General features: G+C 51.0%; 456 protein-coding genes, 9 tRNA genes and 2 pseudogenes (2 of these 467 only partly in view). 277 read left to right on the plus strand and 190 right to left on the minus strand.

Features of this window, described 5'->3' with window-relative positions:
* The 7 genes in view from INP79_RS03030 to INP79_RS03060 are tightly spaced (at most 37 nt apart) and all read right to left on the minus strand, a layout consistent with a single transcriptional unit that may run on beyond the window.
* Nucleotides 1–307 carry the start of a DUF692 domain-containing protein gene (locus tag INP79_RS03030; protein ID WP_194752869.1) on the minus strand. It extends 572 nt beyond the left edge of the window, so 307 of the gene's 879 nt are visible here — the first part of the coding sequence; the start codon lies at nt 305–307; its stop codon lies beyond the left edge, outside the window.
* 17 nt (nt 308–324) lie between these two features.
* Nucleotides 325–639: a hypothetical protein gene (locus INP79_RS03035; RefSeq protein WP_194752870.1), complete on the minus strand. Its 315-nt coding sequence runs from the start codon at nt 637–639 to the stop codon at nt 325–327.
* A gap of 37 nt (nt 640–676) precedes the next feature.
* Nucleotides 677–925: a zf-HC2 domain-containing protein gene (locus tag INP79_RS03040; protein ID WP_194752871.1), complete on the minus strand. Its 249-nt coding sequence runs from the start codon at nt 923–925 to the stop codon at nt 677–679.
* Between the two features lie 26 nt (nt 926–951).
* Nucleotides 952–1494 carry a sigma-70 family RNA polymerase sigma factor gene (locus tag INP79_RS03045; RefSeq protein WP_194752872.1) on the minus strand — a complete coding sequence of 181 codons (543 nt, stop codon included), beginning with the start codon at nt 1492–1494 and terminating at the stop codon, nt 952–954.
* Between the two features lie 20 nt (nt 1495–1514).
* Nucleotides 1515–1964, minus strand: a complete 450-nt coding sequence (locus tag INP79_RS03050) for a DUF1841 family protein (protein WP_194752873.1) — start codon at nt 1962–1964, stop codon at nt 1515–1517.
* Between the two features lie 2 nt (nt 1965–1966).
* Nucleotides 1967–2626 (minus strand): endonuclease III, encoded by a 660-nt coding sequence (gene nth / locus INP79_RS03055; protein WP_194752874.1) that lies wholly within the window; start codon nt 2624–2626, stop codon nt 1967–1969.
* 29 nt (nt 2627–2655) lie between these two features.
* Nucleotides 2656–3318, minus strand: a complete 663-nt coding sequence (locus INP79_RS03060) for an RnfABCDGE type electron transport complex subunit B (RefSeq protein WP_194752875.1) — start codon at nt 3316–3318, stop codon at nt 2656–2658.
* Here INP79_RS03060 and INP79_RS03065 point away from each other — a divergent pair.
* Genes INP79_RS03065 through INP79_RS03080 form a run of 4 tightly spaced genes read left to right on the plus strand, consistent with a single transcriptional unit; the run spans nt 3317 to nt 6445 of the window.
* Nucleotides 3317–3478, plus strand: coding sequence for a hypothetical protein (locus tag INP79_RS03065; RefSeq protein ID WP_194752876.1), 162 nt, complete (start codon nt 3317–3319; stop codon nt 3476–3478). The genes INP79_RS03060 and INP79_RS03065 overlap by 2 nt on opposite strands.
* Before the next feature lie 12 nt (nt 3479–3490).
* On the plus strand, nt 3491–4369 hold the full coding sequence (gene dapA, locus INP79_RS03070; RefSeq protein WP_194752877.1) for a 4-hydroxy-tetrahydrodipicolinate synthase: 879 nt from the start codon (nt 3491–3493) through the stop codon (nt 4367–4369).
* Nucleotides 4370–4408: 39 nt separating this feature from the next.
* The gene (gene bamC / locus INP79_RS03075; RefSeq protein ID WP_194752878.1) at nt 4409–5665 is read left to right on the plus strand and encodes an outer membrane protein assembly factor BamC; all 1257 of its coding nucleotides are present in this window, start codon (nt 4409–4411) and stop codon (nt 5663–5665) included.
* 12 nt (nt 5666–5677) lie between these two features.
* Complete coding sequence (locus INP79_RS03080) at nt 5678–6445, plus strand: MBL fold metallo-hydrolase (protein ID WP_194752879.1); 768 nt, start codon at nt 5678–5680, stop codon at nt 6443–6445.
* A 7-nt stretch (nt 6446–6452) separates the two neighbouring features.
* Here the strand turns inward: INP79_RS03080 and INP79_RS03085 are convergent, their stop codons facing one another.
* From INP79_RS03085 to yajC, 11 genes are all read right to left on the minus strand, one after another.
* A complete protein-coding gene (locus INP79_RS03085) occupies nt 6453–6785 on the minus strand; it encodes a P-II family nitrogen regulator (protein ID WP_194752880.1) in 333 nt (110 codons plus the stop codon).
* Between the two features lie 38 nt (nt 6786–6823).
* Nucleotides 6824–9925, minus strand: a complete 3102-nt coding sequence (locus tag INP79_RS03090) for an efflux RND transporter permease subunit (RefSeq protein ID WP_194752881.1) — start codon at nt 9923–9925, stop codon at nt 6824–6826.
* A 3-nt stretch (nt 9926–9928) separates the two neighbouring features.
* Nucleotides 9929–11080 carry an efflux RND transporter periplasmic adaptor subunit gene (locus INP79_RS03095; RefSeq protein ID WP_194752882.1) on the minus strand — a complete coding sequence of 384 codons (1152 nt, stop codon included), beginning with the start codon at nt 11078–11080 and terminating at the stop codon, nt 9929–9931.
* Between the two features lie 10 nt (nt 11081–11090).
* Nucleotides 11091–12341: a TolC family protein gene (locus INP79_RS03100; protein WP_228519691.1), complete on the minus strand. Its 1251-nt coding sequence runs from the start codon at nt 12339–12341 to the stop codon at nt 11091–11093.
* 106 nt (nt 12342–12447) lie between these two features.
* The gene (locus INP79_RS03105) at nt 12448–12783 is read right to left on the minus strand and encodes a hypothetical protein (RefSeq protein WP_194752883.1); all 336 of its coding nucleotides are present in this window, start codon (nt 12781–12783) and stop codon (nt 12448–12450) included.
* Nucleotides 12784–12990: 207 nt separating this feature from the next.
* Complete coding sequence (clpA, locus tag INP79_RS03110) at nt 12991–15246, minus strand: ATP-dependent Clp protease ATP-binding subunit ClpA (protein WP_194752884.1); 2256 nt, start codon at nt 15244–15246, stop codon at nt 12991–12993.
* 327 nt (nt 15247–15573) lie between these two features.
* Nucleotides 15574–15885 carry an ATP-dependent Clp protease adapter ClpS gene (clpS, locus tag INP79_RS03115; protein WP_194752885.1) on the minus strand — a complete coding sequence of 104 codons (312 nt, stop codon included), beginning with the start codon at nt 15883–15885 and terminating at the stop codon, nt 15574–15576.
* 82 nt (nt 15886–15967) lie between these two features.
* Nucleotides 15968–17239 carry an HlyC/CorC family transporter gene (locus tag INP79_RS03120; RefSeq protein WP_194752886.1) on the minus strand — a complete coding sequence of 424 codons (1272 nt, stop codon included), beginning with the start codon at nt 17237–17239 and terminating at the stop codon, nt 15968–15970.
* Between the two features lie 98 nt (nt 17240–17337).
* Nucleotides 17338–18282, minus strand: coding sequence for a protein translocase subunit SecF (secF, locus tag INP79_RS03125; protein ID WP_194752887.1), 945 nt, complete (start codon nt 18280–18282; stop codon nt 17338–17340).
* 38 nt (nt 18283–18320) lie between these two features.
* Entirely contained in the window at nt 18321–20150 is a 1830-nt protein-coding gene (gene secD, locus INP79_RS03130; protein WP_194740475.1) for a protein translocase subunit SecD, read from the minus strand.
* 48 nt (nt 20151–20198) lie between these two features.
* On the minus strand, nt 20199–20513 hold the full coding sequence (gene yajC, locus INP79_RS03135) for a preprotein translocase subunit YajC (protein ID WP_194740476.1): 315 nt from the start codon (nt 20511–20513) through the stop codon (nt 20199–20201).
* Between the two features lie 191 nt (nt 20514–20704).
* Here yajC and INP79_RS03140 point away from each other — a divergent pair, with 191 nt between their 5' ends.
* Complete coding sequence (locus INP79_RS03140; protein ID WP_228519692.1) at nt 20705–21352, plus strand: hypothetical protein; 648 nt, start codon at nt 20705–20707, stop codon at nt 21350–21352.
* An 805-nt stretch (nt 21353–22157) separates the two neighbouring features.
* Here the strand turns inward: INP79_RS03140 and INP79_RS03145 are convergent.
* Nucleotides 22158–23348, minus strand: a complete 1191-nt coding sequence (locus INP79_RS03145; protein WP_194752889.1) for a tRNA guanosine transglycosylase — start codon at nt 23346–23348, stop codon at nt 22158–22160.
* Between the two features lie 157 nt (nt 23349–23505).
* Here INP79_RS03145 and pssA point away from each other — a divergent pair, with 157 nt between their 5' ends.
* From pssA to INP79_RS03165, 4 genes are all read left to right on the plus strand, one after another.
* A complete protein-coding gene (gene pssA / locus INP79_RS03150) occupies nt 23506–24294 on the plus strand; it encodes a CDP-diacylglycerol--serine O-phosphatidyltransferase (RefSeq protein WP_194752890.1) in 789 nt (262 codons plus the stop codon).
* Nucleotides 24295–24420: 126 nt separating this feature from the next.
* Entirely contained in the window at nt 24421–25950 is a 1530-nt protein-coding gene (locus INP79_RS03155; protein ID WP_194740479.1) for a 2-isopropylmalate synthase, read from the plus strand.
* A gap of 93 nt (nt 25951–26043) precedes the next feature.
* Nucleotides 26044–26937 (plus strand): drug/metabolite exporter YedA, encoded by an 894-nt coding sequence (gene yedA, locus INP79_RS03160; protein WP_194752891.1) that lies wholly within the window; start codon nt 26044–26046, stop codon nt 26935–26937.
* 26 nt (nt 26938–26963) lie between these two features.
* Nucleotides 26964–27632: an HAD family phosphatase gene (locus INP79_RS03165; protein WP_194752892.1), complete on the plus strand. Its 669-nt coding sequence runs from the start codon at nt 26964–26966 to the stop codon at nt 27630–27632.
* A gap of 5 nt (nt 27633–27637) precedes the next feature.
* On the opposite strand, the gene INP79_RS03170 is transcribed toward INP79_RS03165, so the two are convergent.
* Together INP79_RS03170 and INP79_RS03175 are read right to left on the minus strand one after the other, a co-directional pair.
* Nucleotides 27638–28729 (minus strand): porin, encoded by a 1092-nt coding sequence (locus INP79_RS03170; protein WP_228519693.1) that lies wholly within the window; start codon nt 28727–28729, stop codon nt 27638–27640.
* 133 nt (nt 28730–28862) lie between these two features.
* A complete protein-coding gene (locus INP79_RS03175; RefSeq protein WP_194752894.1) occupies nt 28863–29696 on the minus strand; it encodes an inner membrane protein YpjD in 834 nt (277 codons plus the stop codon).
* A gap of 141 nt (nt 29697–29837) precedes the next feature.
* Here INP79_RS03175 and ffh point away from each other — a divergent pair, with 141 nt between their 5' ends.
* Nucleotides 29838–31199, plus strand: a complete 1362-nt coding sequence (gene ffh, locus INP79_RS03180; RefSeq protein ID WP_194752895.1) for a signal recognition particle protein — start codon at nt 29838–29840, stop codon at nt 31197–31199.
* A 138-nt stretch (nt 31200–31337) separates the two neighbouring features.
* Nucleotides 31338–31413 (plus strand) — tRNA-Lys (locus INP79_RS03185).
* A 328-nt stretch (nt 31414–31741) separates the two neighbouring features.
* On the opposite strand, the gene INP79_RS03190 is transcribed toward INP79_RS03185, so the two are convergent.
* Entirely contained in the window at nt 31742–33025 is a 1284-nt protein-coding gene (locus INP79_RS03190; protein WP_194752896.1) for an HNH endonuclease signature motif containing protein, read from the minus strand.
* A gap of 107 nt (nt 33026–33132) precedes the next feature.
* On the opposite strand from INP79_RS03190, the gene INP79_RS03195 reads away from it, so the two are divergent.
* The 10 genes from INP79_RS03195 (at nt 33133) to INP79_RS03240 (ending at nt 43522) form a co-directional block, all read left to right on the plus strand.
* On the plus strand, nt 33133–33834 hold the full coding sequence (locus INP79_RS03195) for a DUF4145 domain-containing protein (protein ID WP_194752897.1): 702 nt from the start codon (nt 33133–33135) through the stop codon (nt 33832–33834).
* A 510-nt stretch (nt 33835–34344) separates the two neighbouring features.
* Nucleotides 34345–34680: a hypothetical protein gene (locus INP79_RS03200; protein WP_194752898.1), complete on the plus strand. Its 336-nt coding sequence runs from the start codon at nt 34345–34347 to the stop codon at nt 34678–34680.
* 762 nt (nt 34681–35442) lie between these two features.
* Nucleotides 35443–36051: a PEP-CTERM sorting domain-containing protein gene (locus tag INP79_RS03205; RefSeq protein WP_228519694.1), complete on the plus strand. Its 609-nt coding sequence runs from the start codon at nt 35443–35445 to the stop codon at nt 36049–36051.
* Between the two features lie 232 nt (nt 36052–36283).
* On the plus strand, nt 36284–37429 hold the full coding sequence (locus INP79_RS15575) for a GGDEF domain-containing protein (protein WP_194752899.1): 1146 nt from the start codon (nt 36284–36286) through the stop codon (nt 37427–37429).
* Between the two features lie 120 nt (nt 37430–37549).
* Complete coding sequence (locus INP79_RS03215; RefSeq protein WP_194752900.1) at nt 37550–38365, plus strand: HD-GYP domain-containing protein; 816 nt, start codon at nt 37550–37552, stop codon at nt 38363–38365.
* Between the two features lie 145 nt (nt 38366–38510).
* On the plus strand, nt 38511–41141 hold the full coding sequence (locus tag INP79_RS03220; protein WP_194752901.1) for a bifunctional diguanylate cyclase/phosphodiesterase: 2631 nt from the start codon (nt 38511–38513) through the stop codon (nt 41139–41141).
* A gap of 188 nt (nt 41142–41329) precedes the next feature.
* On the plus strand, nt 41330–42592 hold the full coding sequence (locus tag INP79_RS03225; RefSeq protein ID WP_228519695.1) for a nidogen-like domain-containing protein: 1263 nt from the start codon (nt 41330–41332) through the stop codon (nt 42590–42592).
* 165 nt (nt 42593–42757) lie between these two features.
* On the plus strand, nt 42758–42970 hold the full coding sequence (locus INP79_RS03230) for a hypothetical protein (RefSeq protein WP_228519696.1): 213 nt from the start codon (nt 42758–42760) through the stop codon (nt 42968–42970).
* Between the two features lie 13 nt (nt 42971–42983).
* A complete protein-coding gene (locus tag INP79_RS03235; RefSeq protein WP_194752902.1) occupies nt 42984–43253 on the plus strand; it encodes a hypothetical protein in 270 nt (89 codons plus the stop codon).
* A 41-nt stretch (nt 43254–43294) separates the two neighbouring features.
* Nucleotides 43295–43522, plus strand: coding sequence for a hypothetical protein (locus INP79_RS03240; RefSeq protein ID WP_228519697.1), 228 nt, complete (start codon nt 43295–43297; stop codon nt 43520–43522).
* Nucleotides 43523–43571: 49 nt separating this feature from the next.
* Here the strand turns inward: INP79_RS03240 and ppk2 are convergent, their stop codons facing one another.
* Entirely contained in the window at nt 43572–44546 is a 975-nt protein-coding gene (gene ppk2 / locus INP79_RS03245; protein WP_194752903.1) for a polyphosphate kinase 2, read from the minus strand.
* Nucleotides 44547–44699: 153 nt separating this feature from the next.
* Between ppk2 and INP79_RS03250 the strand changes: the two genes are divergently transcribed.
* Entirely contained in the window at nt 44700–46322 is a 1623-nt protein-coding gene (locus tag INP79_RS03250; RefSeq protein ID WP_194752904.1) for an inorganic phosphate transporter, read from the plus strand.
* A 150-nt stretch (nt 46323–46472) separates the two neighbouring features.
* On the opposite strand, the gene INP79_RS03255 is transcribed toward INP79_RS03250, so the two are convergent.
* Nucleotides 46473–46910, minus strand: a complete 438-nt coding sequence (locus tag INP79_RS03255; protein ID WP_194752905.1) for a MarR family winged helix-turn-helix transcriptional regulator — start codon at nt 46908–46910, stop codon at nt 46473–46475.
* Between the two features lie 280 nt (nt 46911–47190).
* On the opposite strand from INP79_RS03255, the gene INP79_RS03260 reads away from it, so the two are divergent.
* Nucleotides 47191–48582 (plus strand): 3'-5' exonuclease family protein, encoded by a 1392-nt coding sequence (locus INP79_RS03260; RefSeq protein ID WP_194752906.1) that lies wholly within the window; start codon nt 47191–47193, stop codon nt 48580–48582.
* Between the two features lie 46 nt (nt 48583–48628).
* Here INP79_RS03260 and ccoG read toward each other — a convergent pair whose 3' ends face one another.
* On the minus strand, nt 48629–50038 hold the full coding sequence (gene ccoG / locus INP79_RS03265; RefSeq protein ID WP_194752907.1) for a cytochrome c oxidase accessory protein CcoG: 1410 nt from the start codon (nt 50036–50038) through the stop codon (nt 48629–48631).
* Between the two features lie 101 nt (nt 50039–50139).
* Nucleotides 50140–51549: a PLP-dependent aminotransferase family protein gene (locus INP79_RS03270; protein ID WP_194752908.1), complete on the minus strand. Its 1410-nt coding sequence runs from the start codon at nt 51547–51549 to the stop codon at nt 50140–50142.
* 115 nt (nt 51550–51664) lie between these two features.
* Between INP79_RS03270 and INP79_RS03275 the strand changes: the two genes are divergently transcribed.
* The 7 genes from INP79_RS03275 (at nt 51665) to INP79_RS03305 (ending at nt 56826) form a co-directional block, all read left to right on the plus strand.
* A complete protein-coding gene (locus INP79_RS03275) occupies nt 51665–52009 on the plus strand; it encodes a hypothetical protein (protein WP_194752909.1) in 345 nt (114 codons plus the stop codon).
* Nucleotides 52010–52144: 135 nt separating this feature from the next.
* Entirely contained in the window at nt 52145–52459 is a 315-nt protein-coding gene (rplU, locus tag INP79_RS03280) for a 50S ribosomal protein L21 (protein WP_019881452.1), read from the plus strand.
* Nucleotides 52460–52506: 47 nt separating this feature from the next.
* Nucleotides 52507–52764 (plus strand): 50S ribosomal protein L27, encoded by a 258-nt coding sequence (gene rpmA, locus INP79_RS03285; protein ID WP_019881453.1) that lies wholly within the window; start codon nt 52507–52509, stop codon nt 52762–52764.
* A 206-nt stretch (nt 52765–52970) separates the two neighbouring features.
* A complete protein-coding gene (cgtA, locus tag INP79_RS03290; RefSeq protein ID WP_194752910.1) occupies nt 52971–54023 on the plus strand; it encodes an Obg family GTPase CgtA in 1053 nt (350 codons plus the stop codon).
* A gap of 5 nt (nt 54024–54028) precedes the next feature.
* Nucleotides 54029–55150 carry a glutamate 5-kinase gene (gene proB, locus INP79_RS03295; RefSeq protein ID WP_194752911.1) on the plus strand — a complete coding sequence of 374 codons (1122 nt, stop codon included), beginning with the start codon at nt 54029–54031 and terminating at the stop codon, nt 55148–55150.
* Between the two features lie 36 nt (nt 55151–55186).
* Nucleotides 55187–55681, plus strand: coding sequence for a 5-(carboxyamino)imidazole ribonucleotide mutase (purE, locus tag INP79_RS03300; protein ID WP_194752912.1), 495 nt, complete (start codon nt 55187–55189; stop codon nt 55679–55681).
* Nucleotides 55678–56826, plus strand: coding sequence for a 5-(carboxyamino)imidazole ribonucleotide synthase (locus INP79_RS03305; RefSeq protein ID WP_194752913.1), 1149 nt, complete (start codon nt 55678–55680; stop codon nt 56824–56826). The genes purE and INP79_RS03305 overlap by 4 nt, the downstream gene beginning before the upstream one ends.
* A gap of 127 nt (nt 56827–56953) precedes the next feature.
* Here INP79_RS03305 and rpsT read toward each other — a convergent pair whose 3' ends face one another.
* Nucleotides 56954–57325 carry a 30S ribosomal protein S20 gene (gene rpsT, locus INP79_RS03310; protein WP_019881458.1) on the minus strand — a complete coding sequence of 124 codons (372 nt, stop codon included), beginning with the start codon at nt 57323–57325 and terminating at the stop codon, nt 56954–56956.
* A 207-nt stretch (nt 57326–57532) separates the two neighbouring features.
* Here rpsT and murJ point away from each other — a divergent pair, with 207 nt between their 5' ends.
* Genes murJ through INP79_RS03335 form a run of 5 tightly spaced genes read left to right on the plus strand, consistent with a single transcriptional unit; the run spans nt 57533 to nt 63705 of the window.
* A complete protein-coding gene (gene murJ / locus INP79_RS03315; protein ID WP_194753830.1) occupies nt 57533–59077 on the plus strand; it encodes a murein biosynthesis integral membrane protein MurJ in 1545 nt (514 codons plus the stop codon).
* A complete protein-coding gene (locus tag INP79_RS03320) occupies nt 59077–59970 on the plus strand; it encodes a bifunctional riboflavin kinase/FAD synthetase (protein ID WP_194752914.1) in 894 nt (297 codons plus the stop codon). Before murJ ends, INP79_RS03320 begins: the two co-directional genes overlap by 1 nt.
* 52 nt (nt 59971–60022) lie before the next feature.
* Entirely contained in the window at nt 60023–62878 is a 2856-nt protein-coding gene (gene ileS, locus INP79_RS03325; protein WP_194752915.1) for an isoleucine--tRNA ligase, read from the plus strand.
* Nucleotides 62871–63362 carry a signal peptidase II gene (gene lspA, locus INP79_RS03330; protein WP_194752916.1) on the plus strand — a complete coding sequence of 164 codons (492 nt, stop codon included), beginning with the start codon at nt 62871–62873 and terminating at the stop codon, nt 63360–63362. The genes ileS and lspA overlap by 8 nt, the downstream gene beginning before the upstream one ends.
* A 25-nt stretch (nt 63363–63387) precedes the next feature.
* Entirely contained in the window at nt 63388–63705 is a 318-nt protein-coding gene (locus INP79_RS03335) for a DUF1905 domain-containing protein (RefSeq protein WP_194752917.1), read from the plus strand.
* On the opposite strand, the gene INP79_RS03340 is transcribed toward INP79_RS03335, so the two are convergent.
* Together INP79_RS03340 and INP79_RS03345 are read right to left on the minus strand one after the other, a co-directional pair.
* Entirely contained in the window at nt 63677–66010 is a 2334-nt protein-coding gene (locus INP79_RS03340) for a bifunctional diguanylate cyclase/phosphodiesterase (protein WP_228519698.1), read from the minus strand. The genes INP79_RS03335 and INP79_RS03340 overlap by 29 nt on opposite strands.
* 47 nt (nt 66011–66057) lie before the next feature.
* Nucleotides 66058–66954: a DUF808 domain-containing protein gene (locus INP79_RS03345; protein WP_194752918.1), complete on the minus strand. Its 897-nt coding sequence runs from the start codon at nt 66952–66954 to the stop codon at nt 66058–66060.
* Between the two features lie 62 nt (nt 66955–67016).
* On the opposite strand from INP79_RS03345, the gene INP79_RS03350 reads away from it, so the two are divergent.
* The 5 genes from INP79_RS03350 to INP79_RS03370 all read left to right on the plus strand — a co-directional run bounded on the left by INP79_RS03350 (nt 67017) and on the right by INP79_RS03370 (nt 71916).
* Nucleotides 67017–67451, plus strand: coding sequence for a DUF2946 domain-containing protein (locus tag INP79_RS03350; RefSeq protein ID WP_228519699.1), 435 nt, complete (start codon nt 67017–67019; stop codon nt 67449–67451).
* Between the two features lie 63 nt (nt 67452–67514).
* Complete coding sequence (locus tag INP79_RS03355; RefSeq protein WP_194752919.1) at nt 67515–67763, plus strand: helix-turn-helix transcriptional regulator; 249 nt, start codon at nt 67515–67517, stop codon at nt 67761–67763.
* Between the two features lie 73 nt (nt 67764–67836).
* Nucleotides 67837–69903: a TonB-dependent receptor gene (locus INP79_RS03360; protein ID WP_194752920.1), complete on the plus strand. Its 2067-nt coding sequence runs from the start codon at nt 67837–67839 to the stop codon at nt 69901–69903.
* A gap of 44 nt (nt 69904–69947) precedes the next feature.
* Nucleotides 69948–70448 (plus strand): copper uptake system-associated protein, encoded by a 501-nt coding sequence (locus tag INP79_RS03365; RefSeq protein ID WP_194752921.1) that lies wholly within the window; start codon nt 69948–69950, stop codon nt 70446–70448.
* Nucleotides 70438–71916 carry a PepSY domain-containing protein gene (locus tag INP79_RS03370; RefSeq protein ID WP_194752922.1) on the plus strand — a complete coding sequence of 493 codons (1479 nt, stop codon included), beginning with the start codon at nt 70438–70440 and terminating at the stop codon, nt 71914–71916. Before INP79_RS03365 ends, INP79_RS03370 begins: the two co-directional genes overlap by 11 nt.
* Before the next feature lie 60 nt (nt 71917–71976).
* On the opposite strand, the gene INP79_RS03375 is transcribed toward INP79_RS03370, so the two are convergent.
* A complete protein-coding gene (locus INP79_RS03375) occupies nt 71977–73260 on the minus strand; it encodes an HD-GYP domain-containing protein (protein ID WP_194752923.1) in 1284 nt (427 codons plus the stop codon).
* Complete coding sequence (locus INP79_RS03380; protein ID WP_194752924.1) at nt 73253–76195, minus strand: EAL domain-containing protein; 2943 nt, start codon at nt 76193–76195, stop codon at nt 73253–73255. Before INP79_RS03380 ends, INP79_RS03375 begins: the two co-directional genes overlap by 8 nt.
* Nucleotides 76196–76340: 145 nt before the next feature.
* Between INP79_RS03380 and INP79_RS03385 the strand changes: the two genes are divergently transcribed.
* The 5 genes from INP79_RS03385 (at nt 76341) to INP79_RS03405 (ending at nt 81618) form a co-directional block, all read left to right on the plus strand.
* On the plus strand, nt 76341–77528 hold the full coding sequence (locus INP79_RS03385) for a sialidase family protein (RefSeq protein WP_194753833.1): 1188 nt from the start codon (nt 76341–76343) through the stop codon (nt 77526–77528).
* A 130-nt stretch (nt 77529–77658) separates the two neighbouring features.
* Nucleotides 77659–80241, plus strand: a complete 2583-nt coding sequence (gene clpB / locus INP79_RS03390) for an ATP-dependent chaperone ClpB (protein ID WP_194752925.1) — start codon at nt 77659–77661, stop codon at nt 80239–80241.
* A gap of 91 nt (nt 80242–80332) precedes the next feature.
* Complete coding sequence (locus INP79_RS03395) at nt 80333–80854, plus strand: hypothetical protein (protein WP_194752926.1); 522 nt, start codon at nt 80333–80335, stop codon at nt 80852–80854.
* A gap of 51 nt (nt 80855–80905) precedes the next feature.
* Nucleotides 80906–81325 carry a secondary thiamine-phosphate synthase enzyme YjbQ gene (locus tag INP79_RS03400; RefSeq protein ID WP_194752927.1) on the plus strand — a complete coding sequence of 140 codons (420 nt, stop codon included), beginning with the start codon at nt 80906–80908 and terminating at the stop codon, nt 81323–81325.
* A 29-nt stretch (nt 81326–81354) separates the two neighbouring features.
* Complete coding sequence (locus INP79_RS03405) at nt 81355–81618, plus strand: hypothetical protein (protein WP_024929510.1); 264 nt, start codon at nt 81355–81357, stop codon at nt 81616–81618.
* 9 nt (nt 81619–81627) lie between these two features.
* Here the strand turns inward: INP79_RS03405 and INP79_RS03410 are convergent, their stop codons facing one another.
* The 4 genes from INP79_RS03410 to gpmI all read right to left on the minus strand — a co-directional run bounded on the left by INP79_RS03410 (nt 81628) and on the right by gpmI (nt 86613).
* Nucleotides 81628–82056 (minus strand): hypothetical protein, encoded by a 429-nt coding sequence (locus tag INP79_RS03410; RefSeq protein WP_194752928.1) that lies wholly within the window; start codon nt 82054–82056, stop codon nt 81628–81630.
* Nucleotides 82057–82196: 140 nt separating this feature from the next.
* Nucleotides 82197–83402 carry a C2 family cysteine protease gene (locus INP79_RS03415; RefSeq protein WP_194752929.1) on the minus strand — a complete coding sequence of 402 codons (1206 nt, stop codon included), beginning with the start codon at nt 83400–83402 and terminating at the stop codon, nt 82197–82199.
* A 263-nt stretch (nt 83403–83665) separates the two neighbouring features.
* Complete coding sequence (locus tag INP79_RS03420; RefSeq protein WP_194752930.1) at nt 83666–85045, minus strand: murein hydrolase activator EnvC; 1380 nt, start codon at nt 85043–85045, stop codon at nt 83666–83668.
* Between the two features lie 17 nt (nt 85046–85062).
* Nucleotides 85063–86613, minus strand: coding sequence for a 2,3-bisphosphoglycerate-independent phosphoglycerate mutase (gpmI, locus tag INP79_RS03425; protein WP_194752931.1), 1551 nt, complete (start codon nt 86611–86613; stop codon nt 85063–85065).
* Nucleotides 86614–86746: 133 nt separating this feature from the next.
* Between gpmI and INP79_RS03430 the strand changes: the two genes are divergently transcribed.
* The 4 genes from INP79_RS03430 (at nt 86747) to INP79_RS03445 (ending at nt 89075) form a co-directional block, all read left to right on the plus strand.
* On the plus strand, nt 86747–87157 hold the full coding sequence (locus INP79_RS03430) for a rhodanese-like domain-containing protein (protein WP_194753834.1): 411 nt from the start codon (nt 86747–86749) through the stop codon (nt 87155–87157).
* A gap of 36 nt (nt 87158–87193) precedes the next feature.
* Nucleotides 87194–87451 carry a glutaredoxin 3 gene (gene grxC, locus INP79_RS03435; RefSeq protein WP_019881487.1) on the plus strand — a complete coding sequence of 86 codons (258 nt, stop codon included), beginning with the start codon at nt 87194–87196 and terminating at the stop codon, nt 87449–87451.
* 96 nt (nt 87452–87547) lie between these two features.
* Nucleotides 87548–88024: a protein-export chaperone SecB gene (secB, locus tag INP79_RS03440; protein WP_194740535.1), complete on the plus strand. Its 477-nt coding sequence runs from the start codon at nt 87548–87550 to the stop codon at nt 88022–88024.
* A gap of 58 nt (nt 88025–88082) precedes the next feature.
* Nucleotides 88083–89075, plus strand: a complete 993-nt coding sequence (locus tag INP79_RS03445; RefSeq protein WP_194752932.1) for an NAD(P)H-dependent glycerol-3-phosphate dehydrogenase — start codon at nt 88083–88085, stop codon at nt 89073–89075.
* Between the two features lie 70 nt (nt 89076–89145).
* Here the strand turns inward: INP79_RS03445 and INP79_RS03450 are convergent, their stop codons facing one another.
* From INP79_RS03450 to INP79_RS03485, 8 genes are all read right to left on the minus strand, one after another.
* Nucleotides 89146–89760 (minus strand): FKBP-type peptidyl-prolyl cis-trans isomerase, encoded by a 615-nt coding sequence (locus tag INP79_RS03450; protein ID WP_194752933.1) that lies wholly within the window; start codon nt 89758–89760, stop codon nt 89146–89148.
* 246 nt (nt 89761–90006) lie between these two features.
* Complete coding sequence (gene groL / locus INP79_RS03455) at nt 90007–91644, minus strand: chaperonin GroEL (protein ID WP_194752934.1); 1638 nt, start codon at nt 91642–91644, stop codon at nt 90007–90009.
* A gap of 45 nt (nt 91645–91689) precedes the next feature.
* On the minus strand, nt 91690–91977 hold the full coding sequence (locus tag INP79_RS03460) for a co-chaperone GroES (protein WP_194740539.1): 288 nt from the start codon (nt 91975–91977) through the stop codon (nt 91690–91692).
* Nucleotides 91978–92305: 328 nt separating this feature from the next.
* Nucleotides 92306–92500, minus strand: a complete 195-nt coding sequence (locus tag INP79_RS03465) for a hypothetical protein (RefSeq protein WP_194752935.1) — start codon at nt 92498–92500, stop codon at nt 92306–92308.
* Nucleotides 92501–92605: 105 nt separating this feature from the next.
* A complete protein-coding gene (locus INP79_RS03470; RefSeq protein ID WP_194752936.1) occupies nt 92606–93397 on the minus strand; it encodes a hypothetical protein in 792 nt (263 codons plus the stop codon).
* Between the two features lie 69 nt (nt 93398–93466).
* Complete coding sequence (locus INP79_RS03475; protein WP_194752937.1) at nt 93467–93976, minus strand: hypothetical protein; 510 nt, start codon at nt 93974–93976, stop codon at nt 93467–93469.
* 154 nt (nt 93977–94130) lie between these two features.
* A complete protein-coding gene (locus INP79_RS03480) occupies nt 94131–94508 on the minus strand; it encodes a hypothetical protein (protein ID WP_194752938.1) in 378 nt (125 codons plus the stop codon).
* A gap of 184 nt (nt 94509–94692) precedes the next feature.
* On the minus strand, nt 94693–95151 hold the full coding sequence (locus INP79_RS03485) for a hypothetical protein (protein WP_194752939.1): 459 nt from the start codon (nt 95149–95151) through the stop codon (nt 94693–94695).
* 509 nt (nt 95152–95660) lie between these two features.
* Between INP79_RS03485 and INP79_RS03490 the strand changes: the two genes are divergently transcribed.
* The 7 genes from INP79_RS03490 (at nt 95661) to ada (ending at nt 105667) form a co-directional block, all read left to right on the plus strand.
* Nucleotides 95661–96335 (plus strand): response regulator transcription factor, encoded by a 675-nt coding sequence (locus INP79_RS03490; protein WP_194752940.1) that lies wholly within the window; start codon nt 95661–95663, stop codon nt 96333–96335.
* Complete coding sequence (locus INP79_RS03495; protein ID WP_194752941.1) at nt 96328–97590, plus strand: HAMP domain-containing sensor histidine kinase; 1263 nt, start codon at nt 96328–96330, stop codon at nt 97588–97590. The genes INP79_RS03490 and INP79_RS03495 overlap by 8 nt, the downstream gene beginning before the upstream one ends.
* 110 nt (nt 97591–97700) lie before the next feature.
* Nucleotides 97701–99857, plus strand: a complete 2157-nt coding sequence (locus INP79_RS03500) for a TonB-dependent siderophore receptor (protein ID WP_194752942.1) — start codon at nt 97701–97703, stop codon at nt 99855–99857.
* 440 nt (nt 99858–100297) lie between these two features.
* A complete protein-coding gene (locus tag INP79_RS03505; protein WP_194752943.1) occupies nt 100298–102622 on the plus strand; it encodes an FdhF/YdeP family oxidoreductase in 2325 nt (774 codons plus the stop codon).
* Nucleotides 102612–102953: a hypothetical protein gene (locus INP79_RS03510; RefSeq protein WP_228519700.1), complete on the plus strand. Its 342-nt coding sequence runs from the start codon at nt 102612–102614 to the stop codon at nt 102951–102953. The genes INP79_RS03505 and INP79_RS03510 overlap by 11 nt, the downstream gene beginning before the upstream one ends.
* Before the next feature lie 69 nt (nt 102954–103022).
* Nucleotides 103023–104459: a PLP-dependent aminotransferase family protein gene (locus tag INP79_RS03515; protein WP_194752944.1), complete on the plus strand. Its 1437-nt coding sequence runs from the start codon at nt 103023–103025 to the stop codon at nt 104457–104459.
* Nucleotides 104460–104560: 101 nt separating this feature from the next.
* Nucleotides 104561–105667, plus strand: coding sequence for a bifunctional DNA-binding transcriptional regulator/O6-methylguanine-DNA methyltransferase Ada (gene ada, locus INP79_RS03520; protein ID WP_370583218.1), 1107 nt, complete (start codon nt 104561–104563; stop codon nt 105665–105667).
* Between the two features lie 10 nt (nt 105668–105677).
* On the opposite strand, the gene INP79_RS03525 is transcribed toward ada, so the two are convergent.
* Together INP79_RS03525 and INP79_RS03530 are read right to left on the minus strand one after the other, a co-directional pair.
* Complete coding sequence (locus INP79_RS03525; protein WP_194752945.1) at nt 105678–106862, minus strand: EAL domain-containing protein; 1185 nt, start codon at nt 106860–106862, stop codon at nt 105678–105680.
* Between the two features lie 240 nt (nt 106863–107102).
* The gene (locus tag INP79_RS03530) at nt 107103–109013 is read right to left on the minus strand and encodes a bifunctional diguanylate cyclase/phosphodiesterase (RefSeq protein ID WP_194752946.1); all 1911 of its coding nucleotides are present in this window, start codon (nt 109011–109013) and stop codon (nt 107103–107105) included.
* Nucleotides 109014–109336: 323 nt separating this feature from the next.
* Between INP79_RS03530 and INP79_RS03535 the strand changes: the two genes are divergently transcribed.
* The 19 genes from INP79_RS03535 (at nt 109337) to INP79_RS03625 (ending at nt 128087) form a co-directional block, all read left to right on the plus strand.
* Nucleotides 109337–109882 (plus strand): RNA polymerase sigma factor, encoded by a 546-nt coding sequence (locus INP79_RS03535; protein ID WP_228519701.1) that lies wholly within the window; start codon nt 109337–109339, stop codon nt 109880–109882.
* Nucleotides 109883–109893: 11 nt separating this feature from the next.
* Complete coding sequence (locus tag INP79_RS03540) at nt 109894–110934, plus strand: FecR domain-containing protein (RefSeq protein WP_228519702.1); 1041 nt, start codon at nt 109894–109896, stop codon at nt 110932–110934.
* A 218-nt stretch (nt 110935–111152) separates the two neighbouring features.
* Nucleotides 111153–114785, plus strand: a complete 3633-nt coding sequence (locus tag INP79_RS03545) for a TonB-dependent receptor domain-containing protein (RefSeq protein ID WP_194753839.1) — start codon at nt 111153–111155, stop codon at nt 114783–114785.
* A 192-nt stretch (nt 114786–114977) separates the two neighbouring features.
* Nucleotides 114978–115970, plus strand: coding sequence for a hypothetical protein (locus INP79_RS03550; protein ID WP_194752947.1), 993 nt, complete (start codon nt 114978–114980; stop codon nt 115968–115970).
* A gap of 144 nt (nt 115971–116114) precedes the next feature.
* The gene (locus INP79_RS03555) at nt 116115–116876 is read left to right on the plus strand and encodes a hypothetical protein (protein ID WP_194752948.1); all 762 of its coding nucleotides are present in this window, start codon (nt 116115–116117) and stop codon (nt 116874–116876) included.
* A gap of 45 nt (nt 116877–116921) precedes the next feature.
* The gene (gene gspG / locus INP79_RS03560) at nt 116922–117341 is read left to right on the plus strand and encodes a type II secretion system major pseudopilin GspG (protein WP_194752949.1); all 420 of its coding nucleotides are present in this window, start codon (nt 116922–116924) and stop codon (nt 117339–117341) included.
* Nucleotides 117342–117360: 19 nt separating this feature from the next.
* Nucleotides 117361–118551: a type II secretion system F family protein gene (locus tag INP79_RS03565; protein WP_194752950.1), complete on the plus strand. Its 1191-nt coding sequence runs from the start codon at nt 117361–117363 to the stop codon at nt 118549–118551.
* A gap of 13 nt (nt 118552–118564) precedes the next feature.
* Nucleotides 118565–120283 (plus strand): GspE/PulE family protein, encoded by a 1719-nt coding sequence (locus tag INP79_RS03570; RefSeq protein WP_194752951.1) that lies wholly within the window; start codon nt 118565–118567, stop codon nt 120281–120283.
* Nucleotides 120264–121160, plus strand: coding sequence for a hypothetical protein (locus INP79_RS03575; RefSeq protein WP_194752952.1), 897 nt, complete (start codon nt 120264–120266; stop codon nt 121158–121160). Before INP79_RS03570 ends, INP79_RS03575 begins: the two co-directional genes overlap by 20 nt.
* Nucleotides 121160–121672, plus strand: coding sequence for a hypothetical protein (locus INP79_RS03580; protein ID WP_194752953.1), 513 nt, complete (start codon nt 121160–121162; stop codon nt 121670–121672). The genes INP79_RS03575 and INP79_RS03580 overlap by 1 nt, the downstream gene beginning before the upstream one ends.
* Nucleotides 121660–122208, plus strand: coding sequence for a hypothetical protein (locus tag INP79_RS03585; protein ID WP_228519703.1), 549 nt, complete (start codon nt 121660–121662; stop codon nt 122206–122208). Before INP79_RS03580 ends, INP79_RS03585 begins: the two co-directional genes overlap by 13 nt.
* Nucleotides 122205–122699: a hypothetical protein gene (locus INP79_RS03590; protein ID WP_194752954.1), complete on the plus strand. Its 495-nt coding sequence runs from the start codon at nt 122205–122207 to the stop codon at nt 122697–122699. Before INP79_RS03585 ends, INP79_RS03590 begins: the two co-directional genes overlap by 4 nt.
* 8 nt (nt 122700–122707) lie before the next feature.
* Nucleotides 122708–124684, plus strand: a complete 1977-nt coding sequence (locus tag INP79_RS03595; protein ID WP_370583219.1) for a tetratricopeptide repeat protein — start codon at nt 122708–122710, stop codon at nt 124682–124684.
* 1 nt (nt 124685) lies between these two features.
* Nucleotides 124686–125165, plus strand: a complete 480-nt coding sequence (locus INP79_RS03600) for a prepilin-type N-terminal cleavage/methylation domain-containing protein (protein ID WP_194752956.1) — start codon at nt 124686–124688, stop codon at nt 125163–125165.
* Nucleotides 125155–125541, plus strand: coding sequence for a prepilin-type N-terminal cleavage/methylation domain-containing protein (locus INP79_RS03605; protein WP_194752957.1), 387 nt, complete (start codon nt 125155–125157; stop codon nt 125539–125541). Before INP79_RS03600 ends, INP79_RS03605 begins: the two co-directional genes overlap by 11 nt.
* On the plus strand, nt 125528–126022 hold the full coding sequence (locus tag INP79_RS03610) for a type II secretion system protein (protein ID WP_194752958.1): 495 nt from the start codon (nt 125528–125530) through the stop codon (nt 126020–126022). The genes INP79_RS03605 and INP79_RS03610 overlap by 14 nt, the downstream gene beginning before the upstream one ends.
* A 203-nt stretch (nt 126023–126225) precedes the next feature.
* Complete coding sequence (locus tag INP79_RS03615) at nt 126226–126864, plus strand: MotA/TolQ/ExbB proton channel family protein (RefSeq protein ID WP_370583220.1); 639 nt, start codon at nt 126226–126228, stop codon at nt 126862–126864.
* A 4-nt stretch (nt 126865–126868) separates the two neighbouring features.
* A complete protein-coding gene (locus INP79_RS03620) occupies nt 126869–127282 on the plus strand; it encodes a biopolymer transporter ExbD (protein WP_194752960.1) in 414 nt (137 codons plus the stop codon).
* A 4-nt stretch (nt 127283–127286) separates the two neighbouring features.
* On the plus strand, nt 127287–128087 hold the full coding sequence (locus tag INP79_RS03625; protein WP_194752961.1) for a TonB family protein: 801 nt from the start codon (nt 127287–127289) through the stop codon (nt 128085–128087).
* A 150-nt stretch (nt 128088–128237) separates the two neighbouring features.
* On the opposite strand, the gene INP79_RS03630 is transcribed toward INP79_RS03625, so the two are convergent.
* Nucleotides 128238–129029: a LysR family transcriptional regulator gene (locus INP79_RS03630; protein WP_194752962.1), complete on the minus strand. Its 792-nt coding sequence runs from the start codon at nt 129027–129029 to the stop codon at nt 128238–128240.
* A 112-nt stretch (nt 129030–129141) separates the two neighbouring features.
* On the opposite strand from INP79_RS03630, the gene INP79_RS03635 reads away from it, so the two are divergent.
* Complete coding sequence (locus tag INP79_RS03635) at nt 129142–129897, plus strand: SDR family NAD(P)-dependent oxidoreductase (protein WP_194752963.1); 756 nt, start codon at nt 129142–129144, stop codon at nt 129895–129897.
* A gap of 47 nt (nt 129898–129944) precedes the next feature.
* On the opposite strand, the gene INP79_RS03640 is transcribed toward INP79_RS03635, so the two are convergent.
* On the minus strand, nt 129945–130466 hold the full coding sequence (locus tag INP79_RS03640) for a YMGG-like glycine zipper-containing protein (protein ID WP_228519705.1): 522 nt from the start codon (nt 130464–130466) through the stop codon (nt 129945–129947).
* A 10-nt stretch (nt 130467–130476) separates the two neighbouring features.
* Nucleotides 130477–130911, minus strand: a complete 435-nt coding sequence (locus INP79_RS03645) for a hypothetical protein (protein WP_194752964.1) — start codon at nt 130909–130911, stop codon at nt 130477–130479.
* A gap of 189 nt (nt 130912–131100) precedes the next feature.
* Here INP79_RS03645 and INP79_RS03650 point away from each other — a divergent pair, with 189 nt between their 5' ends.
* The 6 genes from INP79_RS03650 (at nt 131101) to INP79_RS03675 (ending at nt 135705) form a co-directional block, all read left to right on the plus strand.
* Complete coding sequence (locus INP79_RS03650; protein WP_194752965.1) at nt 131101–131676, plus strand: hypothetical protein; 576 nt, start codon at nt 131101–131103, stop codon at nt 131674–131676.
* Complete coding sequence (locus tag INP79_RS03655; RefSeq protein WP_194752966.1) at nt 131676–132734, plus strand: aldo/keto reductase; 1059 nt, start codon at nt 131676–131678, stop codon at nt 132732–132734. Before INP79_RS03650 ends, INP79_RS03655 begins: the two co-directional genes overlap by 1 nt.
* A gap of 31 nt (nt 132735–132765) precedes the next feature.
* Nucleotides 132766–133863, plus strand: coding sequence for a phospholipase A (locus INP79_RS03660; RefSeq protein ID WP_228519706.1), 1098 nt, complete (start codon nt 132766–132768; stop codon nt 133861–133863).
* Nucleotides 133864–133892: 29 nt separating this feature from the next.
* Nucleotides 133893–135053, plus strand: coding sequence for a Na+/H+ antiporter NhaA (nhaA, locus tag INP79_RS03665; protein ID WP_194752968.1), 1161 nt, complete (start codon nt 133893–133895; stop codon nt 135051–135053).
* 116 nt (nt 135054–135169) lie between these two features.
* Entirely contained in the window at nt 135170–135241 is a 72-nt protein-coding gene (gene pqqA, locus INP79_RS03670) for a pyrroloquinoline quinone precursor peptide PqqA (protein ID WP_081624291.1), read from the plus strand.
* 236 nt (nt 135242–135477) lie between these two features.
* Nucleotides 135478–135705 (plus strand): DUF2171 domain-containing protein, encoded by a 228-nt coding sequence (locus INP79_RS03675; RefSeq protein WP_194752969.1) that lies wholly within the window; start codon nt 135478–135480, stop codon nt 135703–135705.
* Nucleotides 135706–135912: 207 nt separating this feature from the next.
* On the opposite strand, the gene INP79_RS03680 is transcribed toward INP79_RS03675, so the two are convergent.
* The gene (locus INP79_RS03680) at nt 135913–136377 is read right to left on the minus strand and encodes a PA2169 family four-helix-bundle protein (RefSeq protein WP_194752970.1); all 465 of its coding nucleotides are present in this window, start codon (nt 136375–136377) and stop codon (nt 135913–135915) included.
* 287 nt (nt 136378–136664) lie between these two features.
* Here INP79_RS03680 and INP79_RS03685 point away from each other — a divergent pair, with 287 nt between their 5' ends.
* Nucleotides 136665–137270, plus strand: coding sequence for a YIP1 family protein (locus INP79_RS03685; protein ID WP_194752971.1), 606 nt, complete (start codon nt 136665–136667; stop codon nt 137268–137270).
* 11 nt (nt 137271–137281) lie between these two features.
* On the opposite strand, the gene INP79_RS03690 is transcribed toward INP79_RS03685, so the two are convergent.
* From INP79_RS03690 to INP79_RS03700, 3 genes are read right to left on the minus strand one after another with little or no spacing between them, the layout of a single operon-like run.
* On the minus strand, nt 137282–137938 hold the full coding sequence (locus INP79_RS03690) for a response regulator transcription factor (RefSeq protein ID WP_194752972.1): 657 nt from the start codon (nt 137936–137938) through the stop codon (nt 137282–137284).
* A 30-nt stretch (nt 137939–137968) separates the two neighbouring features.
* Entirely contained in the window at nt 137969–138778 is an 810-nt protein-coding gene (locus INP79_RS03695) for a hypothetical protein (RefSeq protein WP_228519707.1), read from the minus strand.
* A gap of 25 nt (nt 138779–138803) precedes the next feature.
* Nucleotides 138804–140090, minus strand: a complete 1287-nt coding sequence (locus INP79_RS03700) for a cyclopropane-fatty-acyl-phospholipid synthase family protein (RefSeq protein ID WP_194752973.1) — start codon at nt 140088–140090, stop codon at nt 138804–138806.
* A gap of 302 nt (nt 140091–140392) precedes the next feature.
* On the opposite strand from INP79_RS03700, the gene INP79_RS03705 reads away from it, so the two are divergent.
* From INP79_RS03705 to INP79_RS03725, 5 genes are all read left to right on the plus strand, one after another.
* The gene (locus INP79_RS03705) at nt 140393–140719 is read left to right on the plus strand and encodes a hypothetical protein (RefSeq protein ID WP_194752974.1); all 327 of its coding nucleotides are present in this window, start codon (nt 140393–140395) and stop codon (nt 140717–140719) included.
* Between the two features lie 40 nt (nt 140720–140759).
* Nucleotides 140760–141623, plus strand: coding sequence for an SDR family oxidoreductase (locus INP79_RS03710; RefSeq protein WP_194752975.1), 864 nt, complete (start codon nt 140760–140762; stop codon nt 141621–141623).
* 195 nt (nt 141624–141818) lie between these two features.
* On the plus strand, nt 141819–142370 hold the full coding sequence (locus INP79_RS03715; protein ID WP_194752976.1) for a c-type cytochrome: 552 nt from the start codon (nt 141819–141821) through the stop codon (nt 142368–142370).
* A 114-nt stretch (nt 142371–142484) separates the two neighbouring features.
* Nucleotides 142485–142790 carry a hypothetical protein gene (locus tag INP79_RS03720; protein ID WP_228519708.1) on the plus strand — a complete coding sequence of 102 codons (306 nt, stop codon included), beginning with the start codon at nt 142485–142487 and terminating at the stop codon, nt 142788–142790.
* Nucleotides 142791–142899: 109 nt separating this feature from the next.
* Nucleotides 142900–143238, plus strand: a complete 339-nt coding sequence (locus INP79_RS03725; RefSeq protein WP_194752977.1) for a four-helix bundle copper-binding protein — start codon at nt 142900–142902, stop codon at nt 143236–143238.
* Nucleotides 143239–143316: 78 nt separating this feature from the next.
* On the opposite strand, the gene INP79_RS03730 is transcribed toward INP79_RS03725, so the two are convergent.
* Together INP79_RS03730 and INP79_RS03735 are read right to left on the minus strand one after the other, a co-directional pair.
* Complete coding sequence (locus INP79_RS03730) at nt 143317–144768, minus strand: phage tail sheath C-terminal domain-containing protein (RefSeq protein ID WP_194752978.1); 1452 nt, start codon at nt 144766–144768, stop codon at nt 143317–143319.
* Nucleotides 144769–144938: 170 nt separating this feature from the next.
* Nucleotides 144939–145247 carry a BON domain-containing protein gene (locus INP79_RS03735; protein WP_019881558.1) on the minus strand — a complete coding sequence of 103 codons (309 nt, stop codon included), beginning with the start codon at nt 145245–145247 and terminating at the stop codon, nt 144939–144941.
* Nucleotides 145248–145428: 181 nt separating this feature from the next.
* On the opposite strand from INP79_RS03735, the gene INP79_RS03740 reads away from it, so the two are divergent.
* Nucleotides 145429–146178 (plus strand): alpha/beta fold hydrolase, encoded by a 750-nt coding sequence (locus tag INP79_RS03740; protein ID WP_194752979.1) that lies wholly within the window; start codon nt 145429–145431, stop codon nt 146176–146178.
* Between the two features lie 55 nt (nt 146179–146233).
* On the opposite strand, the gene INP79_RS03745 is transcribed toward INP79_RS03740, so the two are convergent.
* A complete protein-coding gene (locus INP79_RS03745; RefSeq protein ID WP_194752980.1) occupies nt 146234–146767 on the minus strand; it encodes a carboxymuconolactone decarboxylase family protein in 534 nt (177 codons plus the stop codon).
* Nucleotides 146768–146870: 103 nt separating this feature from the next.
* On the opposite strand from INP79_RS03745, the gene INP79_RS03750 reads away from it, so the two are divergent.
* From INP79_RS03750 to INP79_RS03780, 7 genes are all read left to right on the plus strand, one after another.
* On the plus strand, nt 146871–147680 hold the full coding sequence (locus INP79_RS03750) for an AraC family transcriptional regulator (protein WP_194752981.1): 810 nt from the start codon (nt 146871–146873) through the stop codon (nt 147678–147680).
* 75 nt (nt 147681–147755) lie between these two features.
* Entirely contained in the window at nt 147756–148343 is a 588-nt protein-coding gene (locus INP79_RS03755) for an RNA polymerase sigma factor (RefSeq protein WP_194752982.1), read from the plus strand.
* Nucleotides 148344–148375: 32 nt separating this feature from the next.
* Complete coding sequence (locus INP79_RS03760) at nt 148376–148684, plus strand: hypothetical protein (RefSeq protein WP_194752983.1); 309 nt, start codon at nt 148376–148378, stop codon at nt 148682–148684.
* A gap of 188 nt (nt 148685–148872) precedes the next feature.
* Nucleotides 148873–149421 (plus strand): RNA polymerase sigma factor, encoded by a 549-nt coding sequence (locus INP79_RS03765; protein ID WP_194752984.1) that lies wholly within the window; start codon nt 148873–148875, stop codon nt 149419–149421.
* Nucleotides 149422–149429: 8 nt separating this feature from the next.
* The gene (locus INP79_RS03770; protein WP_194752985.1) at nt 149430–149867 is read left to right on the plus strand and encodes a cupin domain-containing protein; all 438 of its coding nucleotides are present in this window, start codon (nt 149430–149432) and stop codon (nt 149865–149867) included.
* Nucleotides 149867–150991, plus strand: coding sequence for a hydrolase (locus INP79_RS03775; protein ID WP_194752986.1), 1125 nt, complete (start codon nt 149867–149869; stop codon nt 150989–150991). Before INP79_RS03770 ends, INP79_RS03775 begins: the two co-directional genes overlap by 1 nt.
* 421 nt (nt 150992–151412) lie before the next feature.
* The gene (locus tag INP79_RS03780) at nt 151413–152300 is read left to right on the plus strand and encodes a DUF4394 domain-containing protein (protein WP_194753844.1); all 888 of its coding nucleotides are present in this window, start codon (nt 151413–151415) and stop codon (nt 152298–152300) included.
* Nucleotides 152301–152443: 143 nt separating this feature from the next.
* Here the strand turns inward: INP79_RS03780 and INP79_RS03785 are convergent, their stop codons facing one another.
* On the minus strand, nt 152444–153349 hold the full coding sequence (locus INP79_RS03785; protein WP_194752987.1) for a LysR family transcriptional regulator: 906 nt from the start codon (nt 153347–153349) through the stop codon (nt 152444–152446).
* A gap of 116 nt (nt 153350–153465) precedes the next feature.
* Here INP79_RS03785 and INP79_RS03790 point away from each other — a divergent pair, with 116 nt between their 5' ends.
* A complete protein-coding gene (locus INP79_RS03790) occupies nt 153466–154221 on the plus strand; it encodes an SDR family NAD(P)-dependent oxidoreductase (RefSeq protein WP_194752988.1) in 756 nt (251 codons plus the stop codon).
* 706 nt (nt 154222–154927) lie between these two features.
* The gene (locus tag INP79_RS03795) at nt 154928–156475 is read left to right on the plus strand and encodes a protein kinase (RefSeq protein WP_194752989.1); all 1548 of its coding nucleotides are present in this window, start codon (nt 154928–154930) and stop codon (nt 156473–156475) included.
* Between the two features lie 5 nt (nt 156476–156480).
* Here the strand turns inward: INP79_RS03795 and INP79_RS03800 are convergent, their stop codons facing one another.
* The 6 genes from INP79_RS03800 to INP79_RS03825 all read right to left on the minus strand — a co-directional run bounded on the left by INP79_RS03800 (nt 156481) and on the right by INP79_RS03825 (nt 161856).
* The gene (locus INP79_RS03800; RefSeq protein ID WP_194752990.1) at nt 156481–158340 is read right to left on the minus strand and encodes a hypothetical protein; all 1860 of its coding nucleotides are present in this window, start codon (nt 158338–158340) and stop codon (nt 156481–156483) included.
* Complete coding sequence (locus INP79_RS03805) at nt 158337–158849, minus strand: ABC-three component system middle component 2 (RefSeq protein WP_194752991.1); 513 nt, start codon at nt 158847–158849, stop codon at nt 158337–158339. The genes INP79_RS03800 and INP79_RS03805 overlap by 4 nt, the downstream gene beginning before the upstream one ends.
* Nucleotides 158837–159847 carry an ABC-three component system protein gene (locus INP79_RS03810; RefSeq protein WP_194752992.1) on the minus strand — a complete coding sequence of 337 codons (1011 nt, stop codon included), beginning with the start codon at nt 159845–159847 and terminating at the stop codon, nt 158837–158839. The genes INP79_RS03805 and INP79_RS03810 overlap by 13 nt, the downstream gene beginning before the upstream one ends.
* Before the next feature lie 421 nt (nt 159848–160268).
* Nucleotides 160269–160338, minus strand: a tRNA-Met gene (locus tag INP79_RS03815).
* A gap of 82 nt (nt 160339–160420) precedes the next feature.
* Nucleotides 160421–161623, minus strand: a complete 1203-nt coding sequence (locus INP79_RS03820) for an MFS transporter (protein WP_194752993.1) — start codon at nt 161621–161623, stop codon at nt 160421–160423.
* Nucleotides 161624–161779: 156 nt separating this feature from the next.
* A tRNA-Met gene (locus tag INP79_RS03825) sits at nt 161780–161856 on the minus strand.
* Nucleotides 161857–162017: 161 nt separating this feature from the next.
* On the opposite strand from INP79_RS03825, the gene INP79_RS03830 reads away from it, so the two are divergent.
* Nucleotides 162018–162635, plus strand: a complete 618-nt coding sequence (locus tag INP79_RS03830) for an HD-GYP domain-containing protein (RefSeq protein WP_194752994.1) — start codon at nt 162018–162020, stop codon at nt 162633–162635.
* Between the two features lie 53 nt (nt 162636–162688).
* On the opposite strand, the gene ychF is transcribed toward INP79_RS03830, so the two are convergent.
* A complete protein-coding gene (gene ychF / locus INP79_RS03835) occupies nt 162689–163774 on the minus strand; it encodes a redox-regulated ATPase YchF (RefSeq protein WP_194752995.1) in 1086 nt (361 codons plus the stop codon).
* Between the two features lie 217 nt (nt 163775–163991).
* On the opposite strand from ychF, the gene INP79_RS03840 reads away from it, so the two are divergent.
* Nucleotides 163992–166760, plus strand: a complete 2769-nt coding sequence (locus INP79_RS03840) for an EAL domain-containing protein (RefSeq protein ID WP_194752996.1) — start codon at nt 163992–163994, stop codon at nt 166758–166760.
* A gap of 3 nt (nt 166761–166763) precedes the next feature.
* Here INP79_RS03840 and pth read toward each other — a convergent pair whose 3' ends face one another.
* The 8 genes from pth to INP79_RS03880 form a co-directional block, all read right to left on the minus strand.
* Complete coding sequence (pth, locus tag INP79_RS03845; protein WP_194752997.1) at nt 166764–167336, minus strand: aminoacyl-tRNA hydrolase; 573 nt, start codon at nt 167334–167336, stop codon at nt 166764–166766.
* Nucleotides 167337–167416: 80 nt separating this feature from the next.
* Nucleotides 167417–168025, minus strand: coding sequence for a 50S ribosomal protein L25/general stress protein Ctc (locus INP79_RS03850; protein ID WP_194740646.1), 609 nt, complete (start codon nt 168023–168025; stop codon nt 167417–167419).
* 111 nt (nt 168026–168136) lie between these two features.
* The gene (locus tag INP79_RS03855) at nt 168137–169072 is read right to left on the minus strand and encodes a ribose-phosphate pyrophosphokinase (protein WP_194753845.1); all 936 of its coding nucleotides are present in this window, start codon (nt 169070–169072) and stop codon (nt 168137–168139) included.
* 126 nt (nt 169073–169198) lie between these two features.
* Nucleotides 169199–169275, minus strand: a tRNA-Gln gene (locus INP79_RS03860).
* Nucleotides 169276–169289: 14 nt separating this feature from the next.
* A complete protein-coding gene (gene ispE / locus INP79_RS03865; RefSeq protein WP_194753846.1) occupies nt 169290–170189 on the minus strand; it encodes a 4-(cytidine 5'-diphospho)-2-C-methyl-D-erythritol kinase in 900 nt (299 codons plus the stop codon).
* 41 nt (nt 170190–170230) lie between these two features.
* The gene (locus tag INP79_RS03870; RefSeq protein WP_228519709.1) at nt 170231–171622 is read right to left on the minus strand and encodes a carbonic anhydrase; all 1392 of its coding nucleotides are present in this window, start codon (nt 171620–171622) and stop codon (nt 170231–170233) included.
* 73 nt (nt 171623–171695) lie between these two features.
* Nucleotides 171696–172337: a lipoprotein insertase outer membrane protein LolB gene (gene lolB / locus INP79_RS03875; protein WP_194752998.1), complete on the minus strand. Its 642-nt coding sequence runs from the start codon at nt 172335–172337 to the stop codon at nt 171696–171698.
* A complete protein-coding gene (locus INP79_RS03880; RefSeq protein ID WP_228519710.1) occupies nt 172337–174043 on the minus strand; it encodes a tetratricopeptide repeat protein in 1707 nt (568 codons plus the stop codon). The genes lolB and INP79_RS03880 overlap by 1 nt, the downstream gene beginning before the upstream one ends.
* A 297-nt stretch (nt 174044–174340) precedes the next feature.
* On the opposite strand from INP79_RS03880, the gene INP79_RS03885 reads away from it, so the two are divergent.
* The 5 genes from INP79_RS03885 to mutM are packed head-to-tail and all read left to right on the plus strand — an operon-like array spanning nt 174341 to nt 179293.
* Complete coding sequence (locus INP79_RS03885; protein WP_194753000.1) at nt 174341–175291, plus strand: ATP-binding cassette domain-containing protein; 951 nt, start codon at nt 174341–174343, stop codon at nt 175289–175291.
* Nucleotides 175292–175327: 36 nt separating this feature from the next.
* Nucleotides 175328–176071, plus strand: a complete 744-nt coding sequence (locus tag INP79_RS03890; RefSeq protein ID WP_194753001.1) for an ABC transporter permease — start codon at nt 175328–175330, stop codon at nt 176069–176071.
* Nucleotides 176072–176101: 30 nt separating this feature from the next.
* A complete protein-coding gene (locus tag INP79_RS03895) occupies nt 176102–177496 on the plus strand; it encodes a GldG family protein (RefSeq protein WP_194753002.1) in 1395 nt (464 codons plus the stop codon).
* Between the two features lie 31 nt (nt 177497–177527).
* A complete protein-coding gene (locus INP79_RS03900; RefSeq protein WP_194753003.1) occupies nt 177528–178436 on the plus strand; it encodes a DUF4340 domain-containing protein in 909 nt (302 codons plus the stop codon).
* 5 nt (nt 178437–178441) lie between these two features.
* A complete protein-coding gene (gene mutM / locus INP79_RS03905; RefSeq protein WP_194753004.1) occupies nt 178442–179293 on the plus strand; it encodes a bifunctional DNA-formamidopyrimidine glycosylase/DNA-(apurinic or apyrimidinic site) lyase in 852 nt (283 codons plus the stop codon).
* 22 nt (nt 179294–179315) lie between these two features.
* Here mutM and INP79_RS03910 read toward each other — a convergent pair whose 3' ends face one another.
* From INP79_RS03910 to INP79_RS03940, 7 genes are all read right to left on the minus strand, one after another.
* On the minus strand, nt 179316–180773 hold the full coding sequence (locus INP79_RS03910; protein WP_194753005.1) for a sensor domain-containing diguanylate cyclase: 1458 nt from the start codon (nt 180771–180773) through the stop codon (nt 179316–179318).
* Nucleotides 180774–180889: 116 nt separating this feature from the next.
* Nucleotides 180890–182359: a sodium:solute symporter family protein gene (locus INP79_RS03915; protein WP_194753006.1), complete on the minus strand. Its 1470-nt coding sequence runs from the start codon at nt 182357–182359 to the stop codon at nt 180890–180892.
* Nucleotides 182360–182486: 127 nt separating this feature from the next.
* The gene (locus tag INP79_RS03920) at nt 182487–182930 is read right to left on the minus strand and encodes a DUF2147 domain-containing protein (RefSeq protein ID WP_194753007.1); all 444 of its coding nucleotides are present in this window, start codon (nt 182928–182930) and stop codon (nt 182487–182489) included.
* A gap of 26 nt (nt 182931–182956) precedes the next feature.
* The gene (gene ubiB / locus INP79_RS03925) at nt 182957–184504 is read right to left on the minus strand and encodes a ubiquinone biosynthesis regulatory protein kinase UbiB (protein ID WP_194753008.1); all 1548 of its coding nucleotides are present in this window, start codon (nt 184502–184504) and stop codon (nt 182957–182959) included.
* A 3-nt stretch (nt 184505–184507) separates the two neighbouring features.
* The gene (locus INP79_RS03930) at nt 184508–185098 is read right to left on the minus strand and encodes an SCP2 domain-containing protein (protein ID WP_194753009.1); all 591 of its coding nucleotides are present in this window, start codon (nt 185096–185098) and stop codon (nt 184508–184510) included.
* 4 nt (nt 185099–185102) lie between these two features.
* Entirely contained in the window at nt 185103–185870 is a 768-nt protein-coding gene (gene ubiE, locus INP79_RS03935; RefSeq protein ID WP_194753010.1) for a bifunctional demethylmenaquinone methyltransferase/2-methoxy-6-polyprenyl-1,4-benzoquinol methylase UbiE, read from the minus strand.
* Entirely contained in the window at nt 185854–186249 is a 396-nt protein-coding gene (locus tag INP79_RS03940; RefSeq protein WP_194740661.1) for a gamma-butyrobetaine hydroxylase-like domain-containing protein, read from the minus strand. The genes ubiE and INP79_RS03940 overlap by 17 nt, the downstream gene beginning before the upstream one ends.
* A gap of 234 nt (nt 186250–186483) precedes the next feature.
* Here INP79_RS03940 and INP79_RS03945 point away from each other — a divergent pair, with 234 nt between their 5' ends.
* The gene (locus INP79_RS03945; protein ID WP_194753011.1) at nt 186484–188439 is read left to right on the plus strand and encodes a dynamin family protein; all 1956 of its coding nucleotides are present in this window, start codon (nt 186484–186486) and stop codon (nt 188437–188439) included.
* 48 nt (nt 188440–188487) lie between these two features.
* Here INP79_RS03945 and rpoH read toward each other — a convergent pair whose 3' ends face one another.
* On the minus strand, nt 188488–189345 hold the full coding sequence (gene rpoH, locus INP79_RS03950; protein WP_194753848.1) for an RNA polymerase sigma factor RpoH: 858 nt from the start codon (nt 189343–189345) through the stop codon (nt 188488–188490).
* Nucleotides 189346–189643: 298 nt separating this feature from the next.
* Here rpoH and INP79_RS03955 point away from each other — a divergent pair, with 298 nt between their 5' ends.
* Together INP79_RS03955 and INP79_RS03960 are read left to right on the plus strand one after the other, a co-directional pair.
* Nucleotides 189644–190690, plus strand: a complete 1047-nt coding sequence (locus tag INP79_RS03955) for a glycosaminoglycan attachment site (protein ID WP_194753012.1) — start codon at nt 189644–189646, stop codon at nt 190688–190690.
* 86 nt (nt 190691–190776) lie between these two features.
* Entirely contained in the window at nt 190777–192327 is a 1551-nt protein-coding gene (locus tag INP79_RS03960) for a hypothetical protein (protein ID WP_194753013.1), read from the plus strand.
* A gap of 183 nt (nt 192328–192510) precedes the next feature.
* On the opposite strand, the gene INP79_RS03965 is transcribed toward INP79_RS03960, so the two are convergent.
* Complete coding sequence (locus INP79_RS03965) at nt 192511–193167, minus strand: SDR family NAD(P)-dependent oxidoreductase (protein ID WP_194753014.1); 657 nt, start codon at nt 193165–193167, stop codon at nt 192511–192513.
* 163 nt (nt 193168–193330) lie between these two features.
* Here INP79_RS03965 and INP79_RS03970 point away from each other — a divergent pair, with 163 nt between their 5' ends.
* A complete protein-coding gene (locus INP79_RS03970) occupies nt 193331–194212 on the plus strand; it encodes a LysR family transcriptional regulator (RefSeq protein WP_194753015.1) in 882 nt (293 codons plus the stop codon).
* Between the two features lie 467 nt (nt 194213–194679).
* Here the strand turns inward: INP79_RS03970 and INP79_RS03975 are convergent, their stop codons facing one another.
* Both INP79_RS03975 and INP79_RS03980 read right to left on the minus strand, forming a co-directional pair.
* Nucleotides 194680–195129 (minus strand): hypothetical protein, encoded by a 450-nt coding sequence (locus INP79_RS03975; RefSeq protein ID WP_194753849.1) that lies wholly within the window; start codon nt 195127–195129, stop codon nt 194680–194682.
* A 167-nt stretch (nt 195130–195296) separates the two neighbouring features.
* The gene (locus INP79_RS03980; RefSeq protein WP_194753016.1) at nt 195297–195905 is read right to left on the minus strand and encodes a hypothetical protein; all 609 of its coding nucleotides are present in this window, start codon (nt 195903–195905) and stop codon (nt 195297–195299) included.
* Nucleotides 195906–196067: 162 nt separating this feature from the next.
* Between INP79_RS03980 and INP79_RS03985 the strand changes: the two genes are divergently transcribed.
* From INP79_RS03985 to INP79_RS04075, 19 genes are all read left to right on the plus strand, one after another.
* On the plus strand, nt 196068–197243 hold the full coding sequence (locus INP79_RS03985; RefSeq protein WP_194753017.1) for a porin: 1176 nt from the start codon (nt 196068–196070) through the stop codon (nt 197241–197243).
* A 41-nt stretch (nt 197244–197284) separates the two neighbouring features.
* The gene (fmdA, locus tag INP79_RS03990; protein WP_194740674.1) at nt 197285–198508 is read left to right on the plus strand and encodes a formamidase; all 1224 of its coding nucleotides are present in this window, start codon (nt 197285–197287) and stop codon (nt 198506–198508) included.
* Between the two features lie 62 nt (nt 198509–198570).
* Complete coding sequence (locus tag INP79_RS03995; protein WP_194753018.1) at nt 198571–198909, plus strand: FmdB family zinc ribbon protein; 339 nt, start codon at nt 198571–198573, stop codon at nt 198907–198909.
* A gap of 69 nt (nt 198910–198978) precedes the next feature.
* The gene (gene urtA / locus INP79_RS04000; protein ID WP_194740676.1) at nt 198979–200217 is read left to right on the plus strand and encodes an urea ABC transporter substrate-binding protein; all 1239 of its coding nucleotides are present in this window, start codon (nt 198979–198981) and stop codon (nt 200215–200217) included.
* A gap of 117 nt (nt 200218–200334) precedes the next feature.
* The gene (urtB, locus tag INP79_RS04005) at nt 200335–201252 is read left to right on the plus strand and encodes an urea ABC transporter permease subunit UrtB (protein ID WP_194753019.1); all 918 of its coding nucleotides are present in this window, start codon (nt 200335–200337) and stop codon (nt 201250–201252) included.
* A gap of 112 nt (nt 201253–201364) precedes the next feature.
* The gene (urtC, locus tag INP79_RS04010) at nt 201365–202651 is read left to right on the plus strand and encodes an urea ABC transporter permease subunit UrtC (protein ID WP_194753020.1); all 1287 of its coding nucleotides are present in this window, start codon (nt 201365–201367) and stop codon (nt 202649–202651) included.
* Nucleotides 202648–203391: an urea ABC transporter ATP-binding protein UrtD gene (gene urtD, locus INP79_RS04015; RefSeq protein WP_194753021.1), complete on the plus strand. Its 744-nt coding sequence runs from the start codon at nt 202648–202650 to the stop codon at nt 203389–203391. Before urtC ends, urtD begins: the two co-directional genes overlap by 4 nt.
* Nucleotides 203392–203420: 29 nt before the next feature.
* Nucleotides 203421–204110: an urea ABC transporter ATP-binding subunit UrtE gene (gene urtE, locus INP79_RS04020; protein ID WP_024929619.1), complete on the plus strand. Its 690-nt coding sequence runs from the start codon at nt 203421–203423 to the stop codon at nt 204108–204110.
* A 132-nt stretch (nt 204111–204242) separates the two neighbouring features.
* Nucleotides 204243–205109, plus strand: coding sequence for an urease accessory protein UreD (locus INP79_RS04025; protein ID WP_194753022.1), 867 nt, complete (start codon nt 204243–204245; stop codon nt 205107–205109).
* Nucleotides 205110–205136: 27 nt separating this feature from the next.
* Complete coding sequence (gene ureA, locus INP79_RS04030; protein ID WP_194753023.1) at nt 205137–205439, plus strand: urease subunit gamma; 303 nt, start codon at nt 205137–205139, stop codon at nt 205437–205439.
* Between the two features lie 172 nt (nt 205440–205611).
* Nucleotides 205612–205920 (plus strand): urease subunit beta, encoded by a 309-nt coding sequence (locus INP79_RS04035; RefSeq protein ID WP_194753024.1) that lies wholly within the window; start codon nt 205612–205614, stop codon nt 205918–205920.
* Complete coding sequence (ureC, locus tag INP79_RS04040; protein ID WP_194753025.1) at nt 205917–207620, plus strand: urease subunit alpha; 1704 nt, start codon at nt 205917–205919, stop codon at nt 207618–207620. Before INP79_RS04035 ends, ureC begins: the two co-directional genes overlap by 4 nt.
* A gap of 2 nt (nt 207621–207622) precedes the next feature.
* The gene (ureE, locus tag INP79_RS04045) at nt 207623–208114 is read left to right on the plus strand and encodes an urease accessory protein UreE (RefSeq protein WP_019881621.1); all 492 of its coding nucleotides are present in this window, start codon (nt 207623–207625) and stop codon (nt 208112–208114) included.
* Nucleotides 208107–208790: an urease accessory protein UreF gene (locus tag INP79_RS04050; protein WP_194753850.1), complete on the plus strand. Its 684-nt coding sequence runs from the start codon at nt 208107–208109 to the stop codon at nt 208788–208790. Before ureE ends, INP79_RS04050 begins: the two co-directional genes overlap by 8 nt.
* Nucleotides 208787–209440 carry an urease accessory protein UreG gene (gene ureG, locus INP79_RS04055; RefSeq protein ID WP_194753026.1) on the plus strand — a complete coding sequence of 218 codons (654 nt, stop codon included), beginning with the start codon at nt 208787–208789 and terminating at the stop codon, nt 209438–209440. The genes INP79_RS04050 and ureG overlap by 4 nt, the downstream gene beginning before the upstream one ends.
* Before the next feature lie 62 nt (nt 209441–209502).
* On the plus strand, nt 209503–210066 hold the full coding sequence (locus tag INP79_RS04060; RefSeq protein ID WP_194753027.1) for a HupE/UreJ family protein: 564 nt from the start codon (nt 209503–209505) through the stop codon (nt 210064–210066).
* Between the two features lie 199 nt (nt 210067–210265).
* Nucleotides 210266–213706 (plus strand): ATP-binding protein, encoded by a 3441-nt coding sequence (locus INP79_RS04065; protein ID WP_194753028.1) that lies wholly within the window; start codon nt 210266–210268, stop codon nt 213704–213706.
* Nucleotides 213693–214625 carry a response regulator transcription factor gene (locus tag INP79_RS04070; protein ID WP_194753029.1) on the plus strand — a complete coding sequence of 311 codons (933 nt, stop codon included), beginning with the start codon at nt 213693–213695 and terminating at the stop codon, nt 214623–214625. The genes INP79_RS04065 and INP79_RS04070 overlap by 14 nt, the downstream gene beginning before the upstream one ends.
* 32 nt (nt 214626–214657) lie before the next feature.
* Nucleotides 214658–215449: an SDR family NAD(P)-dependent oxidoreductase gene (locus tag INP79_RS04075; protein WP_194753030.1), complete on the plus strand. Its 792-nt coding sequence runs from the start codon at nt 214658–214660 to the stop codon at nt 215447–215449.
* 75 nt (nt 215450–215524) lie between these two features.
* Here the strand turns inward: INP79_RS04075 and INP79_RS04080 are convergent, their stop codons facing one another.
* Together INP79_RS04080 and INP79_RS04085 are read right to left on the minus strand one after the other, a co-directional pair.
* Nucleotides 215525–216094, minus strand: coding sequence for an outer membrane protein (locus tag INP79_RS04080; protein WP_194753031.1), 570 nt, complete (start codon nt 216092–216094; stop codon nt 215525–215527).
* Nucleotides 216095–216121: 27 nt separating this feature from the next.
* Entirely contained in the window at nt 216122–216772 is a 651-nt protein-coding gene (locus INP79_RS04085) for a hypothetical protein (protein WP_370583224.1), read from the minus strand.
* A gap of 254 nt (nt 216773–217026) precedes the next feature.
* Between INP79_RS04085 and INP79_RS04090 the strand changes: the two genes are divergently transcribed.
* Nucleotides 217027–218448, plus strand: coding sequence for a DHA2 family efflux MFS transporter permease subunit (locus tag INP79_RS04090; protein WP_194753033.1), 1422 nt, complete (start codon nt 217027–217029; stop codon nt 218446–218448).
* 46 nt (nt 218449–218494) lie between these two features.
* Here INP79_RS04090 and INP79_RS04095 read toward each other — a convergent pair whose 3' ends face one another.
* The 3 genes from INP79_RS04095 to INP79_RS04105 form a co-directional block, all read right to left on the minus strand.
* Nucleotides 218495–219277, minus strand: coding sequence for a ferredoxin--NADP reductase (locus tag INP79_RS04095; RefSeq protein ID WP_019881630.1), 783 nt, complete (start codon nt 219275–219277; stop codon nt 218495–218497).
* A 64-nt stretch (nt 219278–219341) separates the two neighbouring features.
* On the minus strand, nt 219342–220271 hold the full coding sequence (locus tag INP79_RS04100; protein WP_194753034.1) for an FAD-binding protein: 930 nt from the start codon (nt 220269–220271) through the stop codon (nt 219342–219344).
* Entirely contained in the window at nt 220268–221020 is a 753-nt protein-coding gene (locus INP79_RS04105; protein ID WP_194753035.1) for an electron transfer flavoprotein subunit beta/FixA family protein, read from the minus strand. Before INP79_RS04105 ends, INP79_RS04100 begins: the two co-directional genes overlap by 4 nt.
* Before the next feature lie 150 nt (nt 221021–221170).
* On the opposite strand from INP79_RS04105, the gene INP79_RS04110 reads away from it, so the two are divergent.
* Nucleotides 221171–222109: a LysR family transcriptional regulator gene (locus INP79_RS04110; RefSeq protein WP_194753036.1), complete on the plus strand. Its 939-nt coding sequence runs from the start codon at nt 221171–221173 to the stop codon at nt 222107–222109.
* A 13-nt stretch (nt 222110–222122) separates the two neighbouring features.
* Complete coding sequence (locus tag INP79_RS04115; protein WP_194753038.1) at nt 222123–223769, plus strand: electron transfer flavoprotein-ubiquinone oxidoreductase; 1647 nt, start codon at nt 222123–222125, stop codon at nt 223767–223769.
* A 573-nt stretch (nt 223770–224342) separates the two neighbouring features.
* On the opposite strand, the gene ftsX is transcribed toward INP79_RS04115, so the two are convergent.
* From ftsX to ftsY, 3 genes are read right to left on the minus strand one after another with little or no spacing between them, the layout of a single operon-like run.
* Nucleotides 224343–225233, minus strand: coding sequence for a permease-like cell division protein FtsX (ftsX, locus tag INP79_RS04120; protein ID WP_194753039.1), 891 nt, complete (start codon nt 225231–225233; stop codon nt 224343–224345).
* Between the two features lie 40 nt (nt 225234–225273).
* A complete protein-coding gene (gene ftsE, locus INP79_RS04125) occupies nt 225274–225951 on the minus strand; it encodes a cell division ATP-binding protein FtsE (RefSeq protein ID WP_194753041.1) in 678 nt (225 codons plus the stop codon).
* A gap of 19 nt (nt 225952–225970) precedes the next feature.
* On the minus strand, nt 225971–226957 hold the full coding sequence (gene ftsY, locus INP79_RS04130; protein ID WP_194753042.1) for a signal recognition particle-docking protein FtsY: 987 nt from the start codon (nt 226955–226957) through the stop codon (nt 225971–225973).
* A 188-nt stretch (nt 226958–227145) separates the two neighbouring features.
* Here ftsY and INP79_RS04135 point away from each other — a divergent pair, with 188 nt between their 5' ends.
* Together INP79_RS04135 and INP79_RS04140 are read left to right on the plus strand one after the other, a co-directional pair.
* On the plus strand, nt 227146–228546 hold the full coding sequence (locus INP79_RS04135) for a pitrilysin family protein (protein WP_194753044.1): 1401 nt from the start codon (nt 227146–227148) through the stop codon (nt 228544–228546).
* Nucleotides 228547–228603: 57 nt separating this feature from the next.
* Nucleotides 228604–229914, plus strand: coding sequence for a pitrilysin family protein (locus tag INP79_RS04140; RefSeq protein ID WP_194753045.1), 1311 nt, complete (start codon nt 228604–228606; stop codon nt 229912–229914).
* A gap of 42 nt (nt 229915–229956) precedes the next feature.
* On the opposite strand, the gene INP79_RS04145 is transcribed toward INP79_RS04140, so the two are convergent.
* A complete protein-coding gene (locus INP79_RS04145) occupies nt 229957–230154 on the minus strand; it encodes a PLDc N-terminal domain-containing protein (RefSeq protein WP_194753046.1) in 198 nt (65 codons plus the stop codon).
* A gap of 131 nt (nt 230155–230285) precedes the next feature.
* Here INP79_RS04145 and rsmD point away from each other — a divergent pair, with 131 nt between their 5' ends.
* The 5 genes from rsmD to INP79_RS04170 all read left to right on the plus strand — a co-directional run bounded on the left by rsmD (nt 230286) and on the right by INP79_RS04170 (nt 232370).
* Nucleotides 230286–230825 (plus strand): 16S rRNA (guanine(966)-N(2))-methyltransferase RsmD, encoded by a 540-nt coding sequence (rsmD, locus tag INP79_RS04150; RefSeq protein WP_194753047.1) that lies wholly within the window; start codon nt 230286–230288, stop codon nt 230823–230825.
* Nucleotides 230826–230864: 39 nt separating this feature from the next.
* Nucleotides 230865–231353: a pantetheine-phosphate adenylyltransferase gene (coaD, locus tag INP79_RS04155; protein WP_194740703.1), complete on the plus strand. Its 489-nt coding sequence runs from the start codon at nt 230865–230867 to the stop codon at nt 231351–231353.
* 39 nt (nt 231354–231392) lie between these two features.
* Nucleotides 231393–231644, plus strand: a complete 252-nt coding sequence (locus INP79_RS04160; protein WP_194753048.1) for a YfhL family 4Fe-4S dicluster ferredoxin — start codon at nt 231393–231395, stop codon at nt 231642–231644.
* A 62-nt stretch (nt 231645–231706) separates the two neighbouring features.
* Entirely contained in the window at nt 231707–232114 is a 408-nt protein-coding gene (gene gloA, locus INP79_RS04165; protein ID WP_194753049.1) for a lactoylglutathione lyase, read from the plus strand.
* Complete coding sequence (locus tag INP79_RS04170; RefSeq protein WP_194753051.1) at nt 232107–232370, plus strand: hypothetical protein; 264 nt, start codon at nt 232107–232109, stop codon at nt 232368–232370. The genes gloA and INP79_RS04170 overlap by 8 nt, the downstream gene beginning before the upstream one ends.
* Before the next feature lie 9 nt (nt 232371–232379).
* Here INP79_RS04170 and INP79_RS04175 read toward each other — a convergent pair whose 3' ends face one another.
* The gene (locus INP79_RS04175) at nt 232380–232601 is read right to left on the minus strand and encodes a hypothetical protein (protein ID WP_194753052.1); all 222 of its coding nucleotides are present in this window, start codon (nt 232599–232601) and stop codon (nt 232380–232382) included.
* A gap of 295 nt (nt 232602–232896) precedes the next feature.
* Here INP79_RS04175 and ppc point away from each other — a divergent pair, with 295 nt between their 5' ends.
* Complete coding sequence (gene ppc, locus INP79_RS04180; protein ID WP_194753054.1) at nt 232897–235692, plus strand: phosphoenolpyruvate carboxylase; 2796 nt, start codon at nt 232897–232899, stop codon at nt 235690–235692.
* Nucleotides 235693–235750: 58 nt separating this feature from the next.
* On the opposite strand, the gene INP79_RS04185 is transcribed toward ppc, so the two are convergent.
* Entirely contained in the window at nt 235751–235954 is a 204-nt protein-coding gene (locus INP79_RS04185; RefSeq protein WP_194753055.1) for a CsbD family protein, read from the minus strand.
* A 204-nt stretch (nt 235955–236158) separates the two neighbouring features.
* Here INP79_RS04185 and INP79_RS04190 point away from each other — a divergent pair, with 204 nt between their 5' ends.
* From INP79_RS04190 to kdsB, 9 genes are all read left to right on the plus strand, one after another.
* Complete coding sequence (locus INP79_RS04190) at nt 236159–237463, plus strand: lipoprotein-releasing ABC transporter permease subunit (RefSeq protein WP_194753056.1); 1305 nt, start codon at nt 236159–236161, stop codon at nt 237461–237463.
* Nucleotides 237456–238160 carry a lipoprotein-releasing ABC transporter ATP-binding protein LolD gene (gene lolD, locus INP79_RS04195; RefSeq protein WP_194753057.1) on the plus strand — a complete coding sequence of 235 codons (705 nt, stop codon included), beginning with the start codon at nt 237456–237458 and terminating at the stop codon, nt 238158–238160. The genes INP79_RS04190 and lolD overlap by 8 nt, the downstream gene beginning before the upstream one ends.
* Nucleotides 238161–238169: 9 nt before the next feature.
* Nucleotides 238170–240590: a DNA internalization-related competence protein ComEC/Rec2 gene (locus tag INP79_RS04200; RefSeq protein WP_194753058.1), complete on the plus strand. Its 2421-nt coding sequence runs from the start codon at nt 238170–238172 to the stop codon at nt 240588–240590.
* Nucleotides 240591–240690: 100 nt separating this feature from the next.
* Nucleotides 240691–241296 (plus strand): MotA/TolQ/ExbB proton channel family protein, encoded by a 606-nt coding sequence (locus tag INP79_RS04205; RefSeq protein ID WP_194753059.1) that lies wholly within the window; start codon nt 240691–240693, stop codon nt 241294–241296.
* A gap of 41 nt (nt 241297–241337) precedes the next feature.
* Nucleotides 241338–241766: a biopolymer transporter ExbD gene (locus tag INP79_RS04210; RefSeq protein WP_194753060.1), complete on the plus strand. Its 429-nt coding sequence runs from the start codon at nt 241338–241340 to the stop codon at nt 241764–241766.
* Between the two features lie 84 nt (nt 241767–241850).
* Nucleotides 241851–243605 (plus strand): lipid A export permease/ATP-binding protein MsbA, encoded by a 1755-nt coding sequence (gene msbA, locus INP79_RS04215; protein WP_194753061.1) that lies wholly within the window; start codon nt 241851–241853, stop codon nt 243603–243605.
* Nucleotides 243605–244663 carry a tetraacyldisaccharide 4'-kinase gene (gene lpxK / locus INP79_RS04220; protein ID WP_194753062.1) on the plus strand — a complete coding sequence of 353 codons (1059 nt, stop codon included), beginning with the start codon at nt 243605–243607 and terminating at the stop codon, nt 244661–244663. Before msbA ends, lpxK begins: the two co-directional genes overlap by 1 nt.
* Complete coding sequence (locus INP79_RS04225) at nt 244660–244842, plus strand: Trm112 family protein (RefSeq protein WP_047514384.1); 183 nt, start codon at nt 244660–244662, stop codon at nt 244840–244842. Before lpxK ends, INP79_RS04225 begins: the two co-directional genes overlap by 4 nt.
* 2 nt (nt 244843–244844) lie before the next feature.
* Nucleotides 244845–245591, plus strand: coding sequence for a 3-deoxy-manno-octulosonate cytidylyltransferase (kdsB, locus tag INP79_RS04230; RefSeq protein WP_194753063.1), 747 nt, complete (start codon nt 244845–244847; stop codon nt 245589–245591).
* Nucleotides 245592–245660: 69 nt separating this feature from the next.
* Here kdsB and INP79_RS04235 read toward each other — a convergent pair whose 3' ends face one another.
* From INP79_RS04235 to INP79_RS04270, 8 genes are all read right to left on the minus strand, one after another.
* Complete coding sequence (locus tag INP79_RS04235) at nt 245661–246119, minus strand: FxDxF family PEP-CTERM protein (RefSeq protein ID WP_194753064.1); 459 nt, start codon at nt 246117–246119, stop codon at nt 245661–245663.
* 105 nt (nt 246120–246224) lie between these two features.
* Nucleotides 246225–246569, minus strand: a complete 345-nt coding sequence (locus tag INP79_RS04240; RefSeq protein WP_194740720.1) for a DMT family protein — start codon at nt 246567–246569, stop codon at nt 246225–246227.
* A gap of 66 nt (nt 246570–246635) precedes the next feature.
* Complete coding sequence (locus INP79_RS04245; protein WP_029148398.1) at nt 246636–246974, minus strand: P-II family nitrogen regulator; 339 nt, start codon at nt 246972–246974, stop codon at nt 246636–246638.
* A gap of 88 nt (nt 246975–247062) precedes the next feature.
* Nucleotides 247063–248664 (minus strand): NAD+ synthase, encoded by a 1602-nt coding sequence (locus tag INP79_RS04250; RefSeq protein ID WP_194753065.1) that lies wholly within the window; start codon nt 248662–248664, stop codon nt 247063–247065.
* Between the two features lie 30 nt (nt 248665–248694).
* A complete protein-coding gene (locus tag INP79_RS04255; RefSeq protein WP_194753851.1) occupies nt 248695–249663 on the minus strand; it encodes an ankyrin repeat domain-containing protein in 969 nt (322 codons plus the stop codon).
* A 59-nt stretch (nt 249664–249722) separates the two neighbouring features.
* Complete coding sequence (gene sucD, locus INP79_RS04260) at nt 249723–250604, minus strand: succinate--CoA ligase subunit alpha (RefSeq protein ID WP_194753066.1); 882 nt, start codon at nt 250602–250604, stop codon at nt 249723–249725.
* 2 nt (nt 250605–250606) lie between these two features.
* Nucleotides 250607–251776, minus strand: a complete 1170-nt coding sequence (sucC, locus tag INP79_RS04265) for an ADP-forming succinate--CoA ligase subunit beta (RefSeq protein ID WP_194753067.1) — start codon at nt 251774–251776, stop codon at nt 250607–250609.
* Nucleotides 251777–251892: 116 nt separating this feature from the next.
* On the minus strand, nt 251893–252663 hold the full coding sequence (locus INP79_RS04270; RefSeq protein WP_194753068.1) for an elongation factor-1 alpha: 771 nt from the start codon (nt 252661–252663) through the stop codon (nt 251893–251895).
* A gap of 150 nt (nt 252664–252813) precedes the next feature.
* On the opposite strand from INP79_RS04270, the gene serB reads away from it, so the two are divergent.
* The 3 genes from serB to infA (INP79_RS04285) all read left to right on the plus strand — a co-directional run bounded on the left by serB (nt 252814) and on the right by infA (INP79_RS04285) (nt 254423).
* Nucleotides 252814–253653, plus strand: coding sequence for a phosphoserine phosphatase SerB (gene serB, locus INP79_RS04275; RefSeq protein ID WP_194753069.1), 840 nt, complete (start codon nt 252814–252816; stop codon nt 253651–253653).
* Nucleotides 253654–253899: 246 nt separating this feature from the next.
* A complete protein-coding gene (locus INP79_RS04280) occupies nt 253900–254106 on the plus strand; it encodes a cold-shock protein (protein WP_019881669.1) in 207 nt (68 codons plus the stop codon).
* Nucleotides 254107–254186: 80 nt separating this feature from the next.
* Nucleotides 254187–254423, plus strand: a complete 237-nt coding sequence (gene infA, locus INP79_RS04285) for a translation initiation factor IF-1 (RefSeq protein WP_019881670.1) — start codon at nt 254187–254189, stop codon at nt 254421–254423.
* Between the two features lie 8 nt (nt 254424–254431).
* On the opposite strand, the gene INP79_RS04290 is transcribed toward infA (INP79_RS04285), so the two are convergent.
* The 3 genes from INP79_RS04290 to INP79_RS04300 are packed head-to-tail and all read right to left on the minus strand — an operon-like array spanning nt 254432 to nt 257312.
* Nucleotides 254432–255229 carry a ferritin-like domain-containing protein gene (locus INP79_RS04290; RefSeq protein WP_194753070.1) on the minus strand — a complete coding sequence of 266 codons (798 nt, stop codon included), beginning with the start codon at nt 255227–255229 and terminating at the stop codon, nt 254432–254434.
* On the minus strand, nt 255183–256619 hold the full coding sequence (locus INP79_RS04295; RefSeq protein WP_194753071.1) for a sensor histidine kinase: 1437 nt from the start codon (nt 256617–256619) through the stop codon (nt 255183–255185). The genes INP79_RS04290 and INP79_RS04295 overlap by 47 nt, the downstream gene beginning before the upstream one ends.
* A 15-nt stretch (nt 256620–256634) precedes the next feature.
* Nucleotides 256635–257312, minus strand: coding sequence for a response regulator transcription factor (locus INP79_RS04300; protein ID WP_194753072.1), 678 nt, complete (start codon nt 257310–257312; stop codon nt 256635–256637).
* Between the two features lie 195 nt (nt 257313–257507).
* Here INP79_RS04300 and INP79_RS04305 point away from each other — a divergent pair, with 195 nt between their 5' ends.
* On the plus strand, nt 257508–257693 hold the full coding sequence (locus INP79_RS04305) for a hypothetical protein (protein WP_024929664.1): 186 nt from the start codon (nt 257508–257510) through the stop codon (nt 257691–257693).
* Between the two features lie 166 nt (nt 257694–257859).
* On the opposite strand, the gene INP79_RS04310 is transcribed toward INP79_RS04305, so the two are convergent.
* From INP79_RS04310 to INP79_RS04370, 13 genes are all read right to left on the minus strand, one after another.
* On the minus strand, nt 257860–258744 hold the full coding sequence (locus INP79_RS04310) for an SMP-30/gluconolactonase/LRE family protein (protein WP_194753073.1): 885 nt from the start codon (nt 258742–258744) through the stop codon (nt 257860–257862).
* An 8-nt stretch (nt 258745–258752) separates the two neighbouring features.
* The gene (locus INP79_RS04315) at nt 258753–259337 is read right to left on the minus strand and encodes a hypothetical protein (RefSeq protein ID WP_194753074.1); all 585 of its coding nucleotides are present in this window, start codon (nt 259335–259337) and stop codon (nt 258753–258755) included.
* A gap of 35 nt (nt 259338–259372) precedes the next feature.
* The gene (locus INP79_RS04320; RefSeq protein ID WP_194753075.1) at nt 259373–260584 is read right to left on the minus strand and encodes a sorbosone dehydrogenase family protein; all 1212 of its coding nucleotides are present in this window, start codon (nt 260582–260584) and stop codon (nt 259373–259375) included.
* On the minus strand, nt 260581–261876 hold the full coding sequence (locus INP79_RS04325; protein ID WP_194753076.1) for an NAD(P)/FAD-dependent oxidoreductase: 1296 nt from the start codon (nt 261874–261876) through the stop codon (nt 260581–260583). The genes INP79_RS04320 and INP79_RS04325 overlap by 4 nt, the downstream gene beginning before the upstream one ends.
* On the minus strand, nt 261876–262226 hold the full coding sequence (locus INP79_RS04330) for a c-type cytochrome (protein ID WP_194753077.1): 351 nt from the start codon (nt 262224–262226) through the stop codon (nt 261876–261878). Before INP79_RS04330 ends, INP79_RS04325 begins: the two co-directional genes overlap by 1 nt.
* Before the next feature lie 162 nt (nt 262227–262388).
* The gene (locus INP79_RS04335; protein ID WP_194753078.1) at nt 262389–262874 is read right to left on the minus strand and encodes an ankyrin repeat domain-containing protein; all 486 of its coding nucleotides are present in this window, start codon (nt 262872–262874) and stop codon (nt 262389–262391) included.
* A 79-nt stretch (nt 262875–262953) separates the two neighbouring features.
* Nucleotides 262954–266865: a phosphoribosylformylglycinamidine synthase gene (purL, locus tag INP79_RS04340; protein WP_194753079.1), complete on the minus strand. Its 3912-nt coding sequence runs from the start codon at nt 266863–266865 to the stop codon at nt 262954–262956.
* A 118-nt stretch (nt 266866–266983) separates the two neighbouring features.
* Nucleotides 266984–268774 (minus strand): ferrous iron transport protein B, encoded by a 1791-nt coding sequence (gene feoB / locus INP79_RS04345; protein ID WP_194753080.1) that lies wholly within the window; start codon nt 268772–268774, stop codon nt 266984–266986.
* On the minus strand, nt 268771–269028 hold the full coding sequence (locus INP79_RS04350; RefSeq protein ID WP_194753081.1) for a FeoA family protein: 258 nt from the start codon (nt 269026–269028) through the stop codon (nt 268771–268773). The genes feoB and INP79_RS04350 overlap by 4 nt, the downstream gene beginning before the upstream one ends.
* 151 nt (nt 269029–269179) lie before the next feature.
* Nucleotides 269180–269989 (minus strand): peptidylprolyl isomerase, encoded by an 810-nt coding sequence (locus INP79_RS04355; RefSeq protein ID WP_194740739.1) that lies wholly within the window; start codon nt 269987–269989, stop codon nt 269180–269182.
* 55 nt (nt 269990–270044) lie between these two features.
* Nucleotides 270045–270308 carry a BolA family transcriptional regulator gene (locus INP79_RS04360; RefSeq protein WP_194753082.1) on the minus strand — a complete coding sequence of 88 codons (264 nt, stop codon included), beginning with the start codon at nt 270306–270308 and terminating at the stop codon, nt 270045–270047.
* Between the two features lies 1 nt (nt 270309).
* Complete coding sequence (locus tag INP79_RS04365; protein ID WP_194753083.1) at nt 270310–270609, minus strand: YciI family protein; 300 nt, start codon at nt 270607–270609, stop codon at nt 270310–270312.
* 15 nt (nt 270610–270624) lie between these two features.
* Nucleotides 270625–271170 (minus strand): septation protein A, encoded by a 546-nt coding sequence (locus tag INP79_RS04370; protein WP_194753084.1) that lies wholly within the window; start codon nt 271168–271170, stop codon nt 270625–270627.
* Between the two features lie 127 nt (nt 271171–271297).
* Between INP79_RS04370 and INP79_RS04375 the strand changes: the two genes are divergently transcribed.
* The 4 genes from INP79_RS04375 to INP79_RS04390 all read left to right on the plus strand — a co-directional run bounded on the left by INP79_RS04375 (nt 271298) and on the right by INP79_RS04390 (nt 274572).
* Nucleotides 271298–272161, plus strand: a complete 864-nt coding sequence (locus INP79_RS04375) for a 3',5'-nucleoside bisphosphate phosphatase (protein WP_194753085.1) — start codon at nt 271298–271300, stop codon at nt 272159–272161.
* Nucleotides 272162–272176: 15 nt separating this feature from the next.
* The gene (locus INP79_RS04380) at nt 272177–272788 is read left to right on the plus strand and encodes an L-threonylcarbamoyladenylate synthase (RefSeq protein ID WP_194740744.1); all 612 of its coding nucleotides are present in this window, start codon (nt 272177–272179) and stop codon (nt 272786–272788) included.
* A gap of 74 nt (nt 272789–272862) precedes the next feature.
* Nucleotides 272863–273501 carry a site-2 protease family protein gene (locus INP79_RS04385; protein WP_194753086.1) on the plus strand — a complete coding sequence of 213 codons (639 nt, stop codon included), beginning with the start codon at nt 272863–272865 and terminating at the stop codon, nt 273499–273501.
* Nucleotides 273502–273786: 285 nt separating this feature from the next.
* The gene (locus INP79_RS04390) at nt 273787–274572 is read left to right on the plus strand and encodes a PEP-CTERM sorting domain-containing protein (protein ID WP_194753087.1); all 786 of its coding nucleotides are present in this window, start codon (nt 273787–273789) and stop codon (nt 274570–274572) included.
* A gap of 309 nt (nt 274573–274881) precedes the next feature.
* On the opposite strand, the gene INP79_RS04395 is transcribed toward INP79_RS04390, so the two are convergent.
* A complete protein-coding gene (locus tag INP79_RS04395; protein ID WP_194753088.1) occupies nt 274882–278529 on the minus strand; it encodes a DUF748 domain-containing protein in 3648 nt (1215 codons plus the stop codon).
* A gap of 197 nt (nt 278530–278726) precedes the next feature.
* Between INP79_RS04395 and INP79_RS04400 the strand changes: the two genes are divergently transcribed.
* Nucleotides 278727–279587: an HlyC/CorC family transporter gene (locus tag INP79_RS04400; protein WP_194740747.1), complete on the plus strand. Its 861-nt coding sequence runs from the start codon at nt 278727–278729 to the stop codon at nt 279585–279587.
* A gap of 61 nt (nt 279588–279648) precedes the next feature.
* Complete coding sequence (locus INP79_RS04405) at nt 279649–280044, plus strand: hypothetical protein (RefSeq protein WP_228519712.1); 396 nt, start codon at nt 279649–279651, stop codon at nt 280042–280044.
* A gap of 69 nt (nt 280045–280113) precedes the next feature.
* Here INP79_RS04405 and mscL read toward each other — a convergent pair whose 3' ends face one another.
* On the minus strand, nt 280114–280527 hold the full coding sequence (gene mscL, locus INP79_RS04410) for a large conductance mechanosensitive channel protein MscL (RefSeq protein WP_194753089.1): 414 nt from the start codon (nt 280525–280527) through the stop codon (nt 280114–280116).
* A gap of 172 nt (nt 280528–280699) precedes the next feature.
* Between mscL and panC the strand changes: the two genes are divergently transcribed.
* The 6 genes from panC (at nt 280700) to INP79_RS04440 (ending at nt 285642) form a co-directional block, all read left to right on the plus strand.
* Nucleotides 280700–281554, plus strand: coding sequence for a pantoate--beta-alanine ligase (gene panC, locus INP79_RS04415; RefSeq protein ID WP_194753090.1), 855 nt, complete (start codon nt 280700–280702; stop codon nt 281552–281554).
* A 104-nt stretch (nt 281555–281658) separates the two neighbouring features.
* Entirely contained in the window at nt 281659–282039 is a 381-nt protein-coding gene (gene panD / locus INP79_RS04420; RefSeq protein WP_194740750.1) for an aspartate 1-decarboxylase, read from the plus strand.
* A gap of 14 nt (nt 282040–282053) precedes the next feature.
* Nucleotides 282054–282425: a ribosome silencing factor gene (gene rsfS / locus INP79_RS04425; protein ID WP_194740751.1), complete on the plus strand. Its 372-nt coding sequence runs from the start codon at nt 282054–282056 to the stop codon at nt 282423–282425.
* A gap of 21 nt (nt 282426–282446) precedes the next feature.
* On the plus strand, nt 282447–282914 hold the full coding sequence (gene rlmH / locus INP79_RS04430; RefSeq protein WP_024929681.1) for a 23S rRNA (pseudouridine(1915)-N(3))-methyltransferase RlmH: 468 nt from the start codon (nt 282447–282449) through the stop codon (nt 282912–282914).
* Between the two features lie 2 nt (nt 282915–282916).
* Entirely contained in the window at nt 282917–284350 is a 1434-nt protein-coding gene (locus INP79_RS04435) for a deoxyribodipyrimidine photo-lyase (RefSeq protein ID WP_194753091.1), read from the plus strand.
* Between the two features lie 221 nt (nt 284351–284571).
* On the plus strand, nt 284572–285642 hold the full coding sequence (locus INP79_RS04440) for a VacJ family lipoprotein (RefSeq protein ID WP_194753092.1): 1071 nt from the start codon (nt 284572–284574) through the stop codon (nt 285640–285642).
* A gap of 82 nt (nt 285643–285724) precedes the next feature.
* On the opposite strand, the gene pmbA is transcribed toward INP79_RS04440, so the two are convergent.
* Nucleotides 285725–287047, minus strand: coding sequence for a metalloprotease PmbA (pmbA, locus tag INP79_RS04445; protein WP_194753093.1), 1323 nt, complete (start codon nt 287045–287047; stop codon nt 285725–285727).
* 73 nt (nt 287048–287120) lie between these two features.
* Here pmbA and yjgA point away from each other — a divergent pair, with 73 nt between their 5' ends.
* Both yjgA and INP79_RS04455 read left to right on the plus strand, forming a co-directional pair.
* Nucleotides 287121–287666 (plus strand): ribosome biogenesis factor YjgA, encoded by a 546-nt coding sequence (gene yjgA, locus INP79_RS04450; protein ID WP_194740755.1) that lies wholly within the window; start codon nt 287121–287123, stop codon nt 287664–287666.
* A 71-nt stretch (nt 287667–287737) separates the two neighbouring features.
* Complete coding sequence (locus INP79_RS04455; protein ID WP_194740756.1) at nt 287738–287986, plus strand: sulfurtransferase TusA family protein; 249 nt, start codon at nt 287738–287740, stop codon at nt 287984–287986.
* Nucleotides 287987–288064: 78 nt separating this feature from the next.
* On the opposite strand, the gene INP79_RS04460 is transcribed toward INP79_RS04455, so the two are convergent.
* Both INP79_RS04460 and INP79_RS04465 read right to left on the minus strand, forming a co-directional pair.
* Nucleotides 288065–290035 (minus strand): site-specific recombinase, encoded by a 1971-nt coding sequence (locus INP79_RS04460; protein WP_194753094.1) that lies wholly within the window; start codon nt 290033–290035, stop codon nt 288065–288067.
* An 82-nt stretch (nt 290036–290117) separates the two neighbouring features.
* Entirely contained in the window at nt 290118–290888 is a 771-nt protein-coding gene (locus INP79_RS04465; RefSeq protein WP_228519713.1) for a PDZ domain-containing protein, read from the minus strand.
* A gap of 117 nt (nt 290889–291005) precedes the next feature.
* On the opposite strand from INP79_RS04465, the gene mog reads away from it, so the two are divergent.
* Genes mog through INP79_RS04490 form a run of 5 tightly spaced genes read left to right on the plus strand, consistent with a single transcriptional unit; the run spans nt 291006 to nt 293926 of the window.
* Nucleotides 291006–291605 carry a molybdopterin adenylyltransferase gene (gene mog / locus INP79_RS04470; protein ID WP_194753095.1) on the plus strand — a complete coding sequence of 200 codons (600 nt, stop codon included), beginning with the start codon at nt 291006–291008 and terminating at the stop codon, nt 291603–291605.
* A gap of 31 nt (nt 291606–291636) precedes the next feature.
* On the plus strand, nt 291637–291993 hold the full coding sequence (locus tag INP79_RS04475; protein ID WP_194753096.1) for a hypothetical protein: 357 nt from the start codon (nt 291637–291639) through the stop codon (nt 291991–291993).
* Entirely contained in the window at nt 291986–292933 is a 948-nt protein-coding gene (gene thiL, locus INP79_RS04480) for a thiamine-phosphate kinase (protein WP_194753097.1), read from the plus strand. Before INP79_RS04475 ends, thiL begins: the two co-directional genes overlap by 8 nt.
* On the plus strand, nt 292917–293423 hold the full coding sequence (locus INP79_RS04485; RefSeq protein WP_194753098.1) for a phosphatidylglycerophosphatase A: 507 nt from the start codon (nt 292917–292919) through the stop codon (nt 293421–293423). The genes thiL and INP79_RS04485 overlap by 17 nt, the downstream gene beginning before the upstream one ends.
* Nucleotides 293420–293926, plus strand: a complete 507-nt coding sequence (locus INP79_RS04490) for a CinA family protein (protein ID WP_194753099.1) — start codon at nt 293420–293422, stop codon at nt 293924–293926. The genes INP79_RS04485 and INP79_RS04490 overlap by 4 nt, the downstream gene beginning before the upstream one ends.
* Nucleotides 293927–293932: 6 nt before the next feature.
* Here INP79_RS04490 and INP79_RS04495 read toward each other — a convergent pair whose 3' ends face one another.
* On the minus strand, nt 293933–294301 hold the full coding sequence (locus INP79_RS04495) for a hypothetical protein (RefSeq protein ID WP_194753100.1): 369 nt from the start codon (nt 294299–294301) through the stop codon (nt 293933–293935).
* Between the two features lie 272 nt (nt 294302–294573).
* Here INP79_RS04495 and recA point away from each other — a divergent pair, with 272 nt between their 5' ends.
* The 7 genes from recA (at nt 294574) to INP79_RS04530 (ending at nt 301706) form a co-directional block, all read left to right on the plus strand.
* Complete coding sequence (recA, locus tag INP79_RS04500; protein WP_194740763.1) at nt 294574–295602, plus strand: recombinase RecA; 1029 nt, start codon at nt 294574–294576, stop codon at nt 295600–295602.
* Between the two features lie 17 nt (nt 295603–295619).
* Complete coding sequence (recX, locus tag INP79_RS04505) at nt 295620–296081, plus strand: recombination regulator RecX (RefSeq protein WP_370583227.1); 462 nt, start codon at nt 295620–295622, stop codon at nt 296079–296081.
* Nucleotides 296056–298707, plus strand: coding sequence for an alanine--tRNA ligase (gene alaS / locus INP79_RS04510; RefSeq protein WP_194753102.1), 2652 nt, complete (start codon nt 296056–296058; stop codon nt 298705–298707). The genes recX and alaS overlap by 26 nt, the downstream gene beginning before the upstream one ends.
* A 25-nt stretch (nt 298708–298732) precedes the next feature.
* The gene (locus INP79_RS04515; protein WP_019881715.1) at nt 298733–299962 is read left to right on the plus strand and encodes an aspartate kinase; all 1230 of its coding nucleotides are present in this window, start codon (nt 298733–298735) and stop codon (nt 299960–299962) included.
* A 292-nt stretch (nt 299963–300254) separates the two neighbouring features.
* Nucleotides 300255–300348 (plus strand) — tRNA-Ser (locus INP79_RS04520).
* A 121-nt stretch (nt 300349–300469) separates the two neighbouring features.
* A tRNA-Arg gene (locus tag INP79_RS04525) sits at nt 300470–300546 on the plus strand.
* Nucleotides 300547–300776: 230 nt separating this feature from the next.
* Nucleotides 300777–301706 (plus strand): polyprenyl synthetase family protein, encoded by a 930-nt coding sequence (locus INP79_RS04530; RefSeq protein ID WP_194753854.1) that lies wholly within the window; start codon nt 300777–300779, stop codon nt 301704–301706.
* A gap of 63 nt (nt 301707–301769) precedes the next feature.
* On the opposite strand, the gene INP79_RS04535 is transcribed toward INP79_RS04530, so the two are convergent.
* Nucleotides 301770–302186, minus strand: a complete 417-nt coding sequence (locus INP79_RS04535) for a hypothetical protein (protein ID WP_194753103.1) — start codon at nt 302184–302186, stop codon at nt 301770–301772.
* A gap of 248 nt (nt 302187–302434) precedes the next feature.
* Between INP79_RS04535 and INP79_RS04540 the strand changes: the two genes are divergently transcribed.
* The 5 genes from INP79_RS04540 (at nt 302435) to INP79_RS04560 (ending at nt 305369) form a co-directional block, all read left to right on the plus strand.
* Nucleotides 302435–303274 carry an A24 family peptidase gene (locus INP79_RS04540; RefSeq protein ID WP_194753104.1) on the plus strand — a complete coding sequence of 280 codons (840 nt, stop codon included), beginning with the start codon at nt 302435–302437 and terminating at the stop codon, nt 303272–303274.
* Nucleotides 303274–303873, plus strand: coding sequence for a dephospho-CoA kinase (gene coaE, locus INP79_RS04545; RefSeq protein WP_194753105.1), 600 nt, complete (start codon nt 303274–303276; stop codon nt 303871–303873). Before INP79_RS04540 ends, coaE begins: the two co-directional genes overlap by 1 nt.
* 69 nt (nt 303874–303942) lie before the next feature.
* The gene (gene zapD / locus INP79_RS04550; protein WP_194740769.1) at nt 303943–304716 is read left to right on the plus strand and encodes a cell division protein ZapD; all 774 of its coding nucleotides are present in this window, start codon (nt 303943–303945) and stop codon (nt 304714–304716) included.
* Between the two features lie 26 nt (nt 304717–304742).
* Nucleotides 304743–304904, plus strand: coding sequence for a DNA gyrase inhibitor YacG (locus INP79_RS04555; protein ID WP_369751528.1), 162 nt, complete (start codon nt 304743–304745; stop codon nt 304902–304904).
* Nucleotides 304905–304925: 21 nt separating this feature from the next.
* The gene (locus tag INP79_RS04560) at nt 304926–305369 is read left to right on the plus strand and encodes a copper chaperone PCu(A)C (protein ID WP_194753106.1); all 444 of its coding nucleotides are present in this window, start codon (nt 304926–304928) and stop codon (nt 305367–305369) included.
* Nucleotides 305370–305409: 40 nt separating this feature from the next.
* Here INP79_RS04560 and INP79_RS04565 read toward each other — a convergent pair whose 3' ends face one another.
* From INP79_RS04565 to INP79_RS04585, 5 genes are all read right to left on the minus strand, one after another.
* Complete coding sequence (locus INP79_RS04565; protein WP_194753107.1) at nt 305410–305640, minus strand: VF530 family DNA-binding protein; 231 nt, start codon at nt 305638–305640, stop codon at nt 305410–305412.
* Between the two features lie 31 nt (nt 305641–305671).
* Nucleotides 305672–306589 carry a hypothetical protein gene (locus INP79_RS04570; protein WP_194753108.1) on the minus strand — a complete coding sequence of 306 codons (918 nt, stop codon included), beginning with the start codon at nt 306587–306589 and terminating at the stop codon, nt 305672–305674.
* 25 nt (nt 306590–306614) lie between these two features.
* The gene (locus INP79_RS04575) at nt 306615–307073 is read right to left on the minus strand and encodes a hypothetical protein (RefSeq protein ID WP_194753109.1); all 459 of its coding nucleotides are present in this window, start codon (nt 307071–307073) and stop codon (nt 306615–306617) included.
* Between the two features lie 188 nt (nt 307074–307261).
* Nucleotides 307262–308221: a Nudix family hydrolase gene (locus tag INP79_RS04580; protein WP_194753110.1), complete on the minus strand. Its 960-nt coding sequence runs from the start codon at nt 308219–308221 to the stop codon at nt 307262–307264.
* A gap of 5 nt (nt 308222–308226) precedes the next feature.
* Complete coding sequence (locus INP79_RS04585) at nt 308227–309084, minus strand: ATP-binding protein (protein ID WP_194753111.1); 858 nt, start codon at nt 309082–309084, stop codon at nt 308227–308229.
* 161 nt (nt 309085–309245) lie between these two features.
* On the opposite strand from INP79_RS04585, the gene INP79_RS04590 reads away from it, so the two are divergent.
* Together INP79_RS04590 and rng are read left to right on the plus strand one after the other, a co-directional pair.
* A complete protein-coding gene (locus INP79_RS04590; protein ID WP_194753112.1) occupies nt 309246–309812 on the plus strand; it encodes a nucleoside triphosphate pyrophosphatase in 567 nt (188 codons plus the stop codon).
* 46 nt (nt 309813–309858) lie between these two features.
* Nucleotides 309859–311325, plus strand: coding sequence for a ribonuclease G (gene rng / locus INP79_RS04595; RefSeq protein WP_228519808.1), 1467 nt, complete (start codon nt 309859–309861; stop codon nt 311323–311325).
* A gap of 45 nt (nt 311326–311370) precedes the next feature.
* On the opposite strand, the gene INP79_RS04600 is transcribed toward rng, so the two are convergent.
* Genes INP79_RS04600 through INP79_RS04610 form a run of 3 tightly spaced genes read right to left on the minus strand, consistent with a single transcriptional unit; the run spans nt 311371 to nt 313474 of the window.
* Nucleotides 311371–311919, minus strand: coding sequence for a YggT family protein (locus INP79_RS04600; RefSeq protein ID WP_194753855.1), 549 nt, complete (start codon nt 311917–311919; stop codon nt 311371–311373).
* Complete coding sequence (proC, locus tag INP79_RS04605; RefSeq protein ID WP_194753114.1) at nt 311919–312752, minus strand: pyrroline-5-carboxylate reductase; 834 nt, start codon at nt 312750–312752, stop codon at nt 311919–311921. Before proC ends, INP79_RS04600 begins: the two co-directional genes overlap by 1 nt.
* 5 nt (nt 312753–312757) lie before the next feature.
* Complete coding sequence (locus INP79_RS04610; RefSeq protein ID WP_194753115.1) at nt 312758–313474, minus strand: YggS family pyridoxal phosphate-dependent enzyme; 717 nt, start codon at nt 313472–313474, stop codon at nt 312758–312760.
* 76 nt (nt 313475–313550) lie between these two features.
* Here INP79_RS04610 and INP79_RS04615 point away from each other — a divergent pair, with 76 nt between their 5' ends.
* The 7 genes from INP79_RS04615 to INP79_RS04645 all read left to right on the plus strand — a co-directional run bounded on the left by INP79_RS04615 (nt 313551) and on the right by INP79_RS04645 (nt 321139).
* On the plus strand, nt 313551–314594 hold the full coding sequence (locus INP79_RS04615) for a type IV pilus twitching motility protein PilT (protein WP_194740782.1): 1044 nt from the start codon (nt 313551–313553) through the stop codon (nt 314592–314594).
* A gap of 4 nt (nt 314595–314598) precedes the next feature.
* Nucleotides 314599–315759: a PilT/PilU family type 4a pilus ATPase gene (locus INP79_RS04620; RefSeq protein ID WP_194753116.1), complete on the plus strand. Its 1161-nt coding sequence runs from the start codon at nt 314599–314601 to the stop codon at nt 315757–315759.
* 288 nt (nt 315760–316047) lie between these two features.
* Nucleotides 316048–316968, plus strand: a complete 921-nt coding sequence (locus tag INP79_RS04625) for a helix-turn-helix transcriptional regulator (protein ID WP_194753117.1) — start codon at nt 316048–316050, stop codon at nt 316966–316968.
* A 34-nt stretch (nt 316969–317002) separates the two neighbouring features.
* Nucleotides 317003–318157, plus strand: a complete 1155-nt coding sequence (locus tag INP79_RS04630) for a helix-turn-helix transcriptional regulator (protein ID WP_194753118.1) — start codon at nt 317003–317005, stop codon at nt 318155–318157.
* Nucleotides 318158–318451: 294 nt separating this feature from the next.
* Nucleotides 318452–319279: a DUF1566 domain-containing protein gene (locus INP79_RS04635; RefSeq protein ID WP_194753119.1), complete on the plus strand. Its 828-nt coding sequence runs from the start codon at nt 318452–318454 to the stop codon at nt 319277–319279.
* A 237-nt stretch (nt 319280–319516) separates the two neighbouring features.
* Nucleotides 319517–320374, plus strand: a complete 858-nt coding sequence (locus tag INP79_RS04640; protein WP_194753120.1) for a PEP-CTERM sorting domain-containing protein — start codon at nt 319517–319519, stop codon at nt 320372–320374.
* Between the two features lie 159 nt (nt 320375–320533).
* Nucleotides 320534–321139, plus strand: coding sequence for a hypothetical protein (locus INP79_RS04645; RefSeq protein WP_194753121.1), 606 nt, complete (start codon nt 320534–320536; stop codon nt 321137–321139).
* A gap of 166 nt (nt 321140–321305) precedes the next feature.
* Here the strand turns inward: INP79_RS04645 and INP79_RS04650 are convergent, their stop codons facing one another.
* From INP79_RS04650 to INP79_RS04680, 7 genes are read right to left on the minus strand one after another with little or no spacing between them, the layout of a single operon-like run.
* A complete protein-coding gene (locus tag INP79_RS04650; RefSeq protein WP_194753122.1) occupies nt 321306–322598 on the minus strand; it encodes a dihydroorotase in 1293 nt (430 codons plus the stop codon).
* Nucleotides 322595–323551 (minus strand): aspartate carbamoyltransferase catalytic subunit, encoded by a 957-nt coding sequence (locus INP79_RS04655; RefSeq protein WP_194740784.1) that lies wholly within the window; start codon nt 323549–323551, stop codon nt 322595–322597. Before INP79_RS04655 ends, INP79_RS04650 begins: the two co-directional genes overlap by 4 nt.
* A complete protein-coding gene (gene pyrR / locus INP79_RS04660) occupies nt 323544–324086 on the minus strand; it encodes a bifunctional pyr operon transcriptional regulator/uracil phosphoribosyltransferase PyrR (RefSeq protein WP_194753856.1) in 543 nt (180 codons plus the stop codon). Before pyrR ends, INP79_RS04655 begins: the two co-directional genes overlap by 8 nt.
* Nucleotides 324087–324099: 13 nt before the next feature.
* Nucleotides 324100–324603 carry a Holliday junction resolvase RuvX gene (ruvX, locus tag INP79_RS04665; protein ID WP_194753123.1) on the minus strand — a complete coding sequence of 168 codons (504 nt, stop codon included), beginning with the start codon at nt 324601–324603 and terminating at the stop codon, nt 324100–324102.
* Complete coding sequence (locus INP79_RS04670) at nt 324596–325201, minus strand: YqgE/AlgH family protein (protein ID WP_194753124.1); 606 nt, start codon at nt 325199–325201, stop codon at nt 324596–324598. The genes ruvX and INP79_RS04670 overlap by 8 nt, the downstream gene beginning before the upstream one ends.
* Nucleotides 325198–326307 (minus strand): bifunctional 3,4-dihydroxy-2-butanone-4-phosphate synthase/GTP cyclohydrolase II, encoded by a 1110-nt coding sequence (gene ribBA / locus INP79_RS04675; RefSeq protein ID WP_194753125.1) that lies wholly within the window; start codon nt 326305–326307, stop codon nt 325198–325200. The genes INP79_RS04670 and ribBA overlap by 4 nt, the downstream gene beginning before the upstream one ends.
* Entirely contained in the window at nt 326307–326900 is a 594-nt protein-coding gene (locus INP79_RS04680) for a riboflavin synthase (RefSeq protein ID WP_194753126.1), read from the minus strand. Before INP79_RS04680 ends, ribBA begins: the two co-directional genes overlap by 1 nt.
* Before the next feature lie 80 nt (nt 326901–326980).
* Between INP79_RS04680 and INP79_RS04685 the strand changes: the two genes are divergently transcribed.
* From INP79_RS04685 to INP79_RS04700, 4 genes are read left to right on the plus strand one after another with little or no spacing between them, the layout of a single operon-like run.
* Nucleotides 326981–327826 (plus strand): neutral zinc metallopeptidase, encoded by an 846-nt coding sequence (locus INP79_RS04685; RefSeq protein WP_194753127.1) that lies wholly within the window; start codon nt 326981–326983, stop codon nt 327824–327826.
* A gap of 16 nt (nt 327827–327842) precedes the next feature.
* On the plus strand, nt 327843–328448 hold the full coding sequence (locus INP79_RS04690; protein WP_194753128.1) for an NUDIX domain-containing protein: 606 nt from the start codon (nt 327843–327845) through the stop codon (nt 328446–328448).
* A 2-nt stretch (nt 328449–328450) separates the two neighbouring features.
* Nucleotides 328451–329281 (plus strand): NAD(P)H-binding protein, encoded by an 831-nt coding sequence (locus INP79_RS04695; protein ID WP_194753129.1) that lies wholly within the window; start codon nt 328451–328453, stop codon nt 329279–329281.
* A 5-nt stretch (nt 329282–329286) separates the two neighbouring features.
* Nucleotides 329287–330516, plus strand: a complete 1230-nt coding sequence (locus INP79_RS04700) for a lytic murein transglycosylase (protein WP_228519715.1) — start codon at nt 329287–329289, stop codon at nt 330514–330516.
* Nucleotides 330517–330545: 29 nt separating this feature from the next.
* On the opposite strand, the gene INP79_RS04705 is transcribed toward INP79_RS04700, so the two are convergent.
* Nucleotides 330546–331214 (minus strand): 2OG-Fe(II) oxygenase, encoded by a 669-nt coding sequence (locus tag INP79_RS04705; protein WP_228519716.1) that lies wholly within the window; start codon nt 331212–331214, stop codon nt 330546–330548.
* Nucleotides 331215–331309: 95 nt separating this feature from the next.
* Here INP79_RS04705 and INP79_RS04710 point away from each other — a divergent pair.
* Nucleotides 331310–331386 (plus strand) — tRNA-Val (locus INP79_RS04710).
* Nucleotides 331387–331439: 53 nt separating this feature from the next.
* Here the strand turns inward: INP79_RS04710 and INP79_RS04715 are convergent.
* On the minus strand, nt 331440–332075 hold the full coding sequence (locus tag INP79_RS04715) for an EF-hand domain-containing protein (protein ID WP_194753130.1): 636 nt from the start codon (nt 332073–332075) through the stop codon (nt 331440–331442).
* Nucleotides 332076–332336: 261 nt separating this feature from the next.
* Between INP79_RS04715 and thrS the strand changes: the two genes are divergently transcribed.
* The 9 genes from thrS (at nt 332337) to INP79_RS04760 (ending at nt 340030) form a co-directional block, all read left to right on the plus strand.
* Nucleotides 332337–334259, plus strand: a complete 1923-nt coding sequence (gene thrS / locus INP79_RS04720; protein ID WP_194753131.1) for a threonine--tRNA ligase — start codon at nt 332337–332339, stop codon at nt 334257–334259.
* Between the two features lie 43 nt (nt 334260–334302).
* Complete coding sequence (infC, locus tag INP79_RS04725) at nt 334303–334869, plus strand: translation initiation factor IF-3 (protein ID WP_370583243.1); 567 nt, start codon at nt 334303–334305, stop codon at nt 334867–334869.
* Between the two features lie 86 nt (nt 334870–334955).
* On the plus strand, nt 334956–335153 hold the full coding sequence (gene rpmI / locus INP79_RS04730) for a 50S ribosomal protein L35 (protein WP_019881750.1): 198 nt from the start codon (nt 334956–334958) through the stop codon (nt 335151–335153).
* A gap of 10 nt (nt 335154–335163) precedes the next feature.
* On the plus strand, nt 335164–335523 hold the full coding sequence (gene rplT / locus INP79_RS04735; RefSeq protein ID WP_018985785.1) for a 50S ribosomal protein L20: 360 nt from the start codon (nt 335164–335166) through the stop codon (nt 335521–335523).
* A 75-nt stretch (nt 335524–335598) separates the two neighbouring features.
* Nucleotides 335599–336600, plus strand: a complete 1002-nt coding sequence (pheS, locus tag INP79_RS04740) for a phenylalanine--tRNA ligase subunit alpha (RefSeq protein ID WP_194753132.1) — start codon at nt 335599–335601, stop codon at nt 336598–336600.
* Nucleotides 336601–336651: 51 nt separating this feature from the next.
* The gene (pheT, locus tag INP79_RS04745) at nt 336652–339000 is read left to right on the plus strand and encodes a phenylalanine--tRNA ligase subunit beta (RefSeq protein ID WP_194753133.1); all 2349 of its coding nucleotides are present in this window, start codon (nt 336652–336654) and stop codon (nt 338998–339000) included.
* A 90-nt stretch (nt 339001–339090) separates the two neighbouring features.
* Nucleotides 339091–339405 carry an integration host factor subunit alpha gene (locus INP79_RS04750; protein WP_018985782.1) on the plus strand — a complete coding sequence of 105 codons (315 nt, stop codon included), beginning with the start codon at nt 339091–339093 and terminating at the stop codon, nt 339403–339405.
* 14 nt (nt 339406–339419) lie between these two features.
* Nucleotides 339420–339848 (plus strand): MerR family transcriptional regulator, encoded by a 429-nt coding sequence (locus INP79_RS04755; protein ID WP_194753134.1) that lies wholly within the window; start codon nt 339420–339422, stop codon nt 339846–339848.
* 105 nt (nt 339849–339953) lie between these two features.
* Nucleotides 339954–340030 (plus strand) — tRNA-Pro (locus tag INP79_RS04760).
* 33 nt (nt 340031–340063) lie between these two features.
* On the opposite strand, the gene fae is transcribed toward INP79_RS04760, so the two are convergent.
* Both fae and INP79_RS04770 read right to left on the minus strand, forming a co-directional pair.
* Nucleotides 340064–340627 (minus strand): formaldehyde-activating enzyme, encoded by a 564-nt coding sequence (fae, locus tag INP79_RS04765; protein WP_194753135.1) that lies wholly within the window; start codon nt 340625–340627, stop codon nt 340064–340066.
* A gap of 163 nt (nt 340628–340790) precedes the next feature.
* The gene (locus tag INP79_RS04770; protein ID WP_194753136.1) at nt 340791–342890 is read right to left on the minus strand and encodes a bifunctional diguanylate cyclase/phosphodiesterase; all 2100 of its coding nucleotides are present in this window, start codon (nt 342888–342890) and stop codon (nt 340791–340793) included.
* Nucleotides 342891–343093: 203 nt separating this feature from the next.
* Between INP79_RS04770 and INP79_RS04775 the strand changes: the two genes are divergently transcribed.
* The 3 genes from INP79_RS04775 (at nt 343094) to rluB (ending at nt 346971) form a co-directional block, all read left to right on the plus strand.
* Nucleotides 343094–344068 (plus strand): hypothetical protein, encoded by a 975-nt coding sequence (locus INP79_RS04775; RefSeq protein ID WP_194753137.1) that lies wholly within the window; start codon nt 343094–343096, stop codon nt 344066–344068.
* Nucleotides 344069–344102: 34 nt separating this feature from the next.
* The gene (recJ, locus tag INP79_RS04780) at nt 344103–345788 is read left to right on the plus strand and encodes a single-stranded-DNA-specific exonuclease RecJ (RefSeq protein ID WP_194753138.1); all 1686 of its coding nucleotides are present in this window, start codon (nt 344103–344105) and stop codon (nt 345786–345788) included.
* Nucleotides 345789–345864: 76 nt separating this feature from the next.
* Entirely contained in the window at nt 345865–346971 is a 1107-nt protein-coding gene (gene rluB / locus INP79_RS04785; RefSeq protein WP_194753139.1) for a 23S rRNA pseudouridine(2605) synthase RluB, read from the plus strand.
* Between the two features lie 75 nt (nt 346972–347046).
* Here rluB and prmB read toward each other — a convergent pair whose 3' ends face one another.
* The 8 genes from prmB to xseA form a co-directional block, all read right to left on the minus strand.
* The gene (gene prmB, locus INP79_RS04790; RefSeq protein ID WP_194753140.1) at nt 347047–347964 is read right to left on the minus strand and encodes a 50S ribosomal protein L3 N(5)-glutamine methyltransferase; all 918 of its coding nucleotides are present in this window, start codon (nt 347962–347964) and stop codon (nt 347047–347049) included.
* A gap of 1 nt (nt 347965) precedes the next feature.
* A complete protein-coding gene (gene dapE / locus INP79_RS04795; RefSeq protein ID WP_194753141.1) occupies nt 347966–349108 on the minus strand; it encodes a succinyl-diaminopimelate desuccinylase in 1143 nt (380 codons plus the stop codon).
* 4 nt (nt 349109–349112) lie between these two features.
* Entirely contained in the window at nt 349113–349466 is a 354-nt protein-coding gene (locus INP79_RS04800; protein WP_194753142.1) for an ArsC family reductase, read from the minus strand.
* A gap of 79 nt (nt 349467–349545) precedes the next feature.
* Entirely contained in the window at nt 349546–351603 is a 2058-nt protein-coding gene (locus tag INP79_RS04805; RefSeq protein WP_194753143.1) for a bifunctional diguanylate cyclase/phosphodiesterase, read from the minus strand.
* Nucleotides 351604–351849: 246 nt separating this feature from the next.
* Nucleotides 351850–352677, minus strand: a complete 828-nt coding sequence (gene dapD, locus INP79_RS04810) for a 2,3,4,5-tetrahydropyridine-2,6-dicarboxylate N-succinyltransferase (protein WP_194753144.1) — start codon at nt 352675–352677, stop codon at nt 351850–351852.
* A 115-nt stretch (nt 352678–352792) separates the two neighbouring features.
* On the minus strand, nt 352793–353605 hold the full coding sequence (locus tag INP79_RS04815) for a M48 family metallopeptidase (protein WP_194753145.1): 813 nt from the start codon (nt 353603–353605) through the stop codon (nt 352793–352795).
* A gap of 141 nt (nt 353606–353746) precedes the next feature.
* The gene (locus INP79_RS04820) at nt 353747–355630 is read right to left on the minus strand and encodes a potassium transporter Kup (protein ID WP_194753146.1); all 1884 of its coding nucleotides are present in this window, start codon (nt 355628–355630) and stop codon (nt 353747–353749) included.
* 114 nt (nt 355631–355744) lie between these two features.
* A complete protein-coding gene (gene xseA, locus INP79_RS04825) occupies nt 355745–356965 on the minus strand; it encodes an exodeoxyribonuclease VII large subunit (protein WP_194753861.1) in 1221 nt (406 codons plus the stop codon).
* 200 nt (nt 356966–357165) lie between these two features.
* Between xseA and INP79_RS04830 the strand changes: the two genes are divergently transcribed.
* The gene (locus INP79_RS04830) at nt 357166–358152 is read left to right on the plus strand and encodes a lytic transglycosylase domain-containing protein (protein ID WP_228519717.1); all 987 of its coding nucleotides are present in this window, start codon (nt 357166–357168) and stop codon (nt 358150–358152) included.
* Between the two features lie 91 nt (nt 358153–358243).
* Nucleotides 358244–358738 (plus strand): disulfide bond formation protein B, encoded by a 495-nt coding sequence (locus INP79_RS04835; protein WP_047514200.1) that lies wholly within the window; start codon nt 358244–358246, stop codon nt 358736–358738.
* Nucleotides 358739–358754: 16 nt separating this feature from the next.
* Here INP79_RS04835 and INP79_RS04840 read toward each other — a convergent pair whose 3' ends face one another.
* From INP79_RS04840 to INP79_RS04850, 3 genes are all read right to left on the minus strand, one after another.
* Nucleotides 358755–359696: a 5'-nucleotidase gene (locus tag INP79_RS04840; RefSeq protein ID WP_194753147.1), complete on the minus strand. Its 942-nt coding sequence runs from the start codon at nt 359694–359696 to the stop codon at nt 358755–358757.
* A 21-nt stretch (nt 359697–359717) separates the two neighbouring features.
* Nucleotides 359718–360710 carry a hypothetical protein gene (locus INP79_RS04845; RefSeq protein WP_228519718.1) on the minus strand — a complete coding sequence of 331 codons (993 nt, stop codon included), beginning with the start codon at nt 360708–360710 and terminating at the stop codon, nt 359718–359720.
* A 65-nt stretch (nt 360711–360775) separates the two neighbouring features.
* A complete protein-coding gene (locus tag INP79_RS04850) occupies nt 360776–361939 on the minus strand; it encodes a GGDEF domain-containing protein (RefSeq protein WP_194753148.1) in 1164 nt (387 codons plus the stop codon).
* 197 nt (nt 361940–362136) lie between these two features.
* Here INP79_RS04850 and cysM point away from each other — a divergent pair, with 197 nt between their 5' ends.
* The 5 genes from cysM to INP79_RS04875 all read left to right on the plus strand — a co-directional run bounded on the left by cysM (nt 362137) and on the right by INP79_RS04875 (nt 366470).
* Complete coding sequence (gene cysM / locus INP79_RS04855; protein ID WP_194753149.1) at nt 362137–363030, plus strand: cysteine synthase CysM; 894 nt, start codon at nt 362137–362139, stop codon at nt 363028–363030.
* On the plus strand, nt 363030–365018 hold the full coding sequence (locus INP79_RS04860; RefSeq protein ID WP_194753150.1) for a hypothetical protein: 1989 nt from the start codon (nt 363030–363032) through the stop codon (nt 365016–365018). The genes cysM and INP79_RS04860 overlap by 1 nt, the downstream gene beginning before the upstream one ends.
* A gap of 48 nt (nt 365019–365066) precedes the next feature.
* Nucleotides 365067–365333, plus strand: a complete 267-nt coding sequence (locus INP79_RS04865) for a hypothetical protein (protein ID WP_370583228.1) — start codon at nt 365067–365069, stop codon at nt 365331–365333.
* On the plus strand, nt 365330–365809 hold the full coding sequence (locus INP79_RS04870; protein ID WP_194753151.1) for a YdbL family protein: 480 nt from the start codon (nt 365330–365332) through the stop codon (nt 365807–365809). The genes INP79_RS04865 and INP79_RS04870 overlap by 4 nt, the downstream gene beginning before the upstream one ends.
* Before the next feature lie 181 nt (nt 365810–365990).
* A complete protein-coding gene (locus INP79_RS04875) occupies nt 365991–366470 on the plus strand; it encodes a hypothetical protein (protein WP_194740818.1) in 480 nt (159 codons plus the stop codon).
* 60 nt (nt 366471–366530) lie between these two features.
* On the opposite strand, the gene INP79_RS04880 is transcribed toward INP79_RS04875, so the two are convergent.
* Complete coding sequence (locus INP79_RS04880) at nt 366531–367208, minus strand: hypothetical protein (RefSeq protein WP_194753152.1); 678 nt, start codon at nt 367206–367208, stop codon at nt 366531–366533.
* A 311-nt stretch (nt 367209–367519) separates the two neighbouring features.
* Here INP79_RS04880 and INP79_RS04885 point away from each other — a divergent pair, with 311 nt between their 5' ends.
* A complete protein-coding gene (locus tag INP79_RS04885; protein ID WP_194753153.1) occupies nt 367520–368290 on the plus strand; it encodes a 3'-5' exonuclease in 771 nt (256 codons plus the stop codon).
* A gap of 84 nt (nt 368291–368374) precedes the next feature.
* Here INP79_RS04885 and INP79_RS04890 read toward each other — a convergent pair whose 3' ends face one another.
* On the minus strand, nt 368375–368863 hold the full coding sequence (locus INP79_RS04890) for a hypothetical protein (protein WP_194753154.1): 489 nt from the start codon (nt 368861–368863) through the stop codon (nt 368375–368377).
* Between the two features lie 67 nt (nt 368864–368930).
* Between INP79_RS04890 and rlmD the strand changes: the two genes are divergently transcribed.
* Together rlmD and INP79_RS04900 are read left to right on the plus strand one after the other, a co-directional pair.
* Nucleotides 368931–370304 (plus strand): 23S rRNA (uracil(1939)-C(5))-methyltransferase RlmD, encoded by a 1374-nt coding sequence (gene rlmD, locus INP79_RS04895; RefSeq protein WP_194753155.1) that lies wholly within the window; start codon nt 368931–368933, stop codon nt 370302–370304.
* 13 nt (nt 370305–370317) lie between these two features.
* Nucleotides 370318–371760, plus strand: coding sequence for an ABC transporter substrate-binding protein (locus INP79_RS04900; RefSeq protein ID WP_194753156.1), 1443 nt, complete (start codon nt 370318–370320; stop codon nt 371758–371760).
* 9 nt (nt 371761–371769) lie between these two features.
* Here the strand turns inward: INP79_RS04900 and INP79_RS04905 are convergent, their stop codons facing one another.
* Nucleotides 371770–372459, minus strand: a complete 690-nt coding sequence (locus INP79_RS04905; protein WP_194753157.1) for a VIT family protein — start codon at nt 372457–372459, stop codon at nt 371770–371772.
* Between the two features lie 133 nt (nt 372460–372592).
* Here INP79_RS04905 and INP79_RS04910 point away from each other — a divergent pair, with 133 nt between their 5' ends.
* From INP79_RS04910 to INP79_RS04970, 13 genes are all read left to right on the plus strand, one after another.
* Nucleotides 372593–373081 (plus strand): L,D-transpeptidase, encoded by a 489-nt coding sequence (locus tag INP79_RS04910; RefSeq protein ID WP_194753158.1) that lies wholly within the window; start codon nt 372593–372595, stop codon nt 373079–373081.
* Nucleotides 373074–373985 (plus strand): nickel ABC transporter permease, encoded by a 912-nt coding sequence (nikB, locus tag INP79_RS04915; RefSeq protein WP_194753159.1) that lies wholly within the window; start codon nt 373074–373076, stop codon nt 373983–373985. Before INP79_RS04910 ends, nikB begins: the two co-directional genes overlap by 8 nt.
* On the plus strand, nt 373982–374779 hold the full coding sequence (locus INP79_RS04920; protein WP_194753160.1) for an ABC transporter permease: 798 nt from the start codon (nt 373982–373984) through the stop codon (nt 374777–374779). Before nikB ends, INP79_RS04920 begins: the two co-directional genes overlap by 4 nt.
* A 13-nt stretch (nt 374780–374792) precedes the next feature.
* Nucleotides 374793–375485 (plus strand): queuosine precursor transporter, encoded by a 693-nt coding sequence (locus INP79_RS04925; RefSeq protein WP_194753161.1) that lies wholly within the window; start codon nt 374793–374795, stop codon nt 375483–375485.
* 39 nt (nt 375486–375524) lie between these two features.
* Nucleotides 375525–376652 (plus strand): class I SAM-dependent methyltransferase, encoded by a 1128-nt coding sequence (locus INP79_RS04930; protein WP_194753162.1) that lies wholly within the window; start codon nt 375525–375527, stop codon nt 376650–376652.
* 23 nt (nt 376653–376675) lie between these two features.
* The gene (gene nagZ, locus INP79_RS04935; protein WP_194753163.1) at nt 376676–377722 is read left to right on the plus strand and encodes a beta-N-acetylhexosaminidase; all 1047 of its coding nucleotides are present in this window, start codon (nt 376676–376678) and stop codon (nt 377720–377722) included.
* A 69-nt stretch (nt 377723–377791) separates the two neighbouring features.
* Complete coding sequence (gene lpxO / locus INP79_RS04940; RefSeq protein WP_194753164.1) at nt 377792–378691, plus strand: lipid A hydroxylase LpxO; 900 nt, start codon at nt 377792–377794, stop codon at nt 378689–378691.
* A gap of 112 nt (nt 378692–378803) precedes the next feature.
* Nucleotides 378804–379490 (plus strand): Bax inhibitor-1 family protein, encoded by a 687-nt coding sequence (locus INP79_RS04945; protein WP_194753165.1) that lies wholly within the window; start codon nt 378804–378806, stop codon nt 379488–379490.
* A 134-nt stretch (nt 379491–379624) separates the two neighbouring features.
* Entirely contained in the window at nt 379625–380218 is a 594-nt protein-coding gene (locus INP79_RS04950; RefSeq protein WP_194753166.1) for a PEP-CTERM sorting domain-containing protein, read from the plus strand.
* A 294-nt stretch (nt 380219–380512) separates the two neighbouring features.
* Nucleotides 380513–383110, plus strand: a complete 2598-nt coding sequence (locus INP79_RS04955) for a TonB-dependent receptor (protein ID WP_228519719.1) — start codon at nt 380513–380515, stop codon at nt 383108–383110.
* Nucleotides 383111–383362: 252 nt separating this feature from the next.
* A complete protein-coding gene (locus INP79_RS04960) occupies nt 383363–384736 on the plus strand; it encodes a PEP-CTERM sorting domain-containing protein (RefSeq protein WP_194753168.1) in 1374 nt (457 codons plus the stop codon).
* Between the two features lie 79 nt (nt 384737–384815).
* The gene (locus tag INP79_RS04965) at nt 384816–385679 is read left to right on the plus strand and encodes a PEP-CTERM sorting domain-containing protein (RefSeq protein WP_194753169.1); all 864 of its coding nucleotides are present in this window, start codon (nt 384816–384818) and stop codon (nt 385677–385679) included.
* Nucleotides 385680–385768: 89 nt separating this feature from the next.
* Entirely contained in the window at nt 385769–386566 is a 798-nt protein-coding gene (locus tag INP79_RS04970) for a PEP-CTERM sorting domain-containing protein (protein WP_228519720.1), read from the plus strand.
* Nucleotides 386567–386629: 63 nt separating this feature from the next.
* Here INP79_RS04970 and tadA read toward each other — a convergent pair whose 3' ends face one another.
* From tadA to INP79_RS04985, 3 genes are read right to left on the minus strand one after another with little or no spacing between them, the layout of a single operon-like run.
* Nucleotides 386630–387094: a tRNA adenosine(34) deaminase TadA gene (tadA, locus tag INP79_RS04975; protein WP_194753170.1), complete on the minus strand. Its 465-nt coding sequence runs from the start codon at nt 387092–387094 to the stop codon at nt 386630–386632.
* 4 nt (nt 387095–387098) lie between these two features.
* On the minus strand, nt 387099–387554 hold the full coding sequence (locus tag INP79_RS04980) for a phosphate-starvation-inducible PsiE family protein (RefSeq protein WP_194753171.1): 456 nt from the start codon (nt 387552–387554) through the stop codon (nt 387099–387101).
* A 36-nt stretch (nt 387555–387590) separates the two neighbouring features.
* Nucleotides 387591–388508 carry a LysR family transcriptional regulator gene (locus INP79_RS04985; RefSeq protein WP_194753172.1) on the minus strand — a complete coding sequence of 306 codons (918 nt, stop codon included), beginning with the start codon at nt 388506–388508 and terminating at the stop codon, nt 387591–387593.
* Between the two features lie 104 nt (nt 388509–388612).
* Here INP79_RS04985 and INP79_RS04990 point away from each other — a divergent pair, with 104 nt between their 5' ends.
* The 23 genes from INP79_RS04990 (at nt 388613) to INP79_RS05100 (ending at nt 408830) form a co-directional block, all read left to right on the plus strand.
* A complete protein-coding gene (locus INP79_RS04990; RefSeq protein WP_194753173.1) occupies nt 388613–389323 on the plus strand; it encodes a pirin family protein in 711 nt (236 codons plus the stop codon).
* A 34-nt stretch (nt 389324–389357) separates the two neighbouring features.
* The gene (locus tag INP79_RS04995; RefSeq protein WP_194753174.1) at nt 389358–389930 is read left to right on the plus strand and encodes a flavodoxin family protein; all 573 of its coding nucleotides are present in this window, start codon (nt 389358–389360) and stop codon (nt 389928–389930) included.
* Between the two features lie 39 nt (nt 389931–389969).
* Entirely contained in the window at nt 389970–390542 is a 573-nt protein-coding gene (locus INP79_RS05000) for a YceI family protein (protein ID WP_194753175.1), read from the plus strand.
* Nucleotides 390543–390645: 103 nt separating this feature from the next.
* The gene (locus tag INP79_RS05005; protein WP_194753176.1) at nt 390646–391725 is read left to right on the plus strand and encodes an alkene reductase; all 1080 of its coding nucleotides are present in this window, start codon (nt 390646–390648) and stop codon (nt 391723–391725) included.
* Nucleotides 391726–391866: 141 nt separating this feature from the next.
* Nucleotides 391867–392661, plus strand: a complete 795-nt coding sequence (gene tpiA / locus INP79_RS05010; protein WP_194753177.1) for a triose-phosphate isomerase — start codon at nt 391867–391869, stop codon at nt 392659–392661.
* Nucleotides 392662–392714: 53 nt separating this feature from the next.
* A complete protein-coding gene (gene secG / locus INP79_RS05015) occupies nt 392715–393059 on the plus strand; it encodes a preprotein translocase subunit SecG (RefSeq protein WP_194740845.1) in 345 nt (114 codons plus the stop codon).
* Nucleotides 393060–393065: 6 nt separating this feature from the next.
* A tRNA-Leu gene (locus INP79_RS05020) sits at nt 393066–393150 on the plus strand.
* A gap of 145 nt (nt 393151–393295) precedes the next feature.
* The gene (locus tag INP79_RS05025; protein ID WP_019881811.1) at nt 393296–393625 is read left to right on the plus strand and encodes an NADH-quinone oxidoreductase subunit A; all 330 of its coding nucleotides are present in this window, start codon (nt 393296–393298) and stop codon (nt 393623–393625) included.
* Between the two features lie 6 nt (nt 393626–393631).
* Nucleotides 393632–394111 carry an NADH-quinone oxidoreductase subunit B family protein gene (locus tag INP79_RS05030; protein ID WP_018985714.1) on the plus strand — a complete coding sequence of 160 codons (480 nt, stop codon included), beginning with the start codon at nt 393632–393634 and terminating at the stop codon, nt 394109–394111.
* Nucleotides 394112–394159: 48 nt separating this feature from the next.
* Nucleotides 394160–394756, plus strand: coding sequence for an NADH-quinone oxidoreductase subunit C (locus tag INP79_RS05035; protein ID WP_194753178.1), 597 nt, complete (start codon nt 394160–394162; stop codon nt 394754–394756).
* Nucleotides 394749–396002, plus strand: coding sequence for an NADH-quinone oxidoreductase subunit D (locus tag INP79_RS05040; protein ID WP_024929771.1), 1254 nt, complete (start codon nt 394749–394751; stop codon nt 396000–396002). The genes INP79_RS05035 and INP79_RS05040 overlap by 8 nt, the downstream gene beginning before the upstream one ends.
* Nucleotides 396003–396059: 57 nt before the next feature.
* On the plus strand, nt 396060–396539 hold the full coding sequence (gene nuoE, locus INP79_RS05045; RefSeq protein ID WP_194753179.1) for an NADH-quinone oxidoreductase subunit NuoE: 480 nt from the start codon (nt 396060–396062) through the stop codon (nt 396537–396539).
* 9 nt (nt 396540–396548) lie between these two features.
* Nucleotides 396549–397883 carry an NADH-quinone oxidoreductase subunit NuoF gene (nuoF, locus tag INP79_RS05050; protein WP_194753180.1) on the plus strand — a complete coding sequence of 445 codons (1335 nt, stop codon included), beginning with the start codon at nt 396549–396551 and terminating at the stop codon, nt 397881–397883.
* 26 nt (nt 397884–397909) lie between these two features.
* Nucleotides 397910–400342, plus strand: a complete 2433-nt coding sequence (gene nuoG, locus INP79_RS05055; RefSeq protein ID WP_194753181.1) for an NADH-quinone oxidoreductase subunit NuoG — start codon at nt 397910–397912, stop codon at nt 400340–400342.
* A 1-nt stretch (nt 400343) separates the two neighbouring features.
* The gene (nuoH, locus tag INP79_RS05060; RefSeq protein ID WP_194740850.1) at nt 400344–401372 is read left to right on the plus strand and encodes an NADH-quinone oxidoreductase subunit NuoH; all 1029 of its coding nucleotides are present in this window, start codon (nt 400344–400346) and stop codon (nt 401370–401372) included.
* 39 nt (nt 401373–401411) lie between these two features.
* On the plus strand, nt 401412–401903 hold the full coding sequence (gene nuoI / locus INP79_RS05065; protein ID WP_194753182.1) for an NADH-quinone oxidoreductase subunit NuoI: 492 nt from the start codon (nt 401412–401414) through the stop codon (nt 401901–401903).
* A gap of 17 nt (nt 401904–401920) precedes the next feature.
* Complete coding sequence (locus INP79_RS05070) at nt 401921–402547, plus strand: NADH-quinone oxidoreductase subunit J (protein WP_194753183.1); 627 nt, start codon at nt 401921–401923, stop codon at nt 402545–402547.
* 2 nt (nt 402548–402549) lie between these two features.
* Nucleotides 402550–402855 carry an NADH-quinone oxidoreductase subunit NuoK gene (gene nuoK, locus INP79_RS05075; protein WP_019881823.1) on the plus strand — a complete coding sequence of 102 codons (306 nt, stop codon included), beginning with the start codon at nt 402550–402552 and terminating at the stop codon, nt 402853–402855.
* A gap of 5 nt (nt 402856–402860) precedes the next feature.
* The gene (gene nuoL, locus INP79_RS05080; protein WP_194753184.1) at nt 402861–404933 is read left to right on the plus strand and encodes an NADH-quinone oxidoreductase subunit L; all 2073 of its coding nucleotides are present in this window, start codon (nt 402861–402863) and stop codon (nt 404931–404933) included.
* On the plus strand, nt 404933–406441 hold the full coding sequence (locus INP79_RS05085; RefSeq protein ID WP_194753185.1) for an NADH-quinone oxidoreductase subunit M: 1509 nt from the start codon (nt 404933–404935) through the stop codon (nt 406439–406441). The genes nuoL and INP79_RS05085 overlap by 1 nt, the downstream gene beginning before the upstream one ends.
* A gap of 16 nt (nt 406442–406457) precedes the next feature.
* Nucleotides 406458–407903, plus strand: a complete 1446-nt coding sequence (nuoN, locus tag INP79_RS05090; RefSeq protein WP_194753186.1) for an NADH-quinone oxidoreductase subunit NuoN — start codon at nt 406458–406460, stop codon at nt 407901–407903.
* 2 nt (nt 407904–407905) lie between these two features.
* Nucleotides 407906–408187: a DUF2818 family protein gene (locus INP79_RS05095; RefSeq protein WP_194753187.1), complete on the plus strand. Its 282-nt coding sequence runs from the start codon at nt 407906–407908 to the stop codon at nt 408185–408187.
* A gap of 109 nt (nt 408188–408296) precedes the next feature.
* Entirely contained in the window at nt 408297–408830 is a 534-nt protein-coding gene (locus INP79_RS05100; RefSeq protein ID WP_194753188.1) for a phosphatase PAP2 family protein, read from the plus strand.
* A 62-nt stretch (nt 408831–408892) separates the two neighbouring features.
* Here INP79_RS05100 and INP79_RS05105 read toward each other — a convergent pair whose 3' ends face one another.
* Entirely contained in the window at nt 408893–409162 is a 270-nt protein-coding gene (locus tag INP79_RS05105; RefSeq protein WP_194753869.1) for a DUF2798 domain-containing protein, read from the minus strand.
* A gap of 116 nt (nt 409163–409278) precedes the next feature.
* On the opposite strand from INP79_RS05105, the gene INP79_RS05110 reads away from it, so the two are divergent.
* The 3 genes from INP79_RS05110 to infA (INP79_RS05120) all read left to right on the plus strand — a co-directional run bounded on the left by INP79_RS05110 (nt 409279) and on the right by infA (INP79_RS05120) (nt 410972).
* Nucleotides 409279–410196 carry a LysR family transcriptional regulator gene (locus tag INP79_RS05110; protein WP_194753189.1) on the plus strand — a complete coding sequence of 306 codons (918 nt, stop codon included), beginning with the start codon at nt 409279–409281 and terminating at the stop codon, nt 410194–410196.
* Between the two features lie 245 nt (nt 410197–410441).
* Nucleotides 410442–410648: a cold-shock protein gene (locus INP79_RS05115; protein ID WP_018985697.1), complete on the plus strand. Its 207-nt coding sequence runs from the start codon at nt 410442–410444 to the stop codon at nt 410646–410648.
* An 87-nt stretch (nt 410649–410735) separates the two neighbouring features.
* Nucleotides 410736–410972 (plus strand): translation initiation factor IF-1, encoded by a 237-nt coding sequence (gene infA, locus INP79_RS05120; protein WP_018985695.1) that lies wholly within the window; start codon nt 410736–410738, stop codon nt 410970–410972.
* A gap of 10 nt (nt 410973–410982) precedes the next feature.
* Here the strand turns inward: infA (INP79_RS05120) and INP79_RS05125 are convergent, their stop codons facing one another.
* From INP79_RS05125 to INP79_RS05145, 5 genes are all read right to left on the minus strand, one after another.
* Entirely contained in the window at nt 410983–411462 is a 480-nt protein-coding gene (locus INP79_RS05125) for an arsenate reductase ArsC (RefSeq protein WP_194753871.1), read from the minus strand.
* A 1-nt stretch (nt 411463) separates the two neighbouring features.
* Complete coding sequence (gene arsB / locus INP79_RS05130; RefSeq protein WP_194753190.1) at nt 411464–412501, minus strand: ACR3 family arsenite efflux transporter; 1038 nt, start codon at nt 412499–412501, stop codon at nt 411464–411466.
* Nucleotides 412501–412836, minus strand: a complete 336-nt coding sequence (locus INP79_RS05135; RefSeq protein WP_194753191.1) for a helix-turn-helix transcriptional regulator — start codon at nt 412834–412836, stop codon at nt 412501–412503. The genes arsB and INP79_RS05135 overlap by 1 nt, the downstream gene beginning before the upstream one ends.
* Nucleotides 412837–412968: 132 nt before the next feature.
* The gene (locus INP79_RS05140) at nt 412969–413217 is read right to left on the minus strand and encodes a DUF2798 domain-containing protein (RefSeq protein WP_194753192.1); all 249 of its coding nucleotides are present in this window, start codon (nt 413215–413217) and stop codon (nt 412969–412971) included.
* Nucleotides 413211–413954 carry an SDR family oxidoreductase gene (locus INP79_RS05145; protein WP_194753193.1) on the minus strand — a complete coding sequence of 248 codons (744 nt, stop codon included), beginning with the start codon at nt 413952–413954 and terminating at the stop codon, nt 413211–413213. The genes INP79_RS05140 and INP79_RS05145 overlap by 7 nt, the downstream gene beginning before the upstream one ends.
* A gap of 137 nt (nt 413955–414091) precedes the next feature.
* Here INP79_RS05145 and INP79_RS05150 point away from each other — a divergent pair, with 137 nt between their 5' ends.
* A complete protein-coding gene (locus INP79_RS05150; protein WP_194753194.1) occupies nt 414092–414727 on the plus strand; it encodes a TetR/AcrR family transcriptional regulator in 636 nt (211 codons plus the stop codon).
* Between the two features lie 37 nt (nt 414728–414764).
* Here the strand turns inward: INP79_RS05150 and INP79_RS05155 are convergent, their stop codons facing one another.
* Nucleotides 414765–415319 (minus strand): TetR/AcrR family transcriptional regulator, encoded by a 555-nt coding sequence (locus INP79_RS05155; protein ID WP_194753195.1) that lies wholly within the window; start codon nt 415317–415319, stop codon nt 414765–414767.
* A gap of 58 nt (nt 415320–415377) precedes the next feature.
* Nucleotides 415378–416148 carry a hypothetical protein gene (locus tag INP79_RS05160; protein ID WP_194753196.1) on the minus strand — a complete coding sequence of 257 codons (771 nt, stop codon included), beginning with the start codon at nt 416146–416148 and terminating at the stop codon, nt 415378–415380.
* A 186-nt stretch (nt 416149–416334) separates the two neighbouring features.
* On the opposite strand from INP79_RS05160, the gene INP79_RS05165 reads away from it, so the two are divergent.
* From INP79_RS05165 to INP79_RS05190, 6 genes are read left to right on the plus strand one after another with little or no spacing between them, the layout of a single operon-like run.
* Nucleotides 416335–417381 (plus strand): MoxR family ATPase, encoded by a 1047-nt coding sequence (locus INP79_RS05165; protein ID WP_194753197.1) that lies wholly within the window; start codon nt 416335–416337, stop codon nt 417379–417381.
* On the plus strand, nt 417378–418238 hold the full coding sequence (locus tag INP79_RS05170) for a DUF58 domain-containing protein (protein ID WP_194753198.1): 861 nt from the start codon (nt 417378–417380) through the stop codon (nt 418236–418238). The genes INP79_RS05165 and INP79_RS05170 overlap by 4 nt, the downstream gene beginning before the upstream one ends.
* Before the next feature lie 46 nt (nt 418239–418284).
* Nucleotides 418285–419196 carry a hypothetical protein gene (locus INP79_RS05175; protein ID WP_194753872.1) on the plus strand — a complete coding sequence of 304 codons (912 nt, stop codon included), beginning with the start codon at nt 418285–418287 and terminating at the stop codon, nt 419194–419196.
* Complete coding sequence (locus tag INP79_RS05180; RefSeq protein ID WP_194753199.1) at nt 419196–420161, plus strand: VWA domain-containing protein; 966 nt, start codon at nt 419196–419198, stop codon at nt 420159–420161. Before INP79_RS05175 ends, INP79_RS05180 begins: the two co-directional genes overlap by 1 nt.
* On the plus strand, nt 420161–420697 hold the full coding sequence (locus tag INP79_RS05185) for a hypothetical protein (RefSeq protein ID WP_194753200.1): 537 nt from the start codon (nt 420161–420163) through the stop codon (nt 420695–420697). Before INP79_RS05180 ends, INP79_RS05185 begins: the two co-directional genes overlap by 1 nt.
* A complete protein-coding gene (locus INP79_RS05190) occupies nt 420697–421653 on the plus strand; it encodes a vWA domain-containing protein (protein ID WP_194753201.1) in 957 nt (318 codons plus the stop codon). Before INP79_RS05185 ends, INP79_RS05190 begins: the two co-directional genes overlap by 1 nt.
* A gap of 9 nt (nt 421654–421662) precedes the next feature.
* Here the strand turns inward: INP79_RS05190 and INP79_RS05195 are convergent, their stop codons facing one another.
* Complete coding sequence (locus INP79_RS05195; RefSeq protein ID WP_194753202.1) at nt 421663–422820, minus strand: metallophosphoesterase; 1158 nt, start codon at nt 422818–422820, stop codon at nt 421663–421665.
* Between the two features lie 85 nt (nt 422821–422905).
* Entirely contained in the window at nt 422906–423763 is an 858-nt protein-coding gene (locus INP79_RS05200; RefSeq protein WP_194753203.1) for a zinc dependent phospholipase C family protein, read from the minus strand.
* A 131-nt stretch (nt 423764–423894) separates the two neighbouring features.
* Here INP79_RS05200 and INP79_RS05205 point away from each other — a divergent pair, with 131 nt between their 5' ends.
* The 3 genes from INP79_RS05205 to INP79_RS05215 all read left to right on the plus strand — a co-directional run bounded on the left by INP79_RS05205 (nt 423895) and on the right by INP79_RS05215 (nt 426989).
* Nucleotides 423895–425094, plus strand: coding sequence for a glycosyltransferase (locus tag INP79_RS05205; RefSeq protein ID WP_194753204.1), 1200 nt, complete (start codon nt 423895–423897; stop codon nt 425092–425094).
* Between the two features lie 122 nt (nt 425095–425216).
* Nucleotides 425217–425552 carry a putative quinol monooxygenase gene (locus tag INP79_RS05210; protein WP_194753205.1) on the plus strand — a complete coding sequence of 112 codons (336 nt, stop codon included), beginning with the start codon at nt 425217–425219 and terminating at the stop codon, nt 425550–425552.
* 54 nt (nt 425553–425606) lie between these two features.
* Nucleotides 425607–426989, plus strand: a complete 1383-nt coding sequence (locus INP79_RS05215; RefSeq protein ID WP_194753206.1) for an FRG domain-containing protein — start codon at nt 425607–425609, stop codon at nt 426987–426989.
* Nucleotides 426990–427071: 82 nt separating this feature from the next.
* Here INP79_RS05215 and INP79_RS05220 read toward each other — a convergent pair whose 3' ends face one another.
* The 13 genes and pseudogenes from INP79_RS05220 to INP79_RS05275 form a co-directional block, all read right to left on the minus strand.
* Nucleotides 427072–427395: a DUF1330 domain-containing protein gene (locus INP79_RS05220; RefSeq protein ID WP_194753207.1), complete on the minus strand. Its 324-nt coding sequence runs from the start codon at nt 427393–427395 to the stop codon at nt 427072–427074.
* 211 nt (nt 427396–427606) lie between these two features.
* On the minus strand, nt 427607–428224 hold the full coding sequence (locus INP79_RS05225; RefSeq protein WP_194753208.1) for a LysE family translocator: 618 nt from the start codon (nt 428222–428224) through the stop codon (nt 427607–427609).
* 11 nt (nt 428225–428235) lie between these two features.
* The gene (locus tag INP79_RS05230; RefSeq protein ID WP_194753209.1) at nt 428236–428643 is read right to left on the minus strand and encodes a DUF2000 domain-containing protein; all 408 of its coding nucleotides are present in this window, start codon (nt 428641–428643) and stop codon (nt 428236–428238) included.
* Between the two features lie 48 nt (nt 428644–428691).
* Nucleotides 428692–429564: an AraC family transcriptional regulator gene (locus tag INP79_RS05235; protein ID WP_228519721.1), complete on the minus strand. Its 873-nt coding sequence runs from the start codon at nt 429562–429564 to the stop codon at nt 428692–428694.
* Nucleotides 429565–429576: 12 nt separating this feature from the next.
* On the minus strand, nt 429577–430452 hold the full coding sequence (locus INP79_RS05240) for a DUF4238 domain-containing protein (protein ID WP_194753210.1): 876 nt from the start codon (nt 430450–430452) through the stop codon (nt 429577–429579).
* A gap of 53 nt (nt 430453–430505) precedes the next feature.
* Nucleotides 430506–430745 carry a DUF4113 domain-containing protein gene (locus INP79_RS15535; RefSeq protein ID WP_194753876.1) on the minus strand — a complete coding sequence of 80 codons (240 nt, stop codon included), beginning with the start codon at nt 430743–430745 and terminating at the stop codon, nt 430506–430508.
* Nucleotides 430746–430781: 36 nt separating this feature from the next.
* Nucleotides 430782–430841 (minus strand): annotated as a pseudogene (locus INP79_RS15540) (hypothetical protein); the annotation flags it as partial.
* 632 nt (nt 430842–431473) lie between these two features.
* Entirely contained in the window at nt 431474–432253 is a 780-nt protein-coding gene (gene pstB, locus INP79_RS05250) for a phosphate ABC transporter ATP-binding protein PstB (RefSeq protein ID WP_019881850.1), read from the minus strand.
* A 25-nt stretch (nt 432254–432278) separates the two neighbouring features.
* Nucleotides 432279–433217 (minus strand): phosphate ABC transporter permease PstA, encoded by a 939-nt coding sequence (pstA, locus tag INP79_RS05255; protein WP_019881851.1) that lies wholly within the window; start codon nt 433215–433217, stop codon nt 432279–432281.
* Between the two features lie 79 nt (nt 433218–433296).
* Entirely contained in the window at nt 433297–434223 is a 927-nt protein-coding gene (pstC, locus tag INP79_RS05260) for a phosphate ABC transporter permease subunit PstC (RefSeq protein ID WP_019881852.1), read from the minus strand.
* A 138-nt stretch (nt 434224–434361) separates the two neighbouring features.
* Nucleotides 434362–435357, minus strand: a complete 996-nt coding sequence (locus tag INP79_RS05265) for a PstS family phosphate ABC transporter substrate-binding protein (RefSeq protein WP_194753211.1) — start codon at nt 435355–435357, stop codon at nt 434362–434364.
* A 123-nt stretch (nt 435358–435480) separates the two neighbouring features.
* Entirely contained in the window at nt 435481–436482 is a 1002-nt protein-coding gene (locus INP79_RS05270; protein ID WP_194740878.1) for an inorganic phosphate transporter, read from the minus strand.
* 9 nt (nt 436483–436491) lie between these two features.
* Complete coding sequence (locus INP79_RS05275; protein ID WP_194740879.1) at nt 436492–437148, minus strand: DUF47 domain-containing protein; 657 nt, start codon at nt 437146–437148, stop codon at nt 436492–436494.
* 170 nt (nt 437149–437318) lie between these two features.
* Here INP79_RS05275 and prfB point away from each other — a divergent pair.
* A protein-coding gene (prfB, locus tag INP79_RS05280; RefSeq protein WP_194753212.1) for a peptide chain release factor 2 occupies nt 437319–438423 on the plus strand; the annotation gives its coding sequence in 2 pieces (ribosomal slippage) (nt 437319–437399 and nt 437401–438423; 1104 coding nt in all).
* Nucleotides 438424–438477: 54 nt separating this feature from the next.
* On the opposite strand, the gene INP79_RS05285 is transcribed toward prfB, so the two are convergent.
* The 4 genes from INP79_RS05285 to acs all read right to left on the minus strand — a co-directional run bounded on the left by INP79_RS05285 (nt 438478) and on the right by acs (nt 443065).
* Nucleotides 438478–438858 (minus strand): YchJ family protein, encoded by a 381-nt coding sequence (locus INP79_RS05285; RefSeq protein WP_194753213.1) that lies wholly within the window; start codon nt 438856–438858, stop codon nt 438478–438480.
* Nucleotides 438859–438861: 3 nt separating this feature from the next.
* Nucleotides 438862–439338: a hypothetical protein gene (locus tag INP79_RS05290; protein WP_194753214.1), complete on the minus strand. Its 477-nt coding sequence runs from the start codon at nt 439336–439338 to the stop codon at nt 438862–438864.
* 23 nt (nt 439339–439361) lie between these two features.
* A complete protein-coding gene (locus INP79_RS05295; protein ID WP_194753215.1) occupies nt 439362–440936 on the minus strand; it encodes a peptide chain release factor 3 in 1575 nt (524 codons plus the stop codon).
* A 152-nt stretch (nt 440937–441088) separates the two neighbouring features.
* Nucleotides 441089–443065, minus strand: coding sequence for an acetate--CoA ligase (gene acs / locus INP79_RS05300; protein ID WP_194753216.1), 1977 nt, complete (start codon nt 443063–443065; stop codon nt 441089–441091).
* Nucleotides 443066–443174: 109 nt separating this feature from the next.
* Between acs and glnE the strand changes: the two are divergent.
* A pseudogene (gene glnE / locus INP79_RS05305) lies at nt 443175–445907 on the plus strand (bifunctional [glutamate--ammonia ligase]-adenylyl-L-tyrosine phosphorylase/[glutamate--ammonia-ligase] adenylyltransferase); the annotation flags it as partial.
* Between the two features lie 9 nt (nt 445908–445916).
* Here glnE and INP79_RS05310 read toward each other — a convergent pair.
* The 3 genes from INP79_RS05310 to dhaL form a co-directional block, all read right to left on the minus strand.
* Nucleotides 445917–447869, minus strand: coding sequence for a diguanylate cyclase domain-containing protein (locus INP79_RS05310; RefSeq protein WP_228519723.1), 1953 nt, complete (start codon nt 447867–447869; stop codon nt 445917–445919).
* Nucleotides 447870–448232: 363 nt separating this feature from the next.
* Entirely contained in the window at nt 448233–449231 is a 999-nt protein-coding gene (gene dhaK, locus INP79_RS05315; protein ID WP_194753219.1) for a dihydroxyacetone kinase subunit DhaK, read from the minus strand.
* Between the two features lie 75 nt (nt 449232–449306).
* On the minus strand, nt 449307–449939 hold the full coding sequence (dhaL, locus tag INP79_RS05320) for a dihydroxyacetone kinase subunit DhaL (protein ID WP_194753220.1): 633 nt from the start codon (nt 449937–449939) through the stop codon (nt 449307–449309).
* Nucleotides 449940–450305: 366 nt separating this feature from the next.
* On the opposite strand from dhaL, the gene rpsB reads away from it, so the two are divergent.
* From rpsB to ispC, 7 genes are all read left to right on the plus strand, one after another.
* Entirely contained in the window at nt 450306–451049 is a 744-nt protein-coding gene (rpsB, locus tag INP79_RS05325; protein WP_194740891.1) for a 30S ribosomal protein S2, read from the plus strand.
* Between the two features lie 155 nt (nt 451050–451204).
* The gene (tsf, locus tag INP79_RS05330; RefSeq protein ID WP_194753221.1) at nt 451205–452080 is read left to right on the plus strand and encodes a translation elongation factor Ts; all 876 of its coding nucleotides are present in this window, start codon (nt 451205–451207) and stop codon (nt 452078–452080) included.
* 135 nt (nt 452081–452215) lie between these two features.
* The gene (gene pyrH / locus INP79_RS05335; protein ID WP_019881871.1) at nt 452216–452932 is read left to right on the plus strand and encodes a UMP kinase; all 717 of its coding nucleotides are present in this window, start codon (nt 452216–452218) and stop codon (nt 452930–452932) included.
* A gap of 27 nt (nt 452933–452959) precedes the next feature.
* Nucleotides 452960–453517 carry a ribosome recycling factor gene (frr, locus tag INP79_RS05340; RefSeq protein WP_019881872.1) on the plus strand — a complete coding sequence of 186 codons (558 nt, stop codon included), beginning with the start codon at nt 452960–452962 and terminating at the stop codon, nt 453515–453517.
* 26 nt (nt 453518–453543) lie between these two features.
* The gene (gene uppS / locus INP79_RS05345) at nt 453544–454308 is read left to right on the plus strand and encodes a polyprenyl diphosphate synthase (protein ID WP_194753223.1); all 765 of its coding nucleotides are present in this window, start codon (nt 453544–453546) and stop codon (nt 454306–454308) included.
* Between the two features lie 3 nt (nt 454309–454311).
* Nucleotides 454312–455139 carry a phosphatidate cytidylyltransferase gene (locus tag INP79_RS05350; protein WP_194753224.1) on the plus strand — a complete coding sequence of 276 codons (828 nt, stop codon included), beginning with the start codon at nt 454312–454314 and terminating at the stop codon, nt 455137–455139.
* Between the two features lie 9 nt (nt 455140–455148).
* Nucleotides 455149–455723: the beginning of a 1-deoxy-D-xylulose-5-phosphate reductoisomerase gene (gene ispC, locus INP79_RS05355; protein ID WP_194753225.1), read on the plus strand. 634 nt of this gene lie beyond the right edge of the window; only the first 575 of its 1209 coding nucleotides appear in the window; it begins with the start codon at nt 455149–455151; its stop codon lies off the right edge, out of view.

Consider the following 455723-nt stretch of genomic DNA (forward strand, 5'->3'; position numbering starts at 1 on the left):
AGTGTTCGGTATAGAGTGGAATCTCAAAATCAGACAGGAACTGTTTGACCTGTTGCAGAAAGCCGACATTGAGCGGGTCTGGCCCGCCCAGTGACAGGCATAAGCCATGGCAGGCGATCGGGTAGTGCGCGACCAGCCAGTCCAGTTCGGCGGCATATTTACCACCTGCCTGAATCCAGTTTTCAGGCGCAATTTCCAGAAACTGCAATTGCGCCAGCGGTGGCTGGCCATACTGTTGCATCAGCTGGGGCAATAGCTCGCGCTTCAACCCCAGGCCTGCACCACGAATGTCAGTTAACTGTGCCATGGCGATGCTTGCGATGATTACTTGTTAGCGTGGCAAGAGCCTTCTTTCATTTTTTCGGCCGAGCAACTGCCTTCTTTCATCTTGTCAGCAGAGCAGGAACCCTCTTTGGCTTTATCATGGTGGCAAGAACCTTCCTTCATTTTTTTCTTCTCGGCACCACATTTACCGCTGCTACATTTGCCTTCTTTGGCTTTGCTGTCTGTGGCATCTGCCACCTGGTAGCCTTGGCCCAGTGTTTTTAATTCAAACGGATTGTTGCCTGCATGGGCCGCAGCTGCGGCAATGGATAAAGCAACTGCGCCAGTGATTACAGCCATTTTGTGTGTCGTCATGTTAGTTCCTTTTTAAAACAGGGTTTAAAAGCGGACATCAGTAAAATTTGTCCAGTTGTTGCGTAATGCGTTCCCGTGCTGCCGCTGATAAAACATCCTCAGTGCGATCCGTGGCGTGAGTCTGCCAAGATTGCATCGCACCTTGAATCCACTTGAGCTGCGCCGTAAAACGTCGGCAGTAGACGCAAATCAGCAAGTGTAACCTCACTGCCCAGCGCTCACGCCAGGTGAGTGGGCGGTCAAGTGATTGCGATACCAGCACGCTGGTTTGTTTGCAATTCAACATCTCTTTTTCCGTTTCACCTTGATGCGTTACCAGTGCATTTCAAGACATTTTCGCAGTCCCATGCGGGCACGGTATAACATTACCCATGCATTGGTCGCGGTGATATTCAATGCCTTACAAATTTCTTCATTATCTAATTCATCGACATCGCGCATGGTGAAAATGGCCGCCAGTTTTTGCGGCAAACGCGCCATGCATTGCTGCAAAATTTGCAAAAACTGTTTTTGCTGCAAGGCATCATGCGGGATATCCCACGCCTGCGGCTTTTCTGCCCAGTGGCCGGTGTCGTCAAAGAATTCATCCATATTGGCATCTTCTTCAGCCAGGAGTTCTGAAGCCGGGATTTCGCGCAGTTGCTTGCGCATGCAGTCAATGATTTTGTGTTTGAGGATGCCGGTGAGCCAGGTGCGCGGGCTGGATTGTTCGGCAAATGTAGTGCTTTTAATCGCTGCCAGCAGGGTTTCCTGCACCACATCCTCTGCTTGATGCGGGTCGCGCAATCGCGTCAGCGCAAAGCGATATAAGTAATCGCCATGTTCGTTAAGCCAGTCGTGCGGGTTAGCTGCCATGACGGCTATTGAAGCATAATTCAGGCAGATGGGGCAATGTTGGCGCGCTGTTCGATCAAGCTCAGGTAATGCGCTGCATCCAGCCCGGTGTGGTTGCGCTGCGCCAGCCAGATGGTTTCGGCCAGGCATTCGAGCAAGGCGTGTTGTGCTTCATGCTCTTGCTGAAAGCGTGTACACAGTTTGCCGTAGGCTTGGGTAATGCCAATCGGCTGGTTAATGCTGATTTGCTCCTGGATGGACAGGTGCAAGCTCATATGCAAAAACGGGTTGGTTTCGCCCATTTCCGGATAATAGGCTTGTTCCAGGTATTGCTCGGGATGGTCGAGGATGGTGTGGTATTCCGGATGCATATGCATAATGCCCACCGCCATTTTTTCAAGGTCGGTCAATACACTCTGCTGTTTGAACTTGGCCCAGGCGTCAAAGAAAAACTGGCGTACTTCATCGCGGCTGGGATTAAATAAGGCCATGATTAACTCTCTGCCGGTGGCTTCACCGGGTGTATTTGTTTGTCTTGAAATTCACATAAATCGGTAATGCAGCATTCCCCGCACTTGGGGCTGCGTGCCGTGCAGGTATAGCGGCCATGTAAAATCAATAAATGATGCGCGTCTTTTAAAAATTGCTTGGGGGTGGTGCTTAAAAAACGTTGTTCGACCTCCAGCACATTTTTGCCGGGCGCCAGTTTTGTGCGGTTACCGACGCGGAACAAATGTGTGTCGACGGCAATGGTGGGTTGCCCAAAGGCGGTATTGAGAATCACATTGGCGGTTTTACGGCCGACACCGGCCAATGCTTCCAGCGCTGCCCGGGTGTCGGGCACTTCGCCGCCATGCAGGTCCAGCAGTTGCTGGCAGCATTTGAGCACGTTATTGGCTTTGGCATGATAAAGGCCTATGGTTTTAATATAGCTCTCCAGGCCCTCTAAGCCGAGGTCCAGAATGGCTTGCGGCGTGTTGGCGACTTTGAACAGTTTGCGGGTGGCGATGTTCACGCCTTTGTCAGTCGCTTGTGCTGACAAAATCACTGCAATCAGTAATTCAAAGGTCGAGCTGTGTTCCAGTTCTGTGGTCGGGTTAGGAATGGCTTGCGCCAGTCTCTCGAAAATCGCCAGTCTTTTTTGGGCATTCATAACAAATAGTTCATTGATTAGAGCAGGGGTTAACCCAGTTTTTGCGCTTTCACACGTGCCATCGCGGCGGCAATTGCTGCTTTTTTAAGTGCGTCTGCCGAGGCGGCGGGTGTGCCGCCTTTCTCTGTCTCCGCGCGGATCGTAGCTGGTTTGTGATAGGTTTGGGCTTTGTTGTGTTTTTCAAGCGCCTGCCGGTTGAGTCGCTGCTCGTGGCGACGTCGCGCCAGCGCCGCCTCCTCAGTATTCATGGCCATTTCACGGCCAGCCACCGTTTGCATGCTGATGCAATCGACCGGGCAGGGCGGCAGGCATAACTCACAACCGGTACACTCCTGGCTGATTACCGTGTGCATGCGTTTAGAAGCACCGAGGATCGCATCGACCGGGCAGGCACTGATACAGAGCGTGCAGCCTATGCAGCTTGCTTCATCAATCACCGCGACTGCCTTGGCTTTGGTCACGCCATGGGCGAGGTTTAACGGCTGGTAGGGGCGTTGCAGTAAGGTGGCCAATGCGTGTATGCCTGCGTCTCCTCCAGGTGGGCATTGGTTGATATTTGCCTCATCACTGGCGATAGCCGTCGCATAAGGTTTGCAGCCATCGTAGCCACACTGGCGGCACTGTGTTTGCGGCAGCAGGGCGTCAATCTGCGCAATCAATGTGTCCTGCTTGAGTCGGCTCGTGGTCTGCATGTTAGCTGCCTGGCAAAAACGCTATTTCATCCCGGTTGCAAAGGCTGTCATTATAACTGAAAGCAGGTTTGGCGATGGCCTGGCAGGCCGCGTCTGGTGGCTAAGCGGGTTCTTTGGCGTTCAGGCGCATAATCAGTTAAAATATTCGCTTTATTATTGAATGGCGCTAGGTATGTTTACGGGCAGTTTGGTCGCAATCGTGACCCCGATGTTTGAAGATGGTCGTTTGGATCTGGACGCGCTCAAAAAGCTGATCGATTTTCATGTCGACGCCGGTACCGATGGCATTGTCATCGTTGGTACCACTGGCGAATCCCCCACCGTCAATGTTGACGAACATTGTTTGCTGATTAAAACCACAGTTGAGTATGTCGCCAAACGGGTGCCTGTGATTGCCGGCACGGGTGCCAACTCAACTGCAGAAGCGATTGAACTGACAGCAAAAGCGAAAAGCCTGGGTGCCGATGCCTGCCTGCTGGTCGCGCCTTATTACAACAAGCCTTCACAAGAAGGTTTGTACCAGCATTTTAAAGCGGTGGCTGAGGCGGTCGCCATTCCACAAATTTTATACAATGTGCCTGGCCGTACCGGCTGCGATTTAAGCAATGACACCGTGGTGCGTTTGGCACAAGTGCCTAATATCGTCGGCATTAAAGATGCTACGGGCGGTATTGAACGCGGCACGGATTTACTGTTGCGTGTGCCAGCCGACTTCGCTGTGTATAGCGGCGATGACGCAACCTCGCTGGCGTTAATGTTGCTGGGTGGCAAAGGTGTGATTTCGGTGACGGCCAATGTGGCGCCGCAATTAATGCATGACATGTGCGTGCATGCCTTGAATGGTGATATCGCTGCGGCTAAAGCGGCCAATGCCAAATTGTTTGCCCTGCATCAAAAATTGTTTGTAGAGGCGAATCCGATTCCAGTGAAATGGGTATTACAGCAAATGGGCTTGATTGCGACCGGCATTCGTTTGCCGCTGGTGAATTTGTCCAGCCAATATCATGAAGTATTACGCAGTGCCATGAAGCAGGCAGAGATTGCCGCTTGATTGAGCCAAGACTAATTTAGGGTGACATAAGTGAAATACATGAATCATGTTTGGTTACAACGGGCCGTACTGGTCAGCCTGGTGACGGTGCTGGCGGCTTGCGACTCTATCCCGTTTATTGATAATAGCTCTGATTACAAGGGTGCAGGCCGTTCCAAACCGCTGGAAGTGCCGCCTGACCTGACAGCTGTGCGCACCAGCAGCACGTATAACGTGCCTGGCAGCACCAGTTATTCTGCGTATAGCCAAAATCAGGATGCGCAAGAGCAAAATGGCCCGCAACCCGTGCTGGCCGATATGAAAAACGTGCGTATGGTTAAAGCTGGGCAACAACGCTGGCTGGTGGTGAATGCCCCGGCGGAAAAAATCTGGCCGGTTGTGCGAGATTTCTGGCTGGATCAAGGCTTTGCAGTCAAAGTGGAAAATCCGGAACTGGGTGTCATTGAAACTGAGTGGTTGCAATCGGATGCCATCAAGCCAAAAGAGGATAATCGTGGCTATGGCGAGAAATTTGATGCCTGGCTGGATAAATTGTCCGGCTTTGCTGACAGACGTAAATTCCGCACCCGCCTGGAGCGCGGTGAAAAAGAAGGTACCACTGAAATCTATATGACGCATCGTACAGTGGCTGGTGCGCCGGATGATGGTAAAAACTATGTGACTACGCAGTTGGGTGTGATTGACACCGGTTATCGTGCGGATGCCGCTGACAAGAAAAATACTGCGGGTCAGGAGTTTGATGCTGACCTAGATGCTGAATTGTTACGCCGCATGATGGTCAAGCTGGGCCTCGATGAGCAGAAAGCGGACCAGGTCATGACACAGGTCGCTTCTGATAAGCGCGCAGATGTGATTAAAGAGCCTGACCAGAGTGTGACCTTAAAACTCAATGAGCCGTTCGACCGCGCCTGGCGCCGTGTTGGTTTGGCACTGGACCGCATTGGATTTGTCACTGAAGACAAAAACCGCTCTGAGGGTATTTTCTACGTGCGTTATGCGGATACAGATGCAGAAGATCCTATTAAACAGAAAAAAGGCTTGCTGGAGCGTCTGAAGTTCTGGGGCAGTGATGAAGACGAAAAAGCAGCGGCACCGGTTGAAGTCAAACCTGGTGATAAAACCAAGTTCTGGAAAGGCACTTCAGATGGTGACAAATCCAGCAAGCAATATCGTATCCAGGTGCTGGAAAATGCAGATGACACCACCGATGTGTATGTGTTGACGGTGGATAACAAGCGCAATACGTCAACGACGGCTAACCGTATTATTTCCCTGCTGTATGAGCAACTGAAATAACTGGGGTCAGGTGTGCGATTTGCATCTTTAGGCAGTGGCAGCGCAGGCAATGCCACTGTGGTAGAAGCCGGGGAAACCCGGCTTTTGCTTGACTGTGGCTTTAGTGTGAAAGAAACCGTGCAGCGCTTGGCGCGCCTGGATCTGCAACCAGAGCAACTCTCAGGCATCCTGGTCACGCACGAGCATGACGATCATGCGCGTGGGGTGTTTAAACTGGCAGCACGTTACCAGATTCCGGTCTGGCTCACACATGGCACTTATAGCATGTGCCAGCGTTACTTGCCCACACAACCCGTGAAGACCAATATCATCGATGCGCATAGCGTATTTGCGTTGCAGGAAATCGAAGTGCAACCTTACCCGGTGCCGCACGATGCGCGTGAACCGGCACAATTTGTGTTTGGTGATGGCGCCCGGAAATTTGGTGTATTGACCGATGTCGGCAGTGTCACACCGCATATTGTGATGATGCTACAAGGCTGTGACGGCTTGCTGCTGGAGTGTAATCATGACCTGGAAATGTTGCGCACCGGCCCTTATGCACATTCACTCAAAAAACGCGTAGGCGGCTGGCTGGGGCATCTGGATAATCAAACCAGTGCACAATTGCTTGCCCAACTGGATAACAGCAAGCTCAAACAGTTGGTCGCCGCGCACCTGAGCGAGAAAAATAATACGCCTGCGTTGGCACAGCAGGCGTTGAGTGGGGTATTAAATTGCGACCACGACTGGGTGCAAATTGCCAGCCAGCATGAGGGGCTGGACTGGCGCTCTTTATAACATGGACTTAATCCATCACCATGATCTGTTCTGATAAACGGATCATGCGCTCTACCGGCGTCACCCAAACGATGCCATCGCCCACATTGCCGGTATGGGCCACTTCAACGATGGTTTGCAAGATCCCTTCTACCAGCTCATCCGGCACCACCATATACAAGTAGACCTTAGGGCTGTAATCGGTTAGCTCTTCGCGCACCCCCGCACTCGGTTTTTGCAAGTGTGGGCCGCAGCCCTCCATCTTGTTGACCGACATGCCAGGAAAGCCTTTGATATTACGCAGTGCAGAGCGTATCTTTGCCAATCTCGCTGGTTGTATGACTGCTTTGATTTCTTTCATAAAAGTATCCTTTTGAGCATAAACTCACTGGGTCGGCATTATGCCTCTATCTTGCTTTCTTCAAACTTACGATAGAGGGTAGGCACCACAATCAGGGTGAGCAGGGTAGACGTAATCAAGCCACCAATCACCACAATCGCCAACGGTCGCTGTACCTCGGCGCCCGGACCAGTGGCAAACAGGAACGGCACCAAGCCCAGCATGGCCACGGTCGCGGTCATCATCACCGGTCTGAAACGTTGGGCACAGCCTTTGCGAATGGCTTCGAGCTGGCTCAGACCTTCTTCACGCAAGGTGCGGATATACGAGACCAGCACCACCGCGTTGAGTACGGCAATGCCCCATAAGGCAATAAAGCCGACGGAAGCAGGCACGGACAAGTATTCACCGGTGATAAACAAGGCAATCACGCCACCAATCGAGGCAAATGGCAACACCAGGATAATCATGGTGGCAAATCGTAAAGACTGGAACAGCAGGAACAGCAAGAAGAAAATCGCGGCAATCGTCACCGGGATAATAATCATCAAGTGACCCATGGCACGTTCCATGTTCTGGAACTGGCCACCGTATTCAAGATAATAGCCATCTGGTAATTGCAGTTTTTGTCCTAATACTTGCTGTAGCTCAGCCACAAAACCACCAAGGTCGCGGTCTTTGACGTTAACACCAATGACGATACGGCGTTTCGCCAGTTCGCGGCTGATTTGCGCCGGGCCATCCTTGATTTCAATGTCGGCCAGATCTTCCAGCGCCACGCGTGAGCCGTTGGGCGAGGTCAGCATAATGTTGCGGATGGCTTCTTCATTATTGCGGAAAGATTCCGGATAACGCACAGCGGCCGAGAAACGACGCTGGCCTTCAAAAATCTCGGTCGCAATCTTGCCGCCAATCGCCGTTTCAATCACGTCGTGCACATCGGACGCGTTGATACCATGGCGGGCAATCGCCTGACGGTCTATGGTGATATTCAGGTATTGTTGCCCTGACACCTTCTCGACCTTGATTTCCGTTGCACCTGTTACCGTACCGGCCAGCTTAGCGATTTCATCCGCTTTCTGCTTGAGCGCATCCAGGTCTTCACCAAAAATCTTCACGGCGACATCCGCACGCACACCGGTCAGTAATTCATCGACACGGTCAGAGATCGGTTGTGCCATGATGATTTGCACGCCTGGAATATACTTCTCCAGCACTTCGCGCATTTTCTCAGCGATGTCATCCTGCGTCCATCCTGCAGGCCACTGATCACGCGGTTTGAGGCTAATGATCGGCGTAGATTCGTTTTGTGCCTGCGCATCGGCCGGGCTTTCACCACGACCCAGGCCGGAGATGGCGGACTTGATGCCTGGCACTTGTTCCATGATTAATTTCATCGCTTTGTTTTCCATTTTCATGGATTCTTCCAGCGAGATATTCGGCACACGGTTGATGCCAGGGACGATGGAGCCTTCTTTCATTTCCGGAATGAATGAAGTACCCAGGAACGGAAACAGTGCAATGGTGCCGACGAACAGCAGGCCTGACGCCATAATGGTTTTTTTCTCATTATTGAGCACCCAGTTCAATGCCGATAAATATGGCCGTTTGATGGCTTGTATGAGCTTGGTGTCGTCACCACTGCCGCCTTTCAGCATGTATGAGCACAGGGCAGGTGTCAGGGTGAGTGACAATACCAGCGACACAAACAGCGCAATGGCAATGGTGTAGGCCAAAGGCGCAAACATTTTGCCTTCCATGCCTTCCAGCGTCATCAATGGCAAGAACACCAGGATGATGATACCGACGCCAAATAATACCGGCGTCGCCACTTCAGTCGCTGCTTCCAGGGCCACACGAATCCGGCTTTCATCTTTACGGTGACCCAGGTGGTGAAAGGTGTTTTCCACCACCACCACAGAACCATCAACCATCAGGCCAATAGCGATGGCCAGCCCGCCCAGAGACATCAGGTTGGCGGAAATGCCGTAGTGGTTCATCACCATGAAAGTAATCAGCGGCGTCAGGATCAGGGTGCCGACCACAATCAGGCTGGAACGCACGTCGCCCAGGAACAGGAACAGAATCACAATCACCAGGATAATGCCCTCAATCAGCACTTTGGTCACCGTATGCAGCGCGGCATCCACCAGTTCGCTACGATCGTAGTAGGGCACAATCTGCAAACCGTGTGGCAACATGCCTTTGCTGTTGATTTCCTCGACGCGGGCTTTGATACGGCTGACCACCTCTTTGGCGTTGCCGCCTCGCATCATGATGACGATGCCGCCGACGGATTCGGTGTCGCCGTTTTTGAGCACGACGCCGACACGGACTTCGTGGCCGATGGTGACTTCTGCGACGTCGCGGATATAGACCGGAATACCGTTCTCTTCCTTGAGCACCATGTTGCGGATGTCGTCCAGGTTTTGTACCAGGCCCACACCGCGAATCAGGTATTGCTCTGCATAATGCGGCAAAATACCGCCACCACTGTTGGCGTTATTGCGCGCCAACGCTTCATATACATCTTTGAGTTTGATCGAAAAATGCGTCATGCGGTCCGGGTTGACCAGCACCTGGTATTGCTTGACGTAGCCGCCTTGCGAGTTGATTTCTGCCACGCCAGGGATGCCGCGCAGCAGGGGGCGAACCACCCAGTCCTGGATGGCACGACGCTCTGTGAGGTCAGCCTGGGTCAATGCCTTTTTACCGTCATCCGGTTTATCCAGCGTGAATTGATAGACCTCACCCAGGCCGGTAGAGACCGGTCCCAGGATAGGCGTCACGCCTTGCGGCATGCGCTCCATCACTTCCATCAAGCGTTCCATCACCAGTTGACGGGCAAAATAGACATCAGTGCTGTCGGTAAAGACCAGCGTGATCAGTGACAAGGCATTTTTATTCACCGAACGCATTTCGGTCAGGCCAGGCAAGCCCGTCATGGCGATTTCCAGCGGCACGGTGATAAACCGCTCGACTTCTTCCGGTGATTTGCCGGTGGCCTGCGTGGCAATCATGACCTGGACGTTAGTCACGTCAGGGAAAGCATCGACTGACAGTTTTTTAACCGCAAACAGGCCAGCCAGAATCAGGCCGACCGCCAACACGAGCACAATCAGGCGCTGCTTAAGCGCGCCTCTAATCAGGGATTCAATCATGCTTTACTCCATTTCTTTGCGCTTGCGTTCATTGTTGACATGAAACGCGCCATCGAGCACGATTTGATCGCCGGGTTGCAGGCCTTGCAGCACTTCCCTGTTGCCCTGGTAGGTACGGCCCAGGGTGACTGGCAGCAATTTATATTGCGTTGGTTTTAGGGTTTGCACAAACACATGGTCGGCATTGTTTTCACGCACCACAGCGGTGGACGGAATCGCAATCACTTTTTCCGGTTTGGCTTCCAGCAAAATGGTAATCAGCATGTCTGGCTTGAGCAGCATTTTTTCATTGCTGATATTGGCGCGTGCCATCACGGTACGTGTGGCTGGGTTCACAATGTCACCGACAAACGCCAGCGTGCCGGTGAGTTCAGCATCGTCCAAGGCTGGCACTTCAATATCCAGCGACTGGCCTTCTTTAATGTGCGCAATTTGCTGCTCAGGGATTTCTGCCACTGCCCATACATGCGACAAGTCAGCAATCACAAACAGTTCTTCTGCCGGTGCCACCACCTGGCCTAGCCTGGCTTTACGCGCAATCACGGTGCCGGTGATTTTAGAGTTGACCTGGCTGGTTGACATGCCACTGTTGTGCAAGCCCAGTTGGGCAATGCTGGCAGGCGGCATGCCCAGTACCAGTAACTGGTCGCGGGCGGCATTTAATTCGGCATTGGCCGCGTTGAGTTCACCTTCGCGGCGTTGTAGTTCCGCCAGGCTGATCACATCCGCTTCAAGCAGTTGCTTAGCACGGTCGACGGCTTTGGTTTGCAGTTGCATCTGCTGGCTGGCCTTGATGTAGCTCAGCTGGTATTGCGCCAGTTCGGTACTTTTGATCACAGCCAATCTCTGGCCAGCTTTCACTTCATCGCCCAGATTAACGTCCAGCGTGCTGATGCGGCCAGTGATAGATGCACCTGCCCTGGATTCATATTGTTCATCGACCTGGATACGGCCTGGGATGCGCAGGGTATCAATAAACGCCAATTCTTCTACCGCACCGGTACGCACGTTGGCGGCCAGTTCTTTGGTCAATGTGACCAGGCTGGGATCGACGACTTCTTTGGTTTCTGCTGCCGGGGCGGGTTTTTCGGTGCACGCGGTAGACATCACTGCCAGCGCGGCAGCGAGCAAAGTTGAAAATAAAACACGAGACATGACCATCCCCTTATGGTTGAACCAAATCCGAACCGATGAAGCGTTCGATTTGCAATACACTGAAAAAATAATCGAATTTGGCAATCAGATAGTCACGTCTGACATCACGATTGACGCGTTGTGCATCCAGGTACTCCAGGATGCCGCGTTCTCCGAATTTATAGGCGGCTTCTGCGCGACTCAGGGTCGCTTCTGATTGTTGCAACAAGCCATTCTCAAAGACTTTGAGCTGGTTGCTGGCAATGACCGTGCGCTGGTAGGCGCTATCAATCTCTTTGCGTAGCACCTGTTGTTGCAGCTTGATATTGGCATCTGCTTCCTCTATGCCTGCGGCGGCCTGGGCAATCTGGCCTTCACGGCGGTTCCACACCGGCAATGGCAGCACAACGCCCAACCTGAAGGTGTTCAGGTCAGGGTCTTGGGTAAAGTCAGACTTCAATGTGAGGCCAGGAAAACGCAAGGCTTGCTCCAGCTTGAGTTTAGCCTCGGCACTGTCTTTGGCGGTAAACAGCTGTTGCAAGTAAGGGTTGTTCTCGGCAGATTTGCGTAACTCGGTGATGGCCGGTAAGGTGGAAATCGTCGGTAGCTCAGATTTGACATCGAAGCTATCTGGCATATTGCCTATCATGCCGCGCAAAATTGCCTTGGCTTCATCAATGCGGGTTTGCGCACTGGCGTAATCCCGTTCAGCTGCCAGTACTTCAGTATCTGCCTTGATCAGCTCATACCTGGCGGCCTCACCCACATCTACCTTGCGTTTGATTTTGGTCTGGATTTCTTGCAGGATGCTCAAGTTGGCCCCCAGCATTTGCAAAATCTGCTGGCGCAGTAGCACCGTTAAATAGGCTTGTTTGATCAGGTTGCGCAAATCAAAACTGGTGGTTTGAATGCCTTTTTCGGCGTAAGTCAGTTGTTGTTCAGCCAGCTCCCGGCGTGAAGTACGGGTGCCAGGAAAGTCCAGGGGTTGTGAAATGGTGACGCCATAGTTTCTTTCGCTGGCGCCTGGCGTGGGTACGCCACGGTATCTGGCGGGGCCTGCCATCAGTTCCATATCGGGATTGTAGAAAGATCTTGCCACGGTGATACCTGCCGCAGCCGCTTCAATTTGTGCTTTGCTCACGGCCATCATCGGGTTTTCGGCGACGGCTTTGTCCAATAAGGTTTTGAGGTCAAAAGTAGTTTCTGCAAACGCAACGGGAGTGATGCAACAACATAGCCACAATAGCCTGCATGCTTTCCGCCAGCGGGTCTGACTTAACATAACGATCCTTTTTCAGGTGACTGTACATATCATCATGTCACAGCCACCTTAATTAGTAATTAAAATGATGCTCTTTGCCAGCAAGGCAACAAGAGATGGAAAGTTTTTAAGCGAGTTGCGGCGGCCGGTCTAGCCAGAAACTGAGTAGCAGATGGTAGGAGGATAAGCGGTGTTCAGGCGCGAGGTAGGTGGTTTTATGCAGCGGATAACTAAAACCTGGTAGTAGGATTTTGTCGACGTCTACTTCGGCGATTTCCAGCATGTCGACGCAACAATATCCTTCGCCAAAATCGGCCGATAAGCTGTCATCAATGGCATTGGAAAGGCTGGTTGCGGAAATGCCGGTTTCTAGTAGCGTAGTTGTGACCGCCGGTTCGGCAGCGGTTGTTTGCAAAGCAAACATCAAACACAACGCATGTAGAAAATAAAATATCTTTTGCATTACAAAATCATATCTGTCAGGCAATACATTTACAGCAATAATTATACCAGTAATGCGAACACACCTAACATATTGATTTTATGTCACTCGTGGCCAATATAGGCAGATCTGGTAGCGCGTTGAGGATTTTTTTTGCACCAAACTGGTGCAGGAAAGCCACGGTGACATTATAGTAGATGTCACCGTGGTGTCAAAGTTCCAGCCAGACTAGGCTGAAATGGTTTCTTCTTTAAAAATCAGCTTAATCTGATCGTTGTCATCAATGTCGATATGGACGTGACCACCATCGTTCAAGCGACCAAACAGCAACTCATCCGCCAGTGCCTTACGAATGGTATCCTGGATCAATCTGGCCATTGGGCGTGCCCCCATCAGTGGGTCAAACCCTTTTCTGCCCAGGTAGGCTTTGAGTTCGTCACTAAAGGTCACATCGACTTTCTTCTCGTGCAACTGATCTTCCAACTGCATGAGGAACTTGTCGACCACGCGCAGAATCACGTCCTGGCTGAGTGCACTAAATGAAACCGTGGCATCCAGGCGGTTACGGAATTCAGGGCTAAACAAACGTTTGAGGTCAGCCGCTTCATCGGTACTGTCTTTGCTGTTGGTAAAGCCTATGCTCGATTTAGACAGGTTTTCCGCACCCGCATTGGTGGTCATGATAATTGTCACATTACGGAAATCCGCTTTGCGGCCATTATTATCAGTCAAGGTGCCATGATCCATCACTTGCAACAAGATGTTGAAAATGTCTGGGTGTGCTTTCTCGATTTCGTCCAGCAACAGCACGCAATAAGGTTGTTTAGTCACGGCTTCGGTCAGCAGGCCGCCCTGGTCAAAACCAACATAGCCCGGAGGCGCGCCAATCAGGCGTGAAACCGCATGACGCTCCATATATTCGGACATGTCAAAACGCAGCAGCTCAATGCCGAGCACATAAGCCAATTGCTTGGCGACTTCGGTTTTACCAACACCAGTCGGGCCTGCAAAAAGGAAGCTACCAATCGGTTTGCTGCTATTGCCCAGGCCACTACGCGCCATTTTGACGGCGGAAGACAGCACTTCAATTGCTTTGTCCTGGCCAAATACCACGGCTTTCAGGTCGCGCTCCAGTGTTTTCAGTGCGTTACGGTCATCACTGGAAATGTTTTTGGGCGGAATGCGCGCAATTTTGGCAATGATTTCTTCAATCTCTTTATTGCCAATGATTTTCTTCTGTTTGCTCTTAGGCAGAATGCGTTGCGCAGCACCAGCTTCATCAATCACGTCAATCGCCTTGTCCGGCAAATGGCGGTCGTTGATGTACTTGGCTGACAGCTCAGCTGCCACCGTTAAGGCACTGGCGCTGTACTTCACGCTGTGGTGCTCTTCAAACTTGGTTTTCAGGCCTTTCAGAATCTCAATGGTTTCGGCCACGCTAGGTTCTTGTACGTCGATTTTCTGGAAGCGGCGTGACAAGGCATGGTCTTTTTCAAAGATGCCGCGATATTCTTGATAAGTGGTCGCGCCTATGCATTTGAGTGAGCCATTGGACAAGGCTGGTTTCAGCAGGTTGCTGGCATCCAGCGTGCCGCCACTGGCTGAACCTGCGCCGATCAGAGTATGGATTTCGTCAATAAACAGAATCGCATCCGGCTTCTCGGCCAGCTGTTTCATCACGGCTTTCAGGCGTTGCTCAAAGTCACCACGGTATTTGGTGCCGGCCAGCAGGGCGCCCATATCCAGTGAATAGACCGTGGCGTTTTCCAGCACTTCCGGAATGTCATTGCTGACAATGCGTGAAGCCAAGCCTTCCGCAATCGCGGTTTTACCCACACCAGCTTCGCCTACCAGTAAAGGGTTGTTTTTGCGGCGGCGGCACAAGGTCTGGATCACACGTTCCAACTCCTGGCTGCGACCGATCAATGGGTCGATTTTGCCAGCAATCACTTGCGCGTTCAGGTTGAGGGTAAAGCTTTCCAATGCGCCGGTGCTGACGCTTTCGCCTTCAGTTTCCTGCTCAGTGCTGGATGCCTTGGGTTCATTTTCCTGGATTTTAGCCACGCCATGCGAAATAAAGTTGACCACATCCAGGCGGGTCACACCTTGCTGATGCAGGAAAAATACTGCATGGGAATCTTTTTCACCATAGATCGCGACCAGCACATTGGCACCGGTGACTTCTTTTTTGCCGGAGGATTGTACGTGCAGCATGGCACGCTGAATCACACGTTGAAAGCCCAGGGTAGGTTGTGTGTCAACTTCTTCAGTCCCGGCTACTGTCGGGGTGTGCTCTTCGATATATTGGGACAGTTCACTACGCAGCGTATCAAACTTGGCCCCGCAGGCACGCAGGACTTCTGCGGCGGTTGGGTTGTCCAACATAGCCAGTAACAGATGCTCAACCGTAATCAATTCGTGACGCTTTTGTCGCGCGTCCATAAACGCCATGTGCAGGCTAACTTCAAGTTCTTGAGCAATCATGATGACTTTCCTTAATACACTACACTACAAAAAACGCCTCATTCACAGACGTAACTTCATGCAATACCGGTAAAACCTGTCTGTTTATTGTTATCGTGCTTTTTTACAAAAAATTCAATGCTCCGCTGCTGCTTTTTGCTCACCTTTATATGAGTCAAGCTCACCAGAATCACCTCATTACCATGCTACCACTGTGAAGCGTCACTTGAACCGCAAGTATGTCAGTGTATTTGCCCGATATTCTCAGGATGCTACGACTGGAAATTACCGTGAACCATACGATTGGAACCCTTTCCAATCCGCACTTTGCCATATGGCGGTCGCGTTTCAAGCCGCTTCAATCACGCATTGCAACGGGTGTTGTGCTTCGCGGGCAGATTCCAAGACCTGATGCATTTTGGTTTCCGCAATATCCTGTGGGTAAACGCCACATACGCCGATGCCCTCTGTATGTACTTGGAGCATGATTTGTGTCGCTTGTTCACGGGACTTGTTAAAAAAACGTTCAATGACGGCGACGACAAACTCCATGGGGGTGTAGTCGTCGTTGAGCAACAACACCTTATATAACTCTGGAGGCTTGGGTTTGGCAATCTGGGATTCAAGAGCCAGATCACCTTCACGCTTGGGTCGTACCATAGTTTTGTATACCTGTCTTAGAACCTATTTTGCGCCTTGTATTAAAAAATTCAAGGGCCTGATGCCGGAGAAATCCGGCTTTTTAAAGATAAATTTTGACGCGCTTGACGATACGGTCCTGTACGTCGAGGATTTCCAGTTTATGTTCACCGATTTTAAAGCTGGTGTCGGGTTCCGGAATGCCTTCAAAGTGCTCAAGAATTAAACCATTCAATGTGCGTGGACCGTCGGTAGGCAAGGAGAGTTTCAATTTGCGGTTGAGGTCACGCAGCAAACTGCCGCCATCAACCAGCCAGCTGCCGTCTTCATGTTGATGGAAATGGTTGGCGTGCTCGGGTGACTGGGTCGTAAACTCGCCGACCACTTCTTCCAGAATGTCTTCCAGCGTCAACAAGCCCTTGAACTCACCGTACTCATCGACGACCAGCGCAATGCGTTCATGTCGCTTCTGAAACTGTTGCAATTGCGTGTAAAGCGGCGTGCCGGACGGAATATAGTAAGGCAGGCTCATGGCAGCCTGTAACAGCGCTTTGGTCGGGGCTTTGCCAATGTGAAAGTCACGCAACAACGGCAGCACCTTGCGCACATGCAAAATACCGACGATGTCTTCGTGATCGCCTTGGCGCACCGGCAGGCGTGAGTGGTGGCTGCGTGCTAATTGCTCCATGATCTGGTCTATCGGGTGATCCAGGTCAATAAATTCAACCATGGTGTGCGCGGTCATCGCATCGTCCACAATAATGTCTTCGAGGTCTAGCAGGTTCAGCAGAATGGTGCGGCTTTGTGAGGGGATATATTGCCCGGCATCGCTGACAATGCTACGTAACTCCTCGGTGGTGACTGATTGCGCCTGCTCGTCAAAATTGACGCGTACACCCAATAATTTAAGGAAGGCTTTGACGAATAAATTGACAAACCAGACCACCGGTGTGAATAGCCATATCAGCGGGTAGAGCAAGTAGCTGGTGGCAAAGCCGAGTTTTTCCGCGTGTGCAGCAGCGATGACTTTAGGGGAGATTTCACTGAAGACTAAGATGGCAAAGGTGATGGCCAGCGAGCCAAACATCAGGACGTAGTCGCCTTCGCCAAATAGGCGTTCTGAAATCACGACTTCCAAGGTAGAGGAGCCCACGATACAAAAGGTATTGCCTAATAGAATGGCGCCCAGTGTTTTGTCCGTTTGTGCAATGAGGCGGCTGGCCAGTTTGGCGCCGCGATGCCCCTCTTTGGCGAGGTGCCGCATCCGGTAACGGTTGAGCGACATCAGGCTGGTTTCGGCAATGGAGAAAAAGGCTGTCAGCGACAGCAAGAGCAATAGCAGACCGATCTGCCAGCTTAATGGGATGTTGTCCAAAAGAGTGGGGTTAAAAACAAGAAGCCACTAGTGTACCCACCAGTGGCTAAAAATCAAGCATCGCGACGGTTTATCAATGCCGCTTAAAAGATAATGACTTAAGGCGCAAGGGCCGCTTCGTCTTCTTTTGGCTTTTTCTCGGTGTCGCCAATCAGGTTGGCGCGGCTCACGCCCAGCCACATGGCAATCGGGCAAGCGACCAATACTGACGAATAGATACCGAACAAAATACCAATGGTCAGTGCCAGGGAGAAGTTGTGCAAGGTTTCACCACCGAAGAACAGCATGGAGCAGACCATGGTTTGCGTCATCATGTGGGTGATAATGGTGCGCGACATGGTGCGTGTAATGGCATTGTCGATGACTTGCACGGCAGTCGCTTTACGCATTTTTTTGAAGTTTTCGCGCACGCGGTCAAATACCACCACGGATTCGTTCACTGAGTAACCCAATACCGCCAGAATCGCCGCTAGTACCGTGAGGTTGAACTCCCACTGGAAGAAAGCGAAGAAACCTAAAATGATAATGACGTCATGCATGTTGGCGATAATGGCCGCCACCGCAAAGCGCCATTCAAAGCGCAAGGCCAGGTAACCCATGATACCCGCACACACCAGCAATAAAGCCAAGGCGCCATTTTCATACAACTCTTCACCGACTTGTGAACCGACGGATTCAACGCGGCGTATTTCTGCACCGGCATCTGCCGCTTTTAATGCGCTGGAGATTTTTTCAGACAATTGTGCAATCGACAGCTCTTTTTTCACTGGCAGGCGGATCAATACATCCTGGCTGGAACCAAAGTTTTGTACCGTGACGTCTTTGAGGCCAACCCCATCCATGACCTGGCGGATTTGCTCGATATTGGCCGCAGCTGGGTAGTGCACTTCCATCACGGTGCCGCCGGTAAAGTCGACGCCGTAATTCAAGCCACGATGCAACAGGAAGAAGATCGCCAATACAAAGGTAATCAGCGAGATTGAGGTGGTCAGACGTCCGTAACTCATGAACGGGATGTCTTTTTTAATTCTGAATAATTCCATAATCTATTCTCTTATATGCGTTGTCAGCGTGCGGGTGATTAACCAATGCGCAGGTGTTCAATCTTGCGGCGGTAGCCGTACAAGAGATTAACCAGTGCACGGGAGACCAGCACGGCGCTAAACATAGAGGTCATAATGCCCAACACGTGTACCACAGCAAAACCTTTGATCGGGCCGGTACCAAACATAAACAAGGCTAGGCCAGCAATCAGGGTGGTGACGTTGGAGTCCAGAATGGTATCGAATGCACGGTCATAACCAGCGTGGATACTGGCTTGAGGTGTGTTGCCATTGCGCAGCTCTTCGCGGATACGCTCGTTAATCAGCACGTTGGCATCAATCGCCATGCCCAGTGCCAGCGCAATCGCTGCCAGGCCAGGCAAAGTCAGTGTCGCTTGCAGCATGGACAAGATCGCTACCAGCAACAACAGGTTCACGCCCAGTGCCATGACGGACACGCCACCAAACACCATGTAGTAAACAATCATCATCACGGCAATCGCAGCAAAGCCCCACAGCGTAGAATGCACGCCGCGTTTGATGTTTTCTTCACCCATGCTTGGGCCTACCGTACGCTCTTCGATGATTTCCATCGGCGCTGCCAGCGCACCGGCGCGCAGCAGTAATGAAATATCGGTGGCTTCCTGTGCATTGGCCATACCAGAGATTTGTACGCGGCCGCCGCCAATTTCTTCGTTAATCACCGGCGCGGTAATGACTTCGGTACTGCCTTTTTCAATCAGCAGAATCGCCATACGCTTGCCCACGTTTTCACGGGTCACGTTTTTAAAGATGCCTGCACCACGGCCATCCAGCGTGACGTTAACCACGGAAGAACCGTTTTGGCCATTGACACCCGGGCCTGCATCGGTGATGCGGTCACCGGTCAGTACCACGCTCTTTTTCACCAGCACCGGGCGGCCTTCACGGTCAGCAAACAACTCGTCACCAAACGGCACCTGGCCTGCCTGCGCTTTTTGCAGTGTGGCCATGTCAGACTTTTCTTCATCCACCATGCGGATTTCCAAAGTCGCTGTACGGCCCAGAATTTCTTTGGCTTTGGCGGTATCTTGCACGCCAGGTAATTGCACCACAATACGGTCAAGGCCTTGTTGCTGCACGATAGGCTCAGCCACACCCAATTCGTTAATCCGGTTATGCAGGGTTTGCAGGTTTTGCTTGAGCGCAAATTCCTGGATGCGTTTTTGCGCCATCACGCTCATGCTGGCTGTGAGGTTAAAGTCTTTGTCGCTGCCTGCAATTTTGTAGGTCAGGTCAGAAAAGTCCTTGGCCAGCAGGTTGCGCGCCTTGGTGGCTTCGGCTTCTGATTCAAATTTAATCACTACCACCTGGCCCTGGCGCTCAATACCGTAGTAGTTGATTTTTTCTTTACGCAAAGACATGCGGAAGTCACCCACCGTGCTTTCAGCGGCTTTGTCCAACGCTGCTTTCATATCCACTTGCAGCAGGAAATGCACGCCGCCACGCAAGTCCAGACCCAAATACATCGGTTTGGCACCGATGCTTTGCAGCCAGTTCGGCGTTTGTGGCACCAGGTTGAGCGCCACGGTGTAGTCTTTACCCAGGTTGCCAACCAGTTTGTCCTTGGCCAGCAATTGCGTATCCGTGTTGGCAAAACGCACTTTCACGCCGCTGGCATCCATAAACAAACCGTCAAACGGAATGTTGGCCAGTTTCAGTGTGTCTTCCACTTTTCGCAGCAGGCTATCGTCTACTTTCAGTGACGTTTTGGCCGGGCTGATCTGCACCGCTGGTGATTCACCAAAAAAGTTGGGGATCGTGTATAGCAGGCCAATGATAAACACTGTGCCGATCAGCACGAATTTCCATATTGGATAACGGTTCATAAGAAACTCTTGGTCGGAATGAAAGACGCGTGCGTCTTGTGGTTAGGATTAAATGGATTTCAGGGTGCCAGGTGGCAACAGTGTTTGTACCGTATGTTTCTGCACATTCACCACCGTGTTCGCAGCGATTTCAATGCTGACAAAGTTTTCACTGACTTTCGTCACCTTGCCGACGATGCCACCGGTGGTGGCTACTTCATCACCCGCTTTCAAGGTTTCCAGCATGGACTTGTGCTGTTTTGCCTGTTTGACCTGTGGGCGGATCAACATAAAGTAAAACAAGACAAAAATCACCACCATGGGCAAAAAGCTCATGATGTCGGTAGCTGGCGCGGCAGCTGCGTAAGCGTTGCTGATAAACATATCTATTCCTAGGTCATACTGAAAATAACGCATGATTCTATCATAGAGCCTTCTTAATCTGTCACCGCTCGATTTGCAATGGCAATCGTAAGTACTTGACCTTTGATTGTAAAAGTATTTTAATGTTGGTTCGTCTTGGTCATGCGCGTTCAAGGTGAATCTTTATTATTTTTATGATATTGGAGGAGTGTATGCAGCATTATTTTAAGTATATGGCAGCAGTCTCTTTAGCAATTTCTTGCCAGGTCGCACAAGCGGGGGTCATTGTGCAGGCAACGACGGTCAGCGCTTCAAACGCTGACTTTGGTGGCTCGTATGCTTTGGTCAATCAGATCAACCAGTCAGGGTTATCGGCGGGCTATATTGCAGGCGTGACCGACTTTGACAGCTTTGTCGCCGGTACGACGCACGATGGCCTGTCCGCGTTGAATTCCGGTTTCAGTGTCGGCCCTTTTGGCAGCTTTAGCTATGACTTGGGGGCTGTATACAATATTGATGCCATCGGGTTATGGGCGACCGCCAATACTGGCTCGGTATTGCAATTTAATTTATATGCCGATAATGACAATGACTTTAGCAATGGCAACAGTGGTTTGCTGGGTGGCTTTACTGCGGTAGGTTCGAATTACACTGCCGCAGATCCTGGTCAGGCATTTACTTTCGGTGACGTTTCTACCCGTTATGTGCATATGGAAATCCTGACCACCGATGGCGGTCCACAGCCTGGTTTGGGTGAGGTGATTTTCCGTACGGCGACCATGGTGCCCGAACCTGAGCCATTAGCCTTGTTTGCGGTTGGAGTGGTACCGGTTTGGTTGCGCCTGCGCAAAAAGGCCTGATGTGTACTTTGGTTGGTGATGTCCGCCAACGTTTAAAAGCCAGCACGTGTTGATGTGCTGGCTTTTTTATCGTGTGTTGATGTTGAGGTGGAGTGATTGCAATAAAAGGTTGTTCTATAGTTTGCCCGTTGCTTTTCGCCTTCTCGGCGAGTTACTTTTCTTTGCTTGCACAAAGAATAAGTAACCAAAAGAAATGCACCCCAGCTTCCGCTTGTATCCTGTGCTACTCGGTTTGCCGGGCGTCCATCGAAACTCGCCCTGACAAGCCACACAAGACGTGGCTTGTTGCGGAACTTGGACAGCCGATGGCCGAAAACTCCCGTCAATCCTGCGTTGCTCGGCGCGGCAGATGGGGACCCCGAACACCATGCGACTGCAACCGTTAGCGACTTGAAGAAACAAGAGTCTGGTTTTTTAACCGTTCAAACTTCTACTATGTGAGTTTGGCGAGATGAATCCCATTCCATCACGCTGAGTAGCGGAGACAAAAGTAAGAGTAGAGGGAGCGACTGTCCGAATCCCGCTAGGATGAGTTTCGTGACCGGCTTATTTTGTTGATAACTAAGACTGCGCAGCAGTCTGTTACGGCGTAGGCTAACTCGCGTAGCGATGTTAAGCGTAGCGGCCGTAGCCAACAACGCAAGGGAGCCTTTAGGCCGTGATGGCTGGGTGCCCTCCTCTTTGGTTACTTTCTGAGGGGCAAGCATCAGAAAGTGACTCGCCGACAAGGCGAAAAGAGTTTTTAAGTTAATCCACTAGCCCGGCGAGAAGAGCGATCTTTTACATTAATGCTAAGTTAAGGAGGCTAACGCTTTTCCGCCCGTTTACGAGCAAACTTTGCCTTAAACGCTTCAAAACGATTTTCTTCAATCGCTGCTCGCATGCCTTGCATCAACACCTGGTAATAATGAAGGTTATGAATGGTGTTTAAACGCGCGCCCAGAATCTCGCCAATGCGATACAAATGGTGCAGGTAGGCGCGACTAAAGTTCTGGCAGGTATAGCATTCACAGTCTGCATCCAGTGGGCGTGTGTCGGTTTTATAACTCGCATTCTTGATTTTGACATCGCCATATTGCGTGAATAGCCAGCCATTGCGTGCATTACGCGTAGGCATCACGCAGTCAAACATATCAATCCCGTAGCTGACCGCATCGACCAGGTCTTCCGGCGTGCCAACACCCATCAGGTAGCGAGGTTTGTCTTTCGGCATTTGCGGCGCGGTGTGCGCCAGGATGCGCAGCATGTCTTCTTTAGGCTCGCCGACCGACAGGCCACCGATGGCGTAGCCGTCAAAGCCGATGGCTTCCAGGCCTTGGCGTGAAATATCACGCAGGTCTTCGTACATGCCGCCCTGGATGATGCCAAACAAAGCATTGCCGTTACTGGGGGGGGTGTCTGAGCGTAATTGTTGCACTTCCTCGGCGCCGCCCAGCATGGTGAGGGTGTGTTCTATGGTTTGCGTTTGATAGACATTAAATGCATCACGGCTGCGTTGTGCCCAGCGCTGGCTGAGTTCCATCGATTTGCGCGCCTGGTCGTGGCTGGCCGGGTAGGGCGTGCATTCATCAAAAATCATGACGATGTCACTGTTGAGCACGCGCTGGATGCGCATGGATTCTTCCGGGGTCAGGAAACAGCGGTCGCCATTGATCGGGGACTGAAATTTGACGCCTTCTTCGGTGATTTTTCGCAATTCGCCCAGGCTCCAGACCTGGAAACCGCCGGAGTCGGTGAGGATGGGTTTTTCCCAGCCCATAAACTTGTGCAGGCCTTCATGCGCGGCGACCACTTCCAGCCCGGGGCGCAACCACAAATGAAAGGTATTGCCGAGGACAATGTGCGCCTGGATGTCGTTGAGCTCTTGCGGTGACATGGCCTTGACCGTGCCGTAAGTGCCAACAGGCATAAACGCTGGGGTTTGTACCTCACCGTGAGGCAAGCTGACAGTGCCGCGTCTGGCGAGGCCGTCGGTATTGTGTAAGGAAAACTGCATGAACGTGCGATAACTGGCTGAAATAAACAGACATTTTACCACAGCTACAAGGCCTGCTTCTGATGCTGCGCAGGCCGCTGCAATCGCCAGATGCGCTTGCATTTTTTGTGATTGCCCGCAACAATGCTGGTATTCCGCAATTCTGAAAAAGTCCCTTATGGTTGATCCGCAAAACCGCCTGTCACGACGCGAGCAGCATACCAGTCTGCGCCAACGTGGCATTTACTTACTGCCTAACTTGTTCACGTCTGCTTCACTGTTTGGCGGTTTTTACGCCATTGTGCAGGCGATGAACCTGCATTTTGAGCAGTCGGCGATTGCGATTTTTATTGCCATGGTGATGGATGGCCTGGATGGCCGCGTGGCGCGCATGACCAATACCCAGAGTGCGTTTGGGGCAGAGTATGACAGCCTGGCTGACATGGTGTCGTTTGGCGTGGCGCCTGCACTGATTATGTATGTGTGGGCCTTGCAGCCCATGAATAAACTGGGCTGGATTGCCGCCTTTATTTATTGCGCCTGCGCCGCCTTACGCCTGGCGCGCTTCAATACCAAGCTGGACGACCCGTTCCAGGATAAACGCTTCTTCCAAGGCTTGCCTAGCCCGGCAGCGGCGGCGTTGTTGGCGGGGTTTGTCTGGGTGTCTTATGAATACAATATTGATGGCCGCGAGATTTTCTTTGGTGCCTTGCAGGTGAAATGGATCGCCTGGTTCCTGACGGTATTTGCCGCGGGCTCCATGGTGTCTGACCTCAAGTTTTATAGTGGTAAAGATATCAACCTGCGACATTCAGTACCGTTTGTGGCCATCCTGGCCGTGGTGCTGGCATTTGTGCTGATTTCATACAGCCCGCCAGAAGTACTGTTCAGCGTGGTATTTGTATATGCTTTGTCTGGCTATTACATGTGGGCGCGCGAGCGGCTGGCAGCAAAGAGCGCGGTTTAAGCAGATTGGCTCATAAAAAACGCGCTTCCCGGCGCGTTTTTTTATGGACGCAAGTGCCAACTGGAAGCGATGTGGTCATTTGTAGGACAAGCGAGTAAAATTGACTTGTTAGCATTAGGAAAATTCATGGAACAAATTATTATTTTTGATACCACGTTGCGCGACGGTGAACAAAGCCCGGGCGCGGCGATGACCAAAGAAGAAAAAATCCGCATTGCGCGCCAGCTGGAAAAGCTGGGCGTAGATGTGATTGAAGCCGGGTTTGCTGCGGCCAGCCCAGGTGATTTTGAGGCGATTTCCGAGATCGCCAAAGTGATCAAAACCTCTACCGTGTGTTCATTGGCACGCGCCAGCGAAAACGACGTGCGCCGTGCCGGTGAAGCGATCAAACATGCAGCCAAAGGCCGTATTCATACCTTTATTGCTACCAGCAAAATCCATATGGAAAACAAACTGCGCATGAGCGAAGACCAGGTGGTCGAGCGCGCGGTGCAAGCGGTGAAGTGGGCGCGTGAATATACTGAAGACGTGGAGTTTTCAGCCGAAGATGCGGTGCGTTCTGAGATTGATTTTCTGGTGCGTGTATTTGAAGCGGTGATTGAGGCTGGTGCCAAAACCATCAATGTGCCAGATACTGTGGGTTACAGTATCCCTGAGGTGTGGGGTGAGCGGTTTGCCATTTTGCTCAAACGCGTCAAAGGCGCTGACAAAGTGGTGTGGTCTACCCACTGCCATAATGACCTTGGCATGGCCGTGGCCAACTCGCTGTCTGCCGTCATGAACGGTGCACGCCAGGTGGAATGCACAATTAATGGCCTGGGTGAGCGTGCTGGTAACGCCAGCCTGGAAGAAATCGTCATGGCGATTAAAACCCGTAACGATATTTTCAACCTAAGCACCCGCATTGATACGACGCAAATCGTGCCTGCTTCCAAACTGGTGTCTACCATTACGGGTTATCCAGTGCAGCCGAATAAGGCGATCGTCGGTGCCAACGCGTTTGCGCATGAGTCCGGCATCCACCAGGATGGTGTGCTCAAGCATCGTGAGACGTATGAAATTATGCGTGCCGAAGATGTGGGCTGGGGTGCCAATAAACTCACTTTGGGCAAGCTGTCTGGCCGCAATGCTTTCCGCACACGGTTGAAAGAGCTGGGCATAGAGCTGGAAAGTGAAGATGCCTTAAATGCCGCATTTGCACGCTTTAAAGAGCTGGCTGATAAAAAATCTGAGATTTTTGACGAAGATTTACACGCGCTGGTGAGTGATGAAGTGGTGCAGGAGCGCGAACTGTTCAAGTTGTCTTACCTGCAAGTGGCATCGCAAACGGGTGAAATTCCGCATGCCATTTTAACCTTGAGTGTCGATGGCGCTGAGCAGCGTACAGAAGCAGATGGCGGTGGCCCGGTCGATGCCACCTTTAAGGCGATTGAAAATGTGGTGGGCAGTGATGCTGAGCTGTTGCTGTACTCCGTGAATAACATCACCAGCGGCACAGATGCACAGGGTGAGGTGACCGTGCGTTTGTCCAAGGGTGGCCGTATCGTCAATGGTCAAGGCGCGGATACCGACATTGTGGTGGCTTCGGCCAAAGCCTATTTAAATGGCTTGAACAAGCTGTATGCCAAAGCGGAAAAATTGAACCCGCAGGTGTAAGCATGTTCTGAATCAACGCTTGCTGCCGTTGGGTGGCAGGCGTTTTCTTTTTGTATTGAATCTCATTGTGGACGAAAGGCTGGATAGGTCGTAATGACGCAAAGAAATCATTGGTTGCTGGTGATCGCTGCGTTGACCTGTACCTACTTTATTTGGGGCTCCACTTACCTGGCGATTAAGTACGCGATTGAGAGTTTTCCGCCGTTTGCCATGGTAGGCATACGATTCACGGTTGCCGGGTCTTTGCTATACCTCATCTTGCGCGCCATGGGGCATGCCGCGCCTACGCGTGTGCAATGGCGTGGTGCGGCCTGGGTCGGCATGTTGCTGCCGGTGCTGGGTAATGGCACGGTGTCGCATGTGCAGTTGCATGTGTCGTCTAGCGTCGCCGCGCTGGCGATTGCCACGGCACCAATCTGGATGGCGATTTTCTCCAGTGCGTGGGGGCATAAAATCAGCCGCCGTGAATGGCTGGGCATTGCCATTGGCCTGGTCGGCATTTTGTTATTGAATACGCGCGGTAGCCTGCAAGGCGACTGGCTCAGTGCCGGTTTGCTGATGTTTGCAGCGGCCTCATGGTCGCTGGGCTCAGTCTGGAGCAAGCATATGGCCATGCCGCAAGGCCTGATGGGCGCGGCCAGCCAGATGTTGTGTGGTGGCCTGATCGCCCTGGTATTTAGTATGGCATTTGGTGAGCATTGGCCTGTGCAGGTCACAGCGCGTTCATGGGCGGCAATTGCTTTCCTCATCGTGCTCGGTTCCATGGTGGCATTTTCGGCGTATCACTGGCTGCTGCACCATGTGCGGCCCATGGTCGCCAGCAGTAATACCTTTGTTAATCCTATCGTCGCTTTTGTGGTGGGCGTCTGGTTTGCCGATGAGCAGATTCACCTGATGGAATATATTGCGCTGGCCGTGATTCTGGTCGGTGTGTTCCTGGTGCTGACTGCGACCAAAGAAGCAGTGCCTGACGAACAAATTGTTTAGTTAATCATTAAAGAAACTTAAATTGTATGAAGCAAAACCTGGCGTTATTTGATTTGGACAACACCCTGCTGGCGGGGGATAGTGACTATAACTGGAGCGTATTCCTGATTGGCGAAGGCTTGCTTGATGCCGAGCAACACAAGGCGCGCAACGAGCAGTTTTACGAAGATTATAAAAACGGTAACCTGGATATTTATGCCTTCCTCAAGTTTCAGTTGCAACCGTTATCGCAGCATCCAAAAGCATTCTTGGATGACTTGCATGCCAAATACATGACCAACGTGATCCGCCCCATGATGACGCAAAAAGCGCAAGACCTGGTCAACCAGCACAAAGCCAACGGTGATTTGTGTATGGTGATTACGGCGACTAACAGCTTTGTCACCAAGCCGATTGCCACCGCTTATGGCATTGAGCACCTGATAGGTACTGACCCGGAAATGGTCGACGGCCAATTTACCGGTGGGGTGAGTGGCACGCCTAGCTTCCAGCAAGGCAAAGTGACGCGCCTCAATGAATGGCTGGCCGCACGCGGCCAAACACTGGCGGATTTTGACACCAGTTATTTCTATAGCGACTCACACAACGACTTGCCATTGATGAAGCTGGTGACCAATCCAGTTGCCGTGGATGCAGACCCGACCTTAACCGCCTATGCCAGCGAGCATGGCTGGCCATTAATCAGCTTGCGTTAATATTTCTAAAAGCTGATGGTTAATGCCGTCACGGCCATCAAGTTGTTGTCCACTTGTCGCGCGCTGTTTTTATCAAAAATGGCATCGCGGCTATTTAACTGGCGTAATTCGTTGCGCCAAACCATGCGCGGGTTGAGTCGGTAATCCATATTCACTGAATAGCCGGTGGTCTGGCCATGCTCAGTGCCTGTGCTGATAATCACGCCGTGTTTGTCCCGGTAGTGCTCCAGCCGTGCGGCAAATTGCAGCCGCTCTGAGTAGCTGTAGCGCAGCACCATATTCGGGCTAAACCAGACGTTGTAACGATCACTGTCAGGCGCGGCTTGCTCGGCGCCGATATCAAATGCTGTGATCAATCCCCATTGCTCATTGAGCTGCCACTGCACATAAAAATCATGAAAATAGCGCATCTGCCTTTGTGCGTCTGACTTGTCATTGCCAATAAACGAGCTGCTATTAATGGTGAGCTTATCGCTGGGTTTATAAGTCAGTTGGTGGCCGATGGCGGGCGTGGTGTTGCCATCAGGGCGGTGTATGCGTTGCCAGCCGGTGAGCAGCAGGCCGCTGACCAGCCATTTGCCGTCTGGGGTGGTGTAACTCAGTTTGGCGCCGGTTTCAAAGTAGGGTGAGTTGTCCGCCATCAGGCTACGCGTCAGCGTCCAGTTATCAATGCCTACGGCGCTTTCAAAGCCGATATGTGAGGGCATCACGCCAACATCCAGCCACAAATCATGTTCGCCAGAGAGTTTGAGGCCCATGTTAGCTTCATATATATTGCGTAAGCTATGCGGCTCGGCGGCGTAGTTGGCGCGCATATAGCTGCCGCTGCCTAGCGCCAAGTTGCCGCGTACGCGTTCGGTTGATAACGCCACTTTCAGCATCGCCAGGTTGATGCTAGGGTCGTCCGTCACATTGTGGCTGTAGACAAAGTCTGGCCGCCTGTCATTGGCCGGGTGGTTAAAGTCGTGTATCAGGTAGCTTTCAAGGTAAGCGCTGAGCTGCACCGGGCTATGGCTGGCAGGGGGTTGTACTTCGTCTGCCTGAGCAGTCAAGGCCAGGCAGAATAAAGGCGTAATCGATAAGAGCGAGGGTTTCATGCTGAGCATCCAAACAACAAGGTGTCAGCAGAATAAAGTGCCACACCTATCAATCACATAAACATAGCGCAATGTGTTGTATGTGATTGTGCCGGACAGCAAGGGGAAAGTCGGTTAATTCGCGTGGCTGCTGTTAACGGCCCAGCACCACGTGCAGCACAAAGCGGCTGCCAATATAGGCTAGCAGCAATAAAGCAAAGCCGAGCAAGGTCCAGCGGGTGGCCACTTTGCCACGCCAGCCATATTTAAAGCGGCCAAACAGTAGCCAGGCGTAAATCAGCCATGAGGCAATGGAGAAGATGGTTTTATGGTTGAACTGCAATGGCTTGCCAAAAATCTCTTCACTAAACAGCATGCCGCTAATCAGCGTAATGGTCAGCAACACAAAGCCAACATGCAACACTTTAAATAGCAAGGCATCCAGCACCATCAGCGGCGGGAAATCAGGCAGGGCCAGCCAGCTGTTCTTTTTGTGCAGCGCACGCTCGGCCATGCGCATCAGGCACGCGTGCAAGGCAGCAAAGGTAAACAGGCTATACGCCACCATGGCAATTAAAATGTGCAGGTTAAACAGGGTGAAGCCGTGCGTGTCTACATAATAGTCTTTCACTGCAAACCCTGGCATCAGCACAAATAAGGCCGCAGGCGGCAACACAAACGCTTGTAGGCTGCGTAGCGAGTGTTTTAAATCGGCCAGCCAGTAGATGAGCACAGTCAGCCATAAAATAGCCGAGAGCGCGTAATACACGCCAAGGTTCAGTGAGCCGATGGCAAAAATATCGCGATACAACAACCCGCCATGCATCACCAAACCCAACGCCACCATGGCGCTGTGTAACTGAAACGGGAAGGCATGTTCGTTGATTGCTTTGTCCTGTTTGGCGATGCGCCAGTAATCCAGCGCCACGGCCATATAAACAAAAGCCACAATCAGATAAGGAAGCAGGTGTTGAGTCATGCCTGGCATTATGGCAAAACTCTCTGCATTCGACCAGCGTGCTAACGGTTAGCCGCATCACGTTAGCCAATAGTTTATTTTTGGCTTGGGCTGGCATGAGGTAAAATCGTACGCATTGCATATTCATGAATTGTGAAAGAAAGGCATTCCATGCTGGAAAACCTGACCGGCCGCTTACAGGGCGTGATTAAAAACCTGCGCGGCCAAGCACGTCTGACCGAAGAAAATATTGCCGATGCCATGCGCGAAGTACGGATGGCTTTGCTGGAGGCTGATGTTGCGCTGCCAGTTGTTAAAGACTTTATCGCGCGCGTGAAAGAGCGCGCCAATGGCCGTGATGTATTGCAGAGCTTAACGCCCGGCCAGGCCGTCATTGAAGTCGTGAACGAAGAGCTCACTGCGCTCATGGGCAAGGCCAACGAAGGCCTCAACCTGGCGGCCGTGCCGCCGGTGGTGATTTTGATGGCAGGTTTGCAAGGCGCGGGTAAAACCACCACCTCAGGCAAGCTGGCCAAATTGCTCAAAGAGCAAAAGAAAAAAGTATTGCTCGCCAGTGCTGACGTTTACCGTCCGGCGGCCATCACACAGCTACAAACCTTGGCCAAGCAATTGGAGATTGACTGCTTTGACAGCAATCCGCAGCAAAAGCCGTTAGACATCGCCGCCCAAGTCATGGAGCAAGCCAGAAAGAGTTACTACGATGTAGTCATCTTTGATACGGCTGGTCGTTTAGCCATTGATGAAGCCATGATGGCCGAAATCAAAGACCTGCACGCCTACCTCAAGCCGACCGAAACTTTATTCGTGGTCGACGCCATGCAAGGCCAGGATGCCGTCAACACCGCCAAAGCGTTTGGCGAGACCTTGTCACTCACTGGCGTCATCGTCACCAAGCTGGACGGTGATGCGCGTGGCGGTGCGGCACTCTCCGTACGCCACGTCACTGGCAAGCCAATCAAGTTTATCGGTGTCAGCGAAAAAGTCGATGGCCTGGAACCTTTCCATCCCGACCGCATGGCTGGCCGTATTCTCGGCATGGGCGATGTATTAAGCCTGATTGAAGAAGCGCATAAAAAGGTCGATATGGCCGAAGCGCAAAAAGTCGCCGATAAGATTAAGTCTGGCGCCAAGTTCGACCTCGAAGACTTTAAAGCGCAAATGATGCAAATGCAAAAGATGGGCGGCATGGCCTCACTCATGGACAAAATGCCTGCGCAAATCTCTGGCATGGCGCAAAAGATCAATACTGACGACGTCGATAAATCGCTGCGCCGCCTCGAAGGCATTATTAATAGCATGACGCCCGAAGAGCGCCGCAAGCCTGAGCTGATTAAAGCCACGCGTAAAAAACGCATTGCCGCCGGTAGTGGTGTGCAGGTGCAAGAAGTGAACCGCCTGCTCAACCAGTTTGAAGAAACTCAAAAGATGATGAAGATGTTCAGCAAAGGCGGCATGGCAAAAATGATGCGCGGGATGGGCAGCATGATGGGCGGTAAATTCCCCGGAATGTAAAGCGAAAATTGGGGATGAATAAAAAAATAAACTTTTTATACAAAAAAAGCAAAAACAGCATTGACCAAATTTAATTCATCCCCCATAATCGCGTTCTTTCAAATTTGACGCAAAACAAGCGGCAGACAAGAAACAGATGGGGTGTTAGCTCAGCTGGTAGAGCAGCGGACTTTTAATCCGTTTGTCGTGGGTTCGATCCCCGCACACCCTACCAAAATACAAAAGACGGCTCGCAGAAATGTGAGCCGTTTTTATTTTCTCAATGCCGAACGGCAACTCAGAATTTCAGATTTCAGTTTTTCGCTATTTCGAGCAAAGGTAGTTTTGTAGTTTCTTAGAATTTCGGCGTTTCAGGATTTTTTGCCGATTGACCAGTCAGCTTTTCCCCCGAGACTCACACACTTACAGCACTCAGTACTGCACATAGCCCTCCATAGCCAAACAATCAGGGGCTGACCGATGCGGCGGGTGATCCCAGTGGGGAAAGTTGGCCGTTATGCTGGCTTGACGTGGCAATTGGGATTTGCCCAAGCGGAAGCAAGTTAAATTGGGTCATTTGCTCGAATTATTTTTTTACCCATAAATTCCTGATAATGATTCAAGACTGATTGGTCAAATTGGATTTCCCCACTCTCGGTGATAACCATTAATCGATTATCGTAAAGTGCATGAAGATCTTTTCTTAGCAGATATCCATCGTTGGAGGTATTGTGGCCTAGTCTCCAGTCTCTATCTTTTTTATGTGCTGCATCAAGAGCCTTTACTACATCGCACCCGCTCACAACACATTTACCATTACATGCTAAAAATACTCTTCGTCTAAAAGCTGCCTGGTCTGGTCGCGCTTCTACAGTGACGAATCTTGCAGCTTTGATTTCAATTTCATTTGTCTCTGCCTCATTGTTCGAAGGCTCGTCAAAATTTTCTCTCCAATAGCTGTAAAGAGCCTTCCTTTCTGATTCATCATCAGAAACACCAAACTCTTTCGCAAAACCTGAAGAACACAACCCTGTTTCTTTACTAACGATCAATGCAGTAATTATCGGTTCATTCATTTCTGCAGCTTGATGACCTAAGAAATCCATTGCGTGTTTTAATGAAAAACGATCAACACCAAAAACTTCTCTCATTTGACTGTAGGTCACCACGCTTTGTTGTTTGGCAATGTTAATTAACCAATTTCTCATTGACGGTAGTTTTTCTTTATAAGAAATTTTGTCTTTTTTGTTTGTTTGAGATTCCTTCTTTTTTATCAAAGCAACAATTTGTGCTTTAACCTTAGTACCTACATTTCCGGCAGGTTTTAAACCGGTGATCCAGGTTTTATTCATTTCATCTAGGACAGCAGATATATTTTGCATGCGATATTCAATCGACTTCACAGAGCGGCCTAATTTTTCAGCCACGCGCTTGTAAAAAGACAGCTTGGAATATGGTAGATGCGCTGCTTCCAGATTAATCATTTCTATGTATGCGTCTAAGGCTGTACTTAGTTCATATTTACTCCAACTAAATAAATTTTCTTCCTTATCAATTTTTGAAAGAAAAGGTTTTCCATCAATGCTTGGATTGAATAATCTAAACCTACTCCTATCTATTTGGTATAAAACATCTTCGTCTGACTTTGGATTGTGATGCAGTCGGCTTGGTGCATTGATACTGAAGCGAACGAGATGAGCAGAAATAGTACCTGCTTTGATCTTCGGGTATCTAATCTTGAACCAGGCTAATGCTTCTTCTCTGTCAAATGAATCTCCAAGAGTGGGAGCGAGTTCAGCAATCATCTCTTTGATTAATACCCTAACAGGCTTCTCGTAGATAGCCATATGTGTGCTTTCTTATTTTGATACTTCGATTCAGGTATGTAATACTTTGAATATCATGAGCATAAAGGTTTTCGGTTTCATATTACTAAATATAAGCGTAGTTTCTTATGGCTAATACAGTACAGAAAACATTTATTGTCGACTGCAATGTTTGTAAAGCAAAAGTTGCGGCGATTGAAAAAGGATTTATTGAGGGAAACACATTCGACGATGAAGCTGGTGAACCCTATGGTCAGAGGGTGTTTCTTGGGACTTGCCCGAGTTGCACAACCATACTAGTGGGAGAATCTAATCAGATTCACTTTGAAGGTTTCAATGCCTACGAAGATTCATGGAGCGATATAGCCCGCGTATATCCTCAGCCGCCCAAATCATTTTCGAGTTGGCGCATTCCTCGTGTCGTTACTGACTCTTTAAATGAAGCAGACCGTTCCCTCCAAGCAGGCGCCAATATTGCTGCATGCATGATGCTAGGACGTGCATTAGAAGCTCTGTGCCGTGACATTTTAAAGCCTGCAGATAACGAGCTTTCACCTTCTAAAAAGCCATCAAAAAAGCTTATGCTTGGGGAAGGTATTAAAAGACTGCGTGATGATAAGGTTATTGATGAGAGGCTCTATGACTGGAGCCAACAATTACAAGCATTCCGAAACCTGGCCGCACATCCAGAAGATATTAGCATTTCAAGAGAGGATGCTTCCGACCTACAGATTTTTGTAAATGCAATTGTTGAATACGTCTATGATTTGGCTGATAGATATGATGAATTTAAAACCCGTGCAGAAAAGCGCGGGAAACAAAAAAAATAATAGATTTGATCTCGGTAAGTGCCGTTAAGGTGAGCGCAAGCTACTTAGCTTTTCAGTTTCTCAGCATTACGCATTTTTTTGCGGTTTCAGGTTGTCCATGCCCGAGCCGTTCCCGCTCGCAACCTCGAACCATGCCCATAGCGCAGCTCGCCTTTAGCCACAGACGAGCAATTAGCGGCTGGCTGATGCGGCAGTAATCCCGACTGAGATCATTGGCTGTTATGTTGGCTTGGCATGTATAAATACAACAGAATTTGGACTAAACTTTGATCTGATAAGCATCTGTCGGTGAGAACTATGTCGATTTAATCCATACTAGGAACAGTTTGAAATCTTCTTTAATTAGCCTTAAATATTCAGGAACGAGTTATGTATTGTGAAAGAATTCCCAGACTTTTAAGTCTATTGCTCTTTTTTTGTTCTATGAGTGCAATAGCAGTCGAGCCTTCAATTAGAACTTCCACTGATCTCTACTGTGAAAGCATGGCAATGGCTCTTTACGAGTCTCTAATGGATTACAAACCACCTAAATCGCCTGAAGTTGCAAAGCGTTTAGATAACTCTCAAGCTGAGACTTTGTCTGCCTGTAAAGCTATGCCTACAATTGGTGCTGCGGAAAAGAGAATTAAAGACATGACACCTCAAGAAATGTCTTTAATCTCATGCATTGGAATTGCTGAAGGCATTTTTGTTGCGAAAGCAGACTCCACTGAGAATCATGTCAGTTATTCTGAGTTGATGTCCAATCGTAAATTGATAGCTAAGGCATGTTCGACAAACAAAAAGCGTTTTTTGAGTGATCTGAAGAGCTATGGTCCCAAATATGTTTTGAAGAGTGCATATTGATTACATTTTAATTCTTCACAAACGAATCTGAATAACTCCCACAAGGTCGAAGCTGTAGGCGGATTATTATGTTGACTTAGTGTAGGAGTCTAATTTGATGCAGACGGAAGTAACTTAAGCGGTAGAACAGGATTCGATTGTTCGATGGGTGGTTCAGCGTGATAGACTCAAGGTTAACGCCTTGGGTCTTTTTTATTTTGTGGTGAGTGCTTGCAGTGTTATCTGGGTTATTTCTGGCCCGAGCGCTCTTTTTCATATTCTTCATATGTTTTGGTGTTCAGCCGTTCAAAGCATGCTTCAACTTCGCCAGGGGGCTGGCTGCGGCAGTTGTTTCTGGCGCCTTCTTTCACTCCCTCGTACTAGGCCTTATTGGTGCACGCAGTCATGGTGACGCTTAAAACAATCAGTGCGGTCAGTATTAAAGAGGGCATTGTTTTCATGTTGGGTGGCTTTCAGCGTTGGTTTTCTATGATCGATCTCAAGGTCTGACGCATGCTTTAGTGTGCATCAAGTATAACAATCAAAGAGGCGTATCGGCATGATAGAGGCAGCACTCATTTTGCATGATGAATCGCTGCAATATGATGAGCATGCTGGCTTAAAATGTGACTGTTTTTTGAGGGAAATCGATTGCTGGCGAGCATTGGCGCGGCTGCTTACAAACTCTTTCACTTGTTTGAATGTCTGAACATCCTCCTGCTTTTTGCAGAGGTATTATTGAGGTAATCATTCATTCGATAATATTCTCAGGAAAGAAGGTTTATGATGACACTATTGAGGGCGTGGTTTGTTTCGGTATTGATGCTGGTGTCAGTGAGTGCGCAAGCAACGGTTGAAAATTACGGGACGCTTTACGCAGGCACTTACCAGCCAGCAAGTGATTTTGCTTCTTTGTCAGTCAGTGGTGCGGGCAATGTGTATACGTTCACGCTGACGACCTTTGATTTAAATGCGCTGTTTACCACGAATGCGTTTATTGGGTCTATGGTGGTAAATACAACCCCAGATGTGAGAGCGAATGCTGTGACTATTTCTGCCGTGACCGGTGGCGGCGTGACGCAAGTGGGCAAGAGTAATGGTGGCGGCCCAGGTGGTGATTGGGACTTCAGGTTTACGCTTGGTCAGGGTGCAGGTGATCGCTTATTGGCTAATGAGACCATTACCTGGACGGCGACATTTTCTTCAGCGGTCAGCATTAAGGATGTTGCCTTGCATGTGCAAGGGTTGACCAAGGCGCAAGGTGACAGTGCCTGGTATACCAACTCGGTGCCGGTAACGACACCGGTGCCGGAACCTGCTGCATGGGCATTGTTACTGGCTGGCTTTGGAGTGCTGCTGGCGATGCAGAGGCGCAAGGCGGTTAACATCTAATTGCGGGTTGGTTTAGCCTGCTTTGTGGCAGGCAACAGCGTGTGAAAAGGCTTATGAGTGATCATGGGCCTTTTTCTTTTGGGCGACGGCCTGGCGGGTGTTAGCGTTGTGATTGTAATGAATTGCAAACCCATGACTGGTAACTGGTTATTTTTAAAGGCTTGTATTAGCATGGTTCAACACAGTGTATGTAAAGCTGTCTGTAAGAATAAAAAGAAGAGGTCATCAGTTAATGAGTTTACAGACTCGAATTGACGAGGCGTTATTTAACAGGCTGTTATCGGGAGCGCGCATTCCTTTAATCGGGAGTGCGTTCGGCGGTTTGTTGATTGCGTTTTCGCAATGGGGTTCTGAAAAAGGTCATTTGTTCTTGTTATGGTGCAGCGTGGTCTATGCCGTCATTGTGTTGCGCGTGTGGCTACTCAAGCGCTGCCAGCACCGGCTGGCCAAGCATGGATTCAATTATCCCCTGGCTTATCGTTACTGCCTGACCCTGGCGCTGTCAGGGCTGGCGTGGGGCGCGCTGGGGTTGCTGGTTAAAGACGCACCGCCCATGACGGTGATTATTGTGATCACGGCCATTCAGGCGATGGTAATGGGTGGTGTGGTGACCATGGCGTCGTGTATCCCGGCCTTTTTCGCTTTTAGTTTGCCCGCGATGTTGCCAACGGTGCTGGTCTTCTCGTTTAGCGAAAACCTGTCCAGCTTGATTATGGCAGTGTTTAGTGTGATTTTTTACCTGCTGATGATAGGCATTGCCTATCGTTTTAACCAGTCATTGCGGCAGGCGGCCCGTATCAGTTTTGAAAACGAGGACCTGATCGGCTCCTTGAAAGACGCTTATCACAAAATTTCTGCCCAGAACCTGGAGCTGAACCATGTGGCGCACCATGATGCGCTCACGGGCTTGCCTAACCGCAAGCTGCTGTCTTTGCGTTTGCAGCAGGCGATAGAGCTGGGACGTGTGAAGCGAACCGGCACGGCGCTGTTATATCTGGATCTTGATGGCTTTAAAGCCGTGAATGACCAACTGGGGCATGAAGCGGGCGATCTGGCCTTGATTGAAGTGGCGCAGCGCTTGAGCAAGGTGATTCGTGGCAGTGATACATTGGCGCGCGTGGGCGGTGACGAGTTTGTGATCGTGCTGTCTGATTTACCTGAGCAGGGCAAGTCTTCGGTGGAAATGGTTGGCCAGAAATGCCTGATGGTGTTTGAACGCGATTTCCAGATTCAGGGCGCCGTTTGCCGCCTGGGGACATCGATCGGTTTAACCGTATGCAAAGATGGCGAAGCCATAGAACAACTGCTGTCTGCGGCCGACAAGGCCATGTACCAGGCAAAGTTACTCGGTTGCGGGCAAATGTCCTGGGCGGTTTAGCAAGCGCCAATTAAGTAGCGTGATTGGCCTGCTGAAGTGACGCGAGTGCAGATTTTCAATTGCGTAAATTAGCTTTTGCGATAAGAATTCACACTTTGATGATTGTCATGAGAGTTGACCATGCGGCCGCAGTATAAGATTGTAATGGTATATGTGTTGGTAGGCGCTGCCTGGATCTTTTTTTCTGATAAGGTCGTTGCGCAACTGTTTACTGATCCGCGTGACCTGACGATGATGCAGGATATCAAAGGCTGGCTGTTTATCATGGTCACCGCCATGTTATTGTTTTTCCTGGTCAAGCGTGCGCTCGAAGATGCCGAAAGAGACCAGCAAAAACTGATTCACAGTTATGACCAGACCATACGTGGCTGGGTACAGGTGCTCGATTTGCGGCACAAAGAAACCAAGGATCACACTTATCGTGTGGCGGCCATGACCGTGGCGCTGGCCAGCAAAATGGGCGTGACCGACGAAGCATCGCTCAAGCTGATTGAGCGCAGTGCGATTCTGCACGATATTGGCAAGATTGGTATTCCTGATGCGGTGTTAATCAAGCCTGGCCAGCTGGATGAAGACGAAATGCGGCTGATGCGCACGCATCCGCAGATTGCGCGCGACTTGTTGGCCAACATTGATTTTCTGCGTAATTGTATGGATATTCCTTATGGTCATCATGAGCGCTGGGATGGGCATGGTTACCCTTTAGGCTTGAAAGGCGAGGAGATTCCGTTTGCTGCGCGTATTTTCTCGATTGTGGATGTGTGGGATGCTTTGATGCATCCCAGGGTGTACAAGCAGGCCTGGCCAGAAGATAAAGTGCTGGATTATATTCGCAGCGAATCCAGTATCCGTTTTGATCCGGCCGCAGTCGATGCGTTTTTTACCCATTATGAGGTCATCAAGGGCGCCGCCAGCGCGTCTTATAGTGAGGAATAGCTGGGGCGCAGTCGCTTGAGTGAGGGGGAGGTTACCTGCTAAATGTCCACATCGGGCAATTTGCCGGGCATTTATACAGGTATTTGGGGATTTGATTTGAGTCACATCCCTTACAGTAGTGGACGGGGGCTTAGGCTAAACATCCATGTCTGCACAACAATTCACATCTGCAGGGCGGGGCAAGCTAATCAGACGTTTGTGGCTGATGGTCTTGTTTTCGCTGTTAATTTGCCTCGCGTTTACGCAGGCCAGCCTTACTGCGCTCACCCTTCCGTCAGCCACCCATAAACTGGTTGTATTGTTACTTTCTTTAGGCGTGGCCTTATGGGGGGTATTAACCATCCTCATCTGGCAGCAACAACGCACTGCTCTGGCGATGCAAGCCGCAGACCTGCAAACCTTTAACCGCGTGCTGGCCGATGCTTATGCCGGTGATACGTTTAGCCCAGTCATGTTTGCACCGACCGACTCTGCCAGTGTGGAAGAAGGCTGGCAGCAATTACGTACACAGCTCACGCAACTGGATAGCGATGGCGCCTCGGTTAAACATCATCATCAACAGTTAAATCAGCTCTATCTCGCCTTGAGTCAATGTAACCAGGCGATTGTGCAGAGCCAGGATAAACACCGCCTGTTTGAACAGATTTGCCAGATTATTGTGAATTTGGGTCATGCCAATATGGCCTGGATTGGGGAGCTGGATAGAGGTAGCAAGCAGATCGTGGTGTCCAGTGCCTTTGGCTCGGGTATTAATTATCTGGACGAAGTGCTGATCTCGGCGGACCCTGCTGCCGCGAGTGGCAGAGGGCCTTGTGGTTTAAGCATGCTGTCCGATCACCCATACTGGGTGCATGATTTCCAGACCAATCCGATCAGCGCCGTATGGCATGACAAGGCCACCGAGTTTGCCTGGAAAGCTGCGGCATTTTTGCCATTGCATACTGAAGGCAAAGTTATCGGCTGCCTGTCATTGTATGCCGAGCACGAGCAGGCATTTGAACCGGATATCCAGCGCTTGCTGCAAGGCATGGTGGCGAATATTGATTTCGCCCTCGACCGTTTTGAGGTGCAGGCGCAGAACAGCCTGTTTCAAACCAATTTGCTGATGAGCGAGCAGCGTGCGCAACTGGTGCTGGAAAACGCACTGGATGCCATTGTGAATATAGACCTGCAAGGCGCGATTGTGGAGTGGAACCGGGCTGCCGCGCAGATGTTTGGTTATACGCGGGCGGAGGTGCTTGGGCGCATGCTGGAAGATGTCATTGTGCCGCCTGCCTATCGTGAGGCACATCATCAGGGCATGCGGCGTTTGCAGCAATCGGGGCAGTCGCGATTATTAGGTAAATTAATTGAAATTACCGCATTGCGACGTGATGGCAGCGAGTTTCCGGTCGAGTTGACCATCGTTGAAATCAAGCGCGACCATGAACATTATTACAGCGCGTTTATTCGTGACATCACCACCCGTAAAGAAGCAGAAGAGCGCATACGCTTTCTGGCCAATTATGATGCCTTAACAGGTCTGCCCAACCGCAATCTGCTCAATGAGCGTGTGATTGTGGAGATTGAAAAAGCCTGGGATCAGGACGGTCAGTTCGCACTGATGTTTCTGGATCTGGATCACTTTAAGGATGTGAATGATAGTTTGGGGCACCGCTACGGCGATAACCTGTTGGTCGCATTAACGCATCGATTCCAAAGCCTGGTGCGGCCGCAAGACACTATTTGCCGCCTGGGTGGCGATGAGTTTGTATTTCTGCTGGCCGAGGCTGATCATGCCATTGCCAAAGAGGTTGTCGAGCGCTTGCTGAAAGCGGTGGAGCAGCCGTTTGTGATCGACCAGTACGAGTTGACCATTACCGCATCGGTTGGGGTTGCCATCTATCCGGATGACGGTCTCGATATGGAAAGCCTGCAACGCAATGCCGATGTCGCCATGTATCGTACTAAAAAAGAAAGCCGCAATAGCTACCGGTTTTTTAGCAACCACATGCAAGTGCAAACTGCGCGTAATCTGCAATTGGTCAACGCCTTGCGTCAGGCTATTGCGCTGGGACAACTGGCGGTATATTACCAGCCGCAAGTCGCACTCGATTCTGGCCGCTTGATTGGCGTAGAGGCTTTGCTGCGCTGGAAGCATCCGCAGCTAGGGTTTATTTCACCAGCTGAATTTATTCCACTGGCCGAGTCCAGCGGCTTGATTATCTCCATCGGCAGCTGGGTGCTGGAGCAGGCCACACAGCAAATCCACGCCTGGCAGTTGGCGGGCATTAGAGACATTTCTGTCTCGGTCAACTTGTCCAGTATTCAGTTCCGCGATCCCAAACTGCCTGCGTTGGTGAAGAGTGTGCTTGAACGTTACCAGGTGTCACCGCAATGCCTGGAGTTGGAGCTGACCGAAGGCGTGGCACTGGAAAACCCGGAAGGGGCGGTGGCTATGATGGATGCACTGAGCGGCTTGGGCGTGCGTTTGTCGATAGATGATTTCGGCACTGGCTATTCTTCACTCAGCTACCTGAAAAAATTTAAAGTCTATAAACTCAAGGTCGACCAGAGCTTTGTCCGCGACATTACCACCGACGATGAGGACAAGGCGATCGTCATCGCGATTATCCAGCTGGCGCGCAGCCTGGGTATGAAAACCATTGCCGAGGGCGTGGAGACGCCGGAGCAGAAAGCCTTCTTGCAAGCGCAAGGCTGTGATGAGATGCAGGGCTATTTGCTGAGCAAACCCATGAGCAGTGACGACGCCACGACTTTCCTGCTGTCTTATTAATACCTGAGCCATATCCCCCGCCCATGTGTTTGATCGAGGCTGTACGCAGTTTGCGTGGCGGGCATCTCCCCGTTTTTGCATGTTTAATGTTGCGTTTATATATTAATTAAATTTAAATATTGTTAAAATAACTCACGAAAAGATCTTGATAAATCATTAAAGTGAGGAGTTGCACCATGAGTACCATCATGAGTAATAAGAAGGGTAGTCGCCGTATTGTTGTATCCCAGATGAAGAAAGTCAGCCTGGCTATTTTGCTGGTGGGTTTGTCCACGCAGTTACAGGCGATTGAGCTGTTAAGCGGGTTTGGTGGAGAGGCCGGTTTCGGTGAGTTGGCCATGTTGCCGAATGATGATGACTCAAGCAATGCCTTGAACCTGCCATTTGGGATTAACTTTTTTGGCCAGGATTTCAGCCGTTTTTTTATTAATAACAATGGCAACATCAGCTTCTTAAGCCCCTTGGAGAGTTATACGCCGATCGCATTCCCGGTTGCCAGCCAGCCAATGATTGCACCCTATTGGGCAGATGTGGATACGCGTGCTGGTCAGGCACCTGATCCCGTAGGCAGTAATCGTGTCTATGTGGCTTCGCCAACTGCCGATTCGGTAGTGGTGACCTGGCATAACGTTGGCTATTTTCCTGCCCAGAATGACAAACAGAACAATTTTCAATTAGTGCTGCAGAAAACGCCAGGGACGATGAATGGTAGTTTTAGTGCCGAGTTTCGTTATGACCGTTTGCAATGGACGACAGGTAGCGCCAGTGGCGGCGTCAATGGCTTGGGCGGCACGCCTGCACAAGCTGGCTATGATGCAGGCAATAATGTGAACTACGAAGTATTACCAGGCTCTTTCTCGAACGAGGTGCTGAACCTGGTCAATTTGAGCAATGTGTCTACCGCGACCCCTGGTTTATGGCGCTTCTCGTTTAATAACGGCGCCTTGCCAGGGCAAACCGCTGAAAATGCGTTTCTCCCGGTGGTTGTGGATGGCACTTATCAGTTTGAGTTTAACGTACAGTTGAATCAGCGCGTGTTTGTTGACCCGCTAGTGGCGGTTGGCTATGACTACGAAGTGTCGGGCGGCAATCAGTTTACGTCTGTATTGTTGCCGTTGCTGGCCGCTGATACGGATGGCTATGCCATTTATGCCTTAGGCGACATGACCCCTGGTGGTTTGTTGGGGACCGTGGCTGGCGGCACAGTGTTTCATTTTGCGACGCCTTTGTCAGGCTTTACGGTGGCCGGTATTGATACTGCGGCGATGCTGGATCCGGCTAACACGACAGCTTTTGTCACCGGCCTGACCTTTTTGAATGCAGGTGTTGTGCAGATGTCGCAAACACCGATCACGACATTGGTAGCACAAGTGCCTGAGCCATCTTCTTATGCCATGTTGTTATGCGGCCTGGCGGGCCTGCTGGCCATGCGCAGAAAAATGCGCGCTTAACGTTTGTTTGCCTGGCTTCTGAAACCCTGCTTTTGCAGGGTTTTTTATTGATAGATGGCTGAAAAAAGGGGCTGCTTTCAAACCTCTATAGCTTGTGATGTAATTTCACTTGACTATGTAAATGATAATTATTATCATTTGAAGACAGTTTAGCCAAGGAGAGTCATGATGAAACGTCATACGGTGGTTGGAAAAACCATGCTGGCTGGAAAAACCGCCTGCAAAGTGCTTTATCACCAGTCTTCAGACACGGTGGAGCTTGAGGTCGGTGGTACCACACTTAAATTTGAGGCCGACAGCTTTATCGTCATCAACGAAATGCTACGCAAGGCAGCGGCCCGGATTGTGATGCAGACTGAAATCGAAATGAGTATTTGAAAGAGAGATGGCCATGAATGCGATGAATATCCACGCGATGCGTTACGACCCCAGTTTGCCTGATGCTGAATCAGTGATGGCGTCACTGTTGTATGTGGCGACCTTGTATATCAAAAAGCCAACCTATGACCTGGCGAAGCAGGCCTTGCGCCTGGCCGAAACACTGACTGCGCCGGAGTATGCAGATTCAGACCTGATTTGTAGTGTATCGCGCCGCATGTGTGTGCAATGGACTTTGCTGGTCAATGAGCATGAGCAGGCTGAAACGCCACTGGCAATATAAAAAACAACCGTGTTTAGGGGTTGAGTATGAGTGAGGAAAGTATGTGTAAGAAAATTCTGTTGTCCGGCCAGGCCGGTTTTCGTGTGCATTATTGTGAAACACACCGCACGATAGAGCTTGAGATTGGTGCCATGAGTTTGCGGCTGGATGAAGACGCGCTGGAAGTGATGAGTGATGCTTTGGATGAGTCTGTCAGCAAGTTGCAGGCTTTGCATGCGACCAAAGGGTCTTTTCAGGCATTTATGCGGCAATTGAATATGCCGGATTAAGGCCCAAGCACAAAGGCTGTGATGTGTGCATCACAGCCGGTTGCTAGTCTCAATATTTGGCAGGAACGAACATTTCTTTGGGGACGGGCTCGCGGATGTAGTCGGCGTTGTAGACGCGCTTGGGCAGGACGACAGGCGCGTGTTCCACCTCCCCATATTCGATCTGGCTTAACAGATGGCTAATGCAGTTCAGGCGCGCCTTCTTTTTGTCGACGGCTTCTATGACCCACCACGGCGCTTCGGGGATATGCGTACGTTCCAGCATGACTTCCTTGGCTTTGGTGTATTGCTCCCACAAGCGGCGGGATTCCAGGTCCATGGGGCTCAGTTTCCATTGCTTGAGCGGATCGTGGATGCGCGTCATAAAGCGCAAATGCTGCTCGTCGTCGGTGATTGAGAACCAGTATTTAATTAAAATAATGCCGGAGCGCACCAGCATCTTTTCAAACTCGGGCACTGAGCGGAAAAACTCTTCGTACTCATCGTCGTTACAAAAGCCCATGACTTTCTCGACACCGGCACGGTTGTACCAGCTACGGTCAAACAGCACGATTTCACCGCCTGCTGGCAGGTGCGAAATATAGCGCTGGAAATACCACTGCGAACGCTCTCGCTCGCTGGGGGCTGGTAATGCCGCCACCCGGCAAACGCGCGGGTTCAGGCGTTGTGTGACGCGCTTAATGACGCCTCCTTTACCAGCGGCATCACGCCCTTCAAACAGCACCACGACTTTCAATTTGTTGCGCACGACCCAGTCTTGCAGTTTGACCAGTTCGCCTTGCAACCGGAACAGTTCTTTGAAATAGGTTTGGCGATCAGACAGGGTGGACTTGCTGTGCGTAGACGGTTGGCCATCCATATTGGTCGCGGCCGCAAATTCGGCCAGGATCTGGTCCATACGTTCGTCGTCCAGTTCCATTTCCAGCTCTTCATCAAAACTATCCAGCATTTCATTGTTGAATCGTTCGTCCATAGACAAGCGTTCATCAACAGCTTCAATCTCGGCAGATTTTTCAGTCGTCATGGGCGTTCCGATCAGGATAGGCAGACCTCTAATGTAGATTTAAAGCATGACAGTTTGATGACTATTGCGCACACGACCATGGTTTTTTGTCATCAATATGACATATTTCAAACCAATACTTTGGGTTCTCAATAGAACACCCGGAGAATATTGATGGAAACTTCAGCGGCTAGTCATTCGACGCTGTTACAGAGTGCGTCTAAACCTAATCTTGATAAGAAGTCTGGTGTGCTGACCATTGCGGTATTCGTCGGTTTGCTGCTCATGGGCCTGGTCTATACCGGCTTTAGCCTGATGCATGATGTGACGGATACCGGCGCACAAACGACCACCTGGTTACCATTTATTTTGCTGGGTGTGGCGCTGGTGATTGCGCTCGCCTTTGAGTTTGTGAATGGCTTTCATGATACGGCGAATGCCGTTGCGACCGTTATTTACACACATTCTTTGCCAGCAAACTTCGCGGTAATCTGGTCAGGCACGTTTAACTTCCTGGGCGTGTTAGTGTCTAGCGGCGCGGTGGCTTTCGGCATTATTTCCTTATTGCCAGTGGAGCTCATTTTGCAAGTGGGTTCTGGCGCAGGGTTTGCCATGGTATTTGCCTTGCTGATCGCCGCCATTTTGTGGAATTTAGGCACCTGGCTGCTAGGTTTGCCAGCCTCTTCCTCACACACTTTGATTGGCTCGATTATCGGTGTGGGTGTTGCCAATGCGCTGATGCATGGCCGTGATGGCACCAGCGGTGTTGATTGGGCGCAAGCGACAAAAATTGGTTACTCCTTGTTACTTTCACCTTTGATTGGTTTTTTCTTCGCGGCATTGCTATTGCTGGCGCTCAAAGCCTTGGTCAAAAGCAAAGAGCTGTACCATGAACCCAAAGGCAATAAACCACCGCCATTGTGGATACGCGGGTTGCTGATTCTGACCTGTACCGGCGTGTCGTTTGCGCATGGCTCCAATGATGGCCAAAAAGGCATGGGCCTCATTATGCTGATTCTGGTGGGGACGGTGCCTATGGCCTACGCCTTAAACCGAGCCATGCCAGTGGACCAAATGACGCAGTTTGTTGCAGTGGCGCAAGTCACCCAGCAATCACTGGAACACAACACCCGTTTAGCGCCGCCTGCCAGTGACGAAGCCGCACGTCATGTGCTGACTGAGTATGTGCGCACCAAGGCCGTGACGCCTGACGTGGTGCCTGCCTTGGCTGCCATGACCGGCAGCATAGGCGAGCAAGTGAAGTCACATGGGACCTTTGCTGAAGTGCCTGCTGAGCAGGTGGGCAACGTGCGTAACGATATGTACCTGGTGTCTGAGGCCATCCGCTTTCTGGACAAGGATGAGGGCGTCAAGTTTGATGCGGATACCAAAGCCAATGTCACTGCGTTTAAAAAGGAAATTGATGGCGCAACCAAGTTTATTCCATTATGGGTAAAAGTAGCGGTCGCGATTGCGCTTGGCCTGGGCACCATGGTGGGCTGGAAACGTATTGTGGTAACGGTTGGTGAGAAGATTGGTAAAACGCACCTGACTTATGGCCAGGGTGCCTCGGCCGAGCTGGTGGCCATGACCATGATAGGTGCCGCGGATATGTATGGGTTACCGGTTTCGACCACCCATGTGTTGTCATCTGGGGTGGCGGGGACCATGGCCGCAAACAAGTCTGGTCTGCAAATGTCCACCATCCGCAATCTGCTGATGGCCTGGGTGCTGACTTTGCCTATGGCAATGGTGTTATCAGGCAGTTTGTACTGGCTGTTCACCCATTTGTTTTAAAGTGCTTAGATTTTTAAAGTGCTTAGGTTGAGATCAGGGGCATGACAAAAGAAATGTGCAAACGCTACATTTCTTTTGTCTGGCAAAGGCTGGAAGGTTAGTGGTGATGGTTATGCTGGTGACTGCTGCTGAGCTGAGCAGGACTAAGGGCTAGTCCGGGATTTTAGACGTTACATTCTTGGTCAGGGTATTCAGCGTTTGATTCAGCGTGTCAAACGCATTGTTGTTGAGCCCGGTGTCACAGGCCACACGTTTTTGAACATCTGACAGTTTGCTGCGCAAGGCCTGGCCTTCTTCGGTCAGGCTGACAATCACCACGCGCTCATCATCTTTCTGGCGTGTGCGTTTGGTCAGTTTTTTCACTTCCAGGCGTTTGACTACCGGTGTAATGGTGGCTGGTTCCAGCATCAGTTTTTCGGCGATTTGTTTAATGGACAGCTGTTTGTATTGCCATAGTGCAACCAATACCAGATATTGCGGATAAGTCAGGTTCAGTTTGTCCAGATCGGGCTTGTAAGAGCGCAACAAGGCATGGGTTGCCGAGTAGAGCGAAAAGCACAATTGGTTTTCCAGATAGAGGTTAGGCATGAGCTTAAAAAATTATATTGTCATTAATAGGAATCATTAATCATTACAGCATCAATCGCGGTGAGTGTCTATAGCTGTTTTGTAGGAGAAACACTGGTTTTATATAAGATATGAGACATTCAGCGATAAAAGTGGTTGTTTATAGCCGATCGTAAGGTGAAAGGCCCGGCTGGGAAGCGGGGAATAGCCATTTGTTGGCATGGCCGAGAATAGATGAAAATGCGCTAAAATGAGCAGGATTTCCCGCCTGATAGCTGTGCAGTAGAAAGCCTTTTGCGTCATGTTGCCATCCGTTACTTTTCTTGACCTCGAAACCACCGGGGCTACCCCTTTACGTGACCGTATCACCGAAATTGCGCTGGTACGCTTTGATCATGGCGTGGAAACCCTGCGCTGGCAAACCTTGGTCAACCCGCAACAGCCCATCCCGCCATTTATTCAATCATTGACCGGTATTAACGATAGCATGGTGGCCGATGCACCTCTGTTTGCTGAGGTGGCAGATAAGCTGTTAGCGTTTCTGGAAGGCTCGGTGCTGGCTGCGCATAATGTGCGTTTTGATCATGGCTTTTTAAAAACTGAATTCAAGCGGCTGGGCATCACGTTGCGGCAACCGGTGCTGTGTACAGTCAAGCTCTCGCGCCTGTTATACCCGCAGCATTACAGTCATGGCATAGATGCGATTGTCGCGCGTCACCAGATCACCGGCCTGGCACGTCATCGCGCCATGGGGGACGTTGAAGCGATACTGATCATGCTCAATGATGCCAGGCGAGACTTGGGCGCAGAGGTCGTGCAAGCCGCGGCGCTCAAACTCATGGCGGCACCCACCTTGCCGCCGCATATTGATGCCAGCCTGGTTGGCGAGTTGCCCGAGGCGCCAGGCGTTTACCTGTTTTATGGCGAGAACGACTTACCTTTATATATAGGTAAAAGCGTGAATGTGCGCGCCCGCGTGCTATCGCATTTCAGTAGTGACCACGCCTCCAGTAAAGAGATGCGCATGACACAGGAAATGAAACGCTTTGAATGGATACCCGCCGCAGGCGAATTTAGCGCCTTGTTGCTGGAGTCACGGCTGGTGAAAGAGCGCATGCCGATTTATAACCGGCAATTGCGGCGCGAGCGTCAGTTGTGCAGCTGGCAGTTAGTGGCTGGTGCACAACCGATAGTCAGGCTGGTGAATGAGGATGAGATTGACCCCAGCCAAATGGCCCGTTTGTTCGGTACGTTTAGGAGCAAGCGGCAGGCGGTTGAGACCTTGCGTAAAATTGCCGACCTCAGCCATTTATGTGCCAAAACCCTGGGTCTGGAAACCGGGCGTGACGGGCCGTGTGTTGCTTACCAGCTCAAACGCTGTAAAGGCGTGTGTTGCGGGCAGGAGACGGCAGAGATGCACGCCTTGCGTGTGCAGCAGGCACTGATGGCGCATCAACTCAAAGCCTGGCCGTATCGCGGCAAGATCGGTATTGAAGAATATAACCTTGAAAATGACCTGCGCCAGATTCATGTGTTTGAGCACTGGGTGTATGTGGGCGTGGCGGTGGATGACGAGAGTTTGCTGGCTTTACGCGAGCAAAACACAGCGCTTAAGTTTGATCTTGATAGTTATAAGCTGCTGTTGAAAATGCTGTCGCAGAAAAAGACCCGTGTACTGGATCTGGCTGGTTAGGAAGGCGTTCACCAGCCGAGTACACGGGTAAGGGGTAGGGTAAGTATCAGGGCAGGTAGAAGGTGCTATTAGTAGATACTTGCTCGCCATTCGAGAGCGCTGTTACCTCAATCTGGATACGATGGCTGCCTTGCAGATCGCTCGCAGGCACTGACAAACTCAATGGCACTAATATTTCCTCAGTCGGGGCTGCTGTGAGTGTCTGCTCACTTTCCACGCGCAAGCCGTCTATGCCGCTGGCACGTACCTGATAACGCTGATTGTGTTCGGTCGCATTGGTCAGGTGCAACTGGTAAGGGTTTTCAATGCCATGGCCGGTTTCGCGGTACATGATATTGCGGTCACGCATGATATCGACTTTGAAATCCGGTTTATGCAACAGCCCGTAGCCTAACCAGGCAGTCATCAATACAAACAATCCGCTATAAATCAACACGCGTGGGCGCAATAAATGCTGCCGCAGTTTGTGTTGCCCGCTCAGGCCCGCCGCCGAAAAGCGGATCAGGTCGCGTGGGTATTGCATTTTGTCCATGACGTCATTGCAAGCGTCGATACATAGGCCGCAACTGATGCACTCATATTGCAAACCATTGCGGATATCAATGCCGACCGGACATACTTGTACGCAGATATTGCAGTCTATACACGACCCTAATCCATCAGCCTGGTAGTCCTGGTTTTTACTGCGGCCACCACGTGGTTCGCCGCGCGCACTGTCATAGGCCACAATCAAGGTGTGATTATCAAACATCGCGCTTTGAAAACGCGCATAGGGGCACATGTGCTTGCACACTTGTTCGCGCAAAAAACCGGCATTGCCATAGGTGGCCAGTCCGTAAAATCCTAGCCAGAAACAGGACCAGCCGCCCATTTGCCATTGCACCATATCGCTGAATAATTCGCGTATCGGTGTGAAATAGCCGACAAAGGTAAAGCCAGTGACCAGGGAGAAAGCCAGCCAGGCGGAGTGCTTGCTCACTTTAATGCCGGTTTTTCGCATCCCCCAGGGTTGGCTATCCAGTTTTTGCCTGGCCATGCGGTCACCTTCTATCGTGCGCTCCATCCACAAAAAAATCTCGGTATATACCGACTGTGGGCAGGAGAAGCCGCACCAGAGGCGGCCCGCCACTGCAGTAAATAAAAACAGGCCCAGAGCGCTGATGATCAGTAGCAGTGCCAGATAAAACAAATCCTGCGGAAAAATCACCAGGCCAAACAGGTAAAAGCGGTGCGTGTCGATGTCCAGCAGCAATGCCTGGCGGCCGCCGTATTGCAGCCAGGGCATGCCGTAAAACACTAATTGTGTCAGCCAGATCATCAGCCAGCGCCAATTTTTAAAATAGCCGCTGACTGAGCGTGGATACACCTTAGGTGTTTTCTGGTAAAGCGAAATAGTCTGCCCGGCGACAGGGGCTGCCACAATCGGGATCACAGGTTTACTGCGTGAAGATGTCATACAAGCACTCGGTATTAATAAGACGAATGCAGTGTAAAAGAGAAGGTGGATTTAAAACAGATTCAGTTTTTTGTTAAAAAACCATATCAGATTTGCAATATTCACGCCTGCTTGATCAATCGTCCCAGGCGTTCAATGGCCTGCAAATGCACGTGATTGACGGTATGCCCGTAATTGAGCCGGATATAACTGGCGTATTGCTGTTGTGACGAAAACATATGGCCGGGAGCGAGACTGATATTTTCGGCAATTGCTTGTTGAAACAGCTGCAAACTATCGCGTTGATCTGGCAGCTGTAGCCATAAGAAATAGCCGCCTTGCGGCAAGGTAAAGCGTACTTGTGGCGGCAGGTGCTGGTGGATGGCTTGCGAGAATTGCAGTTGCTGCAACATGAGCTGGTGCCGTAGCTGGCGCAAGTGTTTGTCATAGCCGCCTTTGGCCAGGTAGCTCGCTAATGCCAGTTGTGCTGGTATTGAGGTGGCCAGGGTGGTGGATATTTTTAAGCGGGTGATTTTTTCGGCAAAGCGCCCGGCGGATACCCAGCCGACGCGGTATCCCGGTGCCAGCGCTTTGGAAAAAGAGCTGCAATGCATCACCCAGCCTTCTTTATCCCAGGTGTTGGCAGGTAGCGGACGCTGTTTGCCAAAATATAATTCGCGGTACACATCATCTTCTATCATGGGCAATTGATAGCGTGTGATCAACTCGACCAAGGCCTGCTTTTTTTGCTCCGGCATCAGGCTGCCGGTCGGGTTCTGGAAGTTGGTCATCAGCCAGCAAGCTTTGGGTTGGTGCTGGATAATGGCGCGCTCCAATGCCGCCAGGTCTATGCCTTGCTCGGGGTGGCTGGGCACCTCAATCGCGCGCAAACCCATGCGCTCAATTGCCTGTAAAGCCGCATAAAAACTGGGCGATTCGATAATGACGCTATCGCCAGGCTGGGTCACGGCGGCCAGGCAGAGGTTGAGCGCCTCCAGTGCGCCATTGGTAATCACAATATCGCTGAGGTCAGTTGGCTTGCCATCCAGTTGGTAGCGTAAGGCAATCTGGCGCCGGAGTGCGATATCGCCCTGGCCAATATCGCTGACCGTATCTTGCGGCTGCATACGGCGCACGGTGCTGGCCATATGATCTGCCAGTTTTGACAGCGGAAATAACAACGGGCTGGGAAAGGCTGAGCCGAACGGAATCTGCTGCGGGTCTTTGATGCGCTCGAGCAGGTTGAATACCAAGTCGCTGACTTGCAGCGTGGTCGGTGTGCCTTCGTCACTGGCGGTGTGCGGTAACAGGCGTTCGCTACGCAGCGGCCCGGCGACGTAATAGCCGGAGCGCGGGCGCGTCACAATCAGGCCGCGTGCTTCTAATAGATAATAAGCCTGAAATACGGTAGACGCATTGACCTGCTTGCTGGTCTGTATCTGGCGGATGGAAGGCAGTTTATCGCCGCGTTTGAGCAGGCCTTGCTGAATCGCGCTGGCGATTTCTTCGGCGATGATTTCGTATTTTTTCACAACTGGTCCTGCCGCCGTTAAGTCTCTAATCTGATATGGTTAATTTAATCGAAACTGTGGCTGTTCGGCAATGCCTGGCAGCGATAAGCTGCGACTTTTGTTAAAAAGGCGAGTGATGCAAGTCTCAGAATTGCTGGCGTCAGCAGTGAAAAGCGTGACGCAACAGAATAAAAAACACTATGCATTGACCCTGCATGACGGCCAGGCCTTGCAACTGCGGGTCACGGACATGTTTAACGTACACTTGTTGCAGCAGGATCATCCACTTGCCTGCGTACACTTTCAACCGTTAAGCTCATTGAATAATATTGAAATGCAGCCAATGTACCGCGTGGTTTCGTTACGCACGGCTGCGGGCGAGGATACGCAGCTGTCTGCCGAATTGCTGGAGTGTGTATTTGCGGTCTATCGGTATTACACCAATGGCAGTATCCGTCCCTGGCGATACGCTGTAAAATAGCGCTTTTGGCGGCAAAAAAGGCAGTCAAACCGGCGGTCCGGCTGGACATGAAAAACATGCGCAAATATATTTGCATTCTGCAATAAATTGCGTATAATTGCGGGTTCTTTAAAAGGCGACGTTTAAGGCATCATTATGTACGCAGTGATTAAAACAGGTGGCAAACAGTACAAAGTAGCCGCTGGTGACAAATTAAAAGTAGAAAAATTGGTTGGTGATGTTGGTTCTACTGTTGTAATCGACAAAGTGTTGTTGATTGCTAACGGCGAGTCAACCACGATTGGTGCACCTTTGGTTGCTGGTGCTAAAGTCAGTGCTACCGTGGTATCGCACGGCCGTGGTGACAAGGTGATGATTTTCAAAATGCGTCGTCGTAAGCACTACCGCAAGACTCAAGGTCATCGTCAGAGCTACACAGAAATTCAAATCGACACTATTTCAGCAAAATAAGCACGTTCTGCTTGAGTAGAGCAGATTGCTAGAATAAGGAATCAAACATGGCACACAAAAAAGCAGGCGGTAGTTCACGTAACGGTCGCGACTCACAAGCCAAGCGCCTGGGCGTTAAAGCTTTCGGTGAAACAGTAGTTAACGCTGGCAGCATCATCGTTCGCCAACGTGGTACTAGAATGCACGCTGGCGAAAACGTCGGTATGGGCAAAGACCACACACTGTATGCATTGGTAGAAGGCAAAGTTAAATTTGCAATCAAAGGCGCGTTGAAGCGTCATACCGTGAGCATCGAAGCGGTTTAATCAAAGTTTTATGTAAAAAGCCCTGTCGCTTGACGGGGCTTTTTACTTTATAGTTCGCAGATTACTGTTGATACTTACAGTAAAAATTAGCGTACGAAGTTAGCTTGCTTGTTTTTTTTGCGCGCAGCGACGCAGACAGTACAAATAGTACGGCAAGAAGCGAGCACAGAAAAACATGCGAGATTACGAGTAAAGCAATTTTTATCATGAAGTTTATTGACGAAGCTACTATCAAAGTTTACGCCGGTGACGGTGGCAACGGCGTTGCCACGTTCCGCCGCGAAAAGTATGAGCCTATGGGCGGCCCCAACGGTGGTGATGGTGGTCGCGGCGGCTCTATCTTCGTCGTGGCTGACCGTAATATCAATACGCTGGTGGATTACCGCTATACGCGTACTTTTAAAGCACAACGCGGTGAGAATGGCAGCGGTTCCGATTGCTACGGCAAAGGTGGTGATGACATGATCCTGCGCGTGCCCGTCGGCACGACTATCAGCGATAAAGCCACCGGGCAGATGATGGTGGACTTGAGTGCGGATGGCCAGAAAGTGATGATGGCCAAAGGCGGCAATGGCGGCCTGGGTAATATCCACTTTAAAACCAGTACCAACCGTTCCCCGCGTCAGTGTACTAAAGGTGACCCAGGTGAGGCATTCGAGCTGTATCTGGAGTTGAAAGTCTTGGCGGACGTCGGCTTGCTTGGCATGCCTAATGCCGGTAAATCTACCTTTATCCGCTCAGTCTCTGCGGCTAAACCAAAGGTGGCCGATTATCCGTTTACCACGCTGCATCCAAACCTGGGCGTGGTGCGTGTCGACAGCAACCGCAGCTTCGTCATTGCCGATGTGCCTGGCCTGATTGAAGGTGCGGCTGAAGGGGCTGGCCTGGGCCATCAGTTCTTGCGTCATTTGCAGCGTACTTCTTTGCTGTTGCATTTGGTTGACCTGGCGCCGTTTGATGATGCGGTTGATCCGGTGCAGGAGGCCAAAGCCATCGTGAATGAGCTGAAAAAATACGACCAGGAACTTTACGATAAACCGCGCTGGCTGGTACTGAATAAAATTGACATGCTGGAAGACAGTGCGCAGAAAGTGGCTGACTTTGTCAAAGCCTATGGCTGGGATGGTCCAGTGTTCCCGATTTCGGCAATCAGTGGCATCGGCTGCCAGACGCTGACGTACGCCATCATGGACCATATTGAACAGGTGCGTGCGCAGCGCGAACTAGAAGCAGCACAACCGCAGCCAGCGACAGAATAAGTTTTATGGGCGTTTCACTCATACAAGACAGCAAAACCCTGATTGTGAAGGTCGGCTCCAGTCTGGTGACCAATAATGGCCAGGGCTTGGATAAGACTGCGATTGCGGCCTGGGCACAACAAATCAGTGCGCTGGTCAAACAAGGCAAGCAAGTGGTGCTGGTATCTAGCGGTGCGGTCGCTGAGGGCATGCAGCGACTGGGTTGGAAAAAGCGTCCGGTAGAAGTGAATGAGCTGCAAGCTGCGGCCGCTGTGGGGCAAATGGGCCTGGTGCAGATGTATGAGCAATGTTTTGCGCAACATGGTTTGCACACGGCGCAATTGTTGCTGACGCATGAGGACCTGGCCGACCGTAAGCGTTACCTGAATGCGCGCACAACCTTGCGTACCTTGCTCGATTTAAACGTCATTCCCATCATCAATGAAAATGATACGGTGGTCACCGAAGAAATTCGCTTTGGTGATAATGATACCCTTGGCGCGCTAGTCGCCAACCTGATCGAAGCCGATGCGCTGATTATCCTCACCGACCAGCAAGGCCTGTATTCTGCTGATCCGCGCAAAGACCCCAATGCGGTGTTTATCAATTTTGAAACCGCTGGTAATCCCGAGCTGGAAAGCATGGCGGGTGGCGCCGGCAGTGCCGTGGGCACCGGTGGCATGTTGACCAAGATCCTGGCTGCCAAGCGTGCGGCCAATAGCGGCGCGCATACCGTCATCGCTTCTGGCCGTGAGCCAGAGGTGTTGATGCGTTTAAGCCTGGGTGAGGCCATAGGCACACATCTAAAAGCAGGCAAAATGAAAACGCTGGCGAAGAAGCAGTGGCTGGCTGATCATTTGCGTGTGGGTGGCAAACTGGTGCTGGATGATGGTGCCGTCAGTGTGCTGAGCAAAGATGGCAAGAGTTTATTGCCGATTGGCGTGGTCGACGTATTGGGCCAGTTTGAGCGCGGTGATGTGGTCGCCTGTGTCGATGCACAAGGGAAAGAGTGGGCGCGAGGCATAGTCAATTACAATGCCAATGAAGTGCGCAGAATTAAGCGTAAACCCAGCAACGAGATTGAAAGTGTACTGGGCTATGTAGAAGAAAAAGAGTTGATACACAGAGATAATCTGGTATTGGTTTAATTGCCAACAAGACGAAGAGAGTGACAAGGCAACGTGATGAGTAAACCTTTGGTAGCCATTATTATGGGGTCGGACAGTGACTGGCCAGTGATGAAAAATGCCGCGCAAATGCTGGCAGATTTTGGTGTCGCTTACGAAGCGCGCGTGGTGTCTGCGCATCGCACGCCAGACCTGATGTTCCAGTTTGCGGAATCTGCTGCAAGCAATGGTTTCCAGGTGATTATTGCCGGTGCCGGTGGTGCTGCGCACTTGCCCGGCATGGTCGCTGCGAAAACGACTCTGCCGGTATTGGGCGTGCCTGTGCCTTCCAAGCACCTGCAAGGGCAAGACTCGCTACTGTCTATCGTGCAGATGCCTAAGGGTATCCCGGTGGCCACGTTTGCCATTGGTGATGCGGGCGCAGCGAATGCAGGTTTGTTTGCGGTTGCGATGTTGGCTAACCAGGATGCGGCGTTGGCTGAGAAGCTGGCGACTTTCCGCAAAAAACAAGCTGAAAAAGTTCATGCAATGGAGTTGAGCGAAAAACCATGACATCATCCGTAATTCAACCTTCTGCTATGTTGGGTATGTTGGGCGGCGGCCAGCTTGGCCGTTTTTTCGTCATTGCAGCGCATGAAATGGGCTACAAGGTGGCGGTGCTGGATCCTGACAAGAATAGCCCGGCGGGCATGATTGCCGATGTACATTTATGTGCGGCATACGACGATGCGGCGGCTTTGAAGGTGATGGCGGATACCTGCCAGGCGATTTCAACCGAATTTGAAAATGTGCCTGCTGAAACGCTGGCTACCTTGGCGAAATCGACCGTTGTGCATCCGAGTGCGGATGCAGTGGCGATCGCCCAGCATCGCATCAAGGAAAAAACGTTCTTCAAGGAGTCTGGCTTGCCTGTTGGGCCGTTTGTGCCAGTGACGGCTGAAAGCGATTTGCCAGAAGATGGTGATATGTACCCGGCGGTGCTGAAAGTGGCGCGCTTTGGTTACGATGGCAAAGGTCAGGCGCGTGTCGCCAACCGCGAACAAGCGGTGGCCGCCTTTCAGGGCTTTAAGCAGGAAACCTGCGTGCTGGAAAAAATGTTACCGCTGGACCTGGAAGTCTCCGTGGTGTTGGCGCGCGATGTGCATGGCAATATTGCTGCGTTCCCCACTGCTGAAAATAGCCACTTGAACGGTATTCTTGATATCAGTATCGCGCCTGCACGTTGCTCTGAAGTGATTAAAGCCAATGCGCAAGAGCTGGCGAAAAAACTGGCCAATAGCCTGAATTATGTCGGTGTATTGGGGGTGGAGTTTTTTGTGGTCGGCAACCAGTTGCTGGTGAATGAAATTGCGCCGCGTCCGCATAATTCCGGTCATTACACGCTGGATGCCTGCGTGACCAACCAGTTTGAGCAGCAAGTGCGTGTGATTACTGGCCAGGCATTAGGCAGTCCGCATTTGCATAGCAACGCAGTCATGGTGAATATTTTGGGTGATAGCTGGCTGTATAGCGGCAAGCAGGTTGAGCCTGCGTGGGATAGAGCCTTTGCGCATGGCAACCTCAAAATGCACCTGTACGGCAAGCATGAGCCGCGCAAAGCGCGCAAAATGGGGCATTTCACAGTGATTGGTGAGGACGCGCAAGCTGTGCTCAATGCCGCTAAAGTGGCGCGCAGTGAATTGCACATTGGTGAGTAACTCACACTGTTAAAAAAGCCCGGCATGTCCGGGCTTTTTTGTGTCTGGTTTTTGCTGCGTGGCGGATGTTAGTCAATAAAAAAGCCGGACATGCGTCCGGCTCTTTTAGTATGCACCCCTACTGAAATTATTCAGCAGCTTTTTTCGCGCGAGGCTTAGCAGCTTTTTTAGCTGGTGCCGCTTCGGCTTTAGGTGCAGCTGCTTTTTTCACAGAAGCCAAAGTCGCAGGTGTGTCACCGGACAATGCTTTGATCGCAGCAGTCAAACGGCTCTTATGACGAGCAGCTTTGTTTTTGTGAATGATTTTCTTGTCAGCGATACGGTCGATCACGCTAACGTTTTCTTGGTAAGAAGCCACAGCAGCAGCTTTGTCACCAGTTTGAATCGCTTTGATTACTTTTTTGATCGCAGTACGCAAAGTAGAACGCAATGCTGCATTGTGCGCATTTACTTTGACGGATTGGCGCGCGCGTTTGCGGGCTTGTGCGGTATTTGCCATATTCGTTTTATCCTGTAACTTTCAAAAGGGGTGTGATACGAAACCGTGCATCATACTGTTTTTACTTTGTTTTTGCAAGATTAAAAACGCATTTAGTCGATTGATTGTTGCTGCATGGTAAAATCGGCCAACTTTTCAATCTGCTGACAGTTCGCTGTGAGCAATAAGCTGCCAAAAATAGATGAAGGCGCGTATTTTCCACCATTTATGAATTTGCTCAAAGCACTGGCCACCGTAGGTGGCATGACGTTTATCTCGCGCCTGCTCGGCTTTGTCCGTGACACACTGATTGCCCGTATTTTTGGCGCGGGCATGGCCACCGATGCCTTTTTTGTTGCGTTTAAAATCCCCAACCTGTTGCGCCGTATTTCGGGCGAGGGCGCATTTAGCCAGGCCTTTGTGCCTATCCTTTCCGAGTACCGCAAGCAGCGTACGCCTGAGGCGACCAAGGCATTGATTAATCATGTGGCCAGTTTGCTGGGCCTGTTTCTGGTGGCGATTACTATTGTTGGCATGCTGGCGGCGCCGTTGATTGTGCGCCTGACTTCGCCGGGCTTTGTGCATGACCCGGCCAAGTTTGCATTGACCACTGAACTATTACGTATCACCTTTCCTTATATCCTGTTTATTTCACTGGTATCAATGGCAGGCGGGGTGCTCAATGCGTTCAGCAAATTCCAGGTGCCTGCCTTTACGCCAGTCTGGCTTAATTTGAGCTTTATTACAGCGGCGATTTTTATTGCGCCGCATTTCCACAACTCCGTCTATGTATTGGCTTGGGCAGTATTTGTTGGCGGTATTATCCAGTTACTGTATCAGTTGCCTTACCTGCAGGAAATCGGCATGTTGCCGCGCTATGCCTTGAACTTTGAGGATGAAGGCGTGCGCCGCATCCTTAAGTTGATGGGCCCCGCTATTTTCGGCGTGTCTGTGGCGCAGATTTCCATCGTGCTGAATAACATTTTTGCTTCGTTTATGCCCACCGGCAGTGTGTCCTGGCTGTATTATGCCGATCGCCTGATGGAGTTCCCGACCGGTGTACTGGGCGTGGCATTAGGCACGATTTTGTTGCCCAGTTTATCCAAGGCGCATGTAGATAAATCCAGCGCCGAGTTTTCATTGTTGTTGGACTGGGGCTTGCGCCTGACCTTTATGCTGGCTATTCCGGCGGCGGTGGCGATGGCTGTGCTTTCCAAACCGCTCGTCGTCAGCCTGTTTTATTACGGCAAATTCACTTCTATGGACGTGTTGCAAACCGAGCGCGCATTGATTGCGTATAGCCTGAGTCTGCTCGGCCTGATTATGGTGAAGGTGCTGGCACCGGGGTTTTATGCCCGCCAGAATGTTAAAACGCCGGTTAAAATTGCCATCTTTACCCTGGTCATGACGCAAATCATGAATGTGGCTTTCTTGTGGTTTACCTCGTTGCAACATGCTGGATTGGCGCTGGCCGTTGGCCTCGGGGCTTGTCTGAACGCGACCTTGCTTTGGGTGACGTTACAGAAATCCGGCGCCTATCAGCCACAGGCTGGTTGGGTGTTGTTCTTGCTCAAACTGCTGGTGGCGGTGACCGTCATGGCACTGGTGTTGCATGCGGCGGCGACCTGGTCCGGTGATTGGTTGGCCATGGCGACATTGACCCGCATGGCGCATCTGGCAGGCATCGTCGTGCTGGGCATGAGTGTGTATTTTGCTGCACTCGGCCTGCTTGGTTTTCGGCCAAGGGACTTTATGAAACGGGTGGCTAAATAATGCAGATATTTCGCCATATTCCAGCAGCATCCTCGCCGCAAGCGATTGCCATCGGCAATTTTGATGGCATGCATTTGGGGCACCAGGCCTTGCTGCGCCAACTGGTCGCTTATGCGCAAACCTATAAAATCACGCCCGCCGTGATGACCTTTGAGCCACATCCGCGCGAGTTTTTCATGCCGCAGAATGCGCCTGCGCGCCTGGCCTCCATGCGTGAAAAGCTGGAATATTTTGCCGAATGTGGCGTGCAGCATGTGTATGTGCAACGCTTTAACCAGGCGTTTGCCGCACAGAGCCCAGCCACGTTTATGCAGGTGTTGCGACAGCAACTCAATGCCAATGTGGTCATGGTTGGTGAGGATTTCTGCTTTGGTGCCAAGCGTGCAGGCACTGTGCAAACATTGATCGAGCACGGCTTCAATGTGATTCCGCTGCCCGAAGTGCAGTTACATGGCGAGCGTGTCTCCAGCACGCTGGTGCGTAATGCGCTGGCGGCAGGCGAACTGGTCAAGGCGCATACCTTGCTTGATCGCCCGTACAGCATTAGTGGCAAGGTGGTGCATGGTGCCAAGCTCGGGCGCCAGTTGGGTTACCCGACAGCCAATGTACATATGCGCCATGAACGGCCTGCACTGACCGGGGTTTATGCGGTAAAATTGAACAATTTACCGGCGGTTGCCAATTTGGGTAATCGGCCGACCCTGGAAGGCATCCCCAAACTCAAGCTTGAAGTGCATGTGTTTGATTTTAATGATGATCTTTATGATCAGCATGTGCATGTGCAGTTTTTTCATAAACTGCGTGACGAACAAAAATTTGCCGGGCTGGATGCATTGAAGGCGCAAATTGCGCTGGATGCCTTGCAGGCAAAACAATATTTTAGCCACGGATAAGCGCTGAACATCGATCAGCCATCAATCTGTGGCTGATTTTTTGGATATTTAAATGACTGACCAAACCAAAGATTCAAAATATAAACTGAATTTACCTGAAACCAGTTTCCCCATGCGCGGTGACTTGTCCAAGCGCGAACCGGCCTGGTTAAAAAGCTGGCAAGCGCGCAAGGTGTACGAGCGTATCCGCGCCAAGCGTAAGGGTGCGCCAACATTCATTCTGCACGACGGCCCACCGTACGCCAATGGTGATATTCACATTGGTCACGCCGTCAATAAAATCCTCAAGGACATCATCATCAAGGCCAAAACCATGGGTGGTTTTGATGCGCCTTATGTGCCGGGATGGGATTGCCACGGTCTGCCGATCGAGCTGGTGGTGGAGAAAAACCACGGCAAGAATATTGATCCGGCCAAGTTCCGTGAATTGTGCCGTGCCTATGCCGCCGAGCAGGTCGAAAAGCAGAAAAAAGACTTTATCCGCCTGGGTGTATTGGCTGACTGGGATCATCCTTACCTGACCATGGCATTTAACACCGAGGCCGATATCATGCGTGCCCTGGGTGATATCTACCAGAATGGTTATCTGTATCAAGGTTCCAAGCCTGTGCACTGGTGTGTGGACTGCGGCTCTGCCCTGGCTGAAGCTGAGGTGGAATACGAAGACGTGAATTCACCTGCGATTGATGTCGGTTTCAAGGTGGTAGATAACGCTGCATTGAGCAAAGCATTTGGTACTGCCGTGAATGGTGATGCCTATGCCGTGATCTGGACCACCACGCCATGGACACTGCCTGCTAACCAGGCGGTAAGCGTGAATGCCGAGCTGGATTATGACCTGATTCAAACCAGCAAAGGCTTGCTGATCCTGGTGCGTGATCTGGCAGAAAAAACCTTGGCCAGATATGCAGAGGAAAATACTTCTGTCATCGCCAGTTGCAAGGGCGAAGCTTTGCGTGGTTTGCTGTTACAGCATCCGTTCGACAACCGCCAGGTGCCAGTGATCACGGGTGACCACGTGACGACCGATGCCGGTACCGGCCTGGTGCATACGGCTGCCGCCCATGGTAACGATGACTGGTTGGTGATGCGCGCCAATTTCCCTAATGAAAAACCGCGCGTACTCATTGGTGGTGATGGCAAATTCTTTAGCAGCGAGTTGGTTGAATTTGTAGAAATCCGCGGCCTGAGCCGTCAGGATGCTAACAAGATCATCCTGGCCAAGTTGCAGGAAAATGGCGTGTTGTTAGCCTCTGCGCGTTTAAACCACAGCTTCCCGCATTGCTGGCGTCATAAAACGCCACTGATGCAATTGGCGACGCACCAGTGGTTTATCGGCATGAACTCTGTCGGCCCAGATGGCAAAGCCTTGCGTGAGCATGCAAATACAGCAGTCGACGCGACACAGTTCTTCCCGAGCTGGGGCCGTGCGCGCCTGGAAGCCATGATCAAGAATCGCCCAGACTGGTGCGTGTCACGCCAGCGTAACTGGGGCGTACCTATGCCGTTCTTTGTCCACAAGGAAACAGGCGAACCACATCCAGAAACCATGCACTTGCTGGAAACCGTATGCAAACAGGTAGAACAGCAGGGTATAGAGGCCTGGTTCAGCCTGGATGGCGCCGCTTTCCTCGCCCAGCATGCGCCAGCGAATGCCGAGCAGTATAAAAAAGTGACGGATACCTTGGACGTCTGGTTTGACTCAGGCGCCACGCATTATGCCGTGGTGCGTTCTGCGCAGCATCCAACCTTGTCGGCCGCTGCAAACGTGCGTGAGGCCGAACACCAGCCAGTGGCTGACCTGTACCTCGAGGGCTCAGACCAGCACCGCGGCTGGTTCCAGTCCAGCTTGCTGACTGGTTGTGCGATTGACGGCACTGCGCCTTACAAGGCCTTGCTGACGCATGGTTTTGTGGTTGATGGCGCTGGCCATAAAATGAGTAAATCCAAAGGTAACGTCGTCGCGCCACAAAAAGTCATGGATACTTATGGCGCCGATATTCTGCGTTTATGGGTGGCGTCGACCGATTATTCTGGTGAGCTGACCATCAGTGATGAGATTCTCAAGCGTGTCGCCGATGGCTATCGCCGTATCCGTAATACCTTGCGTTTCCTGCTCTCAAACCTGGCTGATTTTGATGCCAGTAAAGACCTGCTACCCGTCGACCAGTGGCTGGAAATTGACCGCTATGCACTGCACCTGACGCAGCAATTGCAAAACGGCATCCTGGCTGATTACGATAAGTACGAATTTCACCTGGCGGTGCAAAAGTTCGTTGGTTTCTGTTCTGAAGATTTAGGTGGTTTTTACCTCGATATCCTGAAAGACCGCCTGTATACCAGTGGTGAAACTTCACATGCACGCCGTGCGGCACAAAGCGCCTTGCATCACATCACACATGCCATGATGCGCCTGATGGCGCCGATTTTGAGTTTCACGGCCGATGAAATCTGGCAGACACTGGGGCTGGATAGCGTAGCGACTGTGTTTGAAGAGGATTGGTATGGGTTGCCTGCACACGGTTTAAATTCAGAGAGACTCTCTGTATGGGAGTCGATTATTGAGTTAAGAAAAGTCGTTAATAAGGAAATTGAGGTGTCGAGAGGTTTCGGCACGGTTGGTTCTTCCCTAGCTGCAGAAGTCGATTTATATATTGCGGATGACGTGCTTTTCAATCATTTGAATGCTTTTGGTGATGATTTGAAGTTTGTTTTCATTACATCACGATTGACTGTTCATCACGAGGTAAGAGATGACATTGTAAAAGTTGTTGGTGGAGCCCATCACAAATGTGACCGCTGCTGGCATTACCGTGCCGATGTCGGCAGTGATGCAGCGCATCCGACCATTTGTGGTCGTTGCGTAAGCAACCTTTTTGGCAGTGGTGAAGTGCGCACCTATGCCTAAATTCGGGCCTAATTTACGTTCTGCTTTGCCTTGGTTGATATTGAGTGCCATCGTGATCGCACTCGACCTGTACACCAAGCATTTGGTGCAGCAGGCGTTCGTCTATGGCGAGCACTTGCCGGTCACTGGCTTTTTTGACCTGGTGCGTTACCACAACACAGGCGCGGCCTTCAGCTTTTTAGCTGATGCTGGTGGCTGGCAGCATGGTTTCTTTACGGCAGTTTCTACGCTGGCTTCGGCCGTGATGGTCTATCTGCTGGTCAAGCATCCACAAAAAAAGCTGTTCTGTTTTGGCTTGGCACTGGTATTGGGCGGCGCCTTGGGTAATTTGTATGACCGGTTAACGCTGGGCTATGTGGTCGATTTTTTGCTGTTTTATTACCAGCAATGGGCCTGGCCTGCATTTAATGTGGCCGATAGTGCTATCTGTGTCGGGGTGGGCCTGTTGATGCTGGATAGTTTTAAACAGCCGAACGACGAGTGACGCGAGCAGGCGTAGAAGCTAGGCCATGATGGATGGGCTGCAATATACCTTTAGCGATGTGATCAAACAGTGGTTAGGCAGTAAAAGTACCTGGCACTATGTCAGTTTGCCTGTGGCCATGTCAGATGAGATTCATACACTGAGCCAGTATCACCAGACCAAGCGTCGTGGCTGGGGTGCGGTGAAAGTGGCGGTGAGCATGGGGGACCAGCAGTGGCAAACCTCCATATTCCCGGCGTTTGAAGGTAAGCGCTATGCACTGTTTTTAAAGGCTGATGTGCGTAAGCAGTTGGCGGTGACGGTAGGCAGTGAGGTTACCGTGTCATTAACAGTTCGGTTTTAGACGTTAACCCGCCGCCTGGTTGGGTAGCGGTTAATAGTTTGTGTATATCCTCTATCGGCATCGGCCTGCCGAGCAAAAATCCCTGTATGCAGTCGCAGCCGGTATCGCGTAAAAAGTCGAGTTGGGCCTGGGTTTCTATGCCTTCAACCACCACCGAAATCCCCAGAATACCTGCGGTTTTTACAATCGTGCTGACAATTTCACTGTCAGCGGTGCTGTCCGGCACATCGACCATAAACGCACGGTCTATCTTCAGTTCATCAATCGGCAAATGTTTAAGCTTGAACAGCGATGAGTTACCGACACCAAAATCATCCAGCGATACGCGTACGCCGAGCTCCTTGAGTTGCTTGAGAATTTCCAGTGCCTGTTCCTCGTGTTCAAAAACGGCACTCTCGGTGATTTCCAGGGTAATGAGCGCAGGTGGGATCGCGTATTGTTGCAGGAGTTGGCTAATACGCAAAGGCAGGCCGTGGTCGCGGAACTGGCGTGGTGAAATGTTGATGGATAAGCCGACGGTTTGACCGTTTTTGTGTATCAACCCCGATAAGTGGCGAAAGGCTTCGCTGATGACCCATTCACCAATCGGCAGAATCAGCCCGGATTGCTCGGCATAGGGGATAAATTCGGCCGGGGAGGTAATATCGCCTTTGCTATTGCGCCAGCGGATCAGGGCTTCAATATTGGCGATGCGTGGCTGCGCCTGTTGGCTGACCTTGAATATCGGCTGAAAATGTAAAAAGAATTCCTGTTTTTTAATCGCTTTGCGTAGTTGCACATCCAGCCGGAAACGGTTTTGCGCCAGCTTGGTTTGCTCTTTGCAATAGAATAAAAACAGGTGCTGGGTCGAGCGTTTGGCGTGGGCCAGCGCGGTATTGGCGTTGCGCGCCAGTTGATCTGCATTGCTGGCATCGCGCGGGTAGAGGCTGATGCCTATGCAGGCGTCGAGGATTAATTCATGGCCTTCTGCCAAGACGGGTTTGTGCACGATTTTGCATAGGTTGTGTGCGAGGTGCACGAGCTCGGCATCGGTTTTGTGGCGTGTGACAATCAGCGCGAATTTATCGCCATGTACACGGCCCAGTTCGCCGCAGTCATTGGTAATGTATTGTAGGCGCTGGGCGACTTCAAGCAGGAACAGGTCGCCGGTACGGTGGCCAAAACTGTCATTAATGCTTTGAAAGTGTTTTAAATCAATCATGAGCAAGGCCACCATGCCGCTGTCGTTGGCAGCATTGATGATGGCATGTTCCAGCAGGTTGAGCATGGCGAGTCGGTTGGGCAGGCGTGTGAGCGGGTCGCTGCGCGACAGTTGCAGGTACTCCATTTCTTTTTCGGCCAGGCGTTTTTCGGCGCGTAACAATCGCTCGCTCTCACGCAATAAAATGCTTTGCCTGACCGCGGAGAAAATCAGGATGGTTGTCACCGAGCCGATCGCAATATGGTAGGCATACGGGTGCGGGCCGCTTTGCCACCAGATCAGCAGCAGGGTGCTGATGCTGAATACAAAAGCGATCACCGGAATCCAGCTACGCAAGCGGCGGCACTGGCGATGGAAGGCTGTTTTTTTTGCGATGCGCACTTGCCAGCCATAGAGGCCGCTGCCGATGAGCAGGTCGGCGACGGAGAAACCATAGTTAATCCAGAGGCTGGTTTGCGGGTTGTGGTTAAGTGCATTCAGGTTCCATTGCATCCAGCAGATGCCTAGCAGGGTGAGCCCGGCGCTGAGTAGCAGCCAGGGCAGCATCCAGGCGGGTCTTAAATAGGGAATGAGTAGCAGCGACACCAGGGCGGCGCTCAGCATGCTGGCCGGATAGGCAGTGAGCACGGCCAGTTGCAACAGGCTGACGTCTGCCGATTTTGGTAAATAAGAGATCAGCACATAGCCGAGGATGGCGATGCTGAAGGAGACGGCATCAATGGTAAATGCCCAGGTTTTAGAGCGAGAAAGCTGGCTGCGCAGGGCGGTGATAAAGCCAATAATGAGGCAGGGGCCTAATAACGGGTAAAAAATATCCGATTGCGCCGGGAAGGCGGTTTGATGCGTCAGGACCTGGAATATCCATAATACCCCACCGGTAAAGTAGGCGAAGGTGCCAATGACAAACCAGCGTTTACAGGCACGATGCGCGGGGTTGGCGCGGAAATAACCCAGGAGGGCAAGCATGAGGCAGGCGCTGATGGTGGACATCCAGTGGAGGTTATCCAGCCATAGCGCTGTTTTAGGCGTCGCGTTGAAGGAGGCCGCCAGGCAAAGCAGTAAAACAGATACAGCAACAACAATAACTTTACGCGAAAGTGTCATGCAGCCCCCTTGTTTTTTGTCAATTCTAACAAGGGGTTAGAAAAAAACTAGTCCCTGCCGATAATTAGTTTGACGATATGCATTAATCCAACACACAGTGCACCAGCCAGCACGCCAATGGCGGCGTTTATCAGCCATGACCATTGTGAAAGCTGCTCAACCAGCGCGTGTAGTGGATGTATGCCATGCGCAATAATGCCACCGCCGACCAGGAACATGGCAGCGGTACCCAGCACACTCAGTAAGCGCATTAAATGCGGCACGGTTTGCACCATGCCCCAGCCGAATTTGCGTGTGGCTTGTGACGGTAAATGCGTGCCGGGGCGTTGCATCAGCCACAAACCAATATCGTCCATTTTGACAATCAGTGCCACCAGGCCATACACGCCTATGGTCATGACCACGGCAATCAGGGACAGCACCAGGATACGCTGCGTCAGCGCAGCATCGGCCACCACGCCTAAAGCAATGACGATAATTTCTGCCGACAGGATAAAGTCGGTGCGCACGGCGCCTTTGATTTTTTCTTGCTCCAGCACCACCAGGTCTGCCTGCGATTGTTGCATGGCTGTATGTATGGCTTGTGTATGGGTGTCTTCCTTGGCGTTGTGATGCAATTTGTGCCAGACTTTTTCAAAGCCTTCAAAACACAAAAATGCGCCGCCTAGCATAAGCAGGGGCGTAATCAGCCAGGGTAAAAACGCGCTGATCAATAAAGCCGCAGGGACCAGAATGAGCTTGTTAATCAATGAGCCGCGGGCCACCGCCCACACCACGGGTAATTCACGGTTTGCCGCAATACCAGTCACTTGCTGCGCATTCAGCGCCAGGTCATCGCCCAGGACCCCCGCTGTTTTCTTGGCGGCTAACTGACTCATGACCGACACGTCGTCGAGCATAGTAGTGATGTCATCGAGTAATGCCAGCAGGCTGGATCCGGCCATGGTTTGTCCTGTATCAATGGGAATAGTTGTTTATTCTAAAGGATTCCCGTTAGAATAGCGGCATGGTAACGCTCAGATTTCAACGGTGGATGGCGCGCATGGCCTTGATGGCGATCATGCTGGCCACGCTCGTGCCGACCCTGAGCCTGGCTTTCCCCATGCAAAGCGGTAAAGGCTTTGTGCAAGAAGTCTGTTCTACCCAAGGCAGCAAGCTGCTGATTCAGGTGGTCACCACGCAAGGCAAGCAATTATCCACCTTGATTGACTACAAGCCGTCACAAAAGCCGGTGTCACTCAGCCATCACCTCAATCATTGCCCGTTCTGCCATATGGCCATGGATGATATCGTGATGCCATCTTACAATCCGGCCTATATCCTGTTTCAGCAAGCACAGGCTGATGTCGCTTTAAGCGAATATCAAGCGCCTGTTGTTTCCAGTTTTTACCCGACTGCGCATACCACCCGCGCGCCCCCTCTCACTCCAAGCGCAATCTAGTTCCGTCAATTATTTGACGGGTTTAGCGTCTGCCTGTGATCCAGGCACGAATGGAGTCATCTCATGATTATTATCAATCTACAGGCAATGATATTTGCCAAGCAGGTGGAGTGGGCACGCCACATCACCCTCAAAGAAGTTGCCGAATCTACAGGCATCAGCCGCATGACCTTGCACCGCATGGTCAAAAATCCTACCTACAACGCATGTACCGAGCATCTGGGCAAGTTGTGCACTTATTTCGCGTGCGACATTAGTGCACTAATCCGTTGGCAGCCAGAAAGTGCTGTCCGGCAAGTATTTGCGGCTTGATGTTTAAGGTATTTGTACTGCTTGTCTGATGGCAGGCAGTGCATATTGCGTAGAAAGAATAAGGGAATACAACATGAATAAAACAAAAATCTGCCTGGCTATTTTGGCGGCGATGCCTTACCTGGCACAGGCCGAGCATGAGGGCACGGTACATCTTGATGAAGTCAAAGTGGTGGCAAAGAAAAACAAAGCGTCACTGACACAGCCAGATATTGAAACGGCAAAAGAGAATCTTTCTAAAACCGCAGGCGGCACCACAGTGGTCAATATGGAAACCGTGCGCGAAGGCCGTACCAGCAATATGCAGGATACGCTGGGTATGGCGACTGGCGTGCTGGCACAGTCACGCTTTGGTGCCGAAGAAACCCGCCTGTCGATTCGCGGCTCCGGTTTGCAGCGCACGTTTCACGGCCGTGGTTTAAAGCTGATGCAAGACGGCATTGCAGTCAACCTGGCCGATGGCGGTTTTGATTTTCCAGGCATTGACCCGATGGCGACGGATTATATTGAGGTCTACCGTGGTGCCAATGCCTTGCAGTATGGCTCCACCAACCTCGGCGGCAGCATTAACTTTATTTCCCGCACCGGTTACACGGCGCCTGCGCTGGAAGTCCGCTCAGAAGGCGGCAGCTATGGTTATTATCGACTCGGTGTCAGTACTGGCGGCGTTAAAGATAACGTGGATTACTTTGTGAGTGCCAGCAAATACCATTCAGACAGCTTTCGCGATAATGCACAACAAGGCGCAGACCGCTTGACCGGTAATGTCGGCGTGAAAATCAATGAGCAAGTAGAAACTCGTTTTTTCTTCGGCTATGTGAATAATGACTCGCAACTCTCCAGCAGTCTGACCAAAGCACAGTTAAAAGATAACCCCAGGCAGGCAACGGTGATTCCGGGGCAAGGCATCAATGAGCGCAATATCAATGTGACCAGATTGGCAAACAAAACCACGATTTTGTTTGACCAGAGCAAGCTGGAGTTGGGGGCATATTATGCACGCAAAGGCCTGTTTCACCCGATTGGTAACTTTGGTGACACCACCGGTGTTATTGATCAGGAATCGTATGATATTGGCCTCACCGCGCGTTGGGCGTATCAGGGCGAGTTGTTCGGCCATAAAAACGAGTTTGTGGCAGGGTTGTCACCGACCCGTGGGCGCACGGATGCAAAAAATTATCGTAATGTGGATGCGACGCGTGGTGCCTTGCTCAATGACTTTGACCAGAAAGCGACCAACTTTGAAACCTATCTCGAAGACCGCCTGAGCCTGGATGAGCAATGGACGCTGATTGCCGGGTTGCAATATGCAAAGTCCAAGCGTGATTCCCAAGACCAGATGATTACCGCCAGCGGTGACCAGAGCGTGGATAAAACGTATAGCCAAACCAGTCCCAAGCTGGGGGTGCTGTATCAGTTGCAGCCACAGGTACAGCTCTTTGCCAATGCCTCGCGTAGTTTTGAACCGCCGAGTTTCGGCGAGCTGAACAGCCTGGTGGTGAGCAGCCTCAAAGCGCAAAAAGGCACCACGTTTGAAATTGGCTCACGCGGTAATAGTGAGTTTGTTGACTGGGATGTGGCATTTTATCAGGCACGCTTGCAGGATGAGTTGCTGCAGGTGGGCGCAGCTGGTTCGCCATTTGCCAGCCAAACCATTAATGCGGGAAAAACCATCCACCGAGGCCTCGAGTTCGGCCTGACGGCCCGTTTGCCTTACAGTTTGCAATGGCGCTCCAGCTTGCTGATTAACGATTTCAAATTGGATAATGACCCGACTTTCGGCAGCAATCGCCTGCCAGGTATTCAGCGCTCCTTGCTGCGCGCCGAGCTGGTGTACCGTGGCAGCGATGTGCTCGAAAACTTCTATATCGGCCCAACCATAGAATGGTCACCACAGCGCTATAACGTCGACTTTGCCGAAACATTGTATGCAGACAGTTATTTCCTGTGGGGCATGAAAGCTGGGCAAAAGATCAACCAGCACTGGTCATGGTTTATTGAGGGGCGCAATTTGGCTAACCAGAAATATGCGGCGACAACCGGCGTCGTTGCCGATGCAACGCGCGCCTTTACCAGCCAAGCCCAGTTTTTCCCTGGCGATGGCCGCACGGCTTACCTGGGTGTGACCTGGACTTATTAACCGTTATTACCGGGGGCAGTGCTCCCGGTTTTCTGGAGTGTGTTGTGAATCATTGGATCAAGTTAATGGTGTGTTCGTTGGCGCTTTGGTGGCCAGCGACGGTATTACATGCGCATGCGACACCAGCCGAATCGGCGGCAGAAGATGTGCATTCTGTGGCTGCGGAAATGCATGAAACTTGGGATAAGCCCAATCAGCCATTGACGCTGCCAGTCATTGTTATATATCAGGGCATGGCGATTGCTGACTGGATTCAGGACGATAAAGGCGGGCGCGCTTTATTGAAATATCATCCTGCCCATCAGCATTGGCATACGCTACTATGCGGTGGCTCGGAGTTGACTTCATCCAGGCATTTGGAAGCGGCCGGGATGTCCTCTGCCGATGCCCAGTCACTCGCGGCCTTGCTGCAAAGCCATGAGCAGGACCTGACGGACGATCAGCGTCAACGGATAGACAGTTTTAAAGGTGTCGTGAAGTTTAGCAAGGGTAAGCCAGTGTCATCGACCGCCCATGATATGCATGGAGATACGCATGGCCATTAAGCACCCGTCAGTTCAGCGCGGCTGGCTATTTTGGCACCAATGGATAGGCGTGATCGCTTGTATCGGCATGGTGCTGTGGGGGTTGTCCGGGGCATCGCATCCCATCATGAGCCGTTTGCAACCGGCCCCAAAACAGTTTATGCCGCCACTGGCACCCGTCGATTTAAGCCAGGCGGTTTCACTGCCTGCATTGTTACAGCAACAGGCGATCACGCAGTTTCAGCATATCAGCCTGGTGCAGCTGGATGGCCAGGCTTATTACCGGATCGCACTCGCTGGTGTCGCCAGATATTTTTCGGTGATGAATGGTGAAGAGCGTGCAGGGGCCGAGAAGGCCGCAGCGATCAGCCTGGCCAATTATTACACCGGGCGTGATGCACCATCTGTACGCACGGTAGAAGCCGTGACCGATTTTGCGCCGGATTACCACCCAGTCAACCGTTTGTTGCCGGTTTGGCGCGTGGCCTATACGGGTGATCAAGGCCTGCGCGCCTATGTCGATACCGAGCAGTCCAGGTTGGCGACCTTGGTTGATGATCGTCGGGCCTTTTTGACCAAGGTATTCCAGTTCGGCCATAACTGGTCGTTTTTGCAGGCTTGCAGCATATTGCAACTGGCCGTCGCAACCGTGGTGCTGGTGCTGGTTTTAGCCTCGGCCATCACCGGGATCACTCTTTACATTAAGCAGCGCAAAACCGCGCCTTACCGCTTAAAGCGTTGGGGGCTGCAATGGTGGCATCGCGAGTTTAGCTTGTGGGTGTCGTTGCTTATTTTGCTGCTGGCTAGCACCGGCTTGTTCCATTTGTGGATGTCGGATATGCAGCAGCGTAGGCCCTTATTACACACGGCATTTGCCAGCGATAGTGCCGCGTTGAGTGCAGATGCCTGGTCACAACTGGCCACCGGCCAAGTGCTGAAACTGGATATTTATGGCCGCGGCGCTACGTTGTTCTGGCAAATCATTCCCGTCACGGCTGGCACGCAAGGCTTGCCTTCTGCACAGGTAGCGGCCATGCATCAGCATCATGCTGCTATGTCGCCTGCGCCTGCCGCACCGGTATTATGGCTCACCGGGCCGCATGCGGTGACTGCGCTCACGCCACAAGCCTATGCAACAGCATGGCTCGCAAACATTGCCGAAACAGCGCAGCCTGGCATTGAGTCTGTGCAGTGGGTCACGGCATTTGCCAATGAATACGGGTTTATTTTCAAACGCTTGCCGGTGCTAAAAGTGCAAACGACACAGGCGCAACACGCACGTTTTTACCTGGAACCGGCCACCGGTGCGCTGGCCGCCCGCGTCGATGACAGCGATGGCCTGGAAGGCTTTATTTTTGCCTATCTGCACAAATGGAGTTTTCAATCTGTGAGTAAAGACGTGCGCGACGTGTTGGCGATTGTTGCTGCATTGGCCGTGAGCCTGACTGGCTTGCTAGGCGCCTACCTGTTCGCCAGAAAACGCAGCTAACAGATCGCTATGCGACTGGAAGCGGATGCCCGTCGGGCATCTCTTCCATGGCGCAGCGCTTTAAGACGTCGCGTAAATCTTGTCCAAAAAGTAGCTGGTACGTTGTTTTAAACGCAACCTGTTTTGCAGCAGGTTAGGCAACTGTTCTGGTTTCAGGCACTGGATAATGTTGATGTCCAGCGCTTCCCTGAGGTCGATAATATCGCCTTCTTCTTCGCGGTCATCGCTCAGCATTTGAATAAATGGGCGCAAAGGTTGTTGCGGATTGGTCGACAGCACGGTGGCCAGTTTCTGGTCTGACAGGCGAATCACGCTACCAGGCGGGTAAATGCCCAGGCATTTGATAAAGCGTCGCAGAATGGTTTGGTCAAACTGGTGGCGCTGCTGTGCAAACATGACACTCAAGGCTTCGTAAGGCGTTTTTGTGTGTGCCGGATTAGACGGGTTGCACAGGTTATCGTACATATTGGCAATAATCAGGATATGCGATAACGGGTCAATCTGGTCACAATGCAGGCCTTTGGGATAGCCGCTACCATCGGCAAATTCATGATGCTGGGAAATCAGCGTCAATATTTTTCTGGGCACGGCGACATCTCGCAGCATATTCATGCCAAGCAAGACATGGGTTTGGTAAATAGCCGTTTCGCGTACACTCAGCGGGTCTTTTTTGAGCAGGATTTTGTCACTGATCTGGCGTTTGCCAATGTCGTGCAGAATGGCTGACATGCCTAAAATCACCAAATCTTCATCGGTAATGTCCAGGTTTTTAGCCAGCAACATGGCCACGACCAGCGTGTTCAATTCATGCTGGAAGTGCTGGTCACTGACACGGTGGCCATTCATGGCATGAATCGCGATGTCGCTCTCGGTCAGGGTGCTGGTAACCAGGTCTTCCACCAGCCTGGTGGCCATGCCATAGGCCTGATCCGGATGTTCAGTCGACAGCTTCTGAATATTCCTCACCTCTGTGCTGGTTTTCATGAACTTCTGTTCGCTTTCGGCCACCGCTTGCCTGAGCGCCAGTTGTTTTTTCTGGGCTGCACTTAATTCAGGGGCTGCATCAATGATTTCCACTTTAGGTGAGGCCGCTTTTTTCAGTGGGAACTCGACCACATTCTGCTGAGGTGTAATTCTCAGCGGCATGCTGGAGCTGCGTCTGGGGTCATAACGTAGCTGCTTCAATCCTAAAGACTTGATGGTCTCAATCTGTGATTCATCCGTGATCTTGAAGTTACTCACCGAAAATGGATGATCCATCCAGCCCAGGTCGAGGTGGATGTAGAGACCGATCTGAAGCTGGTCTATGTCGATATAGTAGGTGTCTGAGGCGTGATTAGGCATGGCGTTTTATTTTTCTTTGATTATTTAACACTAGTAACTGTAAAAAGTCGTCCGAGTTCACTGGATAAGCATACAGGTAGCCCTGTGCGGTCTGGCAGCCCAGTCGTTGTAAAAACTTTTCCTGTTCTTCGGTTTCGACCCCTTCGGCAACAACGGTGAATCCTAATTGTGTCGCCATCGCGTAGATCGCGCTGGTGATGGCGGCATCGTCTTTATCATCTGGCAGGTCTTTGACAAAACTGCGGTCGATCTTGATCTGATCCAGCGGTAAGCGTTTCAGATGCGATAGCGAGGAGTAGCCGGTGCCAAAGTCGTCAATGGCGATGCTGACCCCTAACAGTTTCAACTGGTTAAAGGTGTCGACCACATGCTGGGTATGCTGCATCAGCGTGCTTTCAGTGATTTCCAGCTCAATGATAGACGGGTCGCACTCGCTTTCCATGAGGATGCCATACACGGTATCGGCAAACTTGCTCTTCATGATTTGCACACCGGAAACGTTGATGGCAATCTTCTTAAATTCCGGATGCGCTTTGTGCCAGGCGTGCGCTTGGCGCACCGCTTGTGCCAAGGCCCATTCGCCTATGCTTAAAATCAAACCGGTTTCTTCTGCCAGTGGGATAAATTTCGCCGGTGAAATAATGCCCTGTACCGGGTGTATCCAGCGTATCAGCGCCTCAGCGCCAATAATCATGCCTGTGTTCAGGTCGATCTGCGCCTGGTAGAACATCTTGAGCTGATTTTTGGTCAGCGCCTGGCGCAACTCGGTTTCCAGCTGGAAGTGTTCTACAGCATCACGGCTCAACGCCACATCATAAAATGCGACATGGTTTTTACCGTTGTTTTTCACCTGGTACATGGCGAGGTCAGCCGCTTTAATCAGGCTTTCTACATCGTTGCCATCCTGTGGGTACATAGAGATACCAATGCTGGCACCGACAAAAATCTCATGATGGTCAATCATGAACTCACGTCTGAGCGCGTCCAGGATATCGTGTGCTTTTTGCGCAGCATCGGCTTTGCCATGCAGGTTTTCCAGCAGGATGATAAATTCATCGCCACCCAGGCGGCCGACAATATCAGACTCACGCAAAGCCGCGCGCAGACGCTCAGTGACGCCCAGCAGTAACTGGTCGCCGGAGTAATGGCCCAGGCTGTCATTAATGTTTTTAAACCGGTCCAGGTCAATAAACAGGACGGCGGCTTGCTGCTCATTGCGGTTGGCACGCTGAATGGCATGTGTAAACAAATGGTTGATCAGTCTGCGGTTAGGCAGGCCAGTCAGCGGATCATGGTTCACCAGTGAGTTGAGCTGCGTTTGTGAGCGCTTCATTTCACTAATATCGGCAAACACACCCACATAGTTGGTGATCACGTTGGCATGGTTGCGCACCGCCGTAATGGTCATCCACTCGGTATAAGTGTCGCCGTTTTTGCGTATGTTCTCAATTTCGCCCGACCATTTGCCATGGCGCTTGAGCGCCCCAAACAGGCCGCGTGGGCGTTGCCTGAAGATTTGCGGCTTGTGGCCCAACACTTCAGATTCTTCATAGCCGGTAATCAGGGTGTAGCCCTGGTTAATCCCGACCAACTCGCCAGCCGGGTTCACAATCATGATGCCTTCAGTGGTGCTGTCAAAGGCAATTTTGGCCAGTTTGAGGTGTTTGCCGGTTTGTTCGCGGTCAATTGCCACACTCAATGTACGGCCAATGGCCATTAACGAGCCCAACTCTTGTGAACTGGTGTTTTCGGCATCGAAACAACGCTCAATCACCATGGATCCCCACCACTCATCATCAATCATGAGCGGCACAATCACCAGGTTGACGGTGTCATGCGATTTAAGCAGGGCGCGCTCTGAGGCTGGCAATGTCAGGGCGTCACACATCACCGGCTGACCTTTGGACAGCAGGCTATACCAGCGTTGCAGCTCAGGCGACAGGAATGAAATTTTTTCCCAATGCTCGTAGGTGGTATGAAAGCCGTTCATTGCCCAGTGGAACAGGGCTTTGGAGCGGATATCGGTTTTTTTGCGGCTGGTGATGGTTTCGTGTTGCAGCAAAATCGCACGGCTAAAGCGGAACGACAGGCAGCATTGCTGCAAGACATTTTCCGCCACACTCTGCCAGCGTTCGGCCGAATGCAGCATCCAGTCGCAGGAAATCAGCGTGTCCAGCACTGCGCTGCGGTTAAGCAACTGCGTTTGAATGAATTTTTGTTCGCTGACATCGCGAGCCACGGTAATCAGGTGGCTGGGTTGATCTTTCTGGTCGTGGTAGGCGACTTTATTCACTTCCAGCGTTTTGTAGCCACCTTGGGGTAAATGTACCAGTTCTTCATTGTGGTAAGCCTGGCGGGATTTCCAGACCTGTTGGTCGGATTTCTCGTGATGTTCGAAGCTATTGCGGAACACCGGATGCAAGGTATCCGCAATTTGCAAATTGTTTAAGAACTGGTAGTCAAAGCTGTCAATCTGGAAGGTGTTCAGCATGTGCTGGTTGGCCATCATCCAGCGGTTGTCATTGTCTTTAATGCAAATCAGGTCCGGACTCATCTCAATCAGTGAGTGCACAATTGATTGCATGTGCAGCAATTGATCGACCAGCGTGCGTTCTTCTTCCTCCAGCATCAGGCCAATGGCACGGCGGCCCGATTGTGGATAGAACAAGCGGCATTTGAAGTCACGTTTTAAGCCATGAATAGGGGTGCTGATGTTTAATTCAGTTTTGCCCTCGCGCATGGCTTCGACCAGCGCTTGGCGAATCTCTTTGGGCAAGCCGTCTGCGAGCTCTCCCAGCAGGTTTTTCGCGGTGGTGCTGAGAGCGAGACACTGTGCCCGGCGATTGATGGCCAGCATAGGCATATCCGGCATGGTGACGGCCAGGGGCTGCAACCATGCTGTGCTATGATGATCAAAAACGGTTGGTAATGACATAGTTAAATCTGTTTCGGTCCGGTGTGCGTTGTAGTGCGGATAAGTGGGTTATCGGCGCGAATGCAAGCAAACTTTAGCGACATTAACTCTTGATAATTAAGGTAAATTTAAAGATGTTTTTAATTAATCTTCGGGTTGAGGCGTGATGGTCCAATCGTGGATAAAACCTGTGTTGTGGCTGGCTTGTTTGCTGTCATTGCAGGCGGTGCATGCGCATGAAACCCATCCCGAACACTCAGCCAGTGCATTGACCGTCAGCGTCACGGCCGATCATGGCGGGCGTGTGTGGCTGGCACAGGTCAAACAGGGCCAAGTCTGGGTGTCAGTCAGCGACGATGCGGGCAAGCATTTTAGCACCGAAGTGGCGGTGAGTCCTGTGCCGATGACGATTGCTGCCGACGCAGAAGCACGGCCAAATATTGCAGCAGGCGCTAATGGCGCGGTCTATGTCACCTGGACAGAGGCGCTGAAAAAGAACCATGCGGGCAATATCTGGTTTGCACGTTCGCTGGATGGCGGCAAAAAGTTTGAGGCGCCTTATATCGTGCATCAGCATCGCGAAGAAATCACCCATCGTAATGATGCTTTGCAAGTGGCGGCAGATGGCACGATAACTGTTGTCTGGCTGGACAAGCGCGATATGCTGGCAGCTAAAGCCGCGGGGAAGTCCTATGACGGCGCTGCGATTTACTATGCGGTGTCGCGCGATCAAGGCAAAAGCTTTAGTCTTGAACAGAAATTGGCTGATCACAGTTGCGAATGTTGCCGCATTGCCATGACCAGCAAGCCGGATGGCACCATCGCCGTGTTGTGGCGGCATGTGTTCGAGGGCAACGAGCGCGATCACGCCATGGCGGAAATTGGCCCTGTGGGCAAGCCAGTGTTGGTACGCGCCAGTTATGGGCACTGGAAAATAGAAGGGTGCCCACATCATGGGGCTGCGCTGGCGGTGGGCGAAGGCTTTGGCTATCACCTGGCTTATTTTGATGGCGCGGGCGATACGCCGGGCTTGCGTATCGCGCGCATGGATGGGCAGGCCTGGGTAACTTCGCCGCCGAGGCGCTTTGGCGATGCCAAGAGAAATGCCGGGCATCCGGCATTGTTGAGCGTCGGCGACCAGGTGTGGCTGGCCTGGCAGGAGCATGATCCGCATGGCGCCGACATTGTAGCGATGGCGTCGTCAGATGGTGGCAGAACCTGGGGTGCGCAGGTGGTCATTTTGCACAGCACCAGCAAGCTCGATTATCCGCAATGGCTGACTTTGCAAGGCCAGGCAACCCTGGCGGTAAACACTGCCGATCAAGGCTTGCAACTGTTGCCTTTCACGAATTAGTCCCAATTCATAAAAACGTTTCAAAGTCGCGCCTATTTGATCTGCATCTATTGAAAATGCAAAAACCCACCGCATTATAGGGTTATCCAGCCGCACGCTGCGGCATGACTTTAACAATGAAAGGGTTTGCATGCGTTTTGATAAACTCACCACCAAATTCCAACAGGCGCTGGCCGATGCGCAGAGCATGGCTGTGGGTGCCGATCATCCGACCATAGAAGCACCACATTTGTTGCTGGCGATGCTCAACCAGGATGATAGCGGTGTTACGGCCTTGTTATCACGTGCCGGTGCACAAGTGAGCGCACTGAAAACCGGTTTGCAGCAAGCGATTGATGCCTTGCCAAAAATCAGTGAGAACAGCGGCGATGTGGCAGTTTCGCGTGACCTTAACAATCTGTTAAATGTCACCGACAAGCTCGCGCAGAAGAGTGGCGATAGCTATATTGCCAGCGAGATGTTTTTGCTGGCCCTGGCCGATGACAAAGGCAACACCGGCAAATTGCTCAAACAGCACGGCGTGAATAAGGCCGCGCTGGAGCAGGCGATTAAGGCCGTGCGCGGAAATGATTCCGTCAACAGCCAGGAAGCGGAGGGCCAGCGTGAAGCCTTGAAAAAATACACCCTGGACTTGACCGAGCGTGCACGTGCTGGCAAGTTGGACCCGGTGATTGGCCGTGACGACGAAATTCGCCGCGCAATCCAGGTATTGCAACGCCGTACCAAAAACAATCCGGTGCTGATCGGCGAGCCTGGTGTTGGTAAAACAGCGATTGTGGAAGGCCTGGCACAACGGATTGTGAATGGCGAAGTGCCAGATTCGCTCAAAAACAAAAAGGTGCTGAGCCTGGATATGGCCGCCCTGCTGGCCGGAGCCAAATATCGTGGCGAATTTGAAGAGCGTTTAAAAGCGGTGCTCAAGGAGCTTGCGCAGGACGAAGGCCAGACCATCGTTTTTATTGACGAAATTCATACCATGGTCGGCGCCGGCAAGTCTGAAGGCGCGATGGATGCGGGCAATATGCTGAAACCAGCGCTGGCGCGCGGTGAGCTGCACTGTGTGGGCGCGACCACGCTGGATGAATACCGCAAATACATCGAAAAAGATGCGGCGCTGGAGCGCCGTTTCCAGAAAGTATTGGTCGATGAACCCAGCGTTGAGGCGACGATTGCCATTTTGCGCGGCTTGCAGGAAAAGTACGAGTTGCACCACGGTGTGGAGATCACCGATCCGGCCATTGTGGCCGCGGCTGAATTGTCTAACCGTTATATCACAGACCGTTTCTTGCCGGATAAAGCCATCGACCTGATTGACGAGGCAGCTTCACGCATCAAGATGGAAATCGACTCCAAGCCTGAAGTGATGGATAAACTGGACCGCCGCCTGATTCAGCTCAAAATTGAGCGTGAAGCGGTGCGTCGTGAAAAGGACGAAGCCAGCCAGAAACGCTTTGGCCTGATTGAAGACGAAATCAGCAAGCTGGAAAAAGAGTACGCTGACCTGGAAGAGGTATGGAAAGCAGAAAAAGCAGCGGTGCAAGGCTCGGCTGGCGTTAAAGAGGCGATCGAAAAGATCAAGCTGGATATGGAAGCGGCCAAGCGCAAGGGCGATTGGCAAAAAGTCTCTGAGTTGCAATATGGCAAACTGCCACAGCTGGAAGCACAGTTAAAGCATGCTTCAACCGCCGAAGCCAACGGCGCAGTGAAACATAAAATGCTGCGCACTGAGGTCGGGGCGGACGAGATCGCCGAAGTAGTCAGCCGGGCGACGGGGATCCCTGTCAGCAAAATGATGACTGGTGAACGCGAGAAACTGCTCAATATGGAGAGCCGCTTGCATGAGCGTGTGGTCGGTCAGGATGAAGCGGTGCGCCTGGTGTCAGACGCGATTCGGCGTTCGCGTAGCGGTCTCAGTGACCCTAACCGTCCGTATGGTAGCTTCTTGTTTTTGGGGCCGACCGGCGTCGGTAAGACCGAGTTGTGCAAAGCGCTGGCTAACTTCCTGTTCGATAGCCCGGAGCACTTGGTGCGCATAGACATGAGCGAGTTTATGGAGAAGCATTCTGTCTCCCGCTTGATTGGCGCGCCGCCTGGCTACGTCGGTTACGAAGAAGGCGGTACGCTGACCGAAGCAGTACGCCGCAAACCGTATTCCGTTGTGTTGCTGGACGAAGTGGAAAAAGCGCACCCGGATGTGTTTAACGTGTTGCTGCAAGTGCTGGATGATGGGCGCCTGACCGATGGCCAGGGCCGCACGGTGGACTTTAAAAACACGGTGATTATCATGACCTCTAACCTGGGTAGCCAGATGATACAAAGTATGGCCGACCAGGATTACCAGGTGGTGAAACTGGCCGTGATGGGTGAGGTGAAAACCCACTTCCGTCCGGAGTTTATTAACCGTATTGATGAGGTCGTCGTATTCCACTCACTGGGCGAGGCACATGTGAAATCAATTGCCAGTATCCAGTTGCAATTGCTGGCCAAACGCCTGGCTGCGATGGATATGCAGTTGGATATCAGCGATGCGGCACTGGCCGAGATCGCCAATGCCGGGTTTGACCCGGTATATGGTGCGCGGCCACTCAAACGGGCGATCCAGAGTGAGATTGAAAACCCGTTGGCACGTGAAATTCTGGCTGGGCAGTTTGCGGCTAAAGACACTATCCATGTCGATTTTCAGGCCGGGAAAATGCAGTTCCGCAAGGCATGATGGATTCAGTGGCAGACTGAACCAGGTCGCAGATAAAAGGGTCATAGCGATATGACCCTTTACTTTTTATCGGGTGTAGAATGGGAACACTATGCGTTACTCACACTCTTTGCGTTTAATTTTTATCACGATTTTGTTAACTGGACTGGCTGGTTGCGCCTCGCAACCACCACAACCTTTGCAAATTGACCGCATTTCACCTGAGCAGCTCGCTGCGCTGGTGCCGCCTGCACAATCTACCCTGACCCTGGAGCAGGTTGTGGCCTTAAGCAAACAGGGCAAGAGTGATGCTGAGATTATTGAAGCAATTAAACAGTCACAATCACGCTATTCGCTTACGCCTTCAGATGTGTTGAGCTGGCACGAAAAAGGGATTTCCAAAGGCGTGCTTGATTACATGCAGCAAGCCAACGCATTGGCCGAGCAAAATGCTATTGCGGATGAAATTAACAAACGTGAAAAAGCCCGCGTGGAGTCTGAGGCCAGGCTAAAACGCGAGCGCGATATGGCCAGATTGCGTAGTATGGACCCCTGGTTTTATGGTGGGCCTGGTTTTTACGGCGGCCCCTGGGGTTACCGACCTTATTGGGGTGGCGGCTGGCGTTATTGGTAAAAGTCATTTGGCATCCCTTGTATAATCAGGGTTTTGCTTCTGGACTTCGCTATGCGACAACAGCACGAAACCCTTTCCATCAATGCCCAGGGGCGGCGTTTATACGATATCACGCCGCAAGTCCTGCAATGGGTGCAGCAATCCGGTATTCAAAGTGGTTTGCTCACCTTATATATTCAGCACACCTCCGCCAGTTTACTCATCAATGAAAACTATGACCGCGATGTGCTGGTGGACCTGGAAGCATTTTTTAATCGCCTGGTGCCGGACGGCGATGATTTGTTTATCCATACCGTAGAAGGCCCGGACGACATGCCTGCGCATGTGCGTACCGCGTTAACCCAAACCAGCCTGTCTATTCCGGTGTTGCAGGGCCGGGTTGCCTTAGGCCAATGGCAAGGTGTTTTCCTGTTTGAACACCGCCATCTACCTGCCCGTCGCCGCGTGTTGATGCACGTGATGGGTGAGTAATTCGTTTTTATTGTGTTAGAAATGTTGTGATGAAATATTGTTCTATCGTTGTCTTGTCTTTTTTGTGTGCTGTTTGCCTGGTGGGTTGTGAGCATGAGGCTTCAACAACCGAGCAGGCCGTGAAGCAGTCAGCAAATACCAATGCAGCCGAAACCCACTCGGCTGGCGGCTATGAGCCTAGCGCAGATGAGCGCGTCCCCGGTATCACCATGTCGCAAGAAGAACTGGATAAAATTTATGCTGAAGCCAGACGTAACATGCCATTGCCGGTGATCCCCGAGGATGCGCGCTAGGCAGCCATATCACGGCGTGTGCATATAGCTTTCATAGTGGTCGACGCATTGCGTGAGTTGCCTGGCGAAAGACTCCACATCCCCGGTCAATATTGCAGTTGTGCTGTCAGCGTGTTTAGCCGTACTGGCATCCATGATCTTTTGCTGCCCGGCATAGAGCATCAATGAATGGATGCCTGCGCCGGTATCTGCAGATAGCGCTGGGCGGATGGCCTGCCGTGGCATGGCCACCAGGTGGTAGTCTTGAATCCATTGTGTCAGTTGCAGCATGATGTCTGTTGCTGGCTCCTGCTCTACGTCGGCTAGTGTCTCGTCATAGCTGGTGATAACCAGATGGATTTTTTGAACATCCATGGTCAGTGTAATGCTGCGGTGATAAGGCGGTGGCACGGATGCGCCCTGATAGTGGTAAATCAAGCGTGTAATTTGCGGTGTCATTGACGGCTTTCTTTCGCTACCCGGCAGCAATGGCAGTGTTAGCAGTAACAGGATGGTTACGATTCGCAAAGTGATGGTCTGGCGATGATGACCTTTACCAGCCACGTTGGTTGCAAGTGGCTGGCAAAGGCATGTGTCATTTATACTACGACACCTGAGCCTGCAAAATACTTCTGGAAGGTACTCGCCTTCATGGCAAACACACCGTTGCTATTGAGTGGAATACTGGCTGAGAACGATATCTGGTAAGCAGACCAATTGCCTGACAGCGTATCCAGCACGGCATGATGCGTGCCCCAAGGATTGCGCAACACGATGTATTTTTCACCGCCAACATATTGCCAGCCTAGGATTGAGTACGCATGATTGCCAACCACCTTGGCTGTGCTGTAATTCGTCCCGGCAGGGGAGGAGCCATAGGTCCAGGCCACCATCGGGTTGATCGTGCGTCTGCTGAGCGAATGGCTACGGACAAATGTCCACAAATCATCGCCTGTTTTGCCACTATGGCTGACATAAGTCTTTTCACCGCTGATGATTTCGGCGCAGGCGTTCACCGGGTCGCCCCCTGCGATGGTCGGATAGTTGGGAAAATCTGTGCTATTACTGGTGCGCCATTTTGCGTAGGCTTTTTCCATCACGGCTGGCCAGGTTTCCCCCGCATCCAGTGATCTGGCATAGACCCAGTTGTGCGCAGGTTTGCTGACTGGCACTAACTCTGTCACTTCTACTGCTTGCGCCGCCCCGGCCCCATTTTTATAAAAATTGACTTTGTGTATCGGCTGCTCCTCATTGCCCCAGGCCGAAGGCCGGATCATATTGACAATGGCATAAGGCCTGGCCCAGGCGACTGACGCCATAGCGGCAATAAAGTAACAGTCCCCTAGCGCGCCCTGTATCGGGTCATTCAGTTCTGCCACATCTTCAAAGTAGTCACCCATGTCTACCCAGTCTTTATCCGCCGGTGTCCACGGTGTGCCGGTACCGCTTACTTGCACCGTGGCGCGCATTAGAGTGTCAGAGATCACGGTATTTTTCTGGATAGTGGCTAATCTGAGCCGTTGTGCGGCGATAGATCTGGTGACTGGCGCTGCTTGCGCTTGAAAAAAGTTGGTGACCCTGGCGGCAGTCTGCGCTTCCGACAATACTTTCAGACTACCATCGGCGGCGAACTCTGCATCTGGCCTGAGGATAGGGTTGCGCAGGTCAAAAATCTGCTCTGCGCTCACACCTAAAATCTCGGCCAGCATGGTTTGCGGTTCTGCGACTTGCTCCCAGTTGATTTTCTTTTGCGCAATGACTTCTGCGACGGCATAAGGGTTAATCACTCCAATATTCACTTCCATGGCTATTCTCCTAAGCGATTGTTTTAATGAATAAAAACGAGTTAAGTTGATTGCTAGGGTAATGAGGACTATACGAAATGACGCTGACAGCCTCCCGGCTACTTCCCGGAAGTTTGATGGTATCTCAATGTGTTAATAAATGATAATTAAATTTAAATTAATTTATCAATATTTAGGTGGCTACTCGTTAAGCAGATAAAAAGAAACCACCTTGAAACGAAGGTGGTGAGTGTGATTGAATGATCAGGCTAGACGGCGCAGAGCTAACGCACGCTGCTCCATTGCAGCGGATCAAAAGGAATACTGTTGCGGCGCAGTTCGTAATACACACCATTCTCGGCATTGCCGCCGCTATTGCCGACGGCGGCGATGGTATCGCCGGATTTGACGCTTTGCCCGGAAGACTTGTAAAGCGCCTCGTTGTTGCCGTATAGGCTCATGTAACCATTGCCATGGTCGACCACGATCAGGTTGCCAAAACCGCGCATCCAGTCAGCAAACACCACTTGTCCGCCTGCCACCGATTTGACTTCACTGCCTTCTTTGGCGCGGATGAAAATACCTTTCCAACTGACGCCGGTATCGGCGCGTGCGGTGCCAAAGCGATTGATCACATCACCACGCACTGGCAGGCGCAGGCGACCGCGCAACTGGGAAAAGTTTTCTTTATTGGCGTTGTACTCTGGCAGTGTTTCGTTTTTGGCGATGACCGTATTACTTTGTGTATTGCTCTCACTGTCCTCTACATTCGTTTGCGGTGACCGCTCAAACGTCCGTCCGCCGGACTTTTTCTTACGTGCCAGTTCGGCCGCTTTTTTCGCCGCCGCTTCTTTTTCGCGCTTGGCTCTGGCCAGCGCTTCCTGTTCACGTTTCTTGGCTTCCGCCAGCAGGCGTTGGAACAACTGAGACAAGGCTTCTTCGTCTTTTTTCAGACGCACCATCTGTTGTTCTTGCGTTTCAATCTGCTTGGAAAGCTCGTTCAAGGCCTCAGTGCGACGCGACTTTTCACCTTCCAGTTTTTGCGTGGTTTCGCTGTATTGGCTAGCCAGACGCTCGGTTTCATGCAGTTGCTCGGTGGTGGCCGAACGCACGCGGTCTATCGCCTCCTGATTGTCTTGCAATGACTGAATCTGCTGTTGATGCGCTGCCGTGAGGTAACCCAGGTATTTCAGGTTGCGCGTGGTATTGGCCGGGTCTTGCTGTTGCAACAGCATTTGCAGTGGACTGTTGTTACCATGGCGGTATTGCTGGTTGAGCTGCTGACTCAGGGCGTTGCGTTGCTGGTTCACCTGGCGCTGCAACAGGGATAACTGCTTTTGCAGGTCTTGCAATTTGCCACGGTTTTCCTGTTGCGCATCCTGGATTTCGCGCAGTTTTTTACGAGAACTGCTGATGGCCGTTTCCGAGGCCTTTAGCGCCTCATGCGCATCTTGCTTGGCGACACGTGAGGCTTTAAGGGCGTTGGCTAATTGCTGGATTTTTTCTTTGACTTGCTCCAGGTCGCCCTTGGTGGTTTCCGCCTTGTCATTGGACGCTGCGTACGCAGGCATGGGTAAGCCGCTTGCACACAAGGCAAGGCAAGTAGCCAGGGCTGCCCACAGTCGTTTGGGCCGTGGGTAAGCAATCATGCTGAAATCAGGCATGCACCCGCCAGGCCTGCTTAGGCCGCTGCATTGAGGGTGATCAGGTTTTTACCTGTCATTTCGGCGGGTTGTGGCACGCCCATGAGCGACAACAAGGTCGGTGCGATATCAGAGAGTGCGCCGCCTGATGTAATGGTGCCTGCGCGGCCGATATAGATAAACGGCACCAGATTAGTGGTGTGCTGGGTATGTGCCTGGTCGCTGGCATGGTCAAACATGCTTTCGGCGTTGCCGTGGTCGGCGGTAATAATCACTTCTGCCCCCATTTTTTGCGCCGCAGCAACCACGCGTCCCACACAGGTGTCCAGTGTTTCTACCGCTTTAATCGCCGCTTGCAGGTTGCCGGTATGGCCCACCATGTCGCCGTTAGCATAATTGCAGATCACCGCCTGGTATTGTTGCGACTCAATCGCAGCTACCAGTTTGTCTGTGACTTCTGGCGCACTCATTTCTGGCTGTAAGTCGTAAGTGGTTACTTTGGGCGACGGCACCAGGATACGGTCTTCGCCTGCAAACACGGTTTCTTCGCCGCCATTAAAGAAGAAGGTGACGTGTGGGTATTTTTCAGTTTCGGCGATGCGTAGCTGTTTCAGCCCCAGATTGGACACATATTCGCCAAAGGTGTTGGGCACTGTAAATGGCGCAAATACTGGTTCGGCCAGGGCCTGGTTTTTGTCGTATTGCGTCAGCGTAAAGTAATGGCTGAAGCTCGGCACGCGGCTGCGTTCAAAACCGCTGAATTGCGGATTGAGTAGGGCATCGGTCAACTGGCGCGCGCGGTCACTCCTGAAGTTCATAAACACCAGGCAGTCGCCATCTTCCATGCGTACCGGTGCTGCATCGGCGGTGCGAATCGCCGTGCATTTGACGAATTCATCACTTTCATCACGTGCGTAAGCTTGTTGCAAAGCGGTCAGGCTGTCAGGCGCAATATAGTCAGACGTGCCGTTGACCAGCAGTTCATAAGCAACCGAGACACGCTCCCAGCGCTTGTCCCGGTCCATGCCGTAAAAACGCCCGCCGACGGAGGCGACTTTGCCCACACCCAGTCCGCTCAGGTGGTCTTCCAGTGCTTGCAGGTAAGGCTGTGCACTTTTTGGTGGTGTGTCACGGCCATCGAGAAATGCGTGTACATAGACCTTGCTCAGGCCTTGTTGCTTGGCCATCTCCAGGATGGCGTGAATATGCGGCTGGTAGCTATGTACGCCGCCGTCAGACAGCAAGCCCAGGATGTGCAGCGCTTTGTTGCTGGCCTTGAGTGCCTGCATGGCATTTACCAGGGCAGGCAGCTTAAAGAACTCACCGCTGCTGATGCTGTTATTAATACGTTCAAAGTCTTGAAAGACAATACGTCCCGCCCCAATATTCAAGTGGCCTACTTCAGAGTTGCCCATCTGCCCATCTGGCAAACCAACGTAATGTTCAGAGGCATTGATCAATCCGTGTGGATGCGTGGCTTTCAAGCGGTCCAGATTCGGGGTGTTGGCTTGCAGCACGGCGTTGAATTCAGTGGTCTCGCTGTGACCAAAACCATCGAGGATGAGCAAAATGACAGGTTTGATAGACATGGCTAACAATCTTTAAAGTGGTGACGGAACGTCGGATTGATGAATTCGTCTATTATAATCGCAACCGCAGGAGACGCCTACCCAGCAAGGGCGCAGCCTGGTGTAAACATGACGAGAACAGGTGAGTGTACAAGTGGAGTTTTTTAGACAGAATGTATTATTAATCGGCCTGGCCATTGGCTCTGGTCTGGCCTTGTTGCTGCCTATGCTGAGTCGCTCGGCGGCAGGAATTTCTGTGCTTTCAGTCACTGAAGCGGTGATGCTGATGAGCAGAAAATCTGCGCTGGTGCTGGATGTGCGTGAGCCTGACGAGTTTGCCCAGGGGCATTTGCAGGGTGCGCGTAATGTACCGTTATCGCAATTATCTGCGCGCCTCAAGGAACTGGAAAAGTTTCGCGATAAACCGGTGCTGGTCGTCTGCGAACGTGGCAGACGCGCCAATGCGGCGGCCAAATTGCTCAAGGCGCAAAATTTTACCGCCTTGAATGTCCTCAAAGGCGGCATGCAGGCCTGGATAGAGGCCAAAATGCCGAGCAGCAAATAGCGCGGTTCAAGCAGTAATGTTTTTAAAAGGAATTGTATGGCTAAAGTCGTGATGTATACCTCTGCAGTATGCCCTTATTGCATCAATGCGGAGCGCTTGCTGAAGAACAAGGGTGTGACCGAGATTGAAAAAATCCGCGTCGATTTGCAGCCGGAGTTGCGTGCTGAAATGATGGAAAAAACCGGTCGCCGTACTGTGCCGCAGATTTTTATCGGCGAGCAGCATGTGGGTGGCTTTGACGACTTGCACGCACTGGATGTACAAGGCGGCCTGGACCCATTGCTGGCGGCTTAAACCACATTGTTTTTTGTCACAAAAAACACATAGTCAGGCCGGGGATGTCCGGTTAGAATAGCGGCTTTGTGTATTGATAATTATTAAGGATAATTCATGGCTCAGGACTCACAGAACCAAACAGAACAAAACGCAGCACCGATTTTCAGCATTGAAAAATTGTATGTACACGATGCTTCAATTGAAGTGCCAAATGCGCCTGCCATTTTCACTGAGCGTGCAACTCCACAAATCAACGTAGAGCTGGGCAACAGCGCACAGCAAATCGAAGACGGTATTTTCAATGTGTCTATCAAAGTGACCGTGACTGCCAAAATCGAAGACAAAACCGCCTTTTTGGTAGAGGTGACACAATCCGGTATTTTCGCTATCCGCAACGTGCCACAAGAAAACATGGAGCCTATCCTGGCCGTGGCTTGCCCGAACATCTTGTTCCCATATGCCCGCGAAGCGATTTCTGACATGGTGACACGCGCAGGCTTTATGCCAGTGTTGTTGAACCCGATCAACTTCGAAGCGTTGTACCTGCAACAACAGCAACAAGCCGCGCAAGCTGCTGGCGCACCTAACTAATTGATTCAATTAAAAGTACATCACTGATGCGTTCGGTGATGCTTCTGGATAAAGTCAAATGAGTAAGGTCGCAGTTTTAGGAGCCGGTGCCTGGGGTACTGCGCTCGCCATGCATATCGCCCTGCAGCACGATGTAGTGCTGTGGGCGCGTAATAGCGGGCACGTTTCCGGCATGCGTAAGGCGCGTGCCAACCCGCTCTATCTGGGCGATTTTCCCTTTCCTGAAAAACTCACGGTAGACGATGACCTGGCTGCCGCCGTGCATGGCGCAGATTTAATTCTGTCGGTCGTGCCTACGGCTGGTTTTCGGCCTATTTTGCAACAACTCAAAGCCTTGGATATCACACAACCTTTGATCTGGGCCAATAAAGGCCTGGAACCGAAAACGGCAAAATTACCTTTTGAAGTAGCACAAGAAGAGTTAGGCGCAGACTACCCATGGGGCGTATTAAGTGGCCCCAGCTTTGCCGCTGAGTTGGTGCGTGGTTTGCCTACGGCCATTACACTGGCGGCGAATCACCGTGAACTGGCGCAACAGGCAGCGCAGCTTATTCATGGCGGTTGCTTGCGTGTTTACGATAGCGTCGATGTCGTGGGTGCTTCTGTGGGCGGCGCCGTGAAGAACGTGATGGCGATTGCTGCGGGTATTTCGGATGGTATGGGCTTTGGTAACAATGCACGCGCTGCCATGATTACGCGTGGCCTGGCCGAAATTACGCGTTTTGGTATGGCCTTGGGCGCTAAGCCAGAAACATTTATGGGCCTGGCTGGTGCGGGCGATCTGATATTGACCTGTACCGGTCAATATTCACGTAACCGCGAAGTTGGCTTGCAGCTCGCTTCTGGCAAATCCCTTGAAAGCATCCTGGCGGGTTTAGGGCATGTGGCTGAAGGCGTGAACACCGCGCGCGAAGTGATGCGTCGTGCTGAAACCATAGGCGTGGAAATGCCGATTACCTTTGAAGTGAATCAATTGCTGACTAACCAGAAAACAGCGCAGGAAGCGGTGACTGCTTTATTGGGAAGGGGTCAGCGTCAGGAATCGGTTTAGTCAATCTTGTTGGCACAAATAAAAAACCAGACCAAGCTTCGGTCTGGTTTTTTGTTTTTATAGCGTAAACTTACTCGATACCCAGTAACTCAACTTGGAACACCAAGGTAGCATCCGGGCCAATCACCGGGCCGCTGCCATTCGCGCCGTAGGCCAAATGTGCTGGAATCGTCAGCTCAAATTTGCTGCCTACATTCATCAGTTGCAAGCCTTCTACCCAGCCTGCAATCACGCCGGTGACCGGGAATACAATTGGTTCGCCACGGTCATAAGAGCTGTCAAACACCGTGCCGTCAGTCAGCGTGCCGTGGTAATGCACTTTCACGCGATCGCTAGTGGTTGGCTTGGCGCCGTTACCTGCTTCCAACTGCTTGTATTGCAGGCCGCTTGCCGTCGTTGTCACGCCTTCTTTTTTAGCATTGTCTGCCAGGTAGGCTTCGCCTTCAGCTTTGTTTTTAGCAAGCGCAGCCGTTCGTCTGTCCTGGCTCTCTTGTTGTACCTGCTCGACGGTGCTTCTTTTTTCATCATCCGTTAAGCGAGATGGCTGGTCAGACATCACATCCTTCACCGCGAGTGCGACTACTTCTGCATCCAGTGCCAGGCCATCGTTTTTCAGTTGATGTGCCAGGTTCTCGCCGACGATGTAACTTAAGCGTTGGGTTAAAGTCTCTAATTGATTTGCCATGGTGTTGAATTCTTTCGTTATTTAAATAGAACGCTTGGGTGCGTGAGTGAAGCAATTATTTAATCCATCATTATGACGGAGAGTGCTTGATAAAACAAAACCCGCAAAAGCGGGTTTTGTTTAAGTGTTGCTGAGGGCATTTTGCGTTAAGCAGGAAAGTGAGACAAGGCGCGCAAGTCGAAGACAATACAATAAGTATGGCAAGACTTGCGCAACGCAGTATCACTGAACTGCTTAAATGCAAAATTACATCATACCGCCCATGCCGCCCATACCACCCATATCCGGCGCAGCTGGTGCATCTTCTTTAGGCAGTTCAGCAACCATGCAGTCAGTGGTCAGCATCAAGCCAGCCACTGAAGCCGCATTTTGCAATGCAGAACGGGTTACTTTGGTTGGATCCAGTACGCCCATTTCAACCATGTCGCCATAGGTTTCGTTGGCAGCGTTGTAGCCGTAGTTGCCTTTGCCAGCAGCCACGTTGTTCACCACAACAGATGGCTCAACACCAGCGTTTTGAGTGATTTGGCGCAATGGCTCTTCAACGGCGCGCAGTACGATTTTGATACCAGCATCTTGATCCAGGTTGTCACCTTTCACTTTGGCAATCGCCTCGCGAGCACGGATCAGGGCTACGCCACCACCAGCTACAATGCCTTCTTCAACGGCAGCGCGGGTTGCGTGCAATGCATCTTCAACACGGGCTTTTTTCTCTTTCATTTCGATTTCAGTCGTTGCGCCAACCTTGATCACCGCAACGCCGCCAGCCAGTTTGGCCACGCGCTCTTGCAGTTTTTCACGGTCGTAGTCGCTGGTTGCTTCTTCGATTTGAGTTTTGATCTGGCCGATACGGGCTTTGATCGCTTCTTCGTTGCCAGCGCCGTCGATGATGATGGTATTTTCTTTACCCACTTCGATGCGTTTTGCCTGGCCCAGGTCATGCAGTTGTACGGCTTCCAGTTTCAAGCCAACTTCTTCAGAAATCACTGTGCCGCCAGTCAAAATAGCGATGTCTTCCAACATGGCTTTACGACGGTCACCGAAACCAGGCGCTTTCACAGCAGTGGTTTTCAGGATGCCACGGATGTTGTTCACAACCAGGGTTGCCAATGCTTCGCCGTCTACATCTTCAGCAATGATCAATAATGGACGGCCAGCTTTCGCTACTTGCTCCAAGGTTGGCAGCAGGTCACGGATGTTGGAGATTTTTTTGTCGTGCAACAACACAAAAGGATTGTCCAGCAATGCGATTTGGCGCTCTGGATTGTTGATGAAGTAAGGGGACAGGTAGCCACGGTCAAACTGCATACCTTCAACCACGTCCAGCTCGTTAGTCAGGCCTGAACCGTCTTCAACAGTGATCACACCTTCTTTACCTACTTTGTCCATCGCGTCAGCAATGATCTGGCCAACAGAGGTGTCGGAGTTAGCAGAAATAGCACCCACTTGGGCGATTTCTTTGCTGGTAGTACATGGTTTGGATTGTGCTTTCAGGTCAGCGACAGCTGCTTCAACCGCTTTGTCGATACCGCGCTTCAGGTCCATCGGGTTCATGCCAGCAGCAACAGATTTCATGCCTTCGCGGATGATCGCTTGTGCCAATACCGTTGCAGTGGTTGTACCGTCACCAGCGATATCGTTGGTTTTAGAAGCCACTTCTTTCACCATCTGTGCGCCCATGTTTTCGAATTTGTCTTTCAATTCGATTTCTTTAGCCACAGAAACACCATCTTTAGTAATGGTCGGCGCGCCGAAAGAACGCTCCAATACCACGTTGCGGCCTTTAGGGCCCAGAGTCACTCGCACTGCGTTAGCCAATACGTTGACACCATTTACCATTTTTTGGCGAACGTCATCACCAAATCTTACGTCTTTAGCTGCCATTTAAATTCTCCTAAATTTCAAATGTTTGGGATTCGTTGTGAGTGATTACTCAACAATCGCCATGATGTCTTCTTCACGCATGACCAACAGCTCTTCGCCGTTAACCTTTACAGTCTGGCCAGAGTATTTGCCAAACAACACTTTGTCACCGACTTTGACGTCCAAAGGAATTGCTTTACCGTTGTCGTCTTTTTTACCATTGCCTACTGCCTGCACCACACCTTGGTCTGGTTTCTCGGTAGCGCTGTCTGGAATCACAATGCCAGAAGCGGTTGTGCGCTCTTCAGCAGCGCGTTTAACGATCACTCGATCGTGCAATGGACGAATACTCATGAATGTCTCCTTGGAGTTTTCTTAAAGTGTTATTAGGTTAAATGTGGGGGGTACAACAAATTCAATAAAAGCGGTACGCATTTTAGCACTCGCGCACCTTGATTGCTAATTGGGGATAGGCTTTTTTGATTTCAAGAGCAAACACGCAAAATTTTTATGGGTATGGGTCGTTTGTAATTCAACTTGAGATTTTTGCAATGCAAGTCGAGAGTGTCATTGCAATAAAATCATATGGTTGGGGATGTTTAAATAATTTTCTAAGTCTTAACTTAGTTATGTGTGGGATATATTTCGTCTTTTAAGACCGAGAACACCATTAATTGAGAAATCAATTCTGTGACTTTGATAGTTCATCGATTTGCTCCCATTGCTCAGCTTCTTTCTGCTTTCGCTGCTGCTCCTCAAGTTCAAATTGGCGTTGCTCTTCAGGACTGTCATAGAAGTTCATTTTTGTAATAAATTCAACGCAGGCTTGATGCGAAGCAAAATCACGCTCCGATCCTTGGAGCAGAAGCCAATTCAAGATCCAGCCCCTTCTCATCATCCGATAGGTAAGAAAACCTGTATAACGTAGTAACTGGTGCGACAGCAACTGAAACACTGGAAGCATGGACAATGATGATGAAAGTTAATCAGATGGATTAGTAACAGGCTTGCTGATTGCTGATAGTTGTTCTTTTGCCCAGTCGTCATCAAGCATTTGCGTGATGACGCTTTTAGGCAAATGCCTCCAATTAAAATTAAAACCAAAATCAGGATTTATCTTAAATAGCCTCAACTTAAATGACTTGAGCCAGCCATATCGCTTAAACAAACTTAGCGACTCACCATCCCACGCCCAAAGCTCATGCATATATTTACCACTCAAATAAATGCAATATTGGATCGGTGCGTTAATCCGATTAAATGAAATTCTCACTGAAAGGTCATTCTCGAGGGCTCTTCTAAATATCTTTTTAATCTCATTATGAAGTTCGTAATGCGAAACTTGAGCCTTTTTAAATATGGCATTTGAACCGTGCTGACTAATGAGCCAATTTTTCCCAGCTACAAAGCGATGATTTCCGTTACCAACCTCACAAGCACCGCCAACACACATCAAACGCAAATTTCCGCCGCTAGAAGGAGCAGGAAAATGGTTTTTGAGTAAGTCAGAACTGAAGTAATCAAAAATCTCGTCAGTCCAATCCGTTCCGTGTATATGATCTAACACTCCTTTCCACGATTCATTTTGTTCCCAGAAATCGCCGCGACCTAACGCAACAACGGCCTTTGCGGGAACATCAATGAAGCAATCTGTATGCGGGCTCTTTTCACCCAGGATGTAAAGCGGTAAGTCATTATCTAGATATACGACCTGATTTAGCTCAGGGGCTTGGCATTCTCTTGCAGCAGTCTTAATTTTTTCGATCGGGGTCATAAAATATAACAGTAATTATGGAAACTTACGGGGTAGATGAAATCCCGTGCTATTTATTGGTTTTATTGTTTACTTATTTAGTATCGTGCAGGAACCGGAATAAGTGTTTATGTATCCAAAATCTGAGTCATACCCATAGTATCGGAGGCTTTTCATGTCTATGTGGAATTTAGCCTCAAAGAGATCATTTACCAAAACTAAATATCCGCTTGGATCTAGCCATTCGTAGACTTTAGATTGAAATACTCCCAGCGATTTCTCTGCGAAATGTTTTGAGTATGAGGCCTTATATTTAACTTTATATGTGTCTTTCCCCTCTCCGTAGGAATAACTAAATTTGTTACCCTCTTGCTTAATGGTGAGCTTCCCGATGTATTCAAAAAGGTGAGCCTCATATTGTGCTGGGGGTAAGTCTTCAATTCCGGCTCGATCCACCTTGGACACTGTGCAAAGTATCTTGGCTGGGGGCGTCGAAGCAGCTGAGACTGCGGTTGTAGATACGGCAAATATTGCGAGACCTGCGACAGCACTAACGCTCAGGCTAATTTTCTTAAAAACCGACTTACTATTGGTGTGCATAATCAGTATTAATTCCTTATTCTTTTGTTTGGTTTCTTATTTTTGGACATTGCGAGAATGCATATTGGTCTTAAAGACATGCAGGCTTTTTTATAGCTTTTGTTTTCTGTATTCGTAACCTATATTGAATATAACGGTTGACTTAAGGGGGGAATTAGCCAAGGCGCGCAGAACGAATAGCTGGCTGTAAATTTTGTTCAAAATAAACCTCAAGAGCAAACACCCAATGCAAGTCTTTAAGGTTGTTTATGTTAAAAAGCACAAGTCTGACTGCTTCATCATTTTGTAGTGATGCCATTTTGCTACCCGTGTTTGCAGCGATATGCTCTAACGCTCGTTTGCGGGAGTTTTGTAGGTGACGACCAACTTTAATGACATTCTGATCATTCATGAAAACATAAACGCCAGGGGAGGCGGCACCTGGTGTTTTATCAAAAGGTGCATCAATTAAGCGGAGATCGTGAATTTGGAATTTATCTGCAATTCCACCGAACTCGGATCTAAATAAATTCTTTATTGTATCGAGATTCATTTGGAGTGAAGTTTTGAACGAATGTGCTCATGATATATGTGATGCTCAACCTTTGAATTAAGGGGCGCCTTTAGGTGTCCCGCTTGAATAATGATTTGAGGGAAGTTAGCTAAAACCTGCAACACCACCAACCTCTAGCCAAATATCAATGGGGTCAGACTGAGCTACACCATTCATTGAGAAATCAATTCTTTGACTTTGATAACTCATCAATTTGTTTCCATTGCTCAGCTTCTTTTTGCTTTCGCTGCTGCTCTTCAAGTTCAAGTTGGAGTTGACCTTCCGGACTGTCATAGAAGTTCATTTTTGTAATAAATTCAACGCATGCTTGATGCGAAGCAAAATCACGCTCCGATCCTTGGAGCAGAAGCCAACTCAAACTCCCGTCTCTTCTCATCATCCGATAGGTGAGAAAACCTGTATAAGCGCCATAACTATTCTTAGAGTCAAGAGTTAAACATGCATGATGTTTGTTTTCAGAAATAGAAGTTTTTTGCCATTTTACGGATGATGGGTCTTTGGCAAGACTTAGAATGACTTGTTTTGCTCTTGCTTCACTTTCTTTGATAGTTTCTGCATGGATAGGTGCAGAGATAACAAGAGTTAAAGCGGCTACGATTGCGGTGAAGATAGAATGATTCATCGTTATTTTTTATATGATTAAATGGTTAGGTGTTCAGTAATCAAATCTGCCCTCATTGTAACCGACCGTTTAAGCTGGCGTAACGGGGGATGTAGGTTTAATGACTCAGTATTGCATATGGGCTACGCTTGCTTAAATGCTGGCATACTGAGCCAGTGACTTTAGACTAAATGATCAAAGATTAAACTTCGTGCTTAGTCGAATCTCAACTTATGTTGCAGTGGACTTGAAATCGGGCTTTGCAAGGCTTTTTCTAAGTCTTTGATTTTTATCGATGTCGATCTTGAGTTAAATTGCAGACGACAGGATTGATAAGTTGTACTGGATTGCTATGTTTTTATGGCAATTCAGATAAGAAGCATGGTGTGTAAAAAATAGCTTGTTGTATGCGGGGTTAAGCGCTAGTTTTTACCCCGTTGAGCGGGAAGCAGAGGTGGCTTGGCGGTTATGCATTTTGCAATTAAGTCTTATTCTCAATTATACTGCTGCAGAGGGCTCGAAGGTGGGATATGCGCATATTAGTAATTGAAGACAACAAAGATATTTTGGTCAATATCGTAGATTATTTCGCCAAAAATCATAAGGTCGACTGTGCCCAGGATGGCCTGACGGGCTTACACCTGGCGGTCACGCAGGAGTTCGATTTAATTATTCTGGATGTGATGCTGCCCGGTATTGATGGCATACAGCTCACCAAGCGTTTGCGCCAAGATGGTAATCGTATCACGCCGATTATCATGCTGACGGCGCGCGATACCTTGGATGATCGTCTCAAAGGCTTTGAGTCTGGGGTAGATGATTATTTGGTCAAACCCTTTTCACTATCAGAGTTGGAAGCCAGGGCGCTTGCTATTTATAAAAGAGCAAATGGACTGGTGCGTACCAAATTAGTTGTAGATGACCTCATTTTTGATCTTGAAACCATGGCCGTCAAACGGGCAGGCGTCACTTTGAAAATCGCCCCGCTTGGATTAAAACTTTTAGAACTGTTGATGCAGCATAGCCCGAATGCGGTGAAGCGTAGTTATTTAGAAGAGCATTTTTGGAGTGATGTTTCTACGCGTGGGGACAATCTGCGGGCGCATATCCATCAACTGCGCTCTGAGATTGATAAACCGTTTGACCGCCCCTTGGTGCATACGATTCATGGGATTGGATACCGTATCGGTTTAGCCAATGAATAAAATTTCAATCAGATCACGTATTGTGATCGCATTTACCCTGATTGCCTTGTTTGTGGGTGGTGCCTTTACCCTGGGGATTCATAGCATTTTTGACTCAACAGAAGATAAGCTGATGTCGATTGCCATGGATACCAAACTTAGGCTGATCGTCACCAATTCGTCGCATTCTAATGAGACCTTGAAAGAGTTGGGCTTGCATCTATATTCATCAGAGTATCCGGATCCAGCCATTCCGAAATATCTGAGTAGTGTGCCTAACGGGTTTAGTGAAATTAAGAAAAAACCGCTGACCTACTTTGTCTATCGCCAAACGATCAATGGCCATGATTACATCTTGGTGCAGGACCAAAGTTTGTTTGAAAATGAGTTTGAATATAATGTGTTTTTTGCCTTGCGCTCAGGCTTTTTGCTTACAATCTTGGTGGGCGGCCTGTTTGGATGGTTGTTAGCCCGTCAAATTCTTTCCCCCATCGTCAAACTGTCTCACGTTTTTTCTCAAAGAAAAAAGCAGCCATTAGGCGAGCGCATCATTGCCGAAGAATTTTCTGATGATGAAATTGGCAGTCTTGCCCAGTCTTTTGAGGATGCGTATACCAAGATTAAAGACGCTTTATGGCGGGAGCGCTTGTTTACCAGTGATGTGAGCCATGAGTTCCGCAGTGGTTTGATGATTATTTCGTCCAGTTGTGAGTTGCTATTACAGCACCGAAGCAAAGAGGACGCGGATTATGAAATGATTGATAGAATTGCGCGTGCGAGTTCAGAAATGCAGCAATTGCTTCAGTCCCTGCTCATGATTGCGCGTGCAGAGCATACGGTTGTGAATCCCAGCAGAACGCAAACACTGGCGCAAATTAGCCAGGAGGCATTTGATCGCTGGCAGCTTGATTTCTCAAAAAAACAGATTGCGTTTAGCCTGGTGAAGAAAGGCACATTGCCTGAGCAAAAGTTTAATGCAGATTTGTTGTTAGCCGTGTTGTCTAACCTGCTCAGGAATGCCTTGAACTATACGGAAAGTGGTAACGTAAACATTGTCCTCAACGGTGCCTCAATCTCGGTGGTGGATACCGGGGTTGGTATCGACCTCGATCAGCAGCATCAGGTATTAAAGCCTTTTGTGCGCGGCAGTGCGCTGCCCCTGGATGGGCTGGGGCTGGGCTTGTCACTGATTCAGCGAATTTGTGAGAACCAGGGCTGGCGCCTGAGTCTGCATTCAGAGCCGGGCCTGGGATCAACATTCACCATCAGCTTTTAGGGTGTTCACAAAAAAATCACAAAATACCAACGGAAACTTCATTCCCGGTTAATTATTATTCAAGAAATGAGATTTATTCTCATTCCAATATAATGATTAAGGGAATATAAATGCAACACACACAATCTTTCCGCATGCGGCCGCTAGCTGCCATACTTGGAATGGTATTTGCGAGCACGCAGCCTGTGTTAGCCGAAGAGGTGCAAACACTGCCTGATGTCAATGTCTCTGGTGTTAAAGAGCAGCCAATCACCAATGGTTACGTCACCAAAAAGTCCAGCACATCGACTAAAACTGCAACCGATCTGATAGATATTCCGCAGTCGATCACTGTTTTTAATAAGCAGCAGATGAAAGATCAGGCGGTACAGAATCTTGGTGATATCGTGCGTTACACCCCGGGCGTGGGCGCTGCCCAAGGGGAAGGTAACCGTGAAACCTTTCTTTTCCGTGGTCTCGCGTCAACGGCTGATTTCTTTCAGGATGGGGTGAGAGACGATACACAATACTATCGTGATCTTTACAACATTGAGCGCGTCGAGATTTTAAAAGGGCCTAACGGCATGATCTTTGGTCGTGGCGGTGCTGGTGGCCTGATTAACCGTGTCACCAAAGAAGCCAACTGGGATACCCTGCGCGAAATAGGCTTGCAGTATGGTTCATTTGATCAAGCGCGGGGTACTGTTGATGTTAACCAGGCCATTAATGATGTGGCGGCCTTTCGTTTAAATGCCATGTATGAAGATGGTAACAGCTATCGAGACGGTGTGAGTTTGGAGCGTAAGGCGATTAACCCAACGGTGACCATTAAACCGTCTGATAAGACCAAGATCGTTGTCGGCCTTGAGTATTTCAAAGACGATCGGATTGCAGATCGTGGGGTTGCTTCATTTGGCAATCGTCCAGTAGATACCAATCGCTCAACATTCTTTGGTAATGCAAAGCAAAGCCCGACCAACACAGAGTTGACATCTTTTAACGTGTCGTTCGAACACTTGTTTGATAACGGGGTGACTTTGAAGAACCGCACCCGTTATGCAAATTACAACAAGTTTTATCAGAACGTGTTTGCGAATGGCCCAGTCACAGCTGCAGGCCTGGTAAGAATCGATGCCTATAACAATGCGACAGATCGTCAGAACCTGATTAATCAAACCGACCTGATTTTTAATTGGGATACTGGTTTGATCAAACATGAGTCTGTCGTTGGCGTGGAGCTGGGGCGTCAACGTACGTCCAACTTCCGTGAAACTGGCTTCTTTAATAATGCCACGACTTCTGTGAATGTTCCGCTAAGTGATCCAACAACGAATGCACCGATTACCTGGCGCCAGAATGGTTCGGATGCAGATAACTACGTGCAAAATGATACTTATGCCGCATATTTCCAGGATCAGATGAAGTTTAATGATCAGTGGTCTGCTATCGCCGGTTTAAGATATGACCGTTTTAACACGGATTTCACAAACAACAGATTGGCGACGACGAACGCTAACCACAATATCAAAACTAGCGATGACTTGTTCTCTCCCCGTGTAGGGTTGATTTACAAGCCAGTGGATAACTTGTCTGTCTATAGCAGCTATACCATCAGCTATGTGCCACGTGCTGGTGAGCAGCTAGCCAGTTTGACGGCCATTAACAAATCATTCGATCCTGAAAAATACAACAACGTTGAAGTGGGGGTGAAGTGGGATTATTCACCGGCATTGTCGTTGACTGCTGCGGTATATAAGTTAGAGCGTAACAAAATTGCAGTTGCCGATCCTGCCAACCCAACCACTAATCAGATTCTGGTCGATGGACAACAGACCAAAGGGGTGGAGCTTGGTATTAATGGTAAGTTGACAGACGCCTGGAGTGTTGCCGGTGGTTACGCATACCAGGATGCCGAGTTTACCAAGACGCAGCCCAATGCAACGGCGGCCAATGTGATTCCTGCAGGTGCAGACGTTGCAATGGTGCCGCGTCACACGTTCTCGTTGTGGAACCGTTATGACTTTAATGAGGTGTGGGGGGCAGCGCTGGGTGTGATTAGCCGCACAGAGATGTATGCGGCAGCACCTACCGTATCAACGAGTGTGACATTGCCTGGGTATGTGCGTTTGGATGCGGCAGTCTTTGCGCAAGTGAATAAGGATTTGCGTGTGCAACTCAATATTGAGAACTTGCTCAACAAAGACTATTACCTCTATGCACACAATAACAACAATACAACACCAGGTTCGCCATTGGCTGCACGTTTGTCAGTGATTGCTAACTTTTAAGAAGTAAACCCATCACTCCCCCCAATATGCCTGGGGAGTGGTGGCCTTGGTTGGGGCGCTGCTCACGGTTGGTTGTCTAACGATCAATCTGGTGCCCTAATTCTTTCCTGCATAAGCCTGTCTATTTTCCGTCTATACCTGGATATCAGGGGATAGGCGAAAAAATGCATGGTTACCCCTAAAGTACTTGATAGTGTTGACGAAATTAAGATGAAGGTCTTGAACGTCAATGCTCAATCAATAAAAGTGCGATGCAATACTCCGCATCCGTGCTGGGGTCTGTGCTTTTTTTGCACGCAACTGTACCCTAAAAATTCAGCGTTTCTGTGTCTGGTTTCCTTTCTTTGGCTGCCTTAGGATGGTAGTCATCGTGATTCTGTATTCATATGCTGGCAAATGTTCGCGAATGCCAGTCCACCGTTTGCAAGCCAGTAGGAACTATGTCGCAACCTAAAGCCTCCATTAAGCCATACCACCACCCAGCCGCCGGTTGGGGGGCGTTAAAGCAAGTCGCTGCGCAACTGGCGCTGCAAAAGATTCCTGTGAAAGGCATTATGACCTTGCTGGCACAAAACCAGCCGGATGGCTTTGATTGCCCAGGTTGCGCCTGGCCAGACAAAGAGCACACGTCTACCTTTGAGTTTTGTGAAAACGGCGTGAAGGCCGTTGCGGCAGAGGCGACCAATAAGCGTACGCCACCAGCGTTTTTTGCCAAACACACGGTGACCGAGCTGATGGGTTGGGGCGATTTTGAGCTGGAAAACGAAGGTCGTTTGACGCACCCGATGCGTTATAACGCTGCCACCGACAAGTATGAAGAGGTGAGTTGGGAGGATGCTTTTGAGCTGATCGCCACGCACCTGAATGCGTTGGCCGACCCGAATGAAGCGATTTTTTATACCTCTGGCCGTGCCGCCAATGAGGCCGCTTTTTTGTACCAATTGTTTGTGCGCGAATTTGGCACCAATAACTTCCCGGATTGTTCCAACCTTTGCCATGAGTCAACCAGCATGGCTTTACCGCCAACCGTGGGTATCGGCAAGGGCTCGGTGACTTTGCATGATTTTGAACATACTGACACCATCCTGATTTTTGGCCAGAACCCGGCCACCAACCATCCGCGCATGTTGGGCGAGTTGCGCGAAGCGGCCAAACGAGGCGCGCGCATCGTCGCCATTAACCCGTTGAAAGAGCGTGGCCTGGAACGGTTTGCTGACCCGCAAAGCCCGTTTGACATGCTGTCTTTCAAGGGTAGCAAAATCAGTGATTTCTTTATCCAGCCCAAACTGGGTGGTGACTTGGCACTGATTAAAGGCATGATCAAGTTCGTGATCCAATGGGATGACGAAGCGGTCAAGCATGGCACCGAGCGTGTGGTGGACCTGGCGTTTATCGAACAACACACTAATAATTTTGCAGCGATTGCCGAAGATGCACGCCAGGAAAGCTGGGCGGTGATTGAAGAAGAGTCCGGCGTGCCGTTAGCGCAGATTGAAGAAATTGCCCGCATTTATGCCACCGGCGACCGCGTGATTGCTACCTGGGGCATGGGCATTACCCAGCACAAGCATGGCGTCGCCACCATTAAAACGCTGGTGAACCTGATGTTGTTACGCGGCAATATTGGCAAAGAGGGCGCAGGCCTGTGCCCGGTGCGCGGCCATAGCAATGTGCAGGGTAACCGCACCGTCGGCATTTATGAAAAGATGCCAGCCGAGTTTCTCGATAGCCTGGAGCGCGTGTTTGATATCAAGGTGCCGAAAACGCCAGGGTATGATGCCGTAGGCGCTATCCAGGCCATGATAGACGGCAAGGGTAAAGTATTCTTTGGGCTGGGCGGTAATTTTTCGATTGCCACGCCGGATACTGACCGTACCTGGGAAGGCATGCGCAATTGTGATTTGACGGCGCATGTGACGACTAAACTGAACCGCAGTCACCTGGTGCATGGCAAAGACGCCCTGATTCTGCCATGCCTGGGCCGCACCGAAATCGATACGCAGGAAACCGGCCCACAGGGCGTGACGGTGGAAGACTCGATGAGCATGGTGCATATCTCTTATGGCATGAACAAGCCTGCCTCACCGCATCTGCTCTCCGAGCCAGCCATTGTGGCGCGCCTGGCACATGCCACGCTCAAACGCAGCAAAACGCCATGGCTGGCGTTCATTAAAGATTACAGCAAAATCCGTGATGCGATCGAGCAAACCATGCCGGTAGCATTCAAGGATTACAACGAGCGCATCAAGACGCCAGGTGGCTTCCGCATGCCGGTGCCTTCCAGCGAGCGCGTGTGGAAAACCCCTTCTGGCAAGGCTGAGTTCACCGTGCAGGCGATTCCGCAAAACTCGCCTATCCACCAGGCGCGTGAGCAATATGGTGACCAGTTGTTCGTATTGATGACCACCCGTTCGCACGACCAGTACAACACTACCATTTATGGCATGGATGACCGCTACCGCGGTGTGTTTGGTCAGCGCCGCGTGGTATTTATGAACCCGCTGGATATTGCGCGCATGGGGCTGGTGGCCGGTGACTGGGTCAACCTGGTCAGTGTGTGGCAAGATGGAATTACCCGTCGTGCGGATAAGTTTCTGGTGGTGTCTTACGACATTCCGCAAGGTTGTCTGAGTGGCTATTACCCTGAAACCAATAATCTGGTGCCGCTGGAAAGTGTGGCTGATGACTCACGCACGCCAACTTCCAAGTCTATTCCGGTGATTTTGGAAAAAACCACTGCGCCAGAGGTAGCCCATGCTGCTTGAGAATGACCTGACCGTCTTGCATGATGACGCTACGGTTGATGAAACTGTGGTGGAAACGGGCTTTATCGCCGACTATGTGCCGCTGGATAACAGTACCGTGTTGATGCTGGGGATTTTGGAGTTGCTGCATGCCGAGCATGAGCAGGGCCGGTCATGTGTGTCGCTGGCGGTAATTTGCAAGCGCCTGGGGATTCGCATGAGTACCTTGCAACGGTTGATGACGGCGTTGAGTGAACAGGCGCTGGTGGAGCTGTCTACGCAAAAAGAACGCCTGGTCGCGGCCTTGACGCAAAGTGGCGAAGAAGTTTCGCTGGCGTTGCAGGCGACCTAAATCTTGCACGGGCGCATAGCCGCCTGACGTATAATACAGGCATCACAACCCCTGCATAGCCTGGTCACCATGAAGCTTTATGTCTCGTTTGCCGCCCGCATACGCGCAATGATTGATGAAGGTGTGTTGCGCCCCGGAGACAGGATTTTTTCGGTGCGGCAGGCCAGCCAGAAATACGAACTCAGTATCAGCACCGTCTTGCGTGCTTACCTGTTACTGGAACAAGAAGGCGTCATCAGCAGCCATCCGCAATCCGGTTATTACGTCACCCCACGCAAACGTTTACAACAGCGCCATGCTTCCCCGCTGGCTAAAGATATCAACTTGTCTGAAATCGACGCCAGCAAACTGGTGCTGACCACGCTTAAATCGATCCGCGAGTTTGGCACCGTGCCGCTGGGATCGCCCTTTCCAGATCCGCAACTGTTCCCGCTGAAGAAAATCCATCAATATGAAAAAGCCCTGACCGATGACGAGGGGGAGTGGGGCGTGCTGAGTGATTTGCCGCCTGGCAACGAAAGCCTGCGGCAGCAGATTGCACGCCGCTATCTCGTGCATGGCATGGATGCTTCGCCGGATGATATTGTGATTACGCATGGCGCCACGGAAGCCATCACCCTCTGCCTGCAGGCGGTGGCCAAGGCCGGGGATACCATTGCCCTGGAGTCGCCCGGCTATTACGCCCTCGCGCACACGGTAGAGCGCCTGGGCATGAAGGTCGCAGAAATCCGCACCGACCCCGTCTCTGGCATAGACCTGGATGCCTTGCGCGCGGTGACTGATAACGTGCGTATTGCGGCCGTACTGATTACGACTAACTGCCAGAACCCGCTGGGCTTTGTGATGCCTGCTGCGAAAAAGCAGGCGTTGGTGGCGTTTCTCGCCGAGCAGAATATCCCGCTGATTGAAGATGATGTCTACAGCGAGCTGTATTTCAGGGATGCAGCGCCTTTGCCAGCCAAGGCGTTTGACCGCGCGGGCATGGTGTTGCATTGTTCGTCCTTTTCCAAATCGCTGGCGCCGGGTTACCGCGTGGGCTGGACCAGCGCAGGCCGTTACCGCCAGGAGGTGGAGCGCCTGATGTTTCTCAATAGCCTGTCATTGACGTCGGCACCGCAAATTGCGATTGCCAAGTTTATGCAACGCGACAGTTTCGAACAGCATCTCAAGCAGTTACGCCATACATTGCGCTCAAACTATGTGTTGATGCGCAATGTGATTGAACAAAGCTTCCCGGCCGGGACGCAGCTCTCGGAGCCCAAGGGCGGGTATGTGATCTGGGTCAAGTTGCCGCCCGCCATTGATGCGCTGGAACTCTATCGTGCCGCGATTGGGAACGGAATTACGGTGGCTCCGGGAACCATTTTTTCGCGTAAAAAAGACCTGACCCATTATATTCGCCTCAATTTTAGCCACTTATGGACGCTGGCCATTGAGCAGGCTGTTCGCGATGTGGGCGCCCTGGCCTGCGAGATGCTGGCCGCAGGGCATGCGGGGCAGGCGTAGCTGACGTTGCGCGGATGGAATTCAATCGCAAGAGTCGGAGTGTTTGTGTGTGCATGATCTTGTATCGTTAGGCTTATCAAGGAGAGATCACAGGGCAGGCCATGACGACGCGCAATCCTATGCAAACACCGCAACAAACACACATGCAGCACCCGACGATGCATGATCCGCGTTGGCAACAAGTGCTGGCCCGCGATGCGCAGGCCGATGGCACGTTCTTTTACTCGGTGAAAACCACCGGCGTGTATTGCCTGCCATCGTGTGGGGCCAGGCAGGCGCGCCCGGAAAACGTGGCATTTCACACTAGCTGTGCCGCTGCTGAGGCCGCTGGTTTCCGGCCATGTAAGCGGTGTAAACCTGACCAATTACCTTTGGCTGACACCGCCGCAAAAGTGGCCATGGCCTGCCGTTTGATTGAAACCGCCGAGACCAGCCCCAGTTTGGCGCAGTTGGCTGACCATGTCGGCGTCAGCCGTTGTCACTTTCACCGCCTGTTTAAATCTGTGACCGGTTTGACGCCTAAAGCCTACGCCTCTGCACACCGGGCACAGCGCATGCGTCAGCAACTTGGCGCCCGCATGAAGATTAGCGATGCTATTTATGAGGCCGGGTATGGGTCGAGTAGCCGTTTTTATGAGACCGCCACTCAAACACTGGGCATGCAGCCTGCGCAGTATGTGAAAGGCGGTAAGCAGGCACAGATACGTTTCGCCCTGGCGCAGTGTTCACTGGGCGCGGTGCTGGTTGCCAGTAGTGCCAAAGGCGTCTGCGCGATTGCGATTGGCGATGACCCGGAACCATTGCTGCATGATTTGCAGGACAGGTTCCCGTCTGCTGAACTGATAGGCGGGGACGCTGATTTTGAGTCATTGGTGGCGACGGTGATCGCTTTTATAGAAGCGCCTAAACTCGGCTTGAATTTGCCGTTAGACGTGCAGGGCACGGTGTTTCAACAACGGGTCTGGCAAGCGTTGCGGGAGATTCCCTGCGGGACGACCGTGACCTATAGCGAGCTTGCCAGCCGTATCGGCTTACCCAAGGCAGTAAGGGCGGTGGCCAGTGCCTGTGCGGCCAATACGCTGGCGGTGGCGATTCCTTGCCATCGGGTGATTCGCCAGGACGGCTCCCTGTCTGGCTATCGCTGGGGTGTGGCGCGTAAACAGGCCCTGCTTACCAACGAGTCTACAGACCAACCACTTTTGCCGTAGCCGCCTATGTTTAAAACTGGTTATTCCACTGTGCCAGCCAGGTTTTAGTGGCGGCCTGATCCATGGGCCGGGCAAAATAATAGCCTTGCGCATAGCGGCAGCCAAGCTCACGCAAACCAATGGCGGCCAAGGTGTTTTCAACGCCTTCGGCAATGGTTTCCAGGCCCAGGCTTTCTGCCAGTTTGAGGGTGGAGGCGACTACCTTTCTCGACTTGGACGAGGTTTCCATGGTGGTGACAAATGATTTGTCTATTTTTAGCTCGGTAAACGGCAGTTTGGCCAGTTGTGCCATCGAGGAGTAGCCGGTACCAAAGTCATCAATGCTGAGCTTAAAGCCTTCTGCCCGTAGTTGCGACAGAATATGCTGTGCTTCATCGGGGTCGTGCATGGTGGCGGTTTCCGTCAACTCAAGAATGACTTTTTCCGGGGCCAGCTTGAAGCTTTTGCAGGCATTGACCAGGCTGTCTGCCAGCATCTGGTTTTTAATACTTTTTGCCGAAATGTTCAGCGAAAACGACAGTGCCGTACCGAGTGAGCGGATAAAGCTAAAGCCGCTTTCGATAACAATCTGTGTGAGCTGGTCAATTTGCCCGGTTTTCTCGGCGACGGGAATAAACAGCTCGGGTAGCTTGATGCCAAGTACCGGGTGCTTCCAGCGCAACAGGCCTTCAAAGCCAATGACTTTGCCGCTGAATAGCTCGATTTGCGGTTGATAAAATACGGTGAATTGATGGTTGTGGATAGCATCCGCGATCGTGTCACTATCGACAATGAATGACTGTGTACTGGCATCACTACTGGTGTGTGCATGCAGGTCAACCGAGACCTGGTCGTTGAGCAGGTTTCTTAAAATATGCTGGTGAAACGGCTGGTAAAGAATGCCGCGGATATTCAGGTTGTGCTCAATGGCGGCAAGCTGAACGGCGGGCAGGGTGTCTGTGCCTATGCCGCTGCTTAATATAATCGACGACTGGCAGTCGAGCTGCGCCAGTGTTTTTAGCACCTCTATGCTATTTATGCCGGGCATGACAATATCAATCGCCAGGTGTGTCGGTTTCCAGGCCAGAAACGCGTCGATAAACAAGGTGGCGTCTGCCACTATCCTGACTTCAAATCCCAGGCTCTTGGCTTCGCTGGCAATCAGATTGGCCTCCTGAATATCATCATCCAGGATTAACAGCGTGCTTGTACGCATTGCGCAACCCTCCTTTTTGATCTATTTAAATACTGATGGATAGATCCCGGTTTGGTTCGATTGAGTCTTGCAGGCGCTTAATACACAGCGCTTTCTTCATGTCATTCATGGCATCGTAACCGCATGGGCGATGGGTGAGCATGAAAGTTAAAGAATTGATATTAATATAGTTTTTGTGACAGTGGTAATTCTTATCAACTTTTAAGGCAAGGTTTTAACTGCCGCCCTGCGTGTAGCGGCTTAGGTGGTCGGTATTAATTTCGTGTCTGCCAGATAGGCTTGTACCTGCTCTTTAGGCATCGGCTTGGCAAAGTAATAGCCCTGAATGAGCTGGCAACCCATGGCCTGCAGAAAACGCACCTGGCTTTCAGTTTCGGCGCCCTCAGCCACACACTCCATATGCATGCCGTGGCACAGTGCCAGAATGGACCTGACGATGGTTTGGCTGGTGGTGTTGGTTTCAATATCCTTGACAAAACTGCGGTCGATTTTCAGTTTGTCCAGTGGCAGGTTTTGTACGTGGCTCAGGCTGGAGTAACCCGTACCAAAATCATCCAGCGCAACCTTGGCGCCCGCCTTGCGTAGCAGGCCGATATTGTCCCTGGCTGTTTCAAAGTCCTGCAATAAGGCGGTTTCGGTGATCTCGAACACAAAGCGGTCAGGGGCTAGCTGGCTAGTGTGCATCATGCCGATCAGCGCTTTAATCACAGCCTGGTTGGTGACATCGTAGGCTGATAAATTAAAGGAGAGCCGCATGTTGTCTGGCCAGGTGGCCATTTCAATCATGGAGCGGCTAAACATCAGCTTGGTAATATCGGCAATCATGCCCAGGCTTTCGGCCACCGGGATAAACATGGCCGGGGACACCGCGCCTATGGTCGGGCTCTGCCAGCGCGCCAGGCTTTCAAAAGCACACACTTCGTTGGCATCCATATCAATAATCGGTTGAAATACCGGGTACAGCTCGGCGTGTATATCTGCCGTACGCAAGGCCTGGTCTATACGGTTCAGGTGCATGCGCTCCTGTTCCAGTGTTTTGGAGTAAATCTCCAGATTGCCGCGACCGGTGCGCTTGACGTGGTACAGGGCAAAATCCGCATGCTCGTACAGGCTTTGCGCCGAGATATTGTCCTCGCAGATAATGCAGGCGCCGATAGAGGCTTTAACGGTAATCAGCAGGCCATCAATGCTGATGGGTTGTGAAATGGCCTGGTTGATATCATGTGCCACTTGCTTGAGTGACGCGTGTTCATCGTCGGTGACCAGGTGAAATGCAAACTCATCGCCGCCCAGTCGGTAAAACCGCACTTGTTCAGGCCGAACCTGGGCTAAGCGCTTGCCCACTTCAATTAATACCAGGTCGCCTATGTGGTGACCGTGCACATCATTGACCGGTTTAAAGTTATCCAGGTCTAAAATCCCTACCGCAAAACATTCGTCCGTTTGCCTGGCTAGCACTAATTGCTGTTCCACCTGGACAAAAAACTGTCGCCGGTTAGGCAGTTGTGTCAGCACATCCTGGTTGGCTAGGCGTTGATTGTCTTTTAATAATGCCTGCGTTTCATACGTGGCATTCACCCATTTATCGAACATGGTGGTACTGCCACGCATGGTAATGAGCATGCCCACCTCAAACACCATAATGAGCAAGGTCATTAAATGCGGGTGTTCAAAGCCACCGCGGTAAATGCAGGCGATGGCAGATGAAATCATCAGCAGGTTATAGGCGTAAGCGGCCGGGCCCAGCTTGCATAAGATAAATGCAAAACAGAATCCGTAGAGCGTATTGTGGAAAATCAGGAAGTAGTGGCCGAAGGTGTCGGTAAGGGGGTAGAGGTAAACGCTGCGCCAGAAGGTAAAAAATCCGGCAAGAATAAAGACGATAGAGGCGATTTCCAGTCGTTTGCGTATTTTATCGATGGACGGGCGTTCGTCGCGGTGCCAAAACCAGTACAACAGCAGGCTGCAACCAATCAGCATCCGGAGCAGCGGGGTCGCAATCGAGAGCGACCAATGCACCTGGCTATTCAAAACGATCATTTGAATGCTGAGTGCGCTGATCGCCGTGAAAATGGCGACGGGCACATCTTCAAGCAGGCTGTTATAGCGCGCTCGCAACACTTCATGGCTGGTCGTTTTAAAAAATGACATTGATTTTTTAGACTAATTATTGTCTTTTAGTGATGCAATATTAAGCATGCGCAGTGGGTTTCTATCCGGCAAACACAGCGCAATAAGCTTTCCAATTGTAGATTTGGTCTGGCCGCAAAAACTGGCAGCTATTTTCTGTGTCATGTTTTTATATGGTCCCGATCCGACTGTGATTTTACTTTTATTTCAATATATTTAAATGGTTTATTACAGCCATTTTTTAAAAAAGTGGTTGAAATAAACCGGAGTCATTTGCCAGTTTTTAAATGCATTGACATTTTTTAATTGAGAATCAATCTCTTATTGAATCTCAGGGTGATGGCATGTGTTTTGCAACAATCCAGCTATTCAAAGTAGGGTGGTGGAATATGAGCGAAACACTGGCTTGGTGCGGCATTGATTTAAAGTGGGCTTACACCGACGTCTTGCGTCGTATTGGTCGTCGCACGGCGTGTGTGCAACGTGCCAAAGATATCCTGCACGATGCGCTGGTGTTTTTTGCAGTTTCCAGTCATCCGGCTCGTGAAGAGTCGCCGCAGGCTTACTTGAATGGTATCGTCAACCATTTGCTGGTAGATGAGTTTCGCCATAGAACGCGGTTTGTCGATGAGGACCAGATTGACGAAGCTGCGCTGATCCTGGAATGCACACCCGAGCAATTGTATGAAACGCGGCAAAAACTGCATCACTTGCAACGTGTGGTCGATTTGCTGCCAGAAAAATGCCGCCAGGTATTCTGGCTCTATCATGTGGATGATATGAAGCAGCGCGAAATTGCCGCACAACTGAATATCAGCACCAATATGGTGGAGAAACACCTGATCCGTGCCATGCTGGATATCCGGGCATTTCAACAGGCGATCCATTAAGCCTGCCACTTATGTCTAAACCGCTCACGTCAAAATCATCCACAGCCAAGTCACTCACACTGAGCGAGATGGCTGCGCGCTGGTATTTACGTATGCGTGAGCATGCACACAACCAACGCTCTGCAGAGCATCATGCGTTTGAACAATGGCTGGCAGATGACCCTAGCCACGCCGCGGAATATGACAGCTTTGCCCATGCCATGCGCCAGCTTGACTCAGCTGAGAGCTTGTCTAGCCTGGCAGATGCTGCTGAGCAACAAACGTTTCTGGCCAATGAAGCCCGCCGTAAAGCCAAGCAACAGCGCCTGGCGCAGTTGATGGTGGTCTGCTTTATTTGTGTCGCTGGCTTTTTCTCGCACCAGCAATACCAGGTCTGGCAAGCCGCACCAGTGATGCAGCTGGCGGCACAAAACCCGGTGGGGAAAATCGTCACTAAAACACTGGATGATGGCACCAAAGTCACCTTGAGTGCCAAGAGCGATATGGAAGTTACTTATTACCGCCACCAGCGCCATGTGCTGCTCAAAGAAGGTGAAGCCATTTTTGAAGTGACCAAAGATCCTGAGCGGCCATTTGTCGTCGAGACGGATACCGCAAGAGTCACCGTGCTGGGAACACGCTTTGCTGTGAACCGCCTTGAGCAGCTGGTGCGTGTGAGTGTGGATCATGGCCGCGTCAAAGTCGAGCCGCAGCCGGAGCCGGACGCAGCGTCATCCGAAAGTCCATCATTGCTTTCACGTGAAATCACCAACGGCCAGGTAGCCGAGGTCTACCCTAACCGCGCCATGGTGCTGGTCAACCGCCCGGCCTCCGATGCCTTCGCCTTTCTCAAAGGTCGCCTGGTATTCGATCGCGCCGATACCAGCGAAATTGCCTATACCGTGTCGCGTTACCGCCGCAAGCCAGTGCAGTCGCAAGGTAAGCAAGTACGTAATATTTCAGCCGACATCAACATCCAGGACATAGACCAGTTTTTGCATGGCCTGCCCAATATTGCCCCAGTCAAACTGCAAGAAACCCCGCAATACACAGTGCTTCATTCCCAGCATTAATTTCACCCATCAAAAGCGCCTTTATGGGCGCTTTTCTTATTGATCTCAGCGATTACATTTTCTTTGCCAACCGCTTTTAGTTTTAAATGTAAATTTAAGTTAATGGCATCAGGTTTTTGCTGCGCTCACAGATGAGTCTTAGATAGGAGGAATCTGTGAAGACATATAAGAAAATAAATAGAAGAGGAATCCACACTGCGTTGACTGCCTTGAGCTTTATGGCAACGCAACCGGTGTGGGCAGAAGCATTGAATACTCAATTGCCCAAGCAGCAAGAGGAGGTCTTTGGTGTACCAGTAAACGTGGATATTCCAGCACAGCCATTAGCCAACTCATTGCACGACTTGGGCAAAGCCACGGGCATGAATATTTCATTCCCCAATGACGTCGTTTCCGGCAAAACTGCACCCGAAGTGCGTGGCCGCATGACGCGTAAAGAGGCTTTGTTGCGTGTGCTGAGTGAAAGCGGTCTCGAACCTAAGGTGGAAGGCAATAATATCTTTATTCAAAAGCCACCGAAACAAGACAAAAAAGATATTCAACTCGACAAAGTTGAAGTCCGTGCCAAACGCAGCTACGACATTGGCCCTTTGCGAGGTTTGGCGCTGACCAAAGAAGAAATTCCTGGCAACGTACAAAGCATTACCGCCAAAGAGATCAAAGAATCCAAAGCGGTGAGTTTGACTGACTTAATGAACAGCAAGCTACAGTCAGTGAACGTTAACGACTACCAAAGCAACCCTTTTCAAATGGATGTGACCTACCGTGGCTTTACCGCCAGTCCGCAGCTAGGTACTTCTCAGGGCTTGAGTGTGTTTTTAGATGGCATCCGCGTCAACGAACCGTTTGGTGACGTGGTGAACTGGGACATGATTCCCATGAACGCCTTGAACAGCCTGGACGTATTCCCCGGCTCTAATCCGCTGTTTGGTTTAGGCACTCTGGGTGGCGCCATCAGCATGAAAACCAAAAGTGGTTTTGATAGCAGCGAAGGCTCTGTGGAGTACCTCGGTGGCTCCTTCAAGCGTAACCAGTTTCAAGGTTCTGTGGGAGGCAATAACGGTGTTATTGCCGGTTTTGCTGCGGCCAATATTTTCAGGGAAGATGGCTGGCGGGTGAATTCACCCAGTGAGGTAAACCAAATTTTTGGGAAGGCTGAATGGCGTAACGACAGTGTGCAGCTTGGCCTAAGTATGCTCTACGCAGGCAACAAACTCATCGGTAACGGTTTGCTACCCACTGAAATGGCTAAGCAGGATGGCAGCCAGATTTTTACCAGCCCGGACGAAACCAAAAACCGTTTGCTGCAATTTCAGCTTAATGGCATTTGGGATGTGAGTGACACTTTCAATATCACTGGCCAAGTTTACAGACGTAAGAGCCGCAGAAATGCGAGCAATGGTGATGTGAACCAGAACTTTGGTGGTAGTGCGACCAGAAGACCTAATTCTGGCGAAAATCTGGCCAATGGTGTGCCTGACTTTGATGGTGATGGCTTGCCAGATATTGATATCAACTCTGGCAATATCACTTATGAAAACCTCGCAGCAAAACTCGTTTTGGATGAAGCAAACGGAACGTATTTGCCAACTCTGCTAGATATTAATGGAGAGCCAGAGTATTTTGGTATAGATGCAAATGGCAACGTTTTAGCAAACTCGGCATTCTCTGCCTACGATTCGACCTCCCCGACTGGCTATGATATTAATAAGTTAGTTGTTGGCACTAACGGCAATATTCAGGCTAATCCAAATCAATCGCTAGATGCGAGTGGCCGTCCTGTTTGGACAAACAATCCAGCTCCGGCTCTCACAAGTGCCCCGGCATTTTCGCCTGAATTCTATCAATATGCATTGAGAGTTTGGGAAAGAAGACTGTTGCAGGACTTTGATCCTCCCCGTTCTGATGGTCAGATTTTTGATCCTCAATATGCTAGCTATGTCTACAAGGATGCTAATGGTTTTTTATTTTCCGGGGGCTCATATTTTGTAAGTGCAGTAGACCCTGTTACGGGCGCCTCACTGCTTAGACCATTTTCAGGCGTTAATCCAGGTTTAGCTAAGCCATTAGGCCTTATTGTGACGGATTCAAACGGAACGCCGATAGATCGCAATGGCGCCGATTGCAATTCCGGGCAGATCGGGCAAGGTAGATGTTCTGGTTATGTCGAGGGCACGCCGACAGCGCTGATTACCCAAACCGAGATTGACCAAACCACAGATGGTGCTTCGATGCAGCTCAATTGGAATCTCGAGAAGCATAAATTCATGTTGGGCGCATCGATTGATGCTGCTGATGCTACTTATGAAAGCGGCCAATATTTAGGATTGTTTGATAGTAAGCGAAGAGCTTTTCGTGATCCTAGTCAGCTCGGTTATGAGTTTTATGCGGCTGATCACCGCATTGATTTAAATAACTTTGCTGGTAATAGCGCGACCAAAAGTGTCTATTTTAGTGAAACCTGGACGCCTAAAAAAGAATGGGCATTCACAGCAGCTGGACGTTTTAATTACACTAACATTAAAAATGAACTTGCTATTAATAATTCATTAGGTTTGCTAGGCCCGACGGCATTCAAAAACTTTTATCAGGATACCGTCTTGTGTCCTGATACGAATGGTAACGGTACGTTGGAGTTGGAAGAGTGCCCTGCAGGGTCTCTTTTGCAATTCAGTCCAGAGTTAGCCATGGGGCAAGGAGTGCTAGGTAAAGGCGAAATTGAGAAGTTTACTTATCGCTCCTTTAATCCTAGTTTGGGCGCAACTTGGCAGCCAACCGAAACACTCAATTTATATGGTAACTGGAACAAGGGTGCACGTACGCCTAGCGTGATCGAGTTGGGGTGTGCATTTGATGATACCCCTGTTTATAACCAAGACCCTGTTACGGGTGAGTTGATATTTGTAGGCCCTCGCTCACTGGCAGAGCGTCGCTTCTGCAGTCTGCCAAGCACCCTTTCAGGCGACCCATATCTAAAACAGGTTCGTTCTGAAACTATCGAGTTTGGTGGGCGTGGCAATTTGACGCCATCGATCCAATGGAATGCTACTGCCTATCAAACCGACCTCACCGACGATATTTACTTCGTATCTTTTACTGCGGACCGAAGCTTTTTCCAGAACATCGGCGACACACGTCGTCGCGGCATTGAGCTCGGTTTACAGGGTAGGGCTGACAATTGGGGTTTCCGAGTTAACTACTCTTTGACTGATGCGACCTTTCAAGAGCGTTTTATGATGGCCAGCCCGAATAATAGTAGTGCAGGGAACGTTTCTGGGCGTGGGAACGGCTATGAGCAAATTACCGTTTCTCCTGGTAATCGTATTCCAGGTGTACCACTGCATAACCTCAATGCCACTGTTAGTTATGACATTACGCCTGATTGGACTGTGAGTCTGACTGGTATTTTGCACTCAGAAAGTTTTGTGCGGGGTAACGAGAACAACAAGCATCAAGCAGGCACTGCTAATTCACGTTATCTAAGCTGTACTGCACCGACCGTGATTGATGGTATTCAGTATGGTAATGACACATGTGCAACCCGGATAGATAGCCCCAACTTTCGATACCCAGGTAAGGTGCCAGGCTATGCAGTCTGGAACCTCAAGACCAGCTACAAAATCACTAAAAATCTGACGGCAGGCTTAATGATCAACAATCTTTTTGATCGTGAATATTACAGCGCAGGCCGGTTAGGCATTAACCCATTCTCGCCATCTATCAACGGTGCGATTGGCCCTGGTGGGTTCAACTACAACAGCAATGATTGGATGGCGAGTACATTTCTAGCATCCGGAGCACCTAGGTCAGCATTCTTTACCCTGACTTATGACTTCGATGTTGGCAGGTAGAGTTGGGAGAGAGTTAGCCGAATGATTTTTTATGGAGGGGCATTTGTGAACTGGAATGCCTAAAGCCATCAGTATTCAACCGCATTCAGATTAGAACTCACGAGGCGCTAACAGGGTGTGGTGAATTGGTGAAGCAGTACGCAGGCAGCCACAAATGCCTGCTCATTTTAACCTTTTATTAGGAGCATGTTAATGAGAAATCAATTACTAAAGTTGGCCGTGATTGCAGCATTTGGTGTTTCAGCTAATGCATTTGCAACAGGTTTGGAAAGCTTGCCTGCAGCAGGTTTTACTGTAAGCGCAGGCACAAACCAAGCGGCAGGTACGACAGGTTGGCGTGAATGCAATACCACAGGCTTGTACGGTAGCTTGGATTACACAGCCCCAACAACGGGTGCCAATAATACCTGCGCAGTTTTCCCATCAGGTGGTAATGATCCAGGCACCCCAGTTTCTGGTTTTACCAATGTCACACTAGTCACTGCTAAACAAAGTGTAACGATTACAGCTAACGGTGAAACTTTGGCGACTATGCGTCAACGCGTCTATCGAAACTCCGCAGCAACAGAGTGCGTATTTGAAAAACGCTTCGTCATGGCGACAACGGGCACTTTCGATTACAACCCGCAGTTGTCTGGTAGTCAGCGCTTGGAAGTCAACGATTACGTATTGGGTGGTTTTAGTGGCACTACTGATGTAAGTGCTGGCTATTACCACTCTGCCAACACAGATTCTCCGGTATTCAGAATGGGTCGCTCTTTTACCTCTGTGCAGATTCAAGGTAACGATTTTGACGCAGCGACAGCCTTGAATACCGGTTATGTACGCCGTCCGGTAAACAGCCCGGCACCTGCTTCTGGTACAGAAATTAATGGTGTTGGCCAAACACTAGTGAGCCCGGGCACACCAACAGCAGCACAACAAACTGCTGAGATTCGTACCAACTGGGTGGACTTTACTGTAGATGTGACCGGTGGCGTGGATGAAGACGGTACAACAGCAAAAGATAGCCCATTCTTGTATGTTCGCGCAGGTTGTGGCTCAGGTTCAGACACAGCTATTGGCGGTCCTTTTCCAACTACCAACAACACCGTACGTATTCGCCAAACTGGCCAAGAGTCTCAGCCATGGGTCACTGTGGTCACCAATGGTGTGACTCGTAGTAGTGCTAACGCAAACTTCTAATTTCAGTATTCATTAGTTTGTTAAGCATGTAACTCATTGCCAGCGGTGTTGTTTGCTGCTGGCAACCCCTGCTTTTACGGGAGCGATGAAGTGTTAAAAACAAAGCGTTTTAAATTAATACCATTGTTAGGATTGTTTTTTTCTTTGATTTGCCAGGCTGAGTTTGTTGATTTGCAGCCTAACAAGGGCTCTGCTTATGTGGCATGTAATACCACTGGTGAGTTTGGTTTGAAAGAAAGTGCTGCGCCAGATATGGCACAGAAAAAGAATACCGCATGTGCGGTAGTTAATGACCTGTTGCTGGCTAGTCCAATGAATGCGCCACTGGCCGGTTTTAATATGGTGGGGATGATTTCGCGTGGAATCGCGCCACCGGCACCTGAAGGCAACGATAGTGAAGAGTTTGCTACGCTGACCGATACGATCTGGTGGAACAAAGACACCAAAGAATGCATTTTCGGCACCCATGTGCTGATGAAAGAGCCCAAGTTAAGCCATGGTGAACAGTGGGAAATCAACGATATTGTGCGCGGTGGTTTTGCTGGTCGCCCTGTGTCAGTCGCCTACTTTATGAACCCCAATCCTAATGCCACCTATGGCATGCCGGAAGCCCTGTACCGAGCTGGTCGCAGCATGACTTCAGTCAAGCAAGCTGGTTTGCCAGATTTGAACACTGCGCCTTATCACGATGGGTGGGTGGATTTCACCACGGATGTGAGTTTTGTTGACCAGGATGGTTCGACACGCAAAATGACGTCCATGTTGTATATCAAAAGCCATTGCGATAGCAAAGAGCCAGATGAGAAAGAAGGGGCGATTCGTTTGCGCACCACGGGTCAAAACGGACAAAAAGCATTTGAAGTCGTGCTGCCAGGGTTGGTGCCAGCAGGTGCAATCCTGGATTAAAAGACCTCTATCTTTTCGCAAGATTAATTTTAGAAAGTGACGACGATGAAAATGGCGAAATTTAAGCAGGCAGGTTTTACCTTGCTGGAGTTGCTGGTGGTGATGGTGATTATCGGCTTGCTGGCAGGTTACGTGGGCCCCAAGTATTTTGCCCAGATTGGTAAGTCGGAAACCAAAACTGCCAAGGCACAAATCGAGGCCTTGTCGCGTGCGCTGGATACTTACCGGCTAGATACCGGTCATTACCCGGCGACGGAACAGGGCTTGGCGGCACTGAATCGCAGACCGGATGGTGAAGCGAAATGGCAAGGTCCCTATTTGGCCAAAGGTGTGCCTGCCGACCCGTGGGGCAGGCAGTATCTGTACCGGTATCCCGGCGAGCATGGTGATTATGATGTGTGGACGCTGGGCAGTGATGGCGCCGCTGGTGGCCAGGATGCTGATAGCGACGTCGGTAACTGGTAGCGTTTTAACCTAAACCGCCATGAAGTTTGAATTAAAAGTATTACAGGGTGCACAGGTCAGTTGGCTGACTGTGGATGCCATGGACCGCCAGGCCGCGCTGCAGCAGGCACAGTCACAGGGCTATGGCGTATTGCAGGTGCGATCGGCGCGGGCACACGGCTGGCCGCAATGGCCACTGAAAACGCAAACGTTTAACCTCAGCCTGTTTAGCCAGGAGTTGCTGACGTTATTGGAGTCTGGCCTGAGTTTGATTGAAGCGATTGAAGGTCTGGCTGAAAAAGAGCAGCAGGATCATGCGCGTGCGGTGTTAACCCAGTTGCGCACCGCTCTGTTTGAGGGCTTGCCGCTGTCGCAGGCGCTGGCCTTGCAGCCCAGCGTATTCAGCCCATTGTATATCGCGCTGATCCGCGCCAGTGAGCGCACGGGCGACATGGTGCATGCCTTGCGCCGCCATGTGGCTTACCAGTCACAGGTGGAGGCGATTCGTAAAAAGATTATCGCGGCCTCCATTTACCCAGTGTTACTGATTGTGGTGGGCGGCCTGGTCGTGCTGTTTCTGCTCGGTTATGTGGTGCCGCGCTTTAGCACCATTTATGAAAGTGGCGGTGACAACCTGCCCTGGGCCAGCCAGATGCTGTTGCGTTGGGGGCAACTATTGCAAGGACATGGTGAGTGGGTGCTGCTGGCCACTGTGGGCATGGCGGCCACCTTGTGGCTGCTGTTTTCGCGCCCGGCCAGCAAAGCCTGGCTCATGCAGCGCGTGTGGCAAATCCCCAGTTTGGGCGAAGCCTTGCGCATTTACCAGTTGGCGCGGTTTTACCGCACGCTAGGCATGTTGTTACAGGGAGGAATTCCCTTGCTGACGGCCCTAGGCATGGTGCAATCTTTGTTGCCGCAAGAGTTGCAACTGGCTTTGCAGCGCGTGATTGCCGAGGTGCGTGAAGGCAAGGCTTTATCGGGCAGCATGGAGTCACATGGACTGACCACTTCAATCGCCAACCGCATGCTGCGTGTCGGTGAGCGCAGTGGGCAACTAGATGACATGCTGGGGCGTATCGGCGTGTTTTATGACGAAGAAACAGCGCGGCGGGTGGAATGGCTGAGCAAGCTGCTGGAACCCGCGCTGATGGTACTCATCGGCCTGATTGTCGGGCTGGTGGTGGTGTTGATGTATATGCCGATTTTTGAGCTGGCAGGCGCAATAGAATAGGAAACGCCATCGCATGAATATGCAGGATTTACCACTCACCGGGCAGATGCCGCCACCACTGGCGACCGCATTATTGCCGCAGGCACGCCAGTTGGCGCAACAAAGCGGCCGTCAGTTGATGGAGGTGCTGGAGGAGTTGTCTGGCCTGGCGCCCGATGTGTTTGTGCAAGCACTTGGGCAATGCATGCATTACCCGACGTTAACCGCGCTCGACTTGCATGCCATGCAGCCCATGTTTGAGCTGTTGCGTTTTGCGGATGCCAGCACCTTACATGCGGTATTAATGCAAAAAACCGATCAGTCGTTGCACCCAGATCAATCGTTATACCTCGTGCTGGCTGACCCTTTTGACGAAGCGTTGCAATTACGCTTGCAAAGCATGGTACGCCTGCCGGTACAGTGGTGCCTGGCGCATCGCAATGATATTGCGGCCTGCCTGCAATTTCATGAAACACAAATGCGCGCGATGGACCAAGTGCAACACAGCGACAGCGCGGGCCATGAGGAGGAAGCGCCTGTCGAGGAACTGTCGCTTAAATCCATCAGCGAAGACAGCAGCCCGGTGGTGCGTTTTGTACGCTCGACTTTGTACGACGCGCTCAAGGCAGGGGCCAGCGATATCCACCTGGAATCCACCATCCATGGCCTGCGCGTTAAATACCGTATTGATGGTGTGCTGAACGAGGCTGGGGGGCTGAGTGGCGTGATGCAGGCCGAACAAGCCATTTCGCGCATCAAGGTGATGTCTGAGCTCGATATTGCCGAGCGTCGCATTCCGCAGGATGGGCGCTGCAAAGTGCACGCCCTGGGTCGCGAGATAGACCTGCGTGTCTCCATCATGCCCAGCGTAGTTGGTGAGGATGCCGTGTTGCGTGTGCTGGACCGTAAAGCCCTCAGTGAAGCGCAAGGCATCAGCCTGGAGGTGCTGGGCTTCGCCCCGGACTTGCTGGCGCAGATCCGGGCGCAGGCAGAAGCCCCTTATGGCATGTTGCTGGTGACCGGGCCCACCGGCAGTGGCAAAACCACCACCCTCTACGGCATGATTTCCGAAATCAACCAGGGCCAGGACAAGATTATCACCATTGAAGACCCGGTCGAATATCAACTTCCTGGCGTGCTGCAAATCCCGGTTAACGAGAAAAAAGGCCTCACCTTTGCGCGCGGTTTGCGCTCTATTTTGCGTCACGACCCGGACAAAATCATGGTCGGTGAAATCCGCGATGGCGAAACGGCGCAGATTGCCGTGCAGTCTGCGCTCACCGGACATTTGGTACTCACCACCGTGCATGCCAATAACGTGTTTGATGTGATCGGCCGCTTCACCAATATGGGCGTGGATGCTTACAGCTTTGTCTCGGCGGTCAATGTCATCCTCGCCCAGCGACTGGTGCGTGTGATCTGCCCGTTTTGCAAAGTAGATGATGTGCCGGAACCCGTATTGTTAAGCAAGTCAGGGCTGACGATGGAGAGCACGCAACACTACCAGTTTAAAAAAGGCCAGGGCTGCGGCCAGTGCCATGGCAGCGGCTACAAAGGCCGCAAAGGTATTGCCGAATTGCTGCTGTTTGATGACCGCATGCGCGAACTTATCGTTGCTAAAGCGCCTATCAGCCAGATCAAGGCCCTGGCAGCCAGCACGGGGACGCGTGCGATGCGTGATTCTGGCCTGGCGCTGGTGGCCGCAGGCGAAACAACTTTGCAGGAGATTAACCGTGTTACAGCACTCTCCTGACCCGGGCTGGGATTGCCGCCTGGCCGATAGCCGACGCTGGTGGCAGGCATGGACTGCGCCGGAGTTGCGTCTTGTCATCACTTGCGACGCATTGGAAGTGTTCCAGTTTCAAAGCGCCTGGTGGCCGAGCCGTCGCCCGCAGCTCCTCAGCCATCAACGTTATGCTTTACCAGGCAATGCGCACGATCTCTTGCCGCCAGACGCATTGTGGCAAGCCCTGCATGAGGTATTGGCGCCATTGGCAGGCCAGCGCTGGCACGTGGTGGTGGTACTTTCCAACCAGTATGCGCGCTGGCTGGTGTTGCCGTGGCAAGCTGACATCCGCTCGCAGGCTGACCAGGCTGCCTATTACCAACACGGCTTGCAGCAGGCGTTTGCCAACGATGGCCAGGATTGGCAGATTGAGGCGCAGCCGGGGGCGTATGGCCAGCCTATCTTGCTGAATGCACTGCCTGCCGCATTATTGGCAAAGTTGCAGGCCTCACTGGCCGAATATCGTTTGCCCGCTGGCATCATCACTGCCGCGTGGACACTGGCCGCTAACCAGGCTTTGCATACCATGCGTCAGCAGGGCTTTTCAGCGAATGGCTGGATTGTGTGTCGTGAGTCCAGCCACTTAACTGTGGCTTGCCTGATGCAGGGTGAATGGCAGCAGATTCGCCAACTGCCTGTCGACACGCATTGGCGGCAGACCTTGGTGCAGTGGTTGTCGCGCGAGCAGGTCATATATCCCGAACGGGCAGCGTTGCCCATCTTTTTGTCACCAGCCGAGCCTAGCGGCGCTACACCGCAATCCATGTTGCCGTTTCAGGTGGTGGATTTGTGCAGCAGGCTGGGTCAACCATCCCAGCCTGCAACGCAACGGAGGATGGCGTAATGCATGTTCGCTTCAATCACGCGCCCGGTCGCCTGCCAGGGCCCGCGGCCACGTTGGTTGGCCTGATCTTGCTAGGCAGTCTGGCTAGTCTGGCGGTGGTGTATCAACAGTTGACTGAGGAAAACACGGCTTTGCAGCAACAATGGCAAACGCGTTTATCGGTACAGGCAACCAATCAGCAAACCGTGCGTGCACCTGTGGTTAATCCGGCACTGGCGGCGGATATCGTCGAGGCACAGCGACAGATACACACCCCGTGGCTCGCTTTGTTAGGTGACCTCGAGCGTGCCCAGCAAGCCCAGTTGTACTGGCTTCAACTCTCCCCAGACGCCAAGCGTAAACAGATCCGCATGACAGTGCTGGCACAGCAGCGCCAGCAAGGCTGGGCGTTAGTAGAGCGTTTGAAAAAACAGTCTGCGTTAATGGACGTGAAACTCAAGGCCAGCGAAGCGACCGAGGTGAACGGCTTGCGTATGACCACCTTGCATGTGGAGGCTGGATGGCAGTTCTAAATCACGCTATGCAGCGCGTTCACTACTTGTGCCAGCAAACCTTAAGCACGCATCGCTGGCTGGCCGTGATGTTGCTAGTCACTGTGTTACTGTCCGGGCTGGTGGGGCATGCCTGGTGGCGTGGGCATACCTTGCAACATTCCTTGCAGCAAATGCCTGCACCCACTAAGCGGCCATTGCCTGCCCTGCAGAGCAGGCCGCAAGTGGTGAGCGTATTGCAGACCTGGCCTAGTGAAGAGGAGGCTGACCGCATTAGTGCCGAGATCCTGGCAACGGCAGATGCGATGGGCATGGTGTTCGAACGGGCAGAATTTCAGTCTGCCACTGTTGAACATTCTAGTTTGCAGGTGCAACGCATCAAGTTGCCTCTCAAGGGCGATTATTTGCAGGTACGCCACTTTTTGCAGCAGGTGTTGCAACACTACCCCAGCCTGGCATTAAGCCAGTTCAAATTGCAACGCAGCGATGTGTTACAGCCTGAGCTTGAGGCATATGTGGAGTTCAGTTTGTATACACGTAAGCGAGGCCAGACATGATGCAGCGCGGATTACTTTGGGCCGCACTGGCTTGCACGTTACTGGCATGTTGGTGGGTAGAGCAAGCTGAGCAGGCACCGGTTGCGGCTGTACAGCCGCCTCAGCGTCATGTGAGCCTGGCGCAGGCCTTGCCTCAAGCGGTCGTGCCGAAACGTATCTCAGCACCGCAAAACGTCTCAATATCGGCAAGCATGACTGCCGTCGTCGACGATAATGCGATCGACCTGTTTGCAGTGTTGGACATGCCGTCCGCCGACAGTGCCGAGGCTGCCACGCCTGAAGCCGTGAATCCTTATACCTATGCCGGTCGTTTGCAAGAGGATGGGCGCTGGACCGTGTTTTTAACCGATGGCCAGCAACAATACGTATTACATGAGGGTGACCGCTTTGCTGAAGGTTGGCAGGTGGCAGTGCTGGATCAACAAAAAATCGTGCTGCAACATGCGGCCGAGCGCTTTGAAATCAGGCTGGATAACGGGGTGGTATTTTGAACAAGCAAGTGAATCAAACGTATAGTCATTGGGCCTGGTTGTTGGGTTGTCCGTTGTTATTAGCCAGTTGCAGCAACCTGCTGCCCGCACAGCAAACTGGCGATGCCACGCTGGAGCAGGCCAGGCTATATGCCGCACGCGGCCAGGATGATGAAGCGATCCAGTTGTTGCAACCGTTGGTCGATCAGTACCCGCGCCAGCCACAATACAAAAACTGGCTGACGTTGTTGCAGGAGAAAAAACTGCAAAAGCAAGTGCAGCAAGCCGATAGCATGCTGGTTGCCCAGCAGTACGATGCGGCGGCCGAGGGTTACCAGCAGGTGTTGCAAGCAGCGCCGAATAACCGTGCCGCCAGTGACGGTTTGCAAAAAGTGCAACTGGCGCGCCAACATGCCGCCCAGATCGCGCAAGTGAAGACGGCGATGATGGCGGAAGACTGGGCCGGGGCCGAATTTGGTTTACGCAGTATCCTGGCTGAACAGCCAGCGCATGCTGAGGCGCGGCAATTATTTGAGCAACTGGAGCAACAAAAAAATGAGCGCAGCAGTGTGGTGCGGCCATTGCAGTCGGCGCTGAAAAAGAAAGTCACGCTGGAGCTTAAAAACACGCCGATTAAAAATGCCTTTGAATACCTAGGCAAGGCTGGGGGCCTGAATTTCTCGTTTGACCAGGAGTTGAATGAAGGCATACGCGTCAATGTGCTGCTGCGTGACACACCGATTGAGCAGGCGCTGGATGTAATTCTTACCAGCCACCAGTTAGGTAAAAAAGTACTTAACAGCAATACCTTGCTGATTTATCCTCAAGCACGCGCCGCGCAATATGAAGAGCTGTTTGTGCGCAGCTTTTACCTGACACATATGGATGCCAAACGTGCGCTCAACATGATGAAAACCGTATTGCGTGCCAGCGATGTCTATATGGATGAAAAGCTGAATACGCTGGTGATCCGCGACACCATGGACCGCATCAAGGTCGCCGAAAAACTGATTGCCTCACAGGACCTCAATGAGCCTGAGGTCATGCTGGAAGTCGAGGTGATGGAAATCAACCGCCGTAACCTGGAAAATCTGGGCATCCAGTACCCAACCCAGATTGGCGTCGGCGTGCAGGGCAACGCGGCCGGTAGTAGCAGCGGTACACAACCGCAAGCAGGCAAACTGACGCTGACTGAATTGCGTAATTTTAATGGCAATCTGGGCGTGTTTTCGATTAATGATCCCGCCATTGTGCTCAACCTGCTGCATCAGGATACCGACACCAATTTGCTGGCCAGCCCGAAAATCCGCGTCAAAAACCGCGACCGCGCCAAGATTCATGTCGGTGACAAAATTCCGGTACTCACCAGTGTGGCCAGCGCGCAGGGCTTTGTCAGCCAGAATGTGAATTATATTGAAGTCGGCATTAAGCTGGATGTCGAGCCAGTGATCCAGATGCAAGACCAGGTGAGTATCAAGGTCGGCATGGAAGTGAGCAATATTACTGACCAGGTCACCACCAGTTCTGGTGTGCTGGCGTATACCATCGGTAGTCGCAACGCCAATACCACCTTGCAGTTGCGCAATAACGAAACGCAGATTCTGGCCGGACTGTTCCGTGACGATGAGCAGAAAACCCGCCGTAAAGTGCCGGGGTTAGGCAATTTGCCGTTGATAGGCAAGTTGTTCAGCAGCAACAATGAGGATAAACGCAAAAACGAAATTGTGTTGCTGATTACACCGCGCATCATGCATAACCTGAGCCCGGCCAGTTCGGTCTATAGCCTGATTCCTTCTGGCATTGCCGCTACGGCAAACCCGTTAGGCACAACGGGTGCACGAGCAGTATCAGCCTCAGACGCGATGCCATCCAGCCCAATGGTTATGCCGCAAAATACCCCAGCCGACCGCGCGAAAGTAGATACCAATTTTGCCGATCAATTGATCAACTCCGCACCTCCCAATCCTGCAGCCAGTCCCAACACCATGATTATTCAAGGGCAATAACATGCTTGTTGCAAACCGACGATCACGCGGCTTTACTCTGGTCGAGCTTTTGGTCATGCTGGCATTACTCGCCTTGCTGGTGACCTCGGCCAGCCCGGTGTTGCAACTGAGTAGCAAACGCGACAAAGAACGTGAGCTCAAGCGCGCCTTGTGGCAAATCCGTGATGCGCTGGATGCCTACAAAGATGCGGTAGATCAGGGCCTGATCAAGAAAGCGGCTGATGGCAGCGGATATCCGGCCAATCTGGCCATCCTGGTGACCGGGGTTGAAAATACGCAGGATCCCAAAAAGAAAAAACTGTTTTTTTTAAGACGCATTCCGCGTGACCCGTTTGCGGCGGATACCGAACAAAGTAACGCGGGCACCTGGCGTATCCGCGCTTATGACGGTGCGCTCGATGAGATGGCGCAGGACGTGTATGACGTCTCTTCGCGTTCCCTCGCTATCGGCATTAACCAGCAACCTTACAGTGAGTGGTAAAACCATGAAGCGCGGATTTACCCTGATTGAAATGCTGGTGGTGCTGGCGATTCTGGCCATGTTGCTGACCATTGTGACGCCCAAATTCATGCATATGTTGCAGCGCTCGAAAGAGACCAGTTTGCGGCATGATTTGCTCACCATGCGCGACGCGATTGATAAGTTTTACAGCGACAAAAACCGCTATCCGGAAACGCTGAGCGAACTGGTAGAACGCCAATACCTGAAAGCCATTCCACCGGACCCGATTACCGAACGTATGGATACCTGGGTGATTACCTTGCCGCCCAATATTGACGAGCAGGGCAGTGTCTTTGATGTGCATAGCGGCTCTGCGCTGGTGGCCGCAGATGGTACGCCCTATGCGCTGTGGTAAGTCCTCCACCAGCGGCTTTGTGCTGATAGGCATGTTTATGCTGATCATGCTCAGTGGCCTGGTCATGGTGCAAGCCAGCATGCGCTGGCAAACCCAGGTGTTGCGCGAGAGAGAACAAGAGCTGCTTAAGGTGGGCCTGGCCTATCGCGATGCCATCGGCCGCTATTACAACCAGACGCCGGGCGTGGTAAAAACGTTTCCGCCAACGCTGGAAGTACTGCAAGAAGATACCCGCTTCCCGACAGCGCGCCGTCATCTGCGCAAAGCCTATCTTGACCCCATCACGCAACGCGAAGGCTGGGGTCTCGTCATGGCCCCCAGCGGTGGCATCATGGGCATTTATAGCCTGTCAGACAAATTGCCGTTTAAAACCAAAGGTTATCGCGGCGAGTTGCAACATCTGAACGACAAGCGCTATTACGGCGAATGGTACTTTGTTTATTTGCCGCAATCTGTCGCAGCCAATACTGGCAGTATGTGATTAGCTGTTTATGTGTAAATTTTAGTTAACAGCATCAGGATTTCGGCGCTCCCAGCGATTAAACATATGAAGGGATGTAAATGTGAGAAATTCCCGGTATTGACGGGCATTTTTCCTGTGCAGGATGCTGAGGTCGGTCAGACGGAATCTTGCATGCAACACATCTCAATTGTTTTTTCTGTATTTTGATAATGGAGCTCGCTGTGGATTTAGTGCCTGATATTGTTGATCTTGTGTTGTATTTGCTGGGCGTGCTGTCGGTGCTGGTGTGGTCCATCATCATTATTAAAAGTTGGGCCTGGTTTAAGTCGCGCAATGAGACGAACCACTTTTTATCTGAGTGGCAGCAGGTGAAAACCATTTATGAGTTGCCCAAGATTATTTCGCACAGCAATAGCAGTTTCGCACGTTTATGTGATGCCGGTATGCGGGCGATGAATGAGGCGATGGCGAACTCTGTGTTGCGCAGAAACGAGCGCCAGGAAGTGATTTTATTATCACTCAAGCAGCAAGCCTATCTTGAGCAAAAACGCATGGATGGCGGCGTGGCGGTGTTGGCGAGCATAGGCTCTACGGCGCCGTTTATCGGTTTGTTTGGCACGGTGTGGGGCATTATGAATGCGCTTAAAACCATCACGGCGACTGGCTCTGCCGGGTTGGACGTAGTGGCCGGGCCCATTGGTGAGGCCTTGATTGCCACCGCGATTGGCATTGCCACGGCGGTGCCTGCGGTGCTGGCCTATAACTATTTCATGCGTAAGCAAAAGGTGCATAGAGCCGATATGGAGCAAGTCGCCAGCCGTTTTCAATCATTGCTGACACAGTCAGGCGCAGAGGGCTAACATCATGGCGATTTTAGGCGACAGTGACAATGAAGACCTGGTGAGCGAAATTAATGTGACGCCACTGGTGGATGTGATGCTGGTATTACTGACGGTGTTTATCGTCACTGCACCTTTGCTGATGAATGCGGTCAAGGTCAAACTGCCACAAGCCAGTGCCGAGGTTGCGATCACTACGCCCAGAACGGCCCACATCAGTGTCACTGATGCAGGCGATGTGTTTCTCGACCAACAGCGACTGGCGATTGAGGGATTGACGACTGAGTTGGGCCAGCTCAAGCAACGCCATGACCCTGCGGTGGAGATTTATGCCGATGAGCATGCGCAATACGGCGTGGTCGCCAAAGTGTTAGCCGCTATACAGAGTGCAGGCATCAGCAAGTTCAGTTTTGTCATGTCGCCAGAGACCAGGAAATAAAGGCATGAGCAGCCTGATTTACCCTGAGCAACAGGATTATTCGCTCGTTTGGCGGGCGGTGATCGTTTCGCTGGCCTTGCATGTGCTGGTGGTTGCGGTGTATCCGACGCTGAGCCAGATTCAGCTACCCAAAATGCCAGAAAGGCTGGAAATCGAGTTTTTCTCTATCAAAGCTGCGCCACCAACAACGCAAGTGACGCCGCCTGCTGAGACCGTTGCGCCGGTGGAACCACCTAAGGCGACGCCTACGCCTGTTGTGAAACCACAAACGCCGACAGAAACACCAAAGCAGGTATTGGCTGCACCATCCAGCCACGAGTCAGATTACAAGGTGCCAGAGCAGGTCGCCCCCGCCAAGGCTGAGCCTGCGCCAGTCAACCCAGCACCCAGTGTGAGTGCGGCGGAGAGTGCACAACATGCTACGAATGACGCGCCGGCAAAAGACGCCAAGCCCAGTGTGGCTGCCAGCACTGCACAGGCCAGCAACGATACAGACGAGTTAAACGCCAGTGACACGGATGCCTGGGGTGATTATGGCGAGCAATTACGCGATCTGGTGAGCAAGAGCAAGCAATATCCGGCGATTGCCATCCGCCGCCATCTTGAAGGTGAGGCGTCAGTAGTTGCCCAGTTTGTGCGTGGCGAGTTGGTGAGTGTGTCGTTAGCGGGCAGTAGCAAGCATGTGCCGCTGGATGAAGAAGCCATGCGCATGGTGAAAAAGGCCATTGCACAGTTGGGTGTGAAAGATAGCCTAAGAAAGAAGAGCTTCAAAATAACGATACCAGTCAATTTTAAACTGGAGTGATCCGTTCGCGGTTTCCCGAAGGCTGGCGTAACTAGAAAGTAAATCCCTCACTTTCGCTCAACAGTGACGCCTGCTCTATGTGCCCCCTGTTATTTGCCAATTTTCCTCCGGCAAGTGCAGGGGATTTTTTTGCCTAATATAGGTGAATGCTTAGTGATGCATTAACTGGTTTTGTACGAGTTCGCTCAACCAGTCCATAAAAATTCTCACCCTTTTAGATAGATTCCGACGGTGAGGAAACAACAGTGAAACTGTCATGCCTGGTGCAGTGAATGAGGGCAATATCTCCACTAACTGGCCGCTGGTTAGCATGGCCATGGCGCCTAGCTTGGGCGCTTGCATGATACCCAACCCGGCAGCGCAGGCAGCTCGGTAAGCATCGGTGTTGTTGACGCAGATGCGGCTGGGCATTTTCACGCGATGGAGTTCTCCGTCTAACTGATATTCAAACGCATCAAAGCGGTTGTTACTGCTGGTCTGGTAGTGAATCAAATAATGTTGCTGCAAATCGTCTATGCTTTTGGGCGTGCCGTATTGGGTGAGGTAAGACGGGCTGACGAAGTTGCTTTGCTGCATCTCGCCTATCTTGCGCATGATCATGCCAGATTCTTCGACCTCGCCGGTTCTGACTACGCAGTCGTAGCCTTCACTGACCAAGTCGACTTTACGGTCTTCGCTGCTGATTTCTATATTGAGGTTGGGGTGGCGCTGCAAAAAAGCGGGTAGGGCGGGGATCACTAAATGCCGGGCCATGGGCTGTGACATATTCACCCGGACGATGCCTGAGACCTGGCTGTCATCGCGCATGAACAAGGTTTCCAGTTGCTGAATGGCTTGCGATATGCTGGCTTTAGGCAGGCCCAGGCTATCGGCCGCTTTAGTAAAGCTACCGAGTTCGGCGACGCGCATAAAACGTTTCAGGCTTTCGGTGCTGTCTATCATGTGTGTTTTATTGTTCGTTTATTGTGAACAGTATAATCATTAATAGCTGATTTATCTTTAATTTTAAGATCAATAAACTACGCACATCTTTGATCAACACAGGAGAATGAGCATGACTAGAATTGCATTGATTACAGGTGGTAGCCGCGGGTTGGGTAAAAATACTGCGTTGGCGATGGCCAAGCAGGGCATTGATGTGGTGCTGACTTATCAAAGCAAGCAGGCGGCTGCATTGGAAGTCGTCAATGAGATTCATGCCTTGGGGCGCAAGGCGGTGGCTTTACCACTGGATGTGGCACAAGTAAAAACGTTTGATGCGTTTGCCAGTGCCTTGAAGCAAGCGTTGCAAACATCTTTTCAGGCGGAAAAGTTTGACTTCCTGATTAACAATGCGGGTACTGGTCTCACCGCTCCCTTTGCTGAAACGACGGAACAGGTCTTTGATGACATGGTGAATATCCACCTGAAATCCACTTTCTTCGTGACGCAGAAGTTGCTGCCATTGATCAATGATGGTGGCCGCATTATCAATATCTCCAGTGGCCTGGCACGCTTTACATTGCCCGGCTACAGCGCTTATGCGGCGATGAAGGGCGGCATTGAGGTGTTGACGCGTTATATGGCCAAAGAGCTGGGTGCGCGTCAGATTGCGGTGAATACGGTGGCGCCGGGGGCGATTGAAACTGATTTTGGCCAGGGACTGGTGCGTGATAACAAAGAGGTGAATGCCTATATTGCCGGGCAAACGGCGCTTGGCCGTGTGGGCGTGCCGGATGATATTGGCCCCATGATTGCAAGCCTGTTGTCGGAGAATAATCGCTGGGTGAATGCCCAGCGGATAGAGGCTTCCGGCGGTATGCTCATTTAATCCTCCAGTATGAAACAGGCAGCTTGTGGCTGCCTGTTTTTATTCGCCTAGCGTGGTCGGTTGGGCGGTGGAGGTGGCGGGTAATAGCCTGAGCCCGTGGTCACCGGGGCAGCGTTAGTGCCCTGCGAGTAGGTTCTTGCCATGCTGGCCGGTACTGGGATGCGGTGACCGGCGGCATACATGCATTGCAGGTAGGCGTTGTCGTATTTGTCCTGTGCGTTCATGCCGCTCACGGCGGCCGTATTGCTGCCAATCGCGCCGCCTGACAATGCGCCCATGCCAGCGCCTATGGCCGCACCTTCACCACCGCCAGCCGCTGCGCCTATCGCGGCACCGACGACGGTGCCCACGGCAGTGGTGGTGGCCAGGCTGGCGTTATATTGCTGGTTCACCGTTTTGCCACCAATTTGTGTCAGGGCAAAGTCACGGCAGGATAAGTCATCGGCCCGGAATACATTGAAGTCTTTGCCTGTGCCCGGTAAAGCCATGTTGCTGGGGCCAGTCGGGTTTGTGGCGCAGGCGGACAAGCCCAGTGCCGCGACCATGATCAGCAGAGGTGTGGTTTTCATATGCCTGGGCCTATTTGCTGGGTGGTGTCGGGGTAACCTGTTTCCAGCCCGCCGGACACTCTTTGACGTAAGGGTAATAGCTGTCAGATTGTTCGCAGTAATACCAGTAGCCCTGGCCGTTGTTGCCAGCGTTGGCTGAGGGTGGTGTGGTTTGCACGGGGGCTGGCGCAGTAGAAGTGGTCGCACCGCTGCTTTGTTCGATATAGACCTGTGGTTGTGCTGGCTGTGTCACAATCACAGGGGGCGGACTGTAAACATAGGGGTATGGGTAGGCGTAGGGTGAGTACGCATATGGAAAATAGGGGTAGGGGGCGCCAAAATAAAAACCAACGCCGCCTCTGCCATGCCAGCCACCGTGGCCGGGTGGATGTGCTTGAGCGATGTTGCTGGCCAGTAACAATATTGCCAACAGGCCGCTTAACCCGATTGATTTTAATTTGATCATATTGCCTCCATTGCGTGCTTCTTACTTTCTCAGACAAAAGCATACGGAAATTTATCCTTGTGGATGGTGGCGGTTTTGTATCGGAGTGTATCTTTGATCACGCTTTAAATATCAGGCAGAGGATAGTGTTAGGTAGCAGCGTGACAACTGCGGTATGCTAGTCAGGAACGCTTGTTTATTCATCCACTTATGCGACAACAATCGATACAACAGATCAATCTCGCTTATGACCAGCAACAAGACCGCTTGTTGATGAAAGCGGCTGTCAGCCAGTCGCAGGAGATTCGCGTGTGGCTGACTTACCGTGTCGCGCGACAGATGTTTAAAGTGCTTAACCGTGAAGCACATTTGCCGGTGTCCGCACTGGCACTGGGGAATGCTGCACCGTTGCCTGCAGCACAATCACCCGCCGAGGCTACGCGCCAGTTTGCAGAAGAGGCTGACGCTGTGCATCAGCTGGAAGACCTGGATTTTGCTACTGCTTACCAGCAACGCTCATCGGCGGTGAGTGAGCAGGAGTTGTTAGTCGTTGACACGCGCTTTGTGTCGGTGAACGACCAGTTAAATCATATGCAGTTGGTCTGCGCCAACGGCATGAACGTCAATATGAGTTTAAACCACCAACTGGTGCTGGCCATCAGCCGTATGTTGATGGTTGCCAGCCAGGACGCAGGTTGGACATTGCCTGTGCATCAGGAGAAGGAACCTGAAACGGTTTCCAGCATCGTAATGCAGGTACCCACAGAAAAACAGGTATTACATTAATGGATTACACCACCCTCGGGGACAGCGGCATTCGCGTCTCCAAAATCACGCTGGGCACTATGACCTTTGGTGACCAGAACACCCAGCAAGACGCCGACAACCAGCTGGACTTTGCCCTCTCGCAAGGCATTAACTTTATCGATACGGCTGAGATGTATCCGGTGCCGCCACGTGCAGAAACCGTGACGCAGACCGAAACCATGCTTGGCCACTGGATTAAAAAACAGGCGCGCGACCATTTTGTGCTGGCCAGTAAAGTGGCGGGCCCCAGGCGCGGTATGCAGTGGATACGCGGCGGCCCTAGCGGTATGGATAGGGCGAATATCCGCCAGGCGGTGCACGACAGCCTGACGCGTTTGCAAACCGACTACCTAGATGTGCTCTATCTGCATTGGCCAGAGCGCAATGTGCCCATGTTTGGCCAATACCAGTTTGACCCGCGTGCCGAACTGGATGCTAATGGCCAGCCTATCAACTGGGTGCCGATTCAAACCCAGCTCGAAGTGTTGGATGAGTTGATTCAGGAAGGCAAGGTACGTGCCATTGGCGTGAGTAATGAACAGCCATGGGGTGTCATGGAGTTTTTGCGACTTGCCCGCGAACAAGGCTTGCCGCGCATTGCCGTGTTGCAAAACTGCTATAACCTGATGAACCGTGGCATGGAGTTTGGCATGGCCGAGGTGCTGTACCGCGAGCGTATTAGCCTGGCAGCGTATTCGCCGCTGGCGTTTGGGCATTTGACCGGCAAATATGTCGACGACCCCGCTACCCCTGGCCGTGTGACCTTGTTTTTGGGTTATGCCCAACGTTATAAAAAGCCGGGTGTGCCTGCGGCGGCCAAAGCCTATGCCGAGTTGGCGCGTGCACACGGGCTGACACCTACCCAACTGGCGCTGGGTTTTGTTTATCACCGCTGGTTTGTAGGCACGACTATTATTGGTGCGACCAGCATGGCCCAGTTGCAAGAGAATATTGCAGCCTATCAGGTGCACCTGAGTGATGACGTATTAAACGCGATTGAGCAACAGCATCTGACCATGATGAATCCAGCGCCTTGATCAGGTGCTTCAGAAGGGAATCCGTATGTGCATGCTTCACACACTGCGCAATATTGTGTTGCGCAGCTTCATTCTTTTTGTCATTCCGTTAAGCAGCCATGTGCAGGCCGCTGGCATGCAGGAGATGCAAGATGCCTTGCGTACCTGCCAAACCGAGTTTGCCGAAGATGCCAGCCGCCGCTTGATCTGTTTTGATAAAGTGGCCGAGCAATATACGCCCACACGTGTAGTGCCGCCAATCTTGGCACCTAGCCAGCAAGAGTTGGTAAAGAGTGTTGGGGCTGAGACAGGCTATTTGTCACGCAAGTGGCATTTAAACCGTCAGGAAGAATTGCATTTTACCGACCTCGAAACGCATCAACTCAATTACCTGGTGACTGCCTACTCCAATAACCCTAACGATATCCCGACTTCGCCTTCGCGGCCCAATACGCAAGACCGGGGCCTGGGCCACAATGACCTGCATTTCCAGATCAGCCTGAAAACGCAGTTGATGAACCTGTCAGACTGGCTGCCTAAAAACCAGTGGGTGCAAAGTGCGCGGCTGTGGGGCGCTTATACCCAGCAGTCTTACTGGCAAGTGTATAACGAACAGCAATCGCGCCCCATGCGTGACCACAATTACTCGCCCGAGTTGATTTTATCGTTAGGCTTAAACAAGCCTGCAGAAGAAAGCAGCTGGCTCAATGCCATGCCGGATATGCTCAATGTCGGCCTGGTACATGAGTCTAATGGCCGCTCGCAACCACTGTCTCGTAGCTGGAACCGCCTGTATGTGCAAGGTGGCTGGCAGCTCAATGAGCGCTATAGTCTGCTGGTGCGGCCATGGTGGCGCATCCCGGAAAGCAAGTCGGATAACGATAACCCGGATATCAGCAAATATATGGGCTATGGCGATGCGATTTTGCGCTGGGATAACGAAGCCAATACCACCGCCGCCAGCGTGACTGTACGCAATAATATGCGCAGCGATAACAGGGGCTATGTGAAGTTCGATGTGCAGTACAAACCACTCAAAAGTGAAAGCGTGCGTTTTTATGCCATGCTGGCTAGCGGCTACGGTGTTTCGTTACTGGATTATAATCAGGCACAAACCATGTTTGGCATCGGCTTTGCCGTCGGTGAGTAGCGTGTTTTTTAATTATTATTGATCCTGTGATGCGAGCATTTAGCCTTACTTTTCAACGTTTTATTGCCTCTGAGCAGTCCAGCAGCATCCTGCTGTTACTGGTGACTGTTCTGGCGCTCATCATCGCAAATGGCGCATGGGCGGCGCACTATCATCACTTCTTGCATAGCCAACTGTTAGGCTTGAGTGCTGAAGCATGGGTGAATGATGGCCTAATGGCAGTGTTCTTTTTGCTCATCGGTCTTGAGCTCAAGCGCGAGTTATATGTGGGCGAATTATCCAATCTGAATAATGCCTTATTGCCAACCATTGCGGCGGTAGGCGGCATGATGGTCCCGGCGCTGGTGTTCTGGCAATTGAATCAGGGCACGATGTATCAATCTGGCGTCGGCATTCCCATGGCAACCGATATTGCGTTCGCCCTCGGCGTGCTATTAATACTAGGCAAGCGTGTGCCAGCGCCGCTCAAGGTGTTTCTGGTGGCTTTTGCCGTGATTGATGACCTGGGCGCGGCCATCATGATTGCCGTGTTTTACACCAGCGCCATTGCATGGCCGTATTTGCTGTCTGCCCTGGCCGTGCTGGCGCTGCTGTTTGCGCTCAACCACTGGCGTGTCATGTCGCTGATTCCTTACTTGCTGGGCGGGGCGCTGATGTGGTGGTTAACTTTGCAGTCTGGTGTGCATGCAACCCTGGCGGGCATTGCCCTGGCGTTTGCGATCCCGTTCACCAGCAAGCAGGAGGATGTGCATTCTCCTTCGCACCGCCTCGAGCATGCCTTGCATTTTCCGGTGGCTTTTTTGATCTTGCCGTTGTTTGCCTTTGCCAATACCGGCGTGCACTTGGCCGCGCAAGGCCTGCATGAGATATTCACCAGCACGCTCAGCGTCGGTATTATTACCGGGCTGCTGATCGGCAAGCCGCTGGGCATCACGCTGGCGGTGCTGGCGGCGCTCTGGACCGGCCTATGCAAGTTGCACAAACCTTTACGTATGGCCCATATTGTCGGGGCAGGCATCTTGGGGGGCATAGGGTTTACCATGTCTATTTTTATCACCAACCTGGCTTTTGCCGGAATGGCGGAGGCGATTAATTTATCCAAGATGGCGATCTTAACCGGATCACTGCTGTCTGGCCTGGTGGGTTGGTTATGGTTAAAATTCGTGCTGTCGCGGGATGCGGCTCAATAATCTCCGCTACGTAAAATCATGAGTGATTTTTAGGGATGCTACGCATGCAGCGGATTCCCGAGTTGCGTATAGTGGTTTCTAACGAGATGTGAAACCACTTAACCAAGGAGACTATCATGTGGACTAAACCAGCTGCTACTGAAATGCGTTTTGGCTTTGAAGTGACAATGTACGTCATGAACAAGTAATTCAAGCGTTAACTTGCATATCAATAAACCCGACACTAGGTCGGGTTTATTGTTTGCGGGCTTGGCGTTTTGTGCCATCACCTCATCCGTCACCCATCAAGGTTCAACACCCGTCTCAGGTACTTATCTCTCAAAATTCCTACGCAAGACTCAGCCAGCGTGCACTAGGCGTTGGTATAGCAACGCAGCACACTCAAGGCTCAACGTTTTTCGCCCTTGCGGGACAAGGAAACATCATGATTGATCCTAATGAAATTAAAGCCGATATGCCGGTCACCACGGCGCAGGCAGAACACTTTGCTGTTGTAGACCGCCTCGAAAGTGACGATGTCATCAAACTCAAAAAGGATGGAGCCGGTGTGCATCACTATATTCCTGTGAGCTGGGTGCTATCCACCGAAGGCGGTATTGTGAAAATCAACCGGACACTGGCCCAGATTACCCAGGATTGGCAAGCCGACTAGTGTGTGCGTCATGTTCAGCCTAGATATGAGTAAATCGGACGATGAGAGCGCATCAGTCGTCGGGTAGTTTTGCAACCCCATCTGAATAAATTAGATTGTTCTGTTACTGGCTGCTATATGCTGACTCCAGCGTTGTTTAACGACAGTAAATAACGCGCATAAACGAAGCCTCGCCCATCAGGCGAGGCTTCGTGAGCTTGCTTAATATTAGTGTGCAGCGGCCTCTGCACGTGCTGCATCGCGCAGCTGTTTCACCTGGTCATGGTTGCGCTTGGCGCCTTCAAGCTGCCGCACCACCACAAAGCGGATGTGGGTGGGCAAGTCTTTTTCCGCCGCTTTGCGATAGGCAGCCAATGCAACATCTTCACCACGCTCGGTTTCGTTTAACACGGCCACCGTATCGTTACTGGTCAATGCGGTTTTAATGGCAATCCAGCGTCTGTGTAAGGCACCGCCCAGACTGGTGGATGAGGCGGGCTCACCTCCTAAAGCGCGCACTAAGTCCTGTAGCTCTTTTACGCTGGTTGCAACCTCGTGTGAGCGGCGCAAAAAGAATGTTTTGAGTTGCGGCTCGTCGACGTGTTCTGCAGAAGAGCGAAAGCCTTCTTCGCCATCTTTGGATACCTCAATCAAGTCATTCAAAGTAGAAATAATTTCGTCATTGTCTGCCATGTTTACTCTTCAAATATGTCATCAACTATTGAGAAGTGTCAGTATGCCCTTGGCGTTGTGCTGGTTGCATCGGATGAATCCGCAAATATCTGTAGGAATGACTGTATAGCTGTGACTGATATTGCAATGGCAAGCCACTGGGCGTAGACGAGGGTTGATTTTCCGGTCCGCGCAGATGCAAGCATCTGCATCTTCCTACAGCCAAATCAGTGCATGTCTTGTGGCATGGCGAAGTTGGCTGTTTTTTAATAGCAGGTATTCACTTTGTTCATTTCAAGGAGCGCCTGATGAATCCCATCCACCTGTTTAATTACGTGTCGCCTAACAGGCGCGAGGCAAGCTTGCTGGTTGCCGATAAACCCAGTGTGTCGCAACTAATGCTGTTTTATATCTTACCGTTATCGTTGATTCCGTGCGTGATGATGTATTTGCGGCTGTATCACAATTACCCCAAATTGTTTTTTGATAATCTGCCTGGTAACCGCCTGTTGATGGTGAGTGCCGAGCTGTTGTTTTTGCAATTGGGCGTGTTGCTGGTAATGGCCTGGATTACGCAAAACCTGGCCGAGATGGTCAATATCAAGCCTGGCTTTCGTGACTCCCTGCTGATGATGACCATTGCCACTACGCCGATGTGGTTAACCTCCCTTTTTTACATTGTGCCCAGCTTGAGTTTTAACGTCATTGTGCATGGTGTGGCCGTATTGGCATCGGTGTTACTGGTGTATCGGGGTGTGCGATATGTGTTTGGTATCCGCGAACGCGGTGCATTGGTCACACTCAGTATGGCGATTGTATGTACCGCTGGTTTGGGGTTCGCGGTGATCCTGATTGGTTCGCTGATCTCGTGGGAAGCCATCGAACAATTGCAGTTTGCGGTCAAGAAGCTGTAGGCTGCCTGCCATCAGGCCACTTCCCTGGCTGATTTGCTGGTTGCCCCCGCTACGGGGGCCAAGTGGTATTTCAGGGCGTAGTAAATCAGCGCTGCATTATTCTGCACATGCATTTTTTTGAGGATCTTCGATCGAAACACACTGACAGAGCCTGGCGCAATCTCCAGTTCCATCGCGATTGAATTCACGGCCTGGCCTTTAATCAATTTGAAAAATACCTGCAGCTCACGCAGTGACAAACGTTCATGCAGCATGGGCTCGCTGTTGGCAGCCATTTGCTGATGCTGAGGCGAAACATAGGCTTGTCCGCGGGCGATGGCATTGATAGCCGGAATCACTTGCGCGCTGTCTGTGGTGTAAGACAAATAACCCGCGCAACCCAGCCGGATAAAATGGATCATGCGCTCGACCCGTTCACTGCCGTTGATAATGAGGACAGGCAGGTCAGGAAAAGCTTGCTTGAGGTCGCAGAATACTTCCAGGCCATTGGTTTCCGCTGCGGACACATCCAAAATGATGACATCGTAGGTATGCTCGCGGATTTTCAACATGGCGTCATGCACACTGCCAGCCTCATCGGCCAGGTGCACGCTATGGTCGTCATTGACCAGTGCCTTTAATGCGCAATGACTCAGCGCATGGCCGTAGATTAACAATATATTTTTCATGGCTTGTTATCCATTTCAAGCCTAATAAGGCTATTTTTGTGCGATTTTGCGATTGCCTTTCACGTGCCAGATCACATTGCCGACGTCATCTGCCACCAGCAGGTAGCCTCTTTTATCGAGTAGCACATTGGCAGGACGTCCTTGTGCGGCGCCATTCTCCTGCTGGATGTCAGTCAGCACATCCATTGGTGTTTTCGCCAGTTTTTCCTGCACTGCCGGTCGCATCAATATCGTTTGATCAGCCGTTTCAGGATCGGATGTTTGTGTCATCTGTGTTTGCCCTGCCTGGTAGGGGAACAGGAGCAGGGCCTCGGCATTGGCGACATAAAATGTGTCGCCCACCAGCGCCACGCCCAGCGGGGCAGCGATATCCTTGATAAACACATGGCGTTCGTCAGCGATGCCATCGCCATCATTGTCACGCAGCAGGGTAATCTGGTGTTGGCTACCTGCCAGCTCCTCGGCTTCATGCATCCATTTTCTGGCGATCCAGTTTTTCAGGCTAAACGCTGTATTTGTAGGCTGGGGATAACTCTCTGCCACCAGAATGTCGCCATTGGGCAAGGCATACAGCCAGCGCGGGTGATGCAAGTCATTGGCAAAAGCAAGCACATTCGTGCCTGGCGTTGAGATCGCCTTTTTTCCTTCTGGTACGCGCATGGTTTCTGCCGCCTGCGTGGTTGGAAACCAGCCTGACTGGCTGATAGATGCGTTAGAGACGGCGCGTATTCCTGGCGATTGCAGTAGTTTTGATGGTTGCGAATAACTGCTGAATGCCAGCATACAAACCGCGGCAGTAAGTAGGCGTCGCTGAGGGGCGGTTGTGAGTATGTTGGGCATGTGGCTATTTCCTGGTCGGTTAAGATTATCTGCGTGTCGCCAGCATCTGGTGCATGCCGGTCACGCCCTGTTCAAACTGGATGGCGCTAGCAGTCATAGCCAGACGCCAAATACGGTAACTACGCTCCCCCATGCTGGCAGCAATCGACGCATGTTGCGCCTCCAGGTTTGCCAGCCACTGGCGCAAGGTCATCACATAGTGTCGACGCAAGCCCTCTACATTAAATACGTCAAATCTGGCGCTATCCATGTGTTGTAACAGATGGGCGAAAGAGGTTAACTCGCCTGCCGGGTATAGCTGACGGTTGATAAAGGCGGTGGAGGCGTCTTGCTGGCCAGCCGGATTTTCCGCCGTGATCACATGGCTCAAAAATAAACCGCCGGGTTTGAGTGCTGCGTGTACCTTGGCTAGGAAGTCCGGATAATGCGCTGCGCCTAGATGGTCGGCAATGCTGATGCAAGCTGCTTTGTCGTAACTGCCCAGCGCAGGCAGTGTGCGATAGTCCACCAGCTCTATCTTGACCAGATGCGTCAGGCCTTGTTGTTGCACTTGCTTGAGTGCATACGCATATTGCGTCGGGTTGTGTGTGATACCGTGTACAAACACCCCGTAATGCTTGGCCGCCCAGCAGGCCAGTGTGCCCCAGCCGCAAGCAATATCCAGTAGCGTGTCACCATGTTGCAAATGCAGTTTCTGGCAGATCAGTGTTAACTGTGTTTGCTGCGCTTGCGCCAGGGTGTGTGTTGGGCTTGCGAAATAAGCACACGAGTGCAGCATCTGTTCACCCAGCCAGCGCTGATAAAAGTCCTCAGGCACATCGTAACTGAGTGCAATGCCATGTGAGGAGGGAGCGCTTGCGGATTGAGATTGTGTCGGGGAGTGAGGTGTGTGGGCAGTGTGTTCGGGTAGCACCTGTTGGTTATTGGCCAGGGTCAGTGCCCGGAAGACCAGGCCTAGTTTTTCATGCAGCGGCAAAGATAGAGATTCGAAATGTTCACGCAACTGCATGGCGGCATGAAAGTCCCCCTGAATCTGTACTTCACCTGAGCAATAGGCCTCCACCAGGCGTTTAGGGTTGCTAAACCATACCATGTCACGTAATACCGATGCCTGTTCCAGGCAAAAGGTAAACGCTGGTGCGCCGTCGCCGATCGTCAGCATACTGCCGTTCCACAAGCGCACGGCAAAGGCCACTGGGTAGTCCTGAAACAAACGGTTCAGAATATAGTGCGCCTGAGTAGTGTCGCCACTCGCGGTTGATTGCTCCAGTGACAATGGCATGGCGAAAGCATTAACGGGATAACTACTCATGGCGTACTCCTACTCAAAAAGCTTATTTTTAATATGGGCTGGCATCAGCATGCATATGGTTTGCTGATCCCAATGCGCGGCCCTGGCAGATGAATACCATCTGCCAGCAGTGTAAAAATGAAGCCGATAACCAAGTATCGGGCAGGGGCTGATTGTGTTGTCAGACCAGTCTGACACAGAGTGTTTTCACCCGTGGTAACTCCTACAGCCGAATCAGTTGACTGCCGACGGCGACGCGGTATTTGCGGCCATACAATGCATGATGCAGTTGTATCTTTCTTATATTTTAAGGAGAAGACAGTATGCAAAAGACACTTACCTGGATGTTATTGGCTGGCTCATTGTGTTGCAGTGTGTGGTCGGGAAATGCTTGGTCTGCGCCGCCAGTGAACAATGCCGTACCGCCTTGCGAAGATGCCGCCATTTCAAATAAACCGTCCTGCAATATCGATTCTGACAGCGTCAATGTGCCACCGAAAATGCCATATGAGCGGGGTGTCATCGTCCCGCCAGAGGTGCCAGCTGAAGGTTTGCCTAACCAGGATAAACGGCGCCAGAACATTCAGCAGCCGCGACAGGATCCACGGGAACCTGTGGCTCCAGCCCCTGATAATCATTTGAAAGATTAAAGTCGCCAGCGCCCATTTGGCCACGACCAAGGAGAACGCAATGGAAGTTGTTGAAGACAGAATTAATCCGCCGCAGCATCAATATGTGCAACCAGGCCTGGAAGCGGATATGCATCCGCAGCCCCAATATATTGAAGAGGCGTATGCCGGAAGCGATAAGCTCAAAGGCAAGGTGGCCGTGATTACTGGCGGTGATAGCGGCATAGGCCGTGCAGTGGCTGTGCATTTTGCGGCAGAAGGGGCGGATCTCGTGATTGTGTACCTGGACGAGCACCGGGATGCGGCAAAAACGAAACAACTGGTGGAGGCCTATGGCAGCCAGTGTTTGCTGATTGCAGGCGATGTGGCAGACGAACGCTTTTGTGAACAAGTCATACACGACACGCTACAGCAATTTGGCCAACTGGATATTGTGATCAACAATGCCGCCCAGCAGTTTCCGCAGACCAGTATTGTGGAAATCAGCCAGCGGCAGCTCGAGCATACTTTCCGCACCAATATTTTCTCCATGTTTTATATGGTGAAGGCAGCCTTGCCGCATCTGCCGAAAAAAAGTCATATTATCAATACCGCGTCGGTGACGGCTTATCGTGGTAGCCCTGAACTGTTGGATTATTCAGCCACCAAAGGCGCCGTTGTGTCGTTTACACGCTCATTATCGCGACAGTTGGTGCATAAGGATATTTACGTCAATGCCGTGGCGCCGGGGCCAGTGTGGACACCGTTGATTCCCGCCAGTTTTGATGAACAAAAAGTCAGCGAGTTTGGTAGCCAGGTGCCTTTAAAGCGACCTGCACAACCAAGTGAAATTGCCCCTGCATATGTGTTTCTGGCCAGCCAGGCATCGTCATATATGACCGGGCAGGTGATACACCCGAATGGTGGTGAAATCATTAATGGTTAATTGACCACTTTCCTGGTCGAATTAAGCCTGGTGTATGCCAGGCTTTTTTACGCCGACTATTTCCGGGCGCGACGTCCGAATTCTCCTACAGCAAATTCCGCCTTTGTTACATGGGCGCACATTTTCCTTTTATTCATAATGGGTTGCGTCATCAATCGCGTTCATAAAACACGCAATCATCATGAGGAGAACGACATGAATCACAAGCTTGGCTTAGGCCTGTTGGTATTAATTGCTGGACTCTCTGCCTGTGACAAACAGGCATCGACAACTGGTGCTGCCGGAGAATCTACTGCTGGAGCGTCTGCTAGTGGTGAGGCCATTAAGTTTGTTAAAACACAAGATGGATCTCCGCTGGAAATCAAGGCCGAGCTGTTCGATACCCCTGCCGCCAAAGAGTTTTTAGCCACCGGTAAAAACCCCTATGTGGGCAAGGAAGATGCGATTGCCCAGGGTAAAAAAACCTTCCAGCTTTATTCCTGTACGCAATGCCATGGTCCGGATGCCGGTGGGCAGGTCGGGCCAGCGCTGACCGGGCCTAATTACAACTACGCCAAAGATGCCACGAATAAAGGCATGTTTGAGACAGTCTGGAATGGCACCAACGGCGGGATGGGCGCCAAAGGGAAAGGCCTGATGGATCCCTCAGACCCCAACAACGGTATTAGCCCTGACGAGTTGCTGAAAGTCATTGCCTGGATACGTAGCCATGGCAGCCTGACGGGCAATGAAGAGGCCGCTTCATAATTTATCCTACAGGTTTTTTGTAAAGACACTGACATACAGCTGTTAACCACATCATTAGCATGAGTCTAAGCCTGCCACATCTGGCAGGTGACTTTAAAACTTTATGAGGATGCGATGATGAAAAAATTACTTTCAATACTGTTAGCCAGTACGTTTTTATGTTCCATGACGGTTGCTTTTGCGGCACCACAAGATAACGCGCCGCCCGCCCAGCAGCAAAAAAATCAGGTGCCTGATACGCATCAAAACGGCGATTATCTGGAGCCGCAGCCTGACAATAATAATGCGGCTACCACTGGTAGCAGTGATGCTCAGGGGCGGCAGGGCAGTGCTAATAAACAGTCCAAGCCGGGCAACATTGAAAAAAGCAAACGTTTTCATGAAAAGCCCCAAGACGGCGGCACGGGCGTGAAGCAGTAATGGCCCGCATCAGTCGATTGCCCTGCATGACTTGAATTGTGTTTAAGTCTGGCAGGGCAGGGTGACTAAGTTCGGAGTATTCTTAAACGCTACTAAGCTGGAGAAAGCCATGACTGAAAAAGACCTGAAGTTATGTATGGAACTGTGCAAAAAATGTGCAGACACTTGTGAAAGCTGTGCGATCGCCTGTGAAACTGAGGCCAACCCCATGTTACGGACCTGTATTGAGCTGGATATGGATTGCGCGGATTTTTGCCGCCTCACGGCTTCGTTTATTGCGCGTCGCAGCGACTTTGTTGAACTGGTTTGCCAGGACTGTGCGGAAATTTGTACCGCTTGTGCCGATCAATGTGAGCAACATGCCTCTGACCATTGCCGTGCGTGCGCACAGGCTTGCCGCAGTTGCGCAGAAGCATGCCTGAAAGTAGGCGCCGCTGAGTTCGCATAAATGCAGATGCGCTACATGGATAGGTGGATGGGCCGGTGGAGATGGGTGACGGTTTCACCATCCTGCCCATTTATCTATTCAACCAGCTAGCTTCACGGTGAGTTTCAATATCACAAATTCGGCAGGCCTTACTGCAGCCATGCCAATTTCAACCCGCATCAAGCCTTGCGCAATATCATTTGCCGTCATGGTTTTGCCCAGGCCGATATTCACAAAAAATGCCTGTTCCGGTTTACTGCCTTGCAACGCCCCTTGCCGCCACAACAAGATTAAAAAGTTTTCCACCATGGCTTGCGCACGCACCCAGGTATTAGCGTCGTTAGGCTCAAATACCATCTGCTGCAACCCTTGGCTGACTGAGACCTCTACCCAGCTAAACAATCGTCGCACAGGAATATAGCGCCACTCATTGTCGTTACCCGCCAGTGTTCTCGCTCCCCATATCTGCGTGCCTTTGCCCGTAAATTTGCGGATGATATTGATCGATTTGCCAGCGTCCACATCCACGTTGTAATCCTGTTGCTGTGTGCTGGTGAGGTTAAACACTGGCCGTATCACCTCGTTAAGTGACACATTAGCGGGCGCCTTCCAGACGCCACGCTTCTGGTCGACCGCGGCATATACGCCCGCGACGGCACCCGAGGACGGTAAGGTATTCAAAGCGATATTCGCAGCATCTATCCATTGTTTGGCGAGCATGTATTGTGCGTATAGCTTTTGGTTGAGCGACGCTAATTGCGCCTGGGATTCAGGCGTCGCCTTGACTAACCCGGCAGCGCGTATTTCTGCGATAAGCGCCTGCATACCTTGGTCCTGGGTGAGCTGCTCAGCACTGACCACACTGCCATCACTTTTATATTTAAACAACAGTTGGTTAAAGTCAGTGTTTCTAGCCAGGCTGGCCACCAGCCACGGCCCATAGGCTGCACCATATTTCAGGTGATTCATGCCCAGGCTTTGCCTGAAACGCGCGGCTTCGGTGGCGAAGTCAGCCGGATTATGTTGCAGACGCAAATCAAACAACACAAACCGGTTTTGTACCTGAGCACATTGCGCCAGCGCAGTCGCTTCCAGCGTATGTGTCTCGCGGCACAAGGCAGCCTCTGGCATGGCGATCAGCGTTGGCAGCGGGTCTGTCTCTATGGCGCTTAAACCAGCTGCCAATGTGGCTGCTGAAATCTGGTCGTTGTAATTGCCGACGGAGACGATCACGCACGGACCGCCACCATTGGCAAAAAACAGCCGCACGCTGTCATAGAGATAAAACGGTTGATCGACCGTAGCGTCAATCACTTGGTCTTGTGCATCCAGCCACAGCGTCACCGCCGATCTGGCTGCGCCACCAAACAGGCGTTCATAATCCAATAAGGAGTTGATTTGTGTGGCGACGAGCGATAATGACACACCTTGCCTGTCCGCTTTTTCGGTATAGCCTATCAATGCCGGGATCGCCGTTTCCAGGGTTGGAATACTGGGCGGGAACTTGCTCACTTCTTCAATATAAACGCCGGGCGTTTTATAAACAGCCATGATTGATGTCCCCGAATGTGGCACACGTGATGACAACAGAGTTCAAGCCATTATAGGCTGTTTAGCCTAGCAGGGGAGAGGGAGCTTGCAGAAGGCGAGAGAGGGCTAGAACGTAAAATCGCCCATAGGAATCGCGCTGATTCCTATGGGCAAGGTCATGTGCAGAACACTTATTGTGCAACCACAATATCGTCTTTCACGGCAGTCACACCTTTCACATTTTTGGCCAACAGCACTGCTTTGTCTGCTTCGGCTTTCGATTTCACCACACCAGACAATTGCACCAGGCCATTGCTGTCGGTTTCCACTTTAATGTCAGTCGCACTCACCGCTTTGTCTTTGGCAAACGCTGTTTTCACTTTTGCGGTGATCACAGAGTCTTCAACCTTGGTGCCAATTGAGTCACCATCCGCGGCAAAGCCAGCCATAGGCAATGTCAAAGCACTCACTAACAACAGAGATTTGAATGTGTTTTTCATGATGATTCCTTGTTGAGTTAAATTATCGAGGTTTCATTATTAAAAAAACACGTCCGATGATACATACAGCGAATGCTGATAATTCCGTAGGACATGGCTGACGTGGGTTTTCCTACATGATCCGCCTCTCATACAGCCAGATTGTTATACCATAGCGCTACATTGATTTTTCGCACCCCCTATGCAACTACACACTCATATCCTGGGCCAGGGCCAACCTCTCGTATTGCTACACGGCCTGTTTGGTTCAGCCGATAACTGGGGCAGCATTGCCAAACATTTTTCACAGCACTACCAGGTCATCAGCGTCGATTTACGCAATCACGGCCGTTCGCCGCACAGCGATTCACAAACCTACGCCGAGATGGCCGATGACTTATTAGAGGTTCTGAATACACTCGGTCTGGCGAAAATTCATCTGCTCGGCCATTCACTCGGCGGCAAAGTCGCCATGCAGTTTGCCACGCAGTATCCTGAAAAAGTGAGCAAACTCATTGTAGTGGATATGGCGATGCGCACTTACCCGGACAGATATACCCAGTTGATGGATCACATGCTGGCAGTCAATCTCAGCCAAATGGCATCACGTAATGAGGTGGATAATGCCTTAAAGGATTCGATCGCTAATCTCAGGGTACGGCAGTTTTTACTCACTAACCTGGTCAAAAATGAGGATCAGTTACAGTGGCGGATTAACCTGCCAGCGCTCAAAGCGAATTACGCGACATTGATTGCAGCGCTTGCCGTACGTTTTGACCAGCCTAGTTTGTTTATTCGCGGTGAACGTAGCGATTATGTGCAAGACAGTGACATCATCGAACTGCAACAGCATTTCCCTCAGGCTGAATTTGTCACCTTGCCAACCGACCATTGGGTGCATGCCGAACAGCCGCAATTATTTATCCAGGCGGTTGAAGCCTTTCTTGCTTAAGTCGTAAGTATCCATAAACAATCAGGCCACACTTTAGTGGCCTGAGCTCGCCGATTTATAAAGTCACTACTGGAAAATCAATATCGGTCTGCGCGATGTGGTTGGTGTAGTTGGTCAAAGTGTTTAAAGCGACATGGGCAATCACCTCCAGAATCAGGCCATCATCCACACCTGCTAAATGCGCTTCAATAAAGTCCTGGTCAGAAAGTACGCCGCGTTGTTGCACAATTTTGACCGCCAGTGTTAACAAACCCTCTGTCACGGCATCTGTAGCCTCAGCTTTGCGTGCCGCCTGAATCGCTTCAGTATTAAGACCTGCCCCTTTGGCAATCAGGCTATGTGCCGACAAGCAATACTGGCAATTATTGGCCTGACCAATCGCCAGCGCCAGTGATTCTCTTTGTTTGGCGCTTAAGCGGCCTTTGGTCACCCCTTCACTCAAACCCAGGTAAGCATTTAAGGCAACAGGTGCCTGTGCCAAAGTCGCAATCAAATTAGGCACCTTGCCCAGTTTGGCTTTCACTGCATCCAGTGTTGCATTGACTTCTGCGCTAGCAGTTTCACGGTTGATAGTTTGAATACGTGCCATGATGAATCTCCTTGTCTGATTAATTAAGACGCTTTGTGCGTTGGAGATATCATGCAATACTCATGATTATCAAAGGTCTCGTTATGTTGATCAGGAGTATCGTTTGGATCCGTTGTTGCCACTATTGAATCAAATCTCGCTCTCAGCCCAGGTGTTTTTTACCGGTGATCTTTGCCAGGTGGTGAGTTTTGATGGCACTGGAGCGGTAGGGCATATTCATTTGTTGCGGGCGGGAAAGCTAGACCTGATGTTTCGGGATAAACGCATTGCGCATATAGATCAACCGAGCGTGGTGTTTTTCCCTAAACCGACCATACACGTGCTCAAGCCCTTAGATGGTGAGCTGTGTGAATTGGTTTGTGCCATGATTAATTTGGGCGCGAACGTACGCAGCCCGTTGGCGACCGCATTGCCCGAATTTGTGATTGTACCTTTAAGCGATATGCAGCAAATTGCGCCCACCTTGCAGCTATTGTTTCATGAAGCATTTGAAAAAGACTTAGGCAGGCAAGCAGCGTTGGATAGGCTAGCAGAATATTTCCTGATCCAGATTCTGCGGCACGTGATTCAGCACGGCCAACTGCAGCAAAGTATTTTTGCCGCATTAGCCGATACAAGGTTAGCGCTGGCAGTCAAAGCCATGCACGAGAACCCATCCCATCCATGGACACTGGAAACATTGGCTGAAGAGTCCGGCATGTCACGCGCCAGATTTGCTGCCAACTTTAAAGCCACGGTAGGCACCACGCCATTAGATTACCTCACCGACTGGCGGCTCTCGATTGCGCAAAACTTGATCAAGCAAGGCAAGCCACTCAAAAGCATCGCCACCCAAGTCGGTTACCAAAGCTCAGCCGCATTCAGCCGCGTGTTTGCAAAACGGCTAGGCACCACGCCAACGGAGTGGCAATAACCATGCAGCTCACACTGTATTTAAAAATATTTCAGGGTTCATGCAATATTTCCAACGCTGAAACGTCTTCACAGCATGGATATACATTTAGAAAACAACTTACTCACAACGCAGCACTATTTGGCACAGCGTGATATGGCCCAGCAAGACTCTGTCATCACAGAAACATTCAATAAAGAAAAAGCCAGGCTGCGCAATTTCATCCGCAAAAGCGTACCGAATGCCGGTGACGCCGATGATATTTTGCAGGATGTGTTCTATGAGTTTGTTTCAGCCTACCGTTTACCAGAGCCGTTGGAGCAAGTGGGTGCTTGGTTATACCGCGTGGCAAGAAACCGCATTATTGACCGTTTTAGAAAGCAAAAGCAGGAAGTCACGCTAGAGCGGGACGAAGATGACGATGCACTCTGGCTAGAGTCTATCCTTTCCATTGAAACCGAAACCCCGGCGTCAATTTACGAAAGAAAAATGCTGGTTGAGCACGTGATTGAAACACTGAATCAACTGCCCAGTGAGCAACGGCAAGTGTTTATCGCACATGAGTTAGATGGCAAAAGTTTCAAACAAATTGCCGCAGAAACAGGTGTTGGCATCAACACTTTATTAGCAAGAAAAAGGTATGCAGTGACTTTCCTCAGAGAGCAACTGCATGCCAGTGACTAATCGTATTAATAACTGAATTATTGGAGAGATGAATGAAAAATTGTAAAAGTAAATGTGCTGCATTCGCAGCGCTAGCTGTAGTCTGCATCGCGGCCTTATCTTATGTGGTCATGTTGTTGTGGAACCACGTAGTTGTGTCATTAGCCGACGGCATTCACGCAATTGATTACTGGCACGCAGTTGGTCTGTTGATTCTAAGCAGAATTCTTTTTGGTGGATTCAGAGGTCGTCATGGGCATCACCATAGGCATTGCGGTAGTGAAGCCATGACAGCAGATGAACAAGAAAAAGTACGTTGTGGTTTATTTGGCCGTTTTAAATCCAAACAAGATGTAGAGTAACGACGACGGCATCACGGTTGAGTTTAGTCGCCATAGTCAGCTCAATTGATTACCGTTAATTCATACGGCTGTTATCTGGGGCATATTAGGGATACATTTTATTTCTCTAAACTGCATCCAATGACAGCCGTTTGTCGTACTTGGCAATGCGTGCAATTTAAATATCAAAAGAACATTTGGAATGAATTGTGAGAGATGACATCGAGGATTTGATAGCTCGAATAATAGATAGGGATGAGGATGCTTTTAATGAGTTGTATGAAGCTACTTTTAGCAAGATCTATAGTTTGGCTTTGAAAATTACCAAAGACCCTGCGACTTCTGAAGAAGTGGTTGAAGATACTTATTACCAGGTATGGCAAGAAATTTACCGCTACGATTTCAACAAGTGCCCGTTGTATAACTGGATGTTAATCATTTGCCGTTCTCGTGCCATTGATGCGTTGAGAAAGCGCAATGCGATACCTGAAATGGTGGTTAATTACGATTGGGCCATAGAGTCAACAGACTTGTCAGCAGATGATAGATTGCAGGACAAGCAGACGTCGCTGGCCGTTGTGAAGGCTTTGTCAGAAATTAAGCCATTGCAAAGGCAGCTTTTGCATCATGTTTTTTATTATGGATTATCGCATCAGGAAATCTCTCAGCTGATGAATATGCCGCTCGGATCCGTGAAATCAACCATTAACCGGGCACAAAAATCATTAAGAGAGAAACTCAAAGGTGAACAGTTTTGAATAAAGAGATGACAACCAATAAACCCGAATCCTTGGATTTTGATTTATTTCTTGAGCTGTTTGAGGCGACGCCAGATTTGGCGCCTCAGCGCGAGACTAAAAACCAGATTAAAACCAAATTGATGCAACGGGTTTCGCAGAGCCGTGATTCGCAGTTTTTTGTATTTTCAGAGCAGGGTCACTGGAAATCCATCAAGCACGGGATACAAATCAAAGTATTGAAAAGCGATGCCGAAGCCAAATCGTTTCTGCTCAAACTCGAACAAAACACAAGTATCCCGTATCACGACCATCAAAAAAATGAAGAAACCTTTGTGGTTGATGGCGAGGTATGGCTGGATGGGATTCATTGTAAGAACGGCGATTATCACTTTGCGGGTGCGGGAACGTTTCATAAAGAAATCCGCACTGAAAACGGTTGCACGCTCCTGATCAAGACTTACTGATGCGTCAGCCACCTGCACCAATGAGGACCATTTATTTAATCCTGATCATGGCAGCATTCATCTTTTCTGCTTCAAGCGGCTTGGCAGCCAATGAATTTAAGGCGCCGATCTGGCAAATCGGTGGGCATCTGCAAACCATCGTTCCCTCGCTGTTTCCGCAGGTTGCAAAGCAGACATATGTCAGGGAGCGCTGGGAGTTGCCTGATGGAGACTTTGTGGATGTTGATTGGACCGAGCCACCAGAGCAGCCAGATAAAGCGCAGAGCAAGCCCGTATTGGTGTTATTTCACGGCCTGGAAGGGAGCTCGCAAAGTCATTATGCCCGTGTGATCATGTCTGCGGCCAAGCAGCGCGGCTGGCTTGGTTTAGTCGTTCATTTCCGGGGCTGTTCAGGCGAACCCAATCGGCTGCCCCGAGTGTACTATGCCGGGGATGCTGAAGAGATCAATACCTTCATTTCAATCATTCATCAAAAACTCCCCGAAAACCCTATTTATGCGGCAGGGGTGTCATTGGGCGGTAATGCACTCTTAAAGTGGCTGGGTCAATATCCGAATGATGCGCGTCGGTTAGTCAAAGCGGCGGCGGCCATTTCAGCGCCCATCGATTTAAAGCAAACGGCGCACAGTCTTGATAAGGGCGTTAATTATTTGTTATACAGCAAACACTTTGTCGCGACGATGAAGCCAAAAGCGTTGCAAATGGCCGAGCGCTTTCCTGACTATCTGGATGCCAGAAGGATACAGGCAGTCAGTACCGTTCAAGACATGGATAACGCGGTGACCTCGGTGTTGTTCGGTACAAACAATGCCGACGAATATTATGACGTGAACGCTTCCAAGCCGTGGTTGCCTGCCATACAAACGGAGACGCTCATTTTAAATGCCAAGAATGATCCTTTTGTCTCCTTTGAAAGCTTGCCCACAGAAGCAGAAGTATCAAGCACGGTTCATCTGGATTATCAAGCTGAGGGCGGTCATGCAGGCTTTTACGGGCATGGCGATAAAGAATCTCCATGGCTTGCAGAGCGCATCTTCAATTTTTTTGATGCCACAGACCATACGCAATTAGACGCTGTGGTCGATCCACTGATGCATTTTCATCCTGCATCGCTTTATCAGTAATCTCAAATAATCAACAATCTCCCTCACCGGTCCGTGAGGACATCTCTTTGATCTCATTTTCTAACGATTAGTCAACACTAAAGTAAATAATGAAGTGCTGACTGCATCCATTTTCAGATGCATTACGTATATCAGTTACGAGAAAAGTTTTTCACTCTCGAATTAAGCATCGGCTGAAGCAGCACATTTGTGTGCGCGATTACAGCTATTTTATTAACGCGATAATTTGTTACGTGAGAATATTTCTTGGGTGTGGTTGCTATAAGCCGTTTGGCAATGGACATAAAAACGACTTTTTGAGGTTGATGTTGGGAGCGTAAGTGGTGTGGGCTTGGCTTGGATAAAGCTTCCTCCGGTTAAGACCACACTGTTTTGTAAGTCATTTTAATAATTGAAAATATATTTTTTGAGAGAGGTTAGCATGAAGAAGAGTGTTATTTACAACGCAATATTGGGCACAAGTTTGCTAGTGGCAGCTTCCCAAGTAAATGCAGATACATTATATGGCGTGAACAGCAGCAGCATTGCTGTGATTGATACCTTGAATATAGGTGCGGTTTCCTACATCAATATTTCAGGGTTGGCAGCGAATGAAAGATTGCTGGGCGTTGACCTCAGGCCAACTGATGGCTTGGTCTATGGGCTCACCAGCCAGAACAGGTTGTATACACTGGATATGACCACTGGTGCAGCAACCTTCAAGAGTAGCCTCACCGGCGCCTCCCTGACCGGGCAGTCTATCGGCATCGACTTTAACCCGGTTGCAGATTTTGCTGGTAACGCTTCGCTACGTGTAGTCACGGGCACTGGCAACAACTATGCGGTTAACGCCAATACAGGCGTGGTAGGCAATACCGCCGGTGCAAATATTGGCAGTGGTTATACCGCCGTTGCTTACACAAATTCAAATCCTGGCGTTACCCCAGCCAGCACGGGGTTGTATTACGTGAATACCACCACAGACTCATTAAACTTTCTGGCGAGTGGATTTAATAACCCGGCCGGGGCTGGTGGCATCCAGACCGTTGGCGCATTGGGTATAGATGCGTTGTCTGCGAATGGCTTTGACATTCTTGGCAACGGTAAGGCCTATGCCTTGTTCAACCTGGATAATGGCACCCTGGATTCGCAATTGTTTTCGATTAACCTGATGACCGGTGCCGCTACTTATATCACTACTTTAAACGGCACTTTCAATGGGTTGACTGGCGTAGCCACTGTGCCTGAGCCAACAAACGTTGCATTCCTGCTGGCAGGCCTGGGTCTGATGGCTGGTGTGGTCACACGTCGCGCTCGTCAACGCGCATAATACACAGCTAAATCATTAAGCCTTCACAGGCCGATGCTTACTCGCATCGGCCTTTTTTATATGAATGTGACAAAGTCTGCAGCAGTCCAAGTGCGTAATACCTAGATATATGGAAAGCGGCAATCAGGTGTGAGTTAGTACAGCTAATTGATGGTGCAGCCAGTTTGCTTCACTTGACTCGCCAAGTGATCAATAAATGCACGCACCACTGGCGGCAGCCCGCGCCGGGTGGTGAATACAATGTGCAGAATGCCCAAGGTCGTTCTCCACTCCGGGAACACTCTGACTAATCTTCCATTTTTTAACGCTTGGCTGCATGTATGGTCAGGCAATAACGCCACCCCAATGCCAGCAATGGCGGCTTCTCTCACGGTTGAAAAATCCACACAACTCAATATGGGTTCATGCCTGATAGATTTTGTCCCTAATGACGCATGGTGGAATTGCCATTCGATGGCATGATTCTGGTCTGAAGTCGCGATGGTTGGCAAGGCGGATAAATTATCCAGGCTGGATTGATCCACCTTGCTCGCAAACGCAGGTGAAGCGACCAAAATGCGCTCGGAATGCCCAAGTGTTCTCATCACCAAAGAGCCATCGGTATCCAATACCGTGCGCACCCTGATGGCGACATCGATTCTATCCTCAATCAGGTTCACCGGATTATCCCCGGCGACCAGTTGTAATCTGGCTTGCGGGTAAGCCAGAAGGAATGAAGAAAAAATGGGCGCCAGCGTTTCGTACAAGCCTAACGGGCAACTGCATCTTACTAAGCCTTTGGGTTCACTGAGCGACTCAGAAACGATAGAGTCAGCCTGCTCCACATCCAGCATAATGACTTTGCAACGCTCATAAAACGATTGCCCGATCTCAGTCACGCGGAATCGCCTGGTCGATCTTTCGATCAAGCGCACGCCCAGCCTTTCTTCTAACAGGCCAATTCTTCTGCTGATGGTGGATTTTGGAATGCGCACACGTCTGCTGGCAGCCGCAAAACTGCCGCCACTCACCACCTCCGCAAACAGGATGTAATCATTAATATCACGCATATTGGCTCATTTTTGGAACAATTAAACTCACGAAAGCAGTCTAGTGCATTTATTGGCTCACTGGCAATATTTCATCCATGCAGTCACGTTTATTTAATTACTCAAGGAGAAACATCATGTCAGCAACATTTGAAAATAAAGTCGTCGTGGTTACTGGTGGTACTAGCGGTATCGGCCTCGCAACAGCCAAACACTTTGCAAACCAGGGCGCGAATGTCTATATCACAGGCCGTAGACAAGCCGAGTTAGAAGCCGCCATCAAAACCATAGGTGGTAAGGTAAAAGGGATTCAGGCCGATATGTCTAAACTGGCGGATATTGATAGACTCTATGACGCAGTACAGCAAAACCACTCCCAAATTGACGTGATCTATGCCAACGCGGGTGGCGGTAATATGCTGCCGTTGGGCGCCATTACCGAAGATCACTACGAAGACATTTTTGGCAGAAATGTCAAAGGCGTGATTTTCACCGTACAAAAAGCATTGCCCTTACTTAAAGATGGCGCATCCATTGTATTAACTGGCTCAACCACCAGCGTGAAAGGCACCGCCGCGTTTAGTATTTACAGTGCATCCAAAGCAGCCATTCGCAACCTCGCCCGCAGCTGGATTTTAGACCTCAAAGACCGCGGCATTCGTGTCAATGTCGTCAGCCCAGGCCCGATTAAAACACCAGGTTTGGTAGAACTGGCCGGTAACGACCCAGTGCAACAACAAGGCCTGCTGGATTATTTAGGTTCTCAAGTACCTATGGGCAGAGTGGGGGATCCTGACGAAGTAGCAAAAGCCGTGGCGTTTTTATCATCACCTGATGCCAGCTTCATCAACGGCATTGAGTTCTTTGTCGATGGTGGCCTGGCTCAGATTTAGGTTTGAAAGGAATAGATGCACCTGCCGAAGCAAATGCGCCAATGATTGTGGCGCATTTGCCAAACGACAACAAGCCACTAGCAATCCCATTTTAGATTATCAAGCCGACAAGGTGAAGAGCGTGCCGCTGTACCTCGGCGGCTTGATGTCCGCCTAAACTAGATTTAAAGGACATTGAAGTAAAGAAATAATTAATGTTAAAAGTTAAATTCAAAAACGAAGAAATTATTTTTTGTTGTTTTTCAGTTCTGAAGCTGTAATAGATAAAAGGCTACTACGTGGCTACTCATACGAGAAGTAGTGTAAACGAAAACGGCCTTCATCTCTGGAAGCCGTTTTGTATTTGGTGGTGAAAGAGGGAGTTGAACCCTCGACCCCAGGATTATGAATCCATCCTAACCCGTTTTTTAAGTCATTGTTAAATATGAAGGTTTTATTTAACTGCATGTTTTTATTATATATTTTAAAAATCCACGTAGCAGTGGCTAGCATCTTGTAGCAATTTTTAGCACTCTTTCTGTTGCCCTGGTGTTGCCCCAGGAGTCATCATTTACTAGTTTATAGTCCTCTTAAGCTAGCATGGCCACCCAAAATACATGACTCAGAGGGTGATGAGTTTTTTTTAAATTGAAGCTAATAGATGGCTATGGTAGGCTGAGAAATTCAAAATATGTATTCAAACTAAATTTAAGAATTAAGAAAAATAATGAAAGTAATTAGCTTAAGTAATGCCCTTCAACAATTAAAAACACTGAGTACAAGTTTAGGTGACTTTACTTATATAGATAGTCTAGGAGAGGGTGGCAATAGCTTTGTGTATCTTTTCGAAAAAGGAAACAAAAGCTTCGCAATAAAATTCCTAAAACATAATGTTGATTCAAAGAAGCTAAATAGATTTAAAGATGAGTATTTCTGTGCAATACAGATTGCAACACATAAGAATATTGTACAGACATATCACTTTGATTCTGTTTCAGTGAATGATGATAATTATTACATTATCGTAATGAAGGCGTATCAAAAAAGCTTACATGGTCTTGGTAGCATCAGCCAAGAAACTGAAGAAATCAAAAGTAAAAAAGGATGGAAATTATTTCAAGATTTGTTGCAGGCACTTAAGCACCTTCATGAAAATAAAATCATTCATAGAGATATAAAACCACAAAATATTTTTTTTGATCAGCTTGAAGGCGAGTTTGTCATCGGCGATTTAGGAATCGCACATTTTTCAGATGAAGACTTTCCTAAACTGGCAAAAACAACCCCCTCAGAAAGGTTGGCAAACTTTTCTTTCAGTGCCCCGGAGCAAGTAAACAGTAAAGATCCTGCTATTGAGCCAAATGATATTTACTCGCTTGGTCAAGTCATGCAATGGTATCTAGCAGGAGAAATTGTACGGGGACTAGATCGCAAGAAAATATCCAATAGTCAATCGTCAGAGAAACTAAGATGGATAGATTCAGTTGTTAATAAATGTCTCAAAAATAATCCCACTGAAAGATTTCAGTCTGTCGATCAAATTTATTCATTTCTAGAAAATTTAAAAGAGCCAGCGCCTAAGAACTTATGGAACGTATTACATAAATTCGATGATGTTATTAGGCGCACATTCCCGAAAATTAACGGAGTTCTTTCTATCTCCGACGAAACTCAAATGAGGAAATTCTTTTCCAACTTTAACAATGAATGTAATCCAGATGATTTTTGGTATATGTCAGTTAACGAAGGGGATAATACATACCAGCATTTAACTGAACTGGAAAACGGTAAATGGCTTTTTTGTGGTGAGGAGGAGTTGGATGTCGAAAAGTTAATTATTTATCGGGATAGTCATTACCCATACAGGAACTTCTTTGTTCTTTTGATTGAACCATCAGAGCCATTTGAAATTGTAGATTCCACCGGGAATCAAATAGCTAGAGAAATACCTGAGGAGTGGCGTATGGATGCAGCGGTTTTTTGGAGTGATCAATACATTGATTGTAGTGAAACTAGAAATGGTTATTATGATAATCAGGGTACAGTGATACCTGTAAGTAGAGAGCTATTCAGTGATAGAGTAAGGCATCTTAAGCCGTTTGCATATATTGTGGTGCCTGAAGGTACACCTACTGCATATATGATGGACAGGCATCCAACAGGTAAGTTTCTACAATCAATAATTCTGAACTCTGAGATTCAAACCGTTAACCTTGAAGAATATTTTAAAGAGACGCGCGGGCATCTGAATCCAGAAATATCAAAGTGGTTATAGGAGATTTATTTTAGTGGAAAGAGTCCATCACGACCTAATGAGTCGCTGCCAGAGAATATTTGAACATTAGCTAAACTACCTATATTTCTTGGAGGATCAATATTTTCAAGAATTATGAATTGACCTAAATGTTTGATTGAGGATAAGTGCTCAAAGAACTTAGTCTTCAATGAGCTTTTTGCCAATAATTCTTCATCTGCTGTTAAAGCTGTAACATTAGAATTCTTCATTGGATCACGATATGTAAGTAGTGGGGAGTCTAATACTACAAAACCAGGGTGCGGTAGAGTATTTCTTCTGCAGTAAATCAATAAAGCAACTTTAAACGCAGCATGAGTTACAGCTCTCACCCCTTTTCCATTATTTACTCTCAATTTCCCATCAATTATTAAGTCATGGGTGCTTTGGTCGAAGCTCACATCGCAATTACCTGGAAACTCCCAAGCAGTTAATACTTCCCCGACTATTTTAGAAAGCTCATAAACAGAAGAGTCTGGTGTTTTTAATACCGGTTGATCATCTTTCGAAGGTTTTGTAAGTTTATTGAATTCTTCTAATTTTGCTAAAAGAGTGTTTCTTTGTTCAAGAAGCAGTAAGCCTTCTTTTACAGAGTCTCTTTCTGCAATGATTTCTCTGACTGAAATTCTTGTTTCATTTGCACTAGGGGTTAGCCTAGTAATATTTCGCTCAACTTCATCTAACCTTGTGCTTGATGATGAATATTCCAAACTTAATTTAGTTTTTTCAGAATTTAGATCTGCAATAGTGTTTTGCAAATCAGTTCGTTGGCTTTGGATCTTTGCTATTTCTGAAATAGCTGATAGGCGAATTACTTCAATATTCTGAATGTCATGACCATGAGACTGCGCCTCAGGTGGTGCTCCGCATAAAGCACAGGTTTGTTCATTACTTAAGGATAATAAAAATCCAGCCTCCTCTAGAGAGTCTAATCTTTGAATGTCAGAAATATAAACAGCATCAAGTGTAGAAAACCGTTCAAGGTGCAATTTAATTTCATCTAGCCGGTGCCCAATTTTTGGTAGCTCTATGGATAGTGATTGTTTCTCTTGTAAAAGTGATCTGATAGTTCCTTGAACCGCGTCAAACTCTTCTTGTATTTTTTCAAATGTTGAGTCTAATTTTTCATTTTGAGAGCTTAAGTTTTCTAAATCTGGATATTCGGACAGCTTATTTTTAACAATATCCAACATCTCTTGGACCACTTCAATCCTCACGGATTTTGATGTTGAGAATGTTTTAGCATCAAGTATAGGAACGATTGCGCTATCATCAGCTCCGGTGATTAAAAGTCTAAAAAGACTTCTCTCTTTAGTTCTGAAAACCGGATCACCACTTTCTATAGGTGATGTTTCACTTTGTATTTCTGTCTCATCAACTAATGCAACCGGAATCACATTGCGAAAGCTTATTGCATCAGTTGCTCCAGTTACATTTTTCGCTAATTTTTTCCCCGAAAATCCTAGCCTCTCTAATAAAAACTGCGAAAGACTTAGAGTCGCTTTGGTGTTTTGAGTAGCACCTAAGATTTGCGGAGCCTTAATTAATGAGATATTTGTAACGATTCCATCATGGAGTTCGAAGCCACCTCCATTTATTGACCTAGATAACGTAAAAATCTCACCATTACTAAATGTAAAACTAAACCATATTTTTTCGTATCCATTACGTTCTTTAAATTCTGGGAGTGGCTTTGTTCCGCCTAACATGAAGTCTATTACTTTTAATGTAAAAGACTTTCCTGTATTAGAAGCGCCATAGACAAGGTTTAGGCCAGATTCAAATTCAAGAAATGCAATCTCTACATTTTGACCAGTAAATGCAATTTGTTTTATCGTCAGACTCATTTATTATCATCTTTTAGAGTTATTGATTTTTCTTGAAATTCTATATTCCAACGCCCAATTTTTTGAATAATAAAATCTCTCAATTCATAATCAGAAAATGAGGAGAACTGTTCAACTACCCATTTTGCTCTTTCAATTAACGCTTGGGAATATTCGGTTCGCATGTGTCGAGTAATAACATATGCCTCATCTGTGGCTTGATAGGAAATACCTTTTGAATCAGTAATTGCATTGATTAGATGAAATCTCCTCATTAAAATTAATCCCTCTTCAATTAATCGTCTTCTAACAAGCATCTCGCCACTTCTTTGAGGTAACTTGGGGTGTAAGCTTGCAGGGCCGCTAATGTCTCCTGTATGTACAACTAAATGGTCTAACCATGTCAGTTTATTGAGATCATAAGAGTCTGGGTATGCGGCTTCCAAGATAACCAATGAACGAATGCCAGTCTCTAATTGACTATTAAATAAAAGAGATGGCTTGTCATTCAATTTATCTATTTTCGCCATTTGACTTTATCCTCATTTGCAAAGTGATGACAGATGCCTTGTTTTACTTGAGTTTTAGCATATGTGGCGAGGGGGCCAGAGGGGGCAATAACAGCAGCCTGCTCCATTACTTTGGTAAGTCTGGTCAGTGCGTCTTTATGATCAGAATCATGAGTATCTAAAATACCGTGATAAATGTCCTCTTCAAAGCTCTCAATTACAGAGTTGTCGGTATTGTCCCTATAAAATCTTTTAAATGCAGCTGCATCGTAAAATCTTTCTCTTTGAATTGAGAGGTGTCTTTGATGACTTGAGTAAGTTGAAAGCTCTTCATGAGTTGAAAAAACTTTGCCCTCCCGCTCACTGTAGGCATCAACTAATTGGTTAATATAAGGCAACTCATTGTCTACAATCTGAGTAGGAACAACTCCTTTGGGGGCTGCTCCTGGATCTGATTTAAACCATTTAAATAGAACAGGGGCTATTGCGTCATCACTCAAAATATCATCTAAATTAAAGCGACCAATATTCGAGAAGTTGTAAGCCTCTATAAAGGCTTTTAATTGGCTATCAAGAGTTATCTGCGATCCACTTATGATATTTTTAGAGCAATGATTGTCCCATTCGGAAATTAATTTTTCTTTGAATTGTGATGGGTTGAATATAAGTTTTTCAACATTTCTATTAAGCCCTCGGGGAGCTACAAAATAATAGGCTGTGGGGGCTGTAAAGTTCGTTAGAAAAGCGTAATAGAGAATTTTTCCTATTTCACTAATAACTAATCCCGTTCCTAAAGATTTTGTATATTGTTTGCACTGGTAGTTATGCCAAGCACCCTCATGCTTATCTGCTGTAAGAAAACCGACAACATCTCTACCAAGATCTCCAGCACCAGAAAATCTAGCAGCAGAGGAATAAGTTTTTTTAGTTTTTTCATTAACCCAGTCCAAAACAAATTGTTCTAATTGGGTATCATCAAGAGCCAGAATGTCGCGATAATAAATTTGCTTATTTACCATTTCATGATCTTTTAATTAGTTGCAAATGTAATTATGTATGGCTGATTTTAGGATAATAACTGAAGTCTTATAAATAACAATTTGCTATTGAGTGTCTTTACATGAAGAAAGTATTGAATACACTCTTGATGTTTAAAAAATGCTGCTGTTTATAAAGGCTAAATTAAAGATCTAATACAAATTTAACAGCCGGTACAAATGAAAAGCCTCATCAAAAAACAAGCTATGTAATTAGCCCGATAAAAAGGTCATGGGCTATTCGCATCTAATCCTATTGTATCTATGATTTGTTGCCCTGCTAATAGGGTAGATGAGGGCGATAAATAAGGACTTATACTAAATTTTTGTTGCCCGGCTGTTGCCCCAGCATAAATGAGAAAGGGCTTCCGAAGTGATTGCTATCCTTGGAAGCCCCGCTCTTTGGTGGTGAAAGAGGGACTTGAACCCTCGCCCAAGATCATGAATCTTGTGTTCTAACCAGTTGAGCTACATTGACATTAAAAACTAAAGGCGTAATTCTATTAATTTTGCTTATGCTGTATCAAAATAGACCGGAGAAATTGCTTTAGTTAACTAGTTAGCATGATGCACGTTTGCCTGAGCCAATTTGAACGAGATTACCCAAATCAATAGCCCGATAACTGAAGTTGCCGCACCAATCGTACCAAATACGTTGTAACCTAATCCATGGTCAATCGCCATTCCTCCTAACCAGGGGCCTAGAGCATTCGCGGTATTTAAAGCAGCTTGAATGGCGGCAGCAGACAATACCTGTGCATCACCAGCAATTTCCATCAAATGGGTTTGTAACGTGACTGGCAATGCCATCATGGTGCCTACTGCGACGGCTGCGATTACAATGCCTGGCAGTGAGCCGGAAATGAAGGGAATCATCACCAACACAAATATTGACCACACAATCAGCAGGCATGCGCCTTTGAATTTCATGGCATCTGCAATTTTGCCCCCTGACAACATGCCGATGATTGAGCCTATGCCAAAGGCGACAACCAGCCAGGGCATATATGACTCAGACACCTTGGTGACATTGACCAGCACCGGTGCCATGTAGCTAAACACCGTAAACATGCCAGCAAAACCGAATACGCCAATCAACAGCACTAGCCAAATCTGTAGCCGATTAAATGCTGCCAGCTCTTCCATCGGGCTGGATTTTTTCTCTTTGGGGTCTAAAGGCAGCGACCAATTAACCATCAACACGGTGATGAATGCCAGTACGCCGACTAAAGCAAAGGCTAAGCGCCATGTAAATTGTTGTCCTAACCAAACCGCAAGCGGGTTGCCCACCAGTATTGCCACGGCCAGGCCAAGCATGACCTTGGTAACGGCCATGCCTTTTTGCGAAGGTGGGCTGATAGACGCTGCCACTAGCGAGGCGATGCCGAAATAGGCGCCATGTGGCAGGCCGGAAATAAATCTGGCGACCAGCATGGTGCCGTAAGTAGGGGCGAGCGCACTGGCAATATTGGCGATGGCGTACATCATGGCGAGTGCAAGCAATAAGTTTTTTCTTTTGAGCCCAGCACCAAAGATAGCCAGCAAGGGTGCGCCCACCACTACGCCTAAAGCATAAACGCTGATAGAAACGCCAACCTGGGATTCTGATACGCCTAGCCCACGGCTAATCTCAAGCAGCAAGCCCATGCTTGAGAATTCGCTCAGCCCGATTGCAAATGCGCCTATTGAGAGCGCGAAGATAATCAGGTTCTGTCTGGTTTTAGAGAGTTGGATTGGGGTGATGATGTAATTCGACATGGGCTTGCTTGAAGATTTATATGGAATACGATTGCGGATGAGCTCAGTCTTTATGACTGAGGTTTGGGCACATAATTTGCGGCTACTTGAAAACCATTGTCGCGTTGAGGCAAAAAAATAAGCCATTGACGTTAAATCAATGGCTTATTTGAATTTTGGTGGTGAAAGAGGGACTTGAACCCTCGACCCCAGGATTATGAATCCTGTGCTCTAACCAGCTGAGCTACATCACCATATTTGAAAGACGGCGATTATAGCAGTTGTATCATGGGTCGACAACATGATACTGCGACCTTTTTGACTAAGTATTTTCTGCTTTTTTGATTTTTGTCATTCCCGCCTTGTGATTCTGGCGTATTCTTGCCAACTTTTAAATTTGGAGCACAATAGCGGCATGACTCGGGAAGCAGATAATCACAGTGGCGTACTCAAGTTAAGTGCGGTGTTGGCGGATGCTTTACGCCAGCGCGATGCGTATACACGCCTGCATAGTGACCGCGTGATGGCGCTGGCGAACGGCATTGGTTTGGCGCTGAGCCTGAGTAGCAACGAGTTGCATGTGCTGGAACTGGGCGCGAGTTTGCATGATATTGGCAAGATTGTGGTGCCGGATGTGGTGCTGATGAAGCCGGGCAGGCTGGATGATGCTGAAATGAGCGTGATGCAGTCGCACCCTTCGGTAGGCGGCGATTTGATTGCGGCTTACGAGCATCCACGGTCTGAGCTGGTTTCCAAGGTGATACGCCATCATCATGAGTGGTTTGATGGTTCTGGTTATCCAGACAAACTCGCGGGCGAGGGCATCCCCTTATTGGCGCGCATTGTGACGCTGGTGGATAACTATGATGCGATGGCAGTGCGGCGGGTGTATCAGGGCGCGCGGCCACATGCGGAGATTATGCAGATTATGGATCTGGAGTCGGGCACTAAGCTGGATCCTGACCTGTTTGCGTGTTTCACGCGGGTGATTGAAAAGCCTGAGTACGCTGAATTTAAAGCGACGGGCAATTAGGCGGGCAATAAAAAAGCTGGGACAACCCAGCTTTTTTATTGGTGTGTTAATGGTTAGACGTTAAATCTGAAATGCATCACATCGCCATCTTGCACAATGTATTCTTTGCCTTCGAGGCGCATTTTGCCCGCTTCTTGTGAGCCTTTTTCGCCTTTGTTTTTCACGTATTCGTCGTAAGCAATCACTTCGGCACGGATAAAGCCGCGTTCGAAGTCAGTGTGGATGACACCTGCTGCTTGCGGGGCCGTGGCGCCTTTTTTCACGGTCCAGGCACGCACTTCTTGGACACCGGCGGTGAAGTAGGTTTGCAGGCCTAGCAAATCGTAAGCAGCACGGATCACGCGGTTCAGGCCCGGCTCTTCGAGGCCCAGCTCTTGCAGGAACAGCAGTTTGTCTTCTTCGTCCAGCTCGGAGATTTCGCCTTCGATTTTGGCGCAGATGGTGACCACTGGTGCGTTTTCAGTTTTTGCCAAGGCCAGCACTTTGTCCAGGTGCGGGTTGTTTTCAAAACCGCCTTCAATCACGTTGGTGATGTACATCACTGGTTTGACGGTGATCAGGCACAATGGCTTGAGCAAATTGAGTTCGTCAGCATCCAGGCCCAGTGTACGCACGGCTTTGGCTTCGTTAAGGCAAGGCACGACTTTTTCGAGTACTTTGATCAGGGCGATGGCATCTTTGTCGCCACTTTTGGCTTTTTTGCCTTCGCGCTGCATGGTTTTTTCTACGGTTTCCATGTCGGCCAGCGCCAGCTCGGTGTTAATCACTTCAATATCGGCCAGCGGATCTACCTTGCCTGATACGTGAATGACGTTGCCGTCTTCAAAACAGCGCACCACGTGGGCAATGGCGTCAGTCTCGCGGATATTGGCCAGGAACTTGTTGCCCAGGCCTTCGCCTTTGGAGGCGCCAGCGACCAAACCGGCAATGTCAACAAATTCAACAATCGCAGGTTGTACTTTTTGCGGTTTAACAATGTCGATCAGCGGTTGCAGGCGTGGGTCTGGTACTTCGACGATGCCGACGTTGGGCTCGATGGTACAGAACGGATAGTTTTCTGCCGCGATGCCTGCTTTGGTGATGGCGTTAAACAAGGTGGATTTGCCTACATTAGGCAGGCCGACAATACCGCATTTCATAGTGGATGAACCTTAGCGTGAGTGTTGCCGCAGCATTATATTGCGGCAAAGATTGAATAAAACCAATATTTTACCGTTAGTATGAAGATAGAGCCAGAATGAATCTTGATTTGCCGCAAAATGCAAACAAGATTTAAGTTTTATTATAACTAAGAAAATGCATGACTGCGGGGGCATAATCATATGCGTCATGCGCCTTCCTGATAAAGGATGAGAAATGTTTCGTTTCAATATGGCATCATTACAACAAGTGCTGTCGTCGCGATGGATTGCGGCGGCAGTATTATTATTTGCCTTGCAAACCACTTTTTTGCTCTGGATGAGCGAGCGCCATCATGCCGAGGCCTTGCAGGCAGTCAAATTCAAGCAGTCCGCGCAGTCTGCGTCCGAGGCCATCCAGCAACGGCTCAATGCTTACCGGCAGATCCTCAAGGGCGTGGAGCAACTTTATATTTCCTCACAGTTTGTCTCCGCCGAAGAGTTTAGGCTTTATGTCGATGACTATCTCAAAAGCACTGAATACAACAGCCTGAACGCGCTGGGCTTTATCAAATACATCCACCTGCATCATCCGGAAACGTTTAAAGACCTGGAGATGCCTTTGCCGCAATTGCTCAAGCACTTGGATTTCATTAAAGGCGATGACGAGATTGCGCCGGTGCTATACGTTGAGCCGCGTAACGATGCCAACCGTGAGACCTTACTGAAAAACACCTTTTTAGACGCACAATTGCGCGCCGATTTGCTGGAGGCGGGTGATGGAGACCGTTTGGTGCTGTCTGGCCATTATGCGGCCAACACCGTGGTGCAGCCTTATAAAAACTATATTTTTCATGCGCCGGTATACCGTCATCATGAGGGCATGCAAACGGGTGATCGCCGTCATTGGTTGAATGGCTGGGTGTTTTTGCGTTTTGATGTGGCGGCTTTGCTGGCAGAGGCCTTGCACCCGATGGAGCAGCGGCTGGTGCATTTTGATGTGTTTGATCAGGGTCGTGAAGAAGGGCAGGTGCCTTTGTATCACAGTGGCTCTGATGACGAGCATGTGCATGACAATGAGGCCGAGTTTACGGTTGCGCAGACCTTGAATGTGAGCGGGCAAGTGTGGCGCTTGCAGGCACGCTCTACGCCTGCGTTTGAAGCGGCGACGGATTACCGCGATGCTAATGATATGGGCGTGTTAGGTGTGGTGATTAGCCTGTTATTGGCCGCGCTGGTGCAATTTGCTGTGGTGCGTAATCGCACACGCAATGCGCTGGAGAAATACAGCCTGGCACTGAACAGCAGCGAGCAGCGCTGGAAGTTTGCCATGGAGAGCACGGGTGACGGCGTGTGGGATTGGAATGTGCTCGAGTCTAAAGTGGTGTTTTCTGATCACTGGAAAAAGATACTCGGTTTTGCTGCCGACGAGCTGGACCATAAACCGGCGACCTGGAACCAGTGCATACACCCGGACGACGCACCGGTGGCGATGGATTTGCACCAGCAGGTGCTGGATGGTGAGCGTGAGCAATATGCGATTGAGTATCGCATGTTATGCAAAGACGGTAGCTGGAAGTGGGTGTTTGACCGCGGCATGGTGCTGATGCACGACGAGCAGGGCAAGCCGACGCGCATATTGGGCACGCTGGCAGATATTTCGAAAATCAAGCAGTCGGAAGAGGTGGTTTGGCAATATGCCAATGTGGACACCCTGACCGGTTTGCCTAATCGCCGCCTGTTTTTTGACCGGCTGGACCATGCCTTGCATGGCATTAAAAATAATAACCAGAAGCTGGCGATTATCTTTTTAGACCTGGACCGGTTTAAAGAGGTGAATGATAGCCAGGGCCATGACCAGGGGGATAAATTATTGTTGCAGGCGGGCAAGCGCCTGACCGGCTGCGTCGGTAACAAAGACCTGGTTGCGCGGCTGGGGGGCGACGAGTTTGTGCTGATGCTGAGTGACGCCCATGCCAGCCATGTCGAGGCGCTGGCGCAACGTGTGCTGGAAGCCTTATCACAGCCGTTTCAACTGGATGATACACATGCTTATGTATCGGCCAGCCTTGGGATTGCGATCTTCCCTGATGATGCGGGCAATAAAGAAGACTTGATGAAGCGCGTGGACCAGGCTATGTATGCGTCCAAGCAAAAAGGCGGTAACTGCTTTACCTATTTCACGCCGCGCATGCAGCAAAGCGCTGAGCATCGTATGCGTTTGTCGCATGATTTGCGCCAGGCCATCAATAATGATGAGTTTTTCCTAGAGTATCAGCCGGTGGTGGATTTGCAGACCAATATGGTGGTGAAGGCAGAGGCCTTGTTGCGCTGGCAGCATCCGGTCAAAGGCCTGATCCCGCCGATGGAGTTTGTCTGCATTGCCGAGGATAATTTGCTGATTGTGCCAATTGGCGAATGGGTGTTTAAAACCGCGATTGCACAGTGCAGGCAGTGGCGCCAGTCGCTGCATCCGATGTTCCAGGTGGCGGTGAATAAATCGCCGGTGCAGTTTGCCACCGAGCACAGAAAGAATGAGGACTGGCTGTTTGAAATGGCGAAGAACCATCACGAGGGCAATATGGTGGTGGTTGAAATCACCGAGCGCTTGTTGCTGGATGCCAGCTCACATGTCAGTGAGCGTTTGGCGCAATACCAGCAGGCGGGTGTGCAAGTGGCGCTGGACGATTTTGGCACTGGCTATTCGGCCTTGTCTTACCTGAAGAAATTCCCCATCGACTATGTCAAAATTGACCGTTCGTTTGTGCGCGAGCTGGGCACTTCAGGTGAAGACGAGGCTTTGTGCCGCGCGATTATTGTCATGGCGCACAGTCTGGGCATGCAGGTGATTGCCGAAGGCATTGAGAACCAGCGTCAACTGCGCATGTTGCAGGAGATGGGGTGTGATTTCGGCCAGGGCTATTACTTCTCGCCGCCGCTGCGTCCGGAGGCATTTGTGAGCTGGCACCATGAGTGGCACCAGCATCCGGCGATTATTTCACGCTAGCCATTATTTGCTATGCAGTTGCAGCATGGCTTTTTCAAACTGGCCTTGTGCCAGTAAGTCAGTGACAGTGGTAGCCTTGATGATGCTGTCATCAATCGCCTGCTGTTCATCTTTACCCGCCGCTTTCAAGACAAAATTCACCACTTCAGCCTTATTGCCCGGATGGCCGATGCCGATACGCAAGCGCCAGTAGTCAGGCGTGCCCAGGGCGGCATGAATATCACGCAAGCCGTTGTGTCCGCCATGGCCACCGCCAAATTTGAGTTTGGCCTGTCCTGGTGGCAGGTCCAATTCGTCATGCACCACCAGTACTTCTGCAGGCTGGATTTTGTAGTAGTTGGCAATGGCTGCGACAGACTTGCCGCTGGCGTTCATGAAGGTGCTGGGTTTGAGTAGCCATTTATCGCTGTGCGGCTGCCATTTGCCGGCAATGCCAAACAGTTTGGTTTCGGCCGCCAGGCGGCTGCCGGATTGTTGCGCCAGCAAATCCACCAGCCAGAAGCCTGCATTATGCCGGGTCATGGTGTATTTATCGCCGGGATTGCCCAGCCCTACAATCAGTTTGATGCCAGTCATGGTGTGAGTTTCGTTCAGACAAAGAAAAAACGCGCACTGAAGAGTGCGCGTTTATTGTAGCGGATAACCGCCAGGCCTGCTTAGGCTGCTGGAGTTTCTGCAGCAGCTTCGTCGCTACCACCACGTGGTTTAGCGATAGAAACCACGGCAGCGTCATCACCGTGAGCCAGTTGTACGAACTCGATGCCTTTTGGCAGCTTGATTTCGGACAAGTGGATAGAGTGACCAGCTTCCAATTTTGCCAGGTCAACTTCGATAAACTCTGGCAAATCTTTCGCCAGGCAGCTTACGTCAGCTTCAGTCTGGATGTGGGAGATGTTACCACCACCGGTTTTCACGCCAGGTGCCACGTCTTCGTTGATGAAGTGGAAAGGCACTTTCACGTGGATTTTCTCAGTCGCAGATACGCGCTGGAAATCGATGTGTTGAATCGTGTTGCGTACTGGGTGCAGTTGATAGTCACGCAGCAGAACGCTTTCAGCTTTGCCATCCAGCACCAGGCTCAGGATAGACGCGTGGAAAGCTTCATGGCGGAATTCCATGAACAGTTCTTTGTGGTTCAACTCGATAGATACAGCGGCTTGATCGCCACCGTACACAACACCAGGCACGCTGCCAGCGCGACGCAGGCGGCGGCTCGCACCCGTACCTTGAACGTCACGTTTGACTGCTTTAATTTCGATACTCATGTTGAGGCTCCTAAAAACGCCACGAATGGCGGTACTGCACTAAAATCCACCTGCCGCGACCAGTAGGTGGGGTAAAACTTAATCCATGCTCTACATTGTATTTATGTACTTTTAGTCCATAAATAAGGAAGAAACGGATTCTTCCTGGCTGATACGTTTGATGGTCTCTGCCAGCAAGGTAGCCGCGCTCAACTGGCGGATTTTGCTGCAGGCCTGTGCGCCAGCATTTAATGCAATTGTGTTGGTGACGACCAACTCATCCAGTGCGGAAGCCGTAATGCGTTCACCGGCACCGCCGGACAATACCGGGTGCGTGGCATAAGCCACCACTTTGGTCGCGCCACGGTCTTTCAAGGCCGCAGCGGCTTCACACAAGGTGTTCGCTGTATCCACCATGTCATCCATGATGACGCAGGTGCGGCCTTCAACTTCACCTATAATATTCATGACCTTGGCAACGTTCGCTTTCGGGCGGCGTTTGTCGATAATGGCCAGGTCGGCATTCAATTGTTTGGCAGCTGCACGCGCACGCACCACGCCACCCACGTCTGGTGAAACAACGACCAGGTTTTCGTGACCTTGTTTGGCCAGGTCTTCGAGCAAAATCGGGGTCGCATAAATATTGTCGACCGGGATATCAAAAAAGCCCTGGATCTGGTCTGAGTGCAAGTCCATGGTCAGCAGGCGGTTAACACCGACGCTGGTCAGCATATTGGCGACTACTTTTGCTGTGATCGCTACACGGGCTGAGCGCGGACGTCTGTCCTGGCGCGAATAACCCAGGTAAGGGATGGCTGCGGTAATGCGGCCAGCAGAAGAGCGGCGCAGCGCATCGACCATGACCATGACTTCCATCAGGCTGTCATTGGTCGGGTAGCTGGTAGACTGCAATACAAACACGTCACGGCCGCGGACATTCTCCAGCAGCTCCAACATGATTTCACCGTCTGAAAATCGGCCAACATCGGCACGCCCTAATTCAATACCCAAATGCTTGGCAACTTCTTGTGCCAGTACCGGATTGGCATTGCCGGTAAATACCATCATGTTGGCGTTACTCAACGTTGTACCCTTTTTTAGCGATGACGATGTCTTGAAACCTGGTTCCAGTCACATGGCCGGAACCTATAAAAAATTTAAGCGTGTAAATCGTTAAATCTACACGCTTATGTTTGGCTGAGGAGGAAGGATTCGAACCTTCGCATGCCGGAATCAAAATCCGGTGCCTTAACCAGCTTGGCGACTCCCCAATAACTTGTCTTAATCACACGCTTTTTGTGTTTTGGTCATCATCGGTGACCGAGCCAAAAAGCGGATGGTATTCTAACCCTTTTGACCAAAAACCGAAAGTGTTTTTTGGTCTATTTTCAATCAATTCGCGCGCTTTTGTTTCACTTTCCACCGCCACGAATACTGAAGCCCCTGAACCACTCATACGGGCATCGCCGTATTGTTTTAACCAGAGTAACGTATTTGCAACGTCGGGATATAACGCACAAACAACCGCTTCCATATCGTTCCTGACTTGCTGCCAGAACGCGCTGGAATTAGCGCCGTTTGAAAAGTCCGCCATTCTCAATGGTTTCGAGTCTCTTGTCAATGCTTGATGTGCAAATATTTTTGTGGTGGGCACCTCTACCTGCGGTGTGATCACCACATAGTATTTTTTCAGCATGGCTGGCGGCAGGGCAACGGCGGCTAATTGTTCGCCCACGCCTTCTGCCCAGGCGGTTTGACCAAAGATAAACACCGGTACATCTGCCCCTAACGTGAGCCCGATCTGCATCAGTTGTTGCCTGGAATAGCCTAATTGCCATTGTTGATTCAATGCCATCAGCACGGTGGCCGCATCCGAACTGCCACCGCCGAGGCCACCGCCCATGGGGGTGCGCTTGATGCACTCGATCTCTGCGCCTAGCGGGCAGCCACTGGCCTGCTGCAAGGCGCGCGCGGCGCGTATGGTTAAGTCTTTTTCTGCAGGCACGCCCGGTAAGGGGGTAAGGTGTACGATTTCCCCATCCTCGCGTACGCGTATGCGCAGCTCGTCACCGTGATCCAACAGCAAGAACACACTTTGCAGGTCATGGTAACCGTCAGCGCGGCGGCCGGTAATATGCAGAAACAGGTTGATTTTACAGGGGGCGGGGTAGGTCAGCAGTTCCATGCCCGCTATTGTAAAGCATGCCTGCGTACTCCTTTGCATGCTTATTCCAGGATCATGCGGCCCTGACCATCCTGCACCGGGCGCTGGTTGGGCTCGCCGATGGCTTGCTGCAGGCTGCCCAGCTGGAATTTGGATATTTTCAACGCTTCTTTCATGATCACCCATTGCACGCCTTCGGTACATGGCGGCGCCGTTAGCGAGCCGCTGTAGCGATAATAGGCGGGCTTGGTCGGCATCAAGTCCGCAGGGGTGACACGTATCGCCAGCGGTTTGCTTTGCTCTTTTTCTTTAGGCAGGCTGCCTAACAACTTCTCCAGCCCGGCATGTGTGCTGCCTTCTTCCAGCATCACAGCAATAATCACCCGGTGCCCGGTTTTGTCCTCATGCACCATCTGCAGTTCTGCAGCATACGATTTTTGCTTGATCTGATGTTCGCCAGGCACATGCACGCTGATATATTTCAGCTGATACGGTTTCTGATCCAGCACCATCATATTGCCGGTGCCCGCATCCAGAATCAGGCTGTGGTCCTTGAGCACAATATTTTTGAGCGGGAACTTCTGCAATCGCTTGATTGGTTTTAGGGCAGCCGTGATCGTGTTATCAATATTGATCGGTGATTGCTGGCTACCCGCGTTGCACACGGCATAGTCCGGATTGAGGCTGCCCCATTTGTCTGGTCCGCGCGGGCCGCTATACGCCCAGGATTTATCATTGGTCTTGTCGGGTTTAGCTGCTTTTTCCTTATCCTTAAGGGTATCCGCGCCTTTATCGGTTTTGGTAGCTGCTTGCTTGGCAGTTGCCGCTTTATCTTCCGCAGGTTTGGCCGCTGGCTTGGCATCTGCCGGTTTTGCTTCAGCGGCTTTCTCTTCAGCTTTGGGCGCTACTGGCTCGGCAACGCTATCTGGCGCGGCCGGTTTGTCTTTATTGCTGGCAACAGCAGGCACCACCGGGTTGGCGGCGCGTCTGGCGGCGGCTTCTATGCGCTGCTTTTCCTTGGCTTGCCATTTGCACACATATTGTTGCGCAACTTCTACTTCGGATTCCGGCAGTGGCTCAATAAAATCGGCTTGCTTGGATGTGGTGCCCGCTGAGTAGACCAACTCTTCGTCATCGTATTGAAATACCTGGATGGTGGCGGCTTTGCGTTTGTCGCAATCAAAATACCACAGGGCTTTGGCATGGTTGTAGACGCGGTCTACCGACTCCACGTTTTTCTGTGGATTGCGGTAATCAACCTTGACCCAGGCTTTGATATAAGGTTTTTCTTCCAGCAGGGATTGTTTGTCTATCATGAGCTGGTTGTCATCGGTTTTTTTGATCGATAACCACTGTGATGCATGGCCGTGGCCAGGCATCATGCCCAGCACTAGCCACAAGCTAAATGCCAGCCAAAGTCGGTAATAAGTGGGGGTGAGAAGATAACAGCTCATAGTGCCATTATCGACGCCTTGCGCTGAATCTTTAATCAGCGCAAGGTCGGGTGATGCGTGTGTGAGTGACTGCTTACCAGTGCTGAATGACCAGTTTTAGACGCACGTCCTGTTGTTGCAGGCGCGTGGTATAAGGCAGTTGTTCCAGTGCGCCGTTGAGGGCGGTTTGCTGATAATCATCATAGGTGATTTGCCATTGATCCTGGGTCAGGCTGGCCGGTGCGCCATTTTCCAGATAGGCGGCCTGGAACGGGCTGTCGCGGTGTGGGATACCTAGTATCCATTGGCTGAGTCCGGCGAGTGGCAGGCGCCAGCCGAGCAGCCGCTCGGTCAGGCTGGCAACATCGGTGGCAGTGTGTTGTTTGCCACTTTGATCGGTCAGCGTCACGGATTGCTGGGTACGGTGGATCAAGGCGACTTGTTGACCTAGCGGACTGAAAATGCGCATGGTGTCTGCTTGCACATCATGCTGCCATTCCAGGCGGGCGGTATAGCCTTTGCCCGCATATTGCACGGCCAGTTTGGCCTCTAGCGCAAATGGCTGGTTGGCTTGCAAGCGCTGTATACGTTGCTGGGCCGCGTTGCTGGCGGTGGTTTGGGTGGGCGGGGCTGGCAAGGTGGAGCAGCCCGCCAGCGCTACGCCCAGCAGGCCAACCAGGATTCGGCGGCCCACCTGTGACTTCCAGCGCGCAAGCGTAGGTAGTGCGACCTGCATTACAGGGCAGATTTCAGTTTTTGCGCCGTGGCGACCAGCACTTCGTTGTCAGGGTTGGCTGACAGTGCCTGGTCCAGGATTTTTTGTGCTTCGTCACGCTGGCCTTGTTTCCACAACACTTCCGCCAGGTGGGCAGCAATTTCAGGGTCTTGCTGAATGGTGTACGCGCGACGCAACTCCTCGGTGGCGTGGCCCAGGTCACCCAGGCGGTAATACACCCAGCCCAGGCTATCCATGATGTAGTGGTCTTCTGGCGACAGCTTGGTCGCGGTTTCAATCAGGCTCTTAGCTTCCATCAGCTTGATATTGCGGTCAGCATAAGAATAGCCCAGCGCATTATAGGCGGCGGCCATATCAGGTTTCATTTTAATGACTTTAGATAAAGTCTCTTCCATGATGTCGAATTTGCCTTTGCGTTCTGCATTCAAGGCATAGTCGTACAATAACTCTGGGCTCTCAGGGAAGCTTTGTACGGCTTTTTCGAGCAGGGTGTAGGCTTCATCGTTACGTTTGGCCTGGTTAAGCATCAAGGCTTCATTCTGCACCACCAATGCTTGTTGTTCCGGCGTTAAACCATCGACATTGTCGAGCATGGTAATGGCGGCATCGATGCCATCGCGACGCGCGATGATGGCGGCAGATGCCAGGCGGCCCGCCAGAAACTGCTCGCCTTCGCCGATTTTGTCAAACCAGTGTAAGGCGCGTGCATCATCTTTTTGCTCGGCGGCTGAACGGCCCAGATTGAAATAGAGTTTATTCGGCTCTTTAAAGCCGACCTCCAGCCCGTGTTCCAGATAGCGGTCAGCAAAGCTGTACTCTTTTGCATCCAGCGCCAGCAAGCCGACGATGACATTCATTTCCGGATTGTTTTTATGACGTTCCAGCAATTTGGTGAATTCTATCTTGGCGTCTGTGGTGTTTTTCTGCACCAATAAGGCGCGTGCCAGTGCCAGGCGGATCTGGTCAGCTTCCGGGTAAGTGTTTAAAAACTCACGGTAGAAAGCAATGCCTTTTTGCGGGTCCTGCTCGCTCAGCATCTGGCCGCGGATTTGCGCAGGCGGCTCCCAGCCCGGACGCAGCTTGGACGCTTCCTTGAGTTCAGCCACCATCAGGCTTTCGTTATGGGCAAAATAGGCCGCCTGTGAAACAGCAAAATGCGCTTCCGGCAATTTGGGGTAAGGCTTGGCCAGTTGCTGGATCGCCTCCAGCACGCTGGTTTTGTCCGTGACGCGCATCATCAGGCTGTTTAATTCCATAAAGGCATTCGGACGGATATTGTCGTTGGCGAGTACTTTCTGGATTTGCGGAATGGCTTTTTTCAGGTTGCCGTTGGCAATAAATAGCTGGCTGGCGGTTTGTGCGGCAGGAATCGAGTCCGGCGCTAACTCTGACCATAGTTCGGCGGAAGGCAAGGCCAGTTGTGGCGTACGTGCGATCGTAGCAGCCTGTGTCGCACGTTCAGCCAGTAAAGGGTCGCGTGTCTGTTTGGCTAAATCCAGGAACAATTGGCCTGCCAGTACAAATTCGCCACGCTGGGCAGCTACTTCTCCCAGCAGGTATTTGTAAACGAATTCCGCCGTGGGGGTGGTAATGGTGGGGGAGCTGCTGGCTGACCAGGCCGGGGTTGTCAGCAATGCCAGGCAAAGTGCCAGGGTTGTGCGGCGCTTTGCAGTGGGTTTAAGCGTGAAACGGCTGGTTTGGGGCATACTGAATTCCTGTTTGGTTGGTCTGTCGGTGAACAGTGTCATGGCTGTGATTTAAGTGGTCGCTGTGTGATGCTGAATTGTTGTTTAGTCCGTGACAGTTGCGGCAAGTTCATCCATAATGTGCGATTTGTAACTGAATTGTAATTGACGGTTTGGCCCGGGCTAAAACCGCATGCTACAACAGTAGTATTGGCACTATAACTTTTTGATGAAATCTTTGTCTAGGGATTTGCTGGTTGGCGTTTGGATTGCCAGCAGTGAACAATCATCCTTAGTCGGTAGGTGTGTGAAAGAATCATGGCAAATTTGACAGTTGAAGCAATCGAATTGACCCGTTTGTATGGTGGCCGTGCGGCGGTCAGTGATGTAACGTTTAGTTTGCAACAAGGGCAGGTGCTAGGCTTTTTAGGGCCTAATGGTGCCGGTAAATCGACCACCATGAAGATGTTGACCGGTAACCTGGCGCCCAGTGCCGGTAGCGTCAAGATCTGTGGCATCGATATGATAGAACATCCGAAAGAGGCCAAGGCATTGATTGGCTATTTGCCGGAAATGCGTCCTTTATATAAAGAATTCACGGTAGATGAATACCTGACCATCGCGGCACGCCTGCACAATGTCTCGGGCAAGCATATTAAAAAAGCGGTAGAGCATGCCAAAGAGCGTTGCGGTTTGACGCACATGAGCAAGCGCCTGATTGAAAACCTGTCTAACGGCTACCAGCAGCGTGTGGGCATTGCCCAGGCAATTATCCATAACCCGATGGTGGTGATCCTGGATGAACCGACGGTGGGCCTGGATCCGATCCAGATCCGTGATATCCGTGCCTTGATTAAAGAAATCGGCCAGGCACACAGCGTGATTGTATCTACACACATTCTGCCAGAGGTGGAAATGGTGTGTGACCATGTGCAGATTATCGATAAAGGTAAGCTGGTGTTTAACGGCGGCATTGATGTGCTTAAACAGCAACGCATTGGCAATAAATTGCTGGTCGGTTTGCGCAATGCACCAGCGGCTGCACAACTGGCTGCGATTGCTGGTGTGGCTGAAGTCGAACCGGCAGATGGTATGTGGCGCATCCGCTTCCAGGATGGCACGCAGCCACATGAAGCGATTGTGCAGGCAGCCGTGCAAAACGGCTGGGGCCTGTATCATATCGCCCCTGACCAGACCAGCCTTGAAGATGTGTTTGTGCAACTGACTTACCACGAGACCGCGAGCGCGGATGAAGCCAAGGCGGCTTAAGCAGGCAGATCAAGTCTAGACGGAAAGATTTTAAGAATGTTGAATATTGCAAGAAAAGAACTCAAGAGTATGTTCGCCTCACCAATGGGGTGGATTATTCTGGCGCTGCTAACCTTCTCGTTTGGCACCTATTACCTCAACGGGGTAAACAATTATTTTGAAGTCATGTCTGGTTCCATCCGCCCGGCCGAGCGTATTGGCGTGACGCAGTTTGTCGGCCAGACTGTATATGGCCTGGCGTCATTTATTATGCTGTTTGCTGTGCCGTTGCTTTCCATGCGCCTGATCTCTGAAGAGCGCCGCAGCCAGACCATGCCATTTTTGTTCAGTGCGCCGCTGTCTATCAGTGAAATTGTGGTCGGCAAGTTTCTGGGCCTGGTGGTGTTTCTGAGCATTCTGGTGGTGTATATCGCCGCCATGCTGTCTACGCTCAACATTTGGGCAGACATTGATTTCGGCTATATTTTTGCCAACTCGCTGGGCTTGCTGTTGCTGGTGTCCAGTTTCGCGGCACTGGGCCTGTATTTCTCCAGCCTGACTGCGCAACCGATTATTGCTGGTATCCTGAGCTTTATTGCCTTGTTTGTGCTGATGATCCTGGACCGCTTTTTTGCCGGTGACCCGACCAGCACCATGCTCAAGTTTTCACTCATGCGTCATTTTCAGTCGTTTGCCGGTGGCTTGATTGATACGGCAGACCTGGCTTACTTCGGCCTGTTTATCCTCACTTTTATTACCCTGACGATTCGTCGTCTGGATGCGGATCGTTTACGCGGTTAGTCGCGACATTGTTTTTGAGCTGAATGCATTATGAAAATTAACCGTAAATTTAGATGGCAGTTATTGGCGCAAAACTGGATGTTTGTGCTGGTGTTTTTGGCGCTGGTCGTCATGCTGGGTTACTTGTCTGCCCAATATCGCTGGGCCAAGGACATTACCCAGGCCAACCGTAATATCCTGACCCAGGGCAGTGTCAATGTGCTCAAACAAATGGATGGCGACGTCAATATCACCGTGTTTGCCACCAACGATGACGCGAACAATGGCGATACCTTCCGTAAAGGCATGCTGGACTTTGTTGCCCGCTACCAGCGCGAAAAGAAAAATGTCTTTATCAAGTTCATCAACCCGTCCGAAGAGCCCAAGCTGGCGCAAGAAGCCGGGGTGAAGGTGGATGGTGAGACCATCGTCGAATACAACAAGCGTTCCGAACACATCACGCCACCATTTGCCGAGCAGGAAATGACTAACTTGCTGGTGCGTTTATCTCGCACCAACAATCAGCCGGTGATGTATCTGGATGGTCATGGCGAGCGTTTGCTGCAAGGCCTGAAGAACCACGACCTGGGCGAGTTTGGCAAGCAACTGGAAAGCAAAGGCTTTAAGTTTGCCAACCCTGACCTGACCATTGCCCAGGCGGTGCCTGCCAATGGCGCCATGTTGGTGATTGCGGCACCGCAAGTCGATATCAGCGCTGTTGAAGCGAAGAAAATCAAGGCCTATATTGAAGCGGGTGGCAACGTGTTGTGGTTGCTGGATGACGATAACCTGCATGGTTTGCAGGAAGTGGCTGAGTACTTAGGCATTAAAGTGTCGCCCGGTATCGTGGTGGATCGTGCAGCTGAGCAATACGGCGCAGACCCCAAAATGGCGTTTGCCAGCCTGTATGGTGATCATGCAATCACGCGCAACTTCATGCTGCGCACGGTGTTCCCTGAAGCGCATCAGGTCGATGGTCAGGCGTCTGATGATCTTGGCTGGAAAGTGGGCCGCCTGATAGATGTGGCACCCAATGGCTGGCTGGAGTCTGACAAGATCCCGGCAGGCGCACAAAACCTCAAAGTCAGTTTTGACCAAGGCAAAGACAAGGCAGGTCCGATTAACGTCGGCGTGGCTTTGGAACGCGAATACGGTAAAAAAGGCCAGCGCGTGGTGGTGATCGGTAATGCCAACTTCCTGGCTAATACCTTTATTACTAACGGCGGTAACCTGGACCTGGGCATTAATATCATTAACTGGCTGGCTGGCGATGACCGTCTGATTACCATACAGCCGATGCCACTGAAGGATATCAACGTCACGATTCCAGCCACTGATCAGGGTCGCCTGGTGGCCTGGATTGTATTCCATGCGTTCCAGTACCTGATTCCAGTCGGTTTGTTTGTGGCAGGCCTGTTGCTGTGGTGGAAGCGCCGCAAGGCTTAATGTCTAACGGTCTGGTTGTCGGAGTGGCGTCATGAAAAAAAGATGGTTATTGAACCTGTTGTTGTTGGCGGTCGTCGTAGGGATTGCCGTGTTCCTGCATTTGCAGCCCGAGGAGCAGGCGCAGTCCGCCAGGTTTGAAGTCTCAAGCCTCAAAATGGCTGATTTTAATAGTGTTAAAGCCGAGTTCCCGGCTAAAGCGCCGACCATTTTTGAAAAGCAAGAAGGTTACTGGATGATGCGCAAGCCGTATGCGGCACGTGCGGACCAGCCCTCTGTGCAGCGCGTCATGTCTATCATCGCGGCGACCACCGCGACCAAGCTGCCCTTACAGGATGCGGCCAAATACGGGCTGGACCAGCCGGTATTGAAGCTCACGCTGTCTGGCGCCAAAGGCGACCAGGTATTTACGTTTGGCACGTTTAATCCGGTGTCAGAAGAGCAGTATGTAGCTTATGCCGGGCAAGTGTATTTGTTGCCCGGGCAATATAGTGAAGCGGCTTCTACACAGCCGATAGAAATGGTGGATAAAACACCGTTGTCGCCGGTTGAGCGCAAACAGCTGGCCGGTTTTGACCTCGCGCATCTGGAACAATGGGAAGAGAATGCACTCAAGGTTGAGCTGTCTACCGAAGGCAAATGGTCAGCCAATGATCCTAAAGCCAAGCCGACCCAGAATGATATGAATGAGTGGACTGATTTTAGCTGGGTGCAGGCGCAAGCGACGTCGGTTGAGTTTTACACGCCAGACCGCAAACAAACTTATCCTTCTTTTGAAGTATTGCTGCGCAATGGCAAGAAAGTCCATTTCGATAAACTGCAGGAGTCGCCAGAGTACCTGCTGGCACGTCCGGATGAGGGCATTATTTATCACTTCACCAACGACACCGGCTTTACCATGGTCAACCCGCCGGTGAATATCCAGGCACCTAAGAGCCAGTAATCACCATGCCTGAATTACCCGAGGTTGAGGTCACGCGGCGTGGTTTGCTGCCTATAGAAGGCGCGCAGATCGCGCAAGTGACCATCCGCCATCATGGCTTGCGTTGGCCGATTCCGGCCGATTTGCCGCAATCTTTGCAGGGCCGCCGCGTGCTCAAACTCACGCGCCGCGCCAAATATATCCTGGCCGAAATTGGCACCACTGAAACAGAGGGGGTGTTGCTGCTGCACCTGGGCATGTCTGGCCGTCTGTGCCTGCTGGAGCGTGATTTCCCTGCCGAGAAGCATGACCACTTTGATATCCGCTTTGAAGATGGCCGTGTGATCCGCCTGCGCGATCCACGCCGGTTCGGGGCGGTTTTGTGGCTGGATAAGCAGCCATTGCAGCATGCGCTGCTCAGCAGTCTTGGACCGGAGCCGCTAGAAGCGGGGTTTAACGCTGATTATTTATACCAGCATATACGCACACGCAGCGCACCGATCAAAACCACCATCATGGATGCGCACCTGGTGGTCGGCGTAGGGAATATTTATGCCAGTGAGTCTCTGTTCCGTGCCCGCATACATCCTGAAACACCCGCCAAGGCCTTAACGCTGGCGCAATGTGCATTGCTGGTAGCAGAGATTAAATTGACCTTGCAGGCAGCGCTGGACGCTGGCGGCAGCAGTTTGCGTGATTTCTTTGGTGCGGATGGGAATCCTGGGTATTTCCAGCAAACCTATTTCGTCTATGGCCGCACAGGTGAGCCTTGCCGCGCGTGTAGCAGGCCGATCCTGAATATCCGCCTGGGGCAGCGATCAACCTTCTATTGTGAGCACTGCCAGCCGCGCGTGACTGCACACATACGCAAAAAATAGGCGTACTCGCATAACGCGCTCGTTATACCGTTTCGTCGTCGATGTCTGGCTGGATGCAGTTACGCCCGGCACGCTTGGCGGCATACAGGTGATGATCTGCGCGCTCAACTACCTGGCCCAGTTTTTCGTCCGCCTGCATTTCGGCGATTCCGGCGCTGACCGTGATTTGCACCACTTTATTGCTAAAGTGGAACTGCAAGCCTGCCACTGCCGAGCGTATAAGCTCGGTGATATCTCTCGCATGTTGCAAATTGCAGCCAGAAAGCAGAATTAAAAACTCTTCCCCGCCCCAGCGGCAAACTACATCTTCTTCGCGTACGTGCGACTTGATCAGTTGCGCCACGCGCGCGAGCACGCGGTCACCGGCTTCATGGCCATACGTATCGTTGACCAGTTTAAACAGGTCGATATCCAGCAGCACCAGTGATAATGACTCGTCGCGGCGTTTGCCGCGTGCAACCGCTTGCTTGAAGTAGAACTCGAATACCTGGCGGCTGGCGACACCGGTCAGCTTGTCCTGCGTGGCCATCATCTCCAGTTTGTCGTGGTAGCCGCGCACGGCAAAGTGCGCCAGGGCCAGCACGATCATGCTGATCACCACGGCCACCGCCAGGTTGATCAGGAAGGCGGTTTCGATACGCTCTGAGCTCGGGTCGTTGACCTGCTCGACGATCAGATACCAGTCAAATTCAGGCACCAGGCGGCTATTGAGGTAGAGCATATTGCCGCTGCGGGTTTTAAACGACAGCGAGGTGCTTGGCGATGTCAGCACTTGCAGGAAAGCCTTATCCAGCCCGGACTTGTTCTGTAAATGCAGCTCAGAACGGTAATGGCTGCTTTGCAGCATGACTTCGCCCTGGCGGTTCACAAAATAGATTTCGCGGCCATAGCGCTTCTGGTAGTTTTCAATCAGCTCCACGACAGTTTGCAGTGACAGGCCGACGCCAATCACGCCAATAAACTTGCCGGATTTGTCTTCAATGCGGTAGTTGACAAAAATGCTCAGACGCCGATTGTCGGCAGTATCGCGGTCAATGTTGATGACATAGGGGTTGGGTGAGTTTTTGGCTTCAAAATACCAGTGATCTTCTGGGTTGTTTGCTGATACGCGTTTTAAGACACCTGACGGATGGTAGTAATTGCCCGAACTCTCGGACACGAAAAAAGCGGTGATGGTGTTATATTTTTTCTGGATTTGTGCCAGGTAACTGGTCATTTTGTTGGCGTCTTGTTCGCCATTATTAATCCAGTCAAACACAAAAACATCATTGGCCATCAGTGATGAAATCAATAGCGGTTGCAGCAGGTCGCGCTGGATTTCAGAGTAGATATTGTCGCTGGTCAGCGGCAGCATTTCCTGTTGCAAGCGGTCAGTCAGCGAGTCTTTGGCCACAAAGTAACCAATCAGGCTGGTTGCCACAAAACCAATGAGCACGATGGCGCTTAGGAGTAGGGTGTAGTAACGCTTGTTAACGACCATAATGTTCAATTACCTAAAGGCGGATCATGCTCAAAAAAGCATTATCACCAATATAAAGCGACTTTGTTTATTTGAATAGTCGCTGTTTTAAAGAGGTATTCCCGCATTAACCAGGGTTAATGCGGGTGGCTGCGTGCCGCGTGTTCGTGCAGATAGCCGGGAGCGCTGTGCGGTGTGCCGCCAATTTTTTGCGGTAGTAATGAGCCTGCCACCATGGCTACCGCACTGATCAGCAGGCCGGCCAATTGTGCGGGGACCAGGCTATTTTCGCCTATCAGTATCTCAATCAGTACCCAACTGCCGATGCCGAAAATAATCGCCGCCAGCGCGCCCTGGCTGGTCGCACGCTTCCAGAAGGCACCAAAGAACAATGGCACAAACGCGCCTGCCAGCGTCACTTTATAGGCACTTTCTACCATGCCGAAAATCGATAGTTCGGAGTTGAGTGCATAAAACAGCACCATGGCGGCAAAGCCGACCAGGCACAATCGCATCACGCGCAAAAATGCATGGTCGTTCATGTGCGGCATAAAGCCTTTGACCACGTTTTCAGCAAAGGTGACAGAAGGGGCCAGCAGGGTCGCTGAGGAACAACTCATGATGGCCGATAGCACCGCGCCAAAGAAGATGGCTTGCGCGATCAAGGGCGTGTGCGTCAGTACCAATGTCGGTAATACCCGCTGTGAGTCTGTTTCCACCAGGGTGCCAAAGACTGCCGGGTCTATCAGCGTCGCGGCATAGGCGATAAACATGGGCACAAAGGTAAAGCAAAAGTAGATGCTGGCGCCAAGGATAGACCCCCACAAGGCAATGTTGGCTGTTTTGGCTGAGGTGATGCGCTGGAACACATCCTGCTGCGGGATAGAGCCCAGCATCATGGTCAGCCAGCCGCCGAGGAAGGTCAGCCATAGGCTCCAGTCAGCCGATTGTGGGAAGAAATGCAGTTTGCCTGCGTTGCGGGCGTGTTCTATCACTGGCGCCACGCCGCCGGTTTGGCCAGACACGATGTTGGCGATATACAGCAGGCCGCCGATGACAACGATCATTTGTACAAAGTCGAGGATGGCCACAGAAAGCATGCCGCCCAGCGTGGTGTAGGTGAGCACGATGGCGGTACCGACGATCATGCCGGTTTGCTCTGAAATGGCGCCATGGCTGATTAGGTTGAAAATCAGGCCCAGTGCCTTAATTTGCGCGGCGACCCAGCCCATGTAAGAGATGACGATGGCAATGGTGGTGAGCACTTCGACCGAACGGTTATAGCGCATGCGGTAGAAGTCGCCCAGCGTCAGGATGTTGAGTTTATACAGGCGGCTGGAGAAGAAAATGCCCGCGATAATCAGGCACATGCTGGAGCCAAACGGATCAGCCGCGACGCCGGTCAGGCCTTCACGCACAAAGGTGGCGGAGACGCCAAACACGGCTTCGGCGCCAAACCAGGTAGCAAACACAGTTGCCATGACCACAGGCAGCGGCAGGTGGCGGCCTGCCACTGCATAATCTTTGGTGCTGTGCACGTTTCTGGCCGCAATCAGGCCAATGCCGATTGAAACCAGTAAATACGCCACGACAAACCAGATCAGCACAGCTTGTTTCCCTTGAGTTGATTACAAAAGGGCGATTTTAAAACAAAACCATGCCTAAACAGGGTTTTGTGCGGTGCGCAAAAGCTAAAAAGACCTGAAAATCAGGTCTTTTTACAATTCTGCACAATTACTCGACCCGCTTCCAGGTTTGTGAGCGCCCCAGCAGTGAGAAGCCGATAAATCCACGTACTTCAAGCTCATTGCCATTCTGGCTCAGCGTCATTTTGCATTTGTAGGTTTTGCCATTTTCCGGGTCAAGAATCTCGCCGCTATCGTAGACATTGCTGTTAGTGCTTTTCTTTAAGTGTTTGGCAATGGTCATGCCGATAATTTTCTGGCCTTTGCGCTCGTCCGTGCATTTGTCGCAGACGGCATCGCCGGTATCGGTGGCAAGCAGGCCTTTTTCGACGATGGCGCTGTATTCCCCGGCAGTTTCAACAATGCGCACCAGTGATCTGGGCTTGCCGGTTTTATCATCCGTGGTTTGCCAAACGCCACTTAAATCTGCGGCATGCGCTGCGTAGGGCAGCATGAGTAAGGTGATGGCCAGCAGTTGCTTGAGGGATTGCATGGTTGATCTCCTTTAACGGCGACAGCTTAGTGGTTAAACAGCAGGAACAAACTTGCAAATTGCAGCAGCACCAGCACGATAATGGCCGTGGTGGTCCATTTTTGCCAGGTGGTTTGTTGGTGCTGCGAGGTAAGCAAAGCATCGATACGGCTTTGCTGTTTGCCCAGCTCGGTCTGGTTGCGCAGGTATTGTTCAAACAGGCGCGGCATGTCTGCTGCGTGGGTGAGAATATAAGGTAATTCGCGTTTGGCGGATTTGAGTAGGCTGCGCCAGCCGATTTGCTCGCTCATCCAGCGCTTGAGGAAAGGTTTTGCGCTGTGCCATAAATCAATATTCGGATCGAGTTCGCGCCCCAGGCCTTCAATATTCAGCAGGGTTTTTTGCAGCATGATGAGTTGCGGCTGGATATTCACCCCGAAGCGACGTGACATCTGGAACAGGCTGAGCAGGGTGCGGCCGAATGAAATATCTTTCAGTGGTTTTTCGAAAATAGGCTCACAGATCGCGCGCACCGCAGTTTCCAGTGCTTCGACATTGGTATCCGCAGGCACCCAGCCGGATTCAATATGCGCCACGGCCACATCGCGGTAATCGCGATTAAAGAAAGCCAGGAAATTGCGCGCCAGGTAGTATTGGTCGGTGGATGACAGGCTGCCCATAATGCCAAAATCAAGCGCGATAAACTTGCCCTTGTCTGGCCCTTCAGTCACTACCTGGATATTGCCAGGGTGCATATCGGCATGGAAAAAACCATCACGGAATACTTGCGTGAAGAAGATTTCCACGCCTTCGTGCGCCAGTTGCGTCAGGTTGATGCCATGTGCTGTGAGGGTGGCGGTGTCTCGCACCGGGGTGCCAAACATGCGTTGCATGGTCATGACCTGTTTGTGCGAATAGTCCCAGTACACGCTAGGCACCAACAAGCGGCGGTCGCTGAAGTTGCGGCCCAGTTGCGCACATTGTGCTGCCTCCAGCGTTAAGTCGAGTTCATGCTCGGTATGGCGGGCGAATTCGTCCACCATTTCATCTGGTTTCAGGCGGCGTGCTTCGCCGGAGAGTTTTTTCACCCACCACGCCAGTGTGCGCAACAAGGCAATGTCGCGGTGGATAATCGCTGCAATGCCAGGGCGCAATACCTTGACGGCTACTTGCTCACCGCTATGCAGTTTGGCGAAATGGACTTGCGCCACCGACGCGCTGGCGACAGGCGTGGTATTGAATTCTGCGTATACCGTGCTCAGGGGGGCTGCGAATGCTTCTTGAATAATGGCTTCGACTTGCGCATAAGCAAATGGCGGCACCTGGTCTTGCAATTTTGTGAGCTCGTCGGCTACGTCTGTTGGCAGTAAATCGCGGCGCGTTGATAGCATTTGGCCGAATTTAACGAAAATTGGCCCTAGTCTCTCAAGTGCGAGGCGTAAGCGCACCGCACGTTGCTCGGGCGCATGCCGCCAGAACAGCAGTACGTTTAGCAGGCGGTAGGCCAGGCCTGGTTGTTCATTGCGGACAAAAAAAATGTCGAGGCGGTACCAGATCAGTACGCCGATAATATGGAAAAAACGTAACCAATGCATGTATTACTGGCTTTCAGGAGAGGCAGCTGCGAGTAGTTTATTGACACGCTGTTGCAGGCGGTCGGTATCTTCGCGGAGTTGGTCAACCGCCTGGTTGAATTGCTCAACGCGGGTCTTTTTGGCAATGATGGGTTGCTCTTCTTGCCAGTATTCCACCAGCATTTCTCCCAGGTTTTTGGCCTGGCTTTGCCAGCGCTGTAATTTCTCCTGCCCGATTTGCACGACCTGATAGGCGGCAATGTCGCCGACGACTTTGCTTAAGTCATCTTCAATATCCCAGCGGATGGCAGACAGTATTTTGCCGACCTCTATGCCAAGTGCAGTGTCGCCATCGATTTTAATCAGGCTGTGTGCAAGCGGGTCTTGCCGGAGCAGGCGCATAGCCAGGCTAGGTGGCAAGTGTATGGTGGCATCCGCCTCGGCTGAGTCGCCGGCGACGGCCAGCTCACCATTATTTAAAATGGTGAGTGTGGCTTGGGCGACTTTAAAGTCCAGGCGCAGGTTTTTATGGGCATAAGGCTGTAGCAGCGGTGCCGTCCAGCTGTTTTGCTGCATCAGGTGTTGCAGCACAAATTGAATCAGGGGTTTAAACATGTGTTTAGATCTTGATGCCTTTGTGCAGCGCCACCACGCCAGCGGTCAGGTTGTAATAATCCACTTTGCCAAATCCGGCGTCGTACATCATTTGCTTGAGGGTTTCCTGGTCAGGGTGCATGCGTATGCTTTCTGCCAGGTAGCGGTAACTGGGCTCGTCGTTGGCAATCCATTTACCAAACTTGGGCAGCAATTTAAATGAATAGGTGTCGTAGAGTTTTTCCAGTGGTTGCCACACTTTTGAAAACTCCAGTACCAGCAGGCGACCACCTGGTTTGAGCACCCGTTGCATTTCACGCAAGGCAACATCTTTATGTGTCATGTTGCGCAAGCCAAAGGCAACGATGACACAGTTAAATGTTTCGTCGGCAAATGGCAGTACTTCTGCATTGCACTGCGTAGCCGGAATGCTCAGCCCTGCATCTATCATGCGATCGCGGCCGACACCCAGCATGGAGGCATTGATGTCGGTCAAAATCACCGTGCCCGGGTTGACGGCAGATTGCGTGCCCACTTTTTTGGCAAACAGGCGTGACAAGTCACCGCTGCCACCAGCAATATCCAGCACTTTGTCACCCTGGCCCACGCCGCTAACATCGACCGCAAAGCGCTTCCACAAACGGTGCATGCCTGCCGACATCACATCGTTCATGATGTCGTATTTTTGCGCGACCGAATGAAACACCTCACCGACTTTTTTCTGCTTGTCAGCTTCGGCCACGGTATCAAAGCCAAAGTGGGTGGTTTTTTGCGGATCAGTGTTTTGCTGCATGTGTGGGTTCCTTGCGGGTATGGCCAGCCATGGATAGTTTAGTCACATAGTCTTGCCACAGGCTTTCATAATGTTGTGCCAGATAATAGAGATAATCCCATGAATACAGGCCGGTATTATGACCATCGTCAAAGATCAGTTTGATGGCGTATCTGCCAACCGGTTCAATATCGCTAATATTGACGTTTTCTTTGTCCAGTTGCAGCACCTCCTGCCCGGCGCCATGGCCGCGTACTTCGGCCGAGGGAGAATACACACGCAAAAATTCGCAAGACAGCATGCACTCGGTATGGTTGTCGAAGTGTATTTCAAGCAGGTGTGAGGCCTGATGCAGTTGTATCAGGGTCGGGGTCGGACAATCAGGATGTAGACCGCTCATAAGATTGAAGAAAGTGGTGGATTGGGTCGTTAACTTTAATTATGCGCATGATAGCAGATGCATGATTGCCGCGCATGGATAGTCTTTGTTGTATCTTATGGTTGATAATTCATTTTATTTGTGAATTAATAGCTATACCTACATGATTTATTTGAACTTTTATTATTTCATGATAGATTACTAAAAAAACAAACCATCATGAATAGGTTACCTAACAATTCTTAAGCAGGTCCTATGGAAAATAACAGACTGGCACAACAATTTGATTTGTACACGCGATGGCGTCAATCGATTGCTGATGTTTTGGGGGAGTATCGGCGCTGGTTGGCCGATAAACAGCTCAGCGATGTGCAAATAGAAGAGCGGATACAGCAGCAACTAAACCGTTTGCGTGAGGACAAGTTAAATGTCGCATTTGTCGCCGAATTTTCGCGCGGCAAATCCGAGTTGATTAATGCGATTTTCTTCTCCGGTTACGGTCACCGTTTGCTGCCATCCGGCGCAGGACGCACCACCATGTGCCCCACCGAATTGCGTTATGACACTGGCAAGCCGGTCAGTTTGTCATTGTTGCCGATTGAAACCAACAGCCACCAGATTTCCATTAGTGAATACCGCCGTATGCCACAAGCCTGGTCTGCGGTCGAATTTGATGCACATTCCCGCGAAAGCATGGTTGAGGCCTTTAAAGAGGTCAGCCGTACCCGCCGCGTGACTGTCGATGAAGCGCAATCCCTGGGACTATATAACCCTGACCAGCCCGATGATGCCATGCTGATTGGTAACGATGGCCTGCTTGAAATTCCCTGCTGGCGTTATGCCGTGATCAATTTCCCGCACCCCTTGCTCAAGCAAGGCCTGGTGATTCTGGATACGCCAGGATTGAATGCGATAGGTGCCGAGCCCGAGCTCACCATGAGCATGCTGCCGAATGCGCATGCGGTGCTGTTTATTTTAGGCGCCGATACTGGCGTGACTAAATCTGAAATGGAAGTCTGGCGCCGTTATATCAGTGGTGCGCGCTGGAAGCAAAAAGGCCGTATGGCCGTGCTCAACAAGATTGATGGTTTGTGGGATCCGCTGAAAACTGATGATGAAGTGGAAACAGAACTTTATCGCCAGCTGCAAAACACGGCCGAGTTATTAGGTTTGCCGCGCGACCAGATTTTACCGACTTCGGCACAAAAAGGCTTGTTGGCCAAAGTGAAGGGCGACCAGCAGTTGTTGCTCAAAAGCCGTTTGCTGCAACTGGAAAGAAACCTGTCTGATGAGCTGATCCCTGCCAAGCAGGAGATTGTGCGCGAGAGCATACAGGGTGAAATTGAAGACATGGTGCATCAGACGCGCATCACGTTGGAAACGCGTTTGCAAAGTGTGCTCGATCAAGCCGATGAATTACGGTGTTTGCAGGGCAAGAACGAAGATGTGATTGCGCAGATGATGCGCAAGGTCAAGCAAGACAAGGTTAATTTCGAAGTCGGTTTGCAGCGTTACCAAGCCTTGCGTAGCGTATTTTCAGTGCAGTCCAATCAGGTATTCCATCATCTGGGCATGCCTGCGCTCAAAAACAAAGTACGCGAAACGCGCGATACCATGATGAAAGCGGCGTTTACCAAAACCATGCGGCAAGCCATGGATGATTTTTTCAGTGAGCTCAAGCGCCGCATGATGGATGCCGATGTGCATGTGCATGAAATCAAGAAAATGATGGAAGCCATGTATGAGAAGTTTTCCAAAGAGCACGGTTTGATACAAAAAGCGCCACCGCCATTTTCTACCTCACGCTATTTAAAAGCGCTCAATAAACTGGAAGCCATTTACCGTGACCAGTTCAACACCACCTTCAACATGATTGCCCACGAAAAACTGACGCTAACCAGCAAGTTTTTCGAAACGCTGGCCAGTCATGTGATTCTCGAATATGAAGCGGCCAACCGCGATACCGAAAGCTGGCTCAAAGCCGTGATCGCGCCGATGGAAAGCCAGATGCGTGAACACCATGTGCAACTCAAGCGCCGTGTGGAAAGCATCAAGCGCATTTACCAGGCGACTGATACCCTGGAAGAGCGTATTGCCGATTTAGAGCAGGTAGAGTTGTCGATACGCCAGCAACTGGCAGAGCTGGATCAGCTCAATAGTAAGGCCATGTTTGCCTTGGCGCACGAAGAAGTGATTGTGCAAGCAGCCTAAAAATAACTGCCATGAAAACAAAAACGGGAGCCTAGGCTCCCGTTTTTGTTATTTGCTTTCCAGCATATAGGTTTTGATTTTCTGCATCGCCTTCTGCTCAATCTGGCGAATACGTTCTGCTGACACATTAAACTCAGCAGCCAGTTCATGCAGCGTGGAGGCATTACCCTCCGTCAACCAGCGCGCTTGCAGCACACGGCGGCTGCGCTCATCCAGTTGTTGTAAGGCCATGCTCAAGCCTTCGGTTTGCAAATGCTCGTCTTGCAGGTTTTCCAGCAAAGTAGATGGCTCAGGGCCTTCATCTTCCAAAAACGCAATCGGGCTGTACACTTCTTCGCCATCGTCATCTACTTGCGCGTCCAGAGAAATTTCCTGACCGTTCAGGCGGTATTCCATCTCGGTCACTTCTTCTGGTTTCACGTTCAGCTCGGTGGCGATACGGTGCACATCATCCTGGCTCAGTGTTTCAAAGCCTTGTTTCATGCTACGCAAGTTAAAAAACAGCTTGCGTTGTGCTTTAGTGGTCGCGGTTTTCACCAGGCGCCAGTTACGCACGATGTATTCGTGAATCTCGGCCTTAATCCAGTGCATGGCAAATGAGACCAGGCGCACGCCACGGTCAGGGTCAAAGCGTTTCACCGCTTTCATCAAGCCAATATTGCCTTCCTGAATCAGGTCGGACTGTGGCAAACCATAACCGCTGTAGCCACGGGCAATGCTCGCGACCAAACGCAGATGCGACACAATCAGTGCGCGCGCAGCTTCCAGGTCACCACTTTTTTTCAACTCAGTCGCATAGCTGTATTCTTCTTCAGCCGTGAGCACTGGAAACTGCTTGATGGTGCGCAGATATTGATCCAGGCTGTCAGCCGAGGAAACGACAGGTAAAGTTAACGCGTTGATAATAAACTCCTTATTGAAAGAAGATGTTTAAAATGATTTTAGCACTCAAAGCTTGAGAGTGCTAGCCTATTTAAAAGTTCCACGCTGGATACCTGCTTTTCGGAAATAGAGTTTGGATATGAATTTTATGAAGTCGTGTTTTCTTATGGATATTACTGTAAAAACAATCAAGCTTTTATTGAGACAATAAAATTTATCAGGCCTATTCTTGGCTAACTGATTTTGCTTATTGTTATAAGCCTGACAGAATCATGAAGATCACAATAATGCTGTTTGGGCCTACCTCGGATAATTGAATATTATGAGTGCACTACCTCTATTTCAAAGTGTTGTACCTTTAGAAAGGCAACATCCTATATATAGACGGCTTCTTGGAAATGCTTATGAAGCAGAAAGATTGGTTCTATTAAATTGGTCAGATGGGTTTGTGGACAGGGATGGAAAATTTTGTCATGAGTTTCAGATAAGTTTCGAGTCATGTTTTTGGGAGTTATATATTCATGCCTGTCTAAAAGAGTTAGGGGCCAATTTAGATTTCTCTCATCATGCTCCGGACTTTGTTGTAACTGGTAGAAATAGACTGTGTATTGAAGCCACAATTGCTGCTCCACCGAAAGGTGAACAGGGGCCAGTTGGTTTTTCTATGAGAAATTTACCTGAAGACTTCAACAGTTTTAATAGGGAATCCACCATACGTATCTGCAACAGCTTTACCTCTAAAGTAAAAAAATTACGAGAAAGTTACTCAAACTTAGCACATTGCAAAGAGCAACCTTTCGTAATAGCTATCGCGCCATTTGATAGGCCGTTTTCTCATTTTTCAGGAATGCGGCCAATTATCAGTGCTTTGTATGGGCTATATTATGATGAAGAGCAAACGTTGGAAACTAATGCGGAAAACATAGTTAGTTACAATGTGGAGAGTGTGAGTAAGACTGAACAGGTGGATTTGCCGCTTGGATTTTTTTGTACGCCTGAATATGCGGATGTTAGTGCGATGATATACAGTGAAGTAGCCACTTGGGGCAAGATTAGGGCGATGGCAGACAATCCCAATGCTTTAACAGTATATAAAACGTTACACCCTAACCCGAATGGAATAATGCCTACCGTTAAGGTAAGAAGAAAACAGGAGTACCAAGAGGACTTACTTGATGGTTTCTGCGTGTTCCATAATCCATTTGCTAAAAATAAATTATCACCAGATTTTTTTAATCATAATCGATTAGCCCAGGCATACATAAGACCGGATGGAGAGCTACATTTCGATCATCCAAAAGATTTTTTATTATGCCGAATGCTTCAAACCGTTGCCGTGCGAAAAAGTGATGATCCTAAAGAAATTTAGGTATTCCAAAGAGGTACTCAATTATTTTAAGATTTAAGTAGGAATTAAATTCATCGTAGATTGTTTTGAAAGTTTAAGGGTAATCTGTGGCAAGACATGACTTCAAAAAACCTATAGTTAAGCTGCTTTGTTCTAGAGTAGCAGGTAGATGCTCTAATCCAGATTGTAGGGTACAAACAGTGGGCCCCTCAAGTAACGGAAAGACAAACATAATTGGTGTTGCAGCGCACATAACTGCTGCCTCCGTTGGTGGGCCTCGATATGATGAGTCGCTCACTTTGGAACAACGAATTGCTATTGAGAATGGAATTTGGCTCTGTGCAAATTGTGCTGGTCGAATTGATAGGGATGTGGAGTTTTATACTGTCAGCTTGCTCAATGAGTGGAAAGTTGCCGCCGAACAAATGGCTCATGCAGAGCAGGGGATGAAAATTCCCGACCAGAAATTTATTGATAGCTCCCTTAAAACTGCATTCACGGGAATGCCGATGGACTTCCACCCACAAGCTATTTCACGCATCCATGATGCAAGTGTAAATGCACTTCAAGCCCTAGACCCCAGATTCTCCATTGAGTCAACTTACATAAATGGCTTAACAACTTATTCATTTGAAGCAAAAGAAAATGTTTCACTATCAATGCATATTGAGTCCAAACAGCCAGAGCACTATGGATTAGCATTTCAAAAGTTTGTGGAAGAGGGAAAGGACTTCACTGTCAGCGCAAACTCTGTCTTGATAGATGGCTCAGATTTATTAAAAAAATTATTCGAGCAAAATGGAGGGGAGTTATCTTTAGTATCTCCAAAGATAAAAGTACTTCAAAAAACATGGCTGATGAATGCCGAAACCAACGAGAAACTTGCTTTTGACGATGTTCATGGTGAAGTTTCACTAGGGACTAAAGCGTTGACTTTCGAAGGGCATGCCTGCGAAGGGATACTTAACTTTAAATTCCAAATATTCAATCCAGAGCTAGAAATGGAGTCCAAGTTTTCGCTTAGCTTGAACTATGAAAAATGGGAAAACACGGAAATTAATAGTCTGCCTTATTTTGAGAAATTACATTCTCTTTTCACAAGAATGAATGAAGGGTGGAAATTTTTTACTTCTCTGGAAAGACAAGGGGAGCTGATAGCACAGTCAGTTGGGCAGGATTTGGGTAAGCATGAATTCGTATATTTGACTAGAAACTTTCTTGACTATACCAGTTATTGCAGAACAGTCGCATCTAAGATGAAAATGGAGGTTAAATATGAGCGATCAGTTTCTTTCACTAAAGAAGAAATCCTTAAATTAAAGGATGCCTCTGACATTTTCCTAGGAAATGGAGAATTTAACAAAGATCAGATACTCACCAACGTAACTTGTCAGTTAACTGTAGACGATAGCGACAACCATTTAATAATACTGAACAACACCGACAAGCCAACTGCAATTCAAACTGTTCAGGATATACCTGAGGTTATGAGGTTGTTTGGTAAGGAAGTGGTCTTGCCACTTATGAAAGTGACATTTCTTAATATATTGCCAAAATATGATGTAGATTTAACTAAAGTCCGGCCGGGAGACATCATTGATGTTGAGTGGGTACCTCAGGATTACTTCTCTTGTATTTATGAATATGTAATGGAATAAAAAACTAAAATATTCTTATCTTAATTTTAATTAGTGTTCTTTGATTGCCGTGCCCGTTTTCGGTTACTAACTTTATGTCGAGAAATAGGTCAATTTGGTCATATTGTTGCAGCTAGGTACTAGCTTGCCGTGCATCATGAAGGGAGGGGGGCTCCTCCTCCTCAAGATTGAGCTTACCTACAATTAGCTCGCTGGATACATTGTTTCTGCTGTCCACTGACCAGCAGGTTGCGCATGCAATGTCCAGAATTGCTCGGCAACATCGTGAGACTCTTTTGAGCCTGGGTTCACAAAGGTGGCCACGGTGACAGTGGCAACATGGATATTTTGTTGTTTGAGGTGTTCAAACAGCCCCAGAGTCAACGCGCGAATGCCTGCTTTGCCGATACTCAGCGAGAGATAATCTGGGCTTGGATACAAAGCAAACCCGCCGCCTGTGAGCAGGATAGAACCTGATTTGGCTTCGGTCATTAACGGTACCACTGCTTTAACCGCCGATAAGGCACCGCCAATATTAACTGCCAGATCACTGTTAAACGTGTCGTTGGCTTGACTGGCGATAGTGGCCTGACGGAGATTCGCCGCGTTGTAGTGCAGGACATCAATGTTACCTTCCTGATTTTTAACGGCAGTAATGAGCGCGGCTACCTGGCTTGCATCAGACGCATCCACCACCTTGGCCTCGGCTTGATAACCTTTGCTATTCAATTCGGCGACTAATTTGCCAGTGTTTTCGGCGTTGCGGCTCGCCAGAATGATTTTGAACCCTTCTTTGGCAAAGCGCTCTGCTGTGGCGACGCCCATGCCTGGGCCGGAACCAATACCTAAAAATACTTTCATGTGAAATCTCCTCTTCAATAATGACATTCAATGTTTGCCTATCAACATGGCATAGAAGCGCTTTTGAATAGGCAGTGCTTTACTGCATGAACGCTATTCTGATGATTGCAATCACTTTGATAAATAGCATAATATTAAAAATATTATTTACTGAGAGTGATGAATGGATAGATTCACCAGTATGCAGGTATATACATCAGTTGTGGAGTTAGGCAGTTTTACAGCCGCAGCGAATGTGTTTCGAATGTCTCCTGGCATGGTGACCAAACACATTAATGCCATTGAAAAGAGGCTGGATGCGACGCTCATCAAGCGTACGACGCGCAGGCTGCAAGTCACCGAAGTTGGAAAAGCCTATTACGAAAGCTGTAAGGAGATTTTGAAGAAAGTCGAAGATGCGGAAGCCGGGACGGCCATTTTAAGCGGTAAACCTAAAGGGTTACTGAAAGTCACCGCCTCACTCTGGTTTGGATCTATTACTTTGACGCCAATTGTGTGTGATTATTTAAATCAGTTTCCGGATGTCAGTGTGGAGTTATCCCTTTCCGACAGGTTTGTAGACATTATTGATGAACACTTTGATGTGGCCATCAGGATCGGCGAGTTGTCGGATTCGTCCCTAATCGCCCGTAAATTGGCGACTGTTGAGTTGTCGATATGTGCCTCGCCTGCCTATCTGAACAAGCATGGGACGCCCACTAAGCCTGAGGACTTGAAAAACCATGAGTGTTTGGGCTTTACCAATTGGCGGAGCCAAAGCGGCTGGAAAGTGGTCGAAAAAGCCCTGACCAACCAGGGGATGAGTCGCTCCAGGTTTGATTCCAATAATGGGCAAGCATTGAGGCAGGCCGCATTGAAAGGCATTGGGATTATCCTGATGCCAAAAGTGCTGCTGGCACCTGACATCCAAGCCGGGCGGCTTGTGGAAGTGCTCAAGGAATTTACGCCACCCCCCAGGCCTGTGAATGCGGTGTATCCCAAAGAGCGGCAAACAACGCCCAAGCTGGCTTCGTTTGTGGACTATCTGGCCGAACACTTAAAGTAGGCAGGGTTTCTATTCCACAATTACTGTGGATAACACCGTGGATTGGTTCTTGGTAACGCGCCTAACTATATGATTCGCTGAATTTTTGCGACGTCGAGTAAACTTTGACCAATCTGCGCCCCGGGTATGGCTTAAAACGATTATTTCAGCGGCGGTGCCGGGAAGGGGTTCGGGAATACAGGCGGGTATTCATAAGGCGGACATGAAATCTCGCTGACTGTGGCGGTCAATGATGGTTTCAATAAAAAATGCTGCAAAGTCCTTGTTCCTTGGTTAAAACAACGTGCTGAACAAGGCAGGAAAATGCTTTTCAATCAGTTGTAGCGTTTAAATCTGGTGGAGCCAGCTCTGTACCCCGGCTTGATCGCTGGGTGAGGTACGATAACAATAATAGCTGACTCCTCCCTTACATTTCCAAAGAATCCGGTTGATCGTACGGCATGCCTGCCTGTGCAGGCAGGCGTTATTTAGTCGCGTCCACGGCCGTGACCATTACCGTGTCCTTTGCCATGCCCGTGTCCGCGGTCGTCATCCCAGTCGCCGTGATCATGGTCATGTCTGCCGCCAGGGCCACCTCCGTAGGCATTGTAGCGTGGCGCATAAACGTTCTGATACCAGTTGTCCTGCACAAAATATACTTGTCGGCCACAGGCACCATAGTTGCCACAATAGCGACCCCATTTTTTCATTTGGCCCGGTGGCACGCGCAAATACATCGGCGGTTGCACCACGGCCACGGGTGGCGGCTGGATAATCACAGGTTGGGGATAGATAACTTGCGGTGCGGGATAGGCGTTCCCCAACACAATCTGTCCATAAAATCCCGGTTGACCAACGCTCACGGCCACACCAACATCTGCTGCGAAGGCTGTGACTGCGCTAGCCATTAATACTGCACCCATCGCTAATTTTTTCATCATCATTCATCCCTCTAATTAAGGCATCTTTGCCTATACATACGCATGAAGTGTCACGCGTATGCGCATCTTAGAAAATCGGACAATTTGATGACAGTCTCATGATTCTGATAGTCATGTCAGAAAGCGCTGACGACGATGAGAGGTCAAAATAGGGTGGCGACCACTTATTTCAGATTGCGAATCGCCATCCAGCCCAGGTCATGCATACAGGCCACAAATGCGCGCTTGTAGGTTTGTGTTTTGTAGTCCGGCAAATAGTCCGGCCCCAGTTTTTTCTCACAAGCGCCTTGATCCTGTTTGAGCTGATTCGGGAAGGCGCCCATTTTCCACCATGAGTTAATCGAGTATTGCACATCCGGGCCATCGTTGGCTGTAGAGCGGCTGGCGGCGGTCGGTGTTTCTGCAACGGCGACTGGTGCTGCTGGCTGCTTGGCCGACTCAGCTGCTTGTGAGGCTGGTTGTGGTGTTTTTGCAACAGCTGCGGCCACTGGTTTTTGCGGGGTCTCTGCGGATAACTCTATAAAAGGACTGGGCTTGGCCTGGCTGACTTGTTTGTTATCGGTCACTTCTATGGTCGCGAATAATGGGTCAAAGGCATCGACAGTGGGTTTCTGCCAGCCATGTTCGGCCAGGCACTTGGCCAACTGATCACCACTGCCGCGGCAAGCTTGGTGCGCGCGGTCTATGTCTTGCTGTGAGCCGCCGCGTTTATATGAGACCTCGCCGCAGCCTGCTAATAAAGTGCTGAATAGGATGTAAGTTAAAAGACGCATTGCGAGCCCTGTTCTCAATTTGTTATGTGCAGTCTAGCGGTGTTTACCCACCGTCGCCACTACGCAAATTGACGTATTTGTCCTACATGCCCCTCTCGTTAAGCTGAGCGCAAGTTTTGATTAACTGTGTTGGTTTGAATTTAACGAGAAAGGGAGTTTTAGATGATGAACTTGAAAAAATGTGCCTTGCATACAGCAGTAGCAATGGCTTGCGGCTTGGGTGCACAAATGGCGAATGCCGGTGCCACGATTACTTTTGGTGAAGATAAGTATATCAGTGCTGGCTTCGGTTTTATTGGTGGTTATTCTTCAGTAGAAGATGCTGCTGCCAACGGCAAGGATCGCTCTAACGACTTTTCTTTAGACAGTGCCCGTATTTACTTATCTGGTTCGTTCAACAAATACATCAAAGGCATGTTGAACACAGAGAAAAACATTGCCGCGCCAGGCGGTGGTAGCAGCGACACGATTCAAGTGATTGATGCCAACGTGCAGTTCCAGTTGACGCCAGAAGTGGCCATCTGGGCAGGTCGTTTCCTGTCCCCAAGTGATCGCGCCAACATGGCGGGTCCTTACTACTCTATGGGTGGCGGTTACTGGAGCGGCATTGCTTCGCGTTATGGCTTTAACGGTGGTGTGATTGGCCGTGATGAAGGTGTGGCGGTAGTGACCAGCTTCCTGGAAGACCATCTTGCCGTGTCCTTCGGTGCCTTTGAAGGCGACAACATCTTCCGCTTGAGCGGTGTGGGTGCGCAATCAGAAACTGCGGGTACTAAAGACAAATTAATGTATGCAGGCCGTGTGCAATACAACTTCTGGGACGCAGAACCAGGTTATTACGGCACAGGCAGCTACTTTGGTGCCAAAGACATTCTGTCTATTGGTGTGGCCGGTCGTGTGAAAAAAGACGGCGTGGTCAGCGGCTTGGGCGCGGTAGGTGACTACAGCTCTTACAGCGTTGACTTCTTGTTAGAGAAGAAAGATGTCGGTCCTGGCACCTTCTCTACTGAAGCGGCTTATTACTACTACGACACCGACAATGCCATTCTGGGTGAACAAGGTAAAGCTTACTCAGCTGCGGTGGCCTATTTGTTCCAGGACGAAATCGGCTGGGGCAAGTTCAAGCCTTTTATCCGTTATCAAAAGTTTGACGCGGATGGCGTGACGACGGCGACCTCAAATGTACGCACTGGCGCAGATACCAAGCGTGTTGAGATCGGTACCAGCTACGTGATCGCGCCTTACAACGCCATGATTACTGCCAGCTACGGTAAGACTGACTTTTCAAACGCCTCTGATACCAACGACTTCAAAGTCGCGTTGCAGATGCAATTCTAATCAACACCTTATAACCCTTTTCCACAAAGGAGATGAGCGTAATGAAAACAATAGTTAAGCTGGATTTTGATAAAAAGCCATGGGAACAGGACGGTCAGATTCATAACCGTTGGCACCCTGACTTGCCAATGATTGCAATGGTTAAACCGGGCGATGAGTTCCGCGTCGAGTGTATGGACTGGACCGGTGGCCAGATTGGTAACAATGACAGCGCTGACGATATCCGTGATGTGGATTTGACGCAGGTGCACTACCTGAGCGGCCCGATCGGCGTCGAAGGCGCTGAGCCAGGTGACCTGATGGTGGTGGAAATTCTGGATGTCGGCACCTTTGATGACCAGCAATGGGGCTTCAACGGCCTGTTTGCCAAGGAGAATGGCGGCGGTTTTTTAACTGACCATTTCCCTAAAGCCAGCAAATCCATCTGGGATTTCCACGGTGTCTATACCAGTTCCCGCCATGTGCCAAAAGTACGTTATGCCGGCATCATGCACCCGGGGTTGATCGGCTGCCTGCCATCCCGTGAGTTGCTGGATACCTGGAATGAGCGTGAAGCTGCGCTGATTGCAACGGATCCAGACCGCGTGCCAGCATTGGGGCTGCCGCCAGAGCCAAAATCTGCAGTGATGGGTCGTCTGTCTGGTGAAGCGGCCAAACAAGCCGCTGCTGAAGGTGCACGTACGGTGCCGCCACGCGATCACGGTGGTAACTGCGACATCAAGAACCTGACCAAAGGCTCCAAAATCTTCTTCCCGGTGTATGTGAAGGATGGCGGTCTCTCCATGGGGGATTTGCACTTCTCCCAAGGTGACGGCGAAATCACTTTCTGTGGTGCGATTGAGATGGCAGGTTACCTCGACATTAAAGTCAGCCTGATCAAAGACGGCGTGAAGAAGTACGCGATTAAAAACCCGATTTTCCAACCAAGCCCGATTACACCGACATATCGTGACTACGTGATTTTTGAAGGTATTTCAGTGGATGAAGCTGGTAAGCAACATTACCTGGATGTCCATGTGGCGTACCGTCAGGCTTGCCTGAACGCGATTGAGTACCTGAAAAAGTTTGGCTACAGCGGCGAACAGGCGGTGGCGATTCTTGGGACTGCACCGGTAGAAGGGCATATCAGCGGCATTGTCGATATTCCTAACGCATGTGCGACCTTGTGGATTCCGACTGAGATTTTTGAGTTCGACATTCGTCCGAATGCCGATGGACCGAAAATCATGGTGCCGCCAGGCATAGACGTCGCCCCATCAACTTAACTGTAGACAACGTTTTCATCCAGTCAGGTTTGCTCAGGTAAACCTGCAAAGAAAGGGTACAGATGCCTCTTTACGAATATGAATGTGATTGCTGTGGTGTGTTTACGGCACTGCGCAAAATGAGTGAATCCAGTTTGCCAGCCGATTGTGAATACTGTGGTGCAGAAAGCCCACGCATCCTGTCGGTGCCCAAACTGGCCATCATGGACAAACATCAGCGGTCCGCGCATGAACGTAACGAGAAATCTGCGCACGAGCCGCGCAGTGCCCGCCGCTCCAGTTGTGGTTGCACAGGATCACATACCTGTAAAACCACCACCAAGCTGAATGAGGAGACTGGCAAGCTGCCAATGCAAATGCAAACCAAGAAAACAGCACGGCCTTGGATGATCGGACACTAGTCCGATCCTCTCAAAAAACATTATTCAATATTTGTATTTAATTGATTTATCCATAAAGGAGAAGATGTAATGAGTACCTTAAACAGACGAGGTTTTATGAAAGGCGCATTGCTGGGAGCTATGATGGCCGCAGGCCTCATCAGCGGTCATGCTCTGGCAGCAGATTATCCGACAGCCAAAGTAAACACGACAGGGTTGGCTGTGACCGACACCACCGTGAAAGTAGGTATTCTGCATTCCGCCACTGGTACTATGGCGATCAGTGAAACCGGCTCTATCCAGGCTGAAAAACTGGCGATTGAGCAAATCAACGCCATGGGCGGTATCCTGGGTCGCAAGATCGAAATCGTGCAAGAAGACGGTGCATCTGACTGGCCAACCTTTGCTGAAAAAGCGAAGAAACTGCTGGAAAAAGACAAAGTGGCTTCTGTGATGGGTTGCTGGACATCTGCTTCACGTAAAGCGGCGCTGCCTGTGTTTGAAAAAGACAACGGCTTGCTGTTCTACCCAACCTTCTATGAAGGCCTGGAACAATCCAAAAACGTGTTCTATACAGGCCAGGAAGCCACACAACAAATTCTGGCAGGTCTGGATTGGATCGCTAAAGAGAAGAAAGCTAAAACTTTCTACCTGATCGGTTCTGACTACATCTGGCCACGTACTTCCATGAAAATTGCCCGTAAACACATCGAGCAACATCTGGGCGGCAAAGTGGTGGGTGAAGAGTACATCGCTTTGGGTGATACGCAATTTGGTTCTGTGATCAACAAAATCAAACTGAAAAAACCTGACGTAATCTATGCAGCGGTAGTGGGCGGCAGTAATGTGGCCTGGTTCAAACAGTTGAACGCAGCTGGTTTGAACTCCAGCAAGCAAACCATGTTGACCATCTCCGTGACTGAAGATGAAGTATTGGGTATCGGCGGTGAAAACCTGGCTGGTTTCTACTCAGCAATGAAATACTTCCAGTCGCAAGACAATGATTCAAACAAGAAATTTGTTGAAGCATTCAAAAAGCGTTGGGGTAAAGATGCTGTGATCGGCGACGTGACACAAGCGGCTTACCTGGGCCCATGGTTGTACAAAGCTGCAGTTGAACGCGCAGGTAGCTTCGATGTAGATAAAGTACAAGCTGCATTGCCTGGCTACGAGTTCAAAGATGCACCTGAAGGTCCTGTGACTGTTGAAGCTAACCATCACCTGACAACCAAGTTGCGTATTGGTCAGTGGGGTAAAGATGGCCAGGCCAAAGTGGTATACACCTCCGGCTACATCAAACCAGATCCATTTCCAAAGGGCTACCAATAATTCCCGGCTAGTCATTACGTAGTGTCTTAACGCATGAACGGTAGCCGGGAAACCCGGCTACCGTTTAGCGCAAGTAGTAAACAAATTTCAGAGAAGTTGTATTTTAAGGAGACCGATATGTTTGGTTATTCGATGGCAGATATAGGCAATATTGTGGTGATGCAGGGCTTTTCGGGCCTGAGCATGTTTACAGTGTTGCTGCTGATGGCTCTGGGTCTCGCGATTATTTTCGGGCAGATGGGGGTGATTAATATGGCGCATGGTGAGTTTATGACCATAGGCGCATACACCACCGTGCTTATTTCCAAAGTGGCTGCTAATTATGGTTTCACGGATTATTACTTCGTGTTCGCCATTGCAATTGCCTTTGTGCTGGCATTTGCGGTTGGTTACTTTATTGAATTCATTATGATCAGGCATCTCTACAAGCGGCCGCTGGATACCTTGCTGGCGACTTGGGGCTTGAGTCTGGTCATGCAACAAATTTTCCGTTCTTCATTTGGCGCCAAAGAAGTCAGTGCCGAGTTGCCTGAATGGATGCTGGGTTCGTTCCAGCCAACCCCGGACATTGATATCCCGATTAACGGCGTGTTTGTGATGGTGCTGGCTGCGCTGGTGACCTTTGGTGTCTATATGTTCATGTTCAAGTCACGCTGGGGCCTGCGTGTGCGTGCCACCGTGCAAAACCGCACCATGGCTGGCGCTGTGGGCATTAACACTGCCAAAGTGGACCGTGTGACCTTTGCGCTTGGTTGTGGCATTGCCGGCATCGCCGGTGCGGCTTTTACCACCATTGCTTCTACCGGCCCGACCACAGGTACCTTGTACATCGTCGACAGCTTTATGGTGGTGGTGTTTGGTGGTGCAGCCAGCATTGTCGGTACGATTGCTTCTGCCTTCGGTATCGCCCAGGCACAGTCTGTCCTGCAATTCTTTATGACCAGCTCGATGGGCAAGGTCTCTACCTTGCTGGTGATCGTCACCATTCTGATGATGAAACCAGAAGGCTTGTTTGCCTCCAAACTGCGTAAATAACAGATCTGGCGACGTGTGAACCAAGTGCTCACACGTCGCCATAAGTAAATAGACGTATTAATACTTTATATCTGTCGCAATAGAATTAACGCATCAACAGAGGAGAATCTTGATGACATTATGGGAAAAAATAACAGCCAGCCCGATGCTGGGTGGCAAAGAAGGAGTGATCAGTCTGGCTGTACTGGCTGCGGTCATCTTCGTCGTGTTGCCATTAGGGGTGGATATTTTCCGCCTTAACCTGATTGGCAAATACCTGACTTACGCATTCGTCGCCGTGGGCCTGGTGTTGTTGTGGGGGCACGGCGGTATCCTGAGTTTGGGCCAGGGCATTTTCTTTGGCCTCGGTGGTTACGCCATGGCGATGTTCCTCAAACTGGAAGCCTCAGACCCATTGAGCACCAAAATTCAGTCTACGCCAGGGATTCCTGACTTTATGGACTGGAACCAGCTGACTGCCTTGCCATGGTTCTGGGAGCCGTTCAAGAGTTTGCCATTTACCATCTTTGCCGTGTTGACTATCCCGGCCCTGTTTGCTTACATCATCGGTTACGCCATGTTTAAACGCCGCGTGGGCGGGGTGTACTTCTCCATCATCACGCAAGCGGTTGCCTTGATCCTGAGTATCCTGATTGTCGGTCAACAAGGTTACACCGGCGGTGTGAACGGCATGACAGACTTGCGCACCATGCTGGGCTGGGACATCCGTACTGACTCTGCCAAATACATCCTGTACTTTGTGAATGGCCTGTTGTTATTTGGCGCGATTTTCCTGTCCAAATATGTGATGAGCAGCAAGTTCGGTATGTTGTTGCTGGCCATGCGTGACAAAGAAGAACGCGTCCGCTTCTCCGGTTATGACGTCTCCAATTTCAAGATCTTTATCTTCTGTCTGGCGGCCATGATGTCTGCCGTCGGTGGTGCCATGTTTACCTTGCAGGTGGGCTTTATGTCACCTTCTTTCGTCGGGATCGTGCCTTCGATTGAAATGGTGATCTTCTGTGCCGTGGGTGGTCGTGCGTCCCTGGTGGGCGCAGTATATGGCACCCTGTTGGTCAATTACGGCAAAACAGTGTTCTCTGAAACCTATCCGGAAATGTGGTTGTTCCTGATGGGCGGGCTGTTTATCTCTGTGGTGATGTTCTTCCCAAGCGGCCTGGCTGGTATCTGGGATAAATATGCGACCAAATATGGTTGGTTCAAAGAAAAAGCCAAGCCTGTAAAAAAGCTTGAGGTAAGTACTTCTGAGGGTGAAGCACAAGCAGTACTTACCGAGACAAGCCCTGAAACAATCTTGGCCGCTGACGCTACCGGGGTGGCCGCCAAGAAAGCAACACGCAAGAAAGCAGACGCGATGCCTGCAATCGAAAGCAACAAAATGAGAGGAGCAGAAGCATGAGTAATACAGACTTCGTCTTGGCTGTAGAAGATTTAACCGTCTCCTTCGATGGCTTTAAAGCGGTGGATAGCCTCACCATGTATATCGATAAAAATGAGCTGCGTGTGCTGGTGGGCCCGAATGGTGCTGGCAAGACGACCGTGCTGGACTTGATTTGCGGCAAAACTAAATCGACCTCTGGTTCGATCAAGTTTAATAATACCGAGCTGACCAAGCTGTCCGAGCACGAGATCGTACGCTCCGGGGTGGGTCGTAAATTCCAGAACCCGTCGATTTACGAAAACCTGTCGGTGTACCAAAACCTGGAAGTATCCTATCCAAAAGGCCGTGGTGTGTTTGGTAGCCTCACCTTCAAACGCACTAAAGAGGTTGAGGACCGTGTGCGTAAAGTGGCGGCAGACATCATGCTGACCGAGTTTCTCGATATGGAATCTGCCTTGCTCAGCCATGGCCAGAAACAATGGCTGGAAATCGGCATGCTGCTGATGCAAGAGCCAGAGTTGCTGATGCTGGACGAGCCGGTGGCAGGCATGAGTGCCAAGGAGCGCGACCAGACGGCGGAGTTACTCAACCGTATCTGCCAGAACCGTTCAGTGATCGTAATTGAACACGACATGGAATTTGTGAAGAAAATTGCGCACAAAGTCACCGTGTTGCACCAGGGCAAGATCCTGGCCGAAGGGCCGATGGAAAAGGTGCAGGCTGACGAAAAAGTCATTGAAGTTTACCTGGGTCATTAATTGAATTAGGCCAATATTAGGAGCACAGCATGTTTGAAATTGAGAATTTGCAGGTGAGTTATGGCCAAAGTCAGGTGATTCATGGCCTGAACTTCAAAGCCAATAAAAACGAAACCCTAGCGATTATGGGTCGCAACGGTATGGGTAAAACCACCTTGTTTAAATCGCTGATGGGCATTTTGCCAAGCAAAGCGACCAAGGCGACTGTTGACGGCGTTGACTTGCAGGGTGCTGCCACGCATGACCGTGTCATGAAAGGCCTGGCCTACGTGCCGCAAGGGCGCTGGATTTTCCCCAATATGACGGTGCAGGAAAATATCGAAACCGGGCTGGAGAAGTCTTCCTCTGGCGAAATTCCGGAGGATATTTTTGCCTTGTTCCCGGTCTTGCATGAAATGCGCAAACGCAAGGGTGGTAACTTGTCCGGCGGGCAACAACAGCAACTGGCCATCGCCCGCGCACTGGTGACTAACCCTAAGGTGTTGTTACTGGATGAGCCTACCGAGGGTATTCAACCGTCTATTATCAAAGACATCGCCAAAGTGTTGAATGAAATCCGCAAGATGCGTGAAATCACCATCATTGTCTCTGAGCAGGTATTGAGCTTCACCATGGAAGTGGCTGACCGCATTATCGTCATTGATAAAGGCCGTTTTATTCACGAGGATACACGTGACAATGTCGATGCCGCAAAAGTGAAAAGCTATCTATCTGTGTAAGTGCTTTTTTAGCCACAGAGGGCACGGAGTCCACAGAGAAAAACGAATTTGCAGTTCCTCTGTGCTCTCTGTGTCCTCTGTGGCATATAGAAAAAATGAATTATCAGGATTTGTCTGTGGCATGATGCCGTTATGGATGATTTGAAGCATACGGCAACATCGCTAGCGCCAACGAAAGCAACAAAGAACTGGCAAGCCAGGCTGGAACTCGGCTTTGCTAAACGTGAAGCACGTTCTTACCTGGCACATCGCCTGCACAACGGGCCGCTTATCGTGCAAAAATCCCTGCATCCCGAAGGTGACGCCATTTGCCATGCTGTGATTGTGCACCCGCCTGGTGGCGTGGCGGGCGGTGACGCCTTGCATTTACAGGTCAATGTGGGGGAAGGGGCGCAAGCCTTATTGACGACACCTGGTGCCGGTAAATGGTATAAAGCCAATGGGACGTTGGCTACACAGGATTTAAAATTTACCCTGGCCGCTGGCAGTGGGCTGGAGTGGTTGCCGCAGGAGAATATCTTGTTTGACGCGGCTGAAGTGCGCTTTGGTGCCGAGATAGACCTGGCTGCTGATGCCAGATTTGCTGCCTGGGATATTGCCTGCCTGGGCCGTCAGGCGCAGCAAGAGGCCTGGCAAACCGGCGTTTACCAGTTAAAGCAACAGATACGTCGCGATGGCAGGCTGATCTGGAACGAGCGTGCGCATATGCGTGCCGCTGATCTGCTGACGAGTAGCCGTGTCGGTTTAGGTGGCGCGGTGGTCTTTGGTACTTTTTTAGTTTGCGCGGGAGCGGTGCCTGCGGATGTGGTGCAGGCTTGCCGGGCGCTCGCGCCAGCCGGTGCCAAAACCGGCATCACAGCCTTGCCGGAGGTGCTGGCGATCCGCTACGTCGGGCAGGCCTCACAGCAGGCCAGGCAATACTTCGAACAATGCTGGCAACTGTTGCGCCCCTGGTATTATGGCCGCGCAGCGATCAGGCCGCGCATTTGGAACACTTAAAACAATCATAATTAAAGAGACTCAGCGATGGAACTCACGCCCAGAGAAAAAGACAAGCTACTGATATTTACTGCCGCCCTTCTGGCCGAACGGCGCAAGGCGCGTGGCTTGAAACTCAATTATCCTGAATCCATTGCCTATATTTCGGCCGCCATTATGGAAGGTGCGCGGGATGGTAAAACGGTGGCTGAACTCATGAGCTACGGCACCACCTTGCTTACGCGGGATGAGGTGATGGAAGGCGTGCCGGAAATGATTCCGGATATACAGATTGAGGCGACTTTTCCGGATGGGACTAAGCTAGTCACCGTCCACCACCCGATCCCATAGTGATTGAATGATGAAAATGGCGAATTGCGGCGTTGCGCGGTACTCGAAATCCTCATGTACTAGCTGTACATTCCGGTTTCTGCGTTCCGTGCGTCTTGCACTTCATCCATTTTGATCATTCACTGAATATATGGCGCAGTAAAAACAAAATAAAGTCATAGGAGCAAAATTAATGATTCCTGGCGAAATGCAAATAGCTGAAGGCACCATAGAGTTAAATGTCGGCCGCGAAACGGTAACGCTCGATGTGGCAAATACCGGCGATCGCCCGATCCAAGTCGGTTCGCATTACCATTTTTATGAAACCAATGATGCCTTGGCGTTTGACCGTGCGCTGGCTTATGGCTGTCGCCTGAATATTGCAGCGGGCACGGCGGTGAGGTTCGAACCTGGCCAGACGCGCACCGTGCAACTGGTGAAATTGGCAGGGGATAGAAAAGTGTATGGTTTTGCTGCACGGGTGATGGGGAGCCTGAAATGACCATTAAGATGGATAAACGTGCTTATGCCGAAATGTTCGGCCCGACCGTGGGCGACAAGGTGCGCCTGGCGGATACCGATCTGTGGGTAGAAGTGGAGAAAGACTTCACCATTTATGGTGAAGAGGTCAAGTTTGGTGGCGGCAAGGTCATTCGTGATGGTATGGGCCAAGGCCAGGGCCTGGCGGCGGAAGTAGCGGATACGGTGATTACTAATGCTTTGATTATCGACCACTGGGGCATCGTCAAAGCTGATATCGGCATCAAAGGTGGTTATATTTCTGCCATTGGCAAAGCCGGTAATCCGGATATCCAGCCCGGCGTGACGATTGCGATTGGCGCGGGCACCGAAGTGATTGCCGGTGAAGGCATGATTATCACTGCCGGTGGCATTGATACGCATATCCACTTTATTTGTCCGCAGCAGATTGAAGAGGCGTTGATGTCTGGTGTCACCACCATGATAGGTGGCGGTACTGGGCCAGCCACCGGCACATTTGCGACCACCTGTACACCCGGGCCGTGGCATATCCACCGCATGTTGCAATCTGCGGATGCCTTCCCCATGAACCTGGGCTTTTTGGGCAAAGGTAACGCCAGCTTGCCTGAGCCCTTACGTGAGCAGGTGCGCGCAGGCGTCATCGGCCTCAAGCTGCACGAAGACTGGGGTACCACGCCAGCGGCGATTGATAATTGCCTGACGGTGGCTGACGAGATGGATATTCAAGTCGCCATTCACTCAGATACCCTGAACGAATCAGGCTTTGTCGAAACCACAATAGGCGCCTTTAAAGGCCGCACCATTCATACTTTCCATACCGAGGGGGCGGGTGGCGGTCATGCGCCGGATATTATCAAGGCGGCCAGCCACCCCAATGTGTTGCCGTCTTCGACCAATCCGACGCGGCCATTTACCGTGAATACGATTGATGAGCATTTGGATATGCTCATGGTTTGCCATCACCTGGACCCGGCGATTGCCGAGGATATTGCGTTTGCCGAGAGCCGTATCCGCCGCGAAACCATTGCCGCTGAAGATATTTTTCATGACCTTGGTGCGTTCTCCATGATGTCGTCAGACTCACAGGCCATGGGCCGCGTCGGCGAGGTCATCATCCGTACCTGGCAGACGGCCCATAAAATGAAAATCCAGCGTGGTCCGCTGGTAGAAGATAGTCCTGGCAACGACAACTTCCGTATCAAACGCTATATCGCCAAATACACCATTAACCCGGCACTGACGCATGGCATTTCGCATGTGGTGGGCTCGGTCGAGGTCGGCAAACTGGCTGACCTAGTGGTGTGGAAACCCGCCTTCTTTGGCGTGAAACCGTTTACCATTATCAAAGGTGGCATGATTGCCGCAGCGGCCATGGGCGATCCGAATGCCTCTATCCCAACCCCGCAGCCGGTACATTACCGCCCGATGTTTGGCGCGTATGGCGGTGGTTTGAAAACAGCGGTGACCTTTATTTCGCAAGCCGGGCTGGATAATCCTGAAGTGCATGCACTAGGCCTGCAAAAGCCACTTATTGCGGTCAAGGGCACACGTGATGTGAAGAAGTCGGACATGGTACATAACACCTGGATGCCCAAGATCGATGTTGACCCGGAAACCTATGAAGTGTTGGCGGATGGCATGCCTTTAGTTTGCGAACCAGCTGAAGTGCTGCCGATGGCGCAACGTTATTTCCTGTTTTAATCATGATTCATTTAACCGAACGTATTACTGTCAGCGGCCGTATCGACGATCAATTAGAGTTACCTTTTGATCAACGCCAGAAAAGTCGTCTGCGTGTGGCGCTGGTGTCTGGTCGTGAAGCTGCCCTGTTTCTAAGCCGTGGCATTATTTTACGCGGTGGCGATTTGATTCAATCAGAGGACGGCAGTCTGGTGGTGCAGATTGTGGCCGCGCAAGAGCCTGTCTATAACGTGATTGCGCCTACCCCAAGAGATTTAATGCGAGCCGCCTATCATTTAGGCAATCGCCATGTGCCCTTGCAGATTGGCGATGGTTGGCTGCGCCTGGAGCAGGATTATGTGCTCAGGGATATGCTGCTGGGTTTAGGTATGCAGGTGAGTGAAGTGCATGCACCATTTGAGCCGGAAGCCGGCGCCTATGGTGGCGGTCACCGGCATGGTGAGGATGCCTTACATTCGTTGCGCCCACGGCAGGATGGTCATGCGCATGGCTAGTGCACTGGCACTGAGTCGGTTGCTACAACTGGCGAGTCCGCTGCTGCCGGTGGGGGCTTATGGCTATTCGCAAGGGTTGGAGTGGGCCATTGAGTCCGGCGAGGTGAAAGATGTTGCTTCGGCCCAACGCTGGATAGGCGACAGTTTACAGGTCTATCATGCGCGCTTTGAGTTGCCGGTGTTATACCGTTTGTATCAAGCCTGGCAGGCAGGTGACATGCAGCAAGTGCAAGCCTGGGACAGTTTTTACCAGGCCGGGCGTGATACCGCCGAAGGTTGGGCGGAAACGCGGCAAATGGGATATTCATTGCGGCGGCTGTTGAATGATTTAAAGCCGATGTCTGCCGAACTGGTTGCGCAGGTGAATACGCTGGCGTCACCTGCTTTTCCAACATTGTACTCTGCCATTGCCCAGCACTGGCAGATTGCGCCCGAGCAGATGTTGCACGGTTACGCCTGGGGCTGGCTGGAAAACCAGGCCAGCGCTGCCATGAAAGCCGTGCCATTAGGACAGGTCGCTGGCCAGACCATTCTGCTCGCCTTGGGTGAGCAATTGCCACAAGTGATACAAGCTGCCATGCAGCTGCCGGATGATGAAATGAGTAACTTTAATCCTTTGCTCAGCATCGCCGGATGCCAACACGAAACACAATATAGTAGGTTATTCAGATCATGAAAATACATACCCAGTTTGACACGCCCACACCCGCCGTCACCGATTACAAAGAGCCTTTGCGCGTTGGTATCGGCGGCCCGGTGGGTTCCGGTAAAACCGCCTTAACCCTGGCGCTGTGCCAGCGCTTGCGCGAGGTGTATAACATTGCTGTTGTCACCAATGATATTTATACCAAGGAAGACGCTGAGTTTTTGACGCGTAACGAAGCCCTGGTGCCTGAGCGCATTATTGGCGTCGAAACCGGTGGTTGCCCGCATACGGCAATCCGCGAAGATGCTTCCATGAACCTGGAGGCCGTAGACCAGTTAAGCAAGCGTTTCCAGACGCTGGATATCGTGTTTGTCGAAAGTGGTGGCGATAATCTGGCTGCGACCTTTAGCCCCGAGTTGTCTGATTTAACCATTTACGTGATTGATGTGGCAGCCGGTGAAAAAATCCCGCGCAAAGGCGGCCCTGGCATTACCAAGTCTGACCTACTGGTGATTAACAAGATTGACCTGGCGCCCATGGTGGGCGCTTCGCTCGAAGTCATGGATCAGGATGCCAAACGGATGCGTGGCGAGAAGCCATTTGTGTTCAGCAACCTCAAAAGCGGGCAGGGCTTGGAAGAGATTGTGAGATTTATAGAAAAACAAGGGCTGATGTTATAGCGAGACGGCTGCCTCTATGAGGCTATGCGTATGGATCACTTAATTCTGTTGGAGAAGGTTGAATGAAAAAAAGTATTGTTTGGGGTATCGCAGCTAGCCTGGTGTCTGGTGCCGCTTGGGCGCATCCAGGGCATGGTCTGACGGCAGGTTTTGCAGCTGGTTTTCTGCACCCGCTGACCGGTTGGGATCATTTGCTGGTGATGTTGTCATTGGGCATCTGGGCGGCCCGGCGTCCACAGGGGCAGGGCTGGCAGTTGCCCGTATTGTTTGTGGCGGTGATGACCGCCGCTGCATTGATGGCCATGTCATGGATGTCTGTATCCTTGGCCGAGCTACTCGTGGCGGCCAGCCTGATGGTGATGGGAGGGTTGCTGATGACTGAGGTGAGTCTGTCACGCGGTGTACAGTTGGCCGGGGTGACGGTGATTGCGTCGGCGCATGGCTATCTGCACGGCCTGGAGCTGGGGAGTCAATGGACTGCACTGCTCGGCATGGTGCTGGCGACCGCTGCATTACATGGCCTGGGCTGGTGGCTGGGCAAGCAGCGGCAAGCATGGTCGATGCCAGCGTCTAAGGTGCTGGGTGGGGTGATGCTGGTACTCGGCGCAAGCTTACTCTGGGCTTAGCCGCGGATAGGCGTGCGTTAACGCCTGCACGAGGCGACAAAAGTAAAATGCGGATAAGTTTGTTATCCGCATTTTTTATTTGTGGCATGCTTTAGCTATGCTACGTCAATTAACGTAGTGATTGATTTCATCTCACGCTCTAGCATACGCTGGGGCGCTTATTTTCCTCTTACGGTCCCGTCTTTTTAAGGATTGTTGATTGTCTAACCCTTCCGAGCTATCACAGGCACCGCATGCCGAGCCGATACAGCGTATCGTCAAGATTCGTCGCGACTATAACAATTGGGTCGCCAACGAAACCATAGAAGATTACGCGCTGCGCTATACGCCACGAGCGTTCCGTAAGTGGTCGATTTTACGTGTCTCGAATACGGCGCTGGGGGCGATTTCTTTCCTGGTGCTGGAGGCGATTGGTGGCACGATTACCATTAACTATGGGTTCCCCAATGCCTTGTGGGCGATTCTGGCCGTCGGCCTGATTATTTTCCTGACCGGTTTGCCCATCAGCTACTACGCCGCCAAATATGGCCTGGATATGGACTTGCTGACGCGTGGCGCGGGCTTTGGCTATATCGGTTCGACCATTTCCTCGTTTATTTACGCTTCATTCACCTTTATCCTGTTTTCGCTCGAAGCGGCGATTATGGGCTATGCGCTGGAGTTGTATTTTCATTTGCCGCTCTATCTCGGATACCTGGTCAGTGCGCTGATTGTCATTCCGCTGGTCACGCACGGCGTGACCTTGATTAGCCGCATCCAGATGATTACGCAGCCAATCTGGATTGCGCTGATGTTCCTGCCGTTTTTTGCGATTATCCAGATGGACCCGGATGTATTGCATCGCTTGAGTACCTTTGCTGGTGTGTCTACAGATGGTGGTCATTTTAACTGGGTCATGTTTGGCACGGCGACGGCGGTGGGTGTGGCACTGATTCCACAGATCGGCGAGCAGGTCGACTTTTTGCGCTTTATGCCTATGCGTAACCAGGAGAATTACTGGCGCTGGAACCTTGGTGTGCTGATGGCCGGGCCGGGCTGGGTGATTCTGGGTATGCTCAAAATGCTGGCGGGTGCCTTGCTGGCTTACCTGGTATTTAACCGCGATATGCCATTGAGCTCAGCGGTCAACCCTACGCATATGTACTGGGTCGGTTTTGAACACGTATTCAGTAACCACCAAGTGGCACTGGCGGTGACGGCATTGTTTGTCTGTGTGTCGCAAATCAAGGTCAATATGACCAATGCCTATGCCGGTTCGCTGGCCTGGTCCAACTTCTTCGCCCGCCTCACGCATAGCCATCCGGGACGTATTGTCTGGGTAGCGTTCAACGTCATGATTGCTATTGTGCTTATGGAGCTCAATGTATTCCAGGCGCTGGAAGAAATCCTGGGTTTGTACGCCAATATCGCCATTGCCTGGATTGCCGCGGTAGTGGCCGACCTGGTGATCAATAAGCCACTGGGCTTGAGCCCCAAAGGTATTGAGTTCCGCCGTGCTTATTTATACGACATTAACCCGGTGGGTGTTGGTGCCATGTTTATTGCGTCAGCAATTTCAATTGCGGCCTATACCGGTATCATGGGTGTGCTGGCGCAATCATTTTCGACGTTTATTTCGCTGTTTACGGCCTTGCTCATGTCGCCGCTGATTGCCTGGTATACCAAAGGGAAGTATTACCTGGCCAGGCAGCGCCCCACTTATTTGCAGCCGTCTACCACCAAGCAATGCGTGATTTGTGAGCGCGAGTATGAGGTGAACGACATGGCGCATTGCCCCGCTTATGGCGGTGCGATCTGCTCCTTGTGCTGCTGCCTAGATGCGCGCTGCCATGATGCCTGCAAACCGCAGGCGCGGCTGAGTGCGCAGTGGGAAGCGCTGAACAGAAAGTTCTTGCCGCAGCGCTTGTGGCCACATCTCAATGGCGGGGTGGCGCATTTCTTATTGCTCATGCTGATCGCGATGATTTTGTTCGGCGCCACCATAGGCCTGATTTACCTGCATGATGCCCTGACTGTTGGCCGTGAGTACCCTGGGCTGATGCAGCATTTCCGTTCTGGTTATTTAAAGGTGTTTGTCGCTTTGCTGTTTTTGGGCGGGATTGTGGCCTGGTGGCTGGTACTGACTTCGGCCAGCCGACGGGTGGCACAAGAAGAGTCTAACCGGCAAACCGGCCTGTTGCTGGAAGAAATTGAATCGCACAAAAAAACCGATACGCAGTTGCAAAAAGCACGCCGTCTGGCTGAAGAGGCGAATCAGGCCAAGAGCCGCTACATCACCGGCATCAGCCATGAGTTACGTACACCGCTCAACAGTATCCTGGGTTATGCGCAACTGCTGACCAATGACGACAGCATCCCCGACCACCGCAAGCAGGCGATTAAAACCATCAGCCGTGGCGGCGAACACTTGCTGTCACTGATTGAAAGCACGCTGGATATCGCGCGGATTGAAAGCGGCAAAATGACCTTTGACGTCAAGCCGCTGCATTTTCCGGAATTTATCAGCCAGATGGTGAGCATGTTTGAAATCCAGGCGCAAAACAAAGGCCTGGCATTTTATTTTGAGCAGTCCGGCAACTTGCCGGAGTACGTGCGTGCTGACCACAAACGCTTGATGCAGATACTAGTGAATATCCTGGGTAATGCAGTCAAGTTTACCACCAAAGGCAGTGTGACTTTCCGGGTCAGCTACGCGCGGGAAATCGCCCAAATTGATATTGAGGATACCGGCCCCGGTATTGCACCAAATGAGGTAGAGAAGATTTTTGAGCCGTTTGAGCGTGGCAGTGCGGCCGATGTCGTTGGCATTGGCGGCACTGGTTTGGGCCTGACCATCAGCAAGCTGTTGACGCAGCTGATGGGCGGCGAAATGCAGTTTGACAGCGTGCTGGGACGTGGCACGCGTTTTGAAATTCGCCTATTTTTGCCGCAGATTCGCGAAACGGCACATTTGTCGAAAAAAGCCGTGCGGCAGCGCATTGGTTACGAAGGGCCGATCAAGACTGTGCTGGTGGTGGATAATGAAGAGGTCGACCGTGAGTTATTGCGTGATGCCTTGCAGCCACTGGGCTTTATTGTGCATGAAGCAGGTAACGGCCAGGCTTGCGTGAACCAGTACCAGATGGTGCATGCGGACTTGATCCTGATGGATTTGGCCATGCCGGTGATGGATGGCTGGGAGGCGGCTTATATCATCCGCCAGGTGCATCAATCCAAACTGCCGATTGCGATTATCTCCGCCAATGCCTATGACCGCAGCCTGGACAACCAGGCCAAGATTCCGGCACAAGACTTTTTTGTCAAACCGGTTAACCTGGACGAGGTGCTGGACTGGATAGGCAATCAGCTCGGCCTGACCTGGCGTTATGTAGATAGCGCTGCAGCTCAGTCGGCGCTTGCCCTGGAGCCAGCTGAGCCTGCGAGTGATGTTGACCCTATCCCGGCGATCCTGCTGGAAAACATGGCCCAGTTCGCCCGTATGGGTTACGTTAAAGGTGTACGCGAAGTATTAGCCACCTTGAACAGAGAGCATACACAACATCAAACATTTATTAACGCCTTGCAGCAGTCCATGGAGCGCTTTGATTTTGCTAAACTGCAACGCTTGATTGAGGAGTACACCAAAAATGACCAGCCATAGCCATACCGTGTTAATTGTGGATGATGTGCCAGAAAACCTGGCCTATCTGCATGATGCACTGGATGAGTCCGGCTACCAGGTCTATGTGGCCAACTCCGGTGAGATGGCGTTGCAAGTGGCGCACCTGATGCAGCCGCATGTGATCTTAATGGATGCCATGATGCCCGGTCTAGACGGTTTTGCTACTTGCCGTCGCATTAAGGCTGCGGCAGAAACCCAGCATATCCCGGTGATTTTCATGACTGGCCTGACCGAAATTGAGCATGTCACCATGGCGTTTGATGCCGGTGGTGTGGACTATGTGACCAAACCAGTACGCCCGGCGGAAGTGCTGGCACGGCTGAAAGCCCATGTGCAGAATGCCACCAAAATGCACCAGGCGACTTCAGCGCTGGATGCTTTTGGCCAGGCGACGATTGCGATTTTGCCTACGGATAAACGCCTGGTATGGCAAACCCCGTTGGCCAAACAATACCTGGAACAGTATTTTGCCGAGTGGGCAGCCAAAGAATCCTATAACGCCGTGCAAACCTTGCCGCCCATGATTTACCAGTGGTTGGAAAGCTCCATCCAGCAATTCTCCAGCGGGCAGTCCATGCAAACGCTCAGTGTCAATCAGGGTAATGCGCGCTTGAGCCTGACGGTGGCCAATACCAGTGAGGAGCAATGGGTGGTGGTGTTGCGTGAGCATTCAGACGAAGCACAAATTGAGTCGCTTGGTAAGTTGTTCCAACTGACCAAGCGCGAGTCAGAAGTATTGTATTGGACGGTCAAAGGCAAAACCAACAAGGATGTGGGCGAGATTCTGGGCACCAGCCCGCGTACTATTAACAAGCATCTTGAGCACGTATTCCAGAAGCTGGGTGTAGAAACCAGGACGGCTGCTGCCTCACTGGTGGCTTCAAAAATCAAGTTCTAGACGAATCAACTTCACCACTAAAAGGAATCCCCATGGACCTACAACTGGCAGGCAAGAAAGCGCTCATTTCAGGGTCAACGGCGGGTATCGGCCTGGCAATTGCCACGCAACTGGCGCAGGAAGGCGCGCAGGTGATTATCAACGGCCGCTCGCAGGCTTCGGTGACACAGATGGTTGAGGCTCTCACCCGGCAAACAGGCGGTCGTGTGCAAGGGTTTGCCGGGGACCTGAGCCAGGCTGCCGTGGCGGAGGCCCTGGTTGCGGCGCATCCTGAGGTTGATATTCTGGTCAATAACCTGGGGATTTTTGAACCTAAAGCCTTTGAAGACATTCCAGATGCTGACTGGCTGCGTTTTTTCGATGTCAATGTGTTAAGCGGCGTGCGCCTGTCCAGATTGTATTTGCCGCATATGAAACAGCAGGACTGGGGCCGCATTGTATTTATTTCCAGTGAGAGTGGCGTGCAGATTCCGCCGGAAATGATTCACTATGGCATGACCAAGTCGGCGCAGATCGCGGTGGCGCGCGGCCTGGCAGAGTCGCTGGCGGGCACACAAATTACGGTCAACAGCATTTTGCCTGGCCCCACCCGTTCGCGAGGCGTGGGAGACTTTGTCGACGCCATGGCGCAAGCAGGGCAGCAATCCGCAGAAAGTTTCGAAAAGGAATTCTTTGCGCAGGTGCGGCCAACCTCGCTGATTCAACGGTTTGCAACGACTGAAGAGGTGGCCAGCCTGGTGACTTATATCGCCAGCCCTTTATCTTCGGCCACCAATGGCGCGGCCTTGCGGGTGGACGGCGGCGTCATAAAAAGCGCTTTTTAAAGAGAAACGGCCTGTCAGGGCGATCAATCCCCGACAGGCCGGTATCTGCTGTTGAGAGAGGAAAACACCAGATACCTAAAAGTGGTAAACAACGCCCACCGTGGTGACGTTGGAATCGAAAGATTTACTGCCACCGCCATTAACATCGACCTCGGCGCGATAGTGATCCCAGCCCACGCGCATCGAAATCGTTTTGTCAAAATGGTACTCCGCACCCAGGCCATAGGTGGCACCCATGTGTGTCGCATCGTCATAAGCACTGATGCCTGACACTTTGCTGCTGGTGGCGGCAACGCCTAATTTCCCATACACATCAAAAGCATCGTTGAGTGGCAAAATGCCGACGGCAGTCAGGCTGAGCGCATCTGCCTTGACGCTGCCATGCACATTGTCGGTGACTTTGCCGATGCCAGTATATTGGCCTTCGACGGCAAAGTATGGATTAAATTTGTAGCCAGCAACCACGCCCGCCACAGCCTGGCTGTCTTTGTCTACGCCGTTAGGTGTTTTCAAATTGGGCATGCCTATGCCCAGATTCGCGCCGGCATAAAAGCCTTCAGTACTTGCTCCTTCAGCCGCGGCCCACAGTGGTGCGGCTAAGGTCACACTGCTGATTAACAATAAGAGGATGTGTTTACGTATCATGCTTACTCCAATAGCTATTGATCAATCTTATTTAAGTTTGCTTTGCGCCAGTTTCAGGCCTTCTTCGATATCCTGTCTGCGACCGGCATCGGCATCTTCTCGGCCAGGGCGGGCAGGTGCCTGCAAGGCTTTTTGGTAATACGTCACGGCCTGGCTGTAATCGCCCTGGGCGCGTAGGTAGTCTGCGTAGAAATAGTTACTGTCTATGCCTGCTGGATTAAGTTGCAGGGCTTTTTCCAGATATTCACGGCCTTTTTTCTTGTCGCCAAAACCAATCGGCCAGCCCGGTACGCGGAAGTACAAGGAGCCTAGTGTGGTATAGGCTGAGCCATTCAGTGCCTGTGGATTGGTTTTGATGCTGGCGAGTAATAAGTCGCGTGCCTGCTCGGCGGCTTTCAGGGCATTGACTGGATGTAAAGGCCCCATGCTTTTGGCGTAACCACTGAGGACGATGGCTTCCCATATCTGCGCTTCGTTCGCTTCAGGGTTTTTCGCCGTTAGCTGGTGTGCCTGTTCAGTCAGGGTTTTAAACGCTGCTTCTTGCTGGTCTTTGCTGGTTTGGTAGGTGGCTTTTGCCCAGGCATGTTGCAGGCTGGCAAGTTCGTTATCCAGGGCTTCATCGGCAAAAGCGGCGCGCGTCAGCAAGGCCAGGCAGGTGTATATGATTAAACGTTTCACAATGGCTCCCAGTTCAAATAAGTTCTTTTTTGCAATAAGAGTGCCAGCCTGCATGGTGGGTGTGGGATGGAATATTGTTTAAATAAATCATAGGCTTGCGCTTGATTTTTTGTAGCACTGAAGGGTGCTGGGGTTGAGGGGCGAGATGAACCCTGCTTTTTTTGCACAGTCTCAGCAGGTGACTCTGCAAAAAATGCATGCTATGGTCAGCGTGATATCAGATCACAATCATTCCTCAACAACCGTGAATCATCATGCACGCTAATACACAAGTTCTTTCGTTTGAGGCGCTGTCACAGCGCTATGGTGACCGTTATAAATGGATGGTGCTGATTATTATCGGCGTCGGCACCATTGCGGGCGTCTTGTGTACGTCCAGTTTTAATGTGGCGGTACCTGCGCTGACACATACCTTTCACTTGGGGCAAGACCACGTACAGTGGGCGATGACGGCATTTCTGGCGGCCATGACCATAGGCATGTTGCCTGCAGCGTGGTGGCTTGAGCGTTTCGGTCTGCGTCGCGTATTTATCACTACGTTGTGGCTGCTGATTGCCGCCAGCGTAGCTGGTTTTTATGCGCACTCATTTGTAGAGGTGGTGATTGCGCGCTTGCTGCAAGGCCTGGCGGCGGGAGTGTTACAGCCGCTAGGCGTCATGGCGCTGATGCGCTTGTTCCCACCCAATATCCAGGGGCGCGCCTCTGGCATTCTGATTGTGGGGATCGCATTTACGCCAGCAATTGCGCCGTCTATCAGTGGCTGGTTACTCGACCAGTTTGGTTGGCATGCCATTTTTCTGCTCGGGGTGCCGTTTGCACTCCTTGCATTATTGTGTGCGTGGCGCTGGCTACCTGCGCCGCGCAAGAACCCCATCAAGCCGTTTGACTGGCCAGGCCTGGGTTGGCTGTCGGCCGCCACCATCGGCCTGGTCGAATTTGTCTCCAGTTTGCACCATAGCGGGCTGGCATCCACCTGGACTTGGGGGCAGGCAACGCTGACTGTGGTGTCCATGATCTGCTACCTGCGCCATGCCCATCAGTTGCCACATGCCATTATCCAGTTGCACTTGTTCAACCGGCCCACTTTCAGTCGAGGCACGCTAGTGGCGTTTGCTTATGGCTTTGGCTTGTATGCGTCGACTTACCTGATTCCAGTCTTTCTGCAAAACGCCATGGCTTATTCAGCCACAGATGCGGGTTTGTTATTGCTGCCTTCCGGATTGGCGCTGGTGCTAACGATTCCGTTTGCCGGACGCATGGCAGACCGTTTCTCGCCTAAGCGAATCACGCTGGCTGGTCTAATGGTGTTCGGTGCTTCATTCCTGGTATTCGCGATGGCGGCCAGGCAGGTGCAGTACTGGGATATTGTGGCCGCAACGGTGGTTGGCCGCATCGGCCTGGGCCTCATTTTACCCGCACTCAATCTGGCGACCTTGCATGAAATGGAGCCGCACCAGTTAGGCCAGTCTTCTGTCGTGGTGAGTTACGCCAGGCAGTTGGGCGGCGTGGTCGGTGTGACCATGATGGCGGTGTTTATGGAGTGGCGCGAACGTGTGTTTGGCATGGTGACGCCAGGGATTTTTGAAGCCTATGCGCAAGGCTTTTTGCTGTTATCGGCGGTGTTTGCGCTGGCAATCATAGCAGCACTAGGAATGAAGGACGCAAAACGCGAATAGTGAAAAAATGGCTGTGATCTTGCAATCACAGCCAGTCTTGAAGAGATTACTTCTCTACGAACGCTTTTTCAATCACGTAGTCGCCAAGTTCACCAATGCGTGGTGATACCTTGAAGCCACGTTTATCCAGCATGGCAGCGGTATCCACCAACATGGCTGGGCTACCGCAAATCATGGCGCGGTCTGTTTCTGGGTTCAATGGCGGCAAGCCAATGTCTTCGAACAGTTTGCCACTTTCCACCAGGTCAGTCAGGCGGCCCTGGTTTCTGAACGGCTCGCGTGTCACCGTTGGGTAGTAAATCAGTTTGTTGCGCACTTCTTCGCCAAAGAATTCGTTATTCGGTAAGTCTTTGGTGATGAATTCTTCATAGGCCAGTTCATTGACGTAACGTACGCCGTGAATCAGGATGACTTTTTCAAAACGGTCATACACTTCGATGTCCTGGATCAGGCTCATAAATGGGGCCAGGCCGGTACCGGTAGAGAAAAAGTACAGATTCTTACCTGGTTTCAAGTCATGTGTGACCAAGGTGCCGGTCGGCTTGCGGCTCACCAGCAATGGGTCGCCCACTTTCAAGTGTTGCAGGCGTGAAGTCAGCGGGCCGTTAGGCACTTTAATGCTGAAAAACTCCAGATGCTCTTCATAGTTTGGGCTGGCAATACTGTAAGCACGTGTCAGTGGCAGGCCATCTACTTCCATGCCAATCATCACAAACTGGCCATTTTCAAAACGCAGACCTGGGTCGCGAGTGGCCTTAAAGCTGAATAAGGTGTCGTTCCAGTGATGAACGCTCAAAATCGTTTCGGTGGAATATTTTTTATTACTCATGTCTTATCTTTTACTCGCGACTAGGCAAAGGGTTTGAATTTAAAGGGTTTATTCTAACAGGCTATTATAGCGCAGCTGTCAATTGTGGCACTGCTTCAAACAAATCAGCCACCAGACCATAGTCTGCAATCTTGAAAATCTGCGCTTCCGGGTCCTGGTTAATGGCCACAACGACCTTGCTATCTTTCATGCCGTAAGCATGTTGGATGGCACCGGAAATACCAACAGCGATATATAGCTCAGGCGCAACCACCACGCCAGTCTGGCCCACTTGCAGGTCATTAGGCGCATAGCCTGCGTCTACCGCGGCACGGCTGGCGCCAATCGCGGCATGCAGTTTGTCTGCCAATGGCGCAATGACTTGAGCAAATGCATCAGCACTGCCCAGTGCGCGGCCACCGGAAACCACCACTTTAGCGGCAGTCAGTGCTGGACGCTCGGATTTGTTAAACGCCTCGGCTACCCAGCGGCTGCCTTGTGGGGCTGCTGGCACACTGATCGTTTTCACTTCGGCAGTCGCACCCACAGCAGCGGCTGCAAATTTGCTGCCGCGTACCGTTAATACTTGTGTCGCATCGCTGCTCTGCACGGTGGCCAGTACGTTACCTGCGTAAATGCCACGCACATAAGTATTGGCATTCACAATTTCCAGCACATCTGACAGCATGTTGACGTCCAATAGGGCGGCTACACGTGGCAACACGTTTTTGCTGAAAGCGCTGTGCGCCGCCAGCACCACGGTGTAATTGGCAGCCAGTGGCACAATAATGTCAGCCAGGTGTTCTGCGGTAGGGTGTTGCAATGCTGCGTCGCTGGCGACCAATACGCTGCTCACGCCTTGCAAGGCAGCGGCTTGTGCAGCCAATGCATCTGGCTGTGCGGCGGCAATCAGCACGTCAACCGGTTGTTGCCATTGTTGGGCAGCGGTCACGGCACGCGCGACTTGTTCATTCAAATGCTGGCCGTTGTGTTCGGCAATAATCAGTGTTCTCATGCAATGATCCCTTCGTGCGCACGCAGTTTGCTCAATAACTCATTCACGTCTTTCACCATGATGCCGGCAGGGCGCTCTGGCGGTGCGGCCACTTTGAGCTGTTGCACATTGTGCGTGAGGGAGACGTTCAGGGAATCCAGTGGTACATTTTCCAGGGGTTTCTTTCTGGCCATCATCAGGTTAGGCAGTTTGACGTAGCGTGGCTCATTCAGGCGCAGGTCGGCAGTAATCACGGCGGGCAGGCTGACGGCTAATGTTTCTGTGCCGCCATCAATTTCGCGCACCACGGTCGCTTGGTCACCCTCGATCGTGATTTGTGACGCATAGGTGGCTTGTGGCAGTTTCAACAACGCCGCCAGCATCTGGCCAGTTTGGCCTGCATCATCATCAATCGCCTGTTTGCCCAGCAAAATCAGCTTGGGCTGTTCGCGCTCAACCACGGCTTTTAATACCTTGGCGACGCCTAATGAGTGCAAAGTGTCTGACGTTTCAATCAACATGGCACGGTCAGCGCCCATGGCCAAGGCATGGCGCAGGATGTCCTGGTTGGCAGCGCCACCAATGGTGACGGCAACAATTTCAGTCACAATGCCTTTTTCCTTGAGGCGGATCGCCTCTTCAATCGCGTTTTCATCAAACGGATTGACGCCCATTTTGACGCCATCAATATCCACATTTGAGCCATCCGCTTTGACGCGGACTTGGATGTTATAATCAACGACCCGTTTGATCGCTACCAGTGCTTTCATAAAACGTTTGCCTTTGTTGGGGTTTTACTCGTAACCGAGCATTTTAAGCCAGCTTGTAATATTTATTAAATTGATTATTATAATATTATATATCTATTTTGTAGATTGATTTTGACGCGGCGCAAATGTCGCGTAATCCCTTACCCTGCAATGAAGTACACACTTAGACAGCTGGAGATTTTTGTCGCGATCAGTCGCGCTGGCAGTGTGTCACGCGCCTGCGATCAACTTGCCTTGTCACAATCTGCCGCCAGTACGGCGCTGATTGAGCTGGAAAAGCAGTTTGATATCCAGTTATTTGACCGTGTCGGCAAGTCATTACGTATTAATGAGGCCGGGCAACAATTGTTGCCAAAAGCCGTGGAGTTACTCGACCGGGCGCGTGAAATCGAGCGCATGCTGCAAGGCCAGCAAGGCTATGGCAACCTGAAGATTGGGGCGACGCTGACCGTGGGTAATTACCTGGTGACCTTGCTGGTGGCCAAATTTCTGCAACAATATCCACAAAGCCACATCCAGTTGCAGGTGCAAAACACGCGTACCATTGTCGAGCAAATTGCAAATCATACCCTGGATTTAGGTATGATTGAGGGCGAGTGCAACCACCCGGATATTGCTGTTGCGCCCTGGATTGCCGACGAACTGGTGATTTTTGCGGCACCCACGCACCCGCTGGCACAGATTGCGCAAACCGGTAAAACCATCCACAAGTCAGATTTATTGCTGCAACCGTGGATCGTCCGTGAAAAGGGTTCTGGCACGCGCGAGACGTTTGACCGCGCGTTCAAGCAGGATTATTCGCGGCTCAATATTACGCTGGAGCTGGAGCACACCGAGGCGATCAAGCGCGCGGTAGAGTCCGGCCTTGGCATCGGCTGCATTTCAAGGCTGGCGCTCAAGGACGCATTCAGGCGCGGTAGCCTGGTGCCGATTGAGAACCACAGTTTGCAGTTTCACCGCAATTTTTATTTTTTATGGCACAGGCAGAAATATCAGACCGGTGGCATCCGTCAGTTCCTGGCATTTTGCCAGGCGTTCACCCAAGGGGCGACGCGTAGCGACCTGATCGATATTCCGGCGATTGCCTGACGGAGGAGGAAGTATGGACAGAGATGTCATGGAATATGATGTGCTGGTGGTTGGGGCAGGCCCGGCGGGCTTGTCGGCCGCCATCCGTCTCAAACAATTGGCACAAGCACAAGGCCAGGAGTTGGGCGTGTGTGTGCTGGAGAAAGGTGCCGAAGTCGGCAGCCATATTTTCTCTGGTGCCGTGCTGGACCCGAAAGCCTTGCAGGAGCTGTTTCCAGACTGGCAAGCCTTAGGTGCGCCGTTGAATACGCCTGTGAATAAAGATACCTTTGTGGTACTCGGCGAAGAAAAAGCCTGGGACATGCCTGAGTGGGCCTTGCCGCCGCTCATGGGTAATCATGGTAATTACATCATCAGCCTGGGCGAAGTCTGCCGCTGGCTGGCCGGCCAGGCAGAAGCGCTGGGGGTAGAAATTTATACCGGCTTTTCTGCGCAATCGCCCAGCTATGACGAACATGGCCGCATGGTAGGCGTGATTACCGGCGATATGGGCCTGGACAAACAGGGTGAACCAACGGCGAATTACACGCCAGGCATCGAAATTCGCGCCAAATACACGCTGGTGGCTGAAGGTACACGCGGTTCATTGACCAAGCAGCTGGAAGCACGTTACGGCTTGCGTGCCGCCTCCAGCCCGGCCAAATATGGCATTGGCTTCAAGGAAGTCTGGCGCGTGAAGCCTGAGTTACACCAGAAAGGCCTGATTGAGCACACCTTGGGCTGGCCGCTGGATGCCAGTACCGGTGGCGGTGGTTTTATTTATCACCATGGTGAGAACCTGGTATCCGTCGGTTACGTGGTGCACCTGGATTACCGTAATCCTTATTTGTCCCCGTTTGATGTGTTCCAGACCTATAAAACACATCCCAAACTCAAGGCTTTATTGCAGGATGGCAAACGCCTGAGCTATGGCGCACGCGCGATTTCTGAAGGTGGCGTGCAATCGTTGCCGGAAATGGCCTTCCCGGGAGGTGCTTTGCTGGGCTGCAGCGCGGGCCTGGTCAATGTGCCTAAAATCAAGGGCACGCATTACGCCATGAAATCCGGCATGCTGGCGGCGGAAGCTGTCTTTGAAGCTGTTGCACAGGGTAGCCCGGAAGTGTTGACCAGTTATGTGCAAAAACTACGTGCTTCTTGGGTATGGCAAGAGTTGTATGCTGTGCGCAATGTCAAACCGTATTTGTCCCGCTGGGGTACTTGGGCAGGCACTGTGCTGGGTGGTGCTGAGATGTGGCTGGCGAACTGGAATATCAGTTTGCCGTGGACGCTCAAACACAATTACGCCGACCACGCCACGCTGGCGGAGGCATCACAAAGCCGTCAGCCGGTCTACGCCAAACCCGATGGCGTGCTGACGTTTGATAAGCTCAGTTCGGTCAGTTTATGCAATATTGCGCATGATGATCATCAACCCTGCCACTTGAAACTGGGCGTGGCCGATATGCCGGTACGTGTGAACTTGCCGCGTTACGCTGGGCCAGAGCAGCGCTATTGCCCGGCTGGGGTGTATGAGTTTGTTGAGCAGGCCGGTGAAAAAGCCTTGCAGATCAATGCGCAGAACTGCATTCATTGCAAAACCTGCGATATTAAAGACCCAACACAAAATATTAACTGGGTGCCACCAGAGGGCGGTAGCGGACCGAATTACGTTTCGCAGTGATTAGAGTTGACGTTCTTTTTCGCCTCTCGGCGAGTCACTTTCTGGTGCTTGCCCCCCAGAAAGTAACCAAAGAAGAGGGCACCCAGCCATCACGGCCTTCGGCTCCCTTGCGTTGCTCAACAAAACAAGCGGTCACGAAACTCGCCCTAGCAGCTTGCACACTGCGCAAGCTGCCGCGGAGCTCAAACAGTCGCTCCCTTCTCCCTTGTTTTGTCTCCGCTACTCAGCATGATGGAATGGGATCTATCTCGCCAAACCCATATAGTTGAAGTTCGGAAGGTTTGAAAACCAGATTCGTTTATTTAAATTATCAAACGTTGCGCTCACTTGGTTTCCGGGGTCCCCATCTGCCGCGCCGAGCAACGCAGGGTTGGCGGGAGTTTTCGGCCATCGGCTGTCCGAGTTCCGCAACAAGCCACGCCTTGTGTGGCTTGTCAGGGCGAGTTTCGATGGACGCCCGGCAACCGGAGTAGCGCAGGAAACAAGCGGAAGCTGGGGTGTCTTGTTCTTTGCCTTCTTTCTTATGGACAAGCATAAGAAAGAATGGTCGCCGAGAGGCGAAATAGATCGATCTTAGCGCTTCTGCGTCAATGCAATAAACGCCGCAATCCAACCAATCGCAATGGTGGTGAGCAGCATCAGTCCGCCCACATTAAACAGGTGGAACACCAAGTGAAAATTGCTTTGGTAATTGTTTGCCAGCAGTTGCACCGGTTGTCTCAGGTTCCACACAATCATGAATAATAGGACGATGGCAATCAGGCCACCCCCCAGCCCGTAAGCGCCTCCCATATATAAAAACGGACGGCGGATAAAGCTGTGGGTAGCACCAATCAGGCGGCTGACTTCGATTTCGGCTTCGTGCGTGAGCACTTGCATGCGCACGGTGTTGCTGATGACGGTGATCATGGCGATGCCAAGCAGACTGGCAAAAATGATAGCAATGCGTTTGCCCAACACCAGCATGGAATGCAGGCGCTCAATCCAGACGCTGTCGATGACTAGCTCTTCGACCTCTCCGCGTTTTTGCAGCAAGTCCTGCACCGGTTTGACTGAAGCAGGTTGCGTGTCCGTCAGGGTGATAAACAATGCATCGGGTAGCGGGTTTTGTGGCAGGTCTACGAGCAGGTCTTTTTGCAAAAACTGCGCGCCCAGCTGCTTGATCGCATCTTCCTTGGGCACGTAACGCACCTCTTTGACTTGCGGCAAGGCCTGGACGTCGTTAATCAGGCGCTGGATCAGGTTGGCATTGGTGGATGACTTGAGGAAGGCGCTGATTTGCGCATCCTGTTTAATTGAGCGCGACATATCTTGCAGGTTATCCAGACCGACAAACAGCAGGCCGGGCAGGGTGGCGGTGATGCCGATCACCATGCAGATGGTAAGCGTATTCAGCCAGTGACTTTTTAAGCGCTGCAGGACCAGATCTATGGCCAGCGCGTGTTGATTGAGCCAGTTTTTCATGCACTTATTCTCGTTAACGTAGCACTCATAAAGGTGGCACTCATAACATTGCCGTTTGCGCAGGCATGGCGCTGATGGTTTGCTGGTCGATATGCAAGGTGCGATAGGCGATGGTGCTGACCTGGCTCACGTCATGCATGGCAATCACCACGGTCACGCCGACATCGTTAAAGGCTTTGAGCAACTGCATGATTTCCAGTGAGGCGGCTTGATCCAGTCCGCCTGTAGGTTCGTCCGCAATGACAATCGAAGGGCGGCTGACGACCGCGCGCGCAATGGCCAAGCGTTGTTGCTCACCGCCGGAAAGCGTAATCGGCATGGCTTTTTCTTTATTCAGCAAGCCGACTTTATCCAGCGCAGCACGCACGCGGCGCGCGGCTTCTTCACCGGTAATGCCCTGTATGCTCAGTGGCAGGGCGACATTGTCAAAACTGTTACGGTCATACAGCAATTTGTGGTCCTGGAACACCAGGCCAAAACGACGGCGCAGGTAAGGTACAGCATTCGGGTGCAACTGGCTGATGTCCTGCTGGTTGATCAGGATATGCCCGCTGGAAGGTAATTCTATGCCCGCCATGAGTTTGAGCAGGGTACTTTTACCCGCGCCAGAGTGGCCGGTGACCAGCACAAAATCGCCTTTGTCTATGCTAAAGCTGACCTGGCGGAATAAATGCGCGCTATTGGGATAGCGCATGCTGACATTATTAAAAACAATCATAGTTTAAACACTGTCATGGCTAGTCATCAATCAGGGCATCAATAAAGTCATTGGCATTAAATGGGCGCAAGTCATCAATACTTTCACCCACGCCAATAAAGCGTACCGGAATCTTATTGGCAGATTGCTGGCTGAGGTGGGCAATGGCTGCAATCACGCCACCTTTGGCCGTGCCGTCCAGTTTAGTTAAGGCCAGGCCTGTGACGCCTAACGCCTCATTGAACGCTTTGAGCTGATTGACGGCATTCTGGCCTGTGTTGGCATCCAGCACCAGCAAAATTTCGTGCGGTGCGCCAGGCAATGCCTTGTCGATGACGCGTTGCACTTTCTTGATTTCATCCATCAGGTGTAATTGTGTTGGCAGGCGACCGGCCGTGTCGGCAATTACCACGTCGATTTTTTTAGCGATGGCAGAATTGACCGCATCATAAATCACGGCAGCCGGGTCACCACTTTCTGAGGCAACCACATGCACATCGTTGCGCTCGCCCCATACCTGCAATTGCTCGCGCGCGGCGGCACGGAAGGTATCGCCTGCCGCAATCAGCACACTATGGCCTTGCGCTTGCAGGTATTTAGCCAGTTTGCCGATGGTGGTGGTCTTGCCTGCGCCATTCACGCCGACCATCATCATGACATAAGGACGATGGGCGCTGACATCAAGCGGTGCTTCTAATGGAGACAGCAGATCAAGTAAGGTGTCTTTGAGCGCTTGTTTTAACGCAATGGTGTCTTGCAAATCCTGTTTTTTGACCCGGTTGCGCAGTTGTTCCAGCAAGTATTGCGTGGCGTTTACACCGACGTCGGAAGTGAGCAGGATGGTTTCCAGCTCCTCGTAAATGGCTTCATCAATCTTGCCGCCGCCAAACAGGGCACTCAGTTGCCCGCCCAACTGCTGGCGTGTTTTGGCCAGGCCGTTTTTTAAGCGCTGCGTCCAGCTCAGGCTGGTGGCTTCTGTTGCGGGGGGCGTGACGGGCTCGGTTTTTTTAGCAAAAGGATTGAACATGGCGGCTTAAAACTCGGTAATATCGGTATTTTAAGCTGAATCGACGTTTCCTGCCACGATTAGGCGCAGGTCGCGGCTGTTGCCAGGGATCATCATCTAGATGCTAGAACTAACCCAGGCGCTGGCTGGTCTCAAACAATACTTTTTTGAATCCTTTTATTTTCCTTCTCTTTGTGAATCTGGACAACATGAAAACATCAATCAATTTAGCGCGGCATTTAATGCGTCCAAGCTTGCTGGCTGCGCTGATCAGCAGTTATGCCTTACCGGGGCATGCCGAGATTGTGCAAACGACCCTCAAAAATGGCCTGAAAGTCATTGTGCAGGAAGACCACAGGGCGCCGGTGGTGGTGTCGCAAGTGTGGTATCGCGCAGGTTCTTTGGACGAGGTGAATGGCAAAACCGGGGTGGCGCATGTGCTGGAGCATATGATGTTCAAGGGCACGCAAAAAGTCCCGGCCGGGCAGTTCTCGCGCCAGGTGGCTGCGGCAGGTGGTAAGGAAAATGCGTTTACCAGCAAAGATTACACCTGTTATTTCCAGCAACTGGAGAAGTCCAGATTGCCACTCTCTTTTAAGCTGGAAGCTGACCGCATGGCCAATTTGCAAATCGCTGACGCAGAGTTTGCCAAAGAGATTGAAGTGGTGAAAGAAGAGCGGCGCTGGCGTACTGAAGACAAGCCGCAATCACGTGTGAATGAGCAGTTTGAGGCTTCTGTGTACCGGGCGCATCCTTATGGGCGGCCGGTGGTGGGTTTTATGAATGACCTGGAAAATATGACCGCCGCCGATGCGCGTGAGTGGTATCGCACCTGGTATGCCCCCAACAACGCGACCATTGTCGTTGTCGGCGATGTCAAGGCGCAGGACGTGTTTGCGCTGGCTGAGAAAAACTTTGGCAAACTGGCTGCAAAAACCTTGCCCGCACGTAAACCACAAGTAGAGCCTGTGCAATTGGGCGAGCGACGCGCCATTGTCAAAGCCCCGGCCAAACTGCCATATTTTGTGATGGGCTTTCATGCGCCCGCCCTCAAGAATGGCGAAGTCTATAGCGAACAGGACTGGGAGCCTTATGCGCTGGAAGTGCTGTCTAGCATTTTAAGTGGCAACGGTGCTTCGCGCCTGAACCAGAAACTGGTACGCGAGCAGGCGATTGCCCTGGAAATTGATACCGCTTATGACAGCACGAACCGTGGCCAGACCTCGACCTTTGAGGTCGCGGCTTCGCCGAGTGATGGCGTGTCGCAGGAGGCATTGATCAAGGCCATTTGGGCGCAAATCGATGAACTCAAGAATAACGGCGTGACTGCGGCTGAGTTGCACCGCGTGAAAGCCGCCGTGATTGCGGCAGATGTGTATAAACGCGACTCGGTGTTCTATCAGGCCATGCAAATCGGGCAACTCGAAACCATGCATTATCCCTTGTCATTATTGCAAAGCAATGCTGCCAGGGTGCAGGCCGTGACGTCTGAGCAAGTGCAGGCAGTGGCTAAGAAGTATTTGTTGCCGGATCAACTGACCCTGGTCAGCCTGGATCCGCAACCGATGACAGCCGACCAGAAACCCGTTGGTCGTCCGCATCAGCACTAGTTTATTTTTACTGATTTAATTTAATGCGCCTGCACGACAGGCGAATCAAGGAACAGCATGAACGTAATTGGTTTTTTAAAAGTGGCCTTACTGGCACTGGTGTTGCAAAGCTATGCAGCCAATGTCCTGGCCGCCCTGAACATCCAGCACTGGACGACAGCAGAAGGCAGTGAAGTGTATTTTGTTGAAAACCACTCACTGCCCATGATGGATGTCAGCATTAATTTTCGCGCGGGTAGCGCGTATGACAACCCTGAAACTGGCGGCACCGCGGCGGTCACGCATCATTTGATGGCATTGGTCGCTGGTGGGTTGGAAGAGGAGGCGCTGACCAATCGTTTTGCGGATATTGGTGCCGTGCTGGGTGGCAGCTTTGACGCTGACCGCGCCAGTTTTAAATTGCGTACATTGACCAGTGAGCAGCAGGCTGCGCTGGATGCATTTGTACTGGTTTTGCACAAACCAGATTTTCCGCAGGCGGTGCTTGCGCGTGAGCAGGCACGTATTGTTGCTGCTTTGCAGGAGGCTGAAACCGAGCCTGACAGTATCGCGCAAAAAGCGTTTATGCAGTCCGTGTATGGCATGCATCCTTACAGCCTGGATCAAAACGGTGAAATCTCCACCGTGCAGTCGCTAACGGCGGCGCAGTTACGCCAGTTTTACCAAACCTATTACACAGCCAAGTCTGCAGTGATCGCCATGATGGGCGATTTGACCATTGAGCAAGCCAAGCAGATTGCCGCGCGCTTGAGTGCCGGTTTGCCACAAGGGCCTGCAGTAGCCCCGGTGCTGCCTGTGACGGCACCTGCCTCGGCCAGCGTGAAAAAAATACCGCATCCGGCGGTGCAGGCGCATATTCTGCTGGGGCAGCCCGGCAATAAACGCGGCGATGCGGATTTTTTCCCTTTATATGTGGGTAACTATATTCTGGGTGGTGGCGGTTTTGTTTCACGCCTGACTGAAGAGGTGCGCGAGAAACGTGGCTTGGCCTACAGTGTGTACAGCTACTTTATGCCGATGAGCCAGTTAGGCCCGTTCCAGATTGGCTTGCAAACCAAAAAGGAGCAGGCTGATGAAGCGCTCAAGCTGGTGAAAGAAACGGTGCAGCAATTTGTAGATAAAGGCGTGACGGAAAAAGAGCTGGCGGCGGCCAAGGATAACCTGATTGGCGGTTTTCCGTTGCGCATAGACAGCAATAGCAAGATTCTGGAATACCTGAATATGATAGGTTTTTACCAGCTGCCTCTGGATTACCTGGATAGCTTTAACGACCATGTGGCCCAAGTGACCGTGCAGCAGGTCAATGATGCCTTTAAGCGGCGTATTCATCCGGAAAGTTTTGCCACCGTCATTGTCGGGGCTGAATAGCAAAAAAGCCGACCATGTGGTCGGCTTTTTTATTACGGTGTATCAGGCGAGGCGTTTCTTACGCGCCAGCAGGTAGTATAAAAATGCACCCAGCAGATTGAGGAAGAAAATGACCAGAAACCAGACCAGTTTGTCTTCGCTCTGGTTGGCCAGGCAGTCCACCAGCATCCAAACCCAAAATAATCCCAGTGCCAGTGCAATCAGGCTGCCCAGTATGCCAAACCCCAATAAAAATTCCATGCTGTTTTCCTTTGTGAATTGCCGTGAATCATAGCACGATCCATTTGCATGGATATCCATGTAAATGTGGCTGAACCCTTGAACGCCTTTATAATCATGCTTTGTTGTTGCTAACGAATAGAACCATATTCATGAATCAAGTTCGACTGAATGCAGGCATTTGGCGTAGCCGCGTACTTAAATTTCCAGACGCAGAAGGACTGCGCCCGACCTCTGACCGTGTGCGCCAGACCTTGTTTAACTGGTTAGGCCAGGACCTGACAGGTAAAACCTGCCTGGATTTATTTGCTGGCACCGGGGCTTTGGGCTTTGAGGCTTTGTCACGCAATGCCAGGCAGGCCACCATGCTGGAGCTGGCCAAAGCACCATTACAGGCCTTGCTGCAAAACCAGCGTTTGCTGGGGGCCACGCAGGCCGATATCCGGCAGATGGATGCCTTGCAGTTTCTGGCACAAAACAAACAGCGTTTTGATGTGATTTTCTGCGATCCACCCTACCATAAACAGTGGCTGGATAAGTTGTTGCCGCAGTTGGCCAGCCACCTGGCCGACGATGGTTTGCTATATGTGGAAGCGGAATATGCGTTAAAATCTGACTCGGACTGGCAAGTGATCAAGTCCGGCAAGGCCGGGCAGGTGTTTTACCATCTGTTGCAGCTAGCGCAAGCATAGGTCAGGAACACCTTAAAAAAATATTCGGGGTAAAGGTGCATGAGTAAAACCAGAGTGGCAGTGTATCCGGGGACGTTTGATCCGATTACATTGGGGCATGAAGATATTGTGCGTAGAGCCGCCAATCTGTTTGATGAAGTGATTGTGGCGGTCGCGGGCAGCACCAGCAAGCAGACCTTGTTCAGCCTGCCAGAGCGCGTGGCGTTGGCTGAGTCTGTGTTTCATGGTGGCAATATCCGCGTGGTGGGGTTTGATGGCTTGCTGATGCAGTTTGTGCAGGCACAGGGCGGGCAGATGGTGATTCGTGGTTTGCGGGCTGCCAGTGATTTTGAGTACGAATTTCAACTGGCAGGCATGAACCGCAAATTGTATCCCAAACTGGAAACCCTGTTTATGACACCGGCTGAAGAGTTTATGTTTATTTCTTCCAGCCTGGTGCGCGAAGTGGCGCGTTTGGGTGGCGATGTGAACCAGTTTGTGTCGCCAGGCGTCGAAGTTGCGATCAAGCAAAAACTGGCTGCTGCTTAACGCTTTGCCAGATAGAGAATCCCTTATTTTTAAAGAGTCATGGCTTTATTTATTACCGACGAATGTATTAACTGCGATGTCTGCGAGCCGGTGTGCCCGAATGAGGCCATTTCGCAAGGCGCAGAGATTTATGAAATCAACCCTGACTTGTGCACGGAATGTGTTGGACATTACGATAAACCACAATGCCAGCAGGTGTGTCCTATCAGCTGCATCCCACTCGACCCTGACCGGCGCGAAACACCGGAGCAGCTGATGGAAAAGTATGTGCGCATCACTGCACATCCATGATTAGAACCAAAATTAAAACCTAAAATTAAAACTGAAGTTACCAGGATCTCAAGGAGTCAATAATGCGAGTATTACATACCATGTTGCGCGTAGGTGATTTGCAACGTTCGATTGATTTTTATACCGGTGTGCTGGGCATGAAGCTGATCCGTACCCAGGATTATCCAGATGGTGAATTTACGTTGGCGTTTGTCGGCTATGGCAATGAGTATGACAACACCGTGCTGGAACTCACATACAACTATGGCAAAACCGCTTATGAAATGGGCGGCGCTTATGGCCATATGGCAATTGAGGTCGATGATGCCTACAAGGCCTGTGAGCTGGTGAAAGCCAAGGGTGGCAAAGTGGTGCGCGAAGCCGGTCCGATGAAGCACGGTACGATAGTCATCGCGTTTATCGAAGATCCGGACGGTTATAAAATCGAATTCATCCAGAAGGGGACCATTGAGTACCCCGTGAATGTCTAACAGGGAGCACTTACTTGAGGCTGTGGCGCTGGCGCAAGCTGGCGACTGGGACGCGGCCCACAATATCGCGCAGGATTACAGTGACAGCACGGCGAACTGGATACATGCTGTGCTGCATAAAATTGAAGGCGATAGCTGGAATAGCAAGTACTGGTATGCCAAAAGCGGTGGTCACCAGTATGAAGATTACGGCCCGGATGTCGCCACCGAACTGGCGGCCATTCAACAATGGCTGGTCACTGCTACCGCGCAATAGCTTGATTGCTTACTTATGATCCTCGTCGGCAGGGCGACGGCTGGAAACAAAAATCCCCCACAGTGACTGCACAAACAGGCCGATCACGGTGCCGGTGATAAATAGCAGCAGGCAGGCGAGCAAACACACCAACAGCAAGAAGGCATCTTGTTGCCACAGGCCCAGCGCAGATAATGACTGCCAGACAGTCAATATTTGCTGTATCCAATGATCAAGATTGATAAGCGCCATGTGTTTATTATGCCTGAGCCAGCGCAGGCATGTAATCAGTCAGCCCATGCATGGATGTCTACAGCCAACATTTTGCATCATTTTACGGGTTCCCTCTTTTAGCCAACGTTAAGCTTTAAAGCCAGGCTTGCCATCACAAGAGCCAAATCAGTGCATCTTATCGCCTGATGACGGTGCATCTCTGCTATTTCGATTCTTTAACGCCATGATTCTTAAGTGAAAAAAACCGCCTTGAAGATGGCCTGCTTGTTGCTAGTCTATCATGGAGCTCGCACTGAGCTAGAGGAGAGGCACCATGAACAAAAAACTTGCGGCCAGTGCCACGATGTCAGTCGCCATGGCTTCGGCGGAAACACGGCTGTCCGAAAATATTACATTACTGGGTGTGTTGCTCGACAAGGCCATTCTGGAGGTGGAGGGGGAGGAGATCTCCCGGAAGATTGCTGCTATTCGGCAGGCTGCACTGCGTTTTCACCAGACACATGACCAGCAAGCCTCGCTAGACCTTGAGCAGTTATTGGCTGGCCTGAGTCTGGAGCACACCGTGCGTGTCGTGCGGGCACTGGCTTATTTCAAGCATTTGGTGAATCTGGCTGAGGATTTATACGGCCAGCAATTGGGGCATTGTCAGCAGAATACGCCTGCGCCCGGCATGCTTTCATATACTTTGTTGCAAATCAAAGAAGCCGGGATTCCGGCGGACACCATTAAACACCTGTTAGAGGATGCCCTGATTTCCCCTGTGCTGACCGCACACCCCACGGAAGTACAGCGCAAAAGTGTGCTGGATATTGAGCGTCTGATTGCCGAGTTGCTGGCTGCGCGTGCGGCTATGGTGTCTGAGCGGCAGTTGGCGCGCAATACGCTGCTGTTGCAAGGCGCTGTGTCTGCGTTATGGCAAACCCGCATGATGCGCTATTCAAAACTCAGTGTGCTCAACGAAATTGAAAATGCATTAACCTACTATGAGAGTACGTTTTTACATGTGATCCCAGAGATTTTGCAGGACATTGAGTGCGATCTGGCCGATGTGTTGCCTGATGCGGCATTGCCTGGCTTCTTGCGCATGGGCAGCTGGATAGGCGGTGATCGCGATGGTAATCCGTTTGTGAATGGCGGGACCTTGCGCGAGAGTGTGCGCTTGCAGGCCATCACCTTGTTCAAGTTTTATTTGCAGGAGCTGTCGGCCTTAAAGCGCGAGCTGGCCGTTTCAACCCGGGTGGTTGGCGTGGACGATGCGGTGCTACAGCTAAGCAAAACGTCGCGCGACCAATCACAACACCGGCTGGACGAACCTTATCGCCTGGCGCTTAACGGTATTCACGATCGCTTACTGGCGACGGCCAATACGTTACTGCCACAAGGTGGCTGGGTGTTGGCCGAAGACATGGCCGCCGACCCTTACGAAACGCCAGAGGCCTTGCTGGCACCTTTGCAAACCATCGCCGACTCTTTGCGAGCACATCAGGGTGAGGCCTTGATTTACCCGCGACTGGGCAAGCTGATCAAGGCCATTGCCACGTTTGGCTTTCACCTGGCAACGGTGGATATCCGGCAATCCTCAGATGTGCACGAAGCGGTGATTACCGAGTTATTACAAAAAGCCGGGCATGACTTTGATTATGCCGGGTTTAATGAGGATGAAAAAATCGGTATTTTGCTGGAAGAGCTCAAGCAGCCGCGCTTGCTGTTTTCACCGTTCCAGCAATATTCCGAGCTGGTGCATAAAGAAATTGGTGTGCTGGTGGCGGTGCGCGAGATGCGCGAACGTTTTGGCGAGCATGCGGTGCGGCAATATATTATTTCGCATACCGAGACCTTGTCTGACCTGCTGGAAGTGGCTTTGCTACAACGCGAGGCAGGTTTGCTGCGTGGTGTGTGGGGCTCGGCCAACATCCAGGTCGATTTGAATATTGTGCCGCTGTTTGAAACCATCGCCGACTTACGCGATGCCCCGATGATTATGGGTAAGTGGCTGAGCCTGCTTGGTATCCGCCACGTGATTCGTTATCAGGGCAACGAGCAGGAAGTGATGCTTGGGTATTCTGATAGCAATAAGGATGGTGGTTTTTTAACCTCCAATTGGGAGTTGTATAAAGCAGAAATCTCACTGGTGGAGTTGTTTAACCAGGCCAACGTCAAATTGCGCCTGTTCCATGGCCGTGGGGGTACGGTGGGGCGTGGTGGTGGCCCGACTTACCAGGCCATCATGGCGCAACCCAAAGGCACGGTGGATGGCCAGATTCGCCTCACCGAGCAAGGCGAAATTATTTCCACGCGTTATGCCGATCCGGTGGTCGGTCGGCAGCATCTGGAAACACTGATTGCCGCCACGCTGGATGCGACATTATTCCCGACTGACCAACTGGAGTCCGGCAAACGACGTGCTTTCGAAGGTGTGATGGAAACACTGTCTGCCACCGCCATGACCAGCTATCGCAGCCTGGTCTATGAAACACCTGGTTTTGCCGAGTACTTTTTTAATACCACCCCGATTAACGAAATTGCCGAACTCAACTTAGGTAGCCGTCCGGCTGCACGCAAATCGACGCGTCGCATCGAGGATTTACGCGCGATTCCGTGGGGATTCTCCTGGGGGCAATGCCGCCTGTTGTTGCCCGGCTGGTACGGCCTGGGCAGCGCCATCCATCATTTTTTGCAGCAGGATCCAGCGTTAAAAGAAGCGCGGCTGGCCATGTTGCTTGAAATGCAGGCGCATTGGCCATTGTTTAATACCTTGATTCAGAATGTGGACATGGTGCTGGCTAAAACTGACCTGATTGTGGCGCGCCATTATGCCCATTTGCTGGAAGACCGTGAGCTGCGTGAAGAGATTTTCAGCCGCATTGCACAGGAGCACAAGCTGACTACGGACGCAGTCAATCTGTTACTTGGCACCACGCAGCGCCTGGCCACTCAGCCAGTAATTGCCAAATCTATCCGTGATCGTCTGCCGTATCTTGACCCCATGAATCATCTGCAGGTAGAAATGATTCAGCGCTACCGTAATGGTGAAACGGATGAAAAACTGAAGTGGGCGATACCACTGACGATTAACGGCATTGCCACCAGCTTGCGCAATACAGGGTAAGCATTGCTTCGACATGAAAAAAGGACAAGCTAGACTTGTCCTTTTTTGGCACATTAGCTTAGTGCTTATGTTTGCTTTCCCAGGACCTGATTTGCTTTTCAGCTTCATCCTTGGTGATGCCGTAACGTTCCTGGATTTTACCGGCGACCTGGTCGCGTTTACCTTCAATCACATCCAGATCATCGTTGGTTAACTTGCCCCATTGTTCCTGGACTTTGCCTTTAAGTTGTTTCCAGTTGCCTTCAAAAATATCTTTATTCATGTTGAAGCTCCTCAATTTAAGAATGGTGTTCAGGTCATTAACCTGTGTTGCATGTTAAAGATAAAGCCGCTTGGATTCAGTCGGCGCGTGGACTAACTTGAGGTCAGATAAGGCTGACATGGGGCGTCAGAAAAGCTGTTTTTAAGTATGACTTTACGTGTGTGCGGGTTCCGCTGGGCCATTAAAAGCTGTTAAGATTCGGGCATGAAGAACACACTTTCTGCGTTGGGCCAATCGCTGCTGCAACGATTGCCCTATGAATACTGGATAGGCTGGCGCTATACGCGCGCCAAGCGTAACAACCATTTCATTTCTTTTATCTCCCTGACCAGCATGGTGGGTATTGCGCTAGGCGTGATGGCGCTCATTGTGGTGTTGTCGGTGATGAACGGGTTTCAGGACGAGTTGCGTAAACGCATCCTGGGCGTGGCCTCACATATTGAGGTGCGTGGCTTTGATGTGGGGCTGGCTGGCTGGCAAGATTTGCAGCAGCAGATTCAATCGATTCCACCTAAGTCTGTGGCTAGCCCAATTGAAGGGGTTGCGCCTTATATCATGGCGCAAGGCATGCTGACCTATGACCAAGCGGTGCAGGGGGTGCTCATTCGTGGCGTATTGCCTGCGCAGGAAGCCCGTGTATCTGAGCTTTCCAGCCAGATGAAAATTGGCCAGTTAAAAGACTTGCAGGCCGGGCAATTTAATATTGTGCTTGGCTCAGACCTCGCCATGGCGCTCGGTGTGCGTGTGGGTGAAAAAGTCGTGTTGATGGCGCCGCAAGGACAGGTGACGCCTGCGGGTTTAGTCCCGCGCATCAAGCAATTTACGGTGGCGGGTATTTTCCAGGTGGGTATGTATGAGTATGACGCCGGGTTGGCATTGATTCACCTTGATGACGCTGCCAAGCTATATCGCTTGGGTGATCAGGTGTCTGGCCTGCGTTTGAAGCTGGCCGATTTGTTTATGGCCGACCGTGTGAGTCGCGAGCTGGTCCAGGCATTGGGCCCTAACTATTACGTGACTGACTGGACACAGCAGCATGCCAATTTCTTTAAAGCGATTCAGCTCGAGAAGCGCGTGATGTTTATTATCCTGGCGCTGATTGTGGCCGTGGCTGCGTTCAATATTGTGTCTACGCTGGTGATGGCGGTGACCGACAAGCGTGCGGATATTGCGATTTTGCGCACCATGGGTGCCACGCCGCAAGCCATCCGCAAGATGTTTGTGGTGCAGGGCGCGATGATAGGCATTATCGGCACGGTGTCTGGTGCGGTGCTGGGCGTGATACTGGCATTGAATATTGAAACCGTGGTGCCATGGATAGAACACACATTCAATGTGCAGTTTTTATCCAAAGATGTGTATTACATCAGTGACTTACCTTCTAAACTGATGTGGTCAGATGTGACGGCAATTGTCGGTTTGTCTATTTTGCTCAGCCTGGTCGCCACCTTGTATCCAAGTGCGCGTGCAGCCAGCATGAATCCGGCGGAGGCCTTGCGTTATGAGTGAGTTGATATTGCAATGCCAGGGCCTGGCGAAAACCTATCAGGGGCTGGATACCTCGGTATTGACTGGCGTCGATCTACAATTGGCTGCTGGCGATCATGTGGCGATTGTCGGGGCTTCTGGCAGCGGCAAAAGCACCTTGCTGCATCTACTGGGCGGGCTGGATGCGCCCACGCAGGGCGAGGTGGCATGGTTGGGCAAGCCGCTGGCCAGTTTGTCTGAGCGCGACAAAAGTGCCATGCGTAACCAGTATCTGGGCTTTGTCTACCAGTTTCACCATTTGCTGCCAGAATTTAGTGCGCTGGAAAACGTGGCCATGCCCTTATTGATTCGCCGCATGCCGAGAACACAAGCGCTGGCACAGGCTGAGCACTATTTGTCGCTGGTTGGGTTATCACACCGGCTGGAACACACGCCAGGTGAGCTCTCAGGTGGTGAGCGTCAACGCGCAGCGCTGGCACGCGCCCTGGTCACGCAGCCGCGTTGTATCCTGGCTGATGAGCCGACCGGCAACCTTGATCGGCAAACGGCAGAGCAGGTGTTTGAATTGCTGTTGCAAATACAGTCACAACAAGGTACAGCGTTAGTCGTCGTCACGCACGACTTGTCACTGGCGGCACGTATGCACCGGCAGTATCGTTTGCAGGATGGCACACTGCAAACCCTGGGCTCTGCGCCGCAGGATGTGATTGCCAGTTAGCGTGACCACATGCTGCCAAGCGCCACAGTCGGATTACTGTTTGGAGTTTGGCTATTTCAGCAACAGCCTAGGCTGTGGTCGCTGGCGGTATGGGCAGGCTGGTTGGCGGCATTCGTTACGCTGCGTCTATTGCTGTTTGGCCTGATGCCAGGCCGTGTCCCGGGTATTGTCTTTTCTTTCCCCTTTCAAACCCTGCTGCGCAGGCTATGGCTGGTCTTGCTGATTGCCGCCCTGGCATTTGCCTACGTGCAGGCGCGTGCCTGGTGGCGTTTGCAATCGGTGTTGCCTGCGGCCTGCGAGCAGTTGGTGATACCTGTACAGGGTGTCATTGTCAGTGTGCCCGAGCGTGATGCGCGCGGTCAGCATGTCGATCTCGCCGTCGAACGCAGCTTCAATCCGGCCTGTCCCTTACCCGCCAACATACGCTTGCATCTCTATCAGCAGACTTATCGCGGCGAGGCTGCAAAACCACTGGCGTTACCGTATTTGCAAGCAGGTGAACGCTGGCAATTCAGTGTCCGCCTCAAGCGGCCACATGCCACGCGTAATCCGCATGGGTTTGATTATGCTGCCTGGTGTCTGTCGAATGACATCGGTGCCAGCGGGTCCATTGACACCAAAGCCCCCATGCATCAATTGCAACCCCTGGTCTGGCAACCTGCCGCGTTGATTGCACGCTGGCGCGCCAGTGTGGGGGAGCGTATTGAGCGCGTGTTGGGTGCGACGCCCGCCAGTGCCGTCTTGCGTGCGCTGGTGATTGGCGATGACAGCCACATTACGCGCACGGACTGGCAATTGTTTGTGGATACCGGCATTAATCATCTGGTCTCGATATCAGGCTTGCACATTACGATGCTGGCTTCATTGGGCTATCTGTGTATCGGTTGGCTTTGGCGATTACGCCCGCGTTGGGCCTTGCATCTGCCCTCCAAATTGGCGGCGAGCGCGGGCGGCGCATTGGTTGCGATTGCCTATTCGGCCTTGGCAGGCTTTTCTATTCCCACCCAACGTACGCTATACATGTTGCTCACGGTGCTGGTGATGCTGAGCCTCAAGCATAGATTGCCTTTTTCCTGGATACTTTGCGTTGCCATGTGGGTCGTGCTGTTACTGGATCCGTGGGCGGTCATGGCACCCGGGTTCTGGCTGTCTTTTGGCGCGGTGGCGGTATTGGCGTTCGCCATGGGCGGGCGTTTGCGCCCGTCACGCTGGTGGCAATCTGCACTACAAACACAATGGATTATGACGCTGGCATTGGTGCCGGTACTTATCCTGTTTTTTAATCAACTCTCGCTGGTCTCGCCGCTGGCAAATGGCCTGGCAATTCCCATGGTGAGTGTGGGCGTGGTGCCGCTGGCGATTGCCGGGGCGGTGTTGCCCTTGGATGGCTTATTACACATCGCTGCCGGATTGTGGCAGGTGTGCGCGCACGCCTTGGCGTGGTTGCATCAATTGCCCTGGGCGGTGGGGTATGTGGCGACGCCACCCATGTGGGCATGGCTGATGGCCATGTTGGGGACACTGGTATGGCTGATGCCACGGGGCTGGCCCTTGCGCTGGGCTGGGTTATTATTATGGTTGCCGCTGTGGCAACCCCTGTCACCAGCGTTGCAACCTGGCCAAATGCGTGTCACTGTACTGGATGTCGGACAAGGCTTGAGTGTGCTGGTACAAACGGCGCAGCATGTCATGCTATATGACGCCGGGCCGGTATATCACGAACAAAGTGATGCGGGTCAGCGTATTGTCTTGCCTTATTTGCGGCATCTGGGCATCAAGCAGCTGGGTATCGCGGTCATTTCGCATGATGATAATGACCATGTGGGTGGCATGGCCTCGGTGTTGGCCAGCGTACCTGCTAGCAGAATCTTAAGCTCACTGACTTCTGACGCGGCTTTTTTTTCGCAGTTGCAACAGCTGCCTCAGGCCGCCAGCCTGCCGCGTATTGTCTGCCATGCCGGGCAGCAGTGGCAATGGGACCAGGTGTTGTTTCGGGTGGTTTATCCTGCAGAAAGTTTGCCGACAGGTACGAAGGACAATGATAAAAGCTGCGTGATCCAGGTGGTGTCTGCACATGGCAGTATATTGTTGACCGGTGATATTGAATATCCAGCCGAGCAGGCACTACTTGCGTCTAGCTTTGGCGGCGATCTGCGTTCTACCGTGATGACCATGCCGCACCATGGCAGTAAAACCTCATCCAGCCTGGCATTGATCCGTCAGGTGAACCCCGAGATAGCGATTGCCACTGTTGGTTACCGCAACCGGTTTGGTCATCCCAAGCCCGAGGTGATGGCGCGTTATCAGGCATTGGGTAGCCAGGCATTACGCTCAGACCGGGATGGTGCCATTGTGCTGGATTTTACCCAGGGCTCGCGTCCACAAGTCAGCCGCTGGCGGGCACTAGAACCGCATTACTGGGAATTGTAATTTATGGCAATTGTACCTTGCTGGATACCGGACAAAACTTGCCCTCAGGCCTGGTTAACGCTAAAGTAGCGAAAGTTTAAAAACAACTGGAGTGTTTGCTGTGTGGGAAATTATTTTAGCGGCCGGCTGGCCTATCTGGCCTCTGATTATTGCCTCTGTGATTGCCTTCGCCATCATCGTTGAGCGATTCTGGGCATTAAGAGCCTCGGTCGTTACGCCTGAGCAATTACTGCCAGAAGTACAAAACTGGCTAAAACAGGGCGGCGTCACGCGCGAAACACTGAGCCGCCTGGAAGCACACTCCTTGTTGGGTAAGGTATTTGCCAGCGCACTGGCCAATATGAATAACTCACGTGAAGTGACTAAAGAGGCGATTGAAGAAACCGGCCGCGCTGTGGCACACAAGCTGGAACAATACCTGCCCACGCTGGGTACGATTGCCACGGTGGCACCTTTGCTCGGCTTGCTGGGCACGGTGATCGGGATGGTAGAGTTGTTCGGCTCATTTACAAACAGCGGTCATGACGTGGCACAGTTTGCGCGCGGTATTTCTGTGGCGCTGTATAACACGGCGGCTGGTATCGTGGTGGCGGTGCCTTCCATGATTGCTTACCGTTATTTCCGCGGCAAAATTGATGGCTTTCTGGTCGACATGGAACAGCAAGCGATTAAGTTGGTAGAGATTATCCACGGTGACCGTGGCTAAGATAACCGCCATTAAGCCGTATTGAAAACAAAGGCAATTTCATGAATTTCAAACGTGGTGTCCGCAACGAAGAGTTGGAAATCAACTTTATTCCACTGATCGACGTACTACTGGTGATTATTATCTTTTTGATGGTGAGTGCGACGTTCTCTCGCACCAGCGAACTGCAAATTAACTTGCCAACTGCCGATGCCAATGCACCGCAAGAAAAGCCGCTGACGATCACGGTAGAAGTGGATGCCAATGGCCGCTATCTGGTGAATGGCAAAGAAGCCAACGGTGTCGTCGTGTCTGACCTGGCTGCTGCGCTCACGCAAGCCGGTGCTGAAGGGCCGACAGGTAAGGAACCAACCATTATCATCAACGCCGATGCCAAGGCCACACACCAGTCTGTGGTGAATATTATGGAAGCATCGCGGATGGCCAATTACACGCATATTACGTTTGCGACGCAGGTGAATTCCCGCTAATGTTGCCGGTAACATCATCTGATCCATCAACAAGCCCGTCAACCTTGGCGGGCTGTTTGTTTTTAGTCTGCCCGAGAAAATCGCATGGCGCGTAAGTCCTCTTCTGAATCGGTGATTATCACCAATCCTGTGTTGCTCTATAAGCGCTTGTTTGCATACGCCTGGCATTACAAGATGCATTTTGCATTATCAATGGTGTCTACGGCTATTCTGGCCTCCAGCAACACCTTGTTTCTGGCACTGATTAAAGAAGTCACCGATGCAGGCTTTGCCAAGTCTGGCGACCATGATGCGTATGTGCTGCCTTTGATGTTGTTTGGCCTGATGGCGATTCGGGCGGTGGCCGGATTCTTTTCGGTCTACAGTTTGCGTACTGTGGCCAGGCGCGTGGTGGAAGTCTTGCGCAAGCAGATTTTTGCCAAATTGCTGATGTTGCCGGTAAGTTTTTTTGATGCCAATTCCAACGGCCTGCTGGTCTCCAAAATGACCTATGACATTGAGCGCCTGTCTACTGTGGTCACGCGTTCTGCACTCAACGTGTTGCGCGATGTGTTGACGGTGATTGGCCTGATTGGATACATGCTCTATCTGGATTGGCGTTTGACGCTGATTTTTGCCTTGGTTGCCCCTTTGATGGGCTTGTACCTGGCACGCACCACGCCCAAGTTACGGGCCAATGCTAAAAAAGTGCAACAGGCCGTTGGCGAGATCACCAAAACCGCAGAAGAGGCGATTGCCGCTCAGCGTATCGTCAAGATTTTTGGTGCGCAGGCGTTCGAGAATGACCGCTTTGGCGAAGTGGTGAGCCGCAACCGTCAACTGGAGTTACGTACTGCCAGAATTTCCGGCCTCAATAGTTTCGTCATTGAAATCCTGTCTGCTGTGGCTTTGGGCCTGGTGGTTTTTTACGCACTGGCGCAGTTTACCGTCGGCGAGTTTGCAGCATTTGTGGGTGCGTTAATGATGCTGATTGCACCGATTAAACATATCACTGCTGCCAATGAAGATTTACAGATCGGCCTGGCGGCGGCGCAAAGTGTATTTGATGTGCTGGATATTGAAAACGAAGTCGATCAAGGCAATTATCAAGTCGGTCGAGCCCAGGGCGCATTGCGCTTTGACCAGGTCACCGTGCGCTACCCGCAAGCCAAGAAGGATGCTTTGTCTGCCTTGAGTTTTGAGATTGCAGCGGGTGAAAAAGTCGCGCTGGTTGGGCGTTCAGGCAGCGGCAAAACCACACTGGTGAATTTACTGCCGCGCTTTTATGAGTCGCAACAGGGTTGCGTGTCGCTGGATGGTCACGATGTGCGAGATTACCAGCTCGACAATTTGCGCGCGCAGTTTTCGCTGGTCAGCCAGGATATTGTGTTATTTAACGATACCATTTTTAATAATATTGCCTATGGCGCGTTGCGCGATGCTAGCGAGCAGGAAGTGATTGAAGCCGCGAAAGCGGCGAATGCCTGGGAGTTTATCCAGCAAATGCCACAAGGCTTGCAAAGCGAGATCGGCGACCGCGGCGTACGCTTGTCCGGTGGCCAGCGTCAGCGCCTGGCCATTGCGCGCGCAATTTTGAAAAACGCGCCTGTCTTGTTGCTCGATGAAGCGACTTCGGCGCTGGATAGTGAGTCTGAATTGCATGTGCAAATGGCACTGGACCGCCTGATGCGCGACCGCACGACGATTGTGATCGCACACAGACTGAGTACCATTGAAAACGCCGACAGAATTTTCGTCATGGACCACGGCAATATTATAGAAACTGGCTCACACCAAACCTTGCTGGCACAGAACGGCTATTACAGCAGGCTTTATCACAAGCAGTTTCAAGACGACTGATGTTGCGCACCTGGTTTGAGCGGCAATGGCAAACAAACGGCTGGGTGCAATGCCTGCTGTTGCCCTTATCATGGTTATTTGCGCTACTGGCAGCGGGCAGGCGTTATGGCTACCAGATCGGCCTATTCTCCAGCCAAGCCTTGCCTGTGCCAGTCATCATTGTGGGCAATATCTCTGTCGGCGGTGTTGGTAAAACGCCGCTGGTGATTTACCTGGCGCAGCAATTACGTGCTGCCGGGTACGTGCCTGGAATCTTGAGCCGTGGCTACGGTGGTCAGCATCGCGGTGAAGTCGCGCCTGAGAGCGCACCTGCACTATTTGGCGATGAGCCGGTATTGATTGCCCGCCGTACTGGATGTCCGGTATGGGTAGACCCTGCACGGACGGCGGGCGGCCTGGCATTGCTCAAGGCGCATCCTGAGGTGAATGTGTTGATCTGTGATGATGGCTTGCAGCACTATGCTTTGCAGCGCGATATTGAAATTGCAGTGGTGCAGCGGCCATTAGGCATAGGCAATGGGCGCTTATTACCCGCCGGTCCTTTGCGTGAGCCCTTGAATCGTTTACGCTTGGTCGACCTGGTGGTTGAAACAGGGCAATTGCCCGCAACGCCCATGCATGTGAACACTTACCAGTTGCGCTTACGCACGGGGACATGGACGTCGGTTACCGACTTTTCCAGCGAAACCAGCACTGAGTGGCTACGTGTGCAGTCCGTTGAGCAGCCTCTGGTGGCGGTGGCGGGTATCGGCCATCCGCAGCGCTTTTTTGACCTGCTGGCGACCATGGGCCTGGACTGTGAACAACGTCCGCTGGCAGATCATTATGCTTATACTCAGGCCGACTTTATAGCGTTGCGCGGAAAAACCATACTGATGACCGAGAAAGATGCCGTAAAATGTCAGCATTTGCAGTTAGAGAATGCTTGGTTTTTACCCGTGTCGGCTGAACTAAGCCCTGTCGGCCATGATCAATCACTGGCAGCTTCTGTCATTGGTCTGTTGAAACACAAGCATGCAAAAGCAGCCATGCCACCATATAAAGGAAGTCAAGAATGAATCCCAAATTACTGGAAATCCTGGTTTGTCCAGTGACCAAAGGGCCTTTGGTCTACGATAAGCAAAAGCAGGAGCTGGTCTCAAAAAATGCACGCCTGGCGTATCCGGTGCGAGATGGTATCCCCGTCATGCTGGAAGACGAAGCACGTCGTCTGGACGAGCACGAGTATAGTGAATAACGATGTTTAAGGTTGTTGTTCCCGCCCGTTTTGCCAGCACACGGTTGCCGGGCAAACCACTGGTCGATATTGCCGGCAAGCCTATGGTCGTCCGCGTGGCCGAACAGGCAGCCAAAAGCCTGGCGAATGAGGTGGTGATTGCGACAGACCATGACGATATTCTGCAAGCTGCTGGTGCACATGGTGTGGCGGCTGTGATGACGCGGGTTGACCATGTCTCTGGCACTGACCGTATTGCTGAAGTGGTGGCGAAAATGGGCTGGCCGGATGAGATGATTGTGGTGAATGTACAGGGCGATGAGCCACTGATTGATCCGGTACTCATTAACGAGGTAGCCGCGACTTTGTCATCAGACCCACAAGCCGTGATGTCGACTGCCTGTCATCCGATTCATGAAGCTGAGGTCATCGACAATCCAAATGTCGTCAAAGTGGTTCTCAATGCCAAGCAGCAAGCCTTGTATTTCAGCCGTGCTGCGATCCCCTTTCCACGTGACGCCGAGAACAGGCAAAGCCTCGCTGCCCACCGTCATATTGGAATCTATGCTTATCGTGTGGGCTTCTTAAAACAATATGCCAGCCTGCCAGTGACTACACTGGAGAAAATTGAAAGCCTGGAACAATTACGCGTGTTGTATCACGGTTACCAGATTGCCGTGACGGTCACGGATCATGCACCTGCGAGCGGGGTTGATACGCAAGATGATTTAGACTTGGTCAGAGAAGTATTTGCTGCGTCGCTTGCTTGATTGCCAGCCGACCAAAATAAAAAAGCCTGCATCAGCAGGCTTTTTTATGGGCGCTTTAACTGCGAGTGATTAGTTTTTCTTCTGGCGACGTACAGCAATCGTACCCATCAAGGCCAAACCGGCGAACATCATGCCGTAAGTTTCTGGCTCCGGCACTGGGGTAGTGATAGTTGACAGTGTGTAGTTACCAGTAATGGTGCCGCCTGATGCTACATTGAAACGCAATTGGTAGGTACCTGCCAAGATATTGGTCAGGTTGAAGCTATAGCCGGCATCTTTGGAACCAGTCGTTGTGATCGCATTGTTTGTTACGCCATCAAACAGTGCTACATTTGTCAGGTTTTTGGATGTAGTAAAGAATGCGGACAAATCAAAGTTCTGAGCACTTGTAATGTCAAGGTAAGCAAACGTTCCGTTGGCAAAACTTGAGGCAGTACCAGGGTCGGTGATGGTGCCAAAGTTAGTGACAGTTGCAAAAGCTGAAGTGCTGGCAAGCAGTGAAGCGGCAATTAAAAGTTTTTTAAGCATAATGTTCCCCGATAGATATTATTCAATTGATGCTGGGTACGATTATGACAAAATGATGTTTATGGCGAAATAGCCCGTTAGGGTCATGCGAGGCATTCCTACTGGTCAAGTCCTGAATATAAAATAAACAGCACCCATCATGCACAGACCTGCCCACAGATAGTCCCATTTCAGCGGCTGCTGCATATACATCACCGCAAACGGCACAAAGATGACCAGAGTGATGACTTCTTGCAGGATTTTGAGTTGCGCCAGGTTGAGCTGGGTAAAGCCGATGCGGTTGGCAGGCACCTGAAAGCAATATTCAATCAGGGCGATGCCCCAGCTGGCAATAATGGCAATCCAGAGCGGTTTCTGGTGCAAGTCACGCAGATGGCCGTACCAGGCAAACAACATAAACAGGTTGGCTGCCGATAGTAACAAGATGGTTTTAATCAGGGTGAAAGACATGCCAAACCCATTTAAGAGAAACCGGGCACGCAGTTTAATGCGCCACCCGGGATGATACGGTTTGAATTAAATAGCTGCTTCGCCAGTTTCGCCGGTACGGATGCGGATGACTTGCTCGACCGAGGTGACAAAAATCTTGCCATCGCCAATCTTGCCGGTATGTGCGGCTTTAATAATGGCTTCAATGGCACTGTCTACCATGTCTGTGGCCAGGATCACTTCAATTTTGATTTTGGGCAGGAAGTCCACCACATATTCTGCACCGCGATATAACTCGGTGTGGCCTTTTTGACGACCAAACCCTTTGACCTCTGTCACGGTCAGGCCATTGACGCCAATGGCGGACAGGGCTTCACGCACTTCATCCAGTTTAAAGGGTTTAATGACGGCTTCTACTTTTTTCATACGCGCTCCGTGGTTAAAACTTTGTCTAGCATTCTACGCAACCAGTGCTGTTTATTCAAATATCACTGCGAGGCACTGGTTAGCTGGGTTAAAAAGTCAGGTTGCAGGTAATCGGGTAGCGGCGGTCTTTGCCAAATCCGCGCTCGGTAATGCGCACACCCACGGCGGCCTGCCTGCGCTTGTATTCGTTACGGTCTATCAGGCGTGTGACGCGCTGTACGTCAGCCTGCGCATAGCCTAACTTAACGATGGCATCCAGGCTGTAGTCTTTTTCCACATAAGCCTCCATGATCGCATCGAGCACCTCATAAGGTGGCAGGCTATCCTGGTCAGTCTGGTTGGCACGCAGTTCTGCACTTGGCGCCCGTGTAATAATCCGCTCCGGAATGACTATGCCCAACTGGTTGCGATAGGCAGCCAGCCGGTAGACCAGCGTTTTAGGTACATCTTTAATCAGTGCAAAGCCGCCAGCCATGTCGCCATATAGCGTGCTGTACCCGACAGCGGTCTCAGATTTATTACCCGTGGTCAGTACCAGGCTGCCGAATTTATTGCTGATGGCCATCAATAACATGCCGCGAATACGCGCTTGCAGGTTTTCTTCGGTGGTATCAAACGATGTGCCTGTGAATTCTTCAGCAAGCGTGTCGCAAAAGCCTTCAAACAGTGGCTTGATCGGTAACACGCTGTACTCAACGTCGACCAGGCGTGCCATTTCAGCTGCGTCTTCTACACTGATGCCCGCTGTAAACTCCGACGGCATCATCACCGCTTTCACCCGCTCTTTGCCCAGCGCATCGACCGCAATGGCCAGCGTCAATGCCGAGTCTATGCCACCGGATAAGCCCAGCACCACGCTGGGAAATTTGTTTTTATTGACGTAGTCTTGCAGGCCCAGCAACAAGGCTTTATACACGGCAGCTTCAACCGCCAGTGGCGGGGCAATGTCGGTTGGCTGCGGCTGTATGCCGTCTATGTTGAGATAGCCCAGGCGCTCTTCAAGCATCGGCAGCTCTTGCACCAGTGCACCCTGGCTATTCATACTGAACGAGGCGCCATCGAATACCAGTTCATCCTGGCCACCCACCATATTGGCATAAACCATGGCCAGGCCCGTCTCCCGAATACGCTCACGCAAGACCTGGTAACGGGTTTGCTGCTTGTGCATATGGTAGGGAGAGGCATTGATGGTTAGCAGGACTTGCGCGTCCGCTTGCAGGGCTTGCAAGGCCGGACCGGGTTCCCAGCTATCGGCGCAGATTAAGATGCCGTAGCGGACACCATGCCATTCAAAGACAACCGGCAAGTCTCCTGCCTCAAAATAACGTTCTTCATCAAAGACGCTATAGTTAGGCAGGTTGTGTTTGTGGTAAGTGGCCTGGATTCTGCCTGAGTGAATCACCGAGGCCGCGTTATAACGCTTGCCTGCGACCATATGCGGATGACCGATAATCACCGCCATATCGGTGGGTAACTGTTGCTCTAACCATTGCAGGGCGCGCTGGTTGGCGGCATAAAAGTCTTGTCTGAACAGCAGGTCTTCGGGCGGGTAACCGCAGAGTGCCAGTTCTGGTGTCAGCAATAGTCTTGCACCTGCTTCATGGGCCTGATTAGCGAGCGCCAGGATGCGTTCTGCATTTTGCTGCATGGCACCAACCATGCAGTTCATTTGAGCAATTGCGAGTTTCATGATGCCCTATTTGTTGAGTACTTGTTATGGTCAGTACTTGCCGCCAGCTGCTTTAATTAGCTCGACCATGGCAGGATTCTGGCCTTTCAGCGCGTAGACATAAGCGGTGAGACCATATTGGTCGCGGGTTTTGACATTGGCTTCATGTTCTAATAATAAGCGCGCCATGTCAGGTGAGTTGTTGCTCACCGCTAAATGCAGCAATGGTGTGCCTTCGCTGTCCTTGTGGTTAGCATCTGCCTTGCGTTCCAGTAGTGCTTTGGCAACTTCGGTCTGGTTCTTGGTGACCGCCCATGTCAGGGCTGTCCATTCGTGTTCATCCTCTTCATCCACTTTGGCGCCGTGCTCCAGCAGGTAAATGGCCGCCGGTGTATGACCTTCCCTGGCCGTAATCATTAATGCCGTGGTGCCGAGTTTGTCTTTGAGGTTGGCATCTGCGCCATGACTCAAAATGGAGGTGATAGTGGGCACATCCCCACTTTTTGCGGCATACATGAGCACGGTTTTACCATCTGAAGAACGCACATTGGCGTCAAAGCCACGTTCAATAATGAGGCCCACGACTGCGCTATAGCCGGACGTGGCTGCCAGGCCGAGCGCGCTCCAGCCTGCTGGGTCGCGCACTTTAACGTCAGCCCCTTTTTCCAGCAAGGCTTTCACCGCGTCAATATTGTTCTTTTTGGCCGCGAACATCAGCGCGGTCCAGCCACCCTGGTCTTTGGCATTGATGTCTGCGCCGTTGGCCAGTAACTCAGTAATCACCGCTGCCTGGTTTTTGCGCGCGGCATACATGATGGGCGTGATTTTTTCGCTGTCGGTCACATTGGGGTTGGCGCCACTTTTGAGTAACGCTTTCACCGTGGCTAGGTCGCCTTTGGAAGAGGCGATCAACAGGTAAGAAATATTGGCACTTGGCTCTATGCTGGTTTCATCAACGGGCGGCGCTTTTTTTGCAGCCTGTGCAGGTAGGGATAGCCCCAGCAACAGGCAGGCGCTCATGCAGAGGGCGCCAAGCCGATGGGTTGTCTGAGGACGATGCTTCATGCCGTTTCCTTTATTTATTTTGTCGCGCGCTTGATGGCTTCGAGTACCGCTTCACCCAGGCCAGCAGGGGAGGCAGCAACTACACAGCCAGCCGCTTCCAGCGCAGCAATCTTGTCTTCGGCTTTGCCTGAGCCACCCGAAATAATCGCACCGGCATGGCCCATGCGTTTACCTTTAGGTGCCGTCAGGCCTGCGATATACGCAGCCACAGGTTTGGTGACATGATGCTTGATAAAGTCAGCCGCAGCTTCTTCATCGCTACCGCCGATTTCGCCAACCATGATAATGGCTTCCGTTTCAGGGTCTTTCTGAAAGAGTTCCAGGCACTCAATAAAGTTCAAGCCTTTGATCGGGTCGCCACCAATGCCAACGCAAGTTGTTTGACCCAAACCCAGCGCAGTGGTTTGATGCACGGCCTCGTAGGTGAGCGTGCCTGAGCGTGACACCACGCCGACTTTGCCGCGTTGGTGGATGCTGCCTGGCATAATGCCGATTTTGCACTCACCGGGGGTGATGACACCCGGGCAGTTAGGGCCAATTAGTTTGGTGCCGTTGGCGCGTAGCGCTGCCTTCACATTCAGCATGTCCAGTACCGGGATGCCTTCTGTAATGCAGACGATGAGCTCAATCCCTGCATCTGCCGCTTCCAGAATCGAGTCAGCCGCAAATGGCGGTGGTACGTAAATCACACTGGCATTGGCCTGGGTGGCTTTCACCGCTTCGCGCATGGTATTAAATACGGGCAGGTCCAGATGTTGTTGGCCACCTTTGCCAGGGGTTACGCCGCCTACCATTTGGGTGCCGTAAGCCAGCGCCTGTTCAGAGTGGAAGGTGCCTTGTTTACCGGTAAAGCCCTGGCACAAAACTCTGGTATTTTTATCAACTAAAATCGCCATGACTACACACCTTTATTCACTGCTTTGACTGCTTGCTGGGCGGCATCAGTCAGGCCCTCGGCAGAAATAATGTTCAAACCACTGTCGCGCAGCATTTGCTTGCCCAGTTCGACGTTGGTGCCTTCCAGGCGAACAACAACTGGAATGGTCATGCCGACTTCGCGCACGGCGGTGATAATGCCGGTGGCAATAATGTCACAGCGCATGATGCCGCCAAAGATATTCACTAAAATGGCTTTAACATTCTGGTCTGCCAGAATGATTTTGAATGCCTTGGTCACCGTTTCAGCCGTGGCGCCACCGCCTACATCGAGGAAGTTGGCAGGCATGCCGCCGTGCAGCTTAATTAAGTCCATGGTCGCCATGGCCAGGCCTGCGCCGTTCACCATGCAGCCGATATTGCCATTCAGGGCAATATAGTTGAGGCCGCTATGATGGGCCTCGGCTTCTTTGGCGTCGTCTTGAGACCAGTCGCGCATTTCGGCAAATGGTTTCTGGCGGTATAAGGCGTTGTCATCCACCGTCATTTTGCAATCCAGCGCAACCAGTTTGCCATCCGCAGTGACGATCAGCGGGTTGATTTCCAGCAGCGCCAAATCGTTGTCTTTAAATAGTTTGTACAAGCCCTTGGACAGTTTGGTAAAGGCACTGATCTGGTCGCCACTCAAGCCCAGGCCAAAGGCCAGGTTGCGCGCCTGGTAGTCCACCAGGCCATTCAGCGGGTCACAGACTTCCTGCAGAATTTTTTCCGGCTGCGTGGCCGCAATTTCTTCGATATCCATACCGCCAGCACTGGAGGCGACCATGACTACGCGCTCCAGCGTGCGGTCTACCAGCATAGACAAGTACAACTCACGTGCAATCGGCAAGGTTTGTTCCACCAGCACTTGGTGTACTGGTTGACCATCTGGCGCGTTCTGGTAAGTGACCAGGTGCTTACCCAGCAGGCTGCCCGCGACTGTTTGCGCTTCCAGCGCAGACTTTACCACTTTGACGCCGCCAGCTTTGCCGCGGCCACCCGCGTGCACTTGCGCCTTAACGACCCAGGCCTCGCCACCTAATTCTTTCGTGGCAGCAGCGGCAGCTTCTTCAGATTGGACAACTAGGCCAGACGGGGTAGCCAAACCGTACTTTTGCAGTAGCTGTTTGGCTTGATATTCGTGCAGATTCATGAAAATAAGAGATTTTTATGATTAAGCATCTATTTTCGCGCAAATACCCCGGTAAGGCTAGACTACAAACAAAAAAACCGCACACAAGTGCGGTTTTATCTGTGCTAACGCAGCCTTTACAGGTCTTGCGCCCAGGCGTTGCCATAGACTTTGCCATTGCGTGGGAGAATCAGCATCTGGTACATGCTGATCACCCACATGTAACTGGAGGCGAGACTGTAACCAACGCCACCGATGATGGTGAGCCAGGCAAAGTGCGGTGACAGTTTGGTCAGCCACCAGGACATGACGTCCACAATCAAAAACGCAAACGGGAAAGCAATCGCAATGATTTTCGCGGTTTTTGGTACATTGACCGCAAAGCTGAAAATCAGGCCAATAAAAAAGAAAATAAAGCTGATGCCAAACAAGTGGATGTGTGAGACACGGGTCAGGCCGCTGATGGTGGCGCCTTCATTCACTTCTGCACGGGCTTTCACTTCCTCATATTTGGTGAAGTTCGGAATCCCTGGAATATTGCTGTGGCACATCACACAGTGTTGGGCAAAAATTTGTTTGTAATGTGATTCCCACTGGTCTTGCGGTGCGCCTTGTTGTGCCCATTTGATGATGTCCTGGCGTACTTCCAGCGGTGCCTTGTCAGACATGGAACCGTTTAATTTGCTCGCCAGCTTGGTGCCGCTGCGGTCACCATAGTAGCTATAGACAATATCATTGACGGATAAGCCGAATTTGCCATCGGCCATGCCGTGTGTGAGCATGATTTGCAGGCCGGCCATGCACAGGCCGACACCAATCACCAGCAGATAGCCGATAAATAGTGCTTTCAGCGGCAATGGCAGGTTGGGCAGGTTCAACCATGGTAGTGTTTGTGCGTCTTGTTTCATTCAATTTCCCGGGGTTTTTTAGTTTGCTTGCAAGCATACCATCGCTTGTGGCATTCCAAAAACAGAAATACTCCTTAAAAACAAGCTGTTCTCAGTGATTGGGGAGGCAACTGGTATAATCGCGCTTTTGTTCAATTAGCGATTTTTATCATGCGTTTAGTGGTTCAAGGTCCTGCCATCACCATGGCACATTTGTCTCATATTCATGGCCTGGTGGGTGGGCATACACAATTCATGCAAGTGGCTCAGCATGCATATTACCTGCCCGTTACTGACGGTGAGTACCAGGACGTGAAAGCTTTTTGCGCCAGCCAGCAAATAGATTGCGCCCTGATGGAAGATGGTCACCGCTTGCAGAAGATGGGCTTGTGCGTGATGGATATGGACTCCACCCTGATTGCCATTGAATGCATTGATGAAATCGCTGACATGATGAACCTTAAACCGCAAGTGGCCGAGATCACTGAGGCTGCCATGCGCGGTGAGCTGGATTTTGCTGCCAGTCTGCGCAAACGTGTGGCCTTACTCAAAGGGCTGCCTGAATCTGCCCTGCAGCGTGTGATTGAAGAGCGCTTAACCTTTAACCCTGGCGCGCAAGACTGGATTAATACCTGCAAGCAACATGGCATTAAAACCATGGTGGTGTCTGGCGGGTTTACCTTCTTTGCCAATTATGTCAAAGATACGCTGGGGCTGGATTATGCCGTGTCCAATACGTTGGAAATTGTCGATGGCAAATTGACCGGCCAGGTGGTGGGCGACATTGTCGATGCCCAGCGCAAGGCCGATGAGTTGTTGAAACTGCGTGAAGCACTCGGGCTGGATGCCACTCAAACCATCGCCATCGGTGATGGCGCCAATGACCTGACCATGATGGCCGTGGCTGCGGTCGGTGTGGCTTATCACGCCAAACCGGTGGTGCAGCAGCAAGCCATGTATGCACTGAATGTGGTGGGCCTGGATGGCGTCGCCAATCTGTTGACTATCTAGTCGCTGCGCTTAGTCGAGCAATGACAGGCAGTTTTCTGGATTGGTGTTTTTTAAATAAATAATTGATTTATTTATACTTTTTGTGAGATATCGTTTGCTATTGTGGCGATTAAAGTGCATAGTGTGCCCACGCGAAGTTCAAGCATTGTTGTTTTCTCTGGTGTTATCTTTCGGTTCTATCGTTAATCCCGCTACTTGACCCTCGCCTTTAATAGGGGAAACCCTTTCATTTTTTAAGGAATTATTATGGCAACAGGTATTGTGAAGTGGTTTAACGATGCAAAAGGGTTTGGTTTCATTACGCCAGATCAAGGTGGCGATGACTTATTTGCGCATTTCTCAGCGATTCAATCTGCTGGTTTTAAAAGTCTGGCAGAAAATCAGCGTGTTTCTTATGAAGAAACAACAGGCCCTAAGGGTAAGCAAGCGTCAGCCATTCAAGTGATTGCTTAAGCACGTGCGTTTGGGTGAATTTACCCCCGGATAAAGCCCGTTTGTACGGGCTTTTTTGTTTTTTATTTTAAGGATACCTCATGGCTAAAGAAGAGTTGATTGAAATGCAGGGCGCAGTGACGGAAATATTGCCAGATGCGCGTTATCGCGTGACGCTGGATAACGGCCATCAGCTGATTGCTTACACTGGCGGCAAAATGCGCAAACATAAAATACGTATTTTGGCCGGCGACAAAATCACCATTGAAATGTCACCTTATGATATGGGTAAAGGTCGCATTACTTTCCGCCATCTACCTCCACGCAAGCCTTCATAAAAAAACATTTAGTGGGTCTCTGCATTTAAGTAGGCCAGTTCAATCTCGCTAAAGCCAGCCTGTTTGCGGGCCTCCATATTGAATGGGGGCCTTAATTTTGGTGCCTGGTATTGCTGGCGTAACGCCTCAAACGTGGCGACGATGTCTAGCCCACGTTGATCGCATAAATACTGGAACCAGCGGTTGCCAATGGCCACATGGCCGATTTCGTCACGCAGGATAATGTCCAGGATGGCAGCAGCAGCATGGTCACCAGCCTGCGACAGTTTCTGTTTGAGCGGCGGCGTGGCGTCCAGGCCGCGGGCTTCCATGGTGCGCGGCACCAGCGCCATACGTGCCAACACATCAGATTGGGTTTTTTCAACCATCTCCCACAGGCTGTTATGGCCGTCAAAGTCACCATAATCAAACCCCAGCGTTTGCAAGTGTGCGCGTAGTAGTGAGAAGTGATAGGCCTCTTCTTTGGCTACTTGCAGCCAGTCACGGTAATAGTCTTGCGGCATATCGGCAAAGCGCCAGACGGCATCCAGCGCCAGGTTGATGGCATTGAACTCAATGTGCGCCAACGCATGAATGAGCGCAGCACGGCCTTCGGCCGTATTCATGGCACGGCGCTGCACTTGTTTGGGTGGCACAAGTGTAGGTTTGTGTGGACGGCCAGGAATGGATTGTGCAGGTGCGCTTAGTGTGGCCTGTATGTCAGGTTGGAGTGTTGCCTCCCACAGCAAGGCAACTTGCTGGCATTTCTCTTGCGGATCACTAAGCGTCAGTGCTTGTAGGGCGAGGGTTCTCAGGCAGGATGTCATAGCGTTGGAATTTTACCGTGAATTGGCTGCCGATGTGATGCGTGATTGGGTGAGGCAGCCCTGCTGAAACGGTGATGCTGGCATTGTGGTGTTCTGCAATTTCGGCGACGATGGCCAAGCCCAGGCCACAACCATTGCCCTGGTTGGGGTCCAGGCGGTGGAAACGCTCAAAAATCAGCGCTGTCTGGTCGTCAGGAATGCCGACGCCGCTGTCCGACACCTGTAGCATCAGGGATTGCTCACTTTGCCATAGGCGGATCACAATCAGGCCTTGTTCGGGCGTATATTGAATGGCATTTTCCAGCAGGTTATTGAGCATTTCAGAGAGCATTAAAGCGTCGCCCAATACTTTGTCCTGATGCGTTTCAATCAGCACTTCCAGTTCCAACTGCTTATCAGACGCCGGGCCTATCCAGCGCGCGCACTCCTCAGAAATAATACTGGTCAGCGAGACTGGCTGGAACACCAGTTGGCTGCTGGCGGCATCGGTTCTGGCCATGCTCAACAGGCGTTGAATCAGGTGGGATAGACGTGTTGTGCTACGCAGCATGTAATTCAATGGTTCTTGCACCGCTTCTGGTGGATGGCTTCTGAGCGCCAGTTCAGCCTGGGTTTGCAGGCCTGCAATCGGCGTGCGTAGCTGGTGTGAGGCATCGGCAATAAATTGCTGTTGTTGCTGTAAACCCGCTTTTACCCGTGACAGCAGCGCATTCATGGCGTGTAACAGCGGATGCAGTTCTAATGGTGAAGAGCTGGTGTCCAGCGGGCTGAGGTCGCGGTGCGAGCGCTGGTGCAACGACTCCCTGAGGTCTTGCAAGGGTTTAAGTGCAAAGTGTATGCCTAACTCAATCACAATGGCTGCCAAGAGCATCATCAGCACTTGTGGTAGTAACATTTCTTCCACCATTTCAGCCACCATGGCATCACGTTTGCCGGTGGTTTCTGCCATGGTGATCAGGATGTTGCGGGCGTTGATGGCTTTGCTTTCTGGCAGGCCAAACGTCACGGCGCGAATCGCTTCGCCTTTGTAGAGGCTGTTGTAATAAATCTGCTGGTTGCCCGCGGGTGGTTTGCTGGGGAGTGGCAGGTTGGCTTCGCCAAATACCAGTTTGCCTTGCGGCCCGCTGATGCGTATATAAATGTGGTCACCTTCGTTATAGCTCAGCAAGTGGCTGGCTACTTCGGGGATTTCGATTTTGACCTCGTTGTTGGCGTCGATAATCACTTCATCGGCCAGCGCGAGCACAGTACGCAACAAAGACTGGTCGTAGGCTTGCGTCGCATAATGCAAGGCGCGTGAGTAGGAGAGGGCGGCAGAGACCCCGAGCACCAGCAGCATGGGCAACAATAGCCACAAGCGCAACTGGTTTTTGAGTGAACGTGGTCCCATGTCTTCAGCGTGTCATTAAAGGCTTAAGTGTTCGGCTTCCAGCATATAGCCTAGGCCACGGACGGTGCGGATATGGGCGCCGCTGGGTTCAATTTTCTTGCGCAGGCGGTGGATATACACCTCAATGGCATTGTCACCCAGGGTTTCGTCCCAGTTACACAGCGACTCCATGATTTGCTCTTTGGCGATAATTTTCCCGGTACGCATCATCAGTGTTTCCAGCAGGTTGAGTTCGCGGGCAGACAGCGTGATGGGTTGTTCATTAATGCTGGCCAGTTTGTTGGCGACATCCAGTTTTAAATTGCCGCATTGCAACGGTAGGTTGTTGCCCAGTTTGCTGCGGCGGATTAATGCGCGCACCCTGGCTTCCAGTTCTTCCAGGTGAAACGGCTTGGTCAAAAAGTCATCCGCTCCCAGGTCCAGCGCCTGCACACGGGTGGCTACATCTTCACGGGCAGTCAGAATCAGCACCGCAATCGCGTTCGCCTGCTGGCGCAGGTGTGATAGTAACTGCATGCCGTCCATGGTGGGTAACCCGAGGTCAAGAATCACCATATCGTAGACGTCATCCTGAATGGCACGCAAGGCTTGTTTGCCATCGGTGACGTGATCAACCGCGTATTGCGACTGGCTGAGGGCGCGCACCAGTCCGTTGGCAATCACTAAATCATCTTCCACAATTAATAAACGCATCGTTGATATCCGCTGGTCTGAATATGTCCAGTGTACCTCAATGCTGGCGGGTTTTTCGTTTGTAAGTTTGCTGCAAGCCAGACGTAAGTTAGCTGTAAGGAGAGCAGCGTATTGTGCAAGGGTGGACAACGCAATGCGAGCCACGATGCCATTAACACAGAATATTAAATGAGCAGCAGCGATTAAGGAGCGATCATGATCAAGACCCTGTTAGTCATGTCGGGATTCATTCTTTCAGCCTATGCCATGGCCGGGACCAATCCCTCGCCACATGATCAGGTTGAAATGCAGAAACATTTGAAAGTAGCCAGACACGCTGTCGCGCAGCCAGCGGTCAACTCCCAAAAGGAGGTTGACAAAAAAACTGCGCAAACCAAGTAACTGTGCAGTTGCCTAAGCACGCTGAATTCCCTGCAGTGTGTTGAGGCAATCAGCAGTTTCGTGTGTATCCTCTCACTTTAACCACGCGCAAGCGTGGTTTTTTTTATCTGTGATTTAGGGCATGTGATGTGGGCTTGGCACCTCGCGCAAGCCCATCTCGTACTTTTTAGCGCAAATCTATAATATCCAGCTTGCCTGCCTTCATGTCCGGCACAAGCAGATGATGGCCATCTTGTGTCAGCGCAATATCTGCGGCAGATTGATAACCCTCTTTCACCAGAGTGACCTTATGTTGCTGGTCAATACGGAAGACTTTGCCTGATTTCCAGTCACTGACATACATCGTGCCATTTGCCTGTTTGACAATGCCATCGCCGCCACCCAAGCCACTGGCCACTTCATCCAGTTTTTTAGTCAGCAGGTTGTAGTTGTAAAGCACGCCGGAAGTGAAGTCGACCAAGAGCAGGTGCTCACCTTTGGCATCGGCCAGCAAGCCATTGGGGGCTAAGATCCGTGCATCAAGATTGCCATCCAGTAGCAGGCTCAGTGTGCGTTGCGGCGTCACTTTATAAATGGCGCCGCCTTTGCCCGTGCCTAGAATGTCACCGCTGTCACTGATGTAAAGATTGCCGTTGGCATCAGCACTTAAGTCGTTGAGGAATTGCGGCACTTTGGGAAAGTCAGTCGCTGCCAGAAATACCTCTGCACTGGCGGTGGGCTGATTCAGGGCCACACGCAACACGCGTGCCTTGTCAGCAATATATAAATCATTACCAATAATCACCAGGCCTTTGGGGTCATCCAGGCCTTGCACCAGTACCGAGGTTTTGCCGTGGTCGATGACACGAATCTGGCCGTCACCATCCTGGCCAAAGCCATTGATTTCAGACACGTAGATTTTGCCATCGGCGGCTTGTACTACAGACTCAGGTGTTAACAGGCCATTCACAGGCTCTAAACCATGAGCCTGGCTGTGGCTGCTGATGGTAAGCAATAACGCGGCCAGTACGCTGGAAATCAATGTACGGCGAACATGGTGGGCAAACAACATAAACACTCCTAGAAAAAGGCTTTGGGTTGGCTTAAGGTGTTGATGCTATTGCATAACGCCTGATAGGTTTGTACCGGGGCTTGCGACACGGATTGCTGGAATACCTGATTCTGCTGTAATTGCTGGATTACCTGGTCAAATGCACGCTGGTAGGACTGATGGGTAAAGTACTCTACGTTATAAGTCAGCCAGCCGCGTGATTGACCTTCGCCTTTAACTGTCACCAGTGGTTTGCCCAGTGCGCTGTCAGCTGCGGGCTGGTTGTATACTTTGGCGGTGATTTCGCTATAAAAAACACCGGTTTGCGGGTTGTAAAACATATTGGGCTCAATCACGACCAGTGCCTGGCCTTTGGCCTCAGCCTCGCAACTGGACGTGGTGTATTTTTGCGCCTGGAAGCTGCTCAAGCCGACCGCTTCGGCGGCTTCGGCACGGTTATGCCAATAGTTGAGGTAAGGGTTCAGCAGGCGTACCGGATGCTGGTAAAAAGACTCTGGCACCTGGATTACCAGGGCAGGGGAGGTCTCTGCCTGACTCAGGCTAATCCAGCCCAGGCAGAGAGTGCCAGTGATAGACAATAACATGCGTTTCATATATTGCTCCTGAAAAAATGCTTTGCAGCGTGCGATTACAGGCTGCGAATACGGTAAATCCAGCCGGTCAGGTCATCTGACACATAGAGCCAGCCATCGGCACCGATAATGACATCTACCGGTCGTCCCCAGGCTTGTTTGCCTTGCAGCCAGCCACTGATGAATGGGACGCTTGCCACCGGCTGTTGGTTCCTGAATTGTACACGCAGCAAGGCGTAGCCGCTGGGTTGTTTGCGGTTCCAGGAACCATGCAGAGCCACAATCGCGTCCTGTTTGAGGTCATCAGGCAATCGGCTTTGATGTAAAAAGGTCATGCCTATGGGGGTGCTGTGTGAGGGGAGTGTGAGTGCGGGCGCCTGCGCCTGTTGGCAAACGCCAGTTTCTCCTACAAAGTTTGGGTCTTGCATGAGCTGCCCCGGCTGTGCAGGATTCGCCCAGCAATAGGGCCAGCCATAATGCTGGCCTGCTTCAATCTTGTTCAGGTGTTCTGGGGGCAAGTCATCATCGACCACGCCATTTTTTTGCCCGCTGCGGTTATCGGCGCCATTGTTGGTGGCAAACATGTCGCCGCTTTGTGGGTGCCAGGCAACGCTTTGGCTGTTACGCAGGCCCCGCGCCCAAATTGCACTTTGTGCATGGCGGCCAACGGTCAGCAAGGCCCCGGCAGGGCGACCATCCAGGGTGTAGCGCAATAGCGTGGCGCGCGTAGGATTGTCTTCAACACAGACATTACAACTGGAGCCGACATTGATAAACAGATAACCATCCGGCGACAGTTTGAGTGTTTTCAGGCTATGGCCACCACTGGGCAAATTGCGGATAAAGGGCTGTGGTGCCCCCCAGCTATCGCCCTGTTTGGGTAGCTTGACCACGCCAGTTTGCTCGGCCACCAGCAAGTCTTCGCCCAGCAGTACCAGGCCGTGTGGCGCGTTGAGGCCTTGGGCAATGACTTCTGCTTCGCCTTGTGCGTTTAAACGCACGATACGGCCGGTATCAGACAAGCTGACCAATAGCCGTCCCTGTGCATCCAGCGCCAGCATGCGTGGCGCCCCCAAGGTGCTGACATCACTAAAGCGCTCGATCTTGAGCCCGGCCGGGACTTCCAATGACGATAAGGCAGCCTCCACGGCAGGGGTTTGTGCCATGGCGTAATGCAAGCCAATTGCTGTAGATAAACCCGTGAGCGCGATCAGCAGCAGGCGCGAAACTTTACCAGCCGAGGAGGTTTGGGCATGTACTGTGGTCATGTCAATGTGTCTGCCCAGATGTTTTTTGCCCAGGCCTGGGCGTATTCGCCTTCCTGCACGGTGGCTTTGGTAGATACGCCGCCGCCTTCAGCGGACACCATGGACTTCTTGGCCGGGTCATAACGATAAACATTAGCCACATGCATGGCTTGCTGGTCGTCGACAAAGCTATAGCAGGTGTTGGCAAATACGGGCAGCGGATTAGGCGCGTTGCCGGTTTGCAGGTCTATGATAGCGGCGGCACAGACTTTGGCTTGCGAGGTCGCCATATGGGCAGACTTGGGTAAGCCTGCCGAAATACTGTCGCCGATGATATGTACATCCGACTGCAAGCTCGATGCATAAGTGACAAAGTCGACTTCGCACCAGCGGCCATCGACATTATTCAAGCCTGCCACTTGCGTGACCTTGCCTGCCAATTGTGGCGGAATCACATTCAACACATCTGCTTTCACCGTTTCAAAGTCGGTTTTAATGGTTTTACTGGCGGCATCCAGTTGCAGGATTTCACTATTGTTATGGTATTCAATGATGCCCTGGTAGGCACCATTGAAGCTTTGCAAAAACAAACCTTTTTTGGAGGTGATGTCAGCATTGGCATCCAGAATCAGCACTTTGCTGCGTGGCTTGTGTTGTTTGAAATAATGCGCCACTTGGCAGGCACGTTCATAGGGGCCGGGTGGGCAGCGGTAAGCGCCCGTTGGGATCGTCATTACAAACACGCCGCCATCCGGCATGCTTTCCAGTTGCTGCCGTAGTTGCAGCGTTTGCTTGCCCGCTTTCCATGCATGCGGAATATCGGCCACCGTGGCCGGCATGCCTGGAATCTTGCTGTAATTAAAGTCCACGCCAGGCGCGAGTATCAGGCGGTCATAGCTGAGGTTGCCGCGTGTAAGTTGCACTTGCTTATTAGCGAGATCCACCGCAGTGACGCTGTCTTGTACCCAGTTTAGCCCATGCTGTTTGCGTGATAAGTCATAGCCAAAACTTAACTGATCCAGTGTCCGGCTACCACCCAGCACCAGGTTGCTCTGCGGGCAGGAGATAAATTGCGGGTTAGGCTCAATAATGGTGACTTTGAGGTTGCCCATGCTCCAGGCGCGTAAGTATTTGGCGGCGGTGAGGCCTGCAAACCCTGCGCCTACTATTACCACATGGCCTAGAGGTGGTTTGCTGGCACGGGCAAAAGCGGGCAGGCCATAAAAGGCGAGTCCGCCATAAATCACTGAGCGCACAAATTGCCTGCGTGTTGCGCTGACGGGATGGCTGGTCAAGATAGAATCCGGCTGCATTATTGTGCCCCCAGGAATGATTGATGCGGCAAGGCATGCGCTGTTTGTCTGGGCTGCTGTGCGAAATAACTTGCCAGGGCGGTGATTTCTTCCTTGGTCAAGCCTTTGGCATGATGATGCATGACTGTCGATGATACCGAGCCATCCTTAAAGCCCTGCATGCGCTGCACAAAGTAATCCTGGTTGAGGGCCGCCAGCGTAGGCGTGCCGCCCAGGCTGTTGCCGTTAGGGCCGTGGCAGGCAGCGCAAGAGGCTGCCAGGGTATGCGTCGCCGAAGAGTCTTCTGCCTGCGCCGCTAGCGACCATGCGACGACACAAGCCCATAACATACTTGCGTATACCTGCTTCATACTTTCCCCCAAGATTTTTTGTGATGACTCACATTATTCTAAATGGCAGCGCAGGCGTGCGTGACTATGGTTACACACCGCCTCAAAACGATAGTCATAAAACAAAAACGGCCATGAATATCATGACCGTTTTTGTTCAATATCGTTGCGAGTTACCAGCGATTAGAAGCATTTTTCTTCCTGACAGCCATCATTTTTGGTGCCAAGTTCAGTCAGCAGGTCGACCATTTTCTGGTCATTCTCTTCTTTGAAATAACGCACCAGGGATACATCGCCTTTAAGTTTGATGTTCACATCCGCACCCGCAGCAGCCAGGTATTTCATGGTAGCGGTATCGCCGATAAAGGCAGACATATGGAACGCCGTGTTATGGCTGGCAGGGTGCACATAGTTCAGGTCAGCGCCTTTGGACACCAGGTATTTCACTACATCCAGTTTGCCTTTTGACGCCGCCATTTGCAGTGGCTCCCAGGCAAAGAATTTTTGTTTGACCAAAGTCGGGTCCGCTTCCACAAACTTTTTGACGACTTTAATATTGCCACCTGTGAGCGCCTCGGTAAACTCCATGTACTCCTCATCTGACAGCGCAAATGCCTGCAAGGCAAATGACAGTGAGAACAAGGCCACTAAAAACTTAACTGATTTCATAATCTCTCCAAACACCTGATTTTCATTTTTAAAAATAACCACTTTATTTTAATGGCGAAACCACGTGAGCCGGTTTCGCTTAACCCACAAACTTGCGTGCATTCCTGAACATGCGCATCCACGGGCCGTCCTCTTGCCATCCGTCAGGACGCCAGGAGTGTTGTACCGCCCTGAATACACGTTCAGGATGAGGCATCATGATGCTGAAACGGCCGTCTTGCGTGGTGAATCCAGTTAACCCTTGTGGCGAACCATTCGGGTTAAACGGGTAGACCTCGGTCGCTTGTGCAGCATGGTCAACATAGCGCACAGTTGCCAGTTGCTGTTGTAGCACACTTGTGACCGCGCTGGCATCAGTAAATTCCGTAAAACCTTCACCATGTGCCACAGCGATAGGCATGCGGCTGCCTGCCATGCCATCAAAGAAGATGGAAGGTGAAGATAAAATCTCGACCAGCGCCACACGTGCTTCAAATTGTTCGGACTTGTTGCGTACGAAATGCGGCCAGTGCTCGGCACCAGGAATAATGCTGTGCAGGTTGCTCATCATCTGGCAACCGTTACACACGCCCAGAGCAAACGTATCGGCGCGGTTAAAGAAGGCGCTGAATTCGTCGCGGGCGCGGTTGTTGAACAGAATGGACTTGGCCCAGCCTTCGCCTGCACCCAGCACGTCACCGTAAGAGAAGCCACCACAAGCAACCAGGCCGGCGAAGTCTTTGAGGGAGACACGGCCACTGATGACGTCGCTCATATGGACGTCTACGCTGTTAAAGCCTGCGCGGTCAAAGGCGGCGGCCATTTCGGTCTGGCCGTTGACGCCTTGCTCACGCAAGATGGCCATATTGGGACGTTTGCCGGTATTGATATAAGGCGCAGCAATATTATCGTTGAGGTCAAACGTCAATTTTGCATGCAAACCGGCATCATCGGCGTTGAGGATGCGGTCATATTCCTGCTGCGCACAGGTAGGGTTGTCACGCAGGCTTTGCATGCGGTAAGTGGTTTCAGACCACATACGGTGCAAATCAATGCGTGAGGCTTGATATTGCGTGTTGTCTTGTTTGATCGCAATGTCATGACCAGCGTTGACCTGGCCGATGCGATGTACACAGGCGCCCAGCGCCTGTTGCAATTGCGCTGCAATCGCGGCGGCATCCGCTGCACGCACTTGCACCACGGCACCCAGTTCTTCGTTAAACAGGGTGCTGATGTGATCGTTACCCAGGCTGGACAAGTCAATATTGAGGCCGCAATGACCAGCAAACGCCATTTCTGCCAATGTGACATACAGGCCGCCGTCAGAGCGGTCATGATAAGCTAGCAGTTTGCCGTCACTGTTCAATTGCTGAATCGCAGCGAAAAACGCTTTCAATTGTGCTGGCTGGTCAACATCCGGCACGCTATTGCCCAGTTGCTTGTAGACTTGCGCCAGGGCCGAGCCGCCCATACGGTTGCGGCCATTGCCGAGGTCGATCAGGATCAGTTCGCTGTCGCCCAAATCGGTGCGCAGTTGTGGCGTCAGTGTTTTACGCACATCTGGCGTATTGGCAAACGCGGAAATCACCAGTGAGATTGGCGCAGTCACGGCTTTGTTTTCACCGTTGTCTTGCCACACGGTTTTCATGCTCATGGAGTCTTTACCTACCGGGATGCTGATACCCAGTGCCGGGCACAACTCCATGCCCACGGTTTTCACGGTGGCGTACAGCGCGGCATCTTCACCGGCGTGGCCAGCAGGCGCCATCCAGTTGGCGGACAGTTTGAGGTTGCCGATCTCACTAATGGCCGCGGCAGCAATGTTGGTGATGGCTTCACCAATCGCCATGCGGCCAGAAGCAGGCGCGTCAATGAGTGCCAGCGGGGCTTTTTCGCCGATGGCAAATGCTTCGCCAATATTGGTTTCAAACCCGGCGCAAGTCACGGCCACGTTGCTGACCGGCACTTGCCATGGGCCGACCATCTGGTCGCGTGCAATCAGGCCGGTGACGCTGCGGTCACCGATCGTGATGAGGAAGGTTTTGTCAGCCACACCTGGCAGGCGCAATACACGCGCGACGGCGTCTTTCAGGTCTACGGTGCTGGTGTCAAACGCTTGCAGGTTTTTCGGGGTGGACTTCACGTCGCGCAGCATTTTTGGTGGTTTACCCAACAACACAGACAATTCCATGTCGACTGGCTTGTTGGCAAAGTGAGTGTCTTCCACGGTTAAATGACGTTCTTCAGTCGTCACGCCGACGACCGCGAACGGGCAGCGCTCACGTGCACAGATAGCTTCGAACAGTGGCAACTGGTCTTGAGTCACGGCGAGCACATAGCGCTCTTGTGCTTCGTTACTCCACAATTCGCGGGGGCTCATGCCAGGCTCTTCGTTGTGCACATCGCGCAGTTGGAACACCGCACCTACTTTGGCATCATTGACCAGTTCAGGGAAGGCGTTGGAGATGCCACCGGCACCGACGTCGTGAATGCTCAAAATCGGGTTTTTATTGCCCATTTGCCAGCAACGGTCGATCACCTCTTGTGCACGGCGTTGCAACTCAGGGTTGCCACGTTGCACCGAGTCAAAGTCCAGGTTTTCGGTGTTGGCACCGGTATCCATACTGGAGGCTGCGCCGCCGCCCAGGCCGATCAGCATAGCCGGGCCGCCCAGTTGAATCAGGGCTGAACCAGGCGGGATGCTGTTTTTAAAACTATGGCTATCGGAAATATTACCGACACCGCCGGCCAGCATAATCGGTTTGTGGTAGCCGCGCACTTCTGCTTTGCCATCAGTGCCCGTGGTTTCCAATTCAAAGGTACGGAAGTAACCGGCAATGTTGGGGCGGCCAAATTCGTTGTTATAAGCGGCGCCACCGAGTGGGCCGTCTATCATGATTTGCAGCGGGCTGGCGATACGGCCGGGCTTGCCGTAGTTGGTTTCCCACGGCTGAGTAAAGTCTGGCAGGTTAAGGTTAGATACCGAGAAACCAGCCAGGCCTGCTTTAGGTTTCGAGCCAATACCGGTGGCGCCTTCGTCACGAATCTCGCCACCTGCACCCGTAGCCGCACCGGCAAAGGGTGAAATCGCGGTTGGGTGGTTATGCGTTTCTACCTTCATGAGGTAATGCATATTGTCTTCTACAAACTGGTAACTCTGATCGGCAGACGGGTAAAAACGCTTGGTTTTCTGGCCTTGCACGATAGACGAGTTGTCTGAGTACGCGACGACGGTATGGCCTGGATTCAGCTTGTGTGTGTTGCGAATCATATTGAACAGCGACAACTCTTGTTGCACGCCATCAATCACCCAGTCGGCATTGAAAATCTTGTGGCGGCAATGTTCTGAGTTGGCCTGGGCAAACATCATCAGCTCGACATCGGTCGGGTTGCGGCCCATTTTTGTATAATTTTCCAGCAGGTAATCGACTTCGTCAGGCGATAAGGCCAGGCCCATATCACTGTTGGCCGCTTCGAGTGCCGCTTTGCCACCCGCCAGGATGTCCACGCTGGATAACGGTTTTGGATCAGCGTGGTGATACAGTTTTTCGGCATCGGCCAAGCTGTAGATCACGGTTTCCGTCATGCGGTCCTGGATAGCTGTGCGCAACGCCTGTTTTTCGCTATCGGTCAGTGGCTGGCCGTTTTGGGTGGTCACGTAGTAAGCAATGCCGCGCTCTAGGCGCAACAGGCTGCTCAGGCCGCAGTTATGGGCAATATCAGTCGCACGTGATGCCCACGGTGAAATAGTGCCTATGCGAGGTGTGACCAACAACAGTTCGCCCGTCGGTGATTCGATATCCGTGTGCGGGCCGTAAGTCAGAATCTGGCGCAGCGTCTCTTGCTCGGCGGTGCTCAGGGTATGTGCGCTAAAGGCAAAATGCACAAATTCGGTGTAAATGTGGCCGATATTCGGTGCGCTGGCTTTGAGGGCGCTATACAGTTTATCGAGACGGAATTGCGAGAGGGCGGCGCTGCCGCGCAGGCTAAAAAAATGCGCTTGACTGGACATGTGACGGTTGGATTTTTCAATGAAAATTCAAACCGTTATTTTAACAGAAAGCGCGTCGTCTCGCAGGGCTAATCGAACGGCCAATAAAAAACGGCCACACACAGGTGGCCGTTGGCGTTTAGTAACCCAGTGCGCGGGCGCTCTGGTAAAACAGGAAGCTGATGACCCACGCCAGCCCCAGTGACCAAGCAAGCGATAGCCACATAAAGCCACTGCTCTTGCTTTCGGATTTGAGCGTGGCAATGGTAGACAGGCAAGGGGTATAAATCAGCGTGAACAGCATAAAGCTCATGCCTTGCACCCAGTCGATATTGCTGGCGATTTGATGGCTAAGCGCATCGCCCTGTAAGCCGTAAATCACTGCCAGCGAGCCAACGACGATTTCTTTGGCGACAAAACCAAAAATCAGGGCAATCGCCAATTCGGTATCGATCCCGATCGGATCCAGCACGGGCGAGAAGAAGCGGCCTATGCTACCTGCCCATGTTTCTGGGCTGGCAGGCACTGCGGTCGTCGGCAGGTGTGTGAGTAGCCAGACCATGACCACACCAATCACAATAAATTTGGTGGCACGTGCCAGGAAGTGTTTCACCTCTTGCCAGCCACGCATCCAGATTTGCTGCGGCGTCGGGAAGCGATAAGGCGGGAGTTCAAGCACAAACGGCTCGCGGCTGGCAAACTTGCCTTTGAACAGGATGGCGGTGATGAATATCGTCGCGAAGCTCACCATATAGAGCGAGAACAGCACCAGTGCGGCTTGTGAGGGCGGGAACAGGATGGCAATGATAAACAGGAATACCTGTAGCCGCGCGGAACATAGCGATAAGGGAATCGTGAGCATGGTCAGCAAGCGCATAGGGCGGCTACGCATGACGCGTGTGCCCATCAAAGCGGGCACGTTACAGCCAAAGCCCATCAGCATCATGACAAAGCCACGGCCATCCAGGCCCATTTTCGCCATCAGCGTATCCATAAGAAAAGCCGCACGTGACAAATAACCGCTATCTTCCACCATGCTCATGACCAGGAAGAACAGCACGATAATCGGTACAAAGGCAGCTACTGTGCTAAAGCCGGTATACAGGCCGTCCAGTAACAAGCCATTTAACCAAGTGGGCAAACTTGCCAGCGCTGGCTCTAGTGCCTCGCTACGCAGGCTGTCAAACAGCCAGGCCATGCCTTCTTGCAGCGGCGCACCTACGGTAAAGATAAACTGGAACAGCATGAACACTGAGAGCAGGAAAAGGGGCAATCCTAGCCATGGATGCAGCAACACCTTGTCCAGCCGGTCGGTCAGGCTGTGATTGAGCTGTAGTGGGAAATGCACGGTACGGTCAATGATCTGGTGCATTTCCTGCTCGATGGCATTGTCCATCTCCAGCTTGCCTGCGATGGTTTCCGGCGTCACCAGGTTGGGCTGCTGCAAAAGGGTTTGTGCCGCCAACTGCAGTGCTTCGGGGCAACCCTGGCCGTATTTGGCGCTGATGGTGCGCACGGGCATGCCCAGCTGTTTGCTCATGGCTTGGGCGTCAATGGTGATGCCTGCACGCTTGGCTTCATCCTCCATATTGAGCAGCAACACGGCGGGAAGTCCCAATGCGCGAATTTGCAATGCCAGCGATAATTGACGGTCAATTTGTGCGCTGTTGAGGATGATTAGCACCAAATCTATCGCATGATGGCTTAAAAAGTGCCTGACGACGTGCTCGTCATCAGAAAAGCCATGCAAGTCATACAGCCCTGGCAAGTCAACCAGTTCAGCAATATGGCCGCCCAGCAAAATCTTGGCGCTCATTAAATCTACCGTAATGCCAGGCCAGTTGCCGACACGCGCGGACGCGCCACTTAAGCGATTGAACAGGGTGGATTTGCCCGTGTTGGGCATTCCGAGCAGGGCAACACGTTTCATGCAGTGGTGGATTCTGTCTGGTTGGAGAGGGGGTGCACATGGATGGCTTTAGCATCCTGCAGGCGGATAATGACGTCCGTCGAGCCGATACGCACATGCAGTGGGCCGTTAAATGCAGCCTGTCGGATGACTTCCAGCTGTTTGCCAGACCGGAAGCCCAGGGCGCTCAGGCGTTGCGCTAAGGCTTGCTCGGCATGAATGCGGTCAATGATGGCAGACTGGCCGGGTTTGAGGGCGTCAAGATGCATGTGCATATTACAAATGAGAATAATTCTTGATTTTATCTCAGATTGTCAGGCAAAGAAAAGGTTTCTGTACACGTGAACGCCGTCACGCGAAGCGGCTGACCCAATAAAAAAGCCAGTCTAAACTGGCTTTTTTATTGGGTGGACAGATGATCCAGGCTTATTTTTTTTCAACGCCAGACACATCAATCTTCGCTTTGTCTTTCAGACCCAGCATGTATTTTTCCAGCTTGCGTTGTTGCAGTGTACGCTCAATGCCTTCTTGCACTTTTTCGTACGGTGGTGCTTGCAGTGCGCGTGTATCGACCAGTTTGATGACATGCCAGCCAAATTGTGACTGTACTGGCTCAGGTGTAGTTTCACCTTTTTTCAGGCCAACCAGCGCATCGGCAAATGGTCTTACCATGCCAGCCGGTGAGAACCAGCCCAGATCGCCACCTTTGTCTTTAGAGCCTGGATCCTGTGATTTTTCTTTAGCAATCTTGGCAAAGTCAGTGCCTTTTTTCAGGTCGGCAATAATCGCTTTGGCTTCTGCTTCAGTTTTCACCAGAATGTGGCGCGCATTATATTCTTTGTCGCCCAGTTCTTTTTTATACTGCTCGTAGCCTTCTTTTTTCTCGGCATCGGTCACTGGGTTTTTCTTGATAAAGTCAGCCAGGAAAGCATTGACCAGCAATTTACGGCGCGCCAACTCTTCGCTCGCGATGAAGTCAGGCAATTTGTCGATGCCCGCTTTTTGTGCTTCCTGGTAAGCCAGTTCGGAACCAACCAATTCGTTCACAACCGCTGCTTTCATGCCGTCATTGGCTTTCTGGCCAGTGCGTGCTTCGGCATCGCGCAAAATAAAGTCTACCCAGGTCTTTTTAATCGGTTTGCCGTTGACTGTAGCAACTGCATCGGCATCCGCCGCGTATACATGTGGCAGTGCGCTTAAGCAAGCAATCGCCAACATTACTTTCAAAAATTTCATGCAATATCCTTATATAACGATTTGAATTGGTGCGATATTAAAAAACAGAAATGTTTCAAACAAATGACTCATCAGTCGATAAGGCTTGAATACTGAGCGCGTGTATGCGATGAGGCATTAAATCTTGCAAGCATTGATAGACCATGCGATGGCGCATTATCTGTGATTTTCCTGAAAATAGCGAGCTTTTTACCTTGAGCGTAAAATGCCCGCCGCCGGTATTGCCTGCATGTCCGCGATGCAAATCACTGTCATCCTGTATCTCAAGCAGCGTCGGCGCCAGCGACTGCAAACGGTGCTCAATTTCTGCTTTTAACATGTTATGGCAATGTCTTTCTAAAGGGTTTGACTTCTACTTTGCCATAGACGCCGGCATGCACAAATGGGTCATCATTGGCCCAATCGGTGGCGGCCTGCAGAGAGTCGAATTCTGCCACAATCAGGCTACCGCTAAACCCGGCTGCACCAGGGTCTATGCTATCAATGGCGGGTAATGGCCCGGCGAGCAGCAAGCGCCCTTCATTTTGCAGCTGTTGCAAACGTGCCAGATGCGGCGGGCGATGTTCCAGCCGCAGTGGCAGACTGTTGGCGGTATCCTGGGCGTAAATCATGTAAAGCATGGTCGTGTCTCTTAGTCAGGCAGAAGGTGTGTTTTGTTCAATCCAGTGCGCTTTTAGCGCAAACACTTGCGCAATAATAAAGATAAACATCAGGCTGGTGGCACCAAACAGTTTGAAGTTGACCCAATCGTCTTCACTGAAGTGAAAGGCCACATACAGATTGAGGATGCCCATGCCGACTAAAAACGCAATCCAGCACAGGTTGAGTCGGTCCCAGATTGCGAGCGGCGGTGCCATCATTTTGCCCAGCATGTTTTCGATCAGGTTGCGCTTGAGGGCGTAGCGGCTGAATAGTAATACCAGTGCCCCTATCCAGTAAATGGCGGTTGGCTTCCACATAATGTAGGTTTTATCATGCAGCAATAAGGTGATGCCACCGAGCACAGTAATTACCGCACCGTTAATCACCAGCATTTTGTCTATCTTGCCACGTTTGATCCATAGTATCAGCATCAGTACCAAGGTGCTGATCATGGCGACGGCGGTGGCGGTAAAGATGCCCGCCTTTTTATAGGCAATAAAAAAGAGAATGACGGGGAGTAAATCGGTAATGACTTGCATGACTGGCTTCAGGCGACTGAATTCCTGCTATCTGTGAGGGCACTATTTTGCTATGATTTCTGTCAATATGTAAAGTTAGTCGCTTTACTGTCTCTCTTTTTTATTCAAACGGCGCCCCTTATTGATCATGTCTGTCCCCATTGATTTGCACTGCCATTCCACCATGTCCGACGGGCTCCTCACGCCTGAAGAACTGGTTGCGCATGCGGCGAGCAAGGGCGTGCGGGTACTCGCCTTGACTGATCATGATGAGGTGAGCGGGTTGGCGCGTGCGCGTGCTGCAGCTGAGCAATTAGGGATTTCTTTTATTGATGGCGTTGAGATTTCCGTCACCTGGAAAAATCGTACTTTGCATATTGTCGGTCTGCGTGTCGATCCGCAACATCCAGAATTGTTAGCCGCCTTTGCTAAAGTACGCGAAGGGCGCGATGCCCGCGCCAGACAAATTGCCGAAGGCCTGGCAAAAGCAGGGATCGCAGACGCCTATGAAGGCGCGCGCGAACTCTCGGGTAACAGCGTGATGACGCGCAGCCATTTTGCCCAGTTTATGGTCAAGCGCGGCCACGCCAAGAACATCAAGTCAGTGTTTAAAAAATATATGGTCAAAGGCAAGCCTGGTTACGTCAATCATGAATGGATGAGCCTGGAAGAGGCCATGCAGTTGATTCGTGATAGTGGCGGGGTGGCTGTCCTGGCACACCCGGGTCGCTATGACTTGGGATTTGTGAATATGCATCTGCTATTAAATGAATTCAGAAATCTGGGTGGTGCAGCGATTGAAGTGGTCACTGGTAGTCATCAACCGCCGCAGTATGAGCAATTTGCCAAACTGGCGCATCGTTTTGATTTAAAAGCTTCGCAAGGCTCTGATTACCACGGCCCGGGCATGTCTTATATGGATATGGGGCGTTTGCCCGCATTGCCTTCCGGTTGCGTGCCTGTGTGGCAGGACTGGCCCGAAGCCAGTCAACTGCAAGCAGTAGCGGGTTAGCGCATTCTCTAAATCATGGCACAGTATTTTGTGATTCATGCGGAAAACCCGCAAAGCCGTTTGATCCAGCAAGCTGCGCAGCTATTAAAGCAGGGCGGGGTGCTGGCATGCCCCACTGATTCCAGTTATGCGTTGGTGTGCCTGATGGAGTTCAAGGACGCGCAAACCCGTATCCGCCGCTTGCGTGGTGTCGATGATGAGCATCCATTTACGTTGATTTGCCGTGACCTGGCTGAGATTGGCACTTATGCCAAAGTGAATAACAGCCAGTTCCGCTTGCTCAAGGCGATGACGCCGGGCGCTTATACCTTTTTACTCGAAGCCAGCCGTGAAGTGCCGCGCCGCTTGCAGCATCCCAAGCGCAGCACCATTGGCTTGCGCGTGCCTAAGCATGTGGTTACGCAAGCTTTGCTGGAGGCATTGGATTCGCCCTTGCTCAGCATGACCTTGCAGTTGCCTGGCGATGAAGCGCCCATGTCAGTCGGTTGGGAAATCCGTGAAGCCCTGGAGCACCAGATTGACGCCGTGATCGACAGTGACATCGTGCACGTGGGAGCCACGACGGTGGTGGATTTGACGCAAGACCCGCCAGAACTGGTGCGCGCTGGCGTTGCGCCATGGCCTTGATTTGGCGGTATCTGGCCGCACCTTAGGATTCTTAGACTCTGTTGCAGAGTGTTGACTTTAGCTGGAAGCATGACATGGAACTCACTGTTGTACAGAAAATTGCCGCTTACGCCTTACCCATCCTGTTTGCCATCACGGTACATGAAGCGGCGCATGGTTATGCCGCCAAGTTTTTTGGTGACCTGACCGCTGAGCGCATGGGCAGGATTACCCTCAATCCTTTCAAGCATATAGATCCGATTGGAACAATTTTACTGCCTGCGCTCAGCATTATCCTGGGCGGCGTGCTGTTTGGCTGGGCCAAGCCGGTGCCGGTCAACTTCGGGCAATTGCGCCGTCCCAAACAGGATATGTTGTGGGTGGCACTGGCGGGCCCTGCCTCCAATTTTGTCATGGCATTGTTGTGGGGGCTGTTGTTGGCCAGGGGCGGTTTGTTTCCCGATACGGCACAAGGCTTCCTGTCGCAAATGAGCCTGGCTGGCATTCAGATTAATCTGGTGTTGCTGGTGCTGAACCTGTTCCCATTGCCACCTCTGGATGGCGGCCGGATCGCGGTCAGTTTGCTGCCCATGCCCATGGCAATCAAATTTGCACAAATCGAGCGCTTTGGCATGCTGATCCTCATCGCGCTGCTGTTTACCGGCATCCTCGGCATGCTGTTATCACCAGTATTGCGGTTTTTTCAGCATTTGCTCACGGTGCTAATGTTTTAGAGTCTATATTGATACCCGACCTTCGTTTCCCCTAACGCACCGTCCATGCTAGCAAATAGCTGCCGTGTCTCCGTGTTCAAAGGCATAATAAGTTGCCTTAAGCAAAGCGCTCGCACAAGACGCATTGTTTTGGCAAAAAAATGAATAGCTCAAATGACCTATTCAACAAATCCAGTATTTGCCATATATTTACTTCAAAATCCAATAGATAGTGACTTCATCCTTACTACTATTTACATTTTGTGATATAAAAACTATTTCTGACTTTTTGGCTCGCTATTTTTTATGTTTAGATTTTCTTTTCTCCCGATTAAATCCACCTTTATCGCCGCTACTCTTGGATTTTGCAGCGTAAGCCTGAGTGCACACGCCACCCTCACAAGCTATACCGCTAATGGTAAAGACTTGGTATATAGCTCAGTGAGCGATGTCACCTGGACTAAAGACGGCAATCTCTTAGGGACGCTGTTTACAAGCCAAGGCTTTAACACCGTGGTTAATGCCATTGTCGCCGCCAGCCCCACCATTAGCAACACACCTAACTTTATTAGCCCCACAGGCTCTTACACAATTTCAGCCAGTGACTTTTCCGTGAATGGACAAACAACTTGGTTTGGTGCCCTGGCTTATGTGAACTACCTCAACAGCATTAAATACGCAGGTAGCAATCAATGGTATTTACCTACTGTTGCTAATGAAGAGGTTGGCTCGAACACCAGTACCAACGGTACATCCAAAGGCGATGAGTTGGTAGAGCTTTTTTACCAAGAGTTAAACGGCACTGATTTTAACAGCATCCCAAACACCGCCAGCTTTGACAACGAACAATCTTATATTTACTGGTCTGGCACGGAGTCCGCGACGTATCCTGAAAGGCCGGATCATGATAGCGCGTGGCACTTCCTCACCTACATCGGCTACCAGGACGACGACCGCCGTAAAGACAATCTATTTTATGCATGGGCAGTGAGTCCCGGAAAAGTCGTGACGGTGCCTGAGCCTGAGCCTGTGGTAATGCTATTGTTGGGTTTGGGTGTGGTGGGTGGCGTGGTGCGCTGCCGTCGCGGTTGATAATTTGAGTCATTTGGTTGCTTTTGGGCGGTAGAGAGCACTAGAACCCATCGTGTAAGCACAAAGTAATCTGTGCGGAGTCAGGAAACATGACCCGTTATGAGCATTTGCCGATTTACCAGGATGACTTGGCTCTAGCGGTGCATATGGAACAAGTGGCGGGTGTTTTCGTGCCATCCACCTTGTGGCACAGAATTGCGAAAAAAATTGCCGCCCTTTACTCCGGAAGTTCAACGTGCATCTTGATACTGGGTTGTGCATACGCTGCTTTAAGCAGATAGCTCGCTTAACTATTTTACATCGCCCACATTAATGCTTGATAGCTTCCAGTGTCAGTTTGCTAGGCACATGATCCCGCTCCGATTTCACGGTCGCGGGATTGGTGATAGCGATACGTTCCTGGTTAACGCCTAATGCCACAAACGCTTGTTGAATCGCTGCCGCGCGGGTAGTCGCCAGAGCCTGTAAGTCAGCTTCTGTTACTGGTATGCTGGTGGTCAAGGTTTCCTGGGCCTGCTCGTAAAACCCGGCAGGGGTCTTCTCCAGTTTTGACGCCAGCCGTTTGAGCAGCCCCTTGTTAGTTAAACGGTCATACAATGTTTTGATGGCAGACTGCACTTTGGGGTTGTTGAGATCAATCGGCCCCGCTGCCTGGCCTGCTTCCAGTTTCACACCCACTTCTTCCGCGACTTGTTTGCGCAACGTGGTTTCCTGAATGGCGCGTGTATCTGCTGTAACATCATAGCCTGGCAACACCCCCAGTTTGAGTTGCTGGCGTTTGCTTAGAGCGGTGCTCACAGCGTGCAGTTTTTCCAGTTCTGGTGGCAAAAGCGTTGCACTGCCTGCATCAAATGTAATCGCCTCCAGTTTTTCTCCGCCGCCAAACAGTTTACCCAGCGCACTGAACGGTGCGGTCACAATTTTGGTCAGCACATTGGTGAACGCTTTCCAGACAATCCCGCCTATGCTGAACTTGGGGTCGTCCAGGCTGCCGCTGACTGGCAAATCGAGGTCGATCACGCCATCACTGTCTTCCAGGATGGCAATCGCCAGGTCCAGGGGCAGGTTGGGGGCATCTTTACTGTCAACTCTTTCACCCAGGGTGAGTTTGTTGATGACAAATTTGTTTTCGCCCGCCAGTACACGCTGTTTGATTTTATAGCCCAAGTCTACAGACAGCTTGCCAGATTCAATTTTGCGCCCGGCAAACTTACCCGAGTAGGGGGTCAGGCGATTCATCTCCAGGTTGGTGAAGGCCAGTTTAATATCGGTAAACTCTGTGGTTTTAAATGGTTGCAACGAGCCACGGATGCGTGCTGCACCGTAATCATCTACCTTGCCGTCCAGTTCGACTTGCGCGGTGGATGACGGGTTGCTGGAGATGCCATTGATGACGCCGCCCAGGGTGTGGATGTGCGTGCCGAACGGTTGTGGCAGCGATAAGTCAGCAAATTCCAGTTCGGCGTTATTGATGCGTACCGTATCAATTGCCACCGGGAAATCGCTGCTAGTGCTGGCAGGTGTGGCCGTTGCTGTGGTTTGACTCGCGGGGACGGGGGCCGCCTTGGTTGTGGTTGATGTGGTTGCCGCCTGGTCTGGTGTAGCCGTGCGCATGACCTTGGTGATATTCAGGCTGCGGTCAGGGTAAATGATGAATTTACTTTGCGGTTTGCTTAAGGTCAGCGTACTTAATTGCAGCTTGTTGGGCGCCAGTGACAGCGCCAAGCCGTCCCCTTGCAGTTTTTCCCAGCGTAAAAACGGTTGCTGGCTCGCTTCCTCAAGGATGGACAGCTGGTTGACACTAAAGCCGCCGTCAAACTTGGTCGTCCCGCTGCTGGTTTGTTGCAGTTTGCCTTGCAGGCTGGCGGAACCGTTTTCCAGTTGCAGTAAGGCAGCTTGCTGGATATAAGGGGCAAAGGGTTTCAGTGCCAGCTCGGTGAGTGTACATTGCAACTCGGTTTTAAAAGGGGCTGCAGCCAGTTTGCCTTGCAGGTTGAACTGACCGCCTTGTTTGACCTTGAATCCAGCTTTCACCGGCAGCAAGCGTGCCATATTCTGGCTCAGGTCGCTAGCTTCCACGCTGGCATCCACCACATCCAGCACCACAGGTGTCGGCGTTGATTGATCTTCAATATGAATGTCAGCCTGTTGCAAGGCCAGCCGCTTCACGGCGTAAGACCATGGTTTCGCAGATGTTGCTGTTTGTGTGCTTGTTTTGGCCGTTGTTGTGTGACTGCCTGAAGCCGGTGACAGTATGGCTTGCCAGTTCAGGCGTTGATCCGCTTGCCTGATGACCGTTGTTTTAAGCCCTTGTAATTGAATCGCGGCAATGTCGATTTTTTGTTGGTCCAGCGCCAGTTGTGCATGACTCAGTGCAAATTTGGCCAATTGGGCGGCGGGTTTTTTATCTGATTGCACGCTGAGTTGTGTGGCTTCCAGTTGCACATTTTTTAGCGCCAGGCCTGACGTATTGTCCACACCAAGTTGTATATTTAAGTCGCCAACCGTGGCTTGCAAGGGCTTGGCAAATTGCTGGTCGGTATAAGCGAGCTGCCAGTGTGCCAGGGCAATGTCGTCTATCGCAAATTGGAAGGGGGCGCTGGCCTTTTCATTGACCTTTTCATCTGGCACCGCAGGGGTCTCAGCAGGTGAGGGCGTGGCTGTTGCAGGTTCGGCAAAGGCGTGTTGCCAATCAAGTCCGGCAGCCGTTTGCGTCGCCGACAATTGCCCTTTGTTTAATAAAATATGCGCTACATTGACCCGGCGTTCGGCCAGATTGAGGCTGACATTTTCGATCGCCAGTTCTGGCAGCGCAAATAATGTTTTTTGCGCCTGTTGTAGCTGTGTTTGCTCAATATGCAGATTCAGGTTGTCAAATGTCAGTTGTGCCTGTCTGTCCTGTGCGAAGACCAGCTTGGGTAAAGTCAGGCTGCTTTTGGCAATGGCAAGCGCTGCCTGTGGTTTATGTAGTTTGAGTTGGTCCAGTTGCACATCGATATCTTGTGTGGTGACCAATAACTGTTTTTGTTGATCAAGCGCCAGATGCTTGGCTTTGACCTCTAACTGCGTGAACGCGAGCTTGTCGCCTTGCGTCAGTGCACCTGCCAAATCATTCACGCGCAACTTTGCATCGCTGACCAACAGCTTCGGTTGTTGATTCGGTAAAGAAAAATCATAGTTAAACTGACTGGCAAACGTACCTGCCGTGATTTGCAGCGGCAAGTTGGCCGTGTTTACCCATTGCATGACTTTGGCGATTTGCAAGCCTTCAATCGCCAGTGAGCCTTGCGACGCCAACGGATTGACGCCGAAATTACCTTTCCATTTGATGGTCGCGCCCTGGTACGGCAGTTTGGCGGCAATCAGGTAGTCACCACGGTCTTTGGGTAACGTGGAAAAGCCTTCCAGCTCAAAGTCCAGTGGCTTAAGTGATGCTTGTAATGGTGAGGCGTGCTGCGCATCCTGATAATCGATATTGCCCTGGCTGATCGAAATGTTTTCAATGATCACGCGTGGCAGGTCAGGGCTCGGTGGTGAAGGATCTTCATTCAGTTTGGCAATCAGGTCGGCCCAGTTGAGGCGGCCTTGTTTGGAGATATGCACATCGACGCGCGGCGCTGTCAGTGTAATTTGCTTGAGCTTCCAGGCCCAGTCGAACAGGCCGCTGGTTTCAAGGTCGACCACTAGCTTGTCAAAAGATGCCAGTGGCGCACCACTTTTCTCGGTCAGGGCCAACTTTTCGATGGTCGCGGTCAGGCGTAGCGGGTCAAATGTCACTTTTTCTACGCTGGCTTTGCTTGCCAACTGGCTTTCTGCTACCCAGGGCAACAACCATTTTGCCAGTGGGTTGATGGCTAGCCAGGAAAACAGGAAATAAAAGACAAGCAGTCCGGCAAACACCTTGCAGGCGAGTGATTGGGACAGCGTACGTAAGAAAGGCAAGAGACGATTCAACATAAGTGTTAATTTAGCAGAAATTAAATCTTTTATATCGATTGTTGACAGCGGAAAGTGACAAATCTTTGTCTGTCATACAGCGCCAGGGGTGGCCTTGAATAAGTCAAACAACCCATGTCATGAAGGTGACATCGACGTCCGTTTTCATGTATGCTTAAGTTAACGCGTTATACAGGATGCTGTTTTCAGCAGTAACTATGGCTTCAGAGCCGGATAAGTTGTCACACAAACCCTCTCTTTTAGAACGATTAAGTCACTTTCTTCTGCGTGAGCCGGAAGATAGAGAGCAACTGGTTGAGTTGCTGCATGGGGCTTATGAAAATCACCTGATGGATAGCGATTCGCTCGCCATGATTGAAGGTGTCCTGCAAGTCAGTGAAATGCAGGTCAGGGACATCATGATCCCGCGTTCGCAAATGGACGTGATCGACATTGCCCAGCCGCCAGAAAGCTTTTTGCCGTTTGTGATCGAAACGGCGCACTCCCGTTTCCCCGTCATTGAAGATAATAAAAACGATGTCATCGGCATTTTGCTGGCCAAAGACTTGTTGCGCTATTACGCCAGTGAGTCGTTCGAGCTGCGCGATATGTTGCGCCCGGCGGTGTTTATTCCAGAATCCAAGCGCCTGAATGTATTGTTAAAAGAATTTCGCAGTAACCGTAACCATATTGCCATTGTCGTTGATGAGTATGGTGGCGTGGCAGGCATGGTCACCATTGAGGATGTGCTCGAACAAATTGTTGGCGATATCGAAGATGAGTACGACGATGATGAAGATGAAAGCAACATTATCTTCCAGGCGCCGGGCAAGTACCGCGTCAAGGCGCTGACTGAAATCCCTGAATTTAATGAAGCGATAGGTACTGCGTTTAGCGATGAAGAGTTTTCTACCGTCGGTGGCCTGGTGGTGAATCACTTCGGCCATTTGCCCAAACGTGGCGAGCATATCCGTATTGATAATTTAAGTGTCACCGTCGTCCATGCCGACAGTCGTCGCGTGCATGTACTATTGGTTGAGCAATTGCCGGAAGAGGTTTACCCAATCGAGTCTGTGTAGCCTTGCCGTGTTGGAACCTATTGTTGTTTTAATTGCCTGAGTTTCTGAATAAAGGAGAGTCATGATGAAAGCACAAACCTGGTTGAGCGGAGTGGTGGCTGTTGCATTATTGTCTTTAAGCGGATCTGCGTTGGCGGGCGCGACGGCAGCTAAGTTTCCAGAGGACGAACAAGGCTTTGTCGATGCGGTCGGTAAATTGAACCGCGCACAATTGATCGCCTTGCTAGGCGAGCCCGCGCGCGCTGAAGATGTGAAGTTAAAGGATAGCGGACGCGTGGTGGCCTCAATCTGGCATTACCACAATATCAATAAAGATGCCGCTGGAGCGTATTATCCGACGACAGAGCTGGATCTGATTGATGACCAGGTCAGCGTGGTGGTGTTCCTGAATAATGATGGTTCTGATGCGAGCTCAGGCCAGACGTATGAGGTTCAGCCTAATCCGGCGGATTTGTAAGCGTTAAATAACAGAACTAAAAATAAAGGGCGCCTTGGCGCCCTTTGTCATGTACACATCACCCAAAAATTACTTTTTCAGGCTGTCACGGATTTCACGCAACAAGACAATGTCTTCCGGTGTTGCTGCTGGCGCTGGTGGTGGTTCTGCCTGTTTCAGGCTGTTCATGAATTTAACCATCTGGAAAATGATAAATGCCAGGATGATAAAGTTAAGCACAATAGTGACGAAGTTGCCGTAAGCCAGCACCGCCCCCAGTTTTTTTGCTTCTGCCAGGGCGAGGTCAGCCGACTGGCCATTGAGTGGCACGTATAAATTGCTGAAATCAAAGCCGCCAAAAATTCTGCCGATGACCGGCATGATAATGTCGTTGACCATGGAATCAACGATCTTGCCAAAGGCGCCGCCGATGATGACACCGACCGCCAGGTCCATGACATTGCCCTTCAGCGCAAATTGTTTAAACTCGGTCATCACACTCATTCACTTACTCCTGATGTTAATAATTGTAGATAGTTGCAAATGATGACTATAGGCGTGGACCTGCGTGCTTGTCAATTGCCGGTAAAGTGATCTTTGATAGGCTGGGGCTGAATAATAGTGCGGTGTGATATATTGAGCCACTCTGGATTTTGTCGGATTTGAAAGAGTCTACATGCAGTTGTTTCACACCTTGCGCGAATTGCGCGCCTTTTTAGCCAGCCGTGCTAACCAACGGGTTGGCTTTGTGCCGACCATGGGTAATTTACATGCGGGACATTGCCAGCTGGTGACGCTGGCGAAGAACCATGCTGACCTGGTCGTGGTCAGTATCTTTGTAAACCCGCTGCAATTTGGGGCGAATGAAGACTTTGGCAGTTACCCGCGCACCTTGCAGTCTGACTGCGAGAAGTTGCAAGCCGTGGGCGCTGACGTGGTGTTTGCACCCGCTGTGGAAGAAATGTATCCGGATTTTGATGGTCAGTCTTTGCACCAGGAGATGGTGATTCAGCCGCCACCGTTGGCCGATGATTTATGTGGTGCCAGTCGTCCTGGTCATTTTGCAGGCGTCGCCACCGTGGTCGCTAAATTGTTTCATATGGTGCAGCCGCAGGTCGCGGTGTTTGGCAAAAAAGACTATCAACAACTCATGGTGATTCGTGCCTTGGTGCGACAACTCAACTTTGATATTGAAATTATTGCCGGGGAAACGGCACGCGAGTCTTCCGGCCTGGCCATGAGTTCAAGAAATGGTTATTTAACAGTAGCGGAAAAAACACAGGCGGCGCAGTTAAACCAGCAGTTGCAAAGCATCAAACAGGCCTTGCTGTCTGGCCGCCGCGACTATGCCACTTTGCGCGAGCAAGCCTGTTTAATGCTGAGCCAGCAGGGCTGGCAGGTAGATTATGTAGAGATCAGGCGTCAACAGTCACTGACCTTGCCGGATGCGCAGACCAGCGACTGGGTGATACTGGCGGCAGCCAGGTTGGGTAAGACGCGGCTGATTGATAATTGTGAAGTCAGTGCGTAGCGAGATTGAAGGCATTTTTTATAAATTTATTTTGCGCTAAGCCATTGATAACTTTATAATTACGACCTTTTCCGCGCGAGCGGAAGTTCGAGCTAAGGGACGCAATGCAAAGAACCATGTTGAAATCCAAGCTGCATCGGGTGCGTGTGACGCATAGCGAGCTGCACTATGAAGGCAGTTGTGCGATTGATGAAGCCTTGCTGGAGGCCGCTAATATTCACGAATATGAGCAGATCCAGATTTACAACATCAACAATGGTGAGCGTTTCACAACTTATGCCATTCGTGCCGAGCGCCACTCTGGCGTGATTTCGGTGAATGGCGCGGCGGCACATAAAGCCGACCCTGATGACCTGATTATTATTGCCAGCTATTCGCAATATACCGAAGCCGAATTGACCAATTACCATCCGCAACTGGTGTATGTCGATGCGCAAAATCGCATCGTCGAACAGAAAAACCATATCCCTGCGCAAGCTGCCTGATTTTGAGTACCCCTATGCAACCTAACATTGATGTATTGTCCCTGGAGGACATGAAGCTGGCCGTTGTTGACGCGCTGGAAGATATTAAAGCCTTTGATATCACGGTGATGGACGTGCGTCATATGACCGCGGTCACCAGTTACATGATCGTCGCCAGTGGTAATTCCACCCGCCAATGCAAGGCGATTGCTGATAACGTGCGTGAAAAGCTGAAAGAAAAAGGCCTGGATGCACGTGGCGTAGAGGGCGAAAAAGAAGGCGAGTGGGTGTTGGTGGACTTGGGCGATATCGTTGTCCATGTGATGGTCCCGGCAACGCGCGCTTACTACAACATTGAACAGCTGTGGAGCGAGTCGCAAACCCGCCGCGCGGCCTCTGCTGCCTAAAAGTCCGATCTCTCTCCTGATATGAAGCTGAATATCATCTCGGTCGGCCATAAAATGCCCGACTGGGTTGAAACGGCGTGCGCAGAGTATTTGAAGCGCATGCCACGCGAGCTCGAAACACGCATCATCGAAATCAAGCCTGATAAACGCGCAGCCGGTAAAAACAGTGAAGTGGTGCAAGAAGCCGAGGCCAAGCGTATTCTGGAAGTCGCCGGTAAAGATTACCTGGTGGCGCTGGATGAGCGTGGGCAAGCCGTGACCACCTTGCAGCTGGCAGAAAAACTCAAAAGCTGGCAGGAAATGGGGCGTGATGTTTCACTGGTGGTTGGTGGGGCCGATGGCTTGCATGCGCAACTCAAAACGCAGGCACAATGGCTGTTCAGTTTGTCTAAATTGACCATGCCGCATGGCATGGTGCGTGTGATGCTAGCCGAGCAACTTTATCGCGCCCACACCGTTCTAAGTGGTCATCCCTATCACCGAGAATAACGATGTCTAGTGCCCTGGTCTGGTTGCGTCGCGACCTGCGCGACGATGATCATGCAGCGCTGTATCACGCCTTAAAGCGCCATACGCAAGTTTATGTCGCTTTTGTTTTTGATACCGATATTCTGGATGCCTTGAGCGATAAACAGGATCGCCGGGTAGAGTTTATCTGGGAAAGCGTGCGGGCACTCAAACAGTCTTTACAAGCGCAAGGTGGCGATCTCGTGGTTTTGCACGGCCGTGCACAGTCGGAGATTCCAGTCCTGGCCAGCGCGCTAAATGTGACTGCGGTATATGCCAATAAGGATTACGAACCAGTCGCGATTGCCCGTGACGAAGCCGTGGGCCAGGCGCTGTTGCGTCATGGTCAAACACTACATTTGTTCAAAGACCAGGTGCTGTTTGAACAAGATGAGGTGATGACGCAAACTGGCAAGCCGTATGGGGTATTCACGCCTTATAAAAATGCACACTTGGCCAAATTGAACGCGTTTTACCTCAAGGCTTACCCGGTCAAAAAGTATCTGCATCACCTGGCCGCGGTCACGCCGCAGCCCATGCCAGCCTTGGAGTCACTCGGCTTTCAGCGTACCAATCTTGCTGAGTTGCGACTGCCGACCGGCATGGCGGGTGCGCAACGGTTATTTGACGACTTTTTACAGCGTATCGACCAGTATCATGAGGCGCGCAATTATCCGTCTGTGAAGGGCGTGTCTTACCTCTCAGTGCATTTGCGTTTCGGCACGATTTCTATTCGCCAGTTAGCCCATGCGGCCTGGCAATTGTCATTGGCTGGTAATGAAGGCGCCGCCATCTGGTTGAGTGAGTTGATCTGGCGTGATTTTTATTTCCAGATTCTGTTCCATCGGCCAGACCTGCAACAAGGCCGGTCTTACAAGCCGGAGTATGAAGCGCTACCTTTCCCCAATGATGCTGGCTGGTTTGCCGCCTGGTGCGAAGGCCGCACTGGCTTCCCGATTGTCGATGCGGCCATGCGCCAGCTCAATCAAACGGGGTATATGCATAACCGTTTGCGCATGGTGGTGGCCAGCTTTCTGGTCAAGGATCTGCTGATTGACTGGCGCTGGGGCGAGCGTTATTTTGAGCAGAAGCTCATTGATTTTGACTTTGCGGCCAATAATGGCGGCTGGCAATGGGCGGCGTCCACCGGCTGTGATGCACAGCCTTATTTCAGGATTTTTAACCCGCAATCGCAGTCGGAAAAGTTTGATCCGCAAGGTAAATTTATCCGTAAATATGTGCCAGAATTAACGGTGCTTGATGACCAGCAGATTCATGCGCCCTGGGCAGAAAAATTTCGTAAAAAATCCTTGTTTGACAAAGGGTTAATGGGGGATTACCCGGCCCCTGTGGTGGATCATGCGCAACAGCGCGAATTGGCGCTGCACTTATACAAAAATAATGTGAAGCAAAGATGACATTTGATGTAGAATAAATGTGTTTGACTGCGTGTCAAGCTTGGGCCGCAGCGAGAATGGCTTGGTCAATTCGATGATTTTTTAACCAGCATCCCTTCAATTTTTAGAAGAGCGTTCCGTTAACTGTCATGACAAGCCCTGGCGAAGGACACACATGCAAGCACTGTTGGGGATACAACAATTTAAATGCGCTTGAAAAGCTTCTAAACATAATGACAAATATGAAAACACTGAGAGCGATCGTATTGACTGCCGTTTTAGTGGGTGTCTCTGGTTGTGCCACAACCAATAAAGACCCGCTGGAAGGCATCAACCGGGGAATTTACAAGTTTAACGATGTGGCTGACCGCTACGCCATGAAGCCGGTCGCCAAAGCCTACAAAGCGGTTGCGCCTACCCCTGTGCGTACTGGCATCAGCAACTTCTTCAGCAACCTCGGCACCTTGACCACCATCGTCAATGACTTGCTGCAATTGAAGTTTGCCCAGGCCTTTACCGATGCCGGGCGTTTTGTGATCAACTCCACCTTTGGTATCGCTGGCTTTATTGATGTGGCCAGCATGGACAATGTGCCAAAACACCAGGAAGATTTTGGCCAGACCTTGGGTTACTGGGGTGTAGGTTCCGGCGCTTATCTGGTGTTGCCGATTATTGGCCCAAGCACCATCCGCGATGCCAGCGGCCTGTTTATTGACACTGTGACGTCTGACCCGATTACCTATTTGCACAATACCGGCCAGATCCGTGCACACAACCAGGTGCGTGCCGTGCAGCTGCTGGATAAGCGTACGCAATTGCTGGATGCGACCGATTTGGTGGATAACGCGTCGATTGACCCATATGCGTTCATGCGTGATGCTTATTTGCAACGTCGTGCCAGCCTGATTCAGGATGGCTTGGTGCCTCAAGAGTTGTTGCAGGACGAGTTTGAGCCTGCGGATGAAGATGCACCCACGCCAACGCATTCTGAGTTATCACCAGCGACAGGCGCTGACGCAGTACTGTTACAATCGACTGCGCCTATTGGTCAGTCTGAGGTTGGTCAGCTTGAGGGCGTTGAGCCAACCGTGGAAGGTGCTGCCCTAGTGGCCGAGCCTGCTGCAACGGTTGACGTCGTTGAATTGAGTGAAGCTGCTGGTGAAGCCGTTGAGGCATTGCCACCTTTACTGGAGCAGGCTGACCAGACTACAGGCGAAGAAGTGCCAGTGGTTGAGGTTGATGCTAGCGCGATGGTGGCTGGTGTTGATGAAACCTTGTTGACCGTGGTGGAGCCAGCAACGCCTGCGCAATAATGATGCCCACACGTTGAATAAAAAAGGCTTTGCATTGCAAAGCCTTTTTTATTTGGGTGCCCGCAGGCGCTAACGTGCTTATTTACTCTGATGAAGCAACCGTCATGCGTTCAATTAATATGGATCCCGTCTGCCGTGAGCTGTGAGGAATGACATCGTTACCGATCGCAACAATGTTTTTCAGGATATCCTTCATATTGCTGGCAATAGTGATTTCTTCTACTGGATGCACAATCACACCATTTTCTACCCAATAGCCCGCCGCCCCTCTGGAATAGTCACCAGTGACCATATTCATGCCATGTCCAAGTAATTCTGTCACCAGCAGGCCGGTACCCATGGCCTGCAATAATTGCTCAAGGCTGTGGCCTGTAGAGCGTACCACAATGTTGTGTGCGCCTCCGGCATTGCCGGTCGATTGCATGCCCAGTTTGCGGGCAGAATAGCTGCCCAGTAAATAGCCTTGTAACACCCCGTTTTCAACTAGTGTGCGTGGGCGGCAAGCCACGCCTTCGCTATCAAATGCGCTGCTGGCAGCGCCTTTGAGTACAAACGGATTTTCATCAATCTGCAGCAATGGACTGGCCACGGTTTGGCCCAGGCTGTCGAGCAGAAAAGACGATTTCCGGTATAAATTGCCACCGGAAATGGCGCTAATCAAGGTGCCTATCAGTCCGCTGGCCAATGGTGCTTCAAATAAGATCGGATATTGCCCGGTTTTGATTGGGCGGGCGCCCAGGCGCTTAACCGTACGTGAGCCTGCTGTCTGGCCGACCTGCTCTGGTGTTGCCAGGTCTAGCGCATCACGTGCACTGCTGTACCAGTAATCACGTTGCATGAGGCCATCCGCTTCGGCGATGACTGAGCAACTGATGCTGTGGCGTGAGCTAGGGTAGCCGCCAATAAAACCATGGCTGTTGGCATAAGCAAAAGCGCCGCTCTGGCTATAAATGCTGGCGCCTTCGCTATTGCTGATACGCGGGTCGACGGCGAGGGCTGCTGCTTCACAGCGCTTGGCCAGCGCTAGCGCCGCATCCACCTCTATATGCCAGGGATGGTGCAGTGACAAATCTGGAAAGTCAGTGGCCATCAATGCCGCATCGGCCAAGCCGCAGAAAGGGTCCTGTGCCGTATATTTTGCAATATTGCAGGCAGCTTCAACAGTATCTTTCAAGGCTTGAGGGCTTAAATCCGAGGTGCTGGCATAGCCTTTACGCTGACCAAAATAAACTGTGACCGAACAGCCTTTGTCACGGTTATATTCGATGTTTTCAGTCTCGCCTTGCCTCACGGAAACGTTCTGGCCGGTGCCAAAGCTGACCTCTGCCTCGGCACTGCTGGCGCCTGCTTTGCGTGCCAGTTGAATGATGTCTTGAGCGATTTGTTGAAGTTGATCCGATTGCATGCTGTACGCGCTTGTTTTTTGCTTGGCAGTTAAAACTGTTATCATACCCGATTTGGCAGAGATTGCTTTTACCATGACATCTGAAACCTTTGATGATTCCCAGCCCAGTAAAACCCGATTGAAAGCAGAAGCGGATGCTGCGCAGGAGATAGGCCGTCAACTGGTGGCACTGCCCAAGGACAAACTGAAAAAACTGCAATTAGAAGAGTCGTTACTGGATGCGATTGCAGAAGCCAAACGCATTACCGCTAATGGCGCGATTCGTCGCCAGATGCAATATATTGGCCGCTTGATGCGTGACACTGACCTGGCACCTATTGTCGAGCAATTACAAAAGTGGGACGGCAAGCACCAGGAAGAAAATGCCCGTTTTCATCAGATGGAACGCTGGCGTACGCGTATGCTGGAGGATGTCAAAGCCATAGAATTATTTATTGCCGAGTTTCCGCAAACGCATGTGCAGCAGATGCGTACGCTGATTCGCAATGCACAAAAAGAGCACGCCGCCGGTAAACCGCCCAAGAGCAGCCGCGAATTGTTTAAAATGATACGCGAGGTGATGGAAGGCAAGAGTGTGCAGGACGACACATCATTTGAAGAAGAGTCATTGGACGAGTAAAAGTATCGCGTGGCGCCTGGTGCGGTACGCTGGCTGTATTCATTGACCATGCTAAACGAGGAGGGGAAACCATGCATAACCAGATTGATATTGAACTTGATTTAACCGGCCTGGATAGTCCGTTGCCGATGCTAAAAACCAAAGAAGTACTGGAGCGCCTGTCGCCAGGCCAAGTGTTGCTGGTGAAAACAACGTCTGCGGGTAGCGAACAAAATATCCGCAACCTGATCAACAATCACCCGGTCAAATTGCTGTCTTTAAACAAGCAACATGGCGAGTTTCATTTTGTCATGGAAAAAGAAGCGGTGCTGGCTGCCTAGTCGCGTTCTTTCACCCCAGGCATGCTGTTTGGCAGCATGCCTGTCTAAGATTTTCGCAAATGTTGTGTCGCGTAACGCCTAGTCTGGCTTGCGTGGCGGCAATATAAACTTGCCTGGCTGTTTATACAGGGCGGTCAGCAACTCCAGCCAAAAGGCTTTCCAATGGCGATAGCGTACTTTGCGTGATTTCATGGCGACATAAATCGCCAGGCCAAAACTGGTCATCAGGTTAAGTGTACCGACCAGGGCAATGCCCAGAATCGCAGTCCCGATAATGTAATGACTGGCCTGGAAGTCCAGTGCCGGCAATGCATACCCAGAGAACGCTGCGACAAACGTAACATGACGGATATCCAGCGGCAGGCCCAGCATGACGCCCAACCCCGACGCAAAGCCCAGCAGGCAGCCGAAATAAAAGTTACCGGCCAATGCGCCCAGGTTATGGCGAATATACTCGGTGATTCGCCACAAACGCTCTTTGCCCAGCAGTATTTGTAACCAGCGCAAATGCCCAAGACGCTCGGGAATCCGGTTGTAAGCGGCTAGGTTGTCATGGTAGCCCGCAATCAGGCCGGACAGGAACAAGCAGACACCTGCCACCGCCGCATACAGTGCCGTCAGGCTGATCAAGGGGTTGTTGCTATCCAGCAGGGCATGCGCTTTTTCGGTGCCGATGAAATGGTGGCCGGTTGTTTGCATGATGAGCCAGTCGATGAGGATAGCCACTGGGATTACCACCACAACATTGCCCAGGATGGCAATGGTCTGGCTGCTGGTGGTTTGTGCCACGATGTTGACCAGGTTGTGGATGTTTTTACTGTCGTGACCATGGTCGTCGATAGTGGCGGCAATGGTGGCGGCCGTCATGGCGGGCTGTTTGGTGGCGACGGTAAAGTGCAGCAAGTGGATGATGACAAAGCCCAGGCCGTAATTCAGGCTAAACAGGATGGCCTCGGTCAATGGTGGCAAGTGGTAACTGGCAATCATGATCTTAATCATCGCCATCACGGCAATAATAATGCCAGCGCCCATGGCTGACCCCATCAGTTTAAAGTACTCATTGCGGTGCTGAGCGATATAGTGTTCGCCGGTATGGCTGGCATTTTCAGTCACGCGCAGGGCCAGTAACTCAGTGTTCTGGCGCCAGTATTCAGACAGGTTGTTTTTCTTGCACTCGGCGTCGACCAGCTGCTTGAGCAGGCGCGTGATCGCGTCACTGACATCATGCTTGAGGATCAGGCCATGCAAGATATCCAACAGTAACTGCATGCGTTGAATCTGCTGCAAGATGCGTTGCATGAGGGCAGTGAGCGAGATGCTGGTGCCGGTGTTAGCGTTAGCCTTGCGGATTTCGTGTGTGAGTTGTTCGCAGCGTTTGAGGACACTGTAAAGGTGTTGTATGTCTTCGGCCTGTATTGTCGCCAGTGCCAAAAACGTCTGAATCTCTATGTTTTGCGTGATGAATGGCGAGCGGTTCGATTCCAGGTCCTCATGTTGCAAGATCAGCTCAGGATCCAGTCCTGAAGCCGATAAGCGGTATGAAAGCACCTGCAAGGCATCCTTCAGTTCTTGTATGCAATTCTGCTGTTGTTGCTGGTCACCCTGGTCTATGTGCAAGGTGTACATAAAGTCCCGCCAGACGGTATCCGGCATGCCAATGACCCAATCCACATCGCTGCTTTGATGGAAAACCTGTCCAAACACATCTTTTAAATATTTGGGATCGGGGACTTCTGGCAAGAGCTTGTGTGAGAGGCGGCGATAAATTTCTGTGAAAAAGCCGAGGTCAGACTGGATGCCATGCTCGGAATACAGGGAAATCACGCTCTTTTCATCCAGTAATCTGAGCAGGCTGTTGCGCAATGACAGCGCATACTGCGGGTGTTGCTGTAGCAGGAAGCATAGCGCCTGTAGCGCCTTGCTGGCGCTTTCAATATCGGTCGATACTTTGGGGCGGATATTGTCGAACAGGGCCCGCAAGAATTGAATGTCGTCCAGGTCGCCGGCGGCTTCACGGGCGGCCTGATGCTCAAAGGTAGGTTGAAACATGAAAAACACTTTCTGTGATTCTATTTTAGCCAAGAGATTGCCGCTGTAAGGCGTCGGCAATCGAGTTAAGGCCATTTAAACACTATAGCTGTACCTCAGCCGCCAGCGGCTCTCCCTGGCGCTCTAATTGCACTTTGACCACTTTTCCGCTGTATTTCCTGACCAGGCTGGAAAGTTGCGCCGCATCATCCACTTTTTCGTTGTTGATGCTGAGTAATTGATCTCCACGCACCACACCGCCTTTTTCAGCCGCAGAACCATGAATCACGGCAATCACACGCACGCCTTCACTGCTGACCTTACTAGCCGGTGCATCGTCGTTTTGCCCGGATTGTTTAGGCACCAGTTTGATGACATGGATGCCCAGCAACGGTGGTGGCAGTTTTGCCCAGTAAGTGGCGTAATAGCGATAGCTGCCTGCTTTGACTGCGACATCTTTTTCGGTCAGTGCTTGGCCTTTTTTTACCGCTTCTTTAATCACTTCCATTCTCGATGAAGGAGAGGCGCCGCCCGCTTTTTTCATGTACACCAGGATGCTGTCGGCCTGGATGGCGCGGCCATGGTTGCGTGCCTGCTCCGCATCCACTTCGCCCGCCTCAAAGCTGCTGAATCCCATCAGGTCGTAGCCGTTTTCCAGCATCCTGATATTGTCTTCATCGCGGCGCGTGCCACTGAAAAGCTGTGGTTCAGGGTTCGCTTGCAATGAGTGTAAATTGCCCTGGTTTTGTGCCTGGTAATTGAGGCTGTAAGGGTTGTCTTCTGCCCAGGCAGCGGTGCTTAAGGTCAAGGCTGCCAGCACTGCAGCATGCTTGAAATATAAAGACCACTGGCCTGATAAGGAGGAAGCGGGCATAACGGACTGTCCAGGCTTGCACAGGGGGTTCATCGAATTCTCCATGATCGAATAACAGCTTGTAATGTTATGATGTATTGGTACATTAACACAGACACAATTGTCATAGACCAGGTTATGCAAGAACAATTCACGCGCATTGGGTTAGTTTCTATCAGTGATCGTGCCTCGCAAGGCGTTTATGAAGACAAGGGCATCCCGGCGCTCACCGCCTGGTTGGCGCAGGCGGTGGTTTCTCCTTATACTGTCTCCAGCCGCCTGATTGCCGATGATCAGGCGACGATTTCGCAGACCCTTAAACAACTGGTCGACGAAGAAGGTTGCCATCTGGTGCTGACCACAGGCGGTACTGGTCCTGCACTCAGGGATGTGACGCCGGAGGCGACCTTGGCCATTGGCGACAAGGAAATGCCTGGCTTTGGTGAACAAATGCGCCAAATCAGCCTGCGTTTTGTGCCGACGGCAATTTTGTCGCGCCAGGTCGCCGTGATCCGCAAGCAGTGCCTGGTGATTAATTTGCCGGGGCAGCCCAAGTCGATACAGGAAACGCTGGAAGGTCTCAAGGATAGCGACGGTAATACTTTGGTGCCCGGCATCTTTGCCGCTGTGCCGTATTGCCTGGATTTGCTGGCAACTAGTGATAAGCCAATGCCTTATCTGGAAACTGACGAAACCATCGTCAAATCTTTTCGTCCTAAATCTGCCATTCGCAAATAAATTAAATTCTTAAGTTATTCAAAGAGATTGCATGCGTTATAACACTATTTCCAGGCTGATTTTTATCAGTTGTTTTGCCTTGCTGACGTATTTGTTGCTCATGGAAATGGCGCCAACAAATGATGGCTCGATTTACAAAGACAAAATCCAGCATGTGATCGCCTTTGGTGGCGTCACCTTCTGGGGCTTGCTGGCGTTTCAGCGTTTTCCTAAAACTACTTTGTTTGGGCTGACTGCGTTTGGCGCACTGATGGAAGTCTTACAAGGCATACTCACCACCACCAGGCAGCCCAGTGTGTATGACTGGCTGGCGGATGTCGTCGGTATTTTGCTGGCTTGGGCCGTGGCCACTGTATGGTTGCGCTGGTGGCAGGGTCGCCGTGGCTGAATTTGAGCTAATTGCCAACTATTTTACCCGGCCTGCACAGGCCGATCTGGGCGTGGGCGATGACGCGGCGCTGATCCGCGTGCGACCAGGCTATCAGTTAGCGATTTCAGCAGATATGTCGGTGGTCGGGACGCATTTTTTTGCCGATATTGACCCGTTTGCCATCGGTTGGAAAGCCATGGCGGTGAATGTCAGTGATATGGCAGCCATGGGCGCCGAGCCCAAATGGGCCACCTTGTCGATTGCCTTGCCAGAGATTGACGAGTCTTGGTTACAAGGGTTCAGTAAAGGGCTGTTTGCCTGTGCCGATCAGTTTGGCGTATCCCTGGTTGGTGGCGATACCACGCGCGGGCCTTTGAATATTGCCATTAATATCCTGGGCGAAGTGCCGCCAGGCCAGGCTTTGCAGCGCAATGGCGCGCAGGCAGGTGATGATGTCTGGGTCAGTGGCGTGTTGGGGCAGGCGGCATTGTGGCTGCAGCATCGTTTAGGCAAGCTGGAGATACATACTGAAGCGCTCGCTGCACTGGCCACAGCCATGCATCACCCGCAACCTCGTGTGGCACTAGGGCTGGCATTGCGCGGTGTGGCAACCGCTGCACTGGATATTTCAGATGGCTTGCTGGCGGACCTGACGCATATACTGCAAGCATCCTCTGTTGGCGCTGTGTTGGATTGGACGGCAATGCCCAAGCCTGTGTTGCAGCAGTCGTCAGTGCGTGATGCTGTGTTACAACAGGCTGTGTTGGCTGGTGGCGACGATTATGAGTTATGTTTTACTGCTGCGCCGCAGCACAGGGACGCTTTGCAGGCGCTCTCGGCGCAGCTAGGATTGCCCTTGAGCCGTATCGGGCAAATTACCACGCAGGCAGGCTTGCACGTGTTTAACGGTGACGTGCGTATCGACTTATCGCAGAAAGGATATGCGCATTTTGGCTAATCACCGCCCACCGCAGCCGCCAAGTTGGGGCTTACTGTTTTCGCATCCTCTGCATTGCCTGAGCTTTGGCCTGGGCACCGGCTTATCACCTAAAGCGCCGGGCACGGTAGGCACATTATTGGGCTTTCCGCTGTATTGGCTATTGATGGGCTTGCCGCTGATGCAGCAATGGTTAAGTTTAGGTGTGTTGTTCTTGCTAGGTATCTGGTGTTGCGAGGTGACCGGTCGTGCATTAGGCGTCAGCGACCATGGAGCTATTGTGTGGGATGAAGTCGTGGCGATGGCCGCTGTGTTGGTCACGGTACCATTCACATGGGCTTGGGGCCTGGCTGCGTTTGCCAGCTTCCGGCTGTTTGATATCTGGAAGCCTTTTCCTATCGGCTGGATAGATCAGCGTGTAAAAGGTGGGTTGGGCGTGATGCTGGATGATGTGCTGGCGGCAATCATGGCCATGTTGGTATTGCAACTTGCACAAGGCTACGTGTCATGAACATATTGCTTGAGTTAAGCGAAACCTTGGGACAGGCACTACAAGTAAAGCACAGGCAGTTGGCGCTGGCCGAGTCTTGCACTGGCGGGATGGTTGCACAAGCGGTGACCGCCATTGCAGGTAGTTCTGCCTGGTTCGATCGCGGTTTTGTTACCTATAGCAATGTGGCAAAAATCGAGATGCTGGGTGTTCCTGATGCATTGATTGCCGAGTTTGGTGCGGTCAGCGAGCCCGTGGCTGAGGCAATGGCCTTAGGGGCATTGCAACACAGTCAGGCGCACTTAAGTGCTGCCATTACTGGCATTGCTGGGCCGGGTGGTGGATCACCGCACAAACCGGTTGGCACGGTATGTTTTGCCTGGGCATCTCGCAGTGATGGCGGCAGCAGAGGCAATACTACGGTGATAGAAACCCGTCATTTTGAAGGTGATAGAACGCAAGTGCGCGAGCAGGCCGCCAGCTATTTGCTGGCTGGCTTGCTAAAGATGGCTAATGCACTGTAATCAGAACTAGCGGTGATGATGGTGGCCGTGGCCGTGGCCGTGGCCGTGGCCATGTCCGCCGCCGTTCCAGCCACCGCCGTAAAAGTTTCTCGGACCATAGTTATAACCACCATAGCCACCGTTTCCATACGAAAACTGGATAAAGCCAGGTGCTGGTTGCGGGTAAGCTACGGCTGGCACACCATAGAAGTTACTTTGCGGGTGGCGGTAAACGACCACTGGTGGTGGCGCATAATAGACCGGTGGTGGTGCGTAGTAAGCGGGTGGGTATGGATTGCCAACGACCACGCCGACTGACCAGTTATCCTGTGCTTGCGCGCTGAATGCAGCCAGGCTGCCCAGTGCAAACGTCAATATATATTTTACGGTTTTCATAAATTCTCCTCACACGGAAAACAAATTAATGCTCTCTGTAGCTTTAACGCACCTGCCTTATAACGGTTGACAACCATTACGTGCAACAGTGCTGGCCTGGCATTGCTTATTTGCAATCACCGGCCATCCCTCGCAGATGGCATTCACTCGCCTAATTCATGGCTTCGCCATTTCACTGATGGTCGATTTATGAAATAATTAGAAGTTATTGTTTGAAGTATATAGCGTTTGTGTAAACAACGCATTTTTATTGGTCAAAGAAAGCAATCAGCATGGATGACAACAAAAGCAAAGCGCTCGCCGCCGCACTCTCTCAAATTGAAAAACAGTTCGGCAAAGGCTCCATTATGCGCATGGGCGATGGCGATATTGGTGAAGACTTGCAAGTGGTCTCTACCGGTTCGCTGGGCCTGGATATTGCGCTGGGCGTAGGCGGTTTGCCACGTGGCCGTATTGTTGAGATTTATGGCCCGGAATCTTCAGGTAAAACGACGCTGACTTTGTCTGCCATTGCTGAAATGCAAAAGCTGGGTGGCGTGGCCGCGTTTATCGATGCCGAGCACGCCTTGGATCCACAATATGCGGCCAAGCTGGGCGTCAATGTGCCTGAGCTGCTGATTTCTCAGCCAGACACGGGCGAGCAGGCGCTGGAAATTGCCGACATGCTGGTGCGTTCTGGTTCTGTCGATATCGTGGTGGTGGACTCGGTGGCAGCCCTGACGCCACGTGCTGAAATTGAAGGCGAAATGGGCGACAGCCATATGGGCCTGCAAGCGCGCTTGATGTCACAGGCGCTGCGTAAACTGACCGGCAATATCAAGCGTACCAATACGCTGGTGATCTTCATTAACCAAATCCGTATGAAAATTGGTGTCATGTTTGGCAACCCGGAAACCACCACTGGCGGTAACGCGCTGAAGTTTTACTCATCCGTGCGTCTGGATATCCGCCGTACGGGCGCGATTAAAAAGGGCGACGAAGTGATTGGTTCTGAGACTAAAGTCAAAGTCATCAAAAATAAAGTCGCGCCGCCGTTTAAGCAGGCAGAATTCGACATTATGTATGGCGAAGGGATTTCACGTCTGGGTGAAGTGATCGAGTTGGGTACCAACCTCAAACTGGTGGAAAAAGCCGGTGCCTGGTATAGCTACAATGGCGAAAAAATCGGCCAGGGTAAGGAAAATGCCAAAGAGTTCCTGCGTGAAAACCCAGCGATTGCCGCTGAGATCGAAGCCAAAATCCGCGAAAACTCCAATGTGCTGGCCGATAGTATGCCTTCAGCCAGAGGTGAGGACGATTAATCCCTTTGCGGCAAACCGTGGAGAAATCGCTGCGCCAGCGTGCGCTTGAGTTGTTAAGCAAGCGCGAGTATTCCGCCGCTGAGTTGGCGCAAAAGCTTAAAGGCTACGCTGGCGAAGAAGATGATATCCCGGCCTTGATTGCGGATTTCAAAGGCCGTGGCTGGTTAAGTGATGCACGCTATACCGAGCAAATGGTGCATGCGCGCCAGGCCAAGTTCGGTGCGGCGCGGGTAGCGCACGAGTTGCGTGAAAAAGGGGTGGATGACACCCTGATTGCCGAAGCCGTTGCCGGTTTGCAGGACAATGAAGTAGAACGCGCCAGGGAAGTCTGGCGCAAAAAGTTTAAAGCGGCCGCGACGACGCGTGAGGAATGGGCGAAACAAGCCCGTTTTTTACAAAGTCGCGGTTTTACGTTTGAAGTGATTAAACAAATTTTGAATAGACACGCAGAAGATGACAGTCCAGAAGACGACAGTTAGTTACGGAAGCAATCCTTCCAGCAAGCAAATCCGCCAGGCATTCCTGGATTTTTTTGCTTCCAAAGGCCATCAGGTAGTGGCTTCCAGTTCACTGGTGCCACACGGCGACCCGACCTTGCTGTTTACCAATGCGGGTATGAACCAGTTTAAAGACGTATTCCTTGGCTTTGACAAGCGCGCCTATACGCGTGCGGCCTCAGCCCAGAAATGTGTACGTGCTGGCGGCAAGCACAATGACCTCGAAAACGTCGGTTACACTGCGCGTCACCATACCTTTTTTGAGATGCTGGGTAACTTTAGTTTTGGCGATTATTTCAAGCGCGATGCCATTGCATTCGCCTGGGAGTTGTTGACTGAAGTCTACGCCTTGCCGAAAGAGCGCCTGATGGTGACGGTATACGCGGAAGATGATGAAGCGTATGACATCTGGCACAAAGAAGTCGGCGTGCCTGCGGACAAGATTGTCCGTATTGGCGATAACAAGGGCGCACGTTATGCCTCTGACAACTTCTGGATGATGGGCGATACCGGTCCTTGCGGCCCTTGTACCGAAATTTTCTATGATCACGGTGCACATATCCCTGGTGGTCCTCCAGGATCACCTGATGAAGATGGTGACCGCTTTATCGAAATCTGGAACAACGTCTTCATGCAGTTTAACCGCGATGAAGCGGGTGTCATGCATCCACTGCCTAAGCCATCGGTAGATACTGGTATGGGTTTGGAGCGTATTTCTGCCGTGTTGCAAGGCGTGCATGCCAACTACGAAATTGATTTGTTCCAGGCGCTGATTAAAGCAGCTGCGCGCGAAACCCATACGGCTGACCTGGATAGCCCGTCACTCAAAGTGCTGGCTGACCATATCCGTGCCTGCTCCTTCCTGATTGCCGATGGTGTGATTCCGGGTAACGAAGGCCGCGGTTACGTGTTGCGCCGGATTATCCGCCGCGCCATCCGTCATGGTTACAAACTGGGCTGTAGAGCCGCCTTCTTCCACAAGCTGGTTGCGGACCTGGTGGCTGAAATGGGCGAGGCTTATCCTGAGCTCGTGAGCAACCAGACACGTATCACTGATATTCTCAAGCAGGAAGAAGACCGCTTCTTTGAAACCATTGAAAACGGTATGCAGATTCTGGAAGCTGAACTGGCGACCAAACCTGCTATTTTCAATGGCGACCTGGCGTTTAAATTACACGATACCTTTGGCTTCCCGCTGGATTTGACCGCAGATATTTGCCGTGAACGTGGTGTGACCGTGGATACGGCAGGTTTTGATGCTGCCATGGCGCGCCAGAAAGAACAGGCGCGTGCGGCGGGTAAGTTCAAAATGGCGCTGAATCTTGAATATGATGGCGCGGCGACGACATTCCATGGTTACGATAAACTGGAAACTCCGGCCAAAGTACTGGCGCTGTATAAGGATGGTAGCGCAGTCCATATCTTGAATGAAGGGGATCTGGGCGTGGTGGTGCTGGACCATACGCCTTTCTATGCTGAATCTGGCGGCCAGATTGGCGACAGCGGTGAACTCAAGTCCGCCAACGGTATTTTTGCCGTAGAAGATACGCAAAAAATTCAGGCGGCGGTGTTTGGGCATCATGGCGTGCTCAAGACCGGCACCTTGTCAGTCGGTGATGAATTGGCTGCCAAAGTCAATCTGCAAGCGCGTGCCAACACCATGCGTAACCACTCTGCCACACACTTGATGCACAAAGCCTTGCGTGAAGTGTTGGGCGAGCACGTGCAACAAAAAGGCAGCCTGGTGGATACTGAAAAAACCCGTTTTGACTTTGTGCACAATGCGCCGATGACCGATGCAGAGATTGCCAAAGTCGAGGCATTGGTGAATGCAGAAATTCTTGCCAACGCGGCGACCCAGGCGCGTGTGATGGACATTGAGTCTGCACAGCAAACTGGCGCCATGATGCTGTTTGGCGAAAAATATGGTGACGAAGTGCGCGTGCTCGATATTGGCACCTCGCGTGAGCTATGCGGAGGCACCCATGTTAGCCGCACTGGCGATATTGGCTTGTTTAAAATCACCGCTGAGAGCGGTGTGGCTGCTGGCGTGCGTCGTGTAGAAGCGACCACAGGCGAGGGTGCATTAAAGCTGGTGCAGGCGCAACAAACCCTGATTAATCAGGTAGCTGGTGAGCTAAAAGCGCCAGCGCATGAGTTGCCTGCCAAAATCGCCCAGGTGATGGATAACGTGAAGTCCCTGGAAAAAGAACTGGCACGACTCAAGTCCAAACTGGCGTCCTCCCAAGGGGATGACCTGGCGACACAGGCACTGGATATCAACGGTGTGAAGGTGTTGGCAGCAACCTTGGAAGGTGCGGATGCCAATGCCTTGCGCGAAACCATGGATAAGCTCAAGGATAAGCTTAAATCTGCCGTCATTGTCTTGTCCAGTGTGGCCGACGGTAAAGTCAGCCTGGCGGCAGGTGTCACCAGTGACTTAACCGGCAAAGTGAAAGCCGGTGAGCTGGTGAATCACGTTGCAGGCCAGGTGGGTGGCAAAGGTGGTGGCAAGCCGGATATGGCGATGGCTGGTGGTACCGAGCCTGCCAATTTGCCGCAGGCTCTGGCCAGCGTGAGGGCTTGGGCAGAAGCAAAACTAAATTAATTCAATTGATTAACAGAGCGAAATAATGGCATTAATCGTACAAAAATATGGCGGCACCTCAGTCGCCAATCCCGAGCGTATCCGTCATGTGGCGCGTCGTGTTGCGCGCTATAAGGCCATGGGGCATCAAGTGGTGGTCGTGGTGTCTGCCATGTCCGGCGAAACAAACCGTTTGATCTCCTTGGCCAAGGAAATCATGCCGGATCCTGATCCGCGTGAGTTGGACGTGATGGTGTCTACTGGTGAGCAAGTGACTATAGGCATGACTGCCCTGGCGTTGATGGAGCTGGGTATCAAGGCAAAAAGCTATACCGGCACCCAAGTCAAAATCCTGACGGATGATGCTTATAACAAAGCGCGGATTCTGGACATTGACCAGCACAACCTGAAAAAAGACCTCGATGACGGCTATGTCTGTGTCGTGGCAGGCTTTCAGGGCGTGGATGCCAATGGCAATATCACCACGCTGGGTCGCGGTGGTTCCGACACCACTGGTGTGGCCTTGGCGGCTGCTTTAAAAGCCGATGAATGCCAAATCTATACTGATGTGGATGGCGTATATACCACCGATCCTCGCGTAGTGCCTGAGGCGCGTCGACTGGAAAAAATCACTTTTGAAGAGATGCTGGAGCTGGCCTCTCAAGGCTCCAAAGTGCTACAGATCCGTTCTGTAGAGTTCGCCGGTAAATACAAAGTCAAATTACGTGTGCTCTCAAGCTTTGAAGAAGAAGGCGACGGCACACTGATCACATTCGAAGAAAATGAGGAAAACATGGAAGAACCAATTATCTCCGGCATCGCTTTTAATCGCGATGAGGCGAAAATTACTGTGACTGGCGTGCCTGATAAACCAGGCATCGCTTATCAGATTCTGGGGCCGGTGGCCGATGCCAATATCGATGTCGATATGATTATCCAGAACGTCGGCGCTGATGGCACGACTGACTTTACGTTCACTGTACACAAAAATGAGATGAACAAAACACTGGCGTTGCTGCGCGACAAGGTGCAAGGTCATATTCAGGCACGTGAAATCAGTGGCGATGACAAGATCGCCAAGGTGTCTGTGGTCGGTGTGGGTATGCGCTCACATGTGGGTATTGCCAGCCAGATGTTCCGTACATTGGCCGAAGAGGGTATTAATATCCAGATGATTTCTACCAGCGAAATTAAAATCGCCGTGGTGATCGAAGAGAAATATATGGAGCTGGCGGTACGCGTGTTACACAAGGCATTTGGCCTTGAAAACGCTTAATAGAAACGCGGAATAAGCGGCTGCGCGGGTGAATAACTGCGTTACGCGGTACTCAAAATCCTCATGTACTCCATGTACATTCCGGTTTCTGCGTTCCGTGCGCCTTGTACTTCATCCCGCTCGCTCGCTTATTTCACCTTTCTTTTATATAAAGAAATAAAACATTCTTGTTTTTGACGTTGATTTCTGAAGGGTTTTCACGTAGTATGGCGCCCTTCGATGCAGTAGCAATGCTGCAAAGAAAACAGCGTAAGCTGTGTTGGTTTTTATTAGGACTTGATTGTTTTAATAAGGTGAGCTGGCCGAGAGGTCGAAGGCACTTCCCTGCTAAGGAAGCATATGGGCTTAAACCTGTATCGAGGGTTCGAATCCCTCGCTCACCGCCAAAAACCTTGCTCCGTGCGGGTATGGTTTTTTGGTAAATTGGTTGTTTGATGTGAATCTGCACCGCCACAAAGCTTAAAATAGTGTTATAATGCTGTTTTTGTTGCAAAGCAACAAACCTTGGCGCCCGTAGCTCAGTTGGATAGAGTATTTGGCTACGAACCAAAGGGTCGGGCGTTCGAATCGCTCCGGGCGCGCCAAAAATAAAAAGCCTTGTTTCTTCGGAAGCAAGGCTTTTTTCTTTCCTGTGGTAGATCATTGCATTTGCTGCTTATTCGTAGATGTTGCTGCATGATCAACCCCGTCTGTATGTATATTCTGCCGCCTTGAGCGTAGCGAGAGGCAGGGCAGGTATGGTATGCTTTAACTTTGTTTTTTCATTGGTGTTTCAGTGTCTCTAAATGCTTGTTTGGCGCGGATTGCAGGCGATATGCAGCAGGTGGATGCCGTTATTCGCCAGTCTTTGTCATCCCAAGTTCCGCTGATTAATCAAATTTCGGAATACATCATCCACAGCGGTGGCAAACGCTTGCGTCCGGCACTGGTGTTGATGTCCGGCGATTTGGCTGGCGCGGTGACGCCGGCCCATCATTCGCTGGCCGCCATTATCGAATTTATTCATACCGCGACCTTGCTGCATGATGACGTGGTTGATGCGTCTGAGCTGCGTCGTGGTAAATCAACTGCTAATCATGTCTATGGCAACCCGGCCAGTGTGCTGGTGGGTGACTTTTTGTATTCGCGCGCTTTCCAGATGATGGTCAAGTTGCAAAACATGCGCGTGATGGAGATTTTGGCCGACGCGACCAATGTGATTTCTGAAGGTGAAGTGTTGCAGTTGCTCAACGTGCGCAATATTGGCGTCAGTGAGCAGGATTATTTGCAGGTGATTCACTTTAAAACCGCCAAACTGTTTGAAGCTGCGACGCGTTTGGGCGCTGTGCAGTGCCAGGCCAACGCTGAGCAGGAAGAGGGTTTGGCCACCTATGGCATGCATTTGGGCACTGCGTTTCAGCTGATTGATGATGTGCTGGATTTGACTGGTGACAGCGAGAAGATTGGTAAAACCCTAGGTAATGATCTTGCAGAAGGCAAAGTAACGCTGCCGATGTTGTACGCGATTCAACAAGCGCCAGCGGCACAGGCTGACCTGGTGAAGCAGGCATTGCTAGAGGGGCAGGTATCTCAATTAGGTGCCGTGCTGGATATTTTGCATGCCGTGAAAGCATTTGATTATGTGCGCGCCGTCGCACAAAAAGAAGCCAGCCTGGCTTGTGAAGCCTTATCGGTGTTTGCACCAACTGCCGCCAAACAGGCTTTGCTGGATTTGGCTAATTTCTCTGTCAGTCGTCAGCAATAATTAGACAGTCAGCCTGTGGCCAGGCTGACTGTGACAGCTTCAGTTCAATCTACTTTTGCAATATCAGTTCAATGCGATTGGCTCGCCACTGACGTGGTAGTAGCTGAGTCGTGCGCAGTCGTTGGTGGCATTGGTGAGTGCGCCATCAAACAGTGACTGGCCATTCACATCGACCACTGCGTAGCCGTTGTGGTACAGCGTCACTTCTGCCTGCATATCTTTTTCGGCGATCAGTTCGGCAGCCTTATGCAAACCGCGTGTTTGCAGCGAACGCATGCCAAAGCTGATGCAGTTTTCCTCTTCTTCTTCACTGTAAACTTCCCAGTGAGATTGTCCGGTCAGTTTGGTGAGCCAGCCTGGCAAGTCCACTTCTACCCGGCAAATGACGGGCTCATCCCAGGCAGGATGCTCGACTTGATTTAACTCGACCTGATTGAGACCTGCTTCGGTCGGTGGCGTAAATTTGATTTGATCAGACATAGGCAACTTCCTTCACTTGATAACGGATGTCACTTAAACACAGCTACAAACCTGATCGGTTGCACTGTAGCATCCATCTTACACATAAATGGTGCCAGACAAGTGGTTTTCAAGGCAGGGAAAGCCCCTTTTAAGCAGGTTTTGCCGTCTTTTAGCCTTGCTTACTTGCATTAACGATGCGATGATGCAGCAACCTTAACTATGTTATCGGTATCATGTCAGAAATCCTTGAACCCGTTTTAAGTTTAATGCAGACGCAACCCCATTTTTTGCAGGCAGTGTGCTTGATGATTGGCTTGCTGGTGGGTAGTTTTCTCAATGTGGTGATCCATCGCTTACCCAAGATGATGGAGCGCGAATGGCACGCCAGCTGCCTGGATTTGCAAGGACAAACCGCGCCGGAGCAGCCAAAATATAACCTGGTCACACCGCGCTCTGCTTGCCCGCATTGCGGACACAAGATAACTGCCATCGAAAATATCCCTGTCATCAGCTACCTGTTCTTGCGCGGGCGCTGCCGAGGCTGTAAAGCGTCAATTTCCGTACGTTATCCACTGGTCGAGTTGCTCACTGGCTTGCTGTCATTGGCTGTCGCTGTGCAGTATGGTTACAGCATGCTGACGATATTTGCCCTGGCATTTGTGTTTGCATTGGTTGCATTAACGTTTATCGATTTTGACACCCAGTTGCTCCCCGATGATATTACGCTGCCTTTGTTATGGCTGGGCCTGTTGCTGAATATCAAATACGGATTTACCGACCTCACCTCAGCCGTGGTTGGTGCAATGGCAGGTTACCTGGTGTTATGGTCAGTCTATTGGCTATTCAAGCTGGTCACAGGCAAAGAGGGGATGGGTTATGGTGACTTTAAACTGCTGGCCGCGATCGGTGCCTGGTTCGGCTGGCAATTATTACCCGCCGTTATTTTGCTGAGCTCGGTGGTGGGCAGTGTGATCGGCATCGGCTTGATCTTGCTTAAAGGCAAAACCCGCCAAACAGCGATTCCGTTTGGCCCATTTTTGGCGCTGGGCGGCATTGCAGCTTTGTTTTACGGGCAAGCGCTAGCTTCCTATTACCTGGTCCCATAATGAGCAAAGTCGTGGCCGTGACTGGCGGCATAGGCAGTGGTAAAACCGAAGTCTGCAAAGCGTTTATGGCACTCGGTGTGCCTGTGGTCGATTTAGACCATATCGCCCGTGACATGAGCGCGCCGGGCAGCCCGGCCATGCAGGCGGTGCGTGCGCAGTTTGGCGATGCCATGTTTAATGCCGATGGTCAGCTTGATCGGGCAAAATTACGCGAATTGGTCTTTGCCGAGCCTGATGCACTGGATCAACTCAATCAAATTATGCATCCGGCCATTCGCAGCGAAGCGATCAGGCAAATTGCACAGCATACTGAGGCTTACGTGGTGCTGGCGATTCCGTTGTTGGTGGAAAGCCGCGATGACTGGCGCATGATTGATCACGTGCTGGTGGTGGATTGCGATGAGCAGACGCAACTTACGCGCGTAATACAGCGCAGCCAGCTGTCAGAAGGCATGGCGCAGGCCATGATCGCCGCGCAAAGCAGCCGCGATGAACGTTTAGCCATTGCCGATTCGGTGATCGAAAACGATCAAACACTGGCTAAATTGCAGGAAAAAGTGCTAGAGTTTCATAAAAATTTCTCTAAGACTTGCCAGTGAATGAAAAGGGTTTCATAATCAGGCTTTTATTGCATACTTTTCAAGTATCAGCTGACAGAAAAGGCTGCCGTGTCGAGCTACGAGTTTCCATTTAACGAGCGCATCAGAACTTATCTCCGCCTAGAAGATCTGTTCGTCAAGATGTTGCACCACATTGAGATTGGGCATGAGATCAGTCATCATGTCGCGCTGATTTCCATGCTGCAAATCCTGGATTTGATTGATCGCGGGGATTTGAAGGTCGATCTGCTACAAGAGCTGGACAGGCACAAAGTCCAGCTATCGTTTCTGCAAACCAATCCAAATATTGACAAGCATGCGCTGGCGAGCACCTTATCCAGCCTGGATCGCTGCGCCACTGCATTGCGTTCTGACCATCAAAAACTCGGCCAGTCCTTACGTGAAAATGACTGGTTAATGAGCGTCAAACAACGCACCAGTATTCCTGGCGGCGTCTGTGAGTTTGATTTACCGTCTTACCGTCATTGGTTGTACCTGGGTGTGGAACGTCGTAAAGACGACTTCGATAACTGGCTGGCCAAATTGATGCCTATGTACGAATCGATCCGCCTGATTTTGCAACTGCTGCGCGGCAGTGGTCAGGTGTTGTCATTGGTGGCGCATCATGGTGCTTACCAGCAGCAATTGTCAGGGCATAAACCAGCGCAACTGTTGCGCATCGAGATAGACCATGACGAATGCTTCCCGGAAGTCAGTGCCAATAAATACGCGATCAATATCCGCTTCCAAAAACTCGATTTCGTGCAACGCCCCAAAGGCTGCGAGCAGGACATCCCATTCAAGATGATCGTCTGTAACTTTACCGGGGCTGGACACAATTGACACAGCCCGCCGTAAAACCCCGCAAGGTGGCTTGTCCGTCTTGTGGCGAAACTTCGGAGTACTCCACCGCTAATCCATATCGCCCATTCTGCAGTGAGCGTTGCAAACTGGTCGACCTCGGCGATTGGGCCACGGAGAAGTTTCGTATTCCTGATAGCACCCCGCCAGATTTATACGAGCCAGAATAACTGGCTGCCAGGATTCTGAATATGCAAAAAACAGCCTTCTTATCCCGCCTCGTCACCAGCGTTTGCCTGATCGGCTGGCTGGGTGTTGCACATGCAGAAGTCAAACTAAGCGATGCCTGGGTGCGTGCCTCCAATCCAGGCCAATCTGTCGGCGCCGCCTACGTTACATTATCCAGCGCGCAGGATGTCACCCTGGTCTATGCAGAAACAGAGCGTGCTGGCACGGTAGAAATGCACAGCATGACCATGCAGAACGGCGTCATGAAAATGCGTAGTATGGAAGAGCTGCCAGTGCCTGCTGGCAAACCAGTTAAACTGGCACCGGGTGGCCTGCACTTAATGCTGTTTGAACTGCCCACACCGCTTAAAGCAGGCGAACAAGTTAAATTCAGACTGTGCTTCAAAGACAAACAAGGCAAGATTACCGACCAGTTTGTCACCATGCCGGTAAAAGCCGCGCCCTGATTTAAAATCGCTTCATGTGGGGGTGAAGCCCCAATCAATATCAGCCGTGATTTTTAGCAAAAGTCGCGACATATAAATTTTCTACCTCAGTCCGCGCCCATGGCGTCCTCCGCAAAAACTTCAAGCTGGATTTCACAGAGGGATCACTCTTGAAGCAGTTGATATTCACTTTTTGCGCGAGTCTATCCCAGCCGTAATGCTCGACCAGTTGTATTACAATGTATTCAAGCGTCACCCCATGCAAGGGATTATTGGGTTGTTGTGTGTTCATGTATTCAGTCAATAGAAGTTCAATCGGTCACTTACTCGGTGCTCAAGCAAGTTTTCGCTTGCGCTGGAATGGTTAGGCGGCATAGTGGCTCTTTGTGAGAGTCGACTGGAGAAAATATGGGTTTGGTTTCCATGGATGCTGTAAATTCAGGAGTAGAGTAAATATATCGAAACTCGTCGCCCTGTTTTTGGAACAATAGCAGGGCTCCTTCCGTGCTTGCAATAATGTTAGCGTTGCCCGTGAACTCCCTTGTGACGATCATATGTGGTTCGTCATTCCGCAATAAACTTGCGCGCATACTACCCATGAAGAATGCCGTAACAATAAGAGCAGCGGTCGCTGTTACAAATGTTGCGGATGCCGCTCGTCCTGAGTAAGCAGGACGTCTTTTAATTTTTTTGATGAAAATGCTTGGGTTTGGTTGAAGAAAGAATCCGGCTCTAACAAGCCCAGACAGGAAAACAAATATAATGGATGTGAAGAGTCCAACGCCGGAAAACCAGGTCATCGTAAATTTTACATATATAGCCAACATCACTAAAAGAAATATGGCAGCTTGAAGAATAACCCAAATATACCCTTCCCATTTGATGGTTTCTTTGTGCGAGCGAACGAAGCGACGCTGATGCAACCAGGCCATCTTTCTGCGGAATCCGAGCTCCAGCCGATCGGTTGCAGTGAGGAATGGAAGTGCAACGAGTTGAAACATGGAAGTCAATACTCGCGCAAAAACTGCACAAAAAAGCACATAAAACAGAAATGTGGCGGTCACTCCTTTGGCTAGTGGTAACCCGGCAACGGCTACGATTTGTAATGGAACCTTCATTAAAAAGCCAGCGTAGTGGGCTAGCGATAAAGATAATATTGCTAGAGCTCCAGAGAGCAGAGATGTCTTTCGCTGCCAAACCTCATGGAGCCAGCCTTGTTTGAATAATGATTCGAGCAACATTAATCACTTTCCACTTGGTGAAGTCTCATAGTGCTTTTGAGTATTCGTTGGTTTCTTCCGTGTCGGTGCAAAGAGACGCGCATGAGCTTTTTGAAATATTCAATTCTTTGCCATCAGGGCTAAGAGAGAAAAAACACATGTGCCCGGCAGCACGATAGCTATCAGGTATTTTTGTTGGGTTTTCAGATACTCGAAACTTGATTTCGATGCGCTTCGCATTTTCTGGAGCATAAGAAAGATTGTTTTCGATGCCCGCAAATTGAATGTCTGATGAATAACGTATTAATCCAGGGCAGATGGTTTTGATCTTCGGCCATACGTCTTCAACTGTCGTTTTGATAGCGGCAGGTGTTTCAGGGGCTATCGAAATAGTTAATTCAGGTTCTTTAGTGCAACCGAATAAAAAAATGGCATAAGCGGCCATGATTGCAAGTTGAGAATAGATTGCTTTGGATATATTTCTGTGCGGTGAGGATGCTGCCATGAAGAGAAACCTAGCTTGAAATGTGTACCTTGGATATTTTATTTTTCGGTCAAAAGTACATTCTGGATTGATTAAGGGTGTAAATTGATATTTGACAATTTTTGTTAATATCTGGTGCATCTTAAGATAGAAATATTAATGCGTCAATTTAGATGAAACCTTGAGACTTCAATATCAACTCTATGTATTTAAAGTGAGCGCCAAAGTGCACGTTGCATCGCGACACCACGCGCACCACAGGCTTGCGATTGTGAAAGATGCTCCAGGCGCATACCGCCCAACCCATACACTGGAATTTCTAACCCATTCAGCATTTCACTAAACTTCTCCCAGCCTAATCCAGTGGCTTCCAGGTGGCTTTGGGTTGGCAGCACGGGGGAGAGCAGGGCGAAGTCTAATTGCAGGGCTTGTGCTTTTTGCAATTGCTCTACATCGTGGCAAGAGGCGCCGACTAATAAATGATCCGGTTTTTTCGTGAGTGCAAGCAGGCGCTGGCTGTTTAAATGCACCCCCTGGTAGCCAAGTTGTTGGGCTTGTTCTGGGCTGCTATTTAGCAAGCATCGACAATTGTAGGGGGCACACAGTGTCAGTACTTTTTCGCTTAGTTGAGCGAGGGCTTCGTTATCAAGTTGAGGTTCACGAATTTGCAGCAGTTGCAGGCCTTGGTCTAATTGTTGTTTTAGCGCTTGCAAGAAGGCGGGTTCGCCCATCTCTTGCACATTGCTAATGGCATAAACGGGCGGCAGGCTTAGGGCTTGCATAATTGGCGCGTTGGCGGGTAGCACAGGGGTGACGTTGAGTTTTTGCGGATGTTGCCAGGCGAATTGCTGGCCTTCGCGTGCTTGTAACTCACCTTGCCATGCATGCACGAAAAAGAAGTGCAGGAGTACGGTTTTGGCTTCGGCATCATGGGTGGCCGGGTAGTCGTAGCGACGTTTGATCCACGGCTGTATTTGCGTGGGGGTAATGCCGAGTTCTTCCTGGGACTCACGGATCAATGCGTGTTCTGGCGTTTCGCCAGATTCAATCTTACCGCCGGGAAACTCCCACCAGCCCGCCCAACCTTTGCCATTGGGGCGGCTGGCGAGCAGGTATTCACCATCGGGTTTCATCAGGATGGCAACGGCGACTTGTACGAGTTTGGTCATAGTAATCAGGATTTCAGTTGCAGCTTGCCTGCGTAATCTTTGGCAAACTGGTAGGCGACGCGGCCGCTACGGGCGCCTCGGGTGTGGTAAAACTGGAGAGCGGCGTGGCGCGCGGTGTCATCCATAATAATGCCAAACGTGTCCAGCCAGTGCTCGGCGATGCTCAGGTATTCGTCCTGGTCAAAACTGTAAAAAGATAGCCACAGGCCAAAGCGCTCGGCCAGCGAGGTTTTTTCGTCTATGGTGTCGTTCTGGCGGATTTCACCTTTGTCTACAATCGGCTGGTTGTCCGCCATATATTCCGGCATCAGGTTTTTGCGGTTAGAGGTGGCGTACACCAGCAGGTTGGATGAAGCGTTCTCAATCGAACCATCGAGGATCACTTTGAGCGCTTTGTAGCCGGTGTCGTTGGCTTCAAAGGTGAGGTCATCACAGAAAATAATAAACTTTTCAGGCCGTGAGCGAATCAGCTGCGCAATTTGTGGCAGGTCGTTCAGGTCCTGTTTTTCTACTTCGATCAGGCGCAGGCCTTGGTCAGCATAAGCGTTGAGCAGCGCTTTGACCAGTGACGATTTGCCAGTGCCGCGTGCGCCTGTGAGCAGCACATGGTTGGCAGGTAGGCCTTGTAAAAATTGGCGGGTGTTACGCACGACTTCGGTTTTTTGCCGGTCAATAAATTGTATGTCTTGCAGCAATACCGCATGCGGGTGCTCCACGGCCTGTAGTTGGCCATGTGTGCCGTGTTTGACCCAGCGCCAGGCAATGGCTTGCCAGTTGATGTCGGCGGGCGGTGCAGGCAGCAGGGTTTCCAGGCGCGTGATCAGTTGTTCAGCGCGCTGCAACAGATGTTCTAGTGAGTTCATGCGAGTAGCTTGGTGAGAAAAGACAAACGAGCGGTTATTGTACACAATGCGGCAAGTGCCTGTTAGTGCAAGTTGGGTCGCAATTGGGACTGCCTTTAACGCAAAATCCCCTGTGTTTGTGTTACCTTGTGCGGCTTGTTTATTACGTTTGTGGAATCTCCATGTCTCAACAAAAGATCATTCTGGCGTCACGCAGTCCGCGTCGCGTAGAGTTACTGGCGCAGTTGGGTGTGCAATGCGATATTTTGCCTGCAGACATTGATGAATCGAATTTGCCTGGCGAAGACCCTGCGTTGTATGTGCAGCGTTTAGCCAGCGCCAAGGCATTGGCCATCGCTGCCACGCATGGCGAACAGGGCTTGCCGATTTTGGCTGCGGATACGACCGTGGCGTTAGGGCTGGATATTCTAGGCAAACCTGCCGATGCCAGCGAGGCATTGGATATGTTATCGCGCCTGAGTGGCAGCGTGCATCTGGTACATACGGCGGTAGCCGTGTATCGCGCAGGGGCGGTGCGCTGTTTGCTGAACACGACCGAGGTTGAGATGATGCAGGTGCCACAAGCGGTGTTGCTGGACTATATCGCCTCGGGCGAACCGATGGATAAGGCAGGTGCCTATGGCATACAGGGGCGCGCGGGTGCGTGGATTGTGCGCATTGCTGGCAGTTATAGCGGTGTGATGGGTTTGCCCTTGCATGAAACGGCGCAGTTGCTGCACGCATGGTAAACTTTGTATAAAAATAATGATCGGGATCGGGTAAAGCAAAATGTCATTGGCGCAGGAAGTATTGATTAACGTCACGCCGCAGGAGACGCGCGTGGCGATTCTGGAGCAGGGCATTGTCCAGGAGCTACACATAGAGCGGGCTTCGTCGCTGGGCATTGTCGGCAATATCTACCGCGGCACTGTGGTACGTGTGTTGCCGGGCATGCAGTCGGCCTTTGTCGAAATCGGCTTGCAGCGCGCAGCCTTTTTGCATGCGGCAGACATTATGGAGTGCCATGCCGAAGAGGGTGACATTAAAAAAGAGCGCCCGATTCAAGAGGTGTTGCACGAAGGGCAGTCGATCATCGTCCAGGTGATTAAAGAGGCGATTGGTACCAAAGGGGCGCGATTAACCACTGAAATCAGTATTGCCGGACGCTTTCTCGTTTATTTGCCATACCAGAAACACATCGGTGTTTCACAGCGCATAGATATCGAAGAAGAACGCGAGTTCTTGCGTAACCGCTTGCTGGGCTTGCTGCCCGAGGAGCGTGAAGGTGGCTACATTATCCGCACTATGTCTGAGAATGCGACTGATGAAGAGTTGTTGGCAGACATTGAGTATCTGCGCAAAGTCTGGCAAAAAATCCAGGCTGAAAGCAAAAAGGTCGGTGAGCGTTCGCTGATTTTTTATGACCTGAGTTTGCCACGCCGTATTCTGCGCGATGTGGTGTGTACTGAAACGACCAGTATTCGTGTCGATTCGCGCGAAATGTTTGAGCGTCTGAAAGAGTTTGCCGAGTTGTATGTCTCACACGCCGTCAAGCCGCTCACACACTACAAAGGCGAGCGCTCGCTGTTTGAGTTTTATGACATTGAAAGCGAAATCGAAAAAGCCTTGTCGCGCAAAGTGGAGCTTAAATCCGGCGGTTACCTGATTTTTGACCAGACCGAAGCGCTGACCACGGTAGACGTCAATACCGGCAGCTTTGTCAGCGGTAAGAACCTGTCTGATACCATTTTTAAAACCAATCTTGAGGCGGCGCAAACTATCGCGCGGCAATTGCGTTTGCGCAACCTGGGCGGCATTATCATTATCGACTTTATTGATATGGATGAAGATGCGCAGCGCGAAGCCGTGCTGGAGGAGTTGCGCAAAGCGGTGATGCTGGACAGGGCCCGCATCAATGTCAACGGCTTTTCTGCGCTAGGCCTGGTTGAGCTGACACGCAAGCGCACGCGCGAAAGCCTAGCGCATTTGTTATGTGAGTCTTGCCAGGTGTGTCAGGGCCGTGGTGAGCTCAAAACTGCGCAAACCATTTGTTATGAAATCATGCGCGAAGTCTTGCGTGAGTCCAAGCAGTTTAAAAGCGCCAAAGAATTCAAGATTCTGGCATCCCCTGAAGTGATTAATATGCTGGGCGATGAAGAGTCGCAGAGCCTGGCCAGTTTGTCTGACTTTATTAAAAAGCCGCTGTCGCTGCATCCGGATACGCAGTACGGACGGGAAGAGTTTGATATTGTCTGGATATAAAAAAAGGACGACAGATAGTCGTCCTTTTTTGTTACGTCCGGGTTCTTAAAGAATGCCTGTTGCCAGGCCTGGCAGCACAATATGGCTGACCATTTGCAATAAAATCAGCGCGACCAGTGCAGAAAAGTCAAAGCCCTGAATCGGTGGCAAAATACGGCGTAATGGTTCCAGAATAGGCGCTGACAGTTGATTCAACACACCGTAAATCGGGCTGTACGGGTTGACCCAGCTTAAAATTGCCATCAGCAGAATGGCATAGAAAAACACATCGACCATTTGCGCCAGCACACCAAACACCGCTTGCCATACCCAGAAAAATGGTGAGGCAGGTGCGCCAGTCAGTAAGGATAACAGTGCAAACAAAATGATCTGCATCAACAAGGCCAGCAGCAATGTCGATAAATCCCACTGCTTGATCGGGCGAATCAGTTTACGTGCGGGTTTGACCATAAAGTCGGTCAGTGCCATGGTCATTTGCCCCAAAGGATTCTGGAACGAAGTACGTGTCCATTGCATTAAAAAACGCAGTACCAGTAAAAACGTCAGAATGCCGAAGGCGGCATTGAGTAAAAAAGTCGTCATGTTTTGCAACATCATGCTTGTGCTCCCAGTTGATCACCCAGTTCTTTGGCGCGGCGTGCGGCTTGCGCAGCGGCATCTTGCATCATGCCATGAATATCATGCTGGCGCATGCTGAGCAGCCCTTGTTCGGTGGTGCCGCCTTTGGAGGTGACCTGTTCACGCAAGGTAGGGATCGGCGTGCTGCTGCCAGCGGCCAACAGGCTGGCGCCTTTAAACGTCGCCAGGCTCAGTTTGAGCGATTGTGCTTCACTGAGGCCTAATGCAACACCCGCTGCGGTCAATGCTTCTATCATCAAAAAGACATAAGCCGGGCCGCTGCCAGAGATGGCGGTGACGGCATCCAGTTGTACTTCATCATCTAGCCAAACCACTTCGCCCGCCGCTTGTAATACTGCGTCAGCCAATTCACGCTGCGTGGCAGAGACGGCAGGCAAAGCGTAAGCGCCGGTAATACCGGCCTGAATTTGCGCCGGAGTGTTGGGCATGGTGCGTACCATGGTTTGATAGCCATTTAACCAGCGGCTGAGGTCTGCTGTGCGTATGCCTGCAGCGACCGACACCACCAGTTGCGATTGCAGCAAAGGGGCCAGTGCCTGTGCCACACTTTGCAATTGTTGTGGCTTCACGGCCAGCACAATGATGTCGGCCGCCAGTGACTCTGCCGTCAGGCTGGCACTGGTGTGGATGCCCAAAGTCGTTTGCAGGTGCGGGTGTTTGGCCGTATCCGGGTCAACCACGGTGATGTTCTGCATGTTAAATGCGCGTTGTTGCAGGCCTATCATCAAGGCTTGTGCCATATTGCCGCCGCCAATAAAGGCAATGCGAGTGGCTGAAAGTGATTGCATGGTGATCAGGTTCCTTGTTTCGCTGAATCTGTGGGTAAAGAAGGGGTGCGCGCACCAAAAATGGCCGTGCCTATACGTACCAGTGTGGCGCCTTCGGCAATGGCAGCCGCAAAATCGCCGCTCATGCCTATGGATAATGTGTCCAGTTGCAGGCCGTGGTTGTTCAATTGTTCAAACAGGGCGCGCACCTGCCGAAATTGGTCACGCTGCTGCTCAAAGTCACGGCAAGGTGCCGGAATCGCCATCAAGCCGCGTAGCTGCAAGTGTGGCAACTGTTTGATATTTAAGGCGAGTTCCAATAGCTCCTGGCCACTGGCACCACTTTTGCTTGCCTCTTCGCTGATGTTCACTTGTAGGCAAATGTTTAATGGCGGCAGGTCAGATGGACGCGCATCTGACAGGCGTTGAGCAATTTTCAGGCGATCAACCGAGTGCACCCAGTCGAAATGACGGGCAATTGGCTGTGTTTTATTGCTTTGAATTGGCCCGATAAAGTGCCATGCTATAGCACAGTCATCTAGTTCCGCCTGTTTTTGCAGGGCTTCCTGCAGATAGTTCTCGCCAAACACGGTTTGGCCAGCGTCATAGGCGGCACGGATCGCAGTAGCAGGTTGTGCTTTGCTGACTGCGCATAGCGTGACAGGTTGCGTCGCCTGAAAGCGTGCCTGTGCATCTGTGATCTGTTGGCGGATACAGGCAAGGTTGTCAGAGAGGGCAGTCATGGCGGCTAAACAAGTGTTGAAGAACTAAGAATACAAAACCAAAGCAACATTATATAAATAATCACCGGAGTCGATTGTGGATATTTCAGATTTATTGGCATTTTCAGTTAAAAATAAAGCCTCGGACTTGCATTTGTCCTCCGGCCTGCCACCGATGATTCGTGTGCATGGTGATGTGCGCAAAATTAACTTACCCGCCATGGAGCAGGCTGAAGTGCGCAGCATGCTGTATGACATCATGAATGACAACCAGCGCAAAGTGTATGAAGAAACGCTGGAGTGTGACTTCTCGTTTGAGATTCCAGACCTGGCACGTTTCCGGGTCAACGCGTTTAACCAGCAACGCGGTGCAGGTGCGGTGTTCCGTACTATTCCGAGCAAGGTGCTGACGCTGGATGAGCTGAATGCACCCAAAGTGTTCAAGGATATTGCAGACACGCCACGCGGCATTGTGCTGGTGACCGGGCCAACTGGCTCTGGTAAGTCCACCACACTGGCAGCGATGATTGATTACATTAATGAATCGCAGATGTCGCACGTGTTGACCGTGGAAGACCCGATCGAATTTGTGCACACTTCCAAAAAGTCGCTGATCAACCAGCGTGAGGTCGGCCCGCATACGCAATCCTTTGAAAACGCGTTGCGCTCAGCCTTGCGTGAAGACCCGGATGTGATCCTGGTGGGCGAGATGCGTGACCTGGAAACCATCCGACTGGCGCTGACAGCCGCCGAAACCGGCCACCTGGTGTTCGGCACCTTGCATACCAGCTCTGCCGCAAAAACCATCGACCGGGTAGTCGACGTGTTCCCGGCGGCCGAGAAAGAAATGGTACGTTCCATGTTGTCTGAGTCTCTGCGCGCCGTGATTTCACAAACCCTGTGTAAAACCAAGGATGAGCAAGGCCGCGTGGCTGCGCATGAAATCATGATGGGCACGCCAGCCATTCGTAACCTGATTCGTGAAAACAAGATTGCGCAGATGTATTCTGCCATCCAGACCGGTCAGAGCATGGGCATGCAAACCCTGGACCAGAACCTGCAAGACCTGGTCAAACGTAATGTCATCAGTGCCGCTGAGGCGCGCACCAAGGCAGCAAACCGTGACGCTATCATCGGCTAATAATATGGATAGTACGCAAACGGTGGGCGATCACGCCCAGACGGAAAAATTCGTCAATGACTTGCTGAAGCTCATGATTACGCGTAAAGCGTCTGACTTGTTTATCACGGCGGGCTTTCCGCCGGCGATGAAGATAGACGGCAAGCTGACGCCGGTCTCCTCACAAACACTGAATACCCAGCAAACGGCAGAAATTGCGCGTACCGTCATGAACGACAAGCAGGCGCAGGAGTTCCAGGAGACGCTGGAATGTAATTTTGCCATTAGCATGCCGTCCGTTGGCCGTTTCCGCGTCAACGCCTTTATCCAGCGCAGTGCTGTGGGGCTGGTGTTCCGCGTCATTAATACTAATATTCCCAAGTTTGATGACCTCAAGCTACCACCCATCCTCAAAGACGTGGTGATGGCCAAGCGCGGCCTGATCATTTTTGTCGGCGGCACCGGTTCCGGTAAGTCCACCTCGATGGCCGCCATGCTGGGGCACCGCAACGAAAGCAGTTACGGCCACATTATTACGATTGAAGACCCGGTGGAGTTTGTGCATAGCCATCGCAACTGTATCGTCACGCAGCGTGAAGTGGGCGTGGATACCGAAAATTGGCATGCGGCACTCAAAAACACCTTGCGCCAGGCGCCAGACGTCATCATGATTGGTGAGATCCGTGACCGCGAAACCATGGATTACGCCATTGCCTTCTCGGAGACCGGCCACTTGTGTCTGGCCACCCTGCACGCCAACAGCACCAACCAGGCGCTGGACCGGATTATTAACTTTTTCCCCGAAGAGCGCCGTCAGCAGCTATTGATGGACTTGTCGCTAAACTTGCGTTGTGTGGCTTCGCAGCGGTTGATACCCAAACTCGATAGTAGTGGCCGTGTCGCCGCCGTGGAGGTATTGCTGCATTCGCCGCTGATTTCTGACCTGATTTATAAAGGTGATGTGCACGCCATTAAAGAGATCATGGCCAAGTCCCGTGAATTAGGCATGCAAACGTTTGACCAGGCATTATTTGACTTGTTTGAGTCTGGCCAGATTAGTTATGACGACGCCTTGCGCAATGCTGACTCGGTCAATGACTTGCGGCTCAAGTTTAAATTGAATAGTAAAGTCATGAATCCTGAGAACCAGGAGCGTAGCAAGATTTCTGACCTGGATATCTTATAAAGCTGACTATCTTCATCTTTGGCGTCATATACAACACTCCAGATTCAACTGACAGCGACCAACAGCCGTAGTACTCTGTAGGTCGCGTCATCCAATCCCGCCAGGATTTGGGAACCCCAAAAATCACAATACACTGCCGTTCATCAGAGTGAGTGTTGTTCACTCATGAAAATTTAAATCGTCTGTTGGTCGAAAAATCAAACAAATATCTCGAGTTATGTAGTATTTTAAAAAAACACTTATGTAAGACTTTTTAATTCGGTTTAATTTTTTGAAATTTTGACCATCATGGTGCATACATCAAGCGCAATCGAAGAACTGGTTGATTTGATTTATGAAACTTTGGAGCGCCCGGCGCTATGGGACACGGTATTTGACCGTATATCAAGTTGTTTTGGCGTTAACGTCATTGCGAACTCTTCAATATTTTCCACCCTCGGCCAGTATCTCACCCCGTTTGAAAGCCTTTCGCTAACCAATCATCAACCTTTGTTTGAGATAGAAGCCAGCACTTCAAGTGATCACGCTCTGCTACAAAGTCTGGATGCGCATATCCGACGCGTTGTTTATTTGAAGCAGATGATTGCTCAACGCAAACAGCAAGCAGAAATAAGTGTTCGTATGCTGGATTCAGTCAGGCCTGGTGTTTTAATGGTGCGAGCGGATGGTGAAGTTGTATATATCAACCCTGCTGCACGCGGGCTGCTTAGAGCGAACTCTGTACTGTCGATACGCACAAACCGTATTTGGTCACCAAACCCGCAAAAATACCAGCAACTAAAATCGGCGATCAATAAAATGATTGTGTCAGAACATGCCAGCCACTCTGGGAAAACAGATAGCCATCTGGTCATCCGCCACCTGAAAGATGCACTTTATGTGCACCTCTCTCTCATTTCGAATGAGTCAAATACGACGCCATCAATCCAAAAACTATTGGAAGAGCAAGCCATTGTGATGTTGCAGATGACAGACCTCAAACAAGGGCTTTCAATCAATGCAAGGCAACAAGTGCTGTCTGCTTACCAATTGACCAAGGCGGAACTGAATATTGCCGTGCTGGTGGCAGAGGGTCTGCAAGTCAATCAAATGTCAGCGCTGTTGCAATTGAGCGCAAATACCATCCGCGCCCAACTTAAAGCCATTTATAAAAAAACCAATACCCATAGGCAAGCTGAGTTAATGCAATTGCTGTTGCGCTTTGATTAATTCCATTATTCGCAAATCTTTATGAAAGCAAACCATGCAAACAACCTCAGATATGCAATATCTCGAACTCGTTGGCGAAATTTATGACGCGGCCTTGAAGCCGGAAAAGTGGCCAGAAATCTTGCAAAAACTGGGTCAGTTTATGCAATCAAGTAAAGCTGTCCTGTTTACCAATTTACATCTGCCATCACAAGGTGGATTTTATTTTACCTGGGGCATCCCGCAAGCAGTGACACAGCAATATGTTGATCACTACCAGCCACACGATGTATGGACACAAGTAGGCATCCAAAAAGAAATTTTCTATGAGGGCAAGGTCACGCTTGGGACTGAACTAGTGCCGCATCAACAGTTTCTGGAATCAAAAATCTGGCGAGAACTATTGGTACAGGCCGATATGGCAAGATTATGTACTGGTGTGGTGTTTGGCATAGATAACCAATATGCCATGCCAGTAGGGGTCTCATTATTTCGCGGGGTGAACGATCCCTCTTTTGATGAACAAGACAGGCAAAAGCTACAACGTTTACTCAGGCATTTTTCGCGTGCACTTGGTGTCATGTTTCAATTGCGGGATGCTGATCTTCAAATCGCGGCCTCACGAACCGCATTGGATGGCTTGCGTAGTGGCGTGATATTACTCAATGCGAATAGCGAGATTCTGTTAGCCAATCAGGCTGCACAGCGTATTCTACAAAGTCAGGATGGACTGACCACCAGTGAAAAAAATACGCTCACTACCAATTGTGCAGAGACCCAATCCGCGATTGAACAGATTCTGCAAACCTGCCTTCAACATGACCTGATGGAGGTGCCGCATTTCTCGCAATCTATCGCCATTAACAGGACTTCTGGTAAAGCTGCCTACAAACTGTTTTTTTCCCGGTTACCAGAACATCACGATTTTGTTGCAGTGCCTAGCACCCATCATGCCATGCTGTTTATCACCGATACAGAGCAACCACTTAAACTCTCTGTTGAGCTATTAAAAACTACCTATGGTTTGACTGATGCTGAAGTCAAACTTGCCCAGCAATGCCTCGTCAACGACAGCATGCCCGCCCTCACCACAGCGCTCAATCTCAGCGAAAACACCATCAAAACCCAGCTAGCCAGCATCTATCAAAAATGTGGTATCCACCATCGCGCAGAACTCATGAAAGTCCTCATGGCATTAGCCACCGACTGATCACCATCGTGCCCCATCCTGATTTAAAGCGATGGGGCTTTCATCAAGCTCGCCTACTGCAGTTTTTTCAATGCTTAGGCTCAAGATAGCAAGAGCCCTCAGGGGCTTTTTCGTTGTCACGCAAATTACTTTTATCCAATAAATTGGTTTTTAACCCATTTGGGTGATGTGCGATGTTTTTGCTATGACTACCATATCTCACATAACACGTGACCAGTCACTAACGCCGTGAAAGTTAAATAAAAACGACTGGCACCCGCTTTGACAGGCTTCTCATCCTACAGGGTACACACCATGCAATTGATTACACCAACAAAACCGCTACTTGCGGGCTTGCTTCTGCTGGGCGCGACGCAAGCACACGCCACACTCACTAGTTATAACGTCAATGGTGTTGATCTTGTATATAGCTCAGTCAGCGATGTCACTTGGACAAAAGATGCGAGTTTGTTACGAAGTATGTTTGTTAGTCAGGGGTTTAATAACGTTGTTGGCGATATTATCGCCACTAGCCCGACCATCACCAACACACCTAATCTTCTCAATCCAACAGGGATTTATACGATCAGAGCTTCTGACTTCGACAGCTATGGCGTAACCACATGGTTTGGTGCCATGGCGTATGTTAACTACCTTAATAGTATCAACTATGCAGGCAGCAACCAATGGCGATTGCCGACCGTGATAGACACAGGCTCTTTGGGCTGTAATTTCGCTAATAGTGGCACTGACTGCGGTTTTAACGTCGCGGGCAATGGCAGCGCTGCCGGTAATGAGTTATCCGAGTTGTATTATCAAGAGCTAGGTGGCAAAGGATATTACAGCTCCAACGGCGCATTACAATCTGGCTACGGCATGCCTAACACTGCCACTTTTGATAATGAGAGATGGGGCTACTGGTCTGGCACGGAGTATATGCCTTCTCCACTTGCCGCGTGGATGTTCTCTAATGACGATGGCTTGCAGACTTACTTCAATATGGACGCTCTACTTAATGTATGGGTTGTGAGCCCTGGACAAATCTCAGTCGTGCCCGAGCCTGATAGTTTTGCTCTGTTGTTCTCAGGTCTGAGTTTGCTGGGTTTATTGACAGCCCGCCGCAAGTCTTACTCAACAAGCTAAAAGTATCTTTTTAACTTGTAAGTTATGTGCAAGCGCTAATAAAACAATGAAAAGCTTGCACTAATGAGTGGGTCTGCTGTGCCTGAACAGGCCTACTAAAGCACTTTAGAGCTTGCGACCAGATTGAGCGAATTTGTAGCACTTACAGTCCCTGAATTTAACTAGCTCAAGTTTTTGGGCTTACTCATCGCAATATCTGCTTGTTCGGCATAACGATTTTTCACAATAAGGAGTTTTATGATGCAACACTTTTATCAAAAAATGGCTGTCATGGCCGTGAGTGCAGTGTTAGCTACGCCAGCATTTGCTTACAGTTATTCATCGGCATTCACAAATAGTTTTTATTGGGCATTAACTGATTTAGACCCCGATGATGGCATTGCTCCTAGTATTACCTGGAATGAAAACTTTGACAGCGTGGTTTTTGGCTCCATTTTTGAAGGTGGCACCCAACTAAGATATTTTGAAAGTAATGGCTCAGGCACGTTTGGAGACGTGTCAGATTCAGTAAATACCCCTTTAACCCAAGCAGGTGCAAGAGTAAGTAGTAGTAATGCCCTCTCTGCATTCGGTGCCAATAGTGCAAATGATACACAGTACCATGCTACTGCCTGGCCCGGCGCTCATCCGGGTAGTTTTACGTTGAGCCCACAAACTGAAGTGCAATTTTTTCTAGTGGGCAATGTTTATGCTGAAAGTACAGCTGAAGTCAATACGTACAATTATGCTGATGCCTATGCAGGTTTAGGCGTCTTTGATGCTCTTGGACCTTATGACACTTGGCTGGGTATTAGAGGCTCAGAAATTGAAGCAAGCTCTAAAGATGGTGTCACCTATGTGAGTTTGTATGACGTTTCTGATTACTCCACGATAGCTGGATACCCACTTTTGAGTTCTGGTACTACTTTATGGCTTGATGTGAGCTATAGCAACACAAGCAATGACCTTAAAAATGGTTACATTTTTCAATACGCAGGAGTGGCTGGTGCCTCTATCACTACTCCTGTCCCTGAGCCAGAAAACTACGCTTTACTCATGGCGGGATTAGGTTTAATCGGCTTATTCACAAAGCGGCGTAACAACGCTCAGCCGTAATTCAAAAGTCAGGCGCTGAACTCTTATTTCAGCGCCTCGAGATAACTTTTTTCTACATACCTTGCTGTTTCTAATCAGATGCTTTCTGGTTAACCACAGCGAATGACTTTTTAGCTTTGTAAATCATTTTTTCATTATTAATCTTATTAGGAGACTCCTATGAATAAATTATTGGCCATTGCAGCGTTGACTTTCACTTTTGGGTCTGCGCAAGCCGCGCCGACACTGAGTTATGTGTTGGCAGTCGATGATTATGCCGAAATCTATTTGTCTACTGATGATAGTCAGCAGGGTAGTTTTATTGCTTCACAATCCTTTTCTAGCTATGTTGCTGAAGTTAATAACATCAGTCTGACACCTGGAGTCACTAATTACATACATATCTACTTAGAGAACTATGGCGGCCCAGATGGCCTTACTGGAGAGTTTAAATTGTCAGGCTTTGGTTTTGAATTTGCTAATGGTACTCAATTTTTAGGGACCAGTTCTACAACGGTAAATTTGAGCGCTACAGGATTTGGTGTTGATTATGTTGCACCTGGTAGCAATGGCCCCATTATCGATGCAGGCTCTTTTTACAGCGATCAATACACACAGCCACTAACGACTCAAATGCTGAGTGGCTTTTGGGGAAGCGTCAGTTATTGGTCAATTCCAGTTTATGCAGTCGCTTCTGTGCCTGAGCCAGAAAACTATGCCTTGTTATTGATGGGTTGCGGGCTGACTCTCATTGCAAGTCGTGTGCAACAGTCCAAAAAAGTTTAAAGGTTGAGATTTAAGTGCAAGAGGTAGCTTGCGACCAAAAAATTTAAACACAGTAAAGCGTGATTCAAGTTTTGATTCATTCAATTGCACCTCTTGCCTTATCAACCCTCCGGATACAGAACCAGGACGCTCTTTCAACGTCCTGGTTTTATGCAACCGCTAAAAATTAGACAATCGCAAAGTTTTCCTGCTGAAATACCAACTTCCCTTGCGTTATCGTTGCGGTGACTTTTCCTGTGACTGAATGATTCACAAATGGTGTGTTCTTGCCTTGACTAGCGAGTACGCGGCCATCCACACGCCATTCCATTTCCGGGTCATAAATCACCACATCAGCCGTTGCCCCTACTTGCAAATTGCCTGCATGGACACCGAGGATATTGGCCGGTGCTTGTGTGATTTTGGCCAATGCTTGCGCAGGCGAGAGCTTGGCTTGGGCGGCCCATTTTAAAGTCAATGGCAGCAACAATTCCAATGCAGAAGCACCTGGGTGCGATTCTGCAAAGGGCAAGGCCTTGGCATCGTCATCCACTGGTGTGTGGTCGGAGCAGATGGCATCCAGCGTGCCGTCCAGCAGACCTGCGCGCAAGGCATCACGATCGCGCTGGGTGCGCACCGGCGGTGTCAGGTGCACCATGCTGTCAAAAAAGCCAATGTCCATATCGGTCAGGTGCAGATGCTGAATACTCACATCTGCGGTCACCTGCATGCCGGACTGTTTGGCCTGGCGAATCAGTTCTACAGACTCTGCGGTAGAAACACGGGCGATATGCAAGTTGACGCCCGTGGCTTGCGCAATACGCAGCATGGTTTGCAAGGCGATGCTTTCTGCCGCAGAAGGAATGCCTTTCAGGCCTAATCTCGAAGCGACTTCACCATCATGCGCGACGCCGTTTTTGGCCAGGTAAGGATCTTCGGCACGCATAAACAGGGTGTAACCAAACGAGGCGGCATACTCAAAGGCGCGCCATAGTACCTGGGTATCGACAATGGCGGTATCGGCCTGTGAAAAGCCGACACATCCGGCCGCGGTCAGTGCATACATTTCTGTGAGTAACTGGCCCTGTAACTGGCGTGTCACCGCGCCCAGCGGATAGACATGCGCCAGCGCCTGTGATTTGGCCCTGTGCTTGAGCATTTCAACCAGGCCAGGCTCATCCAGCACTGGGTCGGTGTCTGGCGGGCAAGCCAGGCTGGTGACGCCACCGGCCATGGCGGCACGTAATTCGCTCAGTAGCGTGGCTTTGTATTCACTGCCAGGTTCGCGCAAGCGGGCGCACAAGTCGACCAAGCCGGGTAATACCCATTTTCCGCTGGCATCCAGCGTTTGCTCAGCCTTGAAATTGGCAGGTGCCTCACCGATAGCGACGATTTTTCCCGCACTGATATACAGGTCTTTAACCTGGTCCAGTTGCTGGCTGGCATCCATCAGGCGGCCTTGTTTAATTACGATATTCATGCGGCGTTGCCCCCTCCCAGAATTGCCATCACCGCCATGCGGACTGCGATACCATATGTCACTTGCGGCAGGATCACCGACTGTTTACCGTCTGCGACGGCTGAATCAATTTCAACGCCACGGTTCATCGGACCTGGATGCATCACAATGGCATCCGGCCTGGCCAGTGCCAGCCGCTCTGGCGTCAGGCCAAAGGTCTGGAAAAACTCTTGCGAACTTGGCAGCAAGGCACCTGACATGCGCTCGTTTTGCAGGCGCAACATCATCACTACATCGACGTCTTTCAGGCCTTCCTCCATATTGTGGAACACCTGTACGCCAAGTTTTTCCACATCGGTAGGCAGCAGGGTGCGTGGCGCGATGACGCGTATCTCAGGCACGCCGAGGGTGGTCAAGGCGTGAATCTCGCTGCGGGCGACGCGTGAATGCAGCACATCGCCAACAATGGCGACGCGTAAATTGTGCATTTCAGGTTTGTATTTGCGGATGGTAAAGACATCCAGCAAGCCTTGTGTCGGGTGCGCATGACGGCCATCGCCAGCGTTAATGACGCTGATATGCGGTGGCACGTGCTGCGCAATAAAGTGCGCGGCGCCGCTTTGCTGGTGACGCACGACAAACATATCGGCGTGCATGGCAATCAGGTTGTTCACCGTGTCCAAAATCGTTTCGCCTTTGGACTGCGACGAGGTGCTGACATTGAGGTTGAGCACGTCGGCCGACAGGCGCTTGGCCGCAATTTCAAACGTGGTGCGTGTGCGCGTACTGTTCTCAAAGAAAATATTGCAAACGGTTTTGCCACGCAACAGCGGCACCTTTTTTACTTCACGTTCGGCCACGCCGACAAAGTTTTCGGCCGTATCCAGGATGTCGGTCAGGATACGCTTGGGTAATCCTTCGATACTGAGCAGGTGCTGTAATTGTCCTTGCGCGTTGAGTTGCGGGTTATGCATGGTCATCAGCTCCAGGCTTGGCAGGTGAGGCCGATTCAGAAATACTGAGACTCAGGCGCCCCAGTGTGTTCATGGCCAGGTCAAACGATTGATGTGCCTGTAAAGGCAGGTCGGCACCGACCATGTCGGGCCGGATCGGTAATTGCGCGCCACCCCGGTTGATCAGGGCCGCCAGTTGCACTGAGGCCGGACGGCCATAGTCAAACAGTTCATTCATGACTGCACGCGTAGTACGGCCGGTATAGAAGATATCGTCGATGAGGATGATATGTTTACCGTTGATATCAAACGGGATATAAGCCGGGTGCGCTGAAGTTTTCAAGCCACGTTGCGCATAGTCGTCCCGGTACATGGCTGCATCCAGCTTGCCGAACAGGATGTCATGTCCTAGCTCGGTTTGCAGGCGTTTGAGCAGCCGTTCCATGAGCCAGACACCGCCGGTATAAATACCGACCAGCGCAGTCTCGGCCTGTATGCGTGGTTTGATTTGAGCGTATAAATGCTCCAGTAATTGTTCGGGGTCTGGTAGTGTCATGAGGGGCGGTGTGCTATGCACGTCCATGATAAGCATCAAAATAGGATTGTAATATAGTTTGTGCGGCAACCTGGTCCAGCATGGGTTTTTGTGCACGGCCTTTTATGCCCGCCTCACGCAAGGACTGCGCCGCTTCGGCTGAAGACAGTCGCTCATCCACCATCACCACCGGCAGGTTAAAGCGGCCTTCGAGGCGCTGGGCAAACTTTTGTGCCAGCGCGGTCATGGCATGGGCTTCGCCTTCAAGTGACATGGGCAAGCCGACAACCAGCAGTGCGGGTTGCCACTCTTGTAACAATTGGTCAATTTGCGCAAATTTGGCGGCATTTTCCTCTGCTTCTATAGTGAGCAGCGGATGCGCCAGTTTGAGCAAGGTGTCACCAATGGCCACGCCTATGCGCTTTTCGCCGAAATCAAAAGCCAGCACAGAGCCGCTGACATCCGGATAACGGCGTTGGGTAATCGGTAAATGGCTTTGGTTGAGGGGCTGTTTGCCGTGCTTGACCGCATCAGGCATGACCAGCAACCTCAGACAGGGTGGCAAAGTCTACGCCCAGTTGTTGCATGGCCCAGGCCAGCTTGTCATCGTTGGGCAATTTGAAAATCAGTTTGTGTAGCTGCTGGTTGTCCTCAAGCGGCAAGGTCAGCCAGGCATTGGCCTGGATTTCTTCTTCCAGTTGGCCCGCAGACCAGCCGGTATAGCCAAGTGCAATAAACATGTCTTGCGGGGCTTCATCGCGCGCAGCCGCTTCCAGGATATCTTTGGATGAAGTCATAGCCAAGCCTTCAGACAACTCCATGGTGGTGTTGAATTCTGTGGCTGGCGTATGCAGCACAAAGCCACGCTCCACTTGTACCGGGCCGCCAAAATGTACTTGCCGCTCTTGCTGGTAATTGGCATGGCACTCCATATCCAGTTGCTCAAACAGGTCGCCTACATTCAGTTGCAAAGGGTGGTTGAGTATCATCCCCATGGCACCGTCGTGATCGTGGTTACACACCAGAATCACGCTTTTGCTGAAGTAGGGGTCTTCCATGGCAGGCATGGCAATCAGAATCTGGCCAGTCAGGTTAAGGCGCATGTCATTACTATCTAGGGATAACTGTTCACTCATACCGGTTTGGTTTCTTCCGCGCTCAGGTAGCCGGTGATTTCCAGGCCAAAGCCATCCATGCTTGGCATTTTGCGTGGGGCGGCCATCAGGCGCATTTTCTTCACGCCGAGGTCGAGCAGGATTTGTGAACCCGTGCCGTAATTGCGTAACTCCTGGTTCAACACCAGTTTCTGGTCGGCGCGCAAAATACGGTCTGTCAGTCCCAGCCCGTCTTCATCGTGGTTGATCAGCACAATCACGCCACATGGCGCAGTACTGATAATGCGCATGGCGTGCAGCAAGTTCCAGCTATGTGCCTGGTGGCTGCTATCCAGCAGGTCTATCATGGACAAGGGCTCGTGCACGCGCACCAGTGTTTCTTCGCTGGTGTGCGGATCCCCTTTGACCAGGGCTAAATGTGTTTCTTGCGCAATATTGTCGCGGTAGGCGATCAGGCGCATAGGGCCAAACACGGTTTCGATCGTGCGCTCGGCACTGCGTTCAATCAGCGTCTCGTGTGAGGCACGGTAATGAATGAGGTCGGCAATGGTGCCGATTTTAATATCATGCTCCGCCGCCACCTGCATCAGGTCAGGCAAGCGTGCCATTTCACCGTCATCCTTGAGGATTTCGCAAATGACGCTGGCAGGCTCGCATCCGGCCAGTTGCGCCAGGTCGCAGCCAGCTTCGGTATGTCCAGCGCGCACCAGTACGCCACCGTTCATGGCGGACAGCGGGAAAATATGGCCGGGGCTGACCAGGCTGCTGGCGTTGGCCTGCTTGGCAATGGCTGCGCGTATTGTTGTGGCGCGATCGGCCGCAGAAATGCCGGTGGTCACGCCTTCGGCGGCTTCAATGGAAACGGTGAAGTTGGTGCCGAGGCGGGTGCCGTTTTTTTGCACCATAGGAGGTAAGTCCAACTGGCGGCAGCGTTGCTCGGTCAGGGTCAGGCAGATCAGGCCACGGCCAAACTTGGCCATGAAGTTGATATGCTCGGCGGTGACAAACTCAGCGGCAATGACAAAGTCACCTTCGTTTTCACGGTGTTCATCATCGACCAGGATGACCATTTTTCCGGCACGGATATCGGCAATAATGGCTTCAATAGGGCTAATCTGCGCCGACATTATTCTTGCTCCCAGGCTTGCATGCGCTCGACATAGCGTGCAATTAAATCAATTTCAAGGTTGACCGGGTCTCCGGCCTTGGCGTATTGCATCATGGTGTGCTGCATGGTGTGCGGAATCAGGTTGATGCTGACTTCGTCCTGGCTGATCTCATTCACGGTCAAGCTGATGCCGTTCACACACAAGGAGCCTTTTGTAGCGATGTATTTGCTGATGGCGTGGGGCGCGCGGATCTTGAGTAGCCAGCATTCACCCACCTCTTGCAGTGTGGTGATGGTGCCTATGCCATCGACATGGCCGGTGACCAGGTGACCACCCAGGCGGTCAGCCAGGCGCAAGGCTTTTTCCAGGTTGACCGGGCCCGGTTGACCCAGCCCCGTGGTCACGTCCAGCGTGACTTTTGAAACCATGACTTGAAAGGTATGCGCATCGAATTCAGTGACGGTCAAACACACACCATTGACGGCGATGCTATCTCCCAGTTGCACATCTTGCATTCCCAGTTCCGCGGTTTCAATGCGGAGTGCGCAATCTTCACCATGCGGAACCACTTCGGCAATCCGGCCGACGGTTTGAATAATCCCAGTAAACATGGTGTGATTTTATCAGTGCTGCATGCTAAAGTAATCACATTCCATCAACATTTTTCAATAGTAATGGTCGGGGGATTCTTGTGCGCCTGGATGATTTAGAAGAAAGCCAGCATGTCGAAGACAGTCGTGGCCGCGGAATGGTCGGTGGCCGCAGTATCGGCATCGGCACCATTGCGATTGCGCTGGTGGCGATGTATTTTGGTGTAGACCCCAATGTGGTGCTGAATATTGCGCAGCAAGCGCAACCGGCAGCCGAGTCACAAACGGTGCCTGCGGATAGCAATGACCCTAATGTAAAGTTTGTTTCCCGCGTGTTATGGAGCACCGAACAAGTGTGGCAAGGCATGTTTTCAGCGGCAGGTAAGCAATATACGGCGCCTAATCTGGAAATTTTCAGCGGTGCGACACAAACGGCTTGCGGACAAGGACAGGCAGCGATGGGGCCGTTTTACTGCCCGGCAGACCAGAAGGTGTATATCGATTTAAGTTTTTACCAAGAGCTGCAAGAGCGCTTCAAAGCACCAGGGGACTTCGCGCAGGCTTATGTGATTGCGCATGAGGTTGGGCACCATGTGCAAAACTTGCTGGGTACCTCGGCAAAAGTGCAGCAAGCGAGGCAGCAGGCGCGCTCTGAAGCGGATGCCAATGCGTATTCAGTGCGTTTAGAGTTGCAGGCAGACTGTTATGCCGGCGTGTGGGCGCATCATGCCGACCAGCAGTTCCGTATCCTGGAAACGGGTGATATTGAAGAGGCCTTGCGTGCCGCCACGGCCATTGGCGATGACGCCCTGCAAAAACAGGCGCAAGGCTATGTGGTGCCGGACAGCTTTACCCATGGTAGTTCGGAGCAGCGTGTGCATTGGTTTAAGCAAGGATTGCAGTCTGGCCAGGTGAACGATTGCAATACATTTAAAGATGCAGTTTAAGCGGTAGAAGTGAGTGATGGCAGAAGAAACAGGATTCAAGCAGGATCAACAGTTAATTGACACCCATTTGATTGAAACCACGGTCTCCAGCGAGATCATGGCACAAGGCAAAATGCTGACCGTGCGTTATGACGAAGCACGCTTACCTAACGGCGTGATTAGTGGCCGGGAGTATGTGATACACCCCGGTGCGGTAGTCGTGGTCGCGCTGACGCAAACCGGTGAAGTGGTGCTGGAGCGACAGTTCCGCTACCCACTCAAGCAGGTCTTTATTGAGTTGCCCGCAGGCAAGATAGACCCCGACGAGGCCGTGTTGACCACTGGCCAGCGTGAGTTACTGGAAGAAACCGGTTACACGGCGCAAACCTGGGTCAAGCTGGGCATACAGCATCCTTGTATTGGCTATTCCAACGAGGTGATTCATATCTATCTGGCCACCGGTTTGTCCCTTGGTGAACACGCCAGAGATATTGATGAGGCGATGGATGTGTTTGTATGGCCGTTTGAGCGCGTGATGCAGGCCATTGAGGCGGGCGACATCACGGATAGCAAAACCTTGTCTGCCATGTTGCTGGCTGAGCGCTATTTGCGTCGACATCCACTAACGGACGAGACGGTTTAAGTATGCGGATATTGCAGATTGGCTGTGGTGGGTTGGGCACCCTGATTGCGCAGGCAGCGCTGGCGCAGGGGCATGATTTGACGATCGTCAGGCGTTCCCGTAAACCTGTGACACCTGGGGCGCAGGCACTGACTCTGGATGTGGTGAGAGGCGTCGGCGTGTCTGCCCTGGCCGCGGTGCCAGCGGATATTTTGCTGTATTGTCTGGCGCCTGTAGAAGGTCAGAGTTACCAGCAAACCTATGTAGAAGGATTGCGCCATGTGCTGGCCAATGTTTCTATGGATAGTTTGAAACACGTATTCTTTATTTCCAGTACGGGGATTTATGGCGAACATCATGGCGAGTGGATTGATGATGATACGCCCGCCATCCCCGCGGATGCCGAAGGACAGGTGATGCTGGATGCTGAGCGTTTATTAGATGGGCTGACTTGCGGGCATACTGCCTTACGTGTCTCAGGGATTTATGGTCCGCAGCGCTTGTACTTGTTGCGACTGCTGCAAAACCAGGAGCGCTGGCCCAGGCAAACACATTGGACTAACCGCATGCATGAGCAGGATGTTGCGGCAGCCGTGGTGCATTTATATCAGCAGGTGGCAGATGGCAAGGCCTTACCCGGCCATTGCATACTGACTGATGGCATACCTGCGACGCAACATGAGGTATTGCAGTGGCTGGCTGCGCAGCAGCAATTGCCAGCACCAGCGACGCCGCCGTTACAGCCGCAATCCGGCAAGCGCATCCGTAACCGTTTTTTACAACACACAGGGTTCAAGCCGCAATTTGCCGATTATCAGGCGGGCTACGCATCCATTTTATCCAGCCTGAAGTAATGTCTATGACCAACCTAAAAAAAACACGGACGTGGCAATCGGTATGGGGCAGCTTGCTGGTGGCTGGGCTCTTAGTCTCTGGATCTCTGAGCAGTGCTGAGGATGCGGACGGCTTTCAGCTGTGGGTCGCCAGCATGCGCCAGGAGGCGCTGGCGTTGCATGTGGCGCCAGCGGCGGTGGATGCAACGCTCAATCAGGTGACTTTTTTGCCGCGCTTGATTGAACTAGACCGCAAACAGCCGGAATTTGTCACCAGTTTTTCTGCCTATGTAAACCGCCGCATCAACCCGCGTGTGGTGGCTAAAGGCAAGCAGATGGCGGAGGACTACCAGGGCGTACTCTATGTGGTCGAAGAGTTGTATCAAGTGCCGCGCGAGGTGCTGGTGGCTTTTTGGGGGCTGGAAACCAACTTTGGCGGTTTTATGGGTGATATTCCATTAGCCTCTGCATTGGCCACACTCTCTTACGAAGGGCGTCGTGCCGAGTTTTTCAAGCGCGAATTGTTGAACCTGATGCGCGTGGTCGAGCGCGAGCAGCGCTATGATAGCCCGGTGGTGGGTTCATGGGCGGGTGCAACCGGGCATATGCAGTTTATGCCATCTACTTTGCTCAAGTATGGTGTGGATGCAGATGCTGATGGCAAAATCGATATCTGGAATTCTTACCCTGATGTATTTAGCTCAGCCGCCAATTACCTGTCACAAGCAGGATGGCAGCCAGGCAAGCCGATTAGCATCCAGGTGGCCTTGCCTGCCGGATTTGATTACAGCCAGGCACAATGGCAGTTGAATAAGCCAGTCAGTGAGTGGGTAAAAGCGGGGGTTGCTGGTGTGCCTGATAGCGCGCTGGGCTTGCCGCAGGCCGCTATTTTGTTGCCGCAAGGCTATGATGGCCCGGCGTATATGGTGTTCCCGAATTTTGATGTGATCATGCAGTGGAACCGCTCGATTAATTATGCGCTCAGTGTCAGTTTGCTCAGTCAGCAGCTGCGTCAGGACACCTACACGCTGATGATGCCGCCGGAACCGCCTGCCCTGAGTTACCAGCAGATGTGGTCTTTGCAGGAGGCGCTGAATGCCAAAGGCTTTGATTGTGGGGCGCCGGATGGCTTCCCGGGGGCGAAAACACAAGCGGCTATCCGGCGCTATCAGGCCAGCAAGGGTTTGCCGCAAGATGGCTATGCCGGCGCGGATATTTTTAGCCGTTTGACTACGCAAGTGCAGTCAGCGCAGTGACTGCTCATTTGGAAAATAAAGTTTTTTAGTTAGCGGGTTTTAAACCAGCCTGTGACGCTGATGCGCGGCAGGCTGGCGGGTAACACTTCGTGCCAGAATCTGGCGGATAGAAACAACACCAGTCTGCCCGCTGTCGGTAATATGTCAATGTGACTGGCGTTCCTTGATGGTGTTTGTGCGTGTTCATCCAGGTATAAGCGCAACGCGCCGCCAGCCTCTGTTGGCCAATCATTATTTAAATAAATAATTGAGGTCAGCGTTCTTGCGCCAGGTGTTGCCTGCGCGCGGTGTTGGCGAAACTGGTCTATATGCGTGGCATAACCGGAGGAGCCTGCCGGATAAATGGCAAAGTGCGTTTCAAAACTGTCCAGTCCCATCATCAATTGCCGGTTGACGGCTTGTTGCACTTCGACCAGAAGTGCCAGGTAGTTCTGGATGGCAGCGTGTGGGTCGCTGGGTTCCAGCCAGGCAATCTGGTCGCCACGCAGCCTGGGGTTGCTGACGGCTGACTGGCTGGTGCCCGCCTGGTGCATCAGGCCTTGTTCTTGCTGATCAAGGGCGATGGTGCGCAGGCTTTGCGTCAGGCTGGCAGGTAAAAACTGGTCGATCACACAATAGTGCTGCTCAGCCAAGGTGTTAATGATGGTTTCCAGCATGCTGTCAGTGAGCATGGCAGGGTAGTGGGTCGTGCTTGTCATGCATATATTATAAGCGCGATACCATTGCCTAACCGATGGCTTTCGGATAGAATGCGCAACCTTATTGATTCGCAGCAACTGCTGCGTAATACAATAGTCGCGTAGCTCAGCTGGTTAGAGCACCACCTTGACATGGTGGGGGTCGATGGTTCGAGTCCATTCGCGACTACCAAGTTTAAAAAAAGCCACCAGAAGTTCTGGTGGCTTTTTGTTTTTTGCCATCTGTTAGGTAGAAGTGGACAAGTAGCTGCTGGAGGTGTCCTGATCCAGCCCATAGGTTTTAATCAACTTGGCCACTTGTTCCAGAGCGTTGTTTTGTTGTGAGCTACTGGCTTGATTGCTGTTATCGCTGCTCTGGCTTTGTTGATACGCCATCGCTTCCTGCTGCGTCACCTTGCCGTCACCGTTGGTATCCGCGGCCTCAAAATTACTGGCGACATTGTTCAGCAGTTCAGACAATTTGCTGTCGTCGGTGGAAGAAGCCATTTCCTGCATCTGGTCCTGCGTGAGACCTGTATCTTCCTCGTCTCCGCCACGAGGTGGCGGCGGGCCGCCTGCACCACCGGGTGGTGGCGGTGGCATGCCTTGGGCGCCACCAGCCTGGTTGCTGGCGCTTTGCAATTGTTTGAACAGATTTTCAATGCCTTGTGACAGCTCGCTTTTGGTAATTTTACTGTCACCATCCGTGTCCATACTGCTCACCAGGTCGCTGACCTCGCTACTGGTTTGATCGTCGGTCGAGCCGCCCAACGCTTTACTTAAGGTTGTGGCGTCTATCGAGCCCTGGTTTGAGGTGTCCAGTTTGCTGAAAATGTTGCTGCTGATCTGGCTGCTTACGCTGCTTAAACTGATGCTTGTCATGCTGATTCTCCCTTTGTTTTGAGCCTTAACATGTGTTCTGGCAGGCGCATGTGCCTGTCAACTGGTTTAACGTCAGGGCGGCGCGTGACTGAATACAGGTTTTGTATCGGAGTGTATCGCTTTGTATCAGCACCTTTAATGCGGCTGCGTTCGGTTTCTGATTGCGGAATTTTCGTGCGCTGTGAGATAATCAAGGTTTGACCAAAATCAGGTGCCATGTGCTTGTTTTATTTGGTTGTTTAATGTTTAAGAGAGAGAGTCATGCCTGTAATCCGCTTGCCTGATGGGTCGTCCAGAAGTTTTGAACAGCCGGTGACCGTGGCCGATGTTGCGTTGAATATTGGTGCTGGTCTGGCGAAAGCCGCGCTGGCGGGTAAGGTCACGTATTCAGGTCAGGAAGCTAAACTGGTCGATACCAGTCATCTGATTGAGCAGGATGTGGACCTCGCCATCATTACCGATAAGAACGATGAAGGTCTGGAAGTGATTCGTCACTCCACCGCTCACTTGCTGGCTTATGCGGTGAAAGAGCTGTTCCCGGATGCGCAAGTGACCATTGGCCCGGTCATTGATAATGGTTTTTACTATGACTTCAGCTATAAGCGTCCGTTTACGCCGGACGACCTGGCAGCCATTGAAAAGAAAATGGCTGAGCTGGCGAAAAAAGACGAAAAAGTCGAGCGCAAGGTATTGCCGCGTGATGAAGCGGTGGCTTACTTCAAGAGCATTAACGAGCATTATAAGGCCGAGATCATTGCCAGCATCCCCAGCAATGAGGACGTGTCTTTGTATTCTGAAGGCAACTTCACTGACTTGTGCCGTGGCCCGCACGTGCCGAATACCGGCAAGCTCAGGGCGTTTAAATTAATGAAGCTGGCCGGTGCTTACTGGCGCGGCGACAGCAACAACGAAATGCTGCAACGCGTATACGGCACCGCCTGGCGCAACAAGGATGAGCTGGAAGCCTATCTGCATATGCTGGAAGAGGCTGAAAAGCGCGACCACCGCAAACTGGGCAAGCAACTCGACTTCTACCATATGCAGGATGATGCACCAGGGATGGTGTTCTGGCATCCGCGTGGCTGGGTAATCTGGCAAGAGGTCGAGCAGTATATGCGAGCCAAATTTAAAGAGTACGATTACCAGGAGGTGCGTACGCCAACGGTGCTGGACAAAACCCTGTGGGAAAAATCCGGCCACTGGCAAAACTACCGCGACAATATGTTTGTCACGCAGTCGGAAAGCCGCGATTATGCGGTGAAACCGATGAACTGCCCTGGCCATATCCAGATTTTCAACAGCAGTTTGCACAGCTACCGTGATTTACCATTACGTCTGGCAGAGTTCGGTTCCTGTCATCGTAATGAGCCATCTGGCTCCTTGCATGGCTTGATGCGCGTGCGTGGCTTTACCCAGGATGATGCCCATATCTTCTGTATGGAGTCACAAGTCGAGGCTGAGGTAGCCGACTTTATCAAGATGCTGTACGAAGTCTACAAGGACTTTGGTTTTGACGATGTGATCGTCAAATTATCTACCCGCCCGGAAAAGCGTGTCGGCACCGAAGAGGCCTGGGATATGGCAGAAACTGCCTTGGCTAACGCTATTAAAGCCAATGGCCTGGAGTTTGAATACCAGCCGGGTGAGGGTGCGTTTTACGGCCCGAAAATCGAGTTTACACTTAAAGACTCGCTGGGGCGTATGTGGCAGTGCGGTACTATTCAGCTCGACCCTAACCTGCCTGAGCGCCTGGGTGCGGAGTATGTCGCTGAAGACAATACGCGTCAGCGGCCGATTATGTTGCACCGCGCCATTGTCGGTTCGATGGAGCGTTTTTTGGGTATTTTGATCGAAAACTTTGCTGGCGCGATGCCGGTCTGGTTGTCGCCTGTGCAGGTCATGGTGCTCAATATTTCTGATGGTCAAGCCGATTATGTGCGCCAAGTGGTTGAAAAATTGAAGAAAAATGGCATTCGATGCGATTTTGACTTGAGAAATGAGAAGATTACCTATAAAATACGCGAACATAGTTTGCAAAAGTTGCCATACCTGATCGTGGTGGGCGACAAAGAAATGCAAAATGGTCATGTGGCCGTACGTACCAGAAAAGGTGAAGATCTGGGTGTGATGTCGGTAGAAGCGTTTGTAGCGCACATACAGCAAGACATCCAAAACCGGGTCTAATTTCGGGTATTCGTGCGGCTTTGTTTATTGTTAGGGGATTGTTATAGCTCAAGATAAAGATACACGCATCAATGGCGACATTACTGCGCCACAAGTGCGTTTGATTGGTGTAGATGGTGAACCGTTAGGTGTGATGACTCTGAGAGAGGCCTTTGCCAAAGCGGAAGAAGCTGATATTGATATTGTTGAAATTGCACCAAATGCCGCACCACCTGTGTGCCGTTTGATGGATTATGGCAAATTCAAATACGCCGAGAGCAAGCGTCTGCATGAGCAAAAACTGAAACAAAAACAGGTGCAGATTAAAGAGGTCAAATTCAGACCTGGCACCGATGACGGCGATTACAATATTAAATTGCGCAACATCATCCGCTTTTTGGGTGATGGCGATAAAGCAAAAATTACCTTGCGCTTCCGTGGTCGTGAAATTACGCACCAGGAATTTGGTTTGGCTTTGTTGAAACGCCTTGAGGCAGATTTAACAGAGCATGCATTGGTGGAGCAATATCCTAAAATGGAAGGCCGCCAGATGGTGATGGTCTTGGCGCCAGCGAAGAAAGCTGTGCCGGTGGCCAAAAAGGCTGAAAAAGCAGCACCAAGCGAAGAATAAGGTTTTTAAGTAGTACAAGTTTTTTGGAGTAATACGGCTAAATTGGCTGCCTAGTTACTCTTTATTCAACCTCTAAGGAGAAAAAAATGCCAAAGATGAAGACAAAGAGCAGCGCGAAAAAGCGCTTCAAGTTCTTGGGTAACGGTAAAGTGAAGCGTACACACTCTCACTTGCGCCACATTCTGACCAAGAAAACCACCAAGCAAAAGCGTAAGCTGCGCGGTACTTCCATTATTTCTGCGACTGACGTGAAACGCGTCCGCGCAATGATGCCAACACAATAAGGAGACCGACATGCCTAGAGTAAAACGTGGTGTCATTGCACGCGCTAAACACAAAAAAGTTTTAAATGCTGCTAAAGGTTACCGTGGTCGTCGTAAGAACGTCTACCGTGTTGCCAAACAGGCGGTAATGAAAGCCGGTCAATACGCATACCGTGACCGTCGTCAGAAAAAACGTCAATTCCGCGCACTGTGGATTGCCCGTATCAACGCGGCAGCCCGTGAAGCTGGTTTGACATACAGCCGTTTCATGAACGGTCTGAAAAAATCTGCGGTTGAAGTTGACCGTAAAGTACTGGCTGATCTGGCCGTGTTCGACAAAGCTGCTTTTGCTAAATTCGTAGAATTGGCTAAAACAGGTTTAAGCGCCTAATCAGACCTACCAAAAAAAGAGGCTGCGGCCTCTTTTTTTATTTTAATGTTACTTAAAACTTGAAGAATACGCACGATGGCTGATCTCAATCACTTAATCGCAGAAGCCGCACAAGACTTTGCGGCTTGTCATGATGTTCCTGCACTGGAAAACGCCAAGGCCAAATACCTGGGCAAATCTGGCGCGCTGACTGACGCCTTGAAAGGGCTGGGTAAATTGACGGCTGAAGAACGTCCAGCAGCGGGTGCATCGATTAATGTGGTTAAACAAGCCGTTGAGCAGGCCTTGAATGACCGCCGTGACAGTATTCTGGCTGCTGCGCAGGCCAAACAACTGGCAAGTGAAACCATTGATGTGACCTTGCCCGCGCGTGCGCAATCCGCCGGTGGTTTGCATCCGGTGACATTGACCTTACGCCGTGTAGAAGAGCTGTTTCATTCGATTGGTTTCAGTGTGGCGGATGGCCCTGAAATCGAAACCGATTTTTATAACTTCACGGCGCTGAATATTCCGGATAACCATCCGGCGCGTGCGATGCACGATACCTTTTACATTGATAGCGGTAATGACAGCATGGAGCACGTATTGCGTACGCATACCTCGCCGGTGCAAGTGCATTACATGGAAAATAATACGCCACCGCTCAAAATTATTGCGCCAGGTCGCGTGTACCGTGTCGACTCCGATGCCACGCATTCGCCGATGTTCCACCAGGTAGAAGGCTTGTGGGTGGACGAGCAAATCAGCTTTGCCAATCTTAAAGGCGTAGTGCAAGACTTTTTACAGAAATTCTTTGAGCGTGATGATCTGACCGTGCGTTTCCGCCCGTCATTCTTCCCGTTTACTGAGCCTTCAGCCGAGATGGATATGAGCTGGAACGGCGGCTGGCTGGAGATTGGCGGCTGTGGCATGGTGCACCCAGAGGTGCTCAAGCACGTGAATATCGATAGCGAAAAATATCGAGGCTTTGCCTTTGGCCTGGGGGTGGAACGCCTGGCCATGTTGCGCTACGGGGTGAATGACCTGCGTCATTTCTTTAATAATGACCTGCGTTTTTTGCAGCAGTTTATTAAATAATTCAATCGCCAGATCACTTTAAATACCGAATTTATACAGGGTTAGACACATATGCAGTTCTCCGAACAATGGTTACGTTCCATGGTGAATCCATCACTGGATACCGCGCAACTTGGTCACGCATTGACCATGGCCGGTCTGGAAGTGGAAGAGTTAACCCCGGTCGCACCGGCGTTTAGCCATGTGGTGGTGGCCGAGATTCTGGAAGCAGCCAAACACCCGGATGCAGACCGCTTGCAAGTGTGCAAAGTGAAGGTGGGTGAAGAGGTGCTGCAAATTGTCTGTGGCGCTTCTAATGCACGCGTGGGTATCAAAATACCATGTGCGCTGGTAGGCGCTGAGCTGCCTGGCATTCAGATCAAACAGGCCAAAGTACGTGGTGTAGAGTCTTTTGGTATGTTGTGTTCTGCCAAAGAGCTGGGCATTGCGACCGAAGCCAATGGCATTCTGGAATTGCCAGCAGATGCCCTGGTGGGTCAGGATATTCGCGAATACCTGAACTTGAATGACAGCACTTATACGTTAAAACTGACGCCTAACCGTGCCGATTGTTTAAGCATTCTAGGCATCGCCCGCGATGTCGTAGCGATGACCGGTGCACCAATCACGACGCCTGAGATTGCAGCGGCGACGATTAGCAGCAAGCTGACCAAAGCGGTCAGCCTGAATGCTGCAGAGGCTTGCCCTGCTTATTATGGCCGTGTGATTGAAGGTGTGAATGCACAAGCCAACACGCCTGACTGGATGGTGCGCCGTTTAGAGCGTAGCGGCATCCGCAGTATCAGTGCCCTGGTCGATATCACCAACTATGTGCTGCTTGAACTGGGTCAGCCTATGCATGCGTTTGACTATGCGCTGTTGCAAGGTGATGTAGCCGTACGTTTTGCCAACGCTGGTGAAAAGCTGGCCTTGCTCAATGACACTGAAGTGACTTTAAAGGCGGATGACCTGGTGATTGCCGATGGCAATGGATCGGTTGCCTTGGCGGGGGTGATGGGCGGTAAACCTACTTCTGTTACCGATGCTACACAAGCTATCTTCCTGGAAAGCGCTTTCTTTACGCCAGACGTCATGGCAGGTAAAGCGCGCCGTTTGGGCTTGAGCACAGACTCCTCTTACCGTTTTGAACGCGGTGTGGACTTTGGCAACACCTTGAATGCGCTGGAGCGTGCGACAGCATTGGTGCTGGAGATCTGTGGTGGTCAGGCTGGTGCTGTGACCGCGGTGACTGCACAACTACCTGTGCGCAAGCAAGTTGCGTTGCGTCATGCTTATCTACTGTCTATTCTGGGCATAGACGTTAGCCTGGCGCAAGTGGGTCAGTTACTGACGCAATTGGGGTTTGTGTATACCGAGGCTAACGGTGTGTTTAATGTGAGCGCACCTAGCTTCCGTTTTGATATTGCACGCGAAGAAGACCTGATTGAGGAAGTTGCACGCCTGCATGGCTACGAGCATATCCCGGCGCTCACACCAGTCGCTTCGCTAGGCATGCTGGTCGCGCCTGAGGCTACACGCAGCAAGCACTGGTTGCGCGATGTGATGGTGAACAATGGTTACCAGGAAGTGGTGACTTACAGCTTTGTCGATGCTAGCTGGGAGCGTGATTTATATGGCAATAGCCAGCCGATTGCGCTGAAAAACCCAATTGCCAGCAACCTGAGTGTGATGCGCTCTGGTTTGTGGGGCGGATTGCTGGATGCGCTGGATTACAACCTCAAGCGCCAGCAAACACGTGCCATGCTGTTTGAATTGGGCGCCCGTTATGAGAAGAGCGCGCAAGGCTTTGTTGAAACATTGACTTTGTCTGGCCTGGTCTACGGCAGTGTGCAGCCTGAACAATGGGCTGCAGAGGCTCGCGCTTTTGATTTTTACGATGCCAAAGCACATGTGGAGGCGCTATTTGCGCAACCGGTGCACTTTGCTGTTGAGCAACATCCTGCTTTGCATCCAGGCCAGTCTGCCCGCATTTACCTGGGTGACAAAGCGGTCGGTTGGTTAGGTAAATTGCATCCACAATGGCAGCAGCAATATGGATTAACCAGTGCCTGTTACCTGTTTGAGTTGGATGCCGATGCGGCATTGGCAACCCAGGTGCCTGCCTATAGCGAGGTCAGCAAATTCCTGCCGGTTCGTCGAGATTTAGCGATGGTCGTTGAGCAATCTGTATCAGCTCAAGCGATGATTGATGCGGTGATGAATGAGAACATTTCTCAGCTAAAACAGGTGAAATTGTTCGATGTTTATCATGGTAAAGGTGTGCCCGAAAACAAAAAAAGCCTTGCATTTCTTGTACTTATGCAAGATACTTGCAAGACAATGGTCGATGAGGAAGTGGATACGATCGTGGCACGAATCCTCAACAACTGGTCATCCAAATTTGCTGCGTCACTCAGATAATATCATTGGGATAGTCATCGGATAACACCAAGGATAACAGTTGATACAACACAAGCATCTCGCATAATAAGAAGGTTCAGGGGATCGTTAATGACACTCACAAAAGCTGACTTGGCCGATTTGTTGTTTGAACAAGTCGGGCTGAATAAGCGTGAAGCCAAGGACATGGTGGAAGCGTTTTTTGAAGAAGTTCGCAACGCGCTGGAGCAGGGCGATAGCGTCAAGCTGTCCGGTTTTGGTAACTTTGAACTGCGTACAAAATCCGAGCGCCCAGGCCGTAATCCAAAAACTGGCGAAGAAATCCCAATTTCTGCACGCCGTGTAGTGACTTTTCACGCCAGTCAAAAATTAAAATTACGCGTAGAAGAACACTACGCAGAACAACCATTACAAGCACAAGCCTAATCTGACTCCCAAACATGATAGAAACGCAAAAAGTCGCCTTGCCGCCTATCCCTGCCAAACGCTATTTCGCCATCGGTGAGGTGAGCGAGTTGTGCGGAGTCAAGCCGCACGTACTGCGTTACTGGGAGCAAGAATTCACCCAACTGAAACCGGTCAAGCGCCGTGGTAACCGCCGTTACTACCAGCATCATGAAGTTTTGCTGATTCGCAAAATCCGTGAGTTGCTTTATGAGCAAGGGTTTACCATCAGCGGTGCGCGCAATCGCCTGGATGGTGTTGATGAAAAGATAGAGAAACCACGCTCTGGCAGCGATGTTTCCAGCGCTGTGGCCGCTAATACGCAGTCACTCATCGCTGAAGAAGCTAAACTGCCAGTGGTTGATGTTGCCGCGCTCAGAGAGCAAATTCAGCAGGTGCTTCAATTGCTTAAAGCGCCCGCCTAAAGCGTCTGCCAGGCTTATAAAACCGCATATTCTGCTTAGCGAATATGCGGTTTTGTTTTATAATGCAGCCTTCTTTTCGAGCAGGTTCCTGCTCGAGTCTAACGTCGGGGCGTAGCGCAGCCTGGTAGCGCACTTGCATGGGGTGCAAGGGGTCGTGTGTTCGAATCACACCGTTCCGACCAATCAAACAATTCACACGCCTCCAAGTTTTAAGCTCAAGCTGCTACGCTCATTACATCTTCGACTTCTTTCTCTTCTGTCATCGGTTTGGCTGCAAACGGATGACGAACCTGGTGTTCCATTTCTAATACTTGTTCAGCCGTTGGTAGATTAGTGACTGCACGGCGAATAGCAAGTTTGGTTGCCTGATAGTTCCAGTCCTGGATTTTCTGCTGGTCTTTGGCTTCCCAATGAATAAACACGCCTACGCACACAAATACATTGTCTGCTTCCGCGAGTGGAATCATGCCGTCGCGTACACTGTCGACCACCGCTGATGCTACGCCGTATTGCGCCGGACCAAACATTTGCACGGCTTGCTGGGCGTGTTTGATATCCACTTTGTTAAACATGACGGTAGGTGGTTTGGTCATCAGGTTGGGAGCGACAACTGAGAGTAGGGCGTTGTCGCCCGGTTTTTGGTTGGTTAGCGCAATACAGAATGCTGTTTCTGCGGCGCTGCCGCGAGGACCTATAATTAGGTCAATGTGGGCGACTTCATTGCCTTCGCCGACGAGTGCTTCACCAACCATGACGCGGTTGATTTTTCTGCTGCTCATGATGTTCCGTCCTTTCTTTCGTATCTACCTGTTGGGCAGATTTCTCAAGGAATACACATCTTCTGTTATTAGTTTAGAGCTTGAATTGGATGCAATGTTCCATGCAACGGACAATGTTGAAACCGTGCCTGTGTGTGTAACAGGCACGGTGTTGAAGATAGGGCTAGAAGCTCAGGTCGGGGACGATGCTAGCAGCTTGTTGTTGAGGATGTATCGTGCCGATATGGCGTGCCAGTGCCTCGCTGAGTGGCATGGGACGGTTTAAATAGAAGCCTTGGGCGTAAGCAACCCCCATGCCTTTCAGGCAGTCTAGTGTGGCTTCATCTTCGACATATTCGGCGATTGTTTGTATCTCCATCGATTGCGCGACACTTTGGATGGCTTTGGCCATCGCCAGGTCAACTTTGTTGCTGGTGATGTCTTTGACGTAAGCGCCATCCATTTTCAGGAAGTTGACTGGTAAGTGTTTCAAGTAACTGAATGATGACATGCCGCTGCCAAAGTCGTCGAGCATGAAGCGCGTGCCCATTTTTTGCAGTTCTTTAATCAGCTTGATCGTATTGTCGATGTTAATGATGGCCGAGGTTTCTGTGACCTCGAAGCAGACATGGCTAGGGGAGATATCATAGGTTTCAAAGCAGTTCTGGATATAAGGCAGCAGTTGGGCGTCGCCTAATGACATGCCTGACAAGTTAATGCTGACGATGAAAGGATTCACGCTGGACTGCATTTTGAACAGCGGTTGAAGTGCCATAAAGGCATGCTGAATCACCCAACGGTCTATCTTGGTCATGAGGTTATAACGCTCTGCGGATGGCAGGAACTCAGCCGGGGGGATGATGCCGCCGTGCTCGTCACGTTTGCGAATCAGGATTTCGTAGAAGGGGGGTAATTCTTTTTGTTGCAGCGGGAAAATACCCTGGCAGTAGAGCACAAAATCATTGTGCTCAATGGCTTCGTTAATGCGGAGCACCCATTCCATTTCAACATGGCGTTTAAGCAAGACGTCATCTTCCGGATGGAATAGGTGGATTTGATTGCGGCCATTGTCTTTTGCCACGTAGCAGGCTGCGTCGGCATGGCGGGTGATTTCACCCACATCTTTTAAAGCCGTGGTGATTTCGACAATACCAATACTGATGCCGGTCTGGAACAAGCGACCTTCGTGCATGAAGCGGAAAGTTTCGACCATTTGCCGCAACTGGGCGGCAATTTCTATGGCTTTTTCAACCTGGCAGTAGCTCAGTAGCAGACCAAACTCGTCACCACCCAGGCGCGCAAACGTGTCTTCTGCACGGATGCGCTGGCTGAGGATCATACTGATCTGGCGCAGCATTTCGTCGCCGGCCAGGTGGCCGCAGGTGTCGTTAATGACGCGGAACTGGTCAAGATCCATGTAACAGAATACATGATTGGCGCGGTGTTGTTTGACGTCCTGCAACGCTTGTTGCAGCCGCCTTTCCAGCTCCTGCCGATTGACCAGGCCGGTTAAGGCATCGTGGCGCGCCTGGTAGCGCAGCTGCGCTTGCGCGTCTTGAATGCGGTGACGCATATCGGCTTCGACATGCTGCATATCTCTTGATATTTGATTAATCGTACTTTGCAGAGACTGGATTTCCGGCAGGGTATTTTTGCCCTGGCTGACTTGTTGGCTACCGATGACAAAGCGTTTGAGGGCTGAGGTCATGTCTCGAATCGGCTGGCTGATTGAGCGGCTCACCCAGCTGACGAGGATGGAACATAGTATCAGTGCCAGCGTAATGTAGCCTACGTTTTTAATAAAGGCCTGGCGATGGTCCTCAATCAGAGAGGCTTTGTCGATGGCGACAAACACATAGCCCAACAAACGATGCGTAGATTCAGTGGAAAATACCTTGACCATGGTGATGTCATGCGTGTTTTGCTGCATGACCATGGTGTCTTGCTGTGGCAATGTTTCGTTAATGCTGAAAGAGGTGCCCAGACTGGCGATGGTGTGATTATCGGCATCGGCAATAATCAGGGATAAATAGGGTTCCCGGTTGAGCTGGCTGGCTTTGAGCAAGCGGCCGATATAGTCCTGGCCATGTAACTCGGTTTGATTGTGTATTACCGCTGACAGGAATTTTGCGGTGGTCAGGGCATGCTGGCTGAGTTTGTCTTCTTCGTGTTGCAGTTGTTCTTTAAAGTCGAACAACAACAGAATACAGGAGAGCGCGAATACTGGTCCGATCACGAATAACAGTAATCTGGACTGGATACTTAAGTTTTGGAAAAAGTGCATGGATTCCAGGATGTCTGTTTAAATTGAATCAGCAGGCATATACACAGTCTGGCAGCAGCGCCATAGATTCCGATTCATGACATCCCCCCAGATTTCGTGTATAAGTCGCAATGATTATAACAGTAACAATTTTGCCAGCATGTAGCTTAAATGCGTCTAATTGTTAAGTTTCTTTATCATCAACCTAGTGTATTTGTTTTCTCATGATACAGCAAATTTATATCACAGATTACCTGTCGGATGCCGCTGCCCAGCCTGTTGAGATGATTCAGTCACTGATTGCACAATGTCCTGTGTTGTTAAAAGCGCAATGGAAAGTCAGCCCGTTGCCGCCGCTTAAAACATTGTTCGATGTGCTGATTGAGGCGAGGCACGCACAGGCGAGTGCACCTGTATCGGCGGTGCTGTCTGCCAGGCAACACTGGCCGGTGCGTCCGGCATTTTGCCTGCTGCCAGTGCATCTTGGCATGCGACGTGATACGTTTAGTTTGCAGGCGGTGGTGCCGTTGGCAGCAGAGGTCTACGCTGCTTTGACGACGCGCTTGCAAACACACTTCTCTGATGATTTTGTCATACAGCAGGATGTCAGTCAGCGATTCTGGTGGATACAGCCGCTGCGCGATATGCAGGTGCAATGCGCGTGGCCGCAGGATTGTTTGTATCAGCAGGCCTTTCAATGGCAACCGCAAGGGCCGGATGCAGCCGTGATCAGGCAGTGGACTAATGAAATGCAAATGTTATTGCATCAGGCCGCACATGCCCCTGAATTAAGTGCCTGGCCAACTGAGTTAAACAGTTTATGGTTCGCCAGTGTTGGCGATATCCCGGCCTGGCAACCTGCTGCAGCGCTGATTGCGGGGCAAGGTGAGGTATTTGCCGGGCTGGAAGCCTGCGCATTGCCAGCCATAAGGCCATTGGCGCTGGCCGCGATGTTGGCAGAGGCGCGCACTCCGCAGGCGGTATGGATTGCAGATGCGTGGCAAACGTGTGATTGGCCTGCGCTATCAGACGCCTTACAAGCCGGTCGTATTTCAGCTTTAAAGCTAGTATTGCCGTTTGCCGAGCGCAGCGTTGAAGTGCATTATAAAAAACAATTACGTTGGCAGTTCTGGCGCAAAACACCCACCCTGGAAACCTTATTGCAACAACTTGAAGCCACGCTGATGAAAGCCAGCTAACTGACCGTTGTGCATGACTCACAATGAACACAAGATGAAAATTCACCAACGCGCTTATTCCGACACCACCTTTGCCGCGCTGCAGGCGCAAGGCTTGCCGCCTTTGCTGGCCAGGTTGCTGGCCGCGAGGGCGGTCACTGCCGAGGACTGGTTGTTGCAGGAGATGCCGCATTTGCTCAAGCCGGATGCCTTGACTGGCGCTGCTGACATGGCGCGGCAACTGGCTGATGCTATTGCGCAAAAGAAACGGCTTTTAATTGTTGGTGATTATGATGCAGATGGCGCCACAGCCACCGCTGTCGCCATGCGCGGTTTACGTATGATGGGCGCGGTGGTCGATTTTCTGGTGCCTAACCGATTTGAATATGGTTATGGCCTGACGCCTGAAATTGTGGCGCTGGCGGCAGAACAGCAACCAGACATTATTCTGACAGTTGATAACGGCATTGCCAGCATCGATGGTGTAGCTGCGGCCAAGGCACGGGGCTTGCAGGTGCTTATTACCGACCACCACTTGCCTGCCGAGCAAACCCCAGCCGCAGATGGTATCGTGAACCCGAATCAGCGAGGGTGTGATTTCCCCAGCAAACACCTGGCAGGCGTAGGGGTGATGTTTTATGTGCTGATTGCCTTGCGTGCCGAGCTCAAGCAACGCGGGCAAGTAAGTGATGAGGGCGTACATTTGGGCAGCTTGCTCGACCTGGTGGCATTAGGCACCGTGGCCGATCTGGTGAAGCTGGATGCCAATAACCGTATCCTGGTCAGGCAAGGGCTCAAACGGATCCGCCAGGGCCAGGCCAGCCCGGGCATCTTGGCTATTTTAAAACTGGCAGGGCGTGATTTCTTGCAAGTCAACGCGCAGGATTTAGGCTTTTACGTAGGGCCTCGTCTCAATGCGGCGGGCAGGCTGGATGATATGACCATAGGCATCCGTTGCCTGCTGGCAGAAACACCACAAGAGGCGATGCAATATGCGCAAAAACTGCATGTGCTCAACGCCGAGCGCAAGCAGATTGAAGCCGAAATGCAATGGGATGCGATGGCCGACCTGACGCAGGATTTTCGTGATGACCAATATACCATCAGCGTTTTTCAGCCGGACTGGCATCAAGGCGTGATCGGTATTCTGGCTTCGCGCATTAAAGAGCGTTTTCACCGGCCGGTGATTGCATTTGCCGATGCCGGGGATGGTTTGATCAAAGGCTCTGGCCGCTCAATTGCCGGCTTGCATCTGCGTGATGCCCTGGATCTGGTCACCAAGCAGCAGCCCGACCTGATTATCAAGTTTGGCGGCCACGCCATGGCTGCAGGCCTGAGCATCCGCGCTGATGATTTTGCGCGCTTTCAGCAAACTTTTGAGCAAGTGGTGCAAAGCCTGATTGATGCCGAAACCTTGCAGGAAGTGCTGGAAACAGATGGTGCATTGGCGGCGCAAGAGATGACCCTGCAAACCGCTGAGGCAATCGCGCATCAGGTCTGGGGGCAAGGTTTCCCACAACCGGTGTTTTATGACACCTTTCAAGTGCTGCAGCAAAAAGTGTTGGGTGAAAAACACTTGAAGTTACGCTTGCAAAAACACAATCAGCAATTCGATGCCATTTATTTTCAACATGCCGAGTTTTTGCCAGAGCAGGTAGAGATCGCTTATGCCTTGCAGGTGAACGAGTTCAATGGCGCACGCAATTTGCAGTTGCAGGTGGTACATGCCGTGACGGCCTGAGTAGGCTAATTGCATTTAGCCTTAGAGTCCACGCCCTAAATACGGTAAAATACAGCCTTCATTCAAGAGGTTAAGCATGGCTCGCCCATTTAAGTCCCCCAAAGCCACTTCTGCGGCACGTCCACCCAAAGCGCAACCAGCCGCACCGGTAGAGGCTGGAGATGCTGAGGCACCAGCCGCATCGCATTCTGGTCAGCGCTTACACAAATTGCTGGCGCTGGCAGGCTTTGGCTCACGCCGCGATATGGAAACGCTAATCGAGAGTGGCCGTATCACGATTAATGGCCAGGTAGCCCAGGTTGGGGCGGTGGTGGATGAGCATGATATTGTCCGCTTGGATAGCCGTATTTTGCACTTGCCGTTTGAGGCCGAATTGCCGCAGGTATTGCTCTACCACAAACCAGAAGGTGAATTGGTCAGCCAGGATGACCCAGAAGGTCGCGCCACGGTATTCGATAAGTTGCCACGCATCAAACAAGGTAAATGGATTGCCATTGGCCGTCTGGATATGAACACCAGCGGCTTGTTGATTTTTACCAATTCTGGCGAACTGGCTAACCGTTTCATGCACCCGCGCTATGAAGTAGAGCGTGAGTACGCAGTGCGTATTCTGGGCGAGCTGAATCCTGAGCAGATGTCGCAACTGACGCAAGGCATAGAGCTAGAGGATGGCCCGGCCAACTTTGAGAGCATTTATGCCAGTGGTGGCGAAGGTGCCAACAAATGGTACCAGGTGGTGATCAAAGAGGGTCGTAACCGCGAGGTGCGCCGTTTATTCGAAGCTTTCCACTTGCCGGTCAGCCGCTTGATGCGCGTGCGTTTTGGCCCAGTGGCGCTGCCACCCCGCCTCAAGCGTGGCACCATGCTCAAGCTGGAGCAAAAACAAGTGGTGGCTTTGCTGGAATGGGCTGGTTTGCCTGTGCCACGTAAACCGCTCAAACAATTGAGCCCGCATGAAAAAGACCGTGCGACCCGTGTATTCGTGCCTAAAGTCCGCAAACAACGCCGTAGTTTACTGGAGTCTGCAAATGCACCTGCTACGCCTGAGCAGCGTCCGGCGCGTGCACCAACCGCTAACCGCCGTATCCGTCAGGATGCAGATTTGAAACAGGCTTCTATGCAGAATGCGCGCGTCAATACTGGCGCTAAAAAACGTAGTGACCGCAATCGTGGCCGCGGGTAAGCATGCCAACGGCTTTGATCGTTACCAATAAAAAAGCACTTCTTAATGAAGTGCTTTTTTATAAAGCGCATTGCTTTACTCTGCGTTGTTTGGCTCGCCTTGTAGTCCTGCTTCAAGCAAGTCTTCCTTGGTCAGCATAAACACAAACTGGTCGCCTGCACTGGTATCCAGCCAGGTGAATGGCAAATCTGGATAAGCGTCATGAAGTGCATCACGGTTATGGCCGATTTCCACCACTAATATACCGCCATCATTGAGATATTCAGCCGCTTGTGTGAGCAGGGTATGGGTGTGGTCCAGTCCGGCAACGCCGCTGCCCAATGCCAGTTGCGGCTCCTGACGATATTCTGCGGGCAATTCTGCCATGCTGGGTGCGTCAACATATGGTGGATTGCTGATGATTACATCGTATTTACGGCCTTTGAGTGCCGTAAACATATCGGATTGCACGGCCTGCACCTGGTGCTCTAGCCCGTAACGCTTGATATTGATATTGCTGACATCTATCGCATCTGGCGAGATGTCCACCACATCAATATGCGCGTTAGGGAAGGTTTCTGCCAGCAGGACACCCAGGCAGCCAGAGCCGGTGCAAATATCTGCGGCTGACTCCACCATTTCCGGAAATTCTACCCATGGTTGTAAACCGTCTTCCAGCAGTTCGGCAATAAATGAGCGCGGCACAATCACACGCTCATCTACGTAAAATTTAAAGCCACGCAACCAGGCTTCATTCACCAGGTAGGCAGTTGGCGTATGCTCGGTGACACGTTTTTCAATCAAGGTCGCCAGATGCTGGCTTTCTTCTGTGGTCAAACGCGCATCGAAAAAGTTATCCAGCGTATCATGCGGTAAATGCAGTGCGCTCATGACCAGCCAGACGGCTTCGTCGTAGCTGTTATCGGTACCATGCCCGTAAAAAATGTCAGAGTTCTCAAAACGGCTTACAGCATAACGTAGCCAGTCGCGAATAGTGTGTAAGTTGCTTGTCATATTATTTGAGTAACAATAATTCCATGGTGCGTTTGTAGGTTTCTTTGAGCGGCTCAATGTCTGCTACTGCTACACATTCGTTTAATTTATGGATGGTCGCGTTGAGCGGGCCAAACTCGATCACTTCTTTGCAAATGTCGGCAATAAAGCGGCCGTCGGAGGTGCCGCCTGTGGTGGATAGTTCCGGGGTCACGCCATAACTTTGCGTAATGGCCTGGCTGATGGCTTCGACCAGCTGGCCGCGTGGTGTGATATAGGATTGGTTATGTTCCCATTCCAGTGTGTAATCGAAGCCGTGGCTATCTAAAATGGCATGCACCCGTGAGCGCAGGCTTTGTTCCGAACTGCCCTGGCCATCCACTGCCGGGCAATAGCGGAAATTAAACAGGATTTCGACTTCGCCGGGCACCACGTTCGTCGCACCGGTGCCGCCATTCATGTTGGAGATTTGCCATGAGGTGGGCGGGAAGTATTCGTTGCCGTTGTCCCACACGGTTTCCACCATGTCTTTGATCGCGGGCGCGGCCAAATGAATCGGGTTTTTGACCAGGTGCGGGTAGGCAATGTGGCCCTGTATGCCTTTAACTGTGAGTTTGCCAGACAATGAGCCGCGACGGCCGTTCTTGATCATGTCGCCGACCAGCTTATTACTGGTCGGTTCGCCAACGATACAGTAATCGAATGTTTCGCCACGGGCCTGCAAAGCTTCAACCACTTTGACCGTGCCCTCAATGGCAATGCCTTCTTCATCTGAGGTAATTAACAGGCCGATGGAGCCTGGAGGGTCAGGATGCTCTGCAACAAATTCTTCTATGCTGGTAATAAACGCCGCCAGCGAGGTTTTCATATCCGCCGCGCCGCGTGCATACAGCATGCCGTCTTTAATCGTCGGCTCAAATGGCGGTGTATGCCACTGGTCCAGCGGGCCGGTCGGTACCACATCGGTGTGGCCGGCAAATACAATCAGCGGGCCGGTCGTGCCACGGCGGGCGTAAAAGTTATCTACCTGACCAAAACGCATGCGCTCAATCTTGAATCCTAAAGGCTCCAGGCGAGCAATCATGGCTTCCTGACAGTCGGCATCTTCCGGCGTCAGCGAGCGGCGTTTCAGGAGGTCAATGGCAAGGTCCAGTGTTTTTGACATAGGCTTATTCTTTGGCAAATAGTTGGGCGTAGTCGGCTTCATTAAAACCGAGGGCGATGATTTTGTCGTTCTTAACGATGATAGGGCGCTTGATCACCGAGGTTTTTTCTTGCATCAATGCCTGCGCAGAGGTTGCATCGACCACTGCATTCTTTTCAGCCTCATTGAGGTTGCGCCAGGTCATGCCGCTACGGTTGACCAGTTTTTCCCATGGTTGTTGTTGCAGCCAGGATTGCGCGGTGGCATTGTCCAGCCCCAATTTTTTAAAATCGTGGAATTCATAGGCAATGGCGTGTTGCTGCAGCCAGTCGCGGGCTTTTTTGACGGTATTGCAGTTAGGGATGCCGTACAGTTTCATGGCGGATAATCAGGTAAAAACCTTATTTTACCAGCCCGCGGTGGCGGTGTTGCAATTTATTGTGGCGGCAGGGCTGGCTTTAAAACAGGCTTTGCGTGGTCGACTTCAACTGCAGCTCGCTAAAGACATCAAACAGGAATTTTTGCTCGACCGGCTTGGAGAACAGGAACCCCTGCATTTGGTCGCAGCCAATGCTGAGTAGGGCCTTGCGCTGATCCTCGTCTTCCACGCCTTCTGCGACGACATTTAAATCCAGCGCGTGCGCCAGTTTGACAATGGCCTCTACGATTAACAAGGCCGTATTAGAAGCCGCTACACCTTTGGTCAGGGTGCGGTCGAGTTTGACTTCGCTGATTTCCAGGTCTTGTAGATGCGTGAGGCTGAAGGGGTGCAGGCCAAAGTCATCCAGCGAGATTTTGAGGCCTTGCTGCTTAAAGTGGCGCAAGGTTTCTTGAAACTGCGCCTGGTGATGGATGGCATTGGTTTCTGAGACTTCGAGAATCAGGTTGCGTGCTTCGACCTCATGTTGCTCAAGAATCGACTGGATGAGCGAACTCAGTTGTTTGTTGCGGAATTGCTGGTTAGACATATTGACTGAAATACTCAGGTCTATGCCACGGTCACGCGCCTGTTTGATGGTGCTGCAGGCTTGTGAAATGACCCAGGCGTTGATTTCTTCAATCATGCCAAAGCGTTCAGCGGCTTCGATGAAACTGTTGGGCGACAATAGCCCACGTGTCGGATGCTGCCAGCGTAACAAGGCTTCTGCGCCGTGGACGATACGGGTCAGGGCATCGACTTTGGGTTGAAATAGCAGCCTGAATTCCTGCTCGGTAATCGCGCGCTTGAGCTCCACCCGTGTTTGCTGCATTTCATCTGAAGCCTGTTCGATTTCAGCATCAAAGAAACGGTACTGGTTTTTGCCGTTTTCCTTGGCTTTATACATGGCCGCGTCAGCATTCAATTTGAGTTTTTGCAGGTTGCCGTCCTGCGGGTACATGGAGACGCCAATCGAGCACGAGATTTCAATGACGTGGTCTTCAATAATAAAAATTTCACGCAGCGCATCCACAATACGCTGGATCACCGTCACGACGCTTTGATGATTTTCGATCTCGCTAAGGACAGCAATAAACTCGTCACCACCAGCGCGCGCCACATAATCGCAATTGCGGATGGCATTACTGATGCGCTTGGAGACTTCAATCAGCAGCAGGTCACCGATATGGTGACCAAACTGGTCGTTGACCGGTTTGAAGTGGTCGAGATCGATATAGGCCAAGGCCAGTGATTCGCCATTACGGTCGCAACGCTTGGCACTGATAATGAGATGCTGATTGAGCGCGTCGCGGTTAGGCAGGTGCGTGAGCGGGTCATAGGCCAGAAACTTTTTGTTCACGGTCTGCGTGTTGCGGAATGTCAGTTTGCTTTGGGCAATATCTACATTGCGTTCATAGAAAATCACCAGGATAAATGAGGTGATAAACAGCAGCACCGGCACCAGCACCAGCAACAACATCAGGTAGTTCCCTGTCTGGTCAGTCGGCTGGCTGAGCAGCATATTGTTATGCACAATGCTGAGGTTAATGGCAGTGTGTGAGGCGAGGAAACCCAGCGCAATTTCGACCGAAAACATCCATTTCAGTCGCTGCAGTGCTTTACCTTCGTAGCCTTTGAGCCAGAGGATGGTCACAATCGCCAGTGCTGAAGTCAGGCAGGCGAGAAACAGCGCAAATAATGCGGTCCAGGTATCAATGTGGATGTTGATGGCGCCCGCACTGATTTGAAAGAAGTAGGAAAGCAAGTAGCCGCTGACGCCTGCCGCCAGGGAGGCATAGAGCAAGTCGCGCAGGGGCAGTTTCTTTTTGTTAACGGTTTTGAGTAAAGACAGCGACAGCAGGTAAGCGCACAGCAGGCTGCCGATAAAATCGACTGGGTGCTGGGTGATTTTGGGGAAGTTATCTGCGGCGAGCTGGTAACCGGCATGCAGCAGGAAAATGCCGCCAGCAGCGAGTGCAGAATACTTTTTAAGCAAGGCATCATGATCTCTAGTCGCTGCCAGACGCAGGTTATCGACGAGCTTAAATGCAAAAAAACATCCAATGACACTGGATGTGAATAGCAGCAAAATAAGCATGTGAGTTGGGATCATAAAAATTGCACGGTCATTGTGATTGTTAGTGGTGTGACTCTACTGCGTTTTGTTTCTTGCCTGCTAATTCTCCGTCCTGTAACACTGTCAATAAAATAAAACGATGCTCGACAACCCTATATCGAATATCGTTAGCTGAGAATCACTCTTAATATCGACCTGTCATCCACATAACTTGAGCGGACAATGTCGTTTTCAGGAGTGATTCCCGCTATGCCTGGTGTTTAAGCCTTAAACGCCGCGCAACAATTCGTTAATGCCGACTTTACCCAAGGTTTTGGCATCGACTTTTTTCACGATCACTGCGCAGTACAAGCTATATTTGCCATCGCTGGAAGGCAGGTTGCCTGAAACCACGACAGAGCCAGCGGGTACGCGGCCAAAGTGGATTTCGCCGGTTTCGCGGTCATAAATCTTGGTTGACTGGCCAATATAAACACCCATGGAGATCACGCAGTTATCTTCAACCACCACGCCTTCAACCACTTCTGAGCGCGCGCCCACAAAGCAGTTATCACCAATAATGGTTGGGCCAGCTTGTACTGGCTCCAGCACGCCGCCAATGCCTACGCCGCCGGACAAGTGTACATTTTTACCAATTTGTGCACAGGAACCGACAGTTGCCCAGGTGTCTACCATGGTGCCTTCACCCACATAGGCGCCGATGTTGACGTAAGAAGGCATCAATACTGCATTTTTAGCAATGAATGAGCCTTTGCGCACGATGGCATTAGGCACGACGCGGAAGCCGCCTGCCTTGAAATCTTCTTCAGTGTAGTTGGCAAATTTTGGATCTACTTTGTCAAAGTAGCGTGTCACGCCATCGTCCATCAGGTAGTTGTCTTTCAGGCGGAAAGACAGCAACACTGCTTTTTTAATCCACTGATGGGTTTCCCATTGCTGGGTATCGCCAATACGGGAGGCAACGCGCAATTTACCTGCATCCAGGTCATCCAGCACAGAAGCCACGGTGGCTTTGATATCGGCAGGGGCATTGGCCGGGTTGATGTTGGCGCGGTCTTCAAAAGCCGCTTCAATAATGCTTTGACGTGGATCCATGATGTTCTCTTGTTCGATGAAATAATTCGGTTAAATAACTGTGAAACCCGAAATTTTAACCTAATTTTGGCGGGTCAGGGGCTGCGGATCGCTGACTGCCCCTGCCAAGCGGTATTTATTTGTTTTTGGCTGCGAGATACAGCGGCATGACTTTAGGTGTTAATGCCTGCAGGTCTTTGATGCGGTTTTCGCTGGAAGGATGGGTGCTTAAGAATTCAGGCGGCGCTTCCTTGTTAGCTGCCATCATTTTTTTCCACAAACTCACCGCCGCTTCCGGGTTGTAACCCGCACGTGCGGCCAGCTCCAGGCCCATGCGGTCAGCTTCGCGTTCCTGCTCACGACCGTTTGGCAATGAGAATAGCAACTGGCTGCCCATGCCAGCGCCCTGTGCGGCCATGCTACCGGCGGTGCCACCGATGACTGAGGCGAGTGCCTGCAAGCCAAACTGTTGTACATAGGCTTGTGACATGCGCTCGCGGCCATGTTCACGCAAAGCATGCGCAATTTCATGGCCAATGACGGCCGCTAGCTCATCATCCGTGGCATTCAGCTTCTCGGCCAGGCCGGAAAACACCATGATTTTGCCGCCAGGCATGCAATAGGCGTTGAGCTGGTCATTTTTTTCAACATTGACCTCCCATTTCCATTTGGCAGCATCTGGCCTGAAAACGCCGACCTGGGCAATCAGGCGGTTGGAAATGGTGGTTACACGATGTAATAATGGTTTATCTGCATTCAGCGTGCTTTTCTTTTGTGCATCCTGCAGGGTTTGCGTATAAGACTGCGCAGACATTTTGTCCACGGTGGCGGAGGGGAGCAGTAACAACTGGCTACGTTGCACGCCAGAGACGCTGTTGTTGGTGGTGCTGGCACAGGCGCTGAGCAATGCACACATTACGGCGACTGAAATGGTTTTTATATTAAGCATATTTTTTCCTCACACGTTGCAGTTATGCAGTTATCGCATGAGCTGCATGATTCGTTGACAGCTGACCAAGTGAAGGTATTGGGTCAGTTAACAAAGTGCATTTTACGCTCAGGCTGTTAACTTTTGTTTATGGTCTGCCATTTAAATTTTAACTTGTGAGCCCAGTTCCACTACGCGGTTAGGTGGCAATTTAAATTGGTTGGTGATGGTTTCTGCGGTGCGGAACAAACCAATAAAAATCTTTTTGCGCCAGAAAGCCATGCCTGGCTTGTCTGAGGCAAACAAGATTTCCTTGCCGATAAAGAATGAGGTATCCATGGTATCCAGGCTAAGGCCAAACGTCTCCGTCAACACCAGATCGCGCGGCAGGTCAGGTTCATCCATGTAACCATAGCGCAAGGTGACACGATAAAAACCGTAAGGCAATACCTCCACCGCAACGCGCTCTTCCTTGCTGGTGTAAGGGTAATCTTCAAAACGCACGGTCAGTATGACCATGGTTTCATGCAACACTTTGTTGTGCTTGAGGTTATGCAGCAGGGCGTGTGGCACACCGTCCGGGTTGGGCGTCATGAATACGCCCGCGCCATTGACGCGTGCTGGTGGGTGCGCACCGATGGCTTGAATAAACGGAATCAGTTCCATGGACTCGGATTTGAGTATGCCATATAACAGCCTACGGCCAGTTTTCCAGGTGCGCATCAGGGTGAAAATAATCAGGCCTATCAGCAGGGGTACCCAGCCACCATCCGGAATCTTGAGGATGTTGGCGGCAAAGAAGGACAGGTCAATGACCAGGAACAGTGTAATCAGGCAGGCAGTTTTCAGCTTGCTCCAGCCCCACAGGTGGTGGAATACCACGGCGGCCAGCAGGGTGGTGATCACCATATCACCTGTCACTGCAATGCCATAAGCGGCGGCCAAGTCACCTGAACTGCCAAAAATAATCACCAGGCCCATCACGGCTACCATCAGGCCCCAGTTGACGCGTGGCATATACACCTGGCCTTCAGTTTTTTCTGAGGTGTGCGCGACGTGCATGCGTGGGATAAAGCCGAGTTGCAGCGCCTGGCGCGACACTGAAAACGCCCCGGTAATCACGGCTTGCGAAGCAATCACGGTCGCCAGTGTAGCCAGGATAATTAACGGGAACAATGCCCAGTCCGGTGCCAGGTGATAAAACGGGTTTTGGATCGACTCTGGTTCTGCCAGAATCAGTGCGCCTTGCCCGAAGTAGTTACAGATCAGGGCTGGTAGCACAAACAGGAACCAGGCCAGTCGAATGGGTTTGCGGCCAAAGTGGCCCATGTCAGCATACAGGGCTTCTGCCCCTGTCACCGCCAATACAACGGCTCCCAGGGCAATAAAGGCAATTTTCGGTTGGGTATAAAAAAACAGGAAGGCGTAGGCGGGGCTTAATGCTTTGAGGATTTCCGGGTGGTGATTGATGTTGATGACACCAAGAATCCCCAGTACGGCAAACCAGGTCAGCATGATCGGCCCGAAAAATGCACCGACGACGGCAGTGCCTTTGCTTTGTGCCCAGAACAGCACGAATAGCACGCATAGGGTAATCGGCACGATCCAGCTATCCAGTTGCGGTGCGGCGACTTCCAGCCCTTCCACTGCGGACAGCACCGAAATGGCTGGAGTAATCATGCCATCCGCGTAGAACATGCAGGCACCGACAATACCTAGCATCATAATGCGCTTTCGCTGTTCAGGCTCGCCACCGGCATAACGGCTGGCCAGTGACAGCAAGGCCATGATGCCGCCTTCGCCGCGGTTATCAGCGCGCATAATAAACGCGACATACTTGAAAGAAACGATCAGCAATAATGCCCAGGTGATCAATGACAAAATGCCATAGACATTGTCTTGAGTTAGTAGCAGCGGGTGATGGCCTACTGCGAAGACTTCTTTCATGGTGTAAAGAGGACTAGTGCCAATATCCCCGAAAACGACGCCTAGCGCGGCGAGTGCCATGGTGTGGAGCGCCGTTTGCTGATTTTTTGTATGGTCCATTGTGTGAACAGCTGAAGACAAGCAATTATTATCGGTTAATTCTAAAACTTCACCAATGACTTTGGCACAAATAATCTGCGCTGGGAGGCTTTTGTGGCCGATTGCATGAAAAGCCTACTGGTCAGATATCTTGTTTTTTTCAACCACGACATGTGCCTGGCCATGATGCAGTGTTAACTGCAGGCTTTCACCTGCCGAGAGCTGGCTGGCGTCCGTCACGGCGCGGCCATCCTGTTTTTGTACAATGGCGTAGCCACGTGCCAGCACCTGGTGCGGGTTAAGTTGTTGCAAACTGGTGGCCAAATATTCCAGCCTGCGGCGGCGTGCTTGCAAATACTGCTGCATGCCTAGTTTTAAGCGATGTTGCCATTGCTGCAATGACTGTTTCTGCTGTTGCAATTGCTGTGCAGGCGAAATCAGGCGGCGCGACAGGTAGTCCAGCGTTTGCGCGTGTTGCCGCAACAGTGATTGCATGGCACGCATCAGGCGTTGTTGTGTTTGCACTACTTGCTGGCGTAATTGTGATTGATCCGGGCAGGCCAGTTCGGCCGCCGCGGTCGGTGTCGCTGCGCGCAGGTCTGCCACAAAATCGGCAATGGTAAAGTCAGTTTCATGGCCCACACCACTGATGGTCGGCAAGTGGCAGGCCGCCAGTGCACGCGCCACTATTTCTTCGTTAAAAGACCATAAATCCTCAATGCTGCCACCACCGCGGCAAACCAGTAAAGTATCGACTTCCTGACGCTGGTCAGCCAGTTGTATGGCTTGCGCAATCAGCTCGGCCGAGCCTTTGCCTTGCACCGGCGTCGGGTAAATGATCACACCCATGCCTGGGTAACGCCTGCGGATGGCCGTGAGCACATCACGCAAGGCCGCTGCATCGGGTGAAGTCACCACGCCTATGCGTTGCGGGTTAGCCGGAATGGTTTTTTTGCGCGACTGGTCAAACAGGCCTTCGGCTTGCAGGCGTTGTTTGAGTTGCTCAAAGGCTTCATACAACCTGCCCATGCCTGCTGGCTGCATAAACTCAATTGTCAGTTGAAAGTCGCCGCGTGCTTCATATAGCGTGACCGTCGCCCGTGCTTCAATCAGGTCGCCTTCGCGCGGTATGCTACCCACCAGGCTGTTGCGGCCTTTAAACATGACGCAGCGCACCTGCGCACGGTCATCCTTGAGCGAGAAATACCAGTGGCCGCTGGCGGCCCGCGTGAAATTAGAAATTTCACCACTGATCCAGAACAGCGGAAAGCTGGTTTCCAGCAGTTCTTTGGTCAGTCGCGTTAAATCGCTGACATTCAAGATTTGTTTAAAAGGCGTCGATAACAAGTTGGTCATAGCCACGCATTATCCAACAGCCGGTCACGATTTGGCTATGTGCTTCATGTAAATACCGGCAAATGGCAGTGACCAGAAAATCACGCTTTTGTCGTGTTCGATGTCGATGCTGGGCACTTTGTGCGCACTAATGGGTCATTAATAAAAACAAAATAAAGTATGCATAGACTGAATAGTCATGCTTTGCTGACGGTACCTGAATGTTGCTAAACATATATTACGATGATCTGCGTCGCCTGTTATTGCGCTACCTGTTACGTAGTGCAGCTTTGGGCTATGTATTGTGGGCCATACCCTCACATGCTGAGGAGATGGTGGCGTCCCCTGTGGCCGAGGTCGAACAAGCTGCGCCCAGCGAGCCAGTCGCCAGCTATAGCCGTGAACAATCCACCTTAAAAAATGACGCTTACAAGCAGTTTATTAAATTGCAGGTCAGCCTGGCCGCAGGCACTAAAAATAGTTTGGGGCTGAGTAGTTATGAGCAGGCGCACGCGCATTATTGCGCGCTGGCCGGTGAGTCACGCGACCCGGACGCGCAGTTTGCCATGGGCTGGTTTTATAGCATGGGCAAAGGGGTGGGGGTGAATCATGATATTGCCGCCCGTTTTTTCAGCCTGGCAGCCATACAAGGGCACCGCGATGCCCGGGAATGGCTGGATAAAGAACCGGGCAATGCCGAGTTGGCCGTATTGCCAGCCTGTATGCACAAACAAGGTAATTCTGCGGCGGAAGTGTTGTTCCGTAAGCGTGGCCCGATTTACCAATTGGTGAAAAAGCATGCGCCGGTGTATGGCGTCGATGTGGATTTTGCCATGGCAGTAATTGCGGTTGAGTCTGGCTTTAACCCTAAAGCCACTTCACGCAAAAAGGCACAGGGCCTGATGCAATTGTTGCCGGATACGCAGGCCAGGTTTCACGTCAAGGATGCTTATGATCCCGAGCAAAACATCAAGGGGGGATTGTCTTATTTGCGTTGGCTGATCACTTACTTTAAAGGCGATGTCGAGCTGGTGGCTGCCGCCTACAATGCGGGTGAAAACGCAGTGCAGCGGCATCAGGGGATTCCGCCATATCCAGAAACGCGTGACTATGTGAAACGCATTGCGCACTACTATAAAAAGAAACATCACGAAGTGAAGCAGCGGTCTGCCATGCAGCAGGCTGAGATGGTCCCGGCAGCCTCCTGAGTAAAAACAAGGGAACGATCTTGCGCCAGGCAGCATCATAAGCGCGTTATCTATTACAATTTCAGCTTCATTCAACGCGTGGGAGTTTGCAATGTGTCAGTGGTTTAAGGGCCGTGGTGGCTATGTACTGGGTTTTCTGGCTGGTTTCGGCATTGTGGCGCTGGCCTTGTTTATACAGGTGCAAAACCAGTTGGAACCCTGCCCATTGTGTATTTCGCAGCGCATGGTGTTTATGGGCCTGGGCATATTGTTTTTGCTGCATGCATTTATTTCTCCCAAGTCATGGCTGCATGCTGGATTTGCGCTGCTTGAGGTGTTGACCGCACTCGGTGGGGCTGGTGTCGCCATTCGTCACTGGTGGCTGCAAGCGCATAAAGATGAAATTATCGCTGACTGCGGTGTCGGCTTTGATTATATGTTTGAAAATTTTCCGCTCAAAAAAGCCCTGACGCTGGTGTTCCGTGGCACAGGCGATTGTGCCGCAATCGACTGGACATTTCTCGGCCTGACCTTGCCGCAACTGGGCTTGATCAGCTTTGTATTGTTTGGTGCCTATGCGGTATTCCTGTTCCGCGCGCGAGCTTAATACTTAAGCAGCCTGTTTAGGTTGCTTTTTGATTAGTCACGCCAAAAGGAATGTGTACTGAAGGCACCACTTCAGAGGCTGTTTGTAAATGCCCGGACTGATCATCGAAGAAAATGTGCGGTCTTAATACCGCCAGGACTTTGCTTTTTTCAATGCCACCCAGAAAGAACGCGTCATTCGCCATCACACCCCAACTTTTTAGTGTGTTCATGGCGCGTTCATGTGCTGGCGCATCCCGCGCGGTCACAATCGAAACTCTCAAGCGGTTTTTGTAAGAAGGATCCAGTTTTTTCTTTTCTTCCTCGGCCGATTGAATGGCGGAAACACGCACAAGCAATTGCTGTAATGGGCCGGGGTTATGAGGCTGCATGACATTCATTGCTTCGTGCGCTTTGAATTCGTTCACGTCTTTTCTGGCCTGAAAAACGGTTTCAGACTCATCGTCTACCAATACACCATCAAAGTCGAAGGCAATGCGTAATGCCGCATCCTCTTCGTCATCAATCATTGCTGAGTTCATGACATGGCCAGCAGGCATGTTCAGGCGAATGGCAGAATCAACATCCTCTTTGTTTCCCGAGAGAAAGAGCGATATGTTGAGCGCAGGAATGAATTTGTACGGCGCCTGGCCTTGCATGAAGATGGCTCTCGTCATGCCGATATTGTAATGCTCTATAGACTTCATGACCCGAAGGCCTGTATCAGGGTCATTTTTTGATAGCAATATCACTTCAACCAACGGGTCATCTGGGTGGGGGCTTAGATCATTGAGGGAGAGCAGCCGTTTGATAAACGAAAATGCAATGCCTTTGGGCAGCGGGTTGTGAAGGTTGTTCTCTTGAAACTTACGATAAAGCGCTTCACCGTCTCGTTTAAAGATTTCGTCAGAGTCTGACAAATCAAACATCGCACTCGATGCGACGCCTATCACTAATCTGTTTTCTAGGGTGTATGCCATGATGCTTGAGCGTTAAAGGGGTTATCTATTGGTGACGTCTGACATGGCTGATTGCTTTGAAATCGCCTCATGCCACTCTTTAAACTGTGCGTCGCATAGTTGTTCTGCCTGTTGTGACAGCGTTTCATGTGGCGTATTGGCGGCGCGTAGCTTGGCCGTTTCGCGTTTCAAGCAGCCCAGGTATTTGGCTTTGGCGTAAATCTCTTCGGTTTGCATGCTGGCAATCGCCTGGTCGGCCTGGTTGAGTGACTGGCACAGTGGGGCTGATTGCGATGCGCCTTGCCAGGTGTTTTTTTGCATATGAATCACATTAGCAATGTCTTGCCCGCGCTTGTGGATCCAGTCTTCGAGGATCTCGTTGCCGCAGCTTTCCGTTTGGCAACGCATCACGCTCTTGAGCAGCCAGGCGGCTTGTTTGGTCATGCGCTCTTCTGAAATGCCACAGTTGTGAATCACGTCATGTGAGCGTGAGAAATACAGCTTGTAATTGGCGCGCCAGCTGGCGTGACTGGCACAGGCGACTTTGCGTAAAGGATTGCCTGGCGCGCAGTTTTCAGCTTGCAGGATTTGCAAGCGCTCAGGTGCGCGGTTGCCCACCCGGCGACAAGCCAGTGAGATGGCCTGGCCATAAGCCTGTGTGACGCCCCAGAAGGATAAACGTGCCTGGGCAAATTCCGGGCTACTTTTGAGCGCATGATTGTTTTTCCAGTCCATGCTTTCTGAGGTTTGGCTGGCGTTGTGAAATACGGTTTCGCGGTCTACCTCCAGCGAAAACTCGCTACAGGAGGCCTGCACATATCTGGTGGCAATGGTGTCGTCATGGTCGTCAGCGCGCAGTTTGAAAAAAACCATATCTTCATGTTGGCCAACCTGGAGCGAATCAAGGTCGACTGCTACGGTGAGAAACTTTTCCCGGCCGGGCACGGTTTGCCATTGTTCGCCCTGGCTCAGGGAGGGGAATAACAGGGATTGCAGGCAAACGACGGCAAATACAACAGCAGGGCATTTCAACATGATGAGCGATACAAAACAACAGGGTAATGGGAAGGTAGCTAAATGAGGTGATTTAATTAAATGGTTTAATCATGTGCGGCAGCATAGACACTGTTACGCCCGGCTTGTTTGGCTTCATACAGGGCCAGGTCTGCGCGTTGTAACAATTGCGACAAGTTGTCGCCAGGATGCAGCACGGCGACCCCGGCGCTAATGGTGATGTTGCCTACCCCTGCCAGATGCATGGCGTTGATCTGGTGGCGCACTTTTTCTGCCAGTTGCGTGGCCTGTTTAAGCGTGGTGCGTGGTGCGTAAATAATCAATTCATCACCGCCCCAGCGCACGGTGATGTCCGAGATACGACTATGTTTTTTGATGCAACTAGCCACCGATTTGAGTACCACATCGCCCAATACATGGCCGTGGGTATCATTGATCTTTTTGAAGTGGTCGATGTCTATCAGGATCAACGCGTCAGAGATTTTTCTACGCGTAATGGCAGGCGTATGCTCTGCAAACACGGTTTCAAAGTGATGACGGTTGCTGAGTCCGGTTAAATGGTCTGTGCTGGAAAGTGTTTTCAGGTTTTCCTTTTCCACTTCCAGTGCCGTATTGGCGGCGGCTAATTGCTCGGTGCGCTGTTTCACTAGGGCTTCGAGGTCGGTATTGAGTGCTTTTAAATGGCTGGTTTGCGATTCACGCAGGCACTCGTAGTTGCGGATGATAAAGAACTGGGCCAGCAAGTAAAGGCACAGACTGAGGATGTCTAGACTGCTGTATTCCGAGGGGAAAATACCCATGGCATGGTTGCTGATCACCAATATGAGCAAGGTGGCCAGCATGTAGTAACCGGCCACGCGGCCTTTGAGGTAGAACGCCGCGGCCAGGATTAATAACAGCAGGGCACTGCGGGTGGTGGTGCCCATACCCATAAAGAACACGGTGACAAACTGCATAAAGCACAGCCATAAGGCAATGCTGGCAATTAATTCAATATTCTTCTGGTAGCGGTAAAGCACCCACAACAAACCAAAGGCGAGAAATGCGGAGACGAGGTCGACGCGGCCGATGAAGGGTTGCAGGTTCCAGCGGATAATCCCCATGGACAGCGATACAATGCCGGAGAACGCAAACACATTATTCAGGAAAACGACTTTATAACGTGCGTTATCAGCTTCGCTGAGCTCTGGAAAAAGCTTGATCGGACGCAACATGACGACAAGCGCTTGGCTAATCCACTTCTTCAACATCCAGTTTCCTCGGTAATTATTGTTTTTGTGATGCAGGCAGTTTATGTAAAATTAGTACTTCACCAGCTAAATCAGGAACGACACTGGAATTTTACATATATTAAGTATCTGCGGGTATTACTTTTACGCGATTCAATTCAGAATATTTTGGGCACCAGGCCCCGTTCCGTCTGGAAAACAACAAACATCGGTCTGTTATGAAACCATATAAAACTTTGGATGACTTTGTCGGCAATACGCCACTGGTCGCTTTGCAGCGCATGAACCCTAATCCGAGCAATACCATCCTGCTCAAACTGGAAGGTAACAATCCAGCTGGTTCAGTCAAGGATAGGCCTGCCTACAGCATGATTTTGCGCGCCGAACAGCGTGGTCAGATCAAACCGGGAGATACCCTGATTGAAGCCACCAGCGGCAATACGGGGATTGCGTTAGCCATGGTGGCCGCCATGCGCGGTTATAAAATGGTGTTGGTGATGCCAGAGAACCAGTCCATCGAACGCAGGCAAAGCATGAAGGCCTATGGTGCCGAGCTGGTGTTAACCCCTAAAGACGGCAGTATGGAGCTGGCGCGTGATGTAGCGATGAAGTTACAGGCCGAGGGGGAAGGCATCGTACTCGACCAGTTTGGCAATTCAGATAATCCGCTGGCCCATTATGAAGGCACCGGCCCTGAAATCTGGCGCGATACAGCGGGTAAAGTCACGCATTTTGTGTCCAGCATGGGTACAACGGGGACCATTATGGGGACTTCGCGCTACCTCAAGGAACAAAATCCGGATATCCAGATCATCGGTGTGCAACCTGAAGAAGGGGCGCAAATCCCGGGTATCCGCAAATGGCCGGAAGAATATATGCCCTCCATTTTTGATGCCAAGCGTATTGATGAGCTACGTTATGTGAGCCAGAAGCATGCGGAAGACACCACACGCAAGCTGGCTAACACAGAAGGTATTTTTGCCGGTATTTCCAGTGGCGGCGCTTTATACACGGCCTTGCAGCTGTCTAAAGAAGTCAATAATGCCGTGATTGTCACCATCGTCTGCGACCGTGGTGACCGCTACTTGTCTACCGGAGTGTTTCCAGGCTGATGCGCATCTGCGGGCTGATGCTGTTGCTCTGGTCAGCGCATCTGTGCGCCATGACCGAGATCAGCCTCAGCGCGGACAGTATTTCCAGCGACCTGTTCCAGCTCGATAAACCGCATGCGGTGGTCAATTTGCACGCCCAGCAGCAGGTGCAAGTGCATGCTGATCGTTTGCAACTTGGCGATGCACGCCTGGATAACCCTAATATCCGGCTGGATATGGGCGCGCGGCCAACGCTGCTGGTGACTTCTGACCAGTTGCACATGCAACCTTACCAGGTGCGCCAGCCGAGGATATTTCTTGATTTGCGGCCACAAACCCGCCAGCCTGTATTGTCTTTTTATGCCGAGGTCAAAGCCTTGCAGGACAACGTATGGGGCACCTTTCACCTCAATTGCCAGGTGCCTGCACAGGCAGCGAGTCAAACCTGGCGTTGCGAAGATGGCCTGTATCAAGATGTGCGTTCGCATGTGCCGTTCAATGTGCTGGTCACACCCACGTGGAAGGAACAGGGCAAAGCCGGCCCCGCAGCCAGAGGAGTCGACCTGGAGTTGGCGGTTCGCGAGGCCCGTTTTAGTGATGCTTCCGGCTTGCATGCAGGCGATAAATTGACCGGAAAAGTGAATCTGTCTGCGCACGAGCAAGCAGGCGGCTGGCGCTGGCAGGGCGTATTTCAATGGCAGCAGGGTGAGTTGTTCTGGCAGCCGTTTTATTTTGCCGATGGCAACAAACGGTTTGAGATTCGTGGCTTTTACCACCAACCCACGGTCGATATTGAACAGGCCACGCTGGAGTTGCAAGGGGTGGGTACCTTGCATAGCCAAAGCCGCATCAACCTCGTCAGCAAAGCATTTGAATTTTTAAAGGTCGATGCCAAAGACGTGGATTTTAACGGTGTCTACCAGGCGTTTATCCAGCCACTGATTCCACACTCGGCGTTTGGCCACTTGAATGTGTCCGGTAAGGCTGACTGGTCGTTTGAGGCCAAAGGCTTGCAGCCGCTCAAGTTCCACCTCAATATCACTGATGCCAGTGTAGAAGACCAGGCGGGTAAATTCGGCTTTAGCCACTTTAATGCCGATATTCCCTGGGATTATGATCACCCCAAGCAGATTGCCATGGGCTACCAGTCTGGCCATATTTTAAAGATCCCCCTGGGAGAAACCCGCTGGCAAGCTGAGGTCGACCGTTTTTCGATTACCGCACCACGGTTACAGTTGCCTATCCTGGATGGTGGCCTGGACTTTCAGGATGTTTCCGCGGCCTGGATCAATCAAAGCATGGTCTGGCATGTCAAAATGGACTTGCAGCCGATCAGTATGTCCAGTTTTAGTCAGGCGCTGGATTGGCCGCTTATGCGTGGCCAGATCGCTGGCACGATCCCGCTGGTGACTTACGCTAACCATGAGCTACGCATGATGGGCGATATGCAATTCAAACTGTTTAATGGCATGGTGGGCATGTCTGACCTGGATATTGATGACCCTTTGGGCGCGGTGCCCAAGTTACATGCCAATTTCACCATGCGTGAGATTGACCTAGGTGAAATCACGCGCACGTTTAATTTTGGCTCTATCAGTGGCAAACTCGAAGGCGACATCAAAGATTTGCGCCTGCAAAACTGGAAACCGGTGTCCATGGATGCGTTTGTGCGTACGGCCGACGGCCCGTTTGAGAAAAAAATCTCGCAACGTGCGGTAGAAAACATCACGGCGTTGGGCGGGGAGGGCACGGCGGCGGCTTTGCAACGTACCTTTTTGCGCTTTTTTAAAGAATTCGGCTATGAAAAAATCGGCTTGAGTTGTCAATTGCGCGGTGATATTTGCAAAATGGGCGGTGTTGAACCCTTGCCGGATGGCTTTGTGATCGTCAAAGGCAAGAGTGTGCCGTCGGTCAACGTCAATGGCTATACACAATATGTCAGCTGGAAAGACGTGTTGGGGCGCATGCAGCGCGTGACGGATAGCAATAGTAAAATCATTATCGATTAAACTTGCATCTATGATGAAGCACAAAACGGTTGTCAGAAAGGAAGCAGATTGAACCTGACTTTAATGAAACAGGGCTGGATGCGTACGGGGTTATTGGTACTGTCGGCCACGGGCTTGAGCGCTTGTGTCACCATTAATATCTACTTTCCGGCCGCCGCTGCAGAAAAAGCAGCGGACAAAGTCATAGACGAAATCTGGCAGGTGCCTGCCGGACAATCCCCGGCGTCGAGCCGGCATTCTGCGCCGACTGCCACCCCGGTGACCCCGTCTGCAACACCGGTAACGCCGACCGTGAATCCGGAGTCAGTCCCATGATGATATTGCTACATAATTGTTCACGTCTGTTGCAACTATTTCTGCACCAGGGTTATCAGACTTTGAAGATCGGTGCGGTTTTTGGCTGCTTGGCGATGTTTTTTGCGACGTTGCCAGCCTATGCTGCGGCCGACCTGGATGTGAATACCCCCGCGGTTGCGGCAGTCAAAGCTAGTATGCAGAGCCGTCATCTACAGTTACTGCCGCACTACCAGTCTGGCGCAGTGGGTTTGACCGCAGACGGTTTTGTTGCGGTAAAAGAGGCCGGTTTGGTGCCATTGTCCCAACGTAGTGCGTTGACCGCACTGGTCAAAGATGAAAACGCTGACCGCGCCAGGTTATATCAGGGCATGGCTGCCGCAAATGGTCACCCTGAATGGGAAGGCGAGATACAGCGTACATTTGCCCAGCGCTGGGTGGATAAAGCGCAAGCTGGCTGGTTTGTGCAGCGCGATGGACAGTGGGTACGTAAATAGGCTGGTAAAACAACAGCTTGGCTGATATTGGGAGTGTTGAGTCCTGGAGTGGCTTGCCTGATGCACAGCGATTGTCTGCTATGGCAATTCGATAAACAACGCAGTAAAAGCATCGGCTTTCAGTTTCAGGCATGGTCATTGCATACAATCTAAGTGCATGTTCCGATGAAAGGAGTCCGTTGTGGCAACTAATCTTTTCGTTCTCCCTCGCTTGGGTGAAAGTATTCATCAGCAGGATTTGGGGATTTATTACATCCTTAATCACCATACTGGCCGTGTACGTTCCTTGATACAGCTGGTGCGTGAAAATGTGCATTGGTATCTGATGCAATTGCAGCCGATTGCCGATGGCCTGGATTACCGCTGGTCAGTGATGTCACGCGCTGAGGACTGCGCACTTAAATCTGCGACCGATAAGCAAATCGCTCATTATTTTTCCAAAGCTGAATATGCAGAGCCCTATGGTGCCTGGCAAGTCATGCGTAATGCCGACTTCGGGTTTGCCAAGTTCACGCCGATGGAGGAGCCGCATGATGTCAGTTATGCGATTCTGACGTTTGATGGTGAAGAAATGCAAACGCCTATTCGCTTGCATAAGGCGCCTGCGGAGTGGCTGGAAGAAGATTCCGAAACCGATATCCTGCAGTTGGAGTTTGCCTAAACTATCGCCTGCAGCAACTACCACACGCTGGTGGTAGCTGCTTTCGAGAGGTCTGCCGTATTACGCGGTGGTGCTGACCACATTGCCCGTCGGGCCGCGGTGTTGCATGCTGCTTGATAACGCTTGCAGGAAACCACTCAGGCTGGCATTGTCGCTGCTTCCGCCCAGTGCGCTCACGAGTGACTGAAAGCTGCTTTGCAGGTCGCTGGAGGCGCCATCTGAACTAGTATCCGTGCTTGTGCTGTCGGCCGTGCTGTCACTGCTCAAAGAAGCAATCAGGCTTTGCAATTTTGATTCCATGCCATGATCACCATAAGGCGGTGGCGGAGGCATTCCTTGTGCCGCACTCGTCGCTTCTGTTTCACTTTCGCTATTCTCTGTGCTGCTGGTGTCGGCTGTGCCTTGTGACTGCAAGGCACTGATCAGGTTTTGTAAAAAGCTATTCAACGCACTGGCGGCATCGGTTGTGCTATCGCTGCTGGTAGACGTGTCCGCACTGTCTGCGCTGGTGCTCGTACTTGTACTGCTGGTGCCGGACTGCCCGAAAATAGACTCCAGGCCACCTTCAATGCCCGCACTTTTTAATGCCGAGTCAATAGCGCCCAGTAAGCCACCACCATCTTTACCCTGACCTTCGCCATCCGGTGGTGGCGGTGGAGGTTGCATGCCGTTGCGTTGACCCACCTGCGAAAACGATTGAATACTGCTGCTACTGCCTAATGAACTGATAGATGTCATGATGAGAGCTCCGTTAATTTTAATCCGTAAGTGTTTAAGGTTCAGGGCTGATGTGATTGCTCGCAATCCATCGTGTTGACTGAACAGTGCCAGATTAAAGCGGAGTGTTATTTTTTGATTGCTTGAAAAAACACAAAAAGTCTTTATAAATCATATATTTAAATGTATCAATTGATACAAATGGCGACGAATTGTATCAATTGATACATTTGATGGGGTTTGTATACACACGATGCGTGAAAAACAAGGTTTTCTGGTGTAAGCAAGGGTGCTGTGCTATTTTAAAAAGCAATTTTTTTACGGATGCACACATGCTAAGTTTGGTGTTTGATATTGAAACTATCCCCGATGTGGATGGAATACGTCAGTTACATGACCTGCCAGCCAGTTTGAGCGATGCGGATGTGGCGAATATTGCTTTTCACCAACGTCGTCAGCAGAATGGGACTGATTTCCTGCCACATCATTTGCAGCGTGTATGTGCGATTTCTTGCGCTTTGCGCGAGGGCAGCCAGTTTCGCGTATGGACGCTAGGCGATGAGCAGTCGAGTGAGGCGGAAATTATCCAGCGCTTTTTCGATGGCATAGAAAAATACACGCCTAACCTGGTGAGCTGGAATGGCGGTGGCTTTGACTTGCCTGTGCTGCATTACCGCGCCATGGTGCACGGCATCGCCGCGCCACGTTATTGGGATCTGGGTGAGGATGACAAAGATTTCAAATGGAATAACTATATTAGTCGCTACCACATGAGGCATCTGGATTTAATGGATGTGTTAGCTATGTATAGCGGCCGCGCCAATGCGCCGCTGGATCAAATGGCGCAGTTATGCGGCTTCCCCGGTAAATTGGGCATGGATGGCAGCAAGGTGTGGCAGGCTTATTTGAACGGAGAGGTGAAAGCGATACGTGATTATTGCGAAACGGACGTCGCCAACACGCACCTTGTTTATTTGCGCTTTCTCAAAATGCGCGGTCACTTGAATGAGGCCAACTATGCCGCAGAAATCCAGTTGGTACGCGAGACCTTATCCGGTTACGGCGGTGAGCACTGGCAACAGTTTATGGCTGCCTGGGCTTGAGGTTAAACGCCTGGTTTGGCGATATCTAACATCTTATATTACCGTCGATAAACCCTTGATGGCGTTTATCGACGGTTAAGGGTTTTAAGGCGTCTCAGTGGCAGGCACTTCTGGTGCTGCAGCATCTTCTACTGTGGGTTCTACAGTATCTTCATCAATCTTGTTTTTCCAGTTCAGGATCACGCGTTGGTGCTTTTTAGCGTCATGCGTAAAGCGATAACGTTGCTCGCTGCCAAGATAACTGGCAATGGCCTGGTATTTGCCGCTAGGCAGGTTTAGTAACAACCTGGGCGCAGCGTGCTCCAGCGTAAATACCGTCTGGTTTTTGCTATCGACGATGCTGATGTTAATGTCATCAATCACGCGGCCGACTTTACCTTCTGAAAACAGGAAATACAGATTGAATTGCTTTTTAAAGGACTCCATGGCGTCGACTTCTTCTGAGCCTATGCCACCAGTGACATAGTCCACGCCGTGGGCCTCTTGCTGAATGGCCACTTCGTCAGCGAAGCAGAAGGACGATGAAAAAAGTGCTACCACCAGTGTCGTGGTTAAGCGCCATTGTTTAAGCATCACAGACTCCTTATTTTGATTGGTTTGCTGGGTGATTGTATGCTCAATTCAGGTAAAATAACAGGTTATGAGAAATAACCGTCAAAGATCGTCTAACCTGTCGTCTGCCGCCAGGGCCGCGCAGATTCCCCGCATTGCCACCATTGAATCCCTCGACCAGGAAGGTCGCGGGGTCACCCACGTCGACGGCAAAGTCATTTTCATCGAAGGTGCATTGCCGTTTGAAGAGGTGAAGTTTGTCTCGCATCATGTCAAGGCGACCTATGAGTTGGCGACGACGGTCGAGGTGTTGAAACAGTCCAGCCAGCGTGTGACGCCAGGTTGTGCCTATTTTGGCACTTGTGGTGGTTGCGCCATGCAGCATCTGGAGTTTTCCGCGCAAGTGGCGGCCAAACAGCGCATGCTGGAGGCTGATTTATGGCATATCGGCCGTGTGCGTGCCGAGAAAATCCTGCCGCCGATTCAGGGCACGCCATGGCATTATCGTCACAAGGCTCGCTTGCGGGTGCGTTATGTGGAGAAAAAGGGCGGCGTGCTGGTTGGCTTTAATGAAAAAGGCACCAGTTATGTGACTTTTATGGATAGCTGTGAAGTGCTGACACAGCCAGTGTCCGACCTGATTGTGCCGTTGAAAGCACTGATCGGCCAGTTGTCTATCAAGCAGTCCGTCCCGCAGATTGAGTTGGCCGTTGGTGAAGATGCGACTGTATTGGTGTTCCGCATTATGGAAGCACTGACCGATGCGGATATCGCCTTGCTGCAAACCTTTGAAGAAACGCACAGTGTCCAGGTGTGGACGCAAAGCAAAGGCCCAGATACGGTGAAGCCCTTGTTCGCACATGATGGCATGTTGCATTACAGCCTGCCCGAATTTAACTTGCAATACCCGTTTAGCCCGATTGAGTTTACCCAGGTCAACCCGGCGATTAACCGCGTCATGATACGCCGTGCCATGCAGTTGTTGCAGCCGCAAGCCGGTGAGCGCATTGCTGACTTTTTCTGCGGCTTGGGCAACTTTACGCTGCCGATTGCACGCAGCGGGGCCAGCGTTTATGGCGTGGAAGGGTCGCAAGCGTTGGTGAAGCGCGCCGTGGAAAATGCACAGCTCAATGGTGTCAGCAATGTTGAATTTGCTGAATCTGATTTGTTCGATATGACGCCGGAGTCATTGCAGTCGCTGGGCGCGTTTGACAAGTGGCTGGTGGATCCGCCGCGTGATGGTGCGATTGAGTTGATCAAGTCCCTGCCAGATGCAGAAGATGCCAACGCTGGCCATGCGCCATCACGTATTGTCTACGTCTCCTGTAACCCGGCGACGCTGGCGCGTGATGCGGCAATCCTGACGCAGTCCAAAGGCTATCGTTTGCAAGCGGCTGGCGTGATGAACATGTTCCCGCATACGGCGCATGTTGAATCTATCGCGATTTTTGAGAAGATTTAAGGTGATGGGCAGCATGTTAGGCCGGTTATTGCCGGGAGTGCTGCTAGCGTGGGCGTTGACTGGTTGCCAGCCGTCGAACGAGCCGCGTTCGTTGGTGTTTGCTGTGGCGCAGGCGCCGGTGAATTTGGATCCGCGTTATGCGACGGATGCGGCTTCCGAGCGTATCAATCGCTTGCTTTACCAGCGCCTGGTGGAGTTTGATAGCCGCTCGCGCGAAGTGCCTGGGCTGGCGACCTGGCAGATGCGCGATGCGACGCATTACCGCTTTCAGTTGTACCAGCCTGCCACATTCCACGATGGCCAGCCGCTGACGGCTGCGGATGTGAAAGCGACTTACGATAGCCTGTTGCAACTCAAGGACTCACCGCACACGGCGGAATTCAAGCATATCCAGCAGATTACAACGCTGGATGCCAACACCATCGATTTTGAACTCAGCCGCCCGGATCCGCACTTTGCTGCGCGTTTGATGGTTGGTATTTTGCCCGCACGGCTGATTGCGGCCGGACATGACTTTGGCCATGCGCCGGTAGGGAGCGGGCCATTTAAACTGGATCGTTGGCAATCGGTATTGCAGTTGCAGCGCTTAAGTGATGGCCTTAAAGTGCGTTTTGACGAAGTGAAAGACCCCAATGTGCGGGTGCTCAAACTCAAACGCGGCGAGGCTGATTTGATTCAGGGCGACTTGCCGCCAGAGCTGGTCAAATATCTGCAGAAACAACCTAATGTCACGGTGAAAACTGGGGTAGGTGCTAATTACTCTTATCTTGGTTTGAATGTGCAGGCCGATTTTCTGCGTGATGTGCGGGTCAGGCGCGCGATTGCCTATGCGATTGATACCCAGGCGATTATTGATAAAGTCATGGTCAGCCATAGCCGCCAGGCCAGTGCGCTGTTGCCGCCTGAGCATTATGCTGGCAATGCGGCTTTGCAGCCGTACCCTTATCAACCGGCACTGGCCAGGCAATTATTGCAATCTGCAGGCATTAAGTTGCCACTGACGCTGACTTATAAAACCAGCACCGATCCGCAGCGCGTGCGGCTAGCGACGATTTTGCAAGCGCAAATGCAGGAGGCGGGCATCGACCTGCAAATCAAGAGCCTGGATTGGGGCACCTTTTTTGCCGATGTGCAAAAAGGTAATTTTCAGTTGTATGGCCTGACCTGGGTTGGCATTAAAACACCGGAGATTTACAGCCAGGTATTTGCTTCTCACAGTTTGCCGCCACAAGGGTTTAACCGTGGCCGCTATCAGGATGGCATGCTGGATCAACTGTTGGAAAAAGAGGATTGGCCAGCGGTGACGCAGCGCATTCATAGCCAATTGCCAGTGATCCCGCTATGGTATGAGGGGCAGTTTGTTGCTTACCGCGATACTATTGCGGCTTATCAGCCGATGGCAGATGGCAATCTGGATGGTCTGTCACAAGTGGTTTTTAAGCCGATCAAAGAATAATGTTCACCCTCACGGGTTGACGCCAAACCAGTGACCGATCAGTGTCGTGGCTGCCATGGCGAGTGCGCCCCAAACGACGACACGACTGACACTTTTCACGATGCTGGCGCCACCAGTGCGCGCAGCCACGATTCCCAATAAGGCTAGAAATGGCAGGGTGCTCACGGTTAACCAGGATTGTGCTTGTGCATGCGGTGCCAGCCAGGCCGTGATCAGTGGCAAGATGGCACCACTGGCAAAGGCCAGCGCTGAGGCCAGCGCAGCCTGTAGTGGTTGCGCCTGGTTGATATCGTGCAAGCCCAGCTCATCACGTGCATGCGCAGACAAAGAATCATGTTGTGATAGCGCTTGCGCCACTTGCTGGGCCAACTCAGGCGATAAGCCTCGCTGGATATAAATACCAGTCAGCTCACGCAGTTCGCTTTCCGGATTTTCCTTTAACTCTTCGGCTTCACGTGCGAGGTCTGCCTGCTCGATATCCGTTTGTGAACTCACTGACACATATTCACCTGCGGCCATGGATAGCGCGCCAGCCACCAGCCCAGCGACGCCAGTCGTCAGCAAGGCCTGGTGGCTGGCCCCTGCGGCAGCCACGCCCATCAGCAGGCTGGCGGTAGAAATAATGCCATCGTTAGCCCCTAACACGGCCGCGCGCAACCAGCCGCTGCGTTGTAAAAAATGTAATTCGTGATGTGCCATGCGATTGCCCTGAGTCTAAAGATGAATAAAATAACTAAGCGAGTGAATCGGATTTTAATAGAATTTTTATTGCCAGAGACCGTGTTGCATCAAATCTCCGTCTATCACGGGCAAATCGCTTAGAATAATGGTTATGCATATTGAGATTTCTATTCCGGCGCAAACGCTGACACTGTTTGACGACAATGGTGGGCAAGTCACGCGCTACGCCGTCTCGACGGCAGCCAATGGCGTAGGTTGCGTCAAAAACAGTGGTTGTACACCACTGGGCGCACATATTATTCGTGCCAAAATCGGTGGCGGGGCGGCTGAAAATACAGTGTTTGTCGGCAGGCGCGCTACCGGTGAAATATTTACGCCAGATTTAAAGTTGCAGTTCCCTGACCGCGACTGGATTTTAACCCGCATTCTTTGGCTGAGCGGTACTGAGCCCGGCAAAAACCGCCTGGGTAATGTTGATACCATGCAACGCTATATCTATATCCACGGCACGCCAGACGCGACCCAGTTGGGCGTCCCTGGTTCGCATGGCTGCGTGCGCATGCGCAATGCGGACCTGATCGAGTTGTTCGAGCAGGTGCCCGTCGGTACCACCGTTAACATTTGCGAGGCGGATGATTAAGCGCTTTGCCACACTATTGCCCGTGGTCTTCGGGGTGCTATGCCTGACCTTCGCCTTGTTGCATCTAGTGCCGGGCGACCCGGTCGATGTCATGCTGGGCGAGTCTGCCAGCGCGGCTGACCGCACTGCACTGAAAGCACAACTGGGGCTGGATCAACCTGTGCTGGTGCAATTCGGCCAGTATGTGATGCATCTGCTGCATGGCGATTTTGGCGCCTCTATCCATACCCAAACCCCAATCTCGCAACTGTTATGGCAGGCTTACCCGGCCACGTTATTACTGGCCGTGGTTGCATTAGCGATAGGGCTGTCTATCGGTATTCCATTGGGCATCTGGTCTGCGCTTAAAGCCGGGCACTGGCAAGATGTGATGATCACCATGTTGAGCATCCGCCTGGCCGCCATGCCCGCGTTCTGGCTGGGCCCGGTGCTGATGCTGGTATTCGCAGTGTGGCTGGGTTGGCTGCCGGTGAGTGGCATGGCGAACGCTACCAGCATCGTGTTGCCAGCGATGACACTGGGGCTGGGCTTAAGCGCCATTTTGACGCGCATGACCCGTACCAGCCTGCTCGAGGTGCTGAATGAAGACTACATCCGTACCGCCCGCGCCAAAGGCCTCAGCGAACGGCAAGTGTTGCTCAAACACGCCTTACGAGCGGCTTTATTACCGCTAGTGACCATTGTTGGTTTGCAAATGGGCAGTTTGCTGGCAGGCGCTGTGATTACTGAAACCATTTTCAGTTGGAACGGTATCGGCCGTTTGCTGGTAGACAGCATAGAAAAGCGCGATTACCCGGTGACGCAGGCCTGTGTGCTGGTGGTGGCGTTGAGCTATGTACTGATTAACCAGGCGACAGACGTGGTGTATCGCTGGCTGGATCCGCGCACGCGGGGCACGCAATGAAAACTTTTGCGTTGCTCACCCTGGGGTTTTGGCTGCTGGTCGTGATGCTGGGCCATGCGATTGGCTTGAATCCCAACCAGATTGACCTCAATGCCATTCTGCAATGGCCTAGCCTGCAACACTGGCTGGGCACTGATGATCTGGGGCGCGATATTCTGGCGCGCGTGATTCGCGGGGTGGAGGTTTCCTTCCTGGTCACAGTGGTAGTGACAGCCGTGACCATGACCATAGGCCTGAGCATAGGCCTGGTGGCCGGGTATAAAGGCGGCAGGCTGGATCATGCGCTGATGCAAGTCACCAATATTTTTCTGGCATTCCCCGGTATGTTGCTCGCGATTGCATTTGCAGCCGTGCTGGGAGCAGGAATCAACAACCTGATTCTTGCATTATGCCTGACTGGTTGGGTCACTTATGCCAGGTTGTCGCGTGGTCAGGCACTGGCGTTACGGCAACGCCTGCATGTGCTGGCCGCCGAGTCCCTGGGGGCGAGTAGCATGCGCGTAATGTTGCTGCATATCTTGCCATTGCTGATTTCCATTTTGCTGGTAGAAGCAGCTTATAGCATGGCCAGTGTGATGATTGCCGAAGCGTCATTGTCGTTTCTCGGCCTGGGCATACAGGCGCCCGATGCCTCGTGGGGCGCCATGTTGCGTGACGCTGTGCGCTTTATGCTGGTGGCACCACATTATGTGCTCACTGTCGGCGTATGCATGATGAGTTTGATCCTCGCCATTAACCTGGGTGGTGACGTGCTGCGTGACAAACTGGATGTACGTAGCGAGGCAAGAGGATGATAAAAAGGCGCGCATGAAAAAACAGTATCGGTATTACGACCTGATCATGGCAGCTTTTGCCGTGGTGCTGGTCTGTTCCAACATTATTGGTCCCGGCAAAATTACCGAGATACATGTGCCGTTACTGGGTGCACTGACCTTTGGCGCCGGTATCATGTTTTTCCCCATCAGCTTTATTTTTGGCGACATCCTGACCGAGGTCTATGGCTACGCTGCCTCACGCCGCGTGATCTGGACTGGCTTTATCTGCCTGGCTTTTGCCAGCCTCATGGCCTGGGTCATCGTCGCACTGCCGCCAGCGCCAGAGTGGCATGATCAGGCCGCTTATCAGTCCGTGTTTGGTTCCACGGCGCGCATTGCCATAGCCTCATTGGTGTCCTTTGCGGCAGGCGAGTTTGTCAATTCGTTCGTGTTGGCCAAAATGAAAATCCTCACCCGGGGTCGCTGGTTGTGGAGCCGCACCATAGGGTCGACCATTTTCGGCGAAGCGGTTGATACCGTCCTGTTTTTCCCACTGGCTTTTTATGGCTCAGGCGAATTCCCGGATGCCATGATGCCGCAAATCGTGCTGGCGCAATTTACCGCCAAATTATTGGTAGAGGTCGCCTTCACGCCCGTGACCTACAAAATAGTCGCTTTTCTCAAACGCGCTGAGAATGAAGATTATTACGATATATACACCGACTTTAGCCCGTTTAAGCTTTAAACTGGCCACATTTAACAATCTCTCATTATCGGAACCCCATTGAACCTGATTAACTGGTACGAACAAAAAAAGACGCAAGCCGCTGACTGGCAATCTGAAGCAGGTAACCCACCGCCGAAAGCGGTGGTGATTGCGGATGATACGACCAAAGCGGATGAGGCGTACCGCCTGGCTTGCGAGGGCACGGCTTTGCTCTATCGCGGCGACTTTCAAAATGCCAAACAATTGTTGCAGGCCATTACGCGCCGCGTCGACCGCAAACCGGTTAAACCTGCAGCGACCATGCTCGAAGCTTTTCATCAGCATCGCGCGCGCCAGATTGGCCGTGCCAATATCACAAATAAAGTATTGATTGAACTCAAGCACGGCGATTGCGATTTGCCTCGCGCCCCTGATGTGAAAGCTGCGGTGCAAGGCGCGTTGATTGTGGACGAAAAAACCGACAAACTGCCCGCAAGGCTGGTGCTTTCATTGCGTGAGTTGCTGGGCATGGTGGGTGCGCATGAATGGCGTAAAAAAGGCGTGCAGGTTCATGCGCTCAATGCCAGTATCCACGCTTATTACGGGGTGTATTCTCCTGTGCGTGGTGAGTATCTTGATCTCATAGATCAGGCCCCTCTTAACAGCCCGCAAATTGCCTGGGATATCGGTACTGGTACGGGGGTGATTGCGGCCATTTTGGTGGCACGCGGCGTGAAACAGGTGCTTGCCACAGACAATAATCCACGCGCATTAGCGTGTGCTGCAGAGAATGTGCAACGCTTGAATATGCAAACCAATATTCAGGTCCTGCCAGCCGATTTGTTCCCGGAAGGGCAAGCTGACCTGATCGTCTGTAACCCCCCCTGGTTGCCCGCGAAGGCCAATGCGCCGATTGAGCATGCAGTGTATGACCCGGATAGTCGTATGCTGAAAGGGTTTTTAAGTGGTTTGAAAACACATTTAACTCCCAATGGCGAGGCATGGCTGGTGATGTCGGATTTAGCCGAGCATATTGGCTTGCGTCGGCCTGAGGCATTGACCACTTGGATTGATGAGGCGGGTTTGCAGGTTGTTGAAAAGCTGGATATCGCGCCTAAACATGCCAAGGCCAGTGATCAGTCCGACCCTTTGTATGAGGCACGTGCCAAAGAAATCACCAGTCTTTATCGATTAAAATGTGCTTGAAATTTGAACAATAGGAATATGTTATGTCTTTAGGTCCCGTCATGCTGGATGTGGTTGGCAAAGAGCTCACTGCTGATGACATCCGCCGTTTGCAACATCCGCTGGTCGGCGGGGTGATTTTGTTTGCGCGCAATTTTGAGAGCTGCGAGCAGCTTAAAGCACTCACCGCCAGTATTCATGCCGTGCGTCAGCCGCCATTGCTGATTGCGGTGGATCATGAAGGTGGTCGCGTGCAACGCTTCAGGGAGGGTTTTACCAAGATTCCACCCATGCGTGAGTTTGGGCATATCTGGGATAAAAATCCACGCAAGGCCAAAGAGTTGGCGGTAGAGGCAGGCTATGTGCTGGGCGCTGAGTTGCGTGCGCATGGTGTGGATTTCAGTTTTACGCCGGTGCTGGACATGGATTATGGCGATAGCCTGGTGATTGGTGATCGCGCGTTTCATAAAGACCCGCAAGCCATTAATGAGCTGGCCTTTAGCTTGATGCAAGGCCTGAAAAAAGCTGGGATGGCTGCGGTGGGTAAGCATTTTCCCGGTCACGGCTTTGTGGTGGCGGATTCGCATGTGAGTATCCCGGTGGATGAGCGCGAGTTTGACCAGATTGCGCAAAACGACATGCAGCCCTTTGTGCGCATGATAGACGAGGGTTTGCACGCAGTGATGCCTGCGCATGTGATCTACCCTAAAGTCGACGAGAAGCCTGCCGGGTTCTCGCCACGCTGGTTGCAGAAAGTATTGCGCGAGCGCTTGGGTTTTAATGGCGTGATTTTCAGCGATGACCTGAGCATGGAAGGCGCAACTGTCGCAGGTGACGTGACTGCGCGTACCTTGGCGGCATTGAATGCTGGGTGCGATATGGTCCTATTATGCAATCGCCCCGACTTGGCCGATGAATTGTTGGTGAACCTGGACTGGAAAATCTCGGCACAAAGTATCGCGCGCCTGGCGCGCATGCATGGCGGACACCATCCACATGATATGGTTGGCTTGCGTGAGTCCGCCTATTACGTAGATGCGGTCAAGCGTGTGGCTATGGTCGGTCAAAAAGAGTCAGATTTGTTTGCCTGAGTGTGATGCGATACGGTAAGCTTTCAAACTATTGATATCAATTTTAATGCGCGTTTATCGGTATTCACTATGAAATGGATCGTTTTAGGGGTGTTTTTAGCATCGGTAAGTTATGTGCACTTTCGCGGCAAGGTGCGGCATCGCTTTTACCGCCAGGTGTTTGACCATTCCGGCATCGTGTCGCCGTTTAATGTGTTCTTGTACCTGTTTTCAAAAGCGCCAACCACGCCTTATTTATCGGTGAGTGAATTTCCTGAGTTGAAATTGATTACAGATCGCTGGCAAGAAATTCGTGAAGAGGCCTTGCACGTGCGTGAGCAGGAGCGCATTGCCGCCGCACAAACCAATAACGACGCCGGGTTTAACTCATTTTTTAAAACTGGCTGGAAGCGTTTTTACCTCAAATGGTATGACGCGCATCACCCGTCAGCCACAATTTATTGCCCGAAAACCGTGGCGCTGCTGCAAAGTATTCCTAGCGTGAAAGCCGCCATGTTTGCCGAATTGCCGCCGGGCGCGCATTTGCGTCCGCACCGTGATCCTTATGCAGGCTCATTGCGTTTTCACTTGGGACTGGCGACGCCGAACAATGACCAGTGTTTTATCCGCGTGGATGGCGAAGACTATAGCTGGCGCGACGGCCAGGCGGTGATGTTTGACGAAACTTATATCCACGAAGCCTATAACAAAACCGATGAAACGCGTGTGATTCTGTTTTGCGATATTGAACGCCCCATGCGTTATGGCTGGGCGCAAGCGGTGAACCGCTTTTTGGCCAACACCATTGTCACTGCTGCCAGTTCACCGAATGAAGCAGGCGACCAGACGGGTGTGATCAACCGCCTGTTCCACTATGCCTGGGTGGTCGGCCAATATCGCCGCCGCTTTAAAAAATGGAACAAGAATGTGTATCAAATCACCCGCATTCTATTGATTGCATTGGTGTGTTACGCCATCTGGAAGTTGTAGCACAGGGTAATGTTCACGCAAATGTCATGTGAAAAACTTGAAACTTTGTGCGTTTGCCATTATCTTAATCCTAACAAATCATAAAGTTTTATCGTAGAGAGGAAGAAACACTATGTCAGATATGCAAGTTTTAGGTCGCGAGAGTAATGTATCAGCGGCGCAAAATCGCGTGCTGCGCAATACATATGCTTTGCTCGGCTTGAGCATGGTACCAACCGTGATTGGTGCTTATGTCGGCATGCAAATGAATTTTGGCTTTATGGCCGCGCATCCATTTATCTTTGCCATTGGTTTTATGGCCGTGATGTTCGGTATGTTTAAACTCATTGCCGTGAACCAGAACAGCGGTGTAGGCGTGTGGTTGTTGCTGGCCATGACCTTTGTGTTTGGCGTGATGCTGGGTCCTATCCTGCAATTTGCACTGCATTTGCGTAATGGTGCTGAAATTGTGGGCCTGGCTGCTGCTGGCACGGGTATTACTTTCCTCAGCTTGGCTGCGATTGGTTCTTCCCCTGCACGTGATTTTAGCGGTATGGGCAAGTTCCTCATGATCGGCCTGATCCTGGCGATTGTGGCTGGTTTGGCTAATATGTTCTTCCAGATTCCAGCCTTGTCACTGGCGATTTCCGGCGTCTCCGTACTGATTTTCTCAGGCTACATTTTGTATGACGTGAACCAGATCGTACGTGGCGGCCAAACTAACTACGTGATGGCAACCCTGAACCTGTACCTGGATATCTACAACCTGTTTGTGAACCTGTTGAATATCTTGCTGGCTTTGTTGGGTAACCGCGACTAAGCATCGGTTAAGATTCAAATAAAAAACCCGCCAATCGGCGGGTTTTTTATTGGCCCGTTTGGGGTATTGCATTAAATACATATCAGGCATACAGTGGTCATTCTAATTTTTACAACGGTTGAGAAGGGGGATGTATGTCATTAGTAACAAAAACTTTGTGTGCGGTTGCTGTGTGTGGCGCATTATCAGCACCTGCTCAGTCCGCAGTGATTTTTTCAGATAATTTTGATAGTTATACCGCTGGTTTAAATGTGACTGATTTTGCTGGTAACTGGACTGTGACTAACGGCACAGTCGATGTGATTGGTAATGGCTATTTTGATTTCTATCCAGGTAATGGCCTGTATATCGATTTGGACGGCAGTACAAGTGACGCCGGAGACTTTAGCTCAAAAGCCCTGAATGTGGCTGCCGGGACTTATACGCTGGAGTTTGTCTTGTCTGGCAGTACACGTGGTGAGTCAAATACGGTAGACGTCAGTTTTGGTAGCTATAGCGAAACTTTTAACCTGACCTCGAATGCGCCTGTCACTACTTATACGCGTACCGTTAACTTTGCGTCTAACTCATTGGCGTCGGTTGTATTTAAAAACGGTGGTGGCGACAACATGGGCGCATTGCTGTTCAATGTTTCAGTCGCTACTGTGCCTGAAGCCGAAACTGCAGCCATGATGCTGGCTGGTCTAGGGATTATGGGCTCCATTGTGCGTCGCCGTAAGTCTCGTTGATTTAAAATTGGTTGTTAAGATAAAAAAGCCCGCTAAAAGCGGGCTTTTTTATTAGCGTGATGTTTATTACTTCAAAAAAATTTATTTCAACATGGCTCACTGTAGCCAAAGTGGCTGATCTCAGCCTTTAAAAGTGGTTGTAAATATTAATTAAATTTTAACTGTATGATTATATTGATTTAATTATCTTGATTGAGATGGTTTGATTTTTGCAGTCTTCCCCTGCGGAGGGGAAGTATGTTAAATAAAAAAATAAAATCAGTGTTGTTTCTTGCAACCTATTCTTGTGTATCGATGGCAGCAGACGCGGACACTGCCAGCAAAGATCAAAAGGCCACAGATACTCAGCGTACGCTGGAGCTCGATGAGGTGGTGGTCAAGGCGAAGCGGCGCAGTGTCATTACACCGTTGCCCGGGCTGGTGATTGATAAAGAAAAAATGACCACCAATGTGCAAAGCATTAGTGGTAAAGAAATTGCAGATTCAAAGTCAGTCAATATTACTGATTTGATGAATAGTTCAATGCAGTCAGTCACGATCAACGACTACGCTGGTAACCCATTTCAGCAAGATCTCAACTTTCGTGGCTTTACCGCCTCGCCACAGATCGGCACCCCGCAGGGGATTTCAGTTTACCTTGACGGCGTACGTGTCAATGAAGCCTTTGGTGAAGTCGTGAACTGGGATTTTATTCCCATGAATGCCATTGCCAGCCTCGATATGATCCCAGGATCAAATCCGCTGTTTGGCCTCAATACGCTGGGTGGTGCTTTGGCGCTGACTACCAAGAACGGGTTTACACATCAGCAGGCGCACGCTGAGGTGATGGGTGGTGCCTGGGGGCGTGAGCAAGTGCAATTCTCCAATGGTTTTAATAATGGCAGGCTTGGCCTGTTTGTGGCCTATAACCATTTCAAGGAGGATGGCTGGCGCAGCAACTCTCCATCCAATGTTCGGCAGTTGTTTACCAGTGCAACCATGCGTAGTGATTATGGTGAACTCAACTTCACCGCACTGAATGTGGATACCGCGCTCACCGGTAATGGTGTGGTGCCGTACGAGATGTACGAGCAGGATAGAAAAGCCGTATTCACTTCGCCGGATGAAAACAAGAATGGGCTGGAGCACTACAACCTTACTGGGCGCTTTGACCTGAACGATAACCTGAGTTTTTCTGGTTTGGCGTATAAGCGTAGCGTTAAGCAAAAAGCAATTGGGGGAGATTTTTATGACGACTTTCCTCAATTATCAGAACGTGCCGGTGTGAATTGTCCTGACGGCAGTCTGCCTGATGGTTCATCTACAACTTCATCCTCGCCTGGCTCCGGATGTGCGGGGCTCATCCCGAATGGTGTCTTCAGCTTGTCTGACCTGAAGCAGGGTGGCGAGGGATTAGCTTTTCAGATGAATTTTGTGACTGACAAGCACGAGTTGACCGCAGGCATCACCTATGACACCAATGATGTCAATTTCATGCAGGCGGAAATGTTTGCTGATATCGGCGCTGATCGTGAGCTGGTTCAGAACCCCAGTTATTACACGGATCTTGGGTTGGTAGCTGCGAAGTATCCAATCATTCGAAATAAACTGACCGGCAGTAGTACGACCAAAAGCATGTTTGTCAGTGATACCTGGTCACCCAGAGATGACTTGCATATCACGCTAGGGGCCAGGTTTAACCATACCCGTGTGAAAAATGATTTGCGCTCAGAGCGCGGCTTGAGCCTATATCAATTTGAGGATAATGGGTCAGGTACCTATTTCGATCCGACTCGAGAGCGTTGTGTGGTCGACTTAACAGACACCTCTGACAACGGAAAATACATATGTTCCAAAGGGGATTATATGTACCGTAGTTTTAATCCTTCGTTTGGTATCGCCTGGGAGATTAAGCCTAATCTGGTGGCTTATGGCAATGTAAGTCGTGGCTCCCGTACACCTTCCGTCATTGAGTTGGGATGTGCGATTGACAGGACGCAGATTGAAAACAATCGAAATTATCAATTTGGTTGCGCGATACCGACTTCCCTCACGGCTGACCCTTATCTCAAACAGGTACGGTCGACTTCTTATGAAGCAGGGACCAGGGGAATTTCAACCAGTTTTCTTGGTAGTGAGAATGTAAATTGGAATTTAAGCTTCTTCCGCACAGAGCTCACAAATGACATTTTGTTTGTGCCACTTGGCCGTAAAAACCGTGGTGTGTTTGATAACTTTGGCCAGACTTTGCGGCAGGGCATTGAAAGTAGCATTGCAGGCAAATGGGGCGATCACCGGCTGAGCCTTAATTACACCTGGATGCGGGCGACGTTTGAGTCACCTTCCACCATTATTAACCCGAATAACAGTAGTAACGTCTTAGACAGCGTACAAAACCAGAATTACGTCTATATCAGGCCGGGCGACCAGTTGCCCGGCATGCCTAATCACATTGTGCAAGCAAGCTGGAATTACGCGGCGAATAAGAGGTTCGACGTCACACTCAATATGGTGATGCATTCGTCCTCGTTTGTGCGTGGCAATGAAAATAATAAGCATAAAAAACGAGATGCAACTGATCCATTTACCGACCCGTATGACTTTATCGGCGATGGCAGTATCCCAGGCTACGCGGTCTTTAATCTTCGTGCCAATTACAAGTTTGATAACGGTTTTACCTTATTTGCACGCCTGGACAACGTGTTTGACCGTGAATATGCCACGGCGGGCAACCTTGGACGGACACCATTTACCCCTACGAGCGGTGGTGCAGCGAGTGATGCTGCGGGCTTTAACTACAACTCTGATCAATGGAAAAACACCACTTTTATTGGCCCTGGCGCACCGCGTGCGGCGTGGTTCGGGTTGAGTTATGACCTCGATTGGAAGCAGCGAAAAATGAAACTGGACTAAGTCTGGTTGTAAATAACCAAGTGGTTGTGTCGATGGTTTATTAAAACCCGAATTTAGCGAATCTTTACCATGAAACGCATCGCTATGGTGGAGTGGGTATGGCGTGTTTGTATGAAGGGTTGTTTTTTAAATTGTTGAAATATAAAAGATATTTCTTCTTTGTTGAAAGTGGAAAGTGTTTGGTTGTGAAGTTGGTATGACGTTTGCAGTAAGGGTTAAAAAAATAATTCATTTTTAATTTGAGGGTAAGTTATGGAGATTAAATATATTTCAGGCGTGGTTTCTGCACTGTTAACTGCAGGCTTGTTTTCTCTGAATGCAAATGCTGCATTTGTGTCGTTGCCAAGTGCAGCCGGGCAGCCGGGGTGTGGGGTGGCTAGTGCGACAACTATCCGCTGTTCAGGTGCGGCCAATGTTTTGAATGACAAGCTTTATATTGCACCAGTGATTCAAAATGGCACATATAACCTTCCTTCGACGCTTTCATTGATCAGCAAGGTAGACACCAACTTTGCGAGTGCGACAGATGCATTGTATGCAGGTACTTTTAGTGATTATGTGTTTATGGACACGACGACCAACTCAGTTGTGATTGGCTCCCGTCTCTATTTTGGCCCCATTAACGGCCAGAGAAACTTGTCCGAGGCGAACGATATTTTCCGCTATGGCTACGAAGGTTTTAAAGTGGAAGCAGGCTGGACACGCTTATCCAGTAGTGATTTGAGGGCCTATAGCGCCGCCATGAGCAATGTCGGGTTAAAGCAAGGCGCGGATGTTTATAACTCAAATGTGGTGGATTTCCGTACCGATGTGAATGCTTCCGAAGGTAATGCACAGTCAGGTTTGTACCTGATTCGTACCGATGCGACGGCTTTCAAGGTGATTAATAACGCGATCAAGATTCGCCAGGGCGGCGAAGAGGGACAGTCTGTCTTGTCTGTATCGCTGTCTGGCTATGCGCCAACCAAACTGGAAAGTGGTGTGGCTGCAGGTGAAACGGTCAAGATGTACGGCGGCAATTACAGCAACAATATGAATGTGAGCGGTACGGCCACTGTTGAGTATGGTAATGCGCAATTCAGCGGCGCAGTGGTTGCGAAAAACGGTTCGCAAATCAATGCCCGTACTGGTACCACTGCCACTTTTAATGGTGCTTTTAACCAGCAGATAGGTGCCTTGCTGGGTGGTGGCGGTACCTTTGTATTTAATGGTGGATATTCTGCCGGTAATAGCCCGGGCTCAGTCACGGTGAATGGTGATGTGGTGTTTGGGGCTAGCAATGAGGCCCTGTTTGAAATTGGTGGTTTGCTGCAAGGCACCCAATACGATCATCTTACCGTCAACGGAAAGCTGACTTTCGGCGGCATCCTGAAACTTTCGTTTATCAATGGCTATATCGGCAATGCTGGAGACACCTTTGATTTGTTTGATTTCACCAGCTCAAGCGGTGCCTTTTCACAAATTGTGGCTAAAAACCCTCTGAGCAACGGTTTGGGTTGGAATTATGACGCAGCCACAGGCATCCTGACTGTGATCCCGGTCCCTGAGCCTGAAAATTATGCCTTACTTGCACTGGGTCTGGGTGTGATTTCAGTGGTTTCTCGTCGTAAAAAACAAAGCACTTAAATTAAAGCAGGACTGCGTCATAGGAGGCAGTCTATTGCCATGAATTTTATAGATAAAAATTAATTTTGAGGAGATATCAATGAAGTTAAAGGGCATGTTGTTGGCAAGTTTGTTTGCTGTTGCAGCAAACACGGCCAGTGCAGGGAATTTTCAATCATTAACGACTAATGTGGTGGACGGCGATAACGATGCGTTTGTCGACTCTATGTTTATTCTGGCAACAGATGTGACTTATGCCGCTGGTTATGCTGATACTACTGAGTTTCAGAAGGGGGGTAGCGGCAATGTTGTACCAACCTCTTTAACCTACCGCGCATTCCCGGCATTTGATATCGATACTGAGCTGGCAACGGGCACACTCTCGCTAATAGACTGGCGAGTCACTACAGGTGTGGATTTGGCACCAGGTTCTGCACAAGCGGATATTTATGATTTTGTATTCAGAGACAGTGCTGACAATAGTCTAGTGTTTGGTACGCGCTACCTGAACCGTGATCCACAAGAGACTGGTGACGAAGTGAATTTTTTATATCGTTATGGATTTACAGGCTACAGCACTTCAGTGGCCTGGACATTTTTGACTGATTCAGATTTGCGCCAGTACACGGCAATTAAAACTGACTCAACAGCAGGCGAAGGGCCATTTGATTACGATGTAGATGTGGTCCGTCAACAAGGTGACTTTAGTGTTTCTGAAGACAATCCATGGTCTGGTTTGTATTTGGTTAAAACAGACGCTACCACATACAGCTTAGGTAAAGCGATTGGTTTTTATCAAACGGGAGAAGAGGGCCAAACGCCAGCTGGCGGTTTTATTACAGGCTTTATCCCGACAGCCGTCACTACGCCAGTACCAGAGCCAGAGAGCTACGTCATGTTGCTGGCTGGGTTGGGGGTTGCGGGTATCGCTTCACGTCGCCGTCATTCAAAGGCTGCTAAATAGCAGTCATTGATTATAAGTGCCATGAAAAAAGAGCGGGGAGCTTGCGCTACCCCGCCACTTAAAAACAACTTTTGTGAGGGAATCTTAATATGAAAACAGCAATTTGGAAACAGACGTTAGCCGTAGCGGCGATTACTTTTGCAGCAAATAGTGCTTATGCGGGCAGTTTTACAACAGTTTTGAATACAGGTGAGCGCACTGGTGGCAGTACCAGCAATACGCTGACTGATGCGTTTTATATCAGCAGCCTGCCAACCACCTGGACACAGCTTGCATCTACTACTTCAGATGTATTCTCCCCAATTAATGGCAATGTTGTTGGTTCATTCATTGATACCGTATGGTTTGAGAGTGACACCAACTCCTACATTATTGGTTCTTACTTCAAGCTGTTGAATAATACTAACGGCATTACTGAAATTAACTCTGTCGTACGTACTGGCCTGTCTGATGTGGATACACTGTCCGCAGCTTGGACTTCTGGTTCTTCTGTGTATGGTTCTGGCACGACTGGCTACCGCTTGCGTGATCCAGCACGTTCTGACTATGTTCCAGGTACTTACAGTGCAACGGTTGCAGCAGCAGGTGGATATTATGATGCTGATAAAGTCGCGATTCGTACCGATGTCAGTATTGGTGAAAACAACCCGAACTCCGGTTTGTATTTGTTGAAGTTTAGCGCTGAGGGCCTGACTTACCAGTGGACCGACAATGCAGTGCGTATTGTTCAGGGTGCATCAACCAGCGAAGGTGGTCGTCAGTTTGCTGAAATGTGGATTGCGGGTTACACCGTGACTCAAGTACCAGAAGCCGAAACTTACGCCATGTTCATGGCTGGTCTGGGTTTGATGGGCGCTGTTGTTCGCCGTCGTAAAATGGCTCATTAATTCTAGCCAATAGAAAAAACAAACCCGCCATCGGCGGGTTTGTTTTTTTGTGGTATCCGTACCTTAAATTTTTGTTTTCTCCAGTCTGCGCTGCCTGAAAAAGTCGCTTAGCAGTGCACCACATTCATCTGCCAGTACACCGCTGATCAGTGCACAATGGTGATTCAGTTTTTGTTCCGCCATTAAGTTGACCACACTGCCACAACAGCCGGTTTTCGGGTCGCTGGCGCCATAGACCAGTCGGGCGATGCGCGCATGCTGGATGGCGCCGCTGCACATGGCGCAGGGCTCCAGCGTGACATAGAGGGTGCAGTCGACCAGGCGGTAGTTACCCAGATGCTGGGCTGCTGCACGCATGGCTTGGATTTCAGCATGTGCTGTTGGGTCACTCAGGCTGATCGGTGCGTTGCGGCCTTGGCCGATGACCATGCCGTCTTTGACTACCACGGCGCCCACCGGCACTTCGCCCAGGCTGGCAGCTTCTGTAGCCAGCGCCATGGCCATGCGCATAAAGTCTTCGTCTTGCATTGGGTTATCTGCTACTGTTTTTATCGGCCAGGCGAATCAGGATATACACCAGGCTCATGGTAAATGCGCCAGCCAGCCAGATGCCAATTTCTGCGTAGGTGGGGGTGGCATCTTGCACGGGTAACACAATCAGTTTGCGCAAAAACATCACCAGCACGACCTCAATAAAGGTTTCTACCAGCAGTTTATGGCCACGCAGGTAACGGATTTCAGCCGAGATCAGTGCCGAGATTGACCACAGCAACATCAGCGTGCCCAGGGCGCGTAAGAAGCCATGCACCAGGTTGTGAGCGTAAGCGGCTTCTTTCACATCCAGAAAAAACAGCCAGGTAAACATGATGACCGACGTGGCCAGCGCCAGGCCAATAATGATATGTGCCAGACCATTGAGCCAGAGCATGGCTTTGATGGCGATACGGTTAAGCGGTTCGAATTCTTCAGGCAGTTGTTCTTGCGACATGTGGCGTCCATTTCATCATACTTTGATGATGATAAATCATTTGCTCAGTAATTGCTCCAGCGGCAGTTGCGTACATTGTTTGAGCAACCATTGCATGGCTTTGCCCATTTCAGGCGGGCGTTGCTGCCGCCAGGCAATAAAAATGGGGGCGAGTGGTTTGGGCTCAGACACTTGCTTGATTAGTAGCTGCCCCTGGTTGGCAGCGGTCTGCGCCAGAAACTTGGGCAAGTAGCCAATGGCGATGCCAGAAATTTGCGCCTGCAACTTGGTGTGCATATCTGGCACCGTCAGGATGTCCTGGCCGGTGAGAATGCCTGAGGTCCGCGGCGGCAAGTTGCGTGAGCTGTCTGCGGCAGCCACGACGCGGTGCTGCACAATGTCACTGGCACTTAAAGGTTCTGGCAAAGCAGCCAGTGGATGATGGGGGGCAACTGCAAATACAAATTCCAGTTGACCGAGCAAGTGTGTGGAAAATACGCCGCCAGGCGGCGCGTCACCGGGCGCGCCGATGGAGATGTCAGCCCGGCCGGATTGCAAGGCGTCCCAACTGCCGCCATAGACTTCGCGCAGCAGTTTGACGCGGGTGCCAAAGCCTTGCTGGTAAAAGTCCTGCAGGATATGGAGAATGGGTTTGAAGTCGAACAGGTCGCTGATCGCAATGGTGATATCGGTTTCTACCCCCGTCGCAATGCGTTGCACGCGTTGCTCAAGCGTGTGGGCTGCGTCGAGTAAATAGCGGCCTTCTTTCAGTAGCTCAGCCCCGGCTGCGGTCAGAGTGGCGCGGTGGCCACTACGGTCAAATAACTCCAGTCCCAGGTCTTCCTCAAGTCTGCGAATCGTATAGGTGAGGGCGGAAGGCACGCGGTAAAGAGATTCGGCCGCTGCGGCGAAGCTGCCTTTACGGTCTATGGCATCAATGACTTCGAGGGCTTCCAGGCTAAGTTTAATCGTCATGAGATGTTAATCAAAAAAACTGAACAAGAAATGCAAAATGTTTTGCTATCAAAAGATTAAGTGTTTTTTTATCATACATTTAATCTTTCAAATGGAGTGAATAAATGTCACATGTTCGCCCTTCTAATAGCCGTGGTTACGCGAATCATGGCTGGCTGGAAAGCTTTCACAGTTTTTCATTCGCCAGTTATTACGACCCTGAACATATGGGCTACTCCGTGTTGCGTGTAATCAATGATGACAAAATCGCTCCGACGACAGGCTTTGGTATGCATGGACATCAGGACATGGAAATCATCACCTATATGCTGGCAGGCGAGTTGCGCCATACTGACAGCATGGGCCACAGTGAAGTGATTCGCGCCGGGGATGTACAGCGCATGACGGCGGGCACGGGTGTGCGCCATAGCGAGATGAATGCCTCCGCAGAAACGACCGCCCATTTGTTGCAGATATGGATTACTCCAGACACCTTGGGGCTGCCGCCCGGTTATGAAGACAAAAGCATTTCGCTCAAAGATAAGCAAAACCGCTGGGCGTTGATTGCCTCGCCCGGTGCGCAGGCAGGGTCATTAAAAGTACATCAGGATGTGTCACTGTATGCCACTGTGCTGACCGCTGATGCGGCATTGCCTGTTCATGTCATGGCCGGTCGCTCCGCTTATCTGCATATTGCCCGAGGCGAAGTAGAGATTGATGGCCAGCGCCTGCAAGCGGGGGATGCACTCATGGTGGATGCCGCGAGCGAGTTGAGTATGCGTGCGGTGGTTACGAGTGAAGTGTTGTGGTTTGATTTGCCGCAAGCCACCGAATAATGTTTGTTTTGAATTGTTGATAAGGAGCTAGAAAATGACTCAGGTTTCAATTGTTTATCATAGTGGTTATGGACACACGGCCGAGCAGGCCAAGGCCGTTGCACGTGGTGCGCAGAAAGTGGCTGGCGTGACGGTGAACCTGCTAACCGTAGATGAAGCCCAGCAGCAGTGGGAGGTGCTCAAGGCCAGCGACGCGATTATTTTTGGCAGCCCAACCTATATGGGCTCGGCTTCTGCCCAGTTTAAAGCGTTTATGGATGCCAGCTCCAAAGCCTGGTTCACGCGTGACTGGCAAGACAAGATTGCAGCAGGCTTCACCACCTCAGCCAGCCAGAGTGGCGATAAATTGAGTACTTTGTCGCAACTGTCAGTGTTCGCAGCGCAGCATGGCATGATCTGGGTTAGTTTGGGCTTAATGCCAGGGAACAATCACAGCAATGGTTCGGTCAACGACTTAAATCGTTTGGGTAGCTTTTTGGGTGCCATGGCACAAGCTAACTCTGACCAGGGGCCAGACCTGGCACCGATTCAGAGTGATTTGCTGACCGCTGAACACTTGGGTAAGCGCGTGGCTACGCTGACTAAACGATTCGCTAAAACCGCATAACGCAGCGGCTTTACCTTTTGAAAACTAAGGAGACAATAAGTGAAAAAAATGATTCTTGCGCTGGCTTTGTTAACAGCTTCACAGGCCTGGGCAGCCACCGATACCTACAATATTGATGCGACCCATAGCTTTGCCAATTTCAGCATCCGTCATGTGGTGTCCAAAACCACTGGGACGTTTAACGATGTGACTGGCGTGGTGACACTGGATCCCACCAACCTGAATACGGCGACTGTACGTGCGGCGATTAATGTCAGCAGCGTGAATACCGGCTTTGGCAAACGTGATGAACATATCAAGGCGGATAAATACCTGGATGTGGGCAAATACACGCAAATTCTGTTTGAAAGCACCAAGTTTACCGCTAGCAGCCAGACGCAAGCTGTGATGCAAGGCAAATTGACCATGCATGGCGTGACCAAGCTGGTTGATATCCCGGTGAAAGTGCTGGGTTATGGCGCAGACCCATGGGGCGGCCAACGTGCTGGTTTTGAAGGTCATTTGACCATCAAGGCTTCAGATTATGGTTTTGGTTGGGCAGCAGGTGCGAATTCGCCTGTGGGGGATGATATTGAAATCACCTTGCTCATTGAAGGTGTCAAGGCCAAATAATTGTTGCCATTTTAGATGGTCATTGCTGTGCGGATCTGGGCGGAAATGCCCAGGTCCGCACAGCTGTTTTCGCGCTCAATTTAAATAGATGATGGAGATGAGTATGGCATTGGATTTGTTTTCCCCAGTCAAGCTAGGCGGTATTGCCCTGCAAAACCGCGTGGTCATGGCGCCGTTAACACGCAATCGTGCGGGCGAGGGCGGTGTGCCGCAGGCAATGAATGTGACTTACTACGAACAGCGTGCAACGGCAGGGTTGATTATTACCGAAGCCACGCCGATTTCACCCATGGCGCATGGTTATCCGGCATTGCCAGGCATTTATACCGATGCGCAAGTGGCTGGCTGGAAGAAAATCACTGATGCCGTGCATGCCAAGGGCGGCAAAATTGTGATTCAGTTATGGCATGTGGGCCGTATTTCCCATCCTAGCCTGTTGCCTAATCAGGCGACGCCAGTCGCGCCTTCTGCACTCAAGCCAGCGGGTCAGGCATTTACGTATCAAGGTTTGCAAGATTACGTCAAGCCGCGTGCGTTGGACGTTTCAGAATTGCCAGCGATTGTGCAGGATTATGTGCATGCCACTCGCTGCGCGATTGCCGCCGGGTTTGATGGCGTAGAAGTGCATGCGGCTAATGGTTATTTACTAGACCAGTTTTTGCGCGACGGTACGAATCAGCGCCAGGACCAATATGGCGGCTCACTTGAAAACCGTACGCGCTTGTTGATCGAAGTGGTGCAGGCCGTGGTGGATACCATAGGCGCCGACAAGGTGGGTGTGCGTTTATCCCCAGTGAATCCATTCAATGACATGCGAGACAGTCAGCCGCAGCAGACGTTTAATTATGTAGCGCAGGCATTGAATCAATTCAATCTTGCTTACCTGCATGCGGTGGAAGGTGGCATTCATGGCGGTGGCGAGTCTGAGCCGTTTGATTTTGCGGCGTTCCGTCAGTTGTTTAACAACGGCTATATTGCCAACCTCAGTTATGACAAGGCGCGCGGTGACGCGGCGATTGCCAGCGGTCATGCCGATGCGGTGGCTTACGGCGTACCGTTTATTGCCAACCCTGACCTGGTGGCGCGCTTTGCCAACAATGCACCACTCAACGCTGCAGACTCGGCAACCTTCTATGGTGGTACCGAGCATGGTTATACCGATTATCCATTTTTGACCGCTTAATCAATAGGTGTGTCGCGCGAATGCCACTGATTCGTTGCGATATGCCCTGTTGTGCTTGCCGCTCACAGTGTGCGGGCGTAAAATTCGCGCAACGCGAATTCAATCGAGCTAATGCTCCGCACATTGTGAGTTAATTTCTGCATGTCCCGCCCTGAGATCACCCCCTTATCCCCACACAAACTTGTTGTTGCCAACTGGAAAATGCATGGCAGCCTTGCCCGCAACCAGGTGCTGCTTGATGGCTATCTGCAAGGCTTGCAATCCTTGCCGCAAACCGATGTGGTGGTGTGTGTGCCTTATCCTTATCTGGCACAAATGCAATCCTTGTTGACCGGTACCTCCGTCGCCTGGGGGGCGCAAAATATTGCCAAATATGAAGAGGGCGCATACACCGGCGAAGTGAGTGCCGAAATGTTGCGCGATTTTGGTGCGCGTCATGTGATCATTGGCCATTCAGAGCGTAGTACTGCCTATTGCGAATCGGATGAAAACATTGCCGAAAAATTCATGATGGCCAAACGCCATGGCTTGACGCCGATTTTGTGCGTCGGTGAAACCTTGCTGGAGCGTGAAGCAGGCGTGATGGAGCGTGTGGTGGGTAAGCAGCTTGAGACCATTATCCGCCTGTTTGGTGGTGAAGCGTTTGCGCATACTATTGTATCTTATGAACCAATCTGGGCCATCGGCACCGGCCTGGCAGCTTCAGCTGAGCAAGCCGTGGCCATGCACCAGTTTATTCGTGACACCGTTGCTGCTGCCGATAAAACCGCGGCGGATAGCTTAAAAATCCTCTACGGGGGCAGCGTAAACCCGCAAAATGCGGTACAATTATTAAATCAGAAGGAAATAGACGGCGCGCTGGTCGGTCGTTGCTCGCTAGATGTGGAGCAATTTATAAAAATATGTCAGGCCGTTCTTGAAAATAGCGTCATCTAGATAGCGAAGATGCCAAAAGCTTAATCGTTATTCAATCAATGGATTAAAGAAATATGGAAAATGTCATTCTCGTCATTCATGTGTTGGCAGCCGCTGCCGTGATTGGCTTGGTCTTATTACAGCATGGCAAGGGCGCCGATATGGGTGCCGCCTTTGGAAGTGGTGCCTCCGGCAGTTTGTTCGGGGTGTCCGGCTCTTCTAACTTGCTCAGCAAGCTGACATCGATTTTTATTACAGTGTTTTTTGCAACTAGCTTGACGCTGGCATTTATGTCCAGTCATAAAGCGGGTTCTGGCAGCGTGGTTAAATCTGCGTTGACACAACAGGCTCCGGCCAAAGGTGAGGCAGTTGAAGCTGCTAAGCCAGTTGAAAATACACCCAAAGATATTCCTAATTAATATTTAGCCGTCGTGGTGGAATTGGTAGACACGCTATCTTGAGGGGGTAGTGACGAAAGTCGTGCGAGTTCGAGTCTCGCCGACGGCACCAGTCCCATGTTGTTTTGCGACGTGGCTGGATGGGAATTGGTTATTTGGGAGTATTTCAATGTGCTGTTGGGCGGGATGCATTGAAATAACTTGTTAACATGATCGATTAAGGCAAATCAGTGTTAGAAAACTATTTCCCAATTCTGATGTTTATCCTGGTCGGCCTGGGCGTAGGCTTGGGGCCGCTGATTGCAGGTAAAATTCTCTCTCCGCACAAACCTGATGCGGAAAAAAACTCTCCTTATGAGTGCGGCTTTGAAGCGTTTGAAGATGCCCGCATGAAATTCGATGTGCGCTACTATCTGGTCGCCATTCTGTTTATTCTGTTTGATCTCGAAATTGCATTTCTTTTCCCGTGGGCGGTGGTGATTCAGGAAATTGGATCCGCTGGCTTCTGGGCAATGATGGTCTTTTTGTTTGTATTGGTGGTCGGCTTCATCTTTGAATGGATGAAGGGCGCCCTTGAATGGGATTAATGCAAAATGAGCATTGAAGGCGTATTGGAAAAAGGGTTTGTCACTACCACGCTAGACACAGTGATTAACTACACGCGGACGGGTTCCTTGTGGCCGATGACATTCGGTCTGGCCTGTTGTGCGGTGGAAATGATGCACGCTGGTGCCTCGCGTTACGATCTGGACCGCTTTGGTATTGTGTTCCGTCCTAGTCCGCGTCAGTCAGATGTGATGATTGTGGCCGGCACGCTGGTGAATAAAATGGCGCCGGCTTTGCGTAAAGTGTATGACCAGATGGCTGAGCCGCGCTGGGTGATTTCCATGGGCAGCTGTGCCAACGGCGGCGGCTATTATCATTATTCTTATGCGGTGGTGCGTGGCTGTGACCGCATCGTGCCAGTAGATGTCTATGTGCCTGGTTGCCCGCCAACCGCTGAAGCCTTGCTGTACGGCATTATTCAGTTGCAAAAGAAAATCAAGCGCACCAATACCATCGCCAGAACCTGATTCTTAAGCCATCCAGATCAAAAAACATTAAGCCCAAGAAATTAAACTATGTCCGCAAAACTCGAACATTTGTCCGCACAGCTCAAGTTGGCCTTGGGTGATGGTGTGGTCAGGCTAGAGCAGAAGCTGGGTGAGATCACAGTAGAAGTGCATGTGAAACACCTGCTAGCTGTCGCAGAAAAACTCAAAACACATGCCGAGCTTAAGTTTGAACAGTTGATTGACTTGTGTGGCGTCGATTATTCCGATTACGGGGATGGTCGCTGGGAAGGTCAGCGCTATGCTATCGTGTTGCATTTGCTGTCTGTGAGCCTGAACCAGCGTGTACGTATCCGCGCGTTTGCCGCAGATGATGATTTCCCAGTATTCCCAACCCTGGTCGATATCTGGCCAGTAGCGAACTGGTTTGAGCGTGAAGCATTTGACCTCTATGGCATCATGTTTGAAAACCACCCTGATTTACGCCGCTTGCTGACAGACTATGGCTTTGTTGGCCATCCTTTCCGCAAAGATTTCCCCATGATTGGTAATGTTGAAATGCGTTATGACCCGGTGCAGCAGCGCGTGATTTATCAGCCAGTGTCTATTGATCAACGGAACAATGTGCCGCGCGTGATTCGTGACGAAGGGGCGCATCATGGCTGAAATTAAAAACTATACGATGAACTTTGGCCCGCAGCATCCTGCGGCGCACGGAGTGTTGCGCCTGGTGCTGGAGCTGGATGGTGAAGTGATTCAGCGTGCTGATCCGCATATTGGATTGTTGCATCGCGGCACAGAAAAGCTGGCCGAGAACCGTACTTATCTGCAAAGCGTGCCTTATATGGATCGCTTGGACTATGTGTCCATGATGGCCAACGAGCACGCCTACGTGATGGCGATTGAAAAAATGCTAGGCATAGACGTGCCTGTGCGTGCACAGTATATCCGCGTCATGTTCGACGAAATTACCCGTATCCTCAACCACTTGCTGTGGCTAGGTGCACATGCGCTGGACGTTGGCGCCATGACGGTATTCCTGTACGCATTCCGCGAACGTGAAGATTTGTTTGATGTCTATGAAGCCGTGTCTGGCGCGCGTATGCATGCAGCGTATTATCGTCCAGGCGGTGTTTATCGTGACCTGCCGGAAAAAATGCCGCAGCACGAAACTACCAAATTCCGCAGCGCAGACGAAATCAAAAAACTCAATGAAAACCGCCAGGGCTCCATGCTGGACTTCATTGAAGACTTTACCAACCGTTTTCCGACCTATGTCGATGAATATGAAACCTTGTTGACGGATAACCGTATCTGGAAGCAGCGTACGGTGGGTATTGGTGTGGTCACGCCTGAGCGTGCGCTGGCACTTGGTTTGACTGGCGCCATGTTGCGCGGCTCCGGGATTGCCTGGGATTTGCGCAAGAAGCAGCCGTATGAAGTTTATGACAAAATGGACTTTGATATCCCGATTGGTGTGAATGGCGACTGTTATGACCGTTACCTGGTGCGCGTGGAAGAGATGCGCCAGTCCAACCGCATCATCAAACAGTGCATCGACTGGTTGCGCAAGAATCCAGGCGCAGTCATCACTGATGATAACAAGATTGCGCCGCCAAACCGCGAAGGCATGAAAACCAATATGGAAGACTTGATTCACCACTTCAAGTTGTTTACCGAAGGCTTCCACGTGCCAGCAGGTGAGGCCTATGCGGCAGTAGAACACCCCAAAGGCGAGTTTGGTATCTATATGGTCTCGGATGGCGCCAATAAGCCATACCGTTTGAAAATCCGTGCGCCGGGTTTCCCGCATTTGGCCGCATTGGATGAAATGACACGTGGTCACATGATTGCTGACCTGGTGGCGATTATTGGGACACAGGATATTGTGTTCGGCGAGATCGACAGATAAGCCGAACGCATCAACGGAACGAAGAGATAGCACGGATCGAAAAGACAAGGTACAAGCATGCTCAGTGCAGAATCCATTGAAAAGATTGAATACGAACTGTCGAAATATCCAAAAGACAGACGTCAGGCGGCCGTGATGTCGGCCTTGCGGATTGTACAAATGGAACGCGGCTGGTTGTCTAAGGAAAGTATTTCCGAAGTCGCCAAGTATTTGCGTATTCCGGAAATCGCTGCGCTGGAAGTGGCGACTTTCTACAATATGTATGACCTGGAGCCAGTCGGCCAGCATAAGATTACAATCTGTACCAATATTTCCTGCATGCTGCGCGGCTCGGACGAGATCGTGGAACACTTGCAGCATAAACTGGGTGTTGGTTTTAACGAAGTCACACCGGATGGCAAGTTCTGCCTCAAAGAAGGCGAATGCATGGGCTGTTGTGGCGGTGCACCGTTATTGCATGTGAATAACAGCGAGATGCACGAATTCTTGACCACTGAAAAAGTGGATGCCCTCATTAACGAGTTGAACAAGGGCTAAGGAACTGACATGGCAAAGACTTCAAACGCGACAGTGAGCACTAAACCTGTGGTCAAAACCGAGTTGGCTGGTCAGACCCTGGTGACCTTGCGTACGCTGGCAGAAGACAATCCAGCCTCACTGGCAACTTATGAAAAACTGGGCGGCTATGTGCAGCTCAAGCGTCTGGTGGCTGAGAAAGTCAAAGCGCCTGAGATTATCAGCCAGGTCAAAGTCTCCAATTTACGTGGTCGCGGTGGTGCAGGTTTCCCCACCGGCCTCAAGTGGAGCTTTATGCCGCGTTATTACGACGGCACCAAATACCTGGTGTGTAACACCGATGAAGGCGAGCCAGGCACGTTTAAAGACCGCGATATCATCCGCTATAACCCGCACCAGCTGATTGAAGGCATGGCCATTGCCGCCTATACCTTGGGTGCACGCGTCGGTTATAACTACATTCACGGTGAAATCTGGCAAGACTACGAGATTTTTGAAGCGGCGCTGGCCGAAGCACGTGAAGCTGGTTATCTGGGTGAAAACCTGTTTGGCTCCGAGTTCAGCTTTGATCTATATGCCGTGCATGGCTATGGTGCTTATATCTGCGGTGAAGAAACGGCACTGATTGAATCGATCGAAGGCAAAAAAGGCCAGCCACGCTTTAAACCACCATTCCCGGCCAGTTATGGCGTGTTTGGCAAACCGACCAATGTAAACAACACTGAAAGCTATGCCTCTATCCCCTGGATTATGCAGCATGGCGGCCAGGCATTTGCTGATCTCGGTGTGCCTAACTCCGGCGGTAGTAAATTGTTCTCGGTGTCTGGCCACGTTGAAAAGCCGGGCAACTATGAAATCAAAATGGGCACGCCTTTTAAAGACTTGCTCGATATGGCTGGTGGTATCTGGAAAGGTCGCAAGTTAAAGGCCGTGATTCCAGGCGGCCCGTCCACTGCGGTGATGCCAGCCAGCGCCATTGAAAATGCCACCATGGATTATGATGGCTTGAGCAAAGCAGGTTCCAGCCTGGGCGCTGGCTCCATGATTGTGATGGACGAAACGACCTGTATGGTGAAAACGCTCAAGCGTCTGAGCTACTTTTTTTATGAAGAAAGCTGTGGCCAATGTACGCCATGCCGTGAAGGCACGGGTTGGGTTTACCGCATTATTGAGCGCATCGTCGACGGCAAAGGAAAAATGGAAGATCTGGACCTGCTGACAGATTTAAGCAATAACATTTCTGGCCGCACCATTTGTGCGCTGGGTGATGCGGCAGCGACGCCTGTATTGAGCTTTATCAAGCACTTCCGTCCCGAATTTGAATATTACATCCAGCATGGCAAGTCCATGGTCGATGGTAAATAAACGCTATCAAGCTTAACGGTAATCACATGCTAAACATCGAAATTGACGGCAAACCACTAGAAGTCGAACACGGCAGCACCATTATTGATGCTGCGGATACGGCAGGCATCGCCATCCCGCGCTTTTGTTACCACAAAAAATTGTCCGTGGCTGCCAATTGCCGTATGTGCCTGGTGCAGGTAGAAAAATTCAACAAGCCACTGCCAGCCTGTGCAACGCCGGTGGCTGATGGCATGAAGATTTATACCCGCAGTAAATCGGCGGTGGAAGCACAGCAAAGCGTGATGGAGTTTTTGCTGATTAACCATCCGCTGGATTGCCCGATTTGCGATCAGGGTGGTGAGTGTGATTTGCAGGATATTGCCGTGGCTTACGGTGCCTCTGGCTCTCGCTATACCGAAGAAAAACGTGTGGTGTTCAATAAAAATATCGGTCCGCTGGTGAGCACCGATATGACACGTTGTATTCAATGTACACGCTGTGTGCGCTTCCTCAAAGAGGTCGGTGGCATGCAAGAATTAGGTCTGGTAAACCGTGGCGAGCATGCTGAAATTACCGCTTATGTTGACCAGTCTGTGAATTCAGAGCTCAGCGGTAATATTATCGATTTGTGCCCGGTGGGCGCATTGACCAGCAAACCGTTCCGTTATTCTGCCCGTAGCTGGGAGCTGGTACGCAGACCTTCGATTGCCCCGCATGATGGCTTGGGTTCACATATCGAAGTGCATGTTAAAGACAACAAGGTCATGCGTGTGTTGCCGCGTGAAAAAGAGTCGATTAACGAGTGCTGGTTATCTGACCGTGACCGTTTCTCTTACGAAGGCCTGAACAGTCCTGACCGCCTGAAAGTGCCTATGATCAAGCACAACGGTCAATGGCAGGAAACTGACTGGAAAACCGCGCTGGAGTTTGCCGCAGGTCAGTTGAAAGACATCACCAAAGAATATGGCGGCGATGCCTTGGGTGTGCTGGTTTCACCTAATAGCACTATGGAAGAGGGTTACCTGATCAAGCAACTGGCCGAAGGCCTAGGCAGTGGTAACGTCGATTACCGCTTGCGTCAGACCGATTTCCGCCTGGATGGTAAACGGACAGGCACGCCATGGATGGGTTGCAATATCCAGGAAATCGAAGAGCTGGACCGTATCCTGCTGATTGGGTCTAATCTGCGCAACGAGCATCCATTGCTGGCACAGCGTATCCGCAAGGCGGTGGCGAATGGAGCTGAGCTGTGCATTGTCAGCCCGCTGGATAACGACCCATTGATGGATATCGCGCATAAGGTCATTGTGCGTCCTAACGATATGGTGAACGTTCTGGGCCAGATTCTGAAAGCCATGTCCGGCTTGCAAAAGCTGTCACTGTGCTTGCCACCGACTCTGAATAGATTGCTGGAAGAAATCCAGGTTCGTCCAAACACACAAAAAATTGCCGAATGCCTGGCTGGTATCAGTGAAGAGCTGATCCTGATCGCGCCTAAAGTCGGTATTTTCCTCGGCAATATGGCCTTGAGTGATCCCCGTTTTACCGAGATGTACAGTATGGCTGAAGCCATCGGTGGTATCACAGGCGCCAAAGGCGGCATTTTGCCACCAGCGGCCAACAGTACTGGTATGCATATGATGGGCGTGATGCCTTCCGCCACCGGTATGCATGCGCGTGCCATGATTGAAGTGCCACGCAAGGCCTACCTGCTGCTGAATATCGAGCCTGAGCTGGATTGCCAGCATGCGGCGTTGGCGAGTGAGGCAATGGCGAAAGCCGAGTGCGTGATTGCACTCACGGCTTATAAATCTGCTGCGCTGGATAACGCTGACATTTTGTTGCCGATTGCACCGTTCACTGAAACCTCTGGTACGTTTATGAGTATGGAGGGCCGCGTACAAAGCTTCCAGGCCGTGACTCGTCCACTGGGTGAAACCCGCCCTGGCTGGAAAGTCCTGCGTGTATTAGCCAATACCCTGGGTTTGCCTGGCTTTGACTACAACAGCTCAGAAGAAGTCAAAAACGCTATTTTCAATGGTGAAAAACCTTCTGCCGTGGTTTGGCGTAGCCTGAACAACAACTTGAAAGAGTTGGTAGAGATTCAAGTCAATATCAAAAAAGACGGCCTGCAACGGATCGGTGAAGTGCCGCAATACGAATTTGACCCGATCGTGCGTCGTTCTGCCCCGTTACAGAAAACCAAATACAACATCCGCCCGATGGCGCGCATGCGTGCTGAGCAGTTGGCTGAGTTGGGCTTGCAGGATGGCGATATTGTGGTTGCCAGCCAGGACAAGGGCAGTGCAGTACTCAAGGTGCGTGTAGATAACCATGTGGCCAAAGGCTGCGTGCGTGTCGCCGCGGCCCATCCGTTAACCGCGGGTCTGGGTGACCTCATGGGCGACATCACTATTGCTAAAGCCACGGCTGATCAAGTGGCGCTTTACGAAAAACAACTGACCGAGATGGCATAACATGCAATTCTTTGCTGAATTATTTGGATCCTACTGGGCAGACGTGCAACTGGTAGTGTGGACGCTGATCAAAATCGTGGCCATTGTGTTGCCGCTGATGATCGGCGTGGCTTACCTGACCCTGGCAGAGCGTAAAGTGATTGGTTTTATGCAGGTACGTATCGGCCCTAACCGTGTGGGTTATTTTGGCCTGTTACAACCATTGGCGGATGGTTTAAAACTGCTTTTTAAAGAAATTATCCTGCCAACCGCCTCTAACAAAGCGCTGTTTTTTATTGGGCCAGTGTTGGCAATTGCACCTGCGTTTGCGGCATGGGCTGTGATCCCGTTTGATGCAACCTTGGTGTTAGCCAATGTGGATGCTGGCCTGTTGTATATCCTGGCCATGACTTCAGTCGCGGTATATGGCGTGATTATTGCGGGTTGGGCCTCCAACTCAAAATATGCTTTCTTGGGTGCGTTGCGTTCGGCAGCACAGATTGTGTCTTACGAGATTGCCATGGGTTTCACCCTGGTGGGCGTACTGATGTGTGCCAACTCCTTGAATCTGGGCAATATCGTGATGGGCCAGGAGGGCGGTTTCTGGCACTGGTATTTCCTGCCACTGTTCCCGCTGTTTGTGGTGTATTTCATTAGTGCCGTGGCCGAAACCAACCGTGCGCCGTTTGACGTCGCCGAAGGTGAATCGGAGATTGTGGCTGGTTTCCACGTCGAGTATTCCGGCATGGCGTTTGCCGTATTCTTTCTGGCGGAATACGCCAACATGATGCTGGTCTCCATGCTAGCGGCGTTGATGTTCCTCGGTGGCTGGTTGTCACCAGTCCCTTTCCTGCCAGACAGCATTTTGTGGTTGCTGGCAAAAGTGGCTTTCCTGCTGTTCCTGTTTTTGTGGTTCCGCGCGACCTTTCCGCGTTATCGCTATGACCAGATCATGCGTCTGGGCTGGAAAGTATTTATTCCCATCACACTGGTCTGGATTGTTGTGGTTGGGGCGATGATGCAGACGCAATGGGCTTATTTGTTCCACTAAACCGGGCGATGCACAAACAGGGATTTTGGAAACCTTACCATGTTGAATTCGATTAAAAATACATTAGGCAGTTTGATGTTAGTGGAAATGCTGAAAGGCATGGCCCTGACCGGACGCTATTTCTTTGCCAAGAAAATCACGATTCAGTATCCGGAAGAGCGGACGCCGCAATCGAACCGTTTTCGTGGCCTGCACGCATTGCGTCGCTACCCGAATGGCGAAGAGCGTTGCATCGCCTGTAAATTGTGCGAAGCCGTTTGCCCAGCCATGGCAATTACGATTGAGTCTGACCAGCGTGAAGATGGCACCCGTCGGACCACACGCTACGATATTGACCTGACCAAGTGTATTTTCTGTGGCTTTTGTGAAGAGTCCTGCCCGGTAGACAGCATTGTGGAAACGCGGATTTTTGACTACCACGGCGAGCAGCGTGGTGACTTGATTTACACCAAGCAAATGCTGCTGGAAGTGGGCGATAAGTACGAGGCACAGATTGCAGAAGACCGTGCCCAAGATAAAGTCTATCGATAAGCGCAGACAGGATAATCATGTTATTTACCGATATTGTTTTTTACGTACTGTCAGCCATTTTGCTGTTTTCGGGTATCCGTGTGATCACCACACGTAACCCGGTGCATGCGGCGCTGTTCCTGGTGTTGGCTTTTTTTACGGCAGCCGGTATCTGGCTGCTGCTAGAAGCTGAGTTCCTGGCCATTGCCCTGATTCTGGTCTATGTTGGCGCCGTGATGGTGCTGTTCCTGTTTGTGGTGATGATGCTGGATATCAACCTCGACAAATTGCGTGAAGGGTTCTGGGAATATCTACCCATGGCCGGTTTGATTGGTATCTTAATGGTGGTCGAGATGACCATGGTGCTGGCAGAGAAAAACCTGCATCCAAGTGAGGCGGTAGAGTTACCCGCCAATTACAGCAATACCGCTGCTTTGGGCAAAGTGTTGTATACCGACTATCTACTGCCATTTGAGCTGGCTGCCGTGGTGTTGCTGGTAGCGATGATTGCGGCCATTGTGCTCACCTTGCGTGAACGCAAAGATAACAAATCCATGAACCCGGCCGAGCAGGTCAAAGTGAAGCGCAACGACCGTCTGCGCATTGTGTCTATGCCTGCCGAAGTAGAAGAAGCCCCGGCAGCGCCGACAGAGGAGAAAAAGTAATCATGGTCGGTTTGTCACATTACCTGATTTTGGGCGCACTGATGTTTGCCATCAGTGTGATTGGGATTTTCCTCAACCGCAAAAACGTGATTATTTTGCTGATGGCCATCGAATTGATGCTGCTGGCTGTGAATCTCAACTTTATCGCCTTTTCACATTACCTGAACGATATCGCTGGCCAGGTGTTTGTGTTCTTTATCCTGACCGTGGCCGCCGCAGAGTCTGCGATTGGCCTCGCGATTCTGGTGGTGTTGTTCCGTAACTTGCGCACCATCAATGTCGACGATCTCGATCAGTTAAAAGGTTAAGCATAATGACAATAAAACAAATCTTGATGTTGATTCCGGTGCTGCCATTATTGGCCGCCGCCATCGTCGGTATTTTCCGCAACTTCCTGCCGCGCTGGGCCGGCCATGTGCTGACCATTGCGGGTGTCGGTGCTGCGTTTGTGTTGGCTGTCTATATTTTTAACCAGACGCTGAGCGGTTTTACCTTGAATGAAGCGATTTATACTTGGCTGGATTCAGGTGACGTGCATTTCGAGGTGGGCTTTCTCATCGACAACCTGAGCGCGATGATGATGGTTGTGGTGACCTTTGTCTCGCTCATGGTGCATATCTACACCATAGGCTATATGGCAGAAGACCCAGGCTATAGCCGCTTCTTTAGCTATATTTCATTGTTTACCTTCTCCATGCTGATGCTGGTCATGAGCAACAACTTTATGCAGTTGTTCTTTGGCTGGGAGGCGGTAGGTCTGGTGTCATACCTGCTGATCGGTTTCTGGTTTACGCGCCCAACCGCGATTTACGCCAACCTGAAAGCATTTCTGGTCAACCGGGTAGGGGACTTTGGTTTCTTGTTGGGTATCGGTATGGTGCTGTATTATTTTGGCAGCCTGGATTACGCGACTGTGTTCCAGCGTGCACCTGGCCTGGCGGAGACACAGATCAATTTGTTGGGTAGCTGCAACTGGTCATTGATGACCGTGACTTGCCTGTTGCTGTTTGTTGGTGCCATGGGTAAATCCGCACAAGTGCCTTTGCACGTGTGGTTGCCAGATTCCATGGAAGGCCCGACACCGATTTCAGCCTTGATTCACGCGGCGACCATGGTGACAGCTGGTATCTTTATGGTGGCCCGTATGTCGCCGCTATATGAGTTGTCGACGACTGCTTTATCCACTGTGATGGTGATCGGTGCGATTACTGCGTTGTTTATGGGCTTCCTCGGCATTATCCAGAACGATATCAAACGTGTGGTGGCTTACTCTACCTTGTCACAACTGGGCTATATGACAGTCGCACTGGGTGCGTCTGCCTATTCAGTGGCCATTTTCCACCTGATGACGCACGCATTCTTCAAAGCCTTGCTGTTCCTTGGTGCCGGTTCTGTGATCATGGGCATGCATCACGACCAGGATATCCGCAATATGGGTAACCTGAAAAAATACCTGCCGATTACCTGGATTACCTCATTGATCGGTTCATTGGCCTTGATCGGCACGCCATTCTTTGCTGGTTTCTACTCTAAAGACAGTATTATCGAAGCGGTAGAATTGTCCCATATTCCTGGTAGCGGCTTTGCCTACTTTGCTGTGATCGTTGGTGTCTTTGTCACTGCCTTCTATTCTTTCCGTCTGTATTTCCTGGTGTTCCACGGTGAAGAGAAATGGCGTCATGCCAAACATGACGACCACGCGCATGCCGCCCATAGCGATGCACATGCTGACGCCCATCACGATGACGACCATGCACACGATGAAGAGCATCATCATGGCCTGGGGCCAAACGATAATCCGCATGAGCCGGGTTGGGTGGTGACCTTGCCATTGGTATTGCTGGCGATTCCGTCCCTGGTGATTGGCTATATTGCGCTGGAACCGATGTTATATGGCGATTTCTTCAAGAATGTCATTTTTGTCAATCCTGAAGCACATCCGGCCATGGAGCATCTGGCACACCATTACCACGAATTCATGCATAGCCCGGCGGGTATGGCGATTCACGGCTTTACCAGCCTGCCATTCTTCCTGGCGGCGTCAGGGGTGTTGCTGTCATGGTTCTTCTATATGAAGCGCCCGGATATCCCGGCAGCCATCAAGGCGCGCTGTAGCGTGATCTACAATATCCTGGAAAACAAATACGGCTTTGACAGCTTTAACGAGAAGTTCTTTGCCGGTGGCTCACGTTGCCTGGGTAGCCTGTTGTGGAAGTTTGGCGATATTACACTGATTGATGGCGCCATGGTCAACGGCACCGCCAATACCATGGGCAAAATCGCAGCCAAAATGCGCAACCTGCAATCCGGTTTAATCTATCACTACGCCTTTGCCATGATTATCGGCGTATTCCTTCTCATGACTTTCTTTATCAAAATAAACTAATGATGCAAGCCGACCTCACAAGTATTTCCTGGTTAAGTCTGGCCATCTGGCTACCGGTGCTCTCCGGCGTGCTGGTATTGCTGCTGGGGGGTGACCATAAGGCCACATTGACACGCTGGCTGGCATTGGCGGGCAGCCTGGTCAGTTTCCTGGTGACGCTGCCGCTGTACACCTTGTTTGATGTGCAGGATGGTTTCTTCCAGTTTGAAGAGCTGTTGCCCTGGGTGCCTGCATTTAATATGCATTACCACCTAGGAGTGGATGGTTTCTCCATGCCACTGGTGTTGCTGACCAGCTTTACCACCGTCATTGTGGTGTTGGCGGGTTGGGAAGTGATTACCAAGCACATTGCCCAGTATATGGCCGCTTTCCTCATCATGAGCGGTATCATGATTGGTGTGTTCACTGCGCTGGACGCCATTCTCTACTATGTATTCTGGGAAGCCATGCTGATCCCGATGTTCCTGGTGATTGGTATCTGGGGCGGGCCGAATCGCGTCTACGCAACCATTAAGTTTTTCCTGTATACCTTGCTCGGCTCATTGCTGATGCTGGTGGCGTTTATCTACCTCTACCACCAAACTGGTAGTTTTGAGCTGGCCGACTACTACCTGTTGCCATTGAGCATGCAGGCACAGATTTATATCTTCATTGCCTTCTTTATGGCATTTGCGGTGAAAATTCCGATGTGGCCGGTGCATACTTGGTTGCCGGATGCCCACGTGGAAGCGCCAACAGGTGGTTCTGTGGTGTTGGCGGCGATTGCGCTGAAACTCGGTGGCTATAGCTTCCTGCGTTTTGCCATGCCGATTGCACCGGATGCGGCGCATTATTTCAGTACCGCCATGATCGTGCTGTCACTGATCGCTGTGGTCTATATTGCGCTGGTCGCCCTGGTACAAAAAGACATGAAGAAGCTGATTGCTTATTCATCCATCTCACACATGGGCTTTGTCACCCTGGGCTTCTTTATGTTCAGCCAGTTAGCCCTTGAGGGCGCCGTAGTGCAGATGATTTCGCACGGCTTTATTTCCTCTGCCATGTTCCTCAGTGTAGGCGTGCTGTATGACCGCGTGCATAGCCGTGAAATCTCGGCTTATGGTGGTGTGGTCAATAAAATGCCGGTGTTCGCTGCCTTTGCGGTGCTGTTTGCCATGGCGAACAGCGGCTTGCCAGGCACCTCGGGTTTCGTTGGTGAATTTATGGTGATTCTGGCAGCAGTCAAGTTTAACTTCTGGGTAGCCTTTTTCGCGGCCACGACCTTGATTTTTGGCGCGGCGTATACCTTGTGGATGACCAAGCGCGTGTTCTTTGGCAACGTGACCAACCACCACGTGGCTGAACTGAGCGACCTCAACAAGCGCGAGTTCCTGATTTTGGGTATTTTGGCCTTGCTGGTGATTGGTTTTGGTGTCTATCCGCAACCACTGACTGAAGTGATGCAGGCCACCAGTGCAGAGTTCCTGAAACACATGGCGATTTCCAAATTGCCCGTCACAGGCTATTAAGGCAGGATTTTAGAAAATGGATAATATGCAATTCGATTTGCTCGCCCTGTTGCCGGAACTGGTGGTGTTGGGCATGGCCATGTTTATTTTGTTGCTGGACTTGTTCATCCTGCCACAAAATCGTTTCATGATTTATGGCCTGAGCCAGTTTACCCTGTTTGCTGCAGCGTTCTTTACCTTTAAAACACATACGCCTGCCGTCGGCTTTGCCTTCTCGCACATGTTTATCGACGACACCTTGTCTGATGTCATCAAACTCATGATGTATCTAGGCACGTCGCTGATTCTGGTTTATACCCGCAAATACCTGCAAGACCGCAACCTGTATCGTGGTGAATTTTATGCCATGGTGTTGTTCGGCCTGTTGGGCATGATGATTATGGTGTCCGGCCATAATATGCTGACAATCTACATCGGCCTGGAGTTGTTATCCCTGTGCCTGTATTCATTGGTGGCGTTTGACCGTGATAATCCTAGAGCGTCTGAGTCTGCCATGAAGTACTTTGTACTGGGTGCATTGGCGTCTGGTATGTTGCTGTATGGCATGAGCATGCTGTATGGCATGACCGGCAGCCTGGATGTGAGTGATATTGCTAATAGCATTGCACAGCAACCAAAAAGTCCGGTGCTGATACTGGGTCTGGTGTTTGTGGTGGCAGGGCTAGCTTTTAAGTTTGGTGCGGTGCCATTCCAGATGTGGGTGCCGGATGTGTATCAAGGTTCACCGACACCGATGACCTTGCTGATTGGTTCAGTGCCCAAGCTGGCGGCTTATGCCATGACTGTACGCTTGCTGGTACAAGGCCTGCACCCGCTGGCGTTGGACTGGCAGGACATGCTGGTGCTGATGGCGGTTTTGTCTATCATCATTGGTAACTTCAGCGCGATTGTACAAACCAACCTCAAGCGTATGCTGGCATACTCCACCATATCGCATGTTGGTTTCATCATGTTCGGCATGATGAGCGCCAATGCCAACGGCTTTGCCTCTAGCTTCTTTTACATCAGCACGTATGTACTGATGTCGATCGCAGGTTTTGGTATTATTCTGTTGTTGAGCCGTCAAGGTTTTGAGGCCGAAGAAATCAATGACCTCAAAGGCCTCAATCAGCGCCATCCGTGGTTTGCTTTCCTCATGCTGATCATCATGTTTAGCATGGCAGGTATTCCGCCTACCGTTGGTTTTTATGCCAAGTTTACCGTGCTGCAGGCTGCGTGGCAGGCAGGGTTTACCTGGCAAGTGGTGCTGGCCGTATTGATGGCAACCATCGGTGCGTTTTATTACCTCAATATCGTGCGCAAAATGTACTTTGATGCGCCTGAAGACCACACACCACTGACCGCCCCAGTTGATATGCGTTTTATTCTCAGTGTGCATTCACTGGCTTTGCTGGGGCTGGGCTTGTTCCCGGAAGTGTTGCTGGGTGTCTGTGGTCACAGCTTGTTAATTAGTCTGCAATAATCATGGCCGCAAAACTTATTTTTTTACTGCTCATGCTGTTTATGGCCAACCTGGGCTGGGTCTCGGATAAATGGCTGGGCCTGGCAGGGACGATTACCCAATTGTGGCAGCGCTTTGCCGTGCTGTTACCTGCCTATTTCATTACGCTGGTCATTGCCTACCTGGTTGAGCGTTTTGTCATGGGGCAGGTCTGGCCACAAGGCTGGGAGTTTTACAGCGTGACGCTGTGCGTATTCCTGGTGCTATCTTTCCCTGGGTTTATCTACCGCGTGCTGTGGAAGTAATTGCACGTCACATTAATTTCATCAATTCTTCACGATAGTTTCAAGCATCGCAGTCAGACTATGCTTACCCAAGAAGCATAGTCGGGGTGAGCCCCGGAAAGGACTTGAGATGCTGAAACTACAACAAACCCTGGGATGGGTGCAGTCGGTAGACAGCCGGTTGTGTGTCAAAGTCAGCCATACCGGGCAATATCGTCTCATTCGCAACGTGTTCCGCGCCATTTCACGCATGGGTGATGGCATGTTCTGGTACCTGCTGATGCTGGTCATCGCAGTGACTCAAGGCCAGCACGGACTCTACGTTTGTCTGCATATGTTGACAGCAGGACTCACTGGTACTTTGGCCTATAAATGGCTCAAACATCGCACCAGCCGCCCAAGACCGTTCCAGGTCCGCCAGGATGTGTTGTTAAGTGGCACGCCGCTGGATTACTTTAGTTTCCCCTCTGGCCACACCCTGCATGCGGTGGCCTTCGGTATGGTCGCCGTGCATTATTACCCTCAATTGTTTCCTGTCGTGTATCCATTTGTCGTATTGGTCGGGATGTCGCGCGTGGTACTGGGGTTGCATTATCCTAGCGATGTGCTGGCTGGCGCGGCTATCGGTTACTTGATTGTTGCCTCCTACGCACCGCTGTTTTAAGCTAGATTCTGAATAAATAAAAACGGATGCCTAGGCATCCGTTTTTTGTTTTACGTGGTCAGTTATTGGGCATCGACCAATCTTGCCACCAGATGCATCACAATCGGCCTCACAACCAAGACACAACAAAACGCTACCGGCATTGCCAGCGCATAAGCATGCAATACGTGTAACACATAGCCTGTTTGTATACCGCTATTGGCGGCGACAATCACCATGGACATTAGAAATGCCATGATGCCTGCCATGAAAAAGGCAAAGACATAAGGCGTAAATCTTTTAGGGACCTTACGAAAGATAGTTTTGCGTAAACCGTTTTTTGTTTGCGTCATCATGCTCTCCAATCAGTGTTGTCACTATAGAGTGATATATCCACTGCGAGTAGCCGCTTGAGTATTGAATCAATATAAAGATAAACTATCGAATCATATTATTAATTCGATACTAAATGGATACCTTAAGAAGTATAGAAAGCTTTGTCAAAGCCGTGCAGGCTGGCAGTATTGCCGCTGGTGCCAGATTACAGGGCATCACAGCTGCTGCTGCCAGCCAGAATATTCAGCGGCTGGAGAAATCATTAGGCGCACGTTTGCTGGTTCGCACGACACGCAAGTTGTCGATGACAGAAAGCGGGGAGCTTTATTATGCTGAAGTGCAGCCAGTCATCGCCGCACTCAGCAAGGCACAAGCGGTCATCACCGAGTTTCATGGCCAACCACAAGGCCGCTTAAGGATAGGCTCATCGGTGGCCTTCGGCCGACATGTGCTGATGCCGTTGATCCCGGCCTTTACCCGCCAGTTTCCTAAAGTTTCTATTGAACTCGTATTATCTGACCATAGCCTCGATCATGTCACCGAAGACATTGATATCAGTATCCGTTTTAATCAGCAGTTGGAGCCCGGGCTGGTCGCGCGCAAGATTGCCAGCGTGCCGGTATTGTATTGTGCTTCGCCCGCGTACCTTCAAAGAAAAGGCACGCCTAGCAGTCCCGAGGCGCTTAGCCAGCATGATTGCCTGATGTTTCGCGTGCCGGTGGATGGGCGGTTGCTAAGTTGGGTATTTGATCGCAATGGCATGCACTATGAGCCAGAAATCAATCCCAGTATTATTTGTAACGATATTGATTCGCTACGCCGACTGGCGGTTGAGGGGGCAGGAATCGCACGCCTGGCAGCTTTTGTGGCCAATGATGATATCCGGCAGGGGAGTTTAGTGGCCTTGTTTCAATCCGACGCGACGCAGTATGATTCGGTGCAATCCATCCCTTTATCCTTTTATGCCTGTTACCGTGATCAGCATGCCATGACCAACAAGGTGCGGGCTTTTATGGATTATCTGGTCAAAGCGATGCCGAGTAGCTGGTAATCCCTGCGCAGTGCAATAACACATTTTTTGTCTCTTATCAGCAACGCACAGTCTGGATTGCTTATTTTTATTAAAATACTTGTTGCTAATATTCAATATTGCGTGCATAGTACACCCTCACGAAGTTCAAGTAGTGTTGTTGTTCTCCGGTTCTATCTTTTGGTTCTATCGTTACTTCTCGCCATCTTGATCCTCGTTTTTAAGGGTATTTACCCGCTTTTTTATATTTTATCCAAGGATTTATTATGGTGACAGGTTCTGTTAAATGGTTTAACGACTCTAAAGGTTTTGGTTTCATCACTCCGGACAACGGCGGCGAAGATTTGTTTGCACATTTCTCTGCAATTCAATCTGCTGGCTTCAAAACTTTGAAAGAAAACCAACGCGTGAGCTTTGAAGTAGCAACTGGCCCTAAAGGCAAACAAGCTGCAAATATTCAAATCATTGAATAATTCAAAGCCTGTCCGCTGAGTTGCTCAAGTGACTCACCGGAAAAAGCCCGGAGTCCCCGGGCTTTTTTATTGTTAAAAGGATGCTTAATGGCAAAAGAAGAGTTAATTGAAATGCAAGGTGCAGTGACCGAGATCCTGCCAGATGCACGCTATCGCGTGAAACTGGACAATGGTCATGAGTTAATCGCTTACACTGGCGGTAAAATGCGTAAACACAAAATCCGCATTTTGGCTGGCGATAAAATCACTATCGAAATGTCCCCTTATGACATGGACAAAGGCCGTATTATTTTCCGTCATTTAGAGCCACGCAAGCCGTTCTAATCTCTCTGAGTCATTTGGACTCAATCTGACCAATGGCTTGCAACCTGGTTTGCAAGGCCTCACGGTCATTCAATATTGATGGATCTAACTGCAAAAAGGCCTCGATACGAGCTCTGAGTAGGCGATAAGCCTGTTCAAAGCTGGCTTGTATCTGTGCGTCACTGCCTGTGGCTTTAGCTGGATCTTCAACGCCCCAATGCGCGCGCATCACATCGCCTAGATAAGCTGGGCAGGTTTCTCCTGCGGCATTGCTGCACACTGTAATCACGATGTCCGGTTTGACCGGGAGATTGTCCCAGGACTTACTCCGGTAACCTTCAGTCACAATGCCTTTGGCTTGTAATAATGCAATTGAGCGCGGATGCACTTCGCCGGTTGGCTGGCTACCGGCACTCATCGCACGCATGGATGGCGGTGCGAGATGATTAAACGTGGCTTCGGCAATAATCGAGCGACAGGAGTTGCCGGTACATAAAAACAGGATGTGCATATTAAGCGCTTTCATACCAATGCTTGGAGCGGTTGACGATGGCTACAATGGATAGCATGACGGGGACTTCAATCAACACACCCACCACGGTCGCCAGGGCTGCACCTGAGTCAAAGCCAAACAAGGCAATTGCCGTCGCGACAGCCAGTTCAAAAAAGTTCGAGGCTCCTATAAGTGCCGAAGGTCCTGCCACGCAATGCGCGACTTTTAATTTTTTGTTTAACCAGTAAGCCAGCAGGGCGTTAAAGTAGACCTGAATCAAAATCGGCACGGCGAGCAGGGCAATGATCAGTGGTTGCGCCAGAATCTGCTGCCCTTGAAAAGCAAACAGTAACACCAGGGTCAGCAATAGCGCCGCCATTGAAAACGGTTGTATGCGTTTTTGTGCCGTATCAAATACTGCCTGGCCTTTTGACAGTAGCCACTGTCGCAACCATTGGCTCAATATGACGGGCACAACGATAAACAACGCAACAGAGGTCAGCAGTGTCTGCCAGGGGACGGTGATGCTGGAAAGCCCAAGTAGCAAGGCGACAATGGGGGCGAAAGCAAACAGCATGATGGTGTCATTGATCGCCACTTGTGACAGCGTGAATCTGGGTTCGCCATGACAGAGGTTGCTCCAGACAAATACCATGGCGGTGCAGGGGGCTGCCGCGAGTAGAATCAGTCCGGCAATATAACTGTCGATTTGGTCTGTGGGCAGCCAGGGGGCGAATAGCTGCCGAATAAATAGCCAGGCCAAGAGGGCCATGGTGAATGGTTTGACCAGCCAGTTAATTGCCAGTGTGACTGCAATGCCTTTGGCATGGCCAAATACTTCACGCATGGCACGAAAGTCTACTTTAACCAGCATGGGGATGATCATGACCCAGATCAGCGCTGCCACAGGCAGGTTGACCTCGGCCAGCTTTGCTTCGCCTATCTGGTGAAAGAACGCAGGCGCTATTTTGCCCAGGAGTATCCCTACGATAATACAGCCTATCACCCACCAGGTGAGGTGTCGTTCAAAGCGGTTGATGCCTGGGGTTGTTGTCATCACTCGTTTTCTTTCGTTGGCTGGCACTGCATGTCAGGGCAGCATGCCGCCTGGCCTGCGCAGCAGTTGTCGGTGAGGTAGGTTAATAATGCGTTCATGCTTTGATAATTAGCCGAATAATAAATAAAGCGGCTTTCTTGTTTGGCACTAATCATTCCGGCATGGCTGAGTTCTTTCAAGTGGAATGACAGCGTGCTGTTGGGGATATGCAGCGTTTGTGAAATGACCCCCGCAGATAGTCCTGCCGGTCCTGCTTGTACCAGGCATCTGAAAATATCCAGCCGGGCTTCCTGGGCGAGGGCGAAGAGTAGTGTGACTGCTTGTTGTGAGTTCATTTAACTATATTTCCATAAATATGGAAATATAGCAAGGTATGCCGGAAGTGTATGGTGTAAGAGGCGCGGTAAGGCGATGTTGAAGAAAAGCGTTACCATAGGGCAACGCTTTTCTCATGCAAAGGGATGGTCTTACGTTGGGTCTTTAACCAGCCATTCCGTCAATCGTAATAATGATGGCGCAATCAGCAGGATGCTGATGAACACAATCGGCCAGGCGACGCTGATACTGGTTAACCATTTCTCAAACAATATGGCTGTTGGTACATGATTAATCAGCAGAATCGACAGTGTCACAATATTGACCGTGACCAGTGACATCAGCAGCGCAAATACCAGCTTGCGTTTTAACGCCACGCGTTTGTCAGTGCTGTTTACCATGGCAATGGCTGGTCTTCATGGAAATAAGCACCGGTCGGGCCTTGCTCATCCAGTGTGGCCAGTCTGACAGAGGTTTTCCAGCTGTCACTGATTTCCATAGGTGCATTGGGACCGCCCAGATCTGTTTTCACCCAGCCTGGATGCGCAGAGTTCACCTTGATGTGGCTATCTTTTAAAGCGTGTGCCAGATGGATGGTAAACATGTTTAACGCAGACTTGGAGGCGTTATAAGCTAGGCCTTTAGCAACTTCAATCGGTGAGTCGGGTGCACTGTGCAAGGTTTGCGAGCCTAGGATGCTAGACAAGTTCACGATGCGCGCGGCAGGGGCGCGTTGCAGTAAAGGAATCAAGGCCTGTGTCAGGGCGACCACCGCAAAAAAGTTTGCTTCGAAAGTTGTTTTCAATGTGTCCTGATCCACATTTAAGGTGTTGTTCTGGCCGATCAGTTCTTCTTTGAGGATGCCCGCATTATTGACCAGGATATCCAGCTTGCCGAAACGTGATTCCAATGCTGCGGCCACGGCTTGTGGGGAGTTCGCCAGTGCTGCGTCATAGTGCAGGTATTCTGCGTCTATTCCCAAGGATTTCAATTCGACCACGGCCTGCTCACCTTTCAGAGCGTCCCTGGCGCCGATAATGACTTTAATGCCTTGTTCCCCCAGTTTCTTGGCGGTTTCAAAGCCAATGCCACGGTTGCCACCTGTAATCAATGCAATGCGTTGTTGTAAAACACTCATGTTTAGCTCCTTGTCAGTGCTGCGTTGTTTATTAAATACCAGTCGGTAAATAAATACTAAAGCATGGCTGATAAAGTTGTCAACATATTTTTTACCAAGTGGTATAATAATTAAAAAAATACCTCAGGTAAATGATGATGACAGCAGACACACTTGCAAAAAAACGCGGCAGGCCAGTGGCCTTTGATTACGAGACTGCCTTGCAGAATGCTATGCATGCTTTTTGGCAACATGGCTATGAAGGCACTTCCATGAGTACATTGATGGCGGCGATGGACATGAATAAGGCCAGTATTTACGCCGCTTATGGCAGTAAAGAGGCTTTATTTAAAAAAGCCCTTGAGCGTTATGTGCAAGGGCCAGCCAGTTTCCTGGCAGCGTCACTGGCGCAGCCAACAGCGGTGGCGGTGGTGCAGTTAATGCTATCGCAGGCGGCACAGATGCTGACAGATCAGTCACATCCTGCTGGTTGCCTGGTGACGCAAGGCGCATTGGCGTGTAGTGAAGAGTCTGCTGACATCAAGACATTATTAGGCGGCTATCGGCAGGCGCTTGAGCTGCAACTGGCACAGCGTTTTACACGTGCTGTCAGCGAACAGGATTTATTGGCGACGACAGGCCCGGTGGTATTAGCCAAGCTGGTGATGACGGTGCATCAAGGGATGGTGGTACAGGCCGTGGGGGGGGCAACACAGGCTGAGTTGTTTAATGTGGCCGCGATGACCACGCAGTTAATTGCACGAGTTTACACGACGACGGGCCAGGTAAAGTAGTTGGCTGCCATCCGGGTACAGATAGCAGCCATGGGGATTAAACCGCGTTACGTACCAGCGTGATGGCCGCGAGTTTAGCGCGGCTGGCTGCGCCGCTGTTAGGGGCCAGGCGCTCAACCAGCGCGGCGCCTTCAAACAAGATGGTCAGTTGCTGGCCCAGGGCTTCTGGGTCTTTAGCGCCGGCATGACGGGCAATCTTGCACAGATAACCTTGCAGCTCGGCAGACAGTACGACGGAATACTGGTTGATCGGATGTTCTGCTTCCGGAAACTCCACCGCTGCAATATGGAAGGGCAGGCCGCGGAATTCCGGCTGGCTGATCCATTGCGCCATCAGTTCACATAACAGTAACAGTAACTCCAGCGATTCTGCTTTCTTGTCGGCCAGTTGTGTATTTAGCCAGGCATAGAATTTATCAGACTTGTCACGCAAATAAGCCGTGATCAGCTGGTTTTTGCTGGGGAAGTGTTTGTACAAAGTCGCCTTGGCTACACCTGCCTCCAGAATGATAGTGTCTACACCAGACGCTTGAATTCCTCTGCTGTCAAACAGGCTGCTGGCTATGTTCAGTATTTTCTCTCGCATGTTCATCGCTTATCCTTTTATCCCGATTTTCAGGGTTCCCGATCTTTCGTGTGTACCTTCTCGCTTATTCCCTAGGTAAGCGGTCGCGTCCCTGTGGCCGCATCAATTCTTGTGGGTACAGGCAACTGACGTACCCCAGTGCTTGCCGTAAAGGTTCTACCTGCTCTGCATCAACCTTGCCTTCTGTGACAAACATGATGAAGGCCTGGCGTTGTGTTTCTGGCAGCATCGCTGCCTGTGGCAACTGGCAACTACCATTTTGCATTTTCTGGTAAGCCAGGTTGAGCAAACTCAGCGTCACCGGATCTACCGTTCCGCCCAGCTGCCTGGCTGGCGCGCTTTCCAACGGTGATAACTCAGGCTGGGCCTGTTTGTGTGTCACTGGCACGACAGCCATCCAGACTACACATAAACTCACCAACAAGCCGAACCATAACGAGCGGTAAAGCGCTGGCGTTGACAACTGGCTATGCACCGACTGGTCAAATAAATGCCAGGCCTGGTTGCTGGCCGTTTGTGACTGCACTTGTACCGCACCCACAGCCAGGAAAAACCACTGGTCGAGCAGGGTGGTGGGCAATTGGGCCACTGACTGCTGTTGCGCAGATTCCAACATCCGACGGATGGTAGAAATATCCTGCATATTCAGTGCCGCTGCCCCGTTTTGCTGCAGACGGAGCATATTCCAGCCCATTAATTCATCACGCAGCCGGTAAAACGGCGCGTGCCTGCCCCATTGTTTTAAGCCGAGCTTCCACAAGCCATGCGTGGCATATGCCTTACACACGCGGCCGTATCGCTGTCTGGTCTGATTCACGATCGCTAATAAATTCACGCCAATAACCCCTAAAAAATCCGCTTGCTTTTATTTCGATGGCTGCAGTAGACTAGATAAAAGTGAACAGACCTGTCTGCATATTAGCGTGGTCACACGCAAAATGCAACTGGTCATCAACACACTCTATTCCAGAAGCTACTTTGGCATCATAGCGCTGGCCGAATTTGTAAACAAGGGATCATCATGACATCTGTCTCTATCGCAACACAATTGGCGGATTGGCGCGACCATGCGCTGACGCTGGAAAACGAAGTGAAAAAGGTCGTGGTTGGCCAGGATAAGGCCATCCGCGCGATTAATATTGCTATCTTCGCCCGCGGCCATGTGCTGCTGGAAGGCGGCGTCGGCGTCGGTAAGACCACCTTGCTGCAATCGATTGCGCGTGGCTTGGGCGGCGCTTACGAGCGTATTGAGGGCACGGTGGATTTAATGCCTAATGACCTGATTTACCACACCTTTTTAGGTGAGGATGGTCGTCCGAAAGTAGAGGAAGGCCCGTTATTGCGTGCCGGTGAACAGTTATCGGTATTTTTCTTTAACGAGATCAACCGTGCACGGCCGCAAGTGCATGCCCTGATGTTGCGTGTGATGGCTGAGCGCCATGTACATGCGTTTAAAAAAGAATACCGCTTGCCGCACATGCTGGTGTTTGCCGACCGCAACCAGGTTGAAAAGAACGAAACCTTTGAAATTCCTTCTGCGGCACGTGACCGCTTTATGATGGAAATCCCGATTGAGATTCCGGAAGACCGTGATTTGCGCAAGGCGTTGATGTTTGACGTCAAGTTCCAACACGCCGAACGCCTGACCCAGCAAGTGCAAGGCGGGGTATTGGCCTATGACCAGCTGAATGCGTTTTCAGATGTATTACAGAGCCATATCCGCGCCAGCGATGTGCTGGAAGACTACGCGCTGGACTTGTGGCAAGCCACCCAAAATCCGGCTAACTTTGGTATCCAGCTGGATAGTGTGGATGTGACCCGCCTGATTCATACCGGTGCCAGCCCGCGCGGTATGGGCATGTTGCTGAAAGCAGCGCGTGTACACGCCTGGCTGATGCAACGCGACAGCCTGTATCCAGAAGATATTCATGCCGTGTTCCACGAGATTATTGCCCACCGCCTGGTATTGAACCCGATGTTTGAGAGCCGCCGTACCCAGCTTTCACGTGAACTCACCAACCAGATCCTGGCGACGGTCAGCGTACCGGCACGGGCCAAAGCAGCATGATTCCAGCCAACGCACAGCCGTTTTTTTACCAGGTGCCATGGCGCTCGGCCAGTGTGCATGCCGGTGAGCATTTAGGCATACAGCGTGGTCCGGGCGATGAGTTCAGCAAGCATGTGTCATTGGTAGATTACCCGGATGCCAGGCGCGTAGATTTGCGGCAAACCTTGCGCGACCCTTATGAGCAGGTGCAGGTGCGCGTATTCAAGCAGGAAGCCTCGACGCCCTTATATGCGATCTGTGATTTATCCAGCTCGATGCAGTTCCAAGGCCAGGAGAGCAAGCTGGCGACGGTGCAAGCCGTCGCCGCTTCGATTGCCTGTTCAGCGCATGACAACAGCGATTTGTTTGGCATGGTGAGTTATGACCACGCCGTGATTCCGCAACTAAGTCTGGCCCCTGGTCATCATGCGCACCAGTCATTTGCCACCATAGGCCAACTGGCCGGGTTTCATAATTCACACAAGGATGGCCAGGGCATTGTGGAAGCGACCGGCTGGCTGGGCCAGCAAAAAGGCTTGGTGTTCTGGATTTCGGACTTTCACTTGCCATTGGCCTTGATCGAACGTGGCCTCAATGGCATGTCCAGCCACCAGGTCATCCCCGTGGTGTTATGGGATCCGCAAGAGTATGAGCGTTTGCCGCGCTTTGGCTTTGGCAATTTGCAAGACCCCGAGACCGGCCTGCAAAAAACCATCTTCTTCCGCCAGGCTGTACGTGCCCAGTTTGCCGAGCAGTTTGAACAGCGTAAACAGGCGCTGGACCAGCTGTTTGCACGCTTTGATATCCGTCCACTGTATGTGGCCGGGCGGTTTGAAGCCAGCTTGCTGTCGGATTATTTTGAACAACTTATTCATTAGAGTGCCATGCTGGTGAAGGTATTGGGATGAAGCAGAAAGTATCGTGATGAAACAGATTTTTTTAGGATGGCTGGCGACCTGCCTGATGACAACGCCCGCTTGGGCCGACACAGACACGCCCACAAAATCATTGCCCATGGTTAAGGTCGTGAGCGTGCATAATCCGACGCAATATGCCGGTATACAGCTGGGGGATGTGTTGCAGCGTCGCATACAGCTTGCCGTTGCCGCGCAAGATCAGCTCAATGACAGCAGCTTGCCGCTGAAAGGTCTGCAACGGAATGGCATCGAGTTGCGCCAATTGCAAATCAGCAGTGCGTCACAGGCGGACAAAAAGATATACACACTGGTATTTGATTACCAGGTATTTGCCAGCAGCGGTAAACCCACCCAATTACAACTACCAGCTGAGCGTATTAGCTTTAACAGTGGTGCCGCGGCAGAGTTACCGGCCTGGCGTTTTTGGCTGATGGCACAATTACCTGACCGTTTGCAACCAGCCAAACCAACTGTGATTGCCCAATATCGCGCTAGTTTGCTGGATACGCAAGCCATAGAGTGCTGGTTGCGTGTCAGTGTCTTGCTGGTGGTGGTTGGCGGCTTGGTATTGCTTTACCGTAATGCCGATTGGACCTGGTTGCCAATGATGAATGGGCACTTTGCCAAGGCTTATCACCGTTTGAAACGTTTGCCTGCAACGGCGGAAGGGCAAAAGCAGGCCGCCTTGATTGTGCAGCATGCGTTTAACCAGCATTATGGCCAGCAGATGCTGGGCAGCCAGGTGAGTGCATTTGTACAGCAGCAACCGGTATTCCAATCGCTGGAAGCGCAGATACAGGCCTTTTTTACACAGGCGAATGCGGTGCTGTATGGTGGGCAACTGCCTGCTGCGGCCGAATACCTGCAGCAGTGCAAAACGCTGACGCGCCAGTTGCGCGATTGTGAACGGAGGGTGTGATGCATTGTTTACACCCGTGGTTTTTGCTGCTGTTACCAGTGGCGGCGGTACCGTTCCTGCTCAAAAGCCGTCATGCGCAAACTTATTCCTGGCTGGCGATGGTGCCTGCGGATACATTTTCTGACCGCATCAATCTGTTGGTAAAGGCGGCCACCAGCCTGTTATTGCTATGCCTGGTGCTGGCCTTGGCCGGGCCGCAAGGCGAGAGCCATCAGGAACAGAAAATCGGCAAGGGCGCGCAAAGCGTGTTCGTGATTGACCGCAGCGTGAGCATGGACCATCCGTTTGCCGGACAGGCCACCGGCGGCCATGCGGCAGAAATCAAGTCGGCTGCGGCCAGGCGCCTGATCACTGCCTTTATTGATTCACGTCCTGACGACATGATGGGTGTGGTCGGTTTCACCAATTCCGCATTGTACGGCATGAAAATCACCACCAACCGCGACGGTATCCATGCGGCGATTCAGGCTGCGACCGGGCCAGCGCTTAACCAGACCAATATTGGGGCGGGCATCACCAACGCGGTGACCCTGTTTGAAAATATTGCCAGCACCGGTTCACGCGCGATTGTGCTGTTGTCGGATGGTGCAGGTAAGTTGAGCCCGCGTGTCAAATACCAGATCCGCAAGCAGTTGGTCGGCAAAAAACTCAATTTGTACTGGATTGTGCTGCGCGAGCCGGATGACATCAGTATTTTTACCCAAAATACTTACGATGATGACCACCTGCCGGAAGCGATCGCTCTGGATCGTTTTTTCCAGTCATTGAATGTGAAGTACAAAGCATTCGAGGCGGATAACGCTACCGCGCTGGAATCTGCATTGCGCGAGATTGATGCCAAAGAAAAAAATGTGATTCAGTACGGCGTCATTATTCCTGGCCACGATTATGCCAAAGACTTGATGATTATCGCTTTCATACTGGGCCTGGGCCTGGTGTTGATTAAACAGATAAAGGTGTATTAATGACTATCTATCGAAAAAATGCCAATTGGTTATGGGCCGTACTGACCTTACTGGGCCTGTGTGGCGTGTTGTATTTTGGCTGGCAGTTGCATCAGTTGCGCGCGCTTAACCAGCAGATTCAAAGCGGTGTTGTGATCAAGCAGGGCGGCACACCTGCCTTGCAAAAGTTCACCGCTGCTTATGATCAAGGCTTGCATGGTGATTACAAGCACGCGGTACAAACCTATGGCCAGGCGCTGGAGTTGTCACCACCTGCCAGTGAGCTACCGCATATCCACTTTAATATCGGCAATAACCTGTTTCTGTCTGGCCTGGTGCGCACGGTGAATGAAGATGGCACCTTTCAGGATGAGGCGCGTTATGCCTTCACCCAGGCCAAAATTGCCTATGAACAGTCACTGCGTTTGCAGCCAGACGACAAAGCGGCCAAGTTCAACCTGGCCTTGCTGCATTCTGTGATGGCGCGCGGTATGCAGGGCGCGAGCAAAGAGCAATCGCATATGGAACTTAGTAACCTGCCGATAGGATTGCCATAATGAAGTACTTTGCCTGGTTAAAACAACATTACGAGCCAGTGTTGTATGGGTTGGCCCTAGTGTTACTGCTGTTGGCGCTGGTCAAGCCTGAAATCCAGCTGCGGCAACAGGTGCAGCACTACTTGCTGGTGGCCGATATTTCGCAAAGCATGAATGCTGAAGATGAAACACTGAAGCAGCAGGCGGTGAGCCGCCTGGCCTATAGCCAGCATTTGATGAAGCAGCTGGTGCATAAAGCCCCTTGCGGCACTTATTTCAGCCTGGGGATTTTTGCCTCGGACAATATTGCCATGCTGCAAACGCCGCTCGAAGTGTGTAAAAACCTGGATGTGATCAGTGACGGCATAGACCACCTGGAATGGCGCATGGCGTGGAAGGGCAATAGCCGCCTGAGTTTTGCCGTGCATGCGGCGACGCATGTGTATGATGCACTCAACCAGCCCGCGCAAATGCTGTTTTTTACCGATGGTGATGAGGCACCACGCGTGAATGTGACGATCAAGCAGGACTTGAGTGGTGTACAGATTGGCGAGTTTTTTACCTTTATTGGCGTCGGCGGCCCGCAAAAGGTGGCGATTCCACGTTATAACTCGGCCAATAAACGGGTAGGAGATTGGCCAGTCAGTGACAATAACAACGCCGGGGCGGTGGGTGTGACGTATGCTGATCCGAGCCAGGATGAACCGGATCCACCGGTGGCCTATGCCGAGTATGACCGCATGCTATCGCAGCTGGAGGAGGATTACCTGAAGTCGCTAGCCGAGGAGTTTAAGGGCAGTTATTTGAAAGGTGCCGATACTGACGCGTTTTACCGCGCCTTGGCAGACAAGCCAGCTACCGCCAGCTTTGTGACGGACTACCCGTTGCGCGCTATTTATCTGCTACTGGCCTTATTGTTGATATTGGCCACTTATCTGCCTGACTTGCGTTTCCGGCGCCAGGCAGCGGCCACTTAAGGGATTAGTCTAATCGTTAGCAGCTACCAACGTTAAGCAGGTGATTTCCGACGGTGAGCCAAAGCGGTTAGGCGGGCCCCAGTAACCGGTGCCACGGCTGACGTAAATCCACAGGTCTTGCAGGCGGTGCAGGCCTGCGACATAAGGTTGTTGTAGCGGTACAAAGTATTTCCATGGCCAGAATTGTCCGCCGTGAGTATGGCCAGACAGTTGCAAATCAAACCCAGCGGCTTCTGCAGCTTCTGCGCTACGTGGCTGGTGCGCCAGTAATATCTTGGGCGCATCTGCGGGCGCACCGGCAATCGCTGCCTGTGGGTCACTGTGATGGTCGTCATAAAAACTGCCTGCGGTATAGTCAGTCACGCCAGCCAATATCAGGGTGGCGCCTTCATGCGACAGTTTTACGTGTTCATTGAGTAACACACGCACACCGAGGCGTTCCAGTTCATTAATCCAGGCCAGTGCGCCTGAGTAATACTCATGGTTACCGGTCACAAAAAAACTGCCATGACGTGCTTCTAGCGCTGCCAACGGGCGCGTATGTTCTGCCAATTCATGCACGCGGCCATCGACCAGATCGCCGGTAATCGCAATCAAGTCTGCTTCTAGCGAGTTCACCTGTTGCACGATGCGGGAAAGATAGCCTTGCTTGATGGTTGGGCCAACATGAATATCGCTGATCTGCACAATCCGGAATCCCTGCAAGCTCGCTGGCAAATCGCGTAGTGGCACGGTGACATTGACCACGCGCGCCAGTTTGCGCGCATTAAAAAAGCCGATAATGCTAATGGCAAAGGCTGCGGTGACTGCCAGTAAGGCTGACTGTTTTTCCAGGACCGTGAAATTGACTTGCATGAGATTGCTTGCATGCAAGCCTGCCATCACCAGCAGTAATACATCACGCAAGACCGTGAATACCAACAGGGACGAGAATAGCCCCATCACGGTCATCGCCACCCAGCTGACGCCATCACGCAAGGACTGGTTGCTGAAGCCACGTGCCAGAAATGCCACGGGTTGTAACAACGCAGAGGCGGCTAATCCAGCCCAGCCCAGCCAGAGAACAACACTTGGCCATGGGAGTTGCCCTAACAGGCGCGAACCAATGTAATAGTGTAAAAGACCTACCAGCGTGGTGGTGACGATCAGAAAGCTGAGTGGCGGCATGCGTATGGATCCAGAGGAGCGTCGAAGGCGAGCTAACTTTTAGATGGCGCCAATGCCAATAGATTCAAGTCCAGCGGCTATTTCGCTAACAATCAGGCTGGTTAGACCATTGATGCTGATAATGCTCAAAGGCACTAATGGCACGCGTAGGCCGCAAGCGGGCATCTTGCAGGCATTTACGGCGCCAGTCATCGAGTTGCTCCATGCCCAGGTTGATATGCTCGGCATGCAGTGATGGGAAGTGGCCATTAAGCAGTTGTGGCAGGTCCTGCAACGCTAGTGTGACCTGGTCACGGTAGTAACCTAGCTTATGTTCAAACTCGTTATCCAGCCTGCAGTAACGGCGCAGCAGGTATTGTGGAATACGTGACAGGCGCAAGGCCTGGTCTGCACTGGCCAGGCGGGAGACTGCTTTATTCACCGTATCGGCTTCGCATTGCAATGATTGTGTCAGCGTCTCTACAATGGTTTTACGGTGTATACGCAGCAGTTTGCCAGGGGTAGGCAGGTCTGGCATATGCAGGTAAGCATCCATGGCCCACTCGGCAGCCGCATGGGTGAGCAGGCTGTGGTGCTGCCATTTGGCCTCAAACGTCGGTACAAAGTGCTGGTGGGCAACCACGTCTGTCAGCAAGTGCAGGTTATAACCGATGCCCAGTGCCAGTTGCCTATCATTTTTAGTGTGTAGCAGTTGTTGGCCCATGCCCCAGCCATGGCTATGGTTAAAGGTGCGTGAGACCACGGCCAGGTCGGGCAGGCAGGCACCTGCCATCACCAGCGTCGGATAGCGCCGCATGACGCCTAACCACGGCAGTGGTAACAGCGGCAAGGCTTGCAGCCATTGATGCGTGTAGGCAACATGGGAGTACAAGCCCCAGGCATGTGCCTCACTTGGCATGGCCAGCAGCAGTAGCAGTAATATCATCAGGGTGCGGAGTGACATGCGCGCACTTTGCGCCTACTACATGACAGTTGAATGAAATCTGTATGACGTTGATATGAAAGCAGTTTTTGTCATAAAAGCATCATGAGCTCTTGTTAAGCTATGTGAGATTTGTTAACTCGGAATCCTGCATGAAAATATTGATGATTTCAGATGTGTATTTCCCGCGCGTGAATGGCGTATCTACCAGCATCCGTACCTTTGCTGAAAGTTTGCGCGAGCAGGGCCATATCGTCCATCTGATTGCACCGCAGTATCCTGTCCAGCCGGGCCAGCCACTGTCGGCAGACGAGGCCTGGATTACCCGCATAGACGCCCGCAAAATCGTGTTTGACCCAGAAGACTATTTAATGAAATGGTCGGCCTTGGTGACTTACATCAACAGCCTGCATCCGGGCGACTATGACCTGGTGCATATCCATACGCCTTTTATTGCGCATTATGCCGGGCTCAAGATTGGCAAGCGCTTGCAAGTGCCCGTGGTGGAAACCTACCACACCTTTTTTGAAGACTATATGCATCATTATTTGCCGTGGGTGCCACGCAAATGGGCAGTGCGCATTGCGCAATCGGTGTCACGCAAGCAATGCCAGCAGGTGGATACCGTGGTATCTCCTTCAGCACAGATGCGCGAGGTCTTGCAGCAATACGGTGTTACCACGCCTATCACAGTCATCCCGACCGGGCTGGATGCTTCACGCTTTATCCCTGGTGATGGTGCGGCGTTCAGGGAGAAGTATGGTATCCCGGCACAACGTCCTTTATTGATGTTTGTTGGCCGCGTGGCTTATGAAAAAAACATACAGTTCTTGCTCGAAATGCTATCGCTGGTGATTCAGGATCATCCTGAAGTATTGCTGGTGATTACTGGTGAAGGCCCGGCCGAGGCGATGTTGAAAAAAATGGCGCGTGATAACGGCTTGCAGTCGCACGTGATGTTCCTCGGTTACCTGGACAGGGCGGTTGGATTAAACGCAGCTTATCAGGCGGCAGATATTTTTGTGTTTGCCTCCAAGAGCGAAACGCAAGGCCTGGTCTTATTGGAAGCCATGGCGCAGTCGACGCCGGTGGTGGCGATTGCCGAATTGGGCACCGCGTCCATTTTACGCCAGGAGCAGGGTGCCTTAATTGCGAAAGACGATGAGTTGCACTTTGCCGAGCAAGTACAAACCTTGCTCATAGACCATCAATTGCGTGAGCGCGTTGGTAAGCAAGGCAAACGTTATGTGGAGCAAGTATGGTCCAGCGATGCACAGGCGAACAAACTGCTTGAGTGCTATGAGCGCCTGATGCTGACGCATATGCCTATGGCCGCGTCTGCCGCGGCCTAAGTGTAGCGACCTCATTAAAATCCTGATTTTGTGCCGGGAGGCTTGACGGTCAACCGGCTGCCCGCCAAGATATGGGCAGACTTGTATTGATGCAAGCGCAACCCTATCAGGAGAAATTAACCATGTTTACCCCAGACACCTGCTGCACGCTGGTTCCTTATTTTGAAGTGCCTGCCGAGAACCTGGCTGCATTTAAGGCGCTAGGTGCGCAGTTTTTAGACAAGACCCGCAACGAAACCGACTGTATGCACTATGCATTCTCATTCAGCGGCAATATTGCGCATTGCCGTGAAGGTTATGCCAGTGCAGCTGGCATTCTTGCGCATCTGGAAAACGTGGCTGAGCCACTGGGGGAAGCGCTCAAACTGGCGAAGTTGATTCGCCTGGAAGTGCACGCACCGGCGGCAGAAGTGGAAAATTTTCCAAACAACATACACAGTTCGTCAATTTTGCACTGATAAACCGCTTCAATAGTGAGTCTAGTTGGGGATGATCAATAAATGTACCACTTCATGGTCACAACAGATACAGCGGCTTGGCAAAATGGCTGCGAAGAGTATTCCAAAAGTCGCTTTCTTGAATATACAACTGATGACATTGCATCAAAATTTCAGGCACTAAATTCCTCCACGATTGAAGAGTTAAAATCCTATCCTTGCTTATGTACCTACGAGGGGGAGTGGGAGCTCTGGGTCGCCAAGATAACAAGCATAGAGGTAGATAAGTTAAGAATACGAGTTTTTGTTGAAATTGACCAAACAATTGATTCAATTCCTTTCGCCAGTTTTAAGTCGCAACAAAAGCGTTTTGGAGTTAGCGAGTGGGAGTTCTTCAGAACTCACTGGGCAATTAAAGAGGGTGATTTATTTGAAAAACTTCATTTCTCGGGTTTGAGTCCTCAAGCCACAGCTTCTCCAGCTATACCTCCGACGCCAATACATCAAGCTGTTTCCGATGTTGAAACAATACCAACAATTAGCTCAGTAACTGAATATATCCAAACAGTTATGGGGATGAAGGAGAGCTTCGATCGTGAGTGCTTTTATCGTGGCCAGCCCGATGAAACATATCTGCTAAAACCTGGTATTTTTCGCACAGATCGAAAAACTGGTATACCTCTCTATCGTGATTATGAACATGATATGTTTCGGGAGATTTTAATTTCTAATTCATTCGAGTTTAGAGAGGACAGTTCAACGCTCGATCGTCTTGTGAGAATGCAGCATCATTCCCTTCCAACGAGGTTGTTAGATATAACAATCAATCCTTTGATTGCCCTGTACTTTGCAGTCTGGACCGAGCTCACTGAAAAACGAAATGTGTCTGGACAGGTGGTACTCTTTTTCCCAAGCACTGAAAAAGTTAAATATTTTGATTCAGATACGGCGAGCTGTATCGCTAATCTTGCTTTAATGAGTGCTAGTGAGCGGGATCAAATTAAATTTGATTTAAAAGAAATTAACCAGGACTATGTTCCTGGTGAGAATAAAGAAAGCGATTTGGCGCTCTTTAATGACCAAGAGCAAATTAAACGACTTTTGCATTACATAGGTAGTGAAAAGCCTTTCTTCAAGCCTAGAATTAGATCTGAAGATTTACGCTCAGTTATATGTGTGAAAAGTAAGCGTAGTAATGAGCGTATTTCTTCTCAATCAGGGGCGTTCCTACTCTTCGGGCACGATGTTGTGTTAAACGAGGATGGTACAGATGAGATCAAAGTGAAGCGTATACGAGTTCAAGATAAAGATAGAATTTTACGTGAGTTGGAGCAGTTAAATATCACGGAAAGTACTGTCTTTCCATCTATAGTCAATGCTGCGAACGATATAGCAAGAAAATACCGACGTAAAAGTGAAGAGTCACAAAGGGTTGAGCCACCAGTAGCCCCAAACTAGATATGTGGTCTTATTAATCTGGTGCAATGAATTCACATGTTAATTCATTGCACCAGGTTGTCGCATTCAGTTGTAGCAGTCTTTATTTAGAAAGATAAGGAATGGTGCCTGCAACATCAGTATCATCTATCAATTGAAAACGACTTTCGGTGCCATCTTGTCTAGCTTTGGAGTAGGGGGCGTATTCAGGATCATTGGCAAACGCTATTGCTGCATTTTTATCAGGAAACTGGATCAAAGCAATCAGCGTATTTCCCAATGGTTTACCTTCAAGCACGTCCACATTGGCGCTACGACTTAAATATCTTCCACCATGTTTTTCAGCAATAAGGTGAACATGTTTCGCATACTCAGGTATCCATTTATCATCTTTAACTAATACATCTGCAATCAAATACGCTGCCATTTTTCACTCCTTGAGTTTATTAAAAATATCAGTTCAAGTTCTAAGATTTTATCGATTAAAGTCGAGTGGTGATCATTATTACCCTGGATGACCTAATGTTCAAGAAAAGAGGCGCTGTTGAAAATTCGATGTTTGAGTAATTAAACGAACTACACGCCTAACACCATCTTCTACTTTTTGAGTCCGTCGGAAACTCACAGCTTTCAATTTTCTAAATAACAAATTTGAATAAAATTGATATTCCCAGGCACAGCATAATTGCTCCTGAAAAACTCCCAACCCTTTTAGCAACCTTAGGCCTTGCCGATAAGAAATATCTCGATCCAACAGCTACGAGTGTATAAACAACTGTGCAACTGGCAATGTGGATTGAAGCTAGTACGATGATTTGAGTTGAAATTTCCCAGTTGGACTCTGTAGAGGTCCAGGGAAGCAAGAATGCCATAAAGAACAACAGCGCCTTTGGATTAAATCCACTCACCAGAAAGCCTTTGGTAAACCATCTCATCGAGCTTTCTGTTGCAATAGGCGAGCCTGATGCATATGGCACTGGTGGGTTCCTTAGGGTTGTAACTCCCAGCCATGCAAGATAGCCCCCCCCTCCAATTGTCAGTAAGCTCATCAGCTGAGTGTTTTGCGAAACCATTAGGCCTATCCCTGTAGCAATAATCCCAGTTAGTACAACGTATCCTGTAAGAAGACCAACTACTGCTGGGATTATCCCTTTACCTCTAATACCTGCGGAAATTGCATAAGCCCAGTCAGCACCAGGCGTGAAAACAAACACTAGCGAGAATGCCCAAAATGAAAACAATGTGGTGAACGACATAAGTACCTAAGTTATTTGTGTAGTGAAAGGCCTTTGATCGCTTTATCGACTAATTTCTTGGGTCCTCTCAAAGCTAACCCGACAAGATTCAAATTGTATGGATCTTCTTTTCTAAAGACTTGGCGGTTGCTCTCATCATTGCTGGTGGTAAACATGGAGTGAACGTAGGGAAGCATTTTAATTTCTAGTTCCAAACCTTTTAGGTGAGCGGATTGAAGCTCATCTAAACCACCTTCAAAGATAAGCATGGGTTGGCCGGACATATTGCCGTAGGCATGCCCACTTGCATTTATGTAAAGCTCTCCCAAAACTTCAGGAGCAAGTGACGGGATTCCTGTGGCGAGGAAGGCAACTACGTTTAGGCGCTGCCACATGGCAAGATCATTTCTGACAATGATCGCTACTTTGGTATCAAACATTTGGGTCCAATGAACATTGAAAACCCGATTATTTCAATTTTGTTTAGGCTAGTCTGTAAGATTTGTGCATTGCTTTTGATAGCTGGCTGGAGTCATGCGATATGCCCTGCGAAACCAAAGTCCCATATGGCTTTGATCTGCGAAACCAACTTCCATGGCGACTTGTACAGGAGAGAGTCCGAAGGCAAGCAGTGTTCTAGCTTTACGCAATCTCAGTCTGACTAAATAAGCGTGAGGGGATTGGCCAAATGCATTTTTGAACTGTCGGGTAAGTCTAAATCTGTCAATGCCAGTATGATCAGCTACTTCTTCCAATCCAAAATCCTCTGCCATATGAGCATGAATATATTCCCTAGCTCTTTGGACCACTGCACGGGCATCGGATTTGATTGAAAGAGGCTTATGAAGATGTTTGGATAATTGAAACACCAATTGATCGAGACTTTGATCTCGGGCTAACTTTCCTTCATTGTGGTGGATGGATGTGAACGCATTCTGTATGGCGTAATGAAGAATTTGATCATCTGCTAAAGTATTTTTAAAAGCAGCTCCAATTGAGGATACATCTCCAAATCCAAGGCTCTGAGTCATTCCAGACATCCATGATTGAGGAATGTATAGCATTGCATAAGTAAACCCCTCTGGTTCCGGTGCATGACCATCATGCAAGGCACCAGGCTCAATCAGCATGGTTCTTCCTGGAGTGCTGGTGTGTATGGCACGCCCGCAATTAAATCTTTGAACACCAGTCTGTGTAAAGCCAACTAAAATCTCATCATGATCATGGGGGTCATACGCATGGCCTTTGAAATGGGCATGCACTGACTCAATGCCTGTCTCAGCATCTCGCTTGATTCTTACCCAGTCTTGATCGGCCAATTCGTTGTTCATAAAAGTAAATTCAGAAATTAATTCCTGCAATATTTAAGCTCTTTATTTCTTAAACATCAAATCCAATATTCTTTTGTTTTTAATACATCCTTCATCAGTCATCGCTCTTGAGGATACTAAGTATTTTTGAGTTTGCTCAACAATTAGTGGATTATGAACCATTGAAAGTTTCACAAATATTTCCTCGTCAAACTCATCTGAATCGGTATGCATTATGAGTAGCTTATTGGGTGAAAGGGCAATTGAAATGACATGAATAGGATATGTTTCAGACTGACCACCATTGATCACTACAGGGCAGTCACCAGTAAGAAAGTGATCTTCACCGCCTGTTAAATGTGTAATAGTCCAACGTAGATTAAAAAAATATTCCAAGGTTTTATGATCGCAAATTGAGTGGACCATTCCAGTCAGCACACTGTTCCTGGCAAGTGCAGGGATGTCGATATAGCTCATAGGAGGTGGTTGTCCGTACGGTGAACTATTCAATAGATTGCTCATAGATTGAATTAACTCTTCGGTATGAGCGTTTGCTTTTTCAAGAACTTCATTTATTCGAACGGGCCCTCGTTCTAGAAGGGAGTTTATAAACATAGACCATATTGTTCGTTCATCAGAATTTAAAGAGGCAACACCGGATTCAACCAATTTTTTATGAATTAAACTAGCGTCATTATCCAGTCGTTTAAAAAAATTATCCTCAATATGATTCGAAGGTAAAGTTGGAAATGGGTGTTTTTCCGGTGAGCTTGTGTATAGTCCACGCAAATACGAAACTGAATATGGAGATTTTTTCCCAATGAACACCTTACCAAACTCATCTTTTGTATGGAGTAGCAACAAGTCTTCATTCTTTACACACCAATGGGCCAAATAAAACTTTGGAACATAATGGTGACGTTGCAGTTTCTCACTCATGCGCTGACCTTTTACCAGTACAATCTTTAAAGAACAGATATTTCACCATAGGCTCAATTCACAACTAGCAACTCATCCCAGTCACCTGTGTAATTTGGGCTCTTAAAGTTACGCTGCATTGTCCAATCATTGGTTTCTTTAGCACCTTCTGATGCGAGCCAGATCGTCCCCCTGGAGTATTTATTATTGATCTTGTCCATGACATTCATTAGCGATTCTGACTTCTTATCTCGCTCAGTATATCCAAACAAATCAGTTTGTTGACCACCGGCAGCAACGGTATCCAATAGCATGCCCCCGGCTTTCTGGTAATAAACTCCAGACGTATCCTCAATCAACACAGCCCAATCTGGGTTGTAGGAGTCCAAAGGAGTAGCAACCTTAAACCACCCTGGTAGCTGGCTTTGTCATTTTTACCCTGCTTTTGGTCGCTCGACGACTTCCCAATGGTCCGATTGCTTGTGCCGTAGAAACGGATCCATCTTGTCCGAAGTCACAAGTTCGACCCATAGACGGAATTTGGTGCCCAGCGGCTCGGCGCTACGCATTGCTCTTGAGCACTGGACCCGCATAGAAGGGTTGTAGACCTGACCCGGAATTGGTCTAACTCGATATACTGCGTTTGACCGTTCGCCGGGATTCAGGAACGTCTCAACAATGATATGCATATTCTGAAAATCCTAACGACGTTACTAATGCGCATGCACCTTCGGACTAGACGCTCAACGTTGGAAGACGGTCCCGCTTGACCGAAGGGTTAGAGCGCACTTGACTTCGGCGTGGTGAGTAGGCTCACAAAGTACCCAAAGCTCTCATTCTAGAATATATGTTATTGAAAAATAGGATTAAATCCAATTCTGACAAGATATGTTGTTTGGTAAACGAAAAGCTCAAAGCGCCTTTAGCCGCATTGAGCCCACTGTTCTTTGTATTAGAAGCAGGCATCCGCCGCCAGTAAGTATGGCTGCATAGCAATAAAAAAACGCCACATAGTGTGGCGTTTTTTATTCGAGCTTTTACATTAACCAAACTTGCCGGTAATGTAATCTTCGGTTTCTTTACGGCCCGGATTGGTGAAGATTTTGTCGGTATCGTCATACTCGATCAACTCACCCAGGTACATATACGCGGTGTAGTCGGATACGCGCGCTGCCTGTTGCATATTGTGCGTTACCACCAAGATCGTCAGCTTGCTGCGTAACTCGACCATCAGCTCTTCAATGTTAGCGGTCGCAATCGGGTCTAGGGCTGAAGTGGGCTCGTCAAACAGCATGATTTCCGGGTCAGTGGCCAAGGCGCGGGCAATACACAAACGTTGTTGCTGGCCGCCGGACAGGTTAAATGCCAGGTCGTGTAAGCGGTCTTTGACTTCGTTCCACAACGCCGCACCTTTAAGTGCTTCTTCTACCTTGTCGTCCATGATGCGCTTGTTGTTTTCACCACGTACGCGCAGGCCATAAGCCACGTTTTCGTAGATGGACTTTGGAAACGGGTTAGGTTTCTGGAACACCATGCTGATACGCATGCGTACTTCAATCGGGTCTACACCTGAATCCAGCACATTGGTGTTGTCCGGGTGCATCACAATCTCGCCCTGGTATTTATTGCCAGGATATAAATCGTGCATACGGTTAAAACAGCGCAGGAAGGTAGATTTTCCGCAACCGGATGGGCCAATCAGCGCCGTGATTTTGTTTTCATACAAAGGCATGGAGATGCCTTTGAGTGCGCGTGCGCCGTTGCTATAAAAAAAGTTTAAATCGCGTGCTTCGGCTTTTATTGCAGTTGTGACAGTGGCCATGGAGTTTCCTAAATCTTATGTGGCATTACCATTTAATATTTTTACGAATTTTGTAGCGCAACCAGATGGCTGCACCGTTCATTAACAGCGTGACAACGATAATCAGTGCACCGGTGGCAGCCGCATTGACATGGAATGCATGATCAGGACGCGACAACCAGTTAAACATTTGAATCGGCATCACAGTAAAGCCTGAAGACAGCCATTCAAAGTTGAGAAATGGTGGTTCAGTTGTGATCGGGCTTGGTGGCAAAAAGGCGATAAACGTCAGTGCACCAATGGTAATAATCGGCGCAGTTTCACCCAGGGCGCGTGCCATGCCGATAATGATACCGGTCAGGATGCCGCCGTAAGAGTATTTGAACACGTGATCGTAAACGACTTGCCATTTGGTTGCACCGACGCCATAAGCGGCTTCGCGGATAGACACCGGGATGGCGCGGATGGCCTCACGGGTCGAGACAATGACAATCGGCAGAATGAGCAGGCCCAAGGTTAAACCGGCGGTCAGAATGCTTTGGCCGAAGTCCAGCATGTAGACAAACAAGCCCAGTGCCAGCAAGCCGTAAATAATGGATGGCACGCCAGCCAGGTTAGACACGTTGATTTCAATCAGGTCGGTAAACCAGTTTTTTGGTGCGTATTCTTCCAGGTATAAGCCGGCCGCGACACCAATTGGTACGGCGGTCAAAAACGTGACAGACATTACTAGTAAAGAACCTACCCAGGCAGACAGTAGACCGGCGCGGCCAGCACGGCGCGAAGGAAATTCAGTTAAAAAATCCAGGTTGAATTTTGGATGTCCATCAGCGATCAATTGCCAGAACAGCAACATCAGTGTCATTAAACCCAGCATCAGGCAAATCAGACCCAGGGTGGCAAACAGTGTGTCATTGCGCTTGTGGCGTTTAATCATGGCGCGGACATCGGCCAGATTTTCGAGGACAGAAGCTTTATGTTCCATGGTGTGTTATTTCCGCATTGGCCAGTAGTCTGGCTACTGGCAGTGTATGGTGGTTATATGTCAGTAATGAGACAGTTTATTAGTAGCTTTCGCGGTATTTTTTGCGTACCCAGTGACCAAAAATATTGAATGACAGTGTCATCGCCATCAATACCAAGCCTGCAGCAAAAATACTTTGGTAACCAATGCTGCCATGCGGCAAATCACCCATGGCGACTTGTACGATATACGCAGTAATAGTCGCTGCACTATCCAGTGGGTTAAAGGTCAGGTTAGGTTGCTGACCAGCGGCAATTGCCACCACCATGGTTTCGCCCACTGCACGAGAAATCGCCAGGATATAAGCAGCCACAATGCCGGAAATCGCTGCTGGTGTGACCACTTTAATGGCTGTCTGGAAGCGCGTCGCACCCATGGCGTAAGAGCCTTCACGCATACTCATCGGTACGGCGCGCATGGCATCTTCAGACATGGAAGCAATGTACGGAATAATCATGATGCCCATCACAATACCGGCACCCAGCATGTTGAAGCTCGGCAGGTCAGGGTAGATGCTTTGCAGCAAAGGTGTGACAAAAAACAGGGCGAAATAGCCAAACACCACAGTAGGTACACCGACCAGGAGTTCCAGGATAGGCTTGATGATTTCGCGCGTTTTGTGTGAAGCGAATTCAGACAGAAAAATGGCTGAAATGGTACCAATTGGCACGGCAACTGCCAGTGCAATAGCCGAGGTGGTCAAGGTGCCGGATACCAGCGGCATAATGCCGTAGTGCGCATCTTCAAATAAGGGCGTCCATTGCGTGTCTGTAAAAAACTCGATGACGGACACTGTTTTGAAAAAACTCAGCGATTCGTACAGCAACACGCCGACAATGGCAAATGTGGTGGCGACAGCGACCAGGGCTGCCATCATCAGGATCAGTTCAATAATCCGCTCTTTGACATTGCGGCGGATATTTTTCGCCAGTCTGGGGCTGATGGTCAGTTGCACGGGAGCTTGCATTGCTTGGGTCGCCATAGTGTGTTGATCTTTTACTAATGATCAAGAGTATTGATCTGCCAGGGAAGAATTTTAGCGGATAATCCGCAGTTCAGGCCGAGTCATCACTAAAAAAGGGGCATTGCAGCCCCTTTTTTATGATTACTTGATGCGGGATAACAAGTCAGTAATCTTGATGCCGACTTCTGAGGTCCCGTTAAAGCCAGTGCCTGGTTTCATCGCCTTGAAGTGTTCTTTCACGGCAGTGTAATCTGCTTTTGGCAGTGGCACATATTTCACTTCTTTCACCAGTTCTGGCGCATTTTCCAGATAGTAGTTCACGAAAGCTTTGATCTCTGGTTTGAATGCTGCAGAAGTAGCATTCACGTAAATGAACAGCGGGCGTGACAGTGGTTGATAGGTACCATCCATCACAGTCGCTTCGGATGGCAACACCGGTTTACCACCTTCTTTAGCCACTACAGGGACCGCTTTCAGCTTGTCCGTGTTTTCCAGGTAGTAAGCCAGGCCGAAGTAGGCCATGCCGCCTGCGTTACCGGCTACGCCTTGTACCAATACGTTGTCATCTTCTGATGGTGTGTAGTCTGTGCGGCTGGATTTTGCTTTGCCGTTAACTGCTTCGGTGAAGTAGTCAAAAGTACCAGAAGCGGTGCCTGGACCGTACAAGTTAATTGGCTTGTCTGGGTAAGTCGCATTCACTTCTTTCCAGCTTTTCACTTTGGAGCCTGGCTCCCAGATTTTTTTCAGTTCTGCGACGGTGATTTGTTTCACCCAGTCGTTTTTACCGTTCACGACTACGGTCAATGCATCGTAAGCGATAGGCAGTTCAATAAACTGTACGCCGCCTTCTTTACACGCATCGATTTCTTTTTGTGAAATAGGGCGGGAAGCATCCGAAATATCAGTTTCGCCACGGCAGAACTTCTTAAAGCCGCCGCCAGTACCGGATTCGCCGACAGTGACCTTCACGCCTTTAGCGCGTTGGAATTCTTCAGCCACGGCCTCGGTAATCGGGTAAACCGTGCTGGAACCATCAATCTTGATGATTTTGTCCGCAGCCGCTGCTGAGTGCGCGAAGCTAAATGCCTGAACGATCAGACCGGCCATTAAAGTATTGCGGAACAAACGGGTTTTCATCTATACACTCCTGTGTTTGGTGTTGTCTGTTGTGATGCACGAAATCATAAAAACTTAATATGACAGAAATGTGACAAAAAATAAAAAAGGCGCAGTCTGCGCCCTTTTTATCGTTGATTTTCCTTACAGCAAGCTTTCACCAATATGGTAGGCAATGGCGGCCATGATGGCGGCGCAAGGGATGGTCAGCACCCAGGCCCAGACGATGCGGGAAGCCAGTCCCCAGCGTACAGCCGTCATGCGGCGTGATAGGCCGACACCGACAATCGCACCGGTAATGGTATGGGTGGTTGAGACCGGAATGCCTAAACTGGTCGCCAGGAATAAGGCAATTGAACCTGACGTTTGCGCGGCAAAGCCACCCGTGGGCCGAATTTTGGTAATGCCCATGCCCATGGTGCGCACAATACGCCAGCCACCAAACAGCGTGCCCAGGCCCATCGCCAGTTGGCATGAAATCACCACCCAGAACGGGACGTGAAAGTCACCGTGCAGATAGCCATTGGCAAACAGCAACACAGTGATGATGCCCATGGTTTTTTGCGCATCGTTGGCGCCATGGCCCAGGCTGAATAATGAAGATGAGATAAATTGTAGCTTGTTAAACCGGCTTTCGATTTTATAGGGCGATGATTTTTGAAACACCCACATAATGCCAATTGACAGCAGCAGTGCCAGTATCATGCCAAACAGTGGCGACAGGATAATGGCGATGCCGGTACTGATCAACTTGCTGCCTAAAATCACGCCTTTGGTGCCAGAATGTGCCATGCCTGCGCCAATCAGGCCGCCAATCAGTGCGTGAGATGAAGAAGAGGGGATGCCGAACCACCAGGTGATCACATTCCAGGCGATGGCGCCAAATAGCGCGCCAAAAATGACCGTGTTATTGACAATGTTGGGGTCAATAATGCCTTTGCCCACGGTGTCAGCCACGTGCAGGCCAAAAAACAAAAAAGCGACAAAGTTGAAAAAGGCAGCCCAGATCACGGCCGCCTGCGGGGTGAGTAAACGGGTGGACACCATGAGCGCAATCGAGTTGGCCGCATCGTGAAAACCGTTCATAAAGTCAAAAATCAGGGCGACGAAGACGAGCACCGCCATGACCAAAATCACATGATCCATGGCGGGTTCCTAAATACGCTCTAAGACGACGCCATGAATGACGTCGGCAACATCTTCACAGCTATCGACGGCTTCTTCAAACAGGTCATACAATTGTTTTGAGCGGATGAGTGTGCGCGCATCATGGTCTTCTTCAAACAGTCTGTGCATGCCTGAGCGCATGATATGGTCGGCTTCGCCTTCAATCTTGCTGATTTCTTCACAGGTGCGCAAAATACGCTCGGCATTTTTCATGTCGGACAGCATGTGCACTGCGTCCTGTACTTTTTCAGAGGCACGCAGCAGGATTTGCGCCAGCGCCACCATTTCTGGCGTGAATTTGCTGTTGCCGTAAATTTCGACGCTTTGTGGAATCGCTTCCATATAGTCGATGATGTCATCGAGTGCCATGGCCAGTTCGCGAATTTCGCGGCGGTCAAATGGCGTAATAAAGGTTTTATGCAAGGACAGCAGAATTTCCTTGGTGTACTCATCTGCTTCAGACTCGATGTCGCGGATGTCAGAGAAATGTTTTTGAAAACTTGCCTGATCGACTTCTGCTGCCATCAGGGCCAGCACTTTGGAACCACGCACCGCACAATCGGCCAAACGGTTAAACAGTACAAAATAGTTATCGTTTCTGGGGCTGATTGCAGCCATGATGCGGCCAAAAGTGGCATTCGCCATTGGGTACTCCCTAGTGGTTTCAAAGTTTTGTGACAGGGATTTTACTATTTTGTGACAATGTTTGTGACAAAAATCTGTATCTGAAATGGAATACCAGGCATGTTTTGGCGCTGAATCGGGGTTTTAGCTGCGGTATAATAGCGGTTTTTACACAATTTAAAATCAATCACATGGAAGCAGAACAACTAAATGCCATCGCCAATGCGTTGAGCGATTTGACCCAACGTCACCATGCCCTCCGGGGGTATCTTTGACTACGAAAACAAAGAGCAACGTTTAGCCGAAGTCAACGGCCTGCTTGAAGATCCTAAAGTCTGGGATGACGCCGAAAAAGCGCAAAAGCTGGGCAAGGAAAAACGCATGCTGGAAACCGTGGTCACTACACTGGATGCTGTCGCCCAATCGCTGACGGACAGCCAGGAATTGTTTGACATGGCACGCGAAGAAAACGACGACGATACGCTGCTGAGCGTGAATGAGGACGTGCAAAAGGTTGAAAAAACCATCGCCGAGATGGAATTTAAACGCATGTTTTCGCAGCCGATGGACGCCAATAACTGCTTTATTGAGTTCCAGTCTGGCAGTGGTGGCACTGAAGCGCAAGACTGGGCGGGCATGTTGCTGCGCATGTATTTGCGTTATGTGGAGCGCAAAGGCTTTACCGTAGAAGTGCTGGAAGAGTCCGAGGGGGATATTGCCGGTATTAAAGGCGCCTCTATCAAAGTCAGTGGCGATTATGCATTTGGTACTTTGCGTACCGAGAGCGGCGTCCATCGCTTGGTGCGTAAGTCCCCGTTTGATGCTAACTCCAAACGCCACACCAGTTTCGCCAGTGTGCAGATATTCCCTGAGGTGGATGATTCGATTGAAATCGAAATCAACCCGGCGGATTTGCGCATTGATACCTACCGTGCCAGTGGCGCCGGTGGCCAGCATATTAACAAGACCGACTCCGCGGTGCGTATTACCCACTTGCCAACGGGTGTTGTCGTGCAATGCCAGAATGACCGTTCACAGCATAGAAACAAAGAAGAAGCGATGAATATGCTGAAAGGGGCGTTGTATAACCTGGAGCTGAGCAAACGCAACGAAGAAAAACAGGCGCTGGAAGATGCCAAAACCGATATTGGCTGGGGGCACCAGATCCGCAGTTACGTGTTGGACCAGGGCCGTATTAAAGACCTGCGCACCAGCGTCGAGATCGGTAATACGCAAGGCGTGCTCGATGGCGACCTGGATCCATTTATTATGGAAAGCCTGAAGCAGGGGCTGTAATTTGACCTAATAAAAAAGGCAGCGATTTCGCTGCCTTTTTTATTGCCGGGTCATTCAATCAACCTGCCCGTCAATATATAGCCATTGCCCACTTTCACGGCTAAAACGGCTGTGCTCGGTTAATTGCTCTTTCTTCTGCTGGCCACTCTGGAAGGTCGCGACAAACTTCACGAACGCAGTATCCGCATCCACTTGCATATGCGACAGCACTTGCAGCTTCAACCATTTAATACCCTTGAGGTCCTCTTGCGTGAGGTTTGCTGGTCGGGTATTCGCATGCCAGGTGTGCAAGATATAGTCTGGTAACTTCAGTGCATAAGCGCTGTAACGTGATCGCATCAGGCGTTCTGCATCTGGCGCGGCCAGTCCATGATGTAATGGCTGGCAGCAGTCGGTATAGGTTTTTCCGCTATAACAGGGACAGGCGTTCTTCATGGTTTAAAACAACTCCGCTTGTGCTGCAGGCGGCGCAGCCCGCAGTTGGTCGATATCAATTTCGAAAATCCCCAGCTTGCCAGCGCAGGGCATCAGCGGTAACGGTGTCGCCTGCGCAAATAAAAAACCGTAATACTCCTGATGCACACCACCAAAATGCGCGCGTTGTTCGCGGCTAATGCCTGCTGGTAATTCTCCGGGCTTGCTGCACAAAACCAGTTTGGCTATGCCAACGACGCCACCATACTCCAGTTTGTCCCTGTCCGGGATAGGGACGTCAGTATGGGCTTTGATGTAGTGGTAATACTCCTCATACAGGCCTTTGCTGGCGTGAATGAGCATGGGGCCGCGATATTGCGTGCCCCAGCTGCGGTCGTCTACCAGTAAGTAACCGTTGGCGATTAACCAGGCAAACGGTTGCTTGAACGATAGGGCCTTGATTTTTCCTGACGGGCGGCCAGGCTGCGCGAGCGTTGACATGGTCTGGCCGTCACTGCTTCAGCTTAGGCAATTTCCCGTGTTTCCATAAACTGGATATCCGGGTAACGCTCTTGTGCCATTTGCAGGTTAACGCGGTTAGGCGCCAGGTAGACGTAGTCATCAGCACTATCCAGGCCGACGTTAAAGCCATACTTATCCGCAATCGCTTTCAGGTCGGCGTCACTGCCCTTGAGCCAGCGCGCGGTGTAGCAGTCATATGGTTCAAACACCATGTCGACCCCATATTCGTGTTCCAGGCGGTGCGCTACGACGTCAAACTGCAGCATACCTACGGCGCCCAAAATCAGGTCGTTGGATAACAGCGGGCGGAACAGTTGCGCCGCGCCTTCTTCGGATAGCTGTTTGAGGCCGATTTGCAGCTGCTTCATTTTCATCGGGTTTTTAATACGTGCACGACGGAAAAATTCCGGTGCAAATGATGGAATGCCGATAAATTTGAGTGCTTCGTTTTCGGTAAACGTGTCGCCCAGTTTAATCGTACCGTGGTTAGGGATGCCGATAATGTCACCGGAATAAGCTTCGTCCATGATAGTGCGGTCTTGCGCCATAAACGTAATAGCGTTATTGACGTTAAGCATCTTGCCCGAAGCAACCTGCTTGATCTTCATGCCACGCTCGAAACGGCCCGAGCACACACGCAAAAACGCAATGCGGTCACGGTGTTTGGGGTCCATATTGGCCTGGATTTTAAATACAAAACCAGCAAATTTTTCTTCGTTAGCCGCCACAGCACGGGTGGCTGTTTTGCGGGCTTGTGGTGGAGGTGATAAGTCGACCACCGCATCCAGCAGCGATTGCACGCCGAAGTTATTCACTGCTGAGCCAAAAAATACCGGCGTTTGTTTACCGCTTAAATAGCGCTCTTGATTAAATTCATTGGAGGCACCACGTACCAGCTCAATATCTACACGCAGCTCTTGCGCCTGGTAGCCAATCAATTCATCCAGTCTTGGATTATCCAGGCCTTGAATGGTCTCTGAAGTGCCTTTTTCAGCACGCGGATCAAAGAATAAAATGGAGTCATTGACCAGGCTATACACGCCGCGGAAGGTTTTACCCATACCGATTGGCCAGGTCATCGGTGCACATTCCATCCCCAATGTCGTTTCGATTTCATCCAGCAGTTCAATCGGCGCGCGGCTTTCGCGGTCCAGCTTGTTGATGAAAGTAATAATTGGCGTGTCGCGCATGCGGCAGACGTTAAGCAATTTAATGGTTTGCGCTTCGACGCCGTTTACAGAGTCGATCACCATCACCGCCGAGTCCACGGCGGTCAGGGTGCGATAGGTATCTTCAGAAAAGTCATCGTGGCCGGGTGTGTCGAGCAGGTTGACCATATGTTCGCGATACGGAAACTGCATGACGGAGGAGGTCACTGAAATGCCGCGTTGCTTTTCCAGTTCCATCCAGTCTGAGGTGGCATGACGCGCCGCTTTACGGCCACGCACTTCACCGGCGACCTGAATCGCACCACCAAACCACAGCAATTTCTCGGTGAGCGTAGTTTTACCCGCATCTGGGTGCGAAATGATGGCAAAGGTACGGCGGCGTTCAACTTCTTGCTGCAAACTGGACATGAAAAAATAGCGCTTTGGGAAAAAGCGCTATTTTAACCCAGATTTTACATTGGGCCGCATCATGCACCTGGCCGGATTATTTTCGCATCAGGAAAATGGCTACTGCCGCGAACACAATCAGGATAATCAGGCCTTCCACATTCAGTCCAGTCTTAATTGATTGGCTGTTTCAATTGTTCCAGAATGGCGGGGTTGTCCAATGTGGAAATGTCAGAAGTGATTTCTTCGCCTTTCGCCAGGCTGCGCAACAAACGACGCATGATTTTGCCTGAGCGGGTTTTGGGCAGATTGTCGCCAAAGCGGATTTCGTCCGGTTTGGCAATCGGGCCAATTTCCTTACCTACCCATTCGCGCAGTTCAGCAACGATTTTTTTCGCTTCTTCACCTTCCGGGCGCTTGCCTTTGAGCACGACATAGGCCACCACAGACTCACCTTTGATCGGGTGCGGTTTACCCACCACGGCAGATTCTGCCACTAAATGATTGGCAACCAGGGCTGATTCAATTTCCATGGTGCCTAATCGATGACCAGACACGTTCAACACATCATCAATACGGCCCATGATGGTGAAGTTGCCGGTGTTGACATCACGTACCGCGCCATCGCCTGCCAGGTACAAGTTGCCGCCCAGTTCAGCCGGGAAGTAGCTGGTTTTATAACGCTCAGGGTCGTTATAAATAGTACGTATCATGGATGGCCAGGGTTTTTTAATCACCAACAGGCCGCCGCTGCCCCAGGGAATGTCTTTGCCTGTTTCATCCACCACGTCGATATCAATGCCGGGGAAGGGGAGAGTGCAGGAGCCTGGTACCAGTGGTGTCGCCCCTGGTAATGGGGTGATCACATGGCCGCCAGTTTCAGTTTGCCAGAAAGTGTCCACAATCGGGCAACGGTTGCCGCCGACTTGCTCGTAGTACCACATCCAGGCTTCAGGGTTGATCGGTTCGCCGACGGTGCCCAGCAGCCGCAGGCTGGATAAGTCAAAGTGGTTAGGATGGGTGGTGAAATCAGTTTCACCGGCTTTGATCAATGAACGGATCGCTGTTGGCGCGGTGTAAAACACGCTGACTTTGTGGCGCTGGATCATTTCCCAGAAACGGCCAGCGTTAGGGAAAGTCGGAATACCTTCAAACACAATTTGTGTGGCGCCCATAGCCAGCGGTCCGTAGGTCACATAGCTGTGGCCGGTAATCCAGCCCACATCGGCCGTGCACCAGTAAATATCGTCAGGCTTAATGTCAAAAGTCCAGCGCATGGTATTCATGGCATGCAGCAAGTAACCGGCCGAGCTATGTTGTACGCCTTTGGGCTTGCCGGTAGAGCCGGAGGTGTAAAGCAGGAACAGCGGATGCTCGGCATCGACCATCACCGGTTCACAGGTGTTGGCCTTGTCGGCAATCAGGTCATGCCACCAAACACATTTGCTATCCCAGACCACGTCCTGGCCGGTTTTCTTGAATACCACCATATGGCGGATGCTGTCACAGCCACCCATGGCAATGCCTTCATCGACCGCTTGTTTCAGTGGCAGGGTTTTGCCGCCGCGGTATTGACCGTCAGAAGTGATGACGGCGACTGCACCGGCATCGATAATCCGTTCATTCAGGCTCTTTGCTGAGAAACCGCCGAATACCACGGAGTGGATAATGCCCAGGCGTGCACAGGCCTGCATGGCGACGATGGCTTCAATGCCCATCGGCAGATAGATAATGACGCGGTCACCTTTGACCAGATTGAGCGACTTCAAGCCGTTGGCGAACTGGCATACCTGGTGATACAGCGCTTTATACGTGACATTTTTAACGTCGCCGTTATCTGCTTCAAAAATAATGGCGGTTTTATTCGGGATGGTTTGCAGGTGCTTGTCCAGGCAGTTGGCGGAGACGTTCAGCTCGCCATCTTCAAACCATTTATAAAATGGCGCATTGTCCTGGTTCAGCGTTTTGCTGAATGGCTTGTGCCAAATCAATAACTCGCGTGCCAGTTTGGCCCAAAATCCTTCGTAATCCTGCAATGCTTCTGCATGCAGACGCTGGTATTCCTCCATGCTGCCCACGGCGGCCTGGCTGGAAAAAGCCTTGCCCGGCGCAAATACGCGGTGTTCATGAAGTACAGATTCGATAGACATAGCGTCCCCCAAAAATCAATGTCAAAAAATGAAAGTGTGAGCGAACCTCAGGTATTATTGTTTTGGTTCTGATTGACAAACTCTCCGAGCACACAACTCATTACAAGAGCAAAAACTCATGCAACAGCTTGCACAAATTCTAACAGAAAAGCAGGTCGCGTCTACAGAGGCCGCCTATTTGCTACATGCAGCAGCCTGCAGCCCATTTTTTGCCAGATTCGTTACGAAACATACAGATTTTATAACTGATTTGTTAGATAACTTATATAAGACATATAAGACTGAAGATGTTAACACTTTGTTTTTATATGAAAAAGATATTGAAGAATCTGTTTTTTTGCAACAAATCAGACTGATCCGGCAACGTTTAATGGCGCATATGATTGTCCGCGATTTGAATGGCCTGGCAGACTTTGCTGAAGTGGCAGAAACCACCAGTGCACTGGCAGAGTCTGCGATTACGGCTGCTGTGGACTTTTATCACGCCCGTTTGGCAGAAACCTATGGCAACCCGCGCGATGCCCAGGGGCAGGTGCAACGCATGATTGTGGTCGGCATGGGCAAGCTGGGTGGTCGCGAACTCAATGTGTCGTCTGACATTGACCTGATTTTTGCCTACGAGCAGGAAGGTGATACGGATGGTGCAAAGTCCATCAGCAACCAGGATTTTTTTACCAGATTAGGCAAAAAGGTCATTGCTGCGCTGGATGATGTCACGGCAGATGGTTTTGTGTTTCGTGTCGATATGCGCTTGCGGCCATTTGGCTCTGAAGGTGCCCTGGTGTGTAACCTGGATGCGCTGGAAGATTATTACCAGAATTATGGCCGCGAGTGGGAACGTTATGCCTGGATTAAAGGCCGTGCCGTGTGCGGGCCTGACGCAGCGCTGACCAAGGTCATGAAGCCTTTCGTGTTCCGCAAATACCTGGATTTCAACGCCTATGCGTCCATGCGGGATCTGAAAGTGCAGATTCAGCGCGATGTGGTGCAACGCCGTTTGTCGGACAATATCAAGCTGGGACGTGGCGGTATTCGCGAGGTGGAGTTTATTGCGCAGGTATTCCAGTTGATCCGAGGCGGGCAAGTCCCGGATTTGCAGATCAAACCCACATTGGCGGTGCTGGATTGTCTGGCAATGCGTGGCATGTTGCCAGCTAACGATGTCGCGGCGTTAAAAGAAAGCTATATTTACCTGCGCAACCTGGAACACCGCCTGATGTATATCGATGACCAGCAAACACAGGATTTACCAGACTCTGAGACTTACCGTGGCTATTTATTGCAAATGCTCAGGCAGTCAGATTGGGCCAGTTTTATTGCTGAGCTGAATATCCACCGTGACCGCGTGCAACGTTTTTTCGACGATACATTTAAAGACGAGCAAAGCAATGACTTGCAGCAGGAAACGGCGCTGTGGCAAGGCACCGTGAGCGGCAACGAAGCCGGGCAATGGCTGGTCCAGCACGGTTACACCCGGGCCGATGATATTGTGCATTTGCTGCAGCAAACGCGTAATAGCCAGCGTATCCAGCAGTTGCCTGAGCAGAGCCGTCGCCGCCTGGATCAACTCATGCCTTTGTTGTTACGCGAAGCGAGCCAGCAGCAAAGCACTACGCCGGATATGGCACTGATCCGTACGCTGGATTTGCTGGAAAGCATCTGCCGCCGCGCCAGTTATCTGGCGTTGCTGGCCGAGTTTCCGGATGCGCTGGCTTTGATTGTGAAACTCTGTGCCGCCAGCCCGTGGATTGCGCAATATGTGTCTGCCCACCCGATTTTGCTCGATGAGTTGCTGAATAAGCAAACGCTGTTCAAGCGGCTGGATGCGGCGCAATTAAAGATTGAGCTCACGCGCCATATGCATCAGCTGGCGGGCGATGTGGAGGCGCAAATGGACGCCATGCGCCATTTCAAGCATGCCAATGTGCTCAAAATCGCCGCTCAGGACTTGATGACTGCTTTGCCGCTGGAGGCGATTTCAGATGACTTGAGCGCGCTGGCGGATGTGATTTTGCAGGTGAGTGTGCAAACGGTGTGGCAAAACCTGTCGTTTAAGCATCTCGAAGTACCCAAGTTTGCGGTGATCGGCTACGGCAAACTGGGCGGCAAAGAGCTCGGTTACTTATCTGACCTGGATATTATTTTCCTGTTTGAAGATGAGGCCGACAGGGCACAGGAAATTTATGCGCGTTTTGCCCAGCGCCTGAATACCTGGTTTAACACGCTGACCAATGCCGGGTTGTTATATGAAACCGACTTACAGTTGCGGCCGGATGGTAACAGTGGATTGCTGGTGAGTACGGTGCAGGCGTTTGCCGAATACCAGCAACACAAGGCCTGGGTATGGGAGCACCAGGCCATTACACGTGCGCGGTGTGTGGCTGGCGATGCTGCGATTGGTGCATCGTTTGAACAGATACGCCGCCAGATTATGTGCCAGCCACGCGACACCTCTGCACTCAAGCAAGAGATTGCCCGGATGCGCGAAAAAATGCGCGAAGCGCATAAACCCAAAGCGGGGCGTTTCGACGTCAAACAGGGCGTCGGCGGTATTATTGATGTCGAGTTTATCGTGCAATACCTGGTGTTGGCACAATCGGCGCATTATCCTGAGTTGACCGACAATATTGGCAATATTGCCTTATTGCAGCGTTGTGCCCAACTGGGCTTGATTGCGTCAAGTGCGCTGGCTGAAAGCGTCGCGGATGCTTACCGTGAATATCGTACCTTGATCCATCATGCCAAACTGCAAGGTCAGGATGCAGTAGTGGCCGATGATCAATTGCAAGCCGAGCGGGCTGCTGTGGTGCAATTGTGGCAGGCCCTGTTCGCTGGCAATTAGACTGGTGCGCTAACTGTCTGGCGCATCCTCTTGTGGCGTTGGGCTTCCGCTGTAAGTGATCACCAGATTGCGGCCAGACTGCTTAGCTTCATAAAGCGCCAGGTCGGCATGCTTATACAGCAACTCATAGGCATAAATAGTCTCTGTCGCACAAGAGATGCCGATGCTGATAGTGGTGTGGAAGCTTTGTATGCGTTGCGTGGTATAAAACGACAACTCGGCAATCCTGACACGGATGCGTTCGGCAATCACGCGTGCTTCTTCCAGGCTGGTGTTGGGCAAGACCACGGCGAACTCTTCGCCGCCCAATCTGCCCAGCAGGTCTTTTTCACGGATGGTGTTTTCTATGGTGCGTGCACAAGCGACCAGCACCTGATCGCCTTGCGGATGGCCGTAAGTGTCGTTGATGACTTTGAAAAAATCTATATCCAGCATCAGGAAACATAACGGCTCGCCAGCATGATCTGCTTGTTGCAATAAGGCCTTGGCTCGATTGTAAAAAGAGTGGCGGTTGGGGATTTGCGTCAGGCTATCAATCGTGGCTTCTTTTTCTGCCTTGTCTTTTGCCCGTTGCAATTCACGCGTCCTCACCTTGACCTGGTCCTCTAGGGAGTGGGTCAGGCGCTGCATGTCGCTACGGAAGTGCTGCAAACTGCCAGACATACTTTTGAACAGTTTGGCCAGCTTGCCAATTTCATTATCCAGGTGGTCCGGTAAAGGCAGTGCATTGCTGGTGATTTTTTCGTACCGTTGCCCTTCAATGGCGCTGGATGCGTCCATAAAGGTTTCCAGCGGCTGCACAACTTTTTTCATCATTACCAGATACAGCATGATGAGTTCAATCACCAGTGCAAACAGGCTGACAATCAGGATGAATTTCGCTGCCTTGAGCGATGGCGAGGAGAGCAGCGATTTGGGGTAGACGGTGACAAACCACCAGCCCGGGCCGTCAATTTTGGTCACTGCAAGAAACTCTTCATCGGCCTCGACAATAAAGTAATCTTTTTGTTTTTTCTGGATATGGGTTTGCAGCGTTTTAAAGTAATGTTGCAGCTGCGTGTCTTTTAGCTGTGAAATCATCAACATGCCGCGTGTGCGGTTCATCTCTTTGATTTTTTCCGGGTGTGCAATCAGGCGGCCGTCATCCCGGAAAATAAAGTTATAGGTGCCGGACAAATGGTCGTTAAACACGCGGTCAAACAAGGCGTTCAGCAAGATATCGTGGCCGATATTCAGGGTATTGGTCGGTGTGATATCAATCGGCGTTTCCAGTGACACCATCCATTCCAGCGCAGTTGGGTCGTAGTAGAGCCCGGTCCACACGCTTTTGCGTTCGGGATTATTTTGCCGCGTGGTGATATAGACCCACTCTTCACTGAGCACGTTTAGCTTGCTGGTGGCGTTATCCGCCCATCTCACGCCTGGCCAATACACAATGTTGACGTTCTCAGGCATGGAGACGTAGAGGTTGGCAAACTGCTGGGTCCAGGCCACGCCAAAGTGGTCCACCATGGTGTAGGCAAGCAGCAGTTTCTTTCTAAAGGCATTGTTTTCAATCGGCGCATTGGCGCCAATATAGGCGGTGACATCCTTGCTGAGCAGGCCGGAGTGATTGAAATAACCATCGTAGGCTTTTTTCTGTAAGCGGATGGTCTGGTCTGGTCTTCTTTCAAACGCATGCCAAAAGAATTGGTCGTTATAGAAGAAGTCCTGCTGCCAGTGCGCCAGGTAAGTCGCCCTGAATATCTGGTGATTCGATTCCGCCAGTTTGAAAATCCCGCTCTCCCGCTGCCCGCGCTCCTGAATGTAGTGCTCCAGGCCGTCTATGGTTGAACTGACCAGGGTTTTGTAAATGTGCCAATAGGTGAGGGCGCTGACGGCAATGATGACGATGCTGACCCTGACGGCCATCTGCAACATCACATCCATGGTCAACGATTGTTTGTAGTTCGGGAAACGCATTATCAATCCGGGAAAGCTATATTTCTGAAGGCAGTGAAAAACTTTCTGAATATGAATTCACGGAGAATGGCAGATGGTTATTGCAGACATACACGCTCAAATCTTGTATTTATGTTGTTTTGTTTTATATCAATCCGCCTGTGGCAAGGATTGTTTCACAGCTCTGAGAGTCAACATACTCCTGCGCTTGCAGGGATGCAATGACTAAATAAGACTAATTGCATTGCGTGTGGCGGATTGCTGCAATTATGCTGATTTTGTTGAAAACGAGCGGGAACGGGTATGGTTGACAGCGTCGGCCTGCGAATGAGCATACTTCATCCGCCAGGCTTAGCTGGTAGATCATGGTGGGTATGGCTGCTTTTAGCAGCCCCAGCGTAAACCGGCCGTATGTACGGGGCTGTCCCAGTGTTGTTTGATATCGTTATCCAGCAGGCACACGGTGAGTGAAGCACCTGCCATGTCGATGGCGGTAATATAGTTACCGACCAGGCTACGGGCAATGCTGAATCCTTTTTCTGTGAGCAATTTCGCCGCCGTGTTGTAAATCAGGTATAGCTCCATGAGTGGCGTGGCGCCCAGGCCATTCACCAGCAGCAAAATGTCGCCTTGGGTCGGTAATTGTTTGGCCTCGAAGTCGTGCACGATGGCATTTACCATGTCGGCAACAATGACATCCGCTGTACGCATCGCTTCGCGGCGACGGCCCGGTTCACCGTGGATGCCGACACCCATTTCGATTTCGCTATCGCTGATGTCGAAGGTGGGTCGACCGGCGGCAGGCACGGTACAGCTAGTGAGCGCGACGCCTATGCTGGAGGTAAGCAGGTTAATTTTATCGCCCAGCGCCTTGCAACTGGCGAGGTCGGCACCGGTTTCTGCCAGGCTGCCAACACATTTCTCAACAATGACTGTCCCTGCCACGCCGCGGCGGCCGGTGGTATAGGTGCTGTTGACGACGGCACAATCATCCGAAGTGAGCACTGTGGCATGTTCAAATGGCAGCATTTCGGCAGCCATTTCAAAGTTCATGACATCGCCGGCATAGTTTTTAACGATAAATAGCACGCCTTTATCGGCATGCACCGCTTCGGCTGCAGCCAGCATCTGATCTGGTGTGGGGGAGGTGAATACCTGGCCAGGACAGGCCGCATCCAGCATGCCTTTGCCTACATAGCCCGCATGTAGTGGTTCATGGCCGGAGCCACCGCCAGAAATGATAGCGACCTTCTGTTGTGATTTTTGTTTGCGGCTGACAAAGGTCGGGTCGAATTGCACTTCGACCAGGTCGCCGTGCGCCGTGGCAAAGCCAGTCAGGCTTTCAACCAGCATGTGATCAATATTGTTGACGAATTTTTTCATATCAATGCCCCTGTTCTTTGGTAAGCGTATGGCGTAATGTCCGGCTGGGAGTGGTTTGCTTGTGGTGGCCTTGTTTTATTGTTTCGATAGCACAAGGTCACAGATGGTATCTATCATCACCTGGCAGCTTTTTGCGCCAGCATCCAGGTGGCCGATGGCGCGCTCGCCCAAGCCTGAAGCACGGCCTTTGGTCGCCAGCATATTGCGGGTAGATTCCAGGCCGTCGCTGGCAATGGTTTTCAGTGCCGCAGAGATGTCTTTGCTGGATTGACCTTGCTCTGCCAGTTGCTTGAATGCCGTGGCCACCGGGATCAGCACATCCAACATGGTTTTTTCACCGGCTTGTGCCTTGCCGCGTTGCATGATCGCCTGCACGCCTGCCTCAAACGCAAGTGCGATTTGCAGTGTGGTCATGGTGTCGCTGGTTTTAAGCGTTTTACTCATGCTCATAAAGAAACTGGCAAATAAAGGTCCGGAGGCGCCGCCAATGGTGCTGAGTAACTTCATGCCGATCTTGTTCAGTGCATCGGCGCTAGATAGGGTGCTGAGTTCATCTGCCAGGCCAGTAATCGCCTCGCAGCCACGCTTCATATTTATGTAATGATCGCCATCGCCGATCTCGCGGTCCAGACATTCAATATCAGCTTCATGGGCCAGGATGGCATCGCGGATGGCGGCGGCATAGTGATTGATGGCAGAACTGTTCATGGTATGGCAGCTTAACGAGACTGAAAACCGCATGTTACTCACAAGCCTGCTGCGTCGGCAAGTCTGATTTTGTTGTTTTCAGGGTAGGCGTTTTGGTCGCTTGCGTTTAAAATAGCGCCGCGGTCCTCGTGGTGAAACAGGATATCACCAGCCCCTCCTAAGGGCTAGTTTCAGGTTCGAGTCCTGACGGGGACGCCCAGCACTGCTGTGAATGCAGTTAAGTGCTTGAAAGTAATTGATTAAAGCGCTATAATTTTGGATTGACTTTCGTGTCAATTAACTTGCATGTAATCACATTGGGTGCCCTTTATGGGGTGTTTTTGATTGCATGTTAATGAATAACCCTTTGAATGGAAAGATAAAATCATGTCCGTGACTATGCGTCAAATGCTGGAGGCCGGTGTTCACTTTGGCCACCAAACTCGTTACTGGAACCCAAAAATGGCCGAGTTCATTTTTGGTGATCGTAACAAAATTCATATCGTAAACCTGGAAAAAACACTGCCACTGTTTGAAGAAGCACAAAAATACGTGCGCACACTGGCAGCAAACAAGGGCCGTATTCTGTTCGTGGGCACCAAGCGTCAAGCCCGTGACATTGTTAAAGAAGAAGCGCAGCGCGCTGGTTGTGCATACGTTAATCACCGCTGGTTGGGTGGTATGCTGACTAACTTCAAAACAGTGAAGCAGTCTATCAAGCGTCTGAACGACTTTGAAGCCATGATCGAAGATGGCAGCATCGACAAGTTCGGTAAAAAAGAAGCTTTGGGCATCAAGCGCGAAATCGAAAAGCTGGAGCGTTCTATCGGCGGTATCCAGGAAATGGGTGGCTTGCCAGATGCGATTTTCGTGATCGACGTTGGTCATGAAAGCGGCGCGATTACTGAGGCACGCAAACTGGGTATTCCAGTGATCGGTATCGTGGATACCAACAACTCTCCAGATGGCATCACTTATGTGATCCCTGGTAACGATGACTCCTCACGCGCAATTCGTTTGTATGCACGTGGCATGGCTGATGCGGTATTGGAAGGTCGCGCAAACGCGATTTCTGAAATCGTAAAAGCTGCTCAGGAAGAAGCTGCACCAGCTGAGGCTGTTGCCGAGTAATTACTCGTAGCTTAAAAAGGGGCGATGCGCCCCTTTTTCTATTGCATTTCATCATATGCCTGACACATGAATGGCATATGCTAAAAAGAATTTTTAAGATAAATCCGCAATGAGATAAATGCTCATGCAGGAATCCTAACAAAAGGAGCAAATAAATGGCTGAAATTACCGCAAGCATGGTGAAAGACTTACGTGAGCGCACCGATGCCCCAATGATGGACTGTAAAAAAGCGTTGACTGAAGCTGAAGGCGACATGACCCGTGCGGAAGAAATTCTGCGTGTGCGTTTTGGTAACAAAGCCAGCAAAGCTGCTGGCCGTGTAGCGGCTGAAGGTACTGTTGGCATCAGTATTTCTGCTGATGGTAAACTGGGTACATTGATTGAAGTCAACTCTGAAACTGACTTCTGTGCCAAGAACGAAGAATTCCTGAAGTTTGTGGGCGACTTGGCACAAACTGTGAACGAAAATAACCCGGCTGATATTGAGGCTGTGGGTACATTGCCACTGCGTGGCGAGACCGCTGAAGCTGTGCGCGCGCAGTTGGTTGGCAAAATCGGTGAAAACATCACGCCACGTCGTTTTGTTCGCACGCCAGCAAAAGGCCAATTGTTTAGCTATGTACACGGCAGCAAAATCGGTGTGTTGCTGGACTTGGTTGGTGGCGATGAAGCATTGGGTAAAGATATCGCTATGCACATTGCTGCAGCTAAACCAAAATCACTGGATGCTAGCGGTGTAGACGCTGCGCTGATCGACGCTGAGCGTCGTGTGGCGATCGAAAAAGCCAAAGAAGCAGGCAAGCCAGAAGCGATGCTGGAAAAAATCGCTGAAGGTACTGTGCAGAAGTTCCTGAAAGAAGTGACTTTGCTGAGCCAGGCTTTTGTGAAAGATGACAAGCTGAGCATTGAGCAGTTGCTGAAATCCAAAGGTGCAAGCGTGGCTTCGTTCAGCATGTACGTGGTCGGTGAAGGCATTGAAAAAGCAGTGGTTGATTACGCTGCTGAAGTGGCTGCTGCTGCTAAAGTCTAATTGACTTTTTAAAGCGGTATCCCAAAAAGTGGAATCCCAGGATTCCACTTTTTTTATGCCCAAAACGGGCGCAAGACGCCAAAGAAAGCGCGTTTTGTGATTAAATAAGCACATTTTGAGTTTGGGAAAATAATCATGGCACAACCTGCTTTCAAGCGCATATTGCTCAAGTTGTCTGGTGAGGCGCTGATGGGCGATGATGCCTATGGCATTAACCGCGAAACAGTGACGGCCATTGTGGCGCAAGTGAAAGAAGTCGTCAGTATGGGCGTGCAAGTTGGCATCGTCATCGGTGGCGGCAATATTTTCCGTGGTGTGGCCCCAGCAGCTGAAGGTATGGATAGAGCAACCGCCGATTACATGGGCATGCTGGCCACTGTGATGAACGCCATGGCTTTGCAGGATGCGATGAAGCACGCGGGTGTGGCTGCGCGCGTACAGAGTGCGCTGAATATTGAAGCGGTGGCTGAGCCTTATATTCGCGGCAAGGCGATTCGTTACCTTGAAGAGGGAAAAGTGGTGATTTTTGGTGCCGGCACCGGTAACCCGTTTTTTACCACCGATACTGCGGCAGCTTTGCGCGGTGTGGAAATCGATGCGGAAATCGTCTTGAAAGCGACCAAGGTCGACGGTATTTACACGGCGGATCCGAAAAAAGACCCGACGGCGACACGCTATGATATCGTCTCTTATGATGAGGCGATCAATAAGAACTTAAAAGTCATGGATGCCACGGCATTTACGCTGTGCCGTGACCAGAAAATGCCGATTGCAGTGTTCAGCATCTTTAAAGAAGGTGCATTGAAACGCGTGATTCTGGGCGAAAATGAAGGAACGCGTGTCATGGCTTAAGCCTGGCATGAAGATTGGAGAGTAATGATGGTTGAAGAAATTAAAAAATCTGCTGAGCAGAAAATGCATAGATCGCTGGAAGCGTTGAAAACCGATTTGGCAAAAATCCGTACAGGCCGTGCCCATACCGGTTTGCTGGATCACGTGATGGTGGAATATTACGGCTCTATGGTGACCGTTAGCCAGGTGGCCAACATCAACTTGGGTGATGCGCGTACACTGAATGTGCAGCCTTACGAGAAAAACATGATTGCCAAGGTTGAGAAGGCAATCCGTGACTGTGACCTGGGTTTGAACCCAGCCACCAATGGTGATTTGATCCGCGTGCCTATGCCGATGCTGACTGAAGAGCGCCGCCGTGATTTGACCAAAATTGTGCGCTCCGAAGGTGAGGGCGCCAAGGTGGCGATCCGTAACGTACGTCGCGATGCTAACGATGCCTTGAAAAAACTGATCAAGGATAAAGCGATTTCTGAAGATGATGAGCGCCGTGCGCAAGACGAAGTGCAGAAAATGACCGACAAGGCCGTGGCCGAAGTCGACAAAATTTTGCAGCAAAAAGAAACAGATTTGATGGCGGTTTAACCGCGATCAGGGAATCGGGTATCGATTTGGGTTTATTTTCCAGTTCTACCAAGCAAGTTCCGCCTATTCAGGAGGTGCCGCAACATGTTGCGGTGATTATGGATGGCAATGGGCGTTGGGCAAAAAAGCGTTTTTTACCCCGCGTAGCTGGCCATCAGCGCGGTCTGGAATCTGTACGTGCGCTGGTGAAAGCCTGTGTCCGTCTCGATATCAAATACCTGACCCTGTTTGCTTTCAGTAGCGAAAACTGGCGCCGTCCGCCGGATGAAGTGACTTTTTTGATGGGCCTGTTCCTGGAAGCATTGGACAGGGAAGTCAGGAAATTGCATGAAGCCAATGTGATTTTGAAGCTCATCGGCGACCGCAGTCCGTTTAACGATGCTTTGCAGCAAAAAATGCTGGAGGCTGAGCAGCAAACGGCGGCCAATACCGGTTTGACGCTAACCATCGCCGTTAACTATGGCGGCCGTTGGGATGTGGTGCATGCAGTGAACCAGTTGCTGGCCGACAAGGGCAACGTGACTGAAATCAACGAAGCAGACCTGGCGCCTTATCTGTCCATGCCATATGCACCTGAGCCGGATTTGTTTATCCGCACCGGTGGCGAAACCCGCATCAGTAACTTCCTGTTATGGCAGTTGGCTTATACTGAGCTTTATTTTACGCCTACCTTGTGGCCGGACTTTGACGACGCTGCTTTTGAAGCTGCCTTGGCTTCGTATCACCAACGCGAAAGACGCTTTGGTCGCACCAGTGAACAACTGACTACCGATAGCGCTCCCTCTAAGTAAACTATGTTAAAAACCAGAATCATTACTGCAATTGTATTGCTGGGCTTGTTTTTGCCAGCCCTGTTTTGGTTGCCACTGATGGGTTGGGCAGCAGTGATGCTGGTGCTAACACTGGTCTGTTTGCGTGAATGGGCTGGCTTCTTGCAACTGAGTGTGACACAAACGCGTGTTTACTTGGCTGTGTCTGCGGTCACTGGCGTGGGTTTGCTGTGTCTTTTGCAGCAATTTGGGTTTCACTGGTTTTTTTATCGCGCCTTGCAAGTATTTGCCGCCGCTAGCCTGTTCTGGCTATGTGTGGTGCCTATCGCACTATTTTTTAATGACTTTTCCAAACACAAATCACTGAACCTGGTATTAGGTTGGGGTTTGATGATGTCATTGTGGATGGCCTTGGTCACTGCCAAGGAAGTGAATCCATATGTGTTACTGGTGATTATTTCCACCATCTGGCTGGCGGACAGTGCGGCTTATTTTGCCGGTAAGCAGTTCGGGCGACACAAACTGGCACCTGCCATTAGCCCCGGCAAGACATGGGAGGGCGTGGCTGGCGCATTGCTGGCTGTCGCTGCCTATGCCGCTGGCTTGAAAATCACCGGTGCCGTTGCGACCTGGTGGGTGTTGCCAGGATTGTGGGTGGTGACCATCGCCGGTATTTATGGCGACCTGTTTGAGTCCTTTTTTAAACGTCGCGCCAATCTTAAGGATAGTGGCCAATTCTTGCCAGGCCATGGTGGCTTGCTTGATCGCGTCGATGGCGTGATTCCGGCGTTGCCTATTGGCATGTGCCTGCTGTTCTGGTTTCATTACTGGCAACAGTCTTACTCGTTTTAAGAGGTTATTTTGCAATACGTCACCATACTCGGCAGCACCGGTACCATCGGTCAGCAGACACTGGATGTGATTTCACAACATCCTGGCCGCTATGGCGTGTTTGCGCTGACGGCGCACAGCAATGTGGATGTCATGTTGCAGCAATGTGTGCAGTATCAGCCGCGTTATGCCGTGATGCAGGATGCCGCGTCTGCGCAATTGTTGCAGCAACGTGTGCAAGCTGAACAGCTCAAGATTGAGGTGTTAGCCGGTGTTGATGGGTTAACCGAAGTAGCTGCTCATGCCGAAGTCAGCATTGTGATGGCTGCCATTGTCGGTGCGGCAGGCTTGCTACCAGCGCTGGCAGCGGCAAAAGCAGGCAAAAAGATTTTGCTGGCGAATAAAGAAACCCTGGTGATGGCTGGCCAATTGTTTATGGATGCGGTCAAACAAGGGCAAGCTACCTTGTTGCCGATTGATAGCGAGCATAATGCGATCTTTCAGGTCATGCCAAGACAAGCTTACAGCGACTTGCGTGATGTCGGCGTTAACCAGATTATCCTCACGGCATCCGGTGGCCCTTTCCGTGGCTACACGCAGGCACA

This window comes from Methylophilus sp. QUAN (genome assembly GCF_015354445.1).
In the GTDB taxonomy this organism is placed as follows: domain Bacteria; phylum Pseudomonadota; class Gammaproteobacteria; order Burkholderiales; family Methylophilaceae; genus Methylophilus.

Excerpts from the sequence above, each read along its gene's own strand:
- INP79_RS03035 (WP_194752870.1), bottom strand. The coding sequence starts at position 639 with ATGACGACACACAAAATGGCTGTAATCACTGGCGCAGTTGCTTTATCC.
- INP79_RS03040 (WP_194752871.1), bottom strand. The coding sequence starts at position 925 with ATGTTGAATTGCAAACAAACCAGCGTGCTGGTATCGCAATCACTTGAC.
- INP79_RS03045 (WP_194752872.1), bottom strand. The coding sequence starts at position 1,494 with ATGGCAGCTAACCCGCACGACTGGCTTAACGAACATGGCGATTACTTA.
- INP79_RS03050 (WP_194752873.1), bottom strand. The coding sequence starts at position 1,964 with ATGGCCTTATTTAATCCCAGCCGCGATGAAGTACGCCAGTTTTTCTTT.
- nth (WP_194752874.1), bottom strand. The coding sequence starts at position 2,626 with ATGAATGCCCAAAAAAGACTGGCGATTTTCGAGAGACTGGCGCAAGCC.
- INP79_RS03065 (WP_194752876.1), top strand. The coding sequence starts at position 3,317 with ATGTTAGCTGCCTGGCAAAAACGCTATTTCATCCCGGTTGCAAAGGCT.
- INP79_RS03060 (WP_194752875.1), bottom strand. The coding sequence starts at position 3,318 with ATGCAGACCACGAGCCGACTCAAGCAGGACACATTGATTGCGCAGATT.
- dapA (WP_194752877.1), top strand. The coding sequence starts at position 3,491 with ATGTTTACGGGCAGTTTGGTCGCAATCGTGACCCCGATGTTTGAAGAT.
- bamC (WP_194752878.1), top strand. The coding sequence starts at position 4,409 with ATGAATCATGTTTGGTTACAACGGGCCGTACTGGTCAGCCTGGTGACG.
- INP79_RS03085 (WP_194752880.1), bottom strand. The coding sequence starts at position 6,785 with ATGAAAGAAATCAAAGCAGTCATACAACCAGCGAGATTGGCAAAGATA.
- INP79_RS03090 (WP_194752881.1), bottom strand. The coding sequence starts at position 9,925 with ATGATTGAATCCCTGATTAGAGGCGCGCTTAAGCAGCGCCTGATTGTG.
- INP79_RS03095 (WP_194752882.1), bottom strand. The coding sequence starts at position 11,080 with ATGTCTCGTGTTTTATTTTCAACTTTGCTCGCTGCCGCGCTGGCAGTG.
- INP79_RS03100 (WP_228519691.1), bottom strand. The coding sequence starts at position 12,341 with ATGTTAAGTCAGACCCGCTGGCGGAAAGCATGCAGGCTATTGTGGCTA.
- INP79_RS03105 (WP_194752883.1), bottom strand. The coding sequence starts at position 12,783 with ATGCAAAAGATATTTTATTTTCTACATGCGTTGTGTTTGATGTTTGCT.
- clpA (WP_194752884.1), bottom strand. The coding sequence starts at position 15,246 with ATGATTGCTCAAGAACTTGAAGTTAGCCTGCACATGGCGTTTATGGAC.
- clpS (WP_194752885.1), bottom strand. The coding sequence starts at position 15,885 with ATGGTACGACCCAAGCGTGAAGGTGATCTGGCTCTTGAATCCCAGATT.
- secF (WP_194752887.1), bottom strand. The coding sequence starts at position 18,282 with ATGGAATTATTCAGAATTAAAAAAGACATCCCGTTCATGAGTTACGGA.
- secD (WP_194740475.1), bottom strand. The coding sequence starts at position 20,150 with ATGAACCGTTATCCAATATGGAAATTCGTGCTGATCGGCACAGTGTTT.
- yajC (WP_194740476.1), bottom strand. The coding sequence starts at position 20,513 with ATGTTTATCAGCAACGCTTACGCAGCTGCCGCGCCAGCTACCGACATC.
- INP79_RS03140 (WP_228519692.1), top strand. The coding sequence starts at position 20,705 with ATGCAGCATTATTTTAAGTATATGGCAGCAGTCTCTTTAGCAATTTCT.
- INP79_RS03145 (WP_194752889.1), bottom strand. The coding sequence starts at position 23,348 with ATGCAGTTTTCCTTACACAATACCGACGGCCTCGCCAGACGCGGCACT.
- pssA (WP_194752890.1), top strand. The coding sequence starts at position 23,506 with ATGGTTGATCCGCAAAACCGCCTGTCACGACGCGAGCAGCATACCAGT.
- INP79_RS03155 (WP_194740479.1), top strand. The coding sequence starts at position 24,421 with ATGGAACAAATTATTATTTTTGATACCACGTTGCGCGACGGTGAACAA.
- yedA (WP_194752891.1), top strand. The coding sequence starts at position 26,044 with ATGACGCAAAGAAATCATTGGTTGCTGGTGATCGCTGCGTTGACCTGT.
- INP79_RS03165 (WP_194752892.1), top strand. The coding sequence starts at position 26,964 with ATGAAGCAAAACCTGGCGTTATTTGATTTGGACAACACCCTGCTGGCG.
- INP79_RS03170 (WP_228519693.1), bottom strand. The coding sequence starts at position 28,729 with ATGAAACCCTCGCTCTTATCGATTACGCCTTTATTCTGCCTGGCCTTG.
- INP79_RS03175 (WP_194752894.1), bottom strand. The coding sequence starts at position 29,696 with ATGCCAGGCATGACTCAACACCTGCTTCCTTATCTGATTGTGGCTTTT.
- ffh (WP_194752895.1), top strand. The coding sequence starts at position 29,838 with ATGCTGGAAAACCTGACCGGCCGCTTACAGGGCGTGATTAAAAACCTG.
- INP79_RS03190 (WP_194752896.1), bottom strand. The coding sequence starts at position 33,025 with ATGGCTATCTACGAGAAGCCTGTTAGGGTATTAATCAAAGAGATGATT.
- INP79_RS03195 (WP_194752897.1), top strand. The coding sequence starts at position 33,133 with ATGGCTAATACAGTACAGAAAACATTTATTGTCGACTGCAATGTTTGT.
- INP79_RS03200 (WP_194752898.1), top strand. The coding sequence starts at position 34,345 with ATGGATTACAAACCACCTAAATCGCCTGAAGTTGCAAAGCGTTTAGAT.
- INP79_RS03205 (WP_228519694.1), top strand. The coding sequence starts at position 35,443 with ATGATGACACTATTGAGGGCGTGGTTTGTTTCGGTATTGATGCTGGTG.
- INP79_RS15575 (WP_194752899.1), top strand. The coding sequence starts at position 36,284 with ATGAGTTTACAGACTCGAATTGACGAGGCGTTATTTAACAGGCTGTTA.
- INP79_RS03215 (WP_194752900.1), top strand. The coding sequence starts at position 37,550 with ATGCGGCCGCAGTATAAGATTGTAATGGTATATGTGTTGGTAGGCGCT.
- INP79_RS03220 (WP_194752901.1), top strand. The coding sequence starts at position 38,511 with ATGTCTGCACAACAATTCACATCTGCAGGGCGGGGCAAGCTAATCAGA.
- INP79_RS03225 (WP_228519695.1), top strand. The coding sequence starts at position 41,330 with ATGAGTAATAAGAAGGGTAGTCGCCGTATTGTTGTATCCCAGATGAAG.
- INP79_RS03230 (WP_228519696.1), top strand. The coding sequence starts at position 42,758 with ATGATGAAACGTCATACGGTGGTTGGAAAAACCATGCTGGCTGGAAAA.
- INP79_RS03235 (WP_194752902.1), top strand. The coding sequence starts at position 42,984 with ATGAATGCGATGAATATCCACGCGATGCGTTACGACCCCAGTTTGCCT.
- INP79_RS03240 (WP_228519697.1), top strand. The coding sequence starts at position 43,295 with ATGTGTAAGAAAATTCTGTTGTCCGGCCAGGCCGGTTTTCGTGTGCAT.
- ppk2 (WP_194752903.1), bottom strand. The coding sequence starts at position 44,546 with ATGACGACTGAAAAATCTGCCGAGATTGAAGCTGTTGATGAACGCTTG.
- INP79_RS03250 (WP_194752904.1), top strand. The coding sequence starts at position 44,700 with ATGGAAACTTCAGCGGCTAGTCATTCGACGCTGTTACAGAGTGCGTCT.
- INP79_RS03255 (WP_194752905.1), bottom strand. The coding sequence starts at position 46,910 with ATGCCTAACCTCTATCTGGAAAACCAATTGTGCTTTTCGCTCTACTCG.
- INP79_RS03260 (WP_194752906.1), top strand. The coding sequence starts at position 47,191 with ATGTTGCCATCCGTTACTTTTCTTGACCTCGAAACCACCGGGGCTACC.
- ccoG (WP_194752907.1), bottom strand. The coding sequence starts at position 50,038 with ATGACATCTTCACGCAGTAAACCTGTGATCCCGATTGTGGCAGCCCCT.
- INP79_RS03275 (WP_194752909.1), top strand. The coding sequence starts at position 51,665 with ATGCAAGTCTCAGAATTGCTGGCGTCAGCAGTGAAAAGCGTGACGCAA.
- rplU (WP_019881452.1), top strand. The coding sequence starts at position 52,145 with ATGTACGCAGTGATTAAAACAGGTGGCAAACAGTACAAAGTAGCCGCT.
- rpmA (WP_019881453.1), top strand. The coding sequence starts at position 52,507 with ATGGCACACAAAAAAGCAGGCGGTAGTTCACGTAACGGTCGCGACTCA.
- cgtA (WP_194752910.1), top strand. The coding sequence starts at position 52,971 with ATGAAGTTTATTGACGAAGCTACTATCAAAGTTTACGCCGGTGACGGT.
- proB (WP_194752911.1), top strand. The coding sequence starts at position 54,029 with ATGGGCGTTTCACTCATACAAGACAGCAAAACCCTGATTGTGAAGGTC.
- purE (WP_194752912.1), top strand. The coding sequence starts at position 55,187 with ATGAGTAAACCTTTGGTAGCCATTATTATGGGGTCGGACAGTGACTGG.
- INP79_RS03305 (WP_194752913.1), top strand. The coding sequence starts at position 55,678 with ATGACATCATCCGTAATTCAACCTTCTGCTATGTTGGGTATGTTGGGC.
- rpsT (WP_019881458.1), bottom strand. The coding sequence starts at position 57,325 with ATGGCAAATACCGCACAAGCCCGCAAACGCGCGCGCCAATCCGTCAAA.
- murJ (WP_194753830.1), top strand. The coding sequence starts at position 57,533 with ATGAATTTGCTCAAAGCACTGGCCACCGTAGGTGGCATGACGTTTATC.
- INP79_RS03320 (WP_194752914.1), top strand. The coding sequence starts at position 59,077 with ATGCAGATATTTCGCCATATTCCAGCAGCATCCTCGCCGCAAGCGATT.
- ileS (WP_194752915.1), top strand. The coding sequence starts at position 60,023 with ATGACTGACCAAACCAAAGATTCAAAATATAAACTGAATTTACCTGAA.
- lspA (WP_194752916.1), top strand. The coding sequence starts at position 62,871 with ATGCCTAAATTCGGGCCTAATTTACGTTCTGCTTTGCCTTGGTTGATA.
- INP79_RS03335 (WP_194752917.1), top strand. The coding sequence starts at position 63,388 with ATGATGGATGGGCTGCAATATACCTTTAGCGATGTGATCAAACAGTGG.
- INP79_RS03340 (WP_228519698.1), bottom strand. The coding sequence starts at position 66,010 with ATGACACTTTCGCGTAAAGTTATTGTTGTTGCTGTATCTGTTTTACTG.
- INP79_RS03345 (WP_194752918.1), bottom strand. The coding sequence starts at position 66,954 with ATGGCCGGATCCAGCCTGCTGGCATTACTCGATGACATCACTACTATG.
- INP79_RS03350 (WP_228519699.1), top strand. The coding sequence starts at position 67,017 with ATGGTAACGCTCAGATTTCAACGGTGGATGGCGCGCATGGCCTTGATG.
- INP79_RS03355 (WP_194752919.1), top strand. The coding sequence starts at position 67,515 with ATGATTATTATCAATCTACAGGCAATGATATTTGCCAAGCAGGTGGAG.
- INP79_RS03360 (WP_194752920.1), top strand. The coding sequence starts at position 67,837 with ATGAATAAAACAAAAATCTGCCTGGCTATTTTGGCGGCGATGCCTTAC.
- INP79_RS03370 (WP_194752922.1), top strand. The coding sequence starts at position 70,438 with ATGGCCATTAAGCACCCGTCAGTTCAGCGCGGCTGGCTATTTTGGCAC.
- INP79_RS03375 (WP_194752923.1), bottom strand. The coding sequence starts at position 73,260 with ATGCCTAATCACGCCTCAGACACCTACTATATCGACATAGACCAGCTT.
- INP79_RS03380 (WP_194752924.1), bottom strand. The coding sequence starts at position 76,195 with ATGTCATTACCAACCGTTTTTGATCATCATAGCACAGCATGGTTGCAG.
- INP79_RS03385 (WP_194753833.1), top strand. The coding sequence starts at position 76,341 with ATGGTCCAATCGTGGATAAAACCTGTGTTGTGGCTGGCTTGTTTGCTG.
- clpB (WP_194752925.1), top strand. The coding sequence starts at position 77,659 with ATGCGTTTTGATAAACTCACCACCAAATTCCAACAGGCGCTGGCCGAT.
- INP79_RS03395 (WP_194752926.1), top strand. The coding sequence starts at position 80,333 with ATGCGTTACTCACACTCTTTGCGTTTAATTTTTATCACGATTTTGTTA.
- INP79_RS03400 (WP_194752927.1), top strand. The coding sequence starts at position 80,906 with ATGCGACAACAGCACGAAACCCTTTCCATCAATGCCCAGGGGCGGCGT.
- INP79_RS03405 (WP_024929510.1), top strand. The coding sequence starts at position 81,355 with ATGAAATATTGTTCTATCGTTGTCTTGTCTTTTTTGTGTGCTGTTTGC.
- INP79_RS03410 (WP_194752928.1), bottom strand. The coding sequence starts at position 82,056 with ATGACACCGCAAATTACACGCTTGATTTACCACTATCAGGGCGCATCC.
- INP79_RS03415 (WP_194752929.1), bottom strand. The coding sequence starts at position 83,402 with ATGGAAGTGAATATTGGAGTGATTAACCCTTATGCCGTCGCAGAAGTC.
- INP79_RS03420 (WP_194752930.1), bottom strand. The coding sequence starts at position 85,045 with ATGCCTGATTTCAGCATGATTGCTTACCCACGGCCCAAACGACTGTGG.
- gpmI (WP_194752931.1), bottom strand. The coding sequence starts at position 86,613 with ATGTCTATCAAACCTGTCATTTTGCTCATCCTCGATGGTTTTGGTCAC.
- grxC (WP_019881487.1), top strand. The coding sequence starts at position 87,194 with ATGGCTAAAGTCGTGATGTATACCTCTGCAGTATGCCCTTATTGCATC.
- secB (WP_194740535.1), top strand. The coding sequence starts at position 87,548 with ATGGCTCAGGACTCACAGAACCAAACAGAACAAAACGCAGCACCGATT.
- INP79_RS03445 (WP_194752932.1), top strand. The coding sequence starts at position 88,083 with ATGAGTAAGGTCGCAGTTTTAGGAGCCGGTGCCTGGGGTACTGCGCTC.
- INP79_RS03450 (WP_194752933.1), bottom strand. The coding sequence starts at position 89,760 with ATGGCAAATCAATTAGAGACTTTAACCCAACGCTTAAGTTACATCGTC.
- groL (WP_194752934.1), bottom strand. The coding sequence starts at position 91,644 with ATGGCAGCTAAAGACGTAAGATTTGGTGATGACGTTCGCCAAAAAATG.
- INP79_RS03460 (WP_194740539.1), bottom strand. The coding sequence starts at position 91,977 with ATGAGTATTCGTCCATTGCACGATCGAGTGATCGTTAAACGCGCTGCT.
- INP79_RS03470 (WP_194752936.1), bottom strand. The coding sequence starts at position 93,397 with ATGACCCCGATCGAAAAAATTAAGACTGCTGCAAGAGAATGCCAAGCC.
- INP79_RS03475 (WP_194752937.1), bottom strand. The coding sequence starts at position 93,976 with ATGCACACCAATAGTAAGTCGGTTTTTAAGAAAATTAGCCTGAGCGTT.
- INP79_RS03480 (WP_194752938.1), bottom strand. The coding sequence starts at position 94,508 with ATGAATCTCGATACAATAAAGAATTTATTTAGATCCGAGTTCGGTGGA.
- INP79_RS03485 (WP_194752939.1), bottom strand. The coding sequence starts at position 95,151 with ATGAATCATTCTATCTTCACCGCAATCGTAGCCGCTTTAACTCTTGTT.
- INP79_RS03490 (WP_194752940.1), top strand. The coding sequence starts at position 95,661 with ATGCGCATATTAGTAATTGAAGACAACAAAGATATTTTGGTCAATATC.
- INP79_RS03495 (WP_194752941.1), top strand. The coding sequence starts at position 96,328 with ATGAATAAAATTTCAATCAGATCACGTATTGTGATCGCATTTACCCTG.
- INP79_RS03500 (WP_194752942.1), top strand. The coding sequence starts at position 97,701 with ATGCAACACACACAATCTTTCCGCATGCGGCCGCTAGCTGCCATACTT.
- INP79_RS03505 (WP_194752943.1), top strand. The coding sequence starts at position 100,298 with ATGTCGCAACCTAAAGCCTCCATTAAGCCATACCACCACCCAGCCGCC.
- INP79_RS03510 (WP_228519700.1), top strand. The coding sequence starts at position 102,612 with ATGCTGCTTGAGAATGACCTGACCGTCTTGCATGATGACGCTACGGTT.
- INP79_RS03515 (WP_194752944.1), top strand. The coding sequence starts at position 103,023 with ATGAAGCTTTATGTCTCGTTTGCCGCCCGCATACGCGCAATGATTGAT.
- ada (WP_370583218.1), top strand. The coding sequence starts at position 104,561 with ATGACGACGCGCAATCCTATGCAAACACCGCAACAAACACACATGCAG.
- INP79_RS03525 (WP_194752945.1), bottom strand. The coding sequence starts at position 106,862 with ATGCGTACAAGCACGCTGTTAATCCTGGATGATGATATTCAGGAGGCC.
- INP79_RS03530 (WP_194752946.1), bottom strand. The coding sequence starts at position 109,013 with ATGTCATTTTTTAAAACGACCAGCCATGAAGTGTTGCGAGCGCGCTAT.
- INP79_RS03535 (WP_228519701.1), top strand. The coding sequence starts at position 109,337 with ATGTGTTTTGCAACAATCCAGCTATTCAAAGTAGGGTGGTGGAATATG.
- INP79_RS03540 (WP_228519702.1), top strand. The coding sequence starts at position 109,894 with ATGTCTAAACCGCTCACGTCAAAATCATCCACAGCCAAGTCACTCACA.
- INP79_RS03545 (WP_194753839.1), top strand. The coding sequence starts at position 111,153 with ATGGCAACGCAACCGGTGTGGGCAGAAGCATTGAATACTCAATTGCCC.
- INP79_RS03550 (WP_194752947.1), top strand. The coding sequence starts at position 114,978 with ATGAGAAATCAATTACTAAAGTTGGCCGTGATTGCAGCATTTGGTGTT.
- gspG (WP_194752949.1), top strand. The coding sequence starts at position 116,922 with ATGAAAATGGCGAAATTTAAGCAGGCAGGTTTTACCTTGCTGGAGTTG.
- INP79_RS03565 (WP_194752950.1), top strand. The coding sequence starts at position 117,361 with ATGAAGTTTGAATTAAAAGTATTACAGGGTGCACAGGTCAGTTGGCTG.
- INP79_RS03570 (WP_194752951.1), top strand. The coding sequence starts at position 118,565 with ATGAATATGCAGGATTTACCACTCACCGGGCAGATGCCGCCACCACTG.
- INP79_RS03580 (WP_194752953.1), top strand. The coding sequence starts at position 121,160 with ATGCATGTTCGCTTCAATCACGCGCCCGGTCGCCTGCCAGGGCCCGCG.
- INP79_RS03585 (WP_228519703.1), top strand. The coding sequence starts at position 121,660 with ATGGCAGTTCTAAATCACGCTATGCAGCGCGTTCACTACTTGTGCCAG.
- INP79_RS03590 (WP_194752954.1), top strand. The coding sequence starts at position 122,205 with ATGATGCAGCGCGGATTACTTTGGGCCGCACTGGCTTGCACGTTACTG.
- INP79_RS03600 (WP_194752956.1), top strand. The coding sequence starts at position 124,686 with ATGCTTGTTGCAAACCGACGATCACGCGGCTTTACTCTGGTCGAGCTT.
- INP79_RS03610 (WP_194752958.1), top strand. The coding sequence starts at position 125,528 with ATGCGCTGTGGTAAGTCCTCCACCAGCGGCTTTGTGCTGATAGGCATG.
- INP79_RS03620 (WP_194752960.1), top strand. The coding sequence starts at position 126,869 with ATGGCGATTTTAGGCGACAGTGACAATGAAGACCTGGTGAGCGAAATT.
- INP79_RS03625 (WP_194752961.1), top strand. The coding sequence starts at position 127,287 with ATGAGCAGCCTGATTTACCCTGAGCAACAGGATTATTCGCTCGTTTGG.
- INP79_RS03630 (WP_194752962.1), bottom strand. The coding sequence starts at position 129,029 with ATGATAGACAGCACCGAAAGCCTGAAACGTTTTATGCGCGTCGCCGAA.
- INP79_RS03635 (WP_194752963.1), top strand. The coding sequence starts at position 129,142 with ATGACTAGAATTGCATTGATTACAGGTGGTAGCCGCGGGTTGGGTAAA.
- INP79_RS03640 (WP_228519705.1), bottom strand. The coding sequence starts at position 130,466 with ATGAAAACCACACCTCTGCTGATCATGGTCGCGGCACTGGGCTTGTCC.
- INP79_RS03645 (WP_194752964.1), bottom strand. The coding sequence starts at position 130,911 with ATGATCAAATTAAAATCAATCGGGTTAAGCGGCCTGTTGGCAATATTG.
- INP79_RS03650 (WP_194752965.1), top strand. The coding sequence starts at position 131,101 with ATGCGACAACAATCGATACAACAGATCAATCTCGCTTATGACCAGCAA.
- INP79_RS03655 (WP_194752966.1), top strand. The coding sequence starts at position 131,676 with ATGGATTACACCACCCTCGGGGACAGCGGCATTCGCGTCTCCAAAATC.
- INP79_RS03660 (WP_228519706.1), top strand. The coding sequence starts at position 132,766 with ATGCTTCACACACTGCGCAATATTGTGTTGCGCAGCTTCATTCTTTTT.
- nhaA (WP_194752968.1), top strand. The coding sequence starts at position 133,893 with ATGCGAGCATTTAGCCTTACTTTTCAACGTTTTATTGCCTCTGAGCAG.
- INP79_RS03675 (WP_194752969.1), top strand. The coding sequence starts at position 135,478 with ATGATTGATCCTAATGAAATTAAAGCCGATATGCCGGTCACCACGGCG.
- INP79_RS03680 (WP_194752970.1), bottom strand. The coding sequence starts at position 136,377 with ATGGCAGACAATGACGAAATTATTTCTACTTTGAATGACTTGATTGAG.
- INP79_RS03685 (WP_194752971.1), top strand. The coding sequence starts at position 136,665 with ATGAATCCCATCCACCTGTTTAATTACGTGTCGCCTAACAGGCGCGAG.
- INP79_RS03690 (WP_194752972.1), bottom strand. The coding sequence starts at position 137,938 with ATGAAAAATATATTGTTAATCTACGGCCATGCGCTGAGTCATTGCGCA.
- INP79_RS03695 (WP_228519707.1), bottom strand. The coding sequence starts at position 138,778 with ATGCCCAACATACTCACAACCGCCCCTCAGCGACGCCTACTTACTGCC.
- INP79_RS03700 (WP_194752973.1), bottom strand. The coding sequence starts at position 140,090 with ATGAGTAGTTATCCCGTTAATGCTTTCGCCATGCCATTGTCACTGGAG.
- INP79_RS03705 (WP_194752974.1), top strand. The coding sequence starts at position 140,393 with ATGCAAAAGACACTTACCTGGATGTTATTGGCTGGCTCATTGTGTTGC.
- INP79_RS03710 (WP_194752975.1), top strand. The coding sequence starts at position 140,760 with ATGGAAGTTGTTGAAGACAGAATTAATCCGCCGCAGCATCAATATGTG.
- INP79_RS03715 (WP_194752976.1), top strand. The coding sequence starts at position 141,819 with ATGAATCACAAGCTTGGCTTAGGCCTGTTGGTATTAATTGCTGGACTC.
- INP79_RS03720 (WP_228519708.1), top strand. The coding sequence starts at position 142,485 with ATGATGAAAAAATTACTTTCAATACTGTTAGCCAGTACGTTTTTATGT.
- INP79_RS03725 (WP_194752977.1), top strand. The coding sequence starts at position 142,900 with ATGACTGAAAAAGACCTGAAGTTATGTATGGAACTGTGCAAAAAATGT.
- INP79_RS03730 (WP_194752978.1), bottom strand. The coding sequence starts at position 144,768 with ATGGCTGTTTATAAAACGCCCGGCGTTTATATTGAAGAAGTGAGCAAG.
- INP79_RS03735 (WP_019881558.1), bottom strand. The coding sequence starts at position 145,247 with ATGAAAAACACATTCAAATCTCTGTTGTTAGTGAGTGCTTTGACATTG.
- INP79_RS03740 (WP_194752979.1), top strand. The coding sequence starts at position 145,429 with ATGCAACTACACACTCATATCCTGGGCCAGGGCCAACCTCTCGTATTG.
- INP79_RS03745 (WP_194752980.1), bottom strand. The coding sequence starts at position 146,767 with ATGGCACGTATTCAAACTATCAACCGTGAAACTGCTAGCGCAGAAGTC.
- INP79_RS03755 (WP_194752982.1), top strand. The coding sequence starts at position 147,756 with ATGGATATACATTTAGAAAACAACTTACTCACAACGCAGCACTATTTG.
- INP79_RS03760 (WP_194752983.1), top strand. The coding sequence starts at position 148,376 with ATGAAAAATTGTAAAAGTAAATGTGCTGCATTCGCAGCGCTAGCTGTA.
- INP79_RS03770 (WP_194752985.1), top strand. The coding sequence starts at position 149,430 with ATGACAACCAATAAACCCGAATCCTTGGATTTTGATTTATTTCTTGAG.
- INP79_RS03775 (WP_194752986.1), top strand. The coding sequence starts at position 149,867 with ATGCGTCAGCCACCTGCACCAATGAGGACCATTTATTTAATCCTGATC.
- INP79_RS03780 (WP_194753844.1), top strand. The coding sequence starts at position 151,413 with ATGAAGAAGAGTGTTATTTACAACGCAATATTGGGCACAAGTTTGCTA.
- INP79_RS03785 (WP_194752987.1), bottom strand. The coding sequence starts at position 153,349 with ATGCGTGATATTAATGATTACATCCTGTTTGCGGAGGTGGTGAGTGGC.
- INP79_RS03790 (WP_194752988.1), top strand. The coding sequence starts at position 153,466 with ATGTCAGCAACATTTGAAAATAAAGTCGTCGTGGTTACTGGTGGTACT.
- INP79_RS03795 (WP_194752989.1), top strand. The coding sequence starts at position 154,928 with ATGAAAGTAATTAGCTTAAGTAATGCCCTTCAACAATTAAAAACACTG.
- INP79_RS03800 (WP_194752990.1), bottom strand. The coding sequence starts at position 158,340 with ATGAGTCTGACGATAAAACAAATTGCATTTACTGGTCAAAATGTAGAG.
- INP79_RS03805 (WP_194752991.1), bottom strand. The coding sequence starts at position 158,849 with ATGGCGAAAATAGATAAATTGAATGACAAGCCATCTCTTTTATTTAAT.
- INP79_RS03810 (WP_194752992.1), bottom strand. The coding sequence starts at position 159,847 with ATGGTAAATAAGCAAATTTATTATCGCGACATTCTGGCTCTTGATGAT.
- INP79_RS03820 (WP_194752993.1), bottom strand. The coding sequence starts at position 161,623 with ATGTCGAATTACATCATCACCCCAATCCAACTCTCTAAAACCAGACAG.
- INP79_RS03830 (WP_194752994.1), top strand. The coding sequence starts at position 162,018 with ATGACTCGGGAAGCAGATAATCACAGTGGCGTACTCAAGTTAAGTGCG.
- ychF (WP_194752995.1), bottom strand. The coding sequence starts at position 163,774 with ATGAAATGCGGTATTGTCGGCCTGCCTAATGTAGGCAAATCCACCTTG.
- INP79_RS03840 (WP_194752996.1), top strand. The coding sequence starts at position 163,992 with ATGTTTCGTTTCAATATGGCATCATTACAACAAGTGCTGTCGTCGCGA.
- pth (WP_194752997.1), bottom strand. The coding sequence starts at position 167,336 with ATGACTGGCATCAAACTGATTGTAGGGCTGGGCAATCCCGGCGATAAA.
- INP79_RS03850 (WP_194740646.1), bottom strand. The coding sequence starts at position 168,025 with ATGAGTATCGAAATTAAAGCAGTCAAACGTGACGTTCAAGGTACGGGT.
- INP79_RS03855 (WP_194753845.1), bottom strand. The coding sequence starts at position 169,072 with ATGATGGTATTTACCGGCAATGCCAATCCGGTACTGGCACAAGAAGTT.
- ispE (WP_194753846.1), bottom strand. The coding sequence starts at position 170,189 with ATGGAACTGCTGACCTACCCCGCCCCCTGTAAAATCAACCTGTTTCTG.
- INP79_RS03870 (WP_228519709.1), bottom strand. The coding sequence starts at position 171,622 with ATGAGCTGTTATCTTCTCACCCCCACTTATTACCGACTTTGGCTGGCA.
- lolB (WP_194752998.1), bottom strand. The coding sequence starts at position 172,337 with ATGCAGGTCGCACTACCTACGCTTGCGCGCTGGAAGTCACAGGTGGGC.
- INP79_RS03880 (WP_228519710.1), bottom strand. The coding sequence starts at position 174,043 with ATGCCCCAAACCAGCCGTTTCACGCTTAAACCCACTGCAAAGCGCCGC.
- INP79_RS03885 (WP_194753000.1), top strand. The coding sequence starts at position 174,341 with ATGGCAAATTTGACAGTTGAAGCAATCGAATTGACCCGTTTGTATGGT.
- INP79_RS03890 (WP_194753001.1), top strand. The coding sequence starts at position 175,328 with ATGTTGAATATTGCAAGAAAAGAACTCAAGAGTATGTTCGCCTCACCA.
- INP79_RS03895 (WP_194753002.1), top strand. The coding sequence starts at position 176,102 with ATGAAAATTAACCGTAAATTTAGATGGCAGTTATTGGCGCAAAACTGG.
- INP79_RS03900 (WP_194753003.1), top strand. The coding sequence starts at position 177,528 with ATGAAAAAAAGATGGTTATTGAACCTGTTGTTGTTGGCGGTCGTCGTA.
- mutM (WP_194753004.1), top strand. The coding sequence starts at position 178,442 with ATGCCTGAATTACCCGAGGTTGAGGTCACGCGGCGTGGTTTGCTGCCT.
- INP79_RS03910 (WP_194753005.1), bottom strand. The coding sequence starts at position 180,773 with ATGGTCGTTAACAAGCGTTACTACACCCTACTCCTAAGCGCCATCGTG.
- INP79_RS03920 (WP_194753007.1), bottom strand. The coding sequence starts at position 182,930 with ATGCAATCCCTCAAGCAACTGCTGGCCATCACCTTACTCATGCTGCCC.
- ubiB (WP_194753008.1), bottom strand. The coding sequence starts at position 184,504 with ATGCATTGGTTACGTTTTTTCCATATTATCGGCGTACTGATCTGGTAC.
- INP79_RS03930 (WP_194753009.1), bottom strand. The coding sequence starts at position 185,098 with ATGTTTAAACCCCTGATTCAATTTGTGCTGCAACACCTGATGCAGCAA.
- ubiE (WP_194753010.1), bottom strand. The coding sequence starts at position 185,870 with ATGCAGCAAAACACTGATCCGCAAAAAACCACCCACTTTGGCTTTGAT.
- INP79_RS03940 (WP_194740661.1), bottom strand. The coding sequence starts at position 186,249 with ATGAGCGGTCTACATCCTGATTGTCCGACCCCGACCCTGATACAACTG.
- INP79_RS03945 (WP_194753011.1), top strand. The coding sequence starts at position 186,484 with ATGGAAAATAACAGACTGGCACAACAATTTGATTTGTACACGCGATGG.
- INP79_RS03955 (WP_194753012.1), top strand. The coding sequence starts at position 189,644 with ATGAGTGCACTACCTCTATTTCAAAGTGTTGTACCTTTAGAAAGGCAA.
- INP79_RS03965 (WP_194753014.1), bottom strand. The coding sequence starts at position 193,167 with ATGAAAGTATTTTTAGGTATTGGTTCCGGCCCAGGCATGGGCGTCGCC.
- INP79_RS03970 (WP_194753015.1), top strand. The coding sequence starts at position 193,331 with ATGGATAGATTCACCAGTATGCAGGTATATACATCAGTTGTGGAGTTA.
- INP79_RS03975 (WP_194753849.1), bottom strand. The coding sequence starts at position 195,129 with ATGAAAAAATTAGCGATGGGTGCAGTATTAATGGCTAGCGCAGTCACA.
- INP79_RS03980 (WP_194753016.1), bottom strand. The coding sequence starts at position 195,905 with ATGCGTCTTTTAACTTACATCCTATTCAGCACTTTATTAGCAGGCTGC.
- INP79_RS03985 (WP_194753017.1), top strand. The coding sequence starts at position 196,068 with ATGATGAACTTGAAAAAATGTGCCTTGCATACAGCAGTAGCAATGGCT.
- fmdA (WP_194740674.1), top strand. The coding sequence starts at position 197,285 with ATGAAAACAATAGTTAAGCTGGATTTTGATAAAAAGCCATGGGAACAG.
- INP79_RS03995 (WP_194753018.1), top strand. The coding sequence starts at position 198,571 with ATGCCTCTTTACGAATATGAATGTGATTGCTGTGGTGTGTTTACGGCA.
- urtA (WP_194740676.1), top strand. The coding sequence starts at position 198,979 with ATGAGTACCTTAAACAGACGAGGTTTTATGAAAGGCGCATTGCTGGGA.
- urtB (WP_194753019.1), top strand. The coding sequence starts at position 200,335 with ATGTTTGGTTATTCGATGGCAGATATAGGCAATATTGTGGTGATGCAG.
- urtC (WP_194753020.1), top strand. The coding sequence starts at position 201,365 with ATGACATTATGGGAAAAAATAACAGCCAGCCCGATGCTGGGTGGCAAA.
- urtD (WP_194753021.1), top strand. The coding sequence starts at position 202,648 with ATGAGTAATACAGACTTCGTCTTGGCTGTAGAAGATTTAACCGTCTCC.
- urtE (WP_024929619.1), top strand. The coding sequence starts at position 203,421 with ATGTTTGAAATTGAGAATTTGCAGGTGAGTTATGGCCAAAGTCAGGTG.
- INP79_RS04025 (WP_194753022.1), top strand. The coding sequence starts at position 204,243 with ATGGATGATTTGAAGCATACGGCAACATCGCTAGCGCCAACGAAAGCA.
- ureA (WP_194753023.1), top strand. The coding sequence starts at position 205,137 with ATGGAACTCACGCCCAGAGAAAAAGACAAGCTACTGATATTTACTGCC.
- INP79_RS04035 (WP_194753024.1), top strand. The coding sequence starts at position 205,612 with ATGATTCCTGGCGAAATGCAAATAGCTGAAGGCACCATAGAGTTAAAT.
- ureC (WP_194753025.1), top strand. The coding sequence starts at position 205,917 with ATGACCATTAAGATGGATAAACGTGCTTATGCCGAAATGTTCGGCCCG.
- ureE (WP_019881621.1), top strand. The coding sequence starts at position 207,623 with ATGATTCATTTAACCGAACGTATTACTGTCAGCGGCCGTATCGACGAT.
- INP79_RS04050 (WP_194753850.1), top strand. The coding sequence starts at position 208,107 with ATGGCTAGTGCACTGGCACTGAGTCGGTTGCTACAACTGGCGAGTCCG.
- ureG (WP_194753026.1), top strand. The coding sequence starts at position 208,787 with ATGAAAATACATACCCAGTTTGACACGCCCACACCCGCCGTCACCGAT.
- INP79_RS04060 (WP_194753027.1), top strand. The coding sequence starts at position 209,503 with ATGAAAAAAAGTATTGTTTGGGGTATCGCAGCTAGCCTGGTGTCTGGT.
- INP79_RS04070 (WP_194753029.1), top strand. The coding sequence starts at position 213,693 with ATGACCAGCCATAGCCATACCGTGTTAATTGTGGATGATGTGCCAGAA.
- INP79_RS04075 (WP_194753030.1), top strand. The coding sequence starts at position 214,658 with ATGGACCTACAACTGGCAGGCAAGAAAGCGCTCATTTCAGGGTCAACG.
- INP79_RS04080 (WP_194753031.1), bottom strand. The coding sequence starts at position 216,094 with ATGATACGTAAACACATCCTCTTATTGTTAATCAGCAGTGTGACCTTA.
- INP79_RS04090 (WP_194753033.1), top strand. The coding sequence starts at position 217,027 with ATGCACGCTAATACACAAGTTCTTTCGTTTGAGGCGCTGTCACAGCGC.
- INP79_RS04095 (WP_019881630.1), bottom strand. The coding sequence starts at position 219,277 with ATGAGTAATAAAAAATATTCCACCGAAACGATTTTGAGCGTTCATCAC.
- INP79_RS04100 (WP_194753034.1), bottom strand. The coding sequence starts at position 220,271 with ATGAGAACACTGATTATTGCCGAACACAACGGCCAGCATTTGAATGAA.
- INP79_RS04105 (WP_194753035.1), bottom strand. The coding sequence starts at position 221,020 with ATGAAAGCACTGGTAGCGATCAAACGGGTCGTTGATTATAACATCCAA.
- INP79_RS04110 (WP_194753036.1), top strand. The coding sequence starts at position 221,171 with ATGAAGTACACACTTAGACAGCTGGAGATTTTTGTCGCGATCAGTCGC.
- INP79_RS04115 (WP_194753038.1), top strand. The coding sequence starts at position 222,123 with ATGGACAGAGATGTCATGGAATATGATGTGCTGGTGGTTGGGGCAGGC.
- ftsX (WP_194753039.1), bottom strand. The coding sequence starts at position 225,233 with ATGAAAAACTGGCTCAATCAACACGCGCTGGCCATAGATCTGGTCCTG.
- ftsE (WP_194753041.1), bottom strand. The coding sequence starts at position 225,951 with ATGATTGTTTTTAATAATGTCAGCATGCGCTATCCCAATAGCGCGCAT.
- ftsY (WP_194753042.1), bottom strand. The coding sequence starts at position 226,957 with ATGTTCAATCCTTTTGCTAAAAAAACCGAGCCCGTCACGCCCCCCGCA.
- INP79_RS04135 (WP_194753044.1), top strand. The coding sequence starts at position 227,146 with ATGAAAACATCAATCAATTTAGCGCGGCATTTAATGCGTCCAAGCTTG.
- INP79_RS04140 (WP_194753045.1), top strand. The coding sequence starts at position 228,604 with ATGAACGTAATTGGTTTTTTAAAAGTGGCCTTACTGGCACTGGTGTTG.
- INP79_RS04145 (WP_194753046.1), bottom strand. The coding sequence starts at position 230,154 with ATGGAATTTTTATTGGGGTTTGGCATACTGGGCAGCCTGATTGCACTG.
- rsmD (WP_194753047.1), top strand. The coding sequence starts at position 230,286 with ATGAATCAAGTTCGACTGAATGCAGGCATTTGGCGTAGCCGCGTACTT.
- coaD (WP_194740703.1), top strand. The coding sequence starts at position 230,865 with ATGAGTAAAACCAGAGTGGCAGTGTATCCGGGGACGTTTGATCCGATT.
- INP79_RS04160 (WP_194753048.1), top strand. The coding sequence starts at position 231,393 with ATGGCTTTATTTATTACCGACGAATGTATTAACTGCGATGTCTGCGAG.
- gloA (WP_194753049.1), top strand. The coding sequence starts at position 231,707 with ATGCGAGTATTACATACCATGTTGCGCGTAGGTGATTTGCAACGTTCG.
- INP79_RS04170 (WP_194753051.1), top strand. The coding sequence starts at position 232,107 with ATGTCTAACAGGGAGCACTTACTTGAGGCTGTGGCGCTGGCGCAAGCT.
- INP79_RS04175 (WP_194753052.1), bottom strand. The coding sequence starts at position 232,601 with ATGGCGCTTATCAATCTTGATCATTGGATACAGCAAATATTGACTGTC.
- ppc (WP_194753054.1), top strand. The coding sequence starts at position 232,897 with ATGAACAAAAAACTTGCGGCCAGTGCCACGATGTCAGTCGCCATGGCT.
- INP79_RS04185 (WP_194753055.1), bottom strand. The coding sequence starts at position 235,954 with ATGAATAAAGATATTTTTGAAGGCAACTGGAAACAACTTAAAGGCAAA.
- INP79_RS04190 (WP_194753056.1), top strand. The coding sequence starts at position 236,159 with ATGAAGAACACACTTTCTGCGTTGGGCCAATCGCTGCTGCAACGATTG.
- lolD (WP_194753057.1), top strand. The coding sequence starts at position 237,456 with ATGAGTGAGTTGATATTGCAATGCCAGGGCCTGGCGAAAACCTATCAG.
- INP79_RS04200 (WP_194753058.1), top strand. The coding sequence starts at position 238,170 with ATGCTGCCAAGCGCCACAGTCGGATTACTGTTTGGAGTTTGGCTATTT.
- INP79_RS04210 (WP_194753060.1), top strand. The coding sequence starts at position 241,338 with ATGAATTTCAAACGTGGTGTCCGCAACGAAGAGTTGGAAATCAACTTT.
- msbA (WP_194753061.1), top strand. The coding sequence starts at position 241,851 with ATGGCGCGTAAGTCCTCTTCTGAATCGGTGATTATCACCAATCCTGTG.
- lpxK (WP_194753062.1), top strand. The coding sequence starts at position 243,605 with ATGTTGCGCACCTGGTTTGAGCGGCAATGGCAAACAAACGGCTGGGTG.
- INP79_RS04225 (WP_047514384.1), top strand. The coding sequence starts at position 244,660 with ATGAATCCCAAATTACTGGAAATCCTGGTTTGTCCAGTGACCAAAGGG.
- kdsB (WP_194753063.1), top strand. The coding sequence starts at position 244,845 with ATGTTTAAGGTTGTTGTTCCCGCCCGTTTTGCCAGCACACGGTTGCCG.
- INP79_RS04235 (WP_194753064.1), bottom strand. The coding sequence starts at position 246,119 with ATGCTTAAAAAACTTTTAATTGCCGCTTCACTGCTTGCCAGCACTTCA.
- INP79_RS04240 (WP_194740720.1), bottom strand. The coding sequence starts at position 246,569 with ATGTCTTTCACCCTGATTAAAACCATCTTGTTACTATCGGCAGCCAAC.
- INP79_RS04245 (WP_029148398.1), bottom strand. The coding sequence starts at position 246,974 with ATGAAAAAAGTAGAAGCCGTCATTAAACCCTTTAAACTGGATGAAGTG.
- INP79_RS04250 (WP_194753065.1), bottom strand. The coding sequence starts at position 248,664 with ATGAAACTCGCAATTGCTCAAATGAACTGCATGGTTGGTGCCATGCAG.
- INP79_RS04255 (WP_194753851.1), bottom strand. The coding sequence starts at position 249,663 with ATGAGCGCCTGCCTGTTGCTGGGGCTATCCCTACCTGCACAGGCTGCA.
- sucD (WP_194753066.1), bottom strand. The coding sequence starts at position 250,604 with ATGGCGATTTTAGTTGATAAAAATACCAGAGTTTTGTGCCAGGGCTTT.
- sucC (WP_194753067.1), bottom strand. The coding sequence starts at position 251,776 with ATGAATCTGCACGAATATCAAGCCAAACAGCTACTGCAAAAGTACGGT.
- INP79_RS04270 (WP_194753068.1), bottom strand. The coding sequence starts at position 252,663 with ATGAAACAAGACGCACAAACACTACCATGGTTGAACCTGCCCAACCTG.
- serB (WP_194753069.1), top strand. The coding sequence starts at position 252,814 with ATGCGTTTAGTGGTTCAAGGTCCTGCCATCACCATGGCACATTTGTCT.
- INP79_RS04280 (WP_019881669.1), top strand. The coding sequence starts at position 253,900 with ATGGCAACAGGTATTGTGAAGTGGTTTAACGATGCAAAAGGGTTTGGT.
- infA (WP_019881670.1), top strand. The coding sequence starts at position 254,187 with ATGGCTAAAGAAGAGTTGATTGAAATGCAGGGCGCAGTGACGGAAATA.
- INP79_RS04290 (WP_194753070.1), bottom strand. The coding sequence starts at position 255,229 with ATGACATCCTGCCTGAGAACCCTCGCCCTACAAGCACTGACGCTTAGT.
- INP79_RS04295 (WP_194753071.1), bottom strand. The coding sequence starts at position 256,619 with ATGGGACCACGTTCACTCAAAAACCAGTTGCGCTTGTGGCTATTGTTG.
- INP79_RS04300 (WP_194753072.1), bottom strand. The coding sequence starts at position 257,312 with ATGCGTTTATTAATTGTGGAAGATGATTTAGTGATTGCCAACGGACTG.
- INP79_RS04305 (WP_024929664.1), top strand. The coding sequence starts at position 257,508 with ATGATCAAGACCCTGTTAGTCATGTCGGGATTCATTCTTTCAGCCTAT.
- INP79_RS04310 (WP_194753073.1), bottom strand. The coding sequence starts at position 258,744 with ATGTTGTTTGCCCACCATGTTCGCCGTACATTGATTTCCAGCGTACTG.
- INP79_RS04315 (WP_194753074.1), bottom strand. The coding sequence starts at position 259,337 with ATGAAACGCATGTTATTGTCTATCACTGGCACTCTCTGCCTGGGCTGG.
- INP79_RS04320 (WP_194753075.1), bottom strand. The coding sequence starts at position 260,584 with ATGACCACAGTACATGCCCAAACCTCCTCGGCTGGTAAAGTTTCGCGC.
- INP79_RS04325 (WP_194753076.1), bottom strand. The coding sequence starts at position 261,876 with ATGCAGCCGGATTCTATCTTGACCAGCCATCCCGTCAGCGCAACACGC.
- INP79_RS04330 (WP_194753077.1), bottom strand. The coding sequence starts at position 262,226 with ATGAAGCAGGTATACGCAAGTATGTTATGGGCTTGTGTCGTCGCATGG.
- INP79_RS04335 (WP_194753078.1), bottom strand. The coding sequence starts at position 262,874 with ATGAAATCAGTTAAGTTTTTAGTGGCCTTGTTCTCACTGTCATTTGCC.
- purL (WP_194753079.1), bottom strand. The coding sequence starts at position 266,865 with ATGTCCAGTCAAGCGCATTTTTTTAGCCTGCGCGGCAGCGCCGCCCTC.
- feoB (WP_194753080.1), bottom strand. The coding sequence starts at position 268,774 with ATGAAACGTGTTGCCCTGCTCGGAATGCCCAACACGGGCAAATCCACC.
- INP79_RS04350 (WP_194753081.1), bottom strand. The coding sequence starts at position 269,028 with ATGCACATGCATCTTGACGCCCTCAAACCCGGCCAGTCTGCCATCATT.
- INP79_RS04355 (WP_194740739.1), bottom strand. The coding sequence starts at position 269,989 with ATGAAATTTTTGAAAGTAATGTTGGCGATTGCTTGCTTAAGCGCACTG.
- INP79_RS04360 (WP_194753082.1), bottom strand. The coding sequence starts at position 270,308 with ATGTTAAAAGCAGAAATTGAGCACCGTTTGCAGTCGCTGGCGCCGACG.
- INP79_RS04365 (WP_194753083.1), bottom strand. The coding sequence starts at position 270,609 with ATGCTTTACATGATTTACGCCCAGGATACCGCCAACAGTCTGCCACTG.
- INP79_RS04370 (WP_194753084.1), bottom strand. The coding sequence starts at position 271,170 with ATGCAAGTCATTACCGATTTACTCCCCGTCATTCTCTTTTTTATTGCC.
- INP79_RS04375 (WP_194753085.1), top strand. The coding sequence starts at position 271,298 with ATGTCTGTCCCCATTGATTTGCACTGCCATTCCACCATGTCCGACGGG.
- INP79_RS04380 (WP_194740744.1), top strand. The coding sequence starts at position 272,177 with ATGGCACAGTATTTTGTGATTCATGCGGAAAACCCGCAAAGCCGTTTG.
- INP79_RS04385 (WP_194753086.1), top strand. The coding sequence starts at position 272,863 with ATGGAACTCACTGTTGTACAGAAAATTGCCGCTTACGCCTTACCCATC.
- INP79_RS04390 (WP_194753087.1), top strand. The coding sequence starts at position 273,787 with ATGTTTAGATTTTCTTTTCTCCCGATTAAATCCACCTTTATCGCCGCT.
- INP79_RS04395 (WP_194753088.1), bottom strand. The coding sequence starts at position 278,529 with ATGTTGAATCGTCTCTTGCCTTTCTTACGTACGCTGTCCCAATCACTC.
- INP79_RS04400 (WP_194740747.1), top strand. The coding sequence starts at position 278,727 with ATGGCTTCAGAGCCGGATAAGTTGTCACACAAACCCTCTCTTTTAGAA.
- INP79_RS04405 (WP_228519712.1), top strand. The coding sequence starts at position 279,649 with ATGATGAAAGCACAAACCTGGTTGAGCGGAGTGGTGGCTGTTGCATTA.
- mscL (WP_194753089.1), bottom strand. The coding sequence starts at position 280,527 with ATGAGTGTGATGACCGAGTTTAAACAATTTGCGCTGAAGGGCAATGTC.
- panC (WP_194753090.1), top strand. The coding sequence starts at position 280,700 with ATGCAGTTGTTTCACACCTTGCGCGAATTGCGCGCCTTTTTAGCCAGC.
- panD (WP_194740750.1), top strand. The coding sequence starts at position 281,659 with ATGCAAAGAACCATGTTGAAATCCAAGCTGCATCGGGTGCGTGTGACG.
- rsfS (WP_194740751.1), top strand. The coding sequence starts at position 282,054 with ATGCAACCTAACATTGATGTATTGTCCCTGGAGGACATGAAGCTGGCC.
- rlmH (WP_024929681.1), top strand. The coding sequence starts at position 282,447 with ATGAAGCTGAATATCATCTCGGTCGGCCATAAAATGCCCGACTGGGTT.
- INP79_RS04435 (WP_194753091.1), top strand. The coding sequence starts at position 282,917 with ATGTCTAGTGCCCTGGTCTGGTTGCGTCGCGACCTGCGCGACGATGAT.
- INP79_RS04440 (WP_194753092.1), top strand. The coding sequence starts at position 284,572 with ATGAAAACACTGAGAGCGATCGTATTGACTGCCGTTTTAGTGGGTGTC.
- pmbA (WP_194753093.1), bottom strand. The coding sequence starts at position 287,047 with ATGCAATCGGATCAACTTCAACAAATCGCTCAAGACATCATTCAACTG.
- yjgA (WP_194740755.1), top strand. The coding sequence starts at position 287,121 with ATGACATCTGAAACCTTTGATGATTCCCAGCCCAGTAAAACCCGATTG.
- INP79_RS04455 (WP_194740756.1), top strand. The coding sequence starts at position 287,738 with ATGCATAACCAGATTGATATTGAACTTGATTTAACCGGCCTGGATAGT.
- INP79_RS04460 (WP_194753094.1), bottom strand. The coding sequence starts at position 290,035 with ATGTTTCAACCTACCTTTGAGCATCAGGCCGCCCGTGAAGCCGCCGGC.
- INP79_RS04465 (WP_228519713.1), bottom strand. The coding sequence starts at position 290,888 with ATGCCCGCTTCCTCCTTATCAGGCCAGTGGTCTTTATATTTCAAGCAT.
- mog (WP_194753095.1), top strand. The coding sequence starts at position 291,006 with ATGCAAGAACAATTCACGCGCATTGGGTTAGTTTCTATCAGTGATCGT.
- INP79_RS04475 (WP_194753096.1), top strand. The coding sequence starts at position 291,637 with ATGCGTTATAACACTATTTCCAGGCTGATTTTTATCAGTTGTTTTGCC.
- INP79_RS04485 (WP_194753098.1), top strand. The coding sequence starts at position 292,917 with ATGCGCATTTTGGCTAATCACCGCCCACCGCAGCCGCCAAGTTGGGGC.
- INP79_RS04490 (WP_194753099.1), top strand. The coding sequence starts at position 293,420 with ATGAACATATTGCTTGAGTTAAGCGAAACCTTGGGACAGGCACTACAA.
- INP79_RS04495 (WP_194753100.1), bottom strand. The coding sequence starts at position 294,301 with ATGAAAACCGTAAAATATATATTGACGTTTGCACTGGGCAGCCTGGCT.
- recA (WP_194740763.1), top strand. The coding sequence starts at position 294,574 with ATGGATGACAACAAAAGCAAAGCGCTCGCCGCCGCACTCTCTCAAATT.
- alaS (WP_194753102.1), top strand. The coding sequence starts at position 296,056 with ATGACAGTCCAGAAGACGACAGTTAGTTACGGAAGCAATCCTTCCAGC.
- INP79_RS04515 (WP_019881715.1), top strand. The coding sequence starts at position 298,733 with ATGGCATTAATCGTACAAAAATATGGCGGCACCTCAGTCGCCAATCCC.
- INP79_RS04530 (WP_194753854.1), top strand. The coding sequence starts at position 300,777 with ATGCAGCAGGTGGATGCCGTTATTCGCCAGTCTTTGTCATCCCAAGTT.
- INP79_RS04535 (WP_194753103.1), bottom strand. The coding sequence starts at position 302,186 with ATGTCTGATCAAATCAAATTTACGCCACCGACCGAAGCAGGTCTCAAT.
- INP79_RS04540 (WP_194753104.1), top strand. The coding sequence starts at position 302,435 with ATGCAGACGCAACCCCATTTTTTGCAGGCAGTGTGCTTGATGATTGGC.
- coaE (WP_194753105.1), top strand. The coding sequence starts at position 303,274 with ATGAGCAAAGTCGTGGCCGTGACTGGCGGCATAGGCAGTGGTAAAACC.
- INP79_RS04560 (WP_194753106.1), top strand. The coding sequence starts at position 304,926 with ATGCAAAAAACAGCCTTCTTATCCCGCCTCGTCACCAGCGTTTGCCTG.
- INP79_RS04565 (WP_194753107.1), bottom strand. The coding sequence starts at position 305,640 with ATGAACACACAACAACCCAATAATCCCTTGCATGGGGTGACGCTTGAA.
- INP79_RS04570 (WP_194753108.1), bottom strand. The coding sequence starts at position 306,589 with ATGTTGCTCGAATCATTATTCAAACAAGGCTGGCTCCATGAGGTTTGG.
- INP79_RS04575 (WP_194753109.1), bottom strand. The coding sequence starts at position 307,073 with ATGGCAGCATCCTCACCGCACAGAAATATATCCAAAGCAATCTATTCT.
- INP79_RS04580 (WP_194753110.1), bottom strand. The coding sequence starts at position 308,221 with ATGACCAAACTCGTACAAGTCGCCGTTGCCATCCTGATGAAACCCGAT.
- INP79_RS04585 (WP_194753111.1), bottom strand. The coding sequence starts at position 309,084 with ATGAACTCACTAGAACATCTGTTGCAGCGCGCTGAACAACTGATCACG.
- INP79_RS04590 (WP_194753112.1), top strand. The coding sequence starts at position 309,246 with ATGTCTCAACAAAAGATCATTCTGGCGTCACGCAGTCCGCGTCGCGTA.
- INP79_RS04600 (WP_194753855.1), bottom strand. The coding sequence starts at position 311,919 with ATGTTGCAAAACATGACGACTTTTTTACTCAATGCCGCCTTCGGCATT.
- proC (WP_194753114.1), bottom strand. The coding sequence starts at position 312,752 with ATGCAATCACTTTCAGCCACTCGCATTGCCTTTATTGGCGGCGGCAAT.
- INP79_RS04610 (WP_194753115.1), bottom strand. The coding sequence starts at position 313,474 with ATGACTGCCCTCTCTGACAACCTTGCCTGTATCCGCCAACAGATCACA.
- INP79_RS04620 (WP_194753116.1), top strand. The coding sequence starts at position 314,599 with ATGGATAGTACGCAAACGGTGGGCGATCACGCCCAGACGGAAAAATTC.
- INP79_RS04625 (WP_194753117.1), top strand. The coding sequence starts at position 316,048 with ATGGTGCATACATCAAGCGCAATCGAAGAACTGGTTGATTTGATTTAT.
- INP79_RS04630 (WP_194753118.1), top strand. The coding sequence starts at position 317,003 with ATGCAAACAACCTCAGATATGCAATATCTCGAACTCGTTGGCGAAATT.
- INP79_RS04635 (WP_194753119.1), top strand. The coding sequence starts at position 318,452 with ATGCAATTGATTACACCAACAAAACCGCTACTTGCGGGCTTGCTTCTG.
- INP79_RS04640 (WP_194753120.1), top strand. The coding sequence starts at position 319,517 with ATGATGCAACACTTTTATCAAAAAATGGCTGTCATGGCCGTGAGTGCA.
- INP79_RS04645 (WP_194753121.1), top strand. The coding sequence starts at position 320,534 with ATGAATAAATTATTGGCCATTGCAGCGTTGACTTTCACTTTTGGGTCT.
- INP79_RS04650 (WP_194753122.1), bottom strand. The coding sequence starts at position 322,598 with ATGAATATCGTAATTAAACAAGGCCGCCTGATGGATGCCAGCCAGCAA.
- INP79_RS04655 (WP_194740784.1), bottom strand. The coding sequence starts at position 323,551 with ATGCATAACCCGCAACTCAACGCGCAAGGACAATTACAGCACCTGCTC.
- pyrR (WP_194753856.1), bottom strand. The coding sequence starts at position 324,086 with ATGACACTACCAGACCCCGAACAATTACTGGAGCATTTATACGCTCAA.
- ruvX (WP_194753123.1), bottom strand. The coding sequence starts at position 324,603 with ATGCCTGATGCGGTCAAGCACGGCAAACAGCCCCTCAACCAAAGCCAT.
- INP79_RS04670 (WP_194753124.1), bottom strand. The coding sequence starts at position 325,201 with ATGAGTGAACAGTTATCCCTAGATAGTAATGACATGCGCCTTAACCTG.
- ribBA (WP_194753125.1), bottom strand. The coding sequence starts at position 326,307 with ATGTCGGCGCAGATTAGCCCTATTGAAGCCATTATTGCCGATATCCGT.
- INP79_RS04680 (WP_194753126.1), bottom strand. The coding sequence starts at position 326,900 with ATGTTTACTGGGATTATTCAAACCGTCGGCCGGATTGCCGAAGTGGTT.
- INP79_RS04690 (WP_194753128.1), top strand. The coding sequence starts at position 327,843 with ATGGCAGAAGAAACAGGATTCAAGCAGGATCAACAGTTAATTGACACC.
- INP79_RS04695 (WP_194753129.1), top strand. The coding sequence starts at position 328,451 with ATGCGGATATTGCAGATTGGCTGTGGTGGGTTGGGCACCCTGATTGCG.
- INP79_RS04700 (WP_228519715.1), top strand. The coding sequence starts at position 329,287 with ATGACCAACCTAAAAAAAACACGGACGTGGCAATCGGTATGGGGCAGC.
- INP79_RS04705 (WP_228519716.1), bottom strand. The coding sequence starts at position 331,214 with ATGACAAGCACGACCCACTACCCTGCCATGCTCACTGACAGCATGCTG.
- INP79_RS04715 (WP_194753130.1), bottom strand. The coding sequence starts at position 332,075 with ATGACAAGCATCAGTTTAAGCAGCGTAAGCAGCCAGATCAGCAGCAAC.
- thrS (WP_194753131.1), top strand. The coding sequence starts at position 332,337 with ATGCCTGTAATCCGCTTGCCTGATGGGTCGTCCAGAAGTTTTGAACAG.
- rpmI (WP_019881750.1), top strand. The coding sequence starts at position 334,956 with ATGCCAAAGATGAAGACAAAGAGCAGCGCGAAAAAGCGCTTCAAGTTC.
- rplT (WP_018985785.1), top strand. The coding sequence starts at position 335,164 with ATGCCTAGAGTAAAACGTGGTGTCATTGCACGCGCTAAACACAAAAAA.
- pheS (WP_194753132.1), top strand. The coding sequence starts at position 335,599 with ATGGCTGATCTCAATCACTTAATCGCAGAAGCCGCACAAGACTTTGCG.
- pheT (WP_194753133.1), top strand. The coding sequence starts at position 336,652 with ATGCAGTTCTCCGAACAATGGTTACGTTCCATGGTGAATCCATCACTG.
- INP79_RS04750 (WP_018985782.1), top strand. The coding sequence starts at position 339,091 with ATGACACTCACAAAAGCTGACTTGGCCGATTTGTTGTTTGAACAAGTC.
- INP79_RS04755 (WP_194753134.1), top strand. The coding sequence starts at position 339,420 with ATGATAGAAACGCAAAAAGTCGCCTTGCCGCCTATCCCTGCCAAACGC.
- fae (WP_194753135.1), bottom strand. The coding sequence starts at position 340,627 with ATGAGCAGCAGAAAAATCAACCGCGTCATGGTTGGTGAAGCACTCGTC.
- INP79_RS04770 (WP_194753136.1), bottom strand. The coding sequence starts at position 342,890 with ATGCACTTTTTCCAAAACTTAAGTATCCAGTCCAGATTACTGTTATTC.
- INP79_RS04775 (WP_194753137.1), top strand. The coding sequence starts at position 343,094 with ATGATACAGCAAATTTATATCACAGATTACCTGTCGGATGCCGCTGCC.
- recJ (WP_194753138.1), top strand. The coding sequence starts at position 344,103 with ATGAAAATTCACCAACGCGCTTATTCCGACACCACCTTTGCCGCGCTG.
- rluB (WP_194753139.1), top strand. The coding sequence starts at position 345,865 with ATGGCTCGCCCATTTAAGTCCCCCAAAGCCACTTCTGCGGCACGTCCA.
- prmB (WP_194753140.1), bottom strand. The coding sequence starts at position 347,964 with ATGACAAGCAACTTACACACTATTCGCGACTGGCTACGTTATGCTGTA.
- dapE (WP_194753141.1), bottom strand. The coding sequence starts at position 349,108 with ATGTCAAAAACACTGGACCTTGCCATTGACCTCCTGAAACGCCGCTCG.
- INP79_RS04800 (WP_194753142.1), bottom strand. The coding sequence starts at position 349,466 with ATGAAACTGTACGGCATCCCTAACTGCAATACCGTCAAAAAAGCCCGC.
- INP79_RS04805 (WP_194753143.1), bottom strand. The coding sequence starts at position 351,603 with ATGCTTATTTTGCTGCTATTCACATCCAGTGTCATTGGATGTTTTTTT.
- dapD (WP_194753144.1), bottom strand. The coding sequence starts at position 352,677 with ATGGATCCACGTCAAAGCATTATTGAAGCGGCTTTTGAAGACCGCGCC.
- INP79_RS04815 (WP_194753145.1), bottom strand. The coding sequence starts at position 353,605 with ATGCTTAATATAAAAACCATTTCAGTCGCCGTAATGTGTGCATTGCTC.
- INP79_RS04820 (WP_194753146.1), bottom strand. The coding sequence starts at position 355,630 with ATGGACCATACAAAAAATCAGCAAACGGCGCTCCACACCATGGCACTC.
- xseA (WP_194753861.1), bottom strand. The coding sequence starts at position 356,965 with ATGACCAACTTGTTATCGACGCCTTTTAAACAAATCTTGAATGTCAGC.
- INP79_RS04830 (WP_228519717.1), top strand. The coding sequence starts at position 357,166 with ATGTTGCTAAACATATATTACGATGATCTGCGTCGCCTGTTATTGCGC.
- INP79_RS04835 (WP_047514200.1), top strand. The coding sequence starts at position 358,244 with ATGTGTCAGTGGTTTAAGGGCCGTGGTGGCTATGTACTGGGTTTTCTG.
- INP79_RS04840 (WP_194753147.1), bottom strand. The coding sequence starts at position 359,696 with ATGGCATACACCCTAGAAAACAGATTAGTGATAGGCGTCGCATCGAGT.
- INP79_RS04845 (WP_228519718.1), bottom strand. The coding sequence starts at position 360,710 with ATGTTGAAATGCCCTGCTGTTGTATTTGCCGTCGTTTGCCTGCAATCC.
- INP79_RS04850 (WP_194753148.1), bottom strand. The coding sequence starts at position 361,939 with ATGTTGAAGAAGTGGATTAGCCAAGCGCTTGTCGTCATGTTGCGTCCG.
- cysM (WP_194753149.1), top strand. The coding sequence starts at position 362,137 with ATGAAACCATATAAAACTTTGGATGACTTTGTCGGCAATACGCCACTG.
- INP79_RS04860 (WP_194753150.1), top strand. The coding sequence starts at position 363,030 with ATGCGCATCTGCGGGCTGATGCTGTTGCTCTGGTCAGCGCATCTGTGC.
- INP79_RS04870 (WP_194753151.1), top strand. The coding sequence starts at position 365,330 with ATGATGATATTGCTACATAATTGTTCACGTCTGTTGCAACTATTTCTG.
- INP79_RS04880 (WP_194753152.1), bottom strand. The coding sequence starts at position 367,208 with ATGACATCTATCAGTTCATTAGGCAGTAGCAGCAGTATTCAATCGTTT.
- INP79_RS04885 (WP_194753153.1), top strand. The coding sequence starts at position 367,520 with ATGCTAAGTTTGGTGTTTGATATTGAAACTATCCCCGATGTGGATGGA.
- INP79_RS04890 (WP_194753154.1), bottom strand. The coding sequence starts at position 368,863 with ATGCTTAAACAATGGCGCTTAACCACGACACTGGTGGTAGCACTTTTT.
- rlmD (WP_194753155.1), top strand. The coding sequence starts at position 368,931 with ATGAGAAATAACCGTCAAAGATCGTCTAACCTGTCGTCTGCCGCCAGG.
- INP79_RS04900 (WP_194753156.1), top strand. The coding sequence starts at position 370,318 with ATGTTAGGCCGGTTATTGCCGGGAGTGCTGCTAGCGTGGGCGTTGACT.
- INP79_RS04905 (WP_194753157.1), bottom strand. The coding sequence starts at position 372,459 with ATGGCACATCACGAATTACATTTTTTACAACGCAGCGGCTGGTTGCGC.
- INP79_RS04910 (WP_194753158.1), top strand. The coding sequence starts at position 372,593 with ATGCATATTGAGATTTCTATTCCGGCGCAAACGCTGACACTGTTTGAC.
- nikB (WP_194753159.1), top strand. The coding sequence starts at position 373,074 with ATGATTAAGCGCTTTGCCACACTATTGCCCGTGGTCTTCGGGGTGCTA.
- INP79_RS04920 (WP_194753160.1), top strand. The coding sequence starts at position 373,982 with ATGAAAACTTTTGCGTTGCTCACCCTGGGGTTTTGGCTGCTGGTCGTG.
- INP79_RS04925 (WP_194753161.1), top strand. The coding sequence starts at position 374,793 with ATGAAAAAACAGTATCGGTATTACGACCTGATCATGGCAGCTTTTGCC.
- nagZ (WP_194753163.1), top strand. The coding sequence starts at position 376,676 with ATGTCTTTAGGTCCCGTCATGCTGGATGTGGTTGGCAAAGAGCTCACT.
- lpxO (WP_194753164.1), top strand. The coding sequence starts at position 377,792 with ATGAAATGGATCGTTTTAGGGGTGTTTTTAGCATCGGTAAGTTATGTG.
- INP79_RS04945 (WP_194753165.1), top strand. The coding sequence starts at position 378,804 with ATGTCAGATATGCAAGTTTTAGGTCGCGAGAGTAATGTATCAGCGGCG.
- INP79_RS04950 (WP_194753166.1), top strand. The coding sequence starts at position 379,625 with ATGTCATTAGTAACAAAAACTTTGTGTGCGGTTGCTGTGTGTGGCGCA.
- INP79_RS04955 (WP_228519719.1), top strand. The coding sequence starts at position 380,513 with ATGGCAGCAGACGCGGACACTGCCAGCAAAGATCAAAAGGCCACAGAT.
- INP79_RS04960 (WP_194753168.1), top strand. The coding sequence starts at position 383,363 with ATGGAGATTAAATATATTTCAGGCGTGGTTTCTGCACTGTTAACTGCA.
- INP79_RS04965 (WP_194753169.1), top strand. The coding sequence starts at position 384,816 with ATGAAGTTAAAGGGCATGTTGTTGGCAAGTTTGTTTGCTGTTGCAGCA.
- INP79_RS04970 (WP_228519720.1), top strand. The coding sequence starts at position 385,769 with ATGAAAACAGCAATTTGGAAACAGACGTTAGCCGTAGCGGCGATTACT.
- tadA (WP_194753170.1), bottom strand. The coding sequence starts at position 387,094 with ATGCAAGACGAAGACTTTATGCGCATGGCCATGGCGCTGGCTACAGAA.
- INP79_RS04980 (WP_194753171.1), bottom strand. The coding sequence starts at position 387,554 with ATGTCGCAAGAACAACTGCCTGAAGAATTCGAACCGCTTAACCGTATC.
- INP79_RS04985 (WP_194753172.1), bottom strand. The coding sequence starts at position 388,508 with ATGACGATTAAACTTAGCCTGGAAGCCCTCGAAGTCATTGATGCCATA.
- INP79_RS04990 (WP_194753173.1), top strand. The coding sequence starts at position 388,613 with ATGTCACATGTTCGCCCTTCTAATAGCCGTGGTTACGCGAATCATGGC.
- INP79_RS04995 (WP_194753174.1), top strand. The coding sequence starts at position 389,358 with ATGACTCAGGTTTCAATTGTTTATCATAGTGGTTATGGACACACGGCC.
- INP79_RS05005 (WP_194753176.1), top strand. The coding sequence starts at position 390,646 with ATGGCATTGGATTTGTTTTCCCCAGTCAAGCTAGGCGGTATTGCCCTG.
- tpiA (WP_194753177.1), top strand. The coding sequence starts at position 391,867 with ATGTCCCGCCCTGAGATCACCCCCTTATCCCCACACAAACTTGTTGTT.
- secG (WP_194740845.1), top strand. The coding sequence starts at position 392,715 with ATGGAAAATGTCATTCTCGTCATTCATGTGTTGGCAGCCGCTGCCGTG.
- INP79_RS05025 (WP_019881811.1), top strand. The coding sequence starts at position 393,296 with ATGTTTATCCTGGTCGGCCTGGGCGTAGGCTTGGGGCCGCTGATTGCA.
- INP79_RS05030 (WP_018985714.1), top strand. The coding sequence starts at position 393,632 with ATGAGCATTGAAGGCGTATTGGAAAAAGGGTTTGTCACTACCACGCTA.
- INP79_RS05035 (WP_194753178.1), top strand. The coding sequence starts at position 394,160 with ATGTCCGCAAAACTCGAACATTTGTCCGCACAGCTCAAGTTGGCCTTG.
- INP79_RS05040 (WP_024929771.1), top strand. The coding sequence starts at position 394,749 with ATGGCTGAAATTAAAAACTATACGATGAACTTTGGCCCGCAGCATCCT.
- nuoE (WP_194753179.1), top strand. The coding sequence starts at position 396,060 with ATGCTCAGTGCAGAATCCATTGAAAAGATTGAATACGAACTGTCGAAA.
- nuoF (WP_194753180.1), top strand. The coding sequence starts at position 396,549 with ATGGCAAAGACTTCAAACGCGACAGTGAGCACTAAACCTGTGGTCAAA.
- nuoG (WP_194753181.1), top strand. The coding sequence starts at position 397,910 with ATGCTAAACATCGAAATTGACGGCAAACCACTAGAAGTCGAACACGGC.
- nuoH (WP_194740850.1), top strand. The coding sequence starts at position 400,344 with ATGCAATTCTTTGCTGAATTATTTGGATCCTACTGGGCAGACGTGCAA.
- nuoI (WP_194753182.1), top strand. The coding sequence starts at position 401,412 with ATGTTGAATTCGATTAAAAATACATTAGGCAGTTTGATGTTAGTGGAA.
- INP79_RS05070 (WP_194753183.1), top strand. The coding sequence starts at position 401,921 with ATGTTATTTACCGATATTGTTTTTTACGTACTGTCAGCCATTTTGCTG.
- nuoK (WP_019881823.1), top strand. The coding sequence starts at position 402,550 with ATGGTCGGTTTGTCACATTACCTGATTTTGGGCGCACTGATGTTTGCC.
- nuoL (WP_194753184.1), top strand. The coding sequence starts at position 402,861 with ATGACAATAAAACAAATCTTGATGTTGATTCCGGTGCTGCCATTATTG.
- INP79_RS05085 (WP_194753185.1), top strand. The coding sequence starts at position 404,933 with ATGATGCAAGCCGACCTCACAAGTATTTCCTGGTTAAGTCTGGCCATC.
- nuoN (WP_194753186.1), top strand. The coding sequence starts at position 406,458 with ATGGATAATATGCAATTCGATTTGCTCGCCCTGTTGCCGGAACTGGTG.
- INP79_RS05095 (WP_194753187.1), top strand. The coding sequence starts at position 407,906 with ATGGCCGCAAAACTTATTTTTTTACTGCTCATGCTGTTTATGGCCAAC.
- INP79_RS05100 (WP_194753188.1), top strand. The coding sequence starts at position 408,297 with ATGCTGAAACTACAACAAACCCTGGGATGGGTGCAGTCGGTAGACAGC.
- INP79_RS05105 (WP_194753869.1), bottom strand. The coding sequence starts at position 409,162 with ATGACGCAAACAAAAAACGGTTTACGCAAAACTATCTTTCGTAAGGTC.
- INP79_RS05110 (WP_194753189.1), top strand. The coding sequence starts at position 409,279 with ATGGATACCTTAAGAAGTATAGAAAGCTTTGTCAAAGCCGTGCAGGCT.
- INP79_RS05115 (WP_018985697.1), top strand. The coding sequence starts at position 410,442 with ATGGTGACAGGTTCTGTTAAATGGTTTAACGACTCTAAAGGTTTTGGT.
- infA (WP_018985695.1), top strand. The coding sequence starts at position 410,736 with ATGGCAAAAGAAGAGTTAATTGAAATGCAAGGTGCAGTGACCGAGATC.
- INP79_RS05125 (WP_194753871.1), bottom strand. The coding sequence starts at position 411,462 with ATGCACATCCTGTTTTTATGTACCGGCAACTCCTGTCGCTCGATTATT.
- arsB (WP_194753190.1), bottom strand. The coding sequence starts at position 412,501 with ATGACAACAACCCCAGGCATCAACCGCTTTGAACGACACCTCACCTGG.
- INP79_RS05135 (WP_194753191.1), bottom strand. The coding sequence starts at position 412,836 with ATGAACTCACAACAAGCAGTCACACTACTCTTCGCCCTCGCCCAGGAA.
- INP79_RS05140 (WP_194753192.1), bottom strand. The coding sequence starts at position 413,217 with ATGGTAAACAGCACTGACAAACGCGTGGCGTTAAAACGCAAGCTGGTA.
- INP79_RS05145 (WP_194753193.1), bottom strand. The coding sequence starts at position 413,954 with ATGAGTGTTTTACAACAACGCATTGCATTGATTACAGGTGGCAACCGT.
- INP79_RS05150 (WP_194753194.1), top strand. The coding sequence starts at position 414,092 with ATGACAGCAGACACACTTGCAAAAAAACGCGGCAGGCCAGTGGCCTTT.
- INP79_RS05155 (WP_194753195.1), bottom strand. The coding sequence starts at position 415,319 with ATGAACATGCGAGAGAAAATACTGAACATAGCCAGCAGCCTGTTTGAC.
- INP79_RS05165 (WP_194753197.1), top strand. The coding sequence starts at position 416,335 with ATGACATCTGTCTCTATCGCAACACAATTGGCGGATTGGCGCGACCAT.
- INP79_RS05170 (WP_194753198.1), top strand. The coding sequence starts at position 417,378 with ATGATTCCAGCCAACGCACAGCCGTTTTTTTACCAGGTGCCATGGCGC.
- INP79_RS05175 (WP_194753872.1), top strand. The coding sequence starts at position 418,285 with ATGAAACAGATTTTTTTAGGATGGCTGGCGACCTGCCTGATGACAACG.
- INP79_RS05180 (WP_194753199.1), top strand. The coding sequence starts at position 419,196 with ATGCATTGTTTACACCCGTGGTTTTTGCTGCTGTTACCAGTGGCGGCG.
- INP79_RS05185 (WP_194753200.1), top strand. The coding sequence starts at position 420,161 with ATGACTATCTATCGAAAAAATGCCAATTGGTTATGGGCCGTACTGACC.
- INP79_RS05190 (WP_194753201.1), top strand. The coding sequence starts at position 420,697 with ATGAAGTACTTTGCCTGGTTAAAACAACATTACGAGCCAGTGTTGTAT.
- INP79_RS05195 (WP_194753202.1), bottom strand. The coding sequence starts at position 422,820 with ATGCCGCCACTCAGCTTTCTGATCGTCACCACCACGCTGGTAGGTCTT.
- INP79_RS05200 (WP_194753203.1), bottom strand. The coding sequence starts at position 423,763 with ATGTCACTCCGCACCCTGATGATATTACTGCTACTGCTGCTGGCCATG.
- INP79_RS05205 (WP_194753204.1), top strand. The coding sequence starts at position 423,895 with ATGAAAATATTGATGATTTCAGATGTGTATTTCCCGCGCGTGAATGGC.
- INP79_RS05210 (WP_194753205.1), top strand. The coding sequence starts at position 425,217 with ATGTTTACCCCAGACACCTGCTGCACGCTGGTTCCTTATTTTGAAGTG.
- INP79_RS05215 (WP_194753206.1), top strand. The coding sequence starts at position 425,607 with ATGGTCACAACAGATACAGCGGCTTGGCAAAATGGCTGCGAAGAGTAT.
- INP79_RS05220 (WP_194753207.1), bottom strand. The coding sequence starts at position 427,395 with ATGGCAGCGTATTTGATTGCAGATGTATTAGTTAAAGATGATAAATGG.
- INP79_RS05225 (WP_194753208.1), bottom strand. The coding sequence starts at position 428,224 with ATGTCGTTCACCACATTGTTTTCATTTTGGGCATTCTCGCTAGTGTTT.
- INP79_RS05230 (WP_194753209.1), bottom strand. The coding sequence starts at position 428,643 with ATGTTTGATACCAAAGTAGCGATCATTGTCAGAAATGATCTTGCCATG.
- INP79_RS05240 (WP_194753210.1), bottom strand. The coding sequence starts at position 430,452 with ATGAGTGAGAAACTGCAACGTCACCATTATGTTCCAAAGTTTTATTTG.
- INP79_RS15535 (WP_194753876.1), bottom strand. The coding sequence starts at position 430,745 with ATGCTATTGGATACCGTTGCTGCCGGTGGTCAACAAACTGATTTGTTT.
- pstB (WP_019881850.1), bottom strand. The coding sequence starts at position 432,253 with ATGGCCACTGTCACAACTGCAATAAAAGCCGAAGCACGCGATTTAAAC.
- pstA (WP_019881851.1), bottom strand. The coding sequence starts at position 433,217 with ATGGAACATAAAGCTTCTGTCCTCGAAAATCTGGCCGATGTCCGCGCC.
- pstC (WP_019881852.1), bottom strand. The coding sequence starts at position 434,223 with ATGCAAGCTCCCGTGCAACTGACCATCAGCCCCAGACTGGCGAAAAAT.
- INP79_RS05265 (WP_194753211.1), bottom strand. The coding sequence starts at position 435,357 with ATGAAAACCCGTTTGTTCCGCAATACTTTAATGGCCGGTCTGATCGTT.
- INP79_RS05270 (WP_194740878.1), bottom strand. The coding sequence starts at position 436,482 with ATGGATCATGTGATTTTGGTCATGGCGGTGCTCGTCTTCGTCGCCCTG.
- INP79_RS05275 (WP_194740879.1), bottom strand. The coding sequence starts at position 437,148 with ATGGCGAATGCCACTTTTGGCCGCATCATGGCTGCAATCAGCCCCAGA.
- INP79_RS05285 (WP_194753213.1), bottom strand. The coding sequence starts at position 438,858 with ATGAAGAACGCCTGTCCCTGTTATAGCGGAAAAACCTATACCGACTGC.
- INP79_RS05290 (WP_194753214.1), bottom strand. The coding sequence starts at position 439,338 with ATGTCAACGCTCGCGCAGCCTGGCCGCCCGTCAGGAAAAATCAAGGCC.
- INP79_RS05295 (WP_194753215.1), bottom strand. The coding sequence starts at position 440,936 with ATGTCCAGTTTGCAGCAAGAAGTTGAACGCCGCCGTACCTTTGCCATC.
- acs (WP_194753216.1), bottom strand. The coding sequence starts at position 443,065 with ATGTCTATCGAATCTGTACTTCATGAACACCGCGTATTTGCGCCGGGC.
- INP79_RS05310 (WP_228519723.1), bottom strand. The coding sequence starts at position 447,869 with ATGCGTTTCCCGAACTACAAACAATCGTTGACCATGGATGTGATGTTG.
- dhaK (WP_194753219.1), bottom strand. The coding sequence starts at position 449,231 with ATGAAAAAATTCGTCAACAATATTGATCACATGCTGGTTGAAAGCCTG.
- dhaL (WP_194753220.1), bottom strand. The coding sequence starts at position 449,939 with ATGAACAGTTCTGCCATCAATCACTATGCCGCCGCCATCCGCGATGCC.
- rpsB (WP_194740891.1), top strand. The coding sequence starts at position 450,306 with ATGTCCGTGACTATGCGTCAAATGCTGGAGGCCGGTGTTCACTTTGGC.
- tsf (WP_194753221.1), top strand. The coding sequence starts at position 451,205 with ATGGCTGAAATTACCGCAAGCATGGTGAAAGACTTACGTGAGCGCACC.
- pyrH (WP_019881871.1), top strand. The coding sequence starts at position 452,216 with ATGGCACAACCTGCTTTCAAGCGCATATTGCTCAAGTTGTCTGGTGAG.
- frr (WP_019881872.1), top strand. The coding sequence starts at position 452,960 with ATGGTTGAAGAAATTAAAAAATCTGCTGAGCAGAAAATGCATAGATCG.
- INP79_RS05350 (WP_194753224.1), top strand. The coding sequence starts at position 454,312 with ATGTTAAAAACCAGAATCATTACTGCAATTGTATTGCTGGGCTTGTTT.